Origin of the sequence: Priestia sp. FSL R5-0597 (assembly GCF_038006305.1) — a bacterium.
In the GTDB taxonomy this organism is placed as follows: Bacteria; Bacillota; Bacilli; order Bacillales; family Bacillaceae_H; genus Priestia; species Priestia zanthoxyli.
In genome coordinates this window covers 2205576-2666948 of sequence record NZ_JBBOUZ010000001.1, presented here as the reverse complement: position 1 = coordinate 2666948, position 461373 = coordinate 2205576, and the positions used below count along the sequence as shown (strand labels likewise).

Below are 461373 nucleotides of genomic sequence, written 5' to 3'. Positions count from 1 at the left end.
ATTAATAAAAAATCACGAAAAATTTTGGAGACTTTCATTACCAGAGTCTTTCTTAGAATTTATAAAAGAAAATAATGGTGTAGAGGTTGAGGAAGCAACATTTGAGTGTAACAACCGTGGTTATGCTTTAGAAAGGTTTTTGTGTATAGTAGATGATATTGAGAATCACCCAAAAGGAATTTATGACATAGATGTTGTATTTTCACAAATAGGTGAAAGGTTAACTGATAACGAAGACTTATTGGGGGCAGAGGTATTGCCAATAGCTAGTGTATTTGCGGGTGACTTTGTATGCTTAGATTTTAGAACAGATAAAAATAATCCATCTGTTTGTATATGGTCTCATGAAGAATCCGGTGAGTTTGAGCCTGTTACATATAATGTGGCAGATAACTTTACTGAATTTTTAAAGACACTTGAATAGAAACAAAGAGAGTACAAGTTGAAAATATATGAAGGTAAATTTGATATTCATAATGGATAAATTTTATAGTATGGAAGAAAGCACCTGATTGCCTTTTGAGCAACAGGTGCTTTTATTAAAGTTTTAGATCTTGGTCAACATAGAAGATGCATTAATGAAATTCATAACTCATGATGGTTTCACCATCAAGGCATTCTGTTTTAATACTTGGTTTGTGAAAATAATATAATAATTAGGCGATAAACAATGGATAAAGTAAAAGGGTGTTCGAACTCTGCTTTGGCTTAATAAATTATGAATTGTATTTTTACTAGATACGGCCGTATAATACTCGCTATTCGTTAAAAAAGCGTTACATAAATTTTAATTTCGTAATGGGAGGCTGAAAAATTAAACGTTGTTGAGTATACAGAATTCTCAACTCAAGGACAGGTAAGTTGAAATATCAAAAAGACGAAATCAAAGTATACTGTAAGGAACAAGGCTTGAACTTGATACATATTGTTAGAGATTGAAGAGATAGAAGAGATGGCTAAAGATATGACGCCTGAACAACTCAAAAACACGTATTTAAATGTAAAGCTTATACACTAGGGAGGAGTAGGAATTGAATATATACAATGATTTTCGGCAAAGTGGAACAGTAGAAGAAGAAACAATCAATAAATATAAAGAGCATCTTCCAAAAGAATTGATTGAAGCGTGGAAAACATATGGATATGGAACCCTTCTGAATGGTTATTTAAAAGTAATTAACCCTGATGATTTTAGGGAGTTGATAACTGACACATATTTAAGAAATGAAGGGACTATTCCAATTTTTGCTACATCCATGGGTGATATTATACTATTTGAGATGGATGAAAATAATGAGTCCTATGTAGTTATGGTTAACTATCGCAAGGCTAAAACGAAAGTGCTAGCTTCAAAATATTCTTTATTTATTAGATTTTTAGAGGAAGAACCATTTAGACAGAGATCATTAGAATGGTCACCTTATATAAAAGCAGTAGACCACTATGAGTTGCCAGCTTATGATGAGTGTTTTGGTTATACTCCATTATTAGGGCTTGGTGGAGCAGAAAAAGTAGAGAATCTAAAAAAAGTCAAATTGAAGGAACATATTCTCATTATTACTGAATTTATGGGACCAGTACAGTAATGTTCAAAGCTATATTACAAAATGAACTATAAGCACTTGACTGCCTTTTAGGCAACAAGTGTTTTTTTGTGAGCCATTTTTAAATTTCTTAGATACCTGATGTGAATGTCAAAAAATATCAGAAAGTTAAAGAGAAGTGAGGTTGAATTTTGAAAAAATATTTCAAAAAAACAGGTGTTGATGTTAAAAACATTTATACTGAGAGTAATATGCAAACAAAAAAATTTATAGTTAAAAACATTATTGATGGTAAGCATGGCCTTACAGCATTTTATTATTGTTAAAGAAGTAAAAGTAGTGTGAAAGAATTTGAAGATTTATTCAGTGAATTGCAGACTGATATGATATCTAGTATGGAAGGAGGATATAAATGAAACCTAATTATTTTTCAATTTCAATGTACCCCACAGTAGCTTTTAACGAAGAGGAGCTATTAGGTCGTCTTTTGGATGTGTTTGAGTCAAATGAAAAATTTGCTCCTACCCATTGGGGTAACTCTGAAACAGTAAAGGTAGAATATAATCGTCGGGAAATTCTAGAAAAAGTGATTTCAGAGCGTAGAGTATCTGAAGTTCACCTGTATCGTGATAAAGCGGTGCACTATAAAGGGAGTTTTAAAGTTAACTGGAGTCATAGTTCATATTTGGAGTTTGAGTTCCATAAATCAATACCTAAAAAATTATGGTCTGTTTTTTTTGAGTTATCTGATCAAATCGCAGAAATTGTAAAGCCGCGTTATGGAGTGTCCCAAATTTTTTGGAAAGCATCTTATCCATGGAATACTGAATATGAACGCTTACATATGTGGATTAATATGTCTTCACTACCTATACCGGTCAGGTTTCTTCCTAACGGTCCCTTGGGGGTAGGAGCTAGAACATATTTTAGTGGTCATATTTTAGAAATGTTTGATAAGGAATTCCTACTAAATACTCCCGCTGTCGTATCAGAATTAGAATGGGGCGGGGTTTGTATGGATCTTTTACAAAATCCATTAGAAGCTGATAGGGATACATTGCTAGATCGGTGGTTACATGTAATGAAATACTTAGAACCAGCTCAAGTAATAGCTGTGCCAAGTTTTCATGAAAGTCGAATGGTTGTCACGTATTCGCCCAATGTTGCTTGGAAGAAGTATCTAGAAAATTAAAGGAAAGGAATTTGTAATCATGGATGAGAAAAGTAATGAGCGAATAAGGGTTATGGAAATAGTAAATAGATCTCAATATAATGATGAGGTTATAGATCAGGTAGATATGAGTGATTTAGACCTTAGTTTTTCAGACCTGTCAGAAGTAATGGCAAGGCGTATTATGGCAAAACGTGTTGTGTTGAGAGCCTCTTCACTAATGAGAGCAGCGTTTCATGACTGCGATTTTGAGTTAGCTGATTTCAGAAGTTGTAATTTAGAGGAAATTAACATGGCAGATTGTAGGTTTGGCGAAGCGGATTTTTCTAAAGCAAATATGAAATATGCAAAGATAAATATAAGTAGTTGCTTTGAAACTCGTTTTAATGAGGCTGATTTTTCACATGGAGAATTAGTTGGAACAAATTTAAATCATGCTACATTTCGCCATGCAAATTTGTCAGGAATTGATGCGGAACAGGCCGACTGTACGGGAACAGATTTCAGCGGTGCCAACCTGACAAATAGTAAATTTGAAAAAGCGCATTTGGAAAATGTAAATTTATCAGCGGTAGATGCTAGAAATGCTAATTTCACAGAAGCGGATTTTACCGGTGCAATCCTTTTAAATGGGGATTTCACAGAAGCGGATTTTACCGGTGCTAAACTCGACAATGTAGTTTGGACAGGAGCAAATGTAGAAGGAGCTAAGTTTGACGAAAATGTGAAAGAACAAGTGTTGAAAATGATATAGAAGTTGATTTTAAATTGTATGTAAAATTGGCACCTACGTTTTAATGTATGATTTGTCACAGCATGTAAAGGGTGTCACACTCTCACTATAAAACTTGAAACTAAAAGAAAGAATCTCTAGGGATGATATGGGTTGCAAAGTTATGGACTGAGACAATTTATAGAGGGATGAGTAATATAAATTGGAGATCATGGGATGAACAAGTGACTAAGAAAGAAGTGGAGAATGTTGAAGAAAAATTAGGAGTGAAATTTCCCTTAGATTATATAGAGGTCGCTATAGATTATAATGGTGCCCATGTTAGTCCTGAATTATGTCAAGTTGAAGGAAAAGAAAAGGTATTTGGAAAATTATTAACATATGAAGTTGAAGATGATGAGCATATTCTAGAAGTCTTTAATGATTACCAGGATACACTTCCGAAAAAGTTAATCCCTTTTGCCCTCGATCTGTCTCTTTGATTATAAAGAACATGAAAATGCTTTTGAAAAAGAAATGTTAATCCAAGAAGAGGGTTTAATGGAAGAGCGTGCAAGAGAAAATGTATTTTACGTTGCATCAACATTTACTGAATTTCTCAATAAGTTATATGACTAAGGAGTAAGAGAAAATAAACACTTAGTTTATGAAAGTTGTATGGTTGTTGAAAAGAATTTGGATAACGTACCGAGAGGGGAATTAGATGAAGAATGAAAAGTTAAGTAAGTTATATAGTGAAATAGCAGAGATTGTGATTGATACAATTCCGGACAAGTGGTTTAAGATATATCTTTATGGTGAGGCTGGAGAAGGTGTGCAAGAGTCATATTTTTATTACTGTCCAGAAGAGGATGCTACGCCTATTTACAGTCATAATATTGTTGAACTTTTTAATGTATCAGAAGAAGAATATTTTAAGAAATGGCATGGCTTGTTAGATTGTATTAAGACAATGAAGAAAGAGTTTATTGATAACAATCAAGAAGCTTGGACAAACTTCACTATGATTTTTGATAATACAGGAAAGTTTAAAATTGATTTTAATTATGATGACCTTTCGAATGAAAATTCTCATGAGAGAATGATTATTTGGGAATATGAGCATCTCCATATTATGCCTAAAAGTAATTCAGGGAAAAAATACTTAGAAAAGTATCTTAAAACTCTTGAAGATGCGAAGAATTAAGTACATTAGGTAATATTGTTACTGCGGTGTAATGAAACTTACAAACTTTGAACGAACATAGAAACTTAGAAAACATATAAACTTAAAGCACTTGATTGTCTATAGAATGACAACAAATGCTTTTTGTTTTTGTTATTTCAAGAAGAAAAGGAAACAATAAAAGGCCATCAGAATTTATCGTTGAATATGAGATAGACGGAAGATATGAGGGGATAAATATACTAAACTAGGAGTGGACATATTGGGAAAAGTATTTGAGGATTACTTTAGTGAATTTCAGGCGGATATGATTTCGATATGTTTAGAGTATGTTTTCGATAGAGTAAATAAAATATATATATATTGTTCTTATGAAGAAGGTCTTATTTCAAATGATTTTTTTTATAATATCAATGGTGAAATTGTGGAGAGACATAAATTTAATGATGCATTGATCAATGTAGAGAATAAAGACGATTTTTCTTATGATACTTCTGTAGTCCGTCAAAAAGCAGTTGTTAAAATAATCAATGAAGACATTAAAGAAATGATTAAATTATGCAAAGAATACAATCGTGAAATGCCAACAGAGATTAAAATGGTTTACGATGTTAAAGCAAATAAATTAACCGCAGATTATAAGTATGAGCTTGTGCATACAATTGATTCTAACGAAACTGCAAGTTCCGTTGCTAGGCGGTGGTTTGAGCAAGTTAAGAGGGAACATATTTAATAATAAAATAGCTTTTTACTTATTAAGAACCCTTGATTGAGTGTCAGTTATTCGTTAAAGGGTTTCTTTTTATAAAAGGCAGTTTCGCTACTGAGAGAAGGCGTAAATTTTGAGGAGGCTCCTAAGGGTACGTTTGAAGTTGCGCAGAAGAACCCAGCTAGAACCTTTAACAATACGTATGGAGAAAGACTTGCACAAATACCGGTGAATAATGGAAAATAGAATGAAGAACGTGGTGACTCCACATTTGCTTATAAGAATGAGAGGGTCAATAAAACCCTAAGTGGAGTTTTTAAGGCAGGTAAAGTAAAAAAACAAGTAGAGGGTGGCAGCAATGAAGACCATTCAACATAAAATGTTTGGAGAATTAGCCTACTACCATGGTTGGAAGAGGGCTATGAACATTACCTTGTTTGGACAGGAAAAGACTGTAATATTAAATATTGAAGCAGAAGATGATGCAGAATTTGAAGATGCACAGGTCAATGCTTATCATAAATTTTTTAATGACAAAGAACGTCTTTTGAACTTGGCTGAGGATGCTATATTGAACTATTATTTAGAAGTTTACGAAGATTACAGACGGCGGCTCGGTGAGAAATTCGCTGATAAGATGGCTCCTGTCATATCCACAAAGGACGAGATAGCTACTATTGTTGAACCTAAGCAACTGATATTTCCTATGGTCTTTGATGAAGATGTAAGACAAGTTGGTTTGTTACTTGAATGCACGTGGGAACCTGAGCATGGTCTTGCGGTAAAATTTGAGGATGAAGAAATAGTCGCGGTTGGTTTTCAAGATATTGTTTTATAATTTTGAGGGCTACCTGGTAAAGCATACTGTAAAGTAAAGAGAATAACTCGGACTTGATACATATGTTCAGAGATAGTGGTGTCCAACTAAATGAAAAAGCATTGACGTTGAACTTAAATTTAGAGCGGTTGAAGGAGTAAAGGTAGTATGAAAGAATTTGAAGATAAGTTTAGTGAGTTACAAGCCGATATGATATCTATATGCATGGAGTATGTTGAAGATAGAGCTGATAAAGTATATGTTTATGCTTCACGTGAAGAAGGAGTTACTGCAAGTGACTTTTTTTATTTGATTAATGGTAAATACGTAGAACCCCATAAATTGAATGATGCTTTGGAAGAGGGGGAGGAAAACTACGATACATCTGCAGCACGAAATTTTATGGTATTAGATATTTTAAATGAGGATATCGGGAAAATTAAAGTATTGTGTCAAGAGCATCAAAGAGACATGCCTACTGAAATGAAATTAATCTATGATGTAAGAAACGGAAAATTTAAAGCTGAATACAAGTATGACTTAGTTTATACGCATGACGATATTAAAACAGCCAGTCATATTGCTGATGAGTGGTTTGAAGAAGTAAAAAATAACAAGCTTTAATTTCGTATTGGTGTGTGATAATGAAGCAGTTAGTGCATCAGTTAGTGCATATGGTAATAACATGATGAGAAAGTACACCAATTTTAGAACTATCATAGATAATAAAATAATTGTTACTTTATAGTACATCAAATGGTTTGACTTAGTAAGCGATAATTGGTAACCCAATTATCGCTTTTGGTTTTAAATAAGGATACGGATAAAGCCAAGCATTTAGATGATATACCTAGAACAAAAGAAATTAAAGTGAAATTTACCTACAAAACTAAATTCGATTCATAAGAATTTACAAGACAGTTAAAAGATCAAGAAAAAGGGATGAATGAATTAACCATATATGAATATCAGAAAAATCGAGAGCAATTTATTGATAAAGGTAGAGCGAAAGAAGGAAATGCAGTTCAAAAATAGCTAGACAAAAAGCTTATGTACAAAAGGTAAATGAACTTCAAAGTGAGGGATTACCGTTATCACAAGCAAAGAAAAAAGCTCAGGCATGGTTAGTTACTCAAGCACCCTGACTCCTGACTAGATAGCAGGTGGAAAAGCTGAAATAATAGGAGATAAGAGGATTAATTTCTCTATAGGTAGTTAATGGAGGTCTAGAATCAAGAGTATTGATAAACAAATAGAGGAAGTAGCGAAAAACATGACACCAGAACAATTTAAAAATACGTATTTGAATGTAAAGTTAACACTTTAGGGGAGGAGTTTGAATGGAGCAATATTTAAAAGATTTTAAGTTGCATAGTAAAGTTCCGAGTGAAATCATTGAAAAGTATAAAGAATTAGTACCAAATGAAGTGATAAATTTTTGGGGTAATTATGGATTTGGTACATTTATGCAAGGGTATTTTAAAAGCGTAAATCCAGAGGAATTTATAGAAATCTTGGAGGAGAGTTGTCCAAGATTTAAGGATTCAATCGTATTGTTTGCTACGAGTATGGGAGACTTGATTATTTGGGCGGATGGATATGTTGGATTACTTAATTACAGGTATGGCATAGTAAAGATTATTATGTTTACATTTGAATTTTTCTTTCAAAATATTGCTGATTTAGAATTCAGGGATGAAGATTTATCTTGGCAGCCTTATCCCGAAGCGCTTAAACAATACAATGAGTTAGAGTATGATGAGTGTTTTGGTTATACACCTCTATTAGGGTTAGGTGGAGCAGAAAAAGTAGAGAACTTAAAAAAGGTCAAATTGAAGGAACATATTCTTATTATTACTGGTTTTATGGGGGCAGTAGAGGTATAAGGTTCGTTCTAATGAAGTAGACTTACTACTTATTTTATATTTTACAAGCAGATCGTATAGAAAACACAATAACGAATATATAAATAAAAAAACAAAGTACGAGTGAAATGAGTAGAAAAAGAATTACGAGTCTAGGTGAGATGACATTTTATCATTTTAGTTTAGAAAACCCCTACCTGAAGGAGCGGAACGAGCTTAGCTCAGCGAGTAAGTGGGGGGAAGTTCCATGTATGACAAGTACAAAGACGTATATAAACAAACATGGCATGAGTTAGGTTGTGATGTTAGTTAAAATAGGCATTACCTAGAAACTGAAAACACTGACCAAATACTTGAAATAATTAGCCTAGTGGGTATTATTGTTTCGTATAAGGATATTTATGATGAACGTGATATTGGACTAACATTTGATTGTACATGGGATATAGAAAATGGATTGGGACTTCGTTTATTAGATGAACAGGTGAACGACGTAGGGTGGCATGATGTGACCATCTAAATAAACTGTTTTTTATCCGACAACAATCTATAACCATATTTACAAGAGAAAACATGGTAGAAAATAAAGATAGTTTAATAAATGAATTTAAGCAGATAAATAGGAGTGATTCTAAGTGGATAAGTTGTCTTTTCTGCAACAATACAGAAAAAGTATTGAGTTTGTATCTAATGAAGACTTACTAAATATTAAGAAAGAGAACATCCCGAAAGAATGGATGGAAGTATTTATAGAAACTGACAAGATTGAGAGGAAAGATAAAATAATTGCTTTATGGAATCGGGTATGTGAAAAAGAATTAAGTCATACGATCTCATATTTAAAAGAGAATTTAGTAGATGTTGAACTCATTATAGATAATGGACAGTACGCCATTCTATATAGCGTGAAGAGTGAAAATGACGAAATTCTGTATTATGAAGGGGGAATACCAAACAAATCAATTTACGATTTAGACATTGAACAAGCTTGGTCAAGTGTTCCGCAATCTATTGTTAAATTTTACGGAAAGTTACATAATGGCTTTTATTATATGCCAAGTCGAGCAATGGGTCTAGTACCGTTAGAGAGAGTAATTTATTTTAAAGAAGATGAATGGGGGATTCTTGATGATTTAGAGCATCCATTAGAAATCAATCTTGATACCACTTATGGATTTTTTGAGAATGGTATGGGTGGATACGTTGCGGTGGATTTGAACAATTGTACGGATAATAGAGCAACACTGTGGTTCACCAATGACCAGCCTGAATATAGTGTTGATTTCTGGGATATTGTAGATGAATGGATTTTAATAGGGTTACAAGATAATTAAAAAATAATGTGTAAATAGACTAAGTAAGTTTATATAGCATATAGCACTTGATTGTCCATAAAAGGAAGCAGGTGCGTTCTTTTATTTGAGCGTAACAATCAGTACAATCATAGAAAAGTTCAAAAATGAATTACGTGTATGTTTAAAAAAATGGAAAGATTATTAAATAAACATAAAGAGGATTTTATGAAAAATAAATCCATTCTTAATTTACAAAGTGAAAGAAAAGTTGGGGTTGTTTTAATTGTTGCTGAAAGAGTATTTTCTGTAATAAGTAAAGGTGATGAAAGATATCCAGCAGGTAGAGAAGCGTTAGACAAATGTTGGTTATGGGGTGAATCTCATACTGTAACTGGAGATGAACTCTATGAGCTTATTGATAGTGCAGACTATACAGGCATCTCAGAATTTGCTGAGGAAGAAGAAGACTTGAATATGGCTAGGCTATGGTCACTACTAGTGGATGCCGTCGCTTATACATCTTGGGAAGCTTATAAAAACGAAAAAGTAAAATATGTACCGCAAGCACTGGAAGGTATCGGTGCAGATAGTATCACTGTCTTTTTGAATAGCGCAGTTGAAACCGGTTTTATCACAGTAGAGGAAATTGAAAGAATGGAATTAGTTCTTTATGATTATGAGTGTACAAGCAATGAAACCTCAATAAAAAGAGAAGATTTTATGAAATTATTTTAACTCAGTGTATGGAACCCATTAAATAAAGAGAACGAATGAGTAAGTGTAGACCACTACAGCAAATAGTGAGAACTAACAGTCAGCAAACCTCAAAAAGCAGTTAAATGCATTATTTTTAACAGTACGTAATTGTTAAAGGAAAGAAAAAGGTGTTTTTTACGTTTTAGGATAGGGATCAATAGATCTGGTCAAATTTTATAAGTGCAAAACTATTAAATAACAATGTATCTTTAGTCTTAACAAGTCATCCCATTTTATTAAGGAGAATGTAAATGAAAATGGAATTAAATATCCAACAAAGAGTTGGAGAATATAGAGTGAAAAGTGATCAGTTATTTGAACAGAAAAATTATCAACAATCTGTTGATGTATTAATCAAAGGGTGGGAAGAGATTCCGCTTCCAAAAGGGTTATATAGTGATACTTATGAGGTGGTAAAAGATATCATTGATACCTTTATCATAATGAATGACTATGAAAGTGCCAAATATTGGCTAACTCATCTATACTCATCAGGCTTTAAACGATTTGATGATGGTGAAAAAGAGTTTATTTCAGGCGTTATTTATTATGAAGTGGGATCCCTTTTAATTGCCAAAGAGTTTTTTGATATAGCTAATCGAAAATCAGAAGGAAGGTTATTTGAAGGGAAAGACACGAAATATATAAAATTACTCAAAAGGTAACCATGTATGAAGGAGGATCACCAAATCAAATGAATCGATTTAATAATTTGAGCAAGGATGCTAAAGTCGTATATCTATTGTCGCTATCTAATTTAATTATCAACAAGATTTCTGAATCTAAAGGATTTGAAGTAGCGGTTGAGTCATTAGAAAAAGCTTGGGAATGGCTAAAATTAAAGGATTTTGACGCAGATAGCCTGTATGTATATTTAGAAAACATAGATGAAACAGATATCATGACTTATATGCAACTAGCCGATGATAAAGATAATGAAAAAGTATGGATATGTATTGGAAATGCTCTGGCATATACAATCTGGGAGGCGTATCAATATGAAAAAGAAAAGTATCTTCCCCAGACTATTGAAAGTGTTGATTATCAGACTGTTGAAAGCTTCATAACAAATTTTGAAAAGGTATATGAGAATAATAGTATCTCAGATAAGCTATTACACTTTCTTGAAGAAAACTATCCAAAGAATGCTGATAAAAGGGTAGATTTAATTTCAATAAAGACTTTTATTGATGAGTCTATTGAGAAATAGATAACTAAGAAACTTCTAAAAATGTGTAATTATTTAGCTATACTTTTAAAAGCAGATTTTAACTTCAAAGATAAGCAGATGAGACTTTTAGATGACAGCTGCTTTTGGTTGTTTTTTTGAGATATTTACATTTTGTATACTTGAATGATGCTTTATTAAAGTTCATGAAGGTAGCATCATCAAGGAATATCAAGTTAATATTTGAATTTTATGAGAAGGACGATGATCAGAAGCCAAATGGATATATCGCCTTTTAATATTACACTTCATCACAATGTTAAAGAGGTATACAAATGGAATGTAAGGATGGTCAATCATTTATCCCTTGCCGGACGATACTGTGCTTTCTGAAAAGGAAGGTAAATGGAGAATGAATTTACCAGAAACGTATAAAGAATTTGTGAAAAAAAACAGCACTGTTAGTAGAAATATTATGGGAAGGTGTACAAGTGACTATGGAAATGTATTATTGTGACGAATGATCAGATATCAAAAAGAAGCCTTGGAACATTCTTGATGAGCATACTGCATACACATACCACCAAAAACATAAACCCTATACGGTCGTACTAAGGGAAGATGAGAAGCACAAGTATATTATAAATATTACAAATGAATGGGTTTCGGTAGGGTTTTATGATGAACTAATTCGTAAATATTTAAATTATGATTTCGAAGTTATGAGTGAAGGTAAGCTTTTTTTAAGAACAGCCATGTATTGGGAATATGATGATAAAACTAATACAGAAGTGAGTAGTTTGATTTTGAATTTCCGAGAAGATGGTTACATAGCAATGGAAAAGCGAGATTTAAAGAATGGTTCAGTAGAGGAGCGCGAAACAAACAATACCCTTGAAAAAAACTGGGATGTGTTTCCTGAGTTTGGCCAATACTTATATTTGTGCAAAGAAGAACGCTAATTCTTTTGTAAAGCTAGAGTTCATAAGATGTGTCAGCTTAATAGTTGCTACGATATATATATAAGTATCATACTTTTACTATGAAAGTTACAACATTAATGCTACTAAAAAACAGATGGCCTTAAAGCACTTGATTTTGTACAAAAGTAACCAAGTGTCTTTTTTTAGTTGTCTGACATGGATTTGAAGAAACATAAAAAAGTTAAAGATAAACAGTTAGAATAACATACCAAATTGAAGATGAAGAACTAGGGATAGCAACAGTTGAAAACCAGTCAGGAGGATAAATTCTATGCAAATGGAAAGCCAGTTACAGGAATTGTATCAAGAAATAGCAGAAACGGTTAATAATATGATTCCAGAAGAATGGGAAAGATTTTATTTTTATGCACAGATTGATGAATCCGGGGGGGCGAGTTTACTTTTTTTATAAATCAATTAGAGATAATAGCTACACGTATAGTCTAGATATACCAAAACAATTTAACATATCGGAACTAGAATTTAATAATGAAGAAGATAAGCTTTTTGATCTTAGTGAACAGCTCAGGGAAATCTTTAAAGAAAATAACCAGGAACTATGGTATTCTTTTACGCTAATGTTAGAGCAAACAGGGAAGTTCTCTGTATCATTTGATTATACAGATTGGTTGAATACAGATTACGGATTTGTAGCACAGAAAAAGATTTGGAAGTATAAATATTTAGATGAAGCACCGGCGGATGAAAAAACTAAAAGTTTAATAGATCAGTATTTAAAAGAATATCCAAATAATCCTATTTAAATAATTATTAAGGCTATACAAATAAAGGAAGCAGTAAGCACAAAGTGAAGATGCGGGATTTTCGAGTACAAATATTTAAGTAGAGAATTAGCGGATGAAAAAGATAAAGAACAAATGATGAAAATGAAAAGATATGAAGAGAATTTTAACAGCAATAATCAATAATTTATAGCATTTGAGTTTTTTAAAAAGGAGGCAAGAACTTATGGATAAGGACGATATTCATTTTCTTCAACAGTTACTTAATAGCACAGATAAGGATTATATAATAAGTTATTTATTGAATACTAATAACTCTCTATTGCTTCATTACTCTGCTGCAAATTATAACTGGAATAGTGGATTTGAAGTGCCAACAGTTATTCTAGAAAATGCAGCTTGTGATTTTGGAACAGGTTTACTGATGTTTCATTATGCAGACGGGTATCGTATGTTAGAAGATCCTGGTGAGGTTTTAAATTCTCCCTTGGAAAATTGGAAAAAATTTTTAGGGGAAGTTTACAACAAACTCATAAACTTAGAGTTTACATCTCAGGCTATTTCTTTCAATCCTGAATTAACAAACATTCAAAAATATAAATTAAAGAAGAGTAATCCAAACATTCCTGAACTCCTTATTAATAAATCTCCAGGAGATGCGGTTGATATTTTTAAAATATAATGAATTAGTAACTAAACTTAGGTTAATTGATGCATTATAAAAAGAGAAAAGAGTTAGGTCTAAGTCTAAAATACATAAAGGAAGCTAAATATCAAGCAGCTAAATCTGGAAGAATGGTAGGTATAGAATTTGAACGAACTGAAGTCATGAAAAGAGTAGAAAATGAAATGAAGCAATTACATAAAAAAATAGCTGAAACAGTGAATAAAATGATACCAGAAGAATGGAGAAAGTTTTATTTTTATGCTCAAATATCAGAAACTGGAGGAGGTACTTATTTTTTTATAATACACCTCAGAATACACAAAGTTTTACGTATAGCTTGAAAATCCCGTTCGAGTATCATGTGGATCAACAAGAATTTAAAAAATGTAAAAGAAAACTGTTTGAATTGAGCAATCAATTAAGAAGCAGTTTTGAAAATAATCATCAAGAGCTTTGGTATTCATTTACAATGTCTGTAGATAGTAACAGGAAGTTGAACATACACTATGATTATACGAATTGGTTCGATACAAAGTATAGTTTTAGTGACCAAATGATAATTTGAAAACGTAAATATCTAGGTGAAGAAGCAAGTGAAGAAAAAGATAGAGTATTAATTGCAAAGTACGATAGTGAATTTCCGAATGATCCTATTTGAGTAGATGATAATGAAGGAGTTTGCATAGTGGACCGAAACCATAGTAAAAAATTGATAAGAAATGCCATTAAAACTGGCGATATCAACGCAGTGAAAAAACTAATAGGTGATGATATAGAGACTTTGAATACCGTGAATGTATTTGGTACGTGGTTACATGTAGCGGTTAAAAAAGAGAACCTTCAAATCGTCCGATATTTAGTTGAAAAAGGAATTGACGTTAATGCGAAAGGCGGGACATTTGATGCTTCTGCGTTAAATTTAGCAGCTGGGTCCGGTAATTTAGAGATAGTAAAGTATTTAATAGAATCTGGAGCAGAACCAGATGTGAGCTTAGCGAAGAGAAATCCACTGTTTGGAGCAATTTATGGGGGGCATCAAGAAGTAGTTAAATATTTAGTGCAAAAAGGAATAGATGTGTCGATTAGATACACGGGAGAAAATATCAAAAATATGAATGCCTATGAATATGCAAGAGAGTTTGGGCAGACTGAGATTGCTGAATATTTAAAGCAAAGGATGACTGGAAATTGGTAAGTATTTAAATGAGTATCCCAATAATCCAATTTAGCATAAATCCAGTATTTGTGGTTAAATTCCCACCTCATGAAGGTACTAAATTAACCCTGGAAAAATTACATCAAGAGGACTTTTTATAAGTGTATAAATAAATATTTATTACCAATTTTTATTTTATTTGCAGGAGATTTTGTGTGTTTAGATTATAGAGGTTCAAGAGATGACCCTAGCGTTTGCGTAGTGATTACGGTCAAATAGTAAACGTTGATTCAATTAATTATAAAAAGGGGATACAAATGAAGAAAATCGTAGAATTATTTCATGATATAGATTGTACGTTGTCTCCCATGATAAGTTTTTATAGCGCTTTATCAGATAAAAAGTTCTTAAAAGTCTTACACTATTTTTCAGAGGGAACTGGTTATGGAAATGAGTACCACATTTGTACATTTTCAGGTGACTTAGAGCCATGGGAAGAGGGTTATGTTGAAAAAGGAATTGAATTTCTAGACGGTACGGGTGACACTGACAAAAGTGTTATTGTCGATTATGAAACGTTTTTAACTTACTTGCACAAAATTTGCCACGTATATATGGAAGATCATGCCCATGATAAAGAAAAAGTGATGGCTCTTTTACATAAAATCAAACAAAATCATAGTAATGAAGACTAGTAGGAGTATATAAAGAAGCAACGAATCGAGTCTTGCTATAGACAATAAGCTCTCCACACTACAGCGCATTACATCAAGCAAAGAGACGATATATTTTGGAGAGAATTCTACAAGGTAGAAAGTAGAGGGAAAACGAAAAATGGCAATAACTCAAATGACAAAAGCTATTAGAGGTGCTATAAAAGGTGGTCACTTAAATAAGGTAAGAGACTTATTTGAGAAAAATCCAGAAATGTTAACATGGATCACACCTTTTGGCACATGGCTACATGTAGCAACAGCTCATAGTCATTTAGAAATCGTACAATACCTTATTCGTGCTGGAATAGATGTTAATGCACAAGGAGGAACTTTTTCTACCAATGCCTTAGAAAGAGCGGCTGCAAAAGGACATATAGATATTGCTAAGTATCTTATTAACCATAATATTGAAATTGATATCAGTGAACCAGATAGAAATCCGCTGTTTGCTGCCATATATAACGGTCATTTTGAGATGGTTAAACTGTTAGTTGAGAATCATATTAATATATCGATTACATACTCTGGTGAAAACATAAAAGAAATGTATGCTTACACATTTGCGATTGAACGAGGACAAATAGAAATTGCTGAATATTTAAAGCAGAAGGTGGACAGCAAATGGAATTAAAGCTTAATAATATTTATCAAAAGGTGGCCGATAATTTAAAGGAAATGATATAAGAAGACTGGCGAGAAATCTATTTGTATGCAGAAGTAGGAGAAGGTTCTCAAACAACGTATTTCTTTTATTATCCAAAAGGAAGCGATGAACCTATATATAGTCATGATATACCTGAACTATTTGAGGTGTCAGAACAGAGCTACTTAGTGTTATTAGATAAACAGTTAGAGTGCTTTCGTGAGTTGTTAGATGTATTTATAGAAAACAAGCAGGAGATATGGACAAGTGTAACTTTGCATTTAGGTCATGATGGGAAATTTGAGATAGACTACGGGTATGAAGGTATTCTTACTGTTGACCCGTATGAACAACAGGTGATTTGGGAGTATAAGTACTTAGGGATTATTTCAGAAGATGAATATGATAAAAAGATCATAAAAAAATTTCTTTCCTAATCATAGAAGAGCAAAAGATATATAGACGGAGGAGTTAAGCTCATCATAGTGAGAGAAGTGGAAATGGAGTTTAAGAATGACTAATGCTAATTTCAATAGTTTAACAGAACATGATAAAGTGATATTTTTTCTGGCACTTTCAGAAAAAGTAGTACCGGTACTTTCTCGTACGGAAGATCAAATTTCAGCCCGGAAAGTTATATGTAAATGCTGGGAATGGTTAAAAGACAAAGAAAATAGTGGAGATACTCTTTATGAATTATTAGATGACGAGGGAAAGGGTATCACAATAATTCAAGAGATGTCAGATAATAAAACAGATGTTATAGCCTGGGACTGTATTATTGATGCAGTTGCTTATACTAGTAGAAAAGCATTTGAAAGAAAAGGCGTCGAATATTATCCCGAACCCATTGCTTTAGTTGATGATACATTAGTAGAGCATTTTGTAAATGGTTTTGAAAGATGTATAGAGAATGCGAATAGTTACATAGAAAGATTAACTTCTTTATTAAATGATGATACGAATAGAAAAACAGTGAATGATCTGCGAACAAAAGTATTAAAAGAACTACAAATGCGACAGTAATTTTAATTGACCACAACTATTTAAAAGTAAAAACGGTAGAAACAGCTAAATTATTGAGGGAGATGTCTACATTAAAACACGGCAATAATGGGCAACTAAATTAAGGGGGATATGATTTGGAAAAAAACAGCGTCAATAAGGCAATAAGAAATGCAATTAAACGTGGTGACATTAACTCAGTCAAAGAATTAATAGGTAGTAATAAAACAATTTTACACACCATGACTTCATTTGGTAGCTGGTTGCATATAGCAGCAAAAAAAGGACAGATGGAAATAGTAGAGTATCTAGTGCATAAAGGAATCGATGTAAATATAAAAGGTGATATATTTGATGCTTCTCCCTTACGAGTGGCAGCAGGTGAGGGGTATGTAGAAATAGTACAGTATTTAATCCAATCTGGAGTAAAATTAGATGTAAGTTCGGCAAAAAGAAATCCATTGTTCGCAGCAATTTACGGTGGTCATAAAGAGGTAGTTGAACATCTAGTTGGTCAGGGTATAGATATTTCCGTTCAATATACCGGTGAGAATATTAAAGAGATGGATGCGTACCGATATGCTAAGGAATTTGGACAAATAGAAATTGCTGAATATTTAAAACGAAAGCTGAATGAAAAAGTACAAAAGAGAGTGCTTAAAGATTGATTAAATCGTATATAACAGGCCACAAAGCTAATAAAAGCAAGGAGGTCCATCTCATGCTAGAACCCATATATGCTGAAAACGTAATTGTCGGAGTAGTACATAAAAAGCAGTTTCAATGGTATGTGACCGATCGAGAGCTATGGTATTTGGATTATGTAAAGTTTGCACAAGCTTTTGAAAATGAAGGTGATTCAGCGGTTAATGAATACATCGAACCTGAACGAAAAGGGATCGAAGTTCTCAGCAATGAAAATGCTGAGCTTTTTTTAAAACGTATAGAGTCGTATCAAGCAGATACAACTACTATTTTAAAGCTGTTTGAAGATAAAATAGAAAGCGTAGATGAAGAAGACGTATTAGATTTTAGCCCTTCGTTTTTGGTGGATTTTGATCAAAAGACGTTTTACTCACTGTTTCCTGAGCCGGCTTCATTTGAAGAATATGTTCCAAGCGATTGGAAAGGAACGTATGAAAACTTTACAGCTTTGATTCCAGAAACAGAAAAATATTGGGTGAATAAGGACGGAGAAAATTTATTTGAGCTGTGAAGGTAAAAAGAAGCGTTGGTTTTAGACGAAGTGAAAAACGAACCATTAATCAACATGTTTGATTAGTGGTTCGTTTTTTTGATGGTGAACTTAGGTTTTATCTATTTAATTCCTTCTAGCAGTTGATTGGAGGACAAGACGAAGACTCCTGCGGTAAAAGCGGGATAGATGAGACCCCGCAGGAGCGCAAGCGACGAGGAGGCTCAGCGCCCGCCCGCAGAAAGTGAAGTCTTGCACGGAAATCAACTGCCGTGTCACAAGCGGTTCAGATCATGTATCCCATTTGTTCGTCTTTAAATTGAATTCATTTCGTTATGTTTCAATCTCTTTTTTTAAAAAAGTCACAATGTCTTTTCAGCAGCTTTTTGATGCGCAAGAGAGGAAGGTTTCGTTATTTCCTCTTCATCGAAATCCATTTCTGGAGGAGAAAGCTTAAATCCTTTTGTAAGAAAAGTTAAGTATACAAGTCCTATGGCAGTCCAGATGCTCCCTAGCACTAAGGCGTGTTTATCCAGATTAATAAAGAGATAGAAATCAAGGGCTGCTCCGATAGCTGGTATAAGAAAGTAGAGAAGAAAACGATTCTTTTTTTCATTTTTTAACGTGAAGTAATAGTGAAAAATGACCGATAGATTTACAAAAATAAATGTTAAAAACGCTCCAAAGTTAATAAATGAAGTAGAGGTACTTACATCAAGCTTAACGGCCAGTAATGAAATGCCTCCTATGAATAAAATATTCAATAGGGGTGTTTTCGACTTTCGATGAAGATAACCAAATATCTTAGCGGGAAGCACGTCGTCTCTTCCCATTGCAAATAATAAACGGGCTCCGCTTGTTTGAGCAGATAAGCCAGATGCGAATTGAGCAATAATTAATCCAGCTAGAAAAATAGAGCTAAATAAATTGCCGCCGATCTGTACGGCAATTTCAAATGCTGCTGAATCAATATTTTTAAAAGATGTATAGTCAGGATGAACAAGCTGTAGAAAATAAGAAGCTCCAATAAAAATGATGCCTCCAATTAGTGTAATAAGAAAGATAGCTTTTGGCATTGTTTTTTCAGGATTAATGGTTTCTTCAGATAGAGTTGTAACAGCATCAAATCCTAAAAAAGAATAACAAGCAATGGAAGCTCCAGCGGCTACAAACGAAAATGTAAGATGCTCGTTCAAGAATGGGTTAAAGCTAAAGAGTGCAAAAGGTGATGAGCCTTTTATAAGGTATATAATGCTTAGTGAAATAAAAATACCGACTACGAGCAATTGAAAAATCATCATTAATGTATTGACGCTCGCCGCCGCTTTTAAGCCAATTATATTGATAACAGTTGTAATAAAAATAAAGGCTAGTACAAATGCCCAAAGAGGAATGCTGGGAAAAGCTGTATGTAAATAAACGGCTCCGATAAGCCAAATAACCATAGGAAGAAACAGGTAGTCTAGTAAAACAGCCCATCCAATCATAAATCCGATATATGGATTTATGGATTTTCTTGTATACGTATAAGCAGACCCTGCAATAGGAAAAGCTTTAGTCATTTTACCGTAGCTATAAGCCGTAAATAGCATAGCAGCTAAAGCCACTATATAAGCAGTGGAAACTAGTCCATGAGTGGTTTCAGCCAACAAGCCATAAATACCAAATACAATCATTGGAGTCATATAAGCAAGTCCAAACAAAACAATATGTGACAACTTCAAAGTTGGAACTGCTTGATTTCTTTTCGTTTCCATCTTTGCGCCTCCCTTAAAAATTGTTTTTAATCTTCTTATGTCTATTTGTACAAATCCGATCTTCTGTGCATAAGGTAATTAAGCTTCTGATCTTTTGATTCTTCTAAAGAAATAGCTACTGTCGATATTTGTTCCTTGCTACCCATTTTTAGAAGAACTTTTCCTTTACTGTTGACGACTGCGCTATGTCCAAAAAAGAATGTATCTTCTTCGGAGCCTATTCGATTGCATAGAGCAATTGGAAGTTCATTTTCCATAGCACGGCTTTTTAAATAGGTTATTTGATAATCTTCGTAAGGGCTCATGTTAGCAAGCGGGATGATGAGTAAATCCGCTCCTTTTATTTTTAAAGTTCGGGCCACTTCAGGGAATTCAAGGTCATAGCAGATCATTAATCCAATGGTTCCGAATTTGGTTTTGAAAACAGGTAAAGTGTTGCCTGGGCGGAAGATTTCAGCTTCCCTGTCAAAAAGATGTGTTTTTTGATACGAACCAATTACAGCTCCGGTATCATCTATAAGAGCTGATGTAATATGATAATGCCCGTTAGCTGTTACTTCAGGAAAAGATATAACGGCGTGGATGCTGTGATTCCTGCAGCTTTGTTGTAAAAACTGTAAGCTTTCGCCACTAACGGATTCAGCTAGCTCCTTAATATCATCCCAAATAAAATAACCTGTTAAACAAAGTTCCGGAAAGACAACAAGGTCAGCCTGTTCGCTTGCAGCTTGCTTGATACAGTCATTTATTTTTCGAATGTTTTCTTTTTTATTGCCTCGTATAGGACAAAACTGAGCAATGGTAATATTCACTGTAAAATACCTCCTCATAATCGTTTTCACTATAAATACAAGCAAGAAGTGTGCCAACGTATTTTTTCAGTCAATTCTGATTTTTAATCTTTAAAAAGATGAATTTTTTCATTATACTAATAGGGAGAAAAAGAAAATAAGTCATATTCTGCTTATACGGTTATTTGGAAAGCTAAGATGATGATTTTTATCATCAATGATGCGATTTTTCATTAGAAACAATCGAAAGGAGGAAATGGATAATGAGGAATTCTTCAATAGGTACCCGCGAATCAATAGTAGTCATCATAAATCATGAAGGACGCATTGATACCGTATCTATCAATAATAAACAAACCAGTCACTTATCGCTGTTTCAAGAAAGTATGTTATTTGAAGAAGTTCAGTGGAAAAAGGTCTTTACTGCTGCTCCAAGTGGTTCTACTCAGTTATTAAGCACCTATGAGGGAAGAACCTATCTATTTACCCTCCACCTTGTCCAAGCGAACTCTTACATAAATCAAATCGTGACATTAGCGAATATATCTCAAAGCATGTTTATCCCTTATTCAAATGAAGGTCAGCATAAAACCGATGAGTTGATTATGGAATCATCTGCTATGAAACGAATTAGTAAAATTATTGAAACAATTGCTCATGTAGGCTCCACTGTTCTTCTACTAGGTGAATCGGGAGTAGGCAAAAGTCAAATTGCTAAATTTATTCATAGTACTAGTACACGTTTAACGCAGCCTTTTATTTCTGTTAATTGTGGTGCTATTCCAGAGAGTTTAATCGAATCAGAGCTATTTGGGTATGAAGAAGGAACTTTTACAGGCGGAAAAAAAGGAGGAAAAGTCGGCTTATTTGAAGCTGCTCATAAGGGAACAATTTTTCTAGATGAAATTGCGGAATTTCCTTTAAACCTACAAGCAAAACTGCTAGGTGTTTTGCAAGAAAACGCGGTGCGAAAAGTAGGAAGTACAGAGGAAAAAAAAGTAGATGTACGAGTAATTGCTGCAACAAATAAAAATTTACAGGAGCTTGTTGAGAAAAAATTATTTCGTGAAGATTTGTTCTATAGGCTTAATGTCGTACCGCTCACTATTCCACCTCTTAGAGAGCGAGAAAAGGACATACATATCTTAATTGATCATTTTCTTTTTAAATATAATACAAAATATCATCTTCGAAAAGAAATTAATGATGAAGTAAAACAAGAGCTTATCCAATATAAATGGCCAGGAAACATAAGGGAATTGGAAAACACGATAGAAAGAATTGTCGTCACAAATATGACTGAAAAAGAAGTGCTAGAAGAAAAAAATATACGTGAAAACGGTTGGTCATTTTCTCCTAAAGCACCAATGTCTTTGAAAGAAGCTAAAAGACAAGTAGAAAAAGAATTAATTTTAAAAGCTTACGGTGAATACAAAAGTACTTACAAAGTAGCAGAAGTATTGCAGGTTGATCAGTCTACTATTTCAAAAAAGTTAAAAGTATACAAAAAAGAAGGTTTTTAAAGAGGTGAAGGGATGCGTCAATTAAAAATTGCATTAGCCCAACTTAGAAGCAATTTGCATGATAAAAATAAAAATTTAAAGAGAGTTTTTGGAACGATGGAAGCGGCTAAAGATCAAGGTGCGGATTTTGTGTTATTTCCTGAATTATTTTTGACTGGTTTTTTGTTAAATGAACAGGTGGAGGAATTAGCTGAATCAGTAGAAGGAGAATTAATCACGAAAGTTAAAAAATGTGCTAAAGAATTACAAATAGGAGTTATTCTTGGTTTTCCGGAAAGACACCACTTTAAAATATATAATTCCGCTGTATTTATTAATAAGAAAGGTGAGATAGTAGGAACTTATCGTAAAATTCACCTTTTTGATCATGAAAATTCATATTTTACTTCTGGAGATAGTATACCGGTCTTTGATACACCTCAAGGAAAGTTTGGAGTAATGATTACATATGATATGGAATTTCCTGAAGTGGCGCGAATTCTAGCATTAAAAGGAGCCGAAGTCGTCTTTGTTCTTTGTGCGAACATGATTCCTTACGAGCATCATCAGCACGTTTATTTGAGGTCAAGAGCTTTAGAAAATCATATTTTTATTGCAGCTGCTAATAAAGTTGGATTAGAAGATGACTATGTTTATTTTGGTGAAAGTGAAGTTATTAATCCTAATGGGCGCTGTCTGTTTAAATCTCTTAATAATGAGGATCTTGCGATTGTTGACATAGACCTATCGTCTTCGGCAAGTTCAAAGGAAATTTTGAACTATTTAGACAATCGAAAGTCAGATTTATACAGAAGAGAAGGGCTATAAGAGCTCTTTATTAAAGAAAGCTGCTATTACTTTTCTAGACCAACTAAGCGAGCAGTGTGGCTCGCGGAGCTTGCGTGAATGGTTTTCCCTATTTTTGTTGATGTTTGCACCCAATTCACTTCATCAGGATAATTTGTAATCACTCCGTCACTTTTTGTTTTCCACAAAAATGAAGCGGGAAGCCGCTTGGTTCCAGACCACGGTGATATTTTCATTCCGGCAGAATGGACTTGGTGGATAAGAGCAGGCGTTAGGATGTCATAAGACGGGTTAAAGTAAGTGGCAAAAGCGGCGAATTGCTGGATTGAATTTGGGCTTGCGTCTCGCTGTGAAGAAGTTAGTATGCCTATAGGAACGTTTGGGAGAAGCTCATGCATTTTTTTCATGGATGAAACGTTAAAAGACTGAATGATAACGTGATCGAGCTGTCGCTTGTTGATTTCAAAAGCTACTTTTTTTTCAATTCCAGGATAAAGTTCCGGCGCTTTTAACTCTATTAATATACCGATTTTTCCTTGAAATTCATCTAATACTTGCGAAAGAGTTGGAATTTTTTCATTCGTAAAAGAATCCCCTTTCCAGCTTCCTGCGTCCAAGCGCTGAAGCTCCGCGTACGTTAACTCTCGAATGTGTCCGCTTCCGTTTGTCGTTCGGTCTACGGTACGGTCATGCATAATAACGAGTACACCGTCTTTGCTTTGCTGCACGTCAAGTTCAATGTAATCCGCATTCATTTCTAACGCTTGGTGAAAAGCAGCCATTGTATTTTCAGGTGCGTAGGCAGAGGCTCCTCGGTGCGCGATATTTGTGAGTTTTTCTTCCGTGCGTGCAAAAGCAGAAGAGGCGATTGAACAGCATAACAAGGCGACGGCGCTTAAACCAGCTAAATATTTTTTCATCACATTTCTCTCCTATGCGTTGGTATAGAAATAGCGTAACGAAAAAATGTGATGCTGATATAGAGGAAGTGTGTAGAAAACGTTGACATTTCGTAAAGAAAAATAGGGATTTTTTCATGATGATGTTTACAAAAAATGCGTAAACGAATAGCGATTTTAATCAAACGTTAAGGAAACAGCGCTATAATAGAAGGTGTGAAAAAAAGAATAGGAATTTCTTAGAAAATAGTTGTATAATAGGTGAGTCAGTCAATGAAAGGAATGGAACATGGATATTCAGTACATACATGCGTTTACGATGCAAACGAAAGAGGAGTGCCGGACGCTTCAGCAAAAGCTAAAAGCACAAATTGATTTAACATCACGCGTCAAAATGACGCATATACATAACTGTGCTGGTGTTGATGTTGCGTACTGGGAAGAAAACGGCATATCTCACGGAGCGTGCAGCATTGTAGTGGTTGATTATCAGACGAAAAACGTTGTGGAAAAAGTGCACAGTGTAGGAGAAGTAACGGTTCCTTATCTTCCTGGGTTTCTAGCTTTTCGAGAGCTTCCTTTAATTCTTGAAGCGGTTAAAAAACTTCAGGTAGAGCCCGACGTGTTTTTATTTGATGGCAACGGATATTTGCACTATGAGCACATGGGAGTAGCCACACATGCTTCGTTTTTTCTCAATAAACCTACCGTTGGAATAGGGAAAAGCTATTTAAAGATCAAGGGACATGATTACATTATGCCTGAAGATACAGAGGGCGCTTATGAAGATATTGTGATTGATGGCGAAGTTTATGGTAGAGTAGTAAGGACAGCCAAAGGGGTAAAGCCTATTTTTCTGTCGTGCGGAAACTATATTGATTTGGACATGTCATATCAGCTTATGATGCATTTTATTTCAAAAGAAAGTAAGCTTCCGATTCCGGTCCGCCTAGCGGATCTGCATACGCATGAGCTGCGGAAAAGGTACCGGCAGTCAACGGGGAAGTAAGCTGTTCATAATGAGTTCATAGTTTCCTTTTATACTGATGGTTGGAATATAGTAGTAGTGTAAAATTATTAAAGAATGAGTAAGGTGATTAAAGGTGAGTTCATTTATTACGAGTATTTTGGATTTTTTAACGAGCCTTGGCTATTTAGGTATTGCGCTCGGCTTAATGATTGAAATCATTCCAAGTGAAATTGTACTAGCCTACGGGGGGTATATGATTTCTCAAGGCATGATTAGTTTTCCAGGAGCAGTCATTGCCGGAATTATTGGCGGAACGATTGCACAGTGGTTTTTATATTGGATTGGAGCCTACGGAGGACGTCCGTTTCTTCAAAAATACGGCAAGTACTTATTTATTCATGATAAGCATATCGACCTTGCGGAAAACTGGTTTAATAAATACGGCGCGGGCGTGGTTTTCTCCGCTCGTTTTGTCCCGGTTGTTCGACACGCGATTTCGATCCCTGCAGGTATTGCTAAAATGCCGTTTTGGAAGTTTACGTCTTTAACCGTGTTAGCGATGATTCCTTGGTCGATTTTATTTATTTACTTAGGCGGAAAGCTAGGCGAGAACTGGGCGAACATTGAAGACGTAGCAAGCAAATATACGCTTCCGTTTGTAGTTGCGGCATTTGTGATTATTGTTCTTTATTTCGTATTCAAACGCACGCGTACAAAGCGCGTATAAGATCGTTTTTGGACTACAAGCATGGCGAAAAGCCATGCTTTTTTTGCATGCGCAACCAGAAGCTCTTTTATTTGCTCATGACTTCTTCAAGTGCTATTATTTTTCATACGCACTAAAAAAGGAGACGATTTAACGTGGTACAAGAAATTGTATTAAATGATACGCCTATTCAAATTTACAGCTATGAACAAGAAATTGTAAAAGGCAAAACAAAAGTTTCAGTTGATTTTAAGGTAACAAGTGAGGAATATCATGATATTACTACACTTTTATATAAAGGTACTTTTCATGTAAATGTCCCAGAAGAAGATCTGGATTTCCAAGGAACGATTCATCAGTACTCTACGTCTTTTACAAATTTATATGAAAAAGGCCAGGTAGGGGATTTTTCATTAAGTTTAATTGAAGTGAACGAATAAGGAGCAGATGCGTGATGAAAGTAAGTATACTTGACCAATCGCCCGTTTCATCCCATCAGACCCCAGCGGAAGCGTTAGAAGCATCGATGCAGCTGGCCAAGGCTGGTGACAAGCTTGGCTATGAGCGCTACTGGATTGCAGAGCACCATGATTTGTCTGGACTTGCCTGTTCGGCTCCTGAAGTGATGCTTGGCTATATCGGCGCACAAACTAATAGAATTCGAATTGGATCGGGAGCGGTGCTGCTGCCTCACTACAAGCCGTATAAAGTAGCGGAAACGTATAACATGCTCGCAACGCTGTTTCCAGGGCGCGTTGATTTAGGGATTGGGCGCGCGCCGGGTGGATCGGCTGAAGCAACAAATGCGCTGTCGGATAACTTCTTGCAGCAAGTATTTAAAATGCCTGAACTTGTTGAAGAGCTTCTGCAGTTTTTAGACGATAAATTTCCGGCTGAACATGAATACGCCAAGCTTTCAGCTTCGCCGCTTCCACCTGTCTCTCCAGAACCGTGGCTGCTTGGCACAAGTAAAAAAAGTGCCGAGCTCGCTGCTAGAAACGGAATGGCCTATACGTTTGGACAGTTTATGAGTGAACAAGACGGTTCAGCTATTATTGATCAGTACAAGCAGGCTTTTCAGCCAAGACGGAGCGGGAATCAGCCCTATGCGATTGTCACTGTATCGGTCATTTGCGCTGAAACAACCGAGCAAGCGCATCGCATCGCAACGAGCTCACTTCTATGGAAAATTCAGCAGGATAAAATGGAAGCAAAAGGCGTGCCTTCTATTGAAGAAGCGGCCAGCTATCCGCTTACAGAAGAAGAAGAGAAAAAAATGAAGAAGATGAAAGAAGCTATGATTATCGGAAACCCGGAAGAAGTACACGTCCGTCTTCAAGAAGTTCAAGCACGCTACGGAGCGGATGAACTCATGCTTGTCACCATTACGCATGATCCGGCTGACCGATTAAAATCATATGAGCTTGTCGCAGAGAAATGCAAAAAATAAGAGCCAAATGTCGGCTCTTATTTTTTATGCCCGTAATAGTACTCAAATAAGTGCTGAAATGCTTTTATAGCACGTAAAAAAGAAGCGGTGTTTTGGCGGTCCTCTATTAACCAGCACGTGGCTAGTACAGAATGAGCATATCCCCACAGTAAAATGCGTTTTTTACTTACGTTCAGTTCTTTTACAAATATATTGATTCGATGGTCAATTGTCTCTGCCACGTTTGTCTTAGGTAAATGATTTAAAAGAAAAGGGATGATTTCGTACTCTTTTTCTCCAATTAACCCTTTTGGGTCAATTATTTTCCATGCTTCACCAGACTGTAAGATGTTATCATGATGCAAGTCTCCGTGAAGCAAAAAAAGCTGCTGAGAAGTGCGGTTTAATTCAGAGAAAACGGCAAGTGCGTGTTGAAGCGTTTCAGAAGAAAGAAAATCAATGCCGCTTGGATACATTTGTGTATACTCTCGAAGCTGCTTCTCTCTTTTAACGGCTGTTTCTTCGATAGTGGAGTCTGATTGAGGCATGCGCCACAGAGATTTCATGAGCCCAGCAGCGATTAACGCAGCTTCTTCTTTAGTTGGTAAAGAGGAAAGCGGGCATCCGGGAGATAGCTTTTCAACCAGTAAAATACCTTTTTTAGCATCACTGTCCACTATTTTTACCGTGTTCTCACCAGCTAGTGCTGTCAGTGCTTCTTGCTCATGAAGCAGCTCTGAAGGCTCTACAAAAAATTTGACAACTAGTTCGCTTTCATCTGCTTTGCGCGCAGGAGCAACAAAGTGGTAAGAAAGGGGAAAGTGACTGTGAATGGTGATACCCCAGCGCTGTTCGCAGTAGCGAATCAGCTGAGGGAAGTCAGCGAGCCACTTTTGGCTTTTATGAGGGTAAAGGTGAGTAATTGTATCACAAAATGTTTGAGGCAACGTATGCATGCGTTTATCTCCTTTGTCGTTTCCAAATTTTTCTGATAAACTCATCATATACAGCCTACATAGAATCTGTAAAGAAAGAGGAGATCGTACATATGAAGAAAAAGAAGGTGAAATCCCCTTGGGCTCTCGTTGGGTTTCCTATTTATATCATTGGATTTTCACTTTTACTTGCTGGAAGCGCACCTGAGTGGGTAGAAACAGTGAGTAAAATCATGATCGCTCTTGGAATCATTTTGCTTATTATTGCAGGAATTGATCTTAAAAAACGAAAAAAATCAGCACAAGCCTAAAAAACTGCCGTTTGGCAGTTTTTTTATTTGGAGAAAGGGTAACAAGATAACTAGATAAAAATGTTGAATTATTATTCTTTTTGATGTATAAATATAATATAGAAAGCAACGGTATTGAGAGGAGAATGAACGTGTCTTACGTAATAAAAAAAGAGGTTCCGTTATTTGAGCAGTTTGCTGCTTTGCATGAAGCGAGCGGATTACATAAAAGTAAAAAAGGCAATTATACAAAAGAACAGCTGTTTGAAGCGGCAGCCAACAGCTGGTTTAGAGTCGGTATTTATGATAATGAACAATTGATTGCATTCGGTCGTATGATTTCAGACGGAATTTACCAAGCGCTTATTTGCGACGTGATGGTTGATCCCTCGTACCAAAACAAAGGACTTGGAAAGCAAATTATTCAAGAGCTGTTGACGAAATGCCAAGAAAGCGGAATTGAATCGATTCAGCTGTTTGCAGCAAAAGGAAAGCATCATTTTTATAAAAAATTAGGATTTCAAGAAAGAGAAGAAGACGCGCCAGGCATGTCGCTTGTTATGTAAAAAAGCTCAGTGATCAATCATACTCACTGAGCTTTTTGTATTATGCCGTTTTTAAAACCGTACTTTTTTGGACTAAATTCCAAGCAACTTTTACTAAATAAACAACAAGCAAGACGTTTAGCATCGACGTAGCAAACATAGAAAACGGGTATGACGTGCTGTTTTGCATATTACTGTCGCCGTATAAAACAAAAAAAGTGTTCATAAAAATACTGATGCTAAATCCAAGGGATAAGTAAAGCAAGTTTTTGTCTTTTAAATAAATATAAGCCACTAAAGCAAGCGCTGCTGCTGGAAATAAGTAGCGTTCATGCATGCTTGAAGAAAACGTAAATACCCCTGAAATTTGAATAAGCGCTGCAAGAGCGGCGTATTTAAAGCTCCGTCCTTTTATATAAATAAGCCAAGAAAAAATAGTTGTCGCGACGATAAAAATAAGTCCCCACGTATGATAGCTGAAAAACAGCAGCGTTGCAGAGCTGTCTTTATAGTTTGCGCCTATTAAACTATAAAAGTTGTAGGCGTTAACAGAAGCATACGGGTACTCTCCAATGGTGGATGAAAATAAATCAATAATCCACGTTGGACTTTTTCCGACTGAAAAAGGCAATAAAATCACCCCAGCAGTGAAAGCCGCCGTTAAAGCAATGCCGAAGAAATGCTTAACTTGCTTCAGGCGAATGAGCTCGAAAAACAAAATAGGCAGGATAATAATCGCCTGCGGCTTCATTAAGACCGCTGCTGTAAAAATAACGGCCGACGCGTAAATTCGTTTTTCCGTAATCATTACAATGGCTAGGACAATAAGTAAAGTGAAAAATGAATCCACTTGTCCCCAAAACGTTGAATTAACTAAAATGGCCGGATTAAATAAATACCCAATTGCTAACAGATAGGCAAAAGAAGGTGCCAAGTATTTACGAGCTAAACGATAGAGTAAATAAGATGTGACGACATCTGCTAAAATAGGCGGAATTTTAATCAACAGCGAAAAATACTGCTGAAAATCCGGTAAACTGCCAACTTTCCCAACGATAAACAAGATATAAATATAAAACGGCGGATAATCGCTTCCGCTTTTAGCGTAGAAATTTGAAAAATGATTAGCCGCAACCGATGCCCAGTTTTTGAAAAGCGACGCATCCATATGAGAGCCTACCCACGGAATCAGTGCAATCCGAATAAATAAACCAGTGCCAAGTAATGACCATAAAATAACGCGAGAATGCCCTATCGAATGATGCCATTTCTTTTTCTTTACTAATCCGTAAACGAAAGCTGCTGCTATAAAAAAGCCCACCGTATAAAGAGCTAGCGGCGTTTCATAGTCTTTATTAGCTCCTTGACTTCCGGCACCGTTATCCATAGATAGATTATGAAAAGGCGTTACGTGTTCTCCGGAATTGCTGGGTGAAGCAGGACCGTTTCCTGAAGGAAGACGATGATCTCTTGAGTTATTATCAAGAGCAGATATACCATTCGTAATCTTTTTTAACTGATGACTTTCTTGAATTGAAAATAAATGTTCTTCTCCTTTATAGTGTGATAGTGAAACGATACTGAAAACAAATGCTAAAAGAAAAGCTGCCGTTACGATAAAAGCCGTTCTTTTTTGTAGTATGTTCATATAAAATCCTCCGATGACAATGTATCGAATAAGTAGTAGTGTGTCTCCATACTATAAGGGGAGTTGGTGAAAATAAAGTGAAACTTCTTTAATAAAGAGCGGAAGAGAGAGCATAAAAAAACAAGGCCTTAGAAGACCTTGTTTTTTATATTGCTTATAGTACAGCATCAAACTTATTTACTTTCCACTGTGAACCAGATTTATAAAATGTAACGGTGCGTTTTACACTTCCTCCGTCAACTGTTGGAACCGTAAATTGATAAGAGCGAACATCGGCGCGTTGATAAGTTAGTTTTGCTTTTGCTTTGTTCCACTCTAGCATGCTGAATCCGTCACCGACAGGACGAGCAAGCTTTCCATTATATGTGATGTAGCGATAATTTGTTAATCCTTTTTGAATAGCACTGTTTGTAAACGTTTCAGATAAGTAGCTTACTAGTTTGCTTTTTGTATTAAAATCTTGACAAAGATATGAGTACTGAGTGCCTTTATAATTAAATGTTTTTTGAGTACATAAATTACCTTTAGATCCATGAAGTGCATTCCAGAAATGGTTGCTTGCGTTTGCTGCAATTTTTACCGCATTAGTCGTTGATAGATTTTGTGATGCTGCTTGAGCTGTAACTCCTGTGCTTAGTGAAAAGAAAAGAGCAAGTGATGCTAAGATTATTCCAAATTTTTTCATTTCCATTTCCCTCCTACTCATTCATTGAAATATATGTAACATTCATGCTGTTAATATTACAATTGTTACATTTATATTACAATACTTCTTTAAAGAAATAAAGAGTATTTCTTATATATGTTTGAATTATTCCCGTATTTTCTTAAATAAAACGTAGAATTAAAAGAAAACATATAAACAGTATGTCAATTATGTGTCACATATTTCGTCGCTTTACAAGTTCGTATATAATAGGAATAAATCGATCAATATGCTGATTTAGATAAATAGGTCAGGCACAAAAGGAGAACGTAAACTAATGGGTGTTTCAGAAGTGACATCAGGAATTATTATTACCACTGCCGTAATTGCTATTGTGATTATTACAGTTGGTGTTTTGGCTACAATGATTGCGATTGCGAAGAAAGCAAATAAAAAGTAAGTGTGTAGAGGAGAGTTAGTATAATAACTAATTCTCTTTTTTTTGAAAAAAACCTATCGCTATTTTTATAATAAAAATGCATAAATAACGCGTGCATTATTCATAGAAAAAAGCAGGAAATTTACGTTTTGAAGCTAATAGATACATAAGGCAAGCTGCGCACTTTCATTACAAAAACAATGGAAGGGGTTCTAACAGACTTCAAGTGATATCGCCTATTTTATGTCATAATGAATGATATTCATTAACACAGCATCTTAGACGCACTTTATAACCAAATAATGAGGAGAGTGGTTGAGTTGCAACGACAAAAAGTAGCAGTGAATGGAGAAAGGTTAAAAAATACGCTTGAACGATTTGCCGATTATGGACGAACACCTAATAACGGTGTAACCCGCCTAGCGCTGTCAGAAGAAGATCGCCTAGCACGAGATTATTTTTGCTCATGCTGCCGGGATCTTGGAATGGATATTAAAATCGATGACCTTGGATGTATTTACGCCACGCTTGAAGGGCTAGAAGATAAGCCGCCTATTGTGATTGGCTCACACATGGACAGCGTAAAAAAAGGCGGAAGGTTTGATGGAATCCTCGGTGTAGTTGCAGGGTTAGAGTTAGTAAGGACGCTGGTTGAACATAATATTAAGCCGAAGGTGCCGATTATGATTGTTAACTTTACGAATGAAGAAGGAGCGCGTTTTGAGCCTTCTATGATGGCTTCAGGTATTTTATCGGGCAAGTTTCAAAAAGACGTTATGATGAAGAAGACAGATGTTGACGGCGTGACGTTTAAGCAAGCCCTTCAATCATGCGGATATGAAGGCGATAGAAGTAACCGTCTTACTGAAGCATCGGCATTTGTAGAATTACATATTGAGCAAGGGCCTATTTTAGAAAGAGAAGCCAAATCAATTGGTGTAGTCGAGTGCGTGCTCGGAATGGTATGCTATGAAATTGAAGTTACGGGGGAGTCAGATCACGCCGGTACGACGCCGATGGATATGCGGAAAGATGCGCTATTTGCAACTAATAACCTGATTGCTGAAGCTCGTCATGAGCTCGGCAGATTGGATTCAAATTTAGTCTATACAATGGGGCGTATGAACGTACTGCCTAATATTCATACCGTTATTCCAAATAAAGTGATTTTTTCGCTTGAAGCGAGACATACGGATGAAGATGTCATTGCATCCGTGGAAAAAATTATTCAATCACTGCCTGATCAAGCGGAGCTGTTAGAAGGGTGCGAAGTGCGGGTGACCAAGCTTTGGGGACGCGATACCGTGTGGTTTGATAAAACGGTTTGTGATGAAGTGGAAGAGTCGGTTCGTTCGCTAGGGTATTCCTACAAGCGAATGGTCAGCGGAGCTGGACATGACGCACAGTTTTTAGCTAGCTATATTCCGACGGCTATGATTTTTATTCCGAGCGTAAACGGAAAAAGTCATTGTGAAGAAGAGTTCACTCCTTGGGAAGAATGCGAAAAAGGTGTAAACGTACTTTTAGAGACGGTGATTAAGTTAGCTCAGAAGTAACAGGACGAAAGAGTAAACCTGCGGAGGTTTGCTCTTTTTTAGTGCTTAGAAAGACTGCAAACTATCGCATTGAACTTTTGGTTTATTATGGCTACAATAAATGAGAAGCATCCAGATGGATGTGAAAAAAGGATGTGAAAAAAAGTGAGATCTTCTCACTTGCAGAAATGAAAATTACTATTATTATTGCAGATGATAATTCGTTTATTCGAGAAGGAATGAAAATTATATTAAATACATACGAGGAATTCGACGTTGTCGCTACTTTAAAAGATGGTCAAGAAGCCGTTCAATATTGCAAGAATCACTCCGTCGATATTGCATTGTTAGATGTAAGAATGCCTGTTATGGACGGTGTAGAGGCTACAAAGCTTATTTCAGAGTCAACGAAAGCAAAGCCGCTTATTTTAACTACGTTTGATGACGATGAATATATTATTGATGCTGTAAAAAACGGAGCTAAAGGCTACTTGTTAAAAAATACAGAGCCAGAGCGCATTCGAGACGCAATCAAAAGCGTGTTCAACGGACATACGGTGCTGCAAGATGTTGTGCTTGATAAAATCAAATCGAGTTTAAACGCTGCAACTGAGCGCGAGTCCAAAGCGGATATGACACAGTTTACCGAGCGTGAAACGAGCATTATGACGCTGATTGCCAAGGGGCTTTCAAATAAAGAAATTTCTAAAACGCTTTTTATTTCAGAAGGTACCGTAGCAAACTATATTAGTTCGATTTTAAGTAAAACGGGACTTGAGCACCGTACTCAAATTGCTATTTACTATTTAACCGGTAAAGGGAAGTAGGACTATGGAAGTCGGATTAATGATGACCAAGCTCATCCTCATGCTGTTTTTGGCTATTACGTACATTCAGTTTAATTATGTACACTCGATTTCAGCTATTGTGTTAGCACTGCTTCTTTACAGCTGTGTTAATATCGCCGCGTCTATTGTGAAAAAGAGCGCGTTCAAGCGCATGCTTATTGCTTTTTCAATTGTCCTTATTCTATATTGTGCGTATCAACTTCATCCTTTGTTTTTTCTTCTTTTGCCGCTAAACCTTTGTGAGCTTATTGGAGAATCAATCGTAAAAAAATGGATGGTGCTGCTTGTATTGCTTCCAGTGCTGCTAGTTCCCTCTGATATTAGAGCTCTGTATGTTTTAGTCGCTGCGTTTACTTTTTTTATTTACACAGGAGCAGCTATCTATCAAAAGCGGACAAACAATTATGAACAAAAGCTTGATGAAATGAGAGTAAGTATGCAAAAGCTGCAAAAGCACGTGAATGAAAATAAAGAGTATGTGAGACAGTCTCAATATGCTTCAAAATTAGAAGAGCGAAATCGACTATCGCAGGAAATTCATGATAAGATTGGTCATTCAATGACAGGAGCACTTATTCAAATGGAGGCAGCAAAGCACGTAATGAAGCAAGACGAGGAAAAAGCGCTGTCTCTTCTTCAAAATGCGATTACGATTTCGAAAGAAGGCATTGAAGAAATTAGGTTAACGTTAAAAAGTATAAAGCCTCCCGCTGAGCAAATAGGAATCAGCCGTCTTAAATTATTTATTGGTGAATTTGAGGCTAAGCATAGTATCGCAATGCCTCTTGTATACAAAGGGAATTTAGATCTTATCACGCCTCTTCAGTGGAAAATTATTCATGAAAATATAACAGAAGCTATTACAAACGCTTTAAAATATGCAGAAGCAACGATGATTGCCATTGAGCTTCACGTACTAAATAAAATGGTGAAAGTAGAAGTCAAAGACAATGGAAAAGGCGCTCACTTGTTTCAAAAAGGACTTGGCATAGCAGGAATGGAAGAGCGCGCTGCTTCCATTAACGGAACGGTGATTGTTGACGGAGCAAACGGATTTTCTGTTACCACACTGCTGCCGATAGGTGAGAAACTTCATACGTAAATAATGAGATTTCTCATGGGGAAAAGGTGAACTTATGCACTGACGTAAGTTTGCCTTTTTTTCATAAAATAAGGATATACCAACACACTAGAGGTGAAATGATGAACGTATTATCCATTCAAAAATTAACAAAGAAATTTGGAGATTTTATTGCGGTAGATAATTTATCTTTACAAGTAGAAGAAGGAGATATATTTGGATTTTTAGGAACAAACGGAGCAGGAAAAAGCACAACGATTCATATGGTAGCTAGTCTTCTTCAAAGCAACAGCGGCGATATTGAAGTACTTGGGAAAAATATAAAGAAACACCGAAATTTCGCAAAGATGAACATCGGAATTGTTCCGCAGGACTTAGCGATTTATGAAGATTTGACAGCCTATGAAAATGTGAAGTTTTTTGCAGGACTCTACGGATTAAGAGGATCACTTCTTAGCGAACGAGTCGAAGAAGCTTTAGCGTTTGTAGGGCTTTTAGATAAACAAAAGGCGTATCCGAAAAGCTTTTCAGGAGGAATGAAAAGAAGGTTAAATATCGCATGCGCAATTGCTCATCGCCCTAAGCTGATCATTATGGATGAACCGACGGTTGGCATTGATCCTCAGTCGCGAAATTATATTTTAACATCTGTAAAAAAGCTAAATGAAATGGGAAGCACAATCATTTATACGAGTCACTATATGGAAGAAGTAGAAGAGGTATGTACAAAAATTGCAATTATTGATCACGGCAAAATTATTGCTGAAGGAACAAAAGAGCAGCTGAAAGCGATTATCACCGATACAAAAGATATTTGGATTGAAGTAAAAGAAGCAGACGATATAGATTGCAGCGGTCTAAAGGAAATTCCAGGCGTAACAGCCGTTACCTATGAAGATGGAATCATTAAAATTAATTCAAGCGCCGAAGTGAATAACTTAAACAAGGTCATTCATTATTTAATGACGCATCATATCGAAATTAAAGCAGTTAAAGAACAAGCCCCTAATTTAGAGACGGTCTTTCTGACGCTCACAGGACGCAGTCTAAGAGATTTATAAAAGAAAGGAGGAATAACGAATGAATATTATTGCAATTGCTTTGAAAGAAATGAAAAGTGATCTGCGAGATAAGCGTGCATTTATCTTTATGATTCTTTTTCCGCTAGCTCTTGTCCTTATTTTAGGAACAGCTTTGTCTCAAGCCTTTAATAACGACATGACGATAGACGATAGCTATGTTCTCTATAAAATCGACACAAGTAATGAAGAATCTGCTGCTTTTAAGCAGTTTGCTGCACATGCAGAAAAATCGGGCATTCACTTTAAAGCGTTGAAAAAAGATCAGGATGGAAAAAAAGAAGTAAAAGAGCAGCGGTATACAGCTTATGTAGAAGTGAAAGACGGAGGCATTGATCTCTACGGAAATGAAGAAAACAGCATTGAATTTAACGTGGTGCAAGGTATGTTAAGTACATTTGTTGATAAGTATAACGTGGCTATGGAAGTGGCCAAAGTAAATCCTCAGCAAGTCGAGAACCTGCTGCGTGCGTCTAAGCATGACTATATTCAAGAAACATCCCTTCATTCTCAAAAACAGCCAAATTCAATAGACTACTACGCTATTTCAATGACCACCATGATTGTTTTGTACGGATCTATCTCAGCGAGTTATTTAATTAGAGGAGAGCGTATGCGAAATACAGCAATTCGATTAGTAGCCGCACCGATTAAAACCGCTGAAATTTTTGTCGGGAAAATTTTAGGCACTGTTTTGGTTCACGCCATTTGTGTATTAGTCGTCATTATGTCGACTAAATATTTTTTTGATGCGAATTGGGGAGATCATTTACTCTTAGTACTCGTAATGTTAGTATCTCAAATTCTTTTTGCCATTAGCTTTGGACTAGGAGTTAGCTACCTTACGAAGACGGAAGCGGCGTCAAGAGCAATTATTATGGTTGTGATTCAAGTGTCGTGTATTGTGGGAGGAACCTATTTTCAAAATGGATCTGGAGAAGGCTTCGTCAATGTATCACCTTTAACCTGGATGAATAATGGACTTATTAAATTGATTTATACAAATGATATCGGCGCTTCTCTTTCAGTTATCGGGTTGAATGTAGGCTTCTCTATTTTATTCTTGGGCACAGCCATTGTGCTTTTGAGAAAAAGAGAGGGGTTATAACATGAAAAATATCATGTGGCTTGTCACAAATATGCTGAGAAATATGCTGCTTAGAAACAAAAGGACGCTTGTACTTGTTATTGGTTTGCCTATTGCAGGTATTTTGATGTCCGTTCTTATTTATGGAAATACAGCAGGGACTTCGGTGAATATCGGAGTTGTCAATCACGACTCAACGGATATCTCAAAAGACACCGTTCAGTTTTTAAAAGGACTGCATAAAACAAATGTTAAAATGCTCACGGCCAAAGAAGTGGATCATGAGATTACGTCAAAGAAAGTTGATGCTGTTATTACTTTTGAAAAAGGGTTTTCTGAAAGCGTCAAAGCGAACAAACCAGATCATATTACGATTACTTCGATAAAAGGAGCAGAAGTAACGGTCTTTATTAAGTCTTATTTGTATCAATATATTGATAATGTTTCTGCGCTTAATCAAGCAGCAGGCGGCAATGACGCTGCGTTTAAACAAATGTATGAGAGTTATCAAAAAGCGCCATTCCACGTCTCTACGCATGCACTCAAAGACAAAGGAACCGATCAAAACATTGTCAAGCAGACAATTGGGTATTTAATTATGTTTATGCTTTTTTCTGCCGTAAATCTATCGGCTCTTATCACAAAAGAAAAAGAGCAGCGCACGTATTTTAGACTGCTAGCTTCGCCAGTCAGTGCAAGGCAATACGTGATATCTAATGTTATGACAAATATGATTTTATTAACTTTGCAAGTAATGATTACACTTGTTTGTATTACGACTCTTTTTCATGTAGATATGAACATTCCTGTGTGGCAGCTATTTTTTATTTTAGTTTTGTTTGGGCTAGTAGCCATTGGCTTGTCGCTTGTAATCGTTGCTTTTACAGAAAGCTCAAAAGCGGCAAACGGCCTTCAAACGCTTATTATTACGCCAACTTGTTTACTGTCAGGGTGCTTTTTCCCTCCTGAATTTATGCCGGATGTGATGCAGAAAATAGCCGACTTTCTTCCTCAAACGTGGGTATTAAGCACGTTGAAAAGTGTTCAACAAGGAGCCGCATTAAGCAGCCTATGGTTAAATATCAGCATTTTACTAGCTTTTGCACTCGTTTTTTTTCTGCTATCGATTTATAAATTAAATCGAAATAATACTGTTCAAAAGTTTATTTAAATGGTAAAGTCAGAGAATACCTCTGGCTTTTTTTGTAATTTTTAAAAAGTTTCAAAAAAAGATTGAAAAATATAAGATGAAATTTTAGAATGAAAGAGGAAAGGGGTATACAAAAAGAGAATAAATAGGGGAGAAAAACGAAGTCCATGTTGGTTTTTTGCACAAATAAATGAAATCGCTTACATAAGTCAGCATGAAAAGACGGAAGGAGAGATTGTCAGCGAGATAACAAAGGGGGAAAAACAGTGGGAATTTATGAACTACTTGTACCACGCACGGTTTTATATGGAGAAGGATCATTTTCTAAAATTGGAGAACAAGCTGCACTGCTTGGGACAAAGGCATTGCTTATAAGTGATGACGTTATGGCGAAAGCAGGCAATGTAGAAACTTGTCGTCGTTACTTAGCAGAGGCTGGCATGGACTGTGCCGTGTATACAGGCGTAAATTCAGAGCCGACAGATATTCATCTAGATGAAGCGCTTGCCATATGTAAAGCGGAGCAGTGCGATGTGGTTATTGCCTTAGGGGGAGGCAGCTGTATCGATACTGGAAAAGCGGTTGCCATTATGATGACAAATGAAGGGCATCTACGAACGTATTTTCAAAATCAACAAGATTTTCAAGGTAGTCCTCTTCCTTTGGTTGCCGTGCCTACGACTGCTGGAACGGGCTCAGAAGTGACGAAAGCGACGGTTATTACAGACACGGCGTACGATGTAAAAATGATGCTCGCAAGGCCTCAATTATTGCCTGATACAGCCATTGTTGATCCGTTATTAACTCTATCATGTCCAAAACACGTAACGGCAGCTACAGGAATTGATGCACTCAGTCATGCGGTCGAAGCGTATTTGTCTAAAAAAGCACATCCTTTTACGGATTCACTTGCGCTTCAAGCAATTGAGTTAATTATGAAAAATATTCGTCTTGTGTACAGAAATGGAGAAAATGTTCAAGCAAGAAACGAAATGGCCTATGCTTCTATGCTTGCGGGGATGGCGTTTTCAAATTCATCCGTTGCTCTAGTGCACGGTATGTCACGACCTATTGGCGCGTTATTCCATGTGCCGCACGGTATTTCTAACGCGATGCTCCTGCCTGCGGTTTTGGACTATACAAAAGAGGCTTCAATCGATCGTTTAGGTGAAATAGGACAAGCTCTTTTTCCGAACGTATCATATACAAAAAAAGAAGGAGCAGATGTGTTAATTGAAGCCATCAAGCAGCTTTGTATCGACTTAGAGATTCCTAATCTTCAATCGTGGGGCATTGATCGCCAGCTATTTTATGCGGCGGTTGAAAAAATGGCAGCGGATGCGATTCAAAGCGGAAGTCCTGCTAACCATCCGGTTGTACCGACGGCAGAAGAAATTATCCAGCTGTATTACACGTCCTATGAATATGAGTTTGAGTCTGCACTTTATAAGAAATAAGATAAATTCAAGACAAATTGAATGAGGGATGAAAGGGGAAACGTTATGGATTTGCTGATTATTTTGCTGTCTCTGGGGCTTTTGATGCTGGTTGCTTACCGCGGATTTTCAGTTATTTTGTTTGCTCCACTTTGTGCGCTGCTAGCCGTTATTTTAACGGAACCAAGCTATGCACTCCCATTTTTCTCAAACGTTTTTATGGAGAAAATGGTTGGATTTATTAAAAACTACTTCCCTGTCTTTCTATTAGGAGCAGTCTTCGGGAAGATGGTTGAAATGTCTGGAGTCGCTGAATCGATTGCGAAAACAATTGTTAAAGTCGTGGGGGCTAAACGTGCGATCTTGGCGATTGTTTTAATGGGAGCAATCTTAACCTACAGCGGCGTAAGTTTATTCGTTGTTGCGTTTGCAGTTTATCCGTTTGCGGCTAACTTATTCCGCGAAGCGAATATTCCAAAACGATTAGTACCGGGAACGATTGCATTAGGAGCTATTTCGTTTACCATGGATGCACTTCCGGGTACACCGCAAATTCAAAATGTTATTCCAACGACTTTTTTTAAAACAGACATCTATGCTGCTCCGACACTGGGGATTATCGGATCAGTTATTGTTTTTAGCTTAGGTCTTTGGTATTTAGAAAGTCGAAGTAAAAAAGCAAGAAAAGCTGGAGAAGGCTACTACGGATTTAATAATGAACTAGCAGCTGCTGCAGAGCTAGAAAAAGAGTCTGTACCTTCTACAGAACCTAAATATGAACCTAGCATAGCAAGACAGATTTTAGCGTTTGTTCCGCTCGTGCTTGTAGGGGTTGCAAACAAATTTTTTACTGTTTCTATTCCAAAGTGGTACCCAGACGGTTTTGATTTTGCCAAAATTGGCCTTGAAGCGTTCGGAAAAGTAGATTTAACCGCAGTTGTTGGTATTTGGTCAGTGGAGTTAGCACTTGTTATTGGAATTATTACGACGATTGCGTATGACTGGAAGAGAGTGACCACCGGTTTCCAAGCGGGTCTTAACGCAAGTATTGGCGGAGCGCTTCTCGCTGCGATGAACACGGGAGCTGAGTATGGCTTTGGAGGCGTTATTTCATCTCTTCCTGGCTTTGCAACCGTTCGCGATGGTATTTCACATACCTTTACAAATCCGCTTGTCAATGGAGCCGTTACGACAAACATTTTAGCCGGTATTACAGGATCCGCTTCTGGAGGTATGGGAATTGCGCTTAGTGCGATGGGAGATAAGTATGTAGAAGCTATTAATCAATACAATATTCCTCCTGAAGTTATGCACAGAGTTGTAGCGATGGCATCAGGCGGTATGGATACGCTTCCTCATAACGGAGCCGTTATTACCCTGCTTGCTATTACCGGATTAACCCACAAGCAGTCTTACCGAGATATTTTTGCCATCACTGTTATAAAAACGCTTGCATGTTTCTTAATCATTGGAATCTACAGCTTAACTGGACTCGTATAACAAATAAAGAGGCTGAGTGTAGTTGAAGAAAGATCCGAACGATAAATCGTTCGGATTTTTTTATTGTTGCAGTGATTTTGTATATCGAGCCTTTTGCTCTAAAACAGATTCTTTGACTTTCTAAACTGTAAGTATTATGATTACACTACTTTCTAGAATACTATATGCCGTTACATTAATTCTTAGCATGTTTATGAAGAAAGGAGAATGACTGTGAAGCTATTTGAAGGAAATTTAAAAGTAGGCGACTGGGTCAAAGGAAAGTCTCGCGACGGTGAACTTATATACGGATATATAAAAACGATTAATCCATCTAAAAAAGCCGCACTAATCAATGTAGTGAAAAGTGATGATGAAAAAATGGTCGGCACAACCATTGGCATGATGGATGAAAAAATAGAGAAGCTGCCCCTTCAAAAAACGGCGCACGAAGAGCAGATTCTTTCATTGATTGATCTTGCGCTGCTAACAAAAGACGAAGCTTGGTTTATTGAATTAACAGCTGAATTAAAAAGAGTACAAGATAAAAAGCAAGGCTGACATTCCTAGTAAAGGAATGAAGGCCCTGCTTTTTTTATTATTCCTAGGGGAAAAGCAGGAATGGAAAGCAGCTTGCGAGAAGAAGTAAATGACGACATTAAAAGAAAAGGTGATAAAAGATGAGTAAACGTGTCTTGATTTTAACAGGAGATGCCGTGGAGGCTTTAGAAGTTTTTTATCCGTATTATCGCTGTTTAGAAGAAGATATTCAGTGTACCATTGCCTCTCCCGTGAAAAAGAAGCTCCAAACGGTTGTTCATGATTTTCTTCCAGAAATGGAAACATTCACAGAAAAAACGGGATATAAAATTGATTCTCATGCTTCTGTAGATGAAATGGATCCCGCTGATTTTGACGGACTTATTATCCCTGGAGGACGAGCGCCTGAATATATTCGAATGAACACAAAAGTTCAGGAAATTGCCGCTCATTTTTTAAAAGAAAACAAACCTTTAGGCGTTATTTGTCATGGTCAGCTCGTGTTAACGACGGTTAGAGAGTATCTGCAAGACAGAGAAGTGACAGCGTATCCTGCTTGCCGTCCGGAAGTAGAAGCGGCGGGTGCTGTATTTGTTGAACAGACGCTCCACGTAGACAGAAACTTAGTAACCGGACAAGCTTGGCCGGATTTACCTAAATTTATGAAAGAGTTTTTTAACGTGCTAAAAAAAACTGAAAAAGTGAACGCATAATAAAAAAAGCGGGCTGAGAGAAAACCATTCTTTCAGCTCTTTTAATTGATGATAGGTGAGGTGTAAACAACGTGCAGCTAGTGTCTGAACTGTCGAAGAAAATTATAAAAGAAGTACAGCTGGTGATGAAAGAACATGTAATTGTAACGGATCCACGCGGAATTATTATTGCGTCTACAGAAGAAAAGCGGGTTGGTTTTTTTCATGAAGGCGCGTGGAACGTGATGCAAAAAAAGCAAAAACTATATATCTCTAAAAAAGAAGCAGCAGATTTAAAAGGAGTTAAGCCAGGAATTAATTTGCCTATCAGTTATCAAGGAGACATTATTGGCGTTATTGGCATTACAGGTACTCCAGAAGCTGTTGAGCCTTTTGCAGATATTATTCGAAGATTAACAGAGTTAATTATTCGCGAAGCATACTACATAGAAACAAAGGAATGGGAAAATAAAGGAGTAGAAGCTTTTTTTCGTGAATGGATTTATAGCCAGCAGGTAGATGCAGAATTTATTGAACGAGGTCATATTTTAGGAGTACAAGTAGACAGTCCTTATTGCTGCACGCTGTTTCAAATTGACTCATCTCTTTCGAAAAAGAAGCAGCAGCAGGTACAAGAAACAATTCGCTACTGGTTTGAAAGTCATAAAGGTGAAGGAGATTATATCGCAAATTGGGGATACGATCGCTTACTTTTACTGAAAGAAGCGGTAGGTGAAAAGGTAAGACAAGGATTTAAAGAAGAATTAAAAAAATGTCAGCAGCACATTCAAGCAAACAACCAAGTTATCATCACTATTGGTGTAGGAAAGCCAGCGGAGCAATTTGATTTGCATGCTTCATATGAAGAAGCAAAAAAAGCGCTTAAAGTAGCTTCAAAACGTCAAACCGTTGTTTTTTATGAGGAACTGCTGATGGACATGATTTTAGAAGACGTTTCTGAACCTGTAAAAAAGGAATTCTTAAGTCGAGTGCTTTCCGCTCTTTTAAAAGAAAAAGAGCTTCTCGAAACGTTGAAATGCTATTTATCCAATGATCAATCATTAAAAAAAACGGCAGTTGATTTACATATTCATATCAATACGCTTCATTACCGCTTGAAGCAAATGAAAGAACTAACAGACATTGATCCTAAAAGTGTAAAGGGTCTCACGCTTTTTTACCTTGCGCTGTCTCTACTAGAATAAAGTGCGCTATTCATTAGATAAACATACAAAAAATGAGTTTTTAAAGCGCTTTTTTTTAGTTTTTTATCCATAGTCCCTCGTGGCTTCTGCAACTATAATAAGATTAAGAGATATATAAGGAGGAACGTTATGCTTAATGAACGAACAAAAGCAAAGCTCATTGAAGTTGTAGGATCGGCCAACTTTCAAGATAGCAGTGAAGCAAGACTCGTATATTCTTATGACGCAACCCCTAACTTTCAGTCGCTTCCTGATGCAGTTATTATGCCTGAAAACAAAGATCAAGTGAAAAGAATTTTAACGATATGCAATGAAGATCACGTTCCTATTGTGCCAAGAGGTTCTGGCACAAATTTAAGCGCAGGAACGTGTCCCACGCAAGGCGGAATTGTTCTTACCTTTAACCGGATGAATAAAATTTTGGAAATTGATGAAGAAAATTTAACCGCTACCGTGCAGCCGGGTGTTATTACGTTAGACTTAATTAATGCCGTAGAGGCAAAAGGTTTATTTTATCCTCCTGATCCAAGCTCTATGAAAATATCAACCATTGGAGGAAACATCAATGAATGCTCAGGAGGATTACGAGGCTTAAAATACGGAGTAACAAAAGATTACGTTCTTGGTCTTGAAGTAATTCTTGCAAACGGCGATTGTATTAAGACAGGAGGCAAGCTGGCTAAAGATGTAGCTGGCTACGATTTAACGAACTTGTTTGTTGGTTCTGAAGGAACGCTGGGCGTCGTGACAGAAGCGATTTTAAAGCTCATTCCAATACCTGAAACAAAACAAACTCTGCTTGCGCTGTTTGAAGACATGGACGCAGCTGCCAAGACGGTTTCAGCAATTATCGCCAATAAGATTATTCCGGCTACGCTTGAATTTTTAGATCAGCCGACGTGTGAAGTAGTAGAAGATTTTGCCCAAGTTGGGCTTCCAACTGATGTAAACGCTGTCTTATTGATTGAACAAGATGGCCCGCCAGAAGTGGTGAAGCGCGATATTGAAATGATTTCACGCATCTGCAGCGAAGGAAAGGCTGTATCGGTGAAAGTAGCGGCTTCGCAAGCAGAAGCAGAAGCGTTAAGTACAGCAAGAAGATCAGCTCTTTCTGCTTTAGCACGAATGAAGCCAACGACGATTTTAGAAGACGCAACCGTTCCGCGGTCCAAAATTAGTGAAATGGTCAAAGCGATTAATGAAATTGCTGTAAAATACAACGTTAAAATCTGTACGTTTGGTCATGCGGGAGACGGAAATCTGCATCCGACTTGCTTAACAGATGCGCGTGACGAAGAGGAGCTTCACCAAGTCGAACAAGCTTTTGAAGCAATTTTTCATAAAGCCATTGAGCTTGGAGGAACGATTACAGGTGAACATGGAGTCGGAGAAATGAAAGCACCGTATTTAGCATTGAAGATGGGCGGAGAAGGAGTAGCTGCGATGAAAGCAATTAAGTATGCTTTGGACCCGCAAGGAATTATGAATCCAGGAAAAATTTTTGCTAAAGACACGAGAAAAAGAGTGGTGGTTCGTTCATGACGGCAACAAAAGACATTCAGCAAGCGTTTAAAGAACGGTTAGATTATGACGAGTTAATGAATTGTATGAGATGCGGTTTTTGTTTGCCAAGCTGTCCGACGTATGGGCAAACCAATCAATATGAAGCAGCGTCACCGCGCGGAAGAATTGCTTTGATGAAAGGAGTTGTAGATGGCCTTATTGAACCGGATGAATCCGTTGAAAAACAATTGAACCTTTGCCTTGGCTGCCGAGCGTGTGAGCCTGTTTGTCCTTCGGGTGTGAAGTACGGACACTTATTAGAAGAAGCGCGTGATATTATTCAGCAGAAAAAACGACATAAATGGCCGATAAAAGCGCTCAGGCATATGGTGTTTGAACAGCTTTTCCCGCATAAAGAACGATTAAAAAATGTACATTCCCTGCTTGCTTTCTATCAAAGAAGCGGCTTGCAAAAAGCTGTTCAAAAAACAAATATATTAAACGTCCTGCCCGGTAATTTAGCACAAATGGAAAAAACGCTTCCGCCTGTGCCAACAAAAAAAGAAATGAAGAAACGTCCTTTTTTATTTGAAGCAGAAGGAACAAGAGAGCGTACGGTTGCTTTTTTTACAGGGTGTTTAATGGATACGATGTTTATGGAGACAAACAACGCGACGATTGCACTTTTACAAAAAGCGGGGTGTAAGGTCGTTATACCAGAGGTGCAGACGTGCTGTGGCGCCCTGCATGCGCACGGCGGAGAAAAAGATCAGGCAAAGAAGTTAGCGAAGCAAAATATTATGGCGTTTGAATCCATTCAAGCGGATGATATTGTTCTTAATGCAGGCGGCTGTGGTGCGCTGTTGGTGGAATACGATCATCTATTAAAAGATGAGCCGGAATGGAAAGAAAGAGCAGCGGTCTTTTCTGCAAAAGTCAAAGATTTTTCAGAGATTTTATTGCAGCAGCAGTTTGTGGAAAAACAAAAGTTATCGCTTCCAAGTCAAATTATTACGTATCAAGACTCGTGTCATTTAAGAAACGTGATGAAAACGTCCAGCGCACCGAGAAAACTGATCCAAGCAATTAACGGCACGGTGTTTAATGAAATGGAAAATGCGGATCATTGCTGCGGCTCAGCTGGTATTTATAACTTAACGGAACAAGAGATGTCTATGCAAATTTTAGATTATAAAATGGAAAAAGTGAAAGAAGCCCATGCCCATACAATTGTAACAGCAAACCCGGGCTGTCTCATTCAAATGAAACTAGGCGTAGTCAGAGAAGGAGTAGAAGAAAGTGTAAGGGCCGTTCATCTTGCAGATTTACTTCTTGAAGCAGTAGAAAGCAAATAAAAAGGCCGGACGTGTCCGGCCTTTTTATTATTTGAACAGCTGAGAAACAATTTCGTACGAACGAAGGCGAGCTTTGTGATCGTAAATTTGAGCGTTAATCATCAGTTCATCTGCTTCTGTTTCTTCAATAAACTGTTCCAGCTTGACTTTAATCGTCTCAGGGCTTCCGACAATAGAAGAGCCCAGCTGCTGTTGAAGAGAAGCTTTTTCAAAGTCAGTCCATAGTTCATCCATATTATCCACAGGAGCTTTTAGTTTACCCGGTGTGTTTCGAATTAAATTTAGAAACTGCTGTTGCATAGAAGTAGCCAAGCGTTCAGCTTCTCTATCTGTATCAGCAGCGATTACGTTTACACCTAACATTGCATATGGTTTCTCTAACACGTCGGACGGCTTAAAATAACGACGGTACATGTTAAGAGCTGTCATTGTATTATTAGGCGAAAAGTGACTTGCAAATGAAAATGGCAAGCCTAGCTGTGCAGAAAGCTGTGCGCTAAAACCGCTTGAGCCAAGGAGCCAAATCGGAATATTTAAACCTTGACCGGGAACAGCTTTAACACGTATCTGACTTTCTGAAGCAGGTTTAAAGTATTCTTGCAGTTCGGCCAGCTGTTCTGGGAAGTCACTGCCGTCGCTTCTGCGGTCGCGTCGCAGCGCCTGCGCTGTCAGCTGATCTGTCCCTGGTGCTCTTCCTAAGCCTAAATCAATACGTCCTGGAAATAGTGATTCAAGCGTACCAAAATGCTCAGCAATAACAAGCGGAGAATGGTTAGGAAGCATAATGCCGCCAGAGCCTACGCGAATGCGTGACGTGCCTCCAGCGACATGACCAATTACAACAGATGTAGCGGAGCTTGCGATACCTGTCATATTATGATGTTCAGCTAGCCAATAGCGGTTATACCCCCATTTTTCAGCGTGCTGAGCTAAATCTAATGTATTTCTAAGTGAGTCAGATACAGTTCCTCCTTCAACTACAGGAGAAAGATCTAACACGGAAATCGGAATATCTTTTAATGCTTTACTCATCAATTTCATCTTCTTTCTTTAAAGACTTCATAGGCCTTGTTATTTCAATGGAATACAAGTATTTTAACAAGAATCTTTCGAGTTCCAAAATATTTTGCTTCGGTTGTTTTTTTTAATTCCTTACTCTTTTATTACACAAGCTCCTAAAACGCAAAAAGCTTGTACGGTATAAGGCAGAAGCCGCCTCTTTCTATAAAAGACTGTCATATTTTATAGAAGAAGGGAGGATGAATATGGTTACTTTAAATGAACTAAAAAGCAAGCAGTACGATATGATATACAGTTTAGGCTATAACTGTTTTCCAGGGATATATATGAAAAAATATTCTTTGCGAAAACAAGCCGGGGTGATTGATTGGTGTATTAGCATTTCTCTTTCTCATGTCAATCAGCTGTTGAAAAATCGCTGTAAAGACTTATTTGTATATGAACACTTAACCTATATCAGTTCTTTCGGAGATGGTTCCACGCTTAGACTGCGTGATAAGGTGTATCAAATTGATTCTGCTCATGATTTTCCGTCGTCTATTAATACGGAGACTAACTGGCTTTCATATAATGAAGTCAAAGAAAAATATGAACGGAGAACGGAGCGATTTTTAACGTCAATGGAGACCAGTTCTTGTATATTGTTTATTCGTATGGGTGGAACGTATGAAGAAGCGAAAGAATTAGAGCATGTTTTAAAGGGAATGGTCAAAAACGATTTCTATATACTGCTGCTGACAAACAGTGAAAAAGAGCTTTTATCCGAAGCTAACTGGGACTTGCCTTATACATGTGTTTTACATGCACCTATTTTTTCAATGGACGTGCTGCGCGATGATAAAGTATGGGAAGAGCTCTTAAGCGGGCTTGTTATAAAATAAAAGAAACACTTTTTGTGTAATACGGGAATGAAAAAGCTCGTTTTTTTCATAGACTTTGTTATATCTGTGTATCAAAGGAGATGAAAAGATGGAGTCCAATGTGCGGAAGGCGATAAAAGAAATTGTATGGCTGCTGCTAGAACAAGATCAGCGTTGGAATGAGTATCTAGTACAGCTGGAGGATTTGAAAATACAAGTGGATTTGAATAGTTCCGCATATGAAGTCCTGAGAAAGATGACGGGTAATTACGAAGTGCTGCTTGAACATATGGATCTCATTCAGCAGTTTGAAAATCATTCTAAAAGTGAAACGGCGCTGAATGACTTAGTTACTATCGTTATGAAGCATTACTCATTAAAAAATTCATAAGCCTGCTTTGTGCAGGTTTATGGAGTTTAAGCTCTCAATGGAATTCAGTAGAGATTATCGTTTATAATAAGTACATATGGTGATGAGAGGGTGATCGATATGGAAGAGAAACAAGAAATTGTACCCGTTCGTACAGAGGAAACAGCCAAATATTATTCGGAAGAAAAATTTTGGGACAAGCTTAAAAAGTTTGGTAAAAAAGCGGGAGCAAACGTTGTTTATGCCGTACTGCTTTTATACTACACGCTGCAAAAACCTGATATTCCTCCAAAAGCAAAAGCAGTCATTATAGGAGCGTTAGGTTATTTTATTCTTCCTTTAGATTTAATTCCGGACTTTGCAGCAGGAGTTGGATTTACAGATGATTTAGGAGCTCTGGGGCTTGCATTGATTCAAGTTGCCATGTACATTGATGAAGATGTTAAACTGAAAGCAAAAGAAAAAATCAAAACGTGGTTTTCAGAAGAACACAATTTTTCCATTATTGATGCTAAAATAAAGTAACGTTATGATCAAAATGTCATTATTAAATAAAGTGAGCAAAAGAAGGTGATAGATGAATCATCTTCTTTTTAACCGATAATATATAGGTCTTTATGGCTATTTTAATCCGTTTTATGTAAAAAAAACAGGATTAAAATATTTTTTTCATTAAAATTTTAAGCAATGTAATTGAATAATTCCCCTACAAATGTTAAGTTAAAACATGTTCATAAATTCGTCACAGAAAGCAATATACAAATAAGTAAGATAGTTTGTAAAAACTTTGTGAAATTATGGAGCTTTTTAACTGAGAGTTTCAAACTCTTAGAGATTCTTCCTCATCAATCAGAAGTCGCTTTCTTTCGTCACAAGATTAAGCATCTTTCATTTGAAGGTGTTTTTTTTCAGCCTAAGTAAGCCAACAACATGATTGTATGACAAGTTTTTACTAAGGTTGTAGAGTTACTGTATTGTATGACAAGTTTTATGTGATTTGATGTTGATTAAATGAACAGTTTCGAAGTAAATAAATGATTGCAGAAAAACAAAGTCCATGCGTTTTCATGAACCATTATACGTTACTTCATATTTGTAGAGATGTTTAGCAAAAGGGGAGATGAATGGCCTGACGTAAACAATATCCATAGACAAGCCTTAGAAGATAATTATCTTTCTAAGAAAGCAAATTTATATGATTGATTCTAATCTAAACAATGGAGTGTTCAAAAATGGAAATTAGTCAAATCTTTATTATTTTAACCCCAATCTTTTTTGTTATTTTGCTAGGTTATTTAGCAGGATATTTTAAAAAGTTTGATGCAACAACATCTAAAGGGTTAAATACGCTTGTAACAAAATTTGCGTTACCTGCACATCTATTCGTTGGTATTACAACAACATCAAAACAAACGCTTATTGAAAAATGGCCGTTTTTACTAGCATTAGTTCTTGGTATTATTGGATTTTATGTTCTTTTCTTACTTGTTGCAAAATATGTATTCAAATACTCACTAACAGGCGCGTCTATGTTCTCTTTAAACTCTACGCAGCCAACGTTTGCGTTTATGGGTATTCCCGTATTAGGTAGCTTGTTTGGCGCGGATGTAGTAGCAATTCCAATCGCTATTACGGGTATCGTAGTAAATGCGATGCTTGATCCTTTAGCAACTATTATTGGTACGGTTGGACAGCGCGAAAGAAGTGAAGGGGATTCTGAAGAAAGCTTATTTAAAGTAACGATTAAATCAATCTTACACGGTCTTTCTGAACCGTTAGCTTGTGTTCCGTTAATCGCAGTAGTATTAGTGCTATGTGGGTTCCAATCTCCAGATTTACTATCAAGCAGTTTAGATCAAATTGGTTCAATTACATCTGGTGCGGCACTATTCGCAGTTGGGGTAACAATTGGTATCCGTAAAATTCAATTTAGCCCAGCGGCATTTGGTATTGCGATTTTAAAAGTGGCTATTCAGCCGCTTGTAATGTTAGGAATTGCAACAGCAATGGGTCTATCATCAGCTGACATCGTAAAATTAGTGTTATTAGTAGCGTTCCCAGGTTCAGCTGTAGCAGCGATGATTTCAGTGCGCTTTGATAGCCTAGCTGGTGAAACAGCTTCAGCATTCGTACTTAGTGCCATTATGTCACTTGTTACATTACCGCTATTAATTTCTTGGTTAATGTAGTCACATATATCAATATAAAATAAAAAAGGCTTTGCTATTTTAGCAAAGCCTTTTTTGTGCATCTATACTTAAAAAAGCTTTAAAAATTCTTGAGCGATTTTGGGGAGATAACTATCGGTACGCCACGTAACTAAAGGCTCAATTACAAATGGATTATCTTCTATGCTTAAAATTTTAATATGTTCTAGCGAAAAAGAAGATAGCATCGAATAAGGAACAATAGCAGCACCAAGGCCACGACATACTAAATTAAGAAGCATCGCTGAGTCATGGCATTCGCATAAAATGGTAGGTGTTATATCCATCTTTTTAAATTCCTTTATAATGCGATTGTATATGCTTATTTCCCGATTTGAACGAAGAAGAATAAGAGGGAGAGAAGCGATTTCAGCGACTGAAATCTTTTCTGTTGCATAACTACTTTCTTTGGGAACTGCTACAACAAAGACATCTGGTGCAAGTGTTTTTGTTTTTACCTGTTGATAAGGTAAGTCTGTAGTGGTGACTGCTACATCAATCTTTCCATCCGTCAACAACTCGTTTAAATGAGCTGGTTCGTTTTCATAGATATTAAAAGTACTGTTTGGATACTGTTTTTGAATAAGAGCTAGCTTATCGAGAACCGTTGATGCACAGTAGATTGTACATCCGACTTCAAGCTTTTCATTTGTTACGTTTTTACATTCCTGTACTTCCAATACTGATTTTTCGACCCTTTGCACAATTTCTTTCGCTCGTTTTAAAAAAAGCTCTCCTTCTGCCGTTAACAATAAGCGCTTGTTATTGTTTCGTTCAAAAAGCAAAAGGCCCAGCTCATTTTCGAGCTGCTTTAGCTGTCTGCTTAATGGAGGCTGAGCCATGTGCAGACGCTTGGCTGCTTTAGTTACATTTAATTCTTCAGCTATGACAATAAAATAATGCAGCTGTCTTAATTCCACTATATTCAACTCCATACTTTAAAGGTATTATTATATACTTTATCAATATTTTAATTGTATGGAAAATAAGTGTAAAGTTAAATGTGTAACCAAAGCAGAGAGGAGGAAAAGAAATGAAAATAGCTGTAGGAATAACAGGAGCCACAGGAGCTATTCTAGGTATTCGAATTTTAGAGCTTTTGAAGAAGGCTTCTGTTGAAACGCATTTAGTCATGTCGTCTTGGGCTCATGCCACAATTAAGCTGGAAACACCGTATAGCGTTAGGCAAGTAGAAGAGCTAGCAGATTATTGTTATTCATATCAAGACCAAGCAGCAAAAATTTCGAGCGGTTCATTTCGTATAGACGGAATGATTGTAAGTCCTTGCAGCATGAAAACATTAGCATCTATTCGAATGGGACTAGCAGATAACTTAATAGCAAGAACGGCAGATGTGATGTTAAAAGAAAGAAAGCCACTGGTGCTACTTCCTCGAGAAACGCCTTTGAATACGATTCATTTAGAAAACATGCTGGATCTCTCAAAAATGGGAGCTATCCTCGTGCCTCCTATGCCAGCTTTTTATAACAAACCTGAGACAATTGATGATATTGTCACACATATTGCTGTTCGAACGTTAGATCAATTAGGAATTGAGCTTCCTGAGGCAAAAAGATGGAATGGAATTAAACATTTATCATAAGGAGGAAAATAAACATGGCTTATAAAGACTTTAGAGATTTCCTTGATACGCTACATAAAGAAGGGCAGCTGCTGACGATTACAGATGAAGTGCAGCCAGATCCGGATTTAGGTTCAGCAGGTCAAGCCATCAGTAATTTAGGAGATCAAACGCCGGGATTATTATTTACAAATATTTATGGATATAACAACGCAAAGGTAGCCCTAAACGTAATGGGTTCCTGGTCAAATCACGCGTTAATGATGGGACTCCCTAAATCAACTCCTGTAAAAGAACAGTTCTTTGAGTTTGCTCGGAGATATGAAAAATTTCCTGTTAAAGTGAAAAGAGAAGAAACAGCGCCATTTCATGAGTGTGAAATTAAAGATGATATTAACTTATTCGACCTTTTGCCATTGTTTCGCTTGAATCAAGGAGACGGAGGCTACTATCTAGATAAAGCGTGCGTTATTTCTCGTGATCAGCATGATAAGGCGCATTTCGGCAAACAAAACGTAGGTATATATCGTATGCAGGTCAAAGGGAAAGACCGTCTAGGCATTCAGCCCGTGCCACAGCATGATATTGCCATTCACTTGAAACAAGCCGAAGAAAAAGGTGAAAACCTCCCTGTATCAATTGCTTTAGGATGTGAACCCGCGATTGTCACAGCAGCTGCTACGCCGCTTCATTACGATCAATCAGAGTATGAAATGGCAGGAGCTATTCAAGGTGAGCCGTACAGAATTGTGAAGTCTCAGCTTTCTGATTTAGATGTACCTTGGGGAGCAGAAGTGATTTTAGAGGGAGAAATCTTAGCTGGTGAACGTGAGTATGAGGGTCCTTTTGGTGAATTTACAGGTCATTACTCCGGTGGCAGAAGCATGCCTGTTATCAAAATCAATCGCGTATACCATCGCAAAGATCCTATTTTTGAAAGTCTATATATCGGTATGCCTTGGACAGAAACAGATTATTTAATTGGAATCAATACAAGCGTTCCTTTATATCAGCAGCTAAAAGAAGCATATCCTGAAGAGATTGAAGCGGTGAACGCGATGTATACTCATGGTCTCGTTGCTATCATTTCAACGAAAAGCCGATACGGAGGATTTGCTAAGGCGGTTGGTATGAGGGCATTGACTACGCCGCATGGATTAGGATATTGCAAGCTAGTTATTTTAGTAGACGAAGATGTGGATCCGTTTAATTTACCGCAAGTCATGTGGGCGCTATCGACAAAAATGCACCCAAAACATGATGTTATAACAGTGCCTAATCTCTCAGTTCTGCCACTTGATCCAGGATCTGATCCGGCTGGTATTACAGATAAAATGATTTTGGATGCTACAACACCGGTTGCACCAGAAACAAGAGGCCACTACTCGCAGCCTTTAGATACACCACTTGAAACTGAAAAATGGGAAAAAATCTTAACGAATATGATGCAAAAATAAACAAGGAGGAATCGACATGCATACTTGTCCAAGATGTGAAGCCAAACAAGCGAACTTAGTATCTAAATCACCAGTTGAAGGAGCCTGGGAGATTTACTTATGCAACGTGTGTTTGTTTACCTGGCGTTCTTCTGAACCTGAGACGATCACCAATCCTGAAAAATACCCTCGACCATTTAAAATCAATCCAAAAGACGTACCGCTGGCAACGCATGTGCCTCCTGTGCCACCCCGATCTTAATCAGCAAAGGTGGTAAGTAAAATGAATAAAGCAGAGCTGCCAAAAGCCGTGCGCGTATTTTTAAATGGAAAAGATCTAGAAAGGAAACAGCATGCTGCGATGCTGCTATCTACAGTGACATCCGAGGGGTTTCCTCATGTAGCAATGATTAGCGCAGGAGAGCTGGTAGCTATTAGCTCTTCGCGCGTCAAGCTGTTAGTATGGAAAGATACCACGTCTTCAAAAAACATGATACAGAATCATAAGGCAACCGTTACATTAGTTATTGAAGGCAAAGCTTATTACATTAAATTTTGGCTAAAAAAAGAAGCTCCTGTGTTATCAGGCTATGAGCTATTTACGGGAGAAGTAGCCGCTGTTAAAGAAGATTACGCAAAATATGCAGTTTTAACATCGGGCATTCAATTTCAGCTTCATGATTCCAAAGAGGTACTGAGCCGCTGGAAGCAATCAATTAAGGCTGTTCTTTCTACTGAAAAAACCGATTCTTAAAAATAAGAATCGGTTTTTCAGCTGTAGTGAAATTTTTTCAAATAGCACGCTAGCTGCACTTTTAATAGATGTTCACTATTTGTAAATGATATGCTCATCTTATCTTCGATTTTCTTCAACCGCTGATAGAGTGTATTAACGTGAATATGAAGCTGCTTAGCTGTAAGTGAAGCCGAGCGGTTGTTATCAAAATACGCTTCTAGCGTTTGTTCTAAAGGTTCATCGTTCAAATGATTGTTTTTAAGAGGGACAAATACTTCATCAATAAAGGTTTTGACTTCTTCTTTCGATTGATTAATAAATAGCCGGTTAATTCCTATTTCCTCATACAACATGCATCCATCTTGCTGCTGAGACAGAAGGTAAGAGACAGCTTTTTCAGCTTCACTATAACTCTTTTCTATTTGGGTAAAGTGAGAATAACGACTTCCAATCCCTATTTTTACATGACATTCATTGTAGTAACGCCATTTTGAGAGTGAATCTTCTAATTGTTTGATAATAGCATGATGGTCTTCATAAGAATCAAGCGTGAACACAATGGTTACTTTCGTGTCGAATCCGTATACGACCGGCGCTTTTAAGCTGAAAACCGATTTGATGTCAGATACAAGGCGATGAAGATGTAAGTTTAAGAGCTGCAGGTCCGCCTGTGAACGAATGGTAATAAGAGCGACTAGAATATGCTTTTTTGTATCAATGTTTAGCTCATTTGCTTTTTGATACAGTAAAGTGGTGTCATAACATGATAAGTATTCACTAAATAGTTCATGCGTTCGCTTGTAAAATAAATCGACTAACGTTTGTTTTTTCAGCATTTCTAGTGCAATAACAGAGCTGCTTTGTTCGAGTGCCACTTGATCTAGAGAGGAAAGATCTTCTTGATTTGTCTGCAGAATAACTAACCCTAAGAGCGTATCAATGCCGTGTATCGGTTGAATGTAGACGCTGTGCTTCTGGTTGTGTGACTCAATAGTATAAAAGCAAGCTTTTGTATGTAAAACAAAATGCGTGTGAAATTCAGCTGTTTTTGTGTCTACATCAAGAAATTTTAAAAAGCCATAGGTCTTATTATCAACAAAATCTACAATGGTGACGGGAGATGTAACCATTCGGCGTAATTCGGTAAGTATCGGTTCAATTCCTTTACTTTGAAGTGAAACGTTCATGAATGTGCGATGAATTTGATCGCGACGTATTAAAAGTTCATTTTGTTTTTTTACATCTTCAAAAAGCGCTGAGTTTAAGAGAGCAATCGAAACTTGATCGGAAAAGCTTTCTAACAATTCTTTATCCTCTTCATTTAAAAGAGGAGTTGTACCGTTTTGATAAATAATGAGTACGCATACCGTTTGTTCTTCCATGCAAATTGGGACAGAAATAATAGATTGAATGTGTGTAAATGTATAGGACTGATTAAGATAGTGAATATTATCGTCAGTCATAGTAGAAGAATCGCGTACTATATCCTCTAAGTTCGTATACATATAGCTTTTATTATGCTGAAATGTCTTTCCGATAATTCCTTCGCCAACTTTCATTTTCATGTTTTGAATTTCATTGTTTGGCCCCCCGGACCAGGCGCGAGGCAAAAGAAATTCAGTGGAAGAATCAAACATCCACAGCACGCCCATATCCGCAACAGAAATAACTGAAAGAGCATTTTCTAGAATTCTTGTTAATAGATAGTCAGAGTCTTGTAAAAGCGAGATTTCCTTAATGCTTTTCATAAGTACGTTCAAAATGTGCTCATGCCGCTCTAGCTTTTTTTGCAGCACATAAGGAGAAAAGTTAGCGGATAGCTTCTTTATTTGTTGTGGTGTCCAGTCATGCTTAGCAAATATGCGAACAACAAACGCATACCGGTTTGGAAAGGATAAGTAAATTTCTTCGAACTCTTCATATGCGATATGCTTTTGAAAGGAATCACTGCCGTTATGTAGGCTAGTGGGAGGAGTGTAAGTCAGGGATGAGCATAAAGAACTGGAAAAAATCATGTTAAAATTTGCAGAATCAATACTTGTCCAAATTTGATAAGAACTGTTTTTAATAATAGATGTAAGATAACCTTTCATATTAGCTAATAAATCACTCATATTAACAACCCCTTATAGACTACTTAATGTAAAAAAATACATAGTTATAGTTCTTATTATATATAAATGCACATTGAAAAAATAGTCAGAATTTTTTAATATTTATGTAACAAATCGATTTGTTACAAAACATTACATTAAATGAAATAAAAAGGAGATGAGTGCGTTTATGCTAGCAAGGTCGAACTGGAAATACATCATTTTATTTTTATTATTTTTAGGCTGGTCGCTTGGAAACTTAGATCGTTTTATTATTAATTACGCTATTTTAGATATCTCGAAAGATCTACACCTTAATGCTTCTTCTACAGGCATCATCTTAAGCAGTTTTTTTGCAGGATATGCACTGATGCAAATACCTGGTGGGTGGCTAGCAGACCGCTTTGGGTTTAAAAAAGTCATTACAATCGCCGTGCTTTTATGGTCTTTGTTTACGGTTTTTACCGGAATGGCCTGGTCTTTTGCTTCTATTATTATCATTCGCTTTTTATTTGGATTAGGGGAAGAGAGCTATTTTCCATCTGCGTCAAAAGGAATCGCAGGGTGGTTTCCTCAGCAAGAACGCAGTAGAGCCATGTCTTTTTTGTTATCGTCAGGTACGATTATGGGCGTGGTGACACCGATTCTGGCGACGCAACTGATGCAAACAATAAGCTGGAGAAGTATCTTTTATATCATAGGAGCCATCGGGCTTGTTATTACAGTTCTGTTTGTTTTTTTACTAAAAGAAAAGCAGCAGGGGGAAAAAAGAGAGGCTTCTGCTATTCCTGCTAAGCAGATGACATTAAAAGAAATTATCAAAACCCCGATGATTTGGAATTTATTTATTGCCTATTTCAGTATTTACGCTATTAACTGGGGGCTCATGTCGTGGATGCCTACATATTTAGCCGAAGTAAGACATTTGAATTTAACGGACATCGGTTTTCTTTCCGCTATCCCAGCATTTGTAGGCATTATAGGAATGTTTGTTAGCGGCTTTATTTTAGACAAGCTTCCAGAAGGAAAAGACAAGACGATAGCAGCGGTTTTTGGTTTACTGATGGGCGTTTTTCTTTGCTTAATGGCTATTTCACCTAGCGTAGGCATGTTTATCGTTTTTCAAAGCGCAGTAACTTTACTGTTTTCATTTAATGTGATTTTAATCGCTTCAGCTCCTTTAAAAATGTTGCCTGAATCAGTGGTCGGTTCAGCAAATGGTTTTATTAATACAGGGGCTCAAGCAGCCGGCGTATTAACACCAATGCTTATTGGTTTTTTAGTACAGTCGTTTGGCGGGTCTTATAATGCAGCGTTTGCTTTATTAATTATCTGCGCTCTTGTCTGTGCTATTTCGTTGTTTTCGATTCGACCTGCAAAAGTGGTAGTGAACGCACAAAATGCTGTTAAATAATGAGGGAAAAAGGAGAGTGTCTCATGGATATTGTCAAAAAAGTCGAACAACTTATTGAACAAAAGCGACACGAGCTAACTCAAATCAGTGATCAAATATGGGAATATGCAGAAACGAGGTTTGAAGAGTATAAGTCGGCACAGCTAATTTGCGACATGTTAGAAAAAGAAGAGTTTACGCTTCGTACACATATTGCTAACCTTGAAACAGGTTTTATTGGAAGTTACGGGCACGGTTATCCGATTATCGCTATTCTTGGTGAATATGATGCGCTTACCGGGCTGAGTCAAAAAGATAAGTGTGCAGTAGCAGATCCAGTCAAAAAAAATGGAAATGGCCATGGGTGTGGACATAACCTACTTGGCGTAGGCTCACTAGCAGCTGCGCTTGCAGTCAAAGAATACTTAAAAGAAAAAAATGTTCCGGGAACCGTTCGATACTATGGATGTCCAGCTGAAGAAAGTGGCTACGGAAAGACGTATATGGTACGAGAAGGATTTTTCCAAGATGTAGACATCGCGTTTTCGTGGCATCCGGCTACCGTTAATGGTGTCATGCATACGTCATCGAATGCGGTTATGCAAGCAACTTTTAAATTTAAAGGAAGAAGCAGTCATGCAGCTGCTAGTCCTCACCTTGGCAGAAGCGCTTTAGACGCTGTAGAGTTGATGAATATTGGTGTGAATTATTTGCGTGAACATATGATAGATGAAGCGCGCGTACACTATGCCATTACAAACAGCGGAGGCATTTCTCCTAATGTTGTTCAAGCAGAAGCGGAAGTCATGTACTTAATTCGTGCTCCGAAGCCATCTCAAGTAAAAGAACTTTATGAACGGGTTGTGAAAATTGCAAAGGGAGCGGCTTTAATGACTGAAACACAAATGGAACAGGAAATTCAAGGAGCCTGCGCTAATCTAATTCCAAATCAAACAATGGAGCAGCTGATGCATAAACAAATGATGCAGATAAATTTGGCTGAGGTGAAACATGAAGAAATAGTCTTTGCCAAAGCTATTTACGAGTCTACATCCGCTGAAGACAAAGAAGCAGCAAAAAAACAAGTGGGTTCACTGCTAGACAGAGCTTTAGCAAATCATCCAGTCTTCAATCAAATTGCTCCTATGTCTAAAAATGTTTCCTTCATGACAGGATCAACTGATGTTGCAGACGTTAGCTGGAATGTTCCCACTGCACAGTGCGTGACCGCAACGTGGGCTTATGCTACGCCGTTTCATACATGGCAAGCTGTTGCTCAAGGGAAAACGGAGTATGCCCATGATGCGATGTTATTGGCTGGAAAATCCATCGCGGCTACGGCGATTGAAATGATAGAAAATCAAGAGCTGATTAGTCAAGCGAAACAAGAGCTGGAGGATAGACTAGAAGGGGAAAGCTATGAATGTCTTGTGCCTTCACATATACAGCCACCTAATTACTCAGAAAGTGAGGAGGAAGACTACAGCATGGTATAAAAAACGAAGCGGGAAAAACGTATTTTGGCGTAAGGAAGATCCGGACGATGAATCGTTCGGATTTTTTTATTGTTAGGTTGAACACAGGTTTCATTTATCCCGTTTTTTCGTCTTTAGATTGTATTGATGTAGTTATGCCTCAATCTCTTTTTTGTTTTCATTAAAAATAAATGGTTAAAAATATATCTCTTTGCTGAACCTAACCCTATCTAATTGTTCACGAAAAGAGGTAAAAACATGAGAGCATATAAAGTAGAAAAAGATGGGTCAATTTCAACTTCACTAAAAGGAAAATCAGTTTTATCCACTTCTTATTTAAATAAAGGCTCTGCTTTTACTGAAGAAGAAAGAGAAGAGCTTCATCTGCAGGGACTTCTTCCTCCAACGGTCTTAACGTTAAAAGAGCAGGCAAAAAGAGCATATGAGCAGTTCGAAAAAGCGCCGAATGATCTTCAAAAAAATAATTCGTTAAATGATCTGCATAACCGGAACGTTGTGTTGTTTTATCGTTTATTAACCGATCATTTAAGTGAAATGCTTCCCATTATTTACACGCCTACTGTAGGTCAATCTATTCAAGAATACAGCCATGAATATCATCGTCCTGACGGCTTATATTTATCCGTAAATGAAGCGGACAGATTAAGTGAGGCGATTGAAAACTTAGGGCTCGACAGCGAAGATATTGATTTGCTTGTAGTCACGGATTCAGAAAGTATTTTAGGAATTGGGGACTGGGGAGTAGGAGGGATCAATATCGCAGTTGGAAAGTTAGCGGTCTACACAGCTGCAGCAGGAATTGACCCAAGCCGCGTACTGCCTGTTGTTCTTGACATGGGGACCAATAATAAAAAGCTTCTTGAAGATCCTTTGTATTTAGGAAATCGTCATGAACGAGTAAAAGGAGAAGACTATAATCGTTTTATCGCTCAATTTGTAAAAGAAATAACGGCCAAGTTTCCTAAAGCGCTTCTTCATTGGGAGGATCTTGGTAATATTAACGCGCGACACATTATGAAAGAATACGGCGATAAAATTTTAACATTTAATGATGATATTCAAGGAACGGGAGTAATTACTCTTGCAGCCGTTTTAACAGCCGTCCGTATTACAGGTACGCCTTTAAAAGATCAGCGGGTTGTTGTATTTGGACCGGGATCTGCTGGAATTGGGAATGCTGATCGTATTCATAGTGCGATGATGCTTGAAGGGTTATCTGAAGAAGAAGCATATGATCGTTTTTGGGCATATGATTACAGAGGTCTGTTAACGGAAGATATGGAAGATTTAGCTCCTTTTCAACAGCCATATGTTCGCCAAAATGAAGAGATTAAAGAATGGGAAAAGGGCGATGAAAATAAAATTTCACTGTTGGAGCTTGTCAAGCAAGTGAAGCCAACGATTTTAATTGGAACATCAGGCGTCACGGATGCTTTTACCGAAGAAATTATTAAAGAAATGGCAAAGCATGTAGAGCGCCCGGTGATTATGCCGCTTTCAAACCCAACTAAACTTGCTGAAGCTGTTCCGGAAAATATTATAAAATGGACGGAAGGAAAAGCCCTTATTGCAACAGGAAGTCCATTTGAACCCGTTGAATATAACGGGCACACTTACGAAATCGGACAGGCTAATAATGCATTTGTGTTTCCAGGTCTTGGTTTAGGTGCAATTGTGGTTCGCGCTCAAAAGTTTACTGAATCTATGTTTGCAGAAGCAGCCAATGCAGTAGCGCGTATAGCAGAAACAGATACAAAAGGAGATACGCTTCTTCCAAATATTAAAGATCTTCAAAAAGTATCAAAGGCGGTTGCTGTGGCAGTTGCCGATGCTGCTGTAAAAGATAACGTAGCAACTGTTACCGAAAAAAATGTAGCTGAACTTGTAGAAGAAGCGGTATGGCAGCCTGTTTATAAACCTGTTAAGGCAAGAAATGAATGAGGTGAATGATAAATGAGCATAGGTCAAATTTTTCTCATTCTCGCGCCTATCTTTTTTGTCATTTTGCTTGGTTATTTAGCAGGGCATTTTAAAAAATTTGACAAGCAAACGTCTAAGGGGCTTAACACATTAGTAACGAAGTTTGCGCTTCCTGCACACTTATTTGTAGGTGTGACGACAACGCCAAGAAAAACACTCATAGATGAATGGCCGTTTTTAGTTGTGCTGATTTTAGGCATCGTCGGGTTTTATCTCATTATATTGCTCATCGTGAAGTATGCAGGGAAGCATACGCTAACTTCTTCTTCTATGTTTGCTCTAAACTCAGCTCAGCCAACGTTTGCTTTTATGGGCATTCCGGTACTTGGAGGCTTGTTTGGTGCAGGTGCAGTAGCGATTCCAATTGCCATCACAGGAATCGTGGTGAACGCGATTTTAGATCCGTTGGCAACGATTTTGGGAACCGTTGGCCAAAGGGGACGAAAAGAAGGGGAAGAGAAAACAAGTTTATTCAAAGTAACGGTTCATTCTATTTTGCATGGTCTATCTGAGCCTTTGGCATGTGTCCCGTTAATTGGAGTGATTTTAACGCTTTGCGGCTTTCAGTCACCTAAACTGTTACAGGATATGCTTGATCAAATTGGAAGTATCACATCCGGAGCAGCTTTGTTTGCGGTAGGAGTAACGATTGGAATTGGAAAAATTAACTTCAGTAAAGGCGCGCTTGGGATCGCTGTCTTAAAAGTAGCGGTTCAACCGATCGTTATGCTCGGAATTGCAGTATGGATAGGGCTGTCTTCAGATGAAGTGACAAAAGCTATTTTACTGGTAGCTTTTCCTGGGTCTGCTGTAGCTGCGATGATTGCTTTGAGGTTTGAAAGCTTGGAAAACGAAACGGCCTCTGCTTTTGTCATTAGTGCTATTTTATCGTTGATTACGCTTCCGCTTCTTATTTCTTGGCTTATGTAAATAAAAAAACGAAAGAGGGAAATTCCTCTTTCGTTTTAAGACGGATTAATAAGCTAATGCGAATAATCCTTTGATATGAGATAAGTAACGAACGTTACTTGCTTCTTTCATAAGTGATGCTGGTAAACCTTTTAATTGCGTTTTGTTTCCGCCGATTGTACCAATTGCATCTTTGCGTCCAAGACTTCCTAGTGTACCAGAGAAGACAGGAACGAATGATTCCATTGCTCCGCCGCGAATAGCTACTGCTAAGTTCACGCCTACAACTTCACCCATTTGCCAAGCTAATTGAGCAGTAGGTGGGTAAGGGCGACCTTCTGGACCCATTACAACCGCTGAGTCACCAGCAAGGAATACATCTTTATGAGATGTAGATTGTAAGAATTCATTTACAAGTGCACGACCGCGGTTTACTTCGATACCTGAGTTAGCAACTACAGAGTTACCTTGAACTCCGCCAGTCCATACCATTGTTTTTGTTTCAATTTTGCTGCCGTCTTTAAGTTCAACAGTTGTAGCATCCATTTTTGTTACAGGTGTACCAGTAACGAATGTAACGCCACGTTTTGTTAAGCTTGATTGAGCGCGCTCTACTAATTCAGCAGGGAAGCCTGGAAGAACTGTAGGAGCTGCTTCTACACAGTATAGAGAAATTTCTTTTGGATCCACACCGTGTTTTAGACATAGGCTTGGCATTAAGTCAGCGTATTCACCAACAAGTTCGATACCTGTTAATCCGCCACCGCCAACTACGATTGTACCGTCAGCTTTATTTTTTGTTTTGCTGTATTCAGCGATACAAGCTTCTACGTGTGCACGTAAACGGTTTGCATCATTTACTGATTTAAGAACGAAGCTGTGCTCTTCTAAACCAGGGATACCGAAGTAAGCAGTTTCACTACCTAAAGCTGTAACAAGGTAGTCGTAGCTTAATTTTGTACCATCTTCAAGAGATACTTCACGTTGATCTGGTGAAATTTCTTTTACCGTTGCAATTTTTAAATCAACGTTGTAGTTTTTAAGTAATTTATCAAGTGGTAAAGCTACCGCTTGTTCAGAAACGCCGCCTACAGCTAGACGGTGTAATTCTGTAATGATTTGGTGAGTAGCAAAACGGTTCACTACTGTAATTTTTGCTTCATCCGCACTTAGGTGTTGGCGAGCTGTCATTGCAGTTAATAAACCACCGTAACCGCCGCCTAAAATTAAAATATGTTTTGACATAGTCGATCCTCCGTCCACACTTTTTAATGAAAATTATTTTTGTTTTTCGTTTGTAATGTCTAAATACGCTTGTGCAAAGCGGAATAGTTTTTGAGCTTGTGGATCTTTAAGCATGCGTAATAAACCGAATAAACCGATTGAATTAGAAGCATTTGCTTCTGCACGATCGTTTGCTTCGATTGCAGTAGCTGCAAGACCTTTTACTGTTCCTTCTACTGGCTCGATAAATTCTTTTACTCCACCAAGTAGATCTTCTTTTAATACGTCGTCAGTTAATAATGATTGCGCAACGTCGTAAGTTTTTGTAAGCACCGTTACCATTTCAGATAATTTTGGTAAATTATCTACAAGAACAGTAAGAGCTTCTTGTACTTCAGGCTTTAACAATTGATCTAACACATCCGCTTGACCTTTGTTAACCGCCGCTTCTGTTTGTACAGCAGCATTTTCCTCTGCAGCTGATTTTTGAATAGTTGATTGAGACATGAAAAGTCCTCCTTTGCTGGATACTGTTGCATATGTAGTTCCTAGTTATCTGCTAGACTTTCAAACTACATTGTGAAGTTGTGAAATCTTGCACATAATTCTATTTTAATTTTAATACGAGATAAAATCAACTCATTTCGTTGAAAAAATAAGTGAAGAACCTCGTAACCCTTTGTTTAATAAAAGTTTATAAAAAATAAAGCGAATAATTGCCTAGGTAAATAAAATTAAAATAGGGAACTAACATGATTCCTCTTCCTACGATAAAACAAATAACGTCATATTTCAACACATACGAACTTAATATTCTATAAGTATTAAAAAGATAGGGCGCATTTACTATTTAAAGAGTTTTCAAAAAATTACATTGACTTACTATAGTGTTCTACATATAATCAGAATATAACATCTTATGTAAGGAGATATAACATGGTTATAGTGGATGAACTTTATCATAATGTGGTCATTACATTGCCTCAATTAAAATTAATTGAATTTATAATGAAGTTAAAAGAAGCTAAAGCACAAGAAATAGAAGATATAAAAGCGAAAATTAGTAAATACGAAGAAAAGAAACGTGCTGAAGAAGCTTGGTATCAATCACTATCACCGTTTCGCAAATTTTTTACCGGGCGTCCTTTAAGTCAGCATCAAGCGGTCGAGTATATGGTATACGTAAAGGAACGCTTTAAAAAAATTGATCACCTTAAAGCACAAATGCGAGAACTTCATGAAGTTCTTGAATTAATAAAAGCGGAAAATGAAGAAACAAGTGAAATTACGCTTTCGCCTGCTATTGTACAAGAAATAAAACGATTAAAAAGCAGTGGAGGCGTTGGGATATGAGTGTTAATGAACTAAGTTTAGGGATAAATACAACGTGGGTTGTATTAACAGCCGCGATGATTTTGCTAATGGAAGGCGGCTTTGCCTTGCTAGAGGCAGGTTTTGTCCGCTATAAAAATAGCGTCAATATTATTATGAAAGTATTCGCTGATATTACAATAGGAACGCTTTGTTTCTATTTAATTGGGTTTGGATTAATGTACGGAGATGATTTAGGCGGAATCGTCGGTAAAAGCGGTTTTGCGCTCTCAGGTAATTTATCGCACCTTGACATTCCAATTGGGCTTGAAACATTTTGGCTGTTTCAATGTGCGTTTGTTATTGCGGTCATTTCTATCGTTTCTGGAGCGGTGGCAGAACGAATTAATTTCCGCGCATATCTTTTATATGCGATTTTAATGACTACATTTATTTATCCTATAGCCGGCCACTGGATTTGGGGAGGCGGATGGATTAGTAAGTTAGGGATGCTTGATTTTGCCGGTTCGGCAGTTATTCATGCTTTAGGCGGTTTTTCAGCTTTAGCAGCTGCAATAATGATTGGACCGAGAAAAGGGAAGTTCACGAAAAATGGAATTAGTTCTGTTTCTCTTCCAAGCAATTTGCCGCTTGCATCAGTGGGTGCTTTTTTATTATGGTTTGGATGGTTCGGGTTTAATGCAGGAAGTACGCTAAGTGCCACTGACGTTAGAATTGGTCACATTGCTATTGTCACAATGTTATCAGCAGCAGCAGGGGGAGCAGCTACTTTATTTTATACTTTATTTCGCTACAATCGTTCAGATGCACCTTCTGTAATAAATGGATCGCTTGCCGGACTTGTCGGCATCACGGCCGGGTGCGCTTTTGTTAATACACCATCTGCTATTTTTATTGGAGCTGTATCCGGCTTATTAATGATGGCAGCTACAAACTGGCTCGAAGCACGTCAAATCGACGATCCTGTAGGAGCTTTTCCTGTACACGCTGCTTCGGGAATATGGGGCACGTTGGCTGTGGGTTTATTTTCTACAGACGGCGGTGTGTTTACAGGAGGGAGCTGGACGTTATTAGGTGTTCAACTTCTCGGATTAATTGCTCTATGCGCTTGGGGATTTGTTACGACGTGGATAGGGTTAAAGGTTATTTCCTTGGTGGTTCCGCTTCGATCTACGGAAGAAGAAGAAGAAGTGGGCTTAGACATCAGTTACCACGGTATCATGGCAGCTCATCAAGCTCCTGAATTTATTGAATATGAAAACTACTATGCGGAAGTAAAAGAAAAAGCCGCAGATTCGTAATAAAAGGCCGCGCCTTATAACAAAAGGGCGGCCTTTTTATGTGGAAAAAAATAGATGTAAAATACTTGGTTTAAATGATTGAAAAGTCAGAATATTTGTGTTATATTATAAAAAAGCCAAGGAGTTGATTTCTTATGAAAAAGAATTTACTTAATTCACCGCAAAAATCCAACGGAAAGGTGCTTGATGCATTATTCGCTGAGATGATTTTAGACAAGGCGATTGCAGAATTTCGTAAAGCACAGCTAAAAGAAGAAATCGACCGCACGCTATTGATGAAAAATAAAGAAGAGTTTCTAAAACTCTCATCAGAACTTAAACAAATTTCTTAATTACTTACTATACTTCACACACCATCTATTTTAGATGGTGTGTTTTATTTTTGAGACCTACTAAAAGGGATTAATTAGTAATAATTATGGACCTCCATGTACGCTTAATGGGTTTACAGGATCTCGAAACGGGGAAACCGTTCCAGAGTTCAAATTTGATAACTATTATCCACCAGCAAACGGAGCGGAACTATATCAAGTGGTAAATGGGGAAGAAGTACTTTTAGCTACCTACGTGGTAGAAGAAAAACGATTTGTACCAGCGGTTGCTAAACCAATGTAAAGGAATGTTTTTTTATGATTCGAAAAGGTTTGTATGCAGCATATAATGAACGAGACTACGAATGTTATGAAACGGAAAATGGGTGTGTAAAGCTGATTAGCTATGATAAAGGCGATGTAGCAAATGGATTCATTCCATACAATGACACGACTTTTACAAAAGAAGTTCCTCGTGATGCTGTTGAAGAAGTGTTTTTTGTAGCTCCGTATGCTACTTATCAAAATGACACGTTTGATGTGTCAGCTGCTTCTGATGTTCGAGTGCTTTTGACCACATCTGAAAAAGAAAAAGCTGATAAATATCATTTTCAACGAACGGATAAATATCTATATGAAAAACGTGTGTTAAAGGAAGAAGTGAAGTTAACGGAGAAAAAAACTCCTTATTCATAAAACGCCACAATAAAAAGAGGATGCATTTGCATCCTCTTTTTATTTAATCAATTTTCTTGAAGTGTTTCTGTTCGTATTATCATTTGTACGAAGGAAGGTAATGCCAAGACCGATTAATCCTCCTACAATAGCAGGAACTACCCAGCCGAGACCCACTCCATACATAGGTAGAATCGATGTAAACAGATCGTTTACTGCGGCAATTTTGAATCCAGCAGCATTTAAGCCATCAAATAAACTAACGATAAACGTGAACAGAAGGCTTACTTGGTAAACTTCAGAACGTCCTTTAAATAAAGGATGTAAGAATGTTAAAGCAATTAACACAATAGCTAACGGATAAATAGCTGTTAAGACTGGAACCGAAATAGCGATTAATTCCGTTAAGCCAAAATTTGCTACAACGGCGCTGAAAGCTGATAAAATGACAGCAATCAACTTATAAGAAACCTTTGGAAACAGCTTATGGAAGAAAGATGAACAAGATGTTACAAGGCCTACACTTGTTGTTAAACAAGCAACGGTAATCATCAGACCTAAAAGAATTCCTCCGTAAGAGCCAAAGTAGTAATTTGATACTTCAGCCAAAACCGTACCTCCGTTATCAAGACGTCCAAGCTCTGATACGCTTGAAGCACCCATATAAGACAATGCACTATAAATAAGAGCCAAAATAACGGCAGCGATAGCCGTAGCTTTTGCACAAATTGTGATGATTTGTCGGTTGGTCTTTGCTCCTTTTTCTTTAATTGCATTAATAATAATAATTCCAAAAACAAATGATGCTAGTGTATCCATTGTTAAATAACCTTCTTGGAAGCCTTTAAAGAATGCGTGCGTTGTATAAGCTTCGCTTGGTGCTTCAAATTTTCCAATTGGGTTCACAACGGCTACAACTACCAATATTCCAATAAACGTTAATTTAATAGGTGTTAAAACTTTTCCTACTAAATCGACAATTTTCGCAGGATTTAGCGAAAAAAAGCACGTAATCGTAAAGAAAATTACCGTGAAAATGATAAGGGGAAGGTGACCTGAATTTTCTGATAAAAAAGGCTTAACGCCAATTTCAAACGAAACACTTCCCGTTCTTGGCATTGCAAAAAGCGGTCCAATTGCCAAGTATAAAATCGTAGTAAAGATAATACCGAAAGCTGGGTGTACACGACTAGCTAAAGACTGCAGATCCTCTTTTCCGGAAAAACCAAACGCGAGAACGCCTAGCAGAGGCAGACCTACACCCGTTACTAAAAATCCAGCATTTGCTGACCAAATATTGCTTCCAGCAGACTGACCTAACATTGCAGGGAAAATTAAATTACCTGCGCCGAAGAATAGGGCAAAAAGCATAAAGCCAATAACCACTATAAATGAAAAAGGAACTTTGTTTGACACATTAAAACCTCCAAAATTATAAATGCTTTTTATTATCGTGTTGAATAATTAAAATTTTCAGAATTTTATATTCGAATAATAAAAATAAACATGTATCGTATTATACTAACCTAAAATGTATATTTCAATATAAAATTTTATTTTTTTAATTTATTCGCTAAAATAGCAAAAATAGAAAAATACGCAGCGAAAAAATCTCGGTATACAACAATCATTTGATATGATAAAACAGAACTGTAAGTTTTAAAAATTTGCATGTGCGGCCTTACATTTTTTTAGTAAAGAACTGTTTACATAAGGTGCTGTAAGGATGTATATTTATACACGGTTCGTTGAACCGCATATGCTCGATGGGTGAAAGTCAACTGTGCGAAAGGAGCAAGAAAGTGAAAAGGTTAGGTCTAGCAACTCAGATTCTAATTGGACTGATTTTAGGCGTAGCTGTAGGTGCTATCTTTTACGGAAGCGATACGGCCATTTCTATTTTACAGCCAATTGGAGACATATTTATTCATTTAATTAAGATGATTGTCGTACCGATCGTGATTTCAGCATTAATCGTAGCGGTCGCAGGAGTAGGCGATATCAAAAAATTAGGTAAGCTTGGCGGAAAAACAATTCTTTATTTTGAAATTGTTACAACCATTGCGATTGTAGTGGGGATTATTGCCGCGAACTTATTCCACCCTGGTGCAGGGGTTGATATGGGACATATTGAAAAAAGCGATATTTCTCAATATGAGGCAACGGCAAAAACGTCTGAAAGTACAGGGATTGCTCAGGAGCTTCTTCATATTGTTCCGACAAACGTCTTTCAGTCGGTAGCAGAAGGCGATCTTTTACCAATCATTTTATTTTCCGTACTGTTTGGTGTAGGCGTAGCTTCGATTGGACAGAGAGGAAAACCTGTTTTAGCCTTTTTTGAAGGCGTCTTGGATGCAATGTTTTGGGTAACTAATTTGGTGATGAAATTTGCTCCAGTAGGTGTATTTGCACTTATTGGTGTTAATATTATAAAGTTTGGTGTCGGATCACTTATTCCATTAGGGAAATTAGTGTTCGCCGTTTACTTCACCATGATTTTCTTTGTGCTTGTGGTTCTTGGAATTATTGCTAAAATGGCTGGAACAAGCATGTTTACGCTCATAAAAGTGTTAAAAGACGAGCTGCTTCTTGCTTTTACAACAGCAAGTTCAGAAGCCGTTTTACCATCTCTTATCAAAAAGATGGAAGACTTCGGTTGTTCTAAATCGGTTACATCGTTTGTTATTCCAACAGGCTACACGTTTAATTTAGATGGTTCAACCATTTATCAGGCGCTGGCATCGCTGTTTATTGCTCAAATGTACGGCATTGACCTTTCCATTATGGATCAAATTCAGCTCCTTCTTGTGTTAATGTTAACCTCAAAAGGGATGGCTGGTGTACCAGGGGCATCGTTTGTAGTTGTACTTGCTACGCTTGAATCTATGGGCTTCCCTCTTGAAGGCATGGCATTTATTGCAGGAATTGACCGCATTCTTGATATGATGCGTACCACAGTTAACGTAGTAGGAAATGCTTTAGCTGCAATTGTAATGTCCAAGTCTGAAGGCGAGTTTGATAAGCAAAAATCATTAAATTACACAAATGAATTAAAGAAATCAAACATAGCTTAAAACAAAAAAGCCGGGCAGCTGCCTGGCTTTTTTGTTTGGAGCTGCCTGTTATCTTTTTTGAAACATATGGTAAAATAAAAGAAATGAGAGACAAAGGAAGTGTCATAATGACGGAAACTGTTCAGTTAATTAAAAAGCTTGTTTCGATTCCCAGTCCTTCTGGAAATACAGAAAAGGTGATTTCATTTGTCGAAGACTATGTAAAAGAGCTAAATATTCAAACGTATCGCAATCGAAAAGGAGGCTTAGTCGCTACTATTCCCGGTAAAGATACGGATCATCACCGCATGCTGACGGCTCATGTCGATACATTAGGTGCTATGGTAAAAGAAATCAAACCGAGTGGACGTCTGAAAATCGACTTGATTGGAGGGTTCCGCTACAATTCCATTGAAGGAGAATATTGTGAAATCGAAACGTCAGCAGGAGAAGTATTTACAGGGACCATCCTTATGCATCAAACATCTGTTCATGTGTATAAAGATGCAGGTAAAGCTGAGCGAAATCAAGATAATATAGAAATTCGATTGGATGAAAAAGTACATAGCGCAGAAGATGTTCGCAGTCTTGGAATTGAAGTCGGCGACTTTGTTTCGTTTGATCCTCGTGTAGAAATAACAAAAAGCGGTTTTATTAAATCTCGTCATCTCGATGATAAAGCAAGCGTAGCTTTATTGCTTCAGCTCATGAAAACAATTCAAGAAGAGCAGATCGAACTGCCATACACTACGCACTTTCTTATTTCAAATAATGAAGAAATTGGATACGGAGGAAATTCGAATATTACGCCTCAAACGGTAGAATACTTAGCGGTCGATATGGGTGCCATGGGAGATGGACAATCTACTGATGAATACACCGTGTCTATTTGTGTAAAAGATTCAAGCGGCCCATATCATTACGGTTTGAGAAAGCATTTGGTGGAGCTAGCTAAGCAGCATGATATTCAGTACAAATTAGATATTTATCCGTTTTACGGATCAGATGCTTCTGCTGCTATTCGTGCCGGGCATGACATCGTACACGGCTTAATTGGTCCAGGAATTGATTCTTCTCATGCGTTTGAGAGAACGCATCAAGATTCATTGAACCATACGTACAAGATTCTTTACCACTATGTGCAATCGAACATGGTTCTGCTTTAAGAAAGGAATATTTAATTAGTGTATTTTTATGCAAAACAAAGAGCAGGACGGGACTGTGATGTCTGTACTTTCCTTTCCTAAAAAAGAAGCCGGCTGTCCGGCTTCTTTTTTTAATAAATACTATATATATTTTTACTGGTGAAGCAACAGTTGGTAAAAAAAGCACCTTTTTTAAAGAGGTATAATACGGCTTAAACCTTTTGTACATTTTGTTCATTTACAGAAGTTAAAATGTTTTTAAATTTTTAAAAGTTTCTTGTGACAAGTTTTGTAGAATGGGTTTTCAAAAGGATATGGTTTCGTCATAATGTGGATATAGCGATCACTACAATAATCGGAGGCGAATCTTTTCATGTGGGTACTGACGGTATATGCTGGAAAAGAAATGAAAATGTTTGAATTTGAAACTGAAACGCAGGCGAGAGAAGCTTTTGCAAAAACAAATGGCTGTAAAGTTCTTTCAGAAGTCGTGTATTATAATGATCCTCATTTAACATTAGTAGCTATATAATGAAAAAACAAGAGCTGACTTTATGCTCTTGTTTTTTTTATAGCTTCTTGTATCTTACGAAAAGAATAGAGTTGAAATAAAAAAAAATGTACGCTATGATATGGTAGTTACTTCTATTATTCTGATAGTTTAAAAGGTTCATATATATCAAACAGCAACAGTAAAGATGCCAAGAAGGCTTAATAGGGAAACTGGTGAAAGACCAGTACTGCCCCCGCAACTGTAAGTGTGGACGAACGAGTATAACCACTGTGGAAAAATCACGGGAAGGTTCTCAAGTAGAATGATACACAAGTCAGGAGACCTGTCTTTATTGTGAAGTTTCTATTTCTCCGGGGAGCGGGAAGGGAAACGTTGGCTTAAAGTGGCATTCGTGTACACTTTTATTCTGACGTTTTACCTGCTCGCATATTAGCGAAGCGGGTTTTTCTCGTAGCACAAAACTACATATCGTGCAAAAAAGGTGCGCAATGCTCACATTGCGTTAAATGGGAAGTCTGGTGTGAAGCCAGCGCGGTACCCGCCACTGTGAAGAGGAGCTGATTGCATATGCCACTGTATTCGGGAAGGCGCAATCAAGTGATGAATCGAAGTCAGGAAACCAGCCTTTTTTTAATGCGAAGCTTACCCTACGGGATATAGGTGGAAGTGCAAAAACTTAGTTTGAATTTTTCTGCGCCTCTATCATTGATAGAGGCGTTTTTTTAGTAAAGGAGCGAATAAGTGTGACGACGTGGAACTTAAATGGAACAAAACATCACGTATTGATTTGTAATGGAAGCAGCTGTATGAGAAAAGGTGGAGAAGAAGCCACGCAAGCTATTCGAAATAAAGTGACTGAACTGAATCTAGATGAAGCGGTTCACACAACCCGTACGCGCTGTAACGGAAGATGCAAAGATGCTCCTGTAGCTATCGTGTACCCTTCAGGAGATTGGTACAAGCAGGTCACTGAAAACGTAGCTCATCGAATTGTTGAAGAACATTTAGCAGGAGGCTGCAGTATAAAGGAATCACTTATTTATGAATATGATCAAAACGGTTTTGTTTCTCCGGAAAAGAGTGACTCCATAGAAGGAATTGACAAAGTAAAAAGTAACGCATAAAGGAGGAGCTAGCATGAAAGGTAAACTGTTAGTTATTGGATTCGGCCCAGGAAGCTTTGAACATATTACACAGCGAGCAAGAGAAGCCATTCAAGAAAGTGATATGATCATTGGTTATAAAACCTATGTGGAATTAATTCAAGGACTATTAACGAATCAGCAAATTATTAGTACAGGAATGACCGAAGAAGTAAGCCGTGCACAAGAAGCCGTAAAGCAAGCTGAAGCGGGAAAAACCGTGGCGGTCATTTCAAGCGGAGATGCAGGAGTATACGGAATGGCCGGCCTTGTGTATGAAGTGTTGATTGAAAAAGGATGGAAAAAAGAAACGGGCGTAGAGCTGGAAGTGATTCCTGGCATTTCGGCTATTAATTCATGCGCATCTCTCCTTGGGGCGCCCGTGATGCATGATGCCTGTACGATTAGTTTAAGTGACCACCTTACGCCTTGGGAGTTAATCGAAAAACGAATCGAAGCAGCTGCACAAGCAGATTTTGTAGTAGCTTTTTATAATCCGAAAAGCGGAAGACGCACAAGACAAATTGTGGAAGCGCAAAGGATTTTATTAAAATACCGTTCCCCCGATACGCCTGTTGGTCTTGTGAAAAGCGCTTATCGTGACCGTGAAGAAGTGGTAATGACCAATTTAAAAGACATGTTAAATCATGAAATAGGCATGCTGACTACCGTTGTTGTCGGAAATTCATCTACGTTCTTTTACGATGACTTAATGATTACACCGCGCGGGTATCAGCGGAAATATACCCTCAACCAAACAGAGCAGCCGCTAAGACCGCATCAGCGACTTCGAAAAGAAGCAGAACCATGGGCTCTTGATCAAGAGGAGACTGTAAAGCAAACGGCTTCAGCTATTGAAGATGTTCAGAATACAAAAGAAGAAAAAGCAGCTTCACGAGCTCTGGCAGAAGAAGCGCTTCAAGCAATTTTAGGTGAAACTACTTCACCGGTCGTACACCAGCCAATTGAGTCTATTTTTGAAGTGGCAGTTAGTCCAGGGCTTGCGAATAAGAAGTTTACGCCCGTTCAAATGACAACACTAGCAGAAGTTGTTGGTGAAAAAGGTACGATGGAGTATACGCCTGACCATCAAATCAAACTGCAAATTCCAACGGCTCAGCCAGATGTGATTATTAAAAAGCTCCAATCAGCTTCCTTTTTACTATCTCCAGTCGGAGACGTGTTTACAATTAAAGCGTGTGATTTTTGTGATGGAGAAAAAAGTGACGCCATCCCGCATACGGAACAATTACAAAAGCGTCTCGGTGGAATGGACATGCCAAAAGAGCTGAAGCTTGGTATTAATGGATGCGGTATGGCCTGTTACGGTGCTGTTCAAGAAGATATCGGCATTGTCTACAGAAAAGGTGCGTTTGACTTATTTTTAGGGGCTAAAACGGTTGGACGAAACGCCCATTCAGGTCAAATTGTGGCGGAAGGCATAGCGCCCGATGACATTGTTGAAATAGTGGAGAACATTGTCCATGAATATAAAGAAAAAGGTCATCCAAATGAGCGGTTTCATAAATTCTTTAAGCGTGTGAAGAATGTTTATGGATTCGACTATCAAGATATAACACCAAAAATAAAAGTAGAACCAGCTCCGTGTGGAGATTAAAAATGGGAGGGCATTATATGAAATCAGTTTTATTTGTCGGTCATGGAAGTAGAGATCCTGAAGGGAACGATCAAATTCGCGAGTTTATCTCGACTATGAAGCATGATTGGGACCCATCTATTTTAGTAGAAACGTGTTTTCTAGAGTTTGAACGTCCGAATGTAAGTCAAGGCATTGATACATGTGTGGCAAAAGGAGCGACAGATGTAGTTGTAGTTCCAATTATGCTCTTGCCAGCTGGCCACTCAAAAATACATATTCCGGCGGCTATAGATGAAGCTAAGGAAAAATATCCACACGTAAACTTCGTGTACGGACGTCCCATTGGCGTTCATGAAGAAGCCCTTGAAATTTTAAAAACGAGATTACAAGAATCAGGAGAAAATTTAGAAACTCCAGCTGAAGACACGGCTGTTATTGTCTTAGGGCGAGGAGGAAGCGATCCTGATGCAAACAGTGATTTATATAAAATTACGCGCCTTCTTTGGGAAAAAACAAACTACAAAATCGTCGAAACTTCTTTTATGGGCGTGACCGCTCCATTGATTGATGAAGGAGTGGAACGATGTTTAAAACTGGGCGCTAAAAAAGTGGTTATTCTTCCGTATTTCTTATTTACAGGAGTACTAATTAAGCGTTTGGAAGAAATGGTGAAGCAGTATAAAATGCAGCATGAAAACATTGAGTTTAAGCTAGCCGGCTATTTCGGTTTTCATCCAAAACTGCAGACAATTTTAAAAGAACGTGCTGAAGAAGGATTAGAAGGCGAAGTGAAAATGAACTGCGATACATGTCAATATCGCCTCGGCATTATGGAGCATATTGATCACCATCATCATCACGATCATGATCATGATCATGATCACGGGCACCATCACCACGATCACCATCATGACCATCACCACCATGAAGATAAGGTCGGCGAGTTAAAATGATTTTATTGTTAGCGGGAACTAGCGATGCACGTGCATTAGCTGTTCAAGTGAAAAAAGAAGGTTACGACGTTACGGCGACGGTTGTAACCGACAATGCAGCAATCGAATTACAGCGAGCAGAAGTGAAAGTGAAAATTGGACGTCTCACACAAGAAGATATGATGACTTTTATAAACGAACATGGTGTAAAAGCTATTGTGGATGCAAGTCACCCCTTTGCCGAAGAAGCATCTAAAAACGCCATCGGTGCGGCTGCTGAAACATCGATTCCTTACATACGCTATGAGCGGGCTTCGCAGGCTTTTACCTACGACAATATGACGATGGTTTCTACGTATGAAGAAGCAGCTGAAGTAGCAGCTGAGAAAAAAGGAGTTATTATGCTGACAACAGGCAGCAAGACGCTGCAGGTTTTTACAGAAAAGCTCCTTCCTCTTTCAGATGTACGGCTTGTTGCTCGTATGCTTCCAAGGCTGGATAATATGGAAAAGTGTCAGCAGTTAGGATTGCCGCAAAAAAATATTATTGCTATTCAAGGTCCGTTTACAAAAGAGTTTGATCAAGCGCTTTATAAGCAATACGGAGTGACGGTCATGGTCACAAAAGAAAGCGGAAAAGTTGGATCTGTGGATGAAAAAGTGGAAGCAGCTAAAGAGTTAGGCTTAGATATCATTATGATTGGGCGACCGAAAATTGAGTATGGGACCGTGTATTCCATGTTTGAAGAAGTGGTTCATGCTTTAGTAAACCAAACTAGGAGTTGATTGAGATGGATTTTCGTACAGAATTTAAACCGTTAACTGTTCAGCCTCAGCAAATTGAAGGAAAAAGTTTTGAAATGATTACAGAAGAGCTTGGACCTCATCCGTTTACAGATGAACAGTACCCAATTGTTCAGCGAGTAATTCACGCGTCTGCAGACTTTGAGCTTGGACGCAGTATGCTGTTTCATCCAGATGCGATTCAAGCAGGAATTAAAGCCATTCGCAGCGGCAAGCAAGTGGTTGCGGATGTACAAATGGTGCAAGTAGGAACAAACAAGCAGCGAATTGAAAAACACGGCGGTGAAATCAAAGTTTATATTTCAGATCCGGACGTAATGGAAGAAGCAAAGCGCTTAAATACAACGCGTGCAATTATTTCTATGCGAAAAGCAATTAAAGAAGCAGACGGCGGGATTTTTGCAATTGGGAACGCACCGACAGCGTTACTTGAGTTAATTCGTTTGATTAAAGAAGGAGAAGCGAAGCCTGGGCTTGTTATTGGTCTGCCGGTAGGGTTTGTTTCAGCGGCTGAATCGAAAGAAGAACTTGCCAAACTTGACGTGCCGTTTATTACAAACATCGGGCGAAAAGGCGGCAGTACGGTAACGGTTGCTGCATTAAATGCAATTTCAATTCTTGCAGATCAGGTGTAACGCATGAAGGAAGTACCAAAAGAACCTAAGAAACTCAGAGAAGGCTATACGACGGGCGCTTGTGCAACGGCAGCTACGAGAGCAGCTCTGCTTACGCTAATTTCAGGAGAAGTGCAAGAGGAGTCAACGATTTACTTGCCTGTTGGTCGCTTTGCTACGTTTCATCTTGAAGAATGCGAGTATCGCACAAGCAGCGCTGTAGCCAGCATCATTAAAGATGCTGGAGATGATCCCGATGCCACGCACGGAGCGCTGATTATTTCTGAAGTTTCGTGGTGTAATGGTGCAGACATTATCATTGATGGAGGAGTCGGAGTAGGGCGTGTGACAAAGCCCGGTCTCCCAGTTCCTGTCGGTGAAGCAGCCATTAACCCTGTGCCAAGAAAGATGCTGAAAGAAACGGCTGAACAGCTTCTAGCCCAATACAACATACAAAAAGGCGTTAAGATTGTCATCTCGGTTCCTGAAGGAGAAGAAATGGCGAAAAAGACATTAAATGCGCGTCTAGGTATTTTAGGAGGCATTTCGATACTGGGGACGCGGGGAATTGTTGTTCCGTTCTCAACAGCTGCTTATAAAGCAAGTATCGTGCAGGCCATTAGCGTTGCTAAAGCGAGTAATTGTGAGCACGTTGTCATTACGACAGGGGGACGAAGCGAAAAATATGGAATGAAACAGTTCCCAGAACTTCCGGAAGAAGCATTTATCGAAATGGGAGATTTTGTTGGATTTACGTTAAAACAATGTAAAAAGCAAGGAATGAAAAAAGTGTCGCTCGTAGGCATGATGGGAAAGTTTTCAAAAGTCGCGCAAGGCGTTATGATGGTTCATTCAAAAAGTGCACCTATTGATTTTAATTTTTTAGCAAAAGCAGCTTCTGAGTCAGGCGCTTCTGCTGAACTGGTAGAGGAAATAAAAGGCGCAAACACAGCTTCTCAAGTGGGAGATTTAATGACGCAAAGCGGTCATCATCAGTTTTTCGAAAAACTGTGCGAGTACTGCTGCTTATCAGCATTAAAGGAAGTAGGGGACGGAATCGATGTCGATACGTCTCTTTACACATTAAAAGGAGATTTTTTAGGACAGGCGGTGCAACATGGCAATTAAAATTATTGGAATTGGTGACGACGGGAAGTTAAGTCTACTTCCTATGTATGAACAGTGGGTGTATGAAAGTGATGTGCTAATTGGAGGAAAGCGTCACCTTGACTTTTTTCAAGATTTCGAAGGAGAAAAAGTAGCCATTGAAGGAGGTCTTTCTTCCCTTGTTGAACGTTTAAAAAACGAAGAAGGAAATGCGGTTGTGTTAGCCTCAGGCGATCCGTTATTTTACGGAATTGGAAGCTATCTTTCTGCGAAGCTAGACGTTGAAATATATCCTTATTTAAGTTCTATTCAGCTTGCATTCTCACGTCTAAAAGAGCGATGGCAAGACGCTTATTTTACAAGCGTGCACGGCAGAAGTATAAAAGGGCTGGCTCAGCGCATTGACGGTTATAAAAAAGTGGCGATTTTAACCGATGAGCAAAATTCTCCTAGTGCTCTGGCAAACTACTTGTTATCATTCGGCATGACAGAATACAAGATGTTTGTGGCAGAGAATCTAGGTGGAGAGGCGGAGCGCTGTCAGCTGCTTTCGCTGGAAGAAGCGGCGAATCAACTCTTTTCTCCGCTTAATGTCGTGATATTAAAACAGGTAGAAAAAAGTCCAGTCTGGCCTCTCGGAATAGAGGACGATGAATTTATTCAACGCAAGCCGGACAAGGGACTTATTACTAAAAAAGAAGTTCGTACACTTAGTATTAGTGCCCTGCAGCTAAAGAGAGACAGCGTCGTATGGGATATCGGAACATGTACAGGTTCAGTCGCGATTGAAGCAGCTAAAATTGCGCGTGAAGGACAAATTTTTGCTGTGGAAAAAAACGAAGCAGACTTGGAAAACTGCAGGGGAAATCTAGCGAAATTTCGAGTAGATGCCCATACTGTGCACGGAAAAGCACCGGAAGGGTTAGGTGAGTTTGCTGATCCTGATGCGGTGTTTATTGGAGGGACAGCAGGAGGCATGGAAACCATTTTAGACGTGTGCTGCAGCCGATTAAATTCAGGAGGGCGCATCGTATTAAATGCCGTAACGATTGAAAATTTGGCAGAAGCGATGAAAGCTTTTAAAGAGCGAGGATTTGAGACTGCTGTTACCCTTGCACAAGTTTCAAGAAGCAAGCCAATTTTACACTTAACACGATTTGACGCTTTAAACCCCATTTATATTATTACAGCCAAAAGAGGAGAATGAACATGATTGGAACATTGTACGGACTTGGAGTTGGACCAGGAGATCCAGAATTGATTACAGTAAAAGCATTTCGTAAATTAAAAGAATCACCCGTTATTGCGTACCCAAAAAAGCAAAAAGGAAGCAAAAGCTACGCCCAAAAAATTATTGATGTCTATTTCAGTGCAAATGAAAAAGACATGCTAGGCCTTGTGTTTCCAATGACAAAAGATCCTGCTATTTTAGAGAAAAAATGGACCGAAACAGTGGAACGAGTATGGGAAAAGCTCCAGGAGGGAAAAGATGTAGCATTTGTGACAGAGGGAGATCCTATGCTTTATAGCACGTTTATTCACATGATGCGCCTGATGCAAGAACGTCACCCTCAAGCTCCTATTCAAGTAATTCCTGGTATTTCATCTATTAACGGGGCTGCGTCTCGCTTAGGCATTCCATTAGCAGACGGTGATGAACATGTGGCCATTGTTCCTGCTCGTGAAGATTATGAAACAATGAAAAAAGTATTGGTGGAAAACGACTGCGTTATTTTTATTAAAGTGGCTAAAGTCATCGATTTTATGGTCGGCCTTTTAAAAGAGCTTGATCTGCTTGAAAAAGCATCGGTGGTAACAAAAGTAACGTCAGATGAAGAAATTATTTGGAAAGCTTCAGAACTAGAAGGAGCCGATTTACAATACTTAACGCTAATGGTGGTGCGAAAATGAAGTTATACATAATCGGAGCTGGACCCGGAGATCCAGATTTAATTACCGTAAAAGGCTTAAAATTACTTCAGCAGGCAGATGTTGTTTTATACGCTGACTCACTAGTAAGTGAAGAGCTAGTTGCTAAGTCTAAACCAGGAGCTGAAGTGTTAAAAACAGCTGGTATGCATTTAGAAGAAATGGTCAGTACGATGCTTGATCGCATGCGTGAAGGAAAAATGGTTGTAAGAGTTCATACCGGAGATCCGGCTATGTACGGAGCCATTATGGAACAAATGGTGCTTTTAAAAAGAGAAGGCGTTGATATTGAAATTGTTCCGGGAGTCAGCTCCGTATTTGCTGCAGCAGCAGCGGCTGAAGCAGAATTAACCATTCCAGATTTGACTCAAACGGTTATTTTAACTCGTGCTGAAGGAAGAACGCCTGTACCTGAGTTTGAAAAATTAACTGATTTAGCAAAACATAAATGTACCATTGCTTTATTTTTAAGTGCGACGCTCACAAAAAAAGTAATGAAAGAATTTATAAGCGCCGGTTGGAGTGAGGACACGCCGGTTGTAGTAGTCTATAAAGCAACGTGGCCAGATGAAAAAATTGTTCGCACGACGGTAAAAGACCTGGATGATGCTATGCGAACAAACGGCATTCGTAAGCAGGCGATGATTTTGGCAGGCTGGGCCCTTGACCCCCACATTCATGACAAAGATTATCGATCAAAACTTTATGATAAAACATTTACCCATGGCTTTCGAAGAGGAGTGAAGTCGGAATGATTCAACTCCAAGAAGGAAAAAAAGCTCTCATTACACAGCGCGGGGATTATGCTGTCGTGGCCATCACGAAGCATGGCGTAGAAATTGCAAGAAATCTAGGCCGCACTTTTCAGCAGTCCGATGTGTATTACATGAGCAAGTTTGAAAAAGGAGACGAAAGAGAACAGAACATTCAGCTGTTTTCAGGAAGCGTGCGGATGCTCTTGCCTTCTCTTTTTGAATCGTATAAAGGACTTATTATTATTATTTCACTGGGAGCAGTTGTACGTATGATTGCCCCTATTTTAAAAGATAAGAAAACGGACCCTGCGGTTGTTGTCATTGATGATAAAGGCGAAAATGTCATCAGCGTGCTTTCAGGTCATATCGGAGGAGCAAATGAGCTAACGCGTGAAGTTGCGGCAGCACTTGAAGCTCATCCTGTTATTACAACAGCATCCGATGTTCAAAAAACGATTCCCGTTGATTTATTTGGTAAGCGCTTTGGATGGGTGTGGGAATCAGCAGAAAAGCTAACCCCTGTCAGCGCTTCTGTAGTAAACGAAGAAGCAATAGCGGTGGTTCAAGAATCAGGTGAAAAGGGCTGGTGGCACTATGAGCACCCTGTTCCAGCTAACATTAAAACGTACTCATCGATTCAGACAGCTCTCGAAGCATCGCCACATGCAGCCTTGGTCGTAACGCATCGCAATTTAAAAAAAGAAGAAGAAGCGATCTTAGAAAACGGTGTTCTTTACCGTCCAAAAGTACTGGCGATTGGGATGGGGTGCAACAGAGGAACAAGCGCAGCGGAAATTGAAACCGTTATTGAAAAAACGCTTGCTGAACTTCAGTTTTCAATGAAAAGCGTAAAAGCATTATGTACAATAGAGTTAAAGAAAGATGAAGAAGGGCTGCTAGAAGTGGCGTCTAAGTACGGCTGGGAGTTTGTCTATTATTCGCCCCAAGAGCTAAACAGCATAAGTATCCAACAGCCTTCAGATACTGTCTTTAAATATACAGGTGCATATGGCGTTAGTGAACCTGCTGCTATGTTATACAGCGGTGCTGATACGCTTGAACTTGTGAAGAAAAAGTCAGGGAATGTCACCATTTCAGTGGCGCTTATTCCATATGACTAAAGGAGAGAACAACATGTCAAACAGAAGACTCGTCATTGCCGGTACCGGAAGTGGCGTAGGGAAAACAACACTTACAATTGGGCTGATGGCGGCATTAAAACAAGCTGGTTATAGAGTTCAAGGGTTTAAATGCGGACCCGATTATATTGATCCAACGTATCATACGGCTGTTACAGAACGAGCGTCTCGTAATATAGACAGCTGGATGCTTGAACACGATATGGTTAGGGAAATTGTAGCTCGAGCTAGTGAAGACGCTGATATTTCCATCATGGAAGGAGTTATGGGATTTTTTGATGGGAAAAATCCGTTAACGAACGAAGGGACAACAGCAGAAATCAGCTTAATCACCAATAGTCCTGTCCTTTTAGTTGTCAATTGTGCTAGTATGGCTAGAAGTGCAGCGGCAATTGTAAAAGGGTTTCAGCAATTTTTACCGGAAGCGAACATTGTCGGTGTAATTGCTAACCGAGTTGGAAGTGAAGGGCATTATAAACTTGTTAAGGCAGCGATTGAGCAGGAATGTCATATCCCTGTAGTAGGCTACTTGAAAAGAAACGATGATCTTACGATTCCTGAACGTCACCTCGGGCTGATCCCGTCGATTGAACGAGGAGAATTAACACCGTTTTTTGAACAGTTAGGGCAGCTTGTTCATGATACAATTGATATTGAAAAAGTATATGAACTGGCTTTAGCTCCTAAAATAGAAATTAATGATCCTATCTTTACAAAGCCGTCCGTACCTCAAGTGAAAATTGCTGTGGCAAGAGATGCCGCTTTTAACTTTTATTATGAAGAAAATTTCGAATTGTTAAAAGCTTACGGAGCAGAGCTTGTAGAATTTTCGCCTTTAAAAGGAGAGACGGTTCCGCAAGATGCTGATGGCCTTTACATAGGAGGCGGATTTCCAGAAGAATTTGCTGAAACGCTGGCTCAGCAAATTGACGTTAAAAATTCTGTTCGAGCAGCCATCGAAAAAGGGATTCCTACACTTGCTGAGTGCGGAGGCTTTATGTTTTTAACAGATGCTATTGTCACAACAGATGATACATGCCATGAAATGGTGGGGCTTATTCCCGGACAAGTAAGAATGCAGACAAAATTGGCTGCTTTAGGGTACCGAGAAGTGACGGGAAAGCCAGGGAATTTTTTATTTAAAGGCGATATACAAGCTAAAGGCCATGAATTTCATTATTCAACCTTTCATTCAGAGAAAGAGTTTTCGCCTGCCTATGATACAAAAGGGATGCGAGGAATGAAAGAAGAAGGCTATATGAACAATAATTTAATTGCCGGCTATACGCACTTTCATTTCGGCTCTTCTACGAAGATGGTAGAAAACTGGGTGGAACAGTGTAAAGCGGTAAAAAAAGAAAGAAGAGATGCCGTGTGACAGTTGGAAAAGTATATTTAGTAGGAGCCGGACCAGGAGATCCGAAGCTAATAACCGTATATGGAATGGAGTGTATTCAAGAGGCGGATGTCATTTTATATGATCGCTTAGCTAATGAACAGTTATTAAACTATGCTAAAAAAGACGCGGAGCTTATTTTTTGCGGGAAATTACCGGGCAAGCACGGAGTCATCCAAGATCGTATTCACGAACTGCTTGTTGAAAAAGCACTTCAAGGAAAAGTAGTGACGCGCTTAAAAGGAGGCGATCCTTTTGTGTTTGGCCGCGGAGCAGAGGAAGCTGAAGTACTTGCTACTCAAGGAATTCCTTACGAAGTCGTGCCTGGTATCACGTCAGGAATTGCAGCTCCAGCTTATGCAGGAATTCCTGTTACCCACAGAGATCATGCTACTTCTTTTGCGATTGTAACGGGGCATGGAAGAGAAGAAAAAGGAAAAGATTATTTAAACTGGTCAGCGCTTGCTCAAGGAATAGATACAATTGCGTTTTATATGGGCGTTGGAAATTTACCTCATATATGCAAGCAGTTGATGGACCATGGACGAGATAAACATACGCCAGTAGCGCTTGTTCAATGGGGAACGACGAAGTATCAGCGCACCGTAACGGGAACGCTTGCCACAATCGAAGAAATAGCAAAAAAAGCAGAAATTGCTCATCCTGCCATCGTGCTTGTAGGTGAAGTAGTGACAATTAGAGAAAAAATAAAATGGTTCGAAGAAAGAGCGGAAAATATTCTGCTTTAACGTTAAAAGGAGGAGACAATATGACGATTATTTCACAGCTAAAAGAACGAAGAGCGGTACGAGATCATGAACCACGTGAAGTCGAACAAGAGAAAATCGAACAGCTGCTTGAAGCAGCGACGTGGGCTCCAAATGACAGAATGAGAGAGCCCTGGAGCTTTTATGTGATTCAAGGAGAAGCAAAAAAGAAGTATGAAGAACTGGCTGAAGCGTATCTAAAGGAGCGCTTTCCGACAAAGCCTCATTTAGTAGAAAGTTCGTTAAAAGCAGTGAAAAATACACCTGTACATATTGTTGTAACAGCTGATACAGTTGAAGGAGACGAAGAAGCCACGGAAGATAACAAATATGCGGTTTCGTGCGCGATTCATTCCATGTGGCTAGCAGCTAAAGAATTAGGGCTTGGATTCGTTTGGAGAACAAGAGGAGTTGGTCTTGTTCGAGACGAGCGACTGTATGAGTTTATCGGAAAGCCTGCAGGTAAAGTCGTGGTAGGAAACGTATTTTTAGGCTATCCAAATGAAGAGTCTCTTACAAAAATGAAAGAGCCTGCTAGAACATCGTTTACAGAAAAAACAACATGGCTGTAAACTGAAATTCGAAGAAAAAGAGGTTTTTAGATTGAAAGACAAACGGGGTCTTACGTTAATTTATACCGGAGACGGAAAAGGGAAAACAACCGCTGCTTTAGGTCTTGCGTTGCGCGCTACGGGACGCGGACAAAAAGTATTAATGATTCAATTTATTAAATCTCCTCAGCGTACATATGGCGAAAAGCTGATGTTTGACAGAATAGGAATTGAAATGATTCAAACAGGAGTCGGCTTTACGTGGACAAAAACACCGCCTGAACATCGTGAAGCTTTGCAAAAAGCCTGGGCGCTCACGAAGGACAAAGTCTTCTCGAACGAATATGATGTGGTTATTTTAGACGAGTTAAATAATGCACTGGCTATCGATAAATTTCCTATTGATGATGTGCTACCGCTACACGAAGTAATTGACCTTATTCAAAAGCGCCCTGAGCATATGCATTTGGTCATTACCGGACGTTCTGCCAAAAAAGAAGTGATGGAAGCAGCAGATCTTGTGACGGAAATGAAGCCTCATAAACATTATTACGATGAAGGAATTCCGGCTGTAAAAGGAATTGAATTTTAAAAAGCCCTCAGTGAAGAGGGCTTTTTTTATGGAGCAGGGGCATCTACTTTTTCAGCTTGCCAGTAAAATTGGCTAATGACATCAGACAGTGCTTTTGTTGTGTTGGTTAGTTCATCAAAGTTATTGTCAACTCCACCCACTTCGATTAAAATCGCATTTTTGGAAACATCTTGATTATATACACCGTTACCGCTGGATTTGTTTTTGCCAATAACTCCGCGGCTTAATCCGGGATATTTCTTTTCAAGTCCTTCATGAAGCGCTTTTGCCATTTTTAAGTTTTGTTCAAAGTTTTGATTCGCTTTCCCTAAAACAAACACAACTTTTGCATACGATTTATTGTTAATCTTAATGGTTGTATTATCTTTTCGAAGCGAATCTCGGTGCAAATCGATAAAGTAAGTTAAATCTCTATTTTCAGTCATCGCCGTTTCAATGACTGTGCGAGACATGGCGTACGATTGATTGGTGTTCCAACCTTTTTCTTTTAATTTCTGTCCAATATTGGTTTGATCAACTTCTGCCCCAATTCCCTGAGCCTCTAAATCTTTTCCTAGCATATTTGCAACAATATTAATATTTGTTTTGCTATCCACTGCTTTATTAGCATCTGGATCACCTTCAAGTCCTAACAGAGGCAAGTAAGATTCCCAGCTGTGCGTATGATAAATATAAAATACCTTTTTCCCGCCAGTTGTATTATTATTTTGAGCGTTCGTACCATTGTTTTCTTTAGGCTGCTGAACTTTTGTAGTAGAATTTCTTTCTTTTAGCGTTTCATCTAGCGGCGGTGCAGATTCTCTAGGGAAGTTTGTGAAATTTGTGCCTTCACCGGCGATAATGATATTGGAGTCGTAAATACTGAATCCAGGAAGTTCGGAACCAAACAAGCTTCTCGCGTCTTCTGCTCGAATACTTGTTGATAACTCGAGCAGTGTAGAAGAAAGACCGGGAGGTGAGTAGTTTTTATCAAAAGCCGTTGAAAAATGATGGTTTTCTTGGCTCATTAAATAATAAAGACTTTCTGCTTTATGCTTTGATAACGTTTGATAGACAATAGAAGAATTGAACTGTTCTTTAAATGCTGAGTAACTTACTAGAACAATGATAGATGATGTCATTAAAACAACGGATAAAATAACAAGAACCATCTTATATGTTAACACTACAAAATTGGCGCGATTACTAGATTTCAATGGCGAAATCTCCTCTCTATGTCAGCGTCAGGCTAATAGGTACGAAGGACTTTGCTAATCTAGTAATAATTATATGAATGGAATTTTCTAATTATGATAAGCATTTAATAGAGAAAGTAGTCTTCAAAATCAAAAAAGAAGAATCACGTGAGATACAATCTCATATTCTCCGTGATTCTTCTTCAAATAGACCTCGGATGGCTTCTCCTTTTGGAGTGAGGCTGAATCCTTTTTTCTCTTTTTTAAGCAGCTGATAGTTTTGTAATTCTTGTAAATACGTAACAATACGCTTGCGCTTTACGGAATTTAATAATCCAAATGCGGGTATTTTATCGAGCTCTTTTTGACGAATGCTGTTAGTAGAAACGCCTTCTAAAATTTGTACGTAACTCTGTTGAGTTTCCGTGTTTTTTAAGGTATCTATAAGCGTTAATAACTGTAACATTTGGTTTGAATCGAAAGTTATTTGACCGATTTTTAGCGGAGTCAAAAGCAGGTTCTGACGCTGCTTATGAAGTTCATTTTCTATCTTAGCGCTTATTTCTGTCAGCTTCGTTTCTATTTCGTTTGGACCCATATAACACATAAATTTGTTTGTTTCCTGCAGCAGGGTGACATCTGAAAAATCCCACTGTGAAAACCATTGGATGGAACCAATTTTGAGATTGGCATTCGGTGTTTTTACTTGTAATACGTTTTGAATGAAGGAAAGAAAAGGATCATTTTCCCGTAAAGCTTGTTCTTCATTAAGTTGATAAGTGGTTAGGCTGCACAATTTGTCTTGGATTTCTTTGATGTGCACTTCATGATGCTTTAAAAGACTTTTCCACTTAAAAAAGACAAGCAGTTTTTGAATCACTTCTTCATTTTCATCTATAATCTCTTCGAACTGCCGCTGAGTTGTAGCTAATCGTTTGGCTGCTAGCACTACATTATACTCATCACCGAGTGAAATAGCATCATTTGTGACATCATATGTTACAGCGAGACCTCTGTTTTCTGAAGTTAAGCGAATGATCTCGTTTTCTCCGTGAACAGTTAATACCGTATCTTCCGTATCTGCAAATCCTCTCTCAAAGGCGGTGGAAGAAAGAGAGCGAAAAGGTCTCATAATGATTTCAATCCGATTGCGCCAAAAAGCAATTTGCTCAGGGTTTTTCATAATAAAAAGCAAAGGTGATTTTTTTGATTGTTCAATTGCTTCAATCACATCTGCATTTCGGTGATAAAGAGAAATGAGGGGATGTTTGAAAAAACACTTATTAATATGTTGAATCCATTCTTCTTTTGAAGAATCATGTATTCTAGCGCAAAACATGTAATCTTTCATAATGCTTCCGAGATAATTTTCCAACTCATTTTTAGTCAAAACCGTAAAATCTTGAGAATAAAACTCATCATGATGAATAGGAATGCCGCGATTCTTATTATATTCTTTCCATAGAAATGAAGTTGGTTTCCAAAAGTAAGGATAAACGTCTTCATTTTTATCAATTGCGACGGGAAAACCGCCCCTATGATTTCCATATAAGAATGTTTGAAAAAGGATGATATCTTCTTGAGGTAACTGATTCATTGCTCGCTCAAAGTAGTCGTCTAAACGTCCAAGCAACCCTTTAGTATGTTTACTTCCTACGGACCGAATCGATTTATTCTTACGTCCGAGCGGAAGGAATGTTAAGTGGTTGTAAGCTGTAAAATCAACTGGCAAATTCTCTGGTAAAGTCATTTATCTAACTCCTTTCATTTATTGAGTATTTTACCCATTAAAGAAAAGAAGAAAAAGTTTTAATGTGTCTTGAACGCAAGAATGATTTTTAAAAATTTTCTGTTAATTAACCTTTAGAAATAAAGAAAAGGGATTCAAAGTAATTTTGAATGGGTATAGTAATAAAAATTTTGACACATATTATCGAATATATATGAATGTTGTCAAAAAAACCAACAAAAGTGATGATTCATCCAAAGGAGGAAGCTTATGGAGAATAAAGGTCCGTTTAAAAAGACGATATCCCTATTAGATTTAACATTGATTGGATTAGGGGCTATTTTTGGTTCCGCTTGGCTGTTTGCCGTTAGTAATGTCGCTACGCAAGCAGGTCCTGCAGGAAGTTTTTCTTGGGTTATTGGTGGAGTTATTATTTTATTAATAGGCCTTGTATACGCTGAGCTAGGGGCTGCCTTGCCTCGTACAGGAGGAATTATTCGATATCCTGTTTATTCACACGGTCATCTTGTAGGCTATATGATTTCGTTTATTACGATCGTAGCTTACACTAGTTTAATCGCTATCGAAGTAACAGCAGTGAGACAGTATGTGGCTTACTGGTTTCCAGGTTTAACAAAATCCGGATCTGACTCACCAACGATATCTGGATGGATTCTACAATTTGTGTTGCTTTGCTTATTCTTTTTACTCAATTACTGGAGTGTAAAAGCATTTGCGAAATCGAATATTATCATTTCTATTTTCAAATATTTTGTACCGCTTACGGTAATTGTAACGCTGGCATTTTATTTTAAGTCAGGAAACTTTACGATGGGAGAGTTTGCTCCCGGGGGATTTGATGGTATCCAGGCCGCCATTGCTACAGGCGGGGTTATGTTTGCTTACTTAGGCCTTCATCCGATTGTATCGGTAGCTGGAGAGGTGAAAAATCCTCAGCGCAATATTCCAATTGCTCTTGTGATTTGTATCATTCTAGCAGCTCTCATTTATACTGCTCTACAAGTATTGTTTATCGGAGCTATTCCATCTGATATGATTAAAGGCGGTTGGTCCGGCATTCAAGATAAATTCTCACTGCCGTTTAAAGATATCGCTGTTGTTCTTGGCCTTGGCTGGCTAGCAACACTTGTTATTTTAGACGCTATTTTATCACCGGGTGGTAACGGTAATATTTTTATGAATACAACATCTAGACTTATCTATGCTTGGTCTCGTAACGGTACGTTATTTAAAACGTTTGCTCATGTGGATAAAAAAACAGGGATTCCACGATCATCTTTATGGCTTTCATTAGGACTTTCGATTTTTTGGACACTGCCATTTCCTTCGTGGAATGCACTCGTAAACGTATGCTCTGTTGCGCTTATTCTATCTTACGCGATTGCACCAATTTCATCAGCGGCCTTTATGGTGAACGCAAAAGATTTGGAAAAGCCTTTTAAATTAAGAGGAATGAGTATAATTGGTCCATTATCCTTTATTTTTGCTTCCTTCATTGTGTACTGGTCAGGATGGAAGACTATTTCGTGGCTGCTAACTTCTCAACTGGTCATGTTTGTTATATATTTGATTTTTGCTAAATATGTGCCTAAAAATGAAGTAAGTCTTCGTCAGCAGATTAAATCAACATGGTGGCTAGTTGCTTATTATATCATCATGCTCTTTATTTCTTATATCGGTTCGTTCGGCGGAGGGAAAGGTTTAATCGATACGCCTGTAGACTTAATTATCATAGCGGTCGTATCTCTTGGGATTTATTATTGGGCTAAATATACGGGCCTTCCAAAAGCGCTTATTGATTACGATCACCATCCTGAACAGGAAGAAAAAGCGCCTGTATAACCTGTAAAGCAGCGACATTCGCTGCTTTTTTCTATGTTATGCAAACATGAATTTCTAAAGTTTATCGTATAATTGAGTAGGAAAGAAGGAATTAGCACATTATTGTTTAATTAATGTAATGTAACCGTTTTAAATCCAACGCTTGGAGGAAGAGTATGATTGAAAAAATAATAAATTCACTTCGAAAGCGGCTGTGGGAAAACAATAATGTTATAGAAGTGTGTAAAAATGAAGGAGAAGTATACAGAACCACTTGTACTTTTTTTGATGGAGTAAGCAAGAACCAACTGCAAGTTTTTGAAGAAGAAATGCATGTATCACTTCCTGAAGACTACAAGCAGTTTTTGCAGCTAACAAATGGGTGTAATTTGTTCATTGATGCTGAAAAAAAAATAACAGGGAATCTTTATAGCTTAGAAGACGTAAGAGAAACAGCTTATAAAAGTCAGAGTCTTTATATGACAATTGGGTCTGTAGGAGAAGAAGAGATTATCATTGACTCTAAAAAATCAGCGCATCCTGCATATATAATAGTAAAAAAGCGGAACGCATCGTTTCAAGATGCACATGTATTACATATGAATTTTCAGAAATGGCTGGATTGTTTTATAGTGAGTCAAGGGAATTGTTTTTGGCACTGGAATAGGCTTTGTAATAAAGCTCATTCAACGGATAAAAAGACAACGGCTCAATAATATTATCTTCTAATAAATAAACGAGCACACTAGTGTGCTCGTTTATTTATTAGAAGGAAGACGTTCCCAACCGTATGCTTCGTCTTCAACTTTAGTTTCTCCAAATTGACTTGTACGATTCAAGCTTTTTTTGCCGCCTAATTTTTTATAAAACTGAACGGCTTTCTTATTTTTCTTCATGGCCCAAATAATCATAGACGTATAGTGCTGATCAGTAAATTCTTTTACTGAATGAGAAAACAGAAGACGACCAACTCCTTGGTTTTGCACTTCCTTGCAAACGTATAGCGCGTATATTTCAGCAGCGGACAAATGAGGTTTACCTGCTGAAAAGCCGACAATCTCTTCTCGTTCATCGATAGCGAGCAAAATAAAATGAGAAGGCTCGGTAAGAAAAAGGGACCACTTTTCTGCACTTTGTTTATAAGACAAGTTGTTTAAATAAGCATCAGGTACTAACCCTTTGTATGTAATGCGCCAGCTGTCTACGTACAGACGGGCAACAGAAGGGATGTGAGAGGAAGTAGCTTTAATAATTTTCATTAAAAAGTCTCCTTTTTTTAAATATTAAGGCATATAATATACCTTTCAGCCTAAGAATATTATGAAAAATAGATCATAATTTTCCAGTAATTCATAAAATGGTAAAAAAGGTGGTGTTCATTCTCACTCTATCACGGTAAAGTGAGAATATACATTTGTTTTGTTGTTTTAATTTTTACTATATGTATAATGTCTAACGATCTATTTGTTATTCACCTTTACTAGTCTATCAAATAGTTTTGTTAAAGCCAAAGGGGCATAGGGTAAGTCATGTCAATTCAGCTGCGTTTTGTTTTAACGTATATCAGTATTGTGTTTGTTTTTATTATTTTGCTTTTTTTATCGGGCTTTCTTATTTTTTTCTCCATTACTGGAGACGCCGATTTTGTAAGAAAACTGTACAGCCACTCCTATGAGTATAAATTGTTAACGCCAGAAGAAGAAAATGCATTCTTAGATTTAAAGTTATTGAGTGAAAAAAAACCAGAACAGCTGCTGCGGCCGGAGATAGTTAAAAAATATGAATTTGAAAATATTGATATTGTGATTCAAAAAAACACAGAGGTTGTATATGCTTCAGAATCCATTAAAGGAGAAAACCTTCGTAAATACTTGCCAAAGCATCAAAAAAGTAAAGGAAATCATTCGTATCAGCAGGACATGCTGCGCATAGGCAAGCAGTATTTTACATATATCAACCTTGATTTTCCTTTCTCAAATCAAGAAAAAGGAAGCATTTACGTTTTGCGAAAAATCAGCCCTTATGTAGGCATTATTAATCGGATTTTCCCTTTTTTAATCTTTCTACTATTAATTTTAGTCATTGTGATTATTGGATTTTTAAACTATCTTGTTTCAAGAAGCATTATTAAACCCATTCGTGAATTAAAAGAAGCGGCCGAAAAAATAAAACAAGGTGATCTTCACTTTGAGATCTCTGCTAATTCAAAGGATGAAATAGGCGAATTAACGCAAGCTTTTGAAGAAATGAGGCAAAAACTAAAATCTTCTGTTGAACTGCAAATTCAATATGAAGATAATCGAAAGCAGCTGCTTTCAAGTATTTCACACGATTTACGAACTCCCATTACTTCCATTGTAGGATATGTAGAAGGAATTCAAGATGGCGTAGCTAATACGCCAGATAAGCTTTCTAAATATTTGTTAACGATTTCAACGAAAGCAAAAGACATGAATGCGTTAATCGATGAGCTGTTTTTATTTTCTAAATTGGATTTGCACGAAATTCCATTTGTGTTTAAAAAACTTAATATTTCTGCCTTTATGGAAAGTTATGTGCAAGAGCTTCAGTTTGAAATGAGCGAACATGATATTGATGTTTTATTTTCTAATGATTCTCTAACGACACTGTATGCAAAGGCAGATGCTGAGCAGCTGCGAAGAGTTTTAATAAATTTAACAACCAACAGCATTAAATTTATGGATAAAGAAAAAAGAAGAATCGATATCGTTCTTTCTGCTACCGAAAGTGAACTCATTATTGAAGTAAAAGACAACGGCTCTGGGATTTCACCGGAAGCATTAGCGCATATTTTTGACCGGTTTTATCGAGCAGAACAGTCCCGCAATAGCAATACTGGAGGAAGTGGACTTGGACTGGCCATCGCAAAACAAATTGTTGAACGCCACGGGGGAGACATCTGGGCACTAAGTAAGCTTGGCGAAGGAACAAGTATTTTCTTTTCTTTGCAAAAAATGAATGAAAATGGTGATACACATGAAGAAGATATTGTTAATTGAAGATGAAGTAAGTATTGCTGAATTGCAAAGAGATTATTTAGAAATTAACGATTTTGAAATAGACGTTCAATATAGCGGGGATAAGGGATTAGAAAAAGCGTTAAATGAACATTTTGATTTGATTATTTTGGATATTATGCTCCCTAAAGTGAGCGGATTTGAAGTGTGCAAGCAAATTCGAGCTGCAAAAGATATTCCAATCATTTTAGTTTCAGCTAAAAAAGAAGAAATTGATAAAATTAGAGGGCTCGGGCTAGGTGCAGATGACTATATTACCAAGCCATTCAGCCCTGGGGAGCTGGTCGCAAGAGTCAAAGCGCATTTAGCGAGATATGAAAGACTCTCTGATAAGCAGGAAAAGCGTATGATTCGCATTCATGGTTTAGCGATTGACACGCTCGCTAGAAGAGTATTTGTGAATGACAAAGAAGTGTTTTTTACAGCGAAGGAATTCGATTTGCTGAAGTTTATCGTTTCTCATCCAAATCAAGTATTAAGTAAAGAACATCTATTTGAAAAAATTTGGGGATTTGATTCTTCAGGAGACATTTCAACCGTAACAGTTCACATTCGAAAACTAAGAGAAAAGCTAGAAGAAAACCCAGCAGATCCTCAGTACCTAGAAACGGTTTGGGGAGCAGGGTACCGGTTTAATATTTAAAAAAAGAGATCCGAACGATTAATCGTTCGGATCTCTTTTTTATTACGTAGTAACGATTCTATGACGAGCTTTAATCTTACTCACGGGAGGTTCGGAAGAAAATATATTTTTTTCACCGATTTTATCATATAGACCGGTTGACTTTAACATTTCTTTCGGCTGGTGCTGTAAGCCAGAAATAACGACTTGGCTATGCGAATCTTTCAAACGTTCGACCACCTTCGATAGTAAAGCTTCTCCAGATGTATCAATAAAGGAGACTTGGCTCATTCGAAGCAATAAAACTTTCGGTTTCGCTTCAGCGATGTTATCAAAGGAATCTTCTAATACTTCAGCTGATCCAAAGAAAAGAGATCCTTGCATGGTATATTCCATCAGCTCAGATTTGTGAGCGTTTTCAGATGTTTCCGCTAAAACCTTTGAAATCTTCAGTGATCCGCTCATTCGTTTCACGAACATAACAATAGCTAAAAGTAGACCTACGCCTACACCTGTTGTTAAATCGATTGAAACTGTTAATAAAAACGTAGCTACAAGTACAAACGAATCAGCTGACTTGGTTTTTAAAATATGTGCAAATTCTTTACGTTCACTCATATTCCAAGCCACAAACATTAAAATAGGTGCCATACTTGCCAGCGGAATGTTTGATGCATAAGGAGCCAGCATCACAAGGACCAATAAAACAACTAAGCCGTGTATAACTCCTGATAACGGAGAAGCTGCGCCGTTTTTGATATTAGTAGCTGTTCTGGCAATGGCACCAGTTGCAGGAATTCCGCCAAATAGCGAGGCAGCGATATTAGCAATTCCTTGACCCACAAGCTCTTTATTGCTATTATGCTTGGTTTTGGCCATATTATCAGCAACAACAGCTGATAGTAAAGATTCAATACCTCCAAGCATCGCAATTACGCAGGCAGCAGGAAATAGCATCACGATGTTATCCCATGTTAAATCTGGGAAGCTAAAAGATGGTAGTTTACTCGGAATGGCACCGTAAGTAGAGCCAATCGTTGCAACTTTTCCTGGGAACAGTGTAATGGCTACAAGTGTGGAGACAAGAAGACCTAGAAGGGCACCGGGAATTTTAGGTAAAAACTTTGGCGTTATAATCACGATAGCTAAACAAATAGCGGCTATAATGACGCTGTAAATGTTAATCGTTGCAATTTTTCGTAGGATTTCAATCATATTTAAATGAAATTCCTCATGTTTTGCAATTCCCTTTAGGCCTAAAAAGTTAGCGATCTGACCTGAGAAAATAATAATCGCAATTCCTGCTGTAAATCCAATCGTCACAGGGCGCGGAATAAACTTTATAAGTTTCCCTAGTTTAAATATTCCGAGAAGCGTAATCATAATTCCAGCCATAAAGCCGGCAATAATGAGGTTCTCATAACCATATTGCATGACAACTCCAAGCAGCACCGGAACAAATGCACCTGTTGGGCCTGCAATTTGAAATTTCGATCCGCCTAATATTGAAACCATAATCCCTGCGATAATGGTTGTATAAATTCCGTATTCAGGTCTTACACCAGAAGCGATGGCAAAGGCCATTGCTAAAGGAATAGCAACGACCCCAACAACCAAACCGGCGATAATGTCTTTTTGTAAATGCCCTGCTGAATAGCCTTGAAATCGGTTATCTTTTAGCATTCGATAAAACCCTCCTTCATGAGCTTACGGTTTCAGCTCGGTCTTGGGAATAGCCGTTTACAACGACGTCAAGTTTTCCTGTTGAAGGATGAATAACCATTCCAGAAACAAGCACGTCTTTTGGTAATAAAGGGTGATTTCGAATCATATCCACACTGTTTTCGACACTATCCTCTACACATTCAAACCCAGTCAGCCATGATTCTAAATCAATACCAGCATATTTTAGATTACGAATCTGTTCCGTGCTAATCCCTCTTTGTTCAGCAGAGGCTAAAATAGCTTCAGCTTTCATGCCCGTCATTCCACATTCATGATGACCGATGACACATACTTCATCAGCTTGCAAAGCGTAGACGGCAACTAAGATACTTCTCATGACGCTACCAAAGGGATGGGAGATAACAGCTCCGGCATTTTTCACTATTTTTGCATCTCCATTTTTTAGCCCCATAGCTTTAGGAAGTAATTCTAACAAACGTGTATCCATACAAGTTAAAATGACTATTTTTTTGTTAGGAAATTTGGATGTTTGAAAAGCCTCAAATTGATTATTGGTTACAAATTTTTCATTAAACTTTAAAACTTCAGATAGACAAGTCATTGTTTTCCTCCTGCGTTATTTATTTTTAACTTATTTTTTAGTCTAAAGATAAAGTTTAAAAACGAACTAAATAAAATATTAAAATTTTCTTAAAATATTCAGAAAAAACTTATAAATAAACAGAAATTATATGCGTGAAATTATGTAAGCGCATTCTTTGTTTGTTTTCACGAAAAATAGGAATTATATGTTAAAATGGTACAAAGTTGGAATTTTATAAAAGAATGGTAGAGAGGAGGAAGGCAAAAGTGAAGGTTCTTATAGTAATAGGCATTATTTTCTGTTGTTTAGTAGGGTGCAGTTCTAATGCCCAAGTCACCAACGACAAAGAAATGGGAGAGAATATTCAGCAATCATTTGAAAAAAAAGGTGTAAGCTCAGTGGATGTATCGAAGTTAAGTGATTTTAAATGGGAAAAAGGATATTTATTCACAAACAAAAGCAAGAAAGCCGACGTAGAAAAACTTGTAAACGCACCGGTTAGTGAAGAAGTGATGAAAAAAATATCTGCTGCTGATCAAATGCTTGTGTTTGTACACGAAGGAGAGGTTGTCCGCTATGTAGAACTACCCCAAGATTTCATAGCGCATGATAAAAACCAACTTGAATTTTCATCTTCTCATTCGGAACTAAAATTTAATAAAAACAGGGAGGGCAAGCCTATAAAAGCAGGAGATAAAACGTTAAGTTCAGAAGATGCTTTAACTGTAGAATCAATTATGAAACAAATTCAATGGAAAAAAGCTGATTACAGCGTCGCTCTTGACCCAGATGTACAGCTTACTTATGAGGGCGCTGTATATAATGTACGATTCACCTCCGATAGTGCGGAACTTACTTCTAAAAAAAGAGGAGTGTACGGTAAAGTAACAGGAGAAACAGCACAGCAGCTATATGACATATTGATGTAACCTATTGATTTTTCAATAGGTTTTTTTGTGCACATATTTTTAAGATTTACATAAAATACCTTAATATTATTGACATTAACGTTAACGTTAATCTATAATGAGTATATGAATGATTAACGTTAACGTTAATGTTAATGAGAGGTGAGGTGAAACATATGTATTTAATCGATGACGTGACGAAAATGACCGGTTTGACCAAGCGAGCTCTTCGGTATTATGAAGAGATTGGACTCATTTTACCCCCGCAGCGCACAAAAGGAAATGCACGAATTTATTCCGAAGAAGAGGTAAAAGAACTAAGAAAAGTAGCAGAAGCAAAAGAAGTTCTCGGTTTTTCTCTACAGGAGCTGCAGCAGTTTATGTCGCTTAAAAGAATGATTGAAGAAAGAAGTGAGCGGCAAGGATTGTCATTGAAAGAGATCACGCAAATAGAAGATTTGCTAGAAAATCAAATCAAGATGATTGATTTTAAAGTCGTAAAAATGCAGGCATTTAAAACAGAATTAAAAGAAATGCGAGAATCTGCTATGGCAATACATGAAAAAACAAAAACAAAAGGAGAGATGAAAGAGTGGAAGGACAGCATTCAAATAACCGATTAGGTCAAATTATTACGGTAGTAGCTACTTTTTTAGCATTTATGGGAATTGGAGTAGTAGATCCGATTTTACCGGAAATTGCTAAGCAAATTGGAGCTTCTCATTGGCAAGTAGAAATGTTATTTACTTCCTATTTGTTAATGATGGCTATTATGATGATTCCAGCAGGCATCCTAGCGTCACGTGTAGGAGACAAGCGCTTAATGGTAACAGGACTTATCATTGTGACGATTTTTGCAGCCCTATGCGGGTTTTCTAACAACATTCCTCAGCTTTCCATTTTCCGAGCAGGTTGGGGACTTGGTAATTCGTTTTTCTTTGCAACAGCTATGACGCTGCTTATTGCATTATCAGGTGAAGTGAAAAAAGCAGTAGGATTATATGAAGCTGCAATTGGTTTGGGGATGGCCGGAGGACCGCTTGTAGGAGGCGTGTTAGGAAATGCTTCTTGGAGATTGCCGTTTTTCGGTACAAGTGCTTTAATTTTTATCGCCTTTATTTTAGTATTAACGATTGTTAAACAGCCTACAAGCACTAAACCTCGTAAAGCAGCAGGTTTTAAAGACATGGTTAAACTTTATAAATTAAAACCATTTACTCAAGGCGCTGTATCAGGCATGCTTTATTACTACGGATTTTTTACAGTGTTAGCTTATACGCCGCTTATTCTATCGATCGGAGCTCTTCAAATTGGCTTTGTTTTCTTTGGATGGGGATTATGTTTAGCTTATGGCTCAGCGGTTTTAGCACATCAGTTAGAAAAAAGATATCAGCCAAAACAAGTGTTACATGTTAGCTTAATTGTTTTTTCACTTATTTTAATTTGTTTATTTGCCTTTGATGCAACATGGTTGCGCATTGTTTTAATTATGGCAGCAGGTCTTGTATCAGGACTTAATAATGCCTTATTTACGAGTCATGTAATGGAAGTATCTCCTTATGAACGAGGAATTACATCTGGAGGATATAATTTCTTAAGATGGTTAGGCGCAGCGTTTGCTCCTTTATTATCAGGAGTTATCGGCAATGCCGTAGCGCCTCAAGCTCCTTTTCTTGTAGCAGCGATTCTTGGATTGCTCGCTTTTGTTATTATGGTTATAAAAGTAAAAACAACTTCTCAAACGAATGAAGCTGTTTCTAAATAAACGTTGAAATAAAAGGCTTTTTCCTGTAAAAAGCCTTTTATTTTGTTTTATGTTATAATAGTAAAAACGTTTTTAATCATAAAAATGAAACTCTTTACCAACTTGTACGTATACTTTATATGTACATAAATTCTTTTTAGGAGCGTGATGCCCATGGCCACCTGTCAAAATTGTAATCATAAATGGAACTGGAGGACAACCTTTAAACAACTGTTAACATTTAGAAACGTTTTAGAATGCCCACACTGTGACAAACAACAGTATATCTCTGCAAAATCCCAAAAGCGATTATCAATCTACTCATTTGCACCCCTTATTATTTGGCTTATTCTCTCACTATTTGACTTTTCCTTTCCATCCATTGTTGTCGCGGAGCTTATTTTCTTCATAGCAGCGGTTGTTATGATGCCACTTTCTTATGAAGTAAGCAGCGAAGAAGAACCCTTGTGGTAATAAAAAAACCTTCCGTTAACACGGAAGGTTTTTTATGCGGCTTTACCGTCTAGCTGCTGTCTGTGATGGCGCTGATAATACACCCACCCAGCATTCAACAGTAGAAGAACACTCGTTGTTAAAAATACGTAAGGAATTCCTTTAGCTCCGGCAATTTGTCCGCCAATCACTGGACCGGCTAAATTCCCGAAGTATTGTGCTGTTTGATTATAGCCAAACATTTTACCTGTAATCGAGTCCGGCACAATTTTCTTCAAATAAGAATTAATAGAAGGTAACAATCCTCCCATTGCAAAACCGAGTAAGAAACGTAGTAAAAATAGCTGCCAAGTACTATGCACAAAGGCCTGCAAGCCGCAAATAACCGCTACGATAAGCAAGCATATTTGAAGCACATTTTGAGGACCCACGCGATCGCTGATTTTGCCAAGTCTGGATGCAGCCAAAATATTTGAAATTCCTGTTGCCGCTACGACAAAGCCTGAAATAAGGGCAAGATGATCGGTATGAGTAGACAGTTGTTTTACATACAGTGTAACGATTGGCTGAATAGCCATAACCGCAAGCTGCAGTAAAAAAGTTGTAACAAATACACCAATCACGGCCTTTGAATTCTTAAGAGAAAGTAACCCAATGTTAGACTCTTTCGTCGTTTTCGCCGTCTCTTTTTTGTCTTCTTGAATTAAATTTACAATTAAAAAAGACAAAAACATAAATGCACCTGTCACGAAAAAGACGTGACGCAATCCAATTGTATCTCCTAAGTAGCCGCCTACTAGCGGTCCTAATAAAGATCCTGATACAGCCCCTGTAGACAACGTCCCTAATGCTTTACCGCTGTGCTCTTTAGGTGTTTGAGTCGCTACTAACGTAATGGCTGCAGAGATGAAGCCGGAAACGGCCCCCATTAAAAAGCGCAGTCCGACAAGCTGATAGACATTTTGTACAAAACCAATAGAAGTCATAACAATTGCCATACCCAAGCTTGCGCGAAGGAGCATCAGCTTTCGACCGTATTTGTCGGCCAAACTTCCCCATAAAGGAGAAACAATAGCGGCCATTAAAAAGGTAGCTCCAAATGCAATACCAGCCCATCTGCTGATGGAGCTTGTATCGTGAACCCCCAGCTTTTCAATATAAAGCGGTAAAAACGGAATAACTAAACTCATCCCGGCTGTGGTGCAAAAAGAACCGAACCAGCAAATGTACAAGTTTCGTTTCCATAATTCCATTCTATTTCCTTCTTTCGTTGTGCCGCATAGCGTAAAAACAACAAAAGAGCGAAACCATACGGCCTGCTCTTTTAGCATACATGCAGCATCTTTTTATCAGCTTAAATTATACCACATATCAGAAATATTTAAAAATAAAATGATTCACTTAGTGAACTATTAACATGAAATGAAAACAGAAAGATGTGCTGCGGTTACACTCCGCCTAGAACATAAAGTGACCCTTAGTTCACTCATTACCTTATGCTGTAACAGTAGGGGATATGTAAAGAACTTATGCTTCACTGAAAAAAGCGTCAGATAATCTGTCTAAAATATACGTTATATCCACAAATTTTGTCTATTTATCAAATAATGTGTAAAACAACTTGACAAAAAGAGTGAATTTTCTGTTTTTTAACTCTATATTAAAACTATGTTCTCATTATTCATAATGCGTAAAGTGTTTTAAGGAGGAGTGTATATTGGAGCAGATGATTAGTACAATAAGTGAAATGATTTGGAGTACGCCGATGCTTTATCTATGTATAGGAGTGGGGCTTTTATTTACTATTCTCACTAGATTTGTACAAGTTCGATATTTGAAAGATATGGTTATTTTATTGTTTAATGGGAAAAGTTCAGATTCGGGCGTTTCGTCTTTTCAAGCGTTAACGCTTGCTTTATCAGGACGCGTAGGAGTTGGAAATATTGCGGGAGTTGCAACAGCAATTGCATTTGGTGGTCCAGGAGCAGTTTTTTGGATGTGGTTTATTGCTTTTATAGGTTCAGCTAGTGCATTTATTGAATCAACACTTGCTCAAATTTATAAAGTGAAAGATAAAGGAGAATATCGAGGTGGACCTGCTTATTACATTGAAAAAGGCATGGGGAAGAAATGGTACGCCTTGATTTTCGCTTTTGCGGCATTGCTAGCTATGAGTGTACTTGGGCCAGGAGTGCAAGCAAATTCAATTACAGCAGGGCTAAATAATGCATTTTCAATTCCGCCTTTAACGTCTGGAATTGTACTTGTTATTATTTTAGGATTAATTATTTTTGGAGGAGTCAAGCGTATCGCTGCCGTGGCACAATATGTTGTTCCGTTTATGGCCATTGGATATGTTCTTGTTTCGTTAGTGATTATCGGATTGAACATTCAAGCTTTACCAGGAGTTCTTGCTTTAATCTTTAAAAGTGCGTTTGCACTTGATTCTACGTTTGGCGGGATCATTGGCATGGCTATAGCGTGGGGAGTCAAGCGGGGTGTATATTCAAATGAAGCGGGTCAAGGTACCGGAGCTCATCCCGCGGGAGCAGCGGAAGTCTCACATCCTGCCAAGCAAGGTTTGGTACAAGCTTTTTCGGTTTATATTGATACGCTGCTTGTATGTTCTGCTACTGCCTTTATGATTTTAATTACAGGTTCTTACAGCACCCAAGGGCCAGACGGTTCGTTCATTGTGGACCACTTAAAAGGAGTTGAAGCGGGGCCTCAATATACGCAGCAAGCAGTGGAGACGGTGCTTCCTGGGTTCGGATCAGGATTTGTAGCTATTTCTCTCGTGTTTTTCGCCTTTACTACGATTATGTCACAGTATTATATTGCGGAAACGAACTTAGCTTACGTAATGAAAGGCAAACAAAATAAAATAGTATCCATGATCCTTAAGGCAGCTCTTTTAGCCACTACTTTGTACGGGTCTATCCGAACAGCTGAAACTGCATGGGCATTAGCAGACATCGGAGTTGGAATAATGGTTTGGCTCAATTTGATTGCAATTTTGATTTTAGCTAAGCCTGCTTTAATAACCTTAAAAGATTATCGCGAGCAGAGAAAACAAGGAATAGATCCTGTCTTTTCTCCTGGGAAATTAGGAATTCAAAACGCTGATTATTGGGACGAGGAATATCAGCATGATCAAGATAAAGAAAATGTTTCATAAACTAAAAAAAGCCAACTGGGGTTGGCTTTTTTTAGTTTGTGAAGAAGCTCTTTCGACCGCTTGAAAATGGTAATGATTCGTTTTTTTCGGGTATAATGTGGCATGAAGCGTCCTCAATTTATTTTCGTTTGAGCATTTATTTATAATAGAAGACATATAAAAGGACGGTGGTATGTGCATGACTAAAAAAGAAAATGAATCTATTTATATTCAGCAGCATTTAGCAAATGAACGAACGTATTTAGCGTGGATTCGAACGTCTATTGCTACACTCGGCATTGGTTTTGTTGCAGGAGGCCTGCATTTCAATTCCGGAAAAAAATTAAGTGAAGCAGCCGATACTCTTATTATTGCTGTTATCATCTTTTCTTTAGCTGCAAGTGCAGGTTTGCTTCTTTTCTCAACCTATCATTATTTTTCAACACGTAAAAAAATTAACAGCCAAACGTATCAATCTTCTCACGCTTTGGTTCTTTTCGTTTCAATGATTATGCTGATGCTGATCGGGGCTCTTATGTTTTACTTTTTTAACATAGCGTAAAAAGTTTAAGGTGTAAGAAAAGAGGGAATACACCCCCAAAGAATTTACGGTTTTATGAAAGAAAAAGAAGATCTATTGATATGGTGGTAATGGCAGATGTAATTATAATAATATCTTCTTTATGAACCGGCTGTATAATTTTACAGGTTAAATTCTTTGTTAACCGCGGATAATGGAAAAGGAAAGCTTTATAAGCCGAAACTTATCCAATCCATGTTGAACATAAAAAATTGAATATGAATTTCACTGTAGGGTGAAGCGAAAGTAAAGGAGAACGCTGTATGATTCAAACATCTAAGACCGTTGCCGCTCGTTTTTTTACGGAGCGTTTCTTTGATCAGGCTGCTCAAACAGCCTACTATTTTTTGTTATCTTTTGTACCGTTTATTATCTTTCTTTTTTCTCTGCTGAGTTTTTTTCCAATTGATACAAACAATTTGCTGATATTTATTGAACCATTTACACCTAAAAGCGCCTACGACGTAATTGAACGGTCAATTGAAACAGTTAACAATAGCGGGAAAAAAGTTTTATCTTTTAGTTTATTGGCGACTTTTTGGCTCGCATCTATGGCTATACAATCTTTGGTTCGTTCGTTAAATGACGCGTATCATATTCAAAGAAAACAAACGTTTTTGCGCGGTTTAATCAATGATTTAATTTTAACTTTTGGTTTTATGGTTGTAGTAGCTATTTCATTATTTGTACCAATTATTGAAGAGGTCATTCGACATTTGGTCCTAACAAAAGTCCATGTTCCTGACATATGGTTTCAAAGCTGGACGACAATTAGATGGGGAATTGGGACATTATTTTTATTAGGCTTTTTTATTCTTTTTTACAAACTGATGCCAAGCGCAAGAGTAACGTGGAAAGATGTACTTCCAGGAGCTGTTTTCTCCACGCTAGGATGGCAAGTTGTATCTACCGGATTTGGATACTATGTCCAGTTTGGAAGCTACTCGCAAATCTATGGTCAGCTTGGAAGTATTATTATTTTAATGGTCTGGTTTTATTTAACGGCCGCTATTTTATTAATTGGCGGTTTAATAAACGGTAATAAGTTCATCAAAGCTCACAAGACAACGTATAGAGACGTGGAAAACGACTAGGGAAACCTAGTCGTTTTTTTTTATATTCAGTTTTACAGTTAAAAGGTTTATTAAAAAAATATCGCGGGTAACTATTGAATATCTCGTTGCCTTTCCTATACACATAACTAAAAAACAGTAGGAGTTCACGTTGAGATGAGGTGGAAAATTGAATAATTTTAATCGGTTTTTAATCGCAGTTATTGGAATTGCAGGACTGATTTGTTCCGGTATGTTAGCACTGATGGTTTATAGGGTTCCTCACCTTTCGAACTGGGTAGAAAAGTGGCAGCATCAGGAGTGGTTTTACTACACGATATTATCAATAAGCGCATTTTTAGCTGTTATTTTTATTATTTTTCTTTTAACAGGCATATTTAGCAGACCGCCTAAAAAGAATTTAGCAATTGTAACAGGCGAAGGCAAAATAACCATTTCTAAAGCCACGATTGAATCTACAGCTTTGCGAGCAATTAGAGGCTTTCAGGGAATACGCTCTCCTGAAGTCCAAGCATCTATTCATTCTCGCAAAGAAAGAGTTAGTCTATATATTAACTGTTCGCTGTTTGGACGAGATGGGCTACCAACACTAGGAAAAGAGATGCAGCTTGAAACAAAACGCGCCGTGGAGGCCTTACTTGAGCTTCCCGTTCACTCCGTTCGTATTGACTTAACAGATACACAAACACGAAAGAAAGAACGTGTTGTGTGATGAAGGAGGGACATAATGGGTACTCCAGATAAATTGATTCCATACCGTGGCCGAGTACTTGGTATTCTGGCAGGTTTAGTGTTGGCAATTTTACTATTAACAATTGGTTTTGGCCCCACGCTGCTAATCGTAGCTTTTATGGGAATTGGTTATGTAATTGGGAAGTGGCGAGACGGTCATTTAGACATACATGCCTGGGTAGGATTCTTTACTAGAGGAAGATAGAAAATCACTTTAAGGGAGATGTTCGTTATGGCAGTTAATGAAACAAATACAGCAGTAAAACCTCAGGAAAATACACATCAAAATACATTAACATTTGAAGATCAAGTCATTAAAAAAATTGCTGGAATTGCAGCTAATGAAATTAAAGGGATTTTATCAATGAGCGGTGGATTTATGAGCGGGTTAACAGATCGCTTCCGCAGCACGGAAGACATCACAAAAGGGATTAACGCTGAAGTTGGAGAAAAGCAAGTTGCTCTTGATTTAAAAGTAATTGTTGAATACGGAAAAAATGTTCCAGCGATTTTCTCCGAAACTGTTCATAACGTGAAAAAATCAGTTCACGATATGACGGGCTTAGAAGTAGTAGAAGTAAATATGCACGTAGAGGACGTAATGACTCGCTCTGAATTTGAAGCAAAAACGGATCGAGACAAAGAGCAGGAGTCAAAGCGTGATCTTGAATAAAATATAAAAGGTAAACACTTCCATTCGTCATATATTCTTTGTATGATGAATGAGAAGTGTTTTTTTATGGGAGGGAGAATTCTGTGATATTGGTTAGTTCTTGCTTAGCAGGTCAAGCTTGCAGATATAATGGAAGCAGTGCCTTAGTTAAGGAAATGGAAGCGCTCGTTGAAAATAAAGAAGCGGTGATGATATGTCCGGAACTGTTAGGTGGATTTCACACGCCTAGAGAACCGGCAGAAATTATAAAAGGAACGGGAATAGACGTAATAAACGGAAATGCGCGAGTTATTGAACGATCGGGAAAAGACGTGACAGATATATACATAGACGGGGCCTATAAGGCACTGAACATCGCAAAAGAAATAAAAGCTACTGTTATTGTACTAAAAGAAAACAGTCCTTCATGCGGAAGTGAACATATATATAACGGAGCATTTCTAGGTGTTAAAATAGCCGGTGAAGGGGTAACGACTGCGTTGTTAAGAAAGCATGGTTTTATCGTTATATCCGAATCTCAATTTGCAGCTAAAATGTATTAAGAGCAATCACAATGACAAGAGGATGGGACAGAACGAAATGAATCCAACTCAAAGACAAACAATTTGGATGCATGATCTGGACTGCTTGCTCGACCGCTGTTGATTTCCGTGCAAGGCTTCGCTTTCCGCGGGGTCTCATCTGTTTCGCTGTTCCTGCAGGAGTCTTCACCTTGCCCTCCAACCAACAGCTATAAGTACCTGCGTTCACCATGATTATAAAAAAACACGAACTATCCATTTTTGATAGATAGTTCGTGTTTCACTTTTATGAAATTATTTTTATCCAATCTCTTTTTGTAAAAGCTTATTTACTGTGAAGCGTATCTGCTGTGCTTTCTGTTCGTGTTACCGCATAAAGAGAGAAGCAAAGACCAAGCAATACAAAAATAGACCCGACCCAGCCGTTATAAATAACAGAGTATTGATTAACGACAATTCCTCCGACATAGGAGCCGATTGCAATTCCTACGTGTGAAATCGCTGCATTGGTGCTGATTAAAATGTCCGACGTGTCGCGTGCACTATGAATAATTAAATTGCTTTGAGCCGGTGAGACCGCCCAGCTGAGCGCACTCCAAATAATCATAAGAAGCAAGAACACAACGAATGGCAAATGAACGCCAAAAGGCATAGCAATCATGCTAACAAAAAAGAGAGCAATCATGGTGATAACAGACGAAGAAGGGTTCCATCTATCAGAAACAGCTCCTCCAAGTCCTCCTCCTGCCACTGCAGCAAGACCGAAAATACCATAAATAATGGTCACCATCGTTGTATTTAATCCTAGCGTTTCTTGTAAAAATGGCGTGAAGTACGCATAAAGCGTTAAATGACCCGCCAGTACAAACAATGTTGCTAGGTGAATAGCAAGCATTTTTTTATTGCGTAAAGCTTTTACCTGAGTCTTTAAAGGTACAATTGGAGCGGGAGCTAGACGTTCCATTGTAAACCAAACGGTAATCATAATAATAGCAGTTAAGATTGCAATCATAACAAATACTTGACGCCAGCCAAGCGCATTTCCAATCAAAATACCAAGAGGAATACCCAAAACAAGTGAGCCGCTGATTCCCATAAACACAACGCCAATTGCTCTGCCTTGATATTCAGGCTTTACCATTCTAGAGGCCATTGTGGTAGATAGGACAATAATAAAAGAGCCGCTCGCAGCAGCGAGGATACGCCCGATTAATAGCATATAATAACCTGAACTGTAGGCTGAAAATACATTGCTCAATAAGAAAATAAATAATGTCCACATATAAACTTTTTTCCGCTCTATCTTAGCCGTCACATTTAGTAAAATCGGCGCAGACAAAGCATAAACAAACGAATAAATAGAGATTAAATAACCTGCTTTTGCTAGTGATACATGAAATGCATCGGCAATTAAGTCCAAGATGCCTCCTAGAATTAATTCGACCGTTCCAACAACAAAAGAAGCAATCGCAAGTATGTAAACTTTTTTATTCATCAAAAAACCCCCTCTTTAAAAAGTTACAACTAGAATAGTAACCTTTTTTAGAGTGGATTTCAATAGGTAATATTAAAAAGGTTACTAATGAATTAGTAACCTTTTTAATATCGCAGTCGAGTAAGCAGCTCCATGATCTCAGAATCCTGAAGAAGCTGCTCTTGATATTTCTTTGTAATATGGGTAAGTGCGACATCATGATAAAAGAAATCAGCAAAAACTTTTACAAGCGGCTGCGACATGGTTTTTATTGCTTTCCATGTCTCATGTTCAATGCCGGCAAATAAAAGGTAGGCATCGTCAACAATAATCAACTGCGACGGCTCAAGGTTTTTATGATCATCTATTGGATTTAATGTATGTAAATGTTTGAGGGCAGTCTGCAAGTTTCCTATGGTTAAGACCTCGACGTTTACGCCTTGTTTCTCTTTTTCTTCTAGCAATGAGCGGTAATGTTCCAACTCATCATTCCAAGCCGATAAAATAATAGAAGATTCCGCTTCTTGAATCAACTGTTCAATGTGAGCAGAAATAGAGGATTTATCTTTTAAACTCCAAACATGATCATCTGTAAACGTTCTTTTAATTTTATATGTTTTTAATTCATTAATGTCATTTTCAAAATCAGCAGTAAGTTTTTGAATGACGGTTTGAAGGGCTACCGCTGAATAAAGTTTCTTTTTCCCGGACAATGTATTTACTACAATGCCTTTATCAATTAAACGATTAAGTACTTCATAAATCTTTGCTTTTGGAACATGCGAATACGTGACAATCGAACTAGCATCCAGCGGACCTTCATTCGCAAGCAGCGCTTCATATACTTGACTTTCATACTGAGAAAAACCAAATTTTTGCAGCATAATTCTCTATTCATCATCCTTTCTTTTTTTAGTATATCACGGTTTGTAAAAGTATTACTAATTGTAACTATATCTTGTTAAACTATGTTCTAAATAATCAAGAAAGATAAAAAATAGGCTATTAAAGGGTCTTTACTACGATAAAACTATTTTTAATCATGTGCTTTTCATACTAAAACACTTATCATCGGGTAAAGAACAGAAAGAGGTGAAAAAAATGAAGAAAAATGAAAAACTACTGTTGAAAAAAATGAACATGAAACAGCAAAGAGAAGTGGCTGCTCAGCTTGAAGACGTACTGGATTCCTTACTGTCTCTTGAAGAAAAATTATGCTCAGCACCTGATAATAAGGAGTGGCTGTCTTTACAAGCTCAGCTTGAAAAAAGAGAACATGAGCTGAGATTTAAGCATAAAATGCTGTGTGAAGAATGGAATGCACTATAAAAGACAGGCATTTTGTCTGTCTTTCATTGCATCTAAATTTTTATGACCCGGATAGGACTCACCATCAAAATAGCTAAAATAATCATAAGATAAGGGTTCACATAATAAAACATGCCAAGCAGTGCGATAATTAGAGCAGGAAAAGGAATAGGAAGCCCTATAAAATAACCTACGGTTGGATTTGCGCTAAATTTAGCTAATCTCAATGCACCCATGCTTGGATAAATCATAAAAGCGAGTACCGTTAGCCAAGAGTGGGGAGAAAGAGTATGAAATAGCATTGCAGGCGCTACGCCAAAGCTTATAATATCAGCCAAAGAATCTAGCTCTACACCAAACTCACTGTTAACTTTTAGCTTTCTCGCAATTTTGCCGTCAAATAAATCGAAAAAAGCGGCTAGAAAAATAAAAAGAGCAGCTAAGCGTTCGTAGCTGTTCATATTAAAGGCTATGGAAAATACGCCGCTTAGCAAATTTCCAATCGTAAAGAGATTCGGAACCCATTTTAACAGTCGAAGAATCAATGTCATACAACCGCCTTTCACAGTGTGTACAATTAGTGTAACTGTTAAATCGTATTATTATGTGAGATGCAAGATAAAAAGAAAGGAGTATTGAAAACTGGCTGTCGTTTCTGTAATATATATCGTATAATACGATAATAACTAAAAATACGATATAAAGGAGCAGGATCATGAAAGTAGAGGAGTTAAACAGCTATTGGACGTCTATTTATTATCATTTGCACTATACGCATCAAGAGAAAATTACGCACCAAACCATACGTCTTTTGCAGCATATCGACAAATCATCTTCGGTTGGAATAAGAGAAATCGCAGATTATTTAACTATTTCACATAATACGGCATCTGAACATGTAAAGAGAAGCATCGAGAAAGGATATGTGTATAAAAATAGAGATATACAGGATGAAAGAAAAGTAATTCTGCATTTAACAGAAGCAGGAAAAGACATCTTAAAACGGAATTCAAGCTTGGATGAAGAAAAAGTATCAGCTATTTTACGCGAAATGACAGCATCTGAAAAACAGCTGATTCAACAGGCTTTTCAGTTATTGAGCGAGCGTGCAGAACATGTATAGTATCATCAAAATTTTAATGTCGGCTCTTATTATTGCAGGGGTAACAGAAATGGCCAAAAGATTTCCGGCATACGGTGGAATCGTGGCTGCTCTTCCAATTGTGAGCTTACTAAGTATTATATGGTTGTCAGTGCAAGGAGAAAAAAAGGAAGTGGTCAGTCAGTTTACACTTGGCGTTCTTTATGGACTCCCAGGCACTATTTTATTACTTGCTGTCGTCTATATTTGTGTAAAAAACTCCCTTCATTTGTTTGTGAGTTTATCCATAGGAGTTATGTGTTGGGCCTTGTTTTTAGTGCTTCAAAAGATGGTGATTAACCTAATTACTACATAAACTATTGGAATTTAATCCAATTTTCTGTAAAATAAAGGTCTAAGTAAAAAATAGGAGCTGAGTAGAGTTGAGTTTAGCAGAGAAAAAGTTAGGAATTGACCGAGTTGTTTTTATCGGCAGAACGTTTGAAGAGTATAGAGCTATGTTTAATTTGAATGACAAGCGTTTAAAAGGAAAAAAAGTGTTAGATTGTGCTAGCGGAGCCTGTTCTTTTACTGCTCATGCCTTGCAGCAAGGTACGAAGGCTACTAGCTGTGATATTGCCTATAAATTTACGGCAGAAGAGCTTGAAAAGAAGGGAAGCTTAGATTTAATTCATACGATGAATCAAATGCAGCACGTACAGGAGCAATATGTGTGGAAATATTTTTCATCTATTGATAATTTAACTGAACATCGAAAAAGAGCATTAAAAGATTGTATTGCTCATATGAAAAAGAGCCCCGAAGCCTATCAGTACGGAGCGCTTCCTAATTTGCCGTTTCAAAAGAACGAATTTGATTTAACGCTTTGTGCAAACTTTTTATTTATGTACAGCGACCGGTTAGATTATCCGTTTCATTTAGAGGCTTTAAAAGAACTGATACGCGTTACAAAAGAGGAAGTGCGCTTGTTTCCTTTAACGGACCTGAGCGGCAAGATTTCTACCTATTTGCCGCAGCTTTTAGAAGAGATTGCGCCTCTAGTAAAAGGAACAGAAATAGCAGATGTCCCGTATGAATTTCAAAAAGGTGCCAATCAAATGCTGAAAATATATGTATAACAAGTGTAATGAAGAGGCTGAGGAAAAAGTATTTTAGCCCAAGTGAAAAACGAACCCTTGATCAAACATGTTAATCAAGGGTTCGTTTTTTTTCTTTTGTTAGGGTGAACGTATGTTTCATCTGTGCCATTCCTTTTAGCAGTTTGAGTATGCTTCGTTATGGTTTCACATCCAAGCGCTTTAGCTAAGCCGAACGAAGGCATATTCACATATACTGATTCATAATTTCCTGCAGGAATGACGTACGTTTCATGATAAATGCCAACTGCATTCGTTTTTGAAGCCTGTTTATAAAAAGAATTCCAAGCTTTTAAGTGCTGAGGACCTTTGGCATAGGAGGTCAATTGATCAACTGACTCCCAATATTGAATCAGCGTAATGGTTCTTAAATTAAAAGATCCTTGCAAAGATAAAAAGCCAAGATTTTTGTTTGCATACAACTCTCGAATCATAGGAGGCATTGCTTTAAATACAGGGAGCCATTTGTGTACGGCTGTCCATTTATTAATACGCATTCCTATAACAAAAACGACCAGATCCTGACCGGGCTTAGCCATTACACGATTGGAATGAATCATAAATTCTGCGCCTCCTCATCATATAATTTATTAATCGTATCTTTGCACCATTCCATCGAAGCACGAGTTGTTCGTTTACCGTAGTCTAGGGTAATAAGCCAATACGTTCTGTCAGGAGAAGGGCTTTTAGAAATGCTGTCTTCAATTCCGCAATACATGTGATAGCGTTCAGTTAGTTTCTGCTGAGCGTTTTTTAACTGCGAAATTGTGAGCTGCTTTTCTTGGTGACTACTAAAAAATAGTTTTAACAAAAGTTCATTTCGTTCTGAGGGGAGCTGCTTAATAGGTTCACGCAGCCAATCTTGCAGAACTTCTTTTCCTTTAGTTGTTATTGCGTACACTTTTTTATCCGGTTTATCAGTTTGAGCAACGGAATTTACCGTTGCTAGTTCTTCATTCACAAGCTTTTGTAAAGTGGGATAAATTTGACCATAGCTAATTTTCCAAAAATGATTTAAACTTCGATCCATTAACCGCTTAATTTCATAACCAGTTCTGCATTCAGTGGTAAGCAGTCCTAAAATCGCATATGTTGTTTGATTTTCCTTCATTTACTTTCCTCACCTATATCTTTTTGATATATATATATATATATTACCATAAACAGGATATTATTCAATGAAAAAACGCGAGAATTATGCACTCTCGCGTCTAAAAAAAGGTTTGTATTGCTGAACCATCATTTGCGAAGCAGCAATAAATAAAAAGATAAAGCCTCCACACATTAGCAACATGACAGCACCTATTCTCCATAAAAGCTTTGGCATCAGCATATCTCCTTTTTTGAAGTTATTACCTATAGTGTAAAGAATAGCTTGCAAAAATTCTAGTCATAACTAAATATAATTTTATAACTTTTTTAGACTGACTCTTCCTTTGGATCATCTTCATCAAAAATAGGAACTTCTGTATACGCTTCTTCTTTTTCGAAAGCGGAAGAAGAATTCTCTTTATCCTCTTGTGCAGGCTTCGTTTTACCAGAAGAAATATCTGATTTAGCGTTTTTTAACTCTTCCATATCTTTTTGGATTTGGTCCGTGAAATCCTTTGGTATAGCTCCGCTTCCGTATGTAGCTCCGATGTTTAAAGCACCTCCGAGCTCCTTAATGCCCACTTGGCCAATATTGTTGTTTTGTTCGTATTTATCAAGAAAAAATTTATCAATATGAATAGGCGGAGGAGCATTTTCTAAAAGTGCCGCTTTTTGATGAATCAATCTTACTTCTTCTTGAAGAGAAGACGTACGTTTTAGCATGTCCACCTGTACTTCAGTTAAAAGCGACATGCTTTGCTCTAATGCTGAAACTCTGTTATCTAGTTCGGTCATTTTTTCGACATAAGGAGCCATTTGTTTCTCTACAGATTGTTCTACTAAGCTAGCTATATCCGGATAAGGCACAGCTTCTTTCTTTTTATCGCGAGGATTTTGCGTGGAGATGATTTGTTCCAATTGCGCTACTTTTTCTTTTAAAAAATGAAGCTGCCTAGCAGTCTCTTGCATGTCTTTTGTATATGATTGTTCAGTGTTTTTGTGAGCATCTCTTTGTGAAGATGAAGAATCGTTGGAAAGCACTGGCTGAGCCTCCAGCTTTTTTTTGAACATTATGAGAGAACCCATTTGCGGTTCGAGTTTTAAAAAACGGTTCATGTGAACTTCAAGCGTGTTAATACGCTTGATTTGATGTTTGAAGTCCGCTAGCTCAGTTTGAAGATGTTGGTTAGTCTGTTTGGGGTTAAAAAATCCTTTCATAGACATTTCGCTTCTCCTCATCTTGGGCTTATTTCCTCTGTAATCACAGTTAGATAAATAAATATTGATTCAGTTTGGGGGTTAATATTAAATTTTTTGCATTTATAAATGCTTATGTGCAGCATTACATTTCATTCGTAAAACTACTAAACCTTATTCAATATGAATACGCTCTTCTTGAAAAAACTGCCTGTGATAAGAAAGAATAAGCAGTCCATTTTCAAATTTTGCACGCAGATGATGCGCATCTGTAGGCTCAGGCAATTCGATAATTCGGTTGAAATCTCCAGAAGGTCGTTCTTGTACAACAGGCTGCCCTGTAATGAAAGGGTGGGGCGAGCCTTTTAATAGAAGCCGGCTGCCTGAAACAGAAACGTGCAAGTTTTCTTTTAGATAACCAGGCAGGTCAGCGATAACAATGATCTCGTGAGGAGTAACATAAATGTCGATAGGTGGAAAATTACTTCTAGGAGGTTGAGGAGCCTGATGCGAATCCTGAGCAGTCATATCCATATTTTCTTTCATAAATTCGTTAAAAGCAGTTTGATCAAAAACACCGTTCCAAAAGTCGTTTGTTTGATATTTTTTAGCGAATTCCATCCACTGCATAAGTTTATCAAAGTCCATATGGTTTCCTCCTTACCACACATCATAAAAAGATGGAATTTGAATATAGTTTGAAAAGGGGGTGGTTTAAATGTCAGGTGCATCTATAAATATTAATATTTTAATGCTAAAGATAAATTCCTTTGAAAATGCGTCTGCGGTAAATATCGGACAGAATTTACTAGCAGACTGGAATAATTCAGATAAAAAAACACAGGGGTTTGGGCAAAATTTCGGTGATGATAGCGGGTTTATAGGAACGAGAAGCTGTGTTGATGATCGTGATCAAATTGATAGCCCATCGTCTTTTCAAAAAGTACCCATTTCATAGAAAGAGCCTAATAAATATAGCCAGTTCAGACGCAGGTTATATTTATTAGGCATCAGGTTGAATACTAGTAGACGAATAGATGAAGGTATGCTGCTAGTCATGCTCGTTAGAGGCGGTGTAGAAGCTTAAATTACGCTGTTTTTAACTGAGTTTGAATCGTTTACGTCTGAATCTATAATCCATGAGAACGGAGTTACGTTTGGAGAAAAATCTCCGTTTGATTCTCCTAGTCCTTGATTACGTTTATAAGATACGAACACGTCAAGCTGCTGATTAGGTCCTATGCTTAAAACGGATGAATTATCCAGAACGTTCACTTTGAAGGCTTGTAAGTTAATGACCATAGGTGAAAAAATCATATGGTTTCCTCCTTATTTATCATTTTTTGTTGCAAATGCATCCACATAATCATTATCTACAGTTTTGTAAGCAGATCCTGCTGAAAAACATTGATCAGCGAGCTGCTGTCCGAAGGCCTGATTTTTCTTTGCTGTGACATACCTTGTAACTTTTGACGTATTTCCAATAGAAATACTGCTTGCTTGATCAGCACTGCGAACGTTCAATTTTCCTAAGTTGATTTTTGTTGAGTCAAATAGCATACTATTCTCCTTTCAAACGACAGTTCTTCTAAGTCTTTAAAAGCTTATTGTAACTTCGTTGAAAATATGAATAATACATGGATTCATTCCGAGAGTAGAAGTAGTCTACTGTAGCGTATTTTAGTTCTCCACAAAACGTGAAAAGATTTTAAAAAATCAGTAGTAAAAGGAGGAAATAATAAAAATGCACGACATTTTACATACTGTAGAAAAATCAACAGTAAAAAGCGTGTTGGCAACGATTATTCATGTAGAAGGATCCTCTTATTTAAAAGAAGGAACGTCCATGCTGTTTCAAGAAAACGGGGAGAACATTGGGATGTTAAGCGCTGGTTGTGTGGAAGCAGATCTTGCTGAGCGCGTAAAAGAGTTGTTCGACACTGAGCACGTATTAACCGTTACGTACAATTTAAAAGAAGGAGGTGATGCGGGGTGGGGACAAGGAGCAGGCTGCAATGGAATTCTCTATATTCTCCTAGAGCCTGTAACTGCGAAGACGAAGCAAGATCTTTTGCGGGTAAAACGCCATTTAGATAACCGAAATCCTGTTTTGCATATTAAAAAATTAGAAAAAGACTTTGTTCAAACAACCTCTTTTTATGTAGAAAAGACGGGCCAAACATTTGGTGCAAATAGCGACGAATCATCTTTTGCAACAGATGATTGGAATGGGAGAAAGAGCGGCATTCAACTTTCAAATTGCTCTCTGCTCACATATGCTCATCTATATAAACCGAAGCCTCGTCTAATTATATGGGGAGCAGGTGCTGATGCAAAATATTTAGTATCACTTGCTGCCAATACGGGGTTTTTTGTTACTTTATGCGACTGGAGACCGGCTTTATGTAATAAGGAACATTTTCCGCTAGCAGAGGAAATACAGATTGGATTCCCGGAGGAAGTAGAGAAACACTTGTCCGTTCAGAGCGATGATTTTGTTGTGATTATGACGCATAATTTTTATCGCGATCAAGAAATTCTCTCGCTATTAAAATCAAGTCCTGTGAAGTATATAGGAGTTTTAGGGTCTAAAAAGCGAACGCTTCGATTATTGAATACCGATATTCCTTCCCATATTCATTCGCCCGTGGGACTTTCTATAGGAGCGGTAGGACCACAGGAAATTGCGGTTAGTATTGTAGCTGAATTAATTGAGATCCTCCGAATGTATGATGAAAAAAAGGGGTGAAAATGTCCGGGTTAAATATTGTTGCTGTTTATCTTGCCGCGGGAGCTAGTAAAAGGATGGGCAGCAATAAGCTGCTGCTGCCTTTAGGGAATGGATGTTTAGGGAGTAAAGCTTTACGAACAGCGGTTTGTTCAAAAGTAAATCATACGATAGTAGTCACAAAGAAAGGAGATTCTCTTGAGTGGATTGACCCTATTCTTTTTTCAGAAGCATATCAGCAGAAGTGGAGTCATACTTCTTGTAGTAGCGCCTTAAAAGGTCAGTCTGCGTCTTTAAAATGCGGATTAAAAAAAGCAAAAGAATTAAGCGCTGATGCTATTATTGTGCTGCTGGCAGATCAGCCTCTTATAAGTATCGTGCTGATAGATACATTTGTTTCTCTGTTTGAGAACCATTCCTCCGCTCCGTTTATTTCTTCTTTTTATCAAGGAATTGCCAGAGCACCGGTTTTATTTTCAAAACAAATGTTTTCAAGCTTGGATAAGCTGCAAGGAGATCAAGGAGCAAGAAAAATCATAAGACAAAACGGACCTGGAAATGGAATGTCTTATGAATGTACCGACGCTTCTCTTTTCATGGATGTTGATACAAAACAAGCGTATGAACGCATTAAAAAGATATATAAAGAGAAATGTAGACGGGTTTGATTGACGGAGGTGAAAAGAGTGGATGTTATTGGGAAAAGCGTGATTCGAAAAGATGCGTTAGAAAAAGTGACGGGAACAGCTCGGTACACGAATGATTACAGTTTTAAAGGTTCCCTTCACGCCAAAATAGTAGTCAGTCCTTACGCTCATGCAAGAATTCAAGCAATAGACATTCAAGCAGCGATCGCTACTCACGGTGTTCATGCAGTTGTGACGGGTGAGCATTTGCCGTTAACCGGAGAGGGAGTTCGTGACCGGCGACCGCTTGCGTTTGAAAAAGTGCGGTATCACGGAGAAGCCGTAGTCCTTATAGTAGCAGAGACTCCTGCACTCGCTGAGCGTGCGGCGAGTGCTGTTCATATTCAATATGAGCCGTTACCTGTCGTTCATTCTCCTAGCGCCGCTATTGAGCCGGATTCTCCTTTAGTGCATGAACATATGCACATCTACAAGCATGATGAAACGGTGTATCCAGAGCCCGGCACCAACGTAGCAAACAGAGTCAAAATACGAAAAGGCAATATGGAAGAAGGTTGGCAAAAAAGTGAGTTAATAGTTGAAGAAACGTTTTCTCTATCTCCTTCAGATCACGCGGCAATGGAAACAAGAAGTGCCGCTGCTGAAATTCTTCCGAATGGATTAGTTAAAATTATCACTTCTTCTCAAGCTCCTTTTATGGTGAAAAAATTAATCAGTGAGTACTTTGAAATTGAAGCGGGAAAAGTGATCGTTGAAACACCGCTAGTAGGAGGAGGCTACGGAGGAAAAGCAGCTGTCCAGCTGGAGTTGCTTGCATATATAGCTTCAAAAGCTGTTGGTGGAAGACTGGTTAAAATATTAAATACAAGAGAAGAAGATATGCTCACTTCGCCTGCTCACATAGGTCTAGATGCCAAAATTAAGTTAGGTTGTTCCAAAGAGGGACTCTTGCAGGCTGCTGACATTCTTTATTTGTTTGACAGCGGTGCTTATGCAGATAAAGGAACGGACCTGAGTAAAGCTGCAGCAGCTGACTGTACAGGACCTTATCGTCTTGAACATATTTTTTGTGATTCATTATGTGTATATACAAATCACCCTTACGCTTCTCCTTTTCGAGGATTCAGCCACTCAGAACTATTATTTGCGTTCGAGCGCACGATGGACATCCTTGCTAAAAAAGCAGGTATAGATCCTTTGGAGTTTAGAGAAAAAAATGCTATTTTGCCGGGCGATACTACGCCTACGCAAGTACGTTTAACGTCTAGCAGCGTGGGTAACTTACCAGAATGTATTCGTCGCTTGAAGCAGCTGATCAAATGGGAGGAAGGACAGAGAACGGTGCATGAAAACGGCCTTATTACTGCTAAGGGGATTAGCTGCGTCTGGAAAACCTCTACCATTGAAACAAACGCAGGTTCCGGTGTTATTCTCACATTCAATCCGGATGGAAGCGTGAATTTAATGTCTGGCGTTATTGAATTAGGCACGGGAACGAAAACCGTGCTCGCGCAAATACTGGCTGAAAAATTGCAGATGCGCGTGGAACGCATTCATGTGCGAATGGAAGTAGATACTCAAACGACTCCTGAACATTGGAAAACGGTGGCTAGCAGAGGCACTTTTATGGCAGGAAGAGCGGTTTTAGAAGCCGCTGAAGATGTGATTAATCAATTAAAAAAGATAGCTTCTTGTATATTTCGAGCTTCTGAGGAAGATATCGAAATAAAAAATGAGAAAGTTTTTTTACGGGATGAGCCTGAAACATCCTTGGCCTTTAAAGAAATTGTATATGGCTATAAATATCCGAACGGAAATGCAATTGGAGGGCAAATTATAGGGAGAGGCAACTATATTTTAAGAGGGATGACCTACTTGGATAAAGAAACGGGAGCTGGGCGTCCGGGGCCTGAATGGACGGTAGCAGCTGAAGGAGTTGAAGTGGAATATAATCCTAGAACGTATAGATATCGTATTGTAAAAGCTGTCTCTGTTATTGATATAGGAACCGTGCTAAACGAGAAAATGGCACGCGGGCAAGTCATGGGTGCGATGAGTATGGGGCTATCGTTTGCAGGCAGAGAAACATTTTGGTTTGATTCAAATGGCCGTATTTTAAATCCTCAGCTTCGGAAATATCGTCCTCTTCGCTACGGAGAGCATCCGGAGTACGTAGTAGATTTTATTCATACGCCTCAATTAGATGCGGCGTACGGAGCTAGAGGAGTCGGAGAACACGGGCTGCTTGGTATGCCGGCTTCTTTAGGAAACAGCTTAACGGTGGCGGCAGAAACAGAATTAAACCAACTTCCGCTTATTCCAGAATTGATTTGGAGAATGAAAGAAGGGAATGCTGATGATTTCATTTGACTTTGAATATCACAAACCTGGAACTGTTTCAGAAGCAGTTGCCTTGTTTCAAGAGTTAGAGAATCAAGGCAAACAGCCGCGGTATTATGCTGGCGGTACCGAAATTCTGACATTAGGCAGATTGGGTTTGTTTGTTACCCATGCTGTTATTGATATAAAAAATATACCTGAATTTCAACAAACCGAAGCTAATGAAGATTGGATGATTTTTGGTGCAGGAGTAACGTTAACTGAACTGGAAGATAAAAATTTGTTTCCTTTATTAAGTAAGTCTGCTAGCGAAGTGGCTGATCACACGGCTCGAAATAAAATAACGCTAGGAGGAAATATTTGTGGGCATATTTTTTATCGAGAAGCGGTATTGCCGCTGCTTTTAACAGATAGTCAACTTGCAGTGGCAGGTCCGGCTGGAACCAATATCTATTCGATTCACGACCTTTTTAACCGGCGTTTGCAGCTGGAAAACGGAGAACTTCTTGTTCAGGTGTTTGTTGAAAAGAAGTACGCTGCCCTGCCATATATGAGTATAAAAGAACGCCAGCAGTGGGATACAGGATATCCATTAGTGACAATAGCAGCGTTAAAAACAGAAGGAACCATCCGAGTAGCTTTCAGCGGAGTATGTTCGTTTCCTTTTCGCTCAGCAGAAATAGAAGAAGTGCTAAATCATAAAGAAACGCCATTAGAAGCTCGAATTCAAAATGCTCTTGATTATATACCGGCTCCAATTTTAAATGATGGGGAAGGGTCGAATCGCTATCGCAAATTTGTGATTAAAAATTTATTGTTTGATATTTTCACAGAGCTGGGAGGAACGTAACGTGCTAAAAGATGAACGGTATAGAATAACAATTAAGCTAAAGGTTAACGGTGAAGAAAAAATGGTTGATATCCGAACAGCAGATACGTTGCTTTACGTATTAAGAGAAAAGCTGGGCCTTACCGGAGCAAAACCAGGCTGTTTAAACGGGGACTGTGGGGCTTGTACAGTAGGGATAAATCAGCGGCCAATGAAATCTTGTCTCATGTTAGCGGCAGAAACAGAAGAGAAAGAAATAATGACTATAGAAGGGCTGAAGAGTTCACCTATGCAAAAAGCTTTTATTGAACACTTTGCTTTTCAGTGCGGTTATTGCACATCGGGTTTTATCATGAATGCTCATTTGCTTTCCAAACACCATCCTTCAGGCAGTGACAATATTATAAAGGAGTGGCTTGCTTCCAATATATGCAGATGTACAGGGTATAAAGAAATTGAAGACGCAGTAAAATCTGTTTTACACTTTTCGGAGCGGGAGTGAGACGGGAAAAAGAAAAAATAGAATAACATTTACACGTGTTTAGAATAGTATGTGCTAAGGGTGTGGAGAATGTGGAATGGAAAAGCGGCTTTGACAAAGAAAGGGAACTGATCTTTGCCATTCAACGAAATCTGGATGTAGTAACAGCTATATTATTATTAACTGGCCAAATAACAATTATAGGCGTATTTGTGACACCCGGAGCTTTTCGTATTTCAGTAGGGGGACCTATTACAGGAACTAGCCGAATAGAAGGAAAAGACGGAGATGCGGGAATTAATATCATTATTGATATGATTGATGTGATTCTTGCGGCGTTGCTGCTTAATAACCAGATCAATGTGTCGGGCGCCTTTATTTCTTCTGGAAGGTTTACCATTAATGTAAGTGGACCTATTTTTGGCGTTCCTAAAACAGAACCTGCATTAAGTGAACTAAATCAATCCTCTCAGTTTTTTCATCGTACCGTATCAAAACATTTTTATGTAAATCCTGACTTAGTTGAAAAATTTACAAAGGACTGATTAAGATGTCATTAACGGATATACCTACAGTAAGACCTTCAGAGACGAGTATTTTTCTTATCGCGCTGCCGCTGATTATTTTTATTTTTTTCTTTACTCAGCCAAAAGCATCAGACATCAAATAATCATGTAGCATAATGGCGATTGTATCACTGTGTACAGAAGCTGCCTATTTTTCTGTTCGTATCATTACCTCTTCATTCATTAAGCCCCTAACGCTTTTCTTTTCGGTCATGTTTCATTAAAATGAACATAAACATATATGTAGAGAAAAGAATAATGTAGTGTTTTCTAACGTTATAAAATAGCTTACGATACGAAGAAAGCGTCTATAATAAAAGAAACGAAACTTTTGCGTGGTCAACTGACGATGCTTTTTATTTTTACAAACTGCAGTGAAGGCAGAAAGGAGAGAATTCGATGAGTTTGCGCGATCGGCTGCTTTATGTAGCTGAACATTATAAACAAATGGGTGGAGACGTACTTGTAAAACACGAAGTAGAAAATATGATTACACGCCGGCTTCCGATTTCTCTTTATCGATTGGAGCATATAAATCGAGAAGAAATGCGTATATCGGGCCACCACGCTGAAACATTTCCTTACGTGACTCTTGCTAATAAGAATATAGAGAGTGATGTGATAGTAGCATATTTATTCAGTGAAGACGGTCAGCGCATTTACTTAGTCATGATGAAAGGAGATGCAGGGGAAGGAACTGATCTGAAAGACATTCGTTTTTTTACTCCTGAACATGCCCGCGTATTGAAAGATAATCATATTGTCATTGGTACAAGCATGGAAGCGAAAAGCTTTGAGGATAGAGTAGCTCTTTACCTTCCTTACAATATAGCAGACTTACCTAATAATGATCAGCTTCAAGATGATTTGCATTTACTGCTGAGTATGCATGAACAGTATATAAAAACATACGGAATGAGCAAAGAGATGATTGGCGATAAAGACGCCATCGTCCACATTCATGAGTATATTAAGAAATCTGGATTTACATACGAACGACAAGATATAGCCAACGCCTACTTTGCTTTAAAGACCAAGCCTTTTATTGTTTTATCAGGAATGAGCGGGACGGGAAAAACAAAGCTTGCGCAGCTCTTAGCAGATAGTATCGGTGCCACGATTGAAAATGGCAGACAAGTGCTTATTCCAGTTCGGCCCGATTGGCACGATAGTTCAGATTTATTAGGGTATATTGATTTAAGAGGAGATTTTCGCAGAGGATCGTTTCTGTCGATTATGCAGCAAGCCATTCAGCATCCAGCTTACACATATGTTGCCATATTGGATGAAATGAACTTAGCTCGAGTTGAACATTATTTTAGCGATATTTTAAGCGTGATGGAAAGCAGAAGCTGGTCAAAAGGGAAAATCAAAACGGCTCCGTTATTTCCTGGACATAAGATGTTCCGAGATATTTATTTGCCATCTAACCTTCTCATTATCGGTACCATTAATATGGATGAAACAACTCATGGGTTTAGTCAAAAGTTGTTAGATCGTACCAACACCATTGAGCTGAATAAGATTCAGCTAGATTCTTTTGATTTTTTAGATGATAGAGATCCATCTCGGCACAGTATTGAAAATGTACAAATTCAAAGTCAATACGTTCACTTAAAAGATGCGTATGTTGAACATGCTGAGCTCATTCACGAAGTAACAAATGAACTGCTAACCGTCAACGAGATGCTTACAGAAGTCGATTTGCAAATAGGTTACCGCGTACGCGACGAAATATGCTTTTATCTAATTTACGCAGTGAAAAGCGGAGTGTTTACATTTGATCAGGCGTTTGATTTTCAGATATTGCAAAAAGTTTTGCCTCGTATTTCAGGAAGCGATGCTTACACATTTGACCTATTAAAAAATCTTTATTATTACTGTACAAATACGCTGCTCGATGATGAATTTGAGACAGCTGTTGTCAACGCAGACGGGATGAGATTTCCTAAAAGTGCACGCAAAATAATGGAGATGATGAGACGTTTTGAAGTATACGGATACACGTCATTTTGGATTAATACCGTACGTTGAAATTGAAACCGATACGTGTACGGTGGTTATAAAAGGAAAGAATAAGAAAAAAATAAAATCTGCAGAAGAAGTGATGTTTTTTTCTTGTACGGGAAAAGGAATCACACATGTAAAAGTACTAAATCAAACAAAAGGCATGATGACTTCCAAACCGCCGCTTGAGCCTTTATTTTTTGAAAATGAAACCTATCAAATTACAGTTGTTTCAAAAAATGAAACAAGTCTGTTTGTTAATCACGACTCAAAAGCAGTTGAACAAAGTTTTCAAACCGTAGGATTTCCCTACATTTTAACAGGAAATATAAGCTTTCAAAATGAGGTAGGGTATTCTACGTTTCATGTCTACAGTGAAATAGAAAAAGAGCTGTCTTTTACTCTTGAAATTTTCCCGTCAAAGATGAGCTACAAGACAGATTATGTACGCATGGTTGATGAAGTGAACGGATACATTCATGATTTGGCATACGATATGCTCCGTAAAACGTATATTGAAGCAAAATCGGTTTGGTCTAAACAAGCAACATGGACGGAATTTTATCATGTGCTCTCTCACTATATGAAACCCTTTCTTCATTCTGTTCGTCAGATTGAGAATCAGCCGTTTCAATCGGTAAAAGTTGAACATGAGCTCATGAGAGGAGATCAAATAAAAAAACAAGATAGCCAGGCTATATCATTTGTCCGAACACACCCTACCTATCTTGCATCTTCAAGCAGAGGAATTAAAATTAATCGGCATATAAAAGTAGTACCTACAAAAGCAATTGGCACAAGACATGTAGCTATCTATGATAATTTGGAAAATCAAAGTGTTAAATGGATGATGACGCAGCTGTATCACAAGCTAACTACACTAATTGACAAATTGATAGAAGATAGATATGTAAAAAAAGAAGCGGTGTCGGCTCTAGAAACCAATCATACCGAATTAAAAAGGCTGCTAAACAATGTGTTCTGGCAAAGAGTGAAGACCATACAAGTTTCAACTCTTCCTTCTACACTCCGTACGGCACCCCGCTACCGGGAAGCAAGCAGATACTTTATGTTCTTAACGCGAGGGTTGGCTCTTAACGGAGAGTTTTACCACCTTTCATTAAAAGATATCGCAACTCTCTATGAATACTGGACGTATGTTAGTCTTTTAAAGAAGTTGCAAATTTACGGCAAACGAATAGAACAAAACATCATGACAACGACAGAACAAGGGTTGAATGTCAGAGTGCAGGCCTCTTACCATCGTTTTCAGGTGGGAAAAGCAGAAGTAACGCTATGGTATCAAAAAGAATACCATCATACTCATACTGTTATCCAAAAGCCGGACTTGCTGCTTGAAGTAAAGCAAGGGGAGAAAAAAAGTGTATATCTTTTTGACGCTAAGTATCGTATCAAACCAAATCACGATACGCCCTCTCCTAGAGAAGAAGATATTAATACCATGCACCGTTACCGAGACGCTATTGTAGAGGAAAATGGAATAAAACCGGTACAAACAGCGGTTGTGCTGTTTCCAGGGAAAGCAGAAGGCTATAAGCAGCATCATTTTTATAAAAGTATTGAACGCGTTGGAGTGGGTGCGCTGCCTTTTTTGCCGGGAGAGGAAGGGCTAGTAGAAGAATTTATTAAAACTATTTGTACGGAAGAACCAAATCTTTTCAGCGCTGATTAGGTAAATAGGTAGAACGTGAACAAGCCCTTTTTTTATGCGTTGACATAGTGTTAAGTTTTTTATGTTTTGATGACATTTCGAGATTTTAGTTGTATTTTCCTGTTGAATTTTCTAGAATAGTAGAGAATAAAACCGTATCGAAAAGAAGTCGTATCATGTGCAGAGAACGTATCAGGAGGACAACGAAGTGAAAAAGATTCTACTATTCACGTTAGTAGCGCTATTGGCAACTTTTTTTATTGACAGGGTATACAGCGAACGCAACCAAGCGCAACTTCAGCAAACCGTAATTAATGAAATTAAAAAAACAAATCAAAGTAAAGAAGAAGCTTCCATCCTTGATTTTAATGAATTATGTGATTTTAGATGGGATAAAGTATATGTTTTTGGACCGGAAACGACCCGCAGTGAGGTAAATGAAAAGCTGGGCTTCAATTGGTCTGAAGCAAAAGCAAAAGGTATTGGAAAAGATAAAAAAGATAACTTTATTGTTTTTGTGGAAAATGATCAAGTAACGCAATATTTAAAAATACCGGCGTCATATGGAGCTATTGTTCCTAAGACTTCTGTTGCAAATGAAAGCTAACGAACTTCTTCGTTAGCTTTTTTTATGCTTTCTTTTTTAAGGATGACGTTTTTTTCTCTGCTGTTGATTTTGTCGGTTGTAAAGTAGAAGGATCTATGCTCACCTTTAACATTTCCATTAAATGTCGAATATCTCGTTCTTCGCTTCCGCTTACTTTTGTAACTTCGCCTTGCTTTATTTTTTGTTGAATGACGCTTTGTAAGGCATCTCGGTAGTTGTTTTTGTAAATAGATGGATTAAAAGAAGTAGATAGCTTATCAATTAATTCCACCGTCACTTGTGTATCACTTTCATTAACAGAAGAAGTAGTAGATAAGTTAGGCACATCTGTGACTGAACGAAGTTCTTCTTCAAAATGCATCGTGTGAAGAACGAGAGAGCCGCCCACGGAACGAATAATGGCGATTTGCTGTTTGGAATATAAAAATACATTGGCAATACCGACTTTATACGTTATTTCAAGTGCATTTAATAACGTATAATAAGCTTTTAGGCTCGTTTCTTCAGGAGAAATATAGTAGGGCTTATCAAAAAACAGGGGATCAATGTCATCTAACGAAACAAAGTGCAACAATTCAACAGCTTTGTTTGCTGCAAAGGGCTCTTTGACACGGTCAATTTCCTGTTGTGAAAGTACAACAAACTGACCGGTCGCGGTTTCGTATCCTTTAACCAGTTCATCGGATTCTACTTCTCGTCCACACGTTTGGCAATGTTTTTCTTGATGAATGGGTGTATGGCAAACGGAGTGCAGTGTGCGCAGCTTTACATCTTTTTCTTCAATTGCTCCGTGCAGTTTAATAGGGATGTCAATTAATCCAAAGCTGATTTTACCTTTCCAAGCAGTATGAAGCATAAATGTTCTCCTTTTACTCTTTTTTAGTAGTGTGCCGTAAAACAAATGAGATATCCAATTGTTTTGAAAAGGAAAACTTTCTAAAAAAACTATGTGCTAAATAAACAATTAAATAGTTCCAATAAAGCTGCAGAGACAACATCTGCAGCTTTATTGGAACTCAATAGGGACTATTGGCTGATTAGATTCATTTGTCTCATGTTTGGAAATCGTAATTTCAAGAATTTCGTTACTAAATGTAGCGGTAATCTTTTTATTCATCAATGGAAACGGAAAGTCAATTGTACGTTCAACGCTTTCTTCCATTTGTTCTCTTGCAAGCGTTCCTTGCTTTTCATCATGAAATTCTCTAAGGCAGTATTTTTTGGCTGTGAGCTGTAAGTGGTCAGCTTGTATCTGAACGATAATATCCTTAGGGTGATACCCTAATAATTCAGCTTCGACAATAAATGATTGTTCTGTTTCAAATAAATCTATACGAACGGAATCATAATCTAAATAACTCATAAAGGGATTTGAAAGCATGACTTCTAACAACTCTTGAAAGCCTTTTACAAACATTTGGTCTGCTGGCAGACGCTTGTTTTTCATTTCTACGTTCCTCCATTATTTAAACTGTTTCACTTTACTATCATATGCGCGTTTATGTACTTAGTGAACTCCTGTGCAAAGAATAAGCTTGAAGTACTAGCTGCCTTTTCTATGCATAAAAAAGCAAGCTCTGTAGAGAGCTTGCCGCTGTTTTACATATCATGTCCGCTATTGTGTTTTTGGCGAGAATGCTTACGGTTCTTTACTTTATGAGATCCGCTTAGCGGTTCGGGCTGTCCAGAATTGCTTTTTGGCGCATTTCTTCTGATGTCTTTGCTGCTGTTTTTGTTCATAGTTAAACCCTCCCTTTCATTTATTAGGGTGGGATAGTGACAGGGGATTTATCCGATGAAAAATTCCCCTTTCTAAAAATAGGTTTAGCAAAAACAGGAAATGGGAACAGAAAAAAAGCGCCATATATAATGACGCCTTCTCGTTAGATTTCATGGAGTTAAACGATTTTGCTTTTCTAACTAGTGATTAGTATATCCAATAAGAGAATGTTTTATTGATTTTTTTTGCGTTTTTTATTATTTTGTTTCTGTTGTTCGGTTAATGGTTCATTTGAAAATTCTTCATTATAACCCGCTCCTTTTCCTTGAGCGCTAGCCGCGTTAGCTCCAGGAATGACGTGGTTTGACTTGCGTTTAGCCATGTTGAATCACCTCCGTTTCTAGCATGCGTAAAAATCAATGAAATATGAATTATTAGAAAAATAAAAGGCAGATGGAAAAAGGTTATAAGTGAAACTTATGTTAATTAATAACATTCTTTTTATTTACTTATGTATAATATTATATTAAGATAGATGGTGAAGGGAATAGAGGATGGGGTAAGTAAATCCTTTATACATAGAATTTTAAGGGGGTAAAAGCAATGACTAAAAAAGACGTTTTTAACGCTCGTTCGTCATTCGATCTTAATGGCAGCACATATAATTATTACCGCTTACAAGCTTTAGAGGAAGCAGGTTTAGGTAACGTATCTAAGCTGCCGTATTCAATTAAAGTATTATTAGAATCTGTTCTTCGTCAGGTAGATGGCCGTGTTATTACAAAAGAACACGTCGAAAACCTTGCAAAATGGGGAACAAAAGATATCAAAGATATCGATGTTCCTTTCAAACCATCTCGTGTTATTCTTCAAGATTTCACTGGAGTTCCAGCGGTTGTAGACTTAGCGTCACTTCGTAAAGCAATGGCTGATTTAGGAGGAGATCCTGACAAAATCAATCCAGAAATTCCAGTAGACCTCGTTGTCGACCACTCCGTACAAGTTGATAAAGCAGGTACAGCTGACTCATTACGAATTAATATGGACCTTGAGTTTCAACGTAATACAGAGCGCTATAATTTCTTAAGCTGGGCTCAAAAATCATTTAATAACTATCGTGCAGTTCCGCCAGCTACTGGTATCGTGCATCAAGTAAATTTAGAATATTTAGCAAACGTTGTTCATGCTGTTGAAGAAGATGGCGAATTCGTAGCTTTCCCTGATTCTCTAGTAGGTACTGACTCTCATACAACGATGATTAATGGTATCGGTGTTTTAGGATGGGGTGTTGGCGGTATTGAAGCGGAAGCAGGCATGCTTGGTCAACCTTCTTATTTCCCAGTTCCTGAAGTAATCGGTGTTAAACTTGTTGGTGAATTACCAAACGGTACTACAGCTACAGACTTAGCGTTAAAAGTTACGCAAGTGCTTCGTCAAAAAGGAGTAGTCGGAAAATTCGTTGAATTCTTCGGTCCTGGCGTAGCAGAACTTCCATTAGCTGACCGTGCAACAATTGCTAATATGGCTCCTGAATACGGTGCAACATGCGGGTTCTTCCCAGTTGACGCAGAGGCATTAGCATACATGCGTTTAACAGGAAGAGATGAAAAAGACATTCAGGTTGTCGAACAATATACAAAAGCAAACGGTTTATTCTTTACACCAGAAAATGAAGATCCAATTTTCACTGATGTTGTTGAGATTAATCTTGCTGAGATTGAAGCAAATCTTTCAGGTCCAAAGCGTCCGCAAGATTTAATTCCACTTTCTCAAATGCAAACAGAATTCAAGAAAGCTTTAACAGCTCCTGTTAGCAATCAAAGCTTCGGACTTGATGCTAAAGACGTGGATAAAGAAGTTACGTTTAAGCTTGCAGACGGTTCAGAAACAACAATGAAAACAGGTGCCATCGCTATTGCGGCTATCACAAGCTGTACGAACACATCAAATCCTTACGTATTGGTAGCAGCTGGTTTAGTTGCGAAAAAAGCGGTAGAAAAAGGATTGGATGTTCCAGCTTACGTGAAAACTTCTTTAGCACCAGGTTCAAAAGTAGTAACGGCTTACCTTCAAAATTCAGGATTGCTTCCATACTTAGATAAAATCGGCTTTAACATCGTAGGCTATGGCTGTACGACTTGTATCGGTAACTCTGGTCCACTTGAAGCTGAAATTGAAGCAGCGATTGCAGACAGCGACTTGCTTGTAACGTCTGTTCTTTCAGGAAACCGTAACTTTGAAGGACGTATTCACCAATTAGTAAAGGGTAACTACCTTGCTTCTCCACCGCTTGTTGTAGCATATGCACTGGCTGGAACGGTAGATGTAGATTTACAAAAAGATCCAATCGGCATTGATACAGACGGCAATGAAGTATTCTTTAGCGACATCTGGCCTTCTCAAGATGAAATTAAAGAAGTTGTTAGCCGTACCGTAACGCCTGAATTATTCCGTAACGAGTATGAGCGTGTATTCGATGACAATGAGCGCTGGAATGAAATTAAAACGAGCGAAGATGCTCTTTATACGTGGGAGAATGATTCAACATACATTCAAAATCCACCGTTCTTTGAAGGCTTATCAGAAGAGCCAGGTGAAGTAGAACCGTTAAATGATCTTCGCGTAGTAGCGAAATTTGGTGACTCAGTGACAACGGATCACATTTCACCAGCGGGTTCAATTGCAAAAACATCACCTGCAGGTCTTTACCTTCAAGAAAACGGTGTAGAACCAAAAGACTTTAACTCATACGGTTCTCGTCGTGGTAACCATGAAGTGATGATGCGCGGTACGTTTGCAAACATCCGCATTAAAAACCAAGTAGCTCCTGGTACAGAAGGCGGCTGGACAACGTACTGGCCAACAAATGACGTAATGAGCATTTATGATGCTTGTATGAAATACAAAGAGCAAGGTACAGGTCTTGTTGTACTTGCAGGTAAAGATTACGGCATGGGAAGTTCTCGTGACTGGGCAGCAAAAGGCACAAATCTTTTAGGTATTAAAACAGTAATCGCTGAAAGCTTTGAGCGTATTCACCGTTCAAACCTAGTATTAATGGGTGTTTTACCTCTTCAATTTAAAGATGGTGAAAGCGCGGATACATTAGGTTTAACTGGAAAAGAAACAATTGCAGTAGCAGTTGATGAAACAGTAAAACCACGTGATCTTGTAAAAGTAACAGCAACTGATGAAGCTGGAAACAAAAAAGAATTTGAAGTACTGGTTCGTTTCGATAGTGAAGTTGAAATTGATTACTATCGTCACGGTGGTATCCTTCAAATGGTGCTTCGTGATAAATTACAGTCTAAAACACATGCGTAAGGTATAAAGAAAAAGAGCGGTTCTCGTGAGCCGCTCTTTTTTATGCAAACGCACCGTTTTCGACAAAAAGTGAGAGGGAAATATGCTATATTATAAAAGAAAATGCCCGATAAAAGGATTATTTTAGTAGATATTGCACATATCTATTAGTACATAGATTATCACTTTTTAGAAGAAATAAAGGAGCCGATCATATGGTTAAAAAAATAATTGCGGTCTTGCTTCTAGTAGGCTTTCTTAGCTACGCACTTTGGGAAGGGCTTTCTCCAAATGAAGCATCCGATAATTCTAACTTAAGCGAATACAAGGATTTAAATATTAAAAAAGGCGATAGTGCTCGTCAGGCTTCTGGTCAAGCTTATGGGTTAGAACCAAAAGATACAGCACCTCCGTTTACACTTTCAGATACGAACGGAAAAACTGTTCAATTATCGGACTTTAAAGGAAAAAAAGTTATTTTAAATTTTTGGGCCACATGGTGTCCGCCGTGTCAAAAAGAAATGCCCGATATGCAAGCATTTTATAAGAAATATGGAAACGACGTACAGCTGCTTGCGGTTAATTTAACTTCATCAGAAGGTAGTAAACAGGCAGTATCTAAGTTTCTGAGAGAAAAACAGTTTACGTTTCATGTATTATTGGACGACCAAGATACTGTGGGAAGTAAAAAATACCGGGTGTCCACCATTCCGACATCTTACTTTATAGATGAAGAAGGGAAAATTGTTCAGCGAGTGAATGGTCCAATGACGCTTAAACAAATGGAAAACTTTGCTCAACAAGCAGCGAATTAACTTCGCTGCTTGTTTTATTAAAAATGAAACTTATTTACTTTACCATCGTATATATAGATAAGTCAGTAAATATGTCAAACTTTCTTACAACTTTTCAAAAAGTATGTTTACTTATCTGACAAATTGGTTACAATATAGATAGTTATATGATATCAGTTTCTTTTGATTTTTCAGATTTTTCATAAAAATTACATAAAGTAGGTGTTGGAATCATGAGAAAATTACGCAAACGTTCATTTGAAGAGTTAGTGCAAGAAAATAAAACGCAGCTGTTAAAAGATCAGTCAGAAATTGAACGCATTGAATTGGAAATTGAAAAGCGGTTAGAAGATCGTATGCTTGAAAGAGCTGAATAACTTTAAAGTAAGTTGGTTAGAGTAACGGTGAGGAGGGGATAAGCATGGGAAATCCTAAAAAACAAAGCAAAAGTTTTGTTCCGAATCACATCGGCACTCAACCGAGAGAAGCTGGTGGAAATAACGGAAAACAAATGCAAGATACATCCGGCAAGCATCCTCAAGTTATTCAAACCAAAGGTGAATGAATAAAAAGTCGCTGAATTCAGCGACTTTTTATTATTTGAATTCTACTGTGAATAAATAAACGTAAGGGTTGCTCGAAATAAGCTCTTTAACAACTTCTCCGTCATCGGTTGAAAGCGGAGCAACTCGTATGCCACTGCCATCGTCACCAAATAAAGCAGCAACTGGATATGGTTTATTCATTTTCACTTTTTGTTTTTTCTCTAATCCAGTAAAGGAATAGCCGTTCATTTTCTTTGGCTTTTCCGCTTCTATCCCTAGGTTTGTATCGTTGCTTCCCACATTAAACATTACTTTGTGAGTATCATCATCGATTTTATATGTAATAGCAAACATGTCAAATTCTTTTGAAACAGTCAACCCTCCTGAGAATAAAGGTTGTTTGGCTTTTCCCTTTTCATAATAAGTAGCTTTTACATAAGCTTCTTTTGCTCCATTAGGAGCTTTAACATCGTATGCCATGATATTGCTTTTGTAGTCTAAGTTTGTCACGGCTAACATTTTTTCTTCATGTTTTGAGTAATGGTGAGGCTTGATAGAGGCACTTATTGTCAATTTTGATGCCAATGAAGTTTGCGACATAAAAAATACGGCAAGCACTGCAATAAAGATGACGCTTAGTAATGTTATCATTCGTTTGGTCATAGCGATTCCCCCTTTGTATGTATATATTACCATATTATGTATGTTTTATATATACATTTTAACTTAATTATAATTATATTATGTAAACTAAAATCATTTTTTTCCACTTATAGAGATGAACAAATCCGGCATACTACAATTGTAACAAAGTTATTTTGAGGAGGAAGATACAATGGCATGGAATAAACCGAATCCAGACGATCGCAGTGATAACGTTGAAAAATTACAAACAATGGTACAAAATACAATGAAAAACATTGAAGAAGCAGAAGAAGCTGCTGCATGCAGCACTGAAGAAGAACGTCAGCGCATTCAGCAAAAAAATCACAATCGCGAAGTAAGCATTGAAGCAATGCGCAGCGAAATAAAAGATGAATCAGAAGCTCGTCAAAATGGTTACGAAGGTACGATTTAATAAGTAAAACAGCGACAATAAGCAGCTAAAAATAAACGGTTTTAGCTGCTTTCTTTCTATATTTTTTTAGTAAGGTGAATAATAATATAAACTAGCGAAGAGGTTTATGTAGGTGAAAAAGCACGTGAAAAAGAAAATAGTAAGAATTTTGGTCAGTTTACTTGTCGTTTTGATTATTGTGGGCTCTTATCACACGCATAAGCCCTTGCCAAAAGGAGTTTCATACGAAAGTAGGCCTCACAAAGTAGAAGATGTATTTCTTTTATCGGACCTAACGTATCAAGACCAGCAGACGTCGGTTTCCGAACAACATATTTTTCAAGCAGTTACGAATGCGATTGATGACGCAAAAGCTTTTATTATTATGGATATGTTTCTATTTAATGGCTACTATAACCAAGGTGAAACGTTTCCTCACCTTAGTGATACGCTTGCAAGTAAGCTGATTGAAAAGAAACGAAAACATCCTACTATCGAAATCGTCTTTATTACAGATGAAATCAATACAACCTACGGCTCACATGATTCAAAGTGGTTAGATTCACTGCGGCTAAACGGAATCAAAGTGGTGCAAACCAATTTATCTAAGCTCAGAGACTCCATTCCACTATATTCTTCAGTGTGGAGAACTTTTGTTCAGTGGTTTGGTGAAAAAGGAACTGGATGGATCACGAATCCTTTCGGAAATAATGCGCCTAACGTGACGGCCCGTGCTTATTTTAAGTTGTTAAATGTAAAAGCTAATCACAGAAAAGTAGTAGCAACCGATCAAAGCGTTATTATCTCCTCTGCCAATCCTCATGATGCAAGCTTTTATAATTCCAACATGGCCTTTGAAGTAAAAGGGAATATCATTGGAGATGTTGTAAAAAGCGAACAAGCCGTGTCTGATTTTTCTTACGGAGGAGATTTACCTCGGTATAAGAAGAAAGAAAAAGAAAAGGGAGACCTCTATGTTCAGCTGTTAACAGAAGGCAAAATCTATAAGCACGTATTAAATGATTTACGTCATGCTAAAAAAGGCGACGATGTGTGGATTGGCATGTTTTATCTTGGAGATCGAGACGTAATAAAGGCGCTTTTGAAAGCTTCCGAACAAGGGGCAAACGTACGATTAATTTTAGACCCTAATGAAAATGCGTTCGGAAGAAAAAAGTTCGGACTGCCTAACCGTCCAGTCGCAGCAGAACTTGTGAAAAAATCTAAAGGCGATATTAAAGTTCGCTGGTATCATACGGGAAAAGAGCAGTATCATCCTAAAACTTTATTTATTCGAAACAAAAGAAAGGCAATGATTATTGCAGGAGCAGCAAATTTCACAAAACGAAATTTGGATGATTTGAACTTAGAAACGGATATTAAAGTATCAGGACCTCCTAACAAAAAGGTTATGACGGAACTAAACGCTTATTTTGACCGCCTATGGACAAATAAAGACTACACATACACACTTCCTTATAAAAGGTATGAAAATAAGATGACGAGGCTGGAAACACTGATATATCGTATTCAAGATGCGCTTAGTCTTACAACATATTGAGTAATAACCAAACTAGTAGGAGTATATTCTCCTTATATGGTAAGATAAAACAGGAACAGTGCAAGAGGAGGTAGAATCATGCTAGTATCGAAGAAAGAAATCGAAGTGCGCTATGCAGAAACCGATCAGATGGGCGTTGTGTATCATGCTAACTATTTAGTATGGATGGAAATAGGCCGAACACAGTTTATCAGTGATTTAGGTTTTAGCTATGCACAAATGGAAAGAGACGGTGTGCTGTCGCCAGTTATTGATATACAGGCATCATATAAAAAGCCGCTTCATTATGGCGAGACAGCTGTGGTACATACTTGGGTTGAGAACTATGACGGTCTACGCGTTGTGTACGGATACGAAATTTTTAATTCAAATGAAGAACTTGCGTTAACAGGAACATCGTCACACGTATGTGTAAAAAAAGAAAACTTTAAGCCTATTTCGATTCGCCGTAATTATCCGGAATGGCATAAAGCCTATGAAGACGCCAAAAAGCAGGGTCAAGCGTAAGAATAAAAAGCATCGATAAATCGATGCTTTTTTTCTTACGCTTCGTAATGAAAGTCAGGTTCTTTTGTTTCTTCATTATAATTTACGGTCAAATCATGACCATCAAAGTACCAAAGGTCTTCATCTTCTACGAAAAATGTTAAACCGTCAACTTTTGTTTCAACGCCAACGTTTTTAGGAGAATCTGTGTTTACACCTAAAGAAAAACCTTTTTGAACGTTGCTGCATCCGCCGTAGCGAACAAAAAAGCGAATTGTTTCGTTTCCTTCTAGCATCATTTCGTCTTTGTACCACGTAGCTGCTGCTTCTGTTACTGTTAATTTCATTAATTATGCTCCTTCCAATACTGCGGATACATTTATTATAGTAGAAAGATAGATAAATTACCAATATATACGAATCCAGCTAGGAAGGAATAAGATAAAATAAAATAAAACGATTTAATATAGAGGCGAATGCTTCATTTCTATATTAAATCGTTTCATTCTTTCATTTAAAATCATATTGTTTTCCAATGGTTTCCCAGCAGTGAACGCAGTAGCGGCTTCCTTCTAGCTGTGAATCCATTTTCTTATTACGTTTGCAAATGGGACATTTTTTCTTCACATTATTCACCTCCTTATTTTAGTATCAGTATAACTAATAAACAAGAAATGTATTCGCTTACAAAGTGGTTATAAAAAAAGAAATAAGAGGATCTTCCTCTTATTTCTTTTTACCTGATAAAAATGTGACTTTCGGTTCTGTTTTGTTAAGAATTCGCGTAATGTTTGCGCGGTGTCTGTAAATGACAAAGGCTACAATTACACCAATAATCATAATAAGCATGTAGTCTTGTTTAAATAGCGTGTAGATAAAGGTTAATACCCCAGTAACCATTGATGACAGTGATACATACTTCGTTATGTATAAGCAGATAAAAAAACATAATAGCACGAAAACAAATAAAAGAGGTTCATAACATAAAATCACTCCGGCGGATGTGGCAACAGCTTTCCCGCCTTTAAATTTTGCGAAAATAGGAAAAATATGACCAATGACAGCAAATAAACCAATGAAGAGAATGTTTTGATTTGTATCAAATAAAAGCGGTAAAGAAGCTGCTAGGGTGCCTTTTAGAATGTCTCCAAGCGTAACGATAATTCCGGCTTTTACACCCAATGTACGAAATGAGTTGGTGCCGCCTAAATTGCCACTTCCATGCTCTCGTATATCGATGCCGTATCCTAGTTTTCCAACAACTAGTCCAAAAGGAATAGAGCCCAAGATATAGGCAAGAATAGGTAATAAATAATTCATGTTTGAAAGCTCCTTTATTTCTATATCGTTTCTATTTTACCATGAGATACTTAAAAAAACATAGTTAGTTTTGGGTGAGAGCCAATTATTTTTAAAAAAGAAGACGTTTACAAAAATAGAGAAAACGGGTACTATATGCAGGAAATCAACTGTAAATCGCGAATGTTGTTCAGTACATATTATATAGCTAAGAGAGGTAATAGACATGTCCATTAAAATTCCTTCCCGTCAAGAGCTTGGCAAAATATTGAAAAAAAGCAAGCGCATTGCTGTAGTAGGTTTATCAGATAATCCTCATCGAACGTCTTATATGGTTTCAGAAGCCATGCAGCAGCAAGGTTACGAGATAATTCCGGTGAACCCAACAATCAACTCAGCGCTCGGCGTAAAAGCCGTATCTTCATTAAAAGAAATTGAAGGGCATATTGATATCGTTAATGTATTTCGTCGCTCTGAGCATTTGCTTGAAGTTGCAGAAGAGTTTTTAAAAGTAGATGCAGACGTATTTTGGGCACAATCTGGTTTAATTAATGAAGAAGCATATGACCTGCTCGCTAAAAAAGGGTATACTGTAGTTATGGATCGTTGTATAAAAGTCGAGCATGCTTTAACAAAGTAAGATCTATAAGCAGAACAACCAACCCATGCACACTGCTTGCATGGGTTTCACCATGCGTTGAAATAGTAAGAGAGTTTCCGCTACAATAGACGTTAGACAGCTAGCTTTATAAGGCTTATAATCCATGAATACACAAGATATTGCTTTTATAATACGGAAATTTGTGCTAAAATCTTGTAAGTACGCAAAAATAGAAACATACGTTCTGTTGATGCGAACACTATAAAATTAAAAGATAGGATACATGATCATTTATTCTTAGACACGAAGCGCAAACGTTTGTGTTTCATACATAATGTAGTAATGTTCGTTGTGATGAAAGGGGTAGTATGAATGGCTCGGAAACAACAATTTAATTATAATGAAGATGCAATTCAAGTACTAGAAGGATTAGATGCCGTTCGTAAACGTCCTGGTATGTATATTGGAAGTACGGATACACGAGGTCTGCATCATTTAGTATATGAAATCGTCGACAACTCTGTCGATGAAGCTCTAGCAGGCTACGGAGAAGAAATTATTGTAACCATTCACAAAGATAATTCAATTTCTGTACAAGATAAAGGTCGAGGTATGCCAACGGGCATGCATAAACTAGGAAAACCAACGCCTGAAGTTATTTTAACCATCTTGCATGCAGGAGGTAAATTCGGACAGGGTGGATATAAAACAAGCGGAGGCTTACACGGAGTAGGTGCATCTGTTGTAAATGCGCTGTCTGAATGGTTGACTGTAACTATTCATAGAGATGGATTTATTTATGAACAGCGTTTTGAAAATGGAGGAAAGCCGGTTACGACGCTAGAAAAAATAGGGAAAACAAAAAAAACGGGAACAACGATTCATTTCAAACCGGATGCCACGATTTTTTCAACAACCGTGTACAATTATGATACGCTTTGTGAACGGCTCCGCGAATCGGCTTTTCTGTTAAAAGGATTCAAAATAGAGTTAATCGATAAAAGGCATGATCGTCAAGATATCTTTCATTATGAAACAGGTATTCAAGCCTTCGTTTCATATTTAAATGAAGAAAAAGATTCACTTCATCCAGTCGTCTTTTTTGAAGGGATTCATCATAATATTGAAGTTGAATTTGCATTTCAATTTAACGATGGTTATTCTGAAACCATTTTATCATTTGTTAATAATGTTCGTACCAAAGACGGGGGAACGCATGAGTCCGGTGCAAAAAGCGCTATGACGCGTGCGTTTAATGAATACGCCCGTAAAGTAAGCCTGCTAAAAGAAAAAGACAAAAACTTAGAAGGAACGGATATACGAGAAGGATTAGGAGCCATCGTTTCCGTTAGAATACCTGAAGAGTTGCTTCAGTTTGAAGGACAAACCAAAGGAAAGTTAGGTACAAGTGAAGCTCGTTCGTCGGTAGATGCAGTTATTTCTGAAAAACTTGCCTATTTCCTAGAAGAAAATCCAGACGTAAGCTCTCTTCTTGTAAAAAAAGCAATCAAAGCTGCTCAAGCGCGTGAAGCGGCACGTAAGGCGAGAGAAGACGCAAGAAACGGGAAAAAACGAAAGCGTCAAGAAACTGTTCTAAGCGGGAAGTTAACGCCTGCGCAATCAAGAAATCCTCAGCGAAACGAACTGTACCTAGTCGAAGGGGATTCCGCCGGAGGTTCAGCAAAACAAGGAAGGGATCGCCGCTTTCAAGCTGTGCTGCCGCTGCGAGGGAAAGTTATCAATACCGAAAAAGCCAAACTTCAAGATATTTTTAAAAACGAAGAAATTAGTACGATCATTCACGCGATAGGCGGAGGAGTAGGCGCAGATTTTACAATCGATGATATTAACTACGATAAAATAGTCATCATGACCGATGCGGATACGGATGGGGCTCATATTCAAGTGCTTCTTCTAACGTTTTTCTACCGCTATATGAAACCGCTTGTGGAAGCAGGAAAAGTATTTATTGCTCTTCCACCGCTCTACAAAGTAAGTAAAGGGTCAGGTAAAAAAGAAGTGGTTGAATATTCATGGAGTGACGAAGAGTTGCAAGGTGCTATCGATAAGGTAGGAAGAGGGTATATGATTCAACGCTATAAAGGTCTCGGTGAAATGAACGCAGATCAGCTTTGGGAAACAACAATGAACCCAGAGACGCGTACGCTGATTCGTGTTCGTATTGATGATGCTGCTCGCGCTGATCGTCGTGTGACCACTTTGATGGGCGATAAAGTAGAACCACGCAGAAAATGGATTGAAAGCAACGTAGCGTTTGGATTAGAAGAAGATCCAAATATTTTAGATAATGAAAATGTATTAACGGTCGCAGAGGAGGACGTACAATGACACAAACAGAACGCTTTTTAGATTTACCTCTTGAGGATGTACTAGGCGACCGTTTTGGTCGATACAGTAAATATATTATTCAAGAGCGTGCACTGCCGGATGCAAGAGACGGGTTAAAACCCGTTCAGCGTCGTATTTTATATGCAATGCACGTAGATGGAAATACAGCAGAAAAAGGGTTTCGTAAGTCAGCCAAAACTGTAGGGAACGTAATTGGTAACTATCACCCTCATGGTGATTCATCTGTATATGATGCCATGGTTCGAATGAGTCAAGAATGGAAAGTTAGAAATGTATTAATCGAAATGCACGGAAACAACGGAAGTATTGATGGAGATCCCCCAGCAGCAATGCGTTATACAGAAGCTCGCCTTTCATCGATTGCTGCAGAACTTCTACGAGATATTGACAAACAAACGGTTGAGTTTGTGTCTAACTTCGATGATACAAGCAGCGAACCAACTGTGTTACCAGCTATGTTTCCTAACTTGCTAGTGAATGGATCCACGGGTATTTCAGCTGGTTATGCTACAGAACTTCCTCCTCATCATTTAGGTGAAGTAATTGACGCAACGATCATGCGAATTGATAAACCAACGTGTACAATTGAAGAATTAATGACGGCTATCCAAGGTCCTGATTTTCCTACAGGGGGAATCATTCAAGGTGTAGACGGGATTAAGAAAGCCTACGAGACAGGTAAAGGGAAAATTATTATTCGCGGAAAAACGGAAGTGGAGTCCATTCGCGGCGGAAAACAGCAAATTGTCATTACGGAAATTCCGTTTGAAGTAAACAAAGCCAACCTTGTGAAGAAAATGGATGAGCTTCGTTTAGATAAAAAAGTGGAAGGTATTGCTGAAGTTCGCGATGAAACGGATCGTACGGGTCTGCGCATCGTAGTAGAATTAAAAAAAGACGCAAATGCTCAAGGAGTACTTCACTTCCTTTATAAAAATACGGATCTGCAAGTACCGTATAATTTTAACATGGTTGCCATTGCTAAAAAGCGACCAAAGCTTATGAGTTTGGCTAACATTCTTGATGCTTATATTGATCATCAAAAAGAAGTAGTAACAAATCGTTCTAAATACGAACTGCAAAAAGCACGTGAACGTGAACATATTGTAGCGGGATTGATTAAGGCACTGTCGATTTTAGATGAAGTTATTGCGACGATTAGAGCTTCTAAAGATAAGCGCGACGCTAAAAATAATTTAATTGGCAAATATGAATTTACAGAACCTCAAGCAGAAGCGATTGTGTCGCTTCAATTATACCGTTTGACAAACACGGACATTACAGCTCTACAAGCGGAAGCTGAAGAGCTAGGTGCTAAAATTAACGAGTTAGAAGAAATCTTACATAGCGAGAAAAAACTTTTTAATGTAATCAAAAAAGAATTACGCCGTGTAAAAAAGCAATACAGTACAGAACGCCGCTCAAAAATTGAAGCGGAAATCGAAGAGATTAAAATTAATCTAGAAGTGATGGTTCCATCTGAAGAAGTGATGGTAACAGTCACAAAAGACGGATATGTAAAACGAACAAGTCTTCGTTCTTACGCCGCGTCTAACGGGCAAGACTTCGGTATGAAAGATACGGACCGAATTTTAGCGAAGTATGAAATTAATACAACCGAAACGCTGCTCATCTTCACAAACAAAGGGAATTATTTATATATGCCAGTGCACGAACTTCCTGATATCAGGTGGAAAGACATGGGTCAGCATATCATGAACATTGTTCCAATTGATAAAGAAGAGCAGATTGTACGAGCGATACCGGTAAAAGAATTTAAAGAAAATCAGTATCTGCTTTTCTTTACGAAAAATGGTATGGTCAAAAAATCAGAATTACTTCAATATAAAGCACAGCGCTACTCCAAAGCTCTTGTCGCCGTTAATTTAAAAGGCGATGATGAAGTAGTGGACGTATATCAAACGGATGGTAAAAAACAAGTGTTTATTGCCACTCGCTCTGGCTACGGACTGCGTTTCCGGGAAGAAGAAATTAATATTGTAGGAACTCGCGCTTCTGGTGTAAAAGGAATTAACTTAAAAGACGATGATTATGTTGTAAGCGGCGTTATCTTCGATGAAGATGAAGCTCTATCAACTGAATTATTTATCGCCACGCAGCGAGGAGCTGTGAAAAAGACAAAAATTGCTGAGTTTGAAGAATCAGCACGAGCAAAACGAGGGCTAGTGATGGTCCGAGAACTAAAATCTAATCCGCATCAAATTGCAAAAGTAAAAGTAATCTCTAAAGAGCATTACATGATAGTGGAATCATCTAAAGGTCAAATCGAGCAGGTTGATCCGTCTACAATGCGAGCTAGTGACCGATACAGCAACGGTTCATTCGTATTGGACCAAAGCGAAGCTGGCAATTTAGTTGATATGTGGCTGGAAGAAAAATAACAAAAAAAGTAGTAAAGTTTTTAAAGCTTTACTACTTTTTTTTACCCAATATTTTTAAATTAAACTATGTTCTAAATAAACAATATAAAATGATTTTCCTACTCCTCATTCCAAATGAACATCATGCATCTCCTACACAAGCCTCTAAGAAACTTTTGAATGTTCAAATTGTCCAAAACATATATATATATAAGAACATCTGGGAGGTGTTATATATGAACTATTTTATTCACGTAACTCCTAAGACTAAACTTTTTGTTCGGGATATTGGAAAAGGGGAACCCGTTCTTTTCCTTCACGGGTGGCCTGTTAACGCTAAAATGTACGAATACCAATTTACAACGCTGCCGGCCTGCGGTATTCGGTGTATTGCTCCTGATCTTCGGGGATTTGGAAAATCAGATACGCCTTTCACCGGCTATTCTTACAATCAATTAGCGGATGATATTCGTATGTTAGTAGAAAAATTAGGACTTAAAAATTATACGCTAGTAGGCTTTTCTATGGGGGGAGCCATTGCCATTCGATATATGAGTAGACACTTAGGATATGGCGTGAAGAAGTTAATTTTATTAGGGGCAGCGGCTCCAAGCTTTATTCAAAAAACTGATTTTCCATACGGACTTCCTTCTGAAGAAGTAAATACAATTATTCAAAATACGTATAGAGATCGTCCTAACATGCTTGAAGACTTTGGGAAAAAATTTTTTAATCAGCCTGCCAGCGCAGCTTTTAGAGGATGGTTTCAAGATTTAGGTTTAGAGGCATCTGGCCATGGAACGATTAAAACTGCGGCGTCTTTACGAGACGAAGACTTACGGGAAGATTTGAGTCAAATTTTCGCTGAGACATATATATTACACGGGAAAAAAGATCAAATTTGTCCATTTGATCTTGCAAAAGTAATGAATCGCCACATTTCATTTTCTACACTGATCCCATTTGAAAATAGTGGACACGGTCTTTTTTATGATGAACGTGAGAAAGTAAATGACACCCTTATTGAACTCATCAATAAAAGCTCAGCCGATAAGTAAGGATACACATTTAAAACCGAATTGGCAGCCAAATAAAAAAAGTAAAAAACCAGCACCTAACGTAATGAGGCGAAAAAGCTTAGGCGTGATAAATTTTCTTGTAAAATGAATGGTGCCCGCAATATTTAAATTCCAAAGAATGATGCCAAAAATAATAAAGAAGCTATGAAAAAAGACGGATAGCCACGTTTGACTTTGAAGACTTTCGCTTAAGCTTGATCCAAATACACCGAACCAAAACACAATATTTAAAGGATTCATAAGAGCAATAAAAAAACCTGTAAAAAACGACTTATCTTTTTTAGCAGAAGGGTTATTTACATCTACTGAAAAGGAACGAGAGACAGCTTGTTTCATACTTTGAAAGCCAACAAATGTGAGCATGACAAAACCCGTTGCATACAGGACAACCGTAACAGCCTGCATCTGAACAAAAGGGGTTAACCCTATTAAAATGAGAAGCATAAATAAGATATCGGCTGTCATTCCTCCTAAACCAACTAGCCAAGAAGCCCAAAATCCTTTTGTCAGACCTCTTTTAATCATCTCTATATTAATTGGACCTACCGGTGCTGCGAGACTAATACCTAGAATTATTTGTTTTATAGCAATCAAAAACCACTCCACAAACACAGCCTCCTTTCTAACTTGTCCAATAGTAGCTTATATATATATAGATTAGAATTTTATAATTTAGAAGCGAGATTTAGTTAAAAATACTCATAAACTTTCTTTTTTTTAATACACATGTAACGTTGAGTTCCATAAGGAGGGTTTTAATGGCATCAAAAATGCTTTTTCGAGCTAATGAGATTTTAGAGTCAACGCATGTCCCGTTCTGGGGGAAAGATGCTTTTCAATATTTCCAAAGCGATATACTATCAGAAGAAAATCCATTTCCCTGTATATTAGGGGTAGAAGGCTTTAAAAAAGATTTACTGCGTTTTTCATTTGTGACGACTCCTTATAACTATCAAGATATTAAACATGCAGCGGCGGCACTTAGAGAATACATAGATACATTTAAGACCATAGGTCGCTATACATCCTTTGTGTTATTCTTTAAGCCTGAACATAAAGAACGGTCAATGGAAGAGTACGAAACGATGTTCTGGGATACGCTGACGTTTCTTCATCAAATTGATCAAAAGAAATGGCCGCAAGATATTCCGAAAGACCCAAAAGATGCATTATGGGAATTTTGTTTTCACGGAGAACCTATTTTTGTCGTCTGTAATACGCCTGCTCATTCTCTACGTAAAAGCCGTAAGAGCAGAGGATTTATGATTACATTTCAGCCGCGGTGGGTGTTTGAAGGTATGACAGGAGATTCAAAAATAGGGAAGCATGTACAAAAAGTCGTCCGCGATCGGTTAAAAACATATGATGACGTATCAGCTCACCCTGAGTTAGGCTGGTATGGACAGCAGGAAAACAGAGAGTGGAAGCAATATTTTTTACACGATGATAATAACCATACTACCGGACAGTGTCCATTTAAATTAAAAAGGAGTGAGCAGCATGGACGTAAAAAAAGCCTCTATTAAAAAAGGAGTTGGAGGAAAGTTTGAAGAAGTAATTAAAGAGCTGCTTCCGGCGTATACTGGATACGTTGAAGTACAGCACGATATTGCTTTTCAAACACATCCGTCTCATACGCATCCAACTGATGAAATTCTTCATATCCTTGAAGGATCTATTTACTTTACAGTTGAACGTGATACGGTTCTATGTCAGGCCGGAGATCGGATACATTTACCGAAACAAACGGTTCATTCTTCAAAAGCCGGTCCTGATGGATGCACATACGTTATTTCCATTTTAAAATAAAGACGAAAGAAGATGATGCTTATGCTACGTTCCCGGCCAGTGTTGCTACTTATCGATGTACAAGAAGGGTTTTATTCACCCCAGTGGGGAGAAAGAAACAATTTAGATGCAGAAAAGAATATGCTGACGCTACTGCAAGCATGGAGGCGCCAAGACTATCCTGTCATTCACGTGCAGCATGCATCAGAAAATCCAGACTCTCCTTTACATCCAAGTTCAAAGGGGTTTCAGTTCAAAGAAGGATTTGGTCCACAAGAAGACGAATACTTAATTCGCAAGCACGTGAACAGCTGTTTCATTGGAACAGAGCTAGATAGCTATTTAAAAGCAAATGGCTATGATACGCTTATCTTAATAGGACTAACTACTAATCACTGCGTCTCTACGACTGCGCGCATGGCTGGAAATCTAGGGTATAGGACGTATGTTGTGAACGATGCAACGGCCTGTTTTGATTGTATGTCCTACGATGGAAAAACCAGACTTCTTGCAGAAGATGTACATACATTCGCACTGTCTTCCTTGCACGGAGAGTTTGCAACGGTCGTTTCTACAAAAGAGACTCTTCAAGTCCTTCAAACCTTTCAATATGCCCAAAACCAATAACCGATGTGCATACGCACATCGGTTTTTTATGTAGATTATGTTTCTTAAAAGAAGTAAAATAAAGATAATTCTATACTATAAGGAGTTTGTACATATGATCATTCGTTATGCTAAAGAAGAAGATTTACCTATGCTTGTTGAAATTTATAATCAGTCCGTTCAAACAAGTGCTGCTACTTTTGACTTAACGCCTGTAACAGTAGAACAAAGAAGGGGCTGGTTTAATAATCATATTAGCAATGAACTTTTTCCACTTATTGTCGCGGAAAAAGATGGAGTAGTAGCGGGCTATGCTTCGCTTTCCTCGTATCGAGATAAAGAAGCGTACATTCAAACAGTAGAGCTATCGATTTATATTGATAAAAATCAACAAGGGCATGGTATTGGGAAACAGCTTATGAAGCGCATTTTGGAATTAGCTAAAGAGCTCGACCATCACGTTGTCATTTCAGGAATTACAAAAGGGAATGATATCAGTATCAAAATGCATGAGCAATTTAATTTTACATTTTGCGGAGAGTTTAAAGAAGTGGGCTGGAAATTTGATCAGTGGCAAGATGTACTTTTTTATCAGCTTATTTTATAAGATGTATGACACCTTTACACATTGTAACGTTTTAGTTTCATGTGTAAAGGTTATTAAAATAATAAGTTGTTTTATTATTTTAATACGAAAGGTGTTAGCTATCATGAGTACACATTTTCAATATCAACATCTAAGAGCTGTGCCGAAAAGATGGTCCCAAAAAGAACTGCATATCCAGCTGAATAGAATCAAACACAATTCTGAACTATCTACTATAGCAGCAGATCCGCTTTTTCATCTGTTAGAATGTACCCGTTCAGGCCTTCAAACTAAACAAGAAATCATAGACTACATCCAAACCATTCCTAATCACCAACTTCCATCTTTTGCAACTCATTTAAGCAGGTTAATTCAGCGTATTTATTATATCGAAGCTGCTGATTACTATAACCGTCCCCTCAAAGGTTATATGCTTGTTATGAAAAACCAACCCGCTTATATATCTCTTCATTTTGCCGATCAGCTCATATAAAAAAAGCGCTCTATTCAAAAGAATAGAGCGCTTTTTTTATTCGTATTTTTTCACTGTTACTTGACATTCTTTTAACGGGATAAGCTTCGACTTTTTCGTCCATTTGTATCCTAACCAAACAATTAAGAATAAAGGAAGTCCGATATAAGAAACAAGTACACCGTACCAGTCAATTGAGTCACCCATAAACGCCGAATAGTTTTGGCCTAAAATAACAACGGCACATAAAATAAAGGCAAAGATAGGGCCAAATGGGAAAAGTTTTGCATGATATGGAAGTTCACTCAAATCATGACCTTGAGCAACAAATGCTCTTCTAAAACGATAGTGGCTGATCGCAATTCCTAACCAAGCAATAAAACCAGACATACCAGAAGCGTTAAGTAACCACGTATATACCGCACCGTCTCCAAAAAATGAAGCACCAAATGCAAGTGTACCGACAAGTGCCGTTGCGATTAAGGCATTAACTGGAACGCCTCGTTTATTCACTTTTGCTAAGAACCTTGGTGCTTTTCCATCTTTGGCTAAGTTCCACAGCATACGCGTAGAAGCATACATACCTGAGTTACCAGCAGATAAAACAGCTGTTAAAATAACGGCATTAATCGCTGATGCTGCAAACGCCAGACCTGCTCGTTCGAATATTAAAGTAAACGGACTTACTCGCACGTCATCACTTGCTAATGAATTCGCTGTGTATGGAATAAGCATTCCAATAACAAAAATAGCTAAAATATAAAATAACAAGATGCGCCAGAAGACTTGTTTAACTGCGCGAGGAACCGTTTTTTCCGGATCTTCACTTTCTCCAGCTGCGACTCCAAGCAACTCTGTTCCTTGGAATGAAAAACCAGCTGCCATAAAGATACCTAGTACAGTGAAGAATCCACCGTGAATCGGTCCATCACCAAGCGTGAAGTTTTTAAAACCTGGTGCTTCATTGTTAAAGATACCAAAAATCATCATAATACCAATAACTAAAAAGATAATAACCGTTACTACTTTAATTAACGAAAACCAAAATTCAGATTCACCAAATCCTTTTACAGAAAGGTAGTTAAGCCCAAACATAATTAATAAAAACAGGGCACTCCATAAAATAGAAGAAGAGTTCGGGAACCAAAATTTCATAATAAGGGCTCCAGCAGATAATTCAGCTGCAATCGTAATAGCCCAGTTATACCAGTAGTTCCAGCCGAGAGCGAAACCAAAGGATGGATCTACAAAACGAGACGCATACGTACTAAATGAACCAGCTTCAGGCATATAAGCTGCGAGCTCTGCTAGACTGGTCATCAAAAAGTAAACCATTACGCCAATAATAGCGTAAGCTAAAAGCGCTCCCCCAGGTCCTGCTGTGTGAATTGCTCCACCACTTGCTAGGAATAAGCCGGTTCCGATGGCTCCTCCTAATGAAATCATCGTTAAGTGGCGAGATTTCAACCCACGTTTTAATTCTTGCTGCTCTTGCATAGATAAATACTCCTTTCGAATGTACGGAAAGAGACGGGATAACATAAAAAAAGCCCGCAGTATATGTGCGCGCTTTTAAATCTGAAAACCGCGTCAACCTTCCGTGAAGATAGCTCTTCACATCACTCGCATGATGTGACAGTTCTGTTCCTGTTCGGAGACAGCCCCAGCTTAAATCAACCGAGAAGTGATTTAAACTTCGGCAATTTTTCCTTTCAAGCAACATCCTCAATGTTCTCTGCATTTCCGTTACTTTACTATTAAAAACTGCGACCTCTACCTCATCGATTAGGATGAGGGTTTTTTATATTCAATTGACATAAAAGAAGTATAACAAATACTAAAACGATTGTCATTATAAAAAATAGATTCAGAAAATAGAAACATCTTTGAAATCTCTCGAATCTATTTTGTTACGTATGGTATAATAAACATTGTCTTTATACTACATAAATATCCAAACGTACCACAGGGGGAGCCGCCGTGCTGAGAGTGAACGAAATGTTCAGACCCTTCGAACCTGTTAGTTAACGCTAGCGTAGGAATGTGGGAATAGTAGCATATATTTGCTTACTCCTGTGTAAACCGTTTGATATGAATGATTCAAAAACAGGAGTGAGAAACGTGAATAAAGCATTACCTTTACAGGCTAAAATTGAAATAGCTATTTTTGCAGCATTGGCACTTCTACTTGACCTTTTGCCTTCAATTAAAATTGCGACGGCTGTGAGCATTTCGTTCTCCATGGTGCCCATTTTTATTATGTGCTTTCGCTGGGGAGTAAAAGGCGGGGCTCTATCTGGTCTATTATGGGGGCTTTTGCAGTTAGCCACAGGAACAGCTTATATTTTAACAGCGCTACAAACATTTATTGAATATATTGTAGCTTTTGCTTTTATAGGTTTTGGAGGTATTTTTTCACAATCTATTAAAACAAATTTAGCTACCAATAACAGATCAAAAGCTTTTGTTTTAATTGTTTTATCCCTTATTATCGGCAGCTTCGCACGTTATTTCTGGCACTTTATTGCTGGTATTATTTTCTGGGGATCGTACGCACCAAAGGGTATGTCCGCTCTGTGGTATTCTTTTTCAATGAACGGTATTTCAATGGTAGGGTCACTAATAGCCTGCTTAGTCATTCTTTCATTGTTAATTCCATCGGCATCAAGAATGATTGTAACTAAATCACACTCATCATAAGAAAAAAGACTAAATCTGCCAAGATTTAGTCTTTTTTCTTATTTGTCACCTTTGTTTACACAAAAGTGTGTCAGGTTTGATAACATAGTTAGTGAAATATTCAAAAAACTGTTTTATGATAGTCAACATATTCAAACGAGATAAAGGATTGATCGTATGCTACAGAAATGGATCACGAGCATAGGTTTAGATATTGGAACAAGCACAACAAAACTGATTGTAAGCAAACTGTTAATAGCAAATCAACAAAATCAGTTTACGCTGCCAGGCTGTCAAATTATTGATCGTCGCGTAACGTATGCAAGTTCCATCTATACAACACCTATGGTAAACGAGGTTGAAATCGATGTTCGAAGGTTAACGCTATTACTAGAAAAAGAGTACAAAAAAGCAGGGATCTCCTTAGATCAAGTGGAGGCGGGTGCTGTGATCATCACAGGAGAAACGGCTCGGAAGCAAAATGCAGAGAGTATCGTTCACTATCTAGCTGAACACGCTGGGAATTTTGTTGTTGCAACAGCTGGTGCTGACTTAGAAGGAATGTTAGCGGCAAAAGGATCGGGAGCAATCGAACATTCTGCTGAAACCAATAAAGTGATTGCCAATATTGATGTAGGTGGAGGCACTGCTAACATCGCCTTATGTCAAAATGGAAAAGTGATTGAAACGTTTACCCTGCATGTAGGCGGAAGATTAATTCGACTAAACGAAGATGGTATTGTTACCTACGTTTCGTCTTATTTAACTGAATTTTTAAAAAATAATTCTCTGATGCTTCAAGAAGGCGAAAAAGCAACATTTGAAAAACTCTCGTCTATTTGCAAATTGCTAGCTAAAGAAACCGTGGATTATGTGAGCGCACTGAAGCAAACCTCTTTGCTGCTCGTTTCCCCTCATACAAGATCTTCTACTCGGCCAGAGACAATCATGGTCTCGGGAGGAGTAGGAGCCATGATAGAGAAGGAGAAACCAAAAACAGTGAAGGAAGTGGCCATACACGGAGACATTGGTCCGCTGCTAGCTTATCAGTTTCAAGCCATACAGGTATCTCAAGCCGCTGAAACAACGCGAGCCACTGTCATTGGAGCTGGTATGCAAAATACAGAAGTTAGCGGATCAACCGTATACATTAAATCAAAGCGGCTGCCACTAAAAAATATTCCGATTATAGAGATACCCGTACAGCAAGAGGAGGAGTGGAATCCGCAGCTGTTTCAAGAAAGAGCTCGAACGGCATGTATGCAGGCTTCAACTGTTTTCAGCGCAGAAGATCCTCCCGTTGCTATTGCTTTATCTCATTTCCCTTACTGCAGCTATATAATGCTGCAAGAATTAGCAAAAGTAATAAGCGCTGAATTTGGTGCTTGTTTTAAAGGAGCTAAGTGCCTCGTTGTTTTATGCGAGCAGGATATTGCTAAAGCTTTAGGACAAGCACTAGCCAAACAGGAGAACGAATTAGAAATTATTTGTTTAGATCAAATTGACTTTACCCACGGAGATTATATCGATCTAGGGTTACCCGTAGCTGGAGAGGCAATCTCTGTTTCGATTAAAACACTCGCTTTTTCATCATAATCAACTGAACATACAAGGAGGAAAAGATGTTTAAAACTACCCGGTTGTTAGGAGAAACATTTTCATTTTATAGCTTGAAAGAAATTATGGCCAAAGCAAACGAAGAACGTTCTGGAGATCAGCTCGCAGGAGTTAGCGCTGAGTCAATGAAAGAACGAATGGCAGCCAAACAAGTGCTAGCTGATATCACACTTGCTGATATTCGAAATTACCCGCTGCTAAGCGCAGATGAAGACAACGTCTCGGCATTAATCGAAAGTCAGGTTGATTCATCAGTTTACGACATTATTAAAAATTGGACAGTAGGGGAGTTAAGAGAATACATCTTATCTGATGAGCATACCGGAGAAGACCTTCTTGCGCTTAGCAAAGGGTTAAACAGCGAAATGATTGCGGCAGCTACTAAAATTATGTCCAATTTAGATTTAATTCAAGGAGCTGCCAAGATAGAAGTGCAAACTACTTGTCAAACGACTATCGGTCAAAAAGGCGTATTGGCTTCAAGAGCCCAGCCTAATCATCCTTCAGATAACTTAAAAGGAATGAGAGCATCTCTTTACGAAGCGTTAAGCTATGGAATTGGAGATGCGGTTATCGGAATTAACCCTGTTATTGATACAACGGATAATATCTACGCGCTTTTAAATGAAACAAAAAATATAATCAACGAATGGTCGATTCCTACTCAAAACTGTGTATTATCACATGTGACGAGTCAAATGAGAGCAATCGAAAAAGGAGCAGCTGCTGACTTGATTTTCCAAAGTTTAGCAGGCACAGAAGCCGGTAATGATTCATTTGGGATTTCACTGTCTATGCTCGATGAAGCGACAGCGTTAATTCATGAAAAAGGGACAGCAAAAGGTCCGAACCGCTGGTATTTTGAAACAGGACAAGGTTCTGAACTGTCAGCAGAAGCCCACTATAATATTGATCAAGTAACGCTCGAAGCTAGATGCTATGGCTTAGCTCGCCACTACAAGCCTTTCTTAGTTAACACGGTTGTTGGATTTATTGGACCTGAATATTTATATAACAGCAAACAAGTCCTGCGAGCTGGGCTAGAAGATCACTTTATGGGCAAAATGCACGGCTTGCCTATGGGAGTAGACGTATGTTACACCAACCACATGGATGCTGATCAAAACGATATGGATAATTTAAGTATGCTTCTAGGAACAGCTGGGGTGAACTTTGTAATAGGAGTGCCCATGGCTGATGACTGCATGCTAAACTATCAGTCTCTTAGTTATCATGATATCGCAACCGTGCGCAATGTACTCGGCCGTACCCCAACGCCGTTATTTCAAAAATGGCTTGAAGATCAGCGTATTATGGAAAACGGACGCTTCACATCAAGAGCTGGAGACCCAACTATTTTTATGAATTTGATTTAAGGAAGGTGCTTACTATGATACCAAAGTCAAATCGCGATCCGCTTGAAACACTTAAACAATTTACCCCTGCCCGCATAGGTGTTGGCCGTACGGGAACAAGGCCGCTAACAAAAGACGTTTTATCTTTTCGCACAGATCATGCCGCAGCCGTAGACTCTGTATACGGCTCAGTTTCAGAAGATATTCTATCTGAGTTTAACCTTTTTTCTGTGAATACACGCGCGGAGTCAAAAGAACATTATTTAAAACGGCCGGATCAAGGGAGGTTATTAGCAGATGACGCTAAGAAAGAGATTTTAAAAAACTGCGTGCAGCAGCCTGATGTACAAGTAGTGGTATCAGATGGACTGAGCGCTAAGGCAATTGAAGAAAACATGAGCGACGTGTATCCTGCTTTAATTGATTCACTGGAGTCATATGGACTTCGTATCGGGACTTCGTTTTTTGTAAAAGGAGGACGAGTTGCATGTATGGATGAAATTGGTGAAATCATAAAGCCAAAAGCACTTGTGCTATTGATTGGAGAGCGACCTGGGCTGGTCAGTGCTGAATCCATGAGTGCTTACATGTGCTATGAACCTAGCAAAGGCAAAAAAGAGTCTGATCGTATGGTTATTTCTAATATTCATAAAAGAGGAACGCCTCCTATTGAGGCAGCCGCACATATCGGTACCATGATTGACAAAATGATTAAGCAGCAAACAAGCGGTGTACATCTTATTGTCTAAACATCAAAAGGAGGAGAACGTATGGCGTTACAAAAACAATTAAAACCTATTCATTTATGGGCTATTTCAGTTGGTATGGTTATTTCAGGACAATACTTTGGGTGGAACTACGGGTTTGAACAAGGCGGGATTATCGGACTTGCAATTGCAACCTTAATTGTAACCGTGTTTTACACAACGTTTATGTTCAGCTATGCAGAGCTTTCAACATCTATCCCGCAAGCTGGTGGACCTTCAGCTTATGCAAGAAGAGCACTTGGACCTTTTGGCGGATATATCGCCGGAATTGCATGCTTGCTTGAATTTATTTTTGCTCCTCCTGCTATTGCGGTATCAACAGGAGCATACCTGCACTTTCTTATCCCAGCCGTTAACCCTGTATATGCAACGGTAGGTGCCTTTATTTTCTTTGTTTTACTAAATTTAATCGGGGTAAAAGAAGTAGCGGTGATTGAGCTTACAGCTACCATTGTTGCACTAATTGGTTTATCTATTTTTTATGTAGCTGGTTTGCCTCATGTACAAACATCAAATATTTTCAACGCTCATTCATTTATTAACGGGCCAACAGGGGTACTAGCGGCTATTCCATTCGCTGTTTGGTTCTATCTTGCAATAGAAGGCGGAGCAATGGCAGCGGAAGAAGTGGAAAACCCTAAGAAAAACATTCCTAAAGGATTTATTGGAGCGATTATTACTCTTGCAACCGCAACGTTGTTTACACTATTTGTAACAGCAGGACTTGGCGGAGGAAGCGGAAAGCTAGCTGATTATCCACTTCCACAGGCACTGTCTTCTGTATACGGAAACGGCATTTCAACCGTTGTTGCTATTATCGGGCTATTCGGATTGATTGCTAGTTTAAATGGAATCATCATGGGATTTTCAAGACAAACCTATGCGCTTGCACGAGATGGTTACTTCCCTAAATTTCTTGCTAAAACGAATAAAAAAGGAGTTCCTGTCGGTGGTTTGTTGATTCCGGGAGCAATCGGTGTGATTTGTGCTGGATCTGCCACGTTTGCCAATGCTCTTATTATCTTATCTGTATTCGGAGCAATGATGATGTACTGCATCAGTTTAGTTTCTCTTTTTATTTTACGCAAAAAAGAACCTAACTTGTCTCGTCCTTTTAAAGTAAATTACCCGGTAGTGCCAAGCGTTGCTTTAGTATTAGGGATTTTGTGCTTATACAGCATTATAAAATACAGTGTGCTTACAACAAGTTTAATGCTGTTTGGTGTTTCTCTACCTTTAATGTATGTGATTCTTGGCATTTTCCTTCTTTCAATTATTTACTATGTTTTTTATGGTTCAAGACAGCTTAAAAAAGAGGCATCCAATTCATATCAAGAAGCATCTATTAAATAAGAAGAAAAACGGCTGCTGTAAGAGCAAGCCGTTTTTCTTGTGAAATTAAAGGGTTGAGCGTTTTTTTGTAGAATGATATACTAGGTCTGTTTGTTGGAAGAATATACATACATTTATATTAGATAAAGAAGGGGCAATTATGATGAACAAACGTAATACAATCATTATCACGGTTGTTTCATCTATTCTGTTATCAGCCTGTCAGCAAGAAGAGACAATAAAAGACGGAAATACAATGATAGTAGAAAAAGATGCAAAAAAAGTACTAAATGAACCAAAAACACAGGTAGAAAGCATTCAATCAATTGATTTGAATAAAGAAGCAATGAGCGGAAAATTTATCACAGCCTGGATGACTGATTATTTTTCAGCGTTCGGAAAAGCAGTTGATGACAACTCTTTTAATGATCTAAAAGCTTTTTTGAAAGCGGACAGTTCTTTTTATAAAGAGCAGAACCTTCTTGTTGAAAATTTCACACGACAAGGCATCGAGCAGAAGAAGCAAACGTTTCATATTGTCAATTGGTATGAAGAACCTAACCATGTGTTCAAAATACAAACCCACGAGGAAAGCTTATTAAAACAGCCCGGCAAAGATCCTTACAGCAAAGTTTGCGACCGCCTTTATACAGCTGTTTACCAAAACGATACGTTAAAGCTATCGAGTGTAGAACCATTCGACTTTTCATCTAAACCAAATACACACACTGAAACTCCCACTACACAAACAACAGATTTACACGACTACGATGGAAAATGGACCACTGGCAATGATAACGGATCTCCTATCATTCAATTTCTTGCTACATCCAACTCGGAAGCGACGATTAAAATAAATTCGTACCAGCCACCTAGCAAAATCCGCGTGTCAACCGTTGAACAAAAAAATATTCGCTTTGAAAATAACCAAGCCGCCATTGAATATGAAAATGATGGGCAAGGAAATAAAGGAACCATTGTCATTACGCTTAAAGAAAACTCCATTTCGTTACTTGCTAAAACAGTTCAACATAAAAAGGCAAAATGGGGAATTCCAAGCGGTGATTACGTACTCGATACGTTCGAAAATTAAAGATCCTTTTAAGAATAGACTAAATTCGGCATTGAGGAGGACACCTTATGCATAAAAAATGGACGATTGCATTCGTTCTACTGCTGCTAATGGTTTTGACGGCCTGTGAAGAAAAAGAAACAGTTAAGTTATCCAAACCAACCGAACCTTCCTCAGATGAAGTGATCCCAAAAGATCAAGCTAAGTCATCTACCAAGCCTGATCTTGTATCAGAAAAAAAAGCAGAAAAAACTGCAGTTGAGACGATGAATAAAATTTCAAGCACCTATAAAGAATTAGGTGAAGAGTATGAATGGGATAATGAATCTAACCCTGCTGATTATGAAACGTTAAAAAAAGCGCTAACGCCATATGCAACATCATCTTTAATTGCAACAAAGTTAAAAAGTATCTCCACTAACTATTACTGTAAAGAATGTAATATGAGCTTTTTCCCTGATGTTAATCATCTTATTCGATTTGAACTTATTAACAATCACGCCGGGCAATTTTCGGTGTCAGCCATTGAACCAATTAGTAAAGAAGGAAGCGGCGGACTGACCATTTACATGAATTTTAAATACGTTAATAAGCAATGGAAGTTAAATGAATGGGATGAAGTTACCTATCATCAAAAATACCTCAACATTACGGCTGATGAATATATGGAATACGTGAAGTCAATTAATCCTTCTAGTGATATTTCATACCAAGGCGAAACAACCCGCACAAATGAAAAAGGGGAAAAGGAAGAAATCATGGTTTTCAAAGAGAACCATACAAAGTATGCCATCAGCAAAAACAGCTCTCAGCGAATCGACGACTTTAAAGAAGATGAAAAAGAAAAAGAAGAGAAGGAAGAAAAAGAGTTTAATTTAAAAAATATCCCAAAAGTTGATCAAGAAACAGCAGATATTTTTATTGAACATTATTTGCGAGATTTAACAAAGTCCATTAACACAAATAAATTCGAACACGTACAGCCTTATATCCAGCGTGACAGTGTTTTGTGGAATGATCAAAAGCAGCTTGTGAAAATGCTGTATGAAAGAGACATTCGAGAAGAACTCGTTGATTATTCGGTATTAGACGTTGAACCTGTGAGTGAAGAAGAAGATGATGATGAAACGGTCTATACAATCCAAACAAAAGAAGTTATTTCCATTACAACGAACGGTCAAAGTCAAGAAAAAGAGTATTACCGAACGTATACCGTTTCTTACAGCAACAAACAGTTGTATCTGACAAAAATTGAATCACTTTAAAAAACATCACGCTTTGCGTGATGTTTTTATGTATACACAATTTGTGTAATTCCTATCATGATAGATTTTAACGTTCCACCATAAAAAGCAAATCTTTAGAAAGAGCATTTTAAAAAATACTTTACTATACTAACGCAAGATAACTCTTCCTTATCAAGCGTTCATATGATAAAGTAGAGTAATAAGCAGAAAATAGAATTTATTTTACATATAATGGATGTTTTTATTAAAATCTTAAAAAAAACGGCTTTCTAAATTGAGTTTTGAGAGGTTTTTGAAAAATTTTAATGGTATTTGTTGCAGTTTGATAAAAATTCGTTATATACAATTTTGGATCATTTAAAAGGTATTCATTTATTTGTGGTAATTAGGAGGGTTAAAATGGAAGAATTTGAATTATCGCCTGCGGAAAATTCGTTTCGCCAGCTAAAAGAGCAGTGGGAAGAGGCAGAGCTCTTAGATGAAGATAACAACTTGAATTTAAAGCACGTTTCAGATGAAGAATTTATTCAGCTCTTTTTTTCAATGCGTATTATCAAAAAATCACTTTCTCCTCATACGATCAGATCTTACAATCAAGACATGAAAACGATTCTGTCTTTTTTCTATGAACGAGAGATTACATTAAAATCGATTGGATTTATGGAAGTCAAATTATTTAATGAAGAAATGATAAATCAATATGCCAATCGCACTGCTGCAAGAAAACTAGAATTTTTTAGAAGAATGCTAGAGTTTGGACACGCTACTCATTTTTATCCTTCGCTGTATACGACGTGGATTGAAAAACCATCTATCGCAAAAGGACATTACAGTGATAAGGAAAGACAAAATCGTACCGAATACCGAGAGCTAACCGATCGCGAAGCCCAGGTGATTGTAAATGCGTTAGAATCCGTCGTGCGCATTCGCCAGCATGAAAAGGAATTCAAAGCGCGCAATCGCTTAATGGGAATGCTGTTGTATATGAGTGGAATGCGTTCAAGTGAACTGCTAAGTTTAAATTGGGGAAGCTTCCGCGAAGACCGCCGCGGAAATTTGGTTGTAGATGTGATTGGTAAAGGAAAAAAAGAACGCACTATTCCCGTGTTTGATGATGTGAAAGAAACGCTTTTCACTTATCGGCAAGCGTTAAATGAAAGCACCGAACTAAGTCCTTTTGACACTGAACCGCTTTTTTACTCCATTAAAGAGTATTATCGTACCGGCGAAAAAAAGCGATTATCCTATACAACGTTGTATCGAACGATTAAATCAGCTGTTTATAAAGTAAAAGGAAACGCGTCTATTTCTCCTCATTGGTTTCGTCATACCTTTATTACAAATAGTTTAGCTAATGACGTTCCGCTTGCGGTTGTGAAACAAGTAGTAGGGCATTCTTCTATTGCTACAACGAACGTTTATCTTGAAAAACTTCAAGAGGATACGGTATACGACGCGTTTCGAAAGTCGGGCTATCGCTAATCACTTATAATATTTTTATGTAAACTAAAAAATATATATTTTCATTTTTACTGCTTATGGGTATGAAATAAGTTGTATAAATGAATAAGTTACTTTTCCTACAATATAATGGTAGAAAGTCGATAAAGGAGGGAGCTACCTATGACGGCTAAACATCCGCTTCACTACCATTTCGGAGAAGTAACGGAGCTTTTTCATTACATATACGAAGTTTGTGAAACAGCAGGTATTTATATTGACTGGAGCGGAACAGCCCAAACCGTTCAGCTATATCGAAGTAAAGAATCTTTTTTATCCGGAGAACGCTACATCGGAGCGATTCAATATGAAGGGAGCAATCAGTTTCAAAAAAGATGGCCTTCTACCGTCAGTTTGAGATTTCGACGTGCAAACTTGTCGTTTATTTTAAAATATTGTTTAGAACAAATTGAAGACTACCGCAAAGACACAAATAAAGAACCCTTCATTAATCCAAATGCAGAATCCATCGCGTTTAAATTCACCTCTTTAACAGATGAAACCAAACAAGTGATTTCAAAAATTAAAGAAGTATTATGTATTGCCAACTACGTATAAAACCCCGCAGAATGTTACCTGTGGGGTTTTGGGTATTTAACGCAGGTTTTCTGCGTCTTGAAGCAATTGTTCGGCGCGGAATTCAAGTTTTTGTAAAGTGTCGGTATAAATCTTTACCTGCTGCTCGTTTAGCTGGGACGTTAATTCGGAAAATACCTGTTCTATAGCAGGCGTCACTTCTGTTTTTAAACGCAGGCCGTCTTCTGTTATTTGAATAAAAAACGAGCGGCGATCTTCTGGATTTCTAACACGCTGAATCCAATTTTGTTTTTCTAGTAAATCTAAAATTTTAGTCAGCGTCGCTTGATCTTTATCTGCTCGCTCAGCTAATTGCTTCTGTGTACTATATTCAGCTTCTGATACGCGCTTTAAAACGGTCCACTGTTCTGGCGTAATCCCAAAAGGACGTAAGTGTGCGGCAACGACTCTGCTTAAGCGCTTACTTGTACGAACGGTGGGAATGCCGAATATTTCTTCTAACGATTCCATATAAAACCTCCTGCATATATACCTGCTGTGATTATATCAGCTGTTTTTATTTCTGTAAATTTGTTTGTAAAGGTGATCCTTTATAAAAATAAATTTACACAATAAATTGCAAATACACTAGACTTATTGTGTGTATCCTTGTAATCTAGTGTAAGAATAGTTAAACTTTTTCAAAAACAGTAGGGGGTACACACATCCATGATTAAAGCGGTTTTTTTCGACCTAGATGACACGCTACTTTGGGATCAAAAAAGCGTAAAAGAAGCATTCGTTGCAACATGTACATATGCAAGTGAAAAATATAATCTAAAACCTGAAGAACTAGAAGAAGCGGTGCGTAAGGAAGCAAGAGAATTATATGCTTCGTATGAAACCTATGAATTTACGCAAATGATTGGCATTAATCCATTTGAAGGGTTATGGGGAAATTTTTTAGACGATCATGATCAATTCCGAAAAATGAAAGATATTGTTCCTACTTATCGAAAAGAAGCTTGGACTCGAGGCCTTCGTGCTCTAGGAATTCACGACGATGCTTTTGGAGCGGAATTAGCTGAACGTTTTCCATTAGAGCGCCGCAAAACACCTTTTGTATACGAAGAAACGTTTGAAGTGCTTGATCAATTAAAAGGAAAGTACAAGCTGCTGCTGTTAACAAACGGTTCACCTGACTTACAAAATACCAAATTAGATATTACATCAGAACTAGTTCCATATTTTGATGAGATTGTGATTTCAGGGGCATTTGGCCGGGGTAAGCCTGATCCATCTATTTTCGACCATGCTTTATCACTTATGGATTTAAAGAAAGATGAAGCGATCATGGTTGGAGATAATTTAATGACAGATATACTGGGTTCTTCTCGCGTTGGAATGAAATCTGTATGGATTAATCGTCACGATAAAGAGCGAAATGAAGTCATTCCTACTTATGAAATTACCCATTTAAGTGAACTGCATTCAATTTTAGATGAACTAAATTCGTAATACGAACAAACAAAAAGAGGCGTAAATCGTCTCTTTTTTTGTTGTAAAAACAAGTACAAAAGTCTCTGAAAGTCCTATATCCGTTCCAAATCTCACTGACTTCAGTCACTTTTTCTTCTTCCTGCATAGTAAACTAATCTTATCCTTGATTCCCAGATAAATACCATGTAGCATAGTATATAGACTAGTCATTGGAGGAATAACATGAAGAAAATAGTTACCAGAAGCCTTGTAGCGGCTGTTTTGTTCACAAGTCTCGCCGCTTGTGAAGACAAACAAGGCGATACGCACGTCACTTACAAAAACCCTCAGCCTAAACATGCCCCTGGAGCAGACACCATTTCAGCAACAGATGAAACGATGGCGCCTGTAAGTCGGGTAGCGACAGAAGATGAAACCGATGATCGATTAGCGTTTGGAGAACGATCAAAACACGGTCAATATTATGTTTCCACAACGGATGCACAATTTTATCCTGTTAAAGGAGCTAAACAAGAGTATTAATTACATATAGAAAAAACGCCTGTCTTTTGTTTTATAGAAAAAGAGAGTAGACATTAAACGTGTTAATGTAGTCAATTTTAAAAAGAACGTGTATCATTGTAAGTGCTGGTAACAAAAGTTGGACATAAAATGTGGATAAAAAGTTACGAGAAAGGAAAAGGTGCGTACATCACGTTAAAGACATATGAATCATAAACATACAAACACAAATACTGAATTCAGTAATAAAAAAATAAACATGCATTTAAATAGAAAACTATCAGCGGCTATCATAGCTGCCTTTCTTTTCGCTTTGCTTTTTTGTTTTATACCAGGGATAAAAGAGTCAATTCCCAATTTTACTATAAAGAAAAACAGTTCGCATTTCAGCGAATTATTTCCTTTATACCTTTTGTTCTTTACGCCCTTTTTTTTAATAATGGGGACGTTAGGCACAGTTATTGTTGATTTATTAGTCAGCGCTTTTGTTAAAGAACGCAGTAAAAAAATTGATTTTATCATGTCATTCATATTTCATGGTATTTTTGGATTTTTAATGTTTGAATTTGGAATGATGGGCGTCATTCTTATTTTTATTGTTGACCGTATTCTTTCAATCCGTAAAGAAAGCTACACTTATTTATATCCACTGGTTTGCTTAGTGGTGTCGGCTATTATTGGAACTCTTGTCCATTTCATTTCTACTATCGGCTAATAAAAATGCTAAAAAAGAGACCTCAAAGGGTTAGGTACTGCCTAACAATTGAGGTCTCTTTTTTTTAAAACACCATTTGGCTAAGTTATTTGCTTTACTGCGCTAACGTTTGATAAATCAAAAAGATATTTAAACAAATGACTAATGCAGCTATCACCCAAGCTACAGTAGTTGTTGCTTTATGATTAACCAACCCGCCCATGATTTTTTTATTACTTGTAAACATGATAAGAGGTACAAGCGCAAATGCAATTCCGAACGATAAAATAACTTGACTGACAACTAGTGCACTTGTTGGATTTACGCCAAGTCCGATAATCAAAAGCGGCGGAATAATTGTAATGAAACGACGAAGATATAAAGGAATTCTGCGTTTAATAAATCCCTGCATGATGACATCTCCAGACATTGTTCCGACCGAAGAACTTGAAAGTCCTGAAGATAATAATCCAACACCGAACGCAATAGCTGCAAAAGGACCAATTAAATGTTCAAATTGTGTAAAAGCCACGTCCAAATCTTGCACGTTTAGTCCGTTTTTAAAGAATAGAGCGGCTGCGACAATCAGCATGCTTGCATTAATTGCACCAGCGATAATCATGGCAATCACAATATCGATAAATTCAAAGCGGAAAATCGCTTTTTTCTCCGATTCTGTAGTTCCTACCACGCGGCGCTGCGTAAGAGCTGAGTGCAAATAAATCGCGTGCGGCATAACTGTAGCACCTAAAATTCCAGAAGCTAACAGCACGCTGTCTGTCCCGTGAAACTGAGGGACAAATAAGCCGTGGACAACACTTGCGCCGTCTGGATGTGCAAGAAACATTTGAGTCCCAAAAGCTAATACCACAATAAAAACCATTGCCGCAATCGCTGCTTCTAGCAGTCGAACACCTCGTCTTTGTAACTCTAAAATAGCAAAAGAACCTACCGCTGCGATGAGTGCAGCTGGGAACAAAGGAATATGAAATAATAAATAAATTCCAAGAGCAGCCCCAATAAATTCTGCTAAATCCGTCGCCATAATGACTAATTCCCCTTGGATCCAAAGCCCAAAAGAAACGAAGGACGGGAAGTGTTCCTGTGCTATCTCGGGTAAATTCAAGCCTGTTGCAATACCTAATTTAGCTGATAACGATTGAATTAAGACAGCCATTAAGTTAGAAATTAATACAACCCAAAGCAACATGTATCCGTATTGAGAGCCTGCTGCGATGTTAGTAGCAAAATTACCTGGGTCAATATAAGCAACCGCTGCGATAAAGGCAGGCCCTAAGAAAGGTAATAATCGCTTAATTCCTTTTGTTTTACCCGACAATACGTCTTGAGCACTTAGCTGCATAGCTGATAATGCTTTACTGCCGTTTTGATCTTTCATGTCTAGTGCTCCTTTCTTTGATGAACAATAAATAGCCCAAGCTAATTTTTTTATATGAAGTATAAAATGTTTCCTTAATGCAAATTATATGCTAGCAAAGGTTCTTTTGACAATAAAAAAGTTTAGCAAAAAATATAAATCATCTTCAGCTGTTTTTTATCCCGTTTGGCACAATTCTTTAAATGCACACCCGTGACAGGAGGAAGGCGTATCTGCTTGAGGGAAATGCTCAAGCGGAAGAGGCTGATTTACCTCTGAGTGTTCCAAAAAAGTTTTCATATAGTCAATGCTTGTATCGACTTGCCGAAGAACAGCTTCAATTTCGTGAAGAGTAAGCTGATACGTACGCGCACTGCCTGAAAGCAAGTATTCGTTTCGGACTTTTATCTGATCAACGGAAATATTATATTCAGCTAGCACGTAGAGAGCGTAAATTGCCAGTTGAAACAAATCATCTTTTGTTTGTTTACTTGTTTTCCAATCAACAATCGTAAATTCGTCTGTGACTGGATTTTTAAAAAGGGAATGAAAAGGCGCATATACTTTATGATCATACACATTTATAGAACGAAACGACTGAGGAGAATCTACTTCTAAAGAAGGTGAAGACACCACGTCGCAAAACGATTTACTTTGTAAAAAGTTATGTACACAAATGTGTACCCGCTTTTGCATGTCTTTAAGATCTTTTTTAGAAATATAGCCGTTTTCGTAGAATTCTAAAAGCATCTTATACTGAGCAGGCTTATGATACCAAAGCTCTCCATAGTCAGTAGAATCACGCAGTGCGTTATTTAGTAGCTGCTGTACTTTCTTCACTAAATTTTGTTCACCCGGGACAATCTGTGTAGATGTATAGTCAGAAATGGCTTCTGTAATCACCTGACGGACGGCTTGTCCTGCGTACATAGATAAAGTAGAAACCTTTTTTAAACGATAAGCGCTTTGAGACTGTGCAGAAGCGCTGTCAAGCCATCCGTTGTGTGAGACATAATAATGATATGCATACTTTCGTTTGCACTGTGTGATCATTTTATGCCTGGAATAGGACCATGAAAATTCAGGGAAATCAGTGATTTGAAACAAGCTATTCACATCCTTTTTCAAAAACTGCGCATAGGTTGGTCTATTAGTGTATTCGTATATGAGTTAAAATAGACTAAAAATGTAGAGAGTGAATAGCTACGCATGCATATTATTTTGTGGATTCTTGCGAAATATGTATAAATAGAAAAAACTATTTAAAAATTGGTTGCTTTTTTCTATGGCAGATGTTATATTAATAAAGCGATGAGCTAATTTGTGTAAGTCGAAGGACATGCTTTCGAGCTAAACGTGTGAATGTGGTCACACGGTCCCCGCCACAAACGCATCAAAGACGTCCTGCGTGGACGTCTTTTTCATTTTATAAAAAAGAGAGCATATTGCTCTCTTTTTTTGTGGTAACTTTTTGATCCCTTCTATAATTTCTGCCCCTTTTATTTACTGCAGCCAAACTTACTGTATTTGCACATTTGCCGCATATTGCATTGTTCCTCTTGTAGAGTTAATCACGATATCTACAACGTAAAAACCTTGATTTTCAGGAATCTTAAATTCATTATTTTTGACAAACAGCTTGGTTTTTTCACCGTTATTTTTCCATATATGCACGCTCACGCCGCGAATATAAGCGCCGTCTAGGTTGGGAAAATGGAGCTTAACCAATTGTTGCTGCTTTAAAGGGATACTTTTTTGCTGCGATATGTATGTATATAAATCATATACATTTATTTCTTTTTTTGTTGTTGAACGGCCGTTTGACCAGTTAATAGAACCTTTGTGAAGGTGATAGGTATGTTCGCTCACCGCAAGCGCAGCTTCAGGTTTATTTTGGTCGTATTCTTCCTCTAGAAAGAAAGCACTGTTCTTAAGTAAAAGTAAGAAGAACACCGTAACAGCTCCTAGACCGCTTAAGACATATACACCACATTTTGCGGGTTGTACTTTCATAATAATTTCCTTTCACAGACCAATAATTAAGGAGGATAGGTACATAAAATTTCCACTTTTTCTATTCTAAACGATTACAAGTGAAATTACATTTATTGCTTTCTTTCTTCACAAAAAACAGGATAATAGTCATGTTTTTTCTATAAAAGGTCTCCTTATATCCAATTCAAACCTATATAAAAGGAAGATAAATGGAAATTAAAAGAGGGAATCTAAAAAATTTACAGAAGTTGATAAGTGATTTAAAATTATACAGAGGAAAAAAGGATTTCAAAAAAAGGGAGATTAGTAGGTTTTTCGTTCTACTGCAGCTACTTAAAAAGCCGTATTTTTCGTAAGAAACTGTAAAGCTATATTTTATAAAGGTGAACCAATACATATACAAACAAAAGGGACACACAAAAAGGGGGATCAGCATGGAAATTAGAGAACTAGAATTACATGATGCTGCAAACTTTGTAGATTTGCTTAAACAGATTGAAGAAGAAAGTAAGTTTATGCTGTTCGAAAGCGGAGAGCGAAAGCTGAGTACAGATCAGCAGGAGAAAAACATCGAAATCTTTAAGCAGCAGCCAAACTCTACGATTATTGTAGCAGAAGAAAACGAGATGCTTGTGGGATATATAGCTGCAACAGGGGGCGAAGCTAACCGAAACGCTCACATCGCTTCTTTGACATTAGGTATTCGAAAGACGTTTCAAAATCAAGGAATTGGGACGGCTTTAATCGGTGCACTTGAAGAATGGGCGAGAGAACACCATATTCATCGTCTTGAACTGACAGTCGCTATACAGCATGAAAAGGCTCTTTCTTTATATGATAAAGTAGGATTTGGAATCGAAGGAACAAAGAAACATTCACTGCGAATTGGAGGTTTGTTTATTGATGAGTACTATATGTCTAAATTGCTCAACTAAAAAAAGAAACGACGTTTAAAGACGCCGTTTCTTTTTTAACTTCCTCTATAAATTTGGTACCCCCACGGTGACACAAGCAAAGGGATGTGATAATGTTCTTGTTCAGAAGACAATCCGACTCGAACAGAAACTTGATTTAAAAAGGGCGGATTTGTTGTTTGGACTTCTTGTTTTTTATAGTATTCCCCAATATGGAACAAAAGTTCATAATCTCCTGATTCAAACGCTTCAGAAGAGAAGAGCGGGTTTGCTAATCTTCCGTCTTCATTTGTAGTACCATGAGAAAGCTTTATTCGTTTACTTTCTGACTGGATGTGATAGAAATCAACTTTGACAAAAGCAGCCGGACATCCGTGAGTGAGGTCTAAAATATGCGTTGTAATTTTAGTCATGCTCGTTTCTTTGTCTCCTTATCTTCAGTAATTTTATCAGTTAAACGAAAGAAAGCAATTTTATATACTTCTTCTAAAGCTGTAGCAAACTCCGTTTGTTTGGTATTCTGTAAGCGACTTTGCATTGCCTCGTAAATATCTTCTTTTTGTTTACCTCGTACTGCCAAAATAAAAGGGAAAGGAAACTTTTCCATATACATTCCATTAAGAGAAGAAAACTGTTCATACTCATTTTGTGTTAAGTTTTGTAAGCCTGCTTTTGTTTGTTCTTCAGTAGAAGCAGATGTCATAGCGATATTTTCACCTAGATTTGGATGAGCTTTCAGCAACTTAAGCTGTTTTTCTACAGATGCTTGCGCTACAATTTCTTTCATCTTTCCATGAAGTTGTTCAACGGACGAGAAAGGGCGCTTAGAATAAGCCTCTTCTGCAACCCAAGGTGAATGTTCAAATATATCGCCAACTAATGAGACAAAATGCTGCTTGCTAAGCTGATTTACATACTGCACAGATACATTATTCATACTAAACCACCTTTACTTTACTTCTGAATAATCTGTCTTCTCTAAAGAGACAGAAGGTACTTTTTGTTCAACCGATGCGTTAAAAAAGAGATTTAATAAAATGGCAGCCAAGCTTCCCGTAATAACTCCATCGCTTACAATCACACGCAAAGCATTTGGGAGCTGGGCGAATAAATCGGGTACCACCGTTACACCAAGACCCAGCGAAAGAGAGCACGCAATAATCAGCAAATTTTCTTGTTTAGCCAAATCAACAGCGCTTAGCATTTTGATGCCTGATGAAATAACTAAACCAAACAACACGACCATTGCTCCTCCTAAAACAGGAGTAGGAATAATGGTTGTAAAAGCAGCTATTTTAGGAACAAGTCCCAATAATACGAGAATAAAGCCGGCTACTACCACTACATTTTTTGTTTTTACTTTCGATAATTGAACCAGTCCTACATTCTGAGCGAATGTATTGTAAGGAAAAGCATTAAATAGCCCTCCAAGAACAATGGCGATTCCTTCGGCACGGTAGCCTTTTGTAAAATCTTTTTCAGTTAATTCCCGATCACACAGTTTTCCTAACGCTAAAAATACGCCTGTAGACTCAATAATAATGACTAAGCATACGAGAATCATCGTTAAAATCGGTCCAATTTCAAAAGTGGGCATCCCAAAATAAAAAGGAGTGGGAATGTGCAGCCAAGAAGCTTCATTAAAGTTAGTGAAATTAACTTTTCCCATTAATACAGCGGCTATTGTTCCGGCTACAATTCCAATCAACACAGAAAGAGAACGAAGAAAACCGCTGAAAAATCGATTTAAAATTAAAATAAGCGCTAGAACACCAAAAGATAGAAGAAGATTAGAAAGAGAACCAAAATCTTTACTTCCTACTCCTCCTGCCATATTTCGGACAGCGGATGGTACAAGTGATAAACCAATCATCGTCACAACCGTTCCTGTGACAACTGGAGGAAAAAATTTAATAATTTTGCCTAAAAAACTTGCTGCCAGTACGATGAAAATACCACCGGCAATAATCGCTCCGTAAACGGCACTAACTCCATATTGAGTTCCAATTGCAATCATAGGAGTCACCGCTACAAATGAGCTTCCAAGTACAACAGGAAGGCCAATCCCAAACCACCTGTTCGTCCAAGCCTGCAGCAGCGTAGCTAGTCCGCAGGTCAGTAAATCAATGGCTACGAGATAGGCTAAGTCATGTGTATTTAAATTTAATGCGCGTCCTACCATCAGCGGAACGAGAATGGCACCTGCATACATAGCGAGTACGTGCTGTAATCCTAATGAAGCTAGTCGAAACGGCCGATTTTGGTTATTCACCTAAAAACCTCCTTTAATTATATCACATGTAATGTTAATAAATATTACATTTAGAATGATACATTAATAGTAAAATGTTTTTTAAGGGATGTCATTAGTCAAGTTGACCAAAAACAGAGGTTTCAATATCTACTTTTTTACAATATATAGAGAAGTAGGTAAGCTATCGTGTAAAAAGATGTTACATTTAGTTTTCAGTACCAGATATTAATATCAAGTGATATAATTTTGTATATATTTTCAAATAATAGAGGGAAGAGGAAATGTTTATGTATAATCTTGCGGCTCACGCATGTAAATTTTTATTAAAAAGAAGAGGCAAGCTTTACATAAGGAATAAAGAGTCTTTACCAACAGACACAGGTTTTGTGATCGCTTGTTCGCATAAGGGATGGGTAGACGTTGTAGCGCTTGGTGCGGCTATTTTGCCTCACCAAATTCATTTTATGGCAAAAAAGGAGCTTTTTAATCATATACTCACTAGTAATGTATTAAAAAAACTTAACGCATTCCCAGTAGATCGTAACAACCCGGGACCCAGCAGCATTAAAACACCTATTAAATTAGCAAAAGAAGGACATATCGTCGGGATTTTCCCTAGCGGCACGCGAACAGAGGAAGACGTTCCCTTAAAAAGAGGAGCAGTCACTATAGCGAGCATGGCAAAGGTTCCTATTGTACCCGCAGTTTACAAAGGACCCGCAAATGTAAAAGAGATATTTTCAAAGGAGCCCGTTGTCATTTCCTTTGGGAAGCCCATCTACCTTGCTGAAGGAAAGCTGACAAAAGATCGGCTCGCCGACGTGTCAAATCACTTAACAGCTTCAATTCATGCGTTAGAGGAAACAGAAAAATAACTTCATAGCGGAGGTGCATCATGAAGGATTGGGTACAGAGAAAGCTAAACGATGTGATTAGTGATGATGTGCAGGCGAAAATGAAAGAAAAGATGGCTGAAAGCGGTGTAACCGTTCCTATATCCGCTTCTATGCTCATGCGGATTTTTCAAAAGCAAATGACAAAGCAAGATCAAATTCAGCAATTTTCTATTTCATTTCAAGACTCCTATATTCACGTGAATGGAATTATTAAAAAATTTCTGGTGAGAATTCCATTTTCTATTGTGCTAGAACCTCTTGAAGCCAAAGAACGTACGCTTGTATTCAAAATCCATGAAATGAAACCTCTTAATCAAAATTGGATCAACTATCGAATTTTTCATAAGCCGCCTGTTACTACGTATGAAGAAAAACAAATTCATATCAACCTCAATGAAATTGATAAAGTGAAAGTCATTCCAGTAGGGAAAATCAAACAATTTTCAATACAAGATGAAAAGCTTCGAGTGAAAATTGGTTTATAAATGGTTGTAAATAAAATGTAGAAATAGTTTTTTTAGAAAGAAAACCTTTTCAATTCAGCACTTAATTCGATTAGGTGCTATTTCTTTATAATTTTTATAAAATTTTTAGAATTTTTCGTCTCTAACTATTGTGACACGCTTCCCTAAAGTTGTACAATGTAACTTATATAGAGGTTTAAGCGAAAAACCCGTAAATATAAAGAGCAAGGAGAAACAACTATGACAACTTATTCAATCGATGTAACACTAAGTCAAACAAAAAAAGAAAAGCCGCAATCTGATCAATTGCAATTCGGGAAAGTCTTTACGGACCATATGTTCATTATGGATTATACAGAAGGCCAAGGATGGCACGATGCTCGTATTGTACCTTATCAACCTATCACATTAGATCCGGCATCCATGATCTTTCATTACGGGCAGTCTGTTTTTGAAGGACTAAAAGCATATGTAACAAAAAGAGAGCAAGTATTATTATTTAGACCAGATGAGAATTTCAAACGTTTAAATAAATCAAACGATCGTCTTTGTATTCCTCATGTTGACGAAGACTTAGCATTAGAAGCGTTAAAACAGCTGATTAAAATTGACCGCGAATGGATTCCTACTGCTGAAGGTACATCACTATACATTCGTCCATTTGTCATCGCGACAGAGCCTTACTTAGGAGTAGCGCCATCTGACCGCTACCAATTTATCATTATTCTATCTCCAGTTGGCTCATATTATAAAGAAGGGATTGCTCCTGTAAAAATTGCGGTTGAAAGCGAATTTGTTCGTGCTGTAGCCGGAGGGACAGGGACTGCTAAAACAGGCGGAAACTATGCTTCAAGCTTAAAAGCTCAGCAGCTTTCTGACTCAAAAGGCTATTCACAAGTACTGTGGTTAGACGGAGTTGAACGCAAGTACATTGAAGAAGTAGGAAGCATGAATATTTTCTTCAAAATTGATGGAGAAGTAGTAACGCCATCTGTGAACGGAAGCATTTTAGAAGGAATTACGCGTAAATCCATCATTGAGTTGCTAAAACACTGGGATATGCCTGTAACTGAGCGCCGTATTTCTATGGAAGAAATTAAGCAAGCTTATTCGGAAGGCAAACTAGAAGAGGCATTTGGAACAGGTACAGCTGCAGTTATTTCTCCGATTGGCGAGCTATTTTGGAATAACGAGAAAATGGTCATCAACGGTGGAAACACAGGAGAAGTATCACAAAAACTGTATGACACTCTAACAGGTATTCAAAATGGTACAGTGGAAGATCCATTCGGCTGGGCAGTGGAAGTGGAATAAATTTCGGTAATCGAATATCTTTTTACGTAAAAGAAGCGGGACAGCTCCCGCTTCTTTTTTTGTTGATTATCGAGTAGTTCAAAAGAAACAAATTATATTTTGAATATTTAGAACTATTTATATACTTTTATTGTAAAATAAAATATAATTATCCTTATAAAAGCAATACGTTGTCTTTATTGAAATTCACAGCATTACTTATTCGTTATAAGGGGGAGAACAAAATGCTTTTTTTATCACATGATGAAAAAATTAAACAGCTGGCTTCACACTTAGCTGAACGACTCGAATGGGAATTAAACCAAGAAGCCTCAGATGAACAAATGCACGTGCTCATCGGCTATTTGTTTGCTTCTCATTTAATCGAGCACCGTCCTACAGGTTATTACGTAAGGTCTCAATACCCTGAGCAGCTAAAAGATTTATATGAAACTTTACACGTCCACCAATAAATTATCTCTTCCTCTTTTGTCCTATATCGTGTAGAATTTTAGAAAATATATGATTTTCTAGTTGATGGCAGAGCTAGGATATAGCGTGGTGTGGCATTTACCTTTAAATGATTAAGTAATGGCTTTAGAGGTGAATAATGTTAGCGCAGATTAAAGAAATGAGTTTAGATAAAAATCGTCGTAATCCACATTACCGCGTGTTGTTGCAGTGTCCAGACGGGAGTGAACTATTCATTCACTTTAATTATACATACCGATCAAAAACATATTGGTCAAGAGATGTATATTACAACAATGTTCATAAAAAATCTCAGCTTGCTTGGTATACCCAAAGCGTAGAGGAAATGACTGCTCAGCAGTTTCTTGAAGAGCTAGGAGCTATAGTAAATGAACATTTCAACTTTACACTGCGACGATAACCAAGAAAAGCATCCTTTAACAAGGGTGCTTTTCTTGGTTATTTTACATAAATAAGGACAGAATAATATATATTCTCTTTTTGAAAGTGAAAGGTGGAAAGCTCATGGCGCAAATCGTAATGTGGGTGCTTTTTATCGGTCCTTGGCTATTGCTTTTTGCAGTTGATAAAGAGCGAGTAAAGCGGTATATGGCTGTATCGCTATTCGGAGTGGTATTGTTAACGGTGGTTTTTCAAATCGCAGATCGCTTTAACTGGTGGGAAGTCAATGAAACTCTTTTTTTCTTTGTTAATATGACGCCTTTTCCTTTTGGCATATTTATAATAGGAACGCTTTTTATTTTTTATTTTACCTATCCTGGCTTTTGGATGTTTATGATTATCAATGCAGCGTTCGATTTATTTCAGGCATTTGTCATGAGTCCTATCTTTGAAAAACTAGACATTTATACACTGAAGGGAATGAATCATTTTTTATTATTTGTACTAATGATGGTTATTGCTGTTCTACTTTTTCTTTATCAAAAGTGGCAAGATACTGCGTTTAAGTTATCTATCAAGTGATAGAGAGACAGGTTGTTTTTTATCGTTAACTTTTATATAATGAACGTATAAAACCCTCTATTTATATCGGAAATAGAGGTGTTTTTACTGTGAAAAAGATACAAAATGGCAAAATATCTGCGGATGAACATCATTTTTCGCAAAAAAATTAAAATAATGTAAAAGTTTATGTTAAAATGGCAATGTTGCGTGAACGAATTAACTAACTTTACGCAAGAATGCTATTTACATACGTAAGAAGGAGAGAGATTTAAGATGGCAAAGACGTTAATTTTTGGACATAAAAATCCTGACACAGATACAATCTGTTCTGCAATTGCATACGCTGATTTAAAGAATAAATTAGGTGTAGACGCTGAACCAATTCGATTAGGCGATATTAACGGTGAAACGCAATTCGCTCTTGAAAAGTTCAACGCTGAACTACCACGTTTCGTTGATGAAGTATCTAAAGAAACAAATGAAGTTATTTTAGTGGACCACAACGAACGCCAGCAAAGTGCAAACGATATTGATCAAGTTCGTGTGCTTGAAGTAATTGATCATCACCGTATTGCTAACTTCGAAACAGCAGATCCTTTATACTATCGTGCAGAGCCAGTTGGATGTACGGCAACGATCTTAAACAAGATGTATAAAGAAAACGGCGTAGAAATCGAACCTAACATCGCAGGTCTTATGCTATCAGCTATCATTTCTGATTCTTTATTATTCAAATCACCAACTTGCACAGACCAAGACGTTGCAGCTGCTAAAGAATTAGCGGAAATTGCAGGCGTAGATGCAGAAGAGTACGGATTAGCAATGCTAAAAGCTGGAGCTGACTTAGGTGATAAAACAGCTTCACAATTAATTTCATTAGATGCTAAAGAATTCAGCATGGGCACAAGCAAAGTTGAAATTGCACAAGTGAATGCAATTGACGTAAACGACGTTTTAGTGCGCAAAGTTGAATTGGAAGAAGCGATTACTAAAACAATCGAAGAAAAAGGATTACAATTATTCCTTTTAGTTGTTACAGATATTTTAAACAGCAACTCTACTGCATTAGCATTAGGTTCTGCTGCTTCAAAAGTAGAAGAAGCATACAATGTAACGCTTGAAAACAATACAGCTGTCTTAGAAGGCGTTGTATCACGTAAAAAACAAGTAGTACCTGTATTAACATCTGTATTTGCTTAATAAAAAAACGGTTCGTGTCTACACACGAACCGTTTTTTTGTCTATTTGCACGTTAAGCCAATTTAGTATATCTTCTATCACTTCATCTTTATTTAATTCATTCAGCAACTCATGGCGGCACTCTTTAAAAAAACGGTAACTTACATCCTGTAATCCTGCCTTTTTAAAGTCGTTATATACTTTGACTACGCCTTTTGTATAGCTGCCTACTGGATCATATTCTCCAGATACCAAATAAATAGGCAGGCTTGATGGAACTAACTTTATATTAGCTAAGTTAGAGATTTGTTTGATTCCTGTTAGTAAGTCATAGAAAAACCCCGCTGTGAAAACCCCACCGCAATAAGGGTCATTTACATATAAATCTACAGCTTCATTATCTTGACTTAACCAATCAAAAGGTGTCCGAGCAGGATGAAATGATTTATTGTATTGTCCAAAAGAGAGTTTATCAAGCAAAGGGCTAGGAGATCGTAACCCTTTTCTCTTTATCTCTATTTGCGCAGCTAATATACCGCCCTGCAGTGAAAGGGAAGGAATGCTGCCAGTACCTGAGAGTATCACACCATGAATGTGCTCTGTATCCAATTGAATATATCTTCTCGTTAGAAAAGACCCCATGCTGTGACCGAAAAGAAAGATCGGTAGGTCCGAGTGTTCCGTCGAAATGTGCTTAGTCAGAGCAATCATGTCGTAGACTACTGTATCAAAACCATTTTCTACAGCAAAAAAACGCTTGTCTTCATCTTTTAAAGCTGTTTGACCGTGACCTCGGTGATCATTCCCATATACGATATATCCATGTTGCGTTAATACATTAGCAAAGTATTCGTAGCGTCCAATATGTTCGGCCATTCCATGGGCTATTTGGACAACGCCTTTTGCAGAATGGTTTTCAACATTCCATTTTTGTGCAAATATTTCTTTTTCTTGATGACCTCTGTAATAAAAGGATTGTTTCATGCTCAGCATCCACCTTCTGTTTTCCTGTAAAATAAGGGATATATGTATATATTATACTAATTTATGCAGGTGATTTTACTATTTTAAAATAAAAAATGATTATTTTGTCATAAACCTTTACAAACCTTTGTGTGATTTGTTAAATTAGTATTTATATTAAAAATTATTAAACAATTTAAAAAGATTTAGTTTTTAATAGGTTAGATGAATACGGAGGGAATTATTGTGGCAGAATTAAGAAGTAACATGATCAAAAAAGGATTCGACAGAGCACCACACCGCAGCCTACTGCGTGCAGCTGGTGTAAAAGAAGAGGATTTCGGCAAACCGTTTATTGCGGTTGTCAATTCATATATTGATATTGTACCAGGTCATGTTCACTTACAGGAGTTTGGTAAAATCGTAAAAGATGCGATTCGCGAAGCTGGTGGCGTACCTTTTGAAATGAACACTATCGGTGTAGATGACGGTATTGCGATGGGACATATCGGTATGCGTTATTCATTACCAAGTCGTGAAATCATTGCTGACTCAGTTGAAACGGTAGTATCTGCTCACTGGTTTGATGGAATGGTATGTATTCCAAACTGTGATAAAATCACGCCTGGGATGTTAATGGCTTCATTACGTCTGAATATTCCGACAGTTTTTGTTAGCGGCGGACCAATGAAGGCTGGCGTAACGAGCGACGGCCGTAAGATTTCTCTTTCTTCAGTATTTGAAGGCGTAGGAGCTCATCAAGCTGGTAAACTTGATGATAAAGGATTACTTGAATTAGAACAATTTGGCTGTCCGACATGCGGATCTTGTTCAGGAATGTTTACAGCGAACTCAATGAACTGCTTAGCTGAAGCGTTAGGACTTGCTTTACCTGGAAATGGTACAATCTTAGCAGTTGCTCCTGAACGTAGAGAATTTGTTAAAAAGTCAGCTAAACAGCTTATGGAATTAATTAAATTAGATTTAAAACCACGTGATATCGTAACAGAAAAAGCAATCGACAACGCATTTGCTTTAGACATGGCGTTAGGTGGTTCTACAAATACAGTTCTTCATACGCTAGCTCTTGCGAATGAAGCTGAAATTGATTATCCGTTAGAACGCATTAATGAAGTAGCGGAACGCGTGCCTCACTTGGCAAAACTTGCTCCGGCTTCGGATGTATTTATTGAAGACTTACATGAAGCAGGAGGCGTATCGGCTGCTTTAAACGAGCTATCTAAAAAAGAAGGAGCTCTTCATTTAGATACGATGACGGTTACTGGAAAAACACTAGGCGAAAACATTGCAGGATGCGATGTAAAAGATTATAACGTTATTCATCCAATCGATAAGCCGTTCACAGAAAAAGGCGGACTTGCTGTATTGTTTGGTAACTTAGCTCCAGACGGCGCGATCATTAAAACAGGCGGTGTTCAAGACGGCATTACTCGCCACGAAGGACCAGCAATTGTATTTGAGTCTCAAGACGAGGCGCTGCATGGTATTGCTAACGGAAAAGTAAAAGAAGGACATGTCGTAGTCATTCGTTATGAAGGACCAAAAGGCGGACCGGGAATGCCTGAAATGTTAGCTCCAACTTCTCAAATTATGGGAATGGGACTAGGTGCAAAAGTAGCACTATTAACAGACGGACGCTTCTCTGGTGCTTCACGTGGATTATCAATTGGTCACGCATCTCCAGAAGCTGCTGAAGGCGGACCTCTAGCATTTGTCGAAGATGGCGACCACATCGTGATTGACATTGAAGATCGTTCGATGAACGTTCAAGTTTCTCCAGATGTTTGGGCAGAACGAAAAGCAAACTGGAAAGGCTTTGAGCCAAAAGTGAAAAAAGGCTATCTTGCAAGATATTCTAAACTTGTAACTTCTGCAAGCACAGGCGGAATTATGAAAATCTAATAGCACAAAAAAGGCTCTCTACGGAGAGCCTTTTTCTTTACTAAAGCAACTGTGCAAAGAAGCCTTTTTAACACGTAAACTCTTTTTTCATAATAACGTGTGGAATACCGTCTTCCATAAAGACATCAGAAGCAGTCTTATACCCTAATTTATGATAAAAAGGTTCAGCCTGAACTTGGCCGTGAAGCTTAGCTTGAGTTAATCCTTCTTTTTTCGCTGCTTCTTCTAAGCTGGTCACCACTTCTTTTCCGAGCCCGTATTTTCTAAATTCCTTTAATACGCATATTCGCTCTATTTTGGCGTAATCGTCTACTATGCGGAATCTGCCAGAAGCAGCTGGTTCGTTGTTATAATAAATTAACATATGTTTTGCCGTTTCCTCATGTTCATCAAATTCGTCTTCTAACGGCACTCCTTGTTCTTCAACAAACACTGTTTTACGTATATGGAATACTTCTTCAAGCTGCTCTTTTGTTGTAACATGCTTAATTTTCATTAAAATCCTTCCTTTTCTACGAATTTAGGCTTCTTTTTTGTATAATAAAAATACGTGATATAAAAAGAGTATAAAGGAAAAATAAAATGTTGTAAATGCAACAAAAAGCAACCAATGAACATTTTACACAAATTTGTGGTCATTACTCACTGTTTAAACGACCTCAGCAATAGTAAGATCAACTGAAACATGTTAAAAAAGCAAAGAAAATGGATTATGAAGCGCTGTGAATCTACATAAATTGTAAAAAGAGAACTATTCACAATAGTAGTGGGATGAAAAAGGGGAATGTATCATGCAAATAACCTTAGTGTATAAAGATGAGCAATCGAATAAATTTTGGAAAGTTGAAAGAAGAGACAGCAAGTTAATCATTCACTTTGGAAAAGTTGATACAGCCGGTCGCATGCAAGTGAAAGAGTTTGCTTCCGCAGAAGCTTGTGAAGCAGAAGCTGAAAAGCTGATTCGTGCAAAATTGAAGAAAGGATATAAGCCTTTAACTTGTTCGATGCAAGTAATGAAAGACAGCACGATGTCAGAGTCTCTCTTTTGGGAATTGATAAAAAAGGCGAAGACAAAATTAGATGTCGATGAGCAAATGGAATGGCTCCGCTCCACGCTAGCGAAGCGTTCTGAAAAGGACATTTTTCGCTTTGATCAGCTACTAAATCAGCATTTTGATCAATCCTATACTTCTTCATTGTGGGCAGCAGCTTATATTGTAATGGGCGGTTGTTCAGATGATTGTTTTGATTATTTTAGAGCGTGGCTTTTATATCAGGGAAAAGACATATATTATAAAGCGATTGAATCTCCTGAGACGATGATTTCTGTACTTAAACCATTAGAAGCAGAAGGCTATGCTCCTCAATTAGAAGAATTACTTTCTGTAGCGTGTGAAGCTTACGAAGAAAAGACAGGTTTAGATAACGACTATTATTATGATAAATATGACCAGTTTGATCCAGTGTGGTACGATGAGCAAGATTTGGATCTTGATTGGGATGAAGATGATGAGGATGGTTTACAGATGCGATTCCCTGTGCTTTGGAGCCGCTATTGGAACAATCATCTCGAATATTAAAAAGAGGAGATGAAAACCTTTAAACAGATTTTCATCTCCTCTTTTTTTATTTTGATAGAGTACGTGACGGGGCGGCCGAAGACAGTTTTGTTTTTTTGTTTAGCATACTGTTCATAATCATTCCAATTACGATTATCGTCATACCAGCTAACGCAATCCCTGTTGGCATACGTCCATTTAATAAAAACACTTCGCCAAGCACGGTAAAAATCATGCTGCCTGATTGAGTTGCTTCAACCGCTCCAAGCAAACCTAAATTTTCTTTTGCCAAGTCTGTTGCGTAAAAGAACGTCATCGTAGCAATTACACCTGAACTCATTGCTAAGATAAAGGCTTGAGAAAATTGAGGAGCTGTTGGCATACCAGTTGTATAAAATCCATATATCGCATAGATGATACTTAGCGGGATACTGCCGATAGCCATACCTAAAACACGTTGAAATGTATCTAATTTCCCTTTGCAAACTTCCATCATTTTTCGATTTCCAAGCGGATATAAAAAAGCAGCCATGACGACAGGGAGAAAACCCAACACAAACTGTGAAAGCGTGATGTTTTCAGCTTCTTTAACTTGCATGAGAATCACACCCGCTAAAATAAACGTTGAAATACCAAGCGTTTTGAGTGGGATGCTTCCTCTTACTTTTTTATTTCCGTCTGCAGTTTGAATAGTTACATAGAAAAGTGGAGAAATGAGCGCACCTGCCAAGATCGTTACTTGCCACGTTCCAGCTATGAGCCATGATGGTCCAAAAAGTGAAGAAAAACTTAATAATGAATAAAATCCAATTCCTGCAAGAGTTCCCCAGCCTAACCAAGCGAAAGGATGCTTTTTCATTTCCATCCATAATGGTGTAAACTTCTTTTGTAAAAGTACTAAAATGAGTAAAATAGGTAGTGCTAATAAAAAACGAAGAGATGCTGTCCAAGCCCAGCTTGTTCCAGATACATTCATGGCACGATTCACAATAAATGTAGCAGAAAAGAACATGGACGAGAGAAGCCCCCATAAAATTGCTTTCATACTTTTTCCTCCTAATTAATAAAAATACCTAAATATATATTATAGTATACTTAGATACAAAAAAAGTGTACCATAATATATAAAAGAAAGGAAGGTAAAAATGCATTCAGAAGAAATGATGAAAAAGGTAGGCAACGAGCTTAGAAAAATAAGAACACAGCGAGAATTCACACTCGATGAATTAGCAGATAGGACGGGAGTCAGCAAACTCACGTTAGGGAAAATTGAAAGAGGGGAGACTAATCCAACCCTAGGAGTAATGTGGAAAATAACAACAGGCTTAAATATCCCTTTAACTAAATTAGTGTCAGTAGAACCTTCAGTGGCTGTATCTAAGTGTGGAGAAGGTTTTTCTCTCAAAGGACCGGACGAAACTTGGAAAGTAGAATTTATTTTTCAAAATCAGATAGATTCGACAATTGAAATGTACCGAGCCTTTCTTTCTCCTCTTGCTACATACTGTCCCGAACCTCATCATAAAGGATTAATTGAAGTAGCAACGGTAATGGAAGGAAAAATCGAAATGAAAATCGAAGAAGAGCTATACGAGCTAAAACAATTTGACTCTATAAAATTTGAAGGAAGTCATGTACACTCATACAAAAATCTTGAAGAACGTCCCGCTGTTCTGCATTTACTGCTAAAATATGAGGAGTAAAGCGGCAGAGCCGCAGTAAAACGAACCATAAAAAATGATTCGTTTTACTGCGGCTCTAATAGCTGTTTATTCATCAGCTTGTTTTGATAGCTAATATATTTTTTTACTTTAATGATACTTAATGAATATTCTTCAATTAATCGGTGGATAGATTGAACCATACACTCTGGGTAATGATGTTTTTTCTGTAAATACACTTTATACTTTCGAATTTGTCTTTCGAAATATAAAATAACTTGTTCAGGCGTTTTTACCAGTAACGATTGCATGTATTCATTTACTTGCGTTTCAAGAAACGAATAGCGATTTGTGATAAAAAATGTCTTCATCTTATTTTCCTCCCTATAGGTTAGTGGTACAAAAAAGAAACCCTTGTGCTAGGATTTCTTTTTTGCTTTTTATTTGAATCAGCTGTGCGCACCTTTTAGGCGCTGATACTTGAAATCGAAGACTGTCTATATTTTTTTATTTTGCATTTTATATATGTAGGCGTTTCGCCGAAGAGATTTGCTACATGTGCAATAGCTCCGTAATACGTTTTAGCATCCATCATTTCTTTATTTACAATATAGTCATACAGGGATGATTCGATATCATCAACAAAAGCTAAAATGTGACGCTTTTCGAATAGGAGTTGATAAAGTTCATTAATTAAGTATGGGCTTTGATCAAATTTGTCTTGAAGCTGCTCTACTCGGTACTTTGTCATAGGCACTTCACACAAGATAATGTATCGTAACTCTTCTAAAAATAATTTATTCATCTTTCTCACATCCCTATTCTGTTAATAATTATATAATAGCACTATGCCTTCATATTTGGAAGCGTTTTCAATGGATTAATTTTAATATTTTTTTCTTCTCATTTCCCTTCATTTTTTCTGTTCTTACTTGAATTATCTGTAGTATAGTTCGTTTTACGTAAAGACTCTAGCTAATTGTTAAACTACCTGACATACTTTTTGAAAATTTTATTATTGATGTTAAAAGGTCTTACATATCTAAGCGGAAATGCTTTAAAAATAACGTTCTGTGAGTCGGAACCAGCTTTAATTGTGATAAAATAAAAAATGGAAAATACATCATATAATATAGGAGAGAGGCTATGGAAAAAGATCATATTTCAGAGCTGAAGATTTTAAAAGACATTTCCGAGATTTTAAATGAAGGCACTAATTTACATACCATGCTTCATGATGCGCTTTTAAAACTGCTGCAAATCACAGATTTACAAACAGGATGGATCTTTTTTATTGATGAAAATGGAAAGCATGAGATGATTGCCGCTCAGCATTTGCCACCAGCTTTATTAAATAAAACCGCTCAGCCTATGTGTAATGGAAGCTGCTGGTGTGTTGACCGGTATATGGATGGCCGGCTTCAAAAAGCGTCTAATATTATGGAGTGTAAGAGACTTGAAGATTCCGTCATTCATGAGTGGGGAGATACACATGACATTACTCATCATGCAACGGTTCCTTTACAAGCAGGGGATGAACGCTTTGGATTATTAAATGTAGCTGCCCCTCATAAAATTCATTTTGAACAGCGAGAGCTTGATTTATTAGGATCCGTCGCTCTTCAAATTGGCACGGCTATCAAGCGGATTAAGCTGACTCAATCTCAGCAGGAAGTAAAACTTATTGAAGAAAGAAACAGGCTGGCAAAAGACCTTCACGATTCTGTTAATCAGCTGTTGTTTTCAATTAATGTCACAGCCAAAGCCGGAAGCAGCTTAGCAAAAGATGTGCAGTTAAAAGAGACTTTTTCCTTAATCCAAGAAACCGCTCAGCATGCTCAAGTGGAAATGAAAGCTTTAATTTGGCAGCTTCGTCCTCAAGGATTAGAAAACGGCATTGTCAGTGCGTTAAAAAGCTATGGTCAAATGCTAGGGCTTAACGTAAAAGAACAAATTAAAGGAGTGTCCGTTTTGCCTGCTGTGATTGAAGAGACACTGTGGAGAGTCGGACAAGAAGCTTTTAATAATTGCCGAAAGCATGCGGGTACGGCAGAGGTACATCTAAACGTAAATATAAGCAAAGACCAAGTAATTATGAAAATCCGGGATAGCGGCAATGGATTTATGTATAGCCCTTCAGCAGAATTGCCGACGCTTGGGCTAAAAACTATGCACGAGCGAATAAAAAGATTAAATGGAAAACTATCTGTTACAAGCAGCATAGGAAACGGAACGATTGTGGAAGTATCTATTCCTCTTTCATAACGGAAAGGAGCGCACATGAAAATAAAGATTTTAATTGCAGATGATCACCACGTTGTCCGAAAAGGACTTGTCTTTTTCTTACAAACGCAGCCTGATTTAGAAGTTGTAGGAGAAGCTTCTAACGGGGAAGAAGCTATAAAGTTAGCGACATCTCTAGAGCCTCATATTGTGTTAATGGATTTATCGATGCCGGTTCTCGATGGAATCGAAGCAACAAAAGAACTAAAAAAACAAGCACCGCATATACAAGTCATGATTCTAACAAGCTTTTCAGATCAAGATCACGTGATACCGGCATTAGAAGCAGGAGCTTCAGGCTATCAGCTAAAAGAAAGCGATCCAGATGAACTTGTAACGGCTATTCGAAAGCTAATGAATGGAGAAAATCAGCTTCATCCCAAAGTCACTACGCACTTGCTAACACGGTTAACCAAAAGCAGCGAAAAGAAAGTCAATTTTATTGATCACTTAACAAAACGAGAAAAAGACGTATTAAAAGAAATTGCAAAAGGCAAAAGCAACAAAGAAATTGGTGCTGCCTTACATATTACAGAAAAAACAGTAAAAACACATGTGTCTAATATTTTATCGAAGCTTGGGGTTCAAGACCGCACGCAAGCTGCTCTATATGCTGTTCAGCATGGAATTTCCTAACCTACGACTTTAGTTGTAGGTTTTTCTCTGTTCACCTCAGTCTATATTGGTAGCTTTCTTTCTATCAATAGCATGACGAAAAAAAGTTCAATCATCCCTATACTATACATATAACCAAACGACAGAGGGGTAGATAAATATGAATATACTTATTATTAACGGAAGTCCTAGAGAAACAGGCCGAACAACACAAGTAACGAGAGAACTTCACAAAAGCTATCAAAGTTCTTTTCTAGATTTAAGTCAATTATCACTTCCTATATTCACCGGTGAACCTCATCAGTATGAAATAGAAGAAGTGAAAGTGCTGACTGAAGCAATAGAAAAAGCGGATGGTATCTTACTTGCGACGCCTGAGTACCACGGCGCTATGAGCGGAGCATTAAAAAACGCGTTTGACTTTTTAAACAGTGCGTATTTTGCACATAAGCCCGTAGCACTTGTAGCCGTAGCAGGAGGAGGAAAAGGAGGTATCAATGCTTTAAACAACCTTAGAACCGTTACACGCGCTTTGTATGCGAATGTTCTATCTAAGCAGTTGGTATTAGACCCTGCAGACATCGTGGAAAAAGGAACTTTACGAAAAAACGCCGCTGACGGAATTCATGAATTAGTTAATGAGCTGACTCTGTATACACAAGTGTCTAAGCAAATTTTAGAAGCTAAGCAAAATGTTTGATGAAGGCGCTTTATAAGGACCGTCGCTTTCAAGCTGTAGTTGCTGCGAATGTTTTATCCTCTATTGGTTCCGGTATTACGATGCTTGCCCTTCCTTTACTGTTAGTTGCATCTCCAGATGGAAATAAACTATTTGGCACGATTATGCTGATTATGACGGTGATTAGCTTTGTGGCTACTCCGTATATAGGTGTTCTTATTGATCGAATGTCACGAAAGAAAATGTTGTTAACCGTAGAATTGATAGGTTTTATCACGGTCATGCTATTTGTGATCGTTGGTTTTGTTACAAATTATTCAACGATTCACTACATCATTTTGTACGGAACCGGAAACCTTTACTACACGTTTTTTTATCCAACGATTTTTGCATTAAATCAAGAAGTTTTTTCAAAAGATGTGTTTCAATCATTAAACAGTATTATGGAAATACAAGGCCAGCTATCGAGTATGCTTGCAGGGGCTGCAGCGAGTCTAGTCATTACCCGTTGGTCGCTTCAATGGATTTTAACAGTAGATGCAGCTACGTATATAGCTGCATTCCTTTTTCTATTGAGTATTCCATATAAACGAAGTAGTGAACGAAGCGATAAAAAACACACTGCGATGAAAGAGGGATTAGCATTCATAAAAGAAAATCGCTCGGTATCTCTTTTTTTACTGCTTTCTTTTATGCCTTTCATTGCTGTGATGATGACGAACTATTTGTTTCCTATTTATCTGACTCAAGAATTAAACGCAAGTCCAGCAGCATACGGGATTGAAAGTGCTGTATATGGTTTCGGAGCATTAACCGCAGGGATATTGATCGTATCTATTATGAAAAGAACAGGCACTGAGCTAGCTATTATGCTGAATATAAGCCTTTTTGCACTTGGAATATCGATCATCTTCTTTATGAAGCTTCTGCCCGTTTACTTTTCTATTGTGTTTCTTCTTGCTTTTGCAAATGCAGGTACAAGAGTAGCTCGAAATACGTTTATGATGCAAAAAATACCGAATATTATCGTGGGAAGAGTCGACAGCTGTTTTCGCTTTATCACGTTAGGGATTCGTATTTTATTGATTTTCTTCTTTACGTACGTTACGGCTAATGATCGTATAGGACTGGCTTCTTTAGGACTTAGCCTGCTTTTATTATCATCCGCTGTGGCAGGCTGGACGCTCTACAAAAGAAAACAACAAAAACAGTCTGCACTGCTTAAGAGTGTTTTATAATGTCTGTTGCATGTTATAATAGAAGAATTGACAAATAATGTTCAACGTTTATGACGTTGGACATTATTTGTTCTGAATAGAAATTAAACAGCAACAGCATTGACTGTTATGCGATTGGAAGATTGTGAAGCGATGATAAATAAAACATTAAACAAAGAACAATTAAAAGATTCGTACTCAAGCAGAACGTACTATAGAGGACACACGTATTACAAGCAGGGGCGTGTGCTTGATTTGGAATACAATGAACAGACCACTACGTGGACAGCATCTGTTCGAGGTGCAGAAATGTATACGGTAATGGTTGAACAAAAAGGAAATTCTTTTTATTCATTCTGCGATTGTCCTGCTTATCACGAGTTTTCAGAATGCAAACACGAAGTAGCTGTTTTATTAACCATTTGCGATGAGCGCGCAAAGCCGCAGCCAATTAAAACAAAGCCTTTTCGCCAAAGCAAAGAATACGAAAATGTAAATCATTTTATCGACTTATTTTCGAGCTATCAGCAAACCATAAGCGACCATAAGAAATATGCAGATAAAGATCCGTTGAAAGTAGAATTTATTTGCAAGTCTTACTCAGAAGAATTTTTACGTTCAGAAGGAATGTACGTAGCGCTTGAAATGAAAGTAGGCGTCGACCGGACGTATGTAGTAAAAAACATTCAAGAATTCTTAACAGACGCTAAAGAATTCCAAACTCACGAATTTACCAAGCGCTTCGAATATGATCCTGCAGAACATTTTTTTATAGAAGAAGATAAGAAAATCATTGAGCTGCTGATGGATATTATGACGAATGAATCATTTTATAAAAATTCTTATTCCATGTATCGTTCGTCTGCAAATAACAGAGAACTAATCATTCCATCTATCGTAGCCAAAGAGTTATTTCAACTCCTTAAAGATCGGAACTTTACATTTATTCATGAAGGGCATTCATATAAAAATATTATCTTTGCTGAAAGTTCAGCTCCTTTTTCATTTCAAATAAATAAGCACTCGGCAGCTGGATTTGAGCTAGACTTTACGGAACTTCATCAAGCTTCATTTTTTGATCGATACGGTTGGCTATTTTTAAAAGGGACGTTTTATGAGCTATCTCAAGATCAGCGTATGCTTCTTGAAGGCCTTCGGAAAACGGCTCCTTTGAAGCCAGTCGTACCTATAGCAGAAGAGCAGATGGGCAATTTTTTATCTCACGTCGTTCCGGGACTGAAAAAAGTGGGGAAAGTGGATATCGCAAAAGAAGTATCCCATCAAATTATTGCACCTGAACTAAAAGCAAAAGTATTTATTGACCGTGAGGATGAACAGCTGTTTGTGACGCTTCGGTACAACTACGGAGAGATTTCGATTAATCCATTTTCACCCCAGTCTGAAAAATACGATAAAATCTTGATACGAGATTTAGAAAAAGAAGACCGCGTTATGGACTTAATTGAAACGGCTCCTTTAAATATTTATAAAAACCAGCTGTACTTAAATCAAGATGAATACTCTCTATATGAATTTTTGTTTCATATTGTTCCAAAGCTTGATGAAATAGCGGATGTGTATATTACGGATGAGATGAAAGATTATGCTTATACGGATTTTTCTGCGCCAGTAACAACGGTTGACATTCAAAATAGCAATGGGCTATTAGAAATTAATTTTGATTTAGGAGACATTGATCATCAGACCGTTCAAGATGTTTTAAAATCTGTCTTAGAAAAGAAAAGCTATCATCATCTAGATAACGGTGCGTTTATCCCTCTTGAAAATGAGGGCTTTGAACATATTCAAAATCTGTTTCGGGAGCTGAACGTAACGGAAAAAGATTTAAAGGATAACTCATTGCAGGTACCTTTATACAGAGGAATGCAAGTGGAAGAGATTATGAGTGCGGGTGATAAATCAGCTGCTAAGTTTGGCTCAGCATTTAAAACATTACTTACACAGCTCAAATCTCCAGAGGAAATGGATTGGGAAGTACCGGAATCCTTACAGGCATCCCTGCGTGATTATCAGCGTAATGGATTTAAGTGGTTTAAATCTCTGTCTCACTACTCTTTAGGAGGCGTACTGGCTGATGATATGGGGCTTGGAAAAACGCTTCAAAGCATTGCCTATATCTTATCTGAAAAAGAGCTTGATGAAGACAGCAGTGCCTTTTTAATTGTTGTGCCGGCTTCCTTGATTTATAACTGGCGCAACGAATTGGAGAGATTTGCACCGAATTTAACGGTTCAAACCATTACAGGAACGCCGAGTGAGCGTGAGGAGAAGCTAAAACGCACAGCTGACGTATGGATCACATCTTATCCAACGCTGCGTCAAGATATTGATTTGTATCAGCACCTTCATTTTCATGCTTTAATTCTAGATGAGGCTCAGAGTATTAAAAATCATACAACAAAGACAGCAGTAGCTGTTAGGACTATTTCAGCTAAAAAACGTTTTGCGCTGAGCGGTACGCCTATTGAAAACTCACTTGACGAGCTTTGGTCAATTTTCCAGACTATTCTTCCAGGTTTATTTCCAGGGCTTCGCCAGTTTAAAAACATGTCATCGGAGCAGGTCAGCCGAATTGTAAGACCATTTTTACTGCGACGAGTAAAAAAAGATGTGTTAAAAGAACTGCCTGATAAAATTGAAACCACTCATTTATCTGAGCTAACTAAAGAACAAAAAGAGTTGTATGTAGGCTATTTAGAGCAGTTAAAATCATCTTTAGCCGGTGAAGATTTTAATAAAAACCGAATGAAGATCTTGGCGGGATTAACAAGACTTCGCCAGATTTGCTGTCATCCGTCTTTATTCGTTGAAAATTACGAAGGGTATTCAAGCAAATTAGAGCAGCTGCTTGAGATTACAAGAAATGCGGTTGCCAACGGAAAACGCTTGTTAATCTTTTCTCAGTTTACAAGCATGCTTCATATTATTCGAGAAGAGCTTCAAAAAGAAAATCTCTCATACTTTTATTTAGACGGTCAAACGCCATCAAAAGAACGAGTGGAAATGGCGGATCGGTTTAATAATGGAGAACAAGACATTTTCTTAATTTCATTAAAAGCCGGAGGCACGGGTTTAAATTTAACGGGAGCCGATACGGTTATTTTATACGACTTATGGTGGAACCCCGCGATTGAAGAACAAGCGGCAGGCCGTGCACACCGCATTGGACAAAAAAATGTTGTGCAGGTCATCAAGCTTATTTCTCAAGGAACCATCGAAGAAAAAATTTACGCCTTGCAGCAAAAGAAAAAAGAACTCATCGAACAGGTTATTCAACCGGGAGAAACAATGCTTTCTAGTTTGACAGAAGAAGAGCTCCGAGAACTGCTTAGTATGTAGCAAAGGATGTGTGAGGAATGAAAAAATGGGCGTTTGTATCAGATTTTGATGGAACGATTTCAAAAAAAGATTTTTACTGGATTGTGATTGAAAAGTATTTTCCAGAAGGTGAAGAGCTTTTCCGCCGGTGGAAAGCAGGAGAAATGAAAGATATTGATTTTTTATCTACTGTTTTTCAATCCATTCACCAAGAAGAACCGAAAATTTTAGAAGAAGTAGCGAATATTCCAATTGATAAATACGTGCCCGCTTTTATTAAAGCTGTTCAGAAAAACGGCGGGGATTTTTATATTTTAAGCGCTGGAACAACGTACTATATTAAACCGCTGTTAGATAAATACGGTGTTGAAAAAGTGGAAGTTTATTCGAATGAAGGATATTTCCATCAAAACAACGTTCACTTGCGTCTAGATCCTGCTCACAGATGGCATTCAGAACGCTACGGCATTGATAAATCTGTTGTTATTCAAGAACTAAAAGAGGCATACGAAACGATTTATTTTGCTGGAGACAGCGAACCGGATTCACATCCCGCAAAACATGCAGATGTTACCTTTGCGAAAGATTCTTTGCAAGATTTACTGCGCGAACAAAACGTTTCATTTGTTCCGGTTGAGACATTTAAAGATATTGAGCAATATTTGATGCAACATAATGTAATAAAAAAGGCATAAAAACAGCGGTATTATTTGATTACTTCAAATAATACCGCTGTTCCTATTCCGCCTCCGCTTCCTAAAGCTGCTATGACATATCGCACGTCACGGCGCTTGCTCTCATAAAAAAGACGCGTAGCTAAAATAGCTCCTGATGCTCCGTAAGGGTGTCCTAGGGTCAATGCTCCTCCGCGAATATTCACTTTTTCTTCTGATATTCCCAGTTCTTGCATGCAAGCGACAACTTTAACAGCAAATGCTTCATTGATTTCAAATAAATCAATATCATCTACCGTAAGAGAATTTCGCTTCAAGATATTTTTAATCGCAGAAACTGGTGCAATAGCAGGGTAAAGAGGTGACACTCCTGAAATATCAGCGTCAATAAAACGCAAAACGGGCTGAAAGCCTAAAGCGCGTGCTTTTTGCTCTTCCATCACAAGCGCAATGCAGGCTCCGTCGTTAATTCCACAGCTGTTGGCTGCGGTGACGGTGCCTTCATTTTTTAAAAAGACGGGGCTGGCTTTTTGCAGCAGCTTTGTTAGGTTTCGTTTTTTCATAAATGCTTCATCGTGCATCACGTTTTGAAGAGGAAGCGTTTCTTCTTCAAACCATCTTTTTTCAAAAGCCTCCCAGCTTCTTTTATGACTTAAAAGAGCATATCTGTCCTGCTGATCTTTAGATATATTGTATCGCTGAGCTACGTTTTCTGCTGCAATTCCCATGTCAGGGTCACCAATTTTATCAGGAGAAAAACGTGCTCTTTTTTCAAATGGAGAAGTACTTGTACTTTCAACGCCTCCAGCTAAATAGCACGTTCCTGCACCTGCTTTTATCAAATAGCTGGCCATTCGAATCGCCTCTAAGCCAGCTCCGCACTGACGATCAATGGTCATTCCCGGGATAGAAAAAGGGAGGTCCGCTTCTAAAGCGGATAACCTGGCTACATTTCCTCCTGGACCTACAACATTTCCTAAAATAACGTCATCGATTTCATATTCAATTCCAGCGCTAAGCTGTTTTAATAAAGGAGCTGCTAGCTCTTGAACATGAAAATCTTTCAGTAGACCGTTTTCTTTTCCAATGACCGTACGCTTCGCTTTTACAATTGCTGCTTGATAGATAAGTCATCACTTCCTTACATAGAAGCCGTGTTCGAACGGCCAGGTACCGCTACTGCTTTTCGAACTTTTGTAATTAAATAAGCCGCGACCGCTGCTTTTATACAGTCACCTGGAAGGTAAACAAAGCTTAGCTGAAGTGACTTCAGAAACGGAATGTGAAGCTGCATTGCCTGCACAGGAATACCACAGGCATAGACTAACACAATCCCAAATAACACATTAACAGCAAAAGCTTTTGCAACCGTTACATTTTTTAACTTTGTTAACGTCCAGCCAATAAAGAAAGCGGCAAACACATAGCCAATGATATATCCAGCACTCGGACTCAAAAATACCCCAATTCCTCCGCGTCCTCCAGCAAGTAAAGGAACGCCAGCTGCTAGCAAACATAAAAAAAGAAATTGACTTAAAGCTCCTAATCTAGCGCCAAGAATTCCTCCCGACAGCATAACACCCATAGGCTGAAGAGTAATTGGAACAGGTGTAAAAGATAAAAAAATAGGAGGGACGAGTCCTAGAGCTCCCATTATAGCCGTGAATAAAGCAACGTACGTCATATCTTTTGTTTTCATCGTAAACCTCCGCTATGTAGGATAAAACATGACTATCGTATCTTATTAAACTTAAATTAGTCAACTTAATTTTTATTGAAGTTTACATTTTTCTTTTCTCAAACCCGTATTTACGGTACACTAAAAGTAAAATAAAAAGGAGCTTACGGAGTAATGAATCGAATTGAAGAACTAGTTTTTAATCAGTGTCAACAAACGCCGGACAGACTCGCACTATCGGATTCTGTTAATAAACTAAGCTACGGTCAAATGTGGGATCGTGTATGTAAAGCCGAAAAACGGCTGAAAGAAAAAGGGATGGAAAAAGGAGAGCTCGTTGCGTTAAGTATGGCAAACAATGCAGAAGCTGTTGTGTCATTTTTAGCGATTTTAAAAGCTGGTGGAATTGTGATGCTTTTACATAATGAGCTAACAGAGGCTGAAGTAGATACCTATTTTTCTATTCAGTCCCCGAATTGGCTATGGAAAACGTCTTCTTTAACTAACATAACAAAAGAAAAACCAATCCTGCCTATACGGCAAGTGAATGCACTGTCCGATCTATTTTTATTTGGATTTACCTCTGGGTCAACAGGGAGACCGAAAGGATTTGTAAAATCGCATCATTCTTGGTCTTCATCATTTCAAGAGTGGTCGGACGTATTTTCTTTACAGAAACATGAAAAAGTACTTATCCCCTTACATATTTCGTATTCCGCGCAGCTTTATCCGGTTTTGCATGCGCTTTGCAGCGGCATGCACGCTATCATGCTAGAAGCGTTTACACCTTCGTCTGTTTTTAACAAGGCAGCTAGCTGTATGTCTATTACACCTGCGTTAATTTCTCCTTTGCTTCGGTACATACAAAGCAGACCGAAAGAAAAACGACTTTTGCCACAGACCGTGATTTCAGTAGGAAATAAATTATCGCCTTCCGTTCGAAAGAAATTTTCACAAGCGTTTCCTAACTCCTCTCTTTATGAATATTACGGATCTTCTGAAATGGGATTTGTTACGGTACTTTCACCAAATACCGCTGAAACGCTGCATCATACAGTAGGCTATCCTGTTGACAGTGTAGACGTTTTAATCCTGAACGAACGTGGAAAAGAAGTAGAAAAAGGAGACAAAGGAATACTGTTTGTGAAAACAACTCAAGCATTCGAAGGGTTTGTTAAGGACAGCGAAGAAACGAACCGCTCATTTTTTAACGGATATGTTACATCGCATGATATTGCGGTTCAGCTTCCAGACGGAAACATTACCATCGTAGGAAGAGACAAAAATGTAATCAAAAGCAGCGGAAGCTTAGTATATGCTGAAGAAATTGAAGAGCTGCTACTACAAATACCGGGCGTTAGCGAAGCAGCCGTTTTTAGCGTAGCAGATGCTGAACGTTCAGAAGTCGTAGGTGCAGCAATTGTCTTAGAGAACATTTCTCTTTCTGATGTAAGACAAGCGCTGACAAAACGAGTATCCTCTTATAAAATCCCGCGCGTATGGAGAGTTTTAGCGTCCTTTCCGCGAATGAAAAATGGTAAAATTGACAAAGCAACAATATACAGCTACTTTACAGAGAAAGAAGGGAAGACATATGATTTCATTTGAACCCGTTACAGCTGACACGATGTATATTGTGTCAGAGATTATCAATTCAAACGAAGCTTATAACGTGTTAGAAAACGGCAAGAAAGAGCGGAGGGAAGAAGAGCTTTTTAAAGAATACATGAACGAAAAAACAGACAGTTATTTTATAAAAGCCGACGATACATACGTAGGGGTTATTGATTACATGAAACAAAATCCTAACGATGATCATCCGTGGATTGGAGCTTTCATTATTCATAGCGCCTATCACAATTTCAGTTTCGGAACGCAGGCATATTTAGCATTCGAAGACAAGCTAAAAGAAGAAGGAATTTCTGTTCTACGCCTTGGTGTCCTGTCTCAAAATCCTAGAGCCAAGCTGTTTTGGGAGCGCCTTGGTTTTACACAGTATGCCACTAAGCCGCTGCATCATAATCAAGTTAACTGTTTGGAAAAAGAACTGTAAGAAAATCTGTGGATTATATCCGCGGATTTTTTACTGTACTGGAATGCAAATGGAAGAGGTCCGTATTTTCACGTGGTAGATGGGGTAAATCCTTATAAAAAAGGTAGATATGATTAAAGAAGCACCCGTTACCCAGAAAATCGTTCAGGATACAAAAAGCGAGGGAAGAACAATAGATAACTATTTAAGAAAAGAAAAAATAGCTGAATTAAAGAGAAAAAACTACTTAAAAAGAGCTGAAGAAGATTTCAAAAAATGGATTCCAGATATTTCATCGTTTGAGATAAATAACGAAAAAGTTTACCTGGACAAACTAGAGTTTATTTATTCGTTAGAGCTTAAACTTAAGGCATTCTTCAAACATGATGAACAAAGAATAAAAGTTGAATTAGAAGAATTTCAAAACAAAATAAAGGGTGATCTCAATCAAAAAGTTGTAATTTACAATGGTAGAAAACATGAACAACTGCCTAATTTAATAATTAAATTAAAAGATTTTTATGAAAACTTAGAAAGTGTATTAGGTTATACAAAAGCTAATAATTCTGAAGCTTATTTCTGTTCATACTTATAAATGTTGATGAGAAATTTGGCATTTTCATCAGTGAAGATGAGTATGGAATGGACTCAATTTTCTATTGGGGAATTGAATAAAGAAGATTAAATTACAATGTTTAATAAAAACTGTACCTTCGATTATTTTAAATCTAGGTGCAGTTTTTTTGCACTTATTGGTTTCCACATGATTAAGGGTGTTTTGTTCTAACGCACTATCAAGATGCGATTTGAATCCATCATTTTTTTCTAACAAGAACGTTCGCAAAGTTTTATGTGTTTTAGAGAACGTTCGTATAATATTTCAAAACTTAAACGAACGGTGAAAATGATAGATTTTCTATATAAATCAAAAGTTCGCAAAAGTATACCTTTACGAACGTTTTTTATTCTAGACAGTTTATATTTTTTCATTTGTCCTGAAGAAAATGTTTTTTATGTCCGTTACATAAAAAATACTAATTAGTATAGTGATTAATCCTATAAACGTACTAGCCGTGACTGGTTCATGCAAAAATATAACTCCCCAAACGATTCCAACAATAGGAACTAAAAACGTAACACTTAGCGTTTTAGTAGGCCCTATGTTTTTTATAAGGTAAAAATACAGAAGATAACCAATACCAGTAGAAAATATAGCTAATCCTAAGACAGAAAAAGAAACGGACAAACTTGGCAATTGGTTAGGAAGGTACAATAAGGCTAACGGCATCAATACAATGCTTGCTCCAAACTGCTGTCCTATAGCTAATTCTAAAGGTTTTATTTTTGTATGTTGGAAGGCTATTTTACTATATACGCCACCAATTCCATAAAAAAGGGCTGCTAAACAAGAGCCCATTATAGCTATCACTAGCTTCATATTAAAAGCAATGGGATTCCAACCAACGAGAATTATTACTCCTATACACCCCAATATAAGACCAAAAAAAGTTCGAGAACTCTTAGTTTCTTTCATCCATAAAATCGATATAATGGCTGTAAATAAGGGCGTCGTGGCATTAATAATAGAAGCTAGTGAAGACGTAAGATACAATTCAGATGTAGCAATAAGAACAAAGGGAATCGCTGCATTAATTGTTCCTAATATGATGTATTGTTTCCAATGTACTTTTAAAAAAAGTTTTTGCTTCATTATAAATGCATATGCTAACAAAAAGATAGTTGCGAGAAGTACACGACTTTCTATAAGAAAAAACGGACCTAACGCAGGAGCTCCGATTTTCATAAATAAAAATGAAGATCCCCAGAAGCTTGCTAATAATAGTAATGCACTAAGATGTTTAAAAGACATTAATATCTCCCTTTCGATTATGTAATATCTTTATCTTAATTCATGTTATTATTATGAGTAAAATTAATTTTACTCATAATATAAATGAGGTGTTTTCATGAATATTAACCATTTAAAAATTTTTATTTCAGTTGTAGAAGAAGGAGGATTTACTAAGGCTAGTGAGGTTCTGTCTATAACACAGTCAGGGGTTAGTCATGCAATTATAAGTTTAGAGAAAGAATTAGGAGTATCTTTACTGGCAAGAGATCGCCTCAGTATTACTTTAACTGAAGCAGGAGAACGTATCCTTCCTCACTGTAAAGAAATATTATCTAGAATAGACCAGATTCATCAAGAATCTTATCAATTGTTACATTTAGAAAAAGGTAAAGTAAAGATTGGAAGCTTTCCAAGTGCGATGAGTCAAGTTTTACCTAAAATTTTAGCTACTTATCAACGTAAGTATCCTCTCATCGAAGTGGTGTTATTTGAAGGTACAGATCAAGAGGTAGTAGAATGGTTAGAAAATAAAATAATAGATATTGCTTTTATAAGCACGCCACAACCAAAATTCAGCACCGTTTCAGTAAGCAAAGATCGTCTATTTGCAATCATAAATGTACAAAACTCTTGTTCTAAAAAAGGTGTTGTAGAGGTATTAGACATGGTAGAAGAACCCTTTATCATGTCTAAAGGAGGATGTGAACCTCTCATTACTTCAATTTTTCAAAAGTATAATATAAAACCTAACATTAAATATAAGGTTCATGACATAGCTACTATCCTTGCAATGGTAGAAGAAAATCTTGGATGGACAATAATTCCAGAAAAAGCTTTACCCAATTATGTAGAAAAAGCTAAAAAAGTGCCTTTATTTCCAACTGTATGGAGAGAAATAGGAATTGCTTTTCACCCTACTCAAAGACCATATGCCGTAGAAAAGTTTATAGAGGAAGTAAACAAAATGTAGAAGACTAAAAAAGCAACCCCGTCATTATCCAAAGGGGTTGCTCTTTTAGTAAGGGTTCATCAATATGGGATGAACGATTATCGGACTTGAAGTATAACATAACAAGGTTTGAAATGCTATTTTTTGGGTGTGAAGCATATGAATAAAAGGTGCGCTTTTTATGCATCTTCCTGCTTATGATTCCTCAAATCATCGTTGATAAATCAAGGATGTATAAAAAGCTGCATAAAGTATATTGACGTCCTAGATTGAACCCTTACTCCCATAAGGGTTCCTTTTTGTGATGTGTTCCGGAAAGAGTTGTTATGTAAACTTAGATTGTATATGATATTCATAGTTATAATTGCTTAAAGGTGGCGATATTCTATGAAAGATAACTTGATAAAGAAAATATATGAACAAGGCTATCCTGATGAAAAAACTGCACCTTTAGTATCTCTCAAAGAGTTTTTTGAGGGAAATGATGACGAAGGTTCTATTGGTTGCAACCTTATGGAGCATCCAGGTATTGATACTTTTTATTCTGTTTTACTTGAGATTAAAGATAAGCCAAATGTACAAGATGTACTTGTTGAAATTATGGAAGTTGAAGACAAGGAATATTGGCCATTTTCGGAAAGAGTATATATCCTATCGAACGCTAATCTAAAAGAAGTAGAGGAATGGGTTGAAATCTTAGAACCTGACGAGATCGAAGAAGGTTATATGTTTGGTAAACCGCCTATTGCTCCGGAATTGTACCCTAATCATAAAGTGTTTGGAGTTTGGTGGGATTGAAAAAAAGAGTCCTTGTATAGTCTTATACAAGGACTCTTTTTTCTACCGATAATCTGGATTATGGTGCGACAAGAAGTCGCTTTCTTACAGTGTAGCTAACGCTACTCATCTAGACGCGAAGATGATCTCCATCCGAAACGGCATTCTTGGCAACGAGTCTGTCGGTTGCATGAGGAAATGTGGAAACAGAGGACAAATGCATGGTCCAGAATACTGCTAGGAGAAGATAGGTATGGTAAACGAAAGTGAAGGTTTGTAAGCTTCGTAAGGGTTAGCTCAAGATAATGCACAGCTTTGCTTGGGTCTTGGCAAGAGGAAAAGTAGAATCATAATGCTGCTCTGATGCGTCCCGCATCTTGCCCGGAGTAAAGAACCTACCTACCCCTATCGCATCTGTAGGAAGTGGAACTTGGTAAGCCCTATGTCATCTGCATAAGCAGTAGGATGACTGTAAAGTCAAACGATGTGGCAGAGGGTATGGGATATGAGAAAAAGCGAAAGCCGTTACCCTGAAAAGGGACAGGAAAGCAGAAACACTGTATAACTGGACGGATACTGTCGTCTCTATTGACAATGACAGGCTCGAAAGAGCGCCCACTTCTCATTGGTCTTCAACACGAAAATAAATTTGTGGCTATCTTCTAACGAAAAGGAGCGTGCTGTTATGAATACCTCTCTACGAGCGTCGGCGCACGTCTCGCATAAAGATTGGTACTCTATTGATTGGAGTATTATACAAAAATATGTAGCGAAGTTACGACAAAGAATTTATCGTGCCGAACAGCAAAATCAACAAAGAAAAGTAAGGAAACTTCAACGTTTACTCCTACGGAGTAAAGCAAATCTGCTGCTTTCCATTCGCAGAGTAACACAACAAAACAACGGTAAGCGAACACCTGGTGTAGATGGCTATACGGCTTTAAAACCAAGCGAACGTATCAAACTTTATAAACAGATAGTTAAATGTAATGTCTTCCGACATCGTCCAAAGCCAGCAAAACGAACGTTTATCCCGAAGAAAAATGGAAAAATGAGACCTCTCGGTATCCCCACGATACGAGATCGAGTGTATCAAAACATAGTAAAAAACGCACTCGAACCACAATGGGAGGTCAAGTTTGAACCAACTTCTTACGGTTTTCGTCCTAAACGAAGCACACACGATGCTATAAGTAATCTTTTTAATAAGCTTAACACGAATAGTAAGAAAAAGTGGGTATTTGAGGGAGATTTTTTAGGATGCTTTGACCATCTTAATCATGATTGGATAGTAGAACAAACATCTATGTTTCCAGGAAACACTCTCATCAAAAGATGGCTTAAAATGGGTTACATAGAGCAGGATATGCTTCGTACGACAACAGAAGGAACCCCTCAAGGGGGTATTGTGTCTCCCCTTCTAGCTAATATCGCCTTATGCGGTATGGAAGAAGAAATTGGTATTGTTTATAAAAAGACATACAAACCAAACGGAGGATACGCAATCGATCCAAAATGTAAGATAGGACGTGTTCTCTATGCCGATGACTTTGTCATCGTAACGGAAACGAAGGAAAAGGCTGAAAGCATGTATGAGAAACTAACTCCTTACTTACAAAAGCGAGGAATTACACTTAGTAAAGAGAAAACTAGAGTTACACATATTGAGAACGGGTTTGATTTTCTCGGTTTCTCGCTGCGTCAATACAAGACGGAACAAGGTAATAAGCTACTAATCAAACCTAGCAGAGACAGCATTAAAAAAGCAAAAAATAAGATAAAAGATACGTTCGCATTAATGAGAGGACGCCCAATAAAAGAACTAATACGTGTTTTAAATCCAATTATTCGTGGTTACGGACAGTATTGGAAACATGTCGTTTCTAAAAAGACGTTTGGATATATGGATAATTACTTATTCCTTAAAATAACAAAACACCTTAAACGACTACATCCAAAGAAGGCGTGGAAATGGATTATTAAACGTTATTTTAAGAAGCCCAACCATGGAGGGAATGATAAATGGACTCTCACATGTCCACTTACTAACATTCAATTGTTAAAGATGTCTTGGATTAAAATAGAACGGCATGTCATGGTAGCCTATAAAAACAGCCCAGATGATCTGAGTCTAAGAGAGTATTGGGAAAAACGAGACCGTAAGGTCTTTAATAATGAAAATACATTGGATAGGATGAAACTCGCAAGAAAACAAGGATATCGTTGTGCATTGTGTAAGCAGACTTTACAAAATGGAGAGAAAGTTACAGTACGAAACTTAGAGGTTTCTACAGGTGAATTTGCTAAATTAGTACATGTACCATGTATTAAATAAACAAGTTGTTCGGATAAAAAGAAGGCTTGAGCCGTATGACGGGAAATCTGTCACGTACGGTTCTTAGGGGGGCGGGCGCTCGTGAGAGTGCCTGCCTACCCGACTTAACTTCTATGTCTTAGTAATTATATCTTCAACTTTTTATTTAAGAGCAATAAGAACTTTGCTTGAGATTTCTCATTACGAATCATTCTTTTAACACGGAAATTACTTTGTAAGTAAGCTCTGACTTCTCTATTTCCGATAAGTAGTGAATAGTATTGGTTATTTTCATAAATCTTTTTGAACCATTCTTTTTTCCTTAGTAACCTAATATTACTATCAATTTTCCTTGTATCTAAAACACCCGTACTGAATCCTACCCCACCTGAAAGGAAATCAGATATAAAGTCAATCATTAATACATCTCACCTTATTTTATATTTATGGTCTATTATAACTTTATTTAGCTATTATATATATTTCATTAGGTTTCCGGTAAGCTACATTATGGTAACTTGTTTTATATACTCTATTCGTCTCCATTTTCGATGTAAGTAGAATATTCTTCTTGTATCTTTTTAAAATTCTCCTTATATTTGTCCAACTTTTTTTTATCTCTTTTATAATTTAATAATGGTTTTCTTTTACCAACTACCATAATATCGAGTTCATCAATTGGATAAGTCAATCTAAAATATGGATTGAATTTATTACATTGTGTATTGGGTAATAAGACAGACAGTTTTGCAAATTCTTCAGTTGGAAATTGATTAGATACTTCTAATAATTCTAAGCCTTTCAGAAATGAAATAGGTTCTAAAGATTCATCTAATATTCTAATATTAGATAAGCCTAAGTACTTTAGATTTTGAAGGTACTTTATTGGTTGTAAATTCTCGAGCTTTAATTGATTTGAATTGTTCCCCTCTAATTCCAATATCCTTAGATTTAATCCATACTTTAAATTTTGTATGTCAGTAAGCTTGGTGAATCCCCTTATCAATAAAGACTCTAATGATGGATTAGCTTTTAAATCCCATAGCTTTGAGGCTCTTGTATTGGATTCTAACCCAAGAATTTTTACATTTGTTAAAGTTTCTAATCCAGATAAATCTTCCACTCTCATATCATAAATATAGAGAGATTCAGGGTTAATAAAATCAATAATTTTATTGAATTCCTTCTGGTTAACAAACTCAATCCATATTTTTTTGATCTCAGACAGTTCTTTCAACCTCGAAAGATTTTTAGTGTTTCCTTGAATCCATATCTTAGTAACTGAGCTTTCTGTATTTTTTAGATCATAGGTAATATCAGGCCTTTGATTATCATGAAATACGTAATCTACTTGTTCTTTTTCTAAGTCCATATATTCTCACTTTCGCACGTAAAGTATTAATTATTATTTATTAAAGCATATAATCAAAAGGTAAGATATGCTTTTGTACCGATAATCTTGATTATGGCGACTAGATTTGTATATAGTATCCATTATAAAATTAAGTTAAAATATTCATTGTATGTAATTAAATTCATAATAGTAAGGGGCAAGTTGCTTGTTAAAATTTATAGAAAAAGGTTTCTCCTATGGATTGATCTTAGGAGTATCATTAGGGGTTTTAATAGTTCCATATAAAGAGGTTGTATCGGTAGATGATAGTACAACAGAAACAACATATTTAGATCTTATTGATTTTATTATTCCTCTAATTCGCTTTAGTGTGGTTATAGCTTTACTGGGAGCAGCAATAGGATTTTTCCTTTACCGACGTATAAAAAAAAGCTTGGACTAATCAGTTCAAGCTTTTTTTGTTTTTAGAAATCACATTATGTTAAGTATATCCATTTAAATTTCATCGGTATATAATATCTTCAAGAGTTTATTAGATTGGAGAAATAGATTGCATAAACTGAAAAGCACATTACTAATAATATTTGTTTTTTTAATTTTTCAGGGGAATGAAGAACCAAGTCTAGCAGAGGAAGATAAAGAAGAAGGAGAATATATGACGATGGCTTATGATAAAGCAGAATGGCATTATGAAGGTGATTTTCCAGAAGGATTGGATGAAGATCAAGGATTTGTACATACAGGAATGTATTTAGGTTGGATTATAGATAACAACTTGTATAGCAAGGAGTTTAAAGAAGTGTCTTCTAATGAAATAACAAAGTTTAAACAAAGTCAGGTATCAGGAACCGAAATATATATGAATTGGGATGGCGTACTAGCTAGTGACATGTTAAGTAAAGAAGGAAATGATTTTACAAAAGATTATTATGATTCAGGAACATATTTTGAAGACTATGCAGAGCTATTTCCTGATGTTAGCTCTGTTTATGAAGTAAATGATACGTTGGATAACTATAATATCGTAAAAAACAAGCTTAATGAACGTTTTAAAGAATGGAAAAGCGAGTAGTTTTATAAGTTTTAAAGCCCTAGAAAATTTACTTTCTTAGGGCTTTTTATTTCCGATAATACCCGTTATGTAAACTAACTTTGTATGGAGTATACATAGGGTAATTGAAGAGTATTAAAGTATATGGGAAAATAAATGAGGAATTTTTGTTTTTTAATACTATGTAAAAGGATCTATTTAAATAGATAGTTTCAACCAAGGAGGAAACAAATGCGAGATTGTCCCGAAGAATTAGACTTTATGTCATTATTTGAATGTATTCCACTTAAAAAGGACCAAAATGAGAACTTTTTGTACAATGAGTCCACTTTTATCTTTGCGAACGAAATAAACAAGTTTGAAGTAAAAATCTCACCATTCTATAATTCTTTCTCGCTTTTAGTAACGGATTTAGAAGACGATGAAATCTTTTACTACAGTCTCGAGTCGGTTACAAAGGTCGAAATCGTGAATGATAATAAAGAAAATAAAGCAATTCGATTATTTATAGATCAAGGAATTGACCGTTTTATAATGATTATGGATTTAGTATTTAGACCCAAATTTAAAGTTGTGCTAAAAGAGGTTTCAGATTCCTAGAAGGAACATAAAATATATAAGCTATACACCTTTAGTAAGGAGATTTAATGAGAAAATACATAATATTAGATATGCCTATAAATGACATTAAGAAAGTTATGATAGTGGACATCAAAGATGAAGTAAATATGTTTCTTTATAATACGTCAGATGATGTACCTTCAATCATAGACTATAGTTTTGAAACATTACAAGAAGCTGAAGACTTTTTTAGCAAGGAATTTTCAAAAGAAAAAGATAGTATAGCTTCCTGGATTTATGTACCAAATCCAACTAAGGATTGTCAGGAAGATATTATTAAACCAGTAAGAATTAAAGCTATAAATACTTGTAATCCTCAATGGGGGACTTATGAGGAATTCGTAAATGGAAAGTGGATAGACATTAAGTTTTAGCACACCTACTACCAATAACGCACTTAGGGCCACTAAGGGGGAGTTTTTCATGAGTTCTTATGAATATCAATCAGTAATGAATAACACTAAATGGCAAGAAATTAGAAATACAATGAACGATTGTTCTATAAATACAATTTGGAGAATACAGAATTTCAAAACTAAGTATATAAGTAATTGGGATGGAGATTGGTTTTATCATTTCAAAGGTAATTATAAAAACATTGAGTGGTTAGAAATAAAGGTCGAAAATTTAGAAGAGAAGGATCAGGTGATAAATATACTTAGAACAATTAACATACCAGGAGAAACAAAAGATGATGTTATAAAAGTTTATGGCTACGTTCAAAACAGTAATCCCATAGATTATTTATAATAGCTAATGGTTCTTATAATCCCAGTTACGATAACTAGAATCTCATCTCATACTAACTATTTTTTAACCTCCAAATAAGACAAGAATATGAAGAAAGGTATTGTATGATGAAAAAACAAGACCGACAAAAAAGATTAGAGTTTCTATTGGCAAAGAGAAAAGAATTAGAGAAAAAAGAAGATAAAGGGCCTCTTTTTTCAGAATGTGTAAATGCCTTAGGTAAAGGCGTTATTATTTATTCTCCTGAAAAAAGTGAAGAAAGATATTACTCGTTTCAAAAAGAGATTCCATTCACATTTTACGGAAGGATAGAATGGGATAAATTTGATAAATACTGCGTAATTACTTATTTAGAAGATGTAAAAAGCTTAATAAATGACGATGATCTTGAGATATATTGGAGTACAAACAATTTTCCTGTACTAAAGACAAACTTTGAGAACATCTTAAGCGTATATGACGATGTTGTAGCTGTAGGTAGTGACACTGTTCTTTATGTAGAAAATAAATACGTAATAGAAATTTATCATGACGGAGAAATGAGAATAGGTTTCTTAAATAATTTCCGATAACACGTTTTATGTTAACAGTTATAAAATCAAAAAGGGGTACCGTTAGTTCTTAAAGGAAAAGAACTAGCGGCACCCCTTTCTTAAGACCAGCATGTAACATTTATTTGCAGATTCTTTATAAAAGTTATCTTTTCATAAGTATTTCTTAAGAATTGTTAAGGTTTTTCCTCGTATCGTATTAAGATTTTAGCATTAAACTACTGTTTATAACCTATCACCTGAAGAAACGAGGAGAAATACATGAATGCCATGCATTTCATTCAAGAATATATGAGACACCCGCGTGCAGTTGGAGCTATTATGCCTAGCTCTAAATCATTAGCTAAGAAAATGATGAGGCCTATACCATTTGAGGAAATAACGTGTATCATTGAATATGGTCCAGGAACAGGCGTATTTACAGAAGAAATTGTTCAAAATAAACGGAAAGACACCATTTTCTTAGCGATAGAAGCCAATGAAACATTCTATAACATATTAAAGAAGAAATATGGACATATCGAGAATGTGTACATTATTCATGACTCTGCTGAGAATGTAAGTGACTATTTAAAACAATATGGCATTGAAAAAGTAGACTATATCGTATCTGGATTGCCTTTTACAAGCTTACCAGGAACTATTTCTACACAGATCTTAAATGAGACAGGATCTTTGCTGGGACCAGAAGGCAAGTTCATTACATTCCAATATTCGAAAGTAAAACGCTCTTTCTTTGAATCTTTTTTTACTACGATTCAGTATGAAAAAGTGTATAGAAATGTTCCACCAGCTTATGTATTCGTATGTAATAACTAATCCTACTCATGTTCTCTAGTTTATATTGAATTTAAGAATAGAAAGAGTGAAGAAACATGTCAGAAAGAACCATCCTTATTGTCGACGATGAAGACGAAATCAGAAATCTTATGTCCATTTATTTAAAAAATGAAGGATATCAAGTAGTAGATGTACCGAATGCTGCAACAGCTATAGATATGTTAAAAAAACAAAAAATTGACCTGATTATTCTAGATGTGATGATGCCAGGGATGAATGGGATAGATGCGTGCTTAAAAATTAGAGAGGAATATAACATGCCTATTATCTTTTTATCGGCTAAATCAGAAGACATGGATAAAATTCACGGCCTAGCCAGTGGAGCAGAAGACTATGTTACGAAGCCTTTTAACCCATTAGAACTGATGGCGCGTGTAAAATCTCAACTTCGTCGATATTATATGGCGCCTGAAAGAGAGGTTTCTTCCCACTTCTTAGAAAAAGGAGACTTAAAAGTGGACGGAAGAACAAATGAAGTGTTTGTAAGAGATCAAGAGGTTCGTTTAACTCCTAAAGAATTTCAAATTCTCTCTTTATTACTTCAGCATCAAGGACAAGTATTTAGTATTCAACAGATTTATGAAACTGTATGGAAAGAACCTTTTTATAAGTCGGATAATACGATTATGGTCCATATGACAAAAATTAGAGACAAAATAGAAGAGAACCCTAAAAAGCCAATCTATATTCAGACTGTATGGGGCGTAGGCTATAAAGCATGAAAACGAGAAATAATGCAGACAAAATTGGACGACCATCAGTCAATTTGAACACAAAATTATTCCTTATTTTTATTATCTCCTTGATTGTATCTATCCTTAGCTTTTTTCTTTTTATCTTCATAAATCCCCAATTTGGGGATATCCGTAACCAACAAATAGAGCAACAAAAAGAGGAAGAGACTATTAGAAAGCTCCTTGTTCAGCTCACTCATTCAATCGAAGGGAAGCACATGAGCTTAGATGATATAGATAACATTGCTTCAACGCTAAATCCTATAACGGATGCTCATCCTAACTTAGGGTTCTTAGTAGCAAATGCCAAAGGAGACGTTCTTTTTCATTCAAATAACAAAAAAATAAAAAGTACCAATATAAAGTATTTACTCAAACAAAAGCTTACAGCTGAATCTACGGGTAATCAATCATTTAATACACATTATTCTTCTTTTATATCGCTCCTTTCCCTTCAAGGTGATATCGGATACCTCGTTATTGAAGGACCTTCTTTTGATCCTATTTTCAGTCCGAATAGATATATTTATCAAGTCTATATGGGACTTGGAGGTAGTGTGCTCATCTTTTTTGTCTTGTTTTTATTATGGACAAGGCCTATTACACGGTACATTAAGCAGATTGAAGAGGGAATCAACAGGATTGTGAACAAGGACTGGACGTATTCAATTCCGGTGAAAGGAAAAAATGAACTGTCATTCTTAGCTAAAAACATCAATTGGATGACCGAACAAATGAGGCAACGTTTTGAAAAAGAACGTGAAGTGGAACAAGCCAAAAATGAATTAATTACAAATCTCTCGCATGATTTACGAACTCCATTGACCTCTATTATTGGATATCTAACACTCTTGAAAGATAAACAGTATAAAAATAGTGAAGAGCTGGAGCAATACATTCAAACCACCTACGGTATTTCATTCAAATTGAAAAATTTATTGGATGAACTATTCGAATATACGAAGTTGTCTCTACCTGACGTAGATATGCAATTTCAAGAAGTCGATTTAAGTGGGGTGTTATATCAGCTTGTAGGAGAGTATACTCCCATGTTTGAAAATCGTGGGCTTTCCGTAAAAGTAGAGATTCCTGATGAGGCTGTTTTTATCTCCATAGATATTGAGAAAATGATTCGCGTTTTCGATAATTTACTTTCGAATGCTGAAAAATACAGTCATGAAAGTGGAGATATTGAGATAGTCCTCTATACTAACGAAAAACAAGTCATTGCACGTATTTCTAATACAACTGATCAAATTGCTTCTGAAGAATTAAGCCATCTGTTTGATAAGTTTTATCGAATGGATAAAGCACGCTCTAGCAAAGTCGTAGGGTCGGGAATTGGCCTTTCCATTGCCAAACGAATTGTTGAACTTCATCAAGGCGAAATATGGGCAGAAAGCGAGCAAAACAAGATAACGATGTATGTTGTTTTGCCTTTGCACCAAGATACGAAGGAGAAAGAGACCATTTATGAAGATTTATGAACTAATTAGATTGGCAGTAGAAATTATGTTTACGCCTATTTCTGATGATGTTCTAATGCTAACTCAAGTCGGTATCTGGGCTTCTAAGGGCATCAACCCTTATGTAGTGTGGGTATCGTCTTGGATTACACTCTTTATAGCTTTTCTATGGTTCTTTCTAGTAGGAAGATTCTTTAGACAGGTGCCTCTAATTGAAAAATGGATGGCGAAGAAATGGTTACAAAAAGCTGAAAAGCTACTTGATCATTTTGGGGCTGGGGCGATTATGTTAGCTTTTTTTGTACCTGGAGTTCGACACCCTATTCATTATATAGCCGGAATTTTAAAGTTTCCGATAAAAAAATACTTGCTAGCTAACTTTTTAGCATCTTCCCTATATTCGGGCGGTTGGACTTTTATGGTTTATAAGTTTAACCAAAAAATTGGGATCGAATTAGTGTTAATTTGGTTACATCAACACTTGTCTATCGTACTACCATTAGTCGCTATTCCCCTTTTATGCTTCATCTTCTACAAGGTGAGAAGAAATAAAAATGAGTCGTGATATTATTTCTACTTCATACTGCTCATGAAAAAACTTGTTTTATAAAAGACCTAAGTGATACGGGACTTATCTAATTAAAGGAGCAAAGTGATGTGAAATTGATACAACAACTTTTCTCTTCAATTTGTTTATTTTTGTTAATATTAGGCGTGATATTAGCGATTTGGGAATTTATAAATTTATTATTACATGTTAAAAGTAACTTACAATAACCATTAATTAGAATTCAGTAGCTATATGGTTGCAAAATGCTGCATACGACACAAAAGGAATTTTAATCAGAACCCCAATTTCGCAAGGGTTCTTTTTTGATGTGTTCCGAAAACGCACATTATGGTGACTTACGTATATAGGATTATGAAACGAGGTTAGTTAGTTTATGAATGGTAACTATACGTGTCCTTGCTGCGGATACAAAACACTAGATGAAGAACCACCAGATACCTTTGATATTTGTGAAATATGCTTTTGGGAAGATGATGGCGTGCAATTTCAAGATCCTGACTTTGAGGGTGGAGCAAATGTTATATCATTGAGACAAGCACAACAAAACTTTGTAAAATACGGAGCCTGTGATAAGGAAAGTTTAAAATTTGTAAGAAGCCCAAATAAATTTGATATGAAAGATTCGCAATGGAAACCTTTATAATTTCACCTCCTTATTCCTAGAATACCTGTTAGGGTAACTAGAATTGAATGCCTTATAGATATAGAATATACGTATCTAAGCATCCCGAAAGGAGTTATTGACTTAATGAACCTCCCTAATGGAATAACTGGCTTTTATAATTCAATAGATAAGAAGCCGAATAAAATAGATGAAAAACATTTTAAAAATATATGCTTTAACTTGGTTAGAAAAAATGAGGCAAGAATATTAGAGATTGATGAACTAAATTCCGTAACTAATTTTTCAAAGGTAAAAGTAGACAAGTGAACCGACGCCAAAAAGCAGTAGGTTATCATCACGAAAGTATGATGGGCGGAGGGAAAATTGTAGAGGTAATAGACCCTCCTGACAGCAGAGGAATTTATCGTGCAAAAGTTTCTGTGAATGGTATTGAAAAAATACCTGTTTCTACTTTTTTCCAAAGGATTGGAACAGAGCTCAAGTTCTTAATGCAATTAACGAAGCTTATGAAAATAAACGCATTATTAACCGTCAATCAGGTTTATATGCAGGAAGGACTTCTGAGGGTTTAACAATTAGGATGTATATAAATTCAGAAGGAAAGATAAATACTGCTTTTCCAATAAGAGAAAGAGGAGGGAACCAGTAATGAAATATAATGTTCAAATCTATGAAGATAACCAGGGAATGCTTATGATAAATGTACCTGATGAAATTTTTTTAGTTATAGATTTATTATCAAGTGATGTACAAGAAGATGGATCGAAATTATGGCTAGATTTAATTGATAAAGTACTTTCAAAGCAATCTTCTTATGAAGAATTAACTGGAAATGCCTGTACTATAGAAATTAAATATGATGTAACAAAAATTGTGAATGAATATGCTGAAGAAGGTCAAAAGGCGTATTGTCTAATTGAAACAGATGAGCTAAAACAGATTCTGCTTATGTGGGATGATGCTGTTAGAAATAAATACGCATAATAGAAATTAATTAACTTAAAAGTATGGTGGAGCCTTTATACGAGATGAAGAAAAAAGAAATCTCGTATAAAGGCTCCTTTTTGGTTACCATCATGCTAGGTCTCAGAATAGAAAAAAGAATATCTTTGTGAACGAAAATTAAACTTAATTAACGAACGTTTTTCAATGTCAGTTTAGGTTTAAAAACCATATAAAATCGCCTTTGATCTAGCACAGAACTTTTATAATCGTTTTATATAGTTTGTAGAAAAATATGAACTTTTTCTACAAAGTATGTAATAGACAAAATTATTTTTAAGTAAATAATTTAAACACTACTCAAAGGTAGTAGATGTTTATGTGCAAACTAATGATTTAAGAAATAGTTATTTTTATATTAAGAATTATTTTTTTATTCAAAAAACTACGTTGACAAAATGAGTAGATAGATATAATATTGCATGTAATCAAATAATGATAAGCAAAGATTGGAAATAGTAGAAGGATATATAAACTTGTCAGAGAGCCGATGGTTGGTGAGAATCGGTAGTTATTGCCTTTGAACTCATCCAAGAGCTACTCCCTGAATATTATAAGTAGGGGATGTCGGTTTTCTACCGTTATGAAGATAGGTGGTGATAGCTGCCGAAAATGAGTGGGTTAATTATGTAATGATTGATCAATTAGAGTGGTACCGCGAGCAACGCCTCGTCTCTATGTTTTTATAGAGACGGGGCTTTTTTTATACATTAATATGACAAAGGAGTGTTTCTGAAATGACGAGAAAAATTTGGATGTTTGATACGACTTTAAGAGATGGCGAGCAAGTTCCGGGGGCTAAGCTGAACCTGTATGAAAAACTAGAAGTAGCACAGCAACTAAAGAAGCTGAAAGTCGATATTATCGAAGCTGGTTTTCCTTCATCTTCAGCTGGTGATTTTAATGCTGTGAAAGAAATTGCTATGAAAATAGGAAATACAGACGAAACGATCATTACAGCGTTAGCAAGAGCAGTAAAGGCTGATATTGATGCTGTTTATAATAGTGTGAAATATGCTAAAAAACCGTTAATCCATATAGTTTTAGGCGCTTCAGACATTCACGTGGAGAAGAAGTTTGGAAAATCGAAAAGTCAAATTTTAGATCTTGGTGTTGATGCAGTAAAATATGCAAAAACACTTCTACCAGACGTACAATATTCAACGGAGGATGCGTCTCGCTCCGATTTTGAATATTTATGGGCAACGATTGAAGCTGTTGTAAAGGCAGGAGCTACCATTATTAATGTGCCCGATACAGTTGGCTATGCCGAGCCAGAAGAGTTTGGTGAACTAATCTTTAAAATAAATAATCGCTTGAAAAATTTGAATGATAAAGTGCTTTTAAGTGTCCATTGTCATAATGATCTTGGTATGGCAACTGCGAATACGTTAGCTGCAATTAAAAATGGGGCAGATAAAGTCGAGTGTACGATAAATGGCATTGGTGAGCGTGCAGGCAATGCTGCACTAGAAGAGGTCGTCATGGCAATTAATACGCGCTCATCAGTTTATAATGCGTACACAAATATTAATACAAAAGAAATCATGAATACATCTAGATTGGTAAGTAGTTTAATGGGATTAGATGTACAAGTAAACAAAGCTATTACAGGTGATAATGCTTTTGCTCATTCTTCAGGTATACATCAAGACGGCTTATTAAAAGCAAGAGATGCTTACGAAATCATTAGCCCAATTGAAGTCGGTTTAGACGATATGGAACTTGTTTTAACCGCCCGTTCTGGACGTCATGCGGTGAAAAATGCCCTTGAATCATTAGGCTTTAATGGGATGACTAACATGCAATTTGAAGGGATATTTGAAGCTTTCCTTGCATTGGCAGATGCAAAAAAAGAAGTATATAATCATGACTTATATGTCATCGTTGAGAATTATTATGCGAAAAATGATATTCATAATCAGGATATAATGCACTATAGTCATCATTTTTATGAACTAATCGATTTGCAAGTGATTAGTAATACAAATTTCCCGTCTGCAAGTGTGAAGATTAAAAAGGGTGATCAAATATTGAAAAGTAGTGCAGTCGGTTCTGGCCCGATTGATGCCTTGTATTCAGCTATTACAGAAATTAGTGATTTAGATATTAAATTGATCGAATATAATATTAGCAGTGTATCAAGAGGTAAGGAAGCATTGGGAAAAGTAAAGATCCAAGTGGAATACAAAGACGAAAAGTATATTGCCAAGGCAACAGATACGGATGTTATGAAAGCAAGTGCATTTGCGTATATCAATGCTGTAAACAGTATCGTGGTTGATACTTTACTTCCGATTGAATAAATAAAAGGTAATATTTAATGGAATGTACTTAGTTTGTTAAGGTATGGACTTGTCAATATTTACTGGATATTAAGTTAGGCTACTATGACGAATGAAAAGAAACATGAATATAAAAACCTTAGGAATCTATGGATTTCTAAGGTTTTTGTATTGCGGGAACCTGAATTACTTTAACTAAAATTGAATATGACATATCGGCTATAAAGGTAAATTGCTTTTTGCTTGTCCAAAAAGGTCTAATTTATTAACTAAACAGACCTTATATCAATCATGTAACTATTTTTAAAAGAGGGCAGGGCGGATGAGCGAGTACGACAGTTGTAGCATAGGAGGAATAAAACACCCTTTAGGTAATTACCAAGTAATCACGTAAAGGGTGTTTTAAATTATTTTATCAAAACCGTTGTATTCGCCGGAATCACAAGCTGATTTTTGACTTTTTTAGCACCTTTTTCACTAGCAAAAATCAATTTACCTTTCGCTGCTACAGATACTTTTACAGGTTGATTTGAAATATTATGATACACACTAATGGAGTCGCCTTTATACGTACGGCTATAAGCAACAACTTTTTTACTGTCTACTGAAATAGATTGAAGCGTTCCTTTTACTAACTCTTCGTGCTGCTGACGCACGCGAATCATTTCACGGTAATGATTTAACAAAGAGTCCTTTTGTTTGGTTTGTGCTTCTACAGACATGCCGTTGCCGCCTTTATTGTATACAGGTGTTTCCCAACTAGTTTGTCCAAGTCCGTTTCCTTCGTACCAGCGGAACGGTTCACGGATTAACTCATCAGGCTTTTCACCAGTCATGCCGATTTCTTCACCGTAATAAATATACGGGTTGCCAGGAAGCGTAAGTAAGATAGAAGCAGCTGATTTTGCTTTGTTCACATCGCCGCTCAGCTCACTCATGACGCGATTTTGGTCATGGTTGGTTAAGAAAATGCCGTCAATTTTATTTGGATTGTATGATTTGAACAGCTCATCCGTTGCCGCTGCTGCAGTGGCGATTCCTTGATCATTTCCTGCTTTTACAGAGCTGACAATTTTTCCTGCTAAATCAAAGTTAAATAGGGAATCAAGCGATTGATAATAAGGAGCTACCACTTCCGGCTGATCCCATACTTCACCCGTTAGATATACGTTCGGGTTTTCTTTTTTCATCGCATCTCTAAATTCATTCCACCACACAATATTTTTCTTAGCGCCTTCAGGTGTTTGACCTTTAAAGATATGGAGGGCAGCATCTAAGCGGAAGCCGTCAACGCCTTGCTTTAGCCAAAACTTTCCGACGTTAATCATTTCTTTTCTTACTTCAGGGTTATCGTAATTTAAGTCAGGCATTCCTTCCCAGAACGTTCCGTAAAAATACTCTCCGTTTGGAGCTTTGTGCCATACTTGTTGTCCCCAAGATCCTTTTTCATTCAAATCGGTATTTTTATCAGCCCAAATATAGTAATCTCTGTACTTGCTGTTTTTATCTTTTAACGCAGCTTGAAACCAAGGGTGTTCACTGCTCGTATGATTCACAACGAGGTCCATAATAACTTTTACATCTCGTTTATCTGCTTCTTTCATTAGTTTGCGAAAATCTTGCAGATTTCCATACTGAGGATCAATGTTATAATAGTCCGTTACATCATATTTATGATAGCTAGGAGAAGGGTTGACCGGCATCATCCAAATCCCGTTTACTTGAAGATCATTCTTTGTATGAGAATTGCCATCATTTAAATAGTCCAGCTTTTGTGTAAGACCTTTTAAATCACCATGTCCATCTTTATTTGCATCGTAAAAAGAGTTTACATACACCTCATAAAAGACACCGTTTTTATCTGCAGCTGGAGATTTACCTTTATGTACGGTTTCGGCGTGAACGCCTGTTGATAAGCTAGCAGCCAGCGGCAGTGTTAGAGCTAAAGCTGTCCATTTTTTCCCTTTCATCGTTTCATCCCCTTTTTTTGCAATCGTTTGCATAAATTGACTACAATTGAAATATAGCACCTATTTGAAAACGATTACAATGAAAATTTCATTTTGATTATTTTGAACTAGTAATTATTCTGACAACCTAGTTATTTACTGTGTCCAATGGCATTAAGAAGCTGCATTATATTAAGGCTATAGATAGAAAATACAAATAAAATAAGGGAGTATTATCCAAATAAAAATAATGACTATGTCAAATATTCTGACAATGTTGTTGTTCAATTCATCATCTCGTGCTAAAATCCAAATATAACTGAAAAACGGTACTGAAGTTCCGAAAAACGGAACTTGAAGTATTAATGCAGATAATTCAGCTTGGATTTTATTTACTATCTGCAAATGATTACGCTTACAATGAAGTTTTTAAGGGGGAAGAACGAATTGAATAAAGTAGATTTAAACTGTGATTTAGGGGAAAGCTTTGGTGCTTATCGCATTGGCAATGATGAAGCCATTTTAGAACACGTGACGTCTGTGAACGTAGCCTGTGGATTTCATGCAGGGGATCCAAGCGTCATGAGAAAAACGGTAAAATTGGCCGCTGAAAAAAAAGTGCAAATTGGTGCTCATCCTGGTCTACAGGACCTTATCGGTTTTGGACGCAGAAACATCAATATTTCACCTCAGGAAGCCTACGATATCGTAGTCTATCAAATTGGTGCATTAAACGGTTTTTTGCAAGCAGAAGGGTTATCAATGCAGCATGTAAAACCTCACGGTGCACTATATAACATGGCTGCTAAAAATAAAGCGTTGTCTGAAGCAATAGCAAAAGCTGTTTACAACGTAAATCCTGAGCTGATTTTGTTTGGATTATCTGGAAGTGAGCTGATTCAAGCCGGTAACAGAATTGGTTTGAAAACGGCCAACGAAGTATTTGCAGACCGTACCTATCAGTTAGACGGTTCTCTTACGCCTCGTACAGAACCAAATGCTTTAATTGAAAATGACAACGAAGCTGTTTCTCAAGTTATTACAATGGTGAAAGAAGGGAAAGTCAAATCTCAGCAAGGCAAGGATGTAGAATTGCAGGCAGACACGATTTGTATTCACGGAGACGGGGCTCACGCACTTGAATTTGCTCGTCATGTCAACCGTTCTTTACAAGCATCAGAAGTGGTAGTTAAGGCTATTTCACAATAAAAACTACATACAATCAGGAGGAAGATGATATTGGAGCCAATAAAAAAATCAACACCTCAGCAAAAGCTTTCGGCTGCACCTAAAGTAAACTGGACGTTAATGCTTGGAGCCGCTTTTTTAATGGCCACATCGGCTATTGGACCAGGCTTTTTAACTCAAACTACCGTATTTACACAAAATTTAGCCGCAAGCTTTGGATTCGTTATTTTAATTTCAATTATTCTTGATATCTTTGCTCAAACCAACGTATGGAGGATTATTGCCGTTTCTGAAAAACGCGGACAAGAAATCGCCAATATGGTATTTCCCGGATTAGGATACGTGCTCGCTATTTTAATTGTAATTGGAGGACTTGCATTTAATATTGGAAATATTGCCGGTGCCGGTCTTGGATTAAATGCGATTACAGGTATTTCTCCAACAGCCGGAGCTGCAATTAGTGCAGTTATTGCCGTGCTAATCTTCGTTGTAAAAGAAGCTGGAAAAGCAATGGATCGCTTCACGCAAATTGCAGGTTTTGTCATGATTGGGCTAATGCTATATGTAGCAGCTACTACTTCACCTCCCGTTGGAGAAGCTGTAGTGAAATCTTTTAAACCTGATCAAATCGACATCATTGCGATCGTTACGCTTGTTGGAGGTACTGTTGGTGGTTATATTACCTTTGCAGGCGGACATCGTCTTTTAGATGCCGGGGTAAAAGGCATCGATTCTTTACCTCAAGTAACTAAAAGTTCTGTAACAGGAATTCTTATCACTTCCGTTATGCGAATCGCTTTGTTTTTAGCTGTACTTGGCGTTGTATCTAAAGGGTTACAAATTGACCCGGCCAATCCTCCAGCATCCGTGTTTCAGCTCGCAGCAGGAAACGTCGGTTATAAAATCTTTGGTATTGTCATGTGGTCTGCTGCTATTACGTCTGTAGTGGGAGCTGCTTATACATCCGTTTCGTTTATTCAAACGTTTAGTGAAAAACTTAATAAAAACTCAAACTGGATTATTATTGGATTTATTATTATTTCAACTCTGTCGTTTGTCTTAATTGGAAAACCTGTAAAAGTTCTTCTGTTAGTTGGAGCAATTAATGGATTAATTCTTCCGATTGCCCTTGGAACATTACTAGTTGCTGCATATAAAAAAAGCATCGTTGGTGAGTATAAGCATCCTTTATGGCTTACCATTTCTGGTGTACTTGTCGTTATTGTAATGGCTTTAATGGGCGGTTATACGTTAATGGATCAGCTTCCTCAATTATTTAAATAAAACAATGTGCCCGCACGCAAGTTGTGTGCGGGTAATGATGGGAGATAGAAACATGTCAAACCTTTCACAACTAACTCCAGCTGAACTTCGTCAGCAAATCCGTAACAACCAGCTTATTCACCCAACGGCAGGCATGGCAAACGGCTATGCTCAAGCTAATTTAGCTATTTTACCAAAGAAACAAGCCTTTGACTTTCTATTGTTCTGTCAGCGTAATCCTAAATCTTGTCCTCTTTTAGATGTAACGGACGTTGGATCTCCTGTTCCAAAGTTTGCGGCTCCGTCCGGAGATATTCGTACAGACATTCCGAAGTATCGAATCTATGAAAATGGGGAACTGGTAAAAGAAGTAACCGATATCAAAGACTATTGGACAGAAGATATGGTAGCTTTTCTCATCGGCTGCAGTTTTACATTTGAACACGCACTTTTAAACAACGGCATACCTGTTCGTCACATTGAAGAAAACTGTAATGTTCCTATGTATAAAACAAATATTTCATGCGCTGAAGCGGGAATATTCCACGGCTCGACGGTCGTTAGTATGCGCCCAATTCCTCAGCAAGACGTAGTGCGGGCAGCGCAAGTAACTTCACGTTTTCCAGCTGTGCACGGAGGACCTGTTCACATTGGAAACCCCGCTGCAATAGGTATTGAAGACCTTCACTCTCCGGATTTTGGCGATGCTGTTTCCGTCAAAGAAGGCGAAGTTCCCGTGTTCTGGGCTTGTGGCGTAACTCCTCAAGCTGTAGCAATGGAAACAAAACCTTCTATTATGATTACACATGCTCCTGGACATATGTTTATTACAGATATTCGAGATGAAAAACTAGGTGTTTTATAAAAGAAAGAGGTGTAGATATGAATCAAACCATAACAAAAGCGCCAGCTGTTATTTCTCCGCTTGGCGACTCAGCGCTTGTTATAACGTTTGGAGATAGTATTCAGTACGATATTCATAAACAAATCAAAACGTGTAAAGATTCAATAGAATTAAATCCTTTCCCTGGGTTTATTGAATGCGTGCCGGCATTTACGAACCTTACGATCTTTTATAACCCTCTTGAAGTGGTAGCAGCCGTGAAAAAGAAGGAGAAAAAAGAATTTGTGTCTCCTTTTGAAGTAGTGTCTTCTATCCTTCAAAGCAAATTAGAGAACGAACAGACAGAAAAAGAGTTAGACCATCGTACGGTTTCCATTCCAGTTTGCTACGGAGGAGAGTATGGACCTGATCTTGAATATGTCGCTCGTCACCATAACTTAACACCTGAAGAGGTAATAAGTATTCATTCTGAAGGCGAGTACTTAGCGTACATGATTGGATTTGCTCCTGGATTTCCGTTTCTCGGAGGACTATCTGAAAAAATTGCTACGCCTCGCCGCTCGTCTCCTCGCACCTCTATTCCTGCAGGTTCGGTTGGTATTGCAGGAATGCAAACAGGAGTGTATCCTATTTCCACTCCCGGAGGATGGCAGCTAATTGGTCAAACGCCGATTAAACTGTTTTTGCCGGAGCAAAATCCTCCAAGTTTGCTGCAGGCTGGAGATATTGTAAAATTTGAGCCTATCTCTAAAGAAGAGTATCAAGAACTACAGGCAAAGGAGGGAGAAAAATGAGTATAAGAGTTAGTAAAGCCGGGTTATTGACAAGCATTCAAGATTTGGGAAGAAAAGGATTTCAGCAGCACGGTGTAATTGTAAGCGGTGCAATGGATTCTTATTCTCTTCGAATTGCTAATTTACTAGTTGGTAACGATGAAAAAGAAGCGGGACTTGAAGTTACGCTAATGGGGCCTACCCTTGAAATAGAAAGTGATTGTTTAGTAGCGATCACAGGTGGAGATTTAACTCCTTCGGTCAACGGAAAGCCAGTCCCGATGTGGAAACCTTTATTTATTCCAAAAGGAGGCACTTTATCATTTGGGCCTTGTAGAACTGGTTGTCGTTCCTATCTATCTGTAGCTGGAGGATTTTCTATTAATGAAGTGTTAAATAGTAAAAGCACGTATTTGAGGGGGGAAATTGGTGGCTATAAAGGAAGAGCATTACAAACAGACGACGTTTTACCTCTATCTGTTCCTGCTGCTTCAAAGCCTGCTTTTCTTTCCAATGAACTGATAAAAGGAGTATATACTTCTTCATGGTCCGTAAATTATAAAGAATTTGTCCATTTTACAAAGAAACCAAGTGTCCGTGTTATGAATGGGGGTCAATTTGATTTATTTACAGCTGAAAGCCAAAGTCATTTTACTCAAGAACCCTTTAAAGTATCAAATCAATCAGATCGAATGGGCTATCGAATGGATGGACCTTCTCTTCAGCTTCAAGAAAAAAAAGAGCTATTGTCTGAAGCCGTCTCACAAGGTTCTGTTCAAGTCCCGCCAGATGGAAATCCCATTATCCTGTTAGCAGACCGTCAAACTACAGGAGGATATCCTAAAATCGCTCAAGTCATCACAGCGGATTTACCGCTTTTAGCTCAAGTAAAGCCCGGAGAATCCATCTATTTTTCTCACATTTCGCTTCATGAAGCAGAAAAAATCTATTTAGAAAAAGAACAGATGCTTCAAGAATTGAAGATTGCTATTAACCTTGCTTCAACTAAATAACACAAAACGGGAGTGACAAGAAATGATAAACGTACGTGAATTGCAAGAAGTTGTTTCATTAATGAATGAATCTGGTATTCAAAAGCTCCATATTGAACATGAAGGAACAAAAGTTGTCATTGATAAAGCGGGAATTCCTTTAGAAGACACAGCTGTTACAGAAGTAAAAACAGAGGAAGTAAAAGCCGCTGCTGCTGAGCAAACGCCTCAAGATTCTATGTCTGTAAACGCAGCAGAGAATAATGAAAAACAAATCTTATCACCAATGGTTGGAACCTTTTACGCCAAGCCAGAAGCAGACGCTGATCCGTTTGTTCAAGTAGGACAAACTATTGAACGTAAAGATGTTGTATGTGTAATTGAAGCGATGAAGCTGTTTAACGAAGTAGATGCAGGAATGGAAGGAGAAGTGCTTGAAATTCTTGTGAAAGACGGAGATGTTGTTGAGTTTGGACAGCCTCTATTTACCGTAAAATCATATTAAAGTATACATATTGTCAGGAGGAGCCACTATGTTCAAAAAAGTGTTAATCGCAAACCGCGGTGAGATTGCAGTTCGTATCATTCGAGCTTGTAAAGAGATGGGAATTGCAACCGTGGCCGTGTATTCAGAAGCAGACAAAGATGCACTTCACGTAAAGCTAGCAGATGAGTCATTTTGTATTGGTAAAACATCTTCTAAAGAAAGCTACTTAAATATTCGGAATTTGCTTACCGTAGCACAAGTAACCAAGGCAGACGCTGTTCATCCCGGCTACGGATTTTTAGCTGAAAATGCTGATTTTGCTGAGATGTGTGAATCCTATGATATTACCTTTATTGGTCCAAAAGCGGAAGCCATCCGTAAAATGGGAGCAAAAGCTGTAGCAAGAGAAACAATGAAACAAGCCGGTGTGCCTATTGTACCTGGCACGGAAGGACTGATTGAAGATAGCAGCACCGCTATTCCAGTAGCAAGAGAAATAGGCTATCCAATCATTGTAAAAGCTACAGCGGGCGGCGGCGGAAAAGGAATGCGGCTAGCTCATAGCGAAGAGGAGCTAGAAAAAGCGATTCGTCAAGCTCAGCACGAAGCAGAAACAGCTTTTGGAAACGGCGGAGTATACCTTGAAAAATATTTAGAAGAACCGAAACATATCGAAATTCAAATTATTGCTGATGAGGAAGGTAATGTAGTTCATTTAGGTGAACGAGATTGTTCGATTCAGCGACGTCATCAAAAATTAGTAGAAGAAGCTCCGTCTCCTGCAGTAGATGAAAATCTTCGTGCGAAAATGGGCAAGGCGGCAGTCTCGGCAGCTAAAGCAGTCGATTATACAGGTGTGGGAACGGTGGAGTTTCTGTTAGATAAACACGGACATTTTTACTTTATGGAAATGAACACACGGATTCAAGTTGAACACCCTGTTACAGAACTTGTAACAAATATCGACTTAATTAAAGAACAAATTTCAGTAGCAGCAGGCTACCCGCTATCATTTGCTCAGCGGGATGTTCAGTTAAAGGGATGGGCAATTGAATGTCGAATCAACGCAGAAAATCCGGCTAAAAACTTTATGCCTTCTCCTGGGAAAGTCGAGATGTATTTACCTCCTGGCGGCTACGGCGTTCGTGTAGACAGCGCGGTTTACCCAGGCTATGAAATTTCTCCATTTTATGATTCAATGGTGGCGAAATTAATTGTAACAGGGAAAGACCGAAATGAAGCGATTCAACGAATGAAACGTGCGCTCGAAGAATTTATCATTATAGGTATTCACACAACCATTCCTTTTCATTTAGAATTACTGAATCATCCTTCTTTTAAAGAAGGGGATTTTACAACCAAATTTCTAGAAAGTAACCCTATTTCAATTAAAGAACTAGAAACGGTGTAAGAAAGGAAAGTGCTCTTATAAGGGAGTGCTTTCCTTTTTTTCTTCATGTATAATAAAAAGAACATATGATTAGCTAGTAAGCTATACTTCTATCAAATACATGTATTCGCACAAATAAGGGAGAAGGTTTTATGCAAGCTAATAATAAAACAGTCGTTAAATCCATGCAGATTCTCACGCTTTTTATCAACCACCCTAAGCTGACCTTCACAGAAATGATGGAATATTCAGGCGTTCCGAAAACTTCTTTACATCGGATGGTTGGTTCGCTTGAAGAGATGGGATTTTTAACAAAAGACGCGCAAGGATACTATTCGCTAGGACTTTTATTCTTGCAATTTGGTCAGCTAGTGGCTAATCGCTTAGATATTAGAAATATCGCAAAGCCCGTAATGGAAACGCTCCGAGACGAAGTAGAAGAAGCGGTTAATCTAATTGTACGAGATGGGGATCAAGCCATGTATATTGAAAAAGTAGATACGCTTCATCCCGTGCGTCTCTATACATCAATTGGAAGGCGTTCACCTCTTTATGCAGGAGCTTGTTCACGCATTATTTTGGCGCATTTACCCGAAAAAGAACAAGAGGCATATATTACTCAAACGGAGCTAACTCCAATAGGTATTGGAACCATTACAGATCAAAAGAAACTAAGAAATGTATTAAAAGAAGCAAAAGAAAAAGGGTATACCATTAGCACCTCTGAATTAGAAAACTTTACAACATCCGTGAGCGCGCCGATTGTAAATCATCAAAATGAAGTGGTTGCAGGCATTAGCGTAGCGGGAATTGAAGCGAGATTTCAAGGAGACAGACTGCCGTTCATTATTCAAAAAGTAACAGAAGCGGCGAGCCTAATTTCTGAAAAACTCGGTTATCAAGGTTCATTAAAGTAGCATACATAGAAAAATGGAGGTAAACCATTGAAACGATTAGAAGGTAAAACAGTCGCACTCGTAGGTCAGCGTAAAGTAGAAGAAATCAGCAAAATTGTTGAAAACCTTGGCGGGACCCCGCTTGTACGACCTGCACAAGGAACCATCTTTTTAGATGACACACACTTAGAAGCAGATATTAAAGAACTGGTAAAAGGAAATTATGATTGGTTTATTTTTACGACAGGCGTCGGGACGGAAATTTTATATAAAACAGCAGATAAGCTAGGACTAGCTGATGAATTCCTTTCTTCTTTACAAGCAGCTAATATTGCTGCACGCGGGTATAAAACCGTAAATATGTTAAAAAAGCTCGGTGTTACTCCAACCGTTCGAGATGATGATGGAAGTACAGCGGGCCTAGTCAGAGCGCTTCATTCGTTTTCTTTTGAAGGAAAGCATGTAGCGCTTCAGCTTCACGGAGATCCTGCACCAAAATTGATTGATTTTCTTTCGAATCAAAAAGCCCAATTTAAAGAGATTTTACCGTATCAGCATATTCCTCCAAAAGCAGAAGTCATGGAACAGCTTATAAACGAATTAACAAGCGGGAAAGTAGATGCTGTTAATTTCACAAGCGCTCCCCAAGCCCGCTTTTTATTTTCGTTTGCAAGAGAACACGGACAAGCTGATCACATTCGAGAACTCTTTGAAAGCTCTGTAGTAGCTGTGGCCGTTGGGAAAGTAACCGCTGCTGCTTTAAAAGAAGAAGGAGTAGATCGTATTGTTATTCCTGACCAAGAAAGAATGGGAAGCGCAATTGTAGCTTTAGAACACTATTATCAGCAGCGTGATTAAAAAAACCTTCTCGCCTCATGGCGAGAAGGTTTTTTGTATGGCTTCATCCAAGCGTTGTCGAATATTGTTTGAAAATTGCCTATTGTCCTCTTTTTGAACTTCTTCAAACATCGAATAGAAATAAATTCATTGTTATTCCAGAAAATCATTTTCAAATATTGTAAAAATGGTAGATAAAGGGTAAAAATAGACGAATATGTTAAAGAGTTGTTACGTTTCTTTTAGAAATATCTTAAATCTAAACAGCTTAAACAATAATAATTATCTACTTTATAACGCTAAAAGCACTGCTGTTTGAAGCTTGATAGATCTTTCACTGGCATGGGGAAATAAAGGTATATTTTTGCAGGCAAGAAGTGAATGTATACACAAGCGTTAAATGTTACATGACTGAAATATAATTGTAATATTGTTATTCTTTTTTTGAACGTTTATCGTGGTATAATTTTCGTATATTTTCATTAGCATATTTAGCTATTTATCGACAAATACAGTGAACTTTACATAAATTGTCAGACTTTTATACATATTGATACATAATTAGAAATTACTAGTTTAACAGAGCGAGAAAGCGGAGGAATTCATATTGAAAAAGAAAATGCTTTTACTTAACACAACGGTTTTATTAGGCCTAGGAGGAGTTTTATCAACTCCAGCGTATGCCTCTACCATTCAGGATATGGAATCACAAAAATCTCAAATTCAAAATCAACGCCAAGATGTGCAATCTAACATCAAAGCAGCTTCTGATGAATTAACACGCCTTCAAGCAGAACAAGATCAAATGAAAGCACAGCTTGAGCGATTAACATTAGCAGAAGAAGAAAATAATAAAAAAGCCCAAAAAACAGAAGCGGATATTAAAGAAACGTCTAAACAAGTAGACCAGCTTGAAAAAGAAATTAAGCTGCTTCAAGAAAAACTTGAAAAGCGAAATGATATTTTAAAAGATCGTGCACGTTCCATGCAAGAAAGCGGCGGTAACGTAGAGTATTTACAAGTTTTACTCGGTTCTTCAAGTTTTGGTGATTTTGTAGACCGCGCGCTAGCTGTTTCGACTATTGTAGATGCAGACCGCGGTATTTTAAAAGAAACTAAAAATATGCAAGACGAACTAAAAACAAAACAAGCAGATGTTAAATCTAAGCTTGCTAGCTTAGAAGATATGAAGGCAGAACTGGATGAAATGACTGTCCAGCTAGCAGCTCAAAAGAAACAAAAAGATGCGTTGGCAAAAGAACTAAAAGATAAAGAAGCAAAAAATGAAGAACTAAAAGCTTCTCTACAATCAAAAGACAGCTCTCTTGCGAATGAACAGTCTACGCTTGAACAAAATATTAAAGATCAAAAAGCGGCGGAAGAAGCAGCAAGAAAAGCAGCTGAACAAGCAGCTAAAGAGGCAGCTAAGAAAGCAGCCGAACAAGCTCAAAAAGCAGCGGCGGAACCAGCTGAAAAAGCTGATTCGCCTTCTCCTAAAGCAGCACCAAAAGCAAGCAGCAATGATGTTGCACCTACAAGCGCTCCGGCTCCAAAAGCTAGCAATGTTGTAACGGTAGGAAACCGCTGGATTGGAAACTCTGCTTACGTATTTGGCGGAGGACGCAGCCAGTCTGATATTAACCACGGTTTATTTGACTGCTCGTCATTTGTACACTGGGCATATTCTCAAGTTGGTGTTAACCTTGGGCCTCTTGGATCTGTAAGTACAGAAACGTTAAAGCATGCTGGAACGCAAGTGTCTTCTAGTCAAATGCAGCCTGGAGATCTTGTTTTCTTCGATACATATAAAAAAGACGGACACGTTGGTATTTATGTAGGCGGCGGCAAGTTCATCGGTGCTCAAAGCTCAACAGGTGTTGCAATTGCAAACATGAGCAGCGGCTACTGGAAACAAAAATTCAACGGACGCGTAGTTCGTATTTAATAGGGTATAGTAAAAAGAAAACATCCAATTTGGATGTTTTCTTTTTACATTGTAAGGAGCGTATGACTATGAACTCTATTTTTGATCATATACAGCCCAACTTAGATATTTTATTTGTCGGTTTTAACCCAAGCATCCGTTCCGGTGAAACGGGTCATCATTTTGCTAATCCAACCAATCGTTTCTGGACGATTCTTCATAAAGCAGGTTTAACAGATCGTAAATACCATCCCGAGGAAGATCACTCGCTGTTACAGCTAGGATACGGTTTAACAAATATTGTGGAGCGTCCTACAAAGGCAGCTGATGAGATTACAAAAGAAGAATATGCAGAAGGCAGAGAAATCCTAAAGAAAAAAATCGCTACATACACGCCTAAAATCGTTTGTTTTGTTGGAAAAGGTGTCTATCAGCAGTACAGCGGACGCAAGCAAGTGAGGTGGGGCAAACAAGAAGAATCGATGGTATCAGGAATAATGGATTTTGTTGCCCCGTCTTCAAGCGGGCTCGTTCGGATGAAAATAGATGAAGTAGTGGCTATTTACGCAGAACTTCCGAAGTTGCTGCGTACATTAAAATAGAGAAAGCCTTAGGGCTTTCTCTATTTTGTAAATGAAATATCAATTTGAATAATTTCTGACCGGCTTCCGATTCGAAGAGGAGGACCCCAAAAGCCAAATCCTGAAGAGACAATGGTATGCAGCTGATTAGTTTGTTTGTAGCCCCAATCAATTTCAAATAACCGCTTTGTGATCAAATGATTAGGGGCCATTTGTCCTCTGTGAGTATGACCGCATAAAAGTAAATCTACGCCTGCTTGTTCCGCTTCTTTTAAAGAAAGCGGCTGATGATCCATCGCAATGACTGGAAGAGAACGATCCGTTTCACTGGCTAAATCGAAAAAGCTGTCTCGATTTTTATCCGTCTTATCTTTTCTTCCAATTAAGTACAAGCTATCGCCTATGTTTAACACTTCATCCATTAAAATAGGAATGTTCATTTCTTTCATTCTTTCCACAAACTGAGGGATCTTCCCGCCGTAATACTCATGATTTCCCAAAATTCCATATGTGCCTAAAGGCGCTTTGAGCTGCTTCATCATATAATCCATTTCTTTTTTAAAGAATACGTGGGGATCATCGTCAATAATATCTCCAGGAAGTAAAATAAGATCTGGCTGTATCTTTTGTACATGAGTGATTAGCCGCTGTAAATGTTTTTTGCCGGACAATGTGCCAAAGTGCATATCAGATGCTACGGCAATGCGAAGGTTTTTCCGATTGGTCTTTTTAGCAAGCGAAATTGTATATTTTCTTACTACAGGACTGTAAGCATTATACGTACCGTAAGCAAAAATGAATAAAAAAGCAGCAATCATGAAAAGTCCGATTGAATCGATAGCTGTAGAAAGCGAAGCGCCTAGAAAAGTGAGAATATATACGGCTAGATTACTTATAGGAAGCAAAAGAACTGAATATTGAATAAATCCTAACCAATACGATCCTACAATTTTAAACATGCTCACTTGTTGAAACGCGCGACTGATGATAAAGGAATAAGCAAAAAACACAACGATCACCGTAAGAATCCATTTGTTTTCCACTTCAAACATTGTGTGAAGCCACACCCAAGCGTTCCATCCGATGTACAGAACGAATAGATTATATAAAATAACAACTAAAATAGACCTTACTAACACACTTACTTTCATACGCTAACCTCTTTTCTTTCATCCGTAATTCCACTATAGCTCATTTTTATTGCTTCAACAAAATTTTATCTCTTCTTTCATCAATAAAATTTTTGCCTGTTGCACAAACGAAAAAACACACCTATAAAACAAGGTGTGTTTTTTGTATTAATGATGGTGATGCGCGTGGTGAAGGCTGCTAATCACAAATTCAGGCTCTGGAACGTGGAAATATTGAATCCATACGCCTTCTAAAAATTTCTCGCGTTTATCTAAAACGATATCGATATCTTTATCTGTTTTTACGATTTCATCATGTTCAGTCGGCGTATCGAATTTCCAATCATAATGCGCATGATCACCGTGGTCGATAGTTACATATACACGGATCATTTTTCCTTGACCTTCTGGGCTAGCCAAGGCATTTTTTAATACTTTTGCTGCGTTTCGATTAATTTTTACTTCCATTTCGAAAACTCCATTCTGTAACTTAGTATGTAAAGTATTTTCGCAAACTTAAACGAAAAAGAGAAATTTTTTGCCTGACGCTCCGTATAGAGTTGCTTCATTACAACATAATACGCTACACTACACCATATTGAATGAAAAAGGAGCGTATCATAAATGAAGATCGTTATTTTAGGTGACACTCATATCCCCAAAAGAGCGAAACATTTTCCAAAAAGACTCCTAGCCGAACTGAAAACAGCTGATGCGATTATTCATACCGGAGATTTTCAAACGATAGATGTCTACAATGAACTGCGCGTTTTTGCTCCTGTACACGGCGTGATTGGAAATGTGGACAGTGAAGAGCTTCAGCAAGTACTTCCAACTTCATTACTTCTTCCGTTTGATGATGTTACGATTGGCGTAGTCCACGGTCATGGCAAAGGAAAAACGACTGAAAAACGTGCACTTTTGGCATTTGAACATCAACAAGTCGATGCAGTAATTTTTGGTCATTCTCATATTCCTGTTCATAAACAAATTGGTGATATTACATTGTTTAATCCAGGTTCCGCTACTGACAAGCGGCGTCAAAAGCAATTTTCGTTTGGACTGCTGTACATACAAAAAGACACGCTGCACTTTGAACATGTTTTTTATGATTCTAAAGACTAAAACAAGAGGGGACTCTTGTTTTAGCACTTTTACGTTTACGTTGTGTGGTCTAAATGAGCGATATATTCGTGAAGCTTATTTTCTTCATAGTCGTTTAAGTCATGCATCGGAATAACCTGCTGAGTTTGAGGATCCGTTCCTCTTACTTCCGCAATTTTTACTCCTTCTTTATAGATATTAAAAATATCTTTTTCTTCTCCGCGCTGAACCTTTTCTGTTTCAAACATTGAAAAAGACTTGCTGTTTTTACTTTCTTCCATTAAAATCACCTACTTTTTTTATCGTACTCTTATCTTTTCACTCCCATTGTTAATTATGTATACACTCGATGACTAAAGGAATATGAAGTCTTGCCGATAGAAAGGAAGTGCACGATCACTTTTAACTACAGAGAGAGAGGCTACATAGCATGGAGAGAGTAAGAAAAAAAAGGTCCCTTAATAACTTTAAGACAAAGCTGGTGCTAGCATTTGCAGCGATCTTATTAGTGCCATCTGTTACGATAGGTGTATCAGCTTACATAACAGCGAAACATGAAATTGAAAACCAAATTATTAACACAGCACAGCAAAATGTACAGTCCATTAATTCGGTGATTGACGATACCATTGGACCAAAAATTCATGATGTAGAGTTTTTTGCATCAGTGGTAAACAACGAGCGCTACAATGAAAAAGATATGGCTACTTTAAGCAAAAATTTTAACTTATATGCTTCGCTTCATCCAGAAGCCGTCAGCATTTTTACAGGAAATCAGCAGGGGAAGTTTATTCAAGCGCCTAAAAAAGTGACACAAGCAGGCTATGATCCCAGAAAACGAGATTGGTACAAGCTAGCCATGCAAAACAAAGGGAAAACAGTTGTCACTGAACCTTATCCCTCAGCCTCTACAGGTCAAACCGTTATTACTGTAGCAAAAACAACGGCTGATGGCACAGGGGTTATTGCTTTAAATTTAGATATAAGCCGCATCAATAAAGCTGTCAGCAAAGTGAAAATCGGAGAAAAAGGATATCCATTTCTTTTAGATGGAGAAAGAAAATATATTGTTCACCCTACGGAAAAAGCAGGTACAAAAGCAACAGATTCTCTTTTTGACAAGCTTTATGCAAAGAGATCCGGATTCTTTGAATATACCTTTAACGGTGATGAAAAAAAGATGGTCTTTACGACAAATAAAACAACGAACTGGAAAGTTGCAGGCACTATGTATTCATCAGAAGTGAGTGAAGCAGCACATCCTATTTTTTACAAAACACTATTTATTATTGTAGTTTGTCTGATAATCGGGAGTCTTACCATTTTTGTGGTGTTACAATCGATTATTAAACCGCTCAAACAGCTTAAGAATCAGGCTCTAAGCGTTAGTGAAGGAGATTTGACAACAGCGATTACCGTCAATTCAAAGGATGAAATCGGTGAGTTAGGGTATGCTTTTAGTCAGATGCAAAACAACCTTCGTACATTAATTCAAAATGTTGAAATGAGTGCAGAACAAGTGGCTGCTTCTTCAGAAGAGCTAACGGCCAGTTCACAGCAAACGAGCGCTGCGACTGAACAAGTATCGGTTGCGATACAAGAAGTGGCTTCTAGTGCGGAAAAACAAACGGCTGTTATTGACCAAAATGCAGCTTCTTTAGATGAGATTGTACAAGGAGTTTATACGATTGCCAAGCGTACAGAAACTGTTTCTCAGCTATCAAATCACACAACGTCTGAAGCGGTAGAAGGGGGAAAAGCTGTGAGAGAAACGGTCGAACAAATGGAATCCATTTCTCAGTCCGTCGAGCTATCTAATACAACGATTCGTACTTTGTTTCAACGTTCAAAAGAAGTTGGAACCATTTTAGAAGTAATCAGCGGCATTGCTGCTCAAACAAATTTACTAGCCTTAAATGCTGCAATCGAAGCGGCACGAGCTGGGGAACATGGAAAAGGTTTTTCTGTTGTAGCAGCGGAAGTGAGAAAGCTGGCAGAACAATCACAAGTTTCTGCGTCTCAAATTTCTGAGCTTATTCAAGCTATTCAACAAGATACTCAGGAATCTGTACATACAATGGAGCAAGTTACAAACAAAGTTGAAGAAGGACGAACAATTTCACAAACGGCTATTCAAAAGTTCGAACAGATTCTAAGCAGCATGAATGAAACGACTCCGCAAGTAGAAGAAGTGGCTGCGACTGCTCAGCAAATTTCAGCAGCGGTTGAAGAAGTGGCTCGTACAGCAGGTGAAATGGCAATCCTTGCTAAAGGAAATGCAGCTACATCTGAAGAAGTGGCTGCATCAACTGAAGAGCAGCTGGCTTCAATGGAGGAAATTGCTGTTTCCGCACAATCTCTGTCTCAAATGGCAGAACAATTAACAGCGCTCATCAGTAAATTTAATTTGTAAACTTTCGTCAAATCGTCATAGACCTCTTTTATATTGGAAAAAGTAGAACATACACACACGAAAGAGGTGAAAGTATCTGATGGAGCAAACAAAAATGACCTTTGAGCCAGCTTCAATTAACGATGATATGCATGCGAAGCTTAAACAACTAGAAGAGCAGTTTCAACAAACGTTGGGAAAAAGAGTAGCTTTAGTTGCATACGAAGCTGAAAAATAAAAAAACAAAAAAAGAAAAGACACTAGGTCTTTTCTTTTTTTGTTTCAATAAGGTTAACATACATTAAATTACAAGCTTTTTTCATATATTTTCTCAAAATAAGTTATAATATAGTGTAAAAATACACTATATTAGTGTTATTTCACTTTTTGTATGGTATAATTTCACAGAAATAAAGAAAGGAGCTTACAGTTTGTGATGAAGAAAAACCTGTTGTTAGGATCTTTTTTATCTTTTTATCTAGTAGGTTCGTATACCTCCTATCATATTTATAAACAGCAGCAAAGCCGTCCTGTAACGGAGGATGTTGCGCAGCTTCTTCCTACAAAAGTCAAAGAAATAAAGCATGGAACCACTGAAAAACAGCTGAAAAATTGGGTGAAAACCGCTTCACAGCATCATGAAAAAATAGCGATTTCAGGCATGCAGCACAGCCAAGGAGGGCAGACATACTATCCTAATGCTATTTTACTTGATATGAAGCAGTACAATAAAATTATAGATTACAAGCCCCGTCAAAAAGAAATTACGGTTCAAAGCGGGACAACGTGGAATGATATTCAGCAATATATACATAAAGACGGTCTTGCTCTTAAAGTTATGCAATCACAAAATATTTTTACCGTTGGAGGTTCTATTAGCGTGAACGTACACGGCAGAGATATTCGATACGGTTCTTTAATGGATACGGTCAAATCTATGCGTCTCCTGCAGGCGGACGGATCTATTATCGAAATTAGCCGGACGAAACACCCCCAGCTGTTTTCTTTAGTAAACGGAGGCTACGGGTTATTTGGGGTCATTTTAGATGTGACGCTTCGTTTGACGGACGATGAATGGTACGAAGATGAAATTATTCGCTTAGATTATAGGCAGTATACAGCGTATTTCAAAAACTACGTACAGCATAATCCTGACGTTCGTATGCATATGGCGCGTATTTCTGTTTCTCCTAATCAATTGCTAACAGATATGTACGTCACAAACTACCGTTTATCTTCTCAAAATACTTCTACTGCAAACGAACCGCTCAAGACAGAAAAAATAGTGGCACTTCCTAAATTTATGCTAGGGCTGTCTCGGTATAGCGACTGGGGCAAAGATATGCTGTGGGAAACACAAAAGGCTTATTTCTTAAAACAAAATGGACGGCTTGAAACAAGAAATAATGTTATGCGTTCTGAAAGTGATTTTATGGAATACGAAAGTGCTAGCCAGACGGAAATTTTGCAAGAATACTTTGTTCCAGTTGATGAATTTGCTTCTTACATCGATGATTTACGTCAAGTGTTATCAACTGAGGAATTAAATTTATTGAACATTACCGTTCGCTATGTAGAGAAGGATAATAAAGCCGTCATGTCTTATGCAAAAGACGATATGTTTGCTCTTGTTTTACTTATTAACCAGAAAAGAGACAATCAAGGCATCTCTGATACACAAAGAGTTGTCCGAAAAATGGTGGATGTGACGCTGCAGCATCAGGGAAGCTATTACCTGCCTTACTACGGCTACCCAAGCAAGAAGCAGTTAGAAGAGGCTTACCCTCATACAACCGCCTTTTTTAATTTGAAAAGAAAATATGACCGGAACGAAACGTTCGTTAATTTATTTTATAAGGAGTATGGAAAATGACGTACAAACAACTCTTACATTCACAAAGCCTGATGATTACCGCAAGCAGTATTGTGTTTCCTTTTTACCTTTTACTGCTTCGAAATCTTGGCGACAGCTATTCACAATTTGGCTTAGCTTACGGAATTTTTGCTTTAACCGCAGCTTTGAGTCATCCGTTGATCGGTTCATGGAGTGACAGAGTAGGAGAAAAGCGCTTGCTTCTTTTATATACGTTTGGGATGGCCGTTGTTATGATTGTGATTCCCGTTTTAACAACGATCACACAGGTGTATATCATTCAAATTATAATGGGTCTGCTTGGAGCTCTTCAAAAAACAGCAGAAAAAATAGCGTTATCTAGGCAGACAGATCGTGCTCACACAGGAAAACAAGTAGGACACTATCATTTATGGACCTCTATATGGGCAGCCTTGGCCGTTATTGCAACGGGGTATATCATTGATTTTCTGACAATCGGAAGCCTTTTTTACATCACTTCGTTTATGTACGTAGCGGCAGGGGTATTAATATGGCAAAAACCAAAAACAATCGAGCTTGAACGCCACCATTCGCTGTAAAAGCATATATGGACAGGTCACCTGAATTTTTTAGTTCGTACAGTAAGATACTATAAAAAATTTATGTTCTCCCGATATAAGTACTGAAAGGAGAAACGTTTATGCAAGGTATAAGTATATCAGGGCAAGATGCATGGTCTTCTATTATAGTATCGTTCGCTATTTTCATCATTATATGGGGTCTGATTCCAGGCTTAACTATAAAGTATGTATGTAAAAGTCAAACACTAGGTATAGCAAGTTTTTTTATCGGTATTGTCTATGGAGTTAAAGCGGGTCATTTTCTTATTTAAATACGGTTTAGGTTAAATAAGGAAGCTTGGACCGCTATTAGCTAAGTGGGAGTCCCTTTTGATTCCTGTTATTTTTTTAGAGCAATTCTCCATAATAACAGTTAAAGAGGTGAATCCGATGACAGATAACAATGTTGGGTTTGGAGTTAGCGGAAGCGAAGAGACTAGAAAAAAATCTACTGTTTCTAGTAAAACTCCTATATCTAATGATGTACAACAAAATCAAAAACAAGATAACTACGAAAAGCTTAGCCATCAACTAAATTCATTATCTGATGATGAATTTAGAGCAGATCGTGATGAAGATTAAGGGCTACCTATCAAAAAAGAATATTTAAATTAAATAAAGTATTATGAAAGTAAACTAAGTGGATTCCATGACTTTAACGTGATAGCATTAAGTACTGGTACAAACATACCACTTGACTATTTTGACATGCTATCTTGTCAAAGTTCTTAGTTATTTCTTTGATAACTGAGAATTCATTTGTAACCTTTAAGTAGAGATATAAAGGTAATCCTTCACTTTAATAAGTGAAGGATTTTTTTTCATTCCGTAAAAGTTTTGCAATTGTTTGGATTAATAAGAATAAAACAGATACATTGTATACAATGTAAACGTCGTCATGTATAATGTAACTTATTCTTAGTTGAAAACTTGAATGAGCAGGACAGACATACTCGAGATAAGCGGAGGCATACACCGGTGTCTAAAAAAATACATGATTTTAATGATATTATCCGAAAGCTGCGCAAAAAACTTTTTGGAAAAGGTCCAGAACGAATTCATACTGTATTCGTTCAAAACATGGCTATTTCAACTTTGTACGGCAACTTAACGTCAGCTGAACAATTTATCGCGAGAACAACCGAAGGTAAAGAGACGGTACATATGGCAAGAACGAAGCTTATTCAAAACCTTTATGCTTCATCTCCTCCAGAAGGACTTGAAGACTTGTTAGGAGCTAAGCTGAGCTATTTATTTTCCGATATCAAAGTGGAAGAAGATATCGCCGTTTCCGTATTTGTGTTTGAAACCAATATTCAGTAGAAGAATGTAAAATACATAATTTAATTAAATGAAAGAGAAGTAGGATCTGCTTGTTTTTTATTTAGTTTTATTATAAATAATGATGACTGATATACTGTAAAGAAAGTGCAGGATTATTAGGCAGCATTCAAAAACCTTGTGTAAAAGGTGTTTTTGAGTGTTGCCTTTTTTAATTAAGGAGGAGTTTTATGGCATTTCACAAGCCGGATAAAATGTTAAACATCGCTTTAGAAGCAGGGGTTTCAAAGACGAAGTTATCCCTTTCTTCTATTCTTATGCTTGGGTTTTTAGGAGGCGCGTTTATTGCGCTTGGTTTTTTACTAGATGTGCGCGTCATTGGTAATTTACCAACTGAATGGGGAAGTTTATCAAATCTTTTAGGAGGGGCCGTCTTTCCTGTAGGTCTTATGCTGGTAGTACTTGGCGGAGCAGAGCTCATTACGGGGAATATGATGTCTGTCTCCATTGCCCTGTATGCAAAAAAAATTCCGCTTCGCCACTTGCTTTATAACTGGTTTTGGGTCACGCTTGCAAACTTTTTAGGAGCCGTATTTATTGCGTATTTCTTTGGACATATTGTCGGTTTAACAGAAACGGGGCCTTTTTTAGATAAAACGGTAGCAATTGCTCAAGCTAAAATTGACGACTCATTTTTAAAAACGCTTATTTCTGCCGTGGGCTGCAACTGGCTTGTATGTTTAGCTATTTGGCTTTCATACGGCGCTGACGACGTTACGGGGAAAATTCTTGGTATTTGGTTTCCGATTATGGCATTTGTTGCGATTGGCTTTCAGCACGTTGTAGCCAATATGTTTATTATTCCCGCCGCTATTTTTGCAGGTCATTTTACATGGATTGATTTTATGACAAATATTATCCCTACCTTTATTGGAAATATGATAGGTGGAGCTGTATTTGTAGGCCTTATTTATTTTTCTTCTTATCAACAGAAACAAAAAGAACGATTAAAAAAAGCTTCTTAATCAGGATTTATCAGTTGTCATTAAAAAAGCAGTCTCTTAGTAAAGAGGCTGCTTTTTTGATAGTGAAAGGTGAAAAAATGTACTTTTAACAATTTATGTATGATAACATATAAATCGATTAGAATATGGTACCATGAGCGTTTGAATCCACACTATTATTTTCATAATAATATTATGGTTAACTAGATGTTGATTAATACATTCGCAATTGAATATCTAGTACTACTTACTGTTTTATATGATTCATATGTAAATCATATTTAATAACTTACTAACGCTAACGGAGAGTGAAAAAATGAAGTTCATGCTTGCTGTTTTATTGATTATACTTGGTAGTATTTTAGTTGGTTTGACTAGTAACAGTCTAGGGGCGACAGGTAATAACATCATGCACTTAGCTGGAATTGGGTGCCTTATAGCAGCTATTTTTATAGCAAAAGGCAGAAAAGATACTAAACGCCGTACAAAAAGGGAATGCGATGTTTAATCACGCATTCTTTTTTGATGTGAGCAGTTTTAGGCCTTTGTCGTCCACTTTTTCTTACGATTATTATAAAATAGAAAGTAACAGCGATACATACAGCAGTAAGGTGGTATTTAACAATGAAACAATCTAACAAAACAATCGGTATTGCAGCGCATGTGGATGCAGGGAAGACTACGTTTTCGGAGCAGCTTCTTTACCACACAAAAAGTATTAAACAGCGAGGAAGAGTTGACCACAAAGACTCGTTTCTTGATACTCATACGATTGAGAAAGAACGGGGCATTACGGTATTTGCTGATCAAGGAACTTTTTCATATAACGGTTCTACTTATTATTTAATTGATACGCCTGGCCACGTCGATTTTTCACCTGAAATGGAACGTTCTATTCAAGTGATGGACTATGCGATTGTTATCTTAAGTGCAGTAGAAGGAGTTGAAGGCCATACAGAAACGGTTTGGCAGCTGCTTCAAAAACATCGTGTGCCCGTATTCTTTTTCATCAATAAAATTGATCGTGTAGGAGCAGATCCTGAACGTGTTATAAACGATATTAAACATAACTTAACCGCTGATGTTTTTGACATAACATCAGATCTTATAGATGGTTCGTTAAGTGAGGAACTTATTGAATTTATAGCTGAAAAAGATGAAGAGCTTTTGGATGCATTTATGGAAGGCAAGAATGATCAAGCTTATTGGAAAGCGGCTATGCAAAAGCTTATTCAAGCCAATCAGATTTTCCCGTGTGCTTGTGGCTCAGCTTTGCAAGACATCGGTATTGAAAGTTTTTTAGAAAAGCTCGATTTGCTATCAGAAACTCACTACTCGCAGGAAGAAGCATTTTCAGGGCGTGTATATAAAATTCGGCACGATGAAAACGGCATGCGCATCACGTTTATCAAAGCTCTAAGCGGGACACTGCAAGTGCGTGATGAAGTGGCTTATGAAAAAAACGGAGAGCTATACGAAGAAAAAATCACTCAAATTCGTGCTTATAACGGAAGCACATTTAAAAACGTAAATGAAGGTTCAGCCGGCGAACTTTTTGCAGTTACAGGATTGACTTCAGCATCCGTTGGAGACGGTCTTGGAACGTTAAAAGAAAGCCGCTCCTACGAACTTTTGCCTACGTTAAAATCAAAAGTTGTTTTTGAGCCTTCTGTTCATCCAAAAGAAGGAATTAAACTTTTTCAACTATTAGATGCCGAAGATCCTTCTTTACATGTGACGTGGGAAGAAAGGGCTCAAGAGCTTCATATTCATGTGATGGGAGCCATTCAGCTTGAAGTTCTTGAAAAACTGATAAAAGAACGTTTTAATATAAACGTACAGTTTGAAGAACCAGAAATTTTGTACAAAGAATCCATTGAAAATACAGTGATGGGCTACGGGCATTTTGAACCGTTGAAACACTATGCAGAAGTTCACTTGAAAATAGAAGCAGCGGAACGAAACAGCGGAATTACCTTTGAAAATGCTTGTCACGCCGATGATTTATCCGTTGGGTATCAAAATCTAGTCCGTCAGCATATATTTGAAAAGCCGCATCACGGTTTGCTAACGGGGTCGCCTATTACTGATTTAAAAGTGACGTTATGTACCGGACGAGCTCACAACAAGCATACAAGCGGTGGAGATTTTAGAGAAGCAACGTACCGAGCATTACGACAAGGGTTAGAAAAAGCCAAAAGTATTGTGCTAGAACCGTATTATGACTTTAAAATTAAAGTGGATATTGATCAAATGGGGAGGGTATTAGCTGATGTTCAAAGCGCACACGGCCGCTTTGATTCTCCTGTAACAACCGAAAACAAAGCGATTATTACAGGGAAAGTTCCTGTTGCTACTTTTATGAACTACGGTTCGACGCTAGCATCTTTTACGCACGGAAAAGGAGCGATGTCTCTATTATTCGGAGGGTATGAACGTTGTCATAATGAAGAAGAAGTTATTGAACGAATCCGCTACAATAAAGAGGCAGATCCGGAATACAGCTCATCCTCTGTCTTTTGCGCCAAAGGACAGGGATATACGGTTCCTTGGAAAGAAGCAGAAGAAAAAATGCACTGTTTATAACAAGCACTGTAGCAATTGCTACAGTGCTTTTTCTCCATACCTTACCTTTACAATAAAAACCACATTATAGTATAGTTTACTTATATTTCTAAAAAATGAGGTGATAGAAACGTGGATGCTACTGTTAAAACAACTAAAAGCGGGATAATAGGTGGGGTTCTTGGAGGAATTTCACTTTTATATGTTATTATTAATACTTTATTGATCCTTAACTTTTTTACAGGACTTGTTGCGGCTGAAAAGCTTCAAGGCCTTCCTATTATCGCACCTATCTTTTTAGTTCCGCTCATGGTTGTTCCTGCAATTATTGGTTTTTTTATAAAAAAAGACAAGCTCTGTCTATGGGCGATTATTTTAAATATCATCTTGTTTCTTGTACCAATTGGCTACCATGTCATCGGTACGTTAGTATTCGGTCCTTAATCAAAAAACGAACAAACTTCAATATAAAGTTTGTTCGTTTTTTGATATCACATAACCACTATTGAGCCGGAGCAGTAGCTGTACTGCTGTTTTCGTCTTTTACCATCATCCTTACACCTTGTACAACCGCAATTCCTTCCCACTTATCAAGATCAGGTTCGAGAAATTCTAAAGCAAACGTGTGTGGACGTAATGACAGAAACGAAGAAAGTGTGCGGACTTGAATGACAGGAACGCCGGAACGCAAAACGTCAAATTTACGATCTGTTATATTCCCCGTAATTTCATATGTATCGCCGTCGTTTCTAATATAAAGATACTTCTTTTTAAAAAAAGTGAATTTCCGTTGAATCATTCCAACTTCATTTCCGTGGTGATCTGAAATAATCAGCTTTGGCATAAGGGCAAACATTTTAGATTTACCTGTAAACACGGTCTCTTCGTTTTTCAAAATCTCAAATTTATTAGCAATAGATAACTTATATGCGACATTTCCAACAATGTCTTGTGATTCATTATAAATAGGAGATTCACCTAATTCGAAAAACTTGTCTTGCAAAATAATTCCTTGTTTCTCCATCTAAAAACCTCCTTTAGAATATATTACCATATCTTACACCTTTTGAGTTTGATAAGACTATTTTCATGGGTATTATTAAATAAAGTTCGTCCTTACGTGCTGCGAATAATGAAAAGAATGAAAATAGGTTTCAAAGCTCATAATGTGTAAAGGAGACCTGCTTGTTACAACACCAGGTGGAACGTAAAGCAATTTGTTAGATATACATAAGGAGATGATACTTTATGCCTCAATGGCATCCGCATCGTGAACAAAAAAATTTACCTGATGAATTTCCTGTTAATCCGCTTTTTTCTCGACAAGGAGAAGTGACGATTCCAAGGCTTCGTATTAGTGATCAAGGTATGCTTCCCGAAACAGCTTATCAAATCATTCATGATGAAATTGCTTTAGACGGGAATGCCCGCTTAAATTTAGCTACCTTTGTTACTACGTGGATGGAGCCTGATGCAAAGCGTTTGTACGGCGAATCTTTTGATAAAAATATGATTGATAAAGATGAGTATCCGCAGACAGCGGCTATTGAAGAGAGATGCGTACGTATTTTAGCGGATTTGTGGAATTCTCCTAATCCAGATACAACGATGGGCGTTTCAACTACGGGTTCATCTGAAGCATGTATGCTTGGCGGACTTGCGTTAAAAAGACGCTGGCAAAAACTGCGTAAAAGTAAAGGGCTATCAACAGAACGGCCGAACATTGTATTTAGTTCATCCGTTCAAGTGGTATGGGAGAAATTCGCAAACTATTGGGACGTAGAGCCTCGTTATGTGAACATTAATGAAGATCATCCTTATTTAGATGCAGAAGGCGTCATTAATGCGGTTGATGAAAATACAATTGGTGTCGTACCGATTCTTGGAGTCACATATACAGGAGTTTACGAACCAATTGCTGCTATCGCAAAAGCATTGGATGAGTTACAGGAGAAAACAGGGTTAGATATTCCTATCCACGTAGACGCTGCTTCTGGAGGTTTTATCGCTCCGTTTCTTCAACCAGACCTTATCTGGGATTTCCGCTTGCCGCGAGTAAAGTCCATTAACGTATCGGGACACAAGTACGGTTTAGTCTATCCTGGCTTAGGATGGGTGATTTGGAGAGAAAAAGAAGACTTGCCTGAAGATCTTATTTTCCGCGTTTCTTACTTAGGAGGCAACATGCCAACTTTTGCACTTAACTTCTCTAGACCAGGAGCACAAGTCCTTTTACAGTACTACAATTTCTTACGTTTAGGTAAAGAGGGCTATTATGCCGTGCAAAAAACCTCCCAAGAAAACGCGCTGTTTCTCAGCAAAGAAATTGGAGAAATGGACGCATTCGAAATTATCGCCGATGGTTCAGATATCCCGGTTCTTGCTTGGAAACTAAAAGAAGGATACACGCCAAACTGGACTCTTTATGACCTGTCTAGACAACTGCGCACGTATGGATGGCAAGTGCCTGCTTATCCACTCCCAGCAGACATGGAAGAAATCACAATCATGCGCATTGTTGTTAGAAATGGATTTTCAAGAGACCTTGCTCATTTATTTATGGTTAATTTCAAACAAGCCGTTGAATTTCTTAACTCATTGGATAGACCTGTTCTTAAAGACACGAAATACGACAATGGATTTCATCATTAACATCGATTACGAACACACAAAGCCGTGTTATGAAAAGTACATGGCTTTGTGTTTTTTTATGCATAAAAAGATAATCTTTTCAAAAAAATACCATAAATCAAACAAGAAAATATTCTTATATTTTCTTAATTTTGGTATAATAACCCCTAAGGTTTTATAGTTCTTTAGAATTATATAAAACCTAAAAAAAGATAAAAAAAGGGGATAATAGTCTATGAAAATGTTGAAAGTTGCTTTTGGTATTCCGTTGTTAGCCGTATTGCTAGCAGGGTGTAGTGATGAGTCCAGTGAAACGGTATCGCAAAAAGAAGAGTCTGCAGAGAAATCAACAGCGGTTCATACGAAAGAAAACGGCAACAAAACGGCTGTAAAAGAATCATCGCCAAATACATTACAAACAAAAGCATCAACCATTAAAAAAGCCGTTAATTCTAAAGAAGCTGATCGCGATTACTTATTAAACGTAATGAATGGTTATCAGTATATCCAAGTAGGTGACAATCAGTATATTTACTACGGGATTAATCAAGAGCAAAATGTTTTTTGTATGATGGAAGTTAATTTTGACGCCAGTGGTGATTATGTAGAAAACATCAATTTTGTTGATAATGCTTCAGAAGAACAAATTGCTTTGCTTCAAAACCAAATACAAGAACAACAAAAGCAATTATCAGACCTTGAGCAGCAGCAAATGGAAAAAGAATTAGATGATTACTACGCGCAGCTAGAAGAAGACCGACAAAAAGAAGAAGAGGCGCAGGCCAAGGCTGATGCAGAAGCTGAAGCTCAGGCAGAAGCAGATCGCAAAGCGGAAGAAGAACGTTTAGCAGAAGAAGAGAAGAAACAGCAGGAGGAAGAGGAAGCTCAGGCAAAAGCGGATGAGGAAGAAGCTCAGGCTGATTCGGAAGATGAGGCGCAAACAGAATCAGAATCAGAGCAAGAAGAAGATACAGAAACCCTTGAGGAAGAGGAACCAGCCGAACAAACAGTTTCCCAAGAGCAAGCTATCCAGCTAGTTCGTGACCAACAAGGCATATCTGAAGATTCACCTCTTCTTGTAGAATACGATCACCTTGACGACTCAGGAAACTATATTATCCATGTTTATGAAAATGTTGTGGATAATGAAGATACAGGAGAGGAACATACAGCTACACAAGGTTGGTATCAAGTAAGTCCTAGTGATGGGTCAATTACTGATGTTACGGTAGATGGTTACTAATAAAAAGAAAAAAGGTTTATTAAAAGAAGCGTTCCTAACTAAAAGGGAGTTGCTTCTTTTTTAAGGTATAATTTCATAGAATATATTTCTAAATTATGCACAAAAGGAGAAATCAGATGAAAAAACGTTATATATTCGCACTGCTTGCTCTCTTTCTACTCACGACCGCTTGCCAAAATCCCTCTCCACCTGTGGATAAAACGAGCGGACTAAGTAAAAAAGATGCTCACGAGTTAGGAAATCACCTTGAACTTGTGAAAGTGGATGTATCGATTGTTACGGATAAACGTTTAGTTGGTTCAACCATTATCACAGAAGGAAAAGACAAAGGAAAAGAGCTCGTGCCTACTAGTTTATATTACGAAATCGACTTAAAAAACACAGGTAAAAAACGCGTTGGGAAAGAACATCCGGACAAAGGAATTGAAATGGAAATTCAGCCTCATATACCATTAAAAAATGCACTAGAAGAGAGCGTTGGCTTCAATGTATTTAATCCTGATGATAATCAAGATAGGTCTGGACTGGGATATGGTTTTTCGTCTCCTAGCATTCTCAAATATAATGAACAAGGAAATTTTACTTTGAATTATGATTTAGGGTTTAAAGGTTCAACTAATAAAGAGCAAGCTTCTCCTTTGAAAGCATCTGACCAACAGTTAAAAAAGCTAGAACTACAACTTTTAGATGGAGTTTTAGTTGTCAAGCAAGAAAAACAGGTGTTAGCCAAATTTGATATGAAAACTAAAAAGAGAATTGAAAAATAATAAACAACGGTAACATGGTAAAAGCCTACTTGACTAAGTAGGCTTTTTTAGAACCACATTTTTTTACATACGTTTTTACGATGAATGTCATATATTTGGCTGATGCCGTGTTTATCAAATTTATCAAGTAGCTTATCAGTTCCACGCTTCATTTTATAGTTCATTTCACTTTCGTAAAGAGGAAGTACATTATAGAACTCAACATCTTTTCCTTCACGGATATGAACGCTCCAGGCTTCTTCTTCAGTTAGTGGAGGGAGTAAAAGAGAAGCACAAAGCTTTGTATTAGAGCTAAATGGTTTAATTGGGTTGTCATTTTGAATCGTGTGGCCAAACCCTACCCATGTATCTAATTCATGGGGGAAGCGAGCTAAAAATTTTAAATTTTCAATTGGCCAATATATTTCTTCTTGCTTAAATCCTTCTTTTGAAAGGTCCCATTCTGGTGGTAAAAAACAAAGGAGTTCAGTATAACGACCACCTTCGACTTCTGGCGGAGTATTCATTGCCTTATCACTCATTCCTTGAGTAATAAGCGTATGGTAAGGACGTTCTTCACTAGGTGCAATATGATAGACATCTACATGTACAAGATGAGACATAATTTCATGATAGACCATATAAATAGGTCCAAAATAACGTTCAATATGAGCTTCCATAATCTCTCTTGCTTCTTCATCTATGTCAACATTTGGATCAAAATCCTTACCTGAACCTTTATGAGTGTATAAAACATCCCCTGATTCTGTGTATTCATATTTATCTTCATTGTTTGACATGCTTTTAATTCCTTTCTATCTAGTAATTAGATAAATCAGCTATTTTAAAAGGTAAATAACCTATTTTGGTGATAACCTATGATAGACTTATATTACCATAATCACCTAAATAAAGTTAGTTAGGATTATTCAGTTAAAGCAGGAGGCAGTGGCAGCAGAAAGTAATTAAAGTTATCAGGGATATTTTATTGCTTAAAAACATAACAAGGAAACGAGGAGATTAGCAATGGAACTTGACCTAACTGTAAATTCGAAGAGACGCTACGCAAATTTTGTTAAAAGAGTTTCAGAAAGCACTGTGGTCTGGGGATTAAAAAGTGAAGACGGCTGGTGCGTATGTGAATCGAATAAATATGAAAAGACAGTCGTTATGCTTTTTTGGTCGGATGAAGCATATGCAAAGCAATGTGCAGTAGAAGGATGGTCACATTATAAATCAGCATCTATACCGTTGGAGGAATTTATGGATAATTGGCTATACGGAATGAATGACGACGATTTGTTAGTTGGTGTTAACTGGAATGCCAAGTTAATTGGGTTAGAAGTCGACCCGTATGATTTATTGACAGAATTAGAAGACTTGTTAGAAAAACAGTAGATTTACTTTTCTTTTTTATAATATAAGGAGTGACCAAGTTTGAACATTGAAGCGGCGACTATTTTTAGTATTGAACCTGATGACACTTATTTAACTATTATTGATGCAGATTATAGAGATGAATATGGACTAGTCTTAGTTCAAAAACCTCATAATAAATTCGAACTGTCTGTAAACGGTACTACACTTTATCCACGTTTAAAAATAAACTATCCTTTTGTCAGATGGATTGATTATAAGCATTTTTTGATAATGAATGCCAGAACCAAGGGAGAAGAGCACAATCTTTTTATTATGAATATTGCTGGAGAAGTCATTCGGTCATTTTATTGTGGAGATGCTGTACAAGACATAGCTGTTAGTAAAGATGGAATATGGTGCAGCTATTTTGACGAAGGCGTTTTTGGTGAAGGGATATCAACAGAAGGGTTAGTATTATTTGATAATACAGGTTCACCAACTTTTCAATATCATTCTCATTTACCAGATGCTCCGTCCATTGCAGATTGCTATGCAATTTGCAGAGGTAAAAATATGACACTTTGGCTATATCCATATACAGATTTTGAGTTAATTCAAGTAAATCCCGAGAAAAATTCCTTCATTGTACATCAAACTCCTGAAACGTTACATGGATCACAAGCAATAAGTATTAGAGGAGAATATAGCTATTTTTACAGTCCATACAATAAGGGAGGAGCATTATACAGTTGGAAAGCAGGAGAGAGTAGTTTTAAAAAAATAGGTAAGTTAAGCGGAACCCTTAGAGGGCTAGATACAAGGCAAAAAGCTCATTTTATAGGGATTGAGGAAAAGAACATAAAAGTTTACACCATCATGAACCCAAAAGAGTATTAAAACATAAGTTTAGATTATCTAAAAATTTTATTTATAAAACGAAGGAGTTTCCATGGAACAAAATTACTTTTCTAACTATCCGTTTGCAGAATTGTCTGCACAGGATGGACTTTCTTGTCTTAAGATTTGTACTTATGCATACGCGTACCCAGAAGCAGATAACATCCATGATGCAGATTGGCATAAAAATTATCTTACATTTAATATTCCTGCATTTAAAGCTGAAATTGACGAGGTTATTTTAGAAGGGCGTACAATAAAGTACTATCTTAACGAGTTAAAGAAATTCTCAGCTTTAAAGCAGAAGAAAGTACTTTTTGAACCCACTGAACCCTATTTTGGTTTCACATTGACTATGAATGGAAGAAAAAATGTTAGTGTAGATGGGTTTATACAGTATCCCGCTGGCTGTGGAACAGAACTAAAGTTTGAATTTGAAACAGATTTAACTTACATAGATGCGTTTATTCAAGGGTTAGAATCCATTTTAATTCAGTATCCAATTAAAGAAATTTAAATTATATAAATCAAAGAGGTAATGTATTGTATGAAAAATTGGTTCAAAAAACATGCTAACAATAAAAAAATTGAGGATAATACACCTTGGCAATTAGATAACGTTTACAAAAGAAACAAAGAATCTCCTTATACATTTTACAAGCCAAGCAAAGCGGTGACGGATAAATTAAAAGCGGGAGACCTGGTGAAGTTAGTTTTCTTTAGTGATTCAGATACAGATGGTTACAAAGGAGAAAGAATGTGGGTGGAAATTACGGATAGAAACAAAGAGAACTTTGTTGGAAAGCTTGATAATGAACCTTATCATTTAAAGAGCTTAAAACTTGGTCAAATCCTGCATTTTGGCACTGAACATATTTGTGATACTGAATATGAAGACGATGACGCTGAAAAGATGGACTATTACTTTAATGCTCTCGTAACAGTTAGCAATGATGTTTTAGAAAGAAACGAGTTTAATTTTCTGTTAAAGGATAAACCAAATGAACCGAATGATTCAGGATGGGTTATCTTTAGCGGATACGAAGAAGATGAGTTCAACAGTAATCCAGATAATTTTCAAATTGTAGCTCTAGGAGTTGTTTTAAATGTTGATGACTCAATTTTAGCTTTTATAAATGAAACACCGCTATGTGCTTACGAAAGAAATGAGTTTGGGCAATTTAACAAAATTCATGACTACGATTGGGAAACATACCTTAGTGAGTGAAGCCTTGAAACTAGTAACTTGAAAAGTTTGTATGACAAGCGGATGGAGGGGAAGAAGTTATTCTTTTTCCTTTTTTTGCGCTTCTACATTAAATCAACTACTATCACACTGATTCATAGCTACTGTAAACTTGTGATGCAAAATTGTAAAGTTCTAGGATAAACCATAAGGAAATTACTTAATTACATATAAAATGATACGTACTGGCGTATTCAGGCAATTGCGATTAAGTGAGCGGCCATTTTAACCATTTCTAAGATATAATCCATAGCTTGTACATAATTTAATTCATTTGACCTTAAGCGCGTCATTCAGTAGATTCTTAAGAGTTCTGTTTACAACCCGAAAATTAAAATCCCGAGAGCAAAAACAGCTGATTTAAAAGGAACCTACACACTTTAAAGGAAAAGCAAAGTATTCCAAGGATCTAAGAGTAAGGGAGACCCTAACGATTTTATTTCTTTTTCTAGTTTACATAATATATATTCTAGGAACCAATTGATAAAACACAAATTCTGTCTCATTATAAAAGTATACTTGTTATATTGAGACAGAATTTAAAAATGAGATAGGGTTCGTATTTATATGATCTAACTCACTAAACTAATTAGCAACAAGATTTGTTCTAATTGAACAATTGCAGATATGATTTTATAGAAATACATATGAATTTCACCAGTTTATTTTTAGGATTGATCAGTTCGATTGATGTTTAGATTATATTTAGAGAGTTTGAAAAATGAATGACTTATATAAATTAAATTTTACACTCATTCATTTTTTCTCATCGTATTCTCAATGAACCTTTTGCAAAACGATGAAATCTGTTTGTAATTAATATCTTAAGGATTTATTTGCTACTGAACGTATATTTTTCATTTAGTACATATGTTTGCATTAAATGGATTTTTATTCATAAACAAAAGTAAAAACCTCGTATTTTCTGTAATAAAATACAGTTATAAGTATTTTTATTCTACCTAATTCCTTGTTAAAATCACTATAAACCCCTTTCCTATCAGCTTTTTAGTGATTTTAGTTGTAGTTTCCTTTTTCATCGGGTATAATATTAAACAAATAGATGACGGTATAAATTGGATGTCATTATCCAGTTTTAAAGGAGCGATACTCATGAACATTACAATTTATTATGGAAATCATGAAGATAAAACAATTCACACAATGGATTGTCACGTAGATATCGATTTAGATGATGAAGATATGGTAGCTTTAACAGAAGCTCGTTAATGAATATATAAAAGGCTGTGGATGCTTTTCATCTGCAGCCTTTTATTTTTTTGCTCCCCCTCTTCTTTTCCACCTTTTAATGACCGCTGCGTTTTAAGATCATTAGCTACTTTTATTATAAAATTTCAAATTCTCCGTTAACTTCTCTTTACTTTTCGACACATTTTTTGTATCATTAGACAAGAGCATATGTTCGATTTATTTTTTATCGTATTGATGATCACAAGGAGTGTTTTTGAATGACGGTACGAAAAAGAAAAAGAAAGAAGCTCCCTCCTACCCTATCCAATACAGGCTTTATTGGAGCAACGTTTGCTGATACAGATGAATTAGCACGCAACGAATATCACTTTCCTCGCAAACAAATGAAAATTACCCATCATGTCTTAGATGCTTTGCTTCAAGGGGCAACGCACTTATTTCAACAGCATAAAGTTGAAGCCGCTATCTCATGCGTGTATCTGCCCAAGTACAAAAAGATCGGTTTGGTTCTTTCTAAACAACCTTTTGGCCGCGATGAAGGCATTGGGTATTTTATTAATTACTTAAAGGAAATCGGACATATTGAATGGGATGAAAAAACGAAAGACTACGAAATACATAATACGAGTTTTATCGGCGTGGTATTTGCAGATCTAGAAAAAATTGCTAAGTTCACCTTCGACTTTGAGTTAGAATTACTGTCGAAGTTCGTCAAGGACTTAATTATTCCCGCTAAAGAGCTATTCTTGCAGCATAATGTAAAAGCGTATCTCTCAGGCGTTGAAAATGAAGATCAGCATAAAGTAGGGTTTGTTTTATCGATTAAGCCTTATGATGAACGTAAGGAAGCAGACTTATATTTTGTGGAATACTTAAAAGAACGTGGTTTATACGAAGAGGACGAGTCTGAAGAAGAGCTAGTACCTATTCATACAAAATGGAGCTTATTTAAATAACATATGTTATACCCGCTGTCGTAATAAGACAAGCGGGTCTTTTTTTTGCTTTTTTACTAAAACCCAAAACAAATTAGTAGCAAGTACTAATAGTTAGTAATATAATAATAGTAATGATAAAAAATCATTGATATCTATAATATAAGGAGTCGTTTTTATGATTCAACTAAAAGATTTAGTTCCAAGTGAACATTACAACTTAACAGAGGAAATTGAAAAACATGCATCTGATCAGCTTGCGCTAAAGTGGCAGGACGCTGACGGTGTGCGTGAGGAAATTACATATAACCAGCTGTTAGCAAAAGCAAATAAGGTGGCAAACGGGCTAACGGAGCTAGGATTAACAAAAGGTGATCACGTGTTGGTTATCGCACCTCGCCTTATTGAATCGTATGCTATTTACTTAGCATGTTTAAAAGCAGGTATTATTGTAATTCCTTCTTCAGAACTATTACGCGCAAAAGATATCCAATATCGTTTACATCACGCTGAAGCAAAAGCGATTATTTCTTACCATCCTTTCTGCAATGAGATCGATAAGATTGAAAACTTCCCTACTTCTCTACAACATAAAATTACATTTGGTGCTGATGTTACGTCGTGGACGCGCTTAGAGTCACTTACAGTGGATGCATCACAACAGTTCCAAGCAGCTAACACAACTAAGGATGATACGGCATTCCTTCCTTATACATCTGGTACAACAGGACAGCCAAAAGGCGTTGTTCATACTCATGGATGGGCTTATGCTCACCTTCGTATCGCTGCTGCTGAATGGTTAGATATTAAAAAAGGCGATACGGTCTGGGCAACAGCAGGTCCTGGTTGGCAAAAATGGATTTGGACTCCGTTTTTATCTGTACTTGGACAAGGTGCAACAGGCATTATCTATAACGGACGTTTTGAACCTAAAAAGTTTTTAGAAATTTTACAGGATGAACAAGTAAACGTACTGTGCTGCACGCCAACAGAGTATCGCTTTATGGCTAAAATTGATGAACTTGAACGTTTTGACCTGTCTCACCTTCATAGCGCTGTATCTGCCGGAGAACCGCTAAATGAAGAAGTAATTAATGTGTTTAAAAAATATTTTAATATCCAAGTACGTGATGGATACGGCCAAACGGAAAATACCCTTTTGATTGGTACCTTAAAAGGTGTAAAAACGAAGATTGGTTCAATGGGTAAACCAATGCTTGAAGGGTTTGTAGAAATCATTAATGAAGACGGCGAGCCTTGTGAGCCTGGAGAAGTTGGAGACATTGCCGTTCGTAGAGACCTCCCTTCTCTTTTCAAGCACTACTATAAAGACATGGAGCGCACTGAGAAAACGTATAAAGGAAACTACTATTTAACAGGTGACCGCGCTTCTAAAGATGAAGAGAACTATTACTGGTTCCAAGGACGCGGAGATGATATTATTATCAGTTCCGGCTATACAATTGGGCCGTTTGAAGTTGAAGATGCGTTAATTAAGCATCCAGCAGTGAAAGAATGTGCCGTTGTAGCTAGTCCAGATGCTGATCGCGGCCATGTAGTAAAAGCGTATGTTGTTCTTGTTGATCATGTAAAAACAACAGATACAGGGTTTATTAAAGAGCTGCAAAATCACGTAAAAACTCTTACTGCACCTTACAAGTATCCTCGCGTAATTGAATTTATTGATGAATTACCAAAAACTAATTCAGGTAAAATTCGACGTGTGGAACTTCGTGAACGAGAGCAACAAAAAGCATAATAAATGAAAAAAAGACGTATCTGTTAGGATACGTCTTTTTTTATTAGATAGCACGCTGTGAAGTACGAACATCTACCGTTAAAACACCTGTATTTACGTTTGCATATGCTTTAATGATGACAGGATAATCTTTGTTGTTTGTGAACTTAAAATCAGGTCCTCCCCACGATACGGTCGCATCTCTTCCCGCAGGTACATAACCTACATGTTTTGAATGGTGAGACCTAGCTGTCACTTGAAGACCAGCGCCGTCAATCGCATTAAATAACGTAGAAGATGTTTGACAAATACCTCCGCCAATTCCCATCACCAGCTGTTTATTGATAATTTCAGGAGCAGGCTGATAGCCTCTTTCTGCTGTGCGCTCCCCAACTGTTTGATTATAAGAAAATGAATCTCCTGGTCCTAACACAACGTTATTAATTGCTTCTGCTGATAGCTGAACATTTCTGTTTCTGCTTGTATCACTTGGACGAAAACGTGTAGAATACGAAGCTAATGATACATCGGCGATCCCTTGAGCAGATGCTGCCGTGACATTTGGAGCGGTTTCGTATATCGGAACCTTTACCTCCAATTGTTTCGTATTTAAGTTCTGCAGATTTTTAACAAGTTCTGCTTCTTTTAAGATGATTTGCTTGGATCCGCCAGTCAACGATCCATTTTCATCTATTTTTATGTTTTGCATAGGTGTATCGATCCCTTTTGCCAGCTCAGACGCTAACTGTTTAATTTCTTGATCATATACACCTTTATCCTTGTAATGAACCGGCTTGAATTCTTTCATTACTTCTCCTGTACGAGAATCTTTTAACTGATACGTCAGTTCTTCGACTTTAAGGACTGGCTTTTTCTTTTTCTCAGCCTTTTTTTCTGGTTTTTTAGCCGCTTGTTTTTGTTCTATCGCAGCTGTTTGCTTTGCGGAATGATTTGTATACATGCCGTACGCAATAAACGCACTAACAATTGTCGCCCCAAGCAAGAGCGCCCCTAAGACTTTCTTCATGTAATTGAATCCCCCCATATCTCGGCTTTACCTCAATATGTTTTTTCTATAAAAATATGTATACATTCATTTTATACAAACATCTTATAAAAGACGATCTGCCAAAGTGAATAATCACCATTTTTTATATTTTTTTCTTTATTCAACACATGAGGTAAAGCGGAATGATGTTCATAGACCCCATTTTTTCTTATGAACTCAATAGAAAACAAATGTTGTATGCGTTTCCTGTTATTACTATTCTTATATATAATAGCACGAAAACAAGGATTTTTTAACGAATTATGGTAATTATTTTAAAATTTTTCTGACAATTTTCGCGGTGTTGTTCATTTTTCTATGGGCATTATACATGGTATAATGGTAAAAATGGAATTTGTTTTATGAGGAGGATTTACGCTTGACTGAACGTTATAGCAAAGAAGAGATTAGTCATCAGCTAGAAAGTATAGATCATGTAAAAGAAGCTCTTTTAAAATATAAAAACACCGTAATCGGTGAGAAATATGATTTGCTTCCCTACCATTTAACTTCAACAAAAGAGGCAATCTTAAAGACGATTCACGATAAAAAAAGCTGTATTGTTAGCGATATCACAAAAGTACTTGGGCTCTCACCCGGTGCTATCACCATTGTATTAAATCAATTAGAAGATGATGAGCTTGTGAATCGTATATATAAAAAGCAAAACCGCCGAAGCGTGTGGGTAGAGTTGACGGAAAAAGGCGAAAAAGTTGTCGAAATATTGCAAGCTACTCGTGTCGATTTTTGGTCAGATTTACTTTCACACTTATCAGAAGAAGAAAGAGATCAATACTTTCACATTATGAAAAAAATATCTCAAAAATTACAGCAATAAATATAAAAAAAGCGGCTATAAGGCCGCTTTTTTATTATGCGTGTGCTAAGGCTTGTTTTTTCACTTCGTTTTTCAACACTTTTCCTACACTGTTTTTAGGAAGTGATGAAACAAATACAACAGTTGGCACTTTATATGGTGCTAGTCGTTCTTTACAGAAATTCACTACGTCTTCTTCAGTTAGAGCTGACGCTGCTTGTTTAACAACAAATGCATATGGAACTTCGCCGTACACATCATCAGGCATGCCGACAACTGTCGCTTCTAACACACCGTCTGCTGCTAGAACAACTTCTTCTACTTGATCTGGGTAGATGTTGTCTCCTCCATATACAATTACATCTTTATAGCGTCCTTCAATATAAAGAAATCCGTCTTCATCTAATCGACCTGCATCGCCCATCGCTAACCAGCCATCTTGTAAGACAGCATTTGTTGCTTCTTCGTTTTGCCAGTAGCCTTTAAATAGATAAGGGCTTCGTACAAGCACTTCACCTTTTTCTCCAGTTGGAACTTCTTGACGTGTTTCTGGGTCTACAATTTTAACTTCCACATGTGGAGCCGGTTTCCCAGCTGAGCTTACTTTCTTCCATCCCATTTGAGGATGCCATGAACTGATAATCCAAGCTTCTGTGCTTCCGTATCCTTGAGCTAAAATCATTCCGTTACGGTCATATTGTTCGATTAAAGACTCTGATACTTTTGTTCCGCCTGACACAGCAAGTTTTAGAGGGAAATCATAGTGATCTCCTTTTTCAAGCTCTTCTACGATGTATTTTAATGCTGGTGGTAGTGCAAACAGCATTTTAATGTTTTCTTTTTCGATTACCTCAATTACTTTAGCTGGATCTGTTTCTTCAGAACATACCATTGTGTTTCCTGTGTTAATGCACATAAATAAAATGCTCATCGAACTCATGTGGAAGAATGGATGAACAAATAAATAGCGCATGCTTTTATCAATATTTGCACGTTCTTCCTGTCCGCCAGAGTTTAAAAAGGCACTTACCGATCCGTGTGCAATCATACATCCTTTTGATTTACCTGTTGTACCTGATGTAAACATCATTAATGCTAAATCTTCAGGAAGTACTTCAGGAAGTGCTTCTGGTGTGTTTGTGTTATACGCTGAGAATTGAGTTGTAAATTCTTTTGCATCCTCAATTTTTAACGTAAAGCTAAGTCCAGCCGTTTGTTCCGCTTTTTCTAATACAGACGTAAATTCATTGTGGTGGATAATCGCTTTTAACTGTCCGCTTGTAATAATGCTATCAAGCTCATAAGGTGTCATGCTCTTACTTAATGGAACAACGACTGCTCCCACTTGTAAAATCCCCATTGTAACAACTGGGTAAGCAATGCTTGTATGAGCTAAAATACCAATACGATCTCCTTTTTGAATTCCTTTCTCTAAGAAGTAATGAGACAATTGATTTACTTTTTCATGAAATTCATTAAATGTATAACGTTCATTATGTTCAACTAGTGCTTCATGTTGAGGAGAAATCTCTGCACGTTCTGCGACTAAGTATTGTAATGTGTTCATTTTATCCTCTCCTTTGTCCGCTCGGACTAAATATTTCGTTCGTGAATATTTTAATGACTAAAACATAATAACAAAAAATTTTTCCGAAGTAAAAGTTTAAAATTATCAAAATGTGTTTATATAGGTTGTATCGGGAAATGTTAAAAGAGATACTGTTTTTAAGAAGTGTTGTATTACCAAGGGTTTGAGAAAGATTTACAAAATTTAAACAGTTCAGACACTGGGTTTAATGAACTATTTTTTTCCTTTTTTTGTTTGTAAATTAGTTTTTATTTCTTGTTTTTCATTTTTTTAATATATTTTCTTACTTTCCCCTTATTCACCGGATTTTGAGCTCATTCATTGAATGAAAACGGTGAATATGAAACAATAATATATAAGTATTTGGATTTGAAAGGAGCAAATTTAGACATGAAAGTTCTTGTAATTGGTGCGAATGGTCAAGTAGGCAAACATATTGTAAACATTTTGAATGAAAGTGATGTGCACACTGTACGTGCGATGGTTCGTAAAGAAGAACAAGCAAAAGAGCTTGAAGCAAGATGTGTAGAAACGGCTTTTGCAAGCTTAGAAGGCACTGTGCATGAAATTAAGGAAGTGATGAAAGGCTGTGACGCCGTTATCTTTAGCGCAGGATCAGGCGGCAGCACAGGTCATGATAAGACACTTTTAATTGATTTAGATGGAGCAGTAAAAGCGATGGAAGCTGCAGAAGATTTAGGAATTAAACGATTTGTGATGGTAAGCGCCCTTCAAGCACATCACCGTGAAAACTGGAATACTTCACTAATTCCTTACTATGTAGCCAAACATTATGCAGATAAAATCTTAGAAGCAAGCGGATTAACATATACAATTGTTCGTCCAGGCGGATTGTTAAACGAACCAGGAACAGGACGTGTAGATGCCGGTGAGAACAAAGAGCGCGGATCCATTCCTCGTGAAGATGTCGCGCGTGTGGTAGTAGAAACGTTAAGTGAAGATCATACATTCGGACGTTCTTTTGATTTAGTTTCAGGTGATACACCTATCACAGAAGCTATTCAGTCTATTTAATATAAAAAAGCAGCGAATGCGTATTCGCTGCTTTTTATTTATCATTTAATACATGTATTAAATGATAAATTACTTTTGCTGTCAGTCCCCATATGACTCGATCTTCATAGTAATAAAAATGTTCTTCCATCTCTCTTGTTTGCCAATTATAATTTTCACCACCAATAATCGCGTCATAAGGAAAATTATGTTCGGGTTCTACTCTGAAATTAATATTGTGTATATCAGGTTCGGTACGCTGAAAAAAAGAAAGAGGCACGGTAAATACTTCTGCTACTTCCGAAGGATTCGGTCGAAGTTCAAGCGACTCATCAATGAAACCTACATAAGGATAAATGATTGTTCCGAATTGAGAAACAATATAATCTAAAGCTTGTACGTGCTGAATAGATTGGGGTGTAATCCCTAACTCTTCAGAGGTTTCACGGATAGCCGTTTCTTTTTCATCTGCATCCGTCTTTTCAACACGCCCTCCTGGAAAACAAATTTCTCCGGGCTGTCTACGTAAATCGAGCGCTCTTACTTCAAATAAGACTTGTAGTTCCCCTTGTTTTTCAATAAGCGGAACAAGAATGCCGAAGCGGGAGAACTGCTCCATCCCAAGTATTGTCGGCATCCGGTTTTCTAACTTAGCTATAATGCGGGATGCATCCATACGTCCACTTCCTTTCACAAAATGAATTATCAAAAGAATAGCGAGTTATAAGCTGCGATGTCAACTAACCTGCAAAAGAAAGCTGTTATCTTTATTATATGAAGAGATGTATTGAATTGACACTACAATTGATAAAAATATATAACATAAATATAAATAAAAACAGATAGCACCGGCTACCTGTCTTTTTGTCTTGTTTTTAACAAACCATAAATAAGTAAAAAGAATGCCACCACACTGATAAGCAATCCTCCTACTTGCTTATCAGTGAGTCCAAAACGAAGCTGAAGCCAAAAGATAACCAAGCAAATCAAAATGACGCTGGTAGCTAAATAAAAGTAAATGCTGTAGAAAAACGGATTCGTTCTTTTCCGTTTGTAGACAAGTAGTGAGATGCCTATATACGTACCCAATAGTGTGAGTAATACAACAACTTCCGTTAATGTTCTCACTGCATTCTCCCCTCTCCCTTTTTTCTTCTATACCCCGTTTCTTCTTTTATCAAAAGGTAAAAAGGTATTCATAAAAAACCGCTTTTACGACATAAGGCGGTTTTCTCGCTACGCTTTATCCTGAATTATTTCCTTTTTTACATCGGTCGTTTTCATCTTGCTAACATCAGCTGCTTTTTTCACAAAGGCGTTTGTATTATACATCAAGAGCAAAGGTAATGACCGCTTCACAAGCTAATTCGCTGCCTACAAATGCTTTTCCTTTTCCTTTTACAATCTTTCCGCGCTGCTTAAGAATCTCAAATTCTAAGCGTAGTGTATCTCCTGGCCTTACTTGACGCTTAAAGCGACATTCATCTATTCCTGCTAAAAAAGCAAGTCTTCCTTTTTGGTGGTCATCCGTAGCCATGGCAAATCCGCCGAGCTGAGCAAGAGCCTCCACAATAAGTACACCAGGCATTACCATGTAGTCCGGGAAGTGACCTTGAAAAAAAGGTTCATTTGCTGTTACTTGTTTAATTCCTACAGCAAGCTTTCCTTCTTCTTGCTCTAAGATGCGATCAACAAGTAAAAAAGGATAGCGGTGTTGAAGGGTATGTTTTATTTGTTCAATATCTTTCATATGTATCGCTCCTTTTTCTTATAATAAAGGGTCCTTACCGTCAAATGCAGGAAACGTATCTGGATGAAGAAGCGGCGCGAGTTTTTTTAACCCTAACAGCAATCGGGGTGAAGGACGACAATACAGCCATTCTTCTAGTACATATACACGATGTTCTTTTATGGCCGGCATGTCAGACCAGTTCGGTCTCTTGTGTAAAATCGTTGGATTTACTTTGTTTGTCTGTACGCCTACCCAAGCCAAACACACGTGATGTGGATTTCGTTTGAGCACTTCTTCCCAATCACTCTGTACATTTGCTTCTTTGTGATCAGCAAATATATTTTCTCCTCCCGCTAACGCGCTAATTTCGGTCAGCCAGTTTGCTTTTCCAGGAGTAAAAACGGGTTTTGGCCACCATTCCCAGTATACAGTGGTTTTTTCGATTTGACGTGCCATTCCTTTATATGTAGAAAGAAACTGATCATACCGCTCTAACAGTTCAGCTGCTTTTGTTTCAATATTTAATCGCTGGCCTAAATCCTGTAGATTTTGACGGATATCTTCTAGCGAATTAGGATTATATACGACGTAAGGTATCTTTCGTTTTTTAAGTTCTTCAATATTTCGCTCCATTCCAGGAACGCTTAGTGAAGCTAGGACTAAATCTGGCTTGGCTTCTTCCACCGCATCCATATTAATAGATAAATCGGGACCTAAACGCGGCAGACTCTGAATAGACTGCGGCCAATCGGAATAATCATCAATTGCTACGAGCAAATGCTCACATTTTAAATACGCTATTAGTTCTGTATTGCTTGGACAAAGCGAAACAATTCGCATATTTCCCCTCCTGCATCCATTTCTTTTTTTTCTATTATACAATAGATTTCCATATAAAAAGCAGAGACTTTCACTGAAGTCTCTGCTTTTGGTGCTCTTTCTTATCCACCCATAGCACGATAAAAGAAATAAAAGAAACCCAAACAGCCAAGTGAACTAATGCTTGTAGTTAAAATACCGATTGAAAGCAGCACCTGTCCGTCTCTTTTTTGTTTGTATCGCAGCATATAATAAAAAGCTAAACAGGTGCCAATAAGTAAATAAATAGCCCATATGTAAGGTAGATTCTTTAGTTGAAAGATGTATCCTTGATTAAATAATAAACAGTAAATAAAAAAAGATTTACGATAAAAAAGATAGGAAGTACACTTTTATTCATCTATTAAACCCTCTTCTATTCTTTATTTTCTGCTATAGTTATCTTGTTTTGATTTCTCAGTTCATCCCGTATTTCACGTAAATATTGATTTCTCTCTTTCATTCGCTTTAACACTATAACAATAACAGCTATCATACCAGCAATGATTCCTATATAAAGAACTCCAAACACTAAGATAGGTACTACACCCCAAAGCTCCATCTCATCCCTCCTACTTTTTGGTTATTACCTTATTTTACCGTATTTTGTAAAGATGTCACGTCTTTTATCCATGAAAAAGGGAGTTTGAATATACATTCAAACCCCCTAAAGAGATAATAAAAAATAATATTTATTATAGCGCTTTGCTTTTGACACTTGCTCCCGTTCCGAAGAACTTATCAAAAATTTGATAAAGAGCAGACAGGCCAACTAACCAATAAATCGTTGTTACTAACCAATCCCAAGAGCCAAATAGCTCTTCTACTACATTCACGCCTAATGCTACAGCTAACCAATTTAAACCGCCTAAAATCACAAGAAGAGTCGTTAAACCTGAAAGAAATTTCACGTTGTCACCTCCTTGCGAACTGCATTAGGAAAAGCAGCTCATGTTACATCTTATGCGCTGTATAGATCAGTATATGCATAGGCGCTATGTAAAATAGTTATAAAGAATATGTGATTTATTCTTTTTTATTTCCTTATTGTGCAGCTGCTGCTTTCCCAATTTGCTTAATCGTTTCTACATGCATCGCTTCGTGATAGAAACTGAATAAAAACGTTTCGCCAACTGTTGTAAAGTTGATACCCGCTTTATTTGTAAAAGGTGTGATTAACTGCTTATCAAACTGCCCCGGCATGAACTCTTTAATACGGCGTGCTTGGTCTTTCAACACATTCGCAATTTCTTCAAGAGATGGAGCAGCCTCGTTCCAATCAGCAGGTTTTGTTCCGGCACCAAAAAAGCTTTCATAACTCTCTGGCGTTTGCATCGGTTCACCAGCTAAGCCAAACACAAGCTTTTCTTGAATAAAGGCAATGTGTCCAAGATTCCAGCGAATATTGTTATTGAACCCTTTTGGTGTGATGTCCGCTGCCTCTTCTGTTGTTTTTTCAAGGATACTAATCGTAATTCCTCTTACAACGTCCATATGTTTTAAAATCATGTTTTCCATCGTCTAATCTCTCCTTACGTTGTCGTATTAGATAAACTATTCAATGTCTATTGTGCACAAATTACCCCTTAAATGCCACTCATAACATTTAAACCTTAAAATAAAAGAAAATTCAAAAGAAAATCCCCCTATATAAAAACTAGGGGGATTTTTTAAGCAGAAGACTTTAAATTTGAGACAGGTCCTTTGTTTGGCTTCGGTTTTAGCTGACCAAGCTTATTTTTCAGATAATCTTTTAATGCGCCGCGTTTTCTCTTGCGTCTTTTATCACGATTTTTAATAGTAATCTCCTCCTTTCCTTTTAGTTTTAAGACCTGCGTATTAAATGGATTCTTCTTTTATACATAAAATCCTTTTGAATTCTCAAATTTACCTTCATGTAATTCTTTCCTTTTTACAAAAAAAGACCAAAGTATCAAAACTTTGATCATTCAAGCTACATACGTAATCGATCCAATAGTGGAAATAATAGCGCTGTTTCTGTCATACCAAACAACAGGTTCGTATCTAACCGCCAAATAACTGAGGTGAGCGGTGTGAAGTCTGACAATTTCATCTGACAGGTAAGCTGATTGCTTTGCGTTGTCTTTTCTCTTTAAATTTAACACTTCAATAATTCTTTCCCGCGTCGTAATTCCAATTCCATGACCAAAATATAGAGTTTCATCTAATACAATGGTGTTTTCACCTTTCCACTGGGGAGTATCAGGGTTATAATCAGGGTTTTTAAAATACGCACAGTCTCCGGGCAAGTAGTCAGATCCTTTATAACCATGGAGCTCAAGATCTTCATCGTATTGCCAATCGTGTAAGTAAAGATCAGCAAAAAGCCTGTTAAAATTTGCTTTTCCAATATTATTTAATACAGCTTTGTAAAAGATGATGATAACAGCCGTCGCGCACTCAAACGCGTATTCGTGTCCGTTGTAAAAAATATCATCGATGGCCTGATGAGGAGAAACGGTAGGTAGTAGCTGAAACCCTCCGTTATCGGTTCGTTTCCAATACTTTTCGTTGCACCTAGAACGGGCGAATGTAGCAAACCTAGCGCCGCTTTTGCGCAGCAACACAGACGATTCAATAATTTGTAATTTAACAGATACATCAAAATCAAGCTGGTCAAATGTAGCATACTCATACACTTCCCTATAGGCATCCATTTGTTTTAAAATGTCTGCTTTTTCTTTTGTTAACGAACTATTATTTAAATCGCTTATTTTCACAATTTGTTGATTAACTTTAATCATAGACGTTCTCTCCTTTACAGAAAATGATATCAATCACCTTCTCTAACAGGATATTGATAAAAATTTTTTTTGTGTATCTTCATTTATTTAAAATCGTGAAGATTAGGGAAAACGATGAAAGAAGTAAGTTAACCGCTAATTTTTTCATTTGTTCCTTTTTGTCCTTTTGTCACCTTTTTAAATATAAAGCGAGCAACTAACACGTACAGTGGTAACACAATAATGACGGCAATAACATTTAAAATCCAAGGTATTGTCCCCATAAAAACGTTTGAAGATGCTTTATCATACCAGCTCACAATAATTATTAAAAAGACAACACTGGATATAAAAGTACTTACATATCCCTTCTTATAGTTTGTACTTCTCACAGCAACAACAAAGCCAATTACCAATGAAATGCCTGCTGACATTAAGACAAAAATCAAAAATAAATTTGCTACCTTTTGAACGTCCATTACTTCCCTCTTTCTTATAAGATTTTCACTCCAGAATTTTCGTTGCGTCACTTATAAAAAAAGTAAATTTAAGTACTTTGAACTGCCTAAAACAATTAACGCCCTTTTCTAGATACAATTCCTACAGTATTTTGATTAGCCGCTTCACTTTGTTTTTGATCAAAAGTTACTATTAAATTGTATATAAAAATTAACAAACCACACCCAACCATAATCCAACGCATACTTCCTTGGAATGCAGAATTAAAAATGTTTGCTAAAACTATTATAAGTCCTGTTGACATGTTAAGATAATTCCAAAACAAGCAAATCGCCCCTCCTTAACCATTGCTTCTTCTTTTCTTAGGTCTTAATATAAATTCGTAGATGAACCAATAAATTAGAGGAAATAAAACGATAACGAGAAACCCGTTTTCAGCCGGTATATATTTGTAGATTAATAGCATAATAATTGCAAACACAAGGTAAGCTATCCAAAACCCTTTATCTCTTTTACGCATACTTACCACCTCTCTCTGAACTGAAATAGCATCCTAACGTCTAACGTATTTTCTATATACACAACCAAATCCTTTCTTAAAAGTACGTTATTAGCGAACGCCATACCAAGATAAGCCTAATTTTTAAGTCTAGGCTTATCTTGGTACTACCTATTTAGCAAGAAATACTTCTTCATTCACATTTTCAAAAAACGACTCCAACCTAGAAAAGTCCTCCTTGTTTCCCCGTGTAGAGAAAACTTCTTGATCATCATGAACAACAACCATCGTAAAAGTTGATTTGAAAATTGTAAGGATTTGCTTTCCTGTTTTTATTTCCCTGATTTTATTAAATGGGATATGTAATACAATAGGCAGCTTAGAGAAAACTTCTCCGTAAAAAAGTAGGCTTTTTTCTGTATAAGCTAAAACACCTCGAATAGGTACAGAATTTCCATTTGGTACACCTACAAGTCCCGAAAATCCACTTTCACATTCATAGTAAGTTAAAATAGATTCTCTAATTTCTTCGTCGCTATCTACCCTTTCTTTAAACTCTTTAGTTGCTCTCTCTTTTAAACTCATACTATCCCCCCTATAGAAATTACTTCTTTTTAACGTACACCTAACTAAATTTTATAATAATTACACTTTTTTGTAAATTTCAGGTATCTGCCACCTAATTAATCTTTCTAGTTAAAATAATTCATACAAAAAAGTGCTTGGATATTTAAATATCCAAGCACTTTTTTGTTAATCCCCTCAAACTCCAAAAACTTTATAGGAAGGATGCGTTTTTAATACTCAGGCTTAGCAACACCTAAATTCGATTCAAAATCAGTAAGGTACGTGCGGGCTCCGTTATATTTCTCTTCTTCTTCATAGTCATAATTATTACTTGTGTACGGATTCTTAACAATGTTTTTATATGATCTGATGGTTTTTAATTGAGTATCCAAGGAATAATCAAAACCTTTCATTGCTGTTTCTAATTCTTCAAGCTGTTCCTTACTAAAAGCATCTCGATGCTTTTGTAATTCATCTTTTATTATATGCAGTTTGTATACTGGTCCGTTTGTTATGTCATTAACTGTAGGTTTTATATCTCTATTAATATCTTCTTGAGAAGAATGGAGGTGGTCGTAGAAGAATGATATACCTAGATCCTTGCCGTCATCCCAACCTCTGGTGGCCTCGATAACCGAATGCATATTTTTCATCATTGTCACTTTATATATTGTTTTAGGGGAAGTGTATTTCGTATAAGCTTTTAAAGCCTCTTCTCCATTTAGTTTATCAACATCTTTTTCAAGGTTATTGATACTTATTTCTAACTCGTCATTATTCATTTTATTAACCTTTGCAGTACTGTTAACGGACGTAGATAACAAATTAAAATCATTTTTATAACTTTGAAACGTTTTTTCTATGTCCTCATCTTTATTAATAAGACGATCACATTCATTTTGGAGAAACGTTAACTCTATTTTTATTTCTTTTTGGGCTTCTTCTTGTTTTGTATTTTTGCTAATTGATTCTTTTGAGGTACATCCCATTAAACTAAAAGCAACAGTTAGAACAGCTGCTCCTGCTGCTATCTTCCTTGAATTCTTCATTGTGAAACTCCATTTCTTTGTTGTTTAACTTTTACATACTGAACAACTATATCACATAAATGGATTATTTTAACTATTTATATTAAGATTAAAATTAAAGAAATTAATAAAACGGGGGTTTGTATGAAAAAGTTATATTCTGCATTACTCGCATCTCTACTGTCAGCCATTATACTAACGGCTTGTTCAGAAACGAACGTAAACAGTAAAAAAGACGTGGGATTCTATTCTAGTGAAGATGAAGCCTTTGAAAATGCAAAAAAAGAGTCTACAGGAATACAAGATATTATCGGTGAAAGCAAATATGTAGATAACGAAAAGATTGTTATCTATACAATTAAAGGAAAATCGAATGTAGGTATAGGAACAGCTACATTAACTCAAAAGGATCAAAAAATCCGTTGGTATTTTAATGGGAATCCAGCTATTATTAAACAATCAAAGGGAAATACAGATATCACTAGTGACATAACGACTCCAAAAGGTGTAAAGTACGATTTTTATGCCGGTACCCCAACAAAATCAAATATGACAATTGAAACCCGTACCGATACTGAAGTGATCCCTCATATTGATAAAGAATATGATATTTATTATTACCTCTCCCCTGTTCCAAGCAATTAAGCAGCAATTTTTTTATTAGTCGCAACTAACCAAGGGGGACATTATATATGAAAGAGTTTATAAAATTATCTCTGTTTATGTTTATTATCGTTGGATTATCAGGGTGTATAGGCGAGGAATATGACTTCTCTCCCCCTACGGTTACATTATCGGCCAATGATGTTGTGGATGTTGAACTGAAAGAAACTAATGTAGATTGGCGCGGTGAAGAAGGAAAACAGTACAGAAAGGAAACAAATACAAGGAATAGTATAAATAGAGCTAAAAAGCAACAACAGCTAGCTGTTGCCCCTGAAACACCAGGGAATTTAAGGTTTGATAGCGAAGATTTTCTTGTTAATGACATTAGTTCTTATACAATAAGCACTAGTAATGCGAAGCAAGATATTAGAATAAACGAACAAGATAGAACTTTTGCGTTCCCAAAGAAAAAAGGGAATTATGTTTATTTGCTAGAACTCCAAACTGATAGAGGCTACGCACAATATGTAGGGAACGTTGTTGTTAAATAAATAACATAGAAAGTAATAAACCCCAACCTCTACAAAGAGATTGGGGTTTATTACTATTATAGTATTCTACTATACCTACATGAGAGGTCACTTATTGTCATTAGTAAGCTCTATAGAAAGATCTTGTCCAGATATTTTTCGACTTACGTATGAGAATAAAAAAGTGCTAACTACAAGCATTGATACTACTACAGAAAGAATTGTTTTATAATCTATAACAAACTTCCCTGGATCCATTAATAGCAGAATTAATGTTATTAAAAGTCCCATTACAATTCCATATATTACTCCAATCGTAATATATAAATTCACTTGTGAAAGAATGACTTTACGAATGGATTTTGGCGTCATGCCCATCGCGCGTAAAACAGCAAATTCTTTTCGTTTTGAATAAATATTATTTGCCAATGAATTAAATACTCCTATCATGGTAGAAAGAACCAATGTGGCAATAACAACTATAAAAATTCCCCAACGCTGATAAAACATTTCGTTTGCTTCTTTAACAGATTGATCATAGCTGCTTACCTTTAATTCGGGATACTGGCTTTTTAAGCCCTCAATTTCTTTTACAGCGGCCTTTACATTCGTAGCATCTATATATAGGCGGTAAAAATTCACATCTTTAAACTCCTTGTTTTTCCAATCTAAAAATGCCTCATAGTTGTCAAGAAGATGGTCAGGTATAGCTGTTACGACATAATCTCCTTTAGGTATTATATGCCCCTCTATAATTGATCCATCTTGATTTTTAGCATACATACCTAAATGGAGTACCTGACCTACTTTTACATTATGACTTTCAGCAAATTTTTTAGACACTATTATACTATTCTCTTTATTACTTCCTTTTACATAAGAGAAGTGCTCTAGAAGTCCTTGCTTCTGCAATCTTTTCAAGTCAACCACATTGTAAAGAATATCTGTAACCTTTTTTGACTTTGAAATCTCCCCTAAGCCCTGGTTGCTCATGTTGCTAACGCTTTTTACGTGAGGCAATTGTTCAGCCTTTCTAGTGAGTTCTGCTACATCTATTTTTGAATCATCAAGGCGAGTTTCCACAATAATGGGCATTACATATTCTTTTTTTAAGTAGGTTAGTCCATTATTTTGAATGGTTCTAAATGTAATTGACCCAAATACAGTAATGACCATTAATCCGCATATTATTAAGATAATCATTGTATTTTTTCTAACTTGAGGAATTAGATTTTTAACGGAAATATAAAATTCTTTCCCAAATAGTTTTTTTCCATATGGTAAAAACCACTTTAATCCTTTAGTCACTAGGATAGGAAAGATTAGTATAAAGGCAAACAAGACTAAAATAACTGTAATTAGTAACATCCCAGGTCCGTATGTGCCTCTTGTAGGAAATACCTGGCTTCCTATAACTAAAAATAAGGACATTGCTATTAGTACCTTGAAAATTACTATTCTTGTCTTGGAAAAACCATAGTTAATTTTCTCGTTCTTCTGCATTGTTTTTAGTGGCAATACTTTTGTACTTCGATAAGCTGGAATGAGTAAAAAGAATTGAATAATAACAAACATTACAACTGTAATGATAACGGCAGTACCTACGTTAAAATCAGATGGAGAGGAAGCTATTTTCGACACTTTTCCTAACCAGCTGTATAAGTACCTTTGACTGCAAAAGGTTAGCAAAAACCCGACACCTGTACCTACGGTGTTTATAACGGTGCTTTGAAGTGTGATAATCTCGCTAATCTGTTTAGCAGTGGCTCCTATCGACCGCATAATGGCGAACTGATTCCTCATTTTGTAAAGCAAAAGCTCAAAGTTTGAAATGAGAATAAGAGACGTGATGATTAATACCAATGCCGATAAAACCATAATAAATGTATGTAAGGATTGTAAATTATTTTGCACGCCTGCATCTTGTTCAGCTATATCAATACGTAAGTCCTTGTTATATGATTTAATATGATTGGCCAACTTTAAGGCGCTCTCGTTTTTTTGTGCCTTTATTAATAAATAAGTCGCTTCCGCGCTGCTTTTTTCTTTTGTTTGAATATAGCGTTTTACATTCTTTTGATTAAGTATCAGCATATCCGGTGCTACTCCAGTAGCGGATAAATCATTTACGGTTTCCGCTAATGTGTATGTTCTGTTTTCAATAAGGACTTTATCACCAATTTTTATGTCTAAATCTTGGGCTAAGCTCTTATTCATTGCCACAGAGCTACTATTTAGAGGTTTGGAAAAGTGATATCGACTTTTAGCTAAGTAATCATTTTTAACACCTACTGTATAGATAGAGGCATGTAGTTGATTTAGGTTTAAATGAGCAATAGATACTTTTGATACCTTATCTACCATTTTATCCTGGTGAATTTCTTCAACTAAAGTTGATGTCAAAATTTTGCCTTGATTCATATCAAACCCTACGGACAAATCCATCGCACCGTAAGTTTGTTTTAATTGACTTTTTAATGTGTCCTGCGCATTAAAAGAGAATAAAACCATACTAAGTACAAGCATGGTAGAAATAGCTACACTTACAATAGACGAAAACACAATGAATTTATTGGACTTAAATAAACGAAAAGCTAAACCTCGTAGTGTTTTCATATCTTAAGACTCTCGGCTTTTGTAATAAGCTTAAACTTCTCTAGTATATGATCCAAATCACTATTTCCACTACAGATATACGTATCGACAATAGAGCCATCATGAAAGAATAGAACGCGATCTGCATAAGTAGCTACATTAGGGTCGTGAGTAACAAGAAGTATGCTTTGGCTAAGTTCGTTTTTTGTGGTTACCAGTGTGTCTAGTATGCCTTCGGAAGTATTAAAATCAAGGTTACCTGTAGGTTCATCTGCCAGAATAATAGGTGGGTCAGTTATAATAGCCCTTCCTATAGCTACGCGTTGCTGTTGTCCACCTGACAGTTGTACAGGGCGGTGTTTTTTCCAAGCTGTTAAGCCCAAGAGCTCAACAACGTTATTTACTTTTAAATCAATTACGTCCGATGTAAGTTCCTTTAAAACTAGCGGAAGAGCTATGTTTTCTTCTACAGATAAATCTTTTAATAAGTGGAATGATTGAAAGATAAATCCAATGTTATCTCGTCTGTACGCTGAAGCTTGAGGTTCTTGGAACATATCTTTTGAAAGCATTCCGTTTAATTTAATCGTTCCACTAGTTGGCTCATCAAGTGCTCCTAAAATGTTCAGCAGTGTACTTTTTCCTGAACCACTTGTTCCCATAACAGCAACCATTTCACCTGCCCCTAACTGAAAGGATATATCATTTAGTGCAGTAACTTCATAGCCCTCTCCTTTATAAACTTTAGTTAAATTTCCCACCTCTAAAATATGTTGATTCTTCACGTCTTCACCTCGAAGTAAGTTTCTTTTTTTGTAGTAGCAAAGGTAGTTCACGCTTTTATTACATCTACCTCGTAAATCCCACTATATCTAGTACGTTTCAAAACAGGAATAGTTTTACATTTTGTGAAAAAAAGGAAAATTTTTTAGTTATTTATAAGAAACACAGAAAAGTAGAAGTTTATGAGATAAGCTGCTACATTCAAATTCAAACAAAAACAGTGTTGTATTTGACTCTGTTTTCTTGCTTAAATTCACTTGAACTCACATAAAACATTTCCACTTTTACCCTTATGTCTTGTAGTCCCACACGTAAACAATTATACTTATTTTAGTAAATATTTATAAAAAAAGGAAGGAGAGGAACGTCATGCCGCCAAATCCATCACACCATCCTATTATTCTATTTGATGGTGTTTGCAATCTTTGCAACGGATGGGTACAGTTTGTTATCAAACGAGATTCACGTGCTCTATTTCGTTTTGCGTCGCTTCAATCTGATACTGCGGGAACCTTGCTGCGTAAGCATAACTATGAGCACCCACCACTTCACTCGGTCATTCTTCTTATGAACGGGAATCTTTACACAGAGTCTACGGCTATCCTACATATTGTCCGCCAGCTTCGAGGACCCATTCAACTAATGGCGTGTTTCCAAGTGGTTCCCGCGTTCATTCGAAACCTGTTCTATCGTTTCATTGCACGTAATCGGTATAAGTGGTTTGGAAAACAAACGTCATGTATGTTGCCAACCCCTGAAGCCAAAATGCGATTTTTGGACTAAGCATACAAATGGAGGAAAACAATGCGTTTATCAACAAAAGAGAAATTTCGTTTAAGTATTCTTGCGACCCTAAGGTGGACCATGGCTATTACGTTTCTTATTTATGGAATGGCCAAAATCTACCCAGGACAATTTATAACAGGCGATTTCGTGTTTGATTCAACAAAAGATTCTGCGATGAAACTGGCGTGGTATTTCTTTGGGTATTCTGATTTCTACAACTATTTTATTGCCACTGGCGAATTATTAGCTGCGTTGTTATTGGTGATTCCGCGTACCGCGACACTAGGGAACATTATTTTTCTCCCCATTATTGCTAACATCACCGTCCTTAACTATTGTTTCAACATTCCTGCCAAAGTGGTGTGTGTTCCGCTTCTTGTGATGAGTTTGCTATTAGTATTGATGGAATACTCAAAGTTAAAAGGCATCTTCTTTGTCAACACTGCTACCCCAACGCAGAAAGTAGACGTTCAATCATCCGAAAGGAAGGTGACCGTTAAATGATCGTCTTTCTTTTGCCGCCCATTATCTTCGGTTTGGCGTGTACTTATTATTTTGGTCTTCGCAAAGAAGACTGAACACAGACAACTCCTTTTTTGTTCTGATTGTTCTGACTAGTAGTTACGGAAACCAGGGAAGTTCGCGATAAGATACTAAAAAGAACTAACTGCTGCAGGTAAACCCATAAAAGTGCAAATTGATGCCGCTGCATGTTGGCATTAAATTTCTTTATGCCACTTTCAAAAACAATAAAAAAGGCAGCAGCTCAACTTATGAGCTGCTGCCTTTTATTTATAGAAACACAGAAATAACCTTTTAACGATACCAAATGGTTTTATCTTGATACGGAATACGTTTTGATGAAGCTTCTTTATTAGGATGTCCGACGTAAATTAAACCTAGGAGCTTATCGCCGTCTTCTAGAGATAAAAAGTCATTCAGTTCTGACTGATAGACAATATCACCCGTTCTCCAAATTGTAGCCAAACCTTGTTCTTCCGCTACTAATAGCATATTTTGTATGCTTGCCGCTACGGCAGAGATTTCTTCAATTTCAGGCACTTTTCCTGAAGGACTTACTGCTACAGCAATAATGACAGGAGCGCGAAGCGGTCCTTTTTTTGCTTTTGTTGTTTTTTTCAACGCTTCTTCTTCACTTAAGTGAGCCGTTTTTTGCTTCATAATACGTTCCATTTCGTCTCCTAAACGAACGCGTGAATCCCCTGTAAACACTCGGAATTTCCAAGGCTCTGTCTTTTTATGGTTAGGAGCCCAAGTGCCTGCTTCTAACATAAGGTCGATAGCATTTTCTGATACGTCTTTGTCTTGCATAGCCCCAATCGTTCTTCTGGCTTTAATAATATCTAATACGCTCATGCTTTCTGTCTCCTTTTCTACATTCAATTTATTAGTATAGGTATGTATATATCTTATATATAGAATAATTGAAAATCATTCTCACTGTCAATTGTTTTGCCATCATTCGGGTTGCGATAAATAAATATGCCAATTTTTTATGCATGTTTGTTTTTTGAGCAGGTTTTCTTTTAATTATTTGGCAGTTCCGGTAAATAAAAAACGATTTGGAACATGTAGTCCAAATCGTTTTTTATCTTATACCCAGCCGCGGAAACGAGAAGCTTCAGCTGATTTTTTGATTCCTGCCATGTAAGCAGCAAGTCTCATGTCTACGTCATTTTCTTGAGCGATTTGATAGATCGTTTCAAATGAATCCACCATTACCTTGCGTAATTTGTAAGCTACTTCCTCTTCAGACCAGTAGTAGCCTTGATTATTTTGCACCCATTCGAAGTATGAAACCGTTACGCCTCCAGCACTCGCTAAAATATCTGGCACTAAAAGCACGCCTTTTTCGTCTAAAATGCGCGTAGCCTCAAGTGTAGTCGGTCCGTTCGCTGCTTCGACTACAATAGAAGCTTTAATGCGATGAGCGTTACGAACCGTAATTTGATTCGAAATGGCTGCGGGTACTAAAATATCACATTCTTTTTCTAATAGTTCTTCGTTTGTCATCACATTGGTAAATAAATTCGTTACGGTACCAAAACTGTCGCGTCGATCAAGCAGGTAATCAATATCAAGACCAAGCGGATCATAAAGAGCTCCGTACGCGTCTGAAATGCCAATTACTTTTGCTCCTGCGTCATGCATGAACTTAGCAAGAAAACTGCCGGCATTTCCGAAGCCTTGAATAATAATCCGTGCTTCTTGCAAGTTAAGGTTTTTCTTTTTAACAGCTTCTTCTATACAAATGGTTACTCCTTTAGCCGTTGCAGTTTCGCGTCCTTGAGATCCTCCGAGTACGATAGGTTTTCCGGTAATAAAACCAGGAGAATCGAACTCACGCAGTCGGCTATATTCGTCCATCATCCACGCCATGATTTGAGAATTTGTATAGACATCCGGTGCAGGAATATCTTTAGTAGGCCCAACTATTTGACTGATGGCTCTTACATAGCCGCGGCTGAGTCGCTCTAGTTCACCAAACGACATGTTTCTTGGGTCACATACAATTCCGCCTTTACCTCCGCCGTATGGAAGGTCGACAATCCCGCATTTTAAACTCATCCAAATGGATAATGCCTTCACTTCTTCTTCATTTACTTCAGGATGAAAGCGTACGCCTCCTTTAGTAGGCCCGACAGCATCATTATGCTGAGAGCGGTAGCCCGTAAATACTTTTACCGATCCGTTATCCATTTTAACTGGAATACGAACCGTCATCATTCGCAGCGGTTCTTTCAACAAATGATACATTTCTTCACCATACCCTAGTTTTTGAAGCGCTTCTTGAATAACAGTTTGAGTAGATAAAAATAAATTAAGTGATTCCTGTTCTTGCTGCTGTTCTTTTTTTAATTCACTAGCTGTTTTTGTAATGGACATTCTGTTCACCCCATATTAATCATTGAAATTTCTCAATGATTTAATATGCAATTCCTGTGCCAATTTCGGCGGTTTTACAACGCTTTTATTTTATAAATAATCTGCACTAGCAAGCCTTATATTCCCTGCATAGGCTGATATTAGTATATACTTAAAGAAATAAGACAAACTATTTATACTGAAAAGGAGGAAAGTGCTATGTTACATGAAAGAAAAGAACAAGAGCGAAACAATCACTATATAGAATGCTGTTCCATCTGCGGAGAAAGGCTAACATCTTTTCAAGAAAAAGAAATCTTCACATGCGACAGCTGTTTTGAACAAAAAGTCAACGATGTGCTTTCTGAGCTGTAATCAGGTACTCTATTTTTTAGAAACAGGTGTCACAATATTAAAGTTTGGATCAATAGAATCCTGACAAGACAAAAAGAAATCCCATTTTGATTTATCTCCTTGAACAAATATGACCGAGCTATAAGAGTGATCATTTGTAGTTGTTAGCCGGTATAAGGTATCTTGCCACATCGTTACCGTCACCTCAGCTTTCTTTCGCGTATCTCCAAGATACCTAAAGATTCCATGCTTAAGTTCTGTGAGAGCTACTTCATTACGATCGGGTATCACAAACAATATACGATAGTTACATGCGCCCGCCTTTAATCCATCTACGCGAATGCTAAATAGTTCTAAAATATTTTTCAAAGGAAGTGTATCCCATACTTCTTTTGTAATAATGTTGACTGGCAGCGGTATATTACCTAAACGAAGTTCTTTGGCTCCTGTTAAATATTCATTTCGCCAAGGACCAGATTCAGCTATATACCCTAATTGTTCAAGCGCGTCTGCGCATAAAAGTTTTGCCTTCACATGGTGAGGATCAGCGTAAATAACTTGTTTGGTCACTTCAGCTACCCATTGATAGTCGCCTTGTTGAAAACAGCGCTGTGCTTTTTGGACAATGTTGTCCGCTCCGCCCATATACTCTACATATTTCTTAGCTGACTCTTCAGGAAACAGTTTATTTAAATCTACAGGATTGCTGTTATACCAGCCCATATAGCGCTGATAAACCGCTTTTGCGTTATGGTTAACCGTTCCATAAAAGCCGTTTGTATACCACTCGTGAGATAGGGTTTCCGGTAGCTTCATCATTCGGCCGACGTGGTCGATGGTATAGCCTTGATTCATCAGCCTTAATGTTTGATCATGAATATATTGATAAACATCTCGTTGATTTTCGATATATGTGATGCACGACTCGTTTCTGAACCTTGGCCAATTATGTACCCCAAATACAGTTGTTAGTTCTTGGCCAAATAAATCGATTGCTTGCTGCAAGTATTTTGCCCACGCTGCTGCGTCTCTTACTTTTGCTCCTCTAAGGGTATAGAGGTTGTGCTGAGTGGCCGTACAGTTTTCTGCAATACAAAGAGCCTTTTCACTAGGAATATAGATGTTCATTTCAGCAGGCGCCTCCGTCCCTGGCGTAAGCTGAAACTGAAATGAGACGCCGTCAATTTTCTTACTTACATAAGAATGATGTTCGGAAGGATGAATTTCTTCTATTCCTTTAATAAGCGTGATTGTTCCAAATGAAATTTCTTTTCCGATGCCGTTGTCAATTAAGCCTTTTTCATCGCGTCGCAGTCGAATACCGTACATGTATTGACTTCTTCGTGTCATTGCTGTTGCCGCCGTGACGTTTTCATCAATAACCGCATCCATAAATCCAGCAGGAGCATAAACTTTACTAGTTTTATTTTGTGTTGAGTCAGGTAATATCCCTAGAACTCCGCCGTAATGATCTATATGCGAATGAGAGAAGATAACAGCTCTAACAGGACGCTTACCGCACTGCTGGTTTACTAGTTCAAGCGCTTTTTCTGCCGTTTCTTTGGATGTTAAGCAATCAATAACAATCCACCCCGTTTTCCCTTTAACAAATGTAATATTAGCCATATCAAAGCCTCTTACTTGAAAGATGTTTTCAGTTACTTGATATAAACCGGCTTGTACATTTAATTTTCCTTGTTCCCACAGTTTAGGGTGGACAGTAGCAGGTGTAGATTGTTCAAATAAAAAAGCGTACTTTCTTAAATCCCATACAGGATACAGCTGATTTTTTTTGAAAATCAGCGGAAAAGGTACGCGTACAAGGGCTTGGTCATCCGCAAGATTTTGTTCTGATTTCACTTGTTCCCAGTCTATTTTTTTATAAGTCTCAGCATTAGTCGCTGCAGTCTTTTGAGTAGCATCTTTTCGGCCAATCGTTAACTCCCGTTCATAATCAAACAGCATAACCCCCTCCTTTTTATTATTTTATGCGTAAAAATAAGACGAAGTACAAAAGAGAGAGAAAATAGAGTCAACAAAAAAGAAGATGCGCTTAGCACGCATCTTCTTTTTTATACTGAATATTATGTTTGAATAGAATAGTCGAGTATTCTGTCTGAATTAGACAGCCTAGCACTTAGTATAACGATTGTTTACCAATGTTCCTTTTGTAATTAAAGCAAATCTTCCTTCTAAGGTGCTCAATACGTTTCTTGAAGTCGCTGTAAAACAATGCATGTGTACAGTCTCTCCTTTCCTGTATTGGCCTTACATAGAATATATACCCGGGGAAAAATAATTAAAACTTGATTTGGGTATTTTTTCAAAAATAATAATAAATCCATTCCGGTGTTTTTTTAAGAGAACGTTCCCATTTAGGGATTTCATCTATTACTGTTTTGGTTAATCTGCGGCTGTTTGTTTTATCTTCATTAATTTCTCGTTCTATGTGTGCAATCATCTCGCGATCATAAATAAGACAGCTCGCTTCATCATTTAAATAAAAACTTCGGGGATCCCAGTTGGCTGTGCTAATATTGGCAATCGTATGATCGATGACCATTACTTTTCCGTGAAAAAACCCCTTTTTATATAAGAAAATTCGAATACCTTTGTTTAATAGTTGCTCTGTTTTAGGGTAACTAGGCGGTTTAGTGAACCACGCATCGGTATTGTCCGGAAGTATAATATCGATTAAAACGCCTTTTTCTTTTGCTGAAATAAGTGCATTCATTAAATGTTCACTTGGAATAAAATAAGGGGTAGCAATGGTAAGCTTTACTTTGGCACGGTTGATTAGATCAATCATCTTTTGCTCAAGTTCTTCTCCAGTTGAAAACAATAGCTGATAGTTTGCTCCATGAGAGCGAGCGATAGGAACTCGCTGAGCAGATATATGTTGTCCCGTGTCTTCTTCCCAATCTTTCAAAAATTGCTTTTCAATTTCAAAAATACCTTCTCCTTTAATTCGCAAGTGGTAATCACGCCAATAGCCCAATTTTTTATGCTTCCCTAAGTATTCTTCTCCTATATTAAAACCTCCGAGATAGGCTTCTTGGCCATCTACTACGACAAACTTTCGATGATTTCGATGATTAATGCTATAAAAAAAGTGCTGCCTGCTTGCTTTTCGACTAAAGGTAAACTCAACTCCATTTTTCTTAAGATCATCTATGAGTGTTCGGGAGAGATCGTTTCCTCCAAAACGATCTACAGAAAGTTTAATCTTTACCCCTTCAGCTGCTTTCTCTTTCAATAGCTCAAATAGCTTCATGCTGATGTTGTCCGCTCGAATAATAAAAAATTGAATGTACACGTACTTTTTTGCTTTTTTAATATCCTCAAATAAAGTAGGATATAAACTACTTCCTTGTGTATACAGCGCTATCTTGCCTTGGTAAACAGGCGTTTCGATAAGCGGATGTACACGAACATAAGCGTTATAGCCTTTTTTTACGTCCCATTGAAAAAACAAACACAAACAAAGCCCGCATACTAAAATAAACAGCATTTTTTTAACCATACTGTACTCCTGATTTGTCTAATATGTATATATAGGCTTTGGAGGTTTGTTTTATTTTATATGAGGAAATGTATGGAAATATAAAACGTGTAACACGAAAAGCTTAATCATGTTTTGATTAAGCCTTTGTGTACTTCGCTAGCATTTAGTAAATATAGTCCTTATACAAGTCAGACTGAATAACCTTTTTATAAGCGAGACCGTGTTTCTTAGTAAGAGCTTTTACCTCATCTACACAGCTTTGAGCGCTTCTTGGCGATACGTAAATATCGTTGATAAGCTGATGTAAATTACATGTAAGGAGGTTGCCATGCTCGTGAGAAAACTCATACGATCTTTTTTCGAGGATATCCATTCGTTTTTGCCATTGATTTGCGGAAATACCTTGAATTTCGAATAGCTTTTGCAGCTTCCAAGCGTGTATACGACTTGCTACAATAACAAGCCTCAATTCATTTTCATGCTGATAGGATTTGCGCTTGTAAAATAACGTGTCATATACAGAGTGACTGATCATTTCTTTTTGGAAGTCTATGTACTGCACTTTTCCAGAGAAGATTTTATAGCGTAAATCTTTAATACTGCACAATAAGTTTTCATAGGTGGTTTTAATAGCTACGCCATCATTCCCCTTTAAATATAGGTCCCACATTCCAGCAGCTTCGTAATTATTGATATGCCAGGATGAAACAGCAGAAAATTCATGGATTTTTCTTATATAGGTTCTAGAGGTACGGTTATGACGTTCGCCTTTTTTTCTTAACTCTTCTATGTTCCACATCGAAGAGCATCCTTCAAGGGGGTCTGAAAATGCATCAGGTTTTGCGAAAAAAAGCGCATTGGTTTCTAGTAAATCTTGAAAATCAGACAGCGGCATAAATCGCCATACCGTCGGATTATTGTGCACCTTATAGCGTTCATCATAATCGTCATAGCTAGATTCGAATCTTTTGGCATATTCGTACGCTTTCTCTCTATAAGCTAAATCCATTGGTTTTCCTCCTCTGAATGCATATTCATACTTGAATTATAGCACTTAATTGTTGTAATTTTCAAAATTATCCACCTACATTAAGTTCTACTATTATCAGAAAAGAAGACACACCTCAACATCTACAGCGTGTCTTCTTATTTAATGAAATGAATGTTTTGCTTAACACTTTCACTTTCTGGCTGATTTAATTCCAATAAATAAATTTCATCCGCTCGAAAATCCGTATTCTTCATTTCTTTTTTTAAGGTACGAATAAAGGCAGCTGAACTTTTTCCATAGGCTTCAAAATAATGAAACGTGTGTACAACAAATAAAATGGATGCGCCACTGTAATCTTTTTTGCTCTTTTTTTGAATGTTCTCTAGCACTTTTTCTATATACTCTTCCACAGAACCTTCCGTCTGGATACGGGGTAGAGCAAAATTTCCTGAATTGACCCTCTGTGCATCTTCAAATTCCAGTTTCCCATCTTTGTAAGAAGTAATTTCAATTCGTTTTTCAGTACCATCCGGCTGAATAATTAATCCGTCGTATCCTTGACTTCCAATAATAAGCTTCAATTTTGAATTCCTCGGACAATAAGAAGATTGGCTGAAGCAATAAAGCGGATAAAACTCTTCAAAAAACTTTTTGAAACGCCCTTTTTTAAGTCTGGCTAATTTTATATACTCTTTGTTTTGATGAATCATTTGCTGCGTATGTTCAAAATACTGCTTCATTTCTTCTTGCGTTCTGTACAGATCAAGATCTTTAAATAATTCATCCATCTTTTTCACCTTCAATCCCACCAACTAAAAAAGTCTTCTTACTTAGTAGATACATATTCATAAATGTGTGTGACAATTTTCTTTTTTTAAAGATATAGCTTTTTTAAAACAAAACGTGCACACTTTTCATTTTTTTGCATATCCTGTTATTCGTGCGTTCAATCATGAGCGTACGTTTCAGCCTTTAGTTGTAAAAGATAAACCGTAAAGTTACAGCTGATGGCCGATGATATGCGTCTGCTGATTTCATAAACTATAACAAACAGGAAACTTAACAATAATTGAGGTGTTGGAAATGTTTGATAATGATTACGTAGTTAAAACCATTCACGATTTACATGTAAAACGTACAGAAAGTCAATTAAAAGTTTTATTAACTTATTTTTTCCATAAAAAATAACACGTATTTATAGATGGTAATATATAGTCAGTTGTTACTTGATGTTTTTTATAAGAAGAATAGTTTGATACAAATAAAAAGGAATAGTGGGTAATCCACTATTCCTTTTTTTACTATACTTGCAATTCCCGAATCAGTTCAGCAAGAATTTCAATGCTTCTATCGATATCTGGTAAAGAGGCATAGGCGTAAGAAAGCCGAAGATAACTGCCGGTTTCTTGTGCATAAATACTTCCAGAGTTAAGCAATATCCCTCTTTTTAAAGCACGAGAGTATAAAGATTTCATTGAAATAGAAGGTTGAATATGCACCCATATAAAAAAGCCTCCTTCAGGATTCGTCCATGTTGCTATATCTCCTGCGTATGTTTCCAAAGCATTCAGCATCACTTTTCTTCTTGTTCGCAATTCCGTTCGTACAGTTTCCATATGCTGTTGATATAAGCCATTTTTAAACCATTCTGCTGCTACTCTTTGAGATAATGAGCTAGATCCATAATCTGTTTGCATTTTAATATCCGCCAAACGCTCAATGACTGGTTCTGGGCCGACTATCCATCCGATCCGTAATCCCGGGCTTAGTGTTTTAGAAAGACTGCTAACATATAACACGTGTCCATTTTTATCTAAAGCTTTTAATGGCAGCGGAGGCTGTTTATCTAGCCATAATTCGCGGTATAAATCATCTTCAATAATAGGAAGCTGATGTTCCTCACATTCTTTCAACAAATCGTAACGCCTATTTTGTGACATTAATGTTCCCGTTGGGTTATGGAAACATGGATTTGTATATAAAATAGCTTGCCCTTCTTGAGGGTCGGCGCGTTTTATAGCTGTTACTTTTATTCCTTCCTCATCCATAGCAAGGCCTTTGAGTTTCATTCCGGCTGATTGAAATACATGTAAGGAATATAGATAAGAAGGTTTTTCGAGCAAAACCGAAGAGTTTCTTTGCAGCAGTCCAATTGAAATAAGCTGAAGAGCTTGAAGAGCGCCGGAAACAATTAAAATAGAATCTGGAGAAGATTCAATCCCTATTGTTTTCATATATGCACTTAATTCTTTTCGTAAAGGAAAATACCCCTTTGGTTCTTCGTATCCTAGAACCTCCATATTTTCTGCTACTTTTTCTACGGCGTATTTCATTTTGTTTTTAGGAAATATGTCAGGTGAAAGCTCTCCTTTGCTTAATTGAATAAGGTTTGAGTTAAATTCGGATTCATTAATATCTTGTACCATTGCTTGACTCGGATGATGCATGCCTGATTTCACATGAACATCCCAATCGGGCGGAGTTGTAGCCAAAAGTGTCCACGTATTATTTATAACGATGGTTCCCTTTCCCATCTTACCTTCAATTAAACCGTCCGCTGTTAATTCCTCTAATGCGGTGATGACCGTACTTCGGTTAACATCAAACATAGCAGCAAGCTTTCGCTGACTAGGAATTTTACTTCCAATCGGCCATTCTCCACGCGCAATTTTCTCTTTCATAAAATCAATGATTTGCTTGTATTTTGGATAACTCGAACTGTTCTCTTGATTCATACACGTACTCCTGTTTTTAAAGTGGTTGGGTTAATTGCTTTTAAACTGGTTGAAGACATTTTATCAAATGTTTATTAACATGGGAACCACAATAGATACTGGTTGGATTCAAAATGAAAAATGGAGATGAATAGGTATGAAATTAACGTTTAGTCTGGTGTTCTTACATATACTGATGATTAGCTTATGGGCTTCAGCATTTCCAGTTATTCAAATAGGGCTGGAATCGTTTTCTCCTCAGCACCTCGCTTTTGTTCGGTTAAGTATTGCTTCTGTAGTGCTGTTAGTTATTGCAATAGCCACACGCATGCCCTTGCCTGACATAAAAGATATTCCACTTCTTTTAGCTCTCGGTTTTTTAGGTTTTGCCGTCTATCACACGGCCTTAAACATTGGAGAAAAAACGGTAAGTGCGGGTATTGCGAGTTTACTGATCTCGACTACTCCTATTTTTTCTTCGCTTTTAGCTATTTTTCTTTTTCAGGAGGAGTTCGGAAAAAGAAAATGGATTGGATCTGCAGTAAGCTTTGCGGGTATTGTACTTTTAACCTTCAGCAAAGAGAATTTTGTACACTCAGTTAATGGAATCTTACTGGTTCTGCTAGCTGCCCTTGCAGAAAGCGTCTATATAGTATGTCAAAAAAATTTATTAAAAAAATATGGTTTCCTTTCTTTTGTGACGTACAGTATTTGGGGGGCTACAATTTCTATGCTTGTTTTTTTACCTGGTTTAGAAACAGAACTTGCACATATCTCTGTCAGATCAGCAATAAGCGTGATATATTTAGGATTATTTCCAACCGTTGTTCCCTATATGGTACTCGCTTATCTGACATCGCGTATAGGTTCTGCTGAGGCTGCCATCTCTCTTTACTTAACTCCTGCGCTGTCCTTTTTCTTAGCGTGGCTGCTTTTAAAAGATATCCCGAGTGCAGCTTCCATTGTTGGAAGCATCATTACGTTATGCGGCGTGTTGCTTACACATAGTAAAAGAGAGAAAGTTCACAATGCAAAGGTAATGCGTAGGGCTTAGGGAATTCTCTTAGATGCTATGTTTTTTATCTATATATTTTATTTAGAACATACTTTAATTTCTTCTTTTTGCAGTTTAATTAATAATTAATATAAAAAAGCGCCTTTCTTTAAATTTCAAACATTAAAGAAAGGCGCTTTTTTATGTAGTTTCTAATTCTGCTTTTATTTTCCCAGCCACTGCGTGAGTCAGCTGCTGAAGATCGTAAATCTCTTCTCCTGAAAGTACTACGTGTCCGTTTAAAACGTGGTTATGTTTATATGCTCGATACGTCACTTCAATACTTTTTATCGCACGCTCTACTTCATCATTCACCATAATGCTTTCATAGTGATAGGATAGTGTTTCAATTCGAATCTGCGTATTTTTCATATTCATTCACCCTCCATGAGCCATTGACTAAAAATATGACTGTTAGAGGTCGACTATACATAAAAACTTTTTTGTTATCACCTAATTTGTTATTTAGAACATATTTTAATTACTTAATTGATGTCTGCTCTTCTTTTTTTATAAAATCTCAAAATAAACCCCTACTCTTCAGAGCGGGGGTTTATTGCTTGTAGTACCAGCCTTTTTTATCTAAAAATTGCTTAACTTTTACAAAATCCAGTCCAGCTGCTGTGAGTTCAGCTGACGGATTACCTATTGCATGTATGTTTAATTCACTGTCAATTCCTTCATTTTTTAAGAAAGCACGAAACTCTGTTTCCATGTCTTTACTCAATCCGCCTGTTTTAATTGTAACTGGGATAGGTTCTACGTCTTTCATTTGCACGAATCCGCCTGGAACAGCCCATGCTGCACTCGTATAGCCATATACGCTAAATACCGTGCCTTTTTTTATAGTTCTGAAATTCTCTGTTACATTCGCATACTTGTAGACTCCAATATCCTTCTTCGCTTTTACTTGAAAAGAATATTTATCTCCGAGTGAAGTAACCTTTGGTAATGATTCTTCTATAGAATTGCTTACACCCTTAAGCAATTCTATCATTTTAGCTAATGTTTTCTCATCAGCTTTTCCAGTTGACGTTAATCCATACTTTTCTTGAAAAGCTTTAACAGCTGCAACGGTTTCATTTCCGTATTGGCCATCGGTTCCTTGCTGGGAAAGCTCAAATCCTAATTTAGTTAAGTTTTGCTGCAGTTCTTTTACAGCTAGTCCGCTATCACCTTGCTGCAATTGTGCTGATGACTGATTATTTTTCACCACCGTCACGCCTGTGTTAATACTATTAAAGAAATCCAGATCCATTTCATTGATATCAACATTGCCTTTAATCCCGTTTACTTTACCTTGATCTGTATATTGAAACATAGACCATCTATCCCAAATGGCCGTATCACCTGGATTAGTAAATCCCTTGGAACGGTTACTTCCACTGTAACGAGCTATCCATAGCGGATATCTTGCCACGGCGCTTGTAAAATTGGATTTAATAAAACTATACCCGGTGTAAAGAATAGGCGTAATGCTTGTTTTCCTTTCAATATATTCCATCCATCTAACTGCAAAGGCTGTGACCTGCGCTTTTGTTTTCCCTTTATTTTCTTCCAAATCTAAGCAATGAGGCAAATCAACCTTCATGCTGCCTAATTTATTTAAAAAGAAATTAACTTCTGCAATAGGATCATTATCAGCATGAGCAAAGTGATAAAAGCCTACACGTAGACCTGCATTTTTTGCTCCTATATAATTATCATATGATTTTTTATCTAAGAAGGTTGTACCTTCTGTTAATTTAATATACGCGCCTTTTACCCCATCCGACGCCACTTTTGTCCAATCAATTGTTCCGTTGTGATGAGAAACATCAATGACCTTAATATTTTGATTATTACGGTTTTGCATTGCTATCACTCCTTCATACAAACTATGAATAAAAAAGGAAATGGCAACTGATACAGGCCTATTAAATAGATATTAGGCTTTGTAGTAAGCTGTCTGATAAGGAGTGATTTGAGCTACTAGGACCTTTTTTGAGGGTTATCTTATTAAAATAAAGGAATTTATTTAATTTAATAAAGTTATAAGAGCCATAGTCGTTTATACTAAATATAAAAATATTGTATAAAAAGTGGAGGAATATGATGTCTATAATAAAGGAAGCACGTAGATATGCAGAAGACGCTCATAGCGGTCAAATGCGCAAATTGTCTGATATACCTTATATTGTTCATCCTATTAACGTAGGTAATATCTTAGAAAAAGCAGGTTTTAGTGAAGAAGTAATAGCAGCAGCTTATCTGCATGATGCTGTAGAAGATACAAGTGTAACACTTGAAGAAATTGTACAAAGATTTGGCTTAGAAGTAGCGGAGATTGTTGCAGCTCATACAGAAGACAAATCAAAAAGCTGGGAAGAACGTAAACAGCATACAATTCAAACCGTTAAAACAGCTTCTCTTGAAGTGAAAGCCTTAATTGTAGCAGATAAATTAGATAATTTATGGTCTTTAAAAGAAAGCTACAATCAGCACGGAGATACGATTTGGAATAGCTTTAAAAGAGGATTCGAAAAGCAGAAATGGTACTACGAATCCATCAGTAAATACGCTGTAAAAGGATTAGAATCAAGTCAGATTCCAAGCTTCTTTTATACGTACGAACAAGAAGTAAATGATTTTTTTAGAAGTTAATATTCATATAAAGAAATTAGAAAACACTGAAAATAACTATTGCGAACGTGCCATATACGTATTAAAATATAGTAGAGTCAATAAACGATAAAGACTCTACATAATCGGGACTGTAGTTCAGTGGGAGAATACTTGTCTGGCAGACAAGGGGTCGTGGGTTCGAATCCCATCAGTTCCATAAAATCAGTTGTATCAAGGGTTTAAAACTCTGCACGATGGAATGGTCGCAATACTGTTTCATTTGACCTCTTCATGATTTCCATGAAGAGGTTTTTTATTTTCTTTTTTTATGATTGATCCTCATGATTTTTATAATTGTTCTTTTCATTGCTTCTACTTACAATTTCTCTAAGTTCGCCCTCGTCGCCTTTTGCATTAATAATTTCAAAAAGCTGATTCAGCCCTTCACTTGTTTCATCTTTTGTTTCTTTGTCCATTCTATCCCCTCCTTTTGCTTTTAGGATGCCCATTTTTTACACAATGTTTCATTTAAAAAGCAATTTATACACATTAATGGTCCATAAAAGTATACCTTTACTCGATACACGGATATACTTAATCAATCCTTTAAGTTTTGCAGCGCTTTATAGTTTTTTTAATACTCATCTATAATAAAATACTCATCACAAACTTCATCAAAATCGTTCTCTTCGTGTAATTCTATTTCTTGATTTTTAGATATCTCGTTTTTTTGTGTAAATAGTTTAAAAAACTTGTTTAACATTGCTCCACCTCATATAAATTATTCATACATTCAGTATGATTAATTTATATGAAGCCAGTATGAATTGAAGCTTAAGATAATTTGAAGTTAGATATTAACGTGAGATGTTAAGCGTGTTTACTTCTCTTTGGTTCTATCCATAATCGAAAGAAAAAATGCAAACTATAAAAAAGAACTTTGCATGCTGCTGCAAAGTTCTTTTTTGTACCATCGTTAAAAGTTATTCAGTTAACAGTCCTTCTTACGCTTTTTTTCAAACCATCCATAGGCAATTTCAGCTTCGATTTCTTTATTTCCTGGAGAAACTAAGAAAATAACGTATGAACCGTTGTTTGGAAAGATAAATTTGCCGTCTTCATCGCTTACTAATGTACTTTTCGGCGGAACAACACGGTTAAATACGTTTACCCCTTTAGCAGGAACGCCTTTTACCATTTCTGCAAATTTAATTTTCCCTTTTGGCTTTGAACGTATTGTAGTATTTGCTGGACTCACATTATCTGAAGTTGTTCCTTTTCCAGGGGGGATAGAATTAAACCAAATTTCAGCAGTAAAAGGTTCGTTTGAATAGTTAGTGATAGTAAAAGCATTCACAAATAAATCTACTCCGGAGCCGGAAGGGTTCACTAATCCGCCCCAAGCGTTTCTGTTTCCACCAAAACGAATAGGCTCAGTTTGTCCAACAAAATAGTCTCCTTTTAACGATTGATATAAAGGATTAGGTATATTAACCGCTTTAATATACGGTTTGTTCGACTCATAACTTGACATACAATCACCCCCTTTTTTGTACTATATTTTATGAAGTTTTTCGATAAACGCTTGGACAAGTGTATATATAAACGAAAAAAAGATAGACACCCTCTTGTGCCTACCTTTTTCTATCACTTTTCCAAAATGAAATTTCACTTTTTTCTTTTCTTCCTAGTACTCTTGTCTATACCTGGTGTATAAAGGATTGTTTCGTTACTTTATCGTCCAATGTTTATTTAATCCGTCTACTATCCCTTCTTAAAGTAGTAATCACCTATTCTTTTGTAGTCATAAAATGAAGAATCCTTACCTTTTTTTCACAATACTCAATAATTTCATAACAGGTTGTGAGGATATCATGTCTAGACAGTTCTATTTCATCCAATACAAACTTTGAAAGCTGCTTTTGCAGAACCTCCAGCTTTTTGCTGTCTTCTTCATCGATCCACAGTCCTTCCGTAATACATACATCTGCTAGTTTGTTAATAGATTGAGCCGTCCAGTTTAAGCCGGCTGAAGAAACGGTTATTGTCAGTAAATCATTTTTTATAGCTAAAATAACCTGACACACATGGGTATAGGCATCAACTTTCTTTTGGATAAATGCTTTGCGAAGCTCTTTCTTGTATTGCTCTTTCGACACCGCTATAGTTACGACAGACGTAATGAAAGTTCCTGCCAGCGCGATGAGTGACCCTATCAAAATCCCTATCATTTCTCCTGACAAAACGTTCACCTCTTTAAAGGTATTTCTATATGCTATGGGAATGAAGGAAATGATATGAAGATAAGTACCATGTAAAAACAGCCCTAACTTAGAAAAGTTAGGGCTGAAACACTAAAATAGGATGATAACCAAATTAGATAATGCGACTTGTAATAATTCCTTCAATTTGACCAATTTTTTCTTCTAGCTCAGGCACAATCTCGTCACTTACTTGATTGTCAATATCGATCATTGTATACGCATATTCACCGCGGCTTCTGTTCACCATATCTGCGATGTTTAAATTGTAGTTTGAGAATACTTGCGTAAGTTGTCCTACCATATTCGGTACGTTGTGATGGAAAGCAGCTACGCGTTTTTTCCCAGTGTAAGGAAGAGATGCATTCGGGAAGTTCACTGAATTTTTAACGTTTCCTGTTTCTAAGAAATTTTTCACTTGACGTGCTGCCATTACCGCACAGTTTTCTTCTGATTCTTGAGTTGATGCCCCTAAATGAGGAATTGGCACAACATTTTTCATGTTCAAGACATTTTGATTTGGAAAATCTGTAATATATCGACCAACTTTTCCACTTTCAAGAGCAGCTTTCATATCTTCTTCGTTTACAAGCTCACCGCGTGAGAAGTTCAAAATATGAACATCTGGTTTCATGATGCTAAACGTCTCTTTATTGAAAACACCTTTTGTATCGTCCGTTAATGGAACGTGAACCGTAATATAGTCAGATGCTGCAAATAGTTCTTCTAGAGACATTGCACGCTGTACGTTGCGAGACAAATTCCAAGCTGTATTAACAGAAATGAATGGATCAAAACCAATTACGTCCATATCTAAATCAAGCGCGTCGTTTGCTACAAGAGCACCAATTGCACCTAAACCAATAACGCCTAATGTTTTACCTTTGATTTCTTTTCCAACAAACTGTTTTTTACCTGCTTCAACTAACTTAGGAATTTGATCACCTTGGCCGTCTAATCCTTTTGTCCATTCAACTCCAGCAAATAAGTTACGAGAAGAAGCCATAATTGTAGTTAAAACCATTTCTTTTACTGCGTTTGCATTAGCTCCTGGCGTATTAAATACAACGATACCTTGCTCCGTGCAAGCGTCCACCGGTATATTGTTAACCCCTGCTCCAGCTCGTGCAATAGCTTTTAAATTTTGGTCAAATGCCATGCTGTGCATGTTAAAGCTACGCACGACAATCGCATCTGGATTTTCGCTGTCGTTGTCAATTTGATAACCTTCTTGATTAAAAACATTTAGACCTTTTTGTGCAATGTTGTTTAATGTTTTGATTGTTTGTACTTTTTCTAATGTTAATGTGCTCATTTTGTACTCTCCTCTGATTATCATCGTAGTTTTACATGTTTTTACCTTTGGATAAAGGAACTTCATTTTTAATTTTTTTAAAAGTCTGGTTTTTTAGCCTACATGTCTGATAACTTCTATATCCTCTCCCCCTAAACAGAAAGAGGTAAGAGATATGTATTAATCCCTTACCTCTGCCCAGGCGAACGGCTACGTCACTATATGCTTCCTCACGGTTATCCGCGTTTCGCCAGTCACATATAGTCTTTGAAATTAAGTATATTCTAGCAAACTCTTTCAGAACGTTCAACCTTTTTTTAAAAGTTTGCTTTTTTCAGTCTAATTTTTAATCTCTTTGGTGAATCTCCTAATATATTGACAAATACCCTAATACATGTTAAATAAAAAGAGTGATTAGCACTCTATCTATTCAAGTGCTAATTATTTTGTAAGCCCTATTTGGAAAGGAGAACTTCTTATGTCAAAAAAAGAATTTAAAGCCGAATCAAAGCGATTATTAGAGATGATGATTAATTCCATCTATTCTCAAAAAGAAGTATTTTTGAGAGAACTTCTATCAAATTCAAGCGATGCAATCGATAAAATTTATTACAAAGCTTTAACAGATGACTCCTTGCGTTTTAACAAAGAAAGCTATTACATAAAAGTAACACCCGATAAAACTAACCGTACCTTAACCATTACAGATACTGGAATTGGCATGACGCAAGAAGAGCTTGAAAGCAGCTTGGGCACGATTGCGAGAAGCGGTTCTCTTGCATTTAAAAACGAAAATGAAACAAAGGATGGGCACACGATTATCGGCCAATTCGGCGTTGGGTTTTACGCAGCGTTTATGGTGGCAGATGTCGTAACGGTGATTAGTAAAGCGTTAGGCAGCGATGAAGCCTATAAATGGGAATCTACTGGTGCTGATGGTTATACAATCGAACCTTGCGACAAAGAAACGGTTGGGACTCAAATCATTTTGAAAATTAAAGAAAATACAGAAGATGAAACGTATGATGAGTATCTAGAAGAGTATCGTTTAAAAGAGATCATTAAAAAGTATTCCGACTTTATCCGCTACCCGATTAAAATGGACATAACGGAAAAACGGCCTAAAGAAGGTTCTGATAACGAGCTAGAAGATTGTACAGAAGAACAAGTTATCAACAGTATGGTACCGATCTGGAAGAAAAATAAAAATGAATTGACTTCAGAAGACTATGAGCAGTTTTATTCAGAAAAGCGCTACGGATTTGATAAACCGCTCACTCACCTTCATATTAATGTGGATGGAACGATTCGCTACAATGCTATTTTATTTATTCCAGAAAATAGTCCGTTTGATTACTACTCAAAAGAATTTGAAAAAGGGCTTGAACTGTATTCAAACGGAGTCTTAATTATGAATAAATGTGCAGATCTTCTTCCAGACTACTTTAGCTTTGTAAAAGGTATGGTAGATTCTGAAGATTTATCTCTTAATATTTCACGTGAAATTTTGCAGCAAGACCGCCAGCTTCAGCTGATTGCCAAAAACATCGGCAAGAAAATCAAAAACGAATTAAAAAGCTTGCTTAAAAACGAACGTGAAAAGTACGAGAAGTTTTATGAATCATTTGGCCGCCAGCTAAAATACGGCGTTTACAGTGACTTTGGCAGCAACAAAGATGTATTAAAAGACCTGCTTTTATTCTATTCTTCTACAGAGAAAAAGCTCGTAACACTAAACGAGTATGTATCGCGCATGCCTGAGGATCAAAAGTATATCTATTATGCATCAGGCGAATCATACGACCGAATTGAAAAGCTTCCTCAAGCAGAATTGGTTGCAGATAAAGGATACGAAATTCTGTATTTTACAGAAGATATCGATGAATTTGCGATTAAAATGTTAATGACGTACGAAGAAAAAGAATTTAAATCTGTTTCGAGCAGTGACTTAGGGATTGAAGCAGAAGAAGAACAGCTCAATGAGTCTGAGGAAAAAGAAAATAAAGAGCTATTTGACTATATGAAAAAAGCTTTGGCGGGAAAAGTAGGAGATGTGCGCGCGTCTAAACGTTTAAAAACACACCCCGTTTGCTTATCAGCTGATGGTGAAGTAACGATTGAAATGGAGAAAATTTTAAGTGCTATGCCTGACAATCAGCATGTAAAAGCAGAAAAAGTGTTAGAAATTAACGTAAATCATGATGTATTCGCTTCTTTAAAAGATGCATTTGAAAATGACAAAGAGAAATTAGACCTTTATACAAATTTATTATATAACCAAGCTCTTTTAATTGAAGGCTTATCTATTAGTGATCCCGTTGAATTCACAAATGATATTTGTAAAATTATGATATAAAAATCAGGCGCAGAATCATTCTGCGCCTGATTATATGTATGGCATAATAAAAGTAGTTATATAGTAAGAAGCGATAAAAATGGGTACGGGCAGTTCTTCTGTTACTCTTATTGAGTGTTTTCCTTGTTTAAAATGAAAAAGGTCTGATTTAAACTCCGCGACTTTTTCTCTTTTTTGATTAAAAATACATGCTTCCTCTACAGCTTCATGACTACTTAACATGTAGACGTTATTTCCCCATCTAATTTCTTGTGCTCCTTCGTTTTTAATTATTCCTTTACCTAATAGATCCCCCACTGTTTTTCCATTTTCTTTTATCACCCACCGGTGTTTTTTCACGTGATCAATAAACACCGTTCTTCCTTCCCATTGAACTTGTACATGTACCTTTAAGCCGCAGGAAAAGATAGGAAACCAAGAAATAGAATCTAACACTGGAAGTCCATCACGAGTTAAAAAATCAATACTTTTAGTCCACATGTTTTTATGCACTCTCTTAAGCTGTCCGACATTTTCTCCATTTTCATTTGTAACTGCTACGGTCTTTCCCGCTGATTTAAAATAGGGAAGATAAAAAATATATTCTTGCATATAGGCCTCCAAAGATTCTGTACCTTATATTATATTAACAGCATGTACATAGTTATGTTTCTATCTTTCATATAGTTCGTTTGTTTCTTTTGATTTCTTACTTTGTTTAAATTGGCTTTGATTTTCTTTTAAATGCTTTAGTAAAGCAACAATCAAGAAACTAACAATCACAAGAAGAAGCCAAGAGCTAATTTTACTTATATGAACCATTGTCCACTGCTGCTGTTGATCTGGATACTGCCATGCTCCGAAAAATGTTGCGATATTTTCAGCGATCCAAATGAAAAAGCCAATCAGTACAAAAGACAATACTAAAGGCATGCGATATGTACGTTTGTTAACCGTAAAATATACAAAAGTTCGATAAAAAATAAGTAAAGTAAAAAGTTTTAAAAACCAGCGGAAGTCGTAAATAAAATGATGCGTGAAAAAATTAAGGTAAATAGCCATACTTAGTATAATGACAATCCACGTAGAAGGCCAATTCGTAAGCTTTAATTCAAGCCTTCTCCACACTTGGCACATGTAGCTGGCTACACTAGCATACATAAATCCGCTGTACAGGGGAACTCCCCAGACTTTAGTGAAAGCTTTTTCTGGATAGCTCCATGAGCCCATATGAACTTTATAGAGTTCTAACGTTAGTCCAATTAAATGAAATACTGCAATGACTTTTACTTCATCAAGCGTTTCCCGTTTAAACATCACCATTAAAACTTGAGTTCCTAGACAGGCTAATAAAATAAGGTCATATCTAGAAATAAACGGTACTTCAATTATTTTTGTCATAGCCAATGTCAGAAAAATAATAACAGGAAAAACGCAGGATTTTGCTTGTTCTAAACCAAAATAGATTAATTGCTTCATTGTAACATCCTATCTTTATAGTATTCTTTAGTGTGTTCACGGAAATGATTCCCTGAAAATTATTGCAGATTTTTCAAATTTATTCAATAAGCATCTCCGCTGTTTTTGCAACTAAACTATCATATCCAGCGGAGATTCGTTTTCTCCGTTAACTTTTCAAAAAATCGGTTATTCTCTGTACATAGCGCTCTTTATCGTAAGATAAGTACAGATAACTGGTTAACTGTACAGGCTCCCCAAAGAAAAAACGTTCATACAGTGTTTCCCTTGTGCCAAACGGACTCATAGTTAAGTCCCATGCTAGCCGAAAAAGCTTAATTCGATCTTCTGCCTCTCTCGATTTAGCTTGCAAATAACGTGTAATATCTTCTTTAACCAATGAGCGGCACGTATTTTCGGTTGGTATTGCCATTAGTCCGCTTGCACCTAAAAGCTGAATAATCTCTGTAAAGGTAGGATATGTTTTTGAAAATATATTTGCGGCAATACGAAGTGTAGTTTCATTCGGACGCATGTATCCCCATGGATCAATCTCCGCTTCTTCTTCTGCTTTCATTACGAGAGCTTTCATCGTTTCTAGCGCAATAATAAGCTCCGTTGCTTTTTCTCGCACATGCGGATAGTCCGCAATGTTAATGGTTTCAATCAGAGATTGTACAATCCCTAATACAAACTCTGTTTTGACAATTCTCCTTGAAGTTACTTGATGCAGAGCAAAAGCCGAGAAGGAACTAGAGCCAAGGAATGCATTGGATACATCTACATTTTCATAAAAAAACACGCGGTCCCACGGTACTAATACACGTTCAAAGACAACAATGGTATCCATTTCTTCAAATCTAGAACTTAATGGATAATCAAACGTTGAATCTGTTCCTGCAAACGATTCTCTACAAATAAATTTAACTCCTTCTGTATTACTTGGAATTGAAAAAGCAAACCCTTTTTCTTTTCCTTGAATGCCTGCTGAAGACAGTACGAGCAGCTCATCCGTCATGCCACCCTGTGTAGCAAGCAGTTTCGCACCTTGGATAACGATTCCCTCATTGCTTTTATCAACTATTTTTGCTGCTATCGGTTCATCGTTTTGCTCGTAATAAAATTGGATTCGATTGACTTGAGGATCGATGAATGTATGAGTGAGCGATAAATCGTGCTCTCTCACATATTCATAATAAGAAATGATGTTTTCAGGAAAGCAATTTTCTTCTCCTCTCAGGAGTTCTGCAGAGGATGCAAAAGCCATCAATACAGTATTCATATAATCTGGACTTCTCCCCATCATACCGTGAGTTAAGCGAGCCCACTGCTGAGTCATCTCTCGTCTCTTTTTTAACTCTTCTTTTGTTGTAGGCTGTAAATAAGATGTACCAAAAAAATCCTCGGAATCCGGAGATTGGTATGTCATGATATCTTTAATTTTTTTATCATGCTGAAGATCATAAAGTTTAGCTTGACTATTAATGGCTCCTTTAAAAGCCGGATGTTCTGATATATTGCCTGTTACGAGCTTGCCATCAACCCATACATTTGCTTTTAATTGATTGATTCTCTCTACGTATTGCTTCCCATTAATTGCTGACATACTCCCACTCCCAGACTTTCAATAAATATTTTCACCTATTGCATTTTTATCATATTACGATGTCTTTTCCATGTTTCCTTCATACATCACAGCTTTGCGCATAAAAAAAAGAAGGTCACAATAACCTTCTTTTTTTTATGATTTATTTATATTGAATATCATTTCTTAGGGATTCAACTTTGCTTAATGCTTGGTCAATATCAGGCTCTTCAACATTAAAGTGCGCAAGTGCATCGTGAAGATGCTTAGCAATTGCATTAAAATGTTCGGGCTGAATATTCATATTTGCATGCGCTTTGGCCATCGACTTTCCTGAATATTGGTTCGGTCCACCTAAGGCAAAGCTTATAAACTTGGCTTGATGTCGACGTTGTTTATCCATATCCGTGTGCTCGAAAAAATGACTAACTGTTTCGTCTTTTAAAACAAGCTCAGAATAAAAATAGTCTACTACTTTTTCAATCGCTTCTTGTCCGCCCACTTTTTCATACAATGTTTGTTCCAAAACAATTCCTCCTTTTGTACCTTTAACCATTATTACCCAATACAAGTATTCATATTCTTTGAAAGGCTTCTTTATGGGAATTCGTTATCGTCATGTTTTATTCCTCTTCCTCATAATGAATAAAATGTAAAGGGAATGAACGCAGTGCAAAGGAGTTGTAGAAACTGCATTTAATATCTATCGTTACTGGTCTGAATCATTACATTTTGATAAGTGCTGGTCTAATATACGTAAGTATAAGCCGGTACGCCTTTTACTCCTACTCGGCATGAAAAAAGAGAGCCGGCAGCTTCTTCGTATTTTTCTTCTTCCTTAGCTGTGGTGATAAATAAAGTTTGTAAATCGTCTCCTCCAAATGTACAGCAGGTTACATTGGAAACAGGAAGATGAATAGATTCTATAATTTCTCCTTTCTCTGGATCTACACAAATAACTTTCGAACCTCCCCAAAGCGCTACCCACAGTCGGTCGTGCTCATCAATTGTCATTCCATCAGGAAACCCGTCTATATCTGAAAGGTCAATCACCACTTTTTCATCTTCGAGCCTTGTTGTTTCTTTAGAAAATGAATAAGACATAATTTTATTTTTCGGGGAATCAACCAGAAAGAATTTGTCTCCTGTTCGATTCCAAGCTAGCCCGTTTGACACGCTTAATCCTTCTTTAGCACTCTTAATTACACCTTTTTCATCTACTACGTACAGCTGGGCTTTTCCTTCTTCATCTTCTTCACTCATCGTGCCAATCCAAAAGCGATTATATGGATCACATTTCCCGTCATTAAAACGCATGTTTTTTTCAAGAGTATCTAAACGGATATACTCTTCATGATTCTTTTTGTTTTTATCCACTAAAAGCAGCTGATTACGAGTGGAGACGACCAATTTTGAATGATTGGTTGTAGAAACGCTTGTAACAACTGAAGGAAGATCCATATCTTCTAATGTTGTCGTTTTTGGATCGTACGTAAGAAGTTTTTTATCTAAAATGTCTACTAGCACTAATCTTTGATTTTCTTCATCCCATAGAGGTCCTTCCAGTAAACGTCCATCGTACTTTTTTTCAATTTTCGCTTCCATTTTCAAGCTCCTTTGTTGTTTTTATGTACAACCGTTTTTTAATCGCTTTCTAAAAAATATTCCTTTAAGTATGCAAAACAAAAAAACAGGAATATGTTTCCTTTTTATAAATACCCGTTGCATAACCTTCTCTAAACACTAGGTTACAAGAGAATCTTTTCATAAAAAAACAGCACGCTGTATATAGCGTGCTGTTTTTTTATTATAAAGTTACGTGTTCGTTTTCTAACTCTTTAACACGTACTGTAAATTCTTCTTCTGTTAAACCATGTTCTTTTACATAGCGGTTACGGGGACTTACTCGGCATTCATGTGAACAAGCGCGTAAATATTTGTGTTCGTTTTCTTCAGAAGCTAAGATTTTCTTATTGCATTCTGGGTTTGAGCAGTTAACATAACGTTCGCAAGGCTCGCCGGTAAAGTGATCCTTCCCGACAATCACATGCTCTTTTTGGTTAACTGGTACGCTGATGCGCTCATCAAATACATAGCACTGACCATCCCATAGTTCACCTTGTACTTCTGGATCTTTTCCGTATGTTACAATACCTCCGTGAAGCTGGCTTACATCTTCAAAACCTTCTTCAAGAAGCCATCCAGAGAATTTTTCACAGCGAATACCGCCTGTGCAGTACGTTAAGATTTTTTTATCTTCAAACTGATCTTTGTTGTCGCGAATCCATTCAGGAAGCTCACGGAAGTTTTGAATATCCGGACGAACAGCTCCTCGGAAGTGGCCTAGATCGTATTCATAATCGTTTCGTGCATCGATTACGACCGTATTTTCATCTTGCATCGCTTGATAAAATTCTTTTGGGCTTAAGTAATTACCCGTTACGCGAAGAGGATTCACATCTTCTTCTAATCGAAGAGTTACTAATTCTTTGCGGTGACGCACGTGCATTTTTTTGAACGCATGTTCATCTGCTTCGTCTATTTTAAATACAATACCTTCAAAACGAGGATCATTTTTCATCGTTTCCATGTATTTATCTGTTTGTTCAACTGTTCCTGATACTGTTCCATTGATCCCTTCAGCCGCAATTAAAATGCGTCCTTTTAGTTCAAGCTCTTTACAAAATGCCAAGTGCTGAGCTGTGAACTCTTCAGGATTTTCAATTGGAGTGTACAAATAATATAGTAGTACTTGATATGGTTTTCTTTCAGTCATGTTGCTTCTTCCACCTATCTGTTTATATTTGCAAGATATAATGCATGTAGGTCGGTTATTGTGAACCGAATTGATGGTAACAATTCATTACTTAAAGGTACATTACGACAAAAACAACATCCTTTTTATGAGGATGCTTCTATCTAAAAAGTATTACAGTGAATGATTGTTTCAAAAACATACAGTATTTAAGCCTGTAATAGTATAACATATCAAGGCGAACACTTCTAGGATTTGTTTTTTTATGAACATTTTCTTGCGGAGATACGTTCTACCTGAGCTTTTCTGCGCATACATGATGAGATATGAACCTTTGAGATTGGAGGCGGAAATGATGCCTTTTTATACATTAAAAGACGGTGCAACTTTATACTATGAACAACAAGGGGAAGGAACACCTATTATTTTCATTCACGGAGTTTGGATGAGCAGTCGTTTTTTTCACAACCAGCTTTCTTTTTTTTCGAAACAGTATCAAACTATTCTTTTGGATTTAAGAGGACATGGAAATTCAAGTCATACTCCATATGGTCACACAATTTCCACTTATGCTCGCGATGTGCATGAGTTTATAAATAATAATCGATTAAAAGACGTCATATTAGTAGGCTGGTCGATGGGTGCTTTTGTTGTGTGGGAATATTTGAAACAATTTGGTGAAGAAAATGTAAAAGGGAATATTATTGTAGATGAAATGGCTTCAGACTTTAAATGGTCAGACTTTCCAATCGGTGCATTTGATTTACCTGCCCTTATTTCGCTTATGCAAGGTATTCAGCTTGATCGAACAAGTACATTAGAAAGTTTTATTCCGCTTATGTTTAAGGATGAATTAACTGAAAAAGATAAACATTGGATTATGAAAGAAGTAACGAAAATGCCCGAGTCGATAGCTAGTGCTATTTTGTTTGATCAATCCATTGTGGACTATCGAGAATTCCTCCCGTTTATTACAATTCCTACTTTACTGTGCTTTGGAAAAGAAGAAAAACTCATTCCTGTAGCGGCTGGAAGGCATATTCAAAAGCTGGTTTCAGGTTCTGTACTTGAAGTTTTTGAGAACAGCTGCCACTGCCCTTTTCTCGAAGAAAGCGATCGGTTTAACAAAGTTGTGAGTGATTTTATCGAGCGTATCTAATTTACAACAAAAAAAGAATTGCCTTGTTTCTAACGGATTCGGTTGATAGAAAGAAGCGTAAGTTAGAACTACAAATCAGCAATATAAATGGTAAGTAAAAGCGCTCGAAAAAAATCCGAGCGCTTTTACACTTAATGTTCTCCGCCCTCATTGAACTTAACTCTTTTACAGTTTGAGGCGATAACTTATAAGAATATCTTTTGGTTCAAAACCAACTTTCATATATACTCGATTTGCTTGACTATTTGCTCTATCAACGGTTAGTTTAATTTCATTAATTTGTGGAAATGAAAACATCTCTGTTAAAACTTCCTTTAACAACCTCGTTCCTAGACCTTGACTCTGAGCATTCTTTGAAACACCGATATACTCCAATGAAGCCTCTCGCATTTCAGTATCGACTTCAAAGTACGCATAGCCTTGCAACTCATTAGAAATATTTTTAAGTATCTTTAACATATTTCTATCGTTAAGTCTCTCAATAATTGTTTTTCCATCATAATAAGTATTTTGAAACATTGCGTTATGCAGCATTTCAAATGCTTGAAAATCACTATGTTTAAATGGCTCGCTTTTCATTTCAATAACTTTATCAAAATTTTGTTCTTTAATTTCTAAGATCAAGTGTTCACCAGTCTTTTTTGCTTTTATTTCATTCATAAATACTTGTTGCAGCTCATTTTCTTCATTGATAAAAAAATGAAATTTTTGAATCAAAGGATTTTCATTAACTAACTGTTTCCATAATTGAGATTGCAAATAAATAGAAGATGTTTTATTAAAAGGTCCCCACACTTCTGCTACCGTTTCTTCGATATCAAATCCAATAGCCGCTAAAATTTCTCCTGTCCTATTTCTAGCGATTAAAAATTTAATATCACCCTCGTCACTAATAAAAGCTTCTTTTAATGTCTGGTAGATTTCTTCTTCTTTTTCACCACAATAACCAATATGTGATGTTTTCTGACTATTTGTTTCTGATAGAAATCGAGATAATTCACCGAGGTTATTTGGTTTTTCTATAATAGCATCCATAACACTATCCCCTTCTTTAACTCCAATTTAGTGTCGTGTTCGTTCCTACTTCAAGCTATCCCTGCGTATTAACCTCTTTTATCTCCCTATTTTGAAATTATTATTCTATAAGATATTAGTTAACCTCAATACAAATAAGGTAATGAAATCTCGCGTCCGTCATAGGCAAAGCTTACGTTTTTATCTAAAAGCATTTCAGCGTGCTTTGGGATATCAATATCGTGTGATAAATGAGTAAACACCATGTTTTTTGCCTGTAGCTTCGCTTTAATCTCCATTGCCTCTGTCACATCATATACGGATCTTTTTTCTTTTTGAAGATATTCTTTCCAGAAAGATGTACCGAATATCAGTAAATCTAAGTGGTAAAAAGGCTTCCACTGTTCATTTGTCACATTAAAAGAATCGGATACATACGCCCAGCGTTCGCCTTGTTTTTGATGAACCACAATGCCGTAGGAATAACCGTTAAATCCGTGATTTACTTTATGAAACGTAATGGCCGTTTCTCCGCTTTCCCACTTTAACGTGCCATTAAAGGTAAGCCCTTTTCTTTTTGCGAGATAAGGAAATCTTTCAGTTAACTCGCTGATGACTTCAGGGGCTCCTACGACTTCTGTACTTACATTATTCCAGTAGCATAAGTCGGCTAAATCCCCTAAACCAGCAACATGATCATTGTGAGGATGAGTAATAAACACGGTAGAAGGGATTTTTTTGTTATTGTATAAATGAAATTGATGTTTAAAATCAGGTGATACATCAATCAAACACACATTACCGTCCAGTGTGAACTGTGCACTAGGTCTTGTGCGCTGATTTAATGGATCTTTTTGCGCGCATACTTTACAGTCACATAATAATCGAGGCACTCCTTGAGCATCGCTCGTCCCATAAAATAAAAGCTTGTTCATTGCTCTGTTTCCCCCTTTTTTTCTTCTAAAGGTCTATCTTTTTATTTTAAGAAATGCCCTATGGTGTTCTGCATCTTTCTTTTATTTGTCCTTCTAGAATAAAACCAGCTTTTATGTAAAACAGCCAGTCTTTTTAACGACTGGCTTTGCTATATTCCTTATAAAAAACGTTTTTATGCTTTTTCTATTGCTTTCTTTCTTCGTCTCTTTCAACAATATGCTGAAGAATAGATAATTTGTTTGTCCAAAATTGTTCGTAGTAAGAAAGCCAATCTTTTATCTCTTTCAAAGGCTCTGGCTGAAGATGATACACTTTTTCTCTGCCTTTTTTTTGTCCATGGACTAGGTCTGCTTCTGAAAGTATATGAAGATGCTTGACAACAGCGGTACGACTTATTGAAAAATGGGACGTTATTTCTGAAATAGGCAATTCTTTTTCAGAAAGCAGCTCAAGTACTTTTCTTCGAGTAGGATCAGCAATGGCTTGAAAGATATCATGCTTGGCAGCTGATGAAGTCATTTAGTTTTCAACAACCTTTCGAAGTTTTTCATTCACGAGACTAGTCCACCCGTAGCTCATTCTATCTCGTACCACTGAACTCTTTTCGTTTGCTTTTTCAAGAAGTGTTTCAGCTTCTTTCCAGCCGCTATGAATAAGCGTAAATTCAGTTTGATTACCCATTTCTTTTAAGGTAAACGAAACGACCCATCCATCCGTATCCCAAGAGAAAGAAAGATAGTTTGGTGCATCTATTTCTAATACTTTACACGGAGATGGTCCAAAAGGCGATTGCAAATGAAATTCATATCCTACCAGAGGCTGAAAATCATTAGGCATGAACCATTGTTGGAGCCCTTCTGCGGTTGCTACTTTATCCCAAACTTTTTGAATCGGCGCGTTAAATATTATCGTCTGTTTTACATCTTCTACTACACTTTTATCATTCATCGTTGTCTTCATTCTCCTTTTCCAAAAATAACACCAAAAGGTTTTATATAAAAATAATATAACACCTTTTGGTTTCATGTCAATTCTTCTTTCGAAAAATGAAATCCTTCAATACATCTCCGTTCTTTGATAAAGAAATTTGTTATAATGTTGAATGAGTGCATTTTGTTATATTTCAAATATATCTTTTAAACGATGCTTCGTCCGCTTTGTGCCAATGCATAGTGAATACCGTGCTGCAATGTTTGAAAACAATCATATTTTGATAAATCAATATGAGTCTTTGATATAACTAAGCCTAAGTCAGCAGAAATTCCTACTAAAATTGTTTTCGTACCAATCAGGGACGCTGCTGCACCTAATTTTTCAATAAGACTTGCCGTATATTCAGTAAGTTCTTTATCCAATCCGGTTAAATCCAGCACAAGATAATTAGCCTGATGTTTTGGGAGGTTATTTAATGTATTGACAATCAAATCTTCCGTTCGATCCTCGTCGTACTTGCCAATCAAAGGAACGACGACTATGCCTTCCAAAACCGGAATAATAGGAGAAGAAAGCTTTTTAATAAGATCTTTTAACTCTGCCGTTTTTTCTGCTACAATGTTTTGCAAATGTTCTATTTTCTGCGCTTCTTTTCTTCTCGCTAATTGATGAATATTTTGAGTGATATCAATGTTGGAAGGGAAGTATTCTACTGTGGTGCATTCATGCCCTTCTATTTGATGTTGAATCACCTTGTACCAAATGTTTGTTCCGAATAGTCCTGTGAAAATCCCTGCGTAATGGGCCGGAAGAAAATTTCCTCCCTTTGTTTTCTTTTGGGCCACGTTAATTTTATGTTCCCAACTGTCTTTTAATTCAGCAGATAGAGTTTTACTTTCAGGATCTAAATATTTTATAGTAGTTTTTCCCCATCCAGCCGAAGCGTATGTATTTGTAATTAACTCAGCCGCTTCAAAAACCGTTACGCCCTTCATGTTTTGAAAGTACTCTCCTACTACTAATCCTTGTCGAAAACCAGTAGTTTCCAGTACTACCGAAGCTGCCTCTTCTCCAGATATTTCTTCGATTGTGTCAAACAATGTTTTCATCGCCGAAGAAATCCAAAAAAGAATCGCATCTTCTCCTTCAAAGCTAAATTTTCCTTTTTCTAAATCCCAAGCAAAACTAAGACCACCTATATCAATATTCTTTTTTTCACCCATGCCGGAATCTCCTTTTTATATAGTCTCTCTACTATAGTGGTTTTTACGTAAAAGTGAGTATGAATTACCTTGGATGCTGCTTTTTTTAATCTTATCATTATTAGCTCTAAAGGAACAATTCTTTTCAACCTACTGAGCTTGTAATAGTGGTGAAATAAAAAAAGCTTCTATTTTATGAAGAAGCTTTTCGGCTGAATTATTTAGTTTTCCTCATTCCCCTGACAGCTCGGACATTCATAAACGTGCACAAAATAAAGCCCAACATGGTGAAAACGTTTTCCTAAGCAGTCTGGACATGTGCCTGCTTCACGCATTTGTTCGCGTCGTTTTTCTCGCTGATTAGCTAAAAGATTTACAAATTTCATTAAAAAGACCTCCGCATGTTTTTGACTATAGGTTTTCCTAGTAGGAAGTCTTTTATTCGACCCGGTATATTTATCACAGCGCCTGCTTAAGTTTACTTTTAATCATGCTCAAGTTTTCCAATAGCACAAAAAAGGATAGATAAAGCAGTCTCATGACGCTCATCTACCCTTCATTTTTATCCTATCTAATGCTTAACGTTATATCTGATTGTTGATAAAATCCAGCATATATAAGTTATTCTTCTACTTTGTATTTTTCTTTTTTTCGAAGAAACGGCCACCAGTTTCCTTCTCCAAGCGTCACGACAATCGCTGGCATAAGAAGTGGAAGAATAACAAGGCCATAAAGTAAAAGACCGATGATAACAACCGTTGCTACATGAACAAGCGTTAATACACCTGATGGCATCATAGCCCCAAACGTTCCGGCTAGGATAATAGCGGCAGTAATAATAACCGACCCCATCTTACTCATAGACGTAACCATGCCTTCTGCTACGCCGCTTTTCACTTCTTCGTTAAAACGGTCTAACAAGAAAATAGAATAGTCAATTCCAAGAGCAACTAAAATAACAAAACTAAAGAATGGCACGGCCCAGCTGATTCCGTCATTCCCCATTATATCCACGAATAGAAGCTCTGAGATTCCCATTGCTGTATAATACGTAAGCAACAGTGAAGCAATCATGTATACAGGCATGATCATTGAACGGAATAAAATGGTCAAAACAATAAACAATCCAATCATCATAATAACCATTGTGCGTGAAAGATCCGTTGTAGATAAATCTTTTAAATCCGCATTTGAGCTCGATACCCCTCCATACACAATTTCTGTATGCTCAAACGGCGTATCAACGACTTCGCTTGCCACCGCTTTTTCAATATTTTTTACGGTTGAAATGGCTTCCTCAGAATATGGATTTTGATCGAGCACTACGCTGAGCTTAACTCCTTTTCCATCTGCAAAAGAATAGTTGTCGATGGATTGTTTAAACCCTTTATCTTTCATCACTTCTGCTGGAAGATAAATACCCGTATCTCTAACTGTTGAGCTGTCACTCATGTTATCAAGCATACCTGTTGCTTTTGTTAAGCCATCTGAGATTTTCGTTAGCCCATCATTTGCACTGTCAACACCTTCTGCTAATTGATTGATACTGTCTGATAGGGTTCCGACTTGGCCTTGCTGAGCTGAAAGATTCTCATTTGCTTGTTGAAGACCGGTTTGAATGGTAGTAAGCTGTTTGCTGAGTGCTGCAAGCTGAGGAACCGCTTGCTGCACATTTCCTGTTGTAGAGAGCTGAGTGCTGACAAGCTGCAGCTGTTGATTAACTTGAGCTAATCCGTCTGCGGCAGGTGCAAGTGACCCGCCAGATTCTTTAGAAGCAGAACCCGTTTGGTCAGCTATTTGATTTAGCCCTTTTTCAATATCACTTAATCCTTTTTGTACATCTCCGATTCCTTTAACAGCATCTTTGATTCCGTCTGATACAGAGCCCAGCTGTGAATTAACATATAAATCATCAATCTTTTCTCCGGTAGGCTGTGTGATTGTCATAACAGAATCCACGTGATCCACTTTTTCAATTGCTTTGCTTATATTTCCTAAATACGGAATAACATCCGCCTTTGTTAACTCTTTATCTCCTTTAATAATAACATTGACAGGAAATGCTTTTCCTTCTCCCAGTGCGTCACTGATAGCATTTAGTCCTTTTATAGATTTATAATCACTGCTTATTTCAGCAGTAGAATCAAACGATACTTTTGAGTCATACGTTACAATAAAAGGCACGGTAATAATCGCTGTAATGACTAAAAATACGAACGGTCGCGCTACTGCCTTTCTTCCTAAAAACCCCCACAGCTTATTATCGCTATGAGAAGCCACTTTTTTAGACGGCCAAAATAATTTTTCTCCAAGCGTAACCATAAAAAGTGGCAGCAAGGTAAATAAAATCACTAGCAGCACACCAACTCCCACTGCTACGCCAACGGCCGATTGGAAAATAGCAAACTTGGCAAATCCGATGGCTGCAAAACCAATAAATACGGCAATTCCGCTGATGAATAACGTTCTTCCTGCTGTACGGTAAGCCGTGATCGTGGCTTCTACTTTATCATGTCCGTTAGCCAATTCTTCACGGAAACGGTTAAGTAAAAGAATGCAGTAATCCGTACCTATTCCAAACAAAATAGCTACTAAGAACGTTTGCGTGAACGTTGAGATTGGAAAATCGACATTTTTAACTAAAATACCTAGTAACGATTGACTGATTAAGTATGTGATTCCCACAATTAAAATAGGAATAAACGGCGTCACGACTGAACGGAAAACGAGTAGAAGCAAACCTACAATCAAGAAGATAGTAATAAACTCGGTTTTCTTTAACCCTTCTTCTGAACTGTGTGCAAAATCCTGATTAATAAGAGATGCACCTGTTACATATGCCGTAACGTCTTTTGGCACGCTGTCATAAATCTGATTCGCTATTTTTTCAACTTTTTCATCCGATCCACTGACAGTAACCGGAACTAAAACGGTTTTTTTATCTTTAGACATTAATTGGTTACGAACATCTTGATCATCTGTTAAAGGCGTTGTAACATCTTTTACACCTTTAATTTTCTCTGTCTTATCAATGATTTTCTGTATTTGTTTCTCACTATCTTTATCTAATGCGTTATCTAGCTTGATCACCATGCTGATGGTGTTACTGTCTTCCCCGGCATTTTTGAGAATTTGGCTGGCCCTAGATGAAACGGCATCATCAGGAAGCTGAGACTGTCCTTTTTCACTTGCGAGCTTTGTTAAATTGGGTGCCGTTAGCATCAATATGACCGTTAAAGCTAAAATAAAGGCCGCAATCACCCATTTAAATTTCACAATAAATTTCATTTTTTGCTTTCCCCTTTTATAGTTAACTTTTCTTTTGCCATTGTAAGAATTTCAATAAATGTATCTATTTTTTCTTCTTCTACATCATCAAACAAATTCTCAATGATACTAAAACACGCGGCATTTCCGTCATGTATTACCTTTTCTCCTTCAGCCGTAATCTTAATAAGCTTAGAACGTTTATCGCTCTCTAGTTCATTAGTGTCCCACTCCACAAGCCCTTTTTCGAGCAGTTTTTTAATTCGATTCGAAATGGCACTTTTATGAACACCTTGCAAGACAGCGAGACTGCCAGGTGAAGATGGACCTTTAATCATTAAACTATTTAACAAATCAAACTGCTGCCTTGAGACATGTTCGAAGAGGTTATGGCTCAGCTCTCTGTGAATGACTTCTGTTCCTACAAACAGCACTTCTTCAAAAAGTTCTACAGCTTGATATAGCTTGCTTTTCGTCACTTCTTTCCCTCCTTTGCTCATTTAGTTTATAGGTATAAACTATTCAACTTTAAAAATAGTTTATAGGACTAAACTTTATTCTGTCAATAAATTTATGTCTGACTGTCTTCATATATGATAAAGATAAACGGAATCCCGAAAGATACCGCTTACATCAGCTTTTTTGGTTGTCAAAGCTCAATCACTTAAGTATTATTAGTAATTGACTTCTTTTCAAGGAGATATAAATTTTATACACAGAAAGGGTGATCACACATGAATACAACGCATACTAATGAGCAGGTCAGTAAGAAAGATTCCTTTCCAATTGCTCTTATCTCGTTGACTCTTGGAGCTTTTGCTATTGGAATGACGGAATTCGTTATTATGGGGATACTGCCTAACGTTGCAGAAGACCTTCATGTTAGCATTTCGACTGCTGGTCAGCTAATTACGAGCTATGCTTTAGGAGTAGCGATTGGCGCGCCAATTTTAACCATTTTTACTCATCGACTTCCTCAAAAGCTTCTGCTTTGTTTACTCATGCTTTTATTTATTCTCGGAAATGCGATTGCTATTATTGCACCTAACTATGGAATTTTGATGGGAGCTCGTTTAGTTACGGCGTTATGTCACGGTACTTTCTTTGGAGTAGGCGCTGTTATTGCTTCACGGCTCGTACAACCGCATAAGCGAGCAAGTGCTGTTGCAACGATGATGGCAGGTTTAACCATTGCAAATATCATCGGCGTTCCTGTAGGAACATTTATTGGCCAACACTTAGGTTGGAGAGCTTCGTTTGGGGCTATTACCATTATGGGAATCATTGCATTTATCGGTATTATTCTGTTTATCCCAAAGCTTGGTCAAGAAAAATTAACGGGTCTAAAACAGCAGTTTGCTGCTTTTAGCCAACCAAAACTTCTTGTGATGCTTCTTTTAAGTGCAATAGGGTGCGGTAGCTTATTTACTGTATTTACGTACATTACACCGCTTCTTGAAGACGTTACGGGAGTAAGTGAACACAGCGTTACGTGGATACTTGTATTGTACGGATGCGGCGTTACGCTTGGAAATGTTGTTGGAGGAAAGCTTGCAGATTGGAAGTTAATGCCTTCGGTTGTAGGTATCTTTGCTTTTCTTTGTATTGTGCTGACTATTTTTACGTTTACTGTCAAAAGCCCAGCAGCAGCGATTATCACGCTGTTTTTCTGGGGAGCAGCAGCATTTGCTGTAATGCCTGGTATTCAAGTGAAAATTATGAACTTAGCACAGGAAGCACCTGCTTTAGCTTCTACTTCGAATCACTCATTTGCTAACTTAGGAAATGCTTTTGGCGCCTTTTTCGGAGGCGTAATTATTAACCATATGGGACTTACTTCACTTCCTTGGGTTGGCGCCATTTTTGTAGGAACGGCTTTTGTTATTAGCACTTGTCTGTTTATTGTGGAAACACGCAAAAAACATAGTGAACAATCGTCCTAACTGTCTAACAACTGAACAAAAAGCAAAAAAAGAGCCTTTCTTGGATGAAAGGCTCTTTTTTTTGCTTCTAACTCGCTTTTTTCATTTCTTCACTTGTTAATCGACTGTGTTTACGAGAATAACCTATATACACAAATATACCAAGCACAATCCATATGCTAAAATATAGCCATGTTGTTTTAGGAAGATTAATCATTAAAAATAAACAAGACAATACAGATAAAATTGGTAAAACCGGGACAAACGGCATTGTAAATCCACGTTTTAAAGTTGGGTGCGTTTTGCGTAAGATGATAATGCTGACGCCCACCATACCGAAAGTTAAAAGGGCTCCGATATTTGCTAAATTCGCAAGTTCTTTTAAATCGATAAATCCTGAAATTAACGCTCCGATAATTCCTACTAGCCAAGTGGAGAGAGTCGGAACTCCCGTTTTCTCATTTGTTTTAGCAAATGCTTTTGGTAGCAAGCCGTCGCGGCTCATTGAGAATAAAATTCGTGTTGCTGCATAAATGTAGGCGAAAATAACAGCCATAATTCCAATTACAGCTCCTGCAGCAATAACTCCTGCCACTGCATTTTGTCCTACTGAATGAAGAACATAGGCCATTGCTTCTGGAACATTCAGTTCCTTGTAAGAAACAACCCCTGTCATAACAAGGCATACCGCTACATAAATAATCGTGCAGATCACGAGTGAACTAATAATTCCAATTGGCAAATTGCGCTGCGGGTTCTTTACTTCTTCTGCTGATGTAGATAAAGCATCAAAACCTAAGAAAGCAAAAAATACGGCCGCTCCCCCTGTCACAACCCCTTCAATTCCATAAGGCATAAAAGGAGTCCAATTAGACGGCTTCACATAAAAAGCCCCTACAATAATAAAGAGAAGGATAATAAATAATTTAACAAGTACCATAAAATTATTCACTTTTTTACTTTCTTTAGTTCCCCTTGAAAGCAGCCATGTAATAAGAAGGGTAATACAAATAGCAGGAAGGTTCACCAGGCCTCCATTTGCAGGGATCGTAATCAATTCTTTTGGGAGTGAAAAACCAAAGCCTTCTAAAAAATTATTAAAATAAGAAGACCATCCATTTGCTACTGCTGACATCGTTAATAAATAGACGGAAAGCAATGTCCATCCCATTAAGTGTGCTACCACTTCGCCGATGGTTGCATATGTATAGGTGTAAACGCTCCCAGATACAGGTATAGTTGAAGCAAATTCCGCATAGCACAGCGCTGCAAAACCGCATACAATAGAAGCCAGTATAAAAGAAAAAATAACGGCTGGCCCCGCATCGTTAGCAGCTACTAAGCCTGTTAACACTAAAACCCCCGTTCCTATTACGGCTCCAATACCAAGAAGAGTCAAATCGAATGCCCCTAATGTTTTGACTAGAGATTTGTTTTGACTTTGTTCTAATAATTGCTCGATTGACTTCTTTTTAAATAGTTTTCCCATTGCACTCTCTCCTCTCTGTTGCCACTCATCCATTAAAAAACTTAAAAATGACGTCTTTTCCTATTTGACTACGCGTTTTTACTTCAGATACAGAAGTAATTATATAGAAATAATTACTAACTTGTCTATTAGTATACTAATATCATTATATATATTTCAAGAGTTTTTGTAAGCGATTTCTTAATCTCTCTCTATTTTGGCTTTATCAACTAAATAAAGAAATCATCGTTGTGATTATGTATAATAAGTTTGAATAAAATTAATATTCTAAAAAATAAATCGATTTATTTCCAGATAGTTTTTTTCGGTACCTATCTTCAAATATAAATTCCTGACATAGGGATTATTTACAGAACGATGAATGTTTTACCTTAACGGGTGTTATAATGATGAAAACTGAAGCGTATGAAGGGCGGAGAGAGATGCTTAACTTACTTATTGGCTGTATTTTACTAGCATTAGGAGTGTACTTTATGTTTAAATTTCTTTTTTATTCTCCTTCTAAAAAGAAGCGAGGTCAGCAACCTATGAACAAATTGTCAAATGGAGATTCAGCTCCATCAAATGCAAACGATTCGAATGGGATAAGATAATTTTTTTCACAAAATACCGGCGTTTGTCTAAGGCAAAAGTTATACTGCCGATATATAATATCTTATACCCTTCTAGTTCAATATTCCCTTCATTTTGGTGTAAGACAAGATGAAGGGAATCACTATCCGACTTAAAAAATCGGATTTTTCTATTTAGCAAGGTAAATGGCCTCAATAAACTCTGTTTGAATCCATTTCTTTATTCAAGTGTACAGCTGCCTCTTCAACACTTACTGTTCCAATGTTTTTCTTCCCGTGCTTTCGCATAGCAAGCGATTTATTTTCTACTTCTTTATCTCCTATTACGGCCATATAAGGAACTTTGAGCATTTCGGCTTCTCTAATTTTCAGACCTATTTTTTCAATACGATCATCCACTTCAACACGATACCCTTGTGACTCCAGCTCGTGTTTCACCTTGTACGCATATTCCACATGCGGCGGTGCAATAGGCAAAAGCTTAAATTGAACTGGAGCTAACCAAAGAGGAAATTGACCTTCATAATGTTCAATCAAGATGGCCATAAAACGTTCAACGGAACCGTATATAGCGCGGTGAATCATTACAGGACGATGCGGTTTATTGTCTTCTCCAATATACATACAGTCAAACTTCTCTGGCATTAAGAAATCAAGCTGAACTGTTCCGCACTGCCAGCTGCGGCCTAAGGAGTCTAAAATATGAAAATCGATTTTCGGCCCGTAAAAAGCCCCGTCTCCTTCATTCACCTGGTAGTCTAATCCTTTTTCATTTAGCACAGATTGAAGCGACTTTTCCGCTTGATTCCATGTTTCAATATCTCCCATAAATTTTTCAGGACGTGTGGATAGTTCCACTTTGTAATCAAAGCCAAAATGTGAATAAAAGTCATGGATAAACGCTAGAATGCGGCTAATCTCAGCTTCGATCTGACTGAGTTCTACGAATAAATGAGCGTCGTCCTGTGTGAATGACCGGACTCTTAGCAGTCCGTTTAAAGAGCCCGAAAGCTCGTGACGGTGAACCAATCCAAGTTCTGCGTATCGAATCGGAAGTTCTCGATAGCTTCTTCGCTTGCTGTTAAACAATAAAATGGCTCCCGGACAATTCATCGGTTTAATCGCATAGTTTTGTTTGTCAACATTTGAAAAATACATATTTTCATGATAGTGCTCCCAATGCCCTGATTGTTCCCATAGCTCCTGTTTCATCATGATGGGAGTTTTTATCTCTTGATAGCCTGCTTTGTAATGCTTTTGTTTCCAGTAGTTTTCTAACTCATTTCGAACAATCATTCCGTTAGGTAAGAAAAACGGCATACCAGGAGCTTCTTCCATCGACATAAACAGCTCCAGTTCTTGACCTAATTTTTGATGATTTCGTTTTTCTGCTTCCATTTGTTTTGACATGTTCATTCCTCCAATATGTTTTTATTCAACAAAAAAACCGCACTCATCCCTAGTAAAGGGACGAATGCGGCCGTGGTACCACCCTAATTCCGTAAAATACCTGTATGCATTTTACGCTTAAAAAGATAACGGTTTTACCGGTTGCAGTTTCAGTGTATACACATTCCCCGCCGCAGCTCCAAGGTGGTAAATTCATTTCGTTTTCTAAGGGTTCTCAGCCAGTGACCCTACTCTCTGTAAAGAAAATCCAAAAATGATTCATGTCCTTTTCAATGCTTGTATATTCATTTTTTCTACATAAAAAACCGCACTCATCCCTAGTGAAGGGACGAATGCGGTCGTGGTACCACCCTAATTCCGTAAAATACCTGTATGCATTTTACGCTCAAAAAAGATAACGGTTTTACCGATTGCAGTTTCAGTTATGCACATTCCCTGCAATAGCTCTAAGGTGGTAAATTAGATGATTTCTTAAGGGCTCCCAGCCGCTGACCCTATTCTCTGCGAAGAAAACGGCACCTAATTCATGTCCTTTTCATTGCCAAATAATGTTTGTTAGTTGTTAAAAGTGATTATAGTGTATAAATTTTACAGAAGTCAAGAAATAATTTTTATTTTTTAATATTATAGAATTAATTTATGCTTAAATTCCCGAAAAGTTACTTAGGAATATATGGGCTTAAAAAGTTTTTTATTATAATATTAACACCTGCATTTTATTTTGTTTTTACCTTTATTTTGTAAAAATAAAGGCAAAAAAGAAAGATATTACAAGCACTTATTTGCTTTATCTAAGTATTATTAACGAATTAAAATCCAGTACTGCTCAAATCAGAATAAGTAACATAGCACGAGTATCATCAGTTTTTTTATTTATATACTAAAATATTAAATATACCTTTTTCTACTTACACCAATATTAGGCTTGAACTCGTCGAAACTATTTTTTATCTATCTTTAGACGGAAGCCCCTGGTACATGCTTCCACTTTGCGGAAAAATCCGTTTTTTCCTGAGTTGTTCTTTAAGAATAACATCAAGCTGCCGCTGAATTTTCCTTGTTTCATTTGTTGAAAAATACGGGTAAGCCAAATTTACTGTTTCTAACGGATCCTTGGTCAAATTGTACATTTCAATTTGATCCGGAACCGATGTTTCTTTAAGGTTAGTAAGATCTACCGGGTAACTTTCATATTGCTCTCGGTGGATGACTTCATCTTTTTCGTTAGGTGCTGACCGAAATTGCGGATTATCATGGTATCGAGCGTATTTCCAGATTTCCTTTCCTGCGGCTGATTGAAACTCCACAATGACCGCTTGAATGTGATTAGGCTGAACGACTGACGGATAGCTTTCTCCTAAAAAATTTGTTTGGTGAAGTCTTTTTGTGGGGTCATCATCCGTCATAAAGAAAATCGGTGCTTTTTCTTGATGGAGCGATGTTTCTCCTCGCAACGTTCCTGAGAGGTCTCGCCCAACAAATGGATGTACTTCCGTATGACTTTTTTGCAATTGCTTTTGAACAGCGGAAACATCGATATTAGCCAAGCTAAGCATTGTCGGGATCAAGTCAACATGACTAGTCAGCAAGTCTGTACGTTGATAACTAGGAAACAAATGCTTGTTATGAATGAGAAGCGGCACGTGAATCGACTCTTCATACATGTTGTACCATTTTTGATGTAGTCCTCCGTGAGCCCCAAGCAAATCACCGTGATCCGACGTGAAAATAATAATGGTATTGTCATAGAACGAAGATTGTTCTATAGTCTGAAGGACTTTCAAAATTTGTTTGTCAACATTTTTTTGAAGCTGATAATATAAGCGCCGGTAGAAACTAGAATTTGGCGTCGGCTGCAGCGCTTTTGGGTAGATGTATTTATAGCTGCTTTGAGCGCTAGGCTTCGTTTGTAAAGATTCTCTAATAGTAGGTGGCGGCTCGATGTTCGGAATTGTCCCATCAATAGAAAACTGAAACATAGCAAGGTGTTTGGTGATCGCTCCGAACAGCGCAATGTCATGCGGGTTCACAAACGAAGCTACCATGAGCCAAGGCTGCGCAGTCTTTTGATATTCTAATCGTTGAATAAGCTCTATGATTTCCTCTGCATATATTTCGTCTCGTCCACTCACTCCAATGGCCGCAGATGAACCAGAATTGTGCGGGTTTCTTCCTTCCGGCTCTGGACCAATCCACCCTGAAAAACCAAACTTTTCAAGCTTATTAGCCCGTTGATAGAGGCGCTCTTTTTCTGGATCCGGTATTCCTGTTTGCATCTGGTAGCTAGAAAAAACGTTATGTGTTCCTGGAATTAAGATGTTCTCATCAGAAATATGCCATTTTCCTTTATAAAAGGTTTGATACCCAGCCTGCTTAAAATAATCTCCCATCGTTGGGACGGTATTAGGCTGCAGCCAAAACATATCAGGATCTTGTGACTTCTTTGCGATACCTTGCGTTTGGGTCACTCCGTGCAAGGAAGGGTACTGCCCTGTAAACAATGTAGCTCGACTCGGTGAACAGGCTGTAGAACCGACGTAGTGACGAGTAAACCCCATTCCATGCTGTTTTAAAAATTCATGTGCTTTTAAATGTTTTTTTCGCCACTTTTTTACTTCTTTACTTTCATATACGGGTGGAAATCGTTCTTCGTCCACCATAATCAACAAAAAATTAGGCTGCTCTTTCATGTTTACTCCTCCGCGTGTTTATCAAATGTTCTGTATTGATAAACTATGTAAAAAGTACTTTTTTCAGAAGAACGGAGTAAGGTTCATGTCTTTTTATACCCAAACAAAAAAAGACTTAGAGGATTTCTCTAAGTCTTTCATAACGCGTTTCAATACGATATTCCTTATTTTTTGTATGCTTTTAGCTGCTGATTTCGTTTATAGGTACCCATTATACTAGGTATACCTACAATTATGCTTATCATAAAACTCCACATCATGTAGCGCCAATCCCCTGTAACAAGCGCTACTCCCATAAAAAAAATGAGCTGACCAACAAGAGCTAACCATGAAGCTACCCAAGCAAACATCATATTCTCTTTCAAGTTATCACCTCATATTTTTAATTACGAATGACTTCTTTTATTTTACCATAAAATTCTAATTCCGAAGGTTGTTCTACTGTTTATGCTATGTACATAACTAAAAAAGCTAATGACAGCACGTAGCTAGCCATTAGCTTTTTTATTATTTTGCAAATACATGATGCCCTATTTTAATTGTTTCTTGCTTTTGGCGCAGCCATTGATCTCCCGTTTTATCAGGATTAAAGAAGAATAATGAACCTTTTCCTTGACCTTGGAAGTTAATTGCTTCTTCTACAGCTTTTTTTGAACCTTTGTCTGCAGGTTTATTAATTTGACCGTTGCTGACTGGGCTGTACTGACCTTTTTGATAAATAACGCCTTTTACAGTGTCAGGGAATTTGCTGCTGTCGACTCTATTTAATACAACTGTTGCCACGGCTACTTTGCCTGCGTACGGCTCTCCTTTGGCTTCAGCTGATACAAGACGAGCTAATAGTTCTTTATCATTTTTATTTACTTGAATGTGCTGTTCATGAGCGGGTGCTGCAGCAAATGCTGAGTAACCTGCACCAAAACTCGGGATAAGCATTGCGATAGCAATTACTAGTTTTTTCATCATAAAAATAAAAGCCTCCTTGCTATTTCTTGACGTGGTTCATATGCTAGCAGAAATATAGGAGTCTTTCATTGCAAAAAATTATCCAGTTCCAAAAGAAATTGTATATTCTCGTATTTTTTTAACTATTTTTTAATTTGTTCAACTTTCTGTTTTAAAGCAGCTTTTTTCAGACGACTCTGCAGTTTATCCTTTAATAACCTCTATGCGTTTACTTTATTGTCATAAACAACTTTTATTTTATAGTCTAGGTATCTGTAATACTGCTCACAGTCAGAGTAAGAGTCATGAGTCGTCAAAATAAATCCAGGGTACCCTGAAAAGTGCGGATACGGAAAAATTTCTGTACCTTTAGTTATGAACTGAATAACTCTTTTTACTTCACTATCTCTATGCACGTCTTCTACGCCTTGAATTTCTTTGAAAATTCCGTGACCTTGTACAGGAATAATGTAGTTGCCTACTACTTTCTTTTGTTGTCCTTTGTCTTTTAATGCAGGAGGTTTTAAACCTAATACATAGTAAAAAACTAGCTCCATATAGTTAATACCTGTACTTTCTTTTACTATATAATGTGAAATACCAGACCCTCCGATGCGCGCTCCTATTTCAATCACATAAGGTTTTCCTGCTGGGTCCAAGCGTAATTCAATATGAGCGGGGCCATTTTCAATCCCTAAAGCGGTTGCTGCTTTAGCTGCTTCTTGCGAAATAGATTCCCAAACGTTTTCTTCCAGGTGAGCTGGAGCTATATAAACACCTTCTTCAAAAAAAGGCCCTTTTGAATTTCCTTTGTAGCCTATAGAAAGTACATAAACTTTATCTTCTACAGAAAACGTCTCAATAGCAAACTCCGGTCCGTCTATAAATTGTTCAATTACGATACCTGTTTTATTTTTTGTGAACTTACCTAGATCTTCTTCATTTACGCGTCTCACTTTTTCTATACTGTCGATCAGTTCCTCTTTATTATTCGCTCTTGACACTCCTTGACTGGCAAATCCGTTAGAAGGTTTTATTACAACAGGATAGGTTAATAAAAGATCCTTTACTTCCTCTTCATTTTTAATCTCTTTAAAATAAGGAGTATTAAGGTTACTATCTTTTAAAATCTTCCTCATCATCTGTTTGTTGCGACAGTTACTAATCACAAACGGTGATAAGCCCGGCAAGTTTAGTTCTTTTGCCAATTGAGCGACAAACTCTAACGCCGGTTCATATATTGTCATAATACCGTCAAACGAATTTTGGTTATGCTCTGTTTTAATAACCTCAAGAGCTTTCTCCGGAGCTTGAAATAGATCAATGGGTATAAATTTTTGTACGTGTTTAAGATGTGTAGGTTCTGCTTCCTCTTGGTTATAAAAAAATGTCATTTTAATTCCGAGAGCTTCTGCTTCTTCAAAAATAAACGGTAAATATGTATTCTGTAACACGATTGCCAAGTGCTTATTTCGTAACGGCATTTACTTCCCTCATTTCGAACAGCTTTTCACTGTTTGATGACTAAATTCTAATGACAGCTTCGTACATTTGTCAATTTAATCCTGTATAATATTAGGAATATATAGAATGTTTAATATAGCAGTAAAACGTTGAGAAGCCAGATGTTTATAGAAGGGATACTAGAGGACATTTAAAAGCGGAAATTTTGCTATTTAATTATAAAGATATGGTTAGAAAAAATTCAATGAGAATTTTTATAAAAATAGATAGTAACCATTTATAAAGTTACATCTTTTTCAGCCATCTCATCTAGTATTCTTTTTAATGCAACGTCTGGGTTTAATGCGGGATCTGTTATATGCTGAGTTAAGCATTCCGCACTTTCACTAACCTCTTTTTCGGTAACTACAACCGAATTATATTGAACAAAGTGAGTAAGAAACTTCATGCCCGTTAAGTTAGCCGTTTGTTGCAGTGGTTTTGTTAACTCACTAATCGTATAGTTGTTATAACCTCCTGCTCTATATGACTTTTGCGGACCTCCTACTGAAATTGCCAATACAAATTCTTTTCCATGCAGTTTGGTGCCATTCGTGCCGTATGCCCAGCCGAAAGTTAATACATCGTCCAACCATTTCTTCATTAGCGGAGGCGTACTATACCAGTAAAAAGGAAATTGAAAAACGATGCGGTCATGCTTTAATAAAAGCTCTTGCTCTTTTTCTACATCAATTTCCCAATTCGGATAGCGCTCATAGATATTATTAACTGTGACATCTTCCTTCTCTAATCGCTTCATCCACGCTTTATTAACGTTAGATTCTGCTAAATTAGGGTGAAATATATTTACTAATACTTTCATTATGATCTCTCCTATACTGTGTATAATTTTTATAGTACGGAGATGATTTTCACTTAAACATCTCCTCTTAAATTCCTTTACACGTTTATTTTAGGAGATATTTAAGTCGTTTTCTTGTACAAAATTCGGTTATTTTTGTATAAAATTTTGTTTCCACTTAAGCGGGGACATTCCCGTTATTTTTTTAAAATGCTTTGAGAAGTGGCTTTGATCTGTAAAGCCTAATTCATAAGCAATTTCACTAAGCGGCAAACTGGAGCTTTGTAATTTTTCTTTTGCTCTTTCAATTCGAATCTTAAGCAAGTATTGATGGGGCGTTACGCCTAGCGTTTGTTTAAAGCTGTTAATGAAATGAGAGGAACTTAAATTAGATAAACGAGTTAACTCATCTAATGTAATAGATTCAGCATAGTGATCTTGCATGTATTCCATCGCTATTTTTAAATGCTCAAGTCCCGGCGTCTTACTAAGAAAATTGGATTGACTATCGTTATGCTGTTTTAAAATGTGATAAATAATTAAATTTGTAACTGAGTCAATGTAAAGTTTTCCTTGAGGATTCCCATGTTCGACCTCTTCATTAAGCCACAAAAGAAGCTGCTGCATTTTATGATCTTGATTTCTAAGGTAATAGCTTAGATCAAGGCTAGAAGATAAGCTTTCTTTATCAGCTATTTCTTTAACGATTTGAGGATTTAACTCAACACGTAAAAAAGATAACGGTTCTTTCCACTCGCAAGTGCTGTCAGCTCCCGCAGGAATAAAGTTAATATCATTTTTAAACGCTACTCCTCCATGAAAGCTGTCTGCTACTGTTTCTTGAATCGCAACAGGCTTAGCGGTACGGTGAAGAAGAAGCAAATGTTTATCCAACGTTTCACGTGCTTGTTGAGGCTGCACGTTTGCTGCTTTTATAATTTGAATATTTTCTTGTTTTTGACTCAAAACGTCATTTGAGTTAAACTTCACTTCTTTCATATAGCGCTCCTTTTTTATAGAGATATCCATCTTTTACTTTTTAGTTTGAATTTATGTGAACCCTTTTTGATTACTATAACGAAAGAGAGAATAAAAAGAAAAAGAAGTGAACCATAGATTCACTTCTTTTATGACGAACTCTTTATTTCATAGCCTGTAAATGGTTATTAGATTTCTGTTTTGCACCCCGCTGAACGAAAAAAATGATACAGAGCGCTAGAAGATATAAACATGCAAAAGCTGTTATGTACCAAAGCGCTGAGGTAATGCCGCTTGCGTCCATAGTAAAGCCAATAAGCGCAGGGAAAACAGCACCTCCAAGCCCTGAAAAACCAGTAATTAAACTGGTGACAATACGAGCAGATCCGGTAAACGTATGGTTAGCATATACCATCGTTATCGAATAGATACCTGACATTGCAAGCCCTAAAAACGCTAATAAAATATAGCCTGCTACTGCTTCTTTTAACAAGATAAACAGCACTAAACTCACAATTGTTCCTCCAATGCTGCCAAAAAGATAGCGTTCGTATGTAACGATTCGAATAACCCATCCAGTAGCTACTCGTCCTATTAGCATAGCCATCCAAAAAACGCTTATGCTTAAAGTAGCCTGTGATGGAATTACATCTAGATACACGATAAAAATAGACGAAAGAAAATTATTCATGCTGCTTTCCACTCCGGCGTACATAAAAATCATTACACTAAAAAGAGCGAGTATTTTCCATCTTTGATTTTTAGCAAGCACAGGCGCAGGTTCTGAGTTGGCGTCTGAAGCACCGCTTTCTGAAGTTGAAACAGTCTCTTTTTTAAAAGGAATCATTTTACAGACTACAACCATTAGTAACGCTAGTATACTGGTTATAAAAAATGAATACCTCCAGCTGTTCTGTGAAATCAATAAGCTAGCTATTAACGGCATCAACAGCGCACCCAGGCCAAACGATACTTCTAAATAACTCATAACAATAGCTCTTCTACCGATAAATACTTCCATCATTAAAGTAGCTACAACTACTTCCAAGGCCGCTACACCAATACCATTTAAGAAATTGAATACGATAATCCACTCAAATGGAGGCAATAAAAGCATACCTATTTGTGATAGCGCTATCATTAATGCGGAAATTGTAAGTAAATTCATTTCGCTGAAGCGTCCTAATAGAAAAGAAGATAGCGGAACTCCTATCAAAAATCCTAAAGAACCTACTAATACAAGCTGCCCGCCAACTGTATAAGACACATGGTAATGTGTTAACAATTGCGGTAAGACGGATCCTACGGCTGTAATGACTAATCCGCCCAACAAATAAAGCGCATATGAAGCTAGCGCAAATTTTTTCATCTTCCCACTCCCTTATATCCTCTAAAGCGTTCTTTCTGTACTCAATTATAAAGGTTTTTCTTAGATTATTAACCGAAATCCTAGAAAAAAATTTCTCCATACGCTACTTAAGTTCCAATCATTTATAAGATAAAACAAAAAGAAGGAGATCTATGTCTCTTTCTTTTTGCTATTCACCTTATAGTGATGCTTTTAAAATAGCTAAAATATCATCTTTATTCAGTTTCTTAAAGTTACCGAAACCTCCGTGCTCCATTTCACGAGCAGCAATTCCAGCAATTTCGTCTAGTCGCTCTTCTCCGATATCGTAATCTGCTAAGCGAGAAGGTGCACCAAGGCTTGACCAAAAAGCGCTTAGCTTATCGATTCCTTCTAACGCAATTTCTTTGTCACTTTTACCTGCAGTTTCAATATCAAACATGCTTGTCATGACGCGTTTCATACGAGTGACATCTTGATCTACAACGTGTCGCATCCAATTTGGGAATAGGATTGCTAAACCGCCCGCATGAGGAATGTCATATACTGCTGATACCGCGTGTTCAATTGTATGTGAAGCCCAATCTCCAAAGTATCCCATTTGAAGTGTTCCATTTAATGCGATTGTTCCGGAATATAAAATCGTTTCGCGATGTTCGTAGCTTTGCAGATCTTCTAGCAATTTCGGTGCTGTTTCAATTACTGTTTGTAATACGGAATAGCACATACGATCTTGTAAAGGCGTGTTTTTCACGTTATGGAAATATTGTTCGAACACATGACTCATCATGTCTACCATGCCGTAGATAGTTTGATCTCTAGGAACAGACATCGTGTTCACAGGATCTAGTATAGAAAATACAGGGTGCGTAACGGTGCTTCCCCAAACGTATTTTTCATTTGTTTCCCAATTCGTAATAACAGAATCAGGATTCATTTCAGAACCTGTTGCTGCCAACGTTAATACCGTTCCAAACGGCAGTGCTTTTGTAGCCGTTACTTTTTTGTTAATAATATCCCAAACGTCGCCTTCATACTCAGCTCCGGCAGCGATTGCTTTTGTGCAGTCAATAACGCTTCCTCCGCCGACTGCTAACATGAAGTCAATGTTTTCATTTCGGCAAATTTCAATTCCTTTTCGTACCGTAGATAGTCGAGGATTTGGCTCTACGCCCGCTAACTCATGTATATTTACGTTTAACTCTTTTAACAGCGTAAGAACTTGATCGTATAAACCGTTTTTCTTAATGCTTCCTCCGCCATATACAAGCAAAATATTTTTTCCGTATTTCGGGAGTTCTTCTGATAATGCTTGAAGCTGATTTTTTCCGAAGATTAATTTTGTGGGATTATGATAAATGAAATTTTCCATACTATCTGTATACCTCCTAGTTGAATATAAAGTAAGTTGTCGCATTACGCGAACAAGAATGTAAGTATAAATGTAAAACAAAAATTTTTCAAGAGTTAAGTTCTCAAATCGCGTACTTTGTTTTGTTGAGTGATTAAAATGAAGAAAATGGCTTCCTAGACATAAAAAAGAGAGCAAGTAAATGCTCTCTTTAAAGCTCTTTATAAACCATTTTTCTATACGTAACAAAGCCTTCTTTTTCGTAAAAGCTCTCCGCAACCGTATTGTCACTCCAGTAATCCAACTCAATTGTATTTATGTCTTGAGTACGGGCAATGCTATAAATTTCTTTCATCAAACTTGAACCAAACCCTTTGTTTTTGTGGAGTTCTGCGATACTTATTTGATGAACATAAATTGACTTGTAAGCTTTTTTAAACACTGTTTCTGAATACTGCTTTATTTCAACCCAAGCGAATCCTACATGCTGTCCTTCATCTTCTGCTAAAAGAAAGATAAACCTATCGTTTTCCATCACTTTCTTAAAAAATTCATGTATCTTCTGAAAATCATATGTTTGAAAGCGCTCGGGGGATAATTCTACATGCAGTTGATGAACAGACTGATTAAGCTTGGCAATTGTATCAGCATCGAAAGTACGGCTAATCTTCAATTTTTTCTCTCCTATATATCTCATATTTAGTAGTGGTCGTTATGAATTTATTTCGTTTAATATAGCCGGTGCGTTTGAGGTAAATAACAGATAGTTTTTATTGGTCGTTTTAATAAAAATTCGGTCAGTTGTTCCGTACGGAGGGCCAATTCGAATGGCGTTTGCTTCTTTGCCTCCGTACGTGTCATCTTCCGTTACTTCAAGAATGTCTTCTAACGGAATCGTAAAGTGTGCAAGCTGCCATTTTATAATGAGATTATCATTTATTTTTCGGACACTGATAGTTGGTGTAAACATTTTGTCCATCCCCTTTGGCTTCTATTTATCTTAACTTTGTCTCTCTGCAACGTGTTCTTTTATCCTTAAAATCGCTTCTTTCGGACAGCCTTGAAAATAGCCTCCGTGATAACAAATAACATGCTCGATCTCATAGTTTAAAAACTTTTCAAGTGATTGAACTGCTTGGTCCATATTTAAGGTCGTTTGTTTAACAGGTTCCATTAGCTGTCCATTTGCCAATACTAGAGCATCTCCGGCAACCAGCGTTTTTGATTTTCTTAAATAAAAACTAACGTGCCCAGGCGTATGTCCGGGAGTAAAAATAACTTCAATGCCTCCGCAGTATGGAAGCAGTTGACTTCCTTTTAATACTATATCCACGTCAACTTTTGGAGGGGTTTTATATAAATATTTTATTTCATCAGGTATAGCTGATAGTTCTTCTTTACTCATTTGACTAGCATTCGTTTTAATAAGCGGAAGTTTCCCTTCAATATACGGCTTATCAAATTCATGAGCATATACGATGATATTTTCATTTGATTTTTTTCGTATATCAGTCGCACACCCTATATGATCTAGATCTTGATGCGTTAGAAGAATTACTTTTAGCTGTTCAATAGATATATTCAATTCACCCAAGATCTCTTTCAGTTGATCGGTTTGCCCAGGCATTCCTGTATCAATTAGAATAGCTTCATCGTTATTCCAAACTAACGTAGGATTTAATATTATATCTTGGTCAAAAGCTCTGGCAGTCAACTGTAGCATCTCAACACCTGCAGAAATTCTCATTACGAACCCCTTTTCTTATTAAAGTACAAAGATTTCCAACCTCCACAATTGCTTAGCATGCAGTGCTATTCTTGAATTTTATCAATAAACAAAATAAAAACCAGACTGGAAAAAAATAACTTTTTATGATATGATATTTGTATAACAGAGTGTAAAATAATCGATTTTTATAAATGAAAAGGTGAACCCCACTGTCCGGAGTTCACCTTTTTTCTTTGTCGTTAGCCACTATGGCTTTTTTATTTCTTATCCTCTTTTTGAATGCACTCATGTAAAGGTACAACCTTGGTTTTCTTTGCTATTTTATATCCCCACCACGTCGCTAAAAAGAGAGGCAGGCCAATGTAGGAGACCGTTAAGCCGTACCAATCAATTTTGTCGGAAAGTACCGCTTGATAGTTTTGTCCTAAAATAACAATGAGGCACATTCCAAATGCAAGAACAGGACCTAGAGGGAACCATTTTGCTTTATAGGCTAGATCATTTAGATCCTGTCCTGAAGCAACATATGCTTTTCGGAAACGATAGTGGCTGACGGCAATACCAATCCACGCAATAAATCCGCTCATACCTGAAGCGTTTAAAAGCCACATATACATTTGATCACCAAAAACGGATGTTAAAAAGGCAAGACCGCCAATAATAGTGGTTAAAACAAGCGCATTTACTGGAATTCCTCGACGATTAATTTTCCGAAGCGCTTTAGGCGCTTGCCCTTCATTGGCCATTGACCATAACATTCGCGTAGAAGCATATAAACCAGATGTTCCGGCTGATAAAACGGATGTAAGAATAACAGCATTCATCACCGAAGCAGCTGCAGCAATTCCTGCTTTTTCAAAAACAAGCGTAAATGGACTAACCGCAATGTTATCCACATCTCCTCCTAGAAGAGATGGACTGGTGTAAGGAATGATAAGCCCGATTACAGCAATGGCTGCAATATAAAATAGAAGGATGCGCCAAAAGACTTGGCGAATGGCTTTTGGTATATTTTTTTGAGGGTTTTCACTTTCCCCTGCCGCAATACCGACTAGCTCTGTACCTTGAAAAGAAAATCCCGCGATAAAGAAAATGCTTAGTACGGACAGAAATCCGCCGTTGACCGGCGCTTCTTCTAATGTAAAGTTTTTAAAGCCGATATATTCACCGCCGAAGATGCCAAAGATCGTCAGAAGGCCCACTCCGATAAATACAATGATGGTTACTACTTTTACGAGAGCAAACCAATATTCAGATTCTCCATAGCTTTTTACAGATAGGAAATTAAGTAAAAAAATTAAGCCTAAAAACAAAGCGCTCCAGATAATACTTGGCACATCAGGGAACCAAAACTTCATGATAATAGCAGAAGCAGCTATTTCTACAGCGAGCGTAACAGCCCAGTTAAACCAGTAGTTCCAGCCGAGCGCAAACCCGAGAGCTGGGTCTACATAGTGACTGGCGTATGTTGAAAAAGAACCTGATACCGGCATAAACGTGGCCATTTCTCCAAGGCTAGTCATGAGAAAATAAACCATAATTCCAATAGCCCCGTAAGCAATCAGCGCTCCTCCCGGTCCAGCAGTTTGGATGGAAGATCCCGTGGCTAGAAATAAGCCAGTTCCTATTGAACCTCCAATGGCAATCATGGTCATATGACGAGCTTTTAAATGGCGTTTTACATGCTTATCGTCCTGTTTTTTTTCTTCTTCATTACGATTTATATCGACTGCTTCCATACTTATCCCACCTTCATAAAAGAACTATGCGAACATGTTTAACGTAAAGCGTATAAGAATATCCATCTCCTATAAAAAGTAGGAGATGGATCCTTTATTGCTCACTTTGAAAAATCAAAGTAGTTTCGTTTTAATAGACGAGGCAGGCTCATAAGCTGTTCGTACGTTACACTTTTTTCTAAGACAGAGGTGTTGATTAAAAACAGTTGATCTTCAATGTGTCCAACTGTTTCGTCTGTTTGATACGTAATTCCACATTCTGAACATGTAATGGAAGGCGTCTCTTTAATTTCTATAGCTTTTGTACCGTCAGGAAGCTCCCAATAAACCGTTGCATCCGTCTCCTTGGCTTCATATGATTCGCACCATTGGCACTTCAATATTATTCCTCCTTCGCTCCCGCTGTTTCGTATTTTTTCATTTGCGTTTCAAATTTTTTCTCTTTTAATTGATCGCGCTTTTCACGCTTGTCTTTTAAAGAGCTATGCTCTGGATTTTGGTCATACGTTTTTCGGCGGTCAAGACGGTTTAGACCTTCTGGCGTTAAGTTGAACTTTGTATCATCAATAATCGAAAGAACACCGTTGCTTTCAAATTTTTCAAACACTTCAGGATATACTTTTTTATAAAATTCTTCTGCGCTTCCACTTTGGTAATTTTGCGGCTCTGGATAAGACGTAATAACACCTTCAAAGTTTCGAAGCACCACTTTATTGGAGCTTTGAGAAATAATATAGTTTGGCTGCAGCGGAATTTTACCGCCTCCTCCAGGAGCATCCACGATAAACGTAGGAACTGCATAGCCGGACGTATGGCCGCGAAGTCCTTCCATAATTTCTAGCCCTTTGCTGATTGGCGCACGGAAATGGCCGATTCCTTCTGATAAATCACATTGATAAATGTAGTAAGGTCTCACGCGAATTTTTACTAAATCATGCATAAGCTGCTTCATGATTGGCACGCTGTCGTTAATTCCAGCTAAAATAACCGCTTGGTTTCCAACTGGAACTCCTGCGTTGGAAAGCATTTCACATGCACGCTTTGATTCTTCTGTAATTTCAATTGATGTGTTAAAGTGCGTATTTAGCCAAACCGGATGATATTTCTTTAAGATGTTGCACAGATTTTCTGTAATGCGCTGAGGGAACACGACCGGCGCTCTTGTACCGATACGAATAATTTCTACGTGCGGAATATCGCGCAAATTTTTCAAAATATATTCTAAAATATTGTCATTGATTAATAGGCCGTCTCCTCCGGAAATTAATACATCACGGATTTGAGGGTTGGCAGCAATGTAATTAATAGCTGTATCCAGCTGTTTTTTTGGAACGCCCATGCCAATTTGTCCTGAAAAACGTCTTCTTGTACAGTAGCGGCAGTACATAGAGCACTGATTTGTAACTAAAAACAGCACGCGGTCTGGATAGCGGTGCGTTAAGCCAGGAACCGGTGAATCTTCATCTTCATGAAGCGGATCTTCTAAATCATACCTTGTCTTATGCAGTTCTTCTGAAATAGGAACGGACTGCATTCTGATTGGACATTTCGGATCGTTCTCATCCATTAACCATGCGTAATAAGGAGTGATGTTTAACGGAATCGTTTTGGTTGCAATTTTAACGCCTTCTTCTTCTTGAGGTGTTAAATTGATCACTTTCTTTAAATCTTCCAATGTTTTAATCGTGTTTGTCAGCTGCCATACCCAGTCGTTCCACTGCTCGTCCGTTACATCTTTCCAAAGCTCGATTTCTTTCCAGTGTCTGCTTGCTTTATATAATGTATTTTTCATTTTATATTCCCTCCAAAGTTTATTTTTTGAATAGATGTTCTACTAAGAAATTGACCGCACCATGTAATAGCGGTCTTCTCCTTCGCCAAACTCTCCTGCTCGCGTTTCTTTAATCGTAAAGCCCATTTTTTTATACAGCTTAACAGCGCCTTCATTTTTTACATTCACAGTCAAACAAACACTTTCAAAACTATCTTTTTGTAGAATAGAAAATATTTCTTCTAAGAACAGCTGTCCAACTCCGCTTCCTTGTTTATCAGAGCGGACGTAGAACCCAAAGATATAAGCTTTTGTGACATCTTTGTAATCTCTAAGCAGCTCGCAAATGGCAATTGGCCTTGCGTCATTTTCCTGGAAATATTGAATGAGCTTTCCGTAGCGCGCTAAAGGTACAAGCGTCTGTTCATCAACGGCTCCCATGCCCGGAAACGCATCTTTTTCAAGTTCAATCATCATTTTTTGCTGCGCGGGACTTAACGACTCTGGGACTTCGATATAATACTGCTCTTTTAATGCATCCATTTTTCTTTCCTCCTTTTTTCACTTTCATATTTTGCATCTTGCAGCGGCCATATTGGACTTGGAAGGTGCTGATAATTAAAGGTCGTTAAGCGATTTGACGCTACGCCTGGAGCATCCACATAGATGATAGACCCTACAAGCGGTTCAAAAGCGGCTCTGAAATGATTTTTAGCTTTTAAACCAATGATTTTTTTCCTTGCTGGCTCGATACCGATATGGCGAAAAAGTTCAGGATCGTTTGCTGATATCGGCCTTCCAATCAACAAAATATCCAATTCTCCTACTCGAATATGAGCTGCGCCTTTTACATTTACTTTTAAATGCTGATTAAACGGTCCCGAATTGTAAAACTCACCTTCTGATAAGCCAATGACCTTTGCTTCAACTTCAACGGGCTTTCCAAACTCAGGAGAAACTTTTCCTCCTAAGGAAAGAGAGACGTAGCTTCCAACTCCTGCTTGCAAGCATTGTTTAATAGATTCAGGGTCATAAAGACCTCCAAACAGTGTCCCCGGCATATTTAGCTTCAGCATGTATTCTAAAAGCTCTGTTGTATCACCGCTTCCGCAGCTTAAAGGATTGTCCGCTATATCAGCGAGCACAATTGGCTGTTCGTTTGATCGTTTTAACGCTGTTTGCAGACCTTCTTCAACGGTAGGCAAATCTACCATAAATTCCTCTTTTATACTCCAAAATTGAGAAGCTAGTCTATTTGCTGTTTTTTCTGCTGTTTCCGGATTCAAAGCTGTTACGAGCACGCTTGCTCCCGCAATTGGAATATCAGAATACGGAAAGCCTCCAAAAACGGAAACATTGTATACGTCTTCTTCTTGCTCGGCTTGCTTAGCAAGATCAATCATTTTTTTCATAGGTCCTTCTGCTGTTCGCATATTAATCGACGGCAAAAGCATGGGCAGTTTTTTTAAAGACGCATAATAGATAGCGCTTTCTTTTACCTGTGTTAAAAGCGCTCGCGCTGCGTTCACTCCTTGTTCATACATATCAACGTGAGGATATGTTTTAAAACCGAAATGTAGCGGCGTGTACGTAAGCATATATTCACTGATATTTGCGTGCATATCGAGCGTAGTAGCAATGGGAACGTCGCTTCCTATACAGCTTCTTATTTGACCTAACAAATGAGCTTCCGGATCGAAAAGATGCTCTGCTACCATTGCGCCGTGCAAGGCGATTAATAAGCCATCTAGCGGGCCGGCGTGAGTAAGCATATGCAGCATTTGCTTTTCAATTGTGTAATAAGCTGCCGAAGATACAACCCCAGACGGAATTGCAGCTGCACAAACAAGGGGAACGATTTCTACTTGCTTCTCTTGCTTTAATACATCCAAAAATCCCCCTACTTCTGTTTTGGTTCCTGAGTATGCTTTATATATTTCCGTTCCAACAAAATATCCTTCTTGTACAAACTGTTCTATTTCTGTTTTTAATGGACTAAAGCTGTGAGATTCATGATAAAAAAAGGCAATGCCAATGCGATATGAAGACATGTGCTCCTCCTTTTCGCTAAGGTGCGAGATTAATAGTTGGTGTAGACAGACTTCCATTCTGTCATCACATCAAATGCATGATGAGAAACTTCCCTGTGGCCGTTGCCAGACATTTTCATTCCACCGAATGCTACCCCCATTTCAGCATTAGATGTTCCGTTATTGATATAGACTAATCCGCTAACAGCGTCTTTGGCAGCTCGGCTGGCATAGTGCAAGCTGCTTGTATAAATAGAAGTGGAAAGTCCGTACACCGTTCCATTATTGACGCTCATTGCTTCTTCGTAGCCATCTACTTCAATAAAAGCAAGCACGGGACCAAAAATCTCTTCTTGAGCAATTGTGTGATTTGAATGGACGTTATCGATGATTGTAGGCATGTAATAACAAGTTCCTAACTCTGATAAAGCACGACCTCCGAGCGCAATATTCCCGCCTTCTTCTACCGCTTTTTGTACGTAATCTTCTACTAAACGGCACTGCTGTTCATTAACAAGCGGTCCTATTGCAACCCCTTCATCAAGACCATTTCCAATCTTCATTTCTTCTGTAAGAGCTATTACTTTTTTCAACAGCTCTTCTTTTACTGAACGCTCCACGATGACTCTGCTAGCTGCGGTACAACGCTGACCCGTTGTCGTGAATGCTGATTTAACGATTCCCTCTGCTGCTTTATCCAGATTGGCATCTTTTAATACGATAACCGCGTTTTTTCCTCCTAGCTCTAAAGAAATACGCTTTAAGGTTTTGCTGCTCATTTCTGCTAATTGCTGACCAACTTCCGTAGAACCTGTAAATGAGATGATTTTCACTTCAGAGTGCGTAGCAAGCTTTTGTCCAACAATTCTGCCCGATCCTGTAAGCAAGTTAATCGTTCCTTTTGGAAGCCCCGCAGCGTGCAATACTTCCATAAAAATCTTCGCTGAGAGCGCCACTTCTGAAGCCGGCTTCCAGACAACGGTATTGCCAGCAATTAAAGCGGCAAACATTTTATAAGAAGCGAGAGAAACAGGAAAGTTCCAAGGTGTAATACATGCCACAACTCCAAGCGGTTCGCGAACCATTTTTATATCTCGGTCAGGAAAGCCAGCGGGCACTATTTCGCCAAACAAACGTCTTCCTTCTCCCGCCATATACTGAGCTGTTGCAATGACGACACCAACTTCCCCTATGGATTCTGATAGCGGTTTTCCCATCTCTTTTGTCATTACTTGGGCTAGCTCTTCTTTTCTGTTTTCAAAAAGCCCAGCTGCTTTTGTTAAAAATGCTGCACGTTCAGGAATAGATATATTTTTCCAGTGGCTGTAGGCTTTACTAGCCGCGTTTACGGCAGCATCGACTTGACTAGCCGTAGCGGCTGCGCACATTCCGACGAGCTCTTGTGTTGCAGGGTTTATACTTTTAAAATAGGTTTGCTCCTCTTCACTTACCCACTCGCCGTTAATATATAAATCTCCTTGCAACAGTTCGGTTTTAGTTTGACTCATATCGTTACCCTCCTTTTCATTTAAAAAGCTAGTTAATTGAAACTGCTTCTGTGATGACTTCTTCTAATAAAGACAGCCCTTGATTCAGCACGTCTTTATCAATATTCAGCGGCAGCATTAAGCGAATGGTTTGCCCTTTGACTCCACAGTTCATGATAAGCAGTCTTCTTTCCAGCGCTTTTGATTTAATGGCAGGAACATAAGCAGCTGCTGTTTCAACATGAAATTCAATGCCAATCATCATGCCAATTCCTCTAACCTCTTTAATAGCCGGTAAATGTCCGATAGAATGCTGAAGACGTTTCACAATATCGGCACCTACTTTTTCACTGCGCTCTACAAGCTTTTCTTCTTCAATGATTGAAATGTTAGCTAAAGCAGCTGCGCACGATACTGGATTTCCACCAAAAGTAGAACCATGTCCGGCTGTTGGCCATTTCTCATGCAGTTCTCGGCTTGCTACAATCGCTCCTAGTGGCATACCACCGGAAAGAGCTTTTGCTAAAACTAAAATATCTGGTGTGACTCCAGCATGTTCTGCGGCAAACATTTTTCCAGTGCGCCCGAATCCCGTTTGCACTTCATCAAAGATAAGCAGAATGCCATAATCATTCGCTATGTCTCTCAGTGCGCGTAAAAAGCTAGAAGGAGCAGGGTAATAGCCTCCTTCGCCCATGACTGGCTCAATAACAATCGCCGCTACGCGTGAAGGATCCACTCGCAGTTCAAACAGCTTTTGCAGTTGATTTAAGCAATATGCTTCCGCTTCTTCCTCGTCAATATTAGGAAGCTGACTTGGATACGGATAAGGCGCGTGATACACTTCTCCCAAAATCGGCTCGTAGTAGCTTCGGTACTTGGAGCTTGAAGCCGTAATAGCTGTAGCTCCTAATGTACGGCCATGAAAAGAACCTTCGAAAGCAATAATCGCTGGTCTGCCAGTGGCCGCTTTTGCTAACTTAAGCGCTCCATCAATAGCTTCTGCGCCTGAGTTTGAAAAGAAAACCGTATCTAAGTTTCCTGGCGTAATTTGCGCAAGTTTTTCCGCCAAATTCACAGCTGTTTCATAGTATCCGTAATTTAAACCGAGGTGAAGCAGCTGATCTGCTTGTTTTTTAATCGCTTCTACCATCTTTTCATGTGTATGACCTACTGCATTGACAGCTACTCCTGATACAAAATCAATGTATTCCGTGCCATCAGCTGTCCAAAATTTCGCACCGTGCGCTTTTTCAATAACAAGCTCTGTTACTCTTGTCATCACGGGTGATAAATGTTTTTTGCCTTTGATTTGAAGCTCTTCTGTTTTATTTTGCACTTTCATATGACTCATCCTTTCTTATGTGCTGATGAAAAATAGAAAACGCATGATCTAGCAATCTCACTACTTCATCAACTTCTGATTTCGTTATATTTAAAGGAGGACTAATAATGATATGTTCTCCTTTATGTCCATCTACAGATCCGGACCCTGGATAAAATACGCCTCCAAGCTCCATACAAATTTCATTGAGCTTTTCGCTGGCTGCTTCGCCTGGCTCGAAAAATATCTGTTGATTGGCGTCTTTCATTAGTTCTAATCCAATTAAAAGTCCGCGGCCGCGAATATCTGAAATATACGGATGCTTGCGCTGCAGCGCTACTAAACATTCCATTAAATACGCACCTTGAGTTTCTACATTTTGAAGGATATTTACTTCTTCATACATGTCCAAAGCAGCAAGTCCTGCCGCTATCGAAACAGGATGTCCACTGTACGTATAGCCGTGAAGGAATTTTCCGCCGCTATTTTCTAACAGTCCTTGAATCAGACGGTCATGAACAACCATTCCTCCTAAAGGAGCGTACCCTGCTGAAACTCCTTTACCAAACGTTAAAATATCCGGTTCGATTCCGAATTGTTCCACTGCAAAATCAGTTCCTGTTCTCCCAAAGCCTGTCATCACTTCATCAACAATCAAAAGAATGTCATAGCGGCTGCAAAGCTCACGTACTTTTTTGAAATAGTCAAGCGGAGGCACGACAGCTCCTTGCTGACTTCCTACAATCGGCTCTGCGATAAAAGCTGAAATATTTTCTGGACCAAGCTCTAAAATGGTGCGTTCAATATCGGTGATGCAGCTCCAGTTTTGATTTGCCACGCAGTCTTCTTGATTGCGATTATACGGACAGCGATGACAATAAGGAGAATAAACGTGCGCAAAATGTAAAAGATTAGGTGTGTAAGGATATCGTCTTTTTACATCTCCTCCAGCTGATAGTGCCCCTATCGTATTTCCGTGATAGGACTGCCACCTTCCGATTACGATGTGTTTTTGCGTCTTTCCGGCATCTCTGTGATATTGCCTTGCTAATTTTAATGCACTTTCATTGGCTTCTGATCCTCCTGATGTAAAATAGACTTTGTTTAAATGGAGTGGAGCCATTTTACCGATTTTTCCTGCAAGTTTATGCAAAACATCTGTTTCAAAACGTAATGTATGAACAAACGCCGCTTTTTTAGCCTGATCAGCCATCGCCTCGGCTATTTTTACAATGCCGTGCCCTAAGTTTGCCGCTACGGCCCCGGAGCAGCCGTCTAAATACTTTTTTCCTTGTTCATCTATTAAGTAGCTTCCTTGACCGTGCGTAATCATAGGGTACTTTTTTGTTAAATCTCTATGAAAAACATAATCTCTTTTTATTTCGTCCATCTTTCCACCACCATCGCCATTCCTAATCCTCCTGCAACGCAAATAGTAGCAAGGCCGTATCGTCTTTTTTGCTTGTGGAGCTCATGACACAGAGTTGTGATGATTCTTGCCCCGGAGCAGCCTAAAGGATGTCCAAGCGCAATTGCTCCTCCGTTTACATTCACTTTCTCTGATGTGATGTCCCATTCTCTTAAGCAAGCAATACTTTGGGCGGCAAATGCTTCGTTTAGTTCAATTAAGTCCATATCATTTAAGCTTAAACCGGCTTTAGTTAAAGCAATTTGCGAAGCAGAAACGGGGCCAATTCCCATTTCCTTTGGAGAGACGCCGGCTGCGGCAAACGACACAACCTTTGCCATAGGTGTTAATCCGAGGTGCTCAGCTTTTTCTTCCGACATCATCAGCAGCATCGAAGCGCCATCGTTTCTTCCGGATGAATTTCCGGCTGTCACCGTTCCATTTCTTTGAAAAACGGGCTTAAGCGTACCAAGCTTTTCTTTGCTAGTAAGACGAGGAAATTCATCTGTTGCAAAATGCCTCATTCCTTCTTTTACAGGAACCGGTATAATTTCTTCTTCGAACAAATCAAGTTCTATAGCCCGCCTAGCTTTTTCCTGACTATAAAAAGCAAACTCGTCCTGCTCCGTACGGCTAATGCTATACTTTTCAGCAAGCCACTCCGCCGTCTGTCCCATTGTAAACGTTCCGTATAGCGTTTCAGGCTGTGATTTTGGCTGACTTTCTGTGTTAGAGTCATAGAGTGTTAAATCACCAACGTGAAAACCAAAACGAGTGCCTACCGTATAGTGCGGTGCTTGAGACATGCTTTCCACTCCTCCAGCTAATACCGTTTCGGCTTGACCTGATAAAATGGACATAGCGCCATTCATCACAGCCTGCATGCCTGAGCCGCACTGGCGGTGCACGGTATAAGCAGGAATACGTTCAGAGAATTGAGCTTTAAGCCCGGCTACTCTCGCTATATTAGGAGCATGAGCGCTTTGTTTCGTTTGTCCGACAATAATTTCATCAACAATCTCTGATGTATATCCGGCTGAAGACAAATTGTTTTTCATCACAAGAGAGACTAGTTCTTCTGGAAGCGTATCTGCAAGCGAACCGCCAAACTTTCCAATAGGAGTTCGAAATGCATTTACAATCACTGCCATTATGCCGTCACCTCATTGTCTTTGCTAAACAATGTAGAAACATGAAAAGAAGCCTCTGTTTTTTGTTTTACTTCCTCTAAAGAAACACCCGGAGCTGTTTCAAGAAGTTCAAGACCAAGATCGGTTACCGAAAAGACAGCTAATTCCGTAATAATCATATCGACTCGTCGCTCTGAAGTAAGCGGATAGCTTAAATTCCTAACTAGCTTTGACTCTCCTTGACTATTCGTATGAAGAGTCGTCACAATCACTTTTTTCGATCCTTCTAATAAATCCATTGCTCCTCCTACGCCAAGAACACTTTTCCCGGGGACAGCCCAGTTCGCAATTCGCCCTGCTTCATCTACTTGAAGCACTCCAAGAATGGATACATTCACATGACCTCCGCGTATCATCGCAAAAGAATCGGCGCTGTTAAAAAATGAGGCACCTTCCAAGACCGTGACGGGAAGCTTCCCAGCATTCACAAGCTCTGGATCTATATAGGTTTCTTCAGGAGTAGGGCCAACGCCGAGAATTCCGTTTTCTGAATGTAAAAACACGTGAACATCGGGTGAAATATAATTAGCAACCAAAGTAGGAATCCCTATCCCTAAGTTCACTACATCTCCGTGACAAAGCTCTTTTGCAGCGCGCCCAGCAATATATTGTTTGACGTTCATCTTATTTTTCTCCTTTCACTACGATATAAGTAACGTATAAATGAGGAGTGATAATTTCTTCAGGAGAAATTTGTCCAACTTCAACCACTTCTTCTACTTCAGCAATCACGATATCAGCGGCCGTTGCCATCATTGGATTAAAGTTTCTTGCTGATTTGCTGTAAATAAGATTTCCGAGTCGGTCTGCTTTTTTAGCTTTTATAAGCGCTACATCTGCGTGCAGCGATTCTTGCAAAACATATTTCTTTCCTTTTAATACTCGTTCTTCTTTTCCTTCAGCGAGCTGAGTCCCTACGCTCACAGGTGTGTAAAATCCTCCAATGCCCGCACCTCCTGCTCTAATAGCCTCGGACATTGTTCCTTGCGGGATAAGCTCCACTTGAAGTTCTTGTTGTTGATAGGCATGCACAACTTCAGGATTGGAAGTGAAATACGAACCTATAGCTTTTTTTACTTGTTTTCTTTGAACCAATATACCCAATCCTTTTCCAGGTTCACCGAGGTTATTACTAATAATCTCTAAATCTTTAAGGTTTGATTTGGCAATCGCCTCAATTAGACTGAGCGGGCTTCCTACAAGACCAAATCCACCTACCATAATGCGTGCGCCATCAGTTATTTTTCCTACTGCTTCTTCGCGCGTGATGATTTTGTTCATTTTGTTTCCTCCTTTTCTTTTTATATTTCACAGCGCTTTACACGAAAAAAACCAAGCAGGACACAATGACTCCCCAAAGAAACAGGGACGTCCCCCATTCTTTGTAAAGCGTGTGTGTCTGCTTGGTTTTAATAAGACCATGAAAAGAGGTTGTCTTCTCACTTTATTCTAACCAAACGCTATGTAATTTTTTGATTCACATTATCCCAGTAACGTTGGATTGCAGCCTGAAGCGCTACGATAATCGCCTGTTGAGATGGAGCAAAATAATAATTTTGAATACGTTCAATAAGAGGTTCAATTCCATCTGCAAGGCAGTAACCAATAAGCAGCTTCCGGAAAAAATTTTGCGTCAGCTCCGTAATAAACGTAAACTCAGCATTTACAATTTTATGCTCTGTCAGATCCACTTCTAGTACAATTCCCGCATGCTTATACATTTCATACATGGAAGTTCCCTGTGGAGCTTTTGCATATCCTGTCACAATGACTGTATTCAGTATTTGCATGCCCCTTAATCTCCTTTTAAAAACTATTTAATTACTCCGCACATTTACACTAATAATTCTGAAAGGTCAAATGAGACTAACTCATATGCTTTTAGTTATGTAAGTGCTTTCATTTTTAAAAAGATATGTTCTTACACAACTAATATTTCGCCTTTTCTAGACAAAATCCTTCTTTTCTTTTAAAAAAACTTTCTATTTTTTTATTTATTCGGCTTTATTGAAATTTATTCGAATCTCCATCAAACTTTTCATCTGCTATACGGATGGACTCTGTTGGGCAGCCTTCAAACGCATCTATTAAATCGTCTTCTAACTCTTGGGGCACTTCAACAGTGCCTTGATTATCATCAAGGATAACGAACGCAATTCCTTCATCATCATAATCATAAATATCAGGTGCCGCAGCTCCGCATGCGCCGCACGCAATACACGTTTCTTTATCGACTATTGTATATTTCCCCATGATCATTCTCCTAACTAAGTTTAAAAGTTATTACTTATTACCAGCCGCGTTCTTGCATACGATTTTCTGGTAATAATGATGAAATTTCAATTCCTTTCATTGCACTTCCTAGCCCTTTTGACAAGCTTGCAATGAGTTCATAATCTTGATAATGGGTTGTTGCCTCAACGATTGCTCGCGCAAATTTTTCAGGGTTGTCTGATTTAAAGATTCCTGAACCCACGAACACGCCGTCTGCTCCAAGCTGCATCATTAACGCTGCGTCCGCGGGTGTTGCTACGCCGCCTGCTGCAAAGTTTACAACCGGTAAGCGGCCTTCACGTTTAATTTGCAGTAATAGCTCATAAGGGGCACCTAATAGTTTGGCTTCTGTCATTAACTCGTCTTCATCCATGCCTACCACTTTACGTACTTGAGCGTTGACTTGGCGCATATGACGCACTGCTTCCACGATATTTCCTGTTCCTGGTTCGCCTTTTGTACGAAGCATCGAAGCACCTTCACCAATTCGTCTTGCTGCTTCCCCTAAATCACGGCATCCGCATACAAATGGAACCGTAAATGTACTTTTGTTAAGGTGATATTCCTCATCCGCTGGAGTCAGCACTTCACTTTCATCAATGTAGTCTACACCCATTGCTTCTAGCACGCGTGCTTCAACTATATGGCCGATTCGGGCTTTTGCCATAACTGGAATGGATACAGCGTTCATCACTTCTTCAACAATTGTTGGGTCTGCCATACGAGACACACCGCCTGCTGCACGAATATCAGCTGGAACACGCTCCAATGCCATAACGGCAACAGCGCCTGCTGCCTCTGCAATTTTTGCCTGTTCTGCATTGATCACGTCCATGATAACGCCGCCTTTTTGCATTTCTGCCATTCCCCGCTTCACGCGGTCCGTTCCATTTCTCACCATATTCAATTCCTCCTTTATATGTTCAAACACTTATTATGCAACTTCCATGCCAGGGTTAAAATATAGAAAAAATTAGTAAAAAGTACTGATTTTTATGCCAAATTATTAAGCGGTTTTTAAAAATTTGGCAGGCGAAAGCCAATTTTTTAAACTAAAACAGCTTCCATCCCTATTAGAGACGGAAGCTGTTTTGTTAAGGAACTAACACTAATTTTCCGGTCGTTTTTCTTCCTTGAAGCAGACGATGTACATGTGCTGCTTCTTCAAGTGAAAATGTACCGCCCAGCATTAATTTTAACTGACCGGAATTCACGTAGTTTAATAGCTCATGCAGGCTTTGCTGATAAAGTGCTGGTTTTGCCATCATTTGAGGTAAGAAAAAGCCGAGAACCGACTGATTTTTTTCCATCAAGCGAGCAGGGTTAAACTTTACAGATTTTCCGCTAGCCATTCCGTAAAAAACGAGGCGCCCAAATGGTGCAAGACATTGAAGAGATTCATAGAATATATGCCCTCCTACCATTTCTAAAATAATATCGGCTCCTTTTCCTTCTGTTACTTCTAAAATCCGTTTTTCCCAGCCTGTTTCTGTATAGTTAATCACTTCGTCGGCTCCAAGCTTTTTTGCAAGCTCAAGCTTTTCTTTAGAGCTCGCTGTAGCAATAACTTTTCCAGCTCCAAAAATTTTCGCAAGCTGAACAGCTAGGGTTCCGACGCCGCCTGCTGCTGCATGAACGATGACGATTTCTCCTTTTTCAAGGCGACCCATTGTTTTTAAAATATGATAAGCCGTTAGTCCTTGAAGAGGCAAAGCAACGGCCTGTGTTAAATCCACATTCTCCGGCAACGGAATAAGGCCTCTTGAATCTGCCAGCGTGTACTCAGCGTATCCTGTTGCTCGATTAGATCCCAGCAGTGTCACGACTTTTGTACCTACTTTTATCCCTTGTACATCCTCGCCTACTTCAACCACTTCGCCTGCTACTTCAGAGCCTGGAATAAAAGGCAGCGGCGTTTCGACTACATATGCTCCTTCGCGCCGCGCAGCGTCGGCATAATTAACGCCAATTGCCGCAACTTTAATGAGCACATCTTTCTTTTTAGGTACAGGGCGTGCAATATCGATAACTTGCAGAACATCAGGCCCTCCATACTGCGTGAATTGAATAGCTTTCATCTTTTATATCCCCCTCTTATTTCCCTTGAAATAGTGGCTTTCTTTTTTCTTTAAATGCAGATATTCCTTCTTGATGATCCCTCGTTTCTACCATAAGAACTTGCGTTAGCCTTTCTTGTTCAAGCACTTGTTCTAGCGTTAAATGGAATGAATCGTTGACGATTTTTTTCATTTTTCCGTACGCTTTCGTTGGCCCTTGTGATAAACGGCTTGCAAAAGACGTAACCTCATCTTTCAACTGATCTAACGGCACTACACGGTTCAAAAAACCGGCTTTGTAAGCCGTATCGGCATCCAGAGGCTCTGCTAAAAACAGCAGTTCTTTAGCTTTGTGGGGGCCAACGACCTTTGTGAGAAAGTAAAGACCTCCTCCATCTGAAATCAATCCCACTTGAGAAAAGCTTAATACAAATCGGCTTTCTTGTGATGCGATGATAAAGTCAGAAGCGAGAGCTAAATTAAAAGCAGCTCCTGCTGCAAACCCATGAACTGCTGAAATAATTGGCTTCTCTAGATTTTGCATCGCTAAAATACATTCATTTAAACGGCCGATATGTTCATAAACATCAGCTCCCGATGCTTGGCCCATCGTTTTTACATCGCCTCCGGCAGAAAACGAGCGCCCCGCTCCATTTAATATAACCACTTTAATAGACTCATCGCTTTGTGCCTGTTTTATTTCAGCTGTTAACTTTTCAATCATTTCCTCACTGAATGCATTTAAACGATCCGGTCGATTTAACGTTAAAGATAAAATAGTCCCCTGCTTTTCTACTACTAAATCACTCATAATTTCGACTTCCTCCTCTTTGCTTTGTATTAAACGATAAGCCACCCGCCGTCTACTAATAAATCACTTCCCGTCATATACGATGCCTCTTTAGACGCTGCAAAAGCAATAACATTTGCAATTTCATCTGGTTTACCTACACGTTTTAAAGCCGTATTTTTTTCGATTGCCTTAGTGAAGCGCTCATTTTCAAGTCCAGGCTGTGTTAAAGGTGTTTCTACGAATCCAGGAGACACAGAGTTTACTCTGATTCCGTGAGGTGCTAATTCAAATGCCATTGCTTTTGTAAAGTTGATTAAAGCAGCTTTAGCAGCGCTATAGTGGGGGATTTGCGCACCTGCTTTATGTCCTGAAAGAGAAGCGATGTTAACAATAGAGCGATTTTCTGCTATTTCTTCAGTTAAAAAAGGAATCAAATGTTTTGTTACAAGAAATACGCTTGTTAAATTGACGTCCTGCACCCGTTTCCACTGTTCAAGCGTTGTTTCTTTGATTGTGGAATTAACAGATCCGCCTGCGTTATTAATTAATAAATGAATTTGTCCGTACTTTTCTTTTATAAACTCAGCAAGCTCTTTGACGTCTTCTTCTTTCGTTACGTCAGCTGGGAAAATATCTGTGCATTTTCGTTCACACCGTGTGTCAATAGCGGATGCAGCCTGTATTAGTTTTTCTTTCGTTCGCCCCACAAGAATGACGCGAGCGCCTTCTTTCGCCATTCTTTGAGCGGTCGCTTCTCCAATGCCGCTTCCAGCTCCTGTAATAACAGCTATTTGCCCTTCAAAAAGCATCATAATACCCCTCCTTATACAACATATCGTCCGCTGTCGATAAATTCACGGGCGATGTCTCGATTGCGCATGAACTCTCCTTCACTTTGCAAATCATTCATCCATTTTCCAAGAATTGTGCGGTACTGTCGGTGTTTTTCATCCGTTAACATCCCGTTTATTAATTGTCGAGCCTGCTTTTCAATTTCAAAGAGCGTTTCACTAACAACTGTTGCTGTGAGCTTGCTTTTTAACGTTTCTTTTTCTTCTCCATTTCTGGTTACAGCTTTTTCCACGCGCAGCACAGATGACTCCATAGCGAGTAGCCCAATAGCAATTTCTGCTAATTTCATCAGCGTTTCTTGTTCTTGCGCTAGATTTGTCTGAAACGTTTGGAATGCTGTTCCTAACAATGCAAGAAATAAATGCCTTGTTGTAATAACAGCCTGCTTTTCTCGTGCTAGAAGTTCATTTGAAGATATTTCCCACTGACCGCTCATCAATTCACTAACGGCATGTTCTACTCGTTTGTTCAGCTCTATTTCTCCTTTGCCTGCTTTTTTTAGAAGCTGAGTTGGAAGCAAAAGGCGGTTGATTTCATTTGTACCTTCAAAAATACGATTGATGCGTGAGTCACGGTATACTTGTTCAATTTTATATTCTTGAATAAATCCTGCTCCGCCATGAAGCTGCAGCGATTCATCGGCAATTAAATCAAGAGTTTCCGATCCATACACTTTACACACTGAACATTCCATTGCAAATTCAGCCAGCTGTTTAGCTACTAACTTATGATTTTCACTTTCATATAGTCCACCAAGCGCCTCTTCTAGTAAACCAGCTGTACGGTACTGGATAGATTCAGATGCAAAAATACGAGCCGCCATTTTTGCTATTTTTTCTTTTGAAGCGTTAAATTCCGCAATAGCTGTTTTAAACTGCTTGCGTTCTTTTGTATAACCTAAAGCAAGTTCAAACGCATATTTCGCTGCGCCCATACATGCAGAACCTAAGTTAAAACGTCCAAGGTTTAAGACGTTCAGCGCAATTAAGTGACCTCTTCCTACTTGTCCAAGTACGTTTTCTACGGGTACTAAACAATCTTCATAAATAACCGGGCGAGTAGACGACCCTTTAATCCCCATTTTCTTTTCTTCTGGCCCGAGAGACAGTCCTTCAAAATCTTTTTCTACAATAAAAGCGGTAAAATGTTCTCCCTCTACTTTTGCATATGTGATGAACGTATCTGAAAAGGCAGCATTGGTAATGTACTGCTTCGTTCCATTTAATACATAATGCGTTTTTTCAGGATTTAATACGGCTTTTGTTTGGGCTGCAAGAGCATCAGAACCAGCTTCTGGCTCTGTCAAACAGTAGGCGCCAATATATTCACCGCTTGCCAATTTGGGCAAGTATTTTTCTTTTTGCTTTTTGGTACCAAAATACGTAATAGGAAGTGTCGCAATGCATGTATGATTAGAATGAGCGACTCCATATCCGCTTGTCCGGCCGATGATTTCACCGACGAGTCCTTTGCTTACTTTATCAAGACCTAGTCCTCCATATGCTTCTGGAATACTGTGAGCAAGAAGTCCGAGTTGGCCTGCTTTGTGCATCAATTCTACTACTTTATCAAAATCTTGCTGCTCAATGTCACTGTGGTAAGGGTCGACTTCTTTTTCAATAAACTGCTTTGCTGTCTGAGCGATCATACGATGCTCATCCGTTAAGTCTTCAGGTGTATAGACGTGCTGCGCAGATGTTTTTTTAAGTAAAAATGATCCGCCTTTTGCTTCGGTTTTCATTTCAGACATATCATTTCCTCCCCGTTTACTAGCTTTTTCTTCACTACCTTAGGAACTACAGAATAGACGTTTTTCCGGCTTACAAAGCCAATTTCGTCTAGAAAGCCATACTGAGTGAGCATTTCTCCTACGGCTGAGTGTTTCAATATTTCAATAGATGAATCCTCATAAGCCTTATACAAAAGCAGTGCGGCTTTTGCAGCATCCGTTAAATAAAATGTTTTTAGTTGCAGAAGACAGCTTATAAAGTACCCCGCTCCATATAAATCTTCTAGACAGAAGCGATCGGATGAACCTGAACAAACCAATAAAACAGTTTCATCTTGACTTGGTTGACAAACAGCACTGGCAACCGCTTCTCCGTTTAACAGTGAAGCTGCATAGACATGTTTTGCTTTTTCAGCGTTATGAATGGCCACCGTTCCATTAGTGGTGGACAAAATAACCGTTTTATCTTGAACATGCTGCTTTATCGTGCTGGGGCTTGGATCAAAAAAGCCTTCAATCGTTTTCCCTCTATATTCGCCTACAAGCGCAATTTCGTCAGGATTATACGTTTTTGCTTTATTGCGCGCTTCTTCTTCGTTTTTTACGGGAATAACCTCTATTGCTCCTTGTTGTAAAGCAGCCGCAATTGTTGAAGTAGCCAATAAGATGTCAAATATAACGACCGTTTTTCCTTCTAGTTTTTTGGCAAGAAGCTCTTCTTTTTTGAGTATTACGTGAACTTTTCTTTTCATATATGCCCGCGTTCTGTATGCAGAGCATGAATAATCAGCGTTTTTACATACTCTCCAAATTGTGAAAACCGTTTGTCATTTGTTTGGCCTTTTTTATAACGGTAATAAATTTGCTGACAAATGACAGCAAGTTTGAAGTACGCAAACTTCAGGTAAAAGTCAATGTGTGACACATCTCGTCCGCTTTTTTTAGCATACGCTTCCACAAAATCTCGACGGGAATAAAAGCTTTTTTGCACAGTAACAGGTGGGTTCCCCAATCCTCTTTTTAAAAGTTCAGGGTCGCTGTCTTCCATCCAATAGCTCATCGCCACTCCCAAATCAGCAAGCGGGTCTCCAACGGTTGTCATTTCCCAGTCAAATAATCCTACAATTTTATTTCCATCCGGTGAAAATAACGTATTGTTAAGCTTATAATCATAGTGAATAATGGTTGAATGCTGTGAAGTGGGGATGTGTGTGGTCAACCATTTCTTTAGTGCTTCTACTTCCAGTATGTCACTTGTTTTTGATTTTTCATAACGATGAATCCAGCCGTGTACTTGACGTTCTAAAAAACCTTCAGGCTTGCTGATTTCTTCAAGGAGCGTACCTTTATAAGGAACGTCATGAAGCTGAACAAGGACATCTACCATTTGTTCTGAAATACGACGGCAAAGTTGGCTCGTTTCTTTCACTTCTTTTGGAAACGCTGTGTCGATGAGAACACCGTGCTTTCGCTCCATTAAAAAAAAGGGTTTCCCGACCACCGTTTCATCTTCACAAAACACATTAGGCCTAGGAGCGAGAGGGAAAGATTTCGATAAAACAGATAAAATCTTGTATTCTCTTTCCATGTCATGCGCTTTTGGCGCAACTGGCCCAAATGGCGGGCGTCTCAACACCGCCTCCCACTCTCCGACTGAAAGAGCGTAGGTTAAATTGGACGCACCCGATCCAAATTGCTTGATTAAAAGAGGCTCTTTAGGTAAATCAGGAATCGAAACACGGAGAAACTGATGCAGTTTTTCCGTGTTTAATTCCTCTCCTTTTCGTACAGGAATGATTTGTGACATTCTTTTACCACCTGCTTTTTTATAGTTAAACAGCTACTTTATAATTCATCAAAAACTGCTTAATGTCCGCTGGAATAGAAACGCTTTTTTGTGCATCAAAATCAAAGTACACGATGACAGCTTCTCCTTTAGCAATCAGCGATCCCGTCTTGCTGTCGGTAATTTCATGGCCAATTGTAAAGCTTTTATTGCCGACATTAGATACAAAGGTTTTAATCGTTAACACTTGATTAAAATATCCTTGCGCAACAAAATCACATTTAGTAGACGCTAAAATATACTCCCACTTTTTTGTATGCATGGATGCTCCCATTTCTTCAAAAAAAGCAATGCGTGCCTCTTCTAAATAAATGAAATAGCTCGTATTGTTAATGTGACCGAGTGCGTCTGTTTCGCAAAAACGCACTTTGACCTGTGTTTCATACATGGTTTTCTCCTCCTTTACTTATGTGAAAAAACAGGGGGACGCTTTTCAATAAATGCTGATACTCCTTCTTTAATATCTTCTGTTTGAAAGACTTCTTCAAACAGCTCTGCCTCAAGTTCAAGACCTTCAGATAGTGTACGATTCATTCCTTCGTTTACCGCTGCCTTAATTCGAGAAAGTGACGGAAGAGAGTGACGGTTAAATTTCTTAGCCAGCTCTTTTGCTTTTTCGAGCCCTTTTCCTTTAGGCGTTACATGATTGGCAAAGCCTGCATGAAGTGCTTCTTCCGCCGAAACAGGACTGCCGGCAAACATCCATTCTTTAGCTTTAGATGCGCCGATTACGCGCGGAAGACGCTGAGTTCCGCCGCCTCCGGGAAACAATCCGAGCTTCACTTCCGGAAGACCGATTTGAGCATGTTCTTCGGCAATGCGTATATCAGCGGTTAGTGAAAGTTCGCACCCTCCCCCAAACGTTAAACCGTTTAACACGACAATTGTTGGTTTTTCAATGTTTTCAAGTTTTTGCAAAACACGATGGGTTTTCATAAACTCTTCTTTAATACCGCTTTGTCCCATTAGCTGTGGAAATTCTTTAATATCAGCTCCAGCCATAAACGCCCGGTCGCCCGCTCCCGTTAAAATGATTGTAATGACATCAGGATCTTTACTAAGCTCTTCATACGTTTCTTCAAGCTGCTGCACAACAGCCTGGCTCATTACATTTAAAGGCGGATTATCAATGGTTACAATAGCTGTTTTCTCTTCTTTTTCAATACGTACAAATTTTTTCATCATTGCTTCACTCCCTGTGTGTGGTATGTGTAAAAACCTTTTCCTGTTTTGCGTCCAAGCTCGCCTTTTTGAACTTTTTCTTCTATGCACGCAGCTGGCTTGTCCTCAGGGTCCCCTGTTTCGCTATAGCGCTGCTGCATCACAAAATATCCGACGTCAATTCCTGAGAGATCCATCAATTCAAAAGGACCGATCGGGTGATTGAGCGCTTTTTTGCAAATCGTATCAATGTCTTCAAAATCTGCGTATCCATTTTCGTAAAGGAAAACGGCTTCTTTTTGCAGCGCTCCTAAAATTCGATTGGCAATAAAACCTGAGATTTCTTTTTTCAGAAGGACTGCTGTGCGATTAATTTGCTTGCAAACTTCCATTGTCGTTTGAGCTGTTTGTTCACTTGTCTTTTCACTCATCACAACTTCTACGCAGTCCATTACAAGAGGAGGAAAAAAGAAATGCATGTTAACGATTTGCTCTGGACGGTTTGTTGCACTTGCAATAAGCGAGTTAACAATTGTTGAACTATTCGATGCTAAAATGGCGTGACTTGGTGCGTACTCATCTATTTCTTTAAAGACGCTTTGTTTTACATCTAACTTTTCTACAACAGCTTCAATCACAAAATCAGCACTTGAAACCGCTTCCTTTAATGTGCTTGTAAAAGACAACCTTTGAAATGCGGCTTCTTTAGCATCAGAGGAAATTTTGCCTTTGTGAACCCACTTGTCTATAATTGCTTCCAGCTTATTTTTCGCCTCAATGAGTGATTGTTCATTCATATCTTGAATAATTGTTTCATATCCTCCAAGTGCACAAAGCATACCAATTTGATGTCCCATTTGTCCTGCGCCAATGACAGCAATACGCTGTATATCTTTACTATTCATGTTATAGCCTCCTTTTAATATAAAAGGAGAGAAAGAGCTTATACTTTCCCACCTTTTACGAGCACTGTCCAGCCTAGCAGCTACTGTGACTGAATACCTTTCATCAACATCTTATAAAAAATAGCCGCAACTTCTCGATCTGACTTTTCACCATCCGGCTGAAACCAAAAATAGCTCCAATTTGTCATTCCTAATATGCCTAGCGTCACGATATCTGAAGGCAAATCTGAACGGAACTGCCCTGCTTCCATTCCTTTTTCAATAATTTCCTGTACGTTTTCTTTAAAACGATCGCGCTTTGGAATGATTTGCTGTAAGTGTTCTTCACTCAAATGACGCATCTCTCGAAAAAACACTTTAGCTCGAAGACCTTCTTTCTCAATATCATGAACAAGTTTAAAAATAATGCTGTGCAGCTTTTCAGGATAAGATATTGTCTTATCTGCAAGAATCGTCTCTTGGTTTTCTATTAATCTTTCAATATATTGAAGGTGAATATCCATTAAAAGCTCTTGCTTGCTTTTAAAATAATAATAAAACGTTCCTTTTGTGACGTTTAATTCATTTACAATATCTTGAATAGACGTTTCTTTGAAACCTTTTTGAGCAAAAAGCTGAATGCTTCGTTCCATCATCAAATCTTTCATCGTCAAACCCTCTCTGTCTTTTCTCATTTTCACAAATTATACCATGGCTTAGAGGGAGCTTTTGAAAAAGTTTGTTTATGTTCAGCTTCTTTACATCGTTTCTTTCACCACTTCTTCTCGCAGTGCTCTTCGTAAAATTTTTCCTACATTGGTCTTAGGAAGCTCAGCGCGAAACTCAAAGATTCGCGGAATTTTGTAAGCTGCAAGATGATGTCGACAATAAGAAGTAAGCTCTTCTTCAGAAAGAGATTTTCCTTCTTTCACTACCAAAATCGCTTTAATTGTTTCTCCTCTGTAAGGATGCGGAACGCCAATGACAACGGCTTCTTTAATGTGGCTGTGCTCATATAAAACTTCTTCAATATCTCGAGGATACACATTAAAACCACTCGCAATAATCATATCTTTTTTGCGATCAACAATGGATAAATACCCATCTTCGTCTATCTGTCCAATATCTCCTGTGTACAGCCAGCCGTTTCTAAGCGCGTGAGCTGTTTCTTCAGGCTGATTCCAATAGCCCTTCATAACTTGAGGGCCTTTAATCACTATTTCACCAAGCTCTCCTCTTGGCAGTTCTTTTGTTCCTGTAGCCACGTCTACAATTTTATAAGCAGTTTGCGGAACGCCAAGTCCGACTGTGCCTGGCTTTCGTTCACAAAACGGCAGGTTGCAATGGGTAACGGGGGCCGCTTCTGATAAGCCGTACCCTTCTAACACTTTAGCACCCGTTTTTCGTTCGAACTCTTTCATCAGCTCAACAGGCATTGGCGCACTGCCGCTGTTGCAGATGCGAATACTTTCGATATTGTATTCTTCTGCCCGCGGATGATTGGTAATTGCGACATACATAGTTGGCACTCCAGGGAAAATACTAGGCTGCTCTTTTTTGATTGTATTTAGTACTTCTTCTAAATCAAAACGCGGCAATAGCAATATTTCATTTCCGCAAAGAATTGATAAATGCATACAGGAAGTCATGCCAAATACGTGAAACAATGGAATAACGGTTAAGCATTTTTCTTTTCCTAATTCAATATCATGCTTAAATATTTCGTATGATTGAACTGCGTTTGTGTAAATGTTTGTATGTGTAAGCATCGCACCTTTAGATGGTCCAGTCGTTCCTCCCGTATACTGAAGAACAGCAATATCGTGTGCTGGATGGATGACCGGCTGATTAAATTCATGCTTAATGGTTAGAAAATCTAAGAAGGAAAGGTCTGGTGATGTAGGAACAAAAGGTTTTTGCAAGCTGACGGTTATCGCTTCTTCTATCTCAACACGATTCCTTATCTCTTGAAGTCTCGTATAAAAATCATCGAGTAGAATTATTTTTTTTGCGCCGGAATCGTGTAAAATATGCTCTAGTTCTTGTTCAACAAGCATGGGGTTGACCTGAGTGACAATGCCGCCCGCTGCTACAATGCCAAAATAGCTTATTATATATTGCGGACAATTTGGCAGCATAATTGCTACACGATCTCCTTTTTTAATCCCTTTTTTCTGCAGTGCTCCTGCAAATACGCGAACTGAGTGGTACAGCTCCTGGTACGTTAACGTATGCTGATACATGCGCGTGGCTGTGTGAGCAGGATAACGTTCGGCTGTTTCTTTCAGCATATCAAATAGTGAAATATCTTCGATGTGAATGTCATGAGTGTAGGCTTCTGGATAAGGTGTAAACCATTTTTTAACGTCTTCCATTGAGTAACTCCTTTCTTATTCACATAGCATGAACTCCACCGTCTACTGTCAGAATATCGCCCGTAATATAATTAGACGCTGCAGAAGCAAGAAAAACAGCCGCTCCTTTTAAATCAGCTTCGGAGCCAAAGCGTTTTAAAGGGGTTTGACTTAGAAAATAATCTTTTCCTTGTTCCATAATCGCACCTGACATTTTAGTAGGAAAAAATCCCGGCGCAATTGCATTAACTTGAATATTATGCTGTCCCCATTTGACAGCTAAATCTTTCGTGAACGTAATGACCGCTCCTTTACTCGTGTTGTACCCGATTGTATCCATATACTGAGGGTCCGTTCCTCCAAGACCCGCAATTGAAGCAATGTTAATAATCTTACCAGCTTTTTGTTTAATCATTTCTTTTCCAGCTTCTTGTGACATTAAAAACGTGCCCGTCACATTAATATTCATCACTTTTTGCCATGCTTCAAGAGGCATTTCTTCAGCCGAAGCTCCCCACGTAGCTCCGCTGTTGTTAATTAAAATATCGATGCGTCCAAATGTTTCAATCGTTTGATGCACGACATTTTTAATATCTTCAGGCTGACTGATGTCGCATGCTAAAGCGAGGGTTTTTACGCCCATGGTGGCCAATCGATCAGCCACTTGCTGACATGCTTCTTTTTTTCTTGAGCATAGAACAATATTTGCCCCTGCCTCTGCAAGCCCTTCTGCCATTTGCTCTCCTAATCCTCTGCCTCCTCCGGTAATAATAGCTGTTTTTCCAGTTAAATCAAATAGATCCTTTATGTGCATAGGTTGCCTCCTGTTCTTGATAGGATTTTAGCTCAAGTCTTGCAAGCTGTGCTTTGTGCACTTCGTCTGGACCATCGGCAAGGCGCAAAGTGCGGGCATTTGCCCAAAGTGCCGCAAGCGGCGTGTCTTCTGAAACACCTGCTGCTCCAAATGCTTGAATGGCACGATCAATGACTTTTAAAGCCATAGCAGGAGCTATTACTTTAATCATGGCAATTTCTTTCCGCGCTTTTTTATTTCCAACTGTGTCCATCATATAAGCAGCTTTTAATGTTAATAAGCGAGCTTGCTCAATTTCAATACGCGATTCTGCCACCCATTCTTGAATAACCCCTTGCTGAGAAAGCACCTTATTAAATGTAGAACGAATTTGAATACGCTTACATAATTCTTCGAGCGCTCTTTCAGCTGCTCCTATTAGACGCATGCAGTGATGAATACGTCCAGGCCCTAATCTACCTTGAGCAATAGCAAACCCTTTTCCTTCGCCTAAAAGCATATTGGATGCTGGCACACGCACATTGTCATAATGAATTTCAGCATGTCCATGAGGAGCGTGATCGTATCCAAAGACTGGCAGCATTCGTTCAATTTTAACTCCCGGAGTATTTAATGGAACTAGAATCATAGACTGCTGTTCATATTTAGATGCGTTAAAATCGCTTTTTCCCATGACAATAGCAATTTTGCAGCGAGGATCTCCCGCACCTGAAGACCACCATTTTCTTCCATTGATTACATATTCATCGCCTTCTCTTACAATACTGCACTGAATGTTTGTGGCATCAGAAGAACCTACATCCGGTTCTGTCATAGAAAAGCAGGAGCGAATGTCTCCATTTAACAGAGGCTTTAGCCATTTTTCTTTCTGTTCAGGCGTTCCGTATCGAACCAGCACTTCCATATTGCCAGTGTCAGGAGCTCCGCAGTTAAAAGCTTCTGGTCCAATAATAGAACGGCCCATAATTTCGCAAAGAGGAGCGTATTCTACATTTGTTAGACCTGCTCCGTATTCGCTTTCTGGCAAAAATAAGTTCCATAGCCCAGCTCGCTTTGCTTTTTCTTTTAACTCTTCCATGATTGGAGGAACAGCTGACCATCTAGATGGCTGTTCATTCAGCTGTTGTTCGTATAGCCGTTCATTTGGATAAATATGCTCTTCCATAAAAGAGCTCAATTCTTTTTGCAGCTTCACTACTTTGTCAGAGTAAGAAAAATACACGGTAGTCCCTCGCTTTCATTTACTTACTAACCGGTTGGTATGTTACATATTCATCATAAATGAAGGGAAATAATTCAGCAAGATATTTTTAGAAAAATTCTAAATATTATATTATTTAGAAATAAAAAAAAGAGAGGTTGTAACCTCTCTTTTTACGCGGATGTCATTTCCTCAAATACGGCTGATACTTTTTCAAACTCATCATCATCTTCAATTGAAGACCATTCACCATCATCTTCAATTTTTAAAAAGAAAACATCAATTTCTTCTTCTGTTTCAATTAAAACTTCTTCCACAAACGCAACGGCAATATAATCGTGGCCTTCAATCGTCATTTTTCCAAGCACTTCAATATCTTGCTCTTGATCATTTTCATCTAAAATTGTAAAAATCTCTCCCGTTTCAATACGTTCCATCGTATTCCCTCCTATTTTAACCTCATTATTCGTTCACTAACATGTATTCCCCTTTAGAAAAGGTTTCATGCTTATAAAAGTAGAATCTACTTTTTAAAAGGCAAAAGAATGTCTACGGTAGTTCCTTTTCCAAGTTCACTTACAAAGTTAATTTCTCCTCTATGTTCTCGAATGATCTTATAGCACACCATCAGTCCAAGCCCCGTTCCTTTCTCTTTCGTACTATAAAAAGGTTTTCCTAAATGCTGCATTCGTTCCTGCGTGATGCCTGGCCCCTCGTCGCTAAACCGGACAACAAGGTTCTCCTGATTAAATCTTTTTAGTTGAATCGTTACAGTTCCTCCACTTGGCATAGATTCGACGGCATTTTTAAATATATTGCTAAAGACCTGTTTTAACTGGTTTTCTTCGCATAATACGAGAGGAAGATGAAGATCAATCTCTTTCTTTACGTGAATTTTCTCTGTAATCCCCTGCACCTCAGCTAGCTTTAACGTGTTCTCTAAGATATCTTGGACGTGTTTGTCTTTGTAGGTTTTCGCCTGAGGCTTTGCAAGACTCAAGAACTCGTCGGCAATCAATTCGATTCTATCTAACTCATGATTTATCATTTCTACATAGTAAGGCTGACCGCTCGTTTCTTCTAATAACTGCATAAATCCTTTTACCGCTGTTAGAGGGTTTCTGATTTCGTGAGCGATACCCGCTGCTAACTGTCCGACTAAGGAAAGCTGAGCGGATTCACGCAGCAATTTTTCAGTTTTTTTACGTTCTGTAATATCACGAAACAAAACTTGAATGGCCTGCTTTCCCATATACGGAATAGGAAAGGCAATGGTTTCGGCATCAATCGTATGACCGTCTTTATGAATAAACTTTTCTTCCTGCAGATCCACAGATTTATTTTCTGTTTTCATTCGATAAATTCGCTGTTTTACAACATCATAGTAATCAGGGTGAACAAACTGATAAACACAAGCTCCTAATACATCTTGAGGATTCTTGTATCCTAGTGCTTTAGCTCCTGCAGGGTTGATATAATCAATTTTACCTTCACTATGAACGATAATTGCTTCCGGGGATAACTCAATCAAACTTCGGTAGCGCTGTTCGCTTTCTTTTAAAGCCGTCTCATCCTGCTTGCGCGATGTTATATCTCGATAGACAAACGCAATGCATAACGGCCAATCATTCATATTTTCAACGCGAAATAGTGTGACGCTTACATTAATTAAATGCCCGTCTTTATGCTGTCTTACAGTCTCAAATTCCGTTTTCGATTCCCCTGATTGAATAGTCTTGTGAAGTTCGCACACGGGCTCCTTTAAAAACGAAGGTATAATCGGAAGAGGCTTTTGATGAATTTCTTCAAACGTCCAGCCAAATGTATTCTCAAACGCAGGGTTCACTTGAAGCGTTTTACCCTCTAAGTCAACGATAGCAACAGCATCTGCGTTATGATAAATAAAAGGTTGAATCTGTTCTTTTTTCTCTTGATAACTAGTTATATTAACGCAATGTCCCATAATTTCAGGCTTTTCTGTGTAAGATAAAGGGGTTAAGTTTACTACATAGCGTTTATCATTTATTTGAAGCTCGTACATAAGCGTTTTCTTTTTATTTAGCGCTTCGAAAAAATGCTCATACGAGACCCATTCTTCTAGAGGTATTTTTTGCTCAGAAACGCTTTCTCCTTGATACATACTGTAAACAAGGTGGTCACCTTTTTGTTTGTAAGCAAATATGATTCCTAGAGCCTCAGCTGAATGATTTTCTGCATGTAATCGGACTATTTTTTTATTTTCGTTCATCGTTCATATTTACCTACCCCTCACTAGCATCTTTCCTAATCGTTCTCATTCTCTTAATTTTACATGAGGCGTTTAAAATTTACTAGATAAAGAAGCAGATATTTTCCATTCATTCACATAAAAAAAGCGCCTGTATAGGCGCTTTTTTATGTGAATAGGAATTACTTTGAATGATGCATTTTATGACAGTGCCGCTTCGGAACAAACCCATTTTTCTCCATATGCTGATAGCGATTTTCCATATGTGAAGAAATGTTTTGACTCTCCGTTTTGCTTAGCACGCCGTACTCCACATATTTTGAAAGTATTTCTTTCTTTTTTTCGAACATTTCTTTGTACAGAACGGATAATTCCTGCTTTTGCTGAGACGTCAGCTGCACGTCTTTTGTTTCTGGCTGAGGATTGTTTTCCGCTAATACAGGCGTCCCGCTCATAAATAAAAAAGCTGCTGCTGCACTTATCATAACCTTTCGCAAACAATCTACTTCCTTTCATCATATAGTAGTTATAGTTTGCGAACTTCTATTTGTTTTCATTCATTCTATTTGCTTAGGACTCAATAGCTCCTCTTACATCATAATCGCTAAGATCAATTTCCATTTCCATTTCAAGTGCTAATTTAGCAAGCTCTGAACCAAGATAAGGACCCGACGTTAAGCCTGAAGCTCCGAGACCATTCGCTACTAGTATTCCTTCGTAAGCTGGAAGAGCCCCAATGACTGGCAAGAAGCCTGGAGTAAATGGTCGAAACCCTACCCTTGTTTCTAAGACTGTGCTTTCTGTTAAGCCAGGAGCAATTAATAAGGCCTTTGAAAAAATTTCATGAAGCCCCCCAGCCGTTACTCTCAAGTCATAACCCGTGTCGTTTTCATGTGTTGCTCCTATGACAATTTGACCTTGTTCAAACGAAAGAATATATTGGTCGCTTGGAGGCATTACAACGGGCCAGTCTTTTGTATCTAAATCAGGAAGATGCAAGTGGACAATTTGCGCTTTTTGAAAGCTTGCTAAAAATTTCACTCCAAGAGGCTCTAGTAATTGATTTGCCCACGCTCCTGCTGTCACGATTGTTGTACTTGCTAGAAGGGTTTGTCCATTTACGGCAACGCCCGTTACTTGATTATTTTCATAAAGTAGTTCTGCGTTTCCTTCTATTATTTTTGCACCGTTTTTCTTCGCTGCATTCACAAGTGCGTTTCGAAGAGCTCTTCCGTTAACGCGAGCGGCTCCACTAATATGAACTGAACTGTATTCTTCCGAAAGAGCCGGAAACAAAGCCTGTGTTTCTTTAGCGGATAAACGTGTAATCTCGCCTATTTCGGGGGCTTCTTCCCGACGCTTATATGCTCGTTCTTCCATTTTTTTAAGCTTTTGTTCATCAGTGTGTAAACTAATTGCTCCTACTCGCTTATATCCCGTATCCGTTTCTCCATCTTCTTCTAATTGCTGAATTAATGTTTGATAGTACTTGGCGCCGCCTTTTGCTAAGCGGTACCATGCTTTATTTCGACGCTGCGAAAGCCACGGACAAACAATTCCTGCTGCTGCATCAGTAGCTTGACCAGCATCCTTGCGATCTATCAATGTCACATCTGCTCCTGCTTTTGCTAAATGATATGCCGTAGAAGCTCCAAGTACCCCAGCTCCAACTACGATGTATGTTTTCATACCAAAACACCCTTTTCTTTCTTCTAGTATTCTCATGCTATATGTATGCAATTTTAGCATAGCAAAAAAAGAAGTCACATACTAGGCGAAGCTATTTTAAGCTTATTTTTAAGCCTTGCTGACTTTGACATATAGCTCCTTTCGTCTCGTAAACAAAAGCGGTAGAAGTTCTTTTACCAAGATTATAACAGGGTGAAGAAAGCCATAAATAGTGGTAGTACGTCTTTAACGCTGTGGCTTACGGCTTTTCTATTATAGGTGCTGAATAAAAAAATGAAAGAATAAAACCACTATAATATGTAAATAAAAAGAAATAACCATTATTTTAAGGAGAGCGTATGCAATCTTCATTTGTATTATTTTTTATCATTCTTGGTTTACTATTTGGCAAGTGGCGAAGGTATCAAGAATACTACCCTACTTTGCTGTTTTGGGTCACGGGGAATTTGCTTTATGAAGTGCTGCTGTTTCATCACCGCGTATGGGTATTTCACCCTGTTGGTATTGATCATCTTTTTCTACCCGATCACCTAATGGTTTCTCTTGGAATAACCTTAATTATTTATCCGTTTGTTATACCGGTTTTTTTAGGAAGGCTGCCGCTGCATGTAAGCGGCCGGCTGTGGTGGATTCTTTTATGGGCGCTTTTATTTACTGTGATTGAGTTCATTGCTTATGTTAATCACAGTATCACTCATCATTATGGATGGTCGCTGCTATGTTCTTTTCTCTTCAATATTGTCACGTTCTCACTTTTAATCATTCATCAGAAGACCGCGCTGGCTGCTTGGATTCTATCTGGAAGCTTCATAGCTTTTTTATTTATCTTCTTTGATATTCCTATGCCTTAACTTTTCATTGACTAGACAGAGGAAAAGGAAATATAATAGGAGTTACATTTAAATATAATTTTCCTCTCTGAGAATAGAGGTGCATGAAATCAAGAGTCACTTATTGGAGACTAATGGAGTCTGTGAAGATAAGTAAAAGGGATTTCGTGCCGAAGTATATAAACATCCATTGTGTTCATATACTGGTTCAGTATTGAATAAATGCTGAGCTGTCACAAACCACTTGGTTTGTGGAGAGCTATTGAAGAGATGTTGATGCCTAGAATGTAATAATACTTTATTATTATGAAACCAAGACGCGTGAACATCACTTCACGGGTCTTTTTTGTGTTTTTCTACTGACCATCAAAGTTATAGTTGAATGATTTAAATGGAGGGATACGGATTATGTACTTACATGGAACGAGTAAAATTAACAGCAGCAATCATTTAGAAATTGGGCAGTGCGATACGGTCGAACTGAAAAAACAATACGGCACTCCCCTATACATCTACGATCAAGAATTAATTGAGACGAAATGCAAGGCCTTCCATTCAGCCTTTCAAAGAAGCGGCTTTTCATATCAAATCGCCTATGCAGGGAAAGCGTTTCTTTGTATGGAAATGGCTAGCCTTTTAACGAAGCTTGATATGTCATTAGATGTGGTCTCAGGAGGCGAATTATTTACAGCTCTTGAAGCGGGATATCCAGCTGAACGCATTCATTTTCACGGAAATAACAAAACGATTGAAGAAATTGAAATGGCTCTTGATGCGAATATTGGCTGTTTTGTTGTGGATAACTTTACCGAACTTGAAGTTTTACATGCCTTAGCAGCTGAGCGCAAACAGAAAGCATCTATTCTTCTGCGTGTTACTCCAGGGATTGAAGCCCACACACATGAATATATTATGACCGGACAGGAAGACTCCAAGTTTGGATTTGGTCTTTCCAATGACCAGGCTATGAAAGCGGTAAGTTCTGCATTAGAAAAGCCTTACTACGATCTTTTAGGCATTCATTGTCATATTGGTTCGCAAATTTTTGAAGTAGATGGTTTTTCTCGCGCCATTGATATTTTAACTGATTTCTTATTCAGTATTCGTGATAAAATGGAATTTGAAGTAAAAGTTTTAAACGTAGGTGGTGGTTTTGGTATTCGTTATACCGAAAGCGACTCTCCACTTCCAGTTGAGTATTATGTAGATGCACTGATAGAAAAGCTAAGCCGCACGTTAACTGAACAGAATTATACCCTTCCGGAAGTCTGGATTGAGCCTGGAAGAAGCATCGTAGGAGAAGCAGGTACAACGCTTTATACAATCGGCTCAACGAAGGAGATTCCAGGTGTACGCAAATACGTAGGAATTGATGGCGGTATGACCGATAATATCCGTCCTGCTCTTTACGATGCAAAACATGAAGCTGTCTTGGCTAATAGAGTGACGGATAAAAAAGATGAAACAGTATCAATTGCGGGGAAATGCTGTGAATCAGGAGATATGCTTATTTGGGATATCGATTTACCGCGCGTTAATCAAGGAGATTTACTAGCAGTATCCTCTACAGGTGCCTACAACTATTCAATGGCTAGCAATTACAACCGTATTCCGCGCCCTGCTGTTGTATTTGTGAAAAATGGAGAAGCTCGTCTTGCTGTAGAGCGAGAAACATACGAAGATTTGGTGCGTAAAGATGTAAAGCCAGTCGTTACTACGTATGCAATGAGCAAATGATAGCTGTTCTTGCGTAGTAAAGAAGCTATTGTTGTTTGGAGGAAATCTATATGGTTTTAAGTGTATTTAAAACGTACAGATCATCGCTTATTCTGCTTCTCGCTATTTTAATTGGCGGGATAGCAGGATATGCTATCGGGCCCGATGTGGCAGTCGTAAAGCCCTTTGGTGATTTGTTTCTTAATTTAATGTTCATGATTATCGTTCCCCTTGTCTTTTTTAGTGTGGCTTCGGCGATCGCAAACATGAACGAAATGAAACGTCTTGGTAAAATTATGCTAGGTATCGCCGTTGTGTTTGTCGCCACTGCTGCTGTTTCAGCCGTTCTAGGCTTTTTAGGCGCATCACTTTACAATCCGCTGCACAACGTAGATACTTCTGCCATTAAAGAATTAATGGGTGACAGTGAAAATACAGCTGAAAAAATGACGCTTTTAAATCAGCTTGTTAGTACATTTACTGTACCTGATTTTGTTCAGTTATTTTCGAAAGAGCATATTTTACAATTAATTGTCTTTGCCGTTATCTTCGGTATTGCTACCACGATGGCTGGTGAAAAAGGACAGCCTATGGCGAAATTTCTGACTTCGGGTCAAGAAGTATCGATGAAAGTCGTTAAAATTGTCATGTACTATGCTCCAATTGGTTTAGGGTGCTATTTTGCTACTGTAGTAGGAGAACTTGGACCAAAGATCTTGCAAGGGTATGCCAGAGCATTTATTCTTTATTTATTAATTGCAATCGTTTACTATTTTGGCTTCTTTACGCTATACGCATGGATTGCTGGCGGTAAAGCAGGAATTAAGCTGTTTTGGAAAAATGCAGCTGCTCCTTCTATCACTGCTATTGCTACCTGTTCTTCCGCGGCATCTATTCCAGTCAATTTAGACGCAACAAAGAAAATGGGTGTGCCTCTGGATATTGCTGAAACAGTGATTCCATTAGGAGCAAACACCCATAAAGATGGTTCTGTTATCGGTGGTATTCTAAAAATTGTTTTCTTATTCAGTTTGTTCGGCAAAGATATGACGTCTGCTACGAGTATTTTGAGCATATTAGGCGTAGCCTTTTTAGTTGGAGCCGTAATGGGAGCAATTCCTGGAGGCGGTATGATTGGCGAAATGTTAATCATTACAATTTACGGATTTTCGCCAGAAGTTCTGCCCATCATTGCGGTCATTTCCACAATTATTGACGCCCCTGCTACGCTCTTAAACAGTACGGGAAATACAGTAACAGCGATGCTTGTTACAAGGTTTACAGAAGGAAAAGACTGGATTAATAAAATTATCACCACCGATAAAGTCGCCTAGTAAAAAAGCAAAGGGAACAGTCTTAGTGACTCTCCCTTTGCTTTTTTCGTGTGCAGTAATATCGATAGCCGTGTATAAAGTTTGTAAATACGCACATTCTATAGGTATGTTTCATAACCGGACTGGAGGTGTCGTCTAATGAGTAACGCTGCAGGAGGTTCAAAGAAGAATCAACCGAATGATGCGAATCACGTAAGTGCAGAAACAAAAGCTCATCAAAAACGTCTCACTGAGCAAAACAAACAAGAGCATCAAGCTGAAGAGCGAAAATAAAATGACGTCAAAGAACGTTTGGCACAGGCCCTGCGTTCTTTGACGTCATTTTATTTTGAGAGAGCTTAATGACGACGCTCTTTATAGGTCTATCGTACAACCTCCTTTCAAACTTTTACATATTCTATTAATAGGTTTGTAAAAGGAGGAATGATATGGTGTTTTCTTGGATAGAGATTACAGCTGCAGCCTTTGGGCTTTCAGTTATTTTGATAAGTTTTGCATTTTTGCCCGAACGTACAGGCAAAAATCTTTATATTCCTCATCAGCTAGTAGCAAAATCTATGTTTCTCTATAAAAAGATTATTGGTTTTATAAATCAATTTCGACAGAAACTTTAGTTCATTTCCTTTCCTCGTTTTTATTCGTTGGATAGCTCCCTTTTTTAATCAGCGCATTTACAGTAAATAATTTAATGGTTAAAATAAAGAGTAAAAAAAAAGGATAAGCAGTTTGCAGAAATGGAGTTTCACATGGAAATCAGAGACTTAGAATACTTTATAGAGGTAGCGAATCATAAAAATTTTACAAAGGCAGCGCTGCAAGTTCATTTGTCACAAACGGCTTTAAGTAAAGCCGTCAAAAAAGTAGAAAATGAACTAGGATTTGAGCTTCTTGACCGTTCAACAAGAGAATTAAAGCTAACCGATGCAGGAGAAGTCGTGTATCATCAGGCAACTAAAGCGCTGTCGGTGTTAAAAGACATGCCTCACTTGTTGGGCGATTTAATGAACTTGCAAACAGGGCAAATCAAGATGGGAATCCCTCCGCTCATCGGGACCTTGTTTTTCCCGAAGATTGCAAAAGCATTTAATGAACAATACCCTAAAGTATCTCTAGAGCTTATTGAATTTGGAGCAAAAAAAATTGAAGCCCTTGTGGAAGAGGCTGGTGTAGATATGGGGATTGTTATGCTTCCTCTCACAAGCGGTCATGATGAGCATTTTCACGTATACCCGTTCGTTAAGGAGAGATTCCTTTTATACGCCCATAAAAACCATCCTTTAGCTAAACGTTCTTCCGTCTGGATGAAAGAATTGGAGCATGAAAAATTCATTATGTTCAGTGAAGAATTTACGCTGCACGACCGGTTAATTCAAGATGCTTTAAAATCAGGATTTGTGCCTTCTATCGCATATAAAAGTTCTCAATGGGATTTAATTATTGAATTAACAGCAGCAGAACTAGGTATTGCTATTTTACCCGAATCGCTTTATGCCAAAGTGAAAGATTCCAATATTATTACGGTACCTATTGCAGATCCTGAAATGATGTGGGAACTTGGAATTATTCTGTTAAAAGAACGCTACAGTTCATTCGCTGTAAGAGAGTTGATTAATTTTCTGACAGCAAAACAAATAACAAATAAGTTGGACGCAAATTAAATAGAGGCTGGGAGATAACGAAATCAATCCACAGCTAGAAGCACCTACACCTACACACATGAAATTTACGTTCACTATCACCATGAAAAAATCCGACCGAGGAATCGAGATTCTCCATCAAGAATTTGAATTCATCGGTCGGATTTCCCTTCAACAAAACTACTTTTGTCCCAGCCTCTTTATATGTAACACGAGTTCTATCATTCAACAATCCCTACAATGAATCCATCATAGCCTTTGCTTCCAACGGTTTGTATAGCCGTGGCGCTGATTCGTTTTTCTTGAGCCAGAGCATCCATAAATTGTCGAATTCCCTTTACATTTTCATCTTCACTTTCTGAGTTCACCACATGCCCTTGACGAACAACATTATCACAAATAATCGTACTTCCTCGTTTCGATAATTCTAGAGCCCACTTTAAGTAATTTGGGTTATTCGGCTTGTCAGCATCAATAAAGATAAGATCAAACGGCTCTGTTCCCTTATCCTTTAATACAGCTAATGTATCAAGCCCGGGGCCGACAATGACTTCTACTAAGTGGCTTACTCCCGCTCTTTTTAAATTAGCTCGTGCTACTTCTGCATGCTGAGCGCTTAATTCGAGCGTAATCAGCTGTCCGTCTTTCGGAAGAGCTCTGGCTAGCCAAATCGTGCTGTACCCTCCAAGAGTACCAATTTCCAAAATGCGTTTAGCCCCTTTTAATGAAGCTAACAAATGCAGAAACTTTCCTTGACTAGGCGATACGTCGATGGCAGGTAATCCAGCCTCTTGATTTGCCTTCAATACCTCATCAAGAATAGGGTCAGGTTGTATGAGCTTATCATTCATATAAAGATCCACTTCATTCCAAATTTCATATATAGACATTTCCATACTCCTCCACATAAGTGATAAAAGCTTTATTATTCAAAGATACGAATATGTTTTTCTCATATTCAGCTTGTTGCCGTAATCGTTCGTATTATGAATGTGTTCTAGCTCTCTAATAAACTATCCTGCTCGCTCTTAAAAAGAATTGTTATATGTCCATAAAAAAAGACCTTCAGAGAGGTCTTTTTTTATCTTTAAATAATCGTAGCTCAATCCGTAAAAAATAGCCGGTACCTTTCTACCGGCTATTTTCTAGAAGACATCTTATTATCCGTTATGACTGAACTTAAATACTATCGGTGTACGTTCTGTTTCTATTTTCCAAATCATGTGATGATATCCTTTGCTCCAGTAATCTTTTACTAAGTAATCGGGAATTCCAAATATGTTTTTCCATACTTTCTGAGCATTCTTGTATCCGCTATCCAAACAAATTTTTTTAATTTCTCTGCTTTGAAGCGTAAGCAGCATAATATGTATAAGCAGTGTTCCTACCCCTTTTCTTTGGTACTTTGGATGAACAAAAACTGTGCCGATTTCAATCCATCCTTGCAGGTCCCCTTTTGTACACGCCATAATTAATTCACTAACAGGGCCATATTCAATGCAGCCAATAATCTTATTGGTGCACGTATCTATTCCGAGCCAAAAGAATCGACATTTCCCATCGCTATCAAGGTCACTTTTTAAATATTGTTCTTTACTTTCAATTTCTATTTGTATATGGTTCACCATGTCAGATAGACCCTCTCTATGAAAGGTATCTGTGATCACTTCATTAAAAAGCTCGTGGAGTTCTGCGCTGTCCTCTATTTTTGGTCTTCTTATTTCAATATGATTCAATGTTCATCCCTCCTGATTATTTCACTGCCAAATATGAAGCTTTACTTTTATTATTTATCAATATATGTTGATAATCCTTTTCTTTTTCTACAGTTTTCCCAACAAAAAAAGCACGAGAAGCTTTAAGTTCTCGTACTTTTTTATAATATGGATTCTGCTTTTCTATTGGGAACTGTTAATACTGATTCACAAAGCTCTGGATTTTACATACGAATTCAGAAAGATTCTCCTTTATCTCTTTATCCTCTGTTTTCGCTACTTGCTCTTGTATGGCATCAATCATTAAACGTGCTCTTTTAGGATCTATAGAGGCCGGCTGGCTGCTATTATTTGATAAACTCTTCAAAATTTGATTAGTCATTTTGTTTTTATCATGAATATAAAATAACATTTGAGGAACTTGATTAATTAACAAATTTACATATCTGCGAAACTCCTCTATCTCATATAATTCTCTTGAAGTACCTTTAAAGCCATCAACGGAAAGCATAAGACTCTGGTAGCCTTTATCACTGCGTTGATTAAGTGCTTTAATGACTTTTAAAAACCGATCGAACTTTAGATAACGTATTTCGTCTTTCTTTAATTCTAAAAATTCAATTTCTCCTTTTTCTAAAAAAGGATCTTTGATAAGACTATTATCATTCATATACATTCTCTCCCTACTAATTTATTAGTTGCAGAGCTTGTTTTGAATTCATTTGTCTATCGTTTTAATAATTGTTTACCTCTTTTAGGACCGTTTTAAAACCTTTATTTGTAAAACGCTTACATAAATGTTCTCAATTGCCTGACGCGTTGATGGAACCCTATTTATTATCTGATAAATGACGAATGAAAAAGAGCTCCTTTACAGAAGCTCTCTTTTTAAGATTATAGGGATGCTGATAACTTTATATCTTATTTGCCTCTTTTAATACTGCTAATAAGTATTCCCATGTCTTAATAGTAGACGGAATGCTCAGGTGTTCATCAGGTGTATGAACGTCGTACATATCGGGTCCGAGCGAAATGGCATCTAATCCAGGGATTTTTTCTAAGAAAATACCGCATTCAATTCCAGCATGGATGGCGATGATCTCCGCCTCTTCACCATACTTTTCTTTGTAAACCTTTTTACATAATTCGCGAATTTTTGAATCTCCATTGTACGCCCATTCAGGATAATTACCTTTTGTTTCAACTCTTCCCCCGACTACCTGAGCAAGTATGCGCACTTGACTTACTATTTTTTCTTTTAAGCTTTTTACTGAGCTGCGAATTTCATTTTGAAAAACAACCTCAGATTCTGTCGTCGTGATCACACCTAAGTTGGTAGAAGATTCTACTAATCCTTCAATATTCATACTCATGCTTTGAACGCCGTTTGGTGTTAGCATAATAGCTTGTACAATTCGTTCTGTCGTTTCTCTTGTAAAACATTTCTCAACGGAAGAAAATTTGTTTATTTTTACATATACGCTCGGATCAGCCGCTTGTAATTCATTTTTTACTATTTCGTTCCACTCACGAATCTTATTTTCTAGCTTTCCTACCTCAGAAGGCTCAACTGATAGAATTGCTTCTGATTCACGGGGAATTGCATTTGATTTTAATCCTCCGCTAATGCTGCTTAAAGAATAGGGAAGTTCTTGTTGTAAATCATATAAAACTCTCCCTAGCAGTTTATTCGCATTTCCTCTTTCTTTGTCAATTTCCATTCCGGAATGTCCGCCGCGCAGTCCTCCGATGCTTAAGCTATATGTTTCTGAGTTATTGGAAGACGACTCCCAGTTTATAGGAATACGAAGCACGCCTTTTACCCCGCCTGCGCTGCTGACAAGGAGCTTTCCGTCCTCTTCTGTATCAATGTTAATAAAGATTTTTCCTTCAAAATAAGATGGATTTACAGCAATGGCTCCGCCCATAGTCGTTTCTTCTTCAGTGGTAATGACTACTTCAAGAGAGGGGTGCGCTATATTTTGAGCATCTAGTAAAGCTAGTGCATATGCAACGGCAATCCCGTTATCAGCTCCTAGCGTAGTACCATTTGCATAAAGCATATCTTCAACAATTCGCAGTTGAAGCGGATCTTTTTCAAAGTCATGGACAGTTCCTTTATTTAACTCGCATACCATGTCCATATGTCCTTGCAAAATGATGGCTGGAGCATGTTCATATCCTTTAGTTGCCGGCTTTTTAATGATTACATTTAAAGCTTCGTCTTGGATAACCTCAAGGCTTCTTTCTTTTGCAAAAGAAACTAAATAGTTACTAATTTCTTTTTCATTTCCAGATTCTCTAGGAATAGCTGAGATTTCGTTAAAGAAATAGAAAACCGAATGTTTAATTAATTCATTTACTGTTTGCACCATATGTATCATCCTTTCTAATCTGTACGCTTTTTTATCCTACTATTTATCTATTTATCTTGACAGTAGAAATAGCATATGAGGCTTTTTTTATGTATCGCCTAGTTATATTTTAACGTTGATTAACTCAATAGAATAGATATAACCTAAAAAAGCATAAATGAGCCCGTTGGACTCATTTATGCTTTTAATGATTTGTTCTATTTTTATTGAGCTGTATATCCGCCGTCCATTACTACCGCTTGACCAGTTACACCTTTTGCTTTATCACTCGCTAAGAAGATAGCGTAGTCAGCAATTTCGCTCACGTCTAGTAATCTTTTTTGAGGGACTAAAGGATAAATAACTTCTTCAAGAACGCTTTCTAATGGTACGTTTCTTGTTTTAGCTAAACCATCTAACTGACCTCTCACTAGTGGTGTATCCACATAACCAGGACAAAGTGCATTAACCGTAATACCGTGTGCTGCACCTTCAAGAGCAGCTACTTTTGTTAGCCCAATTACACCGTGTTTGGCACTGTTATAAGCTGCTTTGCCTGCAAAACCGATTAAACCGTTGATAGAAGAAACGTTAATAATACGTCCGAACCCTTGTTTTTTCATGATCGGAAACGCGTGCTTAATCGCCATAAATGGAGCTGTTAGCATAATTTTAATCATTAACTCATACTTTTCAGTTGGAAACTCTTCGATTGGAGAAACGTGCTGCAAACCAGCGTTGTTAATGAACGTATGAACCGCTCCAAAATGTGCGTTTGCTGTTTCAATTAAATGTTTGATTTCTTCTTCTTTTGTTACATCCGCTTTGACACCAAGTGCTTCGAATCCAGCTTCACGAAGATTTTGTGCTGCAGCTTCTACGGCAGTTTGATCAATATCAGATAACACAATTTTCCCGCCGTTTTCAGCGAATCGTTTACCTATTTCAAATCCAATTCCTCTTGCTGCTCCTGTGATTACAATTACTTGATTTTCAACCATGTGTATTCTCCTCCTGTTTTTAAATAATGCCGGCTGCCGCTAATGCGACTCCTGCAAATAAAGCGATTGTCGGGATGATAAATGCAACAACAAATACGTCTTTATACGTTTCTTTATGCCGAAGACCAGTTACAGCTAATAGCGTTAACAACGCACCGTTATGCGGTAAAATAGATGCACCTGACGCAACGCTTGCAATACGGTGAAGCGCATCGGCGCTTAAATTCGTCGTTTGAGACAAGTGATACCACGTATCTCCTAATGCTTGAAGCGCAATACCCATACCACCGGATGCTGAACCCGTGATCATCGCTAGCACTTGAACGCTTAACGCTTCTGAAACGAGCGGATTACTCGAAATGTTTAGTAGTACGTGCGTGACATCTTTAAACTCTGGAACTGCTGTAATAACCGAGCCAAAGCCTACTGCTGCACTCGTGTTAATAACAGCCATTACGGATCCTTTTGCTCCTTCATTTATAGAAGAAATAAACGTCTTATAGTGTTTGAAATTAATAAGTAAAATAGAAAAAATACCAATTAATAATGATACGATAGGCTCCCATTTTAAAACGTTTAATGTCACGACAACGATAATCAGCGGTAAAATAGCTAACATTACATTCATCGAGTCCTGCTCTTCACTTGCGGCAACCGATGATTCATTAGGCTCAGTAAACCCTTGATTTTTAGCTTTTAATTTTTTATCGCGATAAGCTAACCATAAATAGCCTCCCACTGCCATAATAAGACCTGAGACAATTCCAATAATCGAACCGGACATTGCATTGGTTTTAAATGTAGCAGTCGGAATCAGATTTTGAATTTGAGGCGTACCTGGAATCGCTGTCATTGTAAATGTAAATGCTCCGAGTGCAATGGTTGCTGGCAGTAAATTTCGCGATACGTTAGCTTCTCGAAATAATGCGATTGCTAAAGGATAAATCGCAAAGACAACAACGAATAAACTGACTCCGCCGTATGTCAAAATGGCTGAAGCAATCAGCACCCCTAAAATGGCTCTTTTACTTCCAAACAATTTAGCAATGCGCTGCGCTAGCGACTTAGCTGCGCCTGTATCTTCCATTAGCTTTCCAAAGACGGCTCCTAATAAAAAGATGGGGAACCATTTTGCAGCGAAATCTACAAACCCTCCCATATACACATCTGTATAAGTAGGCAGTACTTTTAAACCGCTAAAATAAGCAACAAACGTAGCGACAACAGGTGCCACCCAGATAATAGACCATCCTAGATAAGCAAAAAACATCAACAATAACAATCCTACAATAATAACCACACGGTAACCTCCTTTCCTTTTAATACATATACATAATGGATTATTTCACAACACAACAAGTTTACACCCGTTAGTTTTATAAGTAAAATGAATAAAAGGAATCAAAACTATGAATAAAAGTCGTAGTTTATTTAAGAATTCACACTCAATTATTTTTTTCCTATAATTTCACTTTGAGTAGAAGCTATAAAATATACTTCCTTCTTTTTTCCTTGTACAAGCTAAGTTTTTTTCTGTTATATCCCGCGCTCTTCCTTTATTTTCTTTTCTCTTATAAGTTTTTCCGAACATATAGATGGGTATTTGAATGTTATGACACAGAAAAAGAGGCGATCTTATGCTACACTTCATAACAGACTTACTGAAACAATTTGGAATTTGGGGACTTTTAAGCGGACTGGCCATTGAGGCTTCCTCCCTGCCATTTCCTGGTTCTCTTCTCACCCTTACCTACGGATACTTATTAAACATGCACATAGTGAAATTATTATTAATCGCTCTTGCAGGAAGCGCCGTTTATACAGCTTTTAGCTTTATACCGTATGGGATAGGCTATAAATTAGAAGATAAGGTAAAGAAAAAATTATCAAAAAAGAAAAAAGCATTTGAGAAATCGCAAAAATGGTTTAAAAAATGCGGATTATGGAGTATTGCGATTGCTCGTCCTTTAGGGCTCGGCAACTACATTTCTTACCTTTCAGGGCTATCTAAAGTAAAACCTATGCCGTTTGCTCTGCTCACATTTCTTGGTATCTTTCCTTTGAATATTGCCATGCTTTGGCTAGGACAAATCGGAAACTTTAAGTCCATTCAGTCTTTTATCTCAGATGCACAAACTTATATTCTAATTGCAGCGGTAGTGGCTGTATGCGGATTTTTAATTTATAAGTTCTATTTTAAAAAGAGCAGCTGCAGCGAACAGTCTAGTTCAACTTAAGATTAAGAATATAAAAAAAGACCCCGAGGGGTCTTTTTTTATTAAATGGAAATAACACCTAAGATTAATGCAGCTAGTGTCATCACCGCCGTAGTTCCTAGCGCCCACTTAATTAAAAATCGTTGCAAATCACTGAAGTTTAGCACCAAACTTCAAATGTTTATAATCAGACTGATAAAGGGAAAAATAAATCGAATAAACGCTTGACTTAAAGTATACTTTAACAATTATAATCAATTCGAAAACATCGCAAATGGAGGAATTAACATGAAATATACAGTAATCACTGGCGCAAGTTCGGGAATTGGATATGAAACAGCTTTAGCTTTCGCAGCGCGCGGAAAAAACCTTATATTAGCTGCACGTAGAGAGGACAAGCTGGATGAGTTAAAAGAAAAGATTGAAAAACTGAACCAAGATGTAAATGTTATTATCCAGTCGGTTGATTTATCCGTGGCAGAAAATGCTCACACGTTTTATGAGTCGCTTAAAGAATATGAGCTAGAAACATGGATTAACAATGCTGGATTTGGAAACTTTGCTTCTGTCGGTGAACAAAAATTAACTAAAATTGAAACAATGCTTCACTTAAATATCGAAGCCTTAACCATTCTTTCTTCTCTATTTGTAAGAGATTATGAAAATGTTGAAGGTACACAGCTTATTAATGTCTCTTCTGGAGGCGGCTACACCATTGTTGCTGATGCAGTCACTTATTGCGCAACAAAATTCTACGTAAGTGCATTTACAGAAGGTCTTTCTCAAGAATTGAAAGGAAGAGGATCAAAAATGCAGGCTAAAGTTCTAGCTCCAGCGGCTACTGAAACAGAATTTGCACAGCGTTCGATGGATATGAGTGATTTTGAATACGAAGGACGAGTACCTAAGTTTCATACGTCAAAAGAAATGGCTGCTTTTATGCTGGACCTTTATGATAGCAATAAAACGGTAGGACTTGTAGATGGCGTGACTTACGAATTTCAATTAAAAGATCCTATCTATCCATATGCAGACAGAGCGACAAGTTCAGATTCTTAAACAGAAAAGCACCCTTTTAGGGGTGTTTTTTTATGGACTCTTGAATGGGTATCTTGTTTATGTGATGAAAATGCTTAAAGATAGTCGTGTTCAAACTCGACTTATACTTGCACTCTTTATTTCCTGATTTTTGTTTCACTTTTTTGCACATACTAACCGAACGGAGGTGACGAAAATGGGTACAAAAAAATCTGCTAACCGAGGTCAAGTAGCTCCTGGTGTTAACCCTCAAGGGCACGGAAAAGATGTTGAATTTTCAACAGAACCGAAAAGTGAACTTGAAAACAAAGCGAAAAAATCAAATACAAAAATTTAACTAAAAAGGAGAAGGTTCCTCTTCTCCTTTCTCCCCCTCTTAACTGCTTTCCTACATACACTCCCCAGATCGTTTACTTCTTTCTGCTTCTTATAAAACTGTATCAATAGTATAAAAAAGTATACTATACAACAAAAATGTGCGTACTTGTTAGGATGAATTATATGATTTATGATAAATCTGCAAACGGATTTTACGACAAATTGTATGTTAACTGACTGTTAGTTGTAAGCTATACAGGGTATAGATTACTCTGAACAGTTCATCATTAAATATTTTTACAGAAAGGTTGTTTACACATGAACAATACAGATAAGAAACAAGAAATTTTAGATGCATTTAACTTTCGTCATGCTACAAAAGAGTTTGATCCAGCGAAGAAAATTTCCGATGAAGATTTCCAATTCATTTTAGAAACGGGGCGCTTATCTCCAAGCTCAGTAGGTTACGAGCCGTGGAAATTTTTAGTCGTTGAAAATGAAGATTTAAAAGAAAAATTAAAAGCTGTTTCTTGGGGAGCACAAGGCCAAATTCCTACAGCAAGTCATTTTGTTATTATTCTTTCTCGTACAGACGCAAGATATGACTCTGAATATGTGTTAAATCTTCAGAAAAACGTAAAAGAAATGCCGGAGGATGTATTAGAGACATTAATGCCTCGTTACAAAGATTTCCAAGAAAATGATTTTCACTTGTTCGAAAGCAAGCGAGCGCTATTTGATTGGGCCAGCAAACAATCTTATATTGCACTAGCTAATATGATGACATCAGCTGCTCAAATTGGCATTGATTCTTGCCCAATTGAAGGGTTTAACTATGACCAAGTACATGAAATTCTAAAAGAAGAAGGATTACTAGAAGACGGCAAGTTTGATGTTTCTGTTATGGTTGCGTTCGGCTACCGTATTCACGAACCTAAACGCGAAAAAACAAGAAGAAGTATGGATCAAGTTGTACAGTGGATCAAATAATAAACCAAAAAAAGAAGAGGTGACGTTGCTCACCTCTTCTTTTTTATATCTTTATATGCTGCTATAAAATCACCAGGATCGGTGTGTATGGTATAAGCGAACATTCCTTGATTTGTATGTAAGTATAAAAAGCCGCTTTCTTTTGAAACGCATTTGTAAGAGATGTCAAATACGCTGTTAATGTGAAAGGACTCATTCTCTGTTTCAATATTATCCGTATATAAGCACATGTCTTTTGAATGCTGAATCGTCACTTTTTTTGTTCGTTTTATTTTTCTTTCAACGTATGTATAAGGAATCATAGAAATAATGCTCATAGCACAGCTCCCCTTCTTTATGAATATTTTCCTTTTGGAGCATAAAATATCTCGTTAACAAAACTCTATCACTTACCAAAAAACAATTCCAGAAATACTCTTTCTGGAATTGTTTTTAAGATTGTTGCTCTTTATTTTCTTCATCTTTGCAAAAGTCGATATTACTGTTTGTCATAGAGGCAATAGCAGGAGAGCTATTTCCAAACGAAAAACAAGCTCCTACCGATTTTGTATTGGCCGTGTGACTATTTTGTACAACACAGCCTACGCTTACATTTGAATTGTCTTTTAACCCGTTAGTCACGATATTCTCAATGTTAATAATACATCCCATTTTACCACCTCTTTCGTTTCTATTAACGTATGTCATCTCTGTATATATGTATAGGATGTTCGCCTATTAATGATAAGTTGTTTGCTGCAAAATAGAAAAAAAGAATCTTCGTATACCCTTTAAATAGAGAAGACACTCAAATGATGTCTTCTCCTTAAGTGAATTTAACTTTTCACAGCTTTTTCCCAGTCTGATGCAAACTTTTCAATTCCTTGTTCTGTTAACGGGTGTTTTACTAATTGTTCAATTACAGCATACGGAATGGTCGCAATATGAGCCCCAGCAAGAGCTACTCGTGTGACGTGATCTGGGTGTCTGACTGACGCTGCTATAATTTGTGAGTCAATGTGTTGAATTCGAAATAGCTCGGCAATTCGAGATACCAGATACACACCGTCTTCTGAAATATCATCTAAGCGTCCTAAAAATGGCGATACGTATGTCGCACCAGCACGGGCTGCTAGAAGCGCTTGATTCACTGTAAAAATTAACGTTACGTTTGTTTTCACGCCTTTTTTAGCTAGATAACGGGTTGCTTCCAATCCAGCAATGGTCATAGGAAGTTTAATTGTTATATTTTTGTCTCCTCCGTTAATTTTTATAAGCTTTTCTGCTTGCGCAATCATGTCTTCTGCTGTTACTGTGTCTGGGGTGACTTCTGCTGAAACGGATTCTACTTCCGGGACGGTTTTTAAAATTTCTTCGATGCGATCTTCAAACTTTACGCCTTCTTTAGCTACTAGCGAAGGGTTTGTGGTAACACCTGATAATACCCCGATTTTATATGCTTTTTTAATATCTTCCAGGTTAGCTGTATCAATAAAAAATTTCATCATGTATTCCTCCACTCGTTATGTTAAAAACAGCTTTTCAGGGGCATTTTTGCATAACTTTATGTTCAAATGGAATTGCCCTCTTCATATTGTCTTCATAAAATAAAATTTATTTCCTTTCAAATGCTGTATGTTTTTCTCCAAGTTTTTCCTTCTTTAAACTCATCTGAATAACTTCTATTTGTATGTATCATACTAATGATGTTGAAAAACCTCTCATCTACTCAACTAAAAAACCTCCAGCATTTATGCTGAAGGTTAAGATACATTCTACTCTTAATTTTTTAGTCCTCTATAGCGAGCTGTTTTTAATTCTTGAACGTAGGGTTCAAAGTCCGGCATCTCTACAGCTCTCGCCAATTCGATTGCTTTTTCAATATCGTATGGAATACGCACAAATTGAATAGAAAATGCTGAAGGACTTTCGTCTTGATCCTTTCCTTCTAAGATAAGATAGGAAGCTTGTGGTAAATCAAGCGGGTTTCCTACACTTCCTACATTACACAGCGTTTTCCCTTTAATATGTTGAATAAATGCATTATGTACATCTCCGTAACAGATGACATCCGGTTCTCTTGATCCTTTTATATTTTCCGTATATTCCGTATTAGCAAATAGACTAAGGCGCTTTTCAAGTGAATCCCAGGGTTGAATTCGGTCATAAAGACTTCTAGGTGAAGCATGAAACATTCTAATTAATTTCCCGCTCATCATAAACTCAACAGAAAAAGGAAGTTCCTTTAAGTATGCTTCTTGGTTTGAACTTAACTTCTCTTGATGCCATTTTAACGCTTCAAATTCCGCAGGCTTTGTAATGAAGTCATCCCAGTTCCCCATTACTGTTACTTCGCACTTTTCTTTTATGATATCAATTGCTTTACTTGAATCCGGTCCTTTTCCTACTAAATCACCTAGACAAATGATGCGATGGATATCTCGTTGTTGTATGTCAGCTAAAACTGCTTCTAATGCAGGGAGATTTCCGTGGATATCTGAAATAACAGCAATTTTGTCCATTGATTCCTCCACTCCTTTTTCATATGTATGTATTCAAGCCTTTTCTTTATTATAACATTTTATGATAAGACCGTTTACTAAAACGGGTCCTCTTCATTTAACAAACAACGGCATAATTCGAATGGATATAAAAGGGAGGAATAAGAAGTGGATTTTTATGGATTGGGAAGAAATCTATCTTCCTTATTTATTAACATAAAATAAAGGAGTACTGTAATATATTTATACGAGTACTCCTTTATTGGTAGTTAGGTAGTATAGAGAGTCGCCAGATACCTCATTTATCTTGCGACTTTTGGTTTATAGCTTATTGAACACCAACTGCGTCAAATGACTTGCTTACTGAAATTACTTCTTGAGAGCCTGAACCGTATAGATCAGCAGCAGCTTGTACTAAACCTGCACGCGCTTGGCTGAACGTTGTAGACTGAGTGAAGTATAGCGTATTGGCACGGTAATAAATTTTTCCTAGCTTATCTCCGCCGATGCCTGTTACAGTAACTCCGTAATGAGTTCCTCCGTTAGCTAGCAAGTAGGCAGCTTTGTTGATAATACCGCTATTTGTATGAACCCCGCCGTTGTCACTAGAACCTGTATAGCGCTTTGAATAATGATCCGGATCTCCGTATTTCGCTGGGTTGCTCATTGAACGAAGTGCATCGCCGCTTGTTCCAGGCGTATAAATATCCTCTCCAATTTCCCAATCTGGATTTCGGTTGTCATAGTATTCTACCAACGTTCCGAAAATATCGGAAATCGCTTCGTTTAATGCACCTGATTCATATTGATAGATTAAATTAGAACTTCTTTCTGTCACCGCGTGCGTCAATTCATGTCCGATAACATCTAATCCTCCTGATAGCGGAACAAAAGTAGTTCCATCTCCATCTCCATATACCATTTGAGAGCCATTCCAAAACGCATTGTTGTAGCCGCTGCTATAATGAACAGTCGATTTTAGCGGAGCTCCTGCATTGTCATAGGAGTTGCGGTTAAATTTGTTTTTATAATAATCATATGTCACGCCTGCATAATAGTGAGCATCTACTGCAGCTGCATCGCGAGTTGCATTGTACGTATTATCGGTATCGGCCCATAGCGTACCCGGAAGAGATGTACGATTTTTTGCATCGTACGTATAGATTGTAGCGCCTCTTGTATTATCTTGTAAGTAGTAAGTAGAACTAGATAACGTTGTCTTTAAGGATTTAGTATCTCCAAGAACTCCTTTACCTGAGCCAATAGCATTTGTGCCTGTTACAGGTTTCGCTGCCGGCTTTGCCGCTTGCTTCACGTCGGCTTTTGGACCAGCTACGGAATCAATTGTATTGTACTTATCTAGTACTTTACCGCTAGTAGCATCAACAAAGTAATAATAGTTGCCTGGTTCAGGATTTAAGAAATTTAAATTTACTACATAAGCGTATGTAGTGTCTGAACCATTTTGATAAATATACAGTTCAGATGAAGGAGATTTTTCATACGTCGGCTTAAAGCCTAAGTCTTTTTCAGCTACTTGAATCGCCTTTTTGCTGTCAAGTTGCTTTTGGCCTTTTAGCTTTTCCTTTTTATCTAAATCAGGAGCTACTGTACCTGATACAACTTTTAAGGTTCCATCTTTCGCTACGTGTGCTAATTGAGTAGATCCCCAAACGGGAATATTATTATATACTTGCTGCAAGCGTACCACGGTTGCTTGTTCGATAGGATCTTTCACCACTTCTGTCACTTTAAATGAGTTTTGAGCATTTTCGTTTCCTAATTTATATTTGTCTTTATTTGTATTCATATAGTGAAATACGACGTCTTGAGCCTTCTGCGATGACGGGCCCGAGAGCTTTCCGGAAATAAACTCAGGAGATTTAATTTCTTTGTTATACTTTTCAGTTGAAAGTACATTGTTTGGCGCAGCACTGCTCGTATGTGCAAAAGCAAATGATGAAGAAAGAATACCAACTGATAATAATACCTTTAAAGCCTGTTTTTTCTTTTTCATAGTTTTTTTCTCCCTATCCCTAGTAAATTTAATTACCTCAATTTTTCTGTTAATTTCGATAATTAGCAACATTATAGCAACTAAAAATTACTACGTCTATATATTATTTTAATATTCCTATTATTATGAGAATTAAAAATAAGTCCTCTGCAATAAGTCTTTTTTACCTATTTAAACTATATGAAAATCATTTATGTTGATTTTCATACAAGTAAAATAATTCTTCTAGCCAGCTGATAAAAACTAGTAGGATAGGTAGCGTTATTCGTTCTTACTGTCAGTTCTATGAAGCATTTTACAAAAATTACTTATAAGGAAAATTATAAATTTCAGACCATTTTTTCGGCTTAGATATACTCTTCCTCTTCATTTTTTTATTTTTTTAATCTATTAATTAAATTTTTTATATGTTTTTTATGTACGTGCACAACATTATTTTATTATAGTACTGTACTTCTTATGAACGTAAAAAAGCACGAATCTACTAAAATCTTTGTAAATCCGTGCTTTTTCTGTTTATTTCAAGCATACACAACCAACGATAACTAATAAAACAAATAGTACAACGATTAATGCAAAACCGCCACCGTAACTACCGTAGCCGCCGTAGCCATAACCACCGCCGTAACCCCAGTTGTAAAATCCCATTTCACTTCACCTCCGTAGCCTGTTTACTCTATAGCATATGTACAGGCTAGAAAAAATGCTCGCCCATTTATCGCCCTTTTATAACGATAAAAAAGAAATTGAGACATAACGAAATCACTCCAATCAATAGCTAGAAGCAACTAAATAGATGAAACCTACGTTCACCCTACCAATGAAAAAATCCGAACGATTCATCGTTCGGATTTCCCTTCAACTAAACTGCTTTTGTCACAGCCTCTTTTAAGATAACAAATATTAACTTATTTACTTTTAGAAGCTTGTTCTTTAAAGCGAAGTATGTAATACGGAACAATACAAATAACCGCCAAAACGAGAGCCGTTAAACTGACTATGCGGGGATTATTAAGCCCGAAAGAATAGTCTCCAAAAGATGCTCCAATTGCAATAATAGCAAAAATAATATACAGAATACGAAATATGTTAATCCACTTTTTCTGTTTAATCGTAACCACTCCTTTGCTTATTTTACTCCAACATAGAATATTATAACTTTACTAAACAACTTGTTGCAAAATTTCTTCTGCCTTTAACTGATTACCTTTTATTTTAACGGTAAACAAATTTCCACATTCGTCCCTTTGTTTACTTCACTTTCAATACTAAGAGTTCCTTTATGCTGCTGGATAATATTAAAGCAGATCATTAACCCTAACCCAATACCGTCTTCTTTAATACTGTAAAATGGTTCACCTAAATGTTTAATGCGATCTTTTGAAATTCCTACACCTTCATCAATAATTTGAATATGAAGGTGATTGTTGTCTTTTTGTCTCAGCTCAACTTTAATTTCGCCTCCGGAAGGCATTGCTTCAATCGCATTTTTAAGAATATTTATAAACACCTGTTTCATTTGATTGCTTTCACAATATACAAGAGGCAATTCTCCATATGAGTGAAGTTCAATAAAAATGTTTTTCATGGTTGCTTGAGGCTGCAGCAATAAAATCACTTGTTGAATTAACAGCTGCAAATCAATCGACTGAAATGTTACAGCCTGTGGTTTTGCCACAGACATGAATTCATCTGTAATCATTTCAATACGCTCAATTTCAGAGGATATAATGTTCATATAGGTTAACTCTTCTTTACTCGCTTTTTCAGTTAATAGCTGCATAAACCCTTTGATGGCCGTTAAAGGATTTCTAATTTCATGAGCAATAGCTGTAGCAAGCTGACCGACCGCTGCTAATTTCTCAGATTTCTGCAACAGCTCTTCTGTTTCTAGGTATTCTGTCCTGTCTCTTGAAACAATAAGAAGCACTTTTTTGTTTTCTATATTGAACAATTTCCCACTATATTCTAGTTTTTTTACTTCTCCAGACTTAAATGTAAACTGTGATTGCAGCGTGAAAGAAAGATTTCCTTGGCGAATTTCTTCAACCGTTTTTCGAACAATGTCAGAATCTCTAGGTATAATATCTTGGCATGGCATGGATAAAAGCTCTTCTCTCGTATATCCAAAGCGCTTACATCCAGCTTCATTTACTTCGATAAAACGAGAAGGAAAATGATTAGAACCTATTTCAAGTAAATAAATTGCGTCGTTTGCATATTCAAATAACGTTCGATATTTCAACTCACTTTCCTTAAGCTTACGATGCAGCAAGTCAAGCTCTTTTCTCGCTTTTTTAGCCTCAGATATATCCACACATACTCCAGACAAACCTATTAACTCATCTTTCCCATTAAAAATTGGCGAAATAGTGATGCGAAGATCTACTAAACTTCCGTCTTTACGAGCTCTTACAACTTCTACTCGATTGATTGCCTCTTTTTCAGCAACCGTCTTTTTTATATTCTCATGTACGTCCTCACTAAAAGCCCCTGCTATTTCGTAATATGTTTTCCCAACTACTTCGTGGGCTTTCCAGCCATATACTTTTTCGTAGGCTTCATTAACTCGCAAGATCCGCCCTTCTAAATCAGTTATGATCACCGCATCCATGTGATGATTAATAAAAGACTCCAGCTGTTCTTTCGTATATTCCAGTTCTTTTTTCATTATTCTGACAAAAAAAGAATCTTCTTCATCCTTACATGAATCTGATCCAGCATAAGCAGCTTCTTCTGCTACAGCGTAAAATTTACGATAAAATTCTATCGTCGCTACAGCTACTCCCAGTCCGAGAATTCCGAACACTAAATATTCTATTTCGCTATAAAACGGCGACTGAATAGGTGTATTCCAGAAGTAATTCGTCAGTAAGACATGAACGATAAAATGAATAAAAAAACAAAGAAGAGATTGTTTTAATAAAGAAAACTGCTTTCTATATCGAATAAGAGGAAGGGAAAATAAAAAGGTAAAGATTAAAATTAAGATAGTCAGTAACCAATGACTTTCTAAATAGATACTGCACACAGCCATAGTGATACCTGCAACTGCACCGGCTCTATAACCAAAGTATAGAACGGTCAAAATAAGAGGAAGAAAACGTAAATCATATGTAATCTGTTGATACGTAACGCTATATATCATAAGAATAGCAGAAACAATACTTGCATAAATACCACTCATCCATTTGTATTTATGGGCTAGACGCTGCAGCAAAAATATTCGTATCGCAATCATAATACTGACAAAAAACGAAAAAATACATAAGTTAACAAATAATCCGCTACTAATCACTCCTTCTATTCCTCCTTTACTTGTAAATATGCGTGAAATAATTCCCTTATATAGAGAGTGTAACATGAATAAGCGCTGCTATTTATAAAATTGATAAAAAAAACTAGTCTCGCCCGAGGCAAGACTAGTTTTTTTATTATCTATGCTGATCTTGATACATAGGTCCTTCTGAAATCATATTGCTTTCAGAAACGTACGTAGGATCTGAATGCGCATCTTTATTTAGGCTAGCATTTACCTGCTGTTTTTTAGATAAACTTGAAAGTTTTACTTTGGCACTTCGAACAAGTCCTTTTACTTTTCGGCGTTTCGCAGCATCGCTTAATAGATAAGACGTAATGCCGACTCCTACCGTTGATAGCGTAATACCTGATATCAATGCTTTTTGTTTTCGTTTTCTCATAATAACTCCTTCCTTGTACCTTTTTGAATCTTACAATAACTTTTCCCTCTCAGGTACTCTCTCAAACCCGATTATTCAGATTATTCACTTCTTTAATAAGACGCTGCAGCGTGTCCGCTCCTGCTATTCCATCTGAAAAAAGGCCATACTGATTCTGGAATTTTTTCACTGCAGCGATTAATTCATCTCCATAGAAACCGTCTCCTCCAAACTTCGGAAGAGAAAAACCTAGCGTAAGTAAGTTTTGCTGAATTTGTTTGACTCCTAACCCTCTATCACCTTTGGAATAGACAAATGGTCCTTTTGTATTATTCGTCATAGAGAGATTTGTTGTGACTTCTTTAAAAAATGAGCAGTCCATTTCATTTATATCCACATTTGTAGAAATTCCTTTTACTCTGCCAGAATCCGTATACTGAAACATTGCCCACCGCTGCCATTGACTTAGCTCACCAGGGTGCTGCATACCGCCTTGTCTGTTGTTTGCACTATATCTTGCTACCCACAAAGGATACTTACTTATTTCAGTTGTAAAAAAAGTTTTAGCAAAATGATAATTAGTATATACGATAGGCTTAATCCCTGTTGTTTTGTGAACATGCTCGAGCCAGCTTACGGCAAAGCGAGAAACAAATTCTTTGGATTTTTTCTTATCTTCTTCTAGATCCAAACACGGCGGAAGGTCTAGTTTCATTTGTCCAAGCTGAGCAATAAAAAAAGCAGCTTCTTTCTCCGGGCTATTTGTACAGTGAGCATAATGATAAAATCCTACTCTCAAGCCCGCATTTTTAGCACCTATATAATTTTCATAAGATCTAGGGTCTACAAAAGTTCCGCCTTCTGTTAACTTTATATACACCCCTTTCACTGAGGTGTTTTTTATTTCTTTCCAATTAATGATTCCTTGATGATGAGAAACATCGAGAATAATAGGATTATTTGAATGTCGACTTTGCATAGTTTTCACCTCTTTTGCTAGCTTCCTTATGTATACGACGAATATTTTAAAACCCCTGTTTTTCCGGATCTTGATATTCTTTTATAACGATGTGTAAAACGTTGCTCATTTGAATAGCTAAATAAGCTTCGTGTTTTTTGTCATAATAACGATACCATCCTTGCGTATGAATAATAGATTCCTCAAGCTCTTTTACATTTTCTGATTCAACCAATGTACTGATTGATTTTTCATTTCCAAAATAAAACTTCACTTCGTACGTCACTTGAATCCCTCCTTTATAAAGATGTAAATACCCTAATCGTATGTACTTGAATCTAGTACAAGGTAGTGTAAAATTTCTTTTAATCCGCTTTCTCTTTTTATATGTTTATTTAGAACAATGTTCATTTTATTATAAAACAAGAAGCCAAGCATTCTGAGCTGCTTGGCTTCTTGTTTTATTTTGATGGATGAATCATATTAGCTGGATTTACCCATTGCTCAAATTGTTCTTCTGTCAGAAGGCCTGTTTTTACCGCTGCTTCTTTTAATGTCGTTCCTTCTTGATGAGCCAGCTTGGCGATTTTAGCCGCATTTTCATACCCTATGTGCGGATTTAACGCTGTTACAAGCATAAGAGAATTTTCTAGATTATGCTGGATTTTCTCTTTGTTGGGTTCAATTCCTACTGCGCATTTATCGTTAAAAGCCTGCATGGAATCTGTCAGCAGTCTGACTGATTGTAAAAAATTATAAATAATAACCGGCTTAAATACATTTAATTCAAAGTTTCCTTGACTAGCCGCAATGCCAATCGTCACGTCATTCCCTAACACTTGTGCAGAAACCATTGTTAGAGCTTCACTTTGAGTTGGATTTACTTTTCCAGGCATAATAGAACTTCCTGGTTCGTTAGCAGGAATCGTGATTTCACCTAATCCGCTCCGAGGACCGCTTGCCAGCCAGCGTACGTCATTGGCGATTTTCATTAAGTCAGCTGCTAAGGCTTTGAGTGCACCATGGGCATAAACCACTTGATCGTGACTTGTTAATGCATGAAATTTATTAGGTGCTGAGATAAATGTTTTTCCAAGCGTGCTGCTGATTTCTTTCGCTACTTCATCGCCGAAGTCAGGATGTGCATTTATCCCCGTCCCAACAGCTGTACCGCCAATAGCTAGCTCCTTCATATACTCTACGCTTTGTTTAATCATTTCTTCATTTTTTTCGAGCATATGATGCCATCCGCTAATTTCTTGTCCTAGTGTTAGCGGTGTAGCATCTTGTAAATGGGTTCTTCCTATTTTAATAATATCTTTAAACTGCTCTTGCTTCACAGCAAACGTTTCTTTTAATGTTTTTAAAGCAGGCAATAATTGATCTTCGACTTCTAGTACAGCTGCAATATGAAGAGCTGTAGGAAAAGTATCGTTAGAGCTTTGTGACATATTAACATCATCATTTGGATGGAGCGTTTCGTCGCCGTTTATTAGCTGGTTTCCCCGGTGGGAAATCACTTCATTTACATTCATGTTTGATTGCGTTCCGCTTCCTGTCTGCCATACTACTAAAGGAAAATGTTCATTCCATTTCCCTTCAATAATTTCGTTAGCAGCTTGCACGATGGCTTCCGATTTCCCTGATGATAGTTTGCCTAGTTTATGATTGCTAATAGCCGCACTTTTCTTCAGAACCGCAAAAGCGCGTATTACTTCAATCGGCATTTTTTCAATCCCTATTGGAAAGTTTTCTTTACTTCTTTGCGTTTGCGCTCCCCATAGTTTATCTTCTGCCACTTTGATTTCTCCAATTGAATCTCTTTCGATACGATAGCTCATAGTTAGAACTCCTTTTCAATATTTTCTTTACCTATTAGTATTGATTATATGGATGAATTTCATGACATAATAACAATTATTCACTGTTGAAAATTCCCTTTTTTCTATTTTTTAAACGGGCTTAACTTATTTGATTATTTAGCTCATAGTTTATTTTGATTTTATGATACAAAAAAAGATCCGAAGAATACGCTCTTCAGATCTTTTTAATAAGTCCAATTTTACTTATGAATCCATACAGCACCAGCTGAATTGTCTTTTGCTTCACCAATTACGTCTAATTTTAATCCGTTTTGAGGAAGCAAGCGGCCTGCATCTTTAATTCTTTCATCTAAATACGATTTTTTATCGTTAAAGCTTGTAACACCATTTGATTCTTTAGATGAAATCGTTCCCCACGTTTTATGAGAATATGACCAAGCAGGTGATTTATCAAATGAGAACGCCGCGTCTGCAATTTGATATCGGCTTGAATTTGCTGTAGTGCTAATACCATTCACATTAAAGTAAAGAACTTTATGAGCATGTGAATCAACTACACCAAGGAATCCTTCACCCGGATGTTGTCCTACCCAGTTATCAAGATAGCTTTCATCTGCGTACCAAAGCAGCATGCCTGTATTATATTTTGCACCGCGCGCGAATTGAAGTGCTTTATCACTGCCTGCATAGTTTCTCCACTCAAGGTAATAATAGTTATCTTTATAGCTGATGCCGTTTGTCTTTTCAAATCCATCTAACGTTACTTTTGGAGCTCCTTCAGCATCGTCCGTGAATACCGTTTTTCCATCTACTACTAAACTAGCATTATCAAGAGCGAATCCTTGAAGAGCAAGTCCGCCGTCCGTGACGTATTCAAATTGAAGCTTGATTTTTTTACCTTTAAACTGCGTTAAGTCATAACTTTTATCTTCCCATTTTCCGTTAGATGTTTCAGCAGAACCATCTGCATTATTCGCTTTATCACCAATTGTATCTAACAGAACTTTTGAACCGTCAGGAAGAATCGCATTTACATATAAGTAATCGTATTCTGCCTCTACTTCATAGAACGCTTTGTAATTGAATTTAGCTGTGTTGGCCGTTGTTAAATCAAACTCTGGCGTTGTCATCGTCGTATGCAGATCGTCTCCGCGTTTACTGTAATAATAGTTGCTTCCAAACTCAGGCTTAATCCCTTGAACAGCTTTTTTAGGTAAATTAATCTTTACAATACCTGGTCGTTTAGATTTTGTGACACTTTGATCAACCACGCTCACAGAGCCCGATTTTGTAATGTTTTTGCTGTCAATTTGTTGAATATTTGCCCAGTTTCCACCCATATTTGCTTGGAAAAACTCTTTATTTTGCGGGGAGAAACTTGTCGGTTCTGTTCCAGCTACTTCACCAGCCCAGCTCCCTCCGCTCATAATTGACCAAACGCCTACCGGCTCACCTTGACCCGTATACTGTGTATCATACTCATCCGGCAAACCTAAATCATGGCCAAATTCATGAGCAAAAACCCCAACTGCTCCGTCTTCTGGTTCGATTGTATAATCATAAGCAGCCATGTTTGTTCCAGGAACTTTATATACTTGTCCCAAAGTAGAGCGGTGAGACCAGATAGCATCGTTTCCTAGTTTACCTCCACCTGCTTCTTGCCCAGTTCCAGCATGAATGACCATTAAGTGATCCACTATGCCGTCAGGCTCATTGCGGTTGCCATCTCCATCGATATCATATTGATCGAACTGATCATAATCTGAAAGGTTAATGCCGCTTTTTGCTGCTGCAGCAAGCGCTTCTTTTACAAGGTTACGAGGCCCTTTAGATCCAGGCGCATTATCGTTTCCTCCCGCTGGATTGTCTGCTCCGTATTCTTTTGCGTTTCCAGGTACGGTTAACCAGTCAGAAACCGTTCCATCTACTGTGTAACTACCTCCAGACTGTTCTTCATAATATTGTTTAAACGTTTTAATTTTCTTTCCGTTGAATAGCGTAAAGTCTTTCTTTCCAAACATTAATTGCTGATAGTGATTTCGGTTAAAGTCTTTTGCATACATGTAACCAGGTTCTTGAACGACATTATTGTGCTTGAAGTCTGCGTATTCGACTAAAAGTACAAGAACTTTATCTTTTCTCACTTGTCCGTTATATTTTGCCTGAGCTGCAGGTTTAACGTTTACCCCGTTCCCCGAATTGTTTCCTTGAGACTTAATGTTAGCAAATTCGCCTCGTTGAAACTTTTCTTTTTGTTTTGTTTGCATTTCTTTCGCTTTCAAATCAATTTTGCTAGCTTTATGTCCTTTCATGCTCTCTTTATGTGCATCTTTTTTGTTTATGTAAGAAGTAACGGCTTTCTTCACTTCTTGCGGTGTTGCACTTTGAGAAATAACTCCTTGGTTTTTCAGTGCGTTAGCCAATCTTTCTTCCGGTACTGTATTCATATCAATTGGTGAACTCGGAAGTTCCTCCGATTGTGCGGTTTTAGCTGAAGCAGTACTTCCATTCATAAGTACTGGTCCCACTCCGCTTAATGTAACAGTTGTGGCAAGAAAAGATGTCCCCAAAATCTTTTTCCAGCTTTTCAAGTAAACCCCTCCATTTTAGAATTTTCAAACTATTAGCAAGATTTATTTTATATTCTAAAACTAGGAAGGTCAACTACATTTTACTATATTATTAAAATTTTTTGATTCTAGTAGATAATGTAAAATAGTTTTATAGTATGTAACTAGTTTTCTTTGCCTGACAATTAAAATGTCTGATAAACCCTTCTTGCGTATGCAAATTCCATGCCAAATCGATAACCACAACTAAAACTGTATGAAGCGTATTTTTTTAGGGAATTAGAACCACCTTTTCCGTATTACTATTATATAAAAACAAAAAATTCCCCATTATGGATACAGAAAGATAAAAAAATCACTTCTCGATAGACGAGAAGTGATAACCTTTGTATGCAAGTAAATTTAAGAATGTTCTTTTTGACGATGCAGCAAGATATGATAGAGCGACGTGCTCCAAATAGACATATTGCGCGCTGCGATTTCATAAGGTTTTTCATCAATTTTAAACAAGAAATCCCCTTCATAACTCACGGATTTCCCTTGCTTTTCCAGCTCTTGTTTAACAGCTTCAATCCATTCTACTGCATTCGTATAATGTTTGTTCAAACGAACTTTAATAGTTTGATTCCTGTAATGAATAAAAGATGTAATTCCCCAAAAAATTAAGACAAGAAAAAGTACCATATACAGCAATTGCATGATAACGATCCCCTTCTTCCTTCATTTCATTATTTTCAATGAAGACTTAATTTAGATGAGTAAATATTACTATTCTCCTTTACTATCGTCATCTCCTTTAAAAAAGTAAATTCCTTTTCCACGTGGGCGTATAAAATAAACCCGTGTACATGCTTGCTCATCTTTTTTACTAACGTTTTCTGTTAAAAAATGATAAGCTAATAGAATGATAAATAGAAAGGGAGGGCGACGAGTTGTCAACTGAACAAGTGAAATTAGCAGCCGTTTTAGATGTTGAAACAACGGGATTAAGTGCTCAAACATGCGATATTATCGAACTGGCAATTGCTGTTGTTTCTTATGATTCTTCTACCGGAGAAATAATCGACATTGTAGAAGAATATGAAGAATTTAATATGCCTTCAACTCCCATTTTCCCGTACATTACAAACTTAACGGGAATTACAAATGAGATGGTCAAAAATAAAACATTAGACGATAAAAAAGTGGAATCATTGTTAACTAGCGTTTCGGCTATCATCGCTCATAATGCTTCTTTCGATCGCAGTTTTCTTTTAAAACGGTATCCATCTTTATTTAACCAAAAATGGCACTGCTCTATGCGTGCTGTCAAATGGAAAGAGTACGGCTTTCCTAATAAAAAACTAACAACACTTCTTGACCATCATAAGATTGAGAGAGAGAACGCTCACAGAGCTATGGATGACGTGAAAGGAACCATTGACTTGCTAAGACAGCAAAATCCTAGCGGAGAGCCCTATTTTTCTGAAGTATTAAAAAAAGCAATGAGCAAACCTAAAAAAACAGCGGCTTCCACTCGTTTTTAACTTAATAAAAAAAGCGCAGCTTCTGCGCTTTTTTTGTTTTTATTTGCCTATTTCTTAAGTGTTGAGTTATATGTTTGAGGAATATGGTTGTAAACAGCGAGGTTGTAAACGCACCGGAAGAAAAAGAAAAGTGCCTGCTTTCAAACCAAAAAATCGCGGAGGAACAAACTGAACAGCTGGTGTTTACAGACATATACGAAATCAGCTGAATTGCTAATAATCTAGAAGATTCAAATTATACTTCTCTTACCTTTTGGCTTTGAAGGTCGTGATGCGTTTGTTCTAGTTCACTTAAATTCAATTCGTACAAATGTCTCCCGTCTTCTGCTTTAAAGTAACCCGATTCAATAATTTGATTCATTAAAAGATCTTTCTTTTGCTCAAATGCTTTTTCAGATGTCATGTTATCATCTCCTTTTTTAGGTGAATATCTTTCATAGAAAAGACGTACACCGCTTGTGGCATACGTCTTGTTGCTTTTCACACTCGTTACCTATGTTTAAAAACAACGCAATCGTTACATTTTATCGAGAAGGCTGCTTACGTCTTGCAGCCATATTGAACATTTTGGTGATGCACTACTTTTATACCCTTCATGATGTTCTTAAAACGCAATTGGAAAAAGATTTTCATAAAATCTGTTTGCCATCTACTGCCCCGCTTTCAAAATGCGGCTGTGCGGCGATTTTTTTTGTTGCTAAACTAACCACCATTAATACAACTAAATTAATAAATAAAGAAATGACGCCGACATTTGTATCTTTAATGATTTGTGGCAACGCAGGAAACAACGTGCCAAGCGTTGTTTCAGTAATCGTTATATACATCACAGACGCAATGCCGGCAACAATACCTGCACACGCCCCGTATTTAGTCACGATATTGTTTTTCATTAAACTAAAAATAAAAGCAGGAAACAGCTGCGTCACAATGCTGTAACCCATTAGTAAAAGCGTTACAATTGTATTCCCTCCATGAAGTGTAAAATAGACTGAAACAAGCGCAATGACTGGTACGAAGCATTTAGCCAGTATCGAAATTTGTTTGCCCGTCGCTGAGGAAACAAGCACGCCGTAAACGTTTTTAGATAGTGACGTAGAAGCTGCCATCAAGAGCATCGATCCAGGCACAAGCGCTGTTAATAAACCAGCTGCGCCGATAAAGCCGACAATCCACGGGTCAAATGTTTGAATGGAAAGACGAAGCAGTGACAAGTCCGCTTCTGCGCCTTGTAGTCCAGGTACCTGCATAAGAGCAGTAAACCCTACAAAAAAGACAAAAAGCAGCATTAACGTATAAATAGGACTTATAATAGAATTTTTTCTAAATACATTCTCGTTTTCAGCTGAATACGTTGCATTAAACGTATGCGGCCACATGTAAAATCCTAATACGGTCAGCATGACTGTAGAAATAAACCACGAAATACTTAGACCTGTCTTGGGAAGAGTAAGAAACGTTGGATTTGCTTGATGCACAGCCTCAAACATTGGCTGTAAGCCTCCGTAGTAATGAAACGGCATATATATTCCTAAAAATAAGACAACAATAAAAATCATAATATCTTTCACAATAGCCGTCCAAGCGGAACCATGTATGCCTGATATCATTAAGTAAACCGTTAATGATATGGCTCCAATCCAAATGGCTGCAGTTGAAGAGATAGAGCCATAAGAAGCTTCAGATACAATAATGCCTAGGCCTTTGAATTGTAAAATAATATAAGGAACAATTGCCAGCACCCCTGCACATGAAACAACGATACCAAGAAACGGACTTTTGTATTTTGAAACAAAAAAATCCGGCTGAGACATGAGCTTATGCTGCTTCGCATATCGCCATATTTGCGGACCAATCCAATACCCTAAAACGTACGCTAAAGAAATATAGGCTAAAATATAAAACGCCGGCCCTCCTTTCCCATATGCCCAAGCGCTTCCACCTAGAAACGTAAAAGTAGTATAGATTTCACCCGCCATCAAAAAGAAGACAAAAACGGTTCCAAAACCTCTGCCCCCTACGCTCCACTGTTCTAAATCCATTTTTTTGCCCCGCGTAGCTCGAATTCCAAGATAAATAGCTAAAAATAAAAAACCGAAAATAATAATCAGTGCGGTATTCATTGTTTATCTCCTCCTTTAACAGCAGGATCGAGCTTGTACACAATACCCATAATAAAAGATGTAAGGATTACCCACATAACAATCCAAAAAAGAAAAAAAGGCATCCCTAAAATAAACGGCGTCACTTTGTTAACAAAAGGCAATAAACCTAATATTCCTACAAACGGAAGCAGGCAAAGAAGATAAATTATTTTCATAGAACTCCTCCTTAATCACACGGCTTATCAGTACTTATCTAAGGCTTTAACTATCTCATTATGTACTTCTCTTATTCTTCTCTTTACACCTCCATTCTTGAGCTAAACGAGACGTTTGTCATAGAAAAGCGCCGTTTGTTTGCTCCTTAGTATCTTCCATTTGTCCCCATATGAAAAGGAGTTTGTAAGACATGCTTACAAAATTTTGAATGCAGCAGAATATTATTTCATATTTTCATATACAGAATATAGACAAACAAAAAAACGGAACTGAAAGTAAAGGTCTCAAACAGTTCCGTTTCGATCTAGCATTTCTATACTTTATTCTTCTTCTTTTTTCTTTACACCAAGCGAAGAGAGCGCTTGTTTTAAATGTCCGAACGTTTCAATTTTATTAAAACTGATTCCTACATTAACAGCCGTCTGAGCCATGTCAGGACTCACTCCTGACATAATCGCATGGATGCCTAGCAGCTGCAAAATGTTAATCAAATCAAAAAATTTGTGAGCGACATACGTATCTACATAATTTACACCCGATAAGTCAATGACTAAATGCCTTATATGTTTTTCTGCACACCTTTTTGGAACAACCTCGATAATAGAATCACCTTTGATTTCATCAATAAGCCCTACCAAAGGCAAGACCGCGATGTGGTCTACAATTGGAATAACAGGAAAACTCGTTTCGTCGATTAGCTCTTGCTGAAGACTTATTTTTTGCCTTGTGATTTTATAATACTGTTCGGAAAATTCATTAATGAGTTTATCAAATGTTGTATGATAAACTTCACTCAAAGACAGTATATCTTCTTTTGTAATAGATGAATGTATCAGGCTATATGTTTTGACATATGTCCAAATAATTTTTCTTGTTTTGCTTAGCGCTTCTACTACCTCGTAAATCGGCGTATCAAATTTAATTCTGCTGTTTACTACTTCCGTCGTCCATTTCATCATACGTTGTTTAAAAATCTCTTGATCGTCAAGAAAGCCGCTCGCAATTGTTTCGATCGTATAACGATGCTGCTCGCGCAGCTTTTTCTCAACTGATGCGTCTGCGTCCTTTGAGTAAATCGATCCTTTAATATTACTTCTTTGGCGCAGCCATTCTTCACTGATAGAGGCTGAATTCTCTAAAATATATTCAAAAAGACGTTGATTTTGTTCACTCACTACTGTTTAACCTCCGTTCACTTTCTCTTTCTGTCCAATCACTTACAAAACGCACCTTATGAGAAATTCATGCTTCATATTTTTTCCTCGTCCATCTCTATCATACACGATAACCGCTATGCATACTTATAGAGAATTAGATATAAACAAGCAGGTATTTAATTATCTACATAGATAAACTGCCGTGTATGATGCAACTATCATTTATTTTTACATGAAAGGATGTTAATTGTATTGAAAAAATCAATTATTTTGTTGGGGCTTCTCGCTACAAGTATTGGATTATCAGCTTGCTCAAACATTACAACCACTTCTTCTGCTACAAACTCTTCTGCACATTCAGGTCATGAACATCATAAAGCTGCAGTTGCTGATATTCGCGAAGAGACTCCAGGAGCAGATGTTTTACCACAGTTTTTGAAGAACCAGCCTAAAGACATGAAGCTAGTTTATCTATCCGTTGCTAAAAATCGTGAACTACTTGAAAAAATCCCTTGCTACTGTGGATGTGGCATGGAAGCGAATCACAAAAATAGCTATGACTGCTTTATTTTTAAAAACAAAAGAAATGGAGCAATTGTCTGGGATGATCATGGAACAAAATGCGGATTGTGTATAGAAATTGCAGCTAAAGCTATGCTCGACTATAACCGAGGCAAATCAATAAAAGATATTCGCAAAGACATCGATGAAAAATATAAGGAAGGCTATGCACAACCCACTCCTACTCCTTCTTTGTAGAACATTGGCATTGTTCAAGTAAACATTCGCGACAGATATATGTAAAAGTAGAAAACATCAAAAAACACTCAAATAGCTATTTGAGTGTTTTTTGTGTACTATTCTTTCACAAACTCTTTTGTACTTCTTACTGTATCAATCGGACGCACGAGCTTCTCAATTTCTGCACGTTTTGGCTCTAAAAATGGAGGAAGTGATAATTTTTCTCCGAGCGTTTCGTAAGGTTCATCTCCCATAAATCCTGGTCCATCTGTCGCAAATTCAAATAAAATTTGCGGAGCCACTCTTGCATACAACGATTCAAAGAAGTGACGATTCACATAACCAGACGTATGGAAACCGAAGCTTGGCATTCGATTAATCCATTCTTCAAGAGCCTGTCGATTTTCTACGCGAAAAGCAACGTGATGAACCGTTCCAAAACCTTGCTGAGCCTGCGGAAGTTTTTCGTTGTGTTCGACTACTACTTGCGCACCGTTTCCTCCTTCTCCTACTTCAAATAGGTGGAGATTTCCTTCTTGAGCAATCTCTTTAAATAAAAGGACTTTTTCCATCATTTCTTTAAAGTAATTAAACTCGGCGATACGAATAAAGATAGGACCGAGTCCCGTAATAGCGTATTGAAGAGGTACAGGACCTTTTTGCCAAGGAGTGCCTGATTCAACTCCTTGATTTCCTTCATCGGAAATTAACTGATACTGCTGATCATCAAAATCAACAAACGAAAGCGTCTTTTTCCCAAATAGCTCTTGAATCCCCGTATGCTTCACTTCTAAGCGATCAAAGCGCTTTACCCAATAGTCTAAAGCCTCATCATTTGGAACGCGGAAAGATGTTTTTGAAATTTCATTTGTTCCGTGAGAACCTTTTGGAATTCCTGGAAAATCAAAAAAAGTCATGTCCGTTCCGGCACTGCCTTTATCATCTGCGAAAAACAAATGATACGTTTGAATATCATCTTGATTGACCGTTTTTTTTACTAAGCGCATGCCTAACACATAGGTGAAAAATTCATAATTCTTTTCTGCGCTGCTCGTAATAGCCGTTACGTGGTGTATTCCTTTTAAGTGGTTCATTCTACATTCCTCCGGATAAATCGTCTAGTTTATCATTCGTTATTTATCTTTAATTTAAATATCTTTAATTAAAGATAATATACCATGATTAATTTTCCTTTGTCAATAAAGTATGGATGATCTCGGAAGGAAATATGTAGGTTTTTACATTTTAGCAAAATCTCATAAATGAGGACGGACCAAATCGGTAATAAAACACCGTATTGTTGCCTAGTCCCTTCTCTAACCTATACTAATTTATTTCTCTTACACGATATCATGTTTTTAAACCTTTGTCCGGTATTGGCTGAGATCATCACCCAACAGGCAAACATCAATTAATTCAATAACTCCCGGCAGCTAACTTTTTTAATCTTTTTATATAAAAGGAATAGTAAGAAAAAACTTCATCACATATACTATATAAATTTATATAAAAGGCAGGGATATCATGAAAGCACAGCGCTTGGTAGATGACAAAAAAGGAACGTACAGCAAGGAAGTTCAGAAGCACTTCAAAATAAAAGTAAATGGAAAAATTTACACAAAACCCTCACCGCAACCACCTTCCTCACCCCCTGTGAATAAAAAAAATCTTAAATATAAACCTCAAAATAAAGTTCTACGCACGTATGATAAAAAAGATCAAGTGGTAAACGGCACACAAGAAAGGCTCATAAAATCTGCCAAAACTAGATTAACTAAATACGAAAAGCTTCTATTAAGCAATCAGCTTTCAGAATCCGCGGCTCTTTACTCACCTTTTGGGTTAGAAGAGCTCGTGCGAATGGCTAGTAGAGAGGAGTGAACGATTTGTGTTGGGTGAAAAAGTAATCATTGATACAAACATTTGGGCTTCACATGCGCTTAATTATCCAGAAGTTGTGGAATATATTAATGAACTTATTTCAAATAATACGGAATTTTTAATGCCTACCGTTGTACAAATGGAACTTCTGTCGCATTGGGAAGTAGAAACAAATCCTCAAGTCAAAGCAGTAAAAAATCATTATATTTACGATATGACCGATAAGATTGTAGACGTTACAAGTGAAATTGCACAGCTAGCAGCTCAAATTCGCAGAAAAGCCAAAATAGAATCAAATAAAAAAATTAAAGGCCCGGATGCGATGATTGCCGCATCTGCTTTTATACATAATGCAAAACTGGTTTCCAACAATAATAAAGATTTTGCTTGGATTACATTTAATTTCAGCTACCGAGGTCAACCATTATCTTATGTAAATCCTATTAAAGACACGATTGCTTACGCTTCTTTTATTAAAAGCTTTGAACCTCCCAACCTTCCCGGTGCTGATAACTTACAAGAAAACGAGAAGGAAAGTTAATTTGTTTTTGCTTTCAAAATACTCCTTGTCTCCCGCCTTTTTCAAATTAAAAGTTTGATGGGTACATACTCCAATTCTTTCTATATTGAATACAGTAAAAAGCATAAAAACTTAGGCGGTGAAAAGAGTGAATTACCCATATTACCCGGAACAACCTTTAGAAGAGTATCAATATGGCTATGATTATTATTCCAATCCCCAGGAAACTGAAGAAAGATTCCCTTATGGTTATTATCCATATCCTCGCCCACGTCCATTTTATCCTTACCCTTACCCACGTCCTATTTATTACCACCCCCCTTACTTTTACCCTCGTCCTCGTCCGTTTTACCCACACCCAGTGTATTGGAGATAAAAAAGAAGAGCTGTCAGCTCTTCTTTTTTGTTTCTTGATATTTAGACATCTCTTCTTTAATAATGGTCACAAACGCTTCATTTTGCTCAATTTCAAAAACAGTAATAGCTTTTTCTAGGTAAGCTATTCCTTCTTTAAGCTCACCAAGCTGACAGAGTGCTTCTCCAATTTGATAGTGCAGTTCTCCTAATAAATAAAGCGTCTCATGCTGAATACACAGCTCTAGTCCTGCTTGTGCATATTTAACCGACTTTTCATAACGTTCCATTTGCAAAAGCGCATGTGATAATCCATATAAAATTCGAATTTTGACAAGAGGATCTTTTAACTTAGGAAGCAAAGCAATATGCTGCAATCCTTCCATAAACGTACTGAACGCTTTTTTTAAATGACCTTCTTCTTCGTAAATAATGGCAATACTATTTAAAATAGCAATCTCTTTTTCTGAATAAAACTGTTCGCTCGTACGCGTGAACGCAATCGCTTTTTCCAATTTACGAAGCGCTTGCTCAAATTTATTTCCAATATAATAATCACATATGGCTTCGTGCCATAGGAAAAATTGTGCGTGAAAAGGATCTTGAAACATAGGATTATCTTTTTCTTTATCCACCATATGTAACACAGTTTCATAATCGCGTTTTCGTATATAATGCCTAATGGTCGATTTAATTTCTTTTGAATAATCGTTGGGCGTTAGCTCTCCTGCTTCAAAGAAATAATTCATTGGAACCCCTAAGCGTTTCGATAAATGATAGAGAACTTCACTGCTTGCATGAATTTCACCTTGTTCAAATCGATGTAGCTCTTCTTCTGTACAAATTCCTTCTGATAACTCGACAGTTGTCATTTCCGCAATCTTTCGCAGATCTTGAATCAGCTGACCTACTTGTTTTTTATCATTCAAAAAATCACCTTACTTAATGTAAATAAATGTTTTTATCCTACTTTTCTACTATACTCCAAATAAAATGACTTTAAAAGAGATAATGGGCTATTTTTTGAAACTCTTGTCAATCTTTTCTCCCTATCAACACAGAAAAACAGCACATCAATGTGCTGTTTTTCTCAAGTTTATGTGCTTTATGACACTATATATCCTTAAATAGAATCAAATACTTGACGCAGTTGAGCTGCGCTTTTATTAATTGCCTGCTGAGCAAGTGGGACAAATTCATGAAACCCTAAAAATCCGTGAATCATCGTTTCATAATTTTCGTAGGTGACGGGAACACCATGATTTTTTAATGCGTCCGCGTAGTCTTTTCCGCTATCTCTTAGAGGGTCGTACTGTGCTGTAATAATGGTAGCGCTTGGTAGACTCGATAAATCTTCTAGTAATACCGGAGCATTATAGGGATGCTGCTCTTCTTCTTTATTATTTAAGTACTGAAGGCGAAACCAATCCATAAGATCTTTTGAAAGAAGGTATCCTTCGGCATTTTCTTTCATAGAGGCAGGATGCTGATTTTTAAATCCTACAGACGGATAAATAAGCATCTGATGAACAATGGATGGACCTTGTCCTTGTTTTGCTAAAATGCTTACAACCGCAGCAAGGTTGCCACCGGCACTATCTCCTCCAACGGCAATTTTGTTTGAATCGATATTTAATTGAGACGCGTGAGCTGAAATCCAATCCAAGGCGTCATAGGCATCGTTCACCGCAGCGGGAAATTTACTCTCAGGAGCAAGGCGGTAATCAACAGACACTACAATACAGTTTGTTTCATTTGCATACGACCTGCATATGGAGTCATGAGTATCCAGGCTTCCTAATACCCAGCCTCCTCCGTGATAATAAACAAGAGCTGGAAATGGCCCTGTTCCTTCAGGCTCATACACTCGTATAGTGAGGGTACGTTCATTTAATTGGATTTCTTCATTATATACTTTTTTAACTGCTTCTTTAGAAGGAGTTAAAGACATCTTTTCCATTTCCCTCAGCTGCAGGGGTGTAACGTCCTCTAAAGAAGGACGGGGCATTTCGTTATATTGATTTAGAAATATTTGAATATGCGGATCTAACGGCATTCTTCTTCTCTCTCCTTTCAAGGTAACTCTATATGTAATGATGAATGAAATTTCAGAAAAAATCCAATATATTGTCTTCTCGGCAGGCTTTTGTTTGTTTTAATTAAAAATGGGTATAACAATTAAATAAAGAGGATGATATTCGTATATATTTTATTCTCACCTATATAAATATAAATACGTACAAAGGAGGCACAATGATGATTATTGTTTATATAAGCTTAGCTGTTGTTTTGGCATCACTTGCGTATCTTATTTACGCAGGCGTATCATTTAATAAAAAAATCAAGCCAACTGTGAACTCTGTAAATGCCACTTCTCAACATCTTCAAAACGAAACTGATCATATTAAAGAAAAAACAAACCATTTAAAAGTAACACAAGCAGCGATTAAAACGGATATACAGTACAAAAAAGATTCGGTCAAATATACAGCCAACTCATTTAAACAGCTTGTTAATAGCTTTAAACGTTAAAAAAGGAAACCTTTATAAAGGTTTCCTTTTTTATTACATCGCCTGAGACGTATCTTTAGGAGGTGCAGCCGTTTTGTTTCGGTGATAGATAGCATTAATCTCTCCTCCAATGACGAGAATTAACCCCGTTAAAAATAGCCAAAGCATCAGAACAATTACGCCTCCTAAGCTTCCATAAGTAGCAGAATAATTGCCAAAGTTGCTTACGTAAAATGAGAACCCTAAAGATGTCAGCTGCCATAGCAGCGTAGCAGCGAGTGCTCCGGGCCATACGTGAGCAAAAGGAAATGTTTTGTTTGGCGCTAATCTGTATAATACGGATAAAACAAGTACCATAATGCCGACACCAACAATCCAGCGCAGAATATTTAAAACCACTGTTGTACCTGAAGGAAGAGAAAACCATTCGCTTATCCAATTTAACAAAACCCCTCCGAACACTGGTAAAAGAAGCGATACAACAATTGTTACAATTAATCCAATTGTTAAAAGAATGGACAAGCCTCTTACTTTAATAAACGAGCGCTGTTCTTTCACGTCGTAGGCTTGGTTCATTGCACGAATAAAGGCGTTCATACCGTTTGAAGCGGACCAAATGGTTCCTAAAATCCCTACAGTCAGTAACCCGCCGTTTGGTTGGCTTACAAATTGAGCTACGTTATCCTTAAAGATTGCAGCCGTTTCTCCCGGCATAACGCTTTGAAGAAGATCGATTGCCTCTGCCGGTTTAATAGATAGATACGGAACAATCGATATCAGTAAAATAAGCATAGGGAATAATGATAGCATATAATAATAGGCTTGCTCAGCCGCTAGTCCCGTTGCTTGGTCTTCTTGAATTTCTTTACCAAGACTTTTTCCGAATGATAATAGCTTTTTCATGATAAACCTCTACTTTCTCTTTTTTTGTTCTTTTCCCATTTTATGCACTTTTCAACCTTGAAAGTGGAGAATTTCGAGCAAAATCTCAAATCAAGCGACCATGAGAAAGTAGAATGATGTTTCCTACACAAAAAAAGTTCCGGCTCAAAAGAGCCAGAACTTTTCATCAAAGTATTTATGTAGAGCAGACTAGCGAATGTGTCCTTGTGCACCGCTTAATTGCTGCTGCGCCATTGCAACAAGATGCTTCGTCATTTCTCCACCAACAGAACCATTTGCACGAGCCGTCTGCTCAGCGCCAAGCTGAACGTTAAGTCTTCCCGCGATTTCCGTTTTTAACTGATCAAGAAGCTGTTCAGCACCTTGAACTAAAATAGGATTACGATTTGCCATGTTTATCACTCCTTTCCTTCAACAGCTTATATAGGTTAATGTTCCTTTCACTTGAAATTTTATACAACATCCTTCAAAAAAAAAGATCCCTGGCTATCGCCGAGATCTTTTTTTCTTTTTAAGCTTTTCTACACTCGTTCAAGAGGCATTGTGCAGCAGCGGAAAGAACCGCCGGACTTAATAATTTCAGATATATCAACTTCAATCACTTTATAGCCTCGTTTCCTTAACTCTTCATTCACTTCTGTATTTATTGGCAGACTGATCACCCGTTGATTACCGATGGATAATACATTGGTTCCCATCGTAAACTGCTCTTCTTTTGTTACTTCAATTAAGTCATATTTCATGCGAAGTAAATTTAATTCTTTCTCATGTAAAGCGGGTGAAAATACAAGCGCTTCTGTAGGTGATAAAATATTTAACACACAATCAAGATGAAGATAAGACCGATCAATAGGAATCGGAACAACCTCATACGCTGGAAGCAGCTCTTGGATATGCTCCACGCCTTCTTTACTTGTACGGTCGCTGAGTGCAATAAAAATAGCTTGTCCATCAATCAGCACATCTCCACCTTCAATGGAGTGGTCCGGTACCTGATGGAAAGGAATACCTTGCTGCTGCAGCCAATCGGCTAGCACTTGTTCTTCTCCGCTTCGAATTTCGCTGCCCATTTTCGTGACAATAACGGTATCTCCGAGCGTATAGCCAATATCCCGTGTAAATACTTGTTCTGGAAATGGCTCTTGTGCAGATAGTCCGATGACTTCAATCCCTTCTTTTTGAAGACATTCGACAAATTGACGGTGCTGCTTTGAAGCTAAGCTCTCATCAATGTTTTCGTCCGCATAATGCTTTTGTGTTTCATTAATAATTTCTTCAATTTTCATATATGTAGGTGGACAAACGACCACACGTTTTAATGTATCATACTCATTTTTACATCCATAACTATTCGTCATTTTAGCTGGCTGTTTCATTTGCATCTTTTTAAATCCCCCTTCGTGCATTTATGTACAGTGTTCCCTAAATCTCCTGAAACATAAACACGATTTTGCTAAGGAAACACCCCTGCGCATCTATCTGAAAAGCTTTTTCAGGCAAGAAAAACAAAAAAACACAATACTTCTTCTAATTACAATAACTGTTAGTATAAAATAGTCTAGTAACTGTACAAAAAATTGGAGGTTAATATGAATAAAATAGCGAACGCATTATATGCGGGCAGAAAAATTTTATTACTACTGTGGGTCATCCTAATTGTCGGATTTGGCTTTTATGCGGCTAAGCTTCCTTCTGTGCTTGGAGGAAACGGATTTGAAATGAAAGGAATGTATAAAGATACCGAGCAGCTTTTAGTTAATAAATTTGATGTTAGCGAAGCTCAGATCATCGTTTTGTTTGAAAAAAAAGACGGAGTTTCTGACTCGAAATTCCAGCAAACGATCGCTCAGTATATGCAAAAAGCAAAGGACAAATCAGACGCGTCGAAAGTTGACATACCAACGGCTTCTAACAAGATGATAAAAGGAAGCACAGCGTATGGAATTATCCACTTTAATCACGATGATGGAACGATGGATAAACGAGTGGAAAAGATCAGAACTCTTTCATCTGAAGAAAAAGAAGTTAGTGTAAAATTAACCGGTGGTCCTATTATTGAAAAAGATATGAATACAGCAAGCCAAGCAGATTTAGCAAAAGCAGAAGCCATTGGTATTCCTGTTGCTTTAGTTGTGCTTCTTCTAGCTTTTGGCGGCGTGGTAGCCGCTGCAATTCCTCTTATGATAGGAATTGTAACCGTCGTTACCACCATGGGCGTTGTCTATTTCTTTCATCCGTACACAGAGCTGTCCATCTTCATTTTAAACGTGATTCCAATGATTGGATTAGCTCTTAGTATTGACTTTGCCCTTTTATTTATTAATCGCTTTAAAGAAGAAATTCAAACAAAATCGGTAGAACAAGCAATCAAAATCACCATTCAAACAGCGGGACGCTCGGTCATCTTCTCCGGATTATGCGTATTTATTGGATTAGCGGGAATGCTGTTTATTCAAGTTGATATTTTTCAAAACGTCGCTCTTGGAGGAATGGCTGTTGTTTTTATTGCTGTGTTTTCAGCTCTTACGCTGCTTCCTTCCATACTGGCTATACTAGGTACACGCATCAATCGTTTACGCATCTTAAAAGTCAGTGAACAAGGCGGTCAGTCTAGGTGGCGTTCATTCGCTACATTTGTCATGAAAAAGCCTGTAGCTATGACGATTGTTTCTCTTATTATTCTGCTAGTAGCACTTATTCCCGTTCGAGACATGCATCTAGAAATACCGTCTTCAGAAGCGCTGCCGACAAAATACGAGTCTCGTCAAGCTTTTGACACGTATAACGATACGTTTATAAATAAAAACACGGCAGACGTTTATTTTGTGTTAGAAGCTAAGCAAGATATGCTGAAGGAAAAGCCTTTAACAAATGCCTTTACTTTTATAAAACAATTAAAAGAAGATTCGTTAGTTAAGCAAGTTGATTCTATTTCTACCGCTTTAAACGTAAAATCCAGTGATCAGCTTCAAGCTATGCTGAACAACCCGCAGATAAGCGCGCAGACAAAGCCAGCTGTAGATTCGTTTATTAACGAACATTATATGCTCATAAAAGCTACGCTAGATACAGACCAAAATTCAGATCAAGCAAAAGATTTTGTTCGAAAATGGAAAGAGAAACGTTCACCTTTCACCGTTCATATTGGCGGCTATCCAAAATTCGAACAAGAAATATTTGATGAAATTTATAAAAAGGCGCCTTATGGCCTGGCTCTTGTTTTATTTTCAACGTATGTCATTTTAATGATTGCTTTTCGTTCCGTCCTGATTCCTTTAAAAGCTATCATTATGAATATTTTAAGCTTAACAGCTACGTTTGGTTTACTTGTATGGCTGTTTCAAAATGGACATCTAGGTCTTACCCAATCCAATATCGCTTTAGTGCTGCCGGTCTTTGTTTTCGGCCTTGTATTTGGGCTTAGCATGGACTACGAAGTCTTTTTGATTTCACGCATTCACGAAGTGTATCATCAAACGAAGGATAACAATGTAGCAACGGTAGAAGGCCTAGCTTCCACTAGTAAAATCATTACGAGCGCTGCTTTAATCATGATTGTCATTACAGGAGCCTTTGCTTTTACAGACGTAACGCCTGTTAAACAAATGGGTGTAGGAATTGCCTTAGCTATATTTATCGATGCAACGATTGTCAGAATGCTTCTTGTCCCTTCTCTTATGAAATTGCTTGGAGATGCCAACTGGTGGTTTTTCACTAAAAAAAGCGATAAGTCCAGTTCCAACGAACAGGTAAAATCATGATAAAAAAACCCGCTCAAGTGAGCGGGTTTTTCATTGAAGATTTCTTTATCGACTTAATTTAGCAAAAGCGATAATGCCTTCTTCATCGTCTAATTCCAGTTCTAGTCCTGCTGCGTATGGGTCTACGTTCATTTCCGTATCCAGCCAATAGCGCAGGGCTTCGATAATGTTCAAAGTAATATGAACCTGTTTACGATCATGCACGTATGACTCTGCTGAAAAACCGTAGTCATCATCATACATTAGCTCAATCTCTACTTCTTGAGGCTGAACTTGTTTTTTTTCTGCGATATACAAACACATCGCATTGATAATATCTTGTTCAGAAATTTTTATTGTCTCCAAGATTTCACTTCCTCATTTTTACGCTTGTTGCTACGTACGCTTTGGAATAACTTTACTACAAGAAGAATTAAAGCTACAATCACAAGCATATTTACCATAAAGCCTAAAATTGGGCCTAATGGTCCTAAGCTAGATAATAAGCTTCCAAATAATAAGCCCGCAATTCCTCCCATTAAAAGACCTTTCATTAAGCCGCCGCGCTTTGAACCAGCTGCTGTACTTTTAGATGATGAGTTTTTAGACGTATTGTTTTGCTTAACCGAATTACTGTTATTGTTTTTAAATAAGCTTGATTGGTTATTGCTTCCGCTGTCAAAAGAGCGCTTTCCTGATTTATACCCTTTTGCACTTGCTACGTTTGAACCGTCATGAATAAGTGATCCACCGACTGGTGAAAACACAACCGCTAATGCGATAAATGCGGCCAATAATTTTTTTACCATTGCTTTCCCTCCACTAAATGACTAACGTCACATATGTTTTTTCATATATGATTTCCATATATGTTCCTACGTTTCATCATACCAAAAGGTTTCACTTTTTTATATAAAAATGCATAAAGCTCCATTAAATGTTCACAGGATTAAACATTTAGACGCGTTTCATATGGATATAAGACCCTTTTATGTACACATCAGTGAAATTTATAAAACTAACAAAGACTCTTCATCTTCGTTAACGCTTATTTTACACTTCGCCCAGCATATTACTTTCACAGAGTTCTGTAGCAAGTCCCCTCTTTTAAAAATACCTTTATACGCTCCCTTCGCTCCTATTGGTAATAAAGGAGATATGAGTTTAAATGACGAATGTCATACAGGAAACAGCGTCTCAAAAATATAGTAAATGGCATAAAAAATTGAATACGAAAAGTTTTAATATTGCACGTTTGTAGTCGATTCGTAGTCAAATGTTATCTACTCCCCCTTTCATAAATAAGAGCTTTCTCTTATATGAATATGTATAGATAAACTAAAGTTACAAAGGAGAGATATGATGTTGAATGAACAGCTCCCATTATCAACAGCAAATTTATCAGATGCAATGGAAGGTGCCAACCACTTAGACTTTTCTATTAAGCCCTTGCAGCGTCATTACAAACTATTCGGGCCGGCTCTTACCGTAGATACGCCCGCTGGCAATAATTACTCAGTGCTTGAAGCGATTCGACTAGCGGAGCCGGGAAGTGTGCTCGTTATTGATGGTAAAAGCTACTGTAACCGTGCCTTAGCAGGAGATTTCGTAGTAGCCATGGCGAAGCTTGTTGGAATAAGCGGTATTGTACTAGATGGGGTTATACGAGATCAAGAAGACATCGAAAAGCTCGATTTCCCCGTATTTTGTAAGGGCTCTACGATCGCAGCAAGCAGCAAAAAAGAAAAAGGAAAGGTAAACGAGATCATTTCCTGCGGGGGCGTAAAAATCCGTCCTGGAGACTTTATTGCAGGTGATGACGGTGGAGTGATTGTCATTCCCAAGGAGCAAGCCGAAGAAGTATTAGCAAAAGCGCGAGAAAAATGGCAAAAAGATAAAGACCGAGAGAACGAAGTATTAATTAGCAAAGAAACGGTATATACCTATTTAGATAAAGCCCTAAAATAAAAGACCTCCGCTTGGAGGTCTTTTATTTGTCATATTGTAAAAATTCTAATCGATTTCCAAACGGGTCATGGACAAAAAAACGCTCTCTCCCTGCAATAGGCTCTTCTTCAGAAAGAACGCAGCCCGAATGTGCCAATTTACGTCTAAGCGTCTTGATATCTTCCACGACAAAAGCTGGATGCGCTTTTTTAGCAGGTATGTAGTCATCTTGAATACTGATATGCACTTCTTGAGTCCCACATTGAAACCATATGCCGCCTCTGTGCCTTAAATTTTCCGGCTTAAGAACAGTTTTCATTCCTAAAAGATTTTCATAAAAATTTCTTGCTTCTTGCTCGCATCCTTCTGGACCAAGAAGCTGAACATGATCAATTCCCAGAAACATCCACAAACCCCTTTCAAAAAACGTCTTCCTAAAAGTTATTAATCAATGACTCTAGGATTATGAATAACCTGCAGCTCTTTTACAGCTTGCTTCATTTCGCTTTTGCAAATTGGACAAGTTGGCTGATCTCCGCTTTTAAAGTTATCTCGAACCCAACAATTACACGTATCTGATGTACATTCCCAAACTTTTGTTTCTTCAATAACAGCCGGCTCTAAATTTTTACGATTATACATACACATCGTCTCCTTTAAACAGTACTTTTTAAGTGGATAATAAATGAAGATTAACTTAGCGTGTAAATGCGGTAAATGGTGCAAGATAAAGTGATACTATACATCCGTAAATCAATCTTTGAGGAATAATACGGCGTCTTGAAAGACTAAAATAAAAATGAAGTTATAACAAAGCAGGTAGCAGTTGCTTTTCTTAAAACAACGGGATAGTCTGAAAAGAACAAAAATGAAGATCACAAAAATTATATATTTTACTATTATAACAGAGTTTATATTTTTTTACAAATCAGCTTCCATTTACTTGTTTTGCTTTTCATAAAAAAAAAGCGAGCACATGATTAGGCTCGCTTTTGATTTCTTATCGAGTTTGTCCGTTTCCACTCATAATATATTTAATTGTCGTAAGTGCAGGAAGTCCCATTGGACCACGTGCATGAAGCTTTTGAGTTGAAATCCCAATTTCAGCTCCAAATCCTAAAGCTCCTCCGTCAGTAAAGCGCGTAGATGCATTATGATACAGTGCGGCTGCATCAACTAATGACATAAAGCGTGAAACGGCTTGTTCATCTTCTGAAATGATGGCTTCGGAGTGTTTTGTTCCATATGTTTCGATATGGTCAATCGCTTCATCCACACTCTCTACTACTTTCATCGCAATTGCTAAGCGTAAATACTCTTCAGCCCAGTCTTTTTCAGCCGCTGGTTTTGCTCCAGGAATTTCACCTACTGTCGCTTTGTCACCATATACTTCAATACTATGATCGTTGAATGCTTGAATCAATTCATCTTTATGAGAATCGAGCCAGTTTTTGTGTACAAGAACCGTTTCTGCTGCGTTACACACCGCTGGTCGATCTGTTTTTGCATTAATTAAAATCGGAATGGCCTTCTTAACGTCAGCTTTTTCATCGATGTAAATATGGCAGTTTCCGACTCCCGTTTCTAACACGGGAACGGTTGCGTTATTGACGACCGCTTGAATCAATGAAGCCCCTCCGCGCGGAATCAGCACGTCAATATGCTCTTTCATTGTAAATAATTCTTGCGTAGCCGCACGATCTGTACTTGAAATAAACTGTACCGCTTCTTTAGGAATTGGCGTTTCATCAAGAGCTTTATGAATAATGTCCACGATAGCTTGGTTAGATGAAATAGCTGAAGAGCCGCCTTTTAACACAATAGCATTTCCAGATTTCAACGCTAGCCCTGTTGCATCTACCGTTACGTTTGGACGTGCTTCATAAATCATTCCGATCACGCCAAGAGGCACCCGTACTTGCTTTACATCTAGACTGTTATCCAATGTCCAGCTTGATAAAATATCGCCTGTTGGATCATCTAGCTCAGCAACTTCACGAAGGCCGTTTGCAAATTCTTTTACACGTTCCGCTGAAAGAGCAAGGCGGTCCATAAGCGCTTCGTCAAAACCTTTTTCTTTCCCGTTTTTTAAGTCTACTTCATTTGCTTTTAAAATATACTCCGTGTTGCTTTCAAGTGTAGAAGCAATCGTTAACAGCGCATCGTTCTTTTGCTTTGTTGTTAGTAAACTTAATTGCTTAGCTGCTTTTTTTGCTGAAATAGCTTGTTCTTCTACTGAATACGTTTCATTTGTTTGTAACACCAAATCACTCCTGGATTCGTTTTAGTTTTGTTTGATTTTAAAGTGTGAGGCATAAGAGGTAAATGCAATCATGCAAAGAAAAGGAAGGGCTCCTTTTCTTTACAGCATGTTTGCTTACAAACCGACCGGTACTGGAATTTCTAAGTGACACACTAGACCTTCGCTGTCAACAATCGGTTGATCAATTGGCTCATTCAGTGCAAGTTCATCAGATGAATAATTTGTCACGCCAAGAGCCAGCTCATTGTCATCTTTATCTAGAATACGTACAACTGCTCGTTCACTAAAGTGGCCTTTAATATATTTAACATGCTCGCGAAGTAAAGGCTCTTTATCTTCAATAATTGCACGTTTCGCGGCATCTTCGACTACTATTTCCCCTTCAGGACCAGAGTTAAACGCAATCCACTGCTTTTTCTGATTAAGGTTCGCAGAATCATCTTCAGATTCAAAATACGTTCCTGTTGCATCTCCGTCAACCGCTTGTGTTAAAATGTTTGGCACGCCAGCTCTTCCTAAAAATGCTGGAATTCCTGACGCCATAGCGATTTTGAACGCGTCAATTTTCGAGCGCATGCCGCCTGTTCCAACTGAACTTCCTGAATCTCCTGCAGATTCTTCGATGTCTTGCGTGATTTCCCCTACGTGAGGAACTAATTTTGCATTTGGATCCTGACGAGGGTCTGCGCTGTATAAGCCATCGATATCCGATAAAATAATAAGCAGGTCGGAATCCACTAGTCCAGCAACTTTAGCTGAAAGTGTATCATTGTCGCCAAATTTTAATCGATTGATGGTTACCGTGTCGTTTTCATTGACAATTGGTACGATACCACGTTCTAACAGCACATTAATTGTATTTCGTGCATTGTTGTAACGATTTTCGTCTGAAAAATCGTCTCTCGTAATTAAGATTTGAGAAGCAACGTATCCATGTGATAGAAACAGTTCTGAATAAGCCTCCATTAACAGTCCTTGACCAATTGAGGCAGCTGCTTGTTTTTCAGGTAAAGAGCTAGGTCGCTCTAAGCAGCCAAGCTTGCGGTATCCTGCAGCTACAGCTCCTGATGAAACCAATAGCACTTCATGACCGCTATCTTTTAAGTCTACGACTTGATCCACAAGGCGCTCGAGCTTCCGTCTGCTGATTTCACCGTGTGAACTTGTTAATGAACTACTTCCAATTTTAATTACAACCCGCTTCTTATTGTCGGGACTCATCAAATCACTCCTAGTGTGTTCTGTATGTTTTCTTGTTTATGATTATTTTTTTGTGGTGAGGAATTCACGAAGAAGATAAGTGACGAATTAATTAGTACTTGCCACTTTTTGTAGTTGAGCACTCATTTCTTTTGAACGCTTTGATGCTCCTTTGACTGCTTGCATCATTGCTTCTCCGCCGCCGTGTTTAGCTAAGGCGTCTAAACCAGCTGCTGTTGTACCGTTTGGAGACGTCACATTTTCACGAAGCTCCGTCGGCGTTTCATCTCTTTCCATCATCATTCTTGCTGCACCGTAAATGGTTTGGGCGCCAATTTCACGTGCTAGCTCAGGATCGAGACCTTCTTCTTTAGCTGCTTTTTCGATATGCTCCATAAGGAAATAAAAATAAGCGGGTCCACTTCCGGCAATTCCTGTGAAAATGTCCATTTGAGGCTCATCAATCACGTACACTTTTCCGATTGCAGAAAGCAGCTCTTTTGCTGTTAGCACAGCATCCATTGCAGCATATTGACCTGGAGATATAGCCGTTGCTGATTGCTGAATCATACTTGATGTATTCGGCATCACTCGAATGACCTGCTGTTCATCATGCAATAACTCTTCCATGTAAGAAGATGAAATCCCTGCAAGAACAGATAGGACAAGCTGGTCTTTGTTGATTTGAGGCTTTAATTCGTTTAATGCCTCTTCAGCGCCTTTTGGCTTCATCGCTAGAATAAAAACGTCAATGTCATCTGTTTTCAGCTCGCTGCGCTTTACTGCTTTGATACCATATCTATTTTCAAGTTCGTGCAGTCGCGCATCATTGCTGCGATTTGTTACGATAATATTTTCAGCAGGTAATTTCTTTGCATTGACCATACCAGAAATCATCGCTTCTGCCATTGATCCAGCACCTAAAAAAGCAACTTTTTGTTTTTGATCCATCAAATCTCCCCTGTCATTTGTTCGTATTTTTGTTCTCGTTTCTTTCAACGGTTCCTATAGTAACATGCTGAAAAAGAGTGTCAAGTTGAATTTAACCGTTTTTTTCCTCCTTGAGCGTATAACCTTATGCGTATGTAAGCGTAAACAAAACTTTTTTAAATATTTTTTTCTGCAAAAAAAAACGATTTTTTTTATAAAAATACGTTTATATAAGGAAAATCGGGGCATACTATATAGTTTGGACTTTAAAATTTTTTTGCGAAAAATAGAGGAATTTTGAAAACGTTATTTGAACAATATAATAGGTTTGCTAAAATGAACCTATGTACCAGCATCTTGGTTTTTTTTGAAAAATTTACTTTTGATGTAAACCACGCTGTGCTGTCGACATTAAAATAAACAAAACGACATACAATCTAGGAAGTGTCGAAACATTATTGGAGGTTCTATTATGAAGAACAACTCGTTTTCTACAGTTCCATCGTCTTCAGAAGGAATAGAGAAACAGGATTTACACGTTGTGGGAATTGGCGCTTCTGCCGGAGGGTTAGAAGCTATTGAGCAGTTTTTCGCTAATATGCCTTCACCAAATGGAATGGCGTTTATTATTGTACAGCACCTTTCCTCTAAATATAAAAGTTTTATGCCCGAACTTTTAGCAAAAAAAACAGGAATGAATATCAAACTGACACAAGACGGGATGACTTTACAAGAAGACACAATTTATTTAAATCCTCCCCATCATTATGTGACCGTTGTGGATCATACTCTTCGCCTTCGTCCTTATGAAGAAAATGATCAGGTAAAGTATCCGATTGACGCCTTTTTTCATTCTCTGGCCGCTGCAAAAAAACACCGGTGCACAGCCATTATTTTATCGGGAAAAGGAAATGATGGAACAGGAGGAGCAAAAACGATAAGAGAGTATGGCGGAACTGTACTTGTACAAGATGAAAGCACAGCAAAGTACAGAGATATGCCCCTAAGCGCTATTGATGCACACCTTGCTGATTATATTCTTTCTCCTGCTGATATGCCTGACCTTGTGCAAACGCATGTCAGCCAAACTGAATTTACATATAATGAAGAAACGCTGCAATACATTTATTCATTAATAAAGAAGAAAACAGGCATCGACTTCTCTATGTACAAAAAAAACACGGTGCTGCGACGACTTGAAAAAAGAATGGCTTTACTCGATCCGCCCTCTCAAACGATGGAAGAGTACCGGGACTATTTATGTAAGGAAGCCGAAGAAATCGTCGAACTGCAGCGAGACCTGCTGATTGGAGTGACGCAATTTCTTAGAGATAAAGAAGCATTCTCTATTATTGAAGAACAAGTCATCCCTCAATTAGTTGAAAGAAAGATTCATAGCCAAGAAGATGAAATCCGCATCTGGGTAGCAGGTTGTTCTACTGGTCAAGAAGCATATACATTAGCTATTTTGCTTCATGACTATTTATCAACAATCAACCGTTATTTCGATGTCCGAATCTTTGCTACGGACATCGATCGTCATGCAATCAAAAGAGCGAGTCAAGGCATTTATGAAGAAGCGGAAGTTCATTCCTTCTCAGCAGCTCAGATTAATGAATATTTTGAGCAAACAAAACACGGTGGTTATCAAGTAAAAAAAACAATCCGTAAAATGATTGTTTTTGCCCCGCATAATATAGGAAAAGACTCGCCTTTTGTAAACGTTGATTTAATCAGCTGTCGAAATATGATGATTTACTTCCAAGCTGAACTGCAGCAGCGCATTCTGTCTCTTTTTCATTTTTCTTTGACAGAAGAAGGCGTACTTTTTTTAGGCCCTAGTGAAACAACGGGAAATTTGTCTGATTTGTTCCGCCCTATCAACAGTAAGTGGAAAATATTTAAACGTTCGGGGCAGCCCAGCCGACAAATTACAGGAGCTTTTAATCTTTCAAAATCCAGCTTGCATGAAGGTGATTTTTCTAGCGTACCGCTGCCAAGTCAACTTTATAAGCCTCTTCCTTCCCTTAAATTGGATGAGATGTATCAGTCAATGATTGATCATTTTATGAGCCCATGTCTTGTATTAAATGAATACAACGAAGTGATATTTTGTTCAAAAGAAGCGACTCAGCTTATTAACGTTCCTGTGGGGAAGATTAATTATACCATTTTCAAAATGGTTCCCGTTCACGTCTCTTTAGCCATTGGAGCAGCTATTAAACGCGTAAAAGAGCAAGGTATGAGCGTATGCTGTCAGCACATTGAATTTGTCATAAACAACGTGCAGCGCCGTTTTAATATTACGATATCTGCCCTTCCAACAAATCACTCTCTTTACTTACTTATGTTTGATGAACAGACAGATAGTGCCATTATTGATAAGGAAGAGCCCATGTTTCTTAATCAAACAAGCTCTATTAGTGAGCTTGTAGTAGATTTAGAGCAAGAGCTTCATTACACTCAGCAGCATTTGCAAACGACGATTGAAGAGCTAGAAACAGCAAATGAGGAGCTAAAGTCCACGAACGAAGAACTGATTGCTTCCAACGAAGAGCTGCAGTCCACAAATGAGGAATTGCAGTCTGTTAATGAAGAGTTAATTAGTGTTAACAACCAGTACGAGCGAAAGATTGAAGAATTAACGGACTTAAACAACGATATTGATAATTTATTAATCAGTACAACTATTGCTACCATCTTTTTAGACGAGCAGCTGAATATTAAATTATTTACGCCGGAAACGAAAACAGTGATCAACGTTCTTCATCAAGATATCGGAAGACCTTTCTTTCATATTTCGCATAACTTTAGATATGACCATCTAATCGAGGACGCAATGCACGTTTTAAGAACAAATAACACCCTTCAAAAAGAAATTCAAAGCTACGATAACCAATGGTATAGCATGAAAATGATGCCTTATCGTACGAATGAGAATTTAATTAACGGTGTAGTTATTACGTTTATTAATATTACAGAAATTAAACGTTCAAATGAAGAATTGGCTATTACATCATTTGCAGTAGCTCACAGTCCTACGGGCATTTTTATTACCGATCATCAAGGTAAAATTAAGTACATTAATCAAAAATTCATGGAGCAAAAGCATGCGCCGCAAGAAGTATTTGGGCTGCACCTCTATGACTTATATACAAAAAAGCTAGGCGTTAAAAGATTCCCTAAGATTTGGAATGAAGTATATAGAGGAGAAAAATGGAACGGAGAAATTTCCTACGTTCAAGAAGACGGAGAAACCGTTTGGGAACAGTTAGCCTTAATGCCTGTTAAAAATGATCAGGATGAAATCATCCATTACATTGGTTTAAGTGAAGACATTTCACAGCGCAAACAGTCGGAAATGATGCTCAAAAATTCAGAGATGCTATCAGCACTTGGACAGCTGGCTGCCGGCATTGCTCATGAAATACGAAACCCTCTTACATCATTAAAGGGCTTTTTACAGCTTATGATGCAAGAAGAAACGTATAAAAAAGAATATATGGATGTCATGATGTCCGAGTTTAACCGCTTAGAGCTGATTATTAGCGAACTGCTCATTCTAGCCAAACCCGAAGTCGTAAAATATGAAAATAAGCAGATAAATTTAATTCTTCAAGACGTATGTACACTGCTGCATACACAGGCCATTCTTAAAAACATTACTATTTCAACGGATTTTGAAGAAAAATTACCTGTTGTTCATTGTATTGAAAAAGATATGAAACAAGTATTTATCAACATGGTGAAAAATTCTATTGAAGCGATGGATGACCCCGGGTCTATTCTAGTGGTATCTAAATTTGATCCAGATACAAATCAAGTAGTCGTCCAAGTGATAGATGAAGGAAAAGGCATGCCGAAAGATCGATTAACACGAATTGGCGAGCCTTTCTATACAACAAAAGAAAAAGGAACAGGATTAGGATTGATGGTGAGTCATAAAATCATTAGTAATCATAAAGGAAGCATTTCGTATGATAGTGAAGAAGGCAAAGGAACAACGGTAGAAATCCGATTGCCGCTTTCTTAATGTACTTTGTTCTTCTGTCTTAAGCAGTCAAGCTCCTGATTAATTAAATCTTGAATGTCAAACAAATGTGTAGAGACCAATTCAATATACTCTCCTTTTCCTGCTTCAATTACGTCGGAGCGGATAATACTTAGGAGGTCTTGAATGGTTAGCACATTTGTTTTCATTTCTCGAAAATGACGCTGAAGATCAACTAGCTGCATTTTTTTCGCCGTTTCTACATCTGTTTCTCTGACCGAAAAACCTTGGTTCACTTGTGGTGAGTCTTGCATAAGTATAGAGCGAAACTGTTGAAGGGTTGATTGAACACTCATCATATGCTCATGAATAGGATAGCAGAAAACAGCATGCAGCGAATGGTACGCTTCAGGCTTAAAATGAAAATCAAAAAGAGCAACCGGGTTGGAAAACGTGCGCATATTTACTTCGATTTGCACTTCTTCCTTTCCCTGGAGTGCTCTTTTTACTTTTTCTTGGCTGTCTTCATCAACTAGATCTAAAAAGTTCTGAACAGGCGGGAAATTTTTCGTGACGCTTGGTGTAAATTCAATTATTTCGTTGTCTTTATTGAGTAAAAACATTGGAACCGGAATGTGTTGAATCGGCAAACTGATCATATTTCTTCCCCCATTACTAACATTTTATCTTGCGTCGAACTTTCTTTATTGTTGATTAGAAGCCAGTCTTTAAAAGCTTGAATATGATTAATGAATATAGTTTTTGAAGATCCTGAAGCCGATAAATCATGCGTGCTGAGAAGCCTGCTGCCCACTAATACAAGAGGACTTTGCGACATGCTTTCAATCTCAGCAATGTATTTTTGTAAATCAGGCAGCAAATGCACTTGTGAGACGGACAAACATACTACATCAGGATCCCATCTTTCAATACTTTTTAGAGCGAACGGCAGCGGCAAGTTTGCTCCTAAGTTTTTAACTTCCCATCCGTGTTCGCTCATAAGTCCTGCAATCATTTTAATGCCTAAGTAATGCTCTTCTCCTTCAATACAAAAAAGAAGTGCTCGATTACGCTGAAGCAATTGATGCTGTGATAGCTGAAAGCGAGTTAACACATAGTCACAGGTTGCAGTAGCCAAATGCTCGTCCGCGACTGAAATTTTATTTTCTTGCCACCTTTTCCCTATCTCATACATCGCTTCTGTCAGAAACGTATATACGTCAGTTGAAGAATGGCCTTCTTCTATATATATAGCAATGAGCAGCCAGCTTTTTTGAACGTCTCCTTCTAGCAAACAATCAGCTAAAGCCGCTACACTACGAGAGTAAACGATAAGATCACGCCCTTTTCCTAAAGTTACAATAGATCTCTAGGCAAAACTTCTTTTTTGCAAGATGGACAACATGCGTAGACGCCTTTATTTTCATCATACTCTACGTTCATCGGCTGCTTGCATGCTCTACATACAGCATGTACGTAGTTTAAATATTTTTCCACTAATAAACGTGTTGCCCCACTTGTTTTCCCGCAATAATAGCAAATAAACCTTACTTTTCCTTTTTTTGTTATCTCTACTTCTCGCATATGCTGACAGGATTCACAGCGATCCCAGCTACGAAGGTAATTACTCAAAGAATATTGTGGTTTATTTGTTTCTATATACATTTTTGTTTCTTGATTTCTTGTTTTATCTTCTGTAAAATCAATTGACCGAATAAGCTGTTTAGCGCCTAGCTTTGACTCAATTCTAGCTGCCATAAACGCTTCATTTTTTCCGCCGTAAGGCATATTGATCCATATAGTGGATTCATCGATGATAAGCAGTGACATCGGAACAGCAGATGAAATGACGTGAGCACCGTCAATTCGAACTTCTTTTGGTTCACGAGTAAGAACGGTCACTTCACCTTTAAATGAATGTAACATCTCCCGTATTTCTTGAGGAACAAGCGAAGCATAAGGAATACACAATAAAATCTGCTGCCGAGCTTGATATAAATCTTTTTTTAACTGACTGCTGTTCGATGGATGGTACCAAATCAATTTCCGATGCTGAATGACTTCTTTTAAAAATTGCTGAGGTTGGTATACTTTTTGATTTTCGTTAAAGTGGTTGACCAACTTCCAGAACGCTCGCTCCTTTGGTACACGCTGCTGGACAAACGACTCGTCTGAAAGCATCATAAATTTTCCTTTTGAACGCGTCACCGCTACATTTACCAATCGGTCGCTATTTTCATTTGTTAAAAGTAAACCTGGTTTTGACTGCGGCTTTGTATCGACCGTATCAAAAATCATGATATCTCGTTCCGCGCCTTGAAATTTGTGTACGGTTGCTGCGATTATATCGCTGGCTGGTTCAATATCTTGAAGAAATGCATTAATCAATTTAGCTTGAGACTTATAAGGAGTCACATAGCCAATAGTAGCCGAAGAAGCTTTGCGTGCCCGCAGTATCAAACTTACCGCCAAAACAGCTGTTATCACATTATAGCGTGAACCGGAAGCGACATCTCGCATAGCGGAAGAATGCAACTGACCAATGTTAAGCATAAGCGCTGCTTCATGAGCAAACGGCCGGCTGCTTGCTACTACTTCTCGACTTGTTGTGACAGATGGATGATCCCCTACTCGATTGCTGTAAATATAGCGATTTGTAAAAGCTGAGATATCTTTATGCATTCTTCTTTGCTTTTTCAACATAAAAAGATGCGGATGGATCTCACCGCTTTCTACTTGCTCTACAAGACCCGTCTGCTCAAATAAATCTCGCTGCAGCCACTTCTTCACTTCAGCATGAGAAGATTGAGATACCGGGGGAAGCTGTTTAAAATCGCCGCATACGACAATTCGTTTTCCTAACGTAGCTGCAAAAGCAATTTGCGGTGCATATGCCATGCTAATTTCGTCTACCACAACCATATCAAATTCACTTTGATAAAGTAATCGGTCAATAGCCGCTTTTGATAAAGTAGTGCCTACAATATACGCTTGATCAAAAACATTTTTCTCCGCTTCAATCCACTTGTTACGAAGGGCGTTTAGCTTTTTATTAACTTGCTGAAGCTGGTGAGCTCTATTGGGATACCTGCTTAAGTAAACTCGTTCTTCTTGCAAATCACGCATCTCCTGAGCTAAATCCGGATCATCTTCTCCAATGACTTCTTCTACTTTTATATTTTCTAAGCCGCTGCTTTTTGTTGCTCCGTATCGAATGAGTTTTCCTTTTTTCCAAGCTTCTTTCTTTTTTAACTGACGTGCAGTTTCTTGCAGCAAACCGTCCACCGCTGCATTACTGTGAGATAATAAAAGGACACGCTTTGATTTCCGGTAATAGCTTGCCGCGATTTTGGACAGCGTATATGTTTTCCCTGTTCCAGGAGGCCCCCAAATATAAGTAGTACGGTTATAACGCGCTCGCAGCAACACTTCATGAAGAGCGTTCTTAGACGTATACTCTTTATGGCGAACAGGACTATCGCCTCTCATAAGACGTTTGATTCTTACTATTTTTTGCTTATAGTCTTTTGCTTCCGTCAGTCTATCAATGAGCGCCTGCAATAATTCCCATGGTTCGTTATATATATCGAGTTCGTCTACTTCTTGTCCAATAAACGCATCTATTTTAAGGTACAAATCAAATCCTTCCGTTCCGATAACTTCTCCTTTACTTTCTTTATGCTGGTGGACAAGGCGTACCTGAGCTCCATCAAAAAGGTATAAATCGGCTGTGCGTTCAAACCGGTAAAGATACGCATCTCCCTGCTGCCCTAAGTACTCTCCTTTTCCTACCGTATACTTTTCTCCGCCGTGTTTCTTCATATAATTAATCTCAATTGAAAGTGCGCGCACCCATGCTTTTAAATATGAAGAGATAGAGCGTTTTTCCATAGATGTCTAACTCCCTTTTTATCCGTTCATTTCTAACTTGTCTATTCTATCATGTCATTTGAATATAGCATAGCTTCTTTCTTCTTCATTTTTATAAAAGCAGAATACCTTTTTTACTAGTCTATCTCTCCAGACAAATTAAGACTTTTTTCATCATAATCGTAAAAAAACTGCGTTTTTTCTATATTTTTAGACGTATTGTTACAAACTTGTAATATAAAACCTACCATTTTGTCATGAGTTTGTTACATATTGCTGATAGAATAAGAGACAACTATTGGAAATAAAGGAGAATTATTAGATGAAAAAACACATTTTTACATTAGGGGCCACAGCTTTAGTATCAATTGGAATTGCAGACGCAGCATCGGCTGACACAGACACGCATAAAGTAAAAGCTGGAGAAACGTTATTCAGCATCTCACAGCAGCATAATGTAACAGTTGAGGACTTAAAAAAGTGGAATGGTCTTTCTTCCACACTAATTTATGCAAACCAAACATTACAAATTGGATCTACATCTACTGACTCTTCATCTAGTTCAACTCCAACTACAACATCTTCAAATCATACATATACAGTAAAATCAGGTGACACGCTTTATCGTATCGCTAAAAACAACGGTACTTCTGTACAGCAGCTAAAAGAGTGGAATAACTTATCTAGTCATTTAATTTATGTGAATCAAGTATTAAAAATAAACGGAACAGGAACAGTTTCATCATCACCTTCAGCACCTGTACAAGAAAAAACAAACGAAACGCAGGCATCCCCGGCTCCTAGCAACAGTAAAAGTTATAAAGTTCAGCCTGGAGATACAATGTGGAGCGTAGCACAGCGACACGGCATTTCAATTTCTCAATTAAAACAGTGGAATAACTTATCGTCTAATACGATTTACATTAATCAAGTGCTACAAGTAGGCGGACAAGCTGCAGCTCAGGCGAAACCATCAACGCCATCACCTGCTACTCCTTCAACACCGTCAACTTCAGCACCGTCGACTTCAACGCCGGCACCTGCTCCAGCGCAAGAAAGTAAGTCGGTTTCGAAAGAGATTACGGTTGAAGCAACAGCTTATACTGCTTACTGTGCGGGCTGCAGCGGAATCACTGCTACAGGCATCGACCTAAGGTCAAATCCTAATCGAAAAGTAATTGCAGTTGATCCTCGCGTGATTCCATTAGGTTCTCGCGTATACGTAGAAGGTTACGGAGAAGCAATTGCTGGAGATACTGGCGGTGCCATTAAAGGTACTCGCGTTGATTTATTTATGGCATCTCAAAGCTCAGCTTTAAATTGGGGACGCAAAACGGTAAAACTTCAAATTTTAGATTAATCATTAAAAGCAGAAGCGTGTTAGTCGCTTCTGCTTTTTAATTTCTTTTCAAACATAATCATATCGATAGCTTGCAGGCCATTCTCGTAAATCGGTGGAACGTACTGCAAAAAGAAATTCTTTTTGACACCGCTTTGATAAAAGCCTGCCTTTTTATAAAATGCTATGTTTTCAAGACTGGAGTCCGCTGTTCCTACAATCATTTTAGAATATTGGTTACGTTCATACAGTACTTCTAACTTTTTAATGACTTTGCTGCCGATTCCTTTTCCTCTGTATGCTTCTTTTAAACCGATATTCTTTACTTCTACTGCCGACTCCTCTTCATCGGTGAGGCACTGCACAACTCCTATCTCCTTCTTTTCATACACAATGGTAAATAAGGAACCTTCATTTATATACGACTTCACTACTTTTTCGTCTTCATCCCCTATTAATAGCAGGTTTAAATAGGAAGCGTGCCGGTCTTTATCAATTTCAATAAGGTCGATACTCATTTTCATCCTCCAAAAAATAAGTCAATAATATTGCTGCCTCTTGAAGATGATTTATTATATAGCTCTGAATACCCGCAGCTCGTGCAATATACCACAGTAAATTGATTGTGCTGAACGTCTAAGTATCTAGACAGCCCCGTTCCCGTTGTAGCAATTTCTTTTGTTTTTGCTTCTGTATGTCCGCATTTTACACAACCGTTTTTCCCCATTGTCATACTCCTTTACAAATAAAATAACTTCTTATTTATATAAACGGATATAAAAGGAAAAAGTTTCATTAAATTGATAAATAAAGGAAAGTAAGAAACCGCATCTCCAACAGAAGATGCGGTTTCTTACTTTTAATATCAACGGGATGACTGTACACTCGATTTCTATAACAGCAATTCTCTTTTCATAATTTCAACGTTTTTCTGATGACATTGTGCCGTGAAATCAGATGGGAATGCCAATTTGTCGTTTAGCTTATCAAGCGCTTCTTTACTGTCTTCTTTCACTGCAGCTTGCAGTTCATCTAAATAAGAGCTGGCCATCTCCACTCGTCTTTGAATTTCAGCTCGGTGATGTGTCGTTTTTCCGTGTCCGGGAACTAGTGTTAGATTTTGGTACTTAGCTAAAATGTGTCGCGCAGTAGCAAGAGTGTCGCGGTAATCGTTTACACTTTCATATATGTACGGATATTCAAAGTCCGATAAATAATCCCCTGCGATCCATATTGAATTATCGACAATCATAAATAGTCCATCGTTTGTATGACCTTTTGCAAAATAACAGGTAATAGATGTTTCACCTAAGGTAATGTGCTGTTCATTTTCGGTTACCACAATATCCAGCTCCGGGAATATAATATCATGAGATCTTTTTATATAATAGTCATGATCAAACTGCTTAATCATTTGAACTTTTTCTTCTTTGTCCGGATGATTTTTTAAAAATTTGCTGCCGATAAAGGTGGCATTTAATTCTAAGAAAGCGCCATACCCAATGACATGATCAAAATCTCCGTGAGTAAAAAATACATACAGCTTGCGATGATTTAAGATCTCTTGAACATGCTGTTTAATTTCATTAATTTCGTGAGGAAGCCATGTTGGATCAACAACAATCACACAGTCTTTTGTTTCAATCACTGCAGATGTTGTTTGAAATAGCGCGCTTTCAAAAACCGTCATTTGCTCCGTTTTGTATTGAATCATAGAGAACAGCTCCTTATTTTTTCTATCACCCTTATTATAGCGGAAATAGAAAGATAAGGGCGCGTATGACGGTTTATAAAACGAAACTATGCAAGATGTGATAAAATGCGGAACCAGCCAAACCATGAAATCCAAATAGGAATACTAAATAAGGTTCCCCAAAATAAACCTTTCAAAAAGTTCCCTTGATTCATTCTGATATTCCTCACCTTCATCATATGTTGGTTCTTAGTCTAGCTTACCTTAATGAAATTTTAGTGAAAAATAAAAAAGAAGCAGCTGCTTCTTTTTTATTTATTATAAAATTGGTGGTCGTACTTAATTTTCGGCAGCTCGCGTACTTCCTGCGACATTCCTGTTCCGCAAATCGGACAGTTATAATCAACCGTAACAAAATCTTCTCTCATCCACCCATTACATGATTCAGATTGACACGCATATACAGTCGTATCCATCATTTGATCTACTTCTTCTTCTACGGCTTTTTTTGCAAAATACATGTGCACAGCTCCCTTTTTTTCTTAGTATATGTAAAATTCCCATTTTTTATTTACAGCTTGATCACTTTTTCATCCAGCGTTATTGGACACCCCTATTTAATTGTGTATAATTAAATAAAAAGCAATAGACTGGAGGCAACATGAATGGAACAACTTTATAAGCAGCTGCAGCTAGAAAATCAGCTTTGTTTCTCAATTTACGCCACGTCTCGAGAAATTACAAAGGTGTACAAGCCGCTGCTCGATAAATTAGGAGTAACCTATCCGCAGTATTTAGCCCTTCTTGTTTTATGGGAACATGAAACACTCAGCGTGAAAAAAATGGGCGAACTTCTGTATTTGGATTCAGGCACCCTTACTCCTATGCTAAAAAGAATGCAGGATCAAGAATTAGTGATTCGTGAGCGTTCTCATGAAGATGAACGCGTTGTTTTTATTAGTTTAACCGAAAAAGGAAAAAAATTACGTGATAAAGCTTGTCATATTCCAGAAGAAGTTTTTAGCATGACAAATAAGTCACAGGGAGAATTAGAAAAGCTGAAAGAAACGCTGCAGGAGTTACTGAAATCACTGCATACGTACAATCAAAAATAGACCATATAAAATTGCACATAAAAAAAACGCCTGGATTTCAGAAAAATCCAAGCGTTTTTTTATTTACTCAACCGTTGTATTTAACGTTACGTTAACATTTCCGCGTGTTGCTTTAGAATACGGGCAGAATTGATGTGCATCTTCTACTAGCTTCTCAGCTACTTCTTGTGAAACGCCTTTAATATGAGCGTTTAACACCACGCCAATTTTGAATCCATCATCAGTGTGGTCTTTTAGTAGACTTACTTCTGCAGTAATAGACGAATCAATGTCTTTTTTTTGTTTTTTAGCGATTAAATTTAAAGCGCCGTCAAAACAAGCAGAATACCCTGCTGCAAACAGCTGCTCGGGATTTGTTCCTTCTTTTTTGTTATTTGGAGAAGGATTTACAAGGGTTAAATCAATAATACCATCATCTGATTTAACTCGACCATCTCGGCCTCCAACCGCTGTTGCTTTAGATGTAAATAGTGCGTCTGACATAAGATCACCTCATAGATTATTTTATGTAATTTCATTGCAGACAATTAAAAAAGTCGCAATCAAATTCATTTTGTAATCACTTTGATTACCGTGATAGTAATGTACTTCCCCTTCTATAATGAGTGTAAACCTATTATTTTATACAAAAAAAGAGAGTTACCTCTCTTCTTTTCCTCTTTGTTTTTTTAAACCGCTTTGAATAATGTTATCTCCATATTTTTCACGCAAACTTTCGACCGCTTTGTATAAAGGCTCTTTTTTTGCTTGTTCTCCGTATGTAAACAAATCCAACTGTTCTTCTTCTTGAAGCTGGTGACTCACTTGAAGAGCAGCTACGCCCAATAAACGAATCGGTTCTCCGTTCCAATGCTTTTGAAATAATACCGCACTGTAATGAAAAAGATCGTTTGGCTCGCTAATTGTTTTAGAAATAGTTTGGCTTCGAGTAATAGTTTTAAAATCACTATATCGTATCGTTAACTGAATCGTTTTGCTTACAACTTTTTTCGCTTTCATACGAGAACTCACTGAGTGCGATAGTTTATTTAAAATAGGCAGAACTTCATGTTCATCTACTGCATTTTGAGATAGCGTCGTAGAGTTTCCAATTGATTTAAACTGTGATTGGCGATCAGGGTTCACCTGTCGATCATCTTGGCCCCACGCTCGGTCTCTCATAACTTCTCCTTTTACTCCGAGAGTTTGTTTAAGAAGACCGGGAGCGGCATTTGCTAGATCACCGATCGTCACCACCTTAATCGCATTTAGCTTTTCAGCTGTCTTCTTACCGATTCCGTGCATTTCCTCTACGGCTTTTGGCCAAAGAACTGTTTGGACATCTCTTTTTCGAAGAACGGTAATTCCTAAAGGTTTTTGCATATCACTTGCCGTTTTGGCTAAAAATTTATTCGGTGCGATTCCAATTGACACAGGAATTTGCAGCGTCTGTATTAAATGCTGCTGAATGGACTTTGCTATGTCAAGAGGAGAGCCTAATTCAGCACAGTTTGTAATATCCAAATAGCCTTCATCAATTGAAGCGGGCTCTAAAAGAGGTGAAATGGTTACTAAATAATCAAACATGTTTTTGGACACTTGGCGATATAATGGAAAATTAGGCTTTATAACAACCAGCTCGGGGCATTTTCTTTTCGCTTCCCAAAGAGGCATAGGCGCATACACTCCGCGTTTACGAGCAATATAGTTACAGGTTACAACAATTCCTCTTCGTTCTTTTGGATTGCCAGCAATAGCAAGAGGCTTATCTTTGAGCGTATGATCATGTGCGGTTTCAACAGATGCATAAAAAGCATTAGCATCAATATGAAGAATAACTTTGCCGTTTTTAGGGTACATCATTTTCATACTATCACCTCTTTCTGTATAATTAATCCCCGAAAGAAGAACGTACATTCTTATTTATTATAACTCTTTTTTCCTAAGTTGTGCGTACCTATACTTTATTTTTATTTTGAGCGAACACTGTGTGTCACTCTCTCGTATTCTAATGAAGAAAGGAGGAAGAAAACGTGATTGATCAGCTTATCGGAGCCATTAACCAATTAGGCTACGGATATTTCTTTTTTATCATTTTAGTCGGAGCCAACCTTACTCCTATTCCTGACCCGGTATATATTATGCTTGCAGGCAGCCAGGCTACGTCTCCATCCGTTCAGTATATTCCAGCTTTTATACTTACCTACAGCGGCATGATGCTTAGCTTATACCTCAAGTTTTTGATAGCCAGTCTTTTTTCAGCTCAGGCGCTTGCGCTATTAAAACGCCCGCGATGGGAAAAGAATGTCATGAAAGTTGAGCGAACGATTCAAGAATATGGATCTCACGCCATCATCGCAAGCTACTTTTTACCAGGAATGCGACATGTGATGCCTTTTTTTCTCGGGGCAAGCGGAATGAAGCATCGTCATTACATTAAAGTCTCATTTTCTTTTGGTTTCATTTGGACGCTGGCTTTATTTATTTTCGGTTCCTTTTTTAATACGACATCTTCTTATACTGATGTGATTGAGATCACTTTAGCTTTTTGTGCGATCAGTTTGATTATCTATGCCGTCCAAAGAAGAAAAATACGAAAAAAACAGCAGTAGTTTGTGTAAAAAAGTTCTTTTTCACAAACTGCTGCTGTTTCATTTATATTAAATGACTTCATTATATCCCTTCACAAAGTATTTGCGCGCGCGGTAAAGAGCTGATTTTAACGTAGTCATCTGCATATTTAATAACTCGGCAATTTCTTCATATTTAAATCCTAATCCATATTTTAATAGAAGCAAATTGCGATACTTAGGATTCAATTGATTTAAAATCGCCTGACATTCAGCCGCTTCTTCATTTCTGAGGACCTGCTGAATAGGCGTATACATAACGGGTTCTTCTTTGTAAGAAGACGTATAGCGGTCTTTCACTATTTTACGCCTTCCTAAATCACAGCGTTTATTTAATGCGACGCGAAACATCCAAGCTTTTATTTTTTCAGGATCGACCATTTCTTGTTTTTCTAAATATTTTAATGCTACTTCTTGCGTAATATCTTCGGCGTCTTGTCTATTCACACCATTTTTTAATAAATAAGCCAGCACCTGATTTAAATAATCTTGTAATTCCTCGCCGCACATAATAAGTTCTCCCTTGTTATTTTAGTTTTTCTTTTAGTTCTGCTGGCAGTTCATTTTCATTCAACATATAAATCTGAGGAGTATCTACTTGGTCTTTGTAATAAAAAGCAACAAGATAATCTCCCGTGTCTCGTAAGTTCGCATGTTGAAGAAGTGTTTCTACCTGCTGATTGTTTTTTACTTTAATTGCTTTCTCATCCTTCATTAGAGATGTAAACTCTTCTTGAAGACGATAATCGTTTTTAAGATGAGAAGAATTTTTAAACACTTCGGTTTTTTCTACGTCCTTTGGCATGAGACGAGCACGTTCATATAAACCCTCTTTTTTCAGCCATGCTTCTACTTCGCTATAAGACTTATCCCAAGATGCAGTTTGTACATACTGTCCTTTTCCATCCATAAACTCAATTGAAGCCCAGCTTTCTTTTGTGCTATACATTTCATCAAACGTTTCGTTCATCATCGACTGTTTGACTACGTGTATAAGTTCTTGTACTTTATCTGGATTTGTAATGTTGATTGAATTTGACTTTCCTTGAACAGAAAAACTCACGCTTTTAATTTTATCCGTGTTTTTTGTTCGTAAAAGCGGATGGAAATTTTCTTTGTATTCTTTTGTTTCTGCAATTTCTTTATAAAAAGCTTTATAGTCTGAAAATGGAATAAAGTATTCTCGGACCATTTGTTTTCCATTTTTTAATTTATAAGCAAATACAGCCATTTTACCGTTTCTGCTTTCTATTTCACTTTGTTTATCAGGATCCAGCTTCTTATCTTTAGATGCTGTAATTTGTTTTTGCAGCTGACGAACACTCTGAATCGTTTCTTTACTTGTATAGTAATATGGAGCTTCATAATAGCCATTCATTCCATTTGCATAGTTTTCAGGTTTATCAGTCAATGGATATATATCTTCATCAAAATATACACTTTCAATCTCTGAAGCTGCCGGTACTTTAGTAGAGTAGCCAAATACATCTAAATGAATGATAAAGCCAACGATAGCTGCGGCTATAACAAAGCCTAGATACCCTTTCCATTTCGTAAAGATCCGCCACGTTTTATTTAAGATAATTTGAGCAACTATATAACCTATTAATGAACCAATAATATAGCCCACGACCATCCATGAAAATTCACCTTTCATGCTAATAAAGTAAAATCCGCCTAACATGAGTGAACAAGCGGTTACTCCGTATACGAATACCGGTTTTAACCAGCTAACTGAAATGGTTTGCGTAGCAGCTTCTACTTTTCTTTTTTGGTAGGTGATTAAAGCAATGATGTAAAATAAGACAATGAGTCCAATATAAACAAATGCACTAGTAGAAAAGCTTTTATGAGCTACCATTTGCGCTACGTGTGAAAACGGAACAAGGCTGTCAACATTTTTGTTCACGTAATAGTCATACGCATAACCGTACCAGTAAAACTTTACATTAGATATAGCTAAATAAGAGATTCCGCCGGGTAGAAGAAATAGAACATATAAAAAGATTCCTTGGAGGACAGACATTCCGGTGAACATTCCCGCTAAAACAGTTCCAGTCAGCACAAATAAGTTAATTAAAATACTGTAACCGACCCAGCTTAGAACATCTCCTGTTGTATAAACATCCTCAACGGTTAAAACTCCTTTAACGGCAAAAGTAACGACTCCCGTAATTAAAATAGGAACAACTAAAACCAACGCGCCCAGAAGCATATTTTGATGAAACAGCGTAGAACGCTTAATTGGTAAACTATGAATATAGTCAGCCGCAATCTTCGTTTGGATATATCTAAATAGAAAAATACCAAGTAACACTGGTACAACAAACATAAACACAAATTCCAGCCCATCCAATACGTTAAATAGCGTATCTGGTTTTTCTATATAAGGCTCTACCTTTCCTGTGAAAGTGAAAATCAGTTGTAAAGGTAAAGCGAACAGCAGTACTAGCAAGTATACAAGCCCAATCCATCCCACGTTTCTCATGGATTGAATCCACATGCCGCGGTTAAACGATGATGTTTTCGATTGCATAACCCACATCCCCCATTTCATAAATAAAGATTTCTTCCAGCGTAAGTGGCAAGATGTCAAAAATTAAAGGCTTATACGATCGGACTTTGTTGACTAAGTGATTTTCTTTTCCTCGAACAATACAAAGCAAGACGCTTCCTCGTTTTTCTTGATATAAAATGTCTAGCGTGTCATAAAGCGCTAGCGGCACATCTCCTTCGAATGCAACTTGAATTTTGTGCACATCAGACTTTAAATCATCCAGCTCTTTTTCAATTAATAATTGACCGTGATGCAAGATGCCTACATGATCACAAAGATCTTCCACTTCTCGCAGGTTATGTGACGAAATTAAAATCGTCATTTCCCGTTCTGCTACGTCTTGAACAAGAAGGTTTTTGATTTTTTGACGCATTACCGCATCTAAACCGTCGAGCGGCTCATCTAAGATAAGTACATCAGGCATAGCAGACAGCGCTAACCAAAATCCTACTTGACGCTGCATTCCCTTGGACATTCTATGTACCTTTTTATGTAATTGAATTGGGAAAGCTTCTTTTAATTTTTGGAACCGTTCTTCGTTCCAAGTCGGATAGACGCTTCTATAAAAAGACGCTAATTGCTTAATCGTTGTTTGAGGGAAAAAATAAAGAGAATCTGGCATAAAAATAATACGTTCTTTTAAACCAACGTTTTCGAATACTTCCTCGCCGTCTATGGCAATCTTTCCGTGATCCTGCTTGTAAATACCTGCAATGATTTTTAATAGCGTTGTTTTCCCTGCCCCGTTGGAGCCAAGCAGTCCGTAAATAGATCCTTTTTTTATAGAAAGCGTGACGTCTCTTAGAGCTTCCATTTCTTCAAACTCTTTTTTTATCGCCTTCAGTTCAATCACTATCGCTTCCTCCTTTTACTGCTTTTTCAGCCTGTGAAATAAGTGATAGAATTTCATCTTTGTCCATTCCTAAATACATAGCTTCTGCCAACAGCTTTACTAATTCTTCTTTCATCTTTTTCACCTTCTCGTTATTTAGTGTATCAACTTGAGGCGTTACAAAACTTCCTTTGCCTGGAACTGAATAAATATAGTTTTGATGTTCTAGTTCACGATACGCTTTTTGAATTGTATTTGGATTAATCGTTAATTCTTTTGCTAACAGCCGAACAGATGGAAGCTTTTGATCAGCCTTAAAGACTTCATGAATAATAAGCTCTTTCAATTTATCTACTAATTGCTCGTATATCGGCTTACGACTACGAATATCTAAATCGAACATAGTCTGCCTCCCTTCATCTACCCAAAATCATGATGTGTGTACTAGGTGTATTAACTGTATTACTTGTCGCATTACAGTTAATATTATAGTATGTTTTCTGGAAAAAACAAGTACTTTTTTTACTTTTGTTACAAATAGATGACAAAAAAGTGTTTAATAGCTTTATAGATGAAACAAAAATAACTGTAAACAAATTGCGCAGGCTGCCTTCGTTGCAAGCTAACATACTCCTTTAAGTCAGCACCTTGTTTTACTTTTCTTAACCAAGTGCCCCTAGTTATTACCATAATAATGTTTTATAATGTTTATAATTAATTTTTTTAATATAAAAGGAGCCATACTCTATGTATTATGATGCGTTAAAGACGTTTGTTTCTGTTGTAGAAGAGCAAAGCTTTACAAAAGCTGCGGAAAAATTAATGATTTCACAGCCAAGCGTAAGCGTACACATCAAAAATCTCGAAAAAGAATTTCAAACTTCCCTGTTCCTGCGTTCACCTAAAATGTTAAAAATCACACCCAGCGGCGAAATTTTATACGATCGTGCTAAACAAATGATTCAAATATATGAGCATACGAAACGAGATATTTACGAACACCATCACCGTGTCAAAGGAATGCTAACGATTGGCGCCAGCTTTACAATTGGCGAATATATTCTTCCTTCCTTTTTAGCAAAGCTTCGTGAACAATATCCTGATATTGATGTAGAAGTGACGATCGGTAATACAAAAGAAATTGCTCAGCTTGTTCGTCATTTCAAAGTGGATGTAGGGCTTATTGAAGGTCACACGGAAGAGTCCGATTTACATATTCAGTCCTTTATGGACGATGAGCTTGCCATCGTTGCGTCAGTGGATCACCCTTTGGCTCAGCTTAAAAAAGTAGAAATTGATGATTTACAAAATCAGCGGTGGGTAGCGCGTGAAAAAGGCTCTGGAACAAGAGAATATTTAGATCACGTTCTAATGTCCAACGGTTTAAAAATGAAAAGCATGCTAACGATCAGCAGCAATCAAGGAATTAAAGAAGCGATTGTTCACGATTTAGGAATGTCTGTACTCTCGCTTTGTGCTATTAAAGAAGATGTAGAACAAAAGCACCTATCGATTCTCAATGTTAACACCGCTCCTTTTAAGCGCCGCTTTTCTTATATCTATCCTGCTAACAGCGCTCATAAAAAAGTAGCGGAGCTTTTTATTCAGCTTTTAAACTAGGGAATGAAATTAAGACATAACTAAATTACTTCAATCTAAAGACTAAAGTAGCTAGTATAAATTACTTGCGACACCGCAGTTGATTTCCGTGCAAGACTTCGCTTTCCGCGGGCGTCCGTTGAGCCTCCTCGTCGCTTTCGCTCCTGCGGGGTCTCACCTGTTCCGCTTTCCCGCAGGAGTCTCCGTCTTGCCCTCCAATCAGCTGCTAGAAGGAACGAAACAGATGAAACTATGTTCACCATAACAAAAAAAACGAACCACTAATCAAACATGTTGATCAATGGTTCGTTTTTCACTTGGGCTAAAATCCTTTTGTACCGGCCTCTTTTTTTAAATCAATAGCTATATGTCTTTACATTTTCTTAGTGAACGTGCGTCTGCTGAGCCGGCATTTTTGATAAACGAACAGCTAAGAAAAAGGCTGTTGTAAGAAACACACCAATTAGAGCAATCACACCTTTCCAGCCGTACGCGCTCCAGCATAATCCAGCCACAGTCCCTCCAATGCTCGATCCTGCATAGTAAAAAAACAAATACAAAGACGAAGCCTGCGCTTTGTCATGCGTTGCTCTTCTTCCTACCCAGCTGCTGGCGATGGAGTGACTTCCGAAAAAGCCAAACGTCAGCAGCAAAAGCCCGGTAATTTTTATCCATAAAACGGGATGCAGCGTAACGATTGAACCTATAAGCGTAACAGCAATCGTACATAACAGCACCTTTTTCCGACCGTATCGATCCGCCAGCGTCCCCATCCAGACTGAGCTGAATACTCCTACAAAGAAAATGATAAAAATAAAACTTACAAGAGTATGATTCCAAGAATACGGAGGAGCAGATAAAGCGTATCCAATATAATTGTATAAAGCTACATTACTTCCAAGCAGTGCAAAACCAATAGCAAAAAGACAAAGCATCCCTTTATCTTGAAGATGACTGCGAAGAGAGCCGGTAAGCTGACGAAGTTCAAATGACCGAGAAGTAAAGTTCTGTGAATCAGGCAAGTTCATAAAAAAAACAAATGTGGCCAATAAGCTGATTACGCTTACAACATCAAGAGCTACAGACCAGTTAAAATACTCCGTGAGCACTCCTGTCATAAGTCTTCCCGCTACGCCTCCAAAGGCGTTTCCGCTTATATAAATCCCCATCGCTTTTCCTAAACTTCCGGGTTCAATTTCTTCTCCTAAGTAAGCCATGGCCACAGAAGGCAACCCTGCTAACACGATTCCTTGAATAACGCGAAAAATTAACATTGTTTCAAAGGTAGAGCTAAATGCTGTCATGATGCATAGCAATGACGCAAAAATTAACGATAGGCCCATCAGTTTCTTTCGTCCCCACACTTCCGACAAAGAACCTAAAAAAAGCATACTAACCGCAAGCGTGATGGTCGTTAACGAAAGAGATAAACTCGCAAATGCCGGAGATATCCCAAATTCTCTAGAAAATTCAGGTAAAATGGCCTGTGTACAATATAAAATTGAAAATGTGTTGAAGCCTGCTGCAAAAAGCGCAACATTTGTTTTGCGAAAAGCCGATGTTCCAATTACGGTATAGCTCACAGTTGGTCACTTCCTTTTTTCTCTAAAAAAAGCATATCACGGTTTTTTTATTCTGTATAATTCATTATGTAAATCGTTTTCATGCATTTCGGTAATGAGTAAAATGACAATAGGAATGGACAACAGCCTGAGTATTTTCAAACGACTGTATGCAAGACTGCTATGCTTTCTTGCTTTACACACAAAAAAAATCGAGCCAATTTTTCATGGCTCAACTTTTTAATTCAATACATAAGATGCTAATACTTTTTGCACGTCGTAAATGCTTTTATCTTTACGAAATTCTTTTGAAATCGGCGCGCTAGAACCAGATACCCAAATATTTAATTCGGCATCTAAATCGAACGTTCCAGCCGTTTCTACGCTAAAATGTGTAATCGTTTTATAAGGAATGGAATGATAATCTGTTTTCTTTCCCGTCACTCCTTGTTTATCAACGATAATTAAACGTTTCGTCGTAAACACCATTAAATCGCGAATGACTTTATACGCTTGTTCCACTCGCTCGTTGGCAATTAAAATGTTTTGTAAATCTTTTTCAGTTCCTCTTATATCTGCTTCTGATGCATTTCCTAATAGTCCATCTAATATACCCATGCTTATCACTCCTTTCTATCTACACTACCGCATTTTGTTCTGTCTGAAAACCCAAAACGTTTTTTTAATGAATTAATTTACTTTCACGCGCTTTTTTTGTTAATTTTGCACTCGTTTTACTAAGAGGCTTATGAAGAAAAATGCCAACGAGCAGCACGCCAAGCCAAATGCAAAGAAGAACCGTAACGTCTTTTCTTACAATATCCGCTAACATGCCTCCTACAACTTCTCTCATCATGCTTATTGCGTAGGTAAATGGCAAAAACGGATTGAGTGCTTGAAAAAAAGCAGGCACGACTTGAATCGGAAATGTACCGCCTGCAGCGGAAAGCTGAAGTACAAGCAAAACAATGGCCATCGCTTTTCCTGCATTGCCAAATATCGCAACAAGCGTATAGACAATAGTCATAAACACGAAGCTGCACAGCAAGCCTAAAAAGATAAAAGGCACTTTGTCTACGACGTACGTTTTGATTAAAAATAAATCGCCTAGCGTCACAATAAAAGCTTGCACAAGAGCAATAGACAAAAACGTTAAAAGTCTTCCAAGATAGACTTCATAGCTTTTGAACCGCTCTTCATCCGCTACTTCTACGCTTAAAATTGAAACTAACAGCAAAGCCCCGACCCACAAGCAAAGCGTTGTATAAAACGGTGACATAGCCGACCCGTAGTTCGGAATGGGATAAAGTCTTTCTTCTTTTAAAAGAACCGGTTTAGCAAAAAAATCACTTTCTTTTTGTACATCATTTTTTAACAAATTAATAATATCTTCAATGTTTTCTTTTCGCTGAAATTCGCGTATTTTATCCGCTATATTGTGCACGTTTTGTTCAATTCGCGGAAAGTCTTTTGCTATTTTCGCAAGCTCCTGCTGTCCGAGCAAAATGCCACTCGCTGTTTTAGACAGCACGTCCGAAACATCCGGCATGCTTTTATTAGCTTCATCAAGCAGTGCGTTTGCGCTTGCTGTTTTATCTTTCGCTTCTTTGATAGCTTGTTCAATAGCCGGCACAATCGTAGAAGAATACGAATTCGTTAACGTATTTAATTTAGAAACAGCTTGGTCGGTGCGAGAACTGAATTTCTCAAGCACACTTGGATCTGGTGCATCTCCATTTTTTGTTTGCTGCTGCAAGTCGTTTACATCCGACAGCTGCTGCTGTAAAAGCGTATGTACACTTTTTATTTGATTAATAACCGGTGAAAGAACGTTCCCTTGAGACACCGCATTTAAATCCGTAAGAAGCGTAAGGATCTCTCCTGTGTCAGCAACTTGTTTTGTTAACTGCACTTTTAGCTGTTCCGCTGCTGTGCTGACTTCAGCCGGCGCGATATCTTTTTCCATCAGCTGATTCTTCAAATCTTGAACTCCGAGAGCTCGTTGTTGAACACGGTGCAGCGTTTCACTGATCGTTGGCTCAGCGTTTTTTAACACTTCATCGCTTTTAGTTAAAAAAGTGTTTAGCTGCTGAGTCATCTGTGCGCCGTCAGCTGTTAATCTCTCTACTTCAGGAAGAGCGGCCTGAGCTTTCGATACAATAGCTCCAGCTTTTTGAGTGGTGTCATTCGCTTCATTAATTACTTTTTTAATTTCAGGAAGACGATTTTCAAGCTCAAAAATCCGTTGTTCAACTTGTTGAATGGTCGGTAAATCCCGCTGCAGGGTAATACCTAGTTCGTTAAAAACAGAAAAAATGGCTCCATTCGCTGTTTTGACGAATTTTTCACTAATCTGTTGTGTTAAGCTGCTGGCTCCTTTACTTGTAATTTTAGGCGCTACGGCGTTTATTTTTTCGTTTACTTTGTAAATAATGACCGGCTTTTCCAAACGATCTTGAAGAACGGTACCAAGCTTTTGTGAAAAATCTTTTGGAATAACAATACTTGCATAATAGTCTCCGTGCTTTACTCCGTGATCAGCTTTTTCTTTGGAGACAAACGTCCATCCAAGCGTTTTATTTTTCTTTAACGTTGCAATAATATCTTTTCCCACGTTTACGTGCTGCCCTCTTATCGTAGAACCTTCGTCTTCGCTCGTTACTGCAATGGCAATACCTTCAGTCCGCCCGTATGGATCCCAAGATGCTTTTATATTAAACCATGCGTAAAAAGACGGCAGAATCATAAGCGTCAGCACAATGATAATCATCGCCCAATTGGTAAAAATCCTTTTTAAGTCACGCGTATAAATATAAACAGTATTTTTCATATGTCCCACCCAGTTTTATTATTACAAGTTAGCTTATCCATGTTCGAAGAAACATATTTCTGATACTATAGAAAAAGTTAGGTATGGTTTTACTAGAAAGGATGATGAACATGACAGAAAGACTTTATTATAGCAATCCCTACATAAAAACGTGGGAAACAGAAGTGACAGAGACGCGCGCTCTTTCAACTGGCTACGCATTAACGTTAAAACAAACCGCTTTTTATCCAGAAGGCGGCGGACAGCCTTCTGACTACGGTACTATTGCCGGAATCGACGTAAAAGATGTTTACGAAGAAAATGGAGAAGTCTATCATCTCGTTGATACACTGCCTGCACAAACGAACGTCACGTGTGAAATTGATTGGCACCGCCGCTTTGATCATATGCAGCAGCATAGCGGACAGCACTTACTTTCGGCTCTATTAATCGATACATACGATATTCACACCGTTAGCTTTCATTTAGGAAGCGACGCTGTCTCTATTGATTTAAATGTGCCTCAGTTATCTCATGAGCAGCTATTACACATTGAAAAAATTGTAAACGACGCTATTTACAGCAACCGCCCCATTAAAACGTACGAAGTGAAAAAGGAAGACTTACATACTCTTGCGCTTCGCAAAGTGCCCGAGCTAGAAGACGAAGTGGTACGCATCGTAGAAATTGAAGGCATTGATGTTTCTGCCTGCTGCGGTACTCATGTGAACCAAATTGGAGAGCTTGGCCTTATTAAACTTACGAAAACAGAAAAGCAGCGCGGCAATACACGCCTATTTTTTAAATGCGGTATGCGTGCATTAGCTGATTATCAGCAGTCTCAAGAAATCGTAGCAGAACTTAGCAATAAATTCAGTACAAGCCGTGAATTAGTTATAGAACGCATTAAAAAATTGGAGACTGAACAAAAAGAGCTGCAAAAACAACTAGAAGAATTAAAAAATGAAAATGCAGCTTATTTAGCAAGTGAATTAGAAGCCAAAAAAGAAGGATCATTTCTGTACCATCACTTTGAAAATCGTACACTAAAAGATGTGCAAGCTTTGACAAAGCAGCTTCTTCAAACGCCTGATACAACGCTTCTTTTTGCTTTTTCAAGTGATCAAAAAGTCTTACTGGCTCACAGCGGCAGTGAGGTAAAATGCGGAGAACTTTATAAAGAGCTGCTTCCGCTTTACGATGGAAAAGGCGGCGGCGGACCAAAACAAGCTCAAGCCAGCTTTTCATCTTCTGAAAATATGAACGCATTTCTTAGCGCAGTAAAAGAAAAAATAACTGGAGCATAACAAAAAGCCTGTCTTTAAAAAGACAGGCTTTTTCAACACAATCAGCTTACTAAATAGCCAATTAATAAACCAATTGATAAAGTAAATCCAAAAAACGTATTGGTTTGAGCAGTTGCTTTCATCGCAATAAGCTCTCCGCGTACAAATGCTTGTACGGCTTGAATGGGCTTAGGTGCACTAAGGAACACTAAGAAAATCCAAGGGCTAATATCGAAGAATACCACTAATGCAACGGTCCAAATATACGCAATGCCAAACAAAGCAGCTAAAAATCTAATCGCATTTTTAGAACCTAATAAAATAGCTAGCGTACGTCGTCCTCCTTTTGTATCTTCTTCTATATCACGAATGTTGTTAGACAAATTAATCGCGCCTACTAAAATCGCAATCGGAAGTGATACAAAGATGCTTTCAGACGTTACGGTATTCGTTTGAATAAAAAATGAAATCAACACGAACATCGCGCCCATGCACAGACCTGAAAATAACTCTCCAAACGGCGTATACGCAATCGGAAGCGGTCCGCCTGTATACAAATAACCAATCGCCATACCTACTAATCCAACTAAAGCAAGCCACCAGCTGCTGTTTGCACATATATATACGCCTAAAATAAGAGCAATTCCATAAGAAATCAGTGCTAAATTTAATACCGTTTTCGGCTTCATTCCGTGTCTGACGATGGCTCCTCCAATTCCTACGGAGTCTTCTGTGTCTAACCCGCGTTTAAAATCATAGTACTCGTTAAATAAGTTCGTCGCAATTTGAATCCACAAACATGAAAAAAGCATCGCTAGGAACATCCAAACGTTCACATGGCCATAAAACATAGCTAGAACTGTTCCAATCAAAACGGGTACAAACGATGCCGTTAACGTATGAGGACGGGTTAATTGCCACAAAATTTTCCCTTTACTGTACTGCTCGACTGCAGCTTTGTTTTCTTTGTTATGACTTGTCATCATCCTCTTCCCTTCTATTACGAACCGTATCTCTATTTAAAAGTGCTGCTTTTAACATAATGAATGATAGCAAACTTACTCTAAGACAATACACGTCCGCCCAACAAAAAAATCACGGAATCCTTTAAAATATAAGTTCCATCTTATATCATAATAATTTATTGCTCTTTTTACAAGATGAGCGCTTATACATTTCCGCCTTTTTTCTGCAAAAATCTGCTTTGACGCAGAAATTTATAATAAAAAGATGAAAAGCTTATACGAAAAGTGAGGTTGAGACTTAACTAAATCAATCTCATCTAAAGATGAACAAATAGGATAAATGATTTGGTATGGGGTGCTTGTTACACCGCAGTTGATTTCCGTGCAAGACGTCGCTTTCCTCCCAGGAGTCTTCGCTTTGCCCTCCAATCAACTGCTAGAAATCTATGTCCACTATCACAATGAAAAGATCCGAGCGATTTATCGTTCGGATCTTTCTTCAACTAACATAATTTTGTACAAATCTCTTTTTTTATCACTACATCTTAGTAATTAAAATCGTCGTCCCCATGTCTTCTGCGGAACCTTTTATGAAAACACGAATCGCATATCGCATGATCATGATTCCAAGGAAGGTCTTTAGAACACGCACTGCACGTTCTTTTAAATTTTTTCATATCTTTTCTTAATACGTTATGGATTTTATCTGTAAGCTCTTCTCGGACACGCTCCCAGTAAATAGCTTCCGGTCTTCTATCCATTCGATATAAAAATAAAAGATGCAGGCCAATCGCCTTATAAGACAGCTCTAATTTTTCCAGTGAACCTTCTATTATCCTTGGTTCAGGTAATTCTTCTCTGTTAACAATCGCATTCATGCTAGCCACCCACTGCTTTTTCAAAGAGCTTTCTTTTGCTGAAAACGGCAGCTGCAAGTAACCATATAAATCAACAATGGGCATTTTCGCTTCAATCAGCGTGTCTTTCACTTCCTCATAAAGCTCACGTTCTTGTGCCAGATTTGATTTTTGTGTACCTTTTGGATTTTTAAATTTAGCCCACATGTCAAAAAACGTTCCGAGGTCATGATGATATTCTTTAAATCTTCTTAGCATATCTGAAGTAGGCGCAATTGAAAATTTGCTGATTTGCTCGTCTGTTGAAAATAACAGTTCTCTCATTTGCTTGGCATCTTTAGCGAATGCAACTTCTCCAACATTATAGAGGCCCTTTCTTCCAGCACGACCTGCAATTTGTTTTAACTCTTGAGAAGTCAGTAATCTCCGTTTTTGCCCATCAAATTTCATGTTTTCTAAAAGTACAATTCGTCTAATTGGAAGGTTTAACCCCATTCCGATCGCATCTGTAGACACAATAACATTTGTTTCTCTATTAATGAACTGCTCAATTTGTTTTCTTCTTGTTTCAGGCGGCATACTTCCATAAATCACGCTCACTTTATGACCATCTTTTTCTAGCTTAGCTGCTGTCTGGAGCACTTTTTTACGCGAGAAAACAATTAAAGCATCTGCGGGTTTCACTTGTTCAATTTTGAAATTTCGAAGATCTACTTTTAAAGGTATATCTCTTTCGTACTCATAAATTTCTGAGATCACACCGTCTAACATCTCTTCTAACATACTTCGAATGCTTAAACTCCCGATCACATGAACTTGTTTGGCATTAGCTCGGGTGATGGCTTTATACCATGAAAACCCCCGATCTCGGTCTTGAATCATCTGTGCTTCATCAATTACCGTTACATCGCCATGTTCTAATTCGCTAAACATTTCTACGGTACCGGCCATGTGCTGAGCGTCTTCAACAATCTTTTCTTCTTCACCTGTTTTTAACGAACAAGCAACTCCGTCTTTGTTCAGCTTTTCAAAAACTTCTAAAGCTAACAGGCGAAGTGGCGCTAAGTAGCTACCCGAAGCAGCTTTTTTTAATGACTTTAATGCTGTATACGTTTTTCCTGTGTTTGTATCACCGAGATGAAGAATGTATTCCGTTTCTTTTCTTGGATCCATTTCGTATTCTGCACCAAAAATATAATTTAACTGTCGCTGTTCTTCTTCAATCAGCTTGTTCTTTTCTTCACGTTCACGTTCTTGTTGTAATCGTCTTTCTTCCAGCTGCTGTGCATATCGCTTTTTATGCTCTTCGATCGTTAAGTTGTGATCTGAAACTTCTAGTACATCGGAAAGCTTTTCTTCTACAAACATTCTTTTATATTCATAGACCAAATCCGATAAATCACTTCTGAGTGCTTTTATAATATCCATTCGTGTTACCGAATCATTTGTATAAGATTTATACTCTTCTTTAAATGAAGCAGGAAGGTCATCCATAATCATAGTTGGAATGATTTCATAAATTTTATCGGTGATAAATACCTCGTATACATCTTCATACGTTTCAAACAAGATAATCGTTGAATATCTGTCTAATTCTGAGCTTACGTTCCCGGTGAGCTCTTGAAAAAAGTCATGAACCGTTTCATAATCATGACGTGTTAAATCACCGTTTTCTATTAATTCATCTTCAAGCTCAGTATGCGGCGCATAGTTTTCAATATACTTTGAGTTTGTTTCAATGTCTTTTGATAGCTGATGTGAAAGCTGTTCTCTTATATGTAGGTAATACAGCTCTTTGTTTACTTCCAAAATAGGAGCTGCTTCTAAATTTAACTGTAATTGATATCTGGCTTTTCGATCATTAATACTTTGCTGTCTTTCTTTCTCTTTTCTTTCTTCTTCTTTTTTGGCAAATTCAATTCTTGCTTCTCCGTATAGAGATAGCCACTCTGCTTTATTACCCTTTCCGTACTGCTTTTCTAACCAAGAAAAAGCATCAAATTCTATACCTTTTCTCGTTTCTTTAGCAAATAACTTATCGATAGCTTGGGGTTTATATCCTTTTATCTCAAAGCCTCTTTCTGTTAAATACGATCTTCTGTTTTTCTTAGATACAGAAGAAACAACTATTTTTCTCCACGCAGTCCCCCAGGCTTTTTTAATAAAAGAGTGCCTGTCTGTTAAATACGTCTCTAAATCCGGACATTCGTCTTGTTCACCTAATACGCTTTTTATATCCTGTAGCAATGTATGCTTAGTTTTTTCAATGGCCCTGCTTTGAATAGCCTCTAATTCGAGCATAAAATTCTCCTTTGGAAAGTTTTCCTACATTTATTATAGAAAAGACCCCTTATAGAATCAAATACATTGTTACCACTTTATTTGATTCTAGATTAAAAGCTTCTCTTTCCCATGCTTTTGCTTATTTCTGACCTATTTTCAAGACAAAAAGCTCCTTTAAGCAGGAGCTTTTGATATATTTTAGATAATTCAGTCTTTTTTAGATATCTATCAAGCATTTCTGTCGATTCCCTTTGAGTAAGTGATGGAGAGCTGTGAAAGCTTGGTTAACGATACGTGTAAAACACCTGTAAATAAAAAAGCTAAGATTGTTGCTCCTGTGGCTAGCGGGTGAACGTACGTAAAATAATAGGCAAATATAGCCCCCACTACGTATGATAGATACACATGAAGGTTAAATCCTTTTGTATACCAATATATTTTATTTTCCTTATCTAAAATAGCTGAAACGTCATAGTGTTTTCGGCGAATGATATAGTAATCAACAAGAACAATCGCAATAATAGGAATAAATAAGACGCCGATCATAAGCAAAAAGCTTTGAAAATTTGTCATTAACCACTCTTTTAATAAAGAACCTAGGACTGTGACAACTCCCATCGTTAGTGCCGGTATCCAAAAGCGCTGCTTTGGAAAAATAGACAAATAAGACATTGTTGCGCTATACAGTACCATTACGTTGGTTGACAACACCGATAAAAAAATGACGATGGCTGCTACTAATCCCAACAGCGGGCTATATGCGCCAATTAAATTTACCGGGTCATACGTTTGCGTCATATTTCCGAGAATTGAAAAGCCTGAAACCGTTGCGCCTAATCCCATTGCAATCAAAGTCGCAACGTTATAGCCTAAATACGTTCCCGCAATTCCCGTTTTTTCAGATTTACAGTTTCGATTATAATCGCAAACAATAGGAATCCACGTAAAAGCTGTAGCTACTACAATATCAAAAGCTAACATTCCTGTAATACCAGGATTTTCGCTTGCTTTCATTTGCATTAATTTTGCTGCATCAAATTCGATAAACAAATAGCTAAACACAACGGTTGCTAAAATGACCATTAGCGTAGCTACTAACTTTTCCGTTGCTTCAATACCTTTGTGTCCGTATATAGAAATAGCTACTACTAGTACTTGAGTAAGAATCGTAAATAGATTGATATTGCTGTAACCGGTCAAAAAGGTGACGGCATGATTTAAACTTAGCCCTGCCATGTAGGCTTGAATCCATGCCCATCCTATTAATGTAATAAGATTAACAGCAGCAGGAAGCATAGCCCCTCTTTGTCCAAAAGCAGGTCTCATCAAAACCATGGTTGGAAGACCGGTTCGAGTTCCGATATTCCCCATCAGCACGAGCGGTATGGCACCGACTAAAGAGCCAAGCACGATAATGAATAATGCCTTTAAAAATGTCATATCGGGTACAAACAGCATTCCCGTAAAAACGGTCGTTACTACCACGTTGGCTCCTATCCACATGGAAAATGTAGAAAAGAAGCCCATACTTCTTTTATTCATTGCAATCGGCTGCACATCATCATGGGCGAGACCACTTTTTGTTGTCATTCCTTTTCCACCTTTCACTTTTATTGATACCAATTGGCTCGAGCTAACTTGGAATTTGTATTCACATGTTTTATTTCAGTAAAAGCAGCTAATCCTGATGGACCTAGCTCCCGGCCAATGCCGCTTTCTTTAAAACCGCCCCAAGCCGTTTCAATATGAGGCGTATGGTAGCCGTTGATCCAAATCGTTCCCGCTTGAAGGTGTTCAGCAACTCGCTCTGCTTTCTCTACATCATTCGTTAAAATCCCTGCAGCTAAACCAAATCTCGTACCGTTGGCAAGTGCTATGGCTTCTTCTTCACTTGAAAAAGATTGAACGGTAATGACGGGACCAAATATTTCTTCTTGGACGATTTTCATATGCTGCTCCACGTCAACGAGCACCGCTGGCGTTATATAGTTTCCACCTTCGCAGTCAATTAACGTTCCTCCTGTTAATAAATTCGCACCTTCTTCTTGACCTAGCTTAATAAAACTCTGTATTTTATTCAGATGCTCCTTGCTAATAACCGGACCCATCTCCGTTTCTTCTCTTAACGGATTACCAATTTTTATAGCAGCAACAGCCTCCGTAAGAGCAGAAAGAAACGAGTTATAAATAGATTCGTGTACGAGTATACGCGATGAAGCTACACACACTTGTCCTTGGTTAAAAAATGAGCCAAACATTGTCCAGTCTACTGCAATATCAATTTCGCTATCTCCAAAAATAAGAAGCGGAGATTTCCCTCCCAGTTCAAGCGAAACTCTTTTCATCTCTTTTGCGCACTGCTGATAAATACGTTTGCCTGTTTCTGATCCTCCTGTAAAAGAGACTTTGGCTACGTCTTTGTGTTCAACAAGGGCACTTCCCACTTCACCGTCTCCTATAAGTAAATTAAACACGCCTTCTGGTATACCGGCTGTTTCACATAGTGAAGCTAACTTTAAAAAAGAAAGCGGCGTTAATTCTGACGGCTTAAACACCACCGTATTTCCAGCTGCTAATGCAGGAGCCAGCTTCCACATGCCAAGCAGCAAAGGGAAATTCCAAGGAACGATTAGCGCGCATACGCCAATAGGTTCTTGAATGATTTTACTGCTTGTGTCGTCGAACATGTTCTTTGTCCACGGCTGATTTTCTTCTATTAAATTTGCGTAATATCTTAAACAATTAATTGTATCTTCAATATCTAACTGCGCTTCTTTTATCGGTTTGCCAGTATTTAATGTTTCTGTTTCAGCGAATATACTCGCTTCTTTTTCTAATAAGTCTGCTAGTTTCGTAAGCACCTCTACACGCAGTGATTTATTTTTCTTCCATTCACTTTGTTCAAAAGCCTGCTTTGCTTTACCTACCGCTTCCTCTACTTGTTGAAGCGACGAATCAAATACTTCAGCTATAATCTTATTGGTCGCTGGGTTGATTATTTCTCTTTTACATGGTTTTGCTTGTTTCTTATCTATTTTTACATTTACTTGCCCGTTCATAGTCAAACACCCCTCATAGAGAACTCTTATATAAAAATGGGAAGATACTAGTACCTTCCCACTTTTACCGTCTTTTTTATATTTAGTCGCGTGCTTTCACTAACAGCGCTTCTTCTTCTTTTTCTTTTTTTCTTAACGCAATAAGTGTGATAAATTCATAGACAATATTAGCGGCCGCCGCTGCTGTGATTTGGCCATGATCATAAGCTGGCAGTACTTCTACTAAATCAAAACCGACAAAATCAATATTTGTTAAGCCTCGAACGAATTGAAGCGCATCGTCAATACTTGCACCTGAGACTTCAGGCGTTCCTGTTCCCGGCGCGTAAACTGGATCTAAAAAGTCAATGTCAAACGATAAAAATACGGGTCCTTCCCCTACACGCTCATGAATAATGTCTAACATTCTATCAACGCCCATTTTTTTATATTCATTTGTCGTATACAAAGCTAAACCTAAGTTTTTTGCGTCTTCTAAATCTTCAATACCGTACAGACCGCCTCGCATACCAATTTGAATCGAGCGCGATACGTCTATTAACCCTTCTTCAATCGCTCGTCTGAATACCGTACCGTGATTGTATTTCTGTTCAAAATAACTATCCCACGTATCAGAATGAGCATCAAACTGGAGAAGCGCTACCGGTCCGTGCTTTTTCGCGATGGCACGAAGTTCACCAAGGGTCATCGAATGATCACCGCCCAGTGAGATAGGAATAATTCCTTCATTCACAACCGGTGCTAGCCCTTCTTCAATTTTTTTATACGTTTCTAAAATATACCCGGGAACCACTGATAAATCGCCGTAGTCCACCCCTGAAATGTAATCAAAAATATTAATCTTTTGTTCTGGGTTATACGGACGAAGCAAAATGGAGAAATCTCGAATAGCTTCCGGCCCAAAACGGGCTCCTGTTCGAAAAGATTGACCTGAATCAAATGGAATACCCGTTACAATAAAATCCATCTCTGAATTTACTTGTTCTACATACGGAAGTCTCATAAACGTTCGAGGTCCACAAAAACGCGGAGATTCAAATGAATTTTTCGGCTGATATTTTGGCATGATTTATTCCTCCTAGTGGGTTTCATTCATTAGCGCCACATCATTATTTTAAATACTGACGCTTTTTATTTAGATACTTTTTATTAATGCAAAATGCATGCCAATTTTTATCGCCTTATTCCGCGCAATTATGGACGATTTTTAATTCATAATAGAATCAAAACAAAAAAACTGATTCAGTATTGAATCAGCTAATTCATTTTGAATTAAAATTTCATTATTTTATATTGTACTTTCGTAAACGTCTTACGACCGTAGGCTGACTGATTCCTAGTGCATTTGCCATTTCATACGTTGTTTGACACTGACGATGAGCGCGAATTAGCCAGTTTTTCTCTACTTCTGCAAGTGCTTGCTGAAGCGTCATTCCTTGAGAGGTTAACGTGTCCAGAGGCTCCCATTCTTCTTTTTCACTGATGCTATTTTCTGAATAAAACGGGAGGTCTTGAGGCGAGATGCTGTTTTCATCCGTTGTTAACACAAGGCGTTCAACTGTATTTTCAAGTTCGCGCACATTTCCGGGCCACGGATGTTCAAGAAGCAGATTTAATGCTTCTGCGTGAAAAAATTTCTTCATGCTATATTTTTCATTTTGTTTATGTAACACGTGATAAAGCAGTGCCGCGATGTCTTCTTTTCGCTCGCGAAGCGGCGGAATGGTAATCGGAATAACGTGTAAACGATAAAACAAATCTTCACGAAACGTTCCTTTTTTGACCATTTTTTCAAGCGGCTGATTTGTGGCTACAATCAGCCTGAAGTTTACGTGTTTGGCTCGTTCACTTCCAATTTTGGTGACCGTTTTTTCTTGCAACACTTTTAACAGCTTCACTTGCATATCAAGAGGCAGCTCTCCTATTTCATCTAAAAAAAGCGTACCGTTATGAGCTAATTCAAACTTTCCTATTTTCCCTTTTGTACTGGCACCTGTAAAAGAGCCTGCTTCGTATCCAAACATTTCAGATTCAAACAAACTAGCTGGAATGGCTCCGCAATTGATTTCAATAAACGGCTCTTCTTTTCGTTCACTTCCATAGTGTAAAGCGCGGGCAAAAGCCGTTTTACCAACACCCGATTCACCTAGCAGCACAACAGTTGCATCGCTGTCTGCCACACGATTAATAATCGACCATACCTTTTTCATCGATTCACTTCGTATGACCATATCATTCGACTGCTGTTCACGAAGCTCTTCCACTTCTAGCTGATATGTTTTCATTTTCACTTCGAGCTGCTGATAATCTTCTTTTAAGCGCTGAAGCTCTGTTAAATCATGCGAAAAGCTGATGACTCTTTTCATACACTGATGTTCATCATACACGGGAATACCGGTTGCCATTACAACTTTACCCGTTTCTGTTTGTTGCATCAGCTGTACTTCTTTCTTTTTCTTTAGCACTTCAATCGTAACGGAAGGTGAAAATATCCCGCGTTTTTGCAGTTCGTATACGGTTTGTCCGACCAACTCTGACACATCGTATCCATATATATCACGGCAGTTGTGACTCGCTCGTAAAACAAGTCCTCTTTCATCGGTGATCACGATATTGTCGTGAGAAGCATGCAAAATAGCTTCAAGCTCTCGTTCAATCATCTCCATTCAGTCCTCCTTTTTATGTGATCTGATTTTTCTAACATTTACACCTATTATTTTATCAGTAAACTCGCTTACTCAACACAAAAAGCTCCTTTAATAGGAGCTTTTTGTTTACGATAGCTGCTTCATTTTTTGTTTAAATAGAGCTACTTTTATCATAAAATAAGTGATGTTTTCAGGTAATTCTTCTTTGATTGGCTTTAACTTTTCATCGCCTACTGACGAAGCAGCTTGTAAAATTTGCTGTTCGTCTTCATCCGAAAGAAAAGGCGACCAGTCGATTTCTTTTTCTTCTTCTGCACATTTAAACAAATGGTTTTCAATGGTAATGCGGCTCAATTCACGTTCTGCAGCAATTTCATCTAACGATTTTCCTTGCTGAAATAGCTCATACGTCATTAAGTGAGAGCCTTCTTTTGATGAAGCTCTTGCTTTTTTCGGAGCAGGCGCTGACACTTCGCGCTTTCGGTCTGGATGTTCTTCACAAAACTGTTTGATTTCAGAAGTGAATCGTTCTCCGTATCGCTCTTGTTTTTGTTCTCCCACTCCTTTTACAGTGGCGAACTGTTCAAGAGTTACCGGAAGTTTTGTACACATATCATGAAGAGTGTCGTCTGAGAAAATAACAAAAGGAGGCACGCCGGCTTCGTCTGCTAGCTGCTTTCGAACGGAGCGCAAATGAGCAAACAGCTCGTCGTCTTGGACAATTTGCTTCACTTCCATTTGTTCTTTTCTCATTACTTTTTCCGTACCAAGAAGCACACCTTTTCCTTTGGCCGCTACGGATAAAGTAGGAAATGACCCTTGTCCTACTAAAATAAACTGCTCTGAAATCAAATACTCGATAAAATCGCTCACTTCTTTAGCGGATCGATCGCTCATGACGCCGTACGTTTTCAGCTTGTCAAAACCAAAATCAACTACTTTTTTATTTCGAGAACCCGTTAACACTTGAGCAATCATCATTTTACCGAAACGTTCGCCCATACGAATCATACAAGATAATACTTTTTGCGTATCGACCGTTACGTCTATTTCCACGCGATCATCGGTACAGTTGCTGCAGCGGCCGCACTCATGCGCTTCACTTTCTCCAAAATAATGAAGAATATACGCCTGCAAGCATCCTTCTGTATGACAGTAGTTCACCATACTTTGCAGCTTTTCAAGATCTTGAATCTGCTTTTTAGGATTCGACGTTGACTGTTCAATCAAAAAGCGCTGCACGCGAATATCTTGAGGTGAATAAAGCACGATACACTCACTTGGAAGTCCGTCACGACCAGCACGTCCTGCTTCTTGATAATAGCTTTCCATATTTTTCGGAAGCTGATAGTGAAGAACAAAGCGAATATTGGATTTATCGATCCCCATCCCAAACGCAGACGTGGCTATCATTACCTGAACGTCATCTTGAAGAAAGCGGTTCTGCTCTTCATCACGGCTGTTTGCGCTCATACCAGCATGATATTTTGACACGTTAACTCCTGATTTTTGCAATCTAGCATGAAGTTCTTCAACATCTTTACGCGTAGCAGCATAAATGATGCCTGCTTCTTGGTCATTTTTACGGATATACTGGTCGATATAGCTGATTCGATCCTGACCTTTCACAACCGCAAACGATAAATTTTCACGTTCAAAACCAGTCATCACCGTGTACTCTTCGTTAATATGAAGAGCTCGGCAAATATCTTCACGCACTTGAGGCGTAGCAGTAGCCGTCAGCCCCATCACAATCGGCGCATTAGACAGCTTGCTGATTAGATCACTGATACGCAAATAGCTCGGTCTGAAATCATGACCCCACTGTGAAATACAGTGTGCTTCATCTACCGCTACAAGCGGAATAGGAAGCATTTGAAGCTGTTCTAAAAACTGCGGAGACTCCAGTCGTTCCGGTGCTACATAAAGTAACTTATATTCACCAAGCGCCACTTCTTCCAAGCGCTGCTGTACCTCCGTATGTGTCAGCGAGCTGTTAATATACGTAGCCGGGATACCAGCTGCGTTCAGCGTATCCACTTGGTCTTTCATCAGAGAAATCAACGGAGAAATCACCAGTGTCGTACCTTCTAATAACAATGAAGGAATCTGATAACAAAGCGATTTCCCTCCTCCTGTCGGCATAATACAAGCGGTATTGTGCCCTTCTAAAACATAACGAATCGACTCTTCCTGTCCTTTTCGAAACGAATCATAGCCAAAATAGGACTGTAAATGTGTTAAAGCCTGTTCAAACTGCAAAATAGCGTCCTCCTTTAAAATAAGTAGAAATAGTAGTTGAGGGATTCATTAGAAGAAATTAAGACGTAGAGTTTTATTTTATCAAATCTTGGGGGAAGTTGCACAGAATTCGTTGATTTAAGGATATAGCAAAAATGATAAGCGAAAAGCCATCAATTTATAACTCTCTTTCCTATCACAAACAATCTTTTTATGTATGTCAGGACTCCTTTCCTAAAAATCTTTCCCCATTCCATTCTTTTTTCCTGTATACTTAAGAATAGGAAAGAGGTGCTTATCACGAGACATCCTGTAGAAACGATTTATTATTTAGAAAATCCACAGCGTAATATCTCAACATATGCTTCCACAACTCAGTTAACGGTTGAGTCTGTTGTGAAAGATGTGTTTGGTGTTGCTTGCGTAGCAGATATTAAAATTATGCTTCAATATAATAAAGAATTCCGCAAAAGTATTAGTCAATTACACAATGCGATGGACGATGATCTTACGTTAGAAATGGTTTTTCGAGTTGCTTCAAAAGAAGATTTGCTTCGATTTAAAAAACGTTTACTTGAAAGTAATTTAGATGACGCAGAAACGTCAATAGACTGTCCATTCAGCGCAACCATTCAATTACAAGATGGTCGATATACATGGAACGAGTCTACTTCTGTTTATGAAAAACAAAAAGAACGTCTTTCATCTTAAATTTCTCTATTTTTATGTATGCAAAAAGCCTGGATCTTAGCTGTTTAAGATCTAGGCTTTTTGCAGTTTGTACTGTACCTTAAAAGGTCAAAAAAAAGATGCAGGAAAAAGGCTTGCTAAAGCATTCTTCTGCTTATTGTCCGCCAGATTCTCCTCAAAGATAACCGCGCTGTTTCCTCTTCTCCTATGTTAGACTTTTTAACTCAATTTCTGGAAATAGGTTTTATCACTTCCAATAACGTGTATACACAAAGCAAGGAGATAAGTTACTTAAACTTCTCTTCATTACTCAACGTATTCGAGAAAGTTGTCTATCATACAAGGAGGTTTTTTGAAATGGTAAATGTAAAAGTAGTTGAAAATGGCGTACAGGCAAAAGATACAATCGAACAATTTTTGCGTGAAGGATTTACAAAAGACGAAGTTTATTTACTTGCACACCATCAAGATCGCTCCGAGGATTTAACAGCTGCAACAAATACAAACAATATCGGCCTTTCTGAACAAGGTGTTTTTGATGCGATTGCGAATGTATTTCGTTCTCGAGGAGACGAGCTTCGTGCCAAAATGCGTTCATTAGGATTATCACAGCCGGAAGCTGAACGCTATGAAGAAGAATTAGATCACGGCAAAGTAATCGTGGTTGCATCAAAAGTTGCTTAATAAAAAAGCCCTACGGCAGGGCTTTTTTATTTTTGTCTTCTGCCCTTTTTCCCCTCTCATTAAAGAAGTCATCCCTACATATGATTATGAAGATAAGAGTTACTGCGAGGAGTGATATAGTTGATTATAGGAATTGAGTACACAAAGCGTGTAAAAGACGGATTGGTCGTTAAAAATATTCCTTACAAAATACACGATAAACCTTGTGATGAAGGCTGCTGTAAAAATGATAAAACGATAGGCGTCAGAGACAAATTAAGGGTTAATTGGCTGTTAAACGTTTTTATGCCCAGCAAAAATATAACGGTATTTGATTATAAATATTGGTCAGAAGAGCTAACTTCTTTATGGAGAGAGTATCGGAGAAAAACTGTATAATACTCAAGATAAAAAATCTCCTTGATGAGCAAGGAGATTTTTTTCTATTGACTTTATCTTCTAGCACCAACCTATTTATTAAGCATTTCAACAATTTTTATACCTTTGGATGTTTGTACCATCACTATTATAAATTGCTGAATGGGATGCTTTTTCTTCCACTCATCATAATCAATTTTATATGTAACATTTCTTAGCTGTGTTTATCCTTTTCTGCTGAAGGTAATAATGAAGATGCATAAACTATATAAAGGGTGAAAAGTTATGATTAACGTCATTGAGACACTACTTGATTATATAAAGAACTCTTCTACAGATGATCCGCCCCCTCGCCCACATATCGGTGAGACTATGGGATGCTGGCTGTATTTTACTGCTTTAGCGGAAGAAATACCTGCCTTAGAAACTTGTCTTAATACAACAACCAACAGTGAATTGCTTAAGCTTGCTCAAGACTCAAAAAACCTGGCTGAATCTCAGATTGATACACTAAAAAAATTAATGATTAAAGAAGGAATTCCCCTTCCTGAAATACCGGCTACCAAACCGAAATCCGACCCTAACAGTATTCCATTAGGAGCAAAAGCCACGGATTCTGAAATCGCTAACTTAATATCTATAAAAATTGCCTCTAATATCGTCATGTGCAGCACGAATATGGGACAATCTATTAGAACCGATATTGGATTAATGTGGTTGAAATTCCACACTGAAAAGGTCATATTAGGATCAAAAATAAAAATTCTAATGCAGCAAAAAGGATGGCTAAAAATTCCCCCTTATTATTATCCACCTGGAGCCCCTCATAACTCTAATTGAAGTGTTCTTAGGTAAAACAGCATAGATAATCTTACATCCAACACATTTAACGAGGTGCTTAAACATGGATTTCCCAACAATTCATACAAACTTTTGGGACGCAGTCATTGGCGTTCCTGTCGTATTAATCGTGACGCAGCTCATCAAATGGCTTTTTCATCCTAAAAAGCAGTATGTTCCGACTATCGCTTTAGCTGTGGGCGTGCTTTTTTCAGTATTTATCAGTCACCCTCATCATATTATTGCTGGATTATTTATGGGATATTTTTATGGATACGCCGCAATTGGAAGCTATGCCGGTCTTAAAACAACGTGGAGAACGATTAGAAAAGATACGTCTCCTTACTCATCAGACTAAAAAACCAGCGAAGTATTCGCTGGTTTTTAGCTTTCATTACTTATTTCTTCTGCTCCTAGATCTTTGGCTAAGTGAACAACCGATTGATTGATTTTCCATACGTAATAAATGTTATGCAGCAGCTGAAGATGCTGTAAGTTTCTTGATTGAACGGACGTATCAAAATAATCTAAAGATTGTTCAATCTTTTGTCTTACATCTTCAAGCGTGTATACATACGTTCCTCTTTCTCCTCGTAATGCTTTTTCAAGCTGAGTGAAGTTGCTTGCCACTTTCTCTTCCACTTCCTTTACTACGCCATGGAATTCTGCTTCCTTATAAAAAGCTTCGTTTCTAGTAGAAGAAGCTACCAAATGCTTGGCGTAATAATTAATGGCGGTAAAAACGGTCAAAAATTGCTGAAGACGTGAACGGCCAACGAAACCTTTGATAATAGGATCTGAATCGACATGAAGCTGTTTTAGCTTTTTTTCTAATTCCATTCCTTTATCAGCTAAATTGGCAAATGCGTACTGCTTCGTAAAACGATGTAAATAGGTGTGAACAAATTCTTTTAAAGCCGCTACGTATTCTACTGAAGTGTCGGTTACTTTATCTCTTGTTCTTTTAGGAAACACGAGAGCAGCTACGGCTAAACCGATTCCAACTCCTACGACCGTATCTAACACGCGGGCCAGCAATAAACTCTCTGAAATTCCGCCAAGAAGCATGTCATACATAAAGGCCAGCATCATCGTAATCCAAAAACTCATAAACGAATACGTAATGGGAAAGAAATAAAAAGCCATAAACACACAGATAAAGAGCAGCGTTACTTCAAGTATTCCAGGGGAAACGTAGCTTGCGACAATAAAGCCGACAGCTGCTCCTAAAAGCGTGCCTACGCTTCGCTGCACGGCTTTTACAAACGTACTTCCTATCGTTTCTGTACCGAGAAGAACTAAATAGCCTGCTAAAAGCGCCCAATATTGATGCGATGGAGATAAAAACGAGCCAAATATTAATGTCGCAACAGCAGTGATGACCGCTTGAATAGACTTTTTCGTAGACGGTTTTAATCCTTTTTCTTCATCATTATCCTCTTCGTCTTCTTGTTCTTCCGCTTCTTTTTGAGGCTGTTTTTCTTGTTTCACAATTGCTTGCTGCAGCTCATACGCTTCATCAATGACGTGATTTGATATCGTTTCGATACGGCGTATTAAGTAAAGCCAGTCTTTATATCTTTCGTCTTGAGGTTCGAGTTCGCTTAATTTTTGGCGCAGCTCTTGCAAATGCTGAGCTGCATCCGTTAAGGAATGAGTAGGATTTTCATTTAATACCTCTGCTTCGCGAATCGATTCCACTAGCTTTAACAGCACCTGCTGAATATCAAAATGATTAAATGCCTTTAATTCACTGAGTTTTCGGATCGCCGGAGAATATGTCTGCAGCAGCATCACTGTATCAAATACATAAAGGCGCATTTGCTCAGCTGTTACGCCAGGCCATATGTCGTGAGGATCTGTATTTCCAAGCTCTTCTGATGCTACACGGGCATACTCCGCTAGTTTTTTAATATTGCGGTTATACTGTTTGATTTGAGCTGGTTCAATTTGTTTCTTTTGAATTAACTCAATAATTAAATCAAGCACCAAATTTACTTGAATATGAAAGGATTTCATTGAAGACCTTAGCACGTTGGAAGGCCGGTCTTTAAAAATAACAAAATTATAGATAAATGCACAGCAGGCTCCTACTATAACGCCAGCTAACAGCCACGGCAGCTGAGAAAATGTAACGTGTAAAATAGCAGCAAAATAAAACGACATAAATGCTACCATCGACAGAGAGAAGTAGCGAATACCAAATTTCTGTAAATAAAAAGACAAAAACACCAATAGAACGAGAAAAACATTTTCTGCTTGTCCATATCGTGATAAAAACGAGCCAATTCCAAGAGAAACGGCGCTAGAAAGTGCTACTAAGACGGTTGTCACTTTTTTTGCTTTTGTTGTTTCATCATTTACAACCAATATACCCATCAGGCCGATTACGCCGGATAAAATAGCAGCGGTAATTTGAGAGCTTCCCGCTGCTTTTAATACAATCAGCATAATAACGACCGCTGTAATGACACTGATTGTAGCTTTAGAAGCTGTTTTGAGCCTTTTTCGTCCAGGATCTGCAGCGACTAAGCGACTAAACCAATATGAAAAAATAAACACCCTCTCCTTTCGTGCTGTAAAGTTCTTTGTAGAAAGAGTAATATTATTACTTATACCCTTTTTAATTCTTTTCTATCGTATGTAAGTATGTTTTTCACTATAACATTGCAAACGGCTAAAGAGCTAAACAAATGATTAAAAACACATCTGTTTTCTGTCAGATGTGTTTTTAAAAAATAATGGTTCATTACAGTGTAAGAGAAGAAATTTCCCACCCGTTTGTTAACGGATTTCTTTTTAAAGTAAAAACCATCGTTGTCTTGTGAGCCCCTTTATTTTCGTAATAAATAAGGCAATCTACGGAGATTTTCTCTTTTGTTTTATACTTTTTTGCATGAAATAAGTCCGTTTTATAATAAATGGTGGAGATACTATGCAGCTTTGCCCATAGCTTATGCTCTTGCTTTACGCGCAAAACCGGCTGCATTAAGGCATCGTCATCTTGCTTTAATCCGGTTAAAAACATATTGACGACTTCTGCCGGCTCAGCTTTTAATGCATATTCATCAAGCTTGCCTCCTGCTTTTAATACCATTAACTGATGACCTGGATCCACATTTTGAGACTTGTGAGTCGTACTTCCTGCAAAATGAATGCAAAAATGACCGGGGAATCCGTTGTCAAGCGCACCGGCTCCATGAGGCATTCCATTCATGGAAGCTGCAAGCATTTGGCCTTTAAATGGAATAAGAACAGCTCTTCGGTTCCAGCTCCATTTTCCATTATATAAGTGCTTCATTACTTTCGTATCTTGACGTGTAAGCGGCTGAACATCTGCATGGTGAGAACCTGCTCTTCGCTGCACATAAAAGTAAAAACCGGTTTCTACATCGATCACTTTAAATTTTTGCCCCTTCGGCAGTAAGGTTTCTACACGTTTCCACTTTAATACTTTTCCTGTGTCGCTTACCGGAAAGTACGTAAGGTTTTCTTCTGCTTTCATCTTTTGGGGATGCACAAAAAAACTAATAAGCATAAAGACTAAAATCATTAATTTTATCATTGTCTACCCTCATTACCTTGTAGTTTCTCTATGTAATATGCGAAAGTACACATACAATTATAAATAGAAATTTTTACACGCTCGTCTCATGGAAAATAATACAAAAAAGAGCTTGTGAATCCTATACATTAAACGGTTCATTTTATTCATACTAACAGGTGAAAGCGAGGTATATGATATGAATTTCACTTGGATGGTTGGACTTTTAATGCTTATTCAACCTCTTTCTACACAAGACCACCTATCTATTACTCATGACGGTAAACCAATTGAACGGATTGAACGGGACAAAGTGGCAGTACCTCTTCTTCCTGTACCCATGGTGGATCATGATCGATACAATCTTCTTCTAAAAGAATTGGATAAAAAAACATATAGAGAGCCCATAAATGCCCGCATTGATAAAAGCGGACAAATTGTTCCTGAGCAAGCGGGTGTCAAACTATATCATAAAGATTTTGCGGAGAAATTTTATACTTATTTTTTTAACGGCGGTACGTCAATCTTAGAAATCCCGACGCTTCCTGTTCCGCCTCGCGTGGATAAGGAGCTGCTTGCAACGATTCGTATTAAGCAAATCGGTCATTATCATACGGTATTTAACCCCCATAATAAAAATCGTTCTCACAATATTTCTCTTGCAGCTGAATCACTAGACAGCAGCGTCATATTTCCTGGGGAAGTTTTCTCTTTTAATCAAACCGTTGGAAAAAGAACGGCAGCAAAAGGGTATATGCGTGCCCCAATCATTGTAAAAGGAGAGTATTCTGAAGGAGTTGGAGGAGGAATTTGCCAAGTTTCTTCTACTTTATTTAACGCCGTCGATAACGCTGGCGTCACGATTACGCAGCGCTACTCCCACAGCCGCAGTGTTTCCTACGTACCTCCTGGGCGAGACGCTACCGTCAGCTGGTATGGACCTGACTTTCATTTTAAAAATACGTATAGTGATCCTTTGTTGATTCGAGCACAGGTGCACGGTGGAGTCGTAAGCGTGGCCGTTTACTCTACTGATGCGATTGAATATAAGCCTCGCCGCGTGCCTTGGGCTTCTATTGACCAATTGCCGAAAGAGAAAAAAATCGAATCGCATGTTGATACTGAGCCTGCTGATTAAAACGGAAAAAAGCAAGGAGTAAGCCCTCCTTGCTTTTATTTATACAGCTTTTGTTTCATCCGCTTCTTTAACAGCGGCGCTTTTATCTACCTTTGTAGTTCGATCGTATTTGGCTGGATTTTGAGCAATTTTGACTAACGCTATAAGAACACCTATACCTAAAAACAGTGCAGGAACTCCTCCTAGATTGGCTAACATTTTAATTCCGTCTAGTTTTGCAAAACTAATCATCACCCAACCTACCAAACTTACGGTGACACCCCATACTACTTTAATCATAATGCCCGGAGACGGACTTTGAGGAGAAATCCCCGATGAACTGATTCCGCCCATCGCTTCCATATTAGAATCCGCGGCTGTGACGAATGAAATAAACACGATAAACAAATAAAACGGAATAACAAATTTCGCAAATGGTAAAGCAGCAAATACTGCATACAAAACGGCTTCAGGCCCGTTTTGTGCCATAATATCGGCGAGTTTCCCCCCTGTCATTTGCATATGAATGGATGTTCCGCCAAATATCGTCATCCATACGCCTCCAAAAAAGGCTGGTAAAATAAAGTTAACAAGAATCATCGTTTTCACTTTATATCCATATGCAATTCTTCCTAAAAATAATGCGGTGATAGCGGCCCATGAAAACCAGCTTGCCCAATAAAAAGTAGTCCATGACTGCGGCCACGTATCGCCTGCTGCCGCTCCTGTAAATAAACTTTTTTCAAAAAAATGAGTAAAATAATTACCCGCCGATTCCGTTCCTAAATTTAAAATATAAGAGCTTGGTCCTACAATAAAGATAAAGATGGCAATTCCATAGAATGCTTTCATATTAATATCTGATAAAATTCTAATTCCTTTCATTAAGCCGCTTGATGCGGATAAAATAAAGGTAATGGTAACGGCAGCCGTTATAATCGCCCACAGTAAAGGGTTGCTGGCAATACCGCTCAAATGATTAACGCCTCCTGCTAAATTTAAAACACTCGTTCCAAGAGAAGAGGCCATTCCAAGAGCAAGAGTGTACAAACATACTGCATCAATTACTTTTCCTGTTTTCCCGTTAATTTTATCCCCTAAAATCGGAGCTAGCGTAGACCCTAGACTGAACGGTTTTTTCATATTGTAATAAGCAAATGCAAATACAATTGCAGGTACGCAATAAATTGCATATGGCGAAATGGTCCAGTGAAGATACATAGAAGACATAGAGAAAATGGCTGCTTCTGGAGAATTCGGTTTAATCCCTAACGATTCAGGAGGTGCAGATACATGGTAAATCGGTTCCACAATCCCCCAAAACGTAACGCCTGCAGCTATTGTTGTACATAAGGTAATCGCAAACCAGTTGCCGAATTTAAGAATGGGTTTTGCATCAGGTCCTCCTATTTTCACATTGCCAAGCGGTGAAAAATAAACACCAATGCATGCAATTACCATCAGCAGCCCGCTAATGCTAAACAGCCAGCCTAGATTGGAAATAACCCAATTATTTGCATTAGTTGTAACTGTAGTAAATGTTTCACGGTTTGTAAAACTTAGTAATGCAGCTCCAATTAACAATAAAAATGGAGGCCAAAATACAGCATGTCTGATCTTTTTCATTACGCTTCCTCCTGCCTAATTAATGAGATGGTACATACCGCTTCTTGGAAACGGTATGTGCTTCTATCAAACTTTCGACGCTCCTATGCTCATAATTGCATGTGCAAACTGCTGTATATCATCTTCACTGGCAAAACGTGCATTATTTACTCTCATCGGTTCATTTTCAACTGAAAGCATCACGTCCACAAAGTCAGAGATGTTCACAGCCGGTTCATGCCCCTCTCCAATCGCAAGGTTTAATCCACTTACAGCCACTAGACGCTTAAATTCTTCTGCACCTGCATGGGCAAGCTCTTCCTTCGTCGAAAATGTTTCTTTTATTCCCAAAGCTCTTGCTACGTCTGCATACAGTTCCACTGCACCTTCAATATTCCAGTCGTACACAGCGTGCAAGGCAATTGAAACCGCACGGCCGTGATGGATTTTTCCGACTGTTCCCAGAGCATGTCCTATGCAGTGTGCAAGCCCCGTTCCTCCTTGTTCGATTGCCATTCCTGCAAGCGTTGCCGCTATCGCGAGGTTTCCTCTTGCCTCTAAGTTTTCAGGCTGCTGCAGAGCCGTTTCTAAATTTTGACTCACTAATGAAATCGCTTGAAGGCTTAGCGCTTGAATAAAAGGGTTCGTACGCTTGCCCGTGCATGCTTCAATTGCATGCACAAGCGCATCTAACGTAGTGGCAGCTGTCAAGAAATCCGGCAGTTTTGTAGTAAATCGCGGCTCTAATATCGCTAGTTCCGGTGCCATATCTTGATCCCACGCCCACACCTTTACTTGATTATGTGTAGAGAAGACAACCGTGCTCGTGACTTCTGCTCCTGTGCCGGAAGTAGTGGGAAGCATAATCGTTTTCACTTTCTTTTTCGCAAAAGGGTTCGCCATGAGAGCATAATGCATCGTTTCATACTGCTCACCCGCAACGAGCGCAGCCATTTTAGCGACGTCCATAGCTGAACCGCCTCCAAGACCAATGACGCACTTTATCTGTTGTTCACGAATGAGCTGGGCAGCCGCATCAATAGAAGCGGCCGTAGGATCACTTTTCACATCATGAAAAACAAACGTCTCTACACCTTCACCTTGAAGCGCTTTCAATACAATGTCTGCTAAACCAACTTTGATTACCCCTGGGTCTGTCACTAACACGGCTCTTTTTTCACCGCTCACTGCTTCAACATCTTTTCCAATTTGCAAAACTCGGTCTAGTCCATACGCTATGCTTGTTTTTGTAGTAAATTCAAATACTGAATTCATGTTTTTTCTCCTCTCTTAGCTCATTTACATTATGAAACAATGTCAAATTCATCTCCGTTTTCTAGCGAGGCTTGGGATACAATCGATGGAAATTCAATCACTGACCGGCCTACGTTTACACAATTACAATCATGAAATGACTGAAAAGCTTCGTTAATATCGTCAAGCTGCATGCGCCCAAGAATCAGTTCGTCTAACATAAATTTTCCGTCTAAATAAAGCTGAGCAATTTTAGGGAAATCACGAAACGGCTGCGTGTCTCCGTAAAAGCTTCCTTTCAATATTTTGCCGACACGATGAAACCCTCCGCCTGGTAAACTGATAGACATGGATGGGTTAAAGGCTCCTACTACAACTACCGTACCTCCTTTTCTCGTTCCATTCCAAGCAGATTCAGTAGCTTTTGTATGACCGGAGCAGTCAATCGCGAAATGGACGCCGTGGCCTCCTGTTAAAGCTTTTAAAGCTTCGCTTGCTTCTTCTGAAGCTACATTTATCGTATGAGTAGCTCCGAATGTTTTAGCAAGTTCCAAATTAGCTGGTTTTACATCGCATGCAATAATTTTGCTCGCTCCTGCAATCCGAGCCCCTTGAATGGCGTTAATGCCTACTCCTCCGATGCCAAAGACGGCTACGGTCGAACCCGGCGTAACTTTGGCTGCGTTTACAGCTGCTCCGTACCCCGTCGCTACACCGCATCCAATTAAAGAGGCTTGCGCCATCGGCATCTCATCAGGAAGTTTAATACAAGACATTTCCGGCACCACCGCATATTCAGCAAAAGTGGAAAGCAGCGAGTTGTGAAAAACCAGCTCTCCATCTTTGCTTAATCGAGAAGTACCGTCTAACAGCGTTCCGTTAAACATCGGACCAAAAGCTGAATCACACAGATGTACGGCCCCCGTCACACAAAACTCACACGTGCCGCAGTAAGGAACCCAGCTAAGCGCTACTTTATCTCCTACTTTTACCGTTTTCACATTCAAACCGACTGCGGTTACAATACCTGCACCTTCGTGTCCTAAAATAGTAGGCGTTGGTGTAGAAGGATCTTCCAAAGCATTTAAATCACTGTGGCACACGCCCGTTGCTTCTATTTTCACGAGTACTTCATTGGCTTTTGGTGCTGCTAAATCCACCGCTAAAATTTCAAGAGGCGCATTAACGCCCGTCATGACCGCTGCTTTCATCTTCATCATGCTTTCCTCCAGCTTTTTAATTTAATAAGCCATCCATATCGCTTTTACTTTTGTGTAAGATTGAAGAGAATGAATCGCATATTCTTTCCCCCATCCGCTTTGTTTCCATCCTCCAAATGGGCTAGCAAAATCATAGCAGCCGTATTTATTGATAAAAACCATGCCTGCTTCTAGCTTTTTTGCTACACGATTGGCTCTTGATACATCTTTTGTCCAGAGTCCAGCTGCTAAACCATAAATCGTATCATTCGCAATTTGCACCGCTTCATCTTCTGTATCAAACGGAATCACACACAGGACAGGGCCAAAAATTTCTTCTTGTGCAATAGTCATCTTATTATCAACATCTGCAAAAATAGTAGGACGGATAAAATACCCGTGCTTATTATCTCCGCTCATATCACGCTCGCCGCCCGCTGCTAGCGTAGCTCCTTCACGTATGCCACTCTCGATATAGTGCAAGATTGACTGCATATGAGATTCAGAGACTTGAGCTCCTTGATTTGAATCAGGATCAAAAGGGCTGCCGCACTTGTAGCTATTTGCATAATCTGCTAGCTTATCAACTACTTGCTTATAAATGTCACGCTGTACTAACAAGCGAGTAGGGGCTGAGCATTTTTCTCCTTTATGTGTAAACAAGCCGTAAAAAGAACGTTCAATCGCTGCATCCAAATCAGGTGCATCGCTAAAGATAATATTAGGTGATTTCCCTCCAAGCTCAAGCGTGACAGGCTTTAAATTAGAGTCAGCAGAATCGTGAACCAATTGTTTGCCTACTCCTGTGCTTCCAGTAAAAGATACTTTATCAACTCCCATATGACGGCTGATATGAGAACCAATCGATCCTTTTCCTAGAATTAAATTTAAAACACCTGGCGGTAAGATGTTTGCTTCATCGATGATTTCTACCAAGCGAATCGCAGAAAAAGATGTTGTGCTAGACGGCTTTAAAATAACGGTGTTCCCCATTGCTAGAGCCGGCGCTAGTTTCCATGCGGCCATATCGATTGGAAAGTTAAATGGTACAATTTGACCGCATACACCGATCGGATCGCGGGTTGTATAACTCACAAAATCTCCTTCCACCGGATTATTTTCACCGTAATATTTATCCGTCCAGCCAGCGTAATACTCAAATAAATCGGACGCTTCTTGCACATCATCATGGTATGATTCTGTATAGAGCTTGCCGTTATCAAGAGACTCTAATGTTGCGAGCTCTGCCTGATGTTTTTTAATTAAGCTGCTTATTTCTCTTAAAATTCGCGCGCGTTCTTTTCTTGTAACGCTTGGCCAAGGACCGTGGTCAAACGCGTGTCTAGCTGAGGCTACTGCTTCATCGATATCTTGTTTTGCTGCACTTTGAATTTGACCATTAATTTCTCCGTTTGCAGGGTTAATAGAATCTATTAATTCGCCGCTTGAACCCTCTTGCCACTTGCCGTTGATATATAACTTTTTAGGCTCTTTCAGCCACTCTTTTGCCCATACCAATGCAGGCTGTTCCATTCCTTTAAATAAGGTTTTTTCATTTAGTTTTGTCATATTCACGTTCCCTCCATTTTTTGAGTCCTTCATATCCTGTCTTTTTCAAACGATCTGCAACGCGGCTGTAGCCATGCTTTTCTTTCATTTCTACAATCAATGGAATAAACGATTGAGAAAGCTGCTGACAGCGCTCTGAATTAGCTGATAAATCTTGCACACAAAAAGTCGCAAAATTCCTTACAGCTCTTGTTAAAAACTGAATGCTGTCTAAAATATTAATTCCAGCAGCTCCTTCAAATACATTTAAATTCAATTCTCCATGTTCAAGGGCAGCTTGAACGGTTCTGTCACACCCTAACACTTGAAAACAGCATTGAATCAACGTTTCTGGTACAACCGGGTTGACTTTGCCCGGAAAAAATGAGGAACCTGCTTGAACAGACGGCAATTGAATTTCTCCAAAGCCAGCTTCTGGTCCGGAAGACAGCAGTCTTAAATCTTTAGCAAATTTTATAAAAGATGTAGCCAGCTGTTTTAATTCGTTCGAAACATTAGCTAAATCATCAATATTTTGTGCTGCATCAAATAAATTAGCGCGGTGGTAAAGCCCCATACCAGATAGACGAGACAGCTGCTGAACGACCTTGCTTCGGTATATTTCTGATGCTCCCGTCCCAGAGCCAATAACCGTACCTCCAAGATTAACAGCGTGCAGTTCTTCTACAGCTCTTTTTAAATAGCGCGTACGCCGTGAAAGAACCGCTTCATATCCGCTGAATATGTCACTAAGCGAAATACTCATGGCATCTTGCAAGCAAGTCCTTGCGATTGTCATCACAGGCTGGAACTCTTCAACCTTTTTTTGAAGAATAGAATGGAGATGCTCCATTTCTTTTTCTAAAAAATGATAGCTTTTAATAATCGCAATTCGAATAGCGGTATGACACACATCAGAAGTTGATTGAGATGCATTTACATGTTCAATCGGATGAACGGGAAGATGATGTGGCCACTGCTGGTTTATCCAGCCTGCTATTACTTCGTTCACATTCATATTCGTCCCAATACCGCCTCCGCCGTGCAGCACATCAATCAAAAAATGATGTTGATAAGCAGTGCTTTGCAATTGGTCACATGCATTTGATATGGATTCTCCAATGTCTTTTGGAATTACGCTAGCTTCTACATTTGTTAAGGCAGCGGCTTTTTTTACGGTTAACAGTGCATGCACGTAGTCCGGATATTCATGCAATCTTTTATTAGAAAATGATAAATTCTCAATTGTCCGGGCCGTGTGAATGCCATACAAAACCTCTGCTGGGAGCTCAACTTTTCCAAAACTATCTTCTTCCACATGCGTTTTCCCCACCTGTGTTCACCTGCTTTTTAAAATTAAAATTTCATATAAACTGTTTTTACCTGTAAAAACTCTTCAAATCCATGCTTGCCATCGTCTCCGCCGATTCCCGATTGCTTCCAGCCGGAGTGATAGCCTTGATACGCCTCGCCCTGCTGGCGGTTCACGTATACTTCACCGCATTCTAGCTGCGTAGTCAGCTCCATTACGTAGCGATAGCTGGATGTATATACATTAGCAGTTAAGCCGTATTCAGAATCGTTCGCTAGATTAATTGCTTCTTTAAGAGATTCAAACGAGATAATTGGAAGAACGGGTCCAAACACTTCTTTTTGCACGATATCCATTTGTTGCGTGCACTGATCTAATAGCGTTGGCGGATAAAAGCTGTCACCTAATTCCTCTAGCAAATAGCCTCCGCATAATATAGCGGCTCCTTCTTCTGCGGCCTCAAGTACCATTTGATGAACGCGGTTTGCTTCAGATTTGTTAATCAGACAGCTCATTTCTGCATCTGGATTAGCCAAACCATCTTTCACTTCTACATTTTGAAACGCTTTCAATAGTTTAGTAGTAAACGCTTCTTTTACACTTTTATGAACGTATACACGCTCAGTGTTATTGCAGACTTGACCGGAGTTAGCTAACCTGCCTCCCTTAATTGCTTCAACCGCTAAATCAATATCGGCATCTTCCATTACAATAGCAGGAGCTTTTCCGCCTAATTCAAGCGATGTACGAATCATGTGACGAGAGCATTTTTCCATAATGCCTTTGCCTACTTTGGTACTTCCGGTAAATGTCACCATGTTCACATCAGGAGATGAAGTTAACGTTTCTCCTACAATGTCATCCATACCTGTTACGATATTAATAACACCTTTTGGAAAGCCGGATTGATGAATGCACTCCGCTAATGCTAAAGCAGATAAAGAAGATTTTACGCTTGGCTTGACCACAACCGTATTACCTGCGACAAGCGCCGGCACGATTTTTCTCATCAAAACATAAATTGGAAAATTCCAAGGTACAATCACCGCGACTACGCCAAGAGGCTCTTTATAAGAAATAATCTTTTCTTTTACGTTATCGCTGTCTACTACGTGACCTTCAATGCGTCTTGCCCACTGAGTTTGGTATTCGCCAAGCTCCGCTCCGTAAAACACCTCTGATTTCGCTGCATTTAAAGGTTTTCCCATTTCCTGTGTAATAGCTGTTCCAATGTGTTCAATATGTTCTTCTGTTTTCATGTTTGTTAAAAATTTTTTAATTTGTTCAGCCCGGTCATATGAAGGACGAAGCTTCCACTCTTTAAAAGCTTGATTAGCGCAATAAACAGCGTGCTCTGTTTCTTCTATACTGCAGGAAGAGACTTGGGCTACGACTTCACCCGTTCCTGGGTACGTAACATTCATTTGATTGCTGCTTTGAACAAATTCTCCGTTTATATAAGCACTATATTTCTTCACTTTGTGTTCACCCTTTATATCAGTTAAATAGAAACTGTATTTTTTTCACCCACGTAGAAATGATTAATTTCGTACTGCTTTAAAGCTTCTTCATCCAAATCGATACCTAAACCCGGCTGTTCTGGAGCTACTAAGTAACCATCTTTGTCGATCATAAGCGGTTTTTGCTGAATATAATCTCTTCGTTCGTTAGACCATGCGGGAGGATCATAAGGAAATTCTAAATACGGACAGTGGCTGACCGCCGCTGCTAGATGTAAATTTGCCAGTAAACCAATGCCGTTTGTCCATGTATGCGGGCTGAACCAAGCGCCGCTTCCTTGAACAAGATCCGCAACTTTTTTCGTTTGCGTAATTCCTCCTGACAATGCTACATCCGGCTGATAAACGTCTAATGCATTTACTTTGTTCAACTCTCTAAAGTCATGCATATGACGGTTCATCTCTCCCCCTGCGATTCGAATACCTACTGAGTCCCGAAGTTTTGCCATCAGTTCAAACTGATGAGAAGGCAGTGGTTCTTCAAGCCAAAAAACTTTCAGCTCTTCAAGTTCTTTCGCTACTTGATAGGCCATTTTTAAATCCCACGTCCGTTCAACGTCCCAAGGCATTTTCCATCCTTGATTTGCGTCAACCATAATTTCTAGCTTGTCACCAACTGCTTTTCTGACCGCTTCCACTACTTGAATATCGTCTTTTACATCTTTGTGATGAAAACGAATTTTCATTGCTTTGAACCCTTGCTCTACAAATCGAACCGCACGTTCCGCACGTTCTTCAGGAGTCACGATTTCTCCCGTTGAAGCATAAGCGAGAAGCTTGTTAGATCGGGCTCCAAGCAGTTTATAGACGGGCTGTTTTGTTGCTTTTCCCATCAAATCCCATAGAGCTAAATCAAGCGGCCAGCATCTTCCATAGTGAAAATCTATATTTTGTATCACTTGTGCATGTCGTTCAATGGCAAAAGGATCTTGACCGATAAACAAATGTTCATGTCCCTCAAGCCCCATCATTAAATCTCCTGATCCCACTCCCGTTATTCCTTCATCCGTATGTACATAGACAACGGTAGAAGCAAACTTTTTGCGGGGCTCGGGGTCCCAAGCTGCTTTAAAAGGCGGATTTAAAGGCAGTAAATAATGTTTGATCTCTATTCCCGTAATTTTCATTGAATACTAATCTCCTTACATTTCAGCATTTTTACTTTCACTTATATCTATTGCAAGATGCGTGCCAAGTTTAAATAGCTGACGTAATCACTACTTAATAGAAAACAAAAAATAAATTGTAGAAAATTCACACAATTAACTGTAGAAATTTTCTACACTCTACAATAAAAAAGAGGTTGAGACATAACGAAATAAATCCAATTGAAAGACGAACAAATGAGATACATGAGCTGGACTGCTTATGACACCGCAATTGATTTCCGTGCAAGACTTCGCTTTCCGCGGGCGGCCGCTGAGCCTCCTCGTCGCTTTCGCTCCTGCGGGGTCTCACCACCTGTTCCGCTTTTCCCGCAGGAGTCTTCGCCTTGCCCTCCAATCAACTGCTAGAAGCAACGAAACAAATAAAACGATATGCACCATCACAAAAAAAACGAACCACTCATCAAACAGGTTGATGAATGGTTCGGTTTTTACTTGAGCTCAACTACTTTTGTTCCGCCTCTTTTTTTATTATATCTATCAACGAGTAATCAAGTGATTTTCCAGTAAAAATTTATAGGCAACATCTGATACGTCTTTGTGTAAAATATCAACTTGGTAATTCAGCTCTACCATCTTTTTATTCGTTAGTTTACTTGATAGTTCATTTAAAGTGGAAACAACAGACGGATAACGGCTTGCTAATGATTGTTTTACTACGGGAGCCGCATAATAAGGCGGAAAAAGAGATTGATCTTCCTTTAGTAACACAAGGTCGTATGCTTGAATTCGACTATCAGATATCATTCCAATCCCTACGTCTACTCTGCCTTCTTTCACCGCCAAAGGAATAATTTCTGAATCAATTCCAATGATTTCAGTTGAAACGGACTTTAATTCATAGTTATTAGCTAATTGCATCAAGCCGTCTTTTCTTTTTAGAAATTCATTGTTTGTAGCTATTTTTACTTCTTTATTTTGCTTTTTTATGTAGGAAATCAAGTCAGAAACAGAGTTTAAATGATGCTCCTTTGCAAAAGAACGGTTAACTAAAACCCCCCAGCTGCTGTTAAAATGGCTAGTGTTCAGCCACGTTAAGTGGTTTTTCGCATCCGTTTCTTTCACCAGCTGATACAACTTTTTTTCATTATAAACCGGCTCTTGGTTTTGATGCACAATCCTTGCCGTACTCGTATATTCCCAGTACATATCAATATAGCCCGCCAAGCTTGCTTTTCGAATAGAATCGCTGTCTAAAAAGCGCCTTTCGTGTACAGTAGCTCCTTGTTCTTTTAATAGAAGCGCGGTCATTTTCATTAGTAGATATTGCTCTGTCATAGATTTCGACCCAACTGTAATACTAACAGAATCGAGAGACTTCTTTTCTTCCCTAAGAGGGGTAGTACTTTGCTGCTGACATGCTCCCAGTACTGTAAAACACAGTACTAGTAAGCTGAATATTTTACGATAGGTCATTTCTTTCATATCCTTTTTCTAAAATTTAAGACCCATTTTTTTCATTTTATAAATTAACGTATGGCGAGCAATTCCTAGTTTTTGAGCTGCTTTCGTTTGATTGCCTTTCATTTCTTCAAGAGCGTTTTTAATCATTTCTTCCTCTACTTCACCTAATGCATGTGATAAATTTGTTTGTTTTGCTTTCACCTGCTGATTCCTATATGAATGAGACTCTTGCTTATTAAAAAGATATGTTAAATCAGAGAGCTCAATTGTGCCATACCGTTTTAAAATATGAACTCTTTCAATCGCATTTAACAGCTCACGAATATTTCCCGGCCAATCATAAGAAATTAGCTGTTGAAGTGCCGCGTTTGAAACAGCAAGCGTCTTATTGTATTTTGTATTTAACTTTATAATGTGGTGATGAATGAGCGGCTCAATGTCTTCTTTTCGATGCCTTAGAGGAGGAATGGTGACCTCCATTAAATTTAATCGATAGTATAAATCTTCCCGAAACTTCTTTTGTTCTACTAGTTGTTGAAGTGGTTTATTTGTAGCTGAAATAATTCGGACGTCCAAGGATTCATACTCGTTGCTTCCGAGCTGCATTACTTTTTTTTCCTCGATCACATGCAATAGCTTTGCCTGCATGCTTAACGAAATTTCTCCAATTTCATCTAAAAAGATTGTACCGCCGTCCGCAGCAGAAAACTTACCTTTTTGAGAAGAAGCAGCCCCTGTAAACGCTCCTTTTCTATAGCCAAACAGTTCACTTTCAAGAAGGGCTTCTGGTATGGCTGCGCAGTTGATAGCGACAAAAGGATTCTTTTTTCTATGACTCTGCTCATGTATCCATTTAGCCATCGCGGTTTTACCTACTCCGCTTTCACCTAGAATTAAAATGCTAGCGTCTGTATCTTTTACGTACTCCACCATTTCAACTAACTTGTTCATTTCTGGGCTTTTTGAAATAAAGTCTTTGTCTTTACCTTTTTCCATCACGGCATCCGGTTGCTTGTCCGTACATAGCGAAGCAATAATATTTTTTAGTTCTTCAAGTTCAATGGGCTTATTCAAATAATCAGCAGCCCCTATTTTCATAGATTGCACAGCGCTCTCAACATTTCCGTATGCAGTAAGCATGATTACTTTTGATTGCGTTACCTCTTTTAACTTCTTTAATACATCGATCCCCGTCATATCCGGAAGCATATAATCTAGTATCACCACATCGATATCCAGCGTTTTAGCCATTTCGATTCCTTTTCCTCCAGTATATGCCGCGTGCGTATGAAAACCAGATTTCTGAAGCTTTTTGGCTACCAGCTTACAAAGGTTCTGCTCATCATCAATCATTAACACACTGCACTTATTCTCCATGTTTTTTGCCTCCTTTTGTATTTTTCTGTTTGGGAAAACGACATGTAATGGTTGTCCCTTTGCCTTCTATACTTTCAATAAATAATTCTCCTCCATGTTCTTTTACAATATCTCTTGCAATCGTTAATCCTAGTCCTGAACCTGTTTCTTTCGTGGAGTAAAAGGGATTAAACAGCCACTCTAAGTCCTGCTTGTTAATGCCTGAACCCGTATCTTCTATACGAACAACCACATATTCTTCGTTCATATTCATTGTTTGAATGGAAGCGATAATATACCCGCCCTCATCCATTGCTTCCATTGCGTTTAAGACAATATTTAAAAACACTTGAATCAATTGATCATAGACCCCTGCAATCAAACATTTTTCCTCAAAGTCTTTTACAATGCTAATGTTTGCTTCATTACACTTTAAACGCAGTAAATGAAACACTTCTTCTAACACTTGTACAAGTGACACTTCCTTCTTTTCCTTTTGACTCATGTTTGCAAAATTAAGAAAATTATTTGTAATCTCTTTGAGACGGTTTACAACGATGAATACATCCGCAGCAAGCTCTTTTACTTCTTCTGAGCAGGCGCTTTCTTCCGCTTCATCTAGCAAAAGTTCAGCTGATCCTGATAAAATGGCTAGAGGATTCTTTATTTCGTGGGCAATTCCTGCCGTAATTTGTCCAATAGACGCTAGCTTATCACTTTGCTGCAGTCTTAGCTGTAACTGCTTTATTTCGGTAATATCTTGCATGACCGCGATAATCCCCATCACTTCACTTGTATCGGTATAAAAAGTAGAGGTCGTAACTTTAACAATTCTTTTTCTGCCGTCTGAATCGAGAATATAGCTTTCTACCTCTTCCATGTCTTTTCCCGATGCCAATGTGTGAAGCAAAATAAAATCTACGCTTTCCGATTTTATTGGTAAATCTTCTAAGTTAACACCAATCATGTCCTGACGCTGAAAAGCAACCATTCTTTCAAACTGCTGATTCACGTATGTAATTTTACTCCTTGGGTCAATTGTAATAATTCCATAAGGAATTCCTTCTAATACATCGTGAAGGTATCTCTCACTTTGCTCAAGCATTTTTTGTTTTTCATAATTGCTATTTCCCATTTCAATAATTGTACGTGTCAATATACTCAGCTCATCATCCCTTGCCGGCGCTTCTTTATTTAATGGCACGAACGTTTGAGAATTCCGGTACGTTTTTGCATAGCTTGTAAGCTTTACGATTGGCTGTAAAATATTTTTGATGCCTAACCATATAAAAAATAAAGCAAGCAGCAATATACTAATAAAACTAACGCGCAGTAAAAGAGATAATTTATGTAAAGGAGAAAAGGCTACGTTAGTCGGTACACCATAAACCAAGTTCCAGCCTTCTTGGTTCGTTTGATAAGCTGCTAAACTCTCTTGTCCATTATGATTTATTTGAGTATAGCCAGAAACGTTTGGTATTTTGTCTACTGAAAACTTCTTGTTAAGCTGCTTATCGCTTGTAGATGCGATGACATTTCCTTTGCGATCTGCTAAAAAACCGAAGTGTCCTCGTGACAGGCTGACGCTTTTTAACACCTCTGATAAATAATCCCGGCTTAGTTCTGCAACAATAATTCCTTTAAATTCTTTATCCTTAGTAAGAACGGGTACAGAAATGGTTACTACTTTTTGATGACGATAATTTTGAATAAGATCCGATAAAGCGTACGTATGTGTCCAATACACCTGGGTAAAATTAGGGTGATGATAAATTAAATTGTTTTGACTTGAAGCAAAAGGCGTTTCAAACTTTACGCGTTTTTGTTCATTGATATAGTAAATGGAATGAATAACTGAACTTTGTGAATTTGCTTGTTTAGCTCGGTTATACATTCTATTTATGTTAAGATCTGACTCTAGCCCCTCTCCTGCAATAAGCTGCAGCTGCGAAGCCACATGCTCAATTTCTGAATTCAGCCTTTTAGCTATAATATCTTTACTTGCAATGTTTTGAACCTTTACATCTTCTTTAATAATTTTGCTTGCATAGCCCGTAATGATGTAATAAATAATGATGCCCGGTACAATTAAAATAACCGTAAATAAAAGAAGATATTTAGTTGTAATACTTTTCGAAATAGGAAAGTTCACCTTATGCCCTCTCTTTTTTGTTTGCTTCTACATAAATGTAAGCGTTATTATCTTTATTAAAAGTATAGCAGATATCGATCGTAATAGGGTTTTTTAATTGTTCAACCGTTCATCAGAGCCGCTAATGGGTAAGTAATTCTCTTAAAAGCTAACGGACGTTTTAAACACAAAAAAGCCTAAAGAAATTTCTTTAGGCTATTCAGTGATCTAATTAGCAGCCGTAGTAGCCACCGTAACCACCGCTATAACAACTACATCCGATAATTACTAATAGAATAAATAATACAACTAATAAAGCGAAACCAGAACCAAATCCACATCCAGCATTAGACATACAAGCACTCCCTTTCAACGTAATTTTCTGTTGCTAAAACAAAGAAGGTTCAAACATGGGGTGTTTCTCATGGATAGGTTATTGTATGTCTGCCTAGACGTTTTGGTTTGCTGTCCTGCTCATTTTTTGAAAAATTGGGCTTGTTTTCGTCTTTACAACTCGGAAAATGTAATTCCGTAAGAGTAAAGCTCATTTCCACTCTTCCTTTAAAATCGCGTAATAATATTCATCCCACCATCCTTTTTCAGTTGGAATACATTTTTTGAAATACCCTTCTCTTCTCATCCCGATCTTCTCCATAACACGATAAGAAGACGTATTCTCAGGTTGACAAGTAGCAATAACCCGATGCAGTTTCATGGTGTTAAAGCCATAGTCCACTATTGCTTTTGCCGCTTCTGACGCATATCCTTTCTGATGATAGAGGGAATTAAATACCCAGCCAATTTCATAAGTATGGTCCCCAAAATAGGTAAAAAAGACGATATGACCAATTAGGATTTTTTCGTTTTTTAATACAACTGGAAAATTTTTAACGTTTTCTTTCATATTTTCATTTACAAATTTCTTCGCATCATCCTTACTAAAAACACCTTCTGGTATGTACTTCATGACATTAGCATCAGATGTATATGTGTAGACATCTTGCCAATCTTCATATTTAAATTTGCGTATTAGTAGTCTGCTAGTCTCAATGTTCATGTGGTTCTCCCCTATCTCAAAGCTATCTTTCTATACGCTTGTTTCGATAGCGAAGAGATAAAAACCTCTTTGCACCAAGTTACTATTGTTTTTGTTGACGCTTCTTTAAAACAAGGTAAAGTGACTCTGCAAAAAAGAAAAACAAAAGAGAAAAAAGGACAAATAATTCGGCCACTTCCATTACACGAAACGGGCTTAAAGCATTGTATAGTGCCTGCAGTACGTTCGCTCCTTGAAAAAGATCAATTCCTACAGAAAGAGCAATCACAGATCCAAATAGCAGCAGGCTAACTCCAATAATTTTCATTCCTTTCACTCCTTACCTAATGGTTACTTACCTCATAGGGTCGTCATTTTCATTTACCGTCATGCAAAAGATATTTTGTTAAAAATTACATAATTATACGGTTTTTGGTCAAATTAATAAAAACTATAGTAAGGGTGCTTTCATTTATGCCTTCGTTTTTTAAAAATCAAAAATCTAAAAATAAGCTTGAACCTCAGGCAGATCAAACAAACAGCGAACAAACAGCTTCTTCTCTTAAGAATCTGCTGTCGGAGAACCTTACCTTAATTAAAGAGAAAACTGGAAACAGCTCAGATATTGTGATTCGTCATTTTAAAATAGGCAGCAATAACAGCTTAGCCGCTGCTATCGTCTACATAGAAGGGATTGTAGATAATCAGGCTATTCAAGATTACTTACTGCAGTCTCTTATGAAAGATAATGAAAAAAACGAACTAAACGATAAAAATGCATTAGAGTTAATTTCCGAAGACATCGTAACAATCGGCAACGTATCGTTTGCAGACAACTGGAATGATTTACTTTCTTCTTTGATGTCAGGTGATAGCCTTCTTATTGTGGACGGCATAAACCGCGTACTCAGCGTGAGTACACAAGGCGGTGAAAAGCGTGCCATTTCAGAATCTACTACCCAAATGGTAGTGCGGGGACCAAAAGGTGCCTTTACTGAGTCTATTGGCACAAACTTAGCCATGGTGCGCCGAATTATTAAAACACCCGACTTATGGCTAGAGTCGATGAAGATTGGTCGAGTAACTAAAACGGATGTCACTCTTATGTATATTCATGGCATCGCAAACGATAAAGTTGTGAAAGAAATTCGAAAGCGATTAAAAAACATTGATATTGATAGTATTTTGGAATCAGGTTATGTTGAGCAGCTGATTGAAGATCAAACGGTCACTCCTTTTCCAACTATTTATAATACAGAAAGACCCGATGTGGTGGCAGGTAACCTTTTGGAAGGAAGAATTGCTATTTTTGTGGATGGAACTCCTTTTGTCCTTATTGCTCCAGCGTTGTTCATTCAATTTTTCCAATCGGCTGAAGATTACTACGCACGCTTTGATATTGCGACGTCCATTCGTCTTTTGCGGGTGTTTATGTTTATGATTTCACTTATCGCGCCTGCTACATATGTAGCGGTTACGACATTTCATCAAGAGATGGTACCTACAACGCTTATTGTAGCTCTTGCAGCACAGCGAGAATCGGTTCCATTTCCCGCGTTCGTGGAAGCTTTTTTTATGGAAGTCACCTTTGAAATTTTGCGTGAAGCAGGGATTCGTTTACCAAAAGCTATCGGCTCTGCTGTATCGATCGTCGGAGCCCTTGTTATTGGGCAAGCAGCAGTTCAAGCGGGGATCGTCTCACCAGCTATGGTTATTATCGTATCGATTACAGCCATTGCTAGCTTTGCCACACCGTCTTTCGATATGGCTATTTCAGCGCGTTTAATTCGTTTTTTATTCATACTGGGAGCGGCTACATTCGGCTTCTATGGCATTATCCTTATTCTTTTAATGGGGGTTGGACACCTATGCAGCTTACGTTCATTTGGTGTTCCTTACATGACCCCATTAGCACCCTTTATTCCTGCAAGCAATGAAGATACATTGCTGCGGTTACCTTGGTGGACGATGAGAAGAAGACCTAAATTAATTAGTGATAACAAAGTTCGTCAAAGCAAACATCAAAAGCCTGAGCCTCCTTCTTCAAGAGGTATGATTAACCAGGAACTTGAAAAAGGTGATCAAAATGAAACGTAAAAGTTTATTTTTACTGGTAATGACCATAATGATGGTATTGCTTACGAGCTGCTGGAGTAAAAAAGAATTAACAGACCTTGCATTTGTATCGGCAATGGGCATTGATAAAACGAAAAACGGACGGTATGAGCTTACCTTTCAAATTATTAACCCGGGAAACGTAGCTGGCTTACAAGGGGGCGGCGGTACTCAAAGTCCGCCTGTTACGATCTATTCTGCTTCTGGCGATAATTTAGTTGAAGCAAGCAGACGCGCTTCAGCTAGAATTTCCCGAAGACTTTATTATGCCCATACCAACTTAGTAGTGATCGGAGAAAAACTAGCGCGTGAAGAAGGAATTAACATTCTTATTGATTCTATTGATCGCGATCCTGAGTTTCGAATTACGACTTCCCTAGTCATCGCAAACCAGTCAAGTGCTGCTGATTTGGTAAAAGCACTAACGCCTGTCGATAAAATTCCAGCAAACAAAATTATGAAAACGCTGGAGTTCACTCAAAGAAAATGGGGAGAAAATCTAAAGGTTTCCTTTCAAGAAGTGATGAGGTCTCTCGAATCTCCCGGAGGAGAAGCACTAGTCTCGGGTTTTCGTTTAGTTGGAAATCCTCAACAAGCAGAAAAATTAGATAACCTCCAGCAAAGCGCACCAGAAGCTACCCTTCGTGCTTCTGGCATTGCTGTTTTTAAAAATGGAAAGTTAATCGACTGGTTGTACAATAGTCCAGCCAGAGGCAGCGTTTGGATTCTTGATAAAATACAAGGAACGGATATTAATATAGATTGGAAAGGAAAAAAAGAAGCGCTTGCCTATCAAACAGTTCGTCAAAAAACGGATGTATCTGTAAAAATGAAAAAAGGAAAACCTTACGTGTTCGTTCACACTCGCGTAGAAGGCGATCTTGGAGAAGTGGAGGTCCCTGTTGATACACGTCAACCTGCCGTAATCAAAAAAATGGAAAAAGCTGCAGGTAAAGAAATAAAAAAAGAATTACAAACAGCTATTAAACAAGCTCAGACAGACAAAGTTGACATCTTTGGGTTTGGAGAAGCACTGGAACGCACGCGCCCCAATCAGTGGGAAAAATTCAAATCAGAATGGGATGACGTTTATTTTCCAAAATTAGATGTAGACGTTACAGTAGAAGCTTACATTCGCCGAACGGGTCTGCGCAATAAATCGTTTCTCTCTAGCGTAAAAGAAAAACAACAATGAGGTAAGGAGGTTCTGGCTATATGGAAAAAGCAAAAATCAGCGCCACTCAATTATTCATTCTCATGGTATTATTCGAACTGGGAAGCGCTTTATTAGTTCCTCTTGCAATGAGAGCGAAGCAAGATGCATGGCTAGCTATTTTAATTGGAATGCTGTGCAGCTTTTTTTTCTTCTTAGTCTATCATAAGCTCTATTCCTACTATCCGGACCTCCTCCCTACAGAATACATGCAGAAAATTTTAGGTAAGGCACTGGGAACACTTCTTGCATTTGTATATATTGTCTATTTTTTATACGATGCATCACGAGTTCTAAGAGATTTCGGAGAAATGCTTCTTACTTTTGCTTATCCGGATACGCCTTTATTTATTGCCAATGCCTTATTGATGCTGGTCATTATCTATATAACCCGAAAAGGAATTGAAGCGATAGCGAGATCAGGAGAGCTTCTGTTTATTTTTATGTATTTTCTAGCTATTGCAGGCTTCATCTTAATTATTAGCTCAGGATTAGTTGATTTTAAGAACTTGCAGCCGGTATTAAAAGAAGGAATACTTCCTGTTGCCAAAGTTGCTTTGACCGAAACGCTATATTTTCCTTTCACAGAAGCTATTGTATTTACTATGCTTCTTCCTTACTTAAGCAATCCCAAAAAAGCAAGTGTGACCATGCTATGCGCAACGGGATTAAGCGGAATTAATCTAATTATTACGATGATCATTAACATTAGCGTGCTTGGAGTTGATCTGACGACAAGATCACAGTTCCCTCTTCTTAGTACTGTCCAAACGATCCAAGTAGCTGATTTTTTAGAGCGTCTAGATGTATTTTTTATGTTCGCTATGGTGATTGGGATTTATTTCAAAGTTAGCATCTTGTTTTATGCTTCTATAATAGGTACAGCTACTTTATTTAAAATTAAATCTCCTTCACGTCTAGCGTATCCTTTAGGCATCATTGTGTTGTTTTTGTCGATTACAATCGCTAGTAATTTTCAAGAACACCTTTACGAAGGATTGCACGTAGCGAGATTTCTTTTGCATATGCCGCTATTTTCTATCATACCCCTACTGCTTCTGATTATCGCCTTTTTGAAGAATAGGAAGAAGCAGCACAGATAGTGTATCTCTACTAAATAGAAAAAATGACGTTAAAATTATTGAGGTGATGTGCGTGTATATATGGTTTTATGATCATTTTGTTAATACCATCTTATTTCCGCTTACTTGTATCATGCTAGTGTGCCTGTCATTAGGACTGTATGCATACTTTAAATTAAAAAAAATGAAAAATTGATACTAGACGGCTATTTTTCTCATTCAAAATAAGAAAGATACAACAAGATAGAAAGCAACTGTTATTCCCGCTGCAATTAAAGCTGGCTTTAATTTATACTTGGCATATTCAATAACAGATAAATCTAATATTTTGGCGATGGTATTCGTATCGTCGCTTAAAGGTGAAGAAAACGCTCCAAAGGAACCGCTCGCAAACACCGCACCGATAATTAACGGCAAAGAAAGATCTGCAGAACTTGCAAGCGATACGCCAAGCGGCATTAAAATCCCCCACGTTCCCCAAGCAGATCCGATAAAGTAAGAAATAGCGGCTCCAAAGATAAACATGAACGGAGTGACAAACATTTGAGGAATCCACTTAGAATGTGCCGTCACGAAATTTGAAAAACCTAAGTCTTCTGTAACAGCGGATAATCCCCATACTACCGATAACAACAAAATAACGGACATCAAGTCATTGCCTCCTGTGAT

At 37.7% G+C, this 461373-nt stretch carries 471 protein-coding genes, 1 tRNA gene, 7 pseudogenes, 6 riboswitches and 3 other annotated features (2 of these 488 running past the window's edge); of the genes and pseudogenes, 254 read left to right on the top strand and 225 right to left on the bottom strand.

What is annotated here, in order from left to right; all coding sequences use genetic code 11:
* From MKX72_RS13625 to MKX72_RS13500, 28 genes and pseudogenes are all read left to right on the top strand, one after another.
* A protein-coding gene (locus MKX72_RS13625; protein ID WP_033579222.1) for an SMI1/KNR4 family protein crosses the window boundary here: on the top strand, positions 1-424 show its 3' portion. It extends 47 nt beyond the left edge of the window; 424 of the gene's 471 nt are visible here — the last part of the coding sequence; its start codon lies off the left edge, out of view; its stop codon occupies positions 422-424.
* A gap of 513 nt (positions 425-937) precedes the next feature.
* Positions 938-1018: pseudogene (locus tag MKX72_RS28330) on the top strand (polymorphic toxin type 15 domain-containing protein); the annotation flags it as partial.
* 13 nt (positions 1019-1031) lie between these two features.
* Positions 1032-1586 carry a T6SS immunity protein Tdi1 domain-containing protein gene (locus MKX72_RS13620; protein WP_034269054.1) on the top strand — a complete coding sequence of 185 codons (555 nt, stop codon included), beginning with the start codon at positions 1032-1034 and terminating at the stop codon, positions 1584-1586.
* 370 nt (positions 1587-1956) lie between these two features.
* Positions 1957-2736 (top strand): hypothetical protein, encoded by a 780-nt coding sequence (locus tag MKX72_RS13615; RefSeq protein ID WP_116740432.1) that lies wholly within the window; start codon positions 1957-1959, stop codon positions 2734-2736.
* Positions 2737-2755: 19 nt separating this feature from the next.
* Complete coding sequence (locus tag MKX72_RS13610) at positions 2756-3469, top strand: pentapeptide repeat-containing protein (protein WP_034269060.1); 714 nt, start codon at positions 2756-2758, stop codon at positions 3467-3469.
* 167 nt (positions 3470-3636) lie between these two features.
* Positions 3637-4066 (top strand): annotated as a pseudogene (locus MKX72_RS13605) (SMI1/KNR4 family protein).
* A gap of 85 nt (positions 4067-4151) precedes the next feature.
* A complete protein-coding gene (locus tag MKX72_RS13600) occupies positions 4152-4634 on the top strand; it encodes an antitoxin YezG family protein (RefSeq protein ID WP_033579219.1) in 483 nt (160 codons plus the stop codon).
* A 286-nt stretch (positions 4635-4920) separates the two neighbouring features.
* On the top strand, positions 4921-5346 hold the full coding sequence (locus MKX72_RS13595) for a DUF600 domain-containing protein (RefSeq protein WP_155008248.1): 426 nt from the start codon (positions 4921-4923) through the stop codon (positions 5344-5346).
* Between the two features lie 334 nt (positions 5347-5680).
* Positions 5681-6160: a DUF6985 domain-containing protein gene (locus MKX72_RS13590; protein ID WP_033579217.1), complete on the top strand. Its 480-nt coding sequence runs from the start codon at positions 5681-5683 to the stop codon at positions 6158-6160.
* Between the two features lie 147 nt (positions 6161-6307).
* Complete coding sequence (locus MKX72_RS13585) at positions 6308-6763, top strand: immunity protein YezG family protein (protein WP_033579216.1); 456 nt, start codon at positions 6308-6310, stop codon at positions 6761-6763.
* A gap of 318 nt (positions 6764-7081) precedes the next feature.
* On the top strand, positions 7082-7174 hold the full coding sequence (locus MKX72_RS28325) for a hypothetical protein (RefSeq protein WP_226555440.1): 93 nt from the start codon (positions 7082-7084) through the stop codon (positions 7172-7174).
* Between the two features lie 305 nt (positions 7175-7479).
* Positions 7480-8025: a T6SS immunity protein Tdi1 domain-containing protein gene (locus MKX72_RS13580; RefSeq protein WP_155008041.1), complete on the top strand. Its 546-nt coding sequence runs from the start codon at positions 7480-7482 to the stop codon at positions 8023-8025.
* A gap of 316 nt (positions 8026-8341) precedes the next feature.
* A pseudogene (locus MKX72_RS13575) lies at positions 8342-8524 on the top strand (DUF6985 domain-containing protein); the annotation flags it as partial.
* Positions 8525-8639: 115 nt separating this feature from the next.
* Positions 8640-9338 carry an SMI1/KNR4 family protein gene (locus tag MKX72_RS13570; protein WP_155008042.1) on the top strand — a complete coding sequence of 233 codons (699 nt, stop codon included), beginning with the start codon at positions 8640-8642 and terminating at the stop codon, positions 9336-9338.
* Positions 9339-9476: 138 nt separating this feature from the next.
* Entirely contained in the window at positions 9477-10034 is a 558-nt protein-coding gene (locus MKX72_RS13565) for an Imm6 family immunity protein (RefSeq protein ID WP_235918746.1), read from the top strand.
* Positions 10035-10306: 272 nt separating this feature from the next.
* Entirely contained in the window at positions 10307-10720 is a 414-nt protein-coding gene (locus tag MKX72_RS13560; protein ID WP_155008043.1) for a hypothetical protein, read from the top strand.
* A gap of 29 nt (positions 10721-10749) precedes the next feature.
* Positions 10750-11265, top strand: coding sequence for an Imm6 family immunity protein (locus MKX72_RS13555; protein WP_025751639.1), 516 nt, complete (start codon positions 10750-10752; stop codon positions 11263-11265).
* 488 nt (positions 11266-11753) lie between these two features.
* Positions 11754-12185: a hypothetical protein gene (locus MKX72_RS13550; protein WP_235918760.1), complete on the top strand. Its 432-nt coding sequence runs from the start codon at positions 11754-11756 to the stop codon at positions 12183-12185.
* Positions 12186-12483: 298 nt separating this feature from the next.
* Positions 12484-12970: pseudogene (locus MKX72_RS13545) on the top strand (antitoxin YezG family protein).
* A 205-nt stretch (positions 12971-13175) separates the two neighbouring features.
* Positions 13176-13631, top strand: coding sequence for a DUF4274 domain-containing protein (locus tag MKX72_RS13540; protein ID WP_025751642.1), 456 nt, complete (start codon positions 13176-13178; stop codon positions 13629-13631).
* A gap of 209 nt (positions 13632-13840) precedes the next feature.
* Positions 13841-14274 (top strand): annotated as a pseudogene (locus tag MKX72_RS13535) (immunity protein YezG family protein).
* Positions 14275-14301: 27 nt separating this feature from the next.
* The gene (locus MKX72_RS13530; protein WP_028413072.1) at positions 14302-14811 is read left to right on the top strand and encodes an ankyrin repeat domain-containing protein; all 510 of its coding nucleotides are present in this window, start codon (positions 14302-14304) and stop codon (positions 14809-14811) included.
* Positions 14812-15089: 278 nt separating this feature from the next.
* The gene (cdiI, locus tag MKX72_RS13525; RefSeq protein WP_028413073.1) at positions 15090-15467 is read left to right on the top strand and encodes a ribonuclease toxin immunity protein CdiI; all 378 of its coding nucleotides are present in this window, start codon (positions 15090-15092) and stop codon (positions 15465-15467) included.
* A gap of 139 nt (positions 15468-15606) precedes the next feature.
* Positions 15607-16119, top strand: a complete 513-nt coding sequence (locus MKX72_RS13520; RefSeq protein WP_155008044.1) for an ankyrin repeat domain-containing protein — start codon at positions 15607-15609, stop codon at positions 16117-16119.
* A gap of 65 nt (positions 16120-16184) precedes the next feature.
* Positions 16185-16568 (top strand): annotated as a pseudogene (locus MKX72_RS13515) (immunity protein YezG family protein); the annotation flags it as partial.
* A 76-nt stretch (positions 16569-16644) separates the two neighbouring features.
* Positions 16645-17157 (top strand): Imm6 family immunity protein, encoded by a 513-nt coding sequence (locus MKX72_RS13510; protein WP_155008045.1) that lies wholly within the window; start codon positions 16645-16647, stop codon positions 17155-17157.
* Between the two features lie 116 nt (positions 17158-17273).
* Complete coding sequence (locus tag MKX72_RS13505; protein ID WP_033579202.1) at positions 17274-17804, top strand: ankyrin repeat domain-containing protein; 531 nt, start codon at positions 17274-17276, stop codon at positions 17802-17804.
* 53 nt (positions 17805-17857) lie between these two features.
* The gene (locus MKX72_RS13500; RefSeq protein ID WP_155008046.1) at positions 17858-18352 is read left to right on the top strand and encodes a hypothetical protein; all 495 of its coding nucleotides are present in this window, start codon (positions 17858-17860) and stop codon (positions 18350-18352) included.
* A 341-nt stretch (positions 18353-18693) separates the two neighbouring features.
* Here MKX72_RS13500 and MKX72_RS13495 read toward each other — a convergent pair whose 3' ends face one another.
* Positions 18694-20088 (bottom strand): APC family permease, encoded by a 1395-nt coding sequence (locus MKX72_RS13495; protein WP_098626653.1) that lies wholly within the window; start codon positions 20086-20088, stop codon positions 18694-18696.
* Between the two features lie 41 nt (positions 20089-20129).
* Complete coding sequence (locus MKX72_RS13490; protein ID WP_098626652.1) at positions 20130-20900, bottom strand: carbon-nitrogen hydrolase family protein; 771 nt, start codon at positions 20898-20900, stop codon at positions 20130-20132.
* Between the two features lie 242 nt (positions 20901-21142).
* Here MKX72_RS13490 and MKX72_RS13485 point away from each other — a divergent pair, with 242 nt between their 5' ends.
* Both MKX72_RS13485 and MKX72_RS13480 read left to right on the top strand, forming a co-directional pair.
* The gene (locus MKX72_RS13485) at positions 21143-22402 is read left to right on the top strand and encodes a sigma-54 interaction domain-containing protein (protein ID WP_155008047.1); all 1260 of its coding nucleotides are present in this window, start codon (positions 21143-21145) and stop codon (positions 22400-22402) included.
* A 12-nt stretch (positions 22403-22414) separates the two neighbouring features.
* Positions 22415-23209, top strand: a complete 795-nt coding sequence (locus tag MKX72_RS13480) for a carbon-nitrogen hydrolase family protein (protein ID WP_028413082.1) — start codon at positions 22415-22417, stop codon at positions 23207-23209.
* Between the two features lie 26 nt (positions 23210-23235).
* Here the strand turns inward: MKX72_RS13480 and MKX72_RS13475 are convergent, their stop codons facing one another.
* Positions 23236-24108: a glycerophosphodiester phosphodiesterase gene (locus tag MKX72_RS13475; RefSeq protein ID WP_098626650.1), complete on the bottom strand. Its 873-nt coding sequence runs from the start codon at positions 24106-24108 to the stop codon at positions 23236-23238.
* Between the two features lie 268 nt (positions 24109-24376).
* Here MKX72_RS13475 and MKX72_RS13470 point away from each other — a divergent pair, with 268 nt between their 5' ends.
* The 4 genes from MKX72_RS13470 to MKX72_RS13455 all read left to right on the top strand — a co-directional run bounded on the left by MKX72_RS13470 (position 24377) and on the right by MKX72_RS13455 (position 27213).
* On the top strand, positions 24377-25096 hold the full coding sequence (locus tag MKX72_RS13470; protein ID WP_155008048.1) for an endonuclease V: 720 nt from the start codon (positions 24377-24379) through the stop codon (positions 25094-25096).
* A gap of 94 nt (positions 25097-25190) precedes the next feature.
* Entirely contained in the window at positions 25191-25784 is a 594-nt protein-coding gene (locus MKX72_RS13465; RefSeq protein ID WP_014459791.1) for a DedA family protein, read from the top strand.
* A gap of 134 nt (positions 25785-25918) precedes the next feature.
* Positions 25919-26203 carry a DUF3219 family protein gene (locus MKX72_RS13460; protein WP_014459792.1) on the top strand — a complete coding sequence of 95 codons (285 nt, stop codon included), beginning with the start codon at positions 25919-25921 and terminating at the stop codon, positions 26201-26203.
* A 14-nt stretch (positions 26204-26217) separates the two neighbouring features.
* Positions 26218-27213, top strand: coding sequence for an LLM class flavin-dependent oxidoreductase (locus tag MKX72_RS13455; protein ID WP_098113062.1), 996 nt, complete (start codon positions 26218-26220; stop codon positions 27211-27213).
* Positions 27214-27230: 17 nt separating this feature from the next.
* Here MKX72_RS13455 and MKX72_RS13450 read toward each other — a convergent pair whose 3' ends face one another.
* Positions 27231-28148, bottom strand: a complete 918-nt coding sequence (locus MKX72_RS13450; protein ID WP_155008049.1) for an aminoglycoside phosphotransferase family protein — start codon at positions 28146-28148, stop codon at positions 27231-27233.
* A gap of 92 nt (positions 28149-28240) precedes the next feature.
* Between MKX72_RS13450 and MKX72_RS13445 the strand changes: the two genes are divergently transcribed.
* Positions 28241-28438, top strand: a complete 198-nt coding sequence (locus MKX72_RS13445; RefSeq protein ID WP_014459795.1) for a hypothetical protein — start codon at positions 28241-28243, stop codon at positions 28436-28438.
* 131 nt (positions 28439-28569) lie between these two features.
* On the top strand, positions 28570-28983 hold the full coding sequence (locus tag MKX72_RS13440; RefSeq protein WP_033579196.1) for a GNAT family N-acetyltransferase: 414 nt from the start codon (positions 28570-28572) through the stop codon (positions 28981-28983).
* Between the two features lie 40 nt (positions 28984-29023).
* On the opposite strand, the gene MKX72_RS13435 is transcribed toward MKX72_RS13440, so the two are convergent.
* Positions 29024-30610 (bottom strand): glycosyltransferase family 39 protein, encoded by a 1587-nt coding sequence (locus MKX72_RS13435; RefSeq protein WP_028413088.1) that lies wholly within the window; start codon positions 30608-30610, stop codon positions 29024-29026.
* Positions 30611-30764: 154 nt separating this feature from the next.
* Positions 30765-31301, bottom strand: a complete 537-nt coding sequence (locus tag MKX72_RS13430) for an IseA DL-endopeptidase inhibitor family protein (protein WP_014459798.1) — start codon at positions 31299-31301, stop codon at positions 30765-30767.
* A gap of 292 nt (positions 31302-31593) precedes the next feature.
* Between MKX72_RS13430 and MKX72_RS13425 the strand changes: the two genes are divergently transcribed.
* The 14 genes from MKX72_RS13425 to MKX72_RS13360 all read left to right on the top strand — a co-directional run bounded on the left by MKX72_RS13425 (position 31594) and on the right by MKX72_RS13360 (position 46685).
* Positions 31594-31716: a hypothetical protein gene (locus tag MKX72_RS13425; protein ID WP_013057357.1), complete on the top strand. Its 123-nt coding sequence runs from the start codon at positions 31594-31596 to the stop codon at positions 31714-31716.
* 299 nt (positions 31717-32015) lie between these two features.
* Positions 32016-33251 carry a Zn-dependent hydrolase gene (locus MKX72_RS13420; RefSeq protein ID WP_155008050.1) on the top strand — a complete coding sequence of 412 codons (1236 nt, stop codon included), beginning with the start codon at positions 32016-32018 and terminating at the stop codon, positions 33249-33251.
* 167 nt (positions 33252-33418) lie between these two features.
* Positions 33419-34057, top strand: a complete 639-nt coding sequence (locus tag MKX72_RS13415; protein WP_028408271.1) for a response regulator — start codon at positions 33419-33421, stop codon at positions 34055-34057.
* Positions 34058-34061: 4 nt separating this feature from the next.
* Positions 34062-35180 (top strand): sensor histidine kinase, encoded by a 1119-nt coding sequence (locus tag MKX72_RS13410; RefSeq protein WP_048019178.1) that lies wholly within the window; start codon positions 34062-34064, stop codon positions 35178-35180.
* 101 nt (positions 35181-35281) lie between these two features.
* Positions 35282-36220 carry an ABC transporter ATP-binding protein gene (locus tag MKX72_RS13405; RefSeq protein ID WP_028413090.1) on the top strand — a complete coding sequence of 313 codons (939 nt, stop codon included), beginning with the start codon at positions 35282-35284 and terminating at the stop codon, positions 36218-36220.
* Positions 36221-36239: 19 nt separating this feature from the next.
* Positions 36240-37346 carry an ABC transporter permease gene (locus tag MKX72_RS13400; protein ID WP_155008051.1) on the top strand — a complete coding sequence of 369 codons (1107 nt, stop codon included), beginning with the start codon at positions 36240-36242 and terminating at the stop codon, positions 37344-37346.
* Position 37347: 1 nt separating this feature from the next.
* Positions 37348-38496 carry an ABC transporter permease gene (locus tag MKX72_RS13395; protein ID WP_155008052.1) on the top strand — a complete coding sequence of 383 codons (1149 nt, stop codon included), beginning with the start codon at positions 37348-37350 and terminating at the stop codon, positions 38494-38496.
* A gap of 245 nt (positions 38497-38741) precedes the next feature.
* Entirely contained in the window at positions 38742-39932 is a 1191-nt protein-coding gene (locus MKX72_RS13390) for an iron-containing alcohol dehydrogenase (protein WP_155008053.1), read from the top strand.
* Between the two features lie 45 nt (positions 39933-39977).
* Entirely contained in the window at positions 39978-41411 is a 1434-nt protein-coding gene (locus tag MKX72_RS13385; RefSeq protein WP_155008054.1) for a GntP family permease, read from the top strand.
* A gap of 213 nt (positions 41412-41624) precedes the next feature.
* A complete protein-coding gene (locus tag MKX72_RS13380) occupies positions 41625-41951 on the top strand; it encodes an IDEAL domain-containing protein (RefSeq protein ID WP_028413094.1) in 327 nt (108 codons plus the stop codon).
* Positions 41952-42070: 119 nt separating this feature from the next.
* Positions 42071-42643, top strand: a complete 573-nt coding sequence (locus MKX72_RS13375; RefSeq protein ID WP_155008055.1) for a DJ-1/PfpI family protein — start codon at positions 42071-42073, stop codon at positions 42641-42643.
* Positions 42644-42714: 71 nt separating this feature from the next.
* Complete coding sequence (locus tag MKX72_RS13370; protein WP_155008056.1) at positions 42715-43827, top strand: CdaR family transcriptional regulator; 1113 nt, start codon at positions 42715-42717, stop codon at positions 43825-43827.
* A gap of 129 nt (positions 43828-43956) precedes the next feature.
* Positions 43957-45369: a glycolate oxidase subunit GlcD gene (glcD, locus tag MKX72_RS13365; RefSeq protein WP_155008057.1), complete on the top strand. Its 1413-nt coding sequence runs from the start codon at positions 43957-43959 to the stop codon at positions 45367-45369.
* Entirely contained in the window at positions 45366-46685 is a 1320-nt protein-coding gene (locus tag MKX72_RS13360) for a (Fe-S)-binding protein (protein WP_155008058.1), read from the top strand. The genes glcD and MKX72_RS13360 overlap by 4 nt, the downstream gene beginning before the upstream one ends.
* A gap of 27 nt (positions 46686-46712) precedes the next feature.
* Here the strand turns inward: MKX72_RS13360 and MKX72_RS13355 are convergent, their stop codons facing one another.
* Positions 46713-47717 carry an LLM class flavin-dependent oxidoreductase gene (locus tag MKX72_RS13355; protein ID WP_155008059.1) on the bottom strand — a complete coding sequence of 335 codons (1005 nt, stop codon included), beginning with the start codon at positions 47715-47717 and terminating at the stop codon, positions 46713-46715.
* Positions 47718-47950: 233 nt separating this feature from the next.
* On the opposite strand from MKX72_RS13355, the gene MKX72_RS13350 reads away from it, so the two are divergent.
* From MKX72_RS13350 to MKX72_RS13335, 4 genes are all read left to right on the top strand, one after another.
* Positions 47951-48586: a DUF1796 family putative cysteine peptidase gene (locus MKX72_RS13350; protein WP_033579187.1), complete on the top strand. Its 636-nt coding sequence runs from the start codon at positions 47951-47953 to the stop codon at positions 48584-48586.
* A gap of 88 nt (positions 48587-48674) precedes the next feature.
* Positions 48675-48956, top strand: coding sequence for a hypothetical protein (locus MKX72_RS13345; protein WP_013083437.1), 282 nt, complete (start codon positions 48675-48677; stop codon positions 48954-48956).
* Positions 48957-49055: 99 nt separating this feature from the next.
* Complete coding sequence (locus MKX72_RS13340) at positions 49056-49460, top strand: YkvA family protein (protein WP_028413100.1); 405 nt, start codon at positions 49056-49058, stop codon at positions 49458-49460.
* A gap of 707 nt (positions 49461-50167) precedes the next feature.
* Positions 50168-51124, top strand: coding sequence for an AEC family transporter (locus MKX72_RS13335; protein ID WP_028408284.1), 957 nt, complete (start codon positions 50168-50170; stop codon positions 51122-51124).
* A gap of 68 nt (positions 51125-51192) precedes the next feature.
* On the opposite strand, the gene MKX72_RS13330 is transcribed toward MKX72_RS13335, so the two are convergent.
* The gene (locus tag MKX72_RS13330; protein ID WP_098626633.1) at positions 51193-52062 is read right to left on the bottom strand and encodes a LysR family transcriptional regulator; all 870 of its coding nucleotides are present in this window, start codon (positions 52060-52062) and stop codon (positions 51193-51195) included.
* 113 nt (positions 52063-52175) lie between these two features.
* Between MKX72_RS13330 and MKX72_RS13325 the strand changes: the two genes are divergently transcribed.
* The 4 genes from MKX72_RS13325 to MKX72_RS13310 are packed head-to-tail and all read left to right on the top strand — an operon-like array spanning position 52176 to position 54914.
* Positions 52176-52745 carry a non-oxidative hydroxyarylic acid decarboxylases subunit B gene (locus MKX72_RS13325; RefSeq protein ID WP_154972998.1) on the top strand — a complete coding sequence of 190 codons (570 nt, stop codon included), beginning with the start codon at positions 52176-52178 and terminating at the stop codon, positions 52743-52745.
* Positions 52746-52759: 14 nt separating this feature from the next.
* On the top strand, positions 52760-54181 hold the full coding sequence (locus MKX72_RS13320; protein WP_028413103.1) for a non-oxidative hydroxyarylic acid decarboxylases subunit C: 1422 nt from the start codon (positions 52760-52762) through the stop codon (positions 54179-54181).
* Positions 54182-54197: 16 nt separating this feature from the next.
* Positions 54198-54422 (top strand): non-oxidative hydroxyarylic acid decarboxylases subunit D, encoded by a 225-nt coding sequence (locus MKX72_RS13315; RefSeq protein WP_028413104.1) that lies wholly within the window; start codon positions 54198-54200, stop codon positions 54420-54422.
* Positions 54423-54443: 21 nt separating this feature from the next.
* Complete coding sequence (locus tag MKX72_RS13310; protein ID WP_155008060.1) at positions 54444-54914, top strand: hypothetical protein; 471 nt, start codon at positions 54444-54446, stop codon at positions 54912-54914.
* A 17-nt stretch (positions 54915-54931) separates the two neighbouring features.
* Here MKX72_RS13310 and MKX72_RS13305 read toward each other — a convergent pair whose 3' ends face one another.
* Positions 54932-57010 (bottom strand): helix-turn-helix domain-containing protein, encoded by a 2079-nt coding sequence (locus tag MKX72_RS13305; protein WP_155008061.1) that lies wholly within the window; start codon positions 57008-57010, stop codon positions 54932-54934.
* 169 nt (positions 57011-57179) lie between these two features.
* Here MKX72_RS13305 and MKX72_RS13300 point away from each other — a divergent pair, with 169 nt between their 5' ends.
* From MKX72_RS13300 to MKX72_RS13285, 4 genes are all read left to right on the top strand, one after another.
* Positions 57180-58403 (top strand): MFS transporter, encoded by a 1224-nt coding sequence (locus MKX72_RS13300; RefSeq protein ID WP_340759894.1) that lies wholly within the window; start codon positions 57180-57182, stop codon positions 58401-58403.
* 23 nt (positions 58404-58426) lie between these two features.
* The gene (locus tag MKX72_RS13295; protein WP_155008062.1) at positions 58427-59878 is read left to right on the top strand and encodes a M20 family metallopeptidase; all 1452 of its coding nucleotides are present in this window, start codon (positions 58427-58429) and stop codon (positions 59876-59878) included.
* A 237-nt stretch (positions 59879-60115) separates the two neighbouring features.
* Positions 60116-61819 (top strand): NAD-dependent malic enzyme, encoded by a 1704-nt coding sequence (locus MKX72_RS13290; protein WP_033579179.1) that lies wholly within the window; start codon positions 60116-60118, stop codon positions 61817-61819.
* A 12-nt stretch (positions 61820-61831) separates the two neighbouring features.
* Positions 61832-62788 carry an AEC family transporter gene (locus MKX72_RS13285; protein WP_034269159.1) on the top strand — a complete coding sequence of 319 codons (957 nt, stop codon included), beginning with the start codon at positions 61832-61834 and terminating at the stop codon, positions 62786-62788.
* Between the two features lie 45 nt (positions 62789-62833).
* On the opposite strand, the gene MKX72_RS13280 is transcribed toward MKX72_RS13285, so the two are convergent.
* Both MKX72_RS13280 and MKX72_RS13275 read right to left on the bottom strand, forming a co-directional pair.
* Positions 62834-64012, bottom strand: a complete 1179-nt coding sequence (locus tag MKX72_RS13280; protein WP_013057328.1) for an NAD(P)/FAD-dependent oxidoreductase — start codon at positions 64010-64012, stop codon at positions 62834-62836.
* A 33-nt stretch (positions 64013-64045) separates the two neighbouring features.
* On the bottom strand, positions 64046-64498 hold the full coding sequence (locus tag MKX72_RS13275) for a DUF1641 domain-containing protein (RefSeq protein ID WP_013057327.1): 453 nt from the start codon (positions 64496-64498) through the stop codon (positions 64046-64048).
* Between the two features lie 429 nt (positions 64499-64927).
* Between MKX72_RS13275 and MKX72_RS13270 the strand changes: the two genes are divergently transcribed.
* From MKX72_RS13270 to MKX72_RS13255, 4 genes are all read left to right on the top strand, one after another.
* On the top strand, positions 64928-65344 hold the full coding sequence (locus tag MKX72_RS13270; RefSeq protein ID WP_028413111.1) for a hypothetical protein: 417 nt from the start codon (positions 64928-64930) through the stop codon (positions 65342-65344).
* Positions 65341-66624 (top strand): ammonium transporter, encoded by a 1284-nt coding sequence (locus MKX72_RS13265; RefSeq protein ID WP_033579177.1) that lies wholly within the window; start codon positions 65341-65343, stop codon positions 66622-66624. Before MKX72_RS13270 ends, MKX72_RS13265 begins: the two co-directional genes overlap by 4 nt.
* Before the next feature lie 134 nt (positions 66625-66758).
* Positions 66759-66956: an IDEAL domain-containing protein gene (locus MKX72_RS13260; RefSeq protein ID WP_013057324.1), complete on the top strand. Its 198-nt coding sequence runs from the start codon at positions 66759-66761 to the stop codon at positions 66954-66956.
* A 297-nt stretch (positions 66957-67253) separates the two neighbouring features.
* On the top strand, positions 67254-67631 hold the full coding sequence (locus MKX72_RS13255; protein ID WP_155008063.1) for a hypothetical protein: 378 nt from the start codon (positions 67254-67256) through the stop codon (positions 67629-67631).
* A gap of 39 nt (positions 67632-67670) precedes the next feature.
* Here the strand turns inward: MKX72_RS13255 and brnQ are convergent, their stop codons facing one another.
* Positions 67671-69026, bottom strand: coding sequence for a branched-chain amino acid transport system II carrier protein (gene brnQ / locus MKX72_RS13250; RefSeq protein ID WP_155008064.1), 1356 nt, complete (start codon positions 69024-69026; stop codon positions 67671-67673).
* 386 nt (positions 69027-69412) lie between these two features.
* Here brnQ and MKX72_RS13245 point away from each other — a divergent pair, with 386 nt between their 5' ends.
* The 17 genes from MKX72_RS13245 (at position 69413) to cobO (ending at position 85649) form a co-directional block, all read left to right on the top strand.
* Positions 69413-70684 (top strand): cation:dicarboxylate symporter family transporter, encoded by a 1272-nt coding sequence (locus MKX72_RS13245; RefSeq protein WP_033579176.1) that lies wholly within the window; start codon positions 69413-69415, stop codon positions 70682-70684.
* Between the two features lie 107 nt (positions 70685-70791).
* Positions 70792-71829: a M42 family metallopeptidase gene (locus MKX72_RS13240; protein ID WP_155008065.1), complete on the top strand. Its 1038-nt coding sequence runs from the start codon at positions 70792-70794 to the stop codon at positions 71827-71829.
* 352 nt (positions 71830-72181) lie between these two features.
* Complete coding sequence (locus tag MKX72_RS13235) at positions 72182-72340, top strand: hypothetical protein (RefSeq protein ID WP_014459832.1); 159 nt, start codon at positions 72182-72184, stop codon at positions 72338-72340.
* 147 nt (positions 72341-72487) lie between these two features.
* A riboswitch (cobalamin riboswitch) is annotated at positions 72488-72666 on the top strand.
* Positions 72667-72784: 118 nt separating this feature from the next.
* A riboswitch (cobalamin riboswitch) is annotated at positions 72785-72964 on the top strand.
* A 101-nt stretch (positions 72965-73065) separates the two neighbouring features.
* Positions 73066-73446: a (2Fe-2S) ferredoxin domain-containing protein gene (locus MKX72_RS13230; protein ID WP_033579174.1), complete on the top strand. Its 381-nt coding sequence runs from the start codon at positions 73066-73068 to the stop codon at positions 73444-73446.
* A 13-nt stretch (positions 73447-73459) separates the two neighbouring features.
* Entirely contained in the window at positions 73460-75082 is a 1623-nt protein-coding gene (cobJ, locus tag MKX72_RS13225; RefSeq protein WP_034269175.1) for a precorrin-3B C(17)-methyltransferase, read from the top strand.
* A 17-nt stretch (positions 75083-75099) separates the two neighbouring features.
* Entirely contained in the window at positions 75100-76017 is a 918-nt protein-coding gene (locus MKX72_RS13220) for a sirohydrochlorin chelatase (protein WP_155008066.1), read from the top strand.
* Positions 76014-76781: a precorrin-6A reductase gene (gene cobK, locus MKX72_RS13215; protein ID WP_155008067.1), complete on the top strand. Its 768-nt coding sequence runs from the start codon at positions 76014-76016 to the stop codon at positions 76779-76781. The genes MKX72_RS13220 and cobK overlap by 4 nt, the downstream gene beginning before the upstream one ends.
* A gap of 5 nt (positions 76782-76786) precedes the next feature.
* Complete coding sequence (locus MKX72_RS13210; RefSeq protein WP_013083415.1) at positions 76787-77434, top strand: precorrin-8X methylmutase; 648 nt, start codon at positions 76787-76789, stop codon at positions 77432-77434.
* A 3-nt stretch (positions 77435-77437) separates the two neighbouring features.
* Positions 77438-78541, top strand: coding sequence for a cobalt-precorrin-5B (C(1))-methyltransferase (locus MKX72_RS13205; RefSeq protein WP_033579170.1), 1104 nt, complete (start codon positions 77438-77440; stop codon positions 78539-78541).
* Complete coding sequence (locus MKX72_RS13200) at positions 78531-79727, top strand: bifunctional cobalt-precorrin-7 (C(5))-methyltransferase/cobalt-precorrin-6B (C(15))-methyltransferase (protein ID WP_033579169.1); 1197 nt, start codon at positions 78531-78533, stop codon at positions 79725-79727. Before MKX72_RS13205 ends, MKX72_RS13200 begins: the two co-directional genes overlap by 11 nt.
* Positions 79728-79729: 2 nt before the next feature.
* Positions 79730-80431, top strand: coding sequence for a precorrin-2 C(20)-methyltransferase (gene cobI / locus MKX72_RS13195; protein ID WP_033579168.1), 702 nt, complete (start codon positions 79730-79732; stop codon positions 80429-80431).
* Complete coding sequence (cobM, locus tag MKX72_RS13190; protein WP_033579167.1) at positions 80428-81204, top strand: precorrin-4 C(11)-methyltransferase; 777 nt, start codon at positions 80428-80430, stop codon at positions 81202-81204. The genes cobI and cobM overlap by 4 nt, the downstream gene beginning before the upstream one ends.
* Positions 81201-82325, top strand: a complete 1125-nt coding sequence (locus MKX72_RS13185; RefSeq protein ID WP_034269184.1) for a cobalt-precorrin 5A hydrolase — start codon at positions 81201-81203, stop codon at positions 82323-82325. The genes cobM and MKX72_RS13185 overlap by 4 nt, the downstream gene beginning before the upstream one ends.
* 13 nt (positions 82326-82338) lie before the next feature.
* Positions 82339-83721: a cobyrinate a,c-diamide synthase gene (locus tag MKX72_RS13180; protein ID WP_033579165.1), complete on the top strand. Its 1383-nt coding sequence runs from the start codon at positions 82339-82341 to the stop codon at positions 83719-83721.
* Positions 83718-84488, top strand: a complete 771-nt coding sequence (gene cobA, locus MKX72_RS13175) for a uroporphyrinogen-III C-methyltransferase (protein WP_013057306.1) — start codon at positions 83718-83720, stop codon at positions 84486-84488. Before MKX72_RS13180 ends, cobA begins: the two co-directional genes overlap by 4 nt.
* A gap of 20 nt (positions 84489-84508) precedes the next feature.
* Complete coding sequence (locus MKX72_RS13170; RefSeq protein WP_033579163.1) at positions 84509-85078, top strand: nitroreductase family protein; 570 nt, start codon at positions 84509-84511, stop codon at positions 85076-85078.
* A gap of 31 nt (positions 85079-85109) precedes the next feature.
* The gene (gene cobO / locus MKX72_RS13165) at positions 85110-85649 is read left to right on the top strand and encodes a cob(I)yrinic acid a,c-diamide adenosyltransferase (protein WP_028408311.1); all 540 of its coding nucleotides are present in this window, start codon (positions 85110-85112) and stop codon (positions 85647-85649) included.
* 26 nt (positions 85650-85675) lie between these two features.
* Here cobO and spoIIP read toward each other — a convergent pair whose 3' ends face one another.
* Both spoIIP and MKX72_RS13155 read right to left on the bottom strand, forming a co-directional pair.
* Positions 85676-86845 (bottom strand): stage II sporulation protein P, encoded by a 1170-nt coding sequence (gene spoIIP, locus MKX72_RS13160; protein ID WP_034269194.1) that lies wholly within the window; start codon positions 86843-86845, stop codon positions 85676-85678.
* A gap of 160 nt (positions 86846-87005) precedes the next feature.
* Positions 87006-88574: an RQC-minor-2 family DNA-binding protein gene (locus MKX72_RS13155; protein ID WP_049164888.1), complete on the bottom strand. Its 1569-nt coding sequence runs from the start codon at positions 88572-88574 to the stop codon at positions 87006-87008.
* A gap of 249 nt (positions 88575-88823) precedes the next feature.
* On the opposite strand from MKX72_RS13155, the gene MKX72_RS13150 reads away from it, so the two are divergent.
* Positions 88824-90416, top strand: coding sequence for an APC family permease (locus MKX72_RS13150; RefSeq protein ID WP_013057301.1), 1593 nt, complete (start codon positions 88824-88826; stop codon positions 90414-90416).
* A 155-nt stretch (positions 90417-90571) separates the two neighbouring features.
* On the top strand, positions 90572-91111 hold the full coding sequence (locus MKX72_RS13145) for an SMI1/KNR4 family protein (RefSeq protein WP_155008068.1): 540 nt from the start codon (positions 90572-90574) through the stop codon (positions 91109-91111).
* A 42-nt stretch (positions 91112-91153) separates the two neighbouring features.
* Here MKX72_RS13145 and MKX72_RS13140 read toward each other — a convergent pair whose 3' ends face one another.
* Positions 91154-91654, bottom strand: coding sequence for a GNAT family N-acetyltransferase (locus MKX72_RS13140; protein WP_033579159.1), 501 nt, complete (start codon positions 91652-91654; stop codon positions 91154-91156).
* A 270-nt stretch (positions 91655-91924) separates the two neighbouring features.
* On the opposite strand from MKX72_RS13140, the gene MKX72_RS13135 reads away from it, so the two are divergent.
* Both MKX72_RS13135 and MKX72_RS13130 read left to right on the top strand, forming a co-directional pair.
* Positions 91925-93415 carry a sensor histidine kinase gene (locus MKX72_RS13135; protein ID WP_155008069.1) on the top strand — a complete coding sequence of 497 codons (1491 nt, stop codon included), beginning with the start codon at positions 91925-91927 and terminating at the stop codon, positions 93413-93415.
* Positions 93393-94076 (top strand): response regulator transcription factor, encoded by a 684-nt coding sequence (locus MKX72_RS13130; RefSeq protein ID WP_033579157.1) that lies wholly within the window; start codon positions 93393-93395, stop codon positions 94074-94076. Before MKX72_RS13135 ends, MKX72_RS13130 begins: the two co-directional genes overlap by 23 nt.
* A 42-nt stretch (positions 94077-94118) precedes the next feature.
* Here MKX72_RS13130 and MKX72_RS13125 read toward each other — a convergent pair whose 3' ends face one another.
* Entirely contained in the window at positions 94119-95738 is a 1620-nt protein-coding gene (locus MKX72_RS13125; protein WP_033579156.1) for a SulP family inorganic anion transporter, read from the bottom strand.
* A 16-nt stretch (positions 95739-95754) separates the two neighbouring features.
* A complete protein-coding gene (locus MKX72_RS13120; RefSeq protein ID WP_013057294.1) occupies positions 95755-96342 on the bottom strand; it encodes a beta-class carbonic anhydrase in 588 nt (195 codons plus the stop codon).
* Positions 96343-96590: 248 nt separating this feature from the next.
* Between MKX72_RS13120 and MKX72_RS13115 the strand changes: the two genes are divergently transcribed.
* The 4 genes from MKX72_RS13115 to MKX72_RS13100 all read left to right on the top strand — a co-directional run bounded on the left by MKX72_RS13115 (position 96591) and on the right by MKX72_RS13100 (position 99450).
* Positions 96591-97253, top strand: a complete 663-nt coding sequence (locus MKX72_RS13115; protein ID WP_034269212.1) for a hypothetical protein — start codon at positions 96591-96593, stop codon at positions 97251-97253.
* A 155-nt stretch (positions 97254-97408) separates the two neighbouring features.
* Positions 97409-97855, top strand: coding sequence for a MerR family transcriptional regulator (locus tag MKX72_RS13110; protein WP_033579154.1), 447 nt, complete (start codon positions 97409-97411; stop codon positions 97853-97855).
* Entirely contained in the window at positions 97825-98997 is a 1173-nt protein-coding gene (locus tag MKX72_RS13105) for an MFS transporter (RefSeq protein ID WP_014459848.1), read from the top strand. Before MKX72_RS13110 ends, MKX72_RS13105 begins: the two co-directional genes overlap by 31 nt.
* Before the next feature lie 153 nt (positions 98998-99150).
* Positions 99151-99450 (top strand): TIGR04104 family putative zinc finger protein, encoded by a 300-nt coding sequence (locus MKX72_RS13100; RefSeq protein ID WP_016764349.1) that lies wholly within the window; start codon positions 99151-99153, stop codon positions 99448-99450.
* A 32-nt stretch (positions 99451-99482) separates the two neighbouring features.
* On the opposite strand, the gene MKX72_RS13095 is transcribed toward MKX72_RS13100, so the two are convergent.
* Entirely contained in the window at positions 99483-100682 is a 1200-nt protein-coding gene (locus MKX72_RS13095) for a multidrug efflux MFS transporter (protein ID WP_033579550.1), read from the bottom strand.
* Between the two features lie 473 nt (positions 100683-101155).
* Between MKX72_RS13095 and MKX72_RS13090 the strand changes: the two genes are divergently transcribed.
* From MKX72_RS13090 to MKX72_RS13060, 7 genes are all read left to right on the top strand, one after another.
* Positions 101156-102607 carry an alanine/glycine:cation symporter family protein gene (locus MKX72_RS13090; RefSeq protein WP_372454462.1) on the top strand — a complete coding sequence of 484 codons (1452 nt, stop codon included), beginning with the start codon at positions 101156-101158 and terminating at the stop codon, positions 102605-102607.
* A 178-nt stretch (positions 102608-102785) separates the two neighbouring features.
* Positions 102786-103148: a YidH family protein gene (locus MKX72_RS13085; RefSeq protein ID WP_033579152.1), complete on the top strand. Its 363-nt coding sequence runs from the start codon at positions 102786-102788 to the stop codon at positions 103146-103148.
* Positions 103149-103429: 281 nt separating this feature from the next.
* The gene (locus MKX72_RS13080; RefSeq protein WP_033579151.1) at positions 103430-104260 is read left to right on the top strand and encodes a YihY/virulence factor BrkB family protein; all 831 of its coding nucleotides are present in this window, start codon (positions 103430-103432) and stop codon (positions 104258-104260) included.
* Positions 104261-104408: 148 nt separating this feature from the next.
* Entirely contained in the window at positions 104409-104951 is a 543-nt protein-coding gene (gene amaP / locus MKX72_RS13075; RefSeq protein WP_034269223.1) for an alkaline shock response membrane anchor protein AmaP, read from the top strand.
* Positions 104952-104966: 15 nt separating this feature from the next.
* Positions 104967-105176, top strand: coding sequence for a DUF2273 domain-containing protein (locus MKX72_RS13070; protein ID WP_033579149.1), 210 nt, complete (start codon positions 104967-104969; stop codon positions 105174-105176).
* Positions 105177-105203: 27 nt separating this feature from the next.
* Positions 105204-105644 (top strand): Asp23/Gls24 family envelope stress response protein, encoded by a 441-nt coding sequence (locus MKX72_RS13065; RefSeq protein WP_034269226.1) that lies wholly within the window; start codon positions 105204-105206, stop codon positions 105642-105644.
* A gap of 83 nt (positions 105645-105727) precedes the next feature.
* Positions 105728-106186, top strand: a complete 459-nt coding sequence (locus MKX72_RS13060; protein WP_033579147.1) for a DUF523 domain-containing protein — start codon at positions 105728-105730, stop codon at positions 106184-106186.
* On the opposite strand, the gene MKX72_RS13055 is transcribed toward MKX72_RS13060, so the two are convergent.
* The 3 genes from MKX72_RS13055 to MKX72_RS13045 all read right to left on the bottom strand — a co-directional run bounded on the left by MKX72_RS13055 (position 106173) and on the right by MKX72_RS13045 (position 108523).
* Positions 106173-106355, bottom strand: coding sequence for a hypothetical protein (locus tag MKX72_RS13055; protein ID WP_328592748.1), 183 nt, complete (start codon positions 106353-106355; stop codon positions 106173-106175). The genes MKX72_RS13060 and MKX72_RS13055 overlap by 14 nt on opposite strands.
* Positions 106356-106490: 135 nt before the next feature.
* Positions 106491-107660 carry an MFS transporter gene (locus tag MKX72_RS13050; RefSeq protein WP_047750855.1) on the bottom strand — a complete coding sequence of 390 codons (1170 nt, stop codon included), beginning with the start codon at positions 107658-107660 and terminating at the stop codon, positions 106491-106493.
* 104 nt (positions 107661-107764) lie between these two features.
* Entirely contained in the window at positions 107765-108523 is a 759-nt protein-coding gene (locus tag MKX72_RS13045; protein WP_033579145.1) for a TrmB family transcriptional regulator, read from the bottom strand.
* A gap of 217 nt (positions 108524-108740) precedes the next feature.
* Between MKX72_RS13045 and MKX72_RS13040 the strand changes: the two genes are divergently transcribed.
* Positions 108741-108968, top strand: coding sequence for a hypothetical protein (locus tag MKX72_RS13040; RefSeq protein ID WP_033579144.1), 228 nt, complete (start codon positions 108741-108743; stop codon positions 108966-108968).
* A 32-nt stretch (positions 108969-109000) separates the two neighbouring features.
* Here the strand turns inward: MKX72_RS13040 and pssA are convergent, their stop codons facing one another.
* Positions 109001-109492, bottom strand: coding sequence for a CDP-diacylglycerol--serine O-phosphatidyltransferase (gene pssA / locus MKX72_RS13035; protein WP_182029361.1), 492 nt, complete (start codon positions 109490-109492; stop codon positions 109001-109003).
* A 170-nt stretch (positions 109493-109662) separates the two neighbouring features.
* Between pssA and MKX72_RS13030 the strand changes: the two genes are divergently transcribed.
* The 3 genes from MKX72_RS13030 to MKX72_RS13020 all read left to right on the top strand — a co-directional run bounded on the left by MKX72_RS13030 (position 109663) and on the right by MKX72_RS13020 (position 111167).
* Positions 109663-110070 carry a MarR family winged helix-turn-helix transcriptional regulator gene (locus MKX72_RS13030; protein ID WP_034269240.1) on the top strand — a complete coding sequence of 136 codons (408 nt, stop codon included), beginning with the start codon at positions 109663-109665 and terminating at the stop codon, positions 110068-110070.
* Positions 110063-110404, top strand: a complete 342-nt coding sequence (locus MKX72_RS13025) for a DUF3147 family protein (RefSeq protein ID WP_047750859.1) — start codon at positions 110063-110065, stop codon at positions 110402-110404. Before MKX72_RS13030 ends, MKX72_RS13025 begins: the two co-directional genes overlap by 8 nt.
* A 67-nt stretch (positions 110405-110471) precedes the next feature.
* Positions 110472-111167 carry an SAM-dependent methyltransferase gene (locus MKX72_RS13020; RefSeq protein ID WP_033579140.1) on the top strand — a complete coding sequence of 232 codons (696 nt, stop codon included), beginning with the start codon at positions 110472-110474 and terminating at the stop codon, positions 111165-111167.
* Positions 111168-111241: 74 nt separating this feature from the next.
* Here MKX72_RS13020 and MKX72_RS13015 read toward each other — a convergent pair whose 3' ends face one another.
* The 5 genes from MKX72_RS13015 to MKX72_RS12995 form a co-directional block, all read right to left on the bottom strand.
* A complete protein-coding gene (locus MKX72_RS13015; protein WP_155008070.1) occupies positions 111242-111745 on the bottom strand; it encodes a DUF4188 domain-containing protein in 504 nt (167 codons plus the stop codon).
* Positions 111742-112296 carry a PadR family transcriptional regulator gene (locus tag MKX72_RS13010; RefSeq protein WP_034266508.1) on the bottom strand — a complete coding sequence of 185 codons (555 nt, stop codon included), beginning with the start codon at positions 112294-112296 and terminating at the stop codon, positions 111742-111744. Before MKX72_RS13010 ends, MKX72_RS13015 begins: the two co-directional genes overlap by 4 nt.
* 84 nt (positions 112297-112380) lie before the next feature.
* Entirely contained in the window at positions 112381-112512 is a 132-nt protein-coding gene (locus MKX72_RS13005) for a hypothetical protein (protein ID WP_013057274.1), read from the bottom strand.
* 92 nt (positions 112513-112604) lie between these two features.
* On the bottom strand, positions 112605-113501 hold the full coding sequence (locus tag MKX72_RS13000) for a hypothetical protein (protein ID WP_155008071.1): 897 nt from the start codon (positions 113499-113501) through the stop codon (positions 112605-112607).
* Between the two features lie 147 nt (positions 113502-113648).
* On the bottom strand, positions 113649-114122 hold the full coding sequence (locus MKX72_RS12995; RefSeq protein ID WP_155008072.1) for an Hsp20/alpha crystallin family protein: 474 nt from the start codon (positions 114120-114122) through the stop codon (positions 113649-113651).
* A 70-nt stretch (positions 114123-114192) separates the two neighbouring features.
* Here MKX72_RS12995 and MKX72_RS12990 point away from each other — a divergent pair, with 70 nt between their 5' ends.
* On the top strand, positions 114193-114432 hold the full coding sequence (locus MKX72_RS12990; RefSeq protein ID WP_033579134.1) for a hypothetical protein: 240 nt from the start codon (positions 114193-114195) through the stop codon (positions 114430-114432).
* A 125-nt stretch (positions 114433-114557) separates the two neighbouring features.
* Here the strand turns inward: MKX72_RS12990 and MKX72_RS12985 are convergent, their stop codons facing one another.
* Both MKX72_RS12985 and MKX72_RS12980 read right to left on the bottom strand, forming a co-directional pair.
* A complete protein-coding gene (locus MKX72_RS12985) occupies positions 114558-114791 on the bottom strand; it encodes a hypothetical protein (protein ID WP_013057270.1) in 234 nt (77 codons plus the stop codon).
* A 12-nt stretch (positions 114792-114803) separates the two neighbouring features.
* Positions 114804-115034, bottom strand: coding sequence for a hypothetical protein (locus MKX72_RS12980; RefSeq protein WP_033579133.1), 231 nt, complete (start codon positions 115032-115034; stop codon positions 114804-114806).
* Positions 115035-115218: 184 nt separating this feature from the next.
* Here MKX72_RS12980 and MKX72_RS12975 point away from each other — a divergent pair, with 184 nt between their 5' ends.
* The 9 genes from MKX72_RS12975 (at position 115219) to MKX72_RS12935 (ending at position 125351) form a co-directional block, all read left to right on the top strand.
* Positions 115219-116223 carry an XdhC family protein gene (locus tag MKX72_RS12975; protein WP_155008073.1) on the top strand — a complete coding sequence of 335 codons (1005 nt, stop codon included), beginning with the start codon at positions 115219-115221 and terminating at the stop codon, positions 116221-116223.
* Positions 116224-116225: 2 nt separating this feature from the next.
* Complete coding sequence (locus MKX72_RS12970; RefSeq protein WP_033579131.1) at positions 116226-116870, top strand: NTP transferase domain-containing protein; 645 nt, start codon at positions 116226-116228, stop codon at positions 116868-116870.
* An 18-nt stretch (positions 116871-116888) separates the two neighbouring features.
* The gene (locus MKX72_RS12965; protein WP_033579130.1) at positions 116889-119219 is read left to right on the top strand and encodes a xanthine dehydrogenase family protein molybdopterin-binding subunit; all 2331 of its coding nucleotides are present in this window, start codon (positions 116889-116891) and stop codon (positions 119217-119219) included.
* Positions 119206-120039 (top strand): FAD binding domain-containing protein, encoded by an 834-nt coding sequence (locus MKX72_RS12960; RefSeq protein WP_155008074.1) that lies wholly within the window; start codon positions 119206-119208, stop codon positions 120037-120039. Before MKX72_RS12965 ends, MKX72_RS12960 begins: the two co-directional genes overlap by 14 nt.
* 1 nt (position 120040) lies before the next feature.
* A complete protein-coding gene (locus tag MKX72_RS12955; RefSeq protein ID WP_155008075.1) occupies positions 120041-120520 on the top strand; it encodes a (2Fe-2S)-binding protein in 480 nt (159 codons plus the stop codon).
* A gap of 71 nt (positions 120521-120591) precedes the next feature.
* Complete coding sequence (locus tag MKX72_RS12950; protein ID WP_372454456.1) at positions 120592-121044, top strand: hypothetical protein; 453 nt, start codon at positions 120592-120594, stop codon at positions 121042-121044.
* Between the two features lie 420 nt (positions 121045-121464).
* On the top strand, positions 121465-123099 hold the full coding sequence (locus MKX72_RS12945; RefSeq protein ID WP_155008076.1) for an MrcB family domain-containing protein: 1635 nt from the start codon (positions 121465-121467) through the stop codon (positions 123097-123099).
* Positions 123053-124765, top strand: coding sequence for a DUF2357 domain-containing protein (locus tag MKX72_RS12940; protein ID WP_033579125.1), 1713 nt, complete (start codon positions 123053-123055; stop codon positions 124763-124765). Before MKX72_RS12945 ends, MKX72_RS12940 begins: the two co-directional genes overlap by 47 nt.
* 187 nt (positions 124766-124952) lie before the next feature.
* Positions 124953-125351: a hypothetical protein gene (locus MKX72_RS12935; protein WP_014459877.1), complete on the top strand. Its 399-nt coding sequence runs from the start codon at positions 124953-124955 to the stop codon at positions 125349-125351.
* Positions 125352-125373: 22 nt separating this feature from the next.
* Here the strand turns inward: MKX72_RS12935 and ku are convergent, their stop codons facing one another.
* The 4 genes from ku to sspO all read right to left on the bottom strand — a co-directional run bounded on the left by ku (position 125374) and on the right by sspO (position 127453).
* Positions 125374-126207 (bottom strand): non-homologous end joining protein Ku, encoded by an 834-nt coding sequence (ku, locus tag MKX72_RS12930; RefSeq protein WP_155008077.1) that lies wholly within the window; start codon positions 126205-126207, stop codon positions 125374-125376.
* A gap of 150 nt (positions 126208-126357) precedes the next feature.
* On the bottom strand, positions 126358-126798 hold the full coding sequence (locus MKX72_RS12925) for an Hsp20/alpha crystallin family protein (protein WP_033579124.1): 441 nt from the start codon (positions 126796-126798) through the stop codon (positions 126358-126360).
* A 152-nt stretch (positions 126799-126950) separates the two neighbouring features.
* Positions 126951-127091, bottom strand: a complete 141-nt coding sequence (locus MKX72_RS12920; protein WP_013057256.1) for a small acid-soluble spore protein P — start codon at positions 127089-127091, stop codon at positions 126951-126953.
* Between the two features lie 212 nt (positions 127092-127303).
* Complete coding sequence (gene sspO / locus MKX72_RS12915) at positions 127304-127453, bottom strand: small acid-soluble spore protein O (protein ID WP_013083371.1); 150 nt, start codon at positions 127451-127453, stop codon at positions 127304-127306.
* Between the two features lie 221 nt (positions 127454-127674).
* Between sspO and acnA the strand changes: the two genes are divergently transcribed.
* The 4 genes from acnA to MKX72_RS12895 all read left to right on the top strand — a co-directional run bounded on the left by acnA (position 127675) and on the right by MKX72_RS12895 (position 131733).
* On the top strand, positions 127675-130395 hold the full coding sequence (gene acnA / locus MKX72_RS12910) for an aconitate hydratase AcnA (RefSeq protein ID WP_033579123.1): 2721 nt from the start codon (positions 127675-127677) through the stop codon (positions 130393-130395).
* A gap of 194 nt (positions 130396-130589) precedes the next feature.
* Complete coding sequence (locus MKX72_RS12905) at positions 130590-131189, top strand: TlpA disulfide reductase family protein (RefSeq protein WP_049164862.1); 600 nt, start codon at positions 130590-130592, stop codon at positions 131187-131189.
* A 212-nt stretch (positions 131190-131401) separates the two neighbouring features.
* Positions 131402-131545: an FbpB family small basic protein gene (locus MKX72_RS12900; protein WP_014459884.1), complete on the top strand. Its 144-nt coding sequence runs from the start codon at positions 131402-131404 to the stop codon at positions 131543-131545.
* Positions 131546-131589: 44 nt separating this feature from the next.
* Positions 131590-131733 carry an acid-soluble spore protein N gene (locus MKX72_RS12895; RefSeq protein ID WP_014459885.1) on the top strand — a complete coding sequence of 48 codons (144 nt, stop codon included), beginning with the start codon at positions 131590-131592 and terminating at the stop codon, positions 131731-131733.
* Positions 131734-131764: 31 nt separating this feature from the next.
* Here the strand turns inward: MKX72_RS12895 and MKX72_RS12890 are convergent, their stop codons facing one another.
* Positions 131765-132376 carry a hypothetical protein gene (locus tag MKX72_RS12890; RefSeq protein ID WP_034266493.1) on the bottom strand — a complete coding sequence of 204 codons (612 nt, stop codon included), beginning with the start codon at positions 132374-132376 and terminating at the stop codon, positions 131765-131767.
* Positions 132377-132548: 172 nt separating this feature from the next.
* On the opposite strand from MKX72_RS12890, the gene tlp reads away from it, so the two are divergent.
* The 3 genes from tlp (at position 132549) to MKX72_RS12875 (ending at position 134838) form a co-directional block, all read left to right on the top strand.
* The gene (tlp, locus tag MKX72_RS12885) at positions 132549-132791 is read left to right on the top strand and encodes a small acid-soluble spore protein Tlp (protein ID WP_013057249.1); all 243 of its coding nucleotides are present in this window, start codon (positions 132549-132551) and stop codon (positions 132789-132791) included.
* A 112-nt stretch (positions 132792-132903) separates the two neighbouring features.
* Positions 132904-134331 carry a phospholipase D family protein gene (locus tag MKX72_RS12880; RefSeq protein ID WP_155008078.1) on the top strand — a complete coding sequence of 476 codons (1428 nt, stop codon included), beginning with the start codon at positions 132904-132906 and terminating at the stop codon, positions 134329-134331.
* A gap of 78 nt (positions 134332-134409) precedes the next feature.
* Positions 134410-134838 (top strand): acyl-CoA thioesterase, encoded by a 429-nt coding sequence (locus MKX72_RS12875; protein ID WP_049164856.1) that lies wholly within the window; start codon positions 134410-134412, stop codon positions 134836-134838.
* 35 nt (positions 134839-134873) lie between these two features.
* Here the strand turns inward: MKX72_RS12875 and MKX72_RS12870 are convergent, their stop codons facing one another.
* Together MKX72_RS12870 and plsY are read right to left on the bottom strand one after the other, a co-directional pair.
* Positions 134874-135164: a HesB/YadR/YfhF family protein gene (locus tag MKX72_RS12870; RefSeq protein WP_013057245.1), complete on the bottom strand. Its 291-nt coding sequence runs from the start codon at positions 135162-135164 to the stop codon at positions 134874-134876.
* Positions 135165-135543: 379 nt separating this feature from the next.
* Positions 135544-136137, bottom strand: a complete 594-nt coding sequence (gene plsY / locus MKX72_RS12865) for a glycerol-3-phosphate 1-O-acyltransferase PlsY (RefSeq protein ID WP_014459891.1) — start codon at positions 136135-136137, stop codon at positions 135544-135546.
* A gap of 205 nt (positions 136138-136342) precedes the next feature.
* Here plsY and MKX72_RS12860 point away from each other — a divergent pair, with 205 nt between their 5' ends.
* The 4 genes from MKX72_RS12860 to MKX72_RS12845 all read left to right on the top strand — a co-directional run bounded on the left by MKX72_RS12860 (position 136343) and on the right by MKX72_RS12845 (position 142526).
* The gene (locus tag MKX72_RS12860; RefSeq protein WP_048019240.1) at positions 136343-136756 is read left to right on the top strand and encodes a CoA-binding protein; all 414 of its coding nucleotides are present in this window, start codon (positions 136343-136345) and stop codon (positions 136754-136756) included.
* Between the two features lie 333 nt (positions 136757-137089).
* A complete protein-coding gene (gene parE, locus MKX72_RS12855) occupies positions 137090-139066 on the top strand; it encodes a DNA topoisomerase IV subunit B (RefSeq protein ID WP_028413163.1) in 1977 nt (658 codons plus the stop codon).
* Complete coding sequence (parC, locus tag MKX72_RS12850) at positions 139063-141489, top strand: DNA topoisomerase IV subunit A (RefSeq protein ID WP_033579117.1); 2427 nt, start codon at positions 139063-139065, stop codon at positions 141487-141489. Before parE ends, parC begins: the two co-directional genes overlap by 4 nt.
* Positions 141490-141704: 215 nt before the next feature.
* Entirely contained in the window at positions 141705-142526 is an 822-nt protein-coding gene (locus MKX72_RS12845; protein WP_098626588.1) for an alpha/beta fold hydrolase, read from the top strand.
* On the opposite strand, the gene MKX72_RS12840 is transcribed toward MKX72_RS12845, so the two are convergent.
* The gene (locus MKX72_RS12840) at positions 142512-143153 is read right to left on the bottom strand and encodes a LysE family transporter (RefSeq protein ID WP_034266485.1); all 642 of its coding nucleotides are present in this window, start codon (positions 143151-143153) and stop codon (positions 142512-142514) included. The genes MKX72_RS12845 and MKX72_RS12840 overlap by 15 nt on opposite strands.
* A 152-nt stretch (positions 143154-143305) precedes the next feature.
* On the opposite strand from MKX72_RS12840, the gene MKX72_RS12835 reads away from it, so the two are divergent.
* The 5 genes from MKX72_RS12835 to MKX72_RS12815 all read left to right on the top strand — a co-directional run bounded on the left by MKX72_RS12835 (position 143306) and on the right by MKX72_RS12815 (position 146020).
* Complete coding sequence (locus MKX72_RS12835) at positions 143306-144073, top strand: YqcI/YcgG family protein (protein ID WP_033579114.1); 768 nt, start codon at positions 143306-143308, stop codon at positions 144071-144073.
* Entirely contained in the window at positions 144048-144356 is a 309-nt protein-coding gene (locus tag MKX72_RS12830) for a cupin domain-containing protein (RefSeq protein ID WP_013057236.1), read from the top strand. The genes MKX72_RS12835 and MKX72_RS12830 overlap by 26 nt, the downstream gene beginning before the upstream one ends.
* 21 nt (positions 144357-144377) lie before the next feature.
* Entirely contained in the window at positions 144378-144962 is a 585-nt protein-coding gene (locus MKX72_RS12825; RefSeq protein ID WP_033579113.1) for a cysteine hydrolase family protein, read from the top strand.
* Positions 144963-145056: 94 nt separating this feature from the next.
* On the top strand, positions 145057-145548 hold the full coding sequence (locus tag MKX72_RS12820) for a GNAT family N-acetyltransferase (protein ID WP_033579112.1): 492 nt from the start codon (positions 145057-145059) through the stop codon (positions 145546-145548).
* Between the two features lie 103 nt (positions 145549-145651).
* A complete protein-coding gene (locus MKX72_RS12815) occupies positions 145652-146020 on the top strand; it encodes a hypothetical protein (RefSeq protein ID WP_033579111.1) in 369 nt (122 codons plus the stop codon).
* A 36-nt stretch (positions 146021-146056) separates the two neighbouring features.
* Here the strand turns inward: MKX72_RS12815 and MKX72_RS12810 are convergent, their stop codons facing one another.
* Positions 146057-147496, bottom strand: coding sequence for an amino acid permease (locus MKX72_RS12810; protein WP_047750873.1), 1440 nt, complete (start codon positions 147494-147496; stop codon positions 146057-146059).
* Positions 147497-147598: 102 nt separating this feature from the next.
* Positions 147599-147783: riboswitch (Lysine riboswitch) on the bottom strand.
* A 174-nt stretch (positions 147784-147957) separates the two neighbouring features.
* A riboswitch (TPP riboswitch) is annotated at positions 147958-148058 on the top strand.
* A gap of 32 nt (positions 148059-148090) precedes the next feature.
* On the opposite strand from MKX72_RS12810, the gene thiT reads away from it, so the two are divergent.
* The 9 genes from thiT (at position 148091) to MKX72_RS12765 (ending at position 158126) form a co-directional block, all read left to right on the top strand.
* Positions 148091-148699: an energy-coupled thiamine transporter ThiT gene (thiT, locus tag MKX72_RS12805; RefSeq protein ID WP_047751853.1), complete on the top strand. Its 609-nt coding sequence runs from the start codon at positions 148091-148093 to the stop codon at positions 148697-148699.
* 156 nt (positions 148700-148855) lie between these two features.
* Positions 148856-150274, top strand: a complete 1419-nt coding sequence (locus MKX72_RS12800; protein ID WP_154988673.1) for an ethanolamine ammonia-lyase reactivating factor EutA — start codon at positions 148856-148858, stop codon at positions 150272-150274.
* A 26-nt stretch (positions 150275-150300) separates the two neighbouring features.
* On the top strand, positions 150301-151671 hold the full coding sequence (locus MKX72_RS12795) for an ethanolamine ammonia-lyase subunit EutB (protein ID WP_099331053.1): 1371 nt from the start codon (positions 150301-150303) through the stop codon (positions 151669-151671).
* Between the two features lie 14 nt (positions 151672-151685).
* Positions 151686-152399: an ethanolamine ammonia-lyase subunit EutC gene (gene eutC, locus MKX72_RS12790; RefSeq protein WP_049164845.1), complete on the top strand. Its 714-nt coding sequence runs from the start codon at positions 151686-151688 to the stop codon at positions 152397-152399.
* A 21-nt stretch (positions 152400-152420) separates the two neighbouring features.
* The gene (gene eat, locus MKX72_RS12785; RefSeq protein ID WP_048019249.1) at positions 152421-153770 is read left to right on the top strand and encodes an ethanolamine permease; all 1350 of its coding nucleotides are present in this window, start codon (positions 152421-152423) and stop codon (positions 153768-153770) included.
* Between the two features lie 139 nt (positions 153771-153909).
* Positions 153910-154842 (top strand): TcaA NTF2-like domain-containing protein, encoded by a 933-nt coding sequence (locus tag MKX72_RS12780; protein ID WP_028413175.1) that lies wholly within the window; start codon positions 153910-153912, stop codon positions 154840-154842.
* A gap of 47 nt (positions 154843-154889) precedes the next feature.
* Positions 154890-156086, top strand: a complete 1197-nt coding sequence (locus MKX72_RS12775; protein WP_155008079.1) for a TcaA NTF2-like domain-containing protein — start codon at positions 154890-154892, stop codon at positions 156084-156086.
* A 381-nt stretch (positions 156087-156467) separates the two neighbouring features.
* Positions 156468-157550, top strand: a complete 1083-nt coding sequence (locus tag MKX72_RS12770; RefSeq protein ID WP_155008080.1) for a tyrosine-type recombinase/integrase — start codon at positions 156468-156470, stop codon at positions 157548-157550.
* A gap of 141 nt (positions 157551-157691) precedes the next feature.
* Positions 157692-158126 (top strand): hypothetical protein, encoded by a 435-nt coding sequence (locus MKX72_RS12765; protein ID WP_013083346.1) that lies wholly within the window; start codon positions 157692-157694, stop codon positions 158124-158126.
* A gap of 36 nt (positions 158127-158162) precedes the next feature.
* Here MKX72_RS12765 and MKX72_RS12760 read toward each other — a convergent pair whose 3' ends face one another.
* A complete protein-coding gene (locus MKX72_RS12760; RefSeq protein ID WP_155008081.1) occupies positions 158163-158615 on the bottom strand; it encodes a MarR family winged helix-turn-helix transcriptional regulator in 453 nt (150 codons plus the stop codon).
* A gap of 198 nt (positions 158616-158813) precedes the next feature.
* Here MKX72_RS12760 and MKX72_RS12755 point away from each other — a divergent pair, with 198 nt between their 5' ends.
* From MKX72_RS12755 to MKX72_RS12745, 3 genes are all read left to right on the top strand, one after another.
* Complete coding sequence (locus tag MKX72_RS12755; RefSeq protein ID WP_033579103.1) at positions 158814-159602, top strand: HAD family hydrolase; 789 nt, start codon at positions 158814-158816, stop codon at positions 159600-159602.
* 204 nt (positions 159603-159806) lie between these two features.
* Positions 159807-160106, top strand: a complete 300-nt coding sequence (locus tag MKX72_RS12750; protein WP_155008082.1) for a hypothetical protein — start codon at positions 159807-159809, stop codon at positions 160104-160106.
* A 184-nt stretch (positions 160107-160290) separates the two neighbouring features.
* Complete coding sequence (locus MKX72_RS12745; protein ID WP_155008083.1) at positions 160291-160800, top strand: hypothetical protein; 510 nt, start codon at positions 160291-160293, stop codon at positions 160798-160800.
* A 94-nt stretch (positions 160801-160894) separates the two neighbouring features.
* Here the strand turns inward: MKX72_RS12745 and MKX72_RS12740 are convergent, their stop codons facing one another.
* The 3 genes from MKX72_RS12740 to MKX72_RS12730 form a co-directional block, all read right to left on the bottom strand.
* Positions 160895-162178 (bottom strand): Nramp family divalent metal transporter, encoded by a 1284-nt coding sequence (locus MKX72_RS12740; RefSeq protein ID WP_028413180.1) that lies wholly within the window; start codon positions 162176-162178, stop codon positions 160895-160897.
* Positions 162179-162334: 156 nt separating this feature from the next.
* Positions 162335-163273: a PD-(D/E)XK nuclease family protein gene (locus MKX72_RS12735; RefSeq protein WP_230624648.1), complete on the bottom strand. Its 939-nt coding sequence runs from the start codon at positions 163271-163273 to the stop codon at positions 162335-162337.
* Positions 163274-163675: 402 nt separating this feature from the next.
* Positions 163676-164170, bottom strand: a complete 495-nt coding sequence (locus MKX72_RS12730; protein WP_155008084.1) for a hypothetical protein — start codon at positions 164168-164170, stop codon at positions 163676-163678.
* A 416-nt stretch (positions 164171-164586) separates the two neighbouring features.
* Between MKX72_RS12730 and MKX72_RS12725 the strand changes: the two genes are divergently transcribed.
* The gene (locus MKX72_RS12725) at positions 164587-165087 is read left to right on the top strand and encodes a GNAT family N-acetyltransferase (RefSeq protein WP_048019258.1); all 501 of its coding nucleotides are present in this window, start codon (positions 164587-164589) and stop codon (positions 165085-165087) included.
* 35 nt (positions 165088-165122) lie between these two features.
* Here the strand turns inward: MKX72_RS12725 and uraH are convergent, their stop codons facing one another.
* The 3 genes from uraH to MKX72_RS12710 are packed head-to-tail and all read right to left on the bottom strand — an operon-like array spanning position 165123 to position 167338.
* Positions 165123-165479 (bottom strand): hydroxyisourate hydrolase, encoded by a 357-nt coding sequence (uraH, locus tag MKX72_RS12720; protein WP_033579098.1) that lies wholly within the window; start codon positions 165477-165479, stop codon positions 165123-165125.
* Entirely contained in the window at positions 165476-166003 is a 528-nt protein-coding gene (gene uraD, locus MKX72_RS12715) for a 2-oxo-4-hydroxy-4-carboxy-5-ureidoimidazoline decarboxylase (protein ID WP_028413185.1), read from the bottom strand. The genes uraH and uraD overlap by 4 nt, the downstream gene beginning before the upstream one ends.
* Positions 166004-166015: 12 nt before the next feature.
* Positions 166016-167338, bottom strand: coding sequence for a nucleobase:cation symporter-2 family protein (locus MKX72_RS12710; protein WP_155008085.1), 1323 nt, complete (start codon positions 167336-167338; stop codon positions 166016-166018).
* 269 nt (positions 167339-167607) lie between these two features.
* On the opposite strand from MKX72_RS12710, the gene MKX72_RS12705 reads away from it, so the two are divergent.
* From MKX72_RS12705 to MKX72_RS12675, 7 genes are all read left to right on the top strand, one after another.
* Positions 167608-168195 carry a lysophospholipid acyltransferase family protein gene (locus MKX72_RS12705; protein WP_154988683.1) on the top strand — a complete coding sequence of 196 codons (588 nt, stop codon included), beginning with the start codon at positions 167608-167610 and terminating at the stop codon, positions 168193-168195.
* A gap of 20 nt (positions 168196-168215) precedes the next feature.
* Positions 168216-168701, top strand: coding sequence for a hypothetical protein (locus MKX72_RS12700; protein ID WP_028413188.1), 486 nt, complete (start codon positions 168216-168218; stop codon positions 168699-168701).
* Positions 168702-168920: 219 nt separating this feature from the next.
* Positions 168921-169994, top strand: a complete 1074-nt coding sequence (locus tag MKX72_RS12695) for a branched-chain amino acid aminotransferase (RefSeq protein WP_154988686.1) — start codon at positions 168921-168923, stop codon at positions 169992-169994.
* Positions 169995-170218: 224 nt separating this feature from the next.
* The gene (locus tag MKX72_RS12690) at positions 170219-170446 is read left to right on the top strand and encodes a hypothetical protein (protein ID WP_155008086.1); all 228 of its coding nucleotides are present in this window, start codon (positions 170219-170221) and stop codon (positions 170444-170446) included.
* Between the two features lie 137 nt (positions 170447-170583).
* Positions 170584-170865, top strand: coding sequence for a hypothetical protein (locus tag MKX72_RS12685; RefSeq protein ID WP_028413191.1), 282 nt, complete (start codon positions 170584-170586; stop codon positions 170863-170865).
* Between the two features lie 104 nt (positions 170866-170969).
* The gene (locus MKX72_RS12680) at positions 170970-171428 is read left to right on the top strand and encodes a hypothetical protein (protein WP_034266457.1); all 459 of its coding nucleotides are present in this window, start codon (positions 170970-170972) and stop codon (positions 171426-171428) included.
* Positions 171429-171683: 255 nt separating this feature from the next.
* Positions 171684-172610, top strand: a complete 927-nt coding sequence (locus MKX72_RS12675; RefSeq protein WP_014459925.1) for a manganese-dependent inorganic pyrophosphatase — start codon at positions 171684-171686, stop codon at positions 172608-172610.
* An 18-nt stretch (positions 172611-172628) separates the two neighbouring features.
* Here MKX72_RS12675 and MKX72_RS12670 read toward each other — a convergent pair whose 3' ends face one another.
* Positions 172629-173573: an alpha/beta hydrolase gene (locus tag MKX72_RS12670; protein WP_154988688.1), complete on the bottom strand. Its 945-nt coding sequence runs from the start codon at positions 173571-173573 to the stop codon at positions 172629-172631.
* A gap of 225 nt (positions 173574-173798) precedes the next feature.
* On the opposite strand from MKX72_RS12670, the gene ilvD reads away from it, so the two are divergent.
* Entirely contained in the window at positions 173799-175475 is a 1677-nt protein-coding gene (gene ilvD, locus MKX72_RS12665) for a dihydroxy-acid dehydratase (RefSeq protein WP_013083330.1), read from the top strand.
* Positions 175476-175542: 67 nt separating this feature from the next.
* Here the strand turns inward: ilvD and MKX72_RS12660 are convergent, their stop codons facing one another.
* On the bottom strand, positions 175543-175971 hold the full coding sequence (locus tag MKX72_RS12660) for a GNAT family N-acetyltransferase (RefSeq protein ID WP_034266450.1): 429 nt from the start codon (positions 175969-175971) through the stop codon (positions 175543-175545).
* 295 nt (positions 175972-176266) lie between these two features.
* Here MKX72_RS12660 and MKX72_RS12655 point away from each other — a divergent pair, with 295 nt between their 5' ends.
* Positions 176267-177055, top strand: coding sequence for a DUF4240 domain-containing protein (locus tag MKX72_RS12655; protein ID WP_047750885.1), 789 nt, complete (start codon positions 176267-176269; stop codon positions 177053-177055).
* A 46-nt stretch (positions 177056-177101) separates the two neighbouring features.
* On the opposite strand, the gene MKX72_RS12650 is transcribed toward MKX72_RS12655, so the two are convergent.
* Complete coding sequence (locus MKX72_RS12650; RefSeq protein WP_049164797.1) at positions 177102-178079, bottom strand: DMT family transporter; 978 nt, start codon at positions 178077-178079, stop codon at positions 177102-177104.
* A 79-nt stretch (positions 178080-178158) separates the two neighbouring features.
* On the opposite strand from MKX72_RS12650, the gene MKX72_RS12645 reads away from it, so the two are divergent.
* The gene (locus MKX72_RS12645) at positions 178159-178737 is read left to right on the top strand and encodes a helix-turn-helix domain-containing protein (RefSeq protein ID WP_049164793.1); all 579 of its coding nucleotides are present in this window, start codon (positions 178159-178161) and stop codon (positions 178735-178737) included.
* A gap of 44 nt (positions 178738-178781) precedes the next feature.
* On the opposite strand, the gene MKX72_RS12640 is transcribed toward MKX72_RS12645, so the two are convergent.
* Entirely contained in the window at positions 178782-179066 is a 285-nt protein-coding gene (locus tag MKX72_RS12640; protein ID WP_028408390.1) for a hypothetical protein, read from the bottom strand.
* 95 nt (positions 179067-179161) lie between these two features.
* Entirely contained in the window at positions 179162-179500 is a 339-nt protein-coding gene (locus MKX72_RS12635) for a hypothetical protein (RefSeq protein ID WP_013057201.1), read from the bottom strand.
* Between the two features lie 341 nt (positions 179501-179841).
* Between MKX72_RS12635 and MKX72_RS12630 the strand changes: the two genes are divergently transcribed.
* The 6 genes from MKX72_RS12630 to MKX72_RS12605 all read left to right on the top strand — a co-directional run bounded on the left by MKX72_RS12630 (position 179842) and on the right by MKX72_RS12605 (position 187523).
* Entirely contained in the window at positions 179842-180960 is a 1119-nt protein-coding gene (locus tag MKX72_RS12630; RefSeq protein ID WP_155008087.1) for a GAF domain-containing sensor histidine kinase, read from the top strand.
* Between the two features lie 15 nt (positions 180961-180975).
* Positions 180976-181614, top strand: a complete 639-nt coding sequence (locus tag MKX72_RS12625) for a response regulator (protein WP_049164786.1) — start codon at positions 180976-180978, stop codon at positions 181612-181614.
* Positions 181615-181753: 139 nt separating this feature from the next.
* Complete coding sequence (locus MKX72_RS12620) at positions 181754-182293, top strand: NADPH-dependent FMN reductase (protein ID WP_049164783.1); 540 nt, start codon at positions 181754-181756, stop codon at positions 182291-182293.
* On the top strand, positions 182293-183510 hold the full coding sequence (locus MKX72_RS12615) for an MFS transporter (protein ID WP_155008088.1): 1218 nt from the start codon (positions 182293-182295) through the stop codon (positions 183508-183510). The genes MKX72_RS12620 and MKX72_RS12615 overlap by 1 nt, the downstream gene beginning before the upstream one ends.
* 132 nt (positions 183511-183642) lie before the next feature.
* Positions 183643-186849, top strand: coding sequence for a DEAD/DEAH box helicase (locus MKX72_RS12610; protein ID WP_155008089.1), 3207 nt, complete (start codon positions 183643-183645; stop codon positions 186847-186849).
* Positions 186850-186866: 17 nt separating this feature from the next.
* The gene (locus MKX72_RS12605; protein ID WP_028413203.1) at positions 186867-187523 is read left to right on the top strand and encodes an MtnX-like HAD-IB family phosphatase; all 657 of its coding nucleotides are present in this window, start codon (positions 186867-186869) and stop codon (positions 187521-187523) included.
* 11 nt (positions 187524-187534) lie between these two features.
* Here MKX72_RS12605 and MKX72_RS12600 read toward each other — a convergent pair whose 3' ends face one another.
* Together MKX72_RS12600 and MKX72_RS12595 are read right to left on the bottom strand one after the other, a co-directional pair.
* Entirely contained in the window at positions 187535-188629 is a 1095-nt protein-coding gene (locus tag MKX72_RS12600; protein ID WP_154988702.1) for an acetyl-CoA C-acyltransferase, read from the bottom strand.
* Between the two features lie 14 nt (positions 188630-188643).
* On the bottom strand, positions 188644-189201 hold the full coding sequence (locus MKX72_RS12595) for a biotin transporter BioY (RefSeq protein WP_047750894.1): 558 nt from the start codon (positions 189199-189201) through the stop codon (positions 188644-188646).
* A gap of 153 nt (positions 189202-189354) precedes the next feature.
* Between MKX72_RS12595 and MKX72_RS12590 the strand changes: the two genes are divergently transcribed.
* The 3 genes from MKX72_RS12590 to MKX72_RS12580 all read left to right on the top strand — a co-directional run bounded on the left by MKX72_RS12590 (position 189355) and on the right by MKX72_RS12580 (position 191807).
* Positions 189355-190788: a class I adenylate-forming enzyme family protein gene (locus MKX72_RS12590; protein ID WP_155008090.1), complete on the top strand. Its 1434-nt coding sequence runs from the start codon at positions 189355-189357 to the stop codon at positions 190786-190788.
* Entirely contained in the window at positions 190775-191233 is a 459-nt protein-coding gene (locus MKX72_RS12585) for a GNAT family N-acetyltransferase (protein ID WP_028413207.1), read from the top strand. The genes MKX72_RS12590 and MKX72_RS12585 overlap by 14 nt, the downstream gene beginning before the upstream one ends.
* 109 nt (positions 191234-191342) lie before the next feature.
* Positions 191343-191807, top strand: coding sequence for a hypothetical protein (locus MKX72_RS12580; RefSeq protein WP_049164766.1), 465 nt, complete (start codon positions 191343-191345; stop codon positions 191805-191807).
* 381 nt (positions 191808-192188) lie between these two features.
* Here the strand turns inward: MKX72_RS12580 and MKX72_RS12575 are convergent, their stop codons facing one another.
* A complete protein-coding gene (locus MKX72_RS12575; RefSeq protein WP_155008091.1) occupies positions 192189-193082 on the bottom strand; it encodes a DMT family transporter in 894 nt (297 codons plus the stop codon).
* Positions 193083-193179: 97 nt separating this feature from the next.
* On the opposite strand from MKX72_RS12575, the gene MKX72_RS12570 reads away from it, so the two are divergent.
* From MKX72_RS12570 to ltrA, 3 genes are all read left to right on the top strand, one after another.
* Positions 193180-194034 (top strand): LysR family transcriptional regulator, encoded by an 855-nt coding sequence (locus tag MKX72_RS12570; protein WP_155008092.1) that lies wholly within the window; start codon positions 193180-193182, stop codon positions 194032-194034.
* Between the two features lie 366 nt (positions 194035-194400).
* Entirely contained in the window at positions 194401-194811 is a 411-nt protein-coding gene (locus MKX72_RS12565) for a hypothetical protein (protein WP_049164745.1), read from the top strand.
* Between the two features lie 664 nt (positions 194812-195475).
* Entirely contained in the window at positions 195476-197125 is a 1650-nt protein-coding gene (gene ltrA / locus MKX72_RS12560; protein ID WP_063248587.1) for a group II intron reverse transcriptase/maturase, read from the top strand.
* A 125-nt stretch (positions 197126-197250) separates the two neighbouring features.
* Here the strand turns inward: ltrA and MKX72_RS12555 are convergent, their stop codons facing one another.
* On the bottom strand, positions 197251-197523 hold the full coding sequence (locus MKX72_RS12555) for a hypothetical protein (RefSeq protein ID WP_049164742.1): 273 nt from the start codon (positions 197521-197523) through the stop codon (positions 197251-197253).
* 113 nt (positions 197524-197636) lie between these two features.
* Positions 197637-198476 (bottom strand): leucine-rich repeat domain-containing protein, encoded by an 840-nt coding sequence (locus tag MKX72_RS12550; RefSeq protein WP_049164740.1) that lies wholly within the window; start codon positions 198474-198476, stop codon positions 197637-197639.
* Positions 198477-198663: 187 nt separating this feature from the next.
* On the opposite strand from MKX72_RS12550, the gene MKX72_RS12545 reads away from it, so the two are divergent.
* The 14 genes from MKX72_RS12545 (at position 198664) to MKX72_RS12480 (ending at position 208975) form a co-directional block, all read left to right on the top strand.
* Positions 198664-198900, top strand: coding sequence for a hypothetical protein (locus tag MKX72_RS12545; RefSeq protein ID WP_049164736.1), 237 nt, complete (start codon positions 198664-198666; stop codon positions 198898-198900).
* A 213-nt stretch (positions 198901-199113) separates the two neighbouring features.
* Positions 199114-199530, top strand: coding sequence for a DUF7832 domain-containing protein (locus MKX72_RS12540; RefSeq protein ID WP_049166365.1), 417 nt, complete (start codon positions 199114-199116; stop codon positions 199528-199530).
* A gap of 210 nt (positions 199531-199740) precedes the next feature.
* Positions 199741-200109, top strand: a complete 369-nt coding sequence (locus MKX72_RS12535) for a hypothetical protein (RefSeq protein WP_049164733.1) — start codon at positions 199741-199743, stop codon at positions 200107-200109.
* A gap of 47 nt (positions 200110-200156) precedes the next feature.
* Positions 200157-200504 carry a hypothetical protein gene (locus tag MKX72_RS12530; protein WP_049164730.1) on the top strand — a complete coding sequence of 116 codons (348 nt, stop codon included), beginning with the start codon at positions 200157-200159 and terminating at the stop codon, positions 200502-200504.
* A 49-nt stretch (positions 200505-200553) separates the two neighbouring features.
* The gene (locus MKX72_RS12525; protein WP_049164726.1) at positions 200554-200880 is read left to right on the top strand and encodes a DUF6678 family protein; all 327 of its coding nucleotides are present in this window, start codon (positions 200554-200556) and stop codon (positions 200878-200880) included.
* A gap of 104 nt (positions 200881-200984) precedes the next feature.
* Positions 200985-201452, top strand: a complete 468-nt coding sequence (locus tag MKX72_RS12520) for a CDI toxin immunity protein (protein WP_049164723.1) — start codon at positions 200985-200987, stop codon at positions 201450-201452.
* Positions 201453-201692: 240 nt separating this feature from the next.
* Positions 201693-202250, top strand: coding sequence for a class I SAM-dependent methyltransferase (locus tag MKX72_RS12515; protein ID WP_049164718.1), 558 nt, complete (start codon positions 201693-201695; stop codon positions 202248-202250).
* 56 nt (positions 202251-202306) lie between these two features.
* Positions 202307-202993 carry a response regulator transcription factor gene (locus MKX72_RS12510; protein WP_033579080.1) on the top strand — a complete coding sequence of 229 codons (687 nt, stop codon included), beginning with the start codon at positions 202307-202309 and terminating at the stop codon, positions 202991-202993.
* A 230-nt stretch (positions 202994-203223) separates the two neighbouring features.
* On the top strand, positions 203224-204492 hold the full coding sequence (locus MKX72_RS12505; protein WP_162200726.1) for a sensor histidine kinase: 1269 nt from the start codon (positions 203224-203226) through the stop codon (positions 204490-204492).
* On the top strand, positions 204479-205036 hold the full coding sequence (locus MKX72_RS12500; protein WP_049164711.1) for a DedA family protein: 558 nt from the start codon (positions 204479-204481) through the stop codon (positions 205034-205036). The genes MKX72_RS12505 and MKX72_RS12500 overlap by 14 nt, the downstream gene beginning before the upstream one ends.
* Before the next feature lie 379 nt (positions 205037-205415).
* The gene (locus tag MKX72_RS12495; RefSeq protein WP_034266396.1) at positions 205416-205685 is read left to right on the top strand and encodes a CPCC family cysteine-rich protein; all 270 of its coding nucleotides are present in this window, start codon (positions 205416-205418) and stop codon (positions 205683-205685) included.
* 475 nt (positions 205686-206160) lie between these two features.
* Positions 206161-206316, top strand: a complete 156-nt coding sequence (locus MKX72_RS28320) for an EndoU domain-containing protein (RefSeq protein ID WP_098113182.1) — start codon at positions 206161-206163, stop codon at positions 206314-206316.
* Positions 206316-206651: a hypothetical protein gene (locus tag MKX72_RS12485; RefSeq protein WP_049164703.1), complete on the top strand. Its 336-nt coding sequence runs from the start codon at positions 206316-206318 to the stop codon at positions 206649-206651. Before MKX72_RS28320 ends, MKX72_RS12485 begins: the two co-directional genes overlap by 1 nt.
* A 454-nt stretch (positions 206652-207105) precedes the next feature.
* Positions 207106-207349: a binding site (T-box leader), on the top strand.
* 57 nt (positions 207350-207406) lie between these two features.
* Positions 207407-208975 (top strand): 2-isopropylmalate synthase, encoded by a 1569-nt coding sequence (locus MKX72_RS12480; protein WP_049164699.1) that lies wholly within the window; start codon positions 207407-207409, stop codon positions 208973-208975.
* 386 nt (positions 208976-209361) lie between these two features.
* Here the strand turns inward: MKX72_RS12480 and MKX72_RS12475 are convergent, their stop codons facing one another.
* A complete protein-coding gene (locus tag MKX72_RS12475) occupies positions 209362-210957 on the bottom strand; it encodes an alpha-amylase family glycosyl hydrolase (RefSeq protein ID WP_049164696.1) in 1596 nt (531 codons plus the stop codon).
* A 393-nt stretch (positions 210958-211350) separates the two neighbouring features.
* On the opposite strand from MKX72_RS12475, the gene pxpA reads away from it, so the two are divergent.
* The 11 genes from pxpA to mug all read left to right on the top strand — a co-directional run bounded on the left by pxpA (position 211351) and on the right by mug (position 222099).
* On the top strand, positions 211351-212112 hold the full coding sequence (pxpA, locus tag MKX72_RS12470; RefSeq protein ID WP_028413248.1) for a 5-oxoprolinase subunit PxpA: 762 nt from the start codon (positions 211351-211353) through the stop codon (positions 212110-212112).
* A 99-nt stretch (positions 212113-212211) separates the two neighbouring features.
* A complete protein-coding gene (locus MKX72_RS12465; RefSeq protein WP_165573460.1) occupies positions 212212-213375 on the top strand; it encodes an NRAMP family divalent metal transporter in 1164 nt (387 codons plus the stop codon).
* 52 nt (positions 213376-213427) lie between these two features.
* The gene (locus MKX72_RS12460) at positions 213428-214219 is read left to right on the top strand and encodes a putative hydro-lyase (RefSeq protein WP_033579075.1); all 792 of its coding nucleotides are present in this window, start codon (positions 213428-213430) and stop codon (positions 214217-214219) included.
* Between the two features lie 17 nt (positions 214220-214236).
* On the top strand, positions 214237-214992 hold the full coding sequence (gene pxpB / locus MKX72_RS12455) for a 5-oxoprolinase subunit PxpB (protein WP_033579074.1): 756 nt from the start codon (positions 214237-214239) through the stop codon (positions 214990-214992).
* Positions 214989-215984, top strand: a complete 996-nt coding sequence (locus MKX72_RS12450) for a 5-oxoprolinase subunit C family protein (protein ID WP_155008094.1) — start codon at positions 214989-214991, stop codon at positions 215982-215984. Before pxpB ends, MKX72_RS12450 begins: the two co-directional genes overlap by 4 nt.
* Positions 215985-216006: 22 nt before the next feature.
* Complete coding sequence (accB, locus tag MKX72_RS12445) at positions 216007-216468, top strand: acetyl-CoA carboxylase biotin carboxyl carrier protein (RefSeq protein WP_034266373.1); 462 nt, start codon at positions 216007-216009, stop codon at positions 216466-216468.
* A gap of 28 nt (positions 216469-216496) precedes the next feature.
* Positions 216497-217861 (top strand): acetyl-CoA carboxylase biotin carboxylase subunit, encoded by a 1365-nt coding sequence (gene accC, locus MKX72_RS12440; protein ID WP_033579071.1) that lies wholly within the window; start codon positions 216497-216499, stop codon positions 217859-217861.
* A gap of 131 nt (positions 217862-217992) precedes the next feature.
* Positions 217993-218757, top strand: coding sequence for an IclR family transcriptional regulator (locus MKX72_RS12435; RefSeq protein WP_033579070.1), 765 nt, complete (start codon positions 217993-217995; stop codon positions 218755-218757).
* Between the two features lie 27 nt (positions 218758-218784).
* Positions 218785-219594, top strand: coding sequence for a uroporphyrinogen-III synthase (locus tag MKX72_RS12430; RefSeq protein ID WP_033579069.1), 810 nt, complete (start codon positions 218785-218787; stop codon positions 219592-219594).
* A gap of 586 nt (positions 219595-220180) precedes the next feature.
* A complete protein-coding gene (locus MKX72_RS12425) occupies positions 220181-221518 on the top strand; it encodes a coiled-coil domain-containing protein (protein ID WP_033579068.1) in 1338 nt (445 codons plus the stop codon).
* Positions 221519-221586: 68 nt separating this feature from the next.
* The gene (mug, locus tag MKX72_RS12420) at positions 221587-222099 is read left to right on the top strand and encodes a G/U mismatch-specific DNA glycosylase (RefSeq protein ID WP_034266359.1); all 513 of its coding nucleotides are present in this window, start codon (positions 221587-221589) and stop codon (positions 222097-222099) included.
* 20 nt (positions 222100-222119) lie between these two features.
* On the opposite strand, the gene MKX72_RS12415 is transcribed toward mug, so the two are convergent.
* Together MKX72_RS12415 and MKX72_RS12410 are read right to left on the bottom strand one after the other, a co-directional pair.
* Complete coding sequence (locus tag MKX72_RS12415) at positions 222120-223229, bottom strand: metallophosphoesterase (protein WP_034266356.1); 1110 nt, start codon at positions 223227-223229, stop codon at positions 222120-222122.
* A gap of 147 nt (positions 223230-223376) precedes the next feature.
* A complete protein-coding gene (locus MKX72_RS12410; protein ID WP_013083290.1) occupies positions 223377-223676 on the bottom strand; it encodes a hypothetical protein in 300 nt (99 codons plus the stop codon).
* Positions 223677-223832: 156 nt separating this feature from the next.
* On the opposite strand from MKX72_RS12410, the gene MKX72_RS12405 reads away from it, so the two are divergent.
* Positions 223833-224333, top strand: coding sequence for a metallophosphoesterase family protein (locus tag MKX72_RS12405; protein ID WP_033579065.1), 501 nt, complete (start codon positions 223833-223835; stop codon positions 224331-224333).
* A gap of 35 nt (positions 224334-224368) precedes the next feature.
* Here the strand turns inward: MKX72_RS12405 and MKX72_RS12400 are convergent, their stop codons facing one another.
* Positions 224369-224593, bottom strand: a complete 225-nt coding sequence (locus MKX72_RS12400) for a hypothetical protein (RefSeq protein ID WP_014459961.1) — start codon at positions 224591-224593, stop codon at positions 224369-224371.
* A 149-nt stretch (positions 224594-224742) separates the two neighbouring features.
* On the opposite strand from MKX72_RS12400, the gene MKX72_RS12395 reads away from it, so the two are divergent.
* The 10 genes from MKX72_RS12395 to MKX72_RS12350 all read left to right on the top strand — a co-directional run bounded on the left by MKX72_RS12395 (position 224743) and on the right by MKX72_RS12350 (position 234452).
* The gene (locus tag MKX72_RS12395) at positions 224743-226725 is read left to right on the top strand and encodes a methyl-accepting chemotaxis protein (RefSeq protein ID WP_034266353.1); all 1983 of its coding nucleotides are present in this window, start codon (positions 224743-224745) and stop codon (positions 226723-226725) included.
* Between the two features lie 79 nt (positions 226726-226804).
* Positions 226805-226942, top strand: coding sequence for a hypothetical protein (locus tag MKX72_RS12390; protein WP_014459963.1), 138 nt, complete (start codon positions 226805-226807; stop codon positions 226940-226942).
* Positions 226943-227140: 198 nt separating this feature from the next.
* Complete coding sequence (locus tag MKX72_RS12385; protein ID WP_186808526.1) at positions 227141-228577, top strand: FAD-binding protein; 1437 nt, start codon at positions 227141-227143, stop codon at positions 228575-228577.
* Positions 228574-229137: an MFS transporter gene (locus tag MKX72_RS12380; protein WP_033579062.1), complete on the top strand. Its 564-nt coding sequence runs from the start codon at positions 228574-228576 to the stop codon at positions 229135-229137. The genes MKX72_RS12385 and MKX72_RS12380 overlap by 4 nt, the downstream gene beginning before the upstream one ends.
* 411 nt (positions 229138-229548) lie before the next feature.
* Positions 229549-229740 carry a hypothetical protein gene (locus tag MKX72_RS12375; RefSeq protein ID WP_033579060.1) on the top strand — a complete coding sequence of 64 codons (192 nt, stop codon included), beginning with the start codon at positions 229549-229551 and terminating at the stop codon, positions 229738-229740.
* Positions 229741-230136: 396 nt separating this feature from the next.
* Positions 230137-230481 carry a DUF2294 domain-containing protein gene (locus MKX72_RS12370; RefSeq protein ID WP_155008096.1) on the top strand — a complete coding sequence of 115 codons (345 nt, stop codon included), beginning with the start codon at positions 230137-230139 and terminating at the stop codon, positions 230479-230481.
* 188 nt (positions 230482-230669) lie between these two features.
* Entirely contained in the window at positions 230670-231464 is a 795-nt protein-coding gene (locus MKX72_RS12365) for a formate/nitrite transporter family protein (protein WP_033579058.1), read from the top strand.
* A 295-nt stretch (positions 231465-231759) separates the two neighbouring features.
* A complete protein-coding gene (locus MKX72_RS12360; protein ID WP_033579057.1) occupies positions 231760-231951 on the top strand; it encodes a hypothetical protein in 192 nt (63 codons plus the stop codon).
* A 116-nt stretch (positions 231952-232067) separates the two neighbouring features.
* Positions 232068-234029 (top strand): GTP-binding protein, encoded by a 1962-nt coding sequence (locus MKX72_RS12355; RefSeq protein WP_155008097.1) that lies wholly within the window; start codon positions 232068-232070, stop codon positions 234027-234029.
* A 111-nt stretch (positions 234030-234140) separates the two neighbouring features.
* Entirely contained in the window at positions 234141-234452 is a 312-nt protein-coding gene (locus tag MKX72_RS12350) for a hypothetical protein (protein ID WP_047750914.1), read from the top strand.
* Positions 234453-234510: 58 nt separating this feature from the next.
* On the opposite strand, the gene MKX72_RS12345 is transcribed toward MKX72_RS12350, so the two are convergent.
* Positions 234511-235032 carry a hypothetical protein gene (locus MKX72_RS12345; protein ID WP_034266323.1) on the bottom strand — a complete coding sequence of 174 codons (522 nt, stop codon included), beginning with the start codon at positions 235030-235032 and terminating at the stop codon, positions 234511-234513.
* A gap of 224 nt (positions 235033-235256) precedes the next feature.
* On the opposite strand from MKX72_RS12345, the gene MKX72_RS12340 reads away from it, so the two are divergent.
* From MKX72_RS12340 to MKX72_RS12330, 3 genes are all read left to right on the top strand, one after another.
* Complete coding sequence (locus tag MKX72_RS12340) at positions 235257-236660, top strand: glutamate decarboxylase (RefSeq protein WP_033579053.1); 1404 nt, start codon at positions 235257-235259, stop codon at positions 236658-236660.
* 214 nt (positions 236661-236874) lie between these two features.
* Positions 236875-237882 (top strand): hypothetical protein, encoded by a 1008-nt coding sequence (locus MKX72_RS12335; RefSeq protein ID WP_155008098.1) that lies wholly within the window; start codon positions 236875-236877, stop codon positions 237880-237882.
* Positions 237883-237998: 116 nt separating this feature from the next.
* Positions 237999-238649 (top strand): hypothetical protein, encoded by a 651-nt coding sequence (locus MKX72_RS12330; RefSeq protein WP_098112648.1) that lies wholly within the window; start codon positions 237999-238001, stop codon positions 238647-238649.
* A gap of 47 nt (positions 238650-238696) precedes the next feature.
* Here the strand turns inward: MKX72_RS12330 and MKX72_RS12325 are convergent, their stop codons facing one another.
* Complete coding sequence (locus MKX72_RS12325; protein WP_098626527.1) at positions 238697-239428, bottom strand: suppressor of fused domain protein; 732 nt, start codon at positions 239426-239428, stop codon at positions 238697-238699.
* Between the two features lie 226 nt (positions 239429-239654).
* Between MKX72_RS12325 and MKX72_RS12320 the strand changes: the two genes are divergently transcribed.
* The 6 genes from MKX72_RS12320 to mbcS all read left to right on the top strand — a co-directional run bounded on the left by MKX72_RS12320 (position 239655) and on the right by mbcS (position 246036).
* Positions 239655-240026 carry a DUF2750 domain-containing protein gene (locus MKX72_RS12320; RefSeq protein WP_155008099.1) on the top strand — a complete coding sequence of 124 codons (372 nt, stop codon included), beginning with the start codon at positions 239655-239657 and terminating at the stop codon, positions 240024-240026.
* Positions 240027-240065: 39 nt separating this feature from the next.
* A complete protein-coding gene (locus tag MKX72_RS12315) occupies positions 240066-240884 on the top strand; it encodes a TetR family transcriptional regulator (protein WP_155008100.1) in 819 nt (272 codons plus the stop codon).
* 52 nt (positions 240885-240936) lie between these two features.
* Positions 240937-241401 (top strand): WapI family immunity protein, encoded by a 465-nt coding sequence (locus MKX72_RS12310; RefSeq protein ID WP_155008101.1) that lies wholly within the window; start codon positions 240937-240939, stop codon positions 241399-241401.
* A 30-nt stretch (positions 241402-241431) separates the two neighbouring features.
* Positions 241432-242112 carry an immunity protein Imm33 domain-containing protein gene (locus MKX72_RS12305; RefSeq protein ID WP_098112644.1) on the top strand — a complete coding sequence of 227 codons (681 nt, stop codon included), beginning with the start codon at positions 241432-241434 and terminating at the stop codon, positions 242110-242112.
* 1487 nt (positions 242113-243599) lie between these two features.
* Positions 243600-244298 (top strand): hypothetical protein, encoded by a 699-nt coding sequence (locus MKX72_RS12300; RefSeq protein ID WP_014459981.1) that lies wholly within the window; start codon positions 243600-243602, stop codon positions 244296-244298.
* 157 nt (positions 244299-244455) lie between these two features.
* On the top strand, positions 244456-246036 hold the full coding sequence (gene mbcS, locus MKX72_RS12295; RefSeq protein ID WP_155008102.1) for an acyl-CoA synthetase MbcS: 1581 nt from the start codon (positions 244456-244458) through the stop codon (positions 246034-246036).
* A 43-nt stretch (positions 246037-246079) separates the two neighbouring features.
* Here mbcS and MKX72_RS12290 read toward each other — a convergent pair whose 3' ends face one another.
* Positions 246080-247042: a VanW family protein gene (locus MKX72_RS12290; protein WP_033579048.1), complete on the bottom strand. Its 963-nt coding sequence runs from the start codon at positions 247040-247042 to the stop codon at positions 246080-246082.
* 400 nt (positions 247043-247442) lie between these two features.
* Here MKX72_RS12290 and MKX72_RS12285 point away from each other — a divergent pair, with 400 nt between their 5' ends.
* Positions 247443-247901: a MarR family winged helix-turn-helix transcriptional regulator gene (locus MKX72_RS12285; RefSeq protein WP_013057155.1), complete on the top strand. Its 459-nt coding sequence runs from the start codon at positions 247443-247445 to the stop codon at positions 247899-247901.
* A gap of 34 nt (positions 247902-247935) precedes the next feature.
* Here the strand turns inward: MKX72_RS12285 and MKX72_RS12280 are convergent, their stop codons facing one another.
* A complete protein-coding gene (locus MKX72_RS12280) occupies positions 247936-249447 on the bottom strand; it encodes a class I adenylate-forming enzyme family protein (protein ID WP_033579047.1) in 1512 nt (503 codons plus the stop codon).
* Positions 249448-249858: 411 nt separating this feature from the next.
* Between MKX72_RS12280 and MKX72_RS12275 the strand changes: the two genes are divergently transcribed.
* Positions 249859-250503 carry an SDR family oxidoreductase gene (locus tag MKX72_RS12275; RefSeq protein ID WP_155008103.1) on the top strand — a complete coding sequence of 215 codons (645 nt, stop codon included), beginning with the start codon at positions 249859-249861 and terminating at the stop codon, positions 250501-250503.
* Between the two features lie 34 nt (positions 250504-250537).
* Here the strand turns inward: MKX72_RS12275 and MKX72_RS12270 are convergent, their stop codons facing one another.
* The 12 genes from MKX72_RS12270 to MKX72_RS12215 form a co-directional block, all read right to left on the bottom strand.
* Positions 250538-251158 (bottom strand): NUDIX hydrolase, encoded by a 621-nt coding sequence (locus MKX72_RS12270; protein ID WP_033579046.1) that lies wholly within the window; start codon positions 251156-251158, stop codon positions 250538-250540.
* 176 nt (positions 251159-251334) lie between these two features.
* Positions 251335-251610, bottom strand: coding sequence for a hypothetical protein (locus MKX72_RS12265; RefSeq protein ID WP_014459988.1), 276 nt, complete (start codon positions 251608-251610; stop codon positions 251335-251337).
* Between the two features lie 196 nt (positions 251611-251806).
* On the bottom strand, positions 251807-252232 hold the full coding sequence (fabZ, locus tag MKX72_RS12260) for a 3-hydroxyacyl-ACP dehydratase FabZ (RefSeq protein WP_033579045.1): 426 nt from the start codon (positions 252230-252232) through the stop codon (positions 251807-251809).
* An 18-nt stretch (positions 252233-252250) separates the two neighbouring features.
* Positions 252251-253054, bottom strand: a complete 804-nt coding sequence (locus MKX72_RS12255; protein ID WP_048020818.1) for a cobalamin-binding protein — start codon at positions 253052-253054, stop codon at positions 252251-252253.
* 394 nt (positions 253055-253448) lie between these two features.
* Positions 253449-253634, bottom strand: a complete 186-nt coding sequence (locus MKX72_RS12250) for a hypothetical protein (RefSeq protein ID WP_034266296.1) — start codon at positions 253632-253634, stop codon at positions 253449-253451.
* 133 nt (positions 253635-253767) lie between these two features.
* Positions 253768-253983, bottom strand: a complete 216-nt coding sequence (locus MKX72_RS12245) for a DUF378 domain-containing protein (protein WP_013057146.1) — start codon at positions 253981-253983, stop codon at positions 253768-253770.
* Between the two features lie 133 nt (positions 253984-254116).
* The gene (locus MKX72_RS12240) at positions 254117-254590 is read right to left on the bottom strand and encodes a DinB family protein (RefSeq protein WP_033579041.1); all 474 of its coding nucleotides are present in this window, start codon (positions 254588-254590) and stop codon (positions 254117-254119) included.
* A 431-nt stretch (positions 254591-255021) separates the two neighbouring features.
* Positions 255022-255837 (bottom strand): protein-glutamine gamma-glutamyltransferase, encoded by an 816-nt coding sequence (locus MKX72_RS12235; protein WP_033579040.1) that lies wholly within the window; start codon positions 255835-255837, stop codon positions 255022-255024.
* 128 nt (positions 255838-255965) lie between these two features.
* A complete protein-coding gene (locus tag MKX72_RS12230; RefSeq protein WP_033579039.1) occupies positions 255966-256295 on the bottom strand; it encodes a hypothetical protein in 330 nt (109 codons plus the stop codon).
* A 95-nt stretch (positions 256296-256390) separates the two neighbouring features.
* On the bottom strand, positions 256391-256600 hold the full coding sequence (locus MKX72_RS12225; protein ID WP_033579038.1) for a hypothetical protein: 210 nt from the start codon (positions 256598-256600) through the stop codon (positions 256391-256393).
* Between the two features lie 345 nt (positions 256601-256945).
* Entirely contained in the window at positions 256946-257359 is a 414-nt protein-coding gene (locus tag MKX72_RS12220; protein ID WP_033579036.1) for a hypothetical protein, read from the bottom strand.
* Between the two features lie 212 nt (positions 257360-257571).
* Positions 257572-258390 carry a hypothetical protein gene (locus MKX72_RS12215; protein WP_033579035.1) on the bottom strand — a complete coding sequence of 273 codons (819 nt, stop codon included), beginning with the start codon at positions 258388-258390 and terminating at the stop codon, positions 257572-257574.
* Positions 258391-258513: 123 nt separating this feature from the next.
* On the opposite strand from MKX72_RS12215, the gene MKX72_RS12210 reads away from it, so the two are divergent.
* Together MKX72_RS12210 and MKX72_RS12205 are read left to right on the top strand one after the other, a co-directional pair.
* Positions 258514-259014, top strand: coding sequence for a hypothetical protein (locus MKX72_RS12210; RefSeq protein WP_155008104.1), 501 nt, complete (start codon positions 258514-258516; stop codon positions 259012-259014).
* 47 nt (positions 259015-259061) lie between these two features.
* A complete protein-coding gene (locus MKX72_RS12205) occupies positions 259062-259526 on the top strand; it encodes a hypothetical protein (protein ID WP_033579033.1) in 465 nt (154 codons plus the stop codon).
* A gap of 87 nt (positions 259527-259613) precedes the next feature.
* On the opposite strand, the gene MKX72_RS12200 is transcribed toward MKX72_RS12205, so the two are convergent.
* Both MKX72_RS12200 and MKX72_RS12195 read right to left on the bottom strand, forming a co-directional pair.
* A complete protein-coding gene (locus MKX72_RS12200; RefSeq protein ID WP_186808519.1) occupies positions 259614-262121 on the bottom strand; it encodes an FtsX-like permease family protein in 2508 nt (835 codons plus the stop codon).
* Positions 262118-262885, bottom strand: coding sequence for an ABC transporter ATP-binding protein (locus tag MKX72_RS12195; protein WP_080754425.1), 768 nt, complete (start codon positions 262883-262885; stop codon positions 262118-262120). The genes MKX72_RS12200 and MKX72_RS12195 overlap by 4 nt, the downstream gene beginning before the upstream one ends.
* 367 nt (positions 262886-263252) lie before the next feature.
* Between MKX72_RS12195 and MKX72_RS12190 the strand changes: the two genes are divergently transcribed.
* Both MKX72_RS12190 and MKX72_RS12185 read left to right on the top strand, forming a co-directional pair.
* Entirely contained in the window at positions 263253-263666 is a 414-nt protein-coding gene (locus MKX72_RS12190; protein WP_033579032.1) for a thiol-disulfide oxidoreductase DCC family protein, read from the top strand.
* Positions 263667-263687: 21 nt separating this feature from the next.
* The gene (locus MKX72_RS12185; protein ID WP_154972924.1) at positions 263688-264173 is read left to right on the top strand and encodes a hypothetical protein; all 486 of its coding nucleotides are present in this window, start codon (positions 263688-263690) and stop codon (positions 264171-264173) included.
* A gap of 312 nt (positions 264174-264485) precedes the next feature.
* On the opposite strand, the gene MKX72_RS12180 is transcribed toward MKX72_RS12185, so the two are convergent.
* Both MKX72_RS12180 and MKX72_RS12175 read right to left on the bottom strand, forming a co-directional pair.
* Positions 264486-265046, bottom strand: coding sequence for a nitroreductase family protein (locus tag MKX72_RS12180; protein ID WP_033579030.1), 561 nt, complete (start codon positions 265044-265046; stop codon positions 264486-264488).
* Positions 265047-265283: 237 nt separating this feature from the next.
* Positions 265284-266576, bottom strand: coding sequence for a Glu/Leu/Phe/Val family dehydrogenase (locus MKX72_RS12175; RefSeq protein ID WP_033579029.1), 1293 nt, complete (start codon positions 266574-266576; stop codon positions 265284-265286).
* A gap of 198 nt (positions 266577-266774) precedes the next feature.
* Here MKX72_RS12175 and MKX72_RS12170 point away from each other — a divergent pair, with 198 nt between their 5' ends.
* On the top strand, positions 266775-266930 hold the full coding sequence (locus MKX72_RS12170; protein ID WP_162871471.1) for a hypothetical protein: 156 nt from the start codon (positions 266775-266777) through the stop codon (positions 266928-266930).
* Positions 266931-266939: 9 nt separating this feature from the next.
* Here the strand turns inward: MKX72_RS12170 and MKX72_RS12165 are convergent, their stop codons facing one another.
* The 5 genes from MKX72_RS12165 to pdxR form a co-directional block, all read right to left on the bottom strand.
* Positions 266940-268874 (bottom strand): alkyl/aryl-sulfatase, encoded by a 1935-nt coding sequence (locus MKX72_RS12165; RefSeq protein WP_033579028.1) that lies wholly within the window; start codon positions 268872-268874, stop codon positions 266940-266942.
* A gap of 358 nt (positions 268875-269232) precedes the next feature.
* Positions 269233-270432 (bottom strand): phospholipase D-like domain-containing protein, encoded by a 1200-nt coding sequence (locus MKX72_RS12160; protein WP_028413294.1) that lies wholly within the window; start codon positions 270430-270432, stop codon positions 269233-269235.
* A gap of 145 nt (positions 270433-270577) precedes the next feature.
* Positions 270578-271423, bottom strand: coding sequence for a DUF2971 domain-containing protein (locus MKX72_RS12155; protein WP_154988750.1), 846 nt, complete (start codon positions 271421-271423; stop codon positions 270578-270580).
* A 137-nt stretch (positions 271424-271560) separates the two neighbouring features.
* Positions 271561-272193 (bottom strand): hypothetical protein, encoded by a 633-nt coding sequence (locus MKX72_RS12150; RefSeq protein ID WP_034266280.1) that lies wholly within the window; start codon positions 272191-272193, stop codon positions 271561-271563.
* 513 nt (positions 272194-272706) lie between these two features.
* Positions 272707-274140, bottom strand: a complete 1434-nt coding sequence (gene pdxR / locus MKX72_RS12145; protein WP_047750930.1) for a MocR-like pyridoxine biosynthesis transcription factor PdxR — start codon at positions 274138-274140, stop codon at positions 272707-272709.
* Positions 274141-274276: 136 nt separating this feature from the next.
* On the opposite strand from pdxR, the gene MKX72_RS12140 reads away from it, so the two are divergent.
* Entirely contained in the window at positions 274277-275173 is an 897-nt protein-coding gene (locus MKX72_RS12140; protein WP_155008105.1) for a DMT family transporter, read from the top strand.
* 141 nt (positions 275174-275314) lie between these two features.
* On the opposite strand, the gene MKX72_RS12135 is transcribed toward MKX72_RS12140, so the two are convergent.
* Both MKX72_RS12135 and MKX72_RS12130 read right to left on the bottom strand, forming a co-directional pair.
* On the bottom strand, positions 275315-275545 hold the full coding sequence (locus MKX72_RS12135; RefSeq protein ID WP_016764194.1) for a hypothetical protein: 231 nt from the start codon (positions 275543-275545) through the stop codon (positions 275315-275317).
* A 181-nt stretch (positions 275546-275726) separates the two neighbouring features.
* Complete coding sequence (locus MKX72_RS12130) at positions 275727-277028, bottom strand: GH25 family lysozyme (RefSeq protein WP_155008106.1); 1302 nt, start codon at positions 277026-277028, stop codon at positions 275727-275729.
* Positions 277029-277267: 239 nt separating this feature from the next.
* Here MKX72_RS12130 and MKX72_RS12125 point away from each other — a divergent pair, with 239 nt between their 5' ends.
* Both MKX72_RS12125 and MKX72_RS12120 read left to right on the top strand, forming a co-directional pair.
* The gene (locus MKX72_RS12125; protein WP_098626497.1) at positions 277268-277816 is read left to right on the top strand and encodes an HD domain-containing protein; all 549 of its coding nucleotides are present in this window, start codon (positions 277268-277270) and stop codon (positions 277814-277816) included.
* Between the two features lie 106 nt (positions 277817-277922).
* A tRNA-Ala gene (locus MKX72_RS12120) sits at positions 277923-277994 on the top strand.
* 109 nt (positions 277995-278103) lie between these two features.
* Here MKX72_RS12120 and MKX72_RS12115 read toward each other — a convergent pair.
* The 4 genes from MKX72_RS12115 to MKX72_RS12100 form a co-directional block, all read right to left on the bottom strand.
* Positions 278104-278253, bottom strand: a complete 150-nt coding sequence (locus tag MKX72_RS12115; protein ID WP_014460035.1) for a hypothetical protein — start codon at positions 278251-278253, stop codon at positions 278104-278106.
* A gap of 515 nt (positions 278254-278768) precedes the next feature.
* Positions 278769-279311 carry a DUF6143 family protein gene (locus MKX72_RS12110; protein WP_014460037.1) on the bottom strand — a complete coding sequence of 181 codons (543 nt, stop codon included), beginning with the start codon at positions 279309-279311 and terminating at the stop codon, positions 278769-278771.
* 256 nt (positions 279312-279567) lie between these two features.
* Entirely contained in the window at positions 279568-280029 is a 462-nt protein-coding gene (locus MKX72_RS12105; RefSeq protein ID WP_311264524.1) for a hypothetical protein, read from the bottom strand.
* Positions 280030-280153: 124 nt separating this feature from the next.
* Positions 280154-281353: a phosphoglycerate dehydrogenase gene (locus tag MKX72_RS12100; protein ID WP_013057119.1), complete on the bottom strand. Its 1200-nt coding sequence runs from the start codon at positions 281351-281353 to the stop codon at positions 280154-280156.
* A 168-nt stretch (positions 281354-281521) separates the two neighbouring features.
* A riboswitch (ZMP/ZTP riboswitch) is annotated at positions 281522-281600 on the bottom strand.
* A gap of 210 nt (positions 281601-281810) precedes the next feature.
* Here MKX72_RS12100 and htpG point away from each other — a divergent pair.
* On the top strand, positions 281811-283688 hold the full coding sequence (gene htpG / locus MKX72_RS12095) for a molecular chaperone HtpG (RefSeq protein ID WP_155008108.1): 1878 nt from the start codon (positions 281811-281813) through the stop codon (positions 283686-283688).
* A gap of 30 nt (positions 283689-283718) precedes the next feature.
* Here the strand turns inward: htpG and MKX72_RS12090 are convergent, their stop codons facing one another.
* The 6 genes from MKX72_RS12090 to trhO all read right to left on the bottom strand — a co-directional run bounded on the left by MKX72_RS12090 (position 283719) and on the right by trhO (position 289486).
* Entirely contained in the window at positions 283719-284279 is a 561-nt protein-coding gene (locus MKX72_RS12090) for a tubby C-terminal domain-like protein (protein WP_154988757.1), read from the bottom strand.
* 60 nt (positions 284280-284339) lie between these two features.
* The gene (locus tag MKX72_RS12085; protein WP_155008109.1) at positions 284340-285146 is read right to left on the bottom strand and encodes a DUF817 domain-containing protein; all 807 of its coding nucleotides are present in this window, start codon (positions 285144-285146) and stop codon (positions 284340-284342) included.
* Positions 285147-285294: 148 nt separating this feature from the next.
* Positions 285295-286731, bottom strand: a complete 1437-nt coding sequence (gene hpaB / locus MKX72_RS12080; protein ID WP_155008110.1) for a 4-hydroxyphenylacetate 3-monooxygenase, oxygenase component — start codon at positions 286729-286731, stop codon at positions 285295-285297.
* A 142-nt stretch (positions 286732-286873) separates the two neighbouring features.
* Positions 286874-287236, bottom strand: coding sequence for a group I truncated hemoglobin (locus MKX72_RS12075; protein ID WP_025751868.1), 363 nt, complete (start codon positions 287234-287236; stop codon positions 286874-286876).
* A 221-nt stretch (positions 287237-287457) separates the two neighbouring features.
* A complete protein-coding gene (locus MKX72_RS12070; RefSeq protein WP_033579014.1) occupies positions 287458-288315 on the bottom strand; it encodes an SMP-30/gluconolactonase/LRE family protein in 858 nt (285 codons plus the stop codon).
* Positions 288316-288517: 202 nt separating this feature from the next.
* Complete coding sequence (trhO, locus tag MKX72_RS12065) at positions 288518-289486, bottom strand: oxygen-dependent tRNA uridine(34) hydroxylase TrhO (protein ID WP_155008111.1); 969 nt, start codon at positions 289484-289486, stop codon at positions 288518-288520.
* Between the two features lie 334 nt (positions 289487-289820).
* Between trhO and MKX72_RS12060 the strand changes: the two genes are divergently transcribed.
* Positions 289821-290624, top strand: a complete 804-nt coding sequence (locus MKX72_RS12060; protein WP_230683506.1) for an alpha/beta fold hydrolase — start codon at positions 289821-289823, stop codon at positions 290622-290624.
* Positions 290625-290789: 165 nt separating this feature from the next.
* On the opposite strand, the gene MKX72_RS12055 is transcribed toward MKX72_RS12060, so the two are convergent.
* The 8 genes from MKX72_RS12055 to MKX72_RS12020 all read right to left on the bottom strand — a co-directional run bounded on the left by MKX72_RS12055 (position 290790) and on the right by MKX72_RS12020 (position 298455).
* Positions 290790-291659 (bottom strand): GNAT family N-acetyltransferase, encoded by an 870-nt coding sequence (locus MKX72_RS12055; protein WP_154991325.1) that lies wholly within the window; start codon positions 291657-291659, stop codon positions 290790-290792.
* A 125-nt stretch (positions 291660-291784) separates the two neighbouring features.
* Entirely contained in the window at positions 291785-292573 is a 789-nt protein-coding gene (locus MKX72_RS12050) for an MBL fold metallo-hydrolase (protein WP_049164619.1), read from the bottom strand.
* A gap of 184 nt (positions 292574-292757) precedes the next feature.
* Positions 292758-293093 (bottom strand): ArsR/SmtB family transcription factor, encoded by a 336-nt coding sequence (locus MKX72_RS12045; protein WP_034266233.1) that lies wholly within the window; start codon positions 293091-293093, stop codon positions 292758-292760.
* A complete protein-coding gene (locus MKX72_RS12040; RefSeq protein ID WP_028413312.1) occupies positions 293094-293522 on the bottom strand; it encodes an SRPBCC family protein in 429 nt (142 codons plus the stop codon). It lies immediately after the preceding gene.
* A gap of 188 nt (positions 293523-293710) precedes the next feature.
* Positions 293711-294730: an STAS domain-containing protein gene (locus tag MKX72_RS12035; RefSeq protein WP_034266230.1), complete on the bottom strand. Its 1020-nt coding sequence runs from the start codon at positions 294728-294730 to the stop codon at positions 293711-293713.
* A 200-nt stretch (positions 294731-294930) separates the two neighbouring features.
* Positions 294931-295095 carry a hypothetical protein gene (locus tag MKX72_RS12030; protein WP_165573448.1) on the bottom strand — a complete coding sequence of 55 codons (165 nt, stop codon included), beginning with the start codon at positions 295093-295095 and terminating at the stop codon, positions 294931-294933.
* Between the two features lie 235 nt (positions 295096-295330).
* On the bottom strand, positions 295331-297997 hold the full coding sequence (locus MKX72_RS12025; protein WP_155008112.1) for an MMPL family transporter: 2667 nt from the start codon (positions 297995-297997) through the stop codon (positions 295331-295333).
* On the bottom strand, positions 297994-298455 hold the full coding sequence (locus tag MKX72_RS12020) for a MarR family winged helix-turn-helix transcriptional regulator (protein WP_033579007.1): 462 nt from the start codon (positions 298453-298455) through the stop codon (positions 297994-297996). The genes MKX72_RS12025 and MKX72_RS12020 overlap by 4 nt, the downstream gene beginning before the upstream one ends.
* 255 nt (positions 298456-298710) lie before the next feature.
* Between MKX72_RS12020 and MKX72_RS12015 the strand changes: the two genes are divergently transcribed.
* On the top strand, positions 298711-299919 hold the full coding sequence (locus tag MKX72_RS12015) for an MFS transporter (RefSeq protein WP_049164609.1): 1209 nt from the start codon (positions 298711-298713) through the stop codon (positions 299917-299919).
* A 67-nt stretch (positions 299920-299986) separates the two neighbouring features.
* Here MKX72_RS12015 and MKX72_RS12010 read toward each other — a convergent pair whose 3' ends face one another.
* The gene (locus MKX72_RS12010; RefSeq protein WP_154988771.1) at positions 299987-301387 is read right to left on the bottom strand and encodes an amino acid permease; all 1401 of its coding nucleotides are present in this window, start codon (positions 301385-301387) and stop codon (positions 299987-299989) included.
* Positions 301388-301776: 389 nt separating this feature from the next.
* Here MKX72_RS12010 and MKX72_RS12005 point away from each other — a divergent pair, with 389 nt between their 5' ends.
* Positions 301777-301980 carry a hypothetical protein gene (locus MKX72_RS12005; RefSeq protein ID WP_235918749.1) on the top strand — a complete coding sequence of 68 codons (204 nt, stop codon included), beginning with the start codon at positions 301777-301779 and terminating at the stop codon, positions 301978-301980.
* A gap of 171 nt (positions 301981-302151) precedes the next feature.
* On the opposite strand, the gene thrS is transcribed toward MKX72_RS12005, so the two are convergent.
* The 43 genes from thrS to MKX72_RS11790 form a co-directional block, all read right to left on the bottom strand.
* The gene (thrS, locus tag MKX72_RS12000; protein ID WP_155008113.1) at positions 302152-303369 is read right to left on the bottom strand and encodes a threonine--tRNA ligase; all 1218 of its coding nucleotides are present in this window, start codon (positions 303367-303369) and stop codon (positions 302152-302154) included.
* Positions 303370-303422: 53 nt separating this feature from the next.
* Positions 303423-303651 (bottom strand) — a binding site (T-box leader).
* Positions 303652-303690: 39 nt separating this feature from the next.
* Positions 303691-303917 (bottom strand) — a binding site (T-box leader).
* A 399-nt stretch (positions 303918-304316) separates the two neighbouring features.
* The gene (locus tag MKX72_RS11995; RefSeq protein WP_154991329.1) at positions 304317-306059 is read right to left on the bottom strand and encodes a sulfatase-like hydrolase/transferase; all 1743 of its coding nucleotides are present in this window, start codon (positions 306057-306059) and stop codon (positions 304317-304319) included.
* Positions 306060-306223: 164 nt separating this feature from the next.
* The gene (locus MKX72_RS11990) at positions 306224-306424 is read right to left on the bottom strand and encodes a hypothetical protein (protein WP_154991330.1); all 201 of its coding nucleotides are present in this window, start codon (positions 306422-306424) and stop codon (positions 306224-306226) included.
* Positions 306425-306566: 142 nt separating this feature from the next.
* A complete protein-coding gene (locus tag MKX72_RS11985; protein ID WP_033579000.1) occupies positions 306567-307025 on the bottom strand; it encodes a cell wall hydrolase in 459 nt (152 codons plus the stop codon).
* Between the two features lie 200 nt (positions 307026-307225).
* On the bottom strand, positions 307226-308488 hold the full coding sequence (locus MKX72_RS11980) for an ATP-grasp domain-containing protein (protein WP_155008114.1): 1263 nt from the start codon (positions 308486-308488) through the stop codon (positions 307226-307228).
* A gap of 257 nt (positions 308489-308745) precedes the next feature.
* On the bottom strand, positions 308746-309330 hold the full coding sequence (locus tag MKX72_RS11975; protein WP_034266191.1) for an NAD(P)H-dependent oxidoreductase: 585 nt from the start codon (positions 309328-309330) through the stop codon (positions 308746-308748).
* Between the two features lie 129 nt (positions 309331-309459).
* Positions 309460-310308 (bottom strand): helix-turn-helix domain-containing protein, encoded by an 849-nt coding sequence (locus MKX72_RS11970; protein WP_051137114.1) that lies wholly within the window; start codon positions 310306-310308, stop codon positions 309460-309462.
* A 142-nt stretch (positions 310309-310450) separates the two neighbouring features.
* Complete coding sequence (locus tag MKX72_RS11965) at positions 310451-311656, bottom strand: MFS transporter (protein ID WP_049164582.1); 1206 nt, start codon at positions 311654-311656, stop codon at positions 310451-310453.
* A gap of 178 nt (positions 311657-311834) precedes the next feature.
* Complete coding sequence (locus tag MKX72_RS11960) at positions 311835-313007, bottom strand: iron-containing alcohol dehydrogenase (protein WP_155008115.1); 1173 nt, start codon at positions 313005-313007, stop codon at positions 311835-311837.
* A gap of 190 nt (positions 313008-313197) precedes the next feature.
* Positions 313198-313659: a GNAT family N-acetyltransferase gene (locus MKX72_RS11955; RefSeq protein ID WP_033578995.1), complete on the bottom strand. Its 462-nt coding sequence runs from the start codon at positions 313657-313659 to the stop codon at positions 313198-313200.
* Positions 313660-313698: 39 nt separating this feature from the next.
* Positions 313699-313956, bottom strand: a complete 258-nt coding sequence (locus tag MKX72_RS11950) for a SunI/YnzG family protein (RefSeq protein WP_033578994.1) — start codon at positions 313954-313956, stop codon at positions 313699-313701.
* A 30-nt stretch (positions 313957-313986) separates the two neighbouring features.
* On the bottom strand, positions 313987-314733 hold the full coding sequence (locus tag MKX72_RS11945) for an MBL fold metallo-hydrolase (RefSeq protein ID WP_034266182.1): 747 nt from the start codon (positions 314731-314733) through the stop codon (positions 313987-313989).
* A 239-nt stretch (positions 314734-314972) separates the two neighbouring features.
* Positions 314973-316454 carry an amino acid permease gene (locus MKX72_RS11940; protein ID WP_033578992.1) on the bottom strand — a complete coding sequence of 494 codons (1482 nt, stop codon included), beginning with the start codon at positions 316452-316454 and terminating at the stop codon, positions 314973-314975.
* A gap of 101 nt (positions 316455-316555) precedes the next feature.
* Entirely contained in the window at positions 316556-316834 is a 279-nt protein-coding gene (locus MKX72_RS11935) for a YokU family protein (protein ID WP_033578991.1), read from the bottom strand.
* Positions 316835-316836: 2 nt separating this feature from the next.
* Complete coding sequence (gene ablA / locus MKX72_RS11930) at positions 316837-318246, bottom strand: lysine 2,3-aminomutase (RefSeq protein ID WP_028408513.1); 1410 nt, start codon at positions 318244-318246, stop codon at positions 316837-316839.
* A gap of 42 nt (positions 318247-318288) precedes the next feature.
* Complete coding sequence (locus MKX72_RS11925; RefSeq protein WP_049164561.1) at positions 318289-318768, bottom strand: GNAT family N-acetyltransferase; 480 nt, start codon at positions 318766-318768, stop codon at positions 318289-318291.
* On the bottom strand, positions 318756-320276 hold the full coding sequence (locus tag MKX72_RS11920) for a M81 family metallopeptidase (protein WP_099331002.1): 1521 nt from the start codon (positions 320274-320276) through the stop codon (positions 318756-318758). The genes MKX72_RS11925 and MKX72_RS11920 overlap by 13 nt, the downstream gene beginning before the upstream one ends.
* A 29-nt stretch (positions 320277-320305) precedes the next feature.
* Positions 320306-321763: an aldehyde dehydrogenase family protein gene (locus MKX72_RS11915; RefSeq protein ID WP_154991337.1), complete on the bottom strand. Its 1458-nt coding sequence runs from the start codon at positions 321761-321763 to the stop codon at positions 320306-320308.
* A 28-nt stretch (positions 321764-321791) separates the two neighbouring features.
* On the bottom strand, positions 321792-323087 hold the full coding sequence (locus MKX72_RS11910; protein WP_034266166.1) for an aminotransferase class III-fold pyridoxal phosphate-dependent enzyme: 1296 nt from the start codon (positions 323085-323087) through the stop codon (positions 321792-321794).
* Positions 323071-324456 carry an aminotransferase family protein gene (locus MKX72_RS11905; protein WP_033578986.1) on the bottom strand — a complete coding sequence of 462 codons (1386 nt, stop codon included), beginning with the start codon at positions 324454-324456 and terminating at the stop codon, positions 323071-323073. Before MKX72_RS11905 ends, MKX72_RS11910 begins: the two co-directional genes overlap by 17 nt.
* Complete coding sequence (locus MKX72_RS11900; protein ID WP_049164550.1) at positions 324444-325625, bottom strand: thiolase family protein; 1182 nt, start codon at positions 325623-325625, stop codon at positions 324444-324446. The genes MKX72_RS11905 and MKX72_RS11900 overlap by 13 nt, the downstream gene beginning before the upstream one ends.
* Positions 325625-326287 carry a 3-oxoacid CoA-transferase subunit B gene (locus MKX72_RS11895; RefSeq protein ID WP_033578984.1) on the bottom strand — a complete coding sequence of 221 codons (663 nt, stop codon included), beginning with the start codon at positions 326285-326287 and terminating at the stop codon, positions 325625-325627. Before MKX72_RS11895 ends, MKX72_RS11900 begins: the two co-directional genes overlap by 1 nt.
* Before the next feature lies 1 nt (position 326288).
* Positions 326289-326945 (bottom strand): CoA transferase subunit A, encoded by a 657-nt coding sequence (locus MKX72_RS11890; protein ID WP_028413338.1) that lies wholly within the window; start codon positions 326943-326945, stop codon positions 326289-326291.
* 179 nt (positions 326946-327124) lie between these two features.
* Positions 327125-327454, bottom strand: coding sequence for a DUF3870 domain-containing protein (locus MKX72_RS11885; protein WP_013057066.1), 330 nt, complete (start codon positions 327452-327454; stop codon positions 327125-327127).
* Positions 327455-327668: 214 nt separating this feature from the next.
* Positions 327669-327917 carry a ferredoxin gene (locus MKX72_RS11880; protein WP_013057065.1) on the bottom strand — a complete coding sequence of 83 codons (249 nt, stop codon included), beginning with the start codon at positions 327915-327917 and terminating at the stop codon, positions 327669-327671.
* A 37-nt stretch (positions 327918-327954) separates the two neighbouring features.
* Complete coding sequence (gene pdxS, locus MKX72_RS11875) at positions 327955-328839, bottom strand: pyridoxal 5'-phosphate synthase lyase subunit PdxS (protein WP_014460089.1); 885 nt, start codon at positions 328837-328839, stop codon at positions 327955-327957.
* 193 nt (positions 328840-329032) lie between these two features.
* The gene (locus MKX72_RS11870; RefSeq protein WP_049164545.1) at positions 329033-330016 is read right to left on the bottom strand and encodes a quinone oxidoreductase family protein; all 984 of its coding nucleotides are present in this window, start codon (positions 330014-330016) and stop codon (positions 329033-329035) included.
* A gap of 16 nt (positions 330017-330032) precedes the next feature.
* The gene (locus MKX72_RS11865) at positions 330033-330806 is read right to left on the bottom strand and encodes an enoyl-CoA hydratase/isomerase family protein (RefSeq protein ID WP_028413341.1); all 774 of its coding nucleotides are present in this window, start codon (positions 330804-330806) and stop codon (positions 330033-330035) included.
* Between the two features lie 29 nt (positions 330807-330835).
* Positions 330836-331597 (bottom strand): SDR family NAD(P)-dependent oxidoreductase, encoded by a 762-nt coding sequence (locus MKX72_RS11860; protein WP_155008251.1) that lies wholly within the window; start codon positions 331595-331597, stop codon positions 330836-330838.
* A 14-nt stretch (positions 331598-331611) separates the two neighbouring features.
* Positions 331612-333390, bottom strand: a complete 1779-nt coding sequence (locus MKX72_RS11855; RefSeq protein WP_155008116.1) for an acyl-CoA dehydrogenase family protein — start codon at positions 333388-333390, stop codon at positions 331612-331614.
* Positions 333378-334121: a 2-phosphosulfolactate phosphatase gene (locus MKX72_RS11850; protein ID WP_154991342.1), complete on the bottom strand. Its 744-nt coding sequence runs from the start codon at positions 334119-334121 to the stop codon at positions 333378-333380. The genes MKX72_RS11855 and MKX72_RS11850 overlap by 13 nt, the downstream gene beginning before the upstream one ends.
* Positions 334118-335176, bottom strand: a complete 1059-nt coding sequence (locus MKX72_RS11845) for a phosphotransferase family protein (RefSeq protein ID WP_154991343.1) — start codon at positions 335174-335176, stop codon at positions 334118-334120. The genes MKX72_RS11850 and MKX72_RS11845 overlap by 4 nt, the downstream gene beginning before the upstream one ends.
* A gap of 25 nt (positions 335177-335201) precedes the next feature.
* On the bottom strand, positions 335202-335603 hold the full coding sequence (locus MKX72_RS11840) for an acyl-CoA thioesterase (protein ID WP_033578978.1): 402 nt from the start codon (positions 335601-335603) through the stop codon (positions 335202-335204).
* Between the two features lie 14 nt (positions 335604-335617).
* Positions 335618-336400 carry an enoyl-CoA hydratase gene (locus tag MKX72_RS11835; protein ID WP_034266144.1) on the bottom strand — a complete coding sequence of 261 codons (783 nt, stop codon included), beginning with the start codon at positions 336398-336400 and terminating at the stop codon, positions 335618-335620.
* Positions 336397-337281, bottom strand: coding sequence for a 3-hydroxyacyl-CoA dehydrogenase family protein (locus MKX72_RS11830; protein ID WP_033578977.1), 885 nt, complete (start codon positions 337279-337281; stop codon positions 336397-336399). The genes MKX72_RS11835 and MKX72_RS11830 overlap by 4 nt, the downstream gene beginning before the upstream one ends.
* A gap of 80 nt (positions 337282-337361) precedes the next feature.
* A complete protein-coding gene (locus MKX72_RS11825; RefSeq protein ID WP_028413348.1) occupies positions 337362-337928 on the bottom strand; it encodes a TetR/AcrR family transcriptional regulator in 567 nt (188 codons plus the stop codon).
* 90 nt (positions 337929-338018) lie between these two features.
* Positions 338019-339635 carry a long-chain-fatty-acid--CoA ligase gene (locus tag MKX72_RS11820; protein ID WP_154991344.1) on the bottom strand — a complete coding sequence of 539 codons (1617 nt, stop codon included), beginning with the start codon at positions 339633-339635 and terminating at the stop codon, positions 338019-338021.
* 19 nt (positions 339636-339654) lie between these two features.
* On the bottom strand, positions 339655-340428 hold the full coding sequence (locus MKX72_RS11815; RefSeq protein ID WP_033578975.1) for an SDR family oxidoreductase: 774 nt from the start codon (positions 340426-340428) through the stop codon (positions 339655-339657).
* On the bottom strand, positions 340406-341650 hold the full coding sequence (locus tag MKX72_RS11810) for an acyl-CoA dehydrogenase (RefSeq protein WP_098626425.1): 1245 nt from the start codon (positions 341648-341650) through the stop codon (positions 340406-340408). Before MKX72_RS11810 ends, MKX72_RS11815 begins: the two co-directional genes overlap by 23 nt.
* A gap of 152 nt (positions 341651-341802) precedes the next feature.
* Positions 341803-342066: a DUF1292 domain-containing protein gene (locus MKX72_RS11805; protein ID WP_013057050.1), complete on the bottom strand. Its 264-nt coding sequence runs from the start codon at positions 342064-342066 to the stop codon at positions 341803-341805.
* A gap of 86 nt (positions 342067-342152) precedes the next feature.
* Entirely contained in the window at positions 342153-343877 is a 1725-nt protein-coding gene (locus MKX72_RS11800; RefSeq protein WP_033578973.1) for a PAS domain-containing sensor histidine kinase, read from the bottom strand.
* Between the two features lie 161 nt (positions 343878-344038).
* Positions 344039-344353 (bottom strand): YckD family protein, encoded by a 315-nt coding sequence (locus tag MKX72_RS11795; RefSeq protein WP_028413353.1) that lies wholly within the window; start codon positions 344351-344353, stop codon positions 344039-344041.
* 73 nt (positions 344354-344426) lie between these two features.
* A complete protein-coding gene (locus tag MKX72_RS11790; protein ID WP_033578972.1) occupies positions 344427-345545 on the bottom strand; it encodes an NAD(P)/FAD-dependent oxidoreductase in 1119 nt (372 codons plus the stop codon).
* A 338-nt stretch (positions 345546-345883) separates the two neighbouring features.
* Between MKX72_RS11790 and MKX72_RS11785 the strand changes: the two genes are divergently transcribed.
* The 6 genes from MKX72_RS11785 to MKX72_RS11760 all read left to right on the top strand — a co-directional run bounded on the left by MKX72_RS11785 (position 345884) and on the right by MKX72_RS11760 (position 351083).
* The gene (locus tag MKX72_RS11785) at positions 345884-346396 is read left to right on the top strand and encodes a CBO0543 family protein (protein WP_028413355.1); all 513 of its coding nucleotides are present in this window, start codon (positions 345884-345886) and stop codon (positions 346394-346396) included.
* A 66-nt stretch (positions 346397-346462) separates the two neighbouring features.
* A riboswitch (Lysine riboswitch) is annotated at positions 346463-346645 on the top strand.
* A 138-nt stretch (positions 346646-346783) separates the two neighbouring features.
* A complete protein-coding gene (gene lysA, locus MKX72_RS11780) occupies positions 346784-348112 on the top strand; it encodes a diaminopimelate decarboxylase (RefSeq protein ID WP_033578971.1) in 1329 nt (442 codons plus the stop codon).
* A gap of 50 nt (positions 348113-348162) precedes the next feature.
* Positions 348163-349425, top strand: coding sequence for a dicarboxylate/amino acid:cation symporter (locus tag MKX72_RS11775; RefSeq protein ID WP_033578970.1), 1263 nt, complete (start codon positions 348163-348165; stop codon positions 349423-349425).
* A 138-nt stretch (positions 349426-349563) separates the two neighbouring features.
* Positions 349564-349698 carry a hypothetical protein gene (locus MKX72_RS11770; RefSeq protein WP_013057043.1) on the top strand — a complete coding sequence of 45 codons (135 nt, stop codon included), beginning with the start codon at positions 349564-349566 and terminating at the stop codon, positions 349696-349698.
* A 155-nt stretch (positions 349699-349853) separates the two neighbouring features.
* A complete protein-coding gene (locus tag MKX72_RS11765) occupies positions 349854-350039 on the top strand; it encodes a hypothetical protein (RefSeq protein ID WP_028413357.1) in 186 nt (61 codons plus the stop codon).
* A 132-nt stretch (positions 350040-350171) separates the two neighbouring features.
* Positions 350172-351083, top strand: a complete 912-nt coding sequence (locus MKX72_RS11760) for a LysR family transcriptional regulator (RefSeq protein ID WP_028413358.1) — start codon at positions 350172-350174, stop codon at positions 351081-351083.
* Positions 351084-351283: 200 nt separating this feature from the next.
* On the opposite strand, the gene MKX72_RS11755 is transcribed toward MKX72_RS11760, so the two are convergent.
* The 6 genes from MKX72_RS11755 to MKX72_RS11730 form a co-directional block, all read right to left on the bottom strand.
* A complete protein-coding gene (locus tag MKX72_RS11755; protein ID WP_034266120.1) occupies positions 351284-351970 on the bottom strand; it encodes an O-methyltransferase in 687 nt (228 codons plus the stop codon).
* Positions 351971-352222: 252 nt separating this feature from the next.
* Entirely contained in the window at positions 352223-352798 is a 576-nt protein-coding gene (locus MKX72_RS11750; RefSeq protein ID WP_033578968.1) for a GNAT family N-acetyltransferase, read from the bottom strand.
* 175 nt (positions 352799-352973) lie between these two features.
* A complete protein-coding gene (locus MKX72_RS11745; RefSeq protein WP_033578967.1) occupies positions 352974-353447 on the bottom strand; it encodes a hypothetical protein in 474 nt (157 codons plus the stop codon).
* A gap of 244 nt (positions 353448-353691) precedes the next feature.
* Positions 353692-355152, bottom strand: coding sequence for an aminoacyl-histidine dipeptidase (locus tag MKX72_RS11740; protein WP_155008117.1), 1461 nt, complete (start codon positions 355150-355152; stop codon positions 353692-353694).
* Positions 355153-355355: 203 nt separating this feature from the next.
* Complete coding sequence (locus MKX72_RS11735) at positions 355356-356132, bottom strand: 3-hydroxybutyrate dehydrogenase (protein ID WP_028413363.1); 777 nt, start codon at positions 356130-356132, stop codon at positions 355356-355358.
* Between the two features lie 19 nt (positions 356133-356151).
* Positions 356152-357432, bottom strand: coding sequence for a GntP family permease (locus MKX72_RS11730; RefSeq protein WP_014460118.1), 1281 nt, complete (start codon positions 357430-357432; stop codon positions 356152-356154).
* 337 nt (positions 357433-357769) lie between these two features.
* Here MKX72_RS11730 and MKX72_RS11725 point away from each other — a divergent pair, with 337 nt between their 5' ends.
* From MKX72_RS11725 to MKX72_RS11710, 4 genes are all read left to right on the top strand, one after another.
* Positions 357770-358369, top strand: coding sequence for a DedA family protein (locus MKX72_RS11725; protein ID WP_014460120.1), 600 nt, complete (start codon positions 357770-357772; stop codon positions 358367-358369).
* 267 nt (positions 358370-358636) lie between these two features.
* Positions 358637-359407, top strand: coding sequence for an SDR family NAD(P)-dependent oxidoreductase (locus MKX72_RS11720; protein ID WP_028413364.1), 771 nt, complete (start codon positions 358637-358639; stop codon positions 359405-359407).
* Positions 359408-359582: 175 nt separating this feature from the next.
* Positions 359583-359723, top strand: coding sequence for a small, acid-soluble spore protein L (gene sspL / locus MKX72_RS11715; protein ID WP_013057030.1), 141 nt, complete (start codon positions 359583-359585; stop codon positions 359721-359723).
* Positions 359724-360022: 299 nt separating this feature from the next.
* Positions 360023-360694 carry an NAD(P)H-dependent oxidoreductase gene (locus MKX72_RS11710; RefSeq protein WP_047750986.1) on the top strand — a complete coding sequence of 224 codons (672 nt, stop codon included), beginning with the start codon at positions 360023-360025 and terminating at the stop codon, positions 360692-360694.
* A gap of 29 nt (positions 360695-360723) precedes the next feature.
* Here MKX72_RS11710 and MKX72_RS11705 read toward each other — a convergent pair whose 3' ends face one another.
* From MKX72_RS11705 to MKX72_RS11645, 13 genes and pseudogenes are all read right to left on the bottom strand, one after another.
* Positions 360724-361011 (bottom strand): hypothetical protein, encoded by a 288-nt coding sequence (locus MKX72_RS11705; RefSeq protein WP_028413366.1) that lies wholly within the window; start codon positions 361009-361011, stop codon positions 360724-360726.
* Positions 361012-361126: 115 nt separating this feature from the next.
* Entirely contained in the window at positions 361127-361345 is a 219-nt protein-coding gene (locus tag MKX72_RS11700) for a spore germination protein (RefSeq protein ID WP_033578963.1), read from the bottom strand.
* Positions 361346-361509: 164 nt separating this feature from the next.
* Positions 361510-362178, bottom strand: a complete 669-nt coding sequence (fsa, locus tag MKX72_RS11695) for a fructose-6-phosphate aldolase (RefSeq protein WP_028413368.1) — start codon at positions 362176-362178, stop codon at positions 361510-361512.
* Positions 362179-362454: 276 nt separating this feature from the next.
* A complete protein-coding gene (locus tag MKX72_RS11690) occupies positions 362455-363195 on the bottom strand; it encodes a metallophosphoesterase family protein (RefSeq protein ID WP_047750988.1) in 741 nt (246 codons plus the stop codon).
* Positions 363196-363502: 307 nt separating this feature from the next.
* A pseudogene (locus MKX72_RS11685) lies at positions 363503-365101 on the bottom strand (M4 family metallopeptidase); the annotation flags it as partial.
* 606 nt (positions 365102-365707) lie between these two features.
* Positions 365708-365839, bottom strand: coding sequence for a YjcZ family sporulation protein (locus tag MKX72_RS11680; RefSeq protein WP_033578960.1), 132 nt, complete (start codon positions 365837-365839; stop codon positions 365708-365710).
* Positions 365840-366401: 562 nt separating this feature from the next.
* Entirely contained in the window at positions 366402-368489 is a 2088-nt protein-coding gene (locus MKX72_RS11675; protein ID WP_028413372.1) for a PAS domain S-box protein, read from the bottom strand.
* A 136-nt stretch (positions 368490-368625) separates the two neighbouring features.
* Positions 368626-368892 carry a hypothetical protein gene (locus tag MKX72_RS11670; RefSeq protein ID WP_028413373.1) on the bottom strand — a complete coding sequence of 89 codons (267 nt, stop codon included), beginning with the start codon at positions 368890-368892 and terminating at the stop codon, positions 368626-368628.
* 61 nt (positions 368893-368953) lie between these two features.
* Positions 368954-369850 carry a GH25 family lysozyme gene (locus MKX72_RS11665; RefSeq protein WP_033578959.1) on the bottom strand — a complete coding sequence of 299 codons (897 nt, stop codon included), beginning with the start codon at positions 369848-369850 and terminating at the stop codon, positions 368954-368956.
* A 46-nt stretch (positions 369851-369896) separates the two neighbouring features.
* On the bottom strand, positions 369897-370115 hold the full coding sequence (locus tag MKX72_RS11660) for a hypothetical protein (protein ID WP_108674720.1): 219 nt from the start codon (positions 370113-370115) through the stop codon (positions 369897-369899).
* Positions 370116-370290: 175 nt separating this feature from the next.
* Entirely contained in the window at positions 370291-371670 is a 1380-nt protein-coding gene (gene fumC, locus MKX72_RS11655) for a class II fumarate hydratase (RefSeq protein ID WP_155008118.1), read from the bottom strand.
* 221 nt (positions 371671-371891) lie between these two features.
* Complete coding sequence (locus MKX72_RS11650; RefSeq protein WP_028413376.1) at positions 371892-374243, bottom strand: immune inhibitor A domain-containing protein; 2352 nt, start codon at positions 374241-374243, stop codon at positions 371892-371894.
* Positions 374244-374624: 381 nt separating this feature from the next.
* Positions 374625-374921, bottom strand: coding sequence for a hypothetical protein (locus tag MKX72_RS11645; protein ID WP_028413377.1), 297 nt, complete (start codon positions 374919-374921; stop codon positions 374625-374627).
* Between the two features lie 233 nt (positions 374922-375154).
* Here MKX72_RS11645 and MKX72_RS11640 point away from each other — a divergent pair, with 233 nt between their 5' ends.
* Complete coding sequence (locus MKX72_RS11640) at positions 375155-375748, top strand: exonuclease domain-containing protein (protein ID WP_028413378.1); 594 nt, start codon at positions 375155-375157, stop codon at positions 375746-375748.
* A gap of 235 nt (positions 375749-375983) precedes the next feature.
* On the opposite strand, the gene MKX72_RS11635 is transcribed toward MKX72_RS11640, so the two are convergent.
* The 4 genes from MKX72_RS11635 to MKX72_RS11620 form a co-directional block, all read right to left on the bottom strand.
* Positions 375984-376151 (bottom strand): Fur-regulated basic protein FbpA, encoded by a 168-nt coding sequence (locus MKX72_RS11635; RefSeq protein WP_080754423.1) that lies wholly within the window; start codon positions 376149-376151, stop codon positions 375984-375986.
* A 226-nt stretch (positions 376152-376377) separates the two neighbouring features.
* Positions 376378-377871 (bottom strand): sodium:solute symporter family protein, encoded by a 1494-nt coding sequence (locus tag MKX72_RS11630; protein ID WP_033578957.1) that lies wholly within the window; start codon positions 377869-377871, stop codon positions 376378-376380.
* Positions 377868-378068, bottom strand: coding sequence for a DUF3311 domain-containing protein (locus tag MKX72_RS11625; RefSeq protein WP_033578956.1), 201 nt, complete (start codon positions 378066-378068; stop codon positions 377868-377870). The genes MKX72_RS11630 and MKX72_RS11625 overlap by 4 nt, the downstream gene beginning before the upstream one ends.
* A gap of 321 nt (positions 378069-378389) precedes the next feature.
* Positions 378390-379244, bottom strand: coding sequence for an STAS domain-containing protein (locus tag MKX72_RS11620; RefSeq protein WP_033578955.1), 855 nt, complete (start codon positions 379242-379244; stop codon positions 378390-378392).
* A gap of 234 nt (positions 379245-379478) precedes the next feature.
* Here MKX72_RS11620 and MKX72_RS11615 point away from each other — a divergent pair, with 234 nt between their 5' ends.
* A complete protein-coding gene (locus MKX72_RS11615; protein WP_098626403.1) occupies positions 379479-379985 on the top strand; it encodes a PCYCGC motif-containing (lipo)protein in 507 nt (168 codons plus the stop codon).
* A gap of 98 nt (positions 379986-380083) precedes the next feature.
* Here the strand turns inward: MKX72_RS11615 and MKX72_RS11610 are convergent, their stop codons facing one another.
* Positions 380084-381061 (bottom strand): ring-cleaving dioxygenase, encoded by a 978-nt coding sequence (locus MKX72_RS11610; RefSeq protein WP_028413383.1) that lies wholly within the window; start codon positions 381059-381061, stop codon positions 380084-380086.
* Positions 381062-381491: 430 nt separating this feature from the next.
* Between MKX72_RS11610 and MKX72_RS11605 the strand changes: the two genes are divergently transcribed.
* Complete coding sequence (locus tag MKX72_RS11605) at positions 381492-381848, top strand: hypothetical protein (protein ID WP_098112592.1); 357 nt, start codon at positions 381492-381494, stop codon at positions 381846-381848.
* Between the two features lie 7 nt (positions 381849-381855).
* Positions 381856-382389: a PIN domain-containing protein gene (locus MKX72_RS11600; protein WP_098626401.1), complete on the top strand. Its 534-nt coding sequence runs from the start codon at positions 381856-381858 to the stop codon at positions 382387-382389.
* 368 nt (positions 382390-382757) lie between these two features.
* Here the strand turns inward: MKX72_RS11600 and MKX72_RS11595 are convergent, their stop codons facing one another.
* The gene (locus MKX72_RS11595) at positions 382758-383651 is read right to left on the bottom strand and encodes a helix-turn-helix domain-containing protein (protein ID WP_034266057.1); all 894 of its coding nucleotides are present in this window, start codon (positions 383649-383651) and stop codon (positions 382758-382760) included.
* 194 nt (positions 383652-383845) lie between these two features.
* Positions 383846-384778, bottom strand: a complete 933-nt coding sequence (locus MKX72_RS11590) for an alpha/beta hydrolase (RefSeq protein ID WP_155008119.1) — start codon at positions 384776-384778, stop codon at positions 383846-383848.
* A gap of 200 nt (positions 384779-384978) precedes the next feature.
* Between MKX72_RS11590 and MKX72_RS11585 the strand changes: the two genes are divergently transcribed.
* Complete coding sequence (locus MKX72_RS11585) at positions 384979-385254, top strand: hypothetical protein (RefSeq protein WP_034266052.1); 276 nt, start codon at positions 384979-384981, stop codon at positions 385252-385254.
* Between the two features lie 33 nt (positions 385255-385287).
* Here MKX72_RS11585 and MKX72_RS11580 read toward each other — a convergent pair whose 3' ends face one another.
* From MKX72_RS11580 to MKX72_RS11570, 3 genes are all read right to left on the bottom strand, one after another.
* The gene (locus tag MKX72_RS11580) at positions 385288-386136 is read right to left on the bottom strand and encodes a YihY/virulence factor BrkB family protein (RefSeq protein WP_033578946.1); all 849 of its coding nucleotides are present in this window, start codon (positions 386134-386136) and stop codon (positions 385288-385290) included.
* A gap of 189 nt (positions 386137-386325) precedes the next feature.
* The gene (locus MKX72_RS11575) at positions 386326-386529 is read right to left on the bottom strand and encodes an alpha/beta-type small acid-soluble spore protein (protein WP_013056997.1); all 204 of its coding nucleotides are present in this window, start codon (positions 386527-386529) and stop codon (positions 386326-386328) included.
* Between the two features lie 128 nt (positions 386530-386657).
* Entirely contained in the window at positions 386658-387518 is an 861-nt protein-coding gene (locus tag MKX72_RS11570; protein ID WP_034266049.1) for a dimethylarginine dimethylaminohydrolase family protein, read from the bottom strand.
* A gap of 207 nt (positions 387519-387725) precedes the next feature.
* Between MKX72_RS11570 and MKX72_RS11565 the strand changes: the two genes are divergently transcribed.
* Positions 387726-389897 carry an MMPL family transporter gene (locus MKX72_RS11565; protein WP_154991361.1) on the top strand — a complete coding sequence of 724 codons (2172 nt, stop codon included), beginning with the start codon at positions 387726-387728 and terminating at the stop codon, positions 389895-389897.
* 45 nt (positions 389898-389942) lie between these two features.
* Here the strand turns inward: MKX72_RS11565 and MKX72_RS11560 are convergent, their stop codons facing one another.
* Positions 389943-390242: a YxcD family protein gene (locus MKX72_RS11560; RefSeq protein ID WP_014460159.1), complete on the bottom strand. Its 300-nt coding sequence runs from the start codon at positions 390240-390242 to the stop codon at positions 389943-389945.
* Positions 390230-390685 (bottom strand): hypothetical protein, encoded by a 456-nt coding sequence (locus MKX72_RS11555; RefSeq protein WP_033578944.1) that lies wholly within the window; start codon positions 390683-390685, stop codon positions 390230-390232. The genes MKX72_RS11560 and MKX72_RS11555 overlap by 13 nt, the downstream gene beginning before the upstream one ends.
* Before the next feature lie 553 nt (positions 390686-391238).
* On the opposite strand from MKX72_RS11555, the gene MKX72_RS11550 reads away from it, so the two are divergent.
* Positions 391239-391844 (top strand): RraA family protein, encoded by a 606-nt coding sequence (locus MKX72_RS11550; RefSeq protein WP_034266024.1) that lies wholly within the window; start codon positions 391239-391241, stop codon positions 391842-391844.
* 22 nt (positions 391845-391866) lie between these two features.
* Here the strand turns inward: MKX72_RS11550 and MKX72_RS11545 are convergent, their stop codons facing one another.
* The 5 genes from MKX72_RS11545 to proC all read right to left on the bottom strand — a co-directional run bounded on the left by MKX72_RS11545 (position 391867) and on the right by proC (position 396237).
* Entirely contained in the window at positions 391867-392229 is a 363-nt protein-coding gene (locus MKX72_RS11545; RefSeq protein ID WP_013056991.1) for a VOC family protein, read from the bottom strand.
* 38 nt (positions 392230-392267) lie between these two features.
* Positions 392268-392465 carry a cold-shock protein gene (locus MKX72_RS11540; RefSeq protein WP_013056990.1) on the bottom strand — a complete coding sequence of 66 codons (198 nt, stop codon included), beginning with the start codon at positions 392463-392465 and terminating at the stop codon, positions 392268-392270.
* Positions 392466-392823: 358 nt separating this feature from the next.
* Entirely contained in the window at positions 392824-394086 is a 1263-nt protein-coding gene (locus tag MKX72_RS11535) for a glutamate-5-semialdehyde dehydrogenase (protein WP_155008120.1), read from the bottom strand.
* 114 nt (positions 394087-394200) lie between these two features.
* Positions 394201-395307 carry a glutamate 5-kinase gene (proB, locus tag MKX72_RS11530; protein WP_028413398.1) on the bottom strand — a complete coding sequence of 369 codons (1107 nt, stop codon included), beginning with the start codon at positions 395305-395307 and terminating at the stop codon, positions 394201-394203.
* A gap of 87 nt (positions 395308-395394) precedes the next feature.
* Positions 395395-396237, bottom strand: coding sequence for a pyrroline-5-carboxylate reductase (gene proC, locus MKX72_RS11525; protein ID WP_028413399.1), 843 nt, complete (start codon positions 396235-396237; stop codon positions 395395-395397).
* Between the two features lie 451 nt (positions 396238-396688).
* On the opposite strand from proC, the gene MKX72_RS11520 reads away from it, so the two are divergent.
* On the top strand, positions 396689-400249 hold the full coding sequence (locus MKX72_RS11520) for a CheR family methyltransferase (RefSeq protein ID WP_028413400.1): 3561 nt from the start codon (positions 396689-396691) through the stop codon (positions 400247-400249).
* Here MKX72_RS11520 and MKX72_RS11515 read toward each other — a convergent pair.
* The 3 genes from MKX72_RS11515 to MKX72_RS11505 are packed head-to-tail and all read right to left on the bottom strand — an operon-like array spanning position 400246 to position 404098.
* Positions 400246-400866: a hypothetical protein gene (locus MKX72_RS11515; RefSeq protein WP_033578942.1), complete on the bottom strand. Its 621-nt coding sequence runs from the start codon at positions 400864-400866 to the stop codon at positions 400246-400248. The two genes, MKX72_RS11520 and MKX72_RS11515, sit on opposite strands and share 4 nt — an antisense overlap.
* Positions 400863-401540 carry a cobalamin B12-binding domain-containing protein gene (locus tag MKX72_RS11510; RefSeq protein ID WP_255256867.1) on the bottom strand — a complete coding sequence of 226 codons (678 nt, stop codon included), beginning with the start codon at positions 401538-401540 and terminating at the stop codon, positions 400863-400865. Before MKX72_RS11510 ends, MKX72_RS11515 begins: the two co-directional genes overlap by 4 nt.
* A gap of 23 nt (positions 401541-401563) precedes the next feature.
* On the bottom strand, positions 401564-404098 hold the full coding sequence (locus MKX72_RS11505) for an AAA domain-containing protein (protein WP_033578940.1): 2535 nt from the start codon (positions 404096-404098) through the stop codon (positions 401564-401566).
* 301 nt (positions 404099-404399) lie between these two features.
* Here MKX72_RS11505 and MKX72_RS11500 point away from each other — a divergent pair, with 301 nt between their 5' ends.
* A complete protein-coding gene (locus tag MKX72_RS11500) occupies positions 404400-405437 on the top strand; it encodes a LysM peptidoglycan-binding and 3D domain-containing protein (protein WP_049164475.1) in 1038 nt (345 codons plus the stop codon).
* Between the two features lie 20 nt (positions 405438-405457).
* On the opposite strand, the gene MKX72_RS11495 is transcribed toward MKX72_RS11500, so the two are convergent.
* From MKX72_RS11495 to MKX72_RS11480, 4 genes are all read right to left on the bottom strand, one after another.
* Positions 405458-405934 (bottom strand): GNAT family N-acetyltransferase, encoded by a 477-nt coding sequence (locus tag MKX72_RS11495; protein ID WP_034266012.1) that lies wholly within the window; start codon positions 405932-405934, stop codon positions 405458-405460.
* Between the two features lie 2 nt (positions 405935-405936).
* Positions 405937-406143, bottom strand: a complete 207-nt coding sequence (locus tag MKX72_RS11490) for a zinc ribbon domain-containing protein (protein WP_016764047.1) — start codon at positions 406141-406143, stop codon at positions 405937-405939.
* 165 nt (positions 406144-406308) lie between these two features.
* Complete coding sequence (locus MKX72_RS11485) at positions 406309-407130, bottom strand: MBL fold metallo-hydrolase (RefSeq protein ID WP_033578938.1); 822 nt, start codon at positions 407128-407130, stop codon at positions 406309-406311.
* Between the two features lie 290 nt (positions 407131-407420).
* Positions 407421-407630, bottom strand: coding sequence for a cold-shock protein (locus MKX72_RS11480; protein ID WP_340759554.1), 210 nt, complete (start codon positions 407628-407630; stop codon positions 407421-407423).
* Between the two features lie 144 nt (positions 407631-407774).
* Between MKX72_RS11480 and MKX72_RS11475 the strand changes: the two genes are divergently transcribed.
* Positions 407775-408224 carry a MarR family winged helix-turn-helix transcriptional regulator gene (locus MKX72_RS11475; protein ID WP_033578937.1) on the top strand — a complete coding sequence of 150 codons (450 nt, stop codon included), beginning with the start codon at positions 407775-407777 and terminating at the stop codon, positions 408222-408224.
* Between the two features lie 63 nt (positions 408225-408287).
* Here the strand turns inward: MKX72_RS11475 and MKX72_RS11470 are convergent, their stop codons facing one another.
* Both MKX72_RS11470 and MKX72_RS11465 read right to left on the bottom strand, forming a co-directional pair.
* Positions 408288-408707: an organic hydroperoxide resistance protein gene (locus MKX72_RS11470; protein ID WP_016764045.1), complete on the bottom strand. Its 420-nt coding sequence runs from the start codon at positions 408705-408707 to the stop codon at positions 408288-408290.
* 156 nt (positions 408708-408863) lie between these two features.
* The gene (locus MKX72_RS11465) at positions 408864-410072 is read right to left on the bottom strand and encodes a DNA polymerase IV (protein WP_033578936.1); all 1209 of its coding nucleotides are present in this window, start codon (positions 410070-410072) and stop codon (positions 408864-408866) included.
* Positions 410073-410236: 164 nt separating this feature from the next.
* On the opposite strand from MKX72_RS11465, the gene MKX72_RS11460 reads away from it, so the two are divergent.
* Complete coding sequence (locus tag MKX72_RS11460) at positions 410237-410815, top strand: DedA family protein (protein ID WP_014460178.1); 579 nt, start codon at positions 410237-410239, stop codon at positions 410813-410815.
* Between the two features lie 48 nt (positions 410816-410863).
* Here the strand turns inward: MKX72_RS11460 and MKX72_RS11455 are convergent, their stop codons facing one another.
* Genes MKX72_RS11455 through MKX72_RS11440 form a run of 4 tightly spaced genes read right to left on the bottom strand, consistent with a single transcriptional unit; the run spans position 410864 to position 414625 of the window.
* Entirely contained in the window at positions 410864-411343 is a 480-nt protein-coding gene (locus MKX72_RS11455; protein WP_028413409.1) for an RNA polymerase sigma factor, read from the bottom strand.
* Between the two features lie 16 nt (positions 411344-411359).
* Positions 411360-413369, bottom strand: a complete 2010-nt coding sequence (locus tag MKX72_RS11450) for a DUF6449 domain-containing protein (protein WP_034266003.1) — start codon at positions 413367-413369, stop codon at positions 411360-411362.
* Positions 413344-414243 (bottom strand): ABC transporter ATP-binding protein, encoded by a 900-nt coding sequence (locus MKX72_RS11445; protein ID WP_028413411.1) that lies wholly within the window; start codon positions 414241-414243, stop codon positions 413344-413346. Before MKX72_RS11445 ends, MKX72_RS11450 begins: the two co-directional genes overlap by 26 nt.
* A complete protein-coding gene (locus MKX72_RS11440) occupies positions 414236-414625 on the bottom strand; it encodes a GntR family transcriptional regulator (RefSeq protein ID WP_013083081.1) in 390 nt (129 codons plus the stop codon). The genes MKX72_RS11445 and MKX72_RS11440 overlap by 8 nt, the downstream gene beginning before the upstream one ends.
* A 344-nt stretch (positions 414626-414969) precedes the next feature.
* On the opposite strand from MKX72_RS11440, the gene MKX72_RS11435 reads away from it, so the two are divergent.
* A complete protein-coding gene (locus MKX72_RS11435; RefSeq protein WP_013083080.1) occupies positions 414970-415842 on the top strand; it encodes a selenium metabolism-associated LysR family transcriptional regulator in 873 nt (290 codons plus the stop codon).
* 35 nt (positions 415843-415877) lie between these two features.
* Here the strand turns inward: MKX72_RS11435 and MKX72_RS11430 are convergent, their stop codons facing one another.
* The 4 genes from MKX72_RS11430 to MKX72_RS11415 form a co-directional block, all read right to left on the bottom strand.
* Complete coding sequence (locus tag MKX72_RS11430) at positions 415878-416084, bottom strand: hypothetical protein (protein ID WP_162200721.1); 207 nt, start codon at positions 416082-416084, stop codon at positions 415878-415880.
* A gap of 120 nt (positions 416085-416204) precedes the next feature.
* Positions 416205-417404: an MFS transporter gene (locus tag MKX72_RS11425; protein ID WP_340759539.1), complete on the bottom strand. Its 1200-nt coding sequence runs from the start codon at positions 417402-417404 to the stop codon at positions 416205-416207.
* Positions 417405-417623: 219 nt separating this feature from the next.
* Complete coding sequence (locus tag MKX72_RS11420) at positions 417624-418001, bottom strand: PH domain-containing protein (protein WP_028413413.1); 378 nt, start codon at positions 417999-418001, stop codon at positions 417624-417626.
* A gap of 64 nt (positions 418002-418065) precedes the next feature.
* On the bottom strand, positions 418066-420213 hold the full coding sequence (locus MKX72_RS11415) for a YhgE/Pip domain-containing protein (protein ID WP_155008121.1): 2148 nt from the start codon (positions 420211-420213) through the stop codon (positions 418066-418068).
* Positions 420214-420323: 110 nt separating this feature from the next.
* Between MKX72_RS11415 and MKX72_RS11410 the strand changes: the two genes are divergently transcribed.
* Positions 420324-421499 (top strand): alanyl-tRNA editing protein, encoded by a 1176-nt coding sequence (locus MKX72_RS11410; RefSeq protein WP_155008122.1) that lies wholly within the window; start codon positions 420324-420326, stop codon positions 421497-421499.
* Positions 421500-421540: 41 nt separating this feature from the next.
* On the opposite strand, the gene MKX72_RS11405 is transcribed toward MKX72_RS11410, so the two are convergent.
* The 7 genes from MKX72_RS11405 to recQ all read right to left on the bottom strand — a co-directional run bounded on the left by MKX72_RS11405 (position 421541) and on the right by recQ (position 433552).
* The gene (locus MKX72_RS11405; RefSeq protein ID WP_025752322.1) at positions 421541-422461 is read right to left on the bottom strand and encodes a 1,4-dihydroxy-2-naphthoate polyprenyltransferase; all 921 of its coding nucleotides are present in this window, start codon (positions 422459-422461) and stop codon (positions 421541-421543) included.
* Positions 422462-422988: 527 nt separating this feature from the next.
* Complete coding sequence (locus MKX72_RS11400) at positions 422989-425601, bottom strand: helicase-related protein (protein WP_155008123.1); 2613 nt, start codon at positions 425599-425601, stop codon at positions 422989-422991.
* 210 nt (positions 425602-425811) lie between these two features.
* A complete protein-coding gene (locus MKX72_RS11395) occupies positions 425812-427173 on the bottom strand; it encodes a purine-cytosine permease family protein (protein WP_155008124.1) in 1362 nt (453 codons plus the stop codon).
* Positions 427174-427193: 20 nt separating this feature from the next.
* The gene (locus MKX72_RS11390) at positions 427194-428642 is read right to left on the bottom strand and encodes an aldehyde dehydrogenase family protein (protein ID WP_155008125.1); all 1449 of its coding nucleotides are present in this window, start codon (positions 428640-428642) and stop codon (positions 427194-427196) included.
* A gap of 82 nt (positions 428643-428724) precedes the next feature.
* On the bottom strand, positions 428725-429708 hold the full coding sequence (gene speB / locus MKX72_RS11385; protein ID WP_099330970.1) for an agmatinase: 984 nt from the start codon (positions 429706-429708) through the stop codon (positions 428725-428727).
* Between the two features lie 217 nt (positions 429709-429925).
* On the bottom strand, positions 429926-431308 hold the full coding sequence (locus MKX72_RS11380; protein ID WP_154991370.1) for a sigma-54 interaction domain-containing protein: 1383 nt from the start codon (positions 431306-431308) through the stop codon (positions 429926-429928).
* A gap of 108 nt (positions 431309-431416) precedes the next feature.
* On the bottom strand, positions 431417-433552 hold the full coding sequence (gene recQ, locus MKX72_RS11375; RefSeq protein ID WP_155008126.1) for a DNA helicase RecQ: 2136 nt from the start codon (positions 433550-433552) through the stop codon (positions 431417-431419).
* 270 nt (positions 433553-433822) lie between these two features.
* Between recQ and MKX72_RS11370 the strand changes: the two genes are divergently transcribed.
* The 5 genes from MKX72_RS11370 (at position 433823) to MKX72_RS11350 (ending at position 436460) form a co-directional block, all read left to right on the top strand.
* Positions 433823-434242 (top strand): hypothetical protein, encoded by a 420-nt coding sequence (locus tag MKX72_RS11370; RefSeq protein ID WP_155008127.1) that lies wholly within the window; start codon positions 433823-433825, stop codon positions 434240-434242.
* 336 nt (positions 434243-434578) lie between these two features.
* Positions 434579-434905, top strand: coding sequence for a general stress protein (locus tag MKX72_RS11365; protein WP_013056955.1), 327 nt, complete (start codon positions 434579-434581; stop codon positions 434903-434905).
* A gap of 120 nt (positions 434906-435025) precedes the next feature.
* Positions 435026-435283, top strand: coding sequence for a hypothetical protein (locus MKX72_RS11360; protein WP_047751018.1), 258 nt, complete (start codon positions 435026-435028; stop codon positions 435281-435283).
* A gap of 264 nt (positions 435284-435547) precedes the next feature.
* Entirely contained in the window at positions 435548-436102 is a 555-nt protein-coding gene (locus MKX72_RS11355) for a DUF3231 family protein (protein ID WP_033578924.1), read from the top strand.
* A 64-nt stretch (positions 436103-436166) separates the two neighbouring features.
* Positions 436167-436460: a hypothetical protein gene (locus tag MKX72_RS11350; RefSeq protein WP_025752303.1), complete on the top strand. Its 294-nt coding sequence runs from the start codon at positions 436167-436169 to the stop codon at positions 436458-436460.
* 26 nt (positions 436461-436486) lie between these two features.
* Here the strand turns inward: MKX72_RS11350 and MKX72_RS11345 are convergent, their stop codons facing one another.
* Together MKX72_RS11345 and MKX72_RS11340 are read right to left on the bottom strand one after the other, a co-directional pair.
* Complete coding sequence (locus MKX72_RS11345) at positions 436487-438664, bottom strand: FUSC family protein (protein WP_155008128.1); 2178 nt, start codon at positions 438662-438664, stop codon at positions 436487-436489.
* Between the two features lie 187 nt (positions 438665-438851).
* Entirely contained in the window at positions 438852-439667 is an 816-nt protein-coding gene (locus tag MKX72_RS11340; RefSeq protein WP_033578922.1) for a hypothetical protein, read from the bottom strand.
* Positions 439668-439845: 178 nt separating this feature from the next.
* Between MKX72_RS11340 and MKX72_RS11335 the strand changes: the two genes are divergently transcribed.
* A complete protein-coding gene (locus MKX72_RS11335) occupies positions 439846-440784 on the top strand; it encodes a VanW family protein (RefSeq protein WP_155008129.1) in 939 nt (312 codons plus the stop codon).
* A gap of 39 nt (positions 440785-440823) precedes the next feature.
* On the opposite strand, the gene MKX72_RS11330 is transcribed toward MKX72_RS11335, so the two are convergent.
* From MKX72_RS11330 to MKX72_RS11265, 14 genes are all read right to left on the bottom strand, one after another.
* On the bottom strand, positions 440824-442389 hold the full coding sequence (locus tag MKX72_RS11330) for a BCCT family transporter (protein WP_034265925.1): 1566 nt from the start codon (positions 442387-442389) through the stop codon (positions 440824-440826).
* Positions 442390-442455: 66 nt separating this feature from the next.
* On the bottom strand, positions 442456-443643 hold the full coding sequence (locus MKX72_RS11325) for an iron-containing alcohol dehydrogenase (protein WP_155008130.1): 1188 nt from the start codon (positions 443641-443643) through the stop codon (positions 442456-442458).
* A 29-nt stretch (positions 443644-443672) separates the two neighbouring features.
* On the bottom strand, positions 443673-444842 hold the full coding sequence (locus MKX72_RS11320; RefSeq protein WP_235918750.1) for a Zn-dependent alcohol dehydrogenase: 1170 nt from the start codon (positions 444840-444842) through the stop codon (positions 443673-443675).
* Positions 444843-444863: 21 nt separating this feature from the next.
* Positions 444864-446390: an aldehyde dehydrogenase family protein gene (locus MKX72_RS11315; protein WP_155008131.1), complete on the bottom strand. Its 1527-nt coding sequence runs from the start codon at positions 446388-446390 to the stop codon at positions 444864-444866.
* Complete coding sequence (locus tag MKX72_RS11310; RefSeq protein ID WP_155008132.1) at positions 446374-447702, bottom strand: lyase family protein; 1329 nt, start codon at positions 447700-447702, stop codon at positions 446374-446376. Before MKX72_RS11310 ends, MKX72_RS11315 begins: the two co-directional genes overlap by 17 nt.
* Before the next feature lie 23 nt (positions 447703-447725).
* Complete coding sequence (aldA, locus tag MKX72_RS11305) at positions 447726-449159, bottom strand: aldehyde dehydrogenase (protein ID WP_235918751.1); 1434 nt, start codon at positions 449157-449159, stop codon at positions 447726-447728.
* 23 nt (positions 449160-449182) lie between these two features.
* Positions 449183-450328 carry a mandelate racemase/muconate lactonizing enzyme family protein gene (locus MKX72_RS11300; RefSeq protein ID WP_033578916.1) on the bottom strand — a complete coding sequence of 382 codons (1146 nt, stop codon included), beginning with the start codon at positions 450326-450328 and terminating at the stop codon, positions 449183-449185.
* A 239-nt stretch (positions 450329-450567) separates the two neighbouring features.
* On the bottom strand, positions 450568-450708 hold the full coding sequence (locus tag MKX72_RS11295; protein WP_186808520.1) for a hypothetical protein: 141 nt from the start codon (positions 450706-450708) through the stop codon (positions 450568-450570).
* Positions 450709-450847: 139 nt separating this feature from the next.
* Positions 450848-451783: an ABC transporter substrate-binding protein gene (locus MKX72_RS11290; protein ID WP_157876214.1), complete on the bottom strand. Its 936-nt coding sequence runs from the start codon at positions 451781-451783 to the stop codon at positions 450848-450850.
* Positions 451784-451801: 18 nt separating this feature from the next.
* A complete protein-coding gene (locus MKX72_RS11285) occupies positions 451802-453148 on the bottom strand; it encodes a sigma-54-dependent transcriptional regulator (RefSeq protein WP_034265887.1) in 1347 nt (448 codons plus the stop codon).
* Complete coding sequence (locus MKX72_RS11280) at positions 453138-455279, bottom strand: sensor histidine kinase (protein ID WP_155008134.1); 2142 nt, start codon at positions 455277-455279, stop codon at positions 453138-453140. The genes MKX72_RS11285 and MKX72_RS11280 overlap by 11 nt, the downstream gene beginning before the upstream one ends.
* 211 nt (positions 455280-455490) lie before the next feature.
* Entirely contained in the window at positions 455491-455613 is a 123-nt protein-coding gene (locus tag MKX72_RS11275) for a YjcZ family sporulation protein (protein WP_013083059.1), read from the bottom strand.
* 189 nt (positions 455614-455802) lie between these two features.
* Complete coding sequence (locus tag MKX72_RS11270) at positions 455803-456315, bottom strand: GNAT family N-acetyltransferase (RefSeq protein ID WP_154972902.1); 513 nt, start codon at positions 456313-456315, stop codon at positions 455803-455805.
* Positions 456316-456397: 82 nt separating this feature from the next.
* Entirely contained in the window at positions 456398-456622 is a 225-nt protein-coding gene (locus tag MKX72_RS11265; protein ID WP_033578912.1) for a hypothetical protein, read from the bottom strand.
* 146 nt (positions 456623-456768) lie between these two features.
* Between MKX72_RS11265 and MKX72_RS11260 the strand changes: the two genes are divergently transcribed.
* Genes MKX72_RS11260 through MKX72_RS11250 form a run of 3 tightly spaced genes read left to right on the top strand, consistent with a single transcriptional unit; the run spans position 456769 to position 460725 of the window.
* Positions 456769-458391, top strand: a complete 1623-nt coding sequence (locus MKX72_RS11260; protein WP_033578911.1) for a spore germination protein — start codon at positions 456769-456771, stop codon at positions 458389-458391.
* On the top strand, positions 458381-459604 hold the full coding sequence (locus MKX72_RS11255) for a Ger(x)C family spore germination protein (protein ID WP_155008135.1): 1224 nt from the start codon (positions 458381-458383) through the stop codon (positions 459602-459604). Before MKX72_RS11260 ends, MKX72_RS11255 begins: the two co-directional genes overlap by 11 nt.
* Before the next feature lie 20 nt (positions 459605-459624).
* Positions 459625-460725: a GerAB/ArcD/ProY family transporter gene (locus tag MKX72_RS11250; RefSeq protein WP_155008136.1), complete on the top strand. Its 1101-nt coding sequence runs from the start codon at positions 459625-459627 to the stop codon at positions 460723-460725.
* Positions 460726-460923: 198 nt separating this feature from the next.
* On the opposite strand, the gene MKX72_RS11245 is transcribed toward MKX72_RS11250, so the two are convergent.
* On the bottom strand, positions 460924-461373 hold the 3' end of the coding sequence (locus MKX72_RS11245) for a Na+/H+ antiporter NhaC family protein (protein WP_028413444.1). Its footprint extends 951 nt past the window's final position; 450 of the gene's 1401 nt are visible here — the last part of the coding sequence; its start codon lies off the right edge, out of view; it ends in the stop codon at positions 460924-460926.

Coding starts and splice junctions, on each gene's coding strand:
- MKX72_RS11765 (WP_028413357.1), top strand. CDS start 349,854: ATGGTGTTTTCTTGGATAGAGATTACAGCTGCAGCCTTTGGGCTTTCA.
- MKX72_RS11720 (WP_028413364.1), top strand. CDS start 358,637: ATGAAATATACAGTAATCACTGGCGCAAGTTCGGGAATTGGATATGAA.
- MKX72_RS12825 (WP_033579113.1), top strand. CDS start 144,378: ATGCTACGTTCCCGGCCAGTGTTGCTACTTATCGATGTACAAGAAGGG.
- MKX72_RS11885 (WP_013057066.1), bottom strand. CDS start 327,454: ATGCAAATACTGAATACAGTCATTGTGACAGGATATGCAAAAGCTCCA.
- MKX72_RS13080 (WP_033579151.1), top strand. CDS start 103,430: ATGATTCAAACATCTAAGACCGTTGCCGCTCGTTTTTTTACGGAGCGT.
- MKX72_RS13185 (WP_034269184.1), top strand. CDS start 81,201: ATGATTCAACTCCAAGAAGGAAAAAAAGCTCTCATTACACAGCGCGGG.
- MKX72_RS12305 (WP_098112644.1), top strand. CDS start 241,432: ATGAAAAATTGGTTCAAAAAACATGCTAACAATAAAAAAATTGAGGAT.
- MKX72_RS11855 (WP_155008116.1), bottom strand. CDS start 333,390: ATGTCTGAAATGAAAACCGAAGCAAAAGGCGGATCATTTTTACTTAAA.
- MKX72_RS12130 (WP_155008106.1), bottom strand. CDS start 277,028: ATGCAAAACCGTAATAATCAAAATATTAAGGTCATTGATGTTTCTCAT.
- MKX72_RS11485 (WP_033578938.1), bottom strand. CDS start 407,130: ATGATTCAATACAAAACGGAGCAAATGACGGTTTTTGAAAGCGCGCTA.
- MKX72_RS13150 (WP_013057301.1), top strand. CDS start 88,824: ATGGAGAATAAAGGTCCGTTTAAAAAGACGATATCCCTATTAGATTTA.
- MKX72_RS11270 (WP_154972902.1), bottom strand. CDS start 456,315: ATGAACATTGAGACTAGCAGACTACTAATACGCAAATTTAAATATGAA.
- MKX72_RS12160 (WP_028413294.1), bottom strand. CDS start 270,432: ATGGTTAAAAAAATGCTGTTTATTTTAGTATGCGGGCTTTGTTTGTGT.
- acnA (WP_033579123.1), top strand. CDS start 127,675: ATGACTAAAAAAGACGTTTTTAACGCTCGTTCGTCATTCGATCTTAAT.
- MKX72_RS12990 (WP_033579134.1), top strand. CDS start 114,193: ATGTCAGGTGCATCTATAAATATTAATATTTTAATGCTAAAGATAAAT.
- MKX72_RS12290 (WP_033579048.1), bottom strand. CDS start 247,042: ATGAAGAAAGTCTTAGGGGCGCTCTTGCTTGGGGCGACAATTGTTAGT.
- MKX72_RS11680 (WP_033578960.1), bottom strand. CDS start 365,839: ATGGGATTTTACAACTGGGGTTACGGCGGTGGTTATGGCTACGGCGGC.
- MKX72_RS12620 (WP_049164783.1), top strand. CDS start 181,754: ATGAATATACTTATTATTAACGGAAGTCCTAGAGAAACAGGCCGAACA.
- MKX72_RS11515 (WP_033578942.1), bottom strand. CDS start 400,866: ATGATCAGTTTGCCGATTCAACACATTCCGGTTCCAATGTTTTTACTC.
- MKX72_RS11630 (WP_033578957.1), bottom strand. CDS start 377,871: ATGAATACCGCACTGATTATTATTTTCGGTTTTTTATTTTTAGCTATT.
- MKX72_RS11290 (WP_157876214.1), bottom strand. CDS start 451,783: ATGACCTATCGTAAAATATTCAGCTTACTAGTACTGTGTTTTACAGTA.
- MKX72_RS13220 (WP_155008066.1), top strand. CDS start 75,100: ATGAAATCAGTTTTATTTGTCGGTCATGGAAGTAGAGATCCTGAAGGG.
- MKX72_RS11585 (WP_034266052.1), top strand. CDS start 384,979: ATGATTATTGTTTATATAAGCTTAGCTGTTGTTTTGGCATCACTTGCG.
- MKX72_RS13095 (WP_033579550.1), bottom strand. CDS start 100,682: ATGGAATTATGGAAACGAAACTTGTACATTTGCTGGTTCGGTTCTTTT.
- MKX72_RS11940 (WP_033578992.1), bottom strand. CDS start 316,454: ATGGAAGCAGTCGATATAAATCGTAATGAAGAAGAAAAAAAACAGGAC.
- MKX72_RS13580 (WP_155008041.1), top strand. CDS start 7,480: ATGGAGCAATATTTAAAAGATTTTAAGTTGCATAGTAAAGTTCCGAGT.
- MKX72_RS12770 (WP_155008080.1), top strand. CDS start 156,468: ATGGAAGAATTTGAATTATCGCCTGCGGAAAATTCGTTTCGCCAGCTA.
- MKX72_RS13065 (WP_034269226.1), top strand. CDS start 105,204: ATGGCAGTTAATGAAACAAATACAGCAGTAAAACCTCAGGAAAATACA.
- MKX72_RS12165 (WP_033579028.1), bottom strand. CDS start 268,874: ATGCTGTTTGATTATGAACGGGAGTTAACGATTGGCCGAAAAGATGCT.
- proB (WP_028413398.1), bottom strand. CDS start 395,307: ATGAGTCCCGACAATAAGAAGCGGGTTGTAATTAAAATTGGAAGTAGT.
- ltrA (WP_063248587.1), top strand. CDS start 195,476: ATGAATACCTCTCTACGAGCGTCGGCGCACGTCTCGCATAAAGATTGG.
- MKX72_RS11255 (WP_155008135.1), top strand. CDS start 458,381: ATGAAACGTAAAAGTTTATTTTTACTGGTAATGACCATAATGATGGTA.
- MKX72_RS12450 (WP_155008094.1), top strand. CDS start 214,989: ATGAGTATAAGAGTTAGTAAAGCCGGGTTATTGACAAGCATTCAAGAT.
- MKX72_RS11555 (WP_033578944.1), bottom strand. CDS start 390,685: ATGGTAAAAAAATTATTGGCCGCATTTATCGCATTAGCGGTTGTGTTT.
- MKX72_RS11455 (WP_028413409.1), bottom strand. CDS start 411,343: ATGTGCGGCGAGGAATTACAAGATTATTTAAATCAGGTGCTGGCTTAT.
- MKX72_RS12395 (WP_034266353.1), top strand. CDS start 224,743: ATGGAGAGAGTAAGAAAAAAAAGGTCCCTTAATAACTTTAAGACAAAG.
- MKX72_RS12005 (WP_235918749.1), top strand. CDS start 301,777: ATGAAAACTGAAGCGTATGAAGGGCGGAGAGAGATGCTTAACTTACTT.
- MKX72_RS12660 (WP_034266450.1), bottom strand. CDS start 175,971: ATGAAAATTAAGCATGTTACAACAAAAGAGCAGCTTGAAGAAGTATTC.
- MKX72_RS12300 (WP_014459981.1), top strand. CDS start 243,600: ATGACGGTACGAAAAAGAAAAAGAAAGAAGCTCCCTCCTACCCTATCC.
- MKX72_RS12185 (WP_154972924.1), top strand. CDS start 263,688: ATGCGTTTATCAACAAAAGAGAAATTTCGTTTAAGTATTCTTGCGACC.
- MKX72_RS11625 (WP_033578956.1), bottom strand. CDS start 378,068: ATGAAAATAATTTATCTTCTTTGCCTGCTTCCGTTTGTAGGAATATTA.
- MKX72_RS12110 (WP_014460037.1), bottom strand. CDS start 279,311: ATGTCAAGTTATGAGTCGAACAAACCGTATATTAAAGCGGTTAATATA.
- MKX72_RS13520 (WP_155008044.1), top strand. CDS start 15,607: ATGGCAATAACTCAAATGACAAAAGCTATTAGAGGTGCTATAAAAGGT.
- ablA (WP_028408513.1), bottom strand. CDS start 318,246: ATGAAAAATACATTATATAAAGCAAGCAGACACTGGAAAGAAATCGAG.
- MKX72_RS13595 (WP_155008248.1), top strand. CDS start 4,921: ATGATTTCGATATGTTTAGAGTATGTTTTCGATAGAGTAAATAAAATA.
- MKX72_RS11300 (WP_033578916.1), bottom strand. CDS start 450,328: ATGAAAATTACGGGAATAGAGATCAAACATTATTTACTGCCTTTAAAT.
- MKX72_RS12515 (WP_049164718.1), top strand. CDS start 201,693: ATGAATGCCATGCATTTCATTCAAGAATATATGAGACACCCGCGTGCA.
- MKX72_RS12845 (WP_098626588.1), top strand. CDS start 141,705: ATGAACTATTTTATTCACGTAACTCCTAAGACTAAACTTTTTGTTCGG.
- MKX72_RS11610 (WP_028413383.1), bottom strand. CDS start 381,061: ATGAACCACTTAAAAGGAATACACCACGTAACGGCTATTACGAGCAGC.
- MKX72_RS12375 (WP_033579060.1), top strand. CDS start 229,549: ATGACAGATAACAATGTTGGGTTTGGAGTTAGCGGAAGCGAAGAGACT.
- MKX72_RS12235 (WP_033579040.1), bottom strand. CDS start 255,837: ATGATTAAAGTTAATCAACAAATTGTGAAAATAAGCGATTTAAATAAT.
- MKX72_RS11355 (WP_033578924.1), top strand. CDS start 435,548: ATGATTAACGTCATTGAGACACTACTTGATTATATAAAGAACTCTTCT.
- cobK (WP_155008067.1), top strand. CDS start 76,014: ATGATTTTATTGTTAGCGGGAACTAGCGATGCACGTGCATTAGCTGTT.
- MKX72_RS11380 (WP_154991370.1), bottom strand. CDS start 431,308: ATGGAGATGATTGAACGAGAGCTTGAAGCTATTTTGCATGCTTCTCAC.
- MKX72_RS11570 (WP_034266049.1), bottom strand. CDS start 387,518: ATGCAAATGAAACAGCCAGCTAAAATGACGAATAGTTATGGATGTAAA.
- MKX72_RS12040 (WP_028413312.1), bottom strand. CDS start 293,522: ATGAATGATAAAAGTGTAGTAGAAGATGTAAAACAGACGATAATATTT.
- MKX72_RS12970 (WP_033579131.1), top strand. CDS start 116,226: ATGTCCGGGTTAAATATTGTTGCTGTTTATCTTGCCGCGGGAGCTAGT.
- MKX72_RS12320 (WP_155008099.1), top strand. CDS start 239,655: ATGGAACTTGACCTAACTGTAAATTCGAAGAGACGCTACGCAAATTTT.
- MKX72_RS12820 (WP_033579112.1), top strand. CDS start 145,057: ATGATCATTCGTTATGCTAAAGAAGAAGATTTACCTATGCTTGTTGAA.
- MKX72_RS12465 (WP_165573460.1), top strand. CDS start 212,212: ATGCTTGGAGCCGCTTTTTTAATGGCCACATCGGCTATTGGACCAGGC.
- thiT (WP_047751853.1), top strand. CDS start 148,091: ATGAATGATTCAAAAACAGGAGTGAGAAACGTGAATAAAGCATTACCT.
- MKX72_RS13030 (WP_034269240.1), top strand. CDS start 109,663: ATGAAAGTAGAGGAGTTAAACAGCTATTGGACGTCTATTTATTATCAT.
- plsY (WP_014459891.1), bottom strand. CDS start 136,137: ATGAATTATTTATTACCTATTCTTGCCTATATCTTGGGCTCTATTCCT.
- MKX72_RS13275 (WP_013057327.1), bottom strand. CDS start 64,498: ATGTCTCAATCAACTATTCAAAAATCAGCTGCAGAGGAAAATGCTGCT.
- MKX72_RS11860 (WP_155008251.1), bottom strand. CDS start 331,597: ATGCTTTTTGAAGGGCAAATAGCTGTTATTACAGGAGCTGGAAGCGGC.
- MKX72_RS12550 (WP_049164740.1), bottom strand. CDS start 198,476: ATGGACTTAGAAAAAGAACAAGTAGATTACGTATTTCATGATAATCAA.
- MKX72_RS12250 (WP_034266296.1), bottom strand. CDS start 253,634: ATGGAGCTTTGGGGTGTAGTACCTATCTTAGTGTTTGGAGTTCTTTAT.
- MKX72_RS11920 (WP_099331002.1), bottom strand. CDS start 320,276: ATGTCTTCATATCGCATTGGCATTGCCTTTTTTTATCATGAATCTCAC.
- MKX72_RS11495 (WP_034266012.1), bottom strand. CDS start 405,934: ATGAGTATCGACCTTATTGAAATTGATAAAGACCGGCACGCTTCCTAT.
- MKX72_RS12995 (WP_155008072.1), bottom strand. CDS start 114,122: ATGGACTTTGATAAACTTATGCAGTGGATGGAATTCGCTAAAAAATAT.
- MKX72_RS11670 (WP_028413373.1), bottom strand. CDS start 368,892: ATGAGAAAACGAAAACAAAAAGCATTGATATCAGGTATTACGCTATCA.
- MKX72_RS12385 (WP_186808526.1), top strand. CDS start 227,141: ATGAAGAAAAACCTGTTGTTAGGATCTTTTTTATCTTTTTATCTAGTA.
- MKX72_RS12045 (WP_034266233.1), bottom strand. CDS start 293,093: ATGACTTCATCAGCTGCCAAGCATGATATCTTTCAAGCCATTGCTGAT.
- MKX72_RS11435 (WP_013083080.1), top strand. CDS start 414,970: ATGTATTATGATGCGTTAAAGACGTTTGTTTCTGTTGTAGAAGAGCAA.
- eat (WP_048019249.1), top strand. CDS start 152,421: ATGGCGTTACAAAAACAATTAAAACCTATTCATTTATGGGCTATTTCA.
- MKX72_RS13435 (WP_028413088.1), bottom strand. CDS start 30,610: ATGAACATACTACAAAAAAGAACGGCTTTTATCGTAACGGCAGCTTTT.
- MKX72_RS11260 (WP_033578911.1), top strand. CDS start 456,769: ATGCCTTCGTTTTTTAAAAATCAAAAATCTAAAAATAAGCTTGAACCT.
- MKX72_RS12205 (WP_033579033.1), top strand. CDS start 259,062: ATGAAAGAGTTTATAAAATTATCTCTGTTTATGTTTATTATCGTTGGA.
- MKX72_RS13345 (WP_013083437.1), top strand. CDS start 48,675: ATGGAGTCCAATGTGCGGAAGGCGATAAAAGAAATTGTATGGCTGCTG.
- MKX72_RS11740 (WP_155008117.1), bottom strand. CDS start 355,152: ATGGTGCAAACAGTAAATGAATTAATTAAACATTCGGTTTTCTATTTC.
- MKX72_RS12400 (WP_014459961.1), bottom strand. CDS start 224,593: ATGGAAGAAAGTAAAAACAGCAAGTCTTTTTCAATGTTTGAAACAGAA.
- MKX72_RS13290 (WP_033579179.1), top strand. CDS start 60,116: ATGAGAGCATATAAAGTAGAAAAAGATGGGTCAATTTCAACTTCACTA.
- MKX72_RS12960 (WP_155008074.1), top strand. CDS start 119,206: ATGATTTCATTTGACTTTGAATATCACAAACCTGGAACTGTTTCAGAA.
- MKX72_RS11350 (WP_025752303.1), top strand. CDS start 436,167: ATGGATTTCCCAACAATTCATACAAACTTTTGGGACGCAGTCATTGGC.
- htpG (WP_155008108.1), top strand. CDS start 281,811: ATGTCAAAAAAAGAATTTAAAGCCGAATCAAAGCGATTATTAGAGATG.
- MKX72_RS11760 (WP_028413358.1), top strand. CDS start 350,172: ATGGAAATCAGAGACTTAGAATACTTTATAGAGGTAGCGAATCATAAA.
- MKX72_RS11415 (WP_155008121.1), bottom strand. CDS start 420,213: ATGAAAAATACTGTTTATATTTATACGCGTGACTTAAAAAGGATTTTT.
- MKX72_RS13045 (WP_033579145.1), bottom strand. CDS start 108,523: ATGCTGCAAAAATTTGGTTTTTCTCAGTATGAAAGTCAAGTATATGAA.
- parC (WP_033579117.1), top strand. CDS start 139,063: ATGACACAAACAGAACGCTTTTTAGATTTACCTCTTGAGGATGTACTA.
- MKX72_RS12670 (WP_154988688.1), bottom strand. CDS start 173,573: ATGAAACAATCCTTTTATTACAGAGGTCATCAAGAAAAAGAAATATTT.
- MKX72_RS12505 (WP_162200726.1), top strand. CDS start 203,224: ATGAGCTTAGATGATATAGATAACATTGCTTCAACGCTAAATCCTATA.
- MKX72_RS13260 (WP_013057324.1), top strand. CDS start 66,759: ATGAAAAAGAATTTACTTAATTCACCGCAAAAATCCAACGGAAAGGTG.
- MKX72_RS12640 (WP_028408390.1), bottom strand. CDS start 179,066: ATGAAGACATTTTTTATCACAAATCGCTATTCGTTTCTTGAAACGCAA.
- MKX72_RS13555 (WP_025751639.1), top strand. CDS start 10,750: ATGAATCGATTTAATAATTTGAGCAAGGATGCTAAAGTCGTATATCTA.
- MKX72_RS12795 (WP_099331053.1), top strand. CDS start 150,301: ATGTTTAAAACTACCCGGTTGTTAGGAGAAACATTTTCATTTTATAGC.
- MKX72_RS12100 (WP_013057119.1), bottom strand. CDS start 281,353: ATGAGCACATTAACATTAGAAAAAGTACAAACAATCAAAACATTAAAC.
- sspO (WP_013083371.1), bottom strand. CDS start 127,453: ATGGCTAAACGCAAGTCAAACCACGTCATTCCTGGAGCTAACGCGGCT.
- MKX72_RS11450 (WP_034266003.1), bottom strand. CDS start 413,369: ATGCAATCGAAAACATCATCGTTTAACCGCGGCATGTGGATTCAATCC.
- MKX72_RS12685 (WP_028413191.1), top strand. CDS start 170,584: ATGTTAGCGCAGATTAAAGAAATGAGTTTAGATAAAAATCGTCGTAAT.
- MKX72_RS12635 (WP_013057201.1), bottom strand. CDS start 179,500: ATGAATAAATTATTTTTAGAAGAGTTACGATACATTATCTTGTGTGAA.
- MKX72_RS13040 (WP_033579144.1), top strand. CDS start 108,741: ATGAAGAAAAATGAAAAACTACTGTTGAAAAAAATGAACATGAAACAG.
- MKX72_RS12215 (WP_033579035.1), bottom strand. CDS start 258,390: ATGAAGAATTCAAGGAAGATAGCAGCAGGAGCAGCTGTTCTAACTGTT.
- MKX72_RS13400 (WP_155008051.1), top strand. CDS start 36,240: ATGAATATTATTGCAATTGCTTTGAAAGAAATGAAAAGTGATCTGCGA.
- pxpB (WP_033579074.1), top strand. CDS start 214,237: ATGAATCAAACCATAACAAAAGCGCCAGCTGTTATTTCTCCGCTTGGC.
- MKX72_RS13450 (WP_155008049.1), bottom strand. CDS start 28,148: ATGCATACGTTGCCTCAAACATTTTGTGATACAATTACTCACCTTTAC.
- MKX72_RS13125 (WP_033579156.1), bottom strand. CDS start 95,738: ATGCTAAAAGATAACCGATTTCAAGGCTATTCAGCAGGGCATTTACAA.
- thrS (WP_155008113.1), bottom strand. CDS start 303,369: ATGTCAAAACAAATGGAAGCAGAAAAACGAAATCATCAAAAATTAGGT.
- MKX72_RS12800 (WP_154988673.1), top strand. CDS start 148,856: ATGCTACAGAAATGGATCACGAGCATAGGTTTAGATATTGGAACAAGC.
- MKX72_RS12140 (WP_155008105.1), top strand. CDS start 274,277: ATGAAATTAACGTTTAGTCTGGTGTTCTTACATATACTGATGATTAGC.
- MKX72_RS12535 (WP_049164733.1), top strand. CDS start 199,741: ATGCGAGATTGTCCCGAAGAATTAGACTTTATGTCATTATTTGAATGT.
- MKX72_RS12630 (WP_155008087.1), top strand. CDS start 179,842: ATGGAAAAAGATCATATTTCAGAGCTGAAGATTTTAAAAGACATTTCC.
- MKX72_RS13270 (WP_028413111.1), top strand. CDS start 64,928: ATGGTTATAGTGGATGAACTTTATCATAATGTGGTCATTACATTGCCT.
- MKX72_RS12815 (WP_033579111.1), top strand. CDS start 145,652: ATGAGTACACATTTTCAATATCAACATCTAAGAGCTGTGCCGAAAAGA.
- MKX72_RS12150 (WP_034266280.1), bottom strand. CDS start 272,193: ATGGATGAATTATTTAAAGATCTTGATCTGTACAGAACGCAAGAAGAA.
- MKX72_RS11915 (WP_154991337.1), bottom strand. CDS start 321,763: ATGAGTCAAACTAAAACCGAACTGTTGCAAGGAGATTTATATATTAAC.
- MKX72_RS11335 (WP_155008129.1), top strand. CDS start 439,846: ATGAATTTCACTTGGATGGTTGGACTTTTAATGCTTATTCAACCTCTT.
- glcD (WP_155008057.1), top strand. CDS start 43,957: ATGCTTAATGAACGAACAAAAGCAAAGCTCATTGAAGTTGTAGGATCG.
- MKX72_RS13410 (WP_048019178.1), top strand. CDS start 34,062: ATGGAAGTCGGATTAATGATGACCAAGCTCATCCTCATGCTGTTTTTG.
- MKX72_RS13005 (WP_013057274.1), bottom strand. CDS start 112,512: ATGCCAAAGCTTTTATGGAGAATAGGTGCTGTCATGTTGCTAATGTGT.
- fabZ (WP_033579045.1), bottom strand. CDS start 252,232: ATGAAAGATATTGAACAAATAAAACATACCCTTCAACACCGCTATCCT.
- MKX72_RS12180 (WP_033579030.1), bottom strand. CDS start 265,046: ATGAGCGTATTAGATATTATTAAAGCCAGAAGAACGATTGGGGCTATG.
- MKX72_RS11790 (WP_033578972.1), bottom strand. CDS start 345,545: ATGAAAACATACATCGTAGTTGGAGCTGGGGTACTTGGAGCTTCTACG.
- MKX72_RS13355 (WP_155008059.1), bottom strand. CDS start 47,717: ATGAGTAAAGCATTAAAAGATATTCCGATTTCCGTGTTAGATCTTTCT.
- MKX72_RS13315 (WP_028413104.1), top strand. CDS start 54,198: ATGCATACTTGTCCAAGATGTGAAGCCAAACAAGCGAACTTAGTATCT.
- MKX72_RS11565 (WP_154991361.1), top strand. CDS start 387,726: ATGAATAAAATAGCGAACGCATTATATGCGGGCAGAAAAATTTTATTA.
- MKX72_RS12510 (WP_033579080.1), top strand. CDS start 202,307: ATGTCAGAAAGAACCATCCTTATTGTCGACGATGAAGACGAAATCAGA.
- MKX72_RS11890 (WP_028413338.1), bottom strand. CDS start 326,945: ATGAACAAAATCATCACGCGCGAAGAAGCAGTAGGAAAAATAACTGAT.
- MKX72_RS11800 (WP_033578973.1), bottom strand. CDS start 343,877: ATGAACGAAAATAAAAAAATAGTCCGATTACATGCAGAAAATCATTCA.
- MKX72_RS11770 (WP_013057043.1), top strand. CDS start 349,564: ATGAGTAACGCTGCAGGAGGTTCAAAGAAGAATCAACCGAATGATGCG.
- MKX72_RS11315 (WP_155008131.1), bottom strand. CDS start 446,390: ATGACAAAACTAAATGAAAAAACCTTATTTAAAGGAATGGAACAGCCT.
- cobI (WP_033579168.1), top strand. CDS start 79,730: ATGATTGGAACATTGTACGGACTTGGAGTTGGACCAGGAGATCCAGAA.
- MKX72_RS13585 (WP_033579216.1), top strand. CDS start 6,308: ATGAAAGAATTTGAAGATAAGTTTAGTGAGTTACAAGCCGATATGATA.
- pdxS (WP_014460089.1), bottom strand. CDS start 328,839: ATGGTGAGAAATGGAACGGACCGCGTGAAGCGGGGAATGGCAGAAATG.
- MKX72_RS11500 (WP_049164475.1), top strand. CDS start 404,400: ATGAAAAAACACATTTTTACATTAGGGGCCACAGCTTTAGTATCAATT.
- MKX72_RS12980 (WP_033579133.1), bottom strand. CDS start 115,034: ATGCTATTTGACTCAACAAAAATCAACTTAGGAAAATTGAACGTTCGC.
- MKX72_RS13140 (WP_033579159.1), bottom strand. CDS start 91,654: ATGAAAATTATTAAAGCTACTTCCTCTCACATCCCTTCTGTTGCCCGT.
- MKX72_RS13320 (WP_028413103.1), top strand. CDS start 52,760: ATGGCTTATAAAGACTTTAGAGATTTCCTTGATACGCTACATAAAGAA.
- MKX72_RS11420 (WP_028413413.1), bottom strand. CDS start 418,001: ATGGGTATATTAGATGGACTATTAGGAAATGCATCAGAAGCAGATATA.
- MKX72_RS11815 (WP_033578975.1), bottom strand. CDS start 340,428: ATGCACATAAAGGATCTATTTGATTTAACTGGAAAAACAGCTATTATT.
- MKX72_RS13470 (WP_155008048.1), top strand. CDS start 24,377: ATGGATATTCAGTACATACATGCGTTTACGATGCAAACGAAAGAGGAG.
- MKX72_RS12520 (WP_049164723.1), top strand. CDS start 200,985: ATGATGAAAAAACAAGACCGACAAAAAAGATTAGAGTTTCTATTGGCA.
- MKX72_RS12050 (WP_049164619.1), bottom strand. CDS start 292,573: ATGAACAAGCTTTTATTTTATGGGACGAGCGATGCTCAAGGAGTGCCT.
- MKX72_RS12380 (WP_033579062.1), top strand. CDS start 228,574: ATGACGTACAAACAACTCTTACATTCACAAAGCCTGATGATTACCGCA.
- MKX72_RS12270 (WP_033579046.1), bottom strand. CDS start 251,158: ATGGATGCATCCCGCATTATAGCTAAGTTAGAAAACCGGATGCCGACA.
- MKX72_RS13610 (WP_034269060.1), top strand. CDS start 2,756: ATGGATGAGAAAAGTAATGAGCGAATAAGGGTTATGGAAATAGTAAAT.
- MKX72_RS12030 (WP_165573448.1), bottom strand. CDS start 295,095: ATGAAATTTGTAAATCTTTTAGCTAATCAGCGAGAAAAACGACGCGAA.
- MKX72_RS11490 (WP_016764047.1), bottom strand. CDS start 406,143: ATGGGGAAAAACGGTTGTGTAAAATGCGGACATACAGAAGCAAAAACA.
- MKX72_RS13375 (WP_155008055.1), top strand. CDS start 42,071: ATGAGTAAACGTGTCTTGATTTTAACAGGAGATGCCGTGGAGGCTTTA.
- MKX72_RS12870 (WP_013057245.1), bottom strand. CDS start 135,164: ATGAAATTAACAGTAACAGAAGCAGCAGCTACGTGGTACAAAGACGAA.
- MKX72_RS12155 (WP_154988750.1), bottom strand. CDS start 271,423: ATGGATTTAGCTTATAGAGAGAAAGCGTACGAATATGCCAAAAGATTC.
- MKX72_RS11320 (WP_235918750.1), bottom strand. CDS start 444,842: ATGATGAAGATGAAAGCAGCGGTCATGACGGGCGTTAATGCGCCTCTT.
- lysA (WP_033578971.1), top strand. CDS start 346,784: ATGTACTTACATGGAACGAGTAAAATTAACAGCAGCAATCATTTAGAA.
- MKX72_RS12750 (WP_155008082.1), top strand. CDS start 159,807: ATGAAGAAAATAGTTACCAGAAGCCTTGTAGCGGCTGTTTTGTTCACA.
- MKX72_RS11980 (WP_155008114.1), bottom strand. CDS start 308,488: ATGCCGTTACGAAATAAGCACTTGGCAATCGTGTTACAGAATACATAT.
- MKX72_RS11755 (WP_034266120.1), bottom strand. CDS start 351,970: ATGTGGAGGAGTATGGAAATGTCTATATATGAAATTTGGAATGAAGTG.
- MKX72_RS12415 (WP_034266356.1), bottom strand. CDS start 223,229: ATGAAAGTAAGTGTGTTAGTAAGGTCTATTTTAGTTGTTATTTTATAT.
- speB (WP_099330970.1), bottom strand. CDS start 429,708: ATGCCAAAATATCAGCCGAAAAATTCATTTGAATCTCCGCGTTTTTGT.
- MKX72_RS12650 (WP_049164797.1), bottom strand. CDS start 178,079: ATGAAAGCAATTTTATGGGGGCTTCTCTCGTCCATGTTCTTTTCTGCT.
- MKX72_RS12780 (WP_028413175.1), top strand. CDS start 153,910: ATGATGAACAAACGTAATACAATCATTATCACGGTTGTTTCATCTATT.
- MKX72_RS13255 (WP_155008063.1), top strand. CDS start 67,254: ATGATTCGAAAAGGTTTGTATGCAGCATATAATGAACGAGACTACGAA.
- MKX72_RS12170 (WP_162871471.1), top strand. CDS start 266,775: ATGTTACATGAAAGAAAAGAACAAGAGCGAAACAATCACTATATAGAA.
- MKX72_RS12015 (WP_049164609.1), top strand. CDS start 298,711: ATGAATACAACGCATACTAATGAGCAGGTCAGTAAGAAAGATTCCTTT.
- MKX72_RS12615 (WP_155008088.1), top strand. CDS start 182,293: ATGAAGGCGCTTTATAAGGACCGTCGCTTTCAAGCTGTAGTTGCTGCG.
- cobJ (WP_034269175.1), top strand. CDS start 73,460: ATGAAAGGTAAACTGTTAGTTATTGGATTCGGCCCAGGAAGCTTTGAA.
- MKX72_RS12355 (WP_155008097.1), top strand. CDS start 232,068: ATGAAACAATCTAACAAAACAATCGGTATTGCAGCGCATGTGGATGCA.
- MKX72_RS12555 (WP_049164742.1), bottom strand. CDS start 197,523: ATGATTGACTTTATATCTGATTTCCTTTCAGGTGGGGTAGGATTCAGT.
- MKX72_RS11440 (WP_013083081.1), bottom strand. CDS start 414,625: ATGTTCGATTTAGATATTCGTAGTCGTAAGCCGATATACGAGCAATTA.
- MKX72_RS13405 (WP_028413090.1), top strand. CDS start 35,282: ATGAACGTATTATCCATTCAAAAATTAACAAAGAAATTTGGAGATTTT.
- MKX72_RS12485 (WP_049164703.1), top strand. CDS start 206,316: ATGAAATATAATGTTCAAATCTATGAAGATAACCAGGGAATGCTTATG.
- MKX72_RS12700 (WP_028413188.1), top strand. CDS start 168,216: ATGAAGGATTGGGTACAGAGAAAGCTAAACGATGTGATTAGTGATGAT.
- MKX72_RS13480 (WP_028413082.1), top strand. CDS start 22,415: ATGCGTCAATTAAAAATTGCATTAGCCCAACTTAGAAGCAATTTGCAT.
- MKX72_RS13485 (WP_155008047.1), top strand. CDS start 21,143: ATGAGGAATTCTTCAATAGGTACCCGCGAATCAATAGTAGTCATCATA.
- MKX72_RS12530 (WP_049164730.1), top strand. CDS start 200,157: ATGAGAAAATACATAATATTAGATATGCCTATAAATGACATTAAGAAA.
- MKX72_RS12975 (WP_155008073.1), top strand. CDS start 115,219: ATGCACGACATTTTACATACTGTAGAAAAATCAACAGTAAAAAGCGTG.
- MKX72_RS11835 (WP_034266144.1), bottom strand. CDS start 336,400: ATGATGAAAAAATTTGTACGTATTGAAAAAGAAGAGAAAACAGCTATT.
- MKX72_RS11470 (WP_016764045.1), bottom strand. CDS start 408,707: ATGTCAGACGCACTATTTACATCTAAAGCAACAGCGGTTGGAGGCCGA.
- MKX72_RS13210 (WP_013083415.1), top strand. CDS start 76,787: ATGGATTTTCGTACAGAATTTAAACCGTTAACTGTTCAGCCTCAGCAA.
- MKX72_RS11965 (WP_049164582.1), bottom strand. CDS start 311,656: ATGAAAAAATTTGCGCTAGCTTCATATGCGCTTTATTTGTTGGGCGGA.
- MKX72_RS12525 (WP_049164726.1), top strand. CDS start 200,554: ATGAGTTCTTATGAATATCAATCAGTAATGAATAACACTAAATGGCAA.
- MKX72_RS11690 (WP_047750988.1), bottom strand. CDS start 363,195: ATGGACAAAATTGCTGTTATTTCAGATATCCACGGAAATCTCCCTGCA.
- proC (WP_028413399.1), bottom strand. CDS start 396,237: ATGGATCAAAAACAAAAAGTTGCTTTTTTAGGTGCTGGATCAATGGCA.
- MKX72_RS13395 (WP_155008052.1), top strand. CDS start 37,348: ATGAAAAATATCATGTGGCTTGTCACAAATATGCTGAGAAATATGCTG.
- MKX72_RS12590 (WP_155008090.1), top strand. CDS start 189,355: ATGAATCGAATTGAAGAACTAGTTTTTAATCAGTGTCAACAAACGCCG.
- MKX72_RS12410 (WP_013083290.1), bottom strand. CDS start 223,676: ATGGAAGTAAAAATTAATCGAAACGCAGCAAAAGTATTAAAAAATGCC.
- MKX72_RS12810 (WP_047750873.1), bottom strand. CDS start 147,496: ATGCAAGAGCAGCAAGAATTAAAACGTGGGTTGAAATCTCGCCACTTA.
- MKX72_RS11540 (WP_013056990.1), bottom strand. CDS start 392,465: ATGTATAATCGTAAAAATTTAGAGCCGGCTGTTATTGAAGAAACAAAA.
- MKX72_RS12690 (WP_155008086.1), top strand. CDS start 170,219: ATGCTTTTTTTATCACATGATGAAAAAATTAAACAGCTGGCTTCACAC.
- MKX72_RS13010 (WP_034266508.1), bottom strand. CDS start 112,296: ATGAAGGAAAATCAAACAACATATGCGATTTTAGGACTGCTTACCACT.
- MKX72_RS13285 (WP_034269159.1), top strand. CDS start 61,832: ATGAGCATAGGTCAAATTTTTCTCATTCTCGCGCCTATCTTTTTTGTC.
- MKX72_RS13615 (WP_116740432.1), top strand. CDS start 1,957: ATGAAACCTAATTATTTTTCAATTTCAATGTACCCCACAGTAGCTTTT.
- MKX72_RS13335 (WP_028408284.1), top strand. CDS start 50,168: ATGGAAATTAGTCAAATCTTTATTATTTTAACCCCAATCTTTTTTGTT.
- MKX72_RS12755 (WP_033579103.1), top strand. CDS start 158,814: ATGATTAAAGCGGTTTTTTTCGACCTAGATGACACGCTACTTTGGGAT.
- MKX72_RS13510 (WP_155008045.1), top strand. CDS start 16,645: ATGACTAATGCTAATTTCAATAGTTTAACAGAACATGATAAAGTGATA.
- MKX72_RS12495 (WP_034266396.1), top strand. CDS start 205,416: ATGAATGGTAACTATACGTGTCCTTGCTGCGGATACAAAACACTAGAT.
- MKX72_RS11400 (WP_155008123.1), bottom strand. CDS start 425,601: ATGCTCGAATTAGAGGCTATTCAAAGCAGGGCCATTGAAAAAACTAAG.
- MKX72_RS13590 (WP_033579217.1), top strand. CDS start 5,681: ATGAAGACCATTCAACATAAAATGTTTGGAGAATTAGCCTACTACCAT.
- MKX72_RS11410 (WP_155008122.1), top strand. CDS start 420,324: ATGACAGAAAGACTTTATTATAGCAATCCCTACATAAAAACGTGGGAA.
- MKX72_RS11845 (WP_154991343.1), bottom strand. CDS start 335,176: ATGTCACAAATCATTCCTGTACGAAAAGGAGAGGAATTAAACACGGAA.
- MKX72_RS12275 (WP_155008103.1), top strand. CDS start 249,859: ATGAAAGTTCTTGTAATTGGTGCGAATGGTCAAGTAGGCAAACATATT.
- MKX72_RS12680 (WP_034266457.1), top strand. CDS start 170,970: ATGGCGCAAATCGTAATGTGGGTGCTTTTTATCGGTCCTTGGCTATTG.
- MKX72_RS12255 (WP_048020818.1), bottom strand. CDS start 253,054: ATGCGAATTGTTTCGCTTTGTCCAAGCAATACAGAACTAATAGCGTAT.
- parE (WP_028413163.1), top strand. CDS start 137,090: ATGGCTCGGAAACAACAATTTAATTATAATGAAGATGCAATTCAAGTA.
- MKX72_RS12055 (WP_154991325.1), bottom strand. CDS start 291,659: ATGGATGCTATTATAGAAAAACCAAATAACCTCGGTGAATTATCTCGA.
- MKX72_RS11725 (WP_014460120.1), top strand. CDS start 357,770: ATGCTACACTTCATAACAGACTTACTGAAACAATTTGGAATTTGGGGA.
- MKX72_RS13085 (WP_033579152.1), top strand. CDS start 102,786: ATGACTAAAAAAGAAAATGAATCTATTTATATTCAGCAGCATTTAGCA.
- MKX72_RS11950 (WP_033578994.1), bottom strand. CDS start 313,956: ATGTTTACACCAACTATCAGTGTCCGAAAAATAAATGATAATCTCATT.
- MKX72_RS12200 (WP_186808519.1), bottom strand. CDS start 262,121: ATGAAAACACTACGAGGTTTAGCTTTTCGTTTATTTAAGTCCAATAAA.
- MKX72_RS12730 (WP_155008084.1), bottom strand. CDS start 164,170: ATGAAAGTACAACCCGCAAAATGTGGTGTATATGTCTTAAGCGGTCTA.
- MKX72_RS11775 (WP_033578970.1), top strand. CDS start 348,163: ATGGTTTTAAGTGTATTTAAAACGTACAGATCATCGCTTATTCTGCTT.
- MKX72_RS11700 (WP_033578963.1), bottom strand. CDS start 361,345: ATGGGATGTATTATTAACATTGAGAATATCGTGACTAACGGGTTAAAA.
- MKX72_RS12310 (WP_155008101.1), top strand. CDS start 240,937: ATGGAACAAAATTACTTTTCTAACTATCCGTTTGCAGAATTGTCTGCA.
- MKX72_RS12390 (WP_014459963.1), top strand. CDS start 226,805: ATGGAGCAAACAAAAATGACCTTTGAGCCAGCTTCAATTAACGATGAT.
- accB (WP_034266373.1), top strand. CDS start 216,007: ATGATAAACGTACGTGAATTGCAAGAAGTTGTTTCATTAATGAATGAA.
- MKX72_RS13000 (WP_155008071.1), bottom strand. CDS start 113,501: ATGTCTATGAAAGGATTTTTTAACCCCAAACAGACTAACCAACATCTT.
- sspL (WP_013057030.1), top strand. CDS start 359,583: ATGGGTACAAAAAAATCTGCTAACCGAGGTCAAGTAGCTCCTGGTGTT.
- MKX72_RS11830 (WP_033578977.1), bottom strand. CDS start 337,281: ATGAATAGTAAAGATATACAGCGTATTGCTGTCATTGGCGCAGGACAA.
- eutC (WP_049164845.1), top strand. CDS start 151,686: ATGATACCAAAGTCAAATCGCGATCCGCTTGAAACACTTAAACAATTT.
- MKX72_RS12190 (WP_033579032.1), top strand. CDS start 263,253: ATGCCGCCAAATCCATCACACCATCCTATTATTCTATTTGATGGTGTT.
- MKX72_RS13360 (WP_155008058.1), top strand. CDS start 45,366: ATGACGGCAACAAAAGACATTCAGCAAGCGTTTAAAGAACGGTTAGAT.
- MKX72_RS12905 (WP_049164862.1), top strand. CDS start 130,590: ATGGTTAAAAAAATAATTGCGGTCTTGCTTCTAGTAGGCTTTCTTAGC.
- MKX72_RS11340 (WP_033578922.1), bottom strand. CDS start 439,667: ATGATAAAATTAATGATTTTAGTCTTTATGCTTATTAGTTTTTTTGTG.
- MKX72_RS11665 (WP_033578959.1), bottom strand. CDS start 369,850: ATGCAAAGTCGACATTCAAATAATCCTATTATTCTCGATGTTTCTCAT.
- MKX72_RS11840 (WP_033578978.1), bottom strand. CDS start 335,603: ATGTATGAAACACAGGTCAAAGTGCGTTTTTGCGAAACAGACGCACTC.
- MKX72_RS13600 (WP_033579219.1), top strand. CDS start 4,152: ATGAAGAATGAAAAGTTAAGTAAGTTATATAGTGAAATAGCAGAGATT.
- accC (WP_033579071.1), top strand. CDS start 216,497: ATGTTCAAAAAAGTGTTAATCGCAAACCGCGGTGAGATTGCAGTTCGT.
- MKX72_RS13170 (WP_033579163.1), top strand. CDS start 84,509: ATGACGATTATTTCACAGCTAAAAGAACGAAGAGCGGTACGAGATCAT.
- MKX72_RS13015 (WP_155008070.1), bottom strand. CDS start 111,745: ATGATTCATTCCAATCGTGTAATGGCTAAGCCCGGTCAGGATCTGGTC.
- MKX72_RS11605 (WP_098112592.1), top strand. CDS start 381,492: ATGAAAGCACAGCGCTTGGTAGATGACAAAAAAGGAACGTACAGCAAG.
- MKX72_RS13280 (WP_013057328.1), bottom strand. CDS start 64,012: ATGTCAAAACATATTTTAATTTTAGGCGGCGGTTACGGTGGTTTATTA.
- MKX72_RS11925 (WP_049164561.1), bottom strand. CDS start 318,768: ATGGATGCATTAAAAGAGCAGTATTATATCGAAGTCCCAGAGTCGTTA.
- MKX72_RS12085 (WP_155008109.1), bottom strand. CDS start 285,146: ATGAAGCAATTAATCTATTTTGGTTTAGAACAAGCAAAATCCTGCGTT.
- MKX72_RS12835 (WP_033579114.1), top strand. CDS start 143,306: ATGGCATCAAAAATGCTTTTTCGAGCTAATGAGATTTTAGAGTCAACG.
- MKX72_RS13070 (WP_033579149.1), top strand. CDS start 104,967: ATGGGTACTCCAGATAAATTGATTCCATACCGTGGCCGAGTACTTGGT.
- MKX72_RS13325 (WP_154972998.1), top strand. CDS start 52,176: ATGAAAATAGCTGTAGGAATAACAGGAGCCACAGGAGCTATTCTAGGT.
- MKX72_RS12925 (WP_033579124.1), bottom strand. CDS start 126,798: ATGAAAAACAAGCGTCTGCCAGCAGACCAAATGTTTGTAAAAGGCTTT.
- MKX72_RS11975 (WP_034266191.1), bottom strand. CDS start 309,330: ATGAAAGTATTAGTAAATATATTTCACCCTAATTTAGCAGAATCTAAC.
- MKX72_RS11575 (WP_013056997.1), bottom strand. CDS start 386,529: ATGGCAAATCGTAATCCTATTTTAGTTCAAGGTGCTGAACAGCTTCTT.
- MKX72_RS13385 (WP_155008054.1), top strand. CDS start 39,978: ATGGATTTGCTGATTATTTTGCTGTCTCTGGGGCTTTTGATGCTGGTT.
- MKX72_RS12480 (WP_049164699.1), top strand. CDS start 207,407: ATGACGAGAAAAATTTGGATGTTTGATACGACTTTAAGAGATGGCGAG.
- MKX72_RS13495 (WP_098626653.1), bottom strand. CDS start 20,088: ATGGAAACGAAAAGAAATCAAGCAGTTCCAACTTTGAAGTTGTCACAT.
- MKX72_RS11970 (WP_051137114.1), bottom strand. CDS start 310,308: ATGAAAGAAGTGAAGTTTAACTCAAATGACGTTTTGAGTCAAAAACAA.
- MKX72_RS12345 (WP_034266323.1), bottom strand. CDS start 235,032: ATGGAGAAACAAGGAATTATTTTGCAAGACAAGTTTTTCGAATTAGGT.
- MKX72_RS11995 (WP_154991329.1), bottom strand. CDS start 306,059: ATGAAAGAGCAGCCTAATTTTTTGTTGATTATGGTGGACGAAGAACGA.
- MKX72_RS12070 (WP_033579014.1), bottom strand. CDS start 288,315: ATGGAAGCGAAAATTGAAAAAAAGTACGATGGACGTTTACTGGAAGGA.
- MKX72_RS11465 (WP_033578936.1), bottom strand. CDS start 410,072: ATGAAAATGATGTACCCTAAAAACGGCAAAGTTATTCTTCATATTGAT.
- MKX72_RS11365 (WP_013056955.1), top strand. CDS start 434,579: ATGGTAAATGTAAAAGTAGTTGAAAATGGCGTACAGGCAAAAGATACA.
- MKX72_RS13500 (WP_155008046.1), top strand. CDS start 17,858: ATGCTAGAACCCATATATGCTGAAAACGTAATTGTCGGAGTAGTACAT.
- MKX72_RS13455 (WP_098113062.1), top strand. CDS start 26,218: ATGAAAGTAAGTATACTTGACCAATCGCCCGTTTCATCCCATCAGACC.
- MKX72_RS12220 (WP_033579036.1), bottom strand. CDS start 257,359: ATGAGTTTAAAAGAGAGAGCAACTAAAGAGTTTAAAGAAAGGGTAGAT.
- MKX72_RS13235 (WP_014459832.1), top strand. CDS start 72,182: ATGTGGGTACTGACGGTATATGCTGGAAAAGAAATGAAAATGTTTGAA.
- MKX72_RS28325 (WP_226555440.1), top strand. CDS start 7,082: ATGAATGAATTAACCATATATGAATATCAGAAAAATCGAGAGCAATTT.
- MKX72_RS11275 (WP_013083059.1), bottom strand. CDS start 455,613: ATGTCTAATGCTGGATGTGGATTTGGTTCTGGTTTCGCTTTATTAGTT.
- MKX72_RS11250 (WP_155008136.1), top strand. CDS start 459,625: ATGGAAAAAGCAAAAATCAGCGCCACTCAATTATTCATTCTCATGGTA.
- MKX72_RS12890 (WP_034266493.1), bottom strand. CDS start 132,376: ATGACCAAACGAATGATAACATTACTAAGCGTCATCTTTATTGCAGTG.
- MKX72_RS11590 (WP_155008119.1), bottom strand. CDS start 384,778: ATGCCGTTAGATCCGCATATTCAAATATTTCTAAATCAATATAACGAA.
- MKX72_RS12240 (WP_033579041.1), bottom strand. CDS start 254,590: ATGGAAAACATGATTTTAAAACATATGGACGTTGTAAGAGGAATTACG.
- mug (WP_034266359.1), top strand. CDS start 221,587: ATGAACTCTATTTTTGATCATATACAGCCCAACTTAGATATTTTATTT.
- MKX72_RS13305 (WP_155008061.1), bottom strand. CDS start 57,010: ATGAGTGATTTATTAGCTAATATGAAAGGTTATCTTACATCTATTATT.
- MKX72_RS11390 (WP_155008125.1), bottom strand. CDS start 428,642: ATGAACGGGCAAGTAAATGTAAAAATAGATAAGAAACAAGCAAAACCA.
- MKX72_RS12695 (WP_154988686.1), top strand. CDS start 168,921: ATGACAACTTATTCAATCGATGTAACACTAAGTCAAACAAAAAAAGAA.
- MKX72_RS12875 (WP_049164856.1), top strand. CDS start 134,410: ATGCTAGTATCGAAGAAAGAAATCGAAGTGCGCTATGCAGAAACCGAT.
- MKX72_RS12895 (WP_014459885.1), top strand. CDS start 131,590: ATGGGAAATCCTAAAAAACAAAGCAAAAGTTTTGTTCCGAATCACATC.
- MKX72_RS12580 (WP_049164766.1), top strand. CDS start 191,343: ATGATTAAAGAAGCACCCGTTACCCAGAAAATCGTTCAGGATACAAAA.
- pdxR (WP_047750930.1), bottom strand. CDS start 274,140: ATGAATCAAGAGAACAGTTCGAGTTATCCAAAATACAAGCAAATCATT.
- fsa (WP_028413368.1), bottom strand. CDS start 362,178: ATGAAATTTTTTATTGATACAGCTAACCTGGAAGATATTAAAAAAGCA.
- MKX72_RS12540 (WP_049166365.1), top strand. CDS start 199,114: ATGACGATGGCTTATGATAAAGCAGAATGGCATTATGAAGGTGATTTT.
- MKX72_RS11850 (WP_154991342.1), bottom strand. CDS start 334,121: ATGAAAAGAAAAGTTCACGTAATACTCAAAAAAGAAGAGCTTCTTGCC.
- MKX72_RS12125 (WP_098626497.1), top strand. CDS start 277,268: ATGTCTATAATAAAGGAAGCACGTAGATATGCAGAAGACGCTCATAGC.
- tlp (WP_013057249.1), top strand. CDS start 132,549: ATGGCATGGAATAAACCGAATCCAGACGATCGCAGTGATAACGTTGAA.
- MKX72_RS13445 (WP_014459795.1), top strand. CDS start 28,241: ATGAAGAAAAAGAAGGTGAAATCCCCTTGGGCTCTCGTTGGGTTTCCT.
- MKX72_RS13050 (WP_047750855.1), bottom strand. CDS start 107,660: ATGAATAAAAAAGTTTACATACTTGCGATTGCTTCTTTTGTTGTTGGA.
- MKX72_RS11880 (WP_013057065.1), bottom strand. CDS start 327,917: ATGGGGAAATATACAATAGTCGATAAAGAAACGTGTATTGCGTGCGGC.
- MKX72_RS11785 (WP_028413355.1), top strand. CDS start 345,884: ATGCAATCTTCATTTGTATTATTTTTTATCATTCTTGGTTTACTATTT.
- MKX72_RS11805 (WP_013057050.1), bottom strand. CDS start 342,066: ATGGAACGTATTGAAACGGGAGAGATTTTTACAATTTTAGATGAAAAT.
- uraH (WP_033579098.1), bottom strand. CDS start 165,479: ATGACTAAAATTACAACGCATATTTTAGACCTCACTCACGGATGTCCG.
- MKX72_RS11895 (WP_033578984.1), bottom strand. CDS start 326,287: ATGAACGTCAAACAATATATTGCTGGGCGCGCTGCAAAAGAGCTTTGT.
- MKX72_RS11475 (WP_033578937.1), top strand. CDS start 407,775: ATGGAACAACTTTATAAGCAGCTGCAGCTAGAAAATCAGCTTTGTTTC.
- MKX72_RS11430 (WP_162200721.1), bottom strand. CDS start 416,084: ATGGTGAACATAGTTTCATCTGTTTCGTTCCTTCTAGCAGCTGATTGG.
- MKX72_RS12175 (WP_033579029.1), bottom strand. CDS start 266,576: ATGTCCATTACAAAAACAGCTAGTGAATTAAAAAAAGAACAGCAGCAA.
- MKX72_RS11285 (WP_034265887.1), bottom strand. CDS start 453,148: ATGGAGAATAAGTGCAGTGTGTTAATGATTGATGATGAGCAGAACCTT.
- MKX72_RS13425 (WP_013057357.1), top strand. CDS start 31,594: ATGGGTGTTTCAGAAGTGACATCAGGAATTATTATTACCACTGCCGTA.
- MKX72_RS11550 (WP_034266024.1), top strand. CDS start 391,239: ATGTTGAATGAACAGCTCCCATTATCAACAGCAAATTTATCAGATGCA.
- MKX72_RS13025 (WP_047750859.1), top strand. CDS start 110,063: ATGTATAGTATCATCAAAATTTTAATGTCGGCTCTTATTATTGCAGGG.
- MKX72_RS11825 (WP_028413348.1), bottom strand. CDS start 337,928: ATGAAAGATTTGATGATGGAACGAAGCATTCAGCTTTTTGCTCAAAAA.
- MKX72_RS12335 (WP_155008098.1), top strand. CDS start 236,875: ATGAAAATGTTGAAAGTTGCTTTTGGTATTCCGTTGTTAGCCGTATTG.
- MKX72_RS12570 (WP_155008092.1), top strand. CDS start 193,180: ATGAATATTAACCATTTAAAAATTTTTATTTCAGTTGTAGAAGAAGGA.
- MKX72_RS12985 (WP_013057270.1), bottom strand. CDS start 114,791: ATGATTTTTTCACCTATGGTCATTAACTTACAAGCCTTCAAAGTGAAC.
- MKX72_RS12280 (WP_033579047.1), bottom strand. CDS start 249,447: ATGAACACATTACAATACTTAGTCGCAGAACGTGCAGAGATTTCTCCT.
- MKX72_RS12610 (WP_155008089.1), top strand. CDS start 183,643: ATGATAAATAAAACATTAAACAAAGAACAATTAAAAGATTCGTACTCA.
- MKX72_RS13180 (WP_033579165.1), top strand. CDS start 82,339: ATGTCAAACAGAAGACTCGTCATTGCCGGTACCGGAAGTGGCGTAGGG.
- MKX72_RS13145 (WP_155008068.1), top strand. CDS start 90,572: ATGATTGAAAAAATAATAAATTCACTTCGAAAGCGGCTGTGGGAAAAC.
- MKX72_RS12740 (WP_028413180.1), bottom strand. CDS start 162,178: ATGAAAGATCAAAACGGCAGTAAAGCATTATCAGCTATGCAGCTAAGT.
- fumC (WP_155008118.1), bottom strand. CDS start 371,670: ATGAGCTATCGTATCGAAAGAGATTCAATTGGAGAAATCAAAGTGGCA.
- MKX72_RS12010 (WP_154988771.1), bottom strand. CDS start 301,387: ATGGGAAAACTATTTAAAAAGAAGTCAATCGAGCAATTATTAGAACAA.
- MKX72_RS12745 (WP_155008083.1), top strand. CDS start 160,291: ATGAATCATAAACATACAAACACAAATACTGAATTCAGTAATAAAAAA.
- MKX72_RS13265 (WP_033579177.1), top strand. CDS start 65,341: ATGAGTGTTAATGAACTAAGTTTAGGGATAAATACAACGTGGGTTGTA.
- cdiI (WP_028413073.1), top strand. CDS start 15,090: ATGAAGAAAATCGTAGAATTATTTCATGATATAGATTGTACGTTGTCT.
- MKX72_RS12435 (WP_033579070.1), top strand. CDS start 217,993: ATGCAAGCTAATAATAAAACAGTCGTTAAATCCATGCAGATTCTCACG.
- MKX72_RS11330 (WP_034265925.1), bottom strand. CDS start 442,389: ATGAAAAAGATCAGACATGCTGTATTTTGGCCTCCATTTTTATTGTTA.
- MKX72_RS11820 (WP_154991344.1), bottom strand. CDS start 339,635: ATGGAAGACGTTAAAAAATGGTTTACACCTTATCCAGAAGCCTACACT.
- MKX72_RS13415 (WP_028408271.1), top strand. CDS start 33,419: ATGAAAATTACTATTATTATTGCAGATGATAATTCGTTTATTCGAGAA.
- MKX72_RS12945 (WP_155008076.1), top strand. CDS start 121,465: ATGAGTTTGCGCGATCGGCTGCTTTATGTAGCTGAACATTATAAACAA.
- MKX72_RS13350 (WP_033579187.1), top strand. CDS start 47,951: ATGGTTACTTTAAATGAACTAAAAAGCAAGCAGTACGATATGATATAC.
- MKX72_RS12595 (WP_047750894.1), bottom strand. CDS start 189,201: ATGAAAACAAAAGATATGACGTACGTTGCTTTATTCACGGCTATAATG.
- MKX72_RS12340 (WP_033579053.1), top strand. CDS start 235,257: ATGCCTCAATGGCATCCGCATCGTGAACAAAAAAATTTACCTGATGAA.
- MKX72_RS11960 (WP_155008115.1), bottom strand. CDS start 313,007: ATGGAAAATTTCATTTATCATAATCCCACAAAATTAATCTTCGGAAAA.
- MKX72_RS12575 (WP_155008091.1), bottom strand. CDS start 193,082: ATGTCTTTTAAACATCTTAGTGCATTACTATTATTAGCAAGCTTCTGG.
- MKX72_RS13295 (WP_155008062.1), top strand. CDS start 58,427: ATGGATATTGTCAAAAAAGTCGAACAACTTATTGAACAAAAGCGACAC.
- MKX72_RS12500 (WP_049164711.1), top strand. CDS start 204,479: ATGAAGATTTATGAACTAATTAGATTGGCAGTAGAAATTATGTTTACG.
- MKX72_RS12460 (WP_033579075.1), top strand. CDS start 213,428: ATGTCAAACCTTTCACAACTAACTCCAGCTGAACTTCGTCAGCAAATC.
- MKX72_RS11520 (WP_028413400.1), top strand. CDS start 396,689: ATGAAGAACAACTCGTTTTCTACAGTTCCATCGTCTTCAGAAGGAATA.
- MKX72_RS11265 (WP_033578912.1), bottom strand. CDS start 456,622: ATGAAAATTATTGGAGTTAGCCTGCTGCTATTTGGATCTGTGATTGCT.
- MKX72_RS11910 (WP_034266166.1), bottom strand. CDS start 323,087: ATGAAAGTGCAAAATAAAACAGAAGAGCTTCAAATCAAAGGCAAAAAA.
- MKX72_RS13100 (WP_016764349.1), top strand. CDS start 99,151: ATGGCCACCTGTCAAAATTGTAATCATAAATGGAACTGGAGGACAACC.
- MKX72_RS12655 (WP_047750885.1), top strand. CDS start 176,267: ATGCAAATAACCTTAGTGTATAAAGATGAGCAATCGAATAAATTTTGG.
- MKX72_RS11405 (WP_025752322.1), bottom strand. CDS start 422,461: ATGACAAGTCATAACAAAGAAAACAAAGCTGCAGTCGAGCAGTACAGT.
- MKX72_RS12230 (WP_033579039.1), bottom strand. CDS start 256,295: ATGGACGTTCAAAAGGTAGCAAATTTATTTTTGATTTTTGTCTTAATG.
- MKX72_RS13205 (WP_033579170.1), top strand. CDS start 77,438: ATGAAGGAAGTACCAAAAGAACCTAAGAAACTCAGAGAAGGCTATACG.
- MKX72_RS12705 (WP_154988683.1), top strand. CDS start 167,608: ATGTATAATCTTGCGGCTCACGCATGTAAATTTTTATTAAAAAGAAGA.
- MKX72_RS11635 (WP_080754423.1), bottom strand. CDS start 376,151: ATGACATCTGAAAAAGCATTTGAGCAAAAGAAAGATCTTTTAATGAAT.
- MKX72_RS13540 (WP_025751642.1), top strand. CDS start 13,176: ATGGATAAGGACGATATTCATTTTCTTCAACAGTTACTTAATAGCACA.
- MKX72_RS13300 (WP_340759894.1), top strand. CDS start 57,180: ATGCTAGCAAGGTCGAACTGGAAATACATCATTTTATTTTTATTATTT.
- MKX72_RS11705 (WP_028413366.1), bottom strand. CDS start 361,011: ATGAGCATTATTTCTATGATTCCTTATACATACGTTGAAAGAAAAATA.
- MKX72_RS11985 (WP_033579000.1), bottom strand. CDS start 307,025: ATGATGAAAAAACTAGTAATTGCTATCGCAATGCTTATCCCGAGTTTT.
- MKX72_RS11865 (WP_028413341.1), bottom strand. CDS start 330,806: ATGAGTGATTTAGTAGTAGAAAAGCAGGGGACTATTTTATCTTTAACG.
- MKX72_RS12920 (WP_013057256.1), bottom strand. CDS start 127,091: ATGAACAAAAACAGCAGCAAAGACATCAGAAGAAATGCGCCAAAAAGC.
- MKX72_RS11735 (WP_028413363.1), bottom strand. CDS start 356,132: ATGGTTGAAAATCAAGTAATTGTAATCACAGGAGCAGCAAGAGGAATT.
- MKX72_RS13135 (WP_155008069.1), top strand. CDS start 91,925: ATGTCAATTCAGCTGCGTTTTGTTTTAACGTATATCAGTATTGTGTTT.
- MKX72_RS13155 (WP_049164888.1), bottom strand. CDS start 88,574: ATGACTTTACCAGAGAATTTGCCAGTTGATTTTACAGCTTACAACCAC.
- mbcS (WP_155008102.1), top strand. CDS start 244,456: ATGATTCAACTAAAAGATTTAGTTCCAAGTGAACATTACAACTTAACA.
- MKX72_RS12760 (WP_155008081.1), bottom strand. CDS start 158,615: ATGGAATCGTTAGAAGAAATATTCGGCATTCCCACCGTTCGTACAAGT.
- MKX72_RS12765 (WP_013083346.1), top strand. CDS start 157,692: ATGACGGCTAAACATCCGCTTCACTACCATTTCGGAGAAGTAACGGAG.
- MKX72_RS12605 (WP_028413203.1), top strand. CDS start 186,867: ATGAAAAAATGGGCGTTTGTATCAGATTTTGATGGAACGATTTCAAAA.
- MKX72_RS12565 (WP_049164745.1), top strand. CDS start 194,401: ATGAAAGATAACTTGATAAAGAAAATATATGAACAAGGCTATCCTGAT.
- MKX72_RS11395 (WP_155008124.1), bottom strand. CDS start 427,173: ATGACAACAAAAAGTGGTCTCGCCCATGATGATGTGCAGCCGATTGCA.
- MKX72_RS11505 (WP_033578940.1), bottom strand. CDS start 404,098: ATGGAAAAACGCTCTATCTCTTCATATTTAAAAGCATGGGTGCGCGCA.
- MKX72_RS11870 (WP_049164545.1), bottom strand. CDS start 330,016: ATGAAAGCTATTCAATTCACGCAGTATGGAGGGCCTGATGTTCTGCAA.
- MKX72_RS13200 (WP_033579169.1), top strand. CDS start 78,531: ATGGCAATTAAAATTATTGGAATTGGTGACGACGGGAAGTTAAGTCTA.
- MKX72_RS12365 (WP_033579058.1), top strand. CDS start 230,670: ATGGCATTTCACAAGCCGGATAAAATGTTAAACATCGCTTTAGAAGCA.
- MKX72_RS12585 (WP_028413207.1), top strand. CDS start 190,775: ATGATTTCATTTGAACCCGTTACAGCTGACACGATGTATATTGTGTCA.
- ku (WP_155008077.1), bottom strand. CDS start 126,207: ATGCTTCATACTGCTTGGAAAGGTAAAATCAGCTTTGGATTAATTGAC.
- MKX72_RS11905 (WP_033578986.1), bottom strand. CDS start 324,456: ATGGACGAAATAAAAAGAGATTATGTTTTTCATAGAGATTTAACAAAA.
- MKX72_RS12675 (WP_014459925.1), top strand. CDS start 171,684: ATGGCAAAGACGTTAATTTTTGGACATAAAAATCCTGACACAGATACA.
- MKX72_RS13565 (WP_235918746.1), top strand. CDS start 9,477: ATGTTTAAAAAAATGGAAAGATTATTAAATAAACATAAAGAGGATTTT.
- MKX72_RS13120 (WP_013057294.1), bottom strand. CDS start 96,342: ATGACTTGTCTATCTGAAGTTTTAAAGTTTAATGAAAAATTTGTAACC.
- MKX72_RS11645 (WP_028413377.1), bottom strand. CDS start 374,921: ATGCAATTGCTGTATATGGTACTTTTTCTTGTCTTAATTTTTTGGGGA.
- MKX72_RS13560 (WP_155008043.1), top strand. CDS start 10,307: ATGAAAATGGAATTAAATATCCAACAAAGAGTTGGAGAATATAGAGTG.
- MKX72_RS12035 (WP_034266230.1), bottom strand. CDS start 294,730: ATGGGTGAAAAAAAGAATATTGATATAGGTGGTCTTAGTTTTGCTTGG.
- MKX72_RS13475 (WP_098626650.1), bottom strand. CDS start 24,108: ATGAAAAAATATTTAGCTGGTTTAAGCGCCGTCGCCTTGTTATGCTGT.
- MKX72_RS12210 (WP_155008104.1), top strand. CDS start 258,514: ATGAAAAAGTTATATTCTGCATTACTCGCATCTCTACTGTCAGCCATT.
- MKX72_RS12860 (WP_048019240.1), top strand. CDS start 136,343: ATGTCCATTAAAATTCCTTCCCGTCAAGAGCTTGGCAAAATATTGAAA.
- MKX72_RS13090 (WP_372454462.1), top strand. CDS start 101,156: ATGATTAGTACAATAAGTGAAATGATTTGGAGTACGCCGATGCTTTAT.
- MKX72_RS11580 (WP_033578946.1), bottom strand. CDS start 386,136: ATGAAAAAGCTATTATCATTCGGAAAAAGTCTTGGTAAAGAAATTCAA.
- MKX72_RS11745 (WP_033578967.1), bottom strand. CDS start 353,447: ATGAATGATAATAGTCTTATCAAAGATCCTTTTTTAGAAAAAGGAGAA.
- MKX72_RS12325 (WP_098626527.1), bottom strand. CDS start 239,428: ATGTCAAACAATGAAGATAAATATGAATACACAGAATCAGGGGATGTT.
- MKX72_RS12025 (WP_155008112.1), bottom strand. CDS start 297,997: ATGAAATTTATTGTGAAATTTAAATGGGTGATTGCGGCCTTTATTTTA.
- MKX72_RS12625 (WP_049164786.1), top strand. CDS start 180,976: ATGAAAATAAAGATTTTAATTGCAGATGATCACCACGTTGTCCGAAAA.
- MKX72_RS12090 (WP_154988757.1), bottom strand. CDS start 284,279: ATGCAAGAATATATTTTTTATCTTCCCTATTTTAAATCAGCGGGAAAG.
- MKX72_RS12360 (WP_033579057.1), top strand. CDS start 231,760: ATGAAGTTCATGCTTGCTGTTTTATTGATTATACTTGGTAGTATTTTA.
- MKX72_RS13110 (WP_033579154.1), top strand. CDS start 97,409: ATGTATTTAATCGATGACGTGACGAAAATGACCGGTTTGACCAAGCGA.
- MKX72_RS13240 (WP_155008065.1), top strand. CDS start 70,792: ATGACGGAAACTGTTCAGTTAATTAAAAAGCTTGTTTCGATTCCCAGT.
- MKX72_RS12405 (WP_033579065.1), top strand. CDS start 223,833: ATGAAGATCGTTATTTTAGGTGACACTCATATCCCCAAAAGAGCGAAA.
- MKX72_RS12135 (WP_016764194.1), bottom strand. CDS start 275,545: ATGAAAAATACGCAGATTCGAATTGAAACACTATCCTATCACTATGAA.
- MKX72_RS13430 (WP_014459798.1), bottom strand. CDS start 31,301: ATGGAAATGAAAAAATTTGGAATAATCTTAGCATCACTTGCTCTTTTC.
- MKX72_RS13340 (WP_028413100.1), top strand. CDS start 49,056: ATGGAAGAGAAACAAGAAATTGTACCCGTTCGTACAGAGGAAACAGCC.
- MKX72_RS13130 (WP_033579157.1), top strand. CDS start 93,393: ATGAAGAAGATATTGTTAATTGAAGATGAAGTAAGTATTGCTGAATTG.
- MKX72_RS12475 (WP_049164696.1), bottom strand. CDS start 210,957: ATGCAAACGATTGCAAAAAAAGGGGATGAAACGATGAAAGGGAAAAAA.
- MKX72_RS12775 (WP_155008079.1), top strand. CDS start 154,890: ATGCATAAAAAATGGACGATTGCATTCGTTCTACTGCTGCTAATGGTT.
- MKX72_RS11325 (WP_155008130.1), bottom strand. CDS start 443,643: ATGAATTCAGTATTTGAATTTACTACAAAAACAAGCATAGCGTATGGA.
- MKX72_RS12900 (WP_014459884.1), top strand. CDS start 131,402: ATGAGAAAATTACGCAAACGTTCATTTGAAGAGTTAGTGCAAGAAAAT.
- cobM (WP_033579167.1), top strand. CDS start 80,428: ATGAAGTTATACATAATCGGAGCTGGACCCGGAGATCCAGATTTAATT.
- MKX72_RS11710 (WP_047750986.1), top strand. CDS start 360,023: ATGAACAATACAGATAAGAAACAAGAAATTTTAGATGCATTTAACTTT.
- MKX72_RS11900 (WP_049164550.1), bottom strand. CDS start 325,625: ATGGCAGTGATTGTAAATGCATTTCGAACTCCTATTGGAAAGTTTGGC.
- MKX72_RS11545 (WP_013056991.1), bottom strand. CDS start 392,229: ATGTTTCTGGGAATTGATCATGTTCAGCTTCTTGGTCCAGAAGGATGC.
- MKX72_RS13310 (WP_155008060.1), top strand. CDS start 54,444: ATGAATAAAGCAGAGCTGCCAAAAGCCGTGCGCGTATTTTTAAATGGA.
- MKX72_RS12060 (WP_230683506.1), top strand. CDS start 289,821: ATGCCTTTTTATACATTAAAAGACGGTGCAACTTTATACTATGAACAA.
- trhO (WP_155008111.1), bottom strand. CDS start 289,486: ATGACTGAAAGAAAACCATATCAAGTACTACTATATTATTTGTACACT.
- hpaB (WP_155008110.1), bottom strand. CDS start 286,731: ATGTCAGCAATTAATGGGAAGCAATACGTAGAGAGAATCAATCAATTA.
- MKX72_RS12115 (WP_014460035.1), bottom strand. CDS start 278,253: ATGGACAAAGAAACAAAAGATGAAACAAGTGAAGGGCTGAATCAGCTT.
- MKX72_RS12830 (WP_013057236.1), top strand. CDS start 144,048: ATGGACGTAAAAAAAGCCTCTATTAAAAAAGGAGTTGGAGGAAAGTTT.
- MKX72_RS12330 (WP_098112648.1), top strand. CDS start 237,999: ATGAAAAAACGTTATATATTCGCACTGCTTGCTCTCTTTCTACTCACG.
- uraD (WP_028413185.1), bottom strand. CDS start 166,003: ATGAATAATGTATCTGTGCAGTATGTAAATCAGCTTAGCAAGCAGCAT.
- MKX72_RS12725 (WP_048019258.1), top strand. CDS start 164,587: ATGGAAATTAGAGAACTAGAATTACATGATGCTGCAAACTTTGTAGAT.
- MKX72_RS11945 (WP_034266182.1), bottom strand. CDS start 314,733: ATGAGAATTTCTGCAGGTGTTGAGATGCTACAGTTGACTGCCAGAGCT.
- MKX72_RS11480 (WP_340759554.1), bottom strand. CDS start 407,630: ATGTATTTTGCAAAAAAAGCCGTAGAAGAAGAAGTAGATCAAATGATG.